Here is a 461373-nt window from a genome sequence, read left to right on the forward strand (position 1 = left end):
CGAGACCAGGAATCCGGTGCCGATCGGCAGCTCACGGCCGTTCTCGGCGACGGAGATGCGGGCCACCGTGCGGGCGGCCCGTGTCCCGCGCGGCAGGAAGCTCCACGACTGCAGGTCCTTGGCCACGCCGAGGACCCGCTCGTACAGCTGGGGCTGGTCGAGGGCGTCGGCCCTGGTGGCCTCCAGCGCCGCCTCCACCGGGAGGCCGTTGCGCTGGATGAGGCGGGCGGTACGGGCGGCCAGCATCTCCGGGGAGTCGGGGAACGCCTCGCCCCGCTCGTGCCTGCGGCAGGCCTCGTCGCGCTCGGAGCCGCTCCAGCGGTACCGCTCGGCGGCGGCCCTGGTCTGCCGCACCCTGCTTGCGCTGACTTCCGTTGAAATTTCCATGATGGTGCGCCGCCCCCCGATAAAGCAGGCATCTCCTCTCGAATGTGTGCGTCGGTTGGCGGGGCCGTCCAGGTGCGGGGTGGGTAATTGACCGCTTTTTTGCGCATATTTCGGCGTTCACTGGCCGTCATGGAAAATGTCATTGAGATGGCTTATTTCGGCTTTTCTGGTTTTTCGGTGGGGGGTGGCTACCGTGAGAGACGAGGAGAGAGGGGAGCCTCATGGGTAACGTGGTCGACTACGTCTCCGTCGCGTCCCTGGACCGGTGGAGCCAGCACCTCACCGAGGCCGAGCTGGCCCGGCTGGAGGAGCTGACGGCCGGGGATGGCGAGGAGTAGCGCCGTCCGTCCCGCTCGCTGCCCGGTGGAGCGGGAGGTGCCGCTCACCGAGGCCGGCCGGCGCTCGGTGGCGGCACTGGCCGCGCTGGGCCTGCGGGCACAGCTCGTCGACCTGGGCGGGGGTCGTGATCCGGCCGCCTGGTGGTGCGGGCTGCTGCCCCAACCAGGCCCGGCGCCGGCCGCGTCCGGGATCGCCGACGGGTCGGCCTGGACGCCGGCCGCGTGCGGGCTTACCGACCGGGCGGCCTCCGCTCCAGTCGCGTGCGGGATGGGCAAGGGTGCGCGGGACGAGGCCAGGCTGGGCGCGCTCTTCGAGGCCATCGAGCACCACCTGACGGGACCCGCCGGATTCGACCCGGACGAGGTGGAGCCCGCCGTCCCCGCCGCGCTCGCCACGGGCCCGCTCCGCGCGGAGGCCTGCGCGCCGCTGCTGACGACCATGCCGGGACGGCGGATGGCCTGCCGGCGCTACCACGCCCTCCTGGGCGCGGACGACGCGCTCGTTCCGCTGTTCCTGTCCGCGCCCTGGTACCTCGAAGCCGGGGCAGCGCCACTGCGCGAGCGCGCCGGCGACGACAGCGACTACACCGACCTCATGCGCTACAGCTGCAACAGCGGCTCGGCCGTCGGCCTCACCACCGCCGAGGCGGTGCTGCACGCCCTCAACGAGGCGATCGAGCGCGACGCCCTGTCCCTGCTGCTGGTCAGGGCCTTCCTCTGCGGGCACCGCTGCAGGCCCGCGATCGTCGACCCGGAAACTCTGCCGCCTGACGCCGCCCGGGCGTACGCGGTGGCGGCGGAGCTGACCGAATCCCCGGTGCACCTGCTGGACATCACCAGCGATCTCGGGGTGCCGACCATGCTCGCGTACACGGCGCCCACCCCCCACCACCCGCACCGGCGCGGCACCGGCACCTCCCTCAGCCCGGCCCACGCCGCCTGGCGCGCCCTCACCGAGCTCGTCCAGACCACCCTGGGCGAGGAGCTGGGAGGCGCCCGCGGCGATCCCGCCGCCCTGGACGCGCACCCCGCACTGGCCGCCTGCGGGCGGTTCGAGCTCACCGCGGCCCTGCGCCGGGCCCGTGTGGTGCCCTTTCCCGGCGCCGGGCCGGTGCTGGGGCCGCCCGGCGCGCAACTGCGGGCGGTGGCCGCGAGGCTGGCGGTGCGGGGGTTCAGGGTGTACGTCCGGGCGCCGCGGGCACTGCCGGGGGGTGTGGTCGCCGTGCATGTGATGGTGCCGGGCCTGGAGCGCTTCATGCTCGTCACGGACGGCAACCTCGTCGTCCCGGGGCCCAGGGGACGGGAGGCGGCTTTTCAGTCGCGCGGCGGGGTTTCCGGATCGCTGCCACGAGATTGGCATTCCGCTGGATGACCCGGCCCTGTTTTGCCACCGGCGTGCATTTGTGAACCCCCTTTCTGGACGCCATTTCTCTCATAATGGATATATGTCTGGGCAATATGTGCAGCAGAAGTCGAGAGCCGTGGGGGCGCTCGTCGGGGGCGTCCTGCTCCTGATCGTGGCTGTGGGGCTCTTCCTCCTGTCACGACAGCTGTCCGGTCGGCAGGCGGGGGCGGTGGGGTTCTCCCAGATCGTGGCGATGGTCACCAGCGTGATCTCGCTGGGCACCGGCTCGATGCAGCTTCTGTCCTGGTGGCGCGGCTTCCGCGCGCCCGCGCGCGCTCCCACCTCCGCCGACATCGACACCGCCAAGGACATCCTCGCCGGGCTGGTGACCGAGCAGTGGCGGGAGGAGACGGTTTTGCGCTCGCTGGGCGATCCGGAGCCCATGCCGCTGCCCTGGCGATCGACCGAGCGGCGTGAGCTGGTGGACCGCCCCGGCGTCATCGCCAGGGGCGCCGTCGCCTTCCCCGGACTGCCGATGCACATCAAGGACATGGCGAGCAGGTTCCGGGCCCTGCCCTGCGGACGGCTGGTCATCCTGGGCGGGCCGGGAACCGGGAAGACGACCCTGGCCGTGCAACTGCTCCTGGAGCTGCTCCGCACGCGGGAGCCCGGCGAGCGCGTCCCGGTCCTGGTGTCGGCCGCCCGCTGGGACGAGCGGGTGCATCCGCGGTTGCAGGACTGGCTGGCCTCGTTCCTGGCGATGGACTATCCCGCACTGCGCGCGGAGGCGCTGGGCCCCGGCATCCCCGAGGCGCTGGCCGCCCGCGGTGAGCTGCTGCCCGTCATCGACGGGCTGGACGAGCTGCCCGAGCACGCCCGTACCGACATGCTGCGCGCGCTGAACCGCTCGATGTGCGAGAACGACCAGCTCATCCTCACCTGCCGCACGGACCAGTTCGCCGAGTCGGTGGACGAGCTGGGTGACGTCCTCAGGGCGGCCGCGGTCATCGAGCCGCAGCCCATGGACCCCGGCGCCGCGGCCGACTACCTGGAGGCCTGCCTGCCCTCGATCCCGCGCCCGGCCTGGTCACAGGTGCTGCAGTCGCTGCGCACGGGTGCCGCCCCCGCCCTGGCCCAGGTGACCTCGACGTCCCTGGGGCTGTGGCTGGTCCGCGTGACCTACATCGCCACCCGCGCCGATCCGGCGCCGTTGCTGGAGTACGGCCGAGGCAGCGCCGCCGACCTGCGCGACCACCTGTGCGACGAGCTCATCCCCGCCCTGGTGAGCACGCGCCCACCGGCCGACGGCCCCGCCCAGCCCTTCCGCCCGCAGCACGCGTGGACACCGGAGCAGGTGGACCGCTGGCTGACGTACCTGTGCCGCGAGCTGTCGGTCAGCGAGGTGGACACGCGGGACCTGGCGTGGTGGCACCTGGCCCGGCACACCCCCAACTGGTCGGCGCGATGGTGGAGCGGCATCGCGGTCGGGGCCGTCGCGTGCCTGGTCTTCGTCCTCGTGGGCGGCTCCCCGCCGGTCGGCGCCGGGGTCGGCGTGCTGGCCATGCTCCTGATGGTGCTCATGACCGGTTCCTGGTTCAGGGAGACGCCCGGCCACGCGGACTTCCACCTGCGCGGCAAGCTGTCCGATCTGGCACGTGTGCTGCCCGCGGGGCTGTGCGTCGGCGTCCTGGGCGCGGTGATCGGGTGGCTGACGGGCAGCCTGCTCAAGGACGAGGAGGCCGGCATGGTGGCCGCCGAGCAGGTCGGCCTGCTGTCGGGCATCGGGTTCGTCGTCGTGCTCAGCCTGATCCAGTGGGTCGAGCGCCCGGCCACCGACGCCACCGCCAGATCTCCGCGCTCGACCTGGCAGGCGGACCGCAACCTGACGGTGATGAGGATCGTCAGCGGGCTCGCGGTCGGGGTCATCGGCGGCTTCATCGTCTGGAGGGGCCAGCTGAACCTCATCGAGGGCATCGGGGTCGGGCTGGTGGGCCTGCTGTTCGGGCTCCTGCTGGGCAGCCACCACGCCTGGCTGGCCTACAACCTCACCGTCCCCCGCCTGGCCACCAGGGGCAGCCTGCCGCTGCGCGCGATGGACTTCCTGGACGACGCCCACCGCCTCGGCCTGCTGCGCACCGAGGGTCCGTACTACCAGTTCAGGCACGTCGAGCTGCAGCAGCACCTGGCCCGCGAGCTGGCGGCGAAGAAGGACAGGCGCCGGGAGCCCGTACCCCTTCCCTGATCCAGAGGGGCGCGCCCCGTTTGGGCGGCATTTCAGCATGGCTTGGCAAGCAGCGGAACCGGCCGGGGGCAGTGTTCCGTGGGGAAACGGCGTCGAGCGGGAGTGAAGGGCCATGGGGGAGAGATACAGCGTGCTGCGCGACCTGAGCGGCGTGCGCACGGCGAGTCCACTGGAGTCGGCGCGGCCGGGCGGCCCGGTGCCGCCGCAGGTGTCCGGCGCGGGCAGCGAGCCGCACGTGGAGGTGGTCGAGCTCGGCAAGCACGAGCTGCGCGCGGTGTCGCGCGACCCGGAGGTGCGGGCGGTGGCGCCGGTGATGCCGACCACGCTCATCCAGCCGGTCGAGGACGCGGCCGACGGGCGGGCGGAGGCCGAGGCGGCCGCCGCCGCGGCCACGTGGGGCGTCAAGGCCGTGGGCGCCGACGTCACGACGCGGACGGGCGCCGACACGATCGTGGCCGTCCTGGACACCGGCATCGACGCGGGCCATCCGGCCTTCACCGGGGTGACGCTCCTCCAGGAGGACTTCAGCGGTTCGGGCGTGGGCGACAAGCAGGGCCACGGCACCCACTGCGCCGGTACGATCTTCGGCCGGGCGGTCGAGGGCACGCGGATCGGCGTCGCCCCCGGCGTGAGCAGGGCGCTGATCGGCAAGGTGCTGGCCGACGACGGCAGCGGCGACACCGAAGGGCTGCTGCGCGGCATGGAGTGGGCGCTGAACCAGGGCGCCCAGGTGATCTCGATGTCCCTGGGGTTCGACTTCCCCGGCATGGTGCAGCGGCTGGTGGACATGGGGCGGCAGCCGAGGTTCGCCACGTCGCTCGCCCTGGAGGCGTACCGGGCGAACCTGCGGCTCTTCGACGCGCTCATGCGGATGGTGGCCGCCCGGGGGGCGGTCGGGCCCGGCACCGTCGTCGTGGCGGCGGCGGGGAACGAGAGCGAGCGCCAGAGCGGGCCCGACGCCGAGATCGCCGTGTCGCTGCCGGCCGCCGCGGAGGGGGTCATCGCGGTCGGCGCGCTGGCGCAGTCGCCCACGGGCAACGGCCTGGTCGTCGCGCCGTTCTCCAACACCTTCCCGCAGGTCAGCGCGCCGGGGGTGGGTGTGGTCTCCGCGCGCAGCGGGGGCGGGCTGCGCTCACTGAGCGGCACGAGCATGGCCACGCCGCACGTCGCGGGCGTGGCGGCGCTGTGGTGGGAGGACGTGCTGAAGTCGCCCGTGCCGGCGGCCGCGTCCACGGTCACCGCGCGCCTGCTCGCCGGCGCCGTCGTCAGCCCGCTGGCCTCCGGCGTGGACGTGGCCGACAGGGGCGTGGGTCTGGTGCGGGCCCCGTAGCCGGTGGGATCCGGGACGCCGCTCAGGTGCGGACCCCGTAGCCGGTGGGATCCGGGACGCCGCTCGCCGAGCTGGGGGAGGGGCTGGGGTCAACTCTCTGGCACAAAGGCGCAAAGCGCCATATAACCTCTCCCACATGACCGGATCCCTCCTCGAGGTGATCGCGCTCAACGTGCGCGACGCCGTGGCCGCCGAACAGGGCGGAGCCGACCGACTTGAGGTCGTGGCCGACATGGCGGCCGACGGGCTGACCCCCGCACCGGAGACGGTCGCCGCGATCGCCGCCGAGTGCCCCCTGCCCCAGATGGTGATGCTGCGCTGCGACGCCGACTTCGCCGCGGACCCCGACGTCGTCGAGCGGCTCAGCCGCGACGCCAAGGCGCTGAAGCAGGCCGGGGCGGCCGGGTTCGTGTTCGGGTTCCTCGACGGTGCGGGAGCCGTCGACCTGACCGCCACCGAGGCGCTCATCCACGCGGTCTCGCCGCTGCCGTGGACGTTCCACCGCGCCGTCGACCACGCCGCCGACGTGCAGGCCGCCTGGCGGGCCGTGCGGCTGCTGCCGAACCTGGCCACCGTGCTCACCTCCGGCGCGCCCACGGGCGTCGGGGACGGCCTGCCCGTGCTGAAGGCGCGCGCCGACGCGGGCGACGGCTCGATCGTGCTGGCGGGCGGCGGCCTGCGGCCCGCGCACGTGCCCGCCCTGCTCGACTACGGCATCCGCGCCTTCCACGTCGGCTCGGCCGTGCGGGCGAGCTGGTCGGACCCGGTGGAGTGGCGCCTGGTACGCCAGTGGCGGGCCCTGGTCGAGCGCGACTGAGCCACCCCTCAGGGGAAGGCGGCGTCCGCCCGGTGCAGGGCGGCCGCCAGGGTGCGGATCGTGGCCGGCTCGTCCATCACGCCGCCACCGGCCGAGCGCCGCTCCTCCCAGGCCAGCACCCGCTCCCGGTAGGAGTCGTAGCGCGCCAGGTGGAAGGCGTACACGGTGGCGAACCGGCTCACCAGATGGGACGGATGCATGTCCCACCCCTGGTAGAACCCGTGCCGCAACGAGTGGCGCACCAGCTCCGCGTGCCGCCGCCACAGCCCGTGCACGTCCCCCGTACGGTCGGAGGCCGGCGAGGCGGCCAGCGATCCGTCCGACAGCTCCACCCCCGTCCCCGCGAACGCCGTCTGCATGACGTGCCGCGCGTGGTCGCAGGCCGGATGGTCGAGCCGCTGCTCGTGCGGCGGCAGCCCCAGCGCGGCCGTGTAGTCGAAGACGCCGAAGTGCGCCGCCGCCAGCCGCCCGCCCAGTGACTCGTTCAGCTCGCCGCGCAGGAACGGCAGCGTCTGCGGCGCCTCCACCTGCATCTCGAAGCGCAGCCGCACCCCGAGCTCCGCCTCCAGCTCGGCCAGCACGCCGGCGAACTGCCGCAGATAGTCCTCCATCAGCACCTTGGGGAAGGTCACCGTGAACCCGCCCGGCAGCTCCCCGACCCGCTCCACCACCCCGGCCACGAACCCGTGCAGGGTGCGCACCGACCGCTCGGGGTCCCCGTCGGCGAACGACTTCACCCGGGGGCCCCACCGCCGCGGCAGCGCCCCTGCCGCGTGCATGGTGGCCACCGCCTCGACGGCCTGCCTCACGTGGCCGTCCTCGACGGGGCCCGGCCGCACGCCGTAGCCGTCCTCGAAGTCCACGCGCAGGTCCTCGACCGGCTCGGTGGACAGCTTGCGCAGTAACATCTCGTGCACGACGGCGGCCAGCCCGGACGGCGCGCCGAAGACCTCGGCCACCTCGTCGGGCCCCGCCAGGTGCGCCTTGAGCAGCGCCAGCGCCTGGTCGCCCCACTCGGTGACCGTGCGCGCGGAGAAGCGGTCGGCCGGCACGTACACGGTGTGGACGGGCTGCCAGCCGGGCTCGGCCATGGGGAAGCGGGCCTGCTGCAGCCGGTAGGTCCCGGCGAAACCCTCAGGGACGGCAGGCACGGAGCATGGCCTCCAGACCGACGAGCTTGACGCGTTCGCCCCGGCTGAGCGACCGGGCCAGCTCCGCCTCGGCCGCCTCGATGGCCAGCCACTCCTGGTAGGTGACCGGCCGGACCCCGCGCTCGGCCAGCAGCGCGTCGACGCCGCCCGAGCCCACCCGCGCGCCGCCGTCGAGGTCGGCGAGGAGCGTGCGGACGGTCTCCGCCGCGTCGGACTTGTTCGTGCCGATCACCCCGGTGGGCCCGCGTTTGAGCCAGCCTGCCACGTACTCGCGGTCGCGGACCCGCCCGGCCTCGTTCGGCACGGTCATGGTCCGCTCGGAGAACGGCACCCCGGGCAGCGGGACGCTCTGGTAGCCGACCGAGCGCAGCACCATGCCGACGGGCAGCGTCTCGTACTCGCCGGTGCCGACCACGCGGCCCTCCTCCGACAGCCGGGTGCGTTCGAGCTTGAGCCCCTCCACCCGCTCGGTGCCGAGGATCTCGACCGGCCGCATCCAGAACCGCACGTCCAGGCGGCGCGGGCGGCCCACCGGCTCGCGGTCGGCCCAGCCCTGCAGCACCTTGATGTTGCCCTGCACCTGGCGCGGGAAGTCGCCGCCCAGCACCACGGCCTCGTCGGGGCGCACGCACACGTCGGCGTTGGCCAGCTCGCCCAGCTCGCGCAGCTCCTTCAGGGTGAACTTGGCGTGCTCGGGGCCGCGCCGCCCGACCATGTGGATGGCCTTGACCTCGCTCTCGCCGAGCCGCTGCAGCACCTCGTGCGGCACGTCGGTGGCGCGCAGCTCGTCGGCGGTCTTGGCCAGTACGCGTACGACGTCCACGGCGACGTTGCCGACCCCGATCACCGCGATCTCGGCGGTGTCGAGCGTGAACCGGCCGGGATCGACGTCGGGGTGCCCGCAGTACCAGTTGACGAAGTCGGTCGCGGCCACGCTGCCCGGCAGGTCCTCGCCGGGGATGCCGAGCCTCCTGTCGACCATCGCGCCCGTGCAGTAGACGACCGCGTCGTAGACGCCGAGCAGGTCCTCGACGGACACGTCCGAGCCCAGGCTGACGCCGCCGAGGAAGCGCACCTGGGGCAGCTCCAGCACCTTGCGCAGGTAGTTCGCGATCGACTTGATCGAGGTGTGGTCGGGTGCCACGCCGTACCGGACCAGCCCGTACGGGGTCGGCAGCCGCTCCACGACATCGACCTCGACGGGCTCCGCCGACTGCTTGACCAGTGCCTCGGCCGTGTAGATCCCGGCGGGGCCCGACCCGATGACCGCCACGTGCAACGTCACGCCGCCTCCCTATGCCGGTCTACGTGTGACACGTCCCACCAGACGTAACCGGCCAGTGTGATCGATGTATCCCCGGTCGCCGGTGCGGATGAACCCGTCCCTGGCGAATACCGCATGATCGGTGCTCCTGCCAACGTAACCGCTCATGACCGCTTCCGAGCGCAGGAGCACCTCGCCCTGGTCCTCGGCGGGCAGCGCGCGGCCCTCGCCGTCCCTGATGGACACGTCCACGCCGGCGCGCGGCCTGCCCACGCTGAGCTCCGCGTCCTCGGGCGCGTCGTCGGGCGTGGTGCCGAGCCCCAGCCCGGCCTCCGTGCAGGTGTAGCGATTGCAGACGGGCACGCCGTACCTGGTGCGCAGCGCCCTGATCAGCGCGGGCGTGGCGGGCGCGCCGCTGGACAGGATGAGCGTCAGCGACGGCAGGTCCTCGCCCGACTCCAGGATGCGCGACAGCTGGAACGGGCTGCCCTGCAGCACGCCGATCTTGTGCTCGCGCAGCACCCGCAGCGCCGCGTCGGGGCTCCACTGGGGCACGACGTGGCAGGTCCGACCGGTCTGCAGGAACACCGGCAGCCGGGTGGCGAAGCCGAGCTGCCCCAGCGAGTACGGCACCAGCCTGGCGTCCCCGGTGCCCCACCGGAGCCCGGCCCCGTGGGCGCGGATCGCCTCCAACTGGCGGTTGCCGAACACCACCCCCTTCGGCGGCCCCGTCCTGCCCGCCGTGAACGTGATCACGACAGGCCGCGCGGGATCCGGCGGGAACGGCGGCGGGGGCGGCTCGGGCCTGCGCAGGCCGGTGAGCCGGACGGGGTCGTAGGTCTGCGGCGAGCGCCGGCCCCGGTCGGTGGGCAGCGTCACCACGTCCAGCCCGGTCAGCGGCGGCAGCACGCTCGGCGCGGTGATCACGATGGCCGGGTCCAGGCTGGTCAGCAGCCCCAGGCGCTCCACCCCGATCCCCGCGGTGACCGCGCCGATCTTGGCCGCCGCCACGTAGCAGATCACGAACTCGGGGCCGTCGGGCAGCGCCAGCACCACGACGTCGCCGATGCGCGCGCCGCGATGGGCCAGCCCGGCGGCGACCTGGTCGGAGAGCCGGTCGAGGTCGGCGAAGGACAGCATGGCGGAGCCGGTGACCACGGCCGCGCGCCCCCCGAACCTACGTGCGGCCTCACCGGCGAGCAGGCGCAACATGGCGGCTCCCGGACGAGGGCGTACCTCCACGCTACTCCGCTACGCCTGGTGACGGCGCAGGGCGAGCTTGTCCACCTTGCCGTTGGCGTTGGTCGGCAGCGCGTCCAGCACGAGGACGCGCCGGGGCACCTTGTAGCCGGACATGTTGGCGCGCGCCCACGCCAGTAGCGCCTCCGGGTCGGCTGTCACGCCCGGCCGGGGCACGACGTAGGCCAGCCCCGACTCGCCGGAGACCGGATCGGGCACGCCCACGACCGCGGCCTGCGCCAGCGAGCCCTCCCGCAGCAGCAGCGACTCCACCTCGGCGGGGGAGACGTTGAACCCGTTGACGATGTAGAGATCCTTCTTGCGGTCCACGACGGCCAGGTTGCCCGCATCGTCCAGCACGCCGACGTCGCCGGTGTGCAGCCAGCCGTCCGCGTCGATCACCTCGGCCGTCTTGCCGGGCTCGCCCCAGTAGCCGCGCATCACGCCGTAGCCGCGCTGCAGGATCTCGCCGCGCTCGCCGGGGGCGACCGGCTTGCCGTCGTCGTCCACGATCCGCACCTCGATGCCGGGCACGGGCCTGCCGGTGGTGTTCGCGATCACCTCGATGGGGTCGCCCGCCCTGGTCATGGAGACGACCGTGCCCTCCATGAGCCCGTACGCGTTGATCATGCGCTGCAGCCCCACCCGCTCGACCAGCCGCGTGATCAGGCTCGCAGGCACGGCGGCGGCGCCGCAGATGGCCACCCGCAGCGAGGAGACGTCCCAGGAGCCGCGGTCCAGCTCGTCCAGGATCCGGTGGAACAGCGTGGGCGGCCCGGCCAGCACCGTGACCCGCTCCTCGGAGATCAGCGACATCAGCGCGTCCGGCGTGAAGACCGGGATGGGGATCATCACGGCCCTGCGCAGCACGCAGGCGACGAGCCCGGCGTTGAGCCCGAACCCGTGGCTGAACGGCGCGATCACCGGATAGCGGTCATGCTCGCCGAGGGTGACGATCTCCGACCAGTCCCAGTAGCCGCGCAGCACCTGCGAGTGGTCGATCATCACGCCCTTGGGCAGGCCGGTGGTGCCGGAGGTGGACATGATCTCGCACAGGTCGTCCGGCCGCACGGCCAGCGCCCGCTCCTCGGCCTCCGCCTCGGGCACGCCCGCCCCGAGCGCGGCCAGCCCGGGGCCGTCCGGCTCGACGACGTGCCGCAGCTCCGGCAGCGGCACCGGGGATCCGCGCAGCAGGCCCGCCAGCGGGTCCGCACCGGTGACCAGCACCTTCGCGCCGGTCCTGGCGAGGAGCTGCGCCGCCTCGATGCCCTTGTACCGCGCCGACAGCGGCACGATCACCGCCCCCGCGTCCCAGATCCCGAACGCGTGCGTCACCCAGTACGGGGAGTTCGCCCCCCACAGCGCCACCCGGTCGCCGGGCTCCACCCCGAGGGCCAGCAGGCCGCGGGCGATCCCGGAGGCCGCCTCGCGCAGCCCCGCCAGCGTCAGCCGCGGGCCCGCGGGATCGGCGACCACGAGCTGGCCGGGATGGCGTTCGGCCTGGTCGCGCAGCATGCGGGGGAGCGTCCCCCAGTCCGGCATCGATCCCATCGGCTGCCCCTTTTAGGTGATGAGCGCCCGGTCCCTGCCGAGGTGGTGACCGCGCAGGTCGTTCACGGTGCCGGGCGAGGGTGTCTCGCAGACGTCCTGGGCGATCTCCACGGTGATCGACACGGGGGTCAGCGCCCGCAGGGCCTGCTCGATGCGGGCCTGCCACATGGGGTTGCCGATCAGGCTCCGCCGGGCGAACCTCACCGTGAGCGCCGCCGTGTCCAGCGTGCCCTGACGGCTGATCGCCAGCTCCCAGCCCGCCACGCCGTCGATCCGCGCCAGCGCCTTCTCGATGCGCGGCAGCGCCAGCCACACCCCTCTGACCAGCACGTGGTCGCCCACCGTGTGCGCGGGCGCGGGGATCCCCCCGGTGCCCGCGTCCCTGGCTGCCAGCCCGGTCCGCAGCACGGCGTCGCCGAGCGTCGAGTGCCCGAGCGGCGTGACGACCAGCTCGGCGGGCCCGTCCCCGTCCGGTGGGCCGTCCTTGGCCGGCGCGGCCAGCCCCAGCACGCCGTCCGCCAGCGGCCGGAGCGGGTCCTCCTCGGCCTGGCGCCACGCCAGCGCGCCGCCGCTGAACGGGCTGGCCAGCACCTCCGTGACCGTGGCGCCGAACTCGCCCGCCAGGTGCCCGAGCGTGCGCTTGGAGGCGATCTCGCCGGTCAGCACGACGTGCCTGAGCCCGAGATCCAGCGGGTCCAGCAGGAACTCCAGGTGCAGGCGGGCCAGCAGATCCATCGCGCCCGTCGGGGTCGCCACCAGCGTGGTGGCCTTCAGCGCGCTCAGCGCGTGGTGCAGCCGCATCCGGCCGCGCGGGTCCACGCGGGCGGCCGCCTCGGCCACGTCCGCAGCCGCCGTCGCCCACAGCGCGCCGGCCGGCTCGGCGAGGGCCACCACGACGCGGTCGCGCTCGCCGACCCCCGCCTCGCGCAGCGCCGCCCCCGTCAGCCCCGCCGCCGCCGTACGGTCGCCGGGGGACAGCGGGAACACGCTGGACACGTCGGGGCTCACCTGCAGCAGCCCGGTGGCGGTGCCCGCGGCGGCCCCGAGGTCGTCCCGGGTCAGCCAGCGTGCCATCAACGCATCACGTCCTTCATGAACAGGGAGATCGACTCGCACACCCGCTCGTGCGCCAGGCCGCCCACCTGCGCCTGGATGATCAGGTCCGTCGCGCCCGCCTCGGCGATCCTGGCCAGGGCCTTGCGCGAGCCCTCCACGTCGTCCACGACCACCATGAGGTGCTCGCGCAGCGTGGCCATCGCCTCGTCGGGCGGCAGGCCGGCGGCGAGCTGCCCGAGCACCCGGTGGGTGGCGTGGCGGGCGTCGTAGTAGTCGGGCGGGGTGACGAGGTTGACCTGGCGACGGATGTACCACAGGACGGGGTCGGCGGCCGTGGCGTTGGCCTCGTCGCGGGTGGGGGCGACGTACCAGGGGATCATGAGGGCGACGCGCCGGGTGTCGGGGTCGAAGCCATGCTCGCTCAGACATTCCCGATATTTCGCGATGTCGGCGGCGACGTCGTCGATGCCCTTGAGCATGGTCATGCCGAGCAGGTTGTACCCGTGCCTGGCGGCGGCCAGATATCCCTCCAGGGAGGTCGAGGCCACCCAGACCGGCGGATGGGGCCGCTGGGCCGGGCGCGGGTAGACGGCCACGTCGGGGATCTCGAAGAACTCGTTCGACCGGCTGACGGGCTCGCCGTCGGCCTGCCAGATGGCCAGCGTGGCCTCCAGCGAGTCCTCCCAGATCTGCCGCGACTTCTCGAAGGGGCGCTGGAACGCCTGGTACTCCAGCGGCGAGGCGCCCCGCCCGGTGCCGAACTCGACCCGGCCGCCGCTCAGGATGTCGAGCGTTGCCACGCGCTCGGCCGTGCGGATCGGTGACTGGAACGGCAGCAGCACCACCCCGAGGCCCAGGCGGATGCGCTCGGTGCGCTGCGAGATGGCGGCCAGGACCAGATCGGGGGCGGAGGAGTGGGAGAAACCCCTGGTGAAGTGGTGCTCCACGAACCAGGCGGCCTCGCAGCCCAGCCGGTCGCCCAGGACGACCTGGTCGATCACGTTCTGGAACGCCTGCTGCTCGACCTCGCGGGTGCGACCGCGGACCTCCAGCTCATACCCCAGGCTGATCCGTAGGGACGACGTCATCGCGCCTCCGGCGAAGTAGGAAACCAAGCGCTCGCTTGGTAGAGCGTATCAGCGGCAAAGACTTGCGGGAAGGGCACGGCGGCGATCAGAGTGGATGCTCGTGAAGCGAAAGCACGCGTTGCGGCGGCCGAAGACCGGCACGTCTCCCGATCAAGGCGACGAGCTCTCGCTCACCAGTGCGCGCCGGTACGAGGCGTTCGGCCGGGTGATGGCGGCGCTGGCCTCCGAGGCCGACTTCATCGAGTCGTGCCGCGACCTGACGTGGTGGCGCGGGTCCGACCACAGCTGGCACATCGAGTGGCGCGACGGCCCGTACGCGTACGAGGTGGCCGCCCTGCTGGCCGAGCAGGTCCGCGACCCCGACTACGACGGCTCCCTGGTCACCCAGGCGGGGCCGGGCACCGGCGGCTCGGCGGTGCTCGACGTGATGGGCGTGCGCTTCGAGCTGCGGGCGATCGACCCGATGGGGCGGGCGAGCGTCCGTGCCCGGCCGGGCTTCTGGCGGCTGGCCGAGGCCCTCGACACCACCCGCCGCACCAACACCCGCCACCCCTGGGAAGAACTCCTCGGCGGCTGACCCTCAGCCCGTCCCGAGCACGTGCGCGGCCAACCGGGCGCGATGGCCCTGCGGCGGCCCGAAGAGCTGCGCGTCGGAGGTCGCCCGCTTGAAGTACCGGTGCGCCGGATGCTCCCAGGTGATCCCGATCCCCCCGTGCACCTGGATGTTCTCCCCGGCCACCGTCAGGTACGCCTCCGAGCAGTAGGAGCCCGCGACCGCCGCCGCCACCTCGTCCTCCGCCGCCGCCCAGGCCGCGGACCTGGCGGACTCCACCAGCAGCAGCAGATTCGCCAGCTTGTGCTTGATCGCCTGGAACGACCCGATCGGCCGCCCGAACTGGTGCCGCCGCTTGGCGTGCTCCACCGCCAGCTCCAGGCACCGCTGCGCCCCGCCCACCTGCTCGGCCGCCAGCGCCGCGATCCCGAGGTCGCGCACGCGGCCCCACGCCGCCCCCGACCCCAGCCGCCGCGCCGGGACCCTCTCGAAGTCGAGCCGCTGCAACGGCCGGCTCTCGTCCATCGTCACGTGCCGCGTGCGCCGCGAGGGCACGGCCTCCACCAGCGCCCCGCCGGCGTAGGCCAGCACCAGCTCCCCCTCCAGCGCGTACGGCACCGCGCCCGTGAGCACGTCCCCGTCCAGGCGCAGCTCCCCGTCGCCCGGGAGCACCACGGTCGCGCTCGCCCCGCCCGCCAGCGACTTCAGCAGGTCGTCGGCGCCGCAGGCTCTGGCCGCCGCCACCGCCATGACCGCCGACTGGAGGAACGGATACGGCGACAGGACCCGCCCCAGCTCCTCCGCCACGGCCGCCAGCTCGCCAGGCCCGCAACCGGCGCCGCCGTGCTCCTCGGGCACGAGCAGCCCGGCGACCCCCACGTCCCGCGCGAACTCCTGCCACGACGCGCCGGGACGCCCGGCCAGGTAGCCGCGGACGGCGGCGCGAAGCTCATCGGCGAGTGCCACGCGCCCGATCATAACCAAGCATTTGCTTGTTTTAGAACAGATATGACCGAAATTTGCCTTTTTTGGATGGTCACATAATGTGGATGTGGTCATCCCCAGGCCATTCCGGGGGAGGGGTTGACCAGGGAAATGGACATGAACAACACCACCATCGACTACGCCGACTTCGCCGAATACGACCGGCGGCAGCGCGCCATCGAGCGCCATTTGGTGACGGCCTTCCTAGGAGGACTGGCCGTCGGCTTGATCGGCATGCTCATTTCCGGAAACGGCCCCGGCTGGCTCGGCCAGATCTACGACCCCTACGCCTATCTCGCCCTGTCGCTGATCGTCGGCGCGACCGCCTCCGGGTTCGGCTGGGCGCTGGTGACGACGTTCCTGGCGGCGGTGTCCACCCTGGTCGCCGCGATGGGCGCGGGCGCGCTGCGCGGCCACGAGGCGTTCGACGTGATCGGCGGCAGCGCCGCCGGGCTCAACTGGACGCTCGCCCTGCTCGTGGGCCTGGGCCTGCTCGCCTACGCCACCCGCAGGGACGACGGCTGGGGCGACGTGGCGGCGGGCGCGGTCGGCGCGGCGCTGATCGCCGACGTGGTGGACCGGGCGACGCCCGGGTTCATCGACAGCGAGCAGACGTTCTGGCCTGGGCCCGCGATGGCGGTCGGGTTGGCGTCCGTGGCGCTGGTGCTCGGGCTGCGCAGGAGCGCGCGCGGGCGGGTGCGGGCGCTGGCGATGTCGGCGGTGTTCGCCGGGCTGTTCACGGTCTGCCTGGCGGCCTTCGTCGCGGGCTGGCTCCCGCCGGCCGCCTGAGCCCGCCCGATACGCCCGGCCGCGGCGCTCCTGCCGAGCCCGCCCGGATAAGCCCGAGCGCGGCGCTCCCCCGACTCGATAGCCTGTAGACCTCTGCAGCCCTCTGTAGTCCGCTGCAGTCCGCCACATTCCGGGTTCGAGCAAGGAGTAGCCGTGTTGCTGCGCATGTCGTCGTTGTTTCTTCGCACCCTGCGGGACGACCCGGCAGACGCGGAAGTGCCGAGCCACAAGCTCCTCGTCCGCGCCGGCTACGTCCGCCGCGTCGCACCCGGGATCTACTCCTGGCTCCCCCTCGGCAAAATGGTCCTGGAGAACATCGCGAAGATCGTACGCGAGGAGATGAACCGCATGGGCGGCCAGGAAGTGCTCTTCCCCGCCCTGCTGCCCCGCGAATACTACGAGGCGACCGGCCGCTGGACCGAATACGGCGACACTCTCTTCCGCCTCCAGGACCGCAAGGGCGCCGACTATCTCCTCGGTCCCACGCACGAGGAGCTCTTCACCGACATGGTCAAGAGCGAATACTCCTCCTACAAGGACTATCCGGTCACGCTCTACCAGATCCAGACCAAATACCGCGACGAAGCCAGGCCCAGGGCCGGCATCCTGCGAGGCCGCGAGTTCCTGATGAAGGACTCCTACTCCTTCGACCTCGACGACGACGGCCTCAAGCGCTCCTACGAGCAGCACCGCGAGACCTACATCCGCACCTTCGACCGGCTCGGCATCAAGTACAAGATCGTGTTCGCGACGTCAGGCGCGATGGGCGGGTCGGCCTCGGAGGAGTTCCTGGCGCCCACGCCCACCGGCGAGGACACGTTCGTGGCCTGCCACTCCTGCGGCTACGCCGCCAACGCCGAGGCAGTCGTCACGCCCGCCCCCGCCGCGCGCGCCTTCGACGACCTGCCCGCGCTGCAGGTGCTGGACACCCCCGACACCCCGACCATCGAGACGCTGGTGTCGTACGTCAACGAGCACCACGGCCTTTCCGTCACCGCCGCCGACACGCTGAAGAACGTCGTCGTCAAGGTCACCACGCCCGGCTCCGACAAGGTCGAGACGCTGATCGTCGGCGTGCCCGGCGACCGCGAGGTGGACTTCAAGCGCCTGGAGGCGTCGCTGGCGCCCGGCGAGCCCGCCATCTTCGAGGCCGCCGACTTCGCCAAGCACCCCGGCCTCGTGCGCGGCTACATCGGCCCGCAGATCCTGCGCGAGCTCGGCATCCGCTACCTCGTCGACCCCCGCGTCGTCACCGGCACGTCCTGGGTGACGGGCGCCAACGAGCCCGGCAAGCACGCCGCCAACGTGGTCGCGGGCCGCGACTTCGTCCCCGACGGCACCATCGAGGCCGCCGAGGTGCGCGCCGGCGACCCCTGCCCCCGCTGCGGCGCCGAGCTGTCCATCGACCGCGGCATCGAGATCGGCCACATCTTCCAGCTCGGCCGAAAGTACGCCGACGCCGCCGGCCTCGACGCCCTCGGCCCCGACGGCAAGCCCATCCGCGTCACCATGGGCTCCTACGGCATCGGCGTGTCCCGCGCGGTCGCCGTCATCGCCGAGCAGGCCTACGACGAGCTGGGCTTGGTGTGGCCGCGCGAGGTCGCGCCCGCCGACGTGCACATCGTCGGCACCGGCAAGGAGAACCAGGTGGAGGCCGCCCTGGAGCTGGGCGCCGAGCTGGAGTCGCGCGGGCTGCGGGTCCTGGTGGACGACCGGCCGCAGGTCTCGCCCGGCGTGAAGTTCAAGGACGCCGAGCTGCTCGGGCTGCCGACGATCGTGGTCGTCGGGCGCGGGCTGTCGCAGGGGGTCGTGGAGCTGCGTGACCGCGTCTCCGGCGAGAAGACGGAGATCCCCCTCGCCGAGGCCGCCGACCGCATCATGACCGCCGTCGGCGCCTGACCGTCCCGGAGCCCCTCCCCTCCGGGGGGCTCCGCCTTGCGCCGCCCGCCTTGCGCCGAACGGCTCAGCTCCTCGGCTTTCCGGACGAAGTGCCGTGCGGCTCCGCGTCGGCCTTCTCGGAGGAAGCGCCGTGGGGCTTCGCGGAGGCTGGGGCCGGCGCTGGGGGGCTCAGCCGCCGGCCTGGCCGGGTGACGCCGAAGCCGGTGGGGAAGGCGCGGCGACGGGCATGCCGGGGAACGCCGCCGGCGGATCCGCCTTGAAGGCGTACGACCGCGTCACGGCCTCCTGCATGGCCAGCGCCGCGTGCTCCCGCAGCTTCGCGTCACCCGCCGACACCAGCTCCAGGTAGGCCGCCGCCACCCCGCTCTCCAGATGCACCGCCAGCTTGACGGCCAGCGCGGCGTCGGAGGGAAAGAACGGCAGCGCGTAGGAGGCGTCGGGCTCGGCAGGGCGCCCGCCCCGCGTCGTGATGAGCGTGCGCAGCCGATCGCGCTGCGCCCGGTGCGAGTCGTAGGCAGCGCTCATCCGCCGCCGCACGCCCCCCGACGTGCGCGCCGCCAGCAGCCCGTACGCGAACAGCGCCGCGTGCTCGGCGGCCAGGGCCTTGCGTAGCTTCTCCAGGTCGTCGGCAGAGCTCACCAGGGCCTCACAAGGAGCTGGGTAGGGCGATGGCGTGGGCGGCCTCGCAGGCCCCGATGCTGGCGATGAGCTGCGCCACCCCGGGCGAGACCCCGCCGAGCTGCCGCGGCCGCTGGGCCGCGGCCTTGCGCTCCAGCCCCCGCAACCGGGACAACGACACCTTGCCCGCCGAGGCGGTGACCGACGGGGAGGACGAAGCCGGGGGCGAGGCGGAGGCGGAGGCGGGCACGTACTTGCGCAGCTCGTTCAGATGGGCCTGGTGGCGGTCGCGGAACGGCGCCAGCTTCTCGGCCCCGTCGCTGATCAGCGACGCGTAGAGCGCGATCGTGCGTTCCTTCTCCGCGATGAGCCCCTTCAGCAGGACCGTCTCGGGCGAGTCGGAAGGCGGAGCGGCGGGTGGCTCAGGCGGGCCGGAGGCGCTGCAGGCCGACAGAGCGGCCGCCCCGCCCGCCAGCAAGGCCCCGCCTGCCAGCAAGGTCCGGCGGGAGAGCTGACGCACGCGCACGGACTCGAAACCTCCAGGTGTCACCGGCCTCGTTGGGGCCTCGGTAGCATCGTACGGCCAGTGCCCGGGATCGCCGTCCGGCGACGCTCCGCCATTCGACCGTGACGAGTGGCGCTCTCTCCGTGCCCTCATACGGATAGGGTGTCAACTGTCGTCGCTGGCTGAGCGGCCAGACGGCGGGAGAGCCAGAGGCGAGGTCCGCCCGGCTGAGACATGACAATAGGGGAGGTCGATATGGGCAGCGCATCACCCCGCGACCACCTGATGAAGCTCCTGGAGCCCGTGGTCAGCGCGGAGGGCCTCGACCTGGAGGACATCACGGTCACCCAGGCGGGCAAGAGACGCCTGTTGCGCGTGATCGTGGATCGTGACGGCGGTGTGAGCCTCGACGACGTGGCCGACGTGAGCCAGGCCGTCTCCACGGCGCTCGACGACGACGACGCGATGGGCCAGGCGGCTTACACGCTGGAGGTGTCCTCGCCGGGCGTCGATCGCCCGCTCACCGAGCCGCGCCACTGGCGGCGTGCCGCCAAGCGGCTGGTGAAGGCGGAGCTGAAGGACGGATCCGTGGTAGAGGGTCGCATCATGGCCGCCGACGAGAGCGGCGTCGATCTCGACGTCTCCGGCGCGCCGCACAGGCTTGGTTACGAGAACCTGACCCGCGGACGGGTGCAGGTGGAATTCCGCCGGTTCGACGACGTCGACGGCGACGAAGGCTAAGGGGGGAGCCGTCGTGGACATCGACATGAGCGTCCTGCGCAGCCTGGAGCGGGAGAAGGACATCTCCTTCGACCTGGTCGTCAAGGCGATCGAGGACGCGCTGCTGATCGCGTACTTCCGCACCGACGGCGCCGCCTCCAAGGCGCGGGCGGAGCTCGACCGCGGCAGCGGTCACGTCACGATCTGGGCGGCCGAGCTGGACGAGGAGGGCGAGGTCGTCAGGGAGTTCGACGACACGCCCAGCAACTTCAGCAGGATCGCCGCGACCACCGCCAAGCAGGTCATCCTACAGCAGCTGCGCGACGCCGAGGACGAGATCAACTTCGGTGAGTTCGCCAGCCGCGAGGGCGAGCTGGTCTCCGGCGTGATCCAGCAGGGCAAGGACCCGCGCGTGGTGCTGGTCGACCTCGGCAAGATCGAGGCCGTGCTGCCGCACGCCGAGCAGGTGCCCGGCGAGGAGTACGTGCACGGCGAGCGCATCCGCGCCTACGTCGTGCAGGTGAAGAAGGGCCACAAGGGCCCCTCGGTCACCCTGTCGCGCACGCATCCCGGGCTGGTCAAGAAGCTGTTCGCGCTGGAGGTGCCGGAGATCGCCGACGGCACCGTGGAGATCGCGGCGGTGGCCCGCGAGGCCGGCCACCGCACGAAGATCGCCGTCAGGTCGCGCAAGCCCGGCGTCAACGCCAAGGGCGCCTGCATCGGCCCGATGGGCTCGCGGGTCCGCAACGTGATGACCGAGCTGCACGGCGAGAAGATCGACATCATCGACTGGTCGGAGGACCCGGGCGAGTTCGTGGGGAATGCCCTGTCGCCCGCGCGCGTTTCCCACGTCGAGGTTCTCGATCTCGAAGGTCGTGTCGCACGGGTGACGGTGCCCGACTACCAGCTCTCGCTGGCCATCGGCAAAGAGGGACAGAACGCCCGGCTAGCCGCGAGACTCACAGGATGGCGGATCGACATCCGGCCCGATACACAAGCCGAGGACGCCGCCGGTTCCGTAGATGCGTCAACACGGTAAGCTGGAATATGGTGGCCGAGCGGTCCCGCAGCGCACCTGTGTGGGCTGCAGGGCTCGCGAGGCTAAGTCCGAGCTGCTCCGTCTGGTGCGGGTCGAGGGCCAAGTGGTCCCTGACCTGCGCGGACGGCTCCCGGGGCGAGGTGCATCGCTGCACCCGTCCGTGAGCTGTCTGGAGCTTGCCGAGCGGCGCCGAGCGTTCCCGCGCGCGTTCCGCGTGCCGGGGCCGCTTGACAGCTCGCCCGTGCGAGCGCACCTGGAGGGAGACCAAGAAATGTCATGTAGGACGCCGAGTTGATGGGCGGAGTCAGATTGCTATGAGCGCCTGATGAGCACGCGGCGATGAAGACGTCAAGGTAGCGACGGTCCGGACGGCACAGCCAGCCTCCCGGGCCGAGTAAGGGAGTGCAGTGGCGAAGGTCCGGGTATACGAGCTCGCTAAGGAGTTCGGCGTCGAGAGCAAGGTCGTCATGGCCAAGCTCCAAGAGATGGGAGAGTTCGTCCGTTCGGCGTCCTCCACCATCGAGGCGCCGGTGGTCCGCAGGCTCACCGAAGCGCTCGGGGTCTCCAAGGGAGGCTCCTCCAGGGGCGGCGGTCAGCCGTCCAACAAGCCGCAGCCGCCAAGGGCTGCGCCCCGGCCGGCCGAAGGCCAGGCCGGTAACGGTGCCGGGCAGGCACCTGTTCCCGCCCCACCGCGTCCGGGCCCCAAGCCCGGTCCGCGTCCCGGCCCGCAGGGCGGCGGTCAGCCGCGCCCGCCGGTGCCGATGCCGCACCAGCCGCCGCAGCAGGCCCCCGAGGCCGCTCGCGGTGAGACCTCCGGTGCCCCGCAGGCGCGTTTCGAGAGCGGCGCGCCCGCCCGTCCGGCCCCCGGTCCGCGTCCCGGCCCCGCCGGTGGCGGCCCGCGTCCTGGTCCGGGTCCCAAGCCCGGCCCGCGTCCCGGCCCCGCCGGTGGCGAGCGCGGTGGTGACCGCGGCGAGCGTGGTGACCGCGGCGACCGTCCCGACCGTGGTGACCGCGGTGACCGTGGCGGTTCGGCGCAGGCGCCGCGTCCCGGCGCGCCCGCCGGTGGCGGTCCTCGTCCGGGCCCCGGCCCGCGGCCGGGTCCGCGTGGCCCGCGTCCGGGCAACAACCCGTTCTCTTCCAACGCCAGCGGCATGGGTCAGTCCCGGCCGCCGCGTCCGGGCGGCAACCGCGAGGGCGGTGGCGGCCCCGGCCAGCGCGAGCGCCGTGACGGCCCGCCGCGCGACGGCGCGATGCCGCGTCCGCCGCAGGGCCGCGGTGGCGACAGGCCCACTCCCGGTCCGCGTCCGGGCCCGCCCCCCGGCGGCCCGCGTCCTGGTCCCGGCGCCGGTGGCGGTGCGGGCGGTCCCCGTCCGGGTGGCCCGCGTCCCAACCCGATGATGATGCCGCAGGGTCGTCCTGCCGGCCCCGGCGGCGGTGGCCGTCCGGGTGGCGGTGGCGGCGGCGGTCGTCCCGGCGGTGGCGGCGGTGGCCGTCCCGGTGGTGGCGGCGGCGGTCGTCCGGGTGGCGGCGGCGGTTTCGCCGGTCGCCCGGGTGGCGGCGGCGCAGGTCCGCGCACCGGCACCGGTGGTCCCGGCGGCGGTGGCGGCGGCGGTGGCTTCGGCGGCCGTCCCGGTGGCGGCGGCCGTGGCCGTGGTGGCGGCACCGCGGGAGCCTTCGGGCGTCCCGGCGGCCGTCCCGCGCGTGGCCGCAAGTCCAAGCGTCAGAGGCGCCAGGAGTTCGACAACATGTCGGCGCCGGCGATCGGCGGTGTGCAGGTCGCCCGTGGCAACGGCGCGACGATCCGCCTGCCGCGCGGCGCGTCGCTGTCCGACTTCGCCGACCGCATCGGCGCGAACCCCGCCTCGCTCGTGCAGATCATGCTGCACCTGGGCGAGATGGTGACCGCGACGCAGTCGGTCAACGAGGAGACGCTGCAGCTGCTCGGCGCCGAGCTCGACTACGACATCCAGGTCGTCAGCCCGGAGGAGGAGGACCGCGAGCTTCTCGAGGCCTTCGACATCGAGTTCGGCGAGGACGAGGGCGACGAGGCCGACCTGGCCGCGCGCCCGCCGGTCGTGACCGTCATGGGTCACGTCGACCACGGTAAGACCAAGCTGCTCGACGCCATCCGCAAGACCAACGTGGTGGCGCGCGAGGCGGGTGGCATCACCCAGCACATCGGCGCTTACCAGGTCGCCGCCACGCACGAGGGCGAAGACCGGAAGATCACCTTCATCGACACCCCGGGTCACGAGGCGTTCACCGCCATGCGTGCCCGAGGCGCCAAGTCCACCGACATCGCGGTGCTGGTGGTCGCGGCCGACGACGGTGTGAAGCCGCAGACGATCGAGGCCCTCAACCACGCCCAGGCGGCCGAGGTGCCGATCGTGGTCGCGGTCAACAAGGTCGACAAGGAGGGCGCCGACCCCAACAAGGTCCGTGCCCAGCTCACCGAGTACGGCCTGGTGGCCGAGGAGTACGGCGGCTCGACCCTCTTCGTCGACATCTCGGCGAAGAACGGCACGGGCATCGACAACCTCCTCGAGGCCATCCTGCTGACCGCGGACGCCGAGCTCGACCTGCGGGCCAACCCGACGATGGACGCCCAGGGCATCGCGATCGAGGCGCACCTCGACCGTGGCCGCGGCCCCGTCGCGACCGTCCTGGTCCAGCGCGGCACGCTGCGCGTCGGCGACTCGATCGTGTGTGGCGAGGCCTTCGGCCGCGTCCGCGCGATGCTCGACGACAACGGCGAGCCGGTCGAGGAGGCCACGCCGTCGCGTCCCGTCCTGGTGATGGGTCTGACGGCCGTGCCGAGCGCCGGTGACAACTTCATCGTGGTCACCGACGACCGGATGGCCCGGCAGATCGCCCAGCAGCGTGCGGCGCGCAAGCGCAGCGCCGACATGGCGAAGTCGAGCCGTCGCCGCACCCTCGAAGAGCTGTTCAGCGACCTTGAGAAGGGCCGCGTCGACGAGCTCAAGCTCATCATCAAGGGTGACGTGTCCGGTTCGGTGGAGGCCCTGGAAGACGCCCTGCTCAAGATCGACGTCGGCGACGAGGTCAGGCTCCGTGTCCTGCACCGCGCGGTCGGCGCGATCACCGAGTACGACGTCAACCTGGCCGTCGCCGACGACAACGCGGTCATCATCGGCTTCAACGTCCGCCCCGAGCCCCGGGCGCGCGACCTGGCCGAGCGCGAGGGCGTCGACATCCGCTACTACTCGGTCATCTACCAGGCGATCGAGGAGATCGAAGCGGCGCTCAAGGGCATGCTCAAGCCCGAGTTCGAAGAGGTCCAGATGGGCACCGCCGAGGTCCGCGAGGTCTTCAAGGTGCCGAAGATCGGCAACGTCGCCGGTTCGCTGGTCCGCTCCGGCGTGATCGTCCGCAACAGCAAGGCCAGGCTCATCCGCGACGGCGTCGTCATCGCGGACAACCTGACCGTCTCGTCCCTGCGTCGCTTCAAGGATGACGCGACCGAGGTCCGCGAGGGCTTCGAGTGCGGTATCGGTGTCGGCTACAACGACATCAGGATCGACGACGTGGTCGAGACGTTCGAGATGCGGGAGAAGCCGCGCGTCTGACGCGCGGCCGGGCGCCCGGCGGGACATCCGCCGGGCGCCTCTCGCACGCCCTGGCCTGGTTCCCACCGCAGCAGGCCGGGCGTGCTCACTCACCCAGCCAAGCGGTGGTTGCCAACGATGTATGTGGGTGCTCTGACCCTGGACATCCTGCTCGGCGACGTTCGATCGCTGAAGCAGAAGCGCTCTGTCGTACGGCCGCTGATCGCCGAGCTGCAGCGCCGTTATCCCAGCATCGCGGTGGCTGAGACCGGCCATCTCGACCTGCATCGCAGAGCGGAGGTCGGTGTGGCGGTTGTCTCCGCCTCCGCGGGTAACTGCAAGGAGGTGCTGGACGCCTGCGAACGCATGGTGGCCTTCCGCCCCGAGATCGAGCTGCTGTCGGCCCGGCATCGGCTCTACAACGACGAAGACTGACTGATGGAAGATTGAACGACTGCACGGCCAGGTCGTGCGTGAGGGGGAGCGAACATGGTGGATGCCGCACGAGCGCGCAAGCTCGCCGATCGCATCCAGCAGATCGTCGCCGAGATGCTGGAGCGCCGGATCAAGGATCCGCGTCTGGGCTTCGTCACCGTGACCGACACGCGCGTCACCGCTGACCTGCGCGACGCGACGGTGTTCTACACGGTGTTCGGCTCCGAGGCCGAGCGGGCCGACAGTGCCGCCGCTCTTGAGAGTGCCAAGGGGATCATCCGCTCCGAGGTCGGCCGCCAGACCGGGGTGCGCTTCGCTCCGACGCTGACGTTCAAGCACGACCCGCTGCCCGACAACGCGCGCCACCTCGACGACCTGATCAACGCCGCCAGGGCGCGTGACGCCGAGGTGGCGCGGCAGGCCGAGACCGCCTCCTACGCCGGCGAGCCCGACCCCTACCGCAAGCCTGACGACGAGGAAGACGTCGAGGTGATCAAGGACGACCAGGCGTGACGCCCGACGTACGCGACAGGACGGACCGCCCGGCGAGCCTGGAGCGGCCCCCCGCCGACGGCTGCCCGATCCCCGAGGCGTCGTGGGACCGGGCGCTGCGGCTGATCGGTCAGGCCGACGAGGTCGCGCTGGCCTGCCACGTGAATCCCGACGGTGACGCGCTCGGGTCGATGCTGGCCGTGGCGTTCGTGCTGCGCTCGCTGGGCAAGCGCGTGGTGGCCTCGTTCGGCGACCGGATCTTCGCGGTGCCGAGGCTGCTGCGGTTCCTGCCCGGACAGGAGATGCTGGTGCCGCCCGAGCAGTATCCGGCGGCGCCCGACTTGATGATCGTCTTCGACTGCTCGACGTTCGAGCGGGTGGGGCTGCTGGGGGCCAACGCCGCCTCGGCGCGCGAGGTCATCGTGGTGGACCACCACCCGTCCAACACGGGGTTCGGCACGCTCGACCTCATCGACGCGAACGCGGCGGCCACGGCCATGCTGGCCGAGCAGCTCGTCTACCGGCTCGGCGGGCGGCTCGACCGCGACATCGCCACGTGCCTGTACGCCGGGCTGGTGACCGACACCGGGTCGTTCCGCTACTCCTCGACCACGCCCGCCGTGCACCAGATGGCGGCCAGGCTGGTGGCGACCGGGCTGCGCACCGACGAGATCGCCCGCGAGCTGTGGGACCGTTCCCCGTTCGGCTATCTCAAGGTGCTGGCGCACGCGCTGGAGCGGGTGACGCTGGAGGGCGGGCTGGTCTGGACGTACGTGTCCCGGGTCGACCGGGCCGCGTACGGGCTGCCGTACTCCGAGCTGGAAGGCATCATCGACATCGTGCGCCGCGCCGACGAGGCGGAGGTGGCGGTCGTGCTCAAGGAGGACGACCACGGCGACTGGCAGGTCTCGACCCGGTCCAAGGGCACCGTGGACGTGGCGGCCGTGTGCGCGGCGCTCGGCGGCGGCGGCCATCACAACGCCGCCGGCTACACCTCGTACGAGACGGTGGAGGAGACCATGGCGAAGTTCCGGCGCGAGCTGCGGAGGGTTTCCTAGATGGCCGGGAGCGGTCTGATCATCGTCGACAAGCCGGCCGAGTGGACCTCCCATGACGTGGTGGCCAAGATGCGGCGCATCGCGGGCACCCGCAGGGTGGGGCACGCGGGCACGCTCGACCCGATGGCGACGGGCGTGCTGGTGGTCGGCGTGGAGAAGGCGACCAGGCTGCTGGGGCACCTGACGCTGACCGAGAAGGTGTACGAGACGACGATCCGGCTCGGCGTGAGCACCAACACCGACGACGCCGAGGGCGAGGTCATCGCCACGGCCTCGGCGGCCGATGTCACCGCGGCCGAGATCCACAAGGGCGTCGCGGCGCTGACCGGCGAGATCATGCAGGTCCCGCCGCAGGTCAGCGCGATCAAGGTGAACGGTCAGCGGGCCTACAAGAAGGCCCGCGCGGGCGAGGAGGTCGAGCTGGCGGCCAGGCCCGTCACGGTGCGGCAGTTCGACGTGCTCGACATCAGGGCCGGCGGCGACGTCGTGGACGTGGACGCGGTCGTGACCTGCTCCAGCGGCACCTACATCCGCTCGCTGGCCCGCGACCTGGGGGCCGGGCTCGGGGTGGGCGGGCATCTGACGAGCCTGCGGCGTACCAGGGTGGGGCCGTACGATCTGTCGCTGGCCAGGAGCGTCGAGCAGCTCGCCGAGGAGTGCGTGATCCTGCCGATCGGCGAGGCGGTGGCGGCGGCCTTCCCGCGCCGCGACGTCACGGCGGAGGAGGCCCGCGTCATCGGGCACGGCGGGCGGCTGCCCTCCGTGGGGCTGGGAAAGGGCCCGATCGGGGTGTTCGGGCCGGAGGGCGAGCTGCTGGCGCTGGTGGAGGAGCAGGGCCGGACGGCCAGGCCCATCGCCGTCTTCGTCGGTTAGCCGCTCGGCTGAGTACGGCGCGAGCGGGCCAGCACCAGCCCGCCGAGCGCCGTACCGGCCAGCCCGAGCGCCAGGGCCACCGCGCCGCCGAACACGCCGTTGCCGGTGCCGAGGCCACCGTCGGCGACGGCCAGGTTCACCACGCCGTTGACCGCGCCGATGAGGCCTCCGGCCAGCGCCACGACGGCCCCGTTCCGCCCGCCGTTGCCGATGCCGCGGCTGGAGCGCCGCAGCGCCAGCCAGCCGGCGGCCACGGCGGCCAGCGCCACCAGCGCGGCCACGCTGGCCCAGATCCTCTGAGGGGTCCCGAGGAAGTTGTCGACGCCCTGGCCCGCGCATTCGGCGGCCGACGTACAGATCGGTGAGGCGAGCATGGACAGCACGGGCATGAGGGGCTCCTTCGTCTACGACTGGACGCCAAGAACTATGTCCGCCAGACCAGCCGCAGGTCATCCCACTGATGGAGGCACTTCCCCCTGCCGCGCACGCCGTAGCGGACCTACTGCGCCCGCGGTAGGCGGTGCCGCTAGCGGGGCTTCCTGGCCACGATGATGTCGCGGACGATGGCCTGGTCCACCCAGTGCTCGAAGTCGGGGTAGTCCATCACCTCCAGGCCCGCCTCGGTGAGGATCCTGGCCAGCTCCTCGCTCTTGCCGCCGTAGGTGTTCCAGGCGATGCCCATGGCGCCGCCGGGGCGCAGCAGCTCGGCCCAGCCGGGCACGGCCTTGCCCAGCAGCTCCAGCGGGCTGCGCGACAGGCCGGCGCCGCCCTTGCTGCCGTGCTGGACGCCGTACGGGGCGTCGGTGACCAGCACGTCGAACGAGCGCGGCTTGAAGAACTCGCGGCTCCTGAGCGTGTCGGCGTTCACCACGGTCAGGTGCTGCACGTCGCCTGCCTTGACGGCCTCCTTCGACAGGCCGAACGTGACGTTGAGCCGCCGCCCGACCAGGGCCCGCTCGCGGCGCACCGGCACGGTCTCGGCGGTGTGCTTGAGCCGCTTGTTGCGCAGCCAGGTCTTGATGAAGCCGGTGTAGGCCTCGAAGTCCTTGCCGTCCACGTCGATGCCGTAGGCGTCGTAGCCGTACATGAGGGCCTGGTTGAGGCTGGTGCCGCGGCCGCACATCGGGTCGAACACCTGCAGCCCGTCGCCCAGCCCCTTGTCGCCCGCCAGCGCGGTGACGTTGAGCAGCAGCTTGGTGAAGTGCTCGTTAGTCTTGCCCGCGTACTTCTGGATGGTGATCAGATCGCTGCTCAGCCGGTCGCGCGAGCGCATGCCGAGCGGTCTGAGCAGGTCGCCCTCGACGCCGAACACCGCGTAGACCGACGACAGGTTGGACAGCAGGTGCACGTCGGGCTCGCTCAGCGGGCGCGCGGTCTCGAACGTCACGTACGGCACGCCGCCGATCCGCGTCTCCGCGCTGTCGAGCACCTCGCCTTCGAGGGCACGCGCGCTGAAGACGGCCAGCTCGGCGCGGGTCAGCCGGATGGAGCTCTCGCCGTAGACCCGGTTGAAGGCAGGCAGGATCAGAAGCGCGTAACGAGGCATGATGCCCGATGATAGCCCCCTCGATTGGAGGGAAGGCCGCGGCGCATGGCAGGCTTGTACGGGTTGATCCGGGGACGAGCGAATGGGGCCTAGGGTGCAGGGTTCGGAGAGGTCTGTCGTCACCATCGGCGTGTACGACGGGGTCCACCGCGGGCACCGGCGGGTGGTCGAGCGCGCGGTCGCCGTCGCCGGGGAGCGGAGGCTGCGCGGTGTGGCCGTGACGTTCGAGCCGCATCCGGAGGAGGTGGTGCGGCCGGGGTCGCATCCGTACCGGCTGAGCAACGCGCGGCGCAGGAGCGAGCTGCTGGTGGAGCTGGGCGTGGATGAGGTGGACGTGCTGGAGTTCACGCTGGGGCTGTCGCGCACGCCGCCCGAGGAGTTCGCGCAGAGCGTGCTGGCCGAGCGGTTGCGGGCGGCGGTCGTGGTGGTGGGGGAGAACTTCGCGTTCGGTCAGGGCGCCAAGGGCGATGTCGAGACTTTGCGGACGCTGGGCGAGATGTACGACTTCGAGGTCGAGGCCGTGCCCCTCCTCGACGGCATCTCCTCCACCTCCATCCGGGACCTGCTCGTCGAGGGCGACGTGGCGCGGGCCAGGGACCTGCTCGGCCGGCCGCACCGGGTGGAGGGCGTGGTCGTCCGCGGCTACCAGCGCGGGCGCCAGCTCGGCTTCCCCACCGCCAACGTCGAGACCCCGCAGTACACCGCGATCCCGGCCGACGGCGTCTACGCGGGCTGGATGGAGTGCGTGCCGGTGGCCAACCTGCCCGCCGTGTACGCGGGGGAGCGGTGGCCTGCCGCCATCTCGGTCGGCACGAACCCGACCTTCGAAGGGGTGCCGCGCACGGTCGAGGCGTACGCGCTCGACCGCGACGATCTGGAGCTGTACGGGGTGCACGTGGCGGTGGAGTTCGCGGCGCGGCTGCGCGGCAACACGCGCTTCGACTCGATCGAGGCGCTGATCGACCAGATCCACGCCGACGTCGACGCCACCCGCCGCCTCACGAGCTGAGGCCCTGCCGCCTGAGCCCCTCCAGCAGGGCCGACAGGGCGGCCAGCGTGTCGGGCAGGTCGGCGGGGCTCGCCGACTGGGCCAGCCACAGGGCCGCCTCGTTCATCGCGCCCGACAGCAGCCGGGTCAGGGGCGCCACCGGCTGCGGCGGGATCACGCCGCCCGCGACCAGCTCCGCCAGGGCCTGAGCCAGGTGGGAGGCCGAGGTGGCCTCGTCGATGGCGCGCCACTCGTCCCAGCCCAGCACCGCCGGGCCGTCGATGAGCATGACGCGCTGCACCTCCGGGTCCGCGCTCGCCTCGACGAACGCCGCGCAGCCGGCCTTGAGCCGCTCCCATGGGCCGTCCGCCGCCTCCGCCGCGGCCACCACCCGTGCGGCCACCTCGCGCTGCACCTCCTCCAGCACCGTGCGGAACAGCGCCGTCTTGCCGCCCTCGAAATGGTGGTAGAGCGCCCCCTTGGTCACCCCCGCCTCACGCACGATCTCCGTGAGGCCCACCGCCGCGTAGCCCTTGGCCGCGAACAGCCGCCTGCTCGTCGCCACGAGCACCTGCCTGGTGCGTTCCTTCTGCTCGGCCCTGCTCAACCCGCACGCCCCCTTTGACATACCGATGGTAGGCGAACTAGCCTACCTTCGCATACCGCTGGTATGTGAAAGGGGACTTCATGCGGCTGAGCAGCTTCTATCCGGTCATCTGCACCGCCAGGATCGCCGAATCCAGGGACTTCTACGTGCGCCTGTTCGGCTTCGAGGTGACGTTCGAGGCCGACTGGTACGTCAGCCTGCGGCGCGGCTCGTACGAGCTGGCCCTGCTCGACCACGCCCACCCGACTCTGCCCGCCGCCTACCGCAGACCGGCCGCGGGCCTGCTGCTCAACTTCGAGGTGGACGACGTGGACGCCGAATGGGGCAGACTGGTGGAAGGCGCGGGGCTGGTCCCCGAGCTGGCCCTGCGCGACGAGGACTTCGGGCAGCGCCACTTCATCGTCGCCGACCCCAACGGCGTGCTGGTGGACGTCATCACGCCCACCGCGCCGTCCGGCGAGTTCGCGGGCAACTACGTTTCCACGTGAGTCCGCGCATTGGACATGAGGTGGTAACCTTGCATGTCGGCTCTGTAGCGGCGGCGCTGCGCGCTGCCCATGACGGCCTTCACGCGGCGACTGTAGGCACGCACGGTCGTTCGCGCTCCCAATCTCATTCGCGCGTGTCCGTAGATTGAAGGAGAGCCGTGTCCCTCGACACCGCTGCCAAGAAGACCATCATCAGTGAGTACGCGACGGCCGAAGGCGACACCGGTTCGCCCGAGGTGCAGATCGCGCTGCTCAGCAAGCGCATCAGCGAGCTCACCGAGCACCTGAAGACGCACAAGCACGACCACCACAGCCGTCGTGGTCTGCTGCTGCTCGTCGGTCGCCGGCGCCGCCTGCTGAAGTACCTGCAGAAGGTCGACATCCAGCGCTACCGTTCGCTCATCGAGCGGCTCGGCCTGCGCCGATAGCATGAAGGGGAGCGGCGTCCGCGCCGCTCCCTTCTCATATGGGGTAAGACCCCATACGGTCGGACGCGTGGCGGCGTGAAACGCCCCCGCGCCTGACGTAAAACTGAATATCCGAGACACACAGCCCCCGCGTCCGTTCAGCACCATGCGACCCGCGACGCCTGCGGGCCGGTCCTCGGTAGTGGCTTCCGGTAGTGACGCACTTGACCGGGCGCTTCGATCGAAGACCGGCGCTGCACCTAACGAGGGTGCCGGTGAGAAGAGGGCGCGGGTGACCGACCACAAGGAGGTCCCCCGTGGAGGGTGTCCACACTGCTGAAGCCGTCATAGACAACGGCTCTTTCGGCACGCGTACGATCCGGTTCGAGACCGGTCGTCTCGCGCGCCAGGCGGCGGGTTCCGCCGTCGCCTACCTCGACAGCGACACGATGGTGCTGTCGGCCACCACCGCCTCGAAGACGCCGAAGGAGCAGTTCGACTTCTTCCCGCTGACGGTGGACGTCGAGGAGCGCATGTACGCCGCGGGCCGTATCCCCGGCTCGTTCTTCCGGCGTGAGGGCCGTCCCTCCGAGGACGCCATCCTCACCTGCCGCCTGATCGACCGGCCGCTGCGCCCGTCGTTCGTCAAGGGCCTGCGCAACGAGGTCCAGGTCGTTGCCACCGTCATGGCGCTCAACCCCGACCACCTCTACGACGTGGTCGCCATCAACGCCGCGTCGCTGTCCACCCAGCTCGCCGGCCTGCCGTTCTCCGGCCCGATCGGCGGCGTGCGGGTCGCGCTGATCGACGGCCAGTGGGTCGCGTTCCCGACGCACCCCGAGCTGGAGCGGGCCACGTTCGACATGGTCGTGGCGGGCCGCGTGCTCGACGACGGCGACGTCGCCATCATGATGGTCGAGGCCGAGTCCACCAAGGACACGCTGAAGCTGGTCGCCGAGGGCGCCGTCGCGCCCACCGAGGAGACGGTGGCGCAGGGCCTGGAGGCCGCCAAGCCGTTCATCAAGGTGCTGTGCGAGGCGCAGTCGCGCATCGCGCGGGTCGCGGCCAAGGAGACGGCCGAGTATCCGGTCTTCCTCGACTACCAGGACGACGTCTACGCCGCCGTCGAGGCCGCGATCAAGACGGAGCTGGCCGCCGCGCTGACCATCGCCGGCAAGCAGGAGCGCGAGAACGAGCTGGAGAAGACCAAGGCGCTGGCCGCCGAGAAGCTCCTGCCCGAGTTCGAGGGGCGCGAGAAGGAGATCTCCGCCGCGTTCCGCTCGGTGATGAAGAAGCTCATGCGCGAGCGCGTCATCAACGAGGGCGTCCGCATCGACGGCCGCGGCACCAAGGACATCCGCGCCCTGTCGGCCGAGGTCCACGTGGTGCCCCGGGTGCACGGCTCGGCGCTGTTCGAGCGCGGCGAGACCCAGATCCTCGGCATCACGACGCTGAACATGCTGCGCATGGAGCAGGTCATCGACACGCTCAACCCCGAGCGGACCAAGCGCTACATGCACAACTACAACTTCCCGCCCTACTCCACCGGTGAGACCGGCCGGGTGGGCTCGCCCAAGCGCCGCGAGATCGGTCACGGCGCGCTGGCCGAGCGGGCGCTGATCCCCGTGCTGCCCACGCGCGAGGAGTTCCCGTACGCGATCCGTCAGGTCTCCGAGGCGCTCGGCTCCAACGGCTCCACCTCGATGGGCTCGGTCTGCGCCTCCACGATGGCGCTGCTCGACGCCGGTGTGCCGCTCAAGGAGATGGTCGCGGGCATCGCGATGGGCCTGATCGGTGAGGGCGACACCTACGTCACCCTGACCGACATCCTCGGCGCCGAGGACGCCATGGGCGACATGGACTTCAAGGTCGCCGGCACCAAGGACGTCATCACCGCCCTGCAGCTCGACACCAAGCTCGACGGCATCCCCGCCAGCGTGCTGGCCGGCGCGCTCAAGCAGGCCAAGGGCGCCCGCCTGGCGATCCTCGACGTGATGCAGGAGGCCATCGACTCCCCGGCGGAGATGAACCCGACGGCGCCGCGCATCATCACCATCAAGGTCCCGGTCGACAAGATCGGCGAGGTCATCGGCCCGAAGGGCAAGATGATCAACCAGATCCAGGACGACACGGGCGCCGAGATCACCATCGAGGACGACGGCACGATCTACATCGGCGCCACCGACGGGCCCTCCGCCGAGGCCGCCCGTTCGGCGATCAACGCCATCGCCAACCCGCACATGCCGGAGGTCGGCGAGCGTTACCTGGGCACGGTCGTCAAGATCGCCGCCTTCGGCGCGTTCATCTCGCTCATGCCCGGCAAGGACGGCCTGCTGCACGTCTCCCAGATCCGCAAGCTGCACGGCGGCAAGCGGATCGAGAACGTCGAGGACGTCATGAGCGTCGGCGAGAAGATCCAGGTCGAGATCGCCGAGATCGACGGCCGCGGCAAGCTCTCGCTGGTGCCGGTCGAGGTCATCGAGAAGGAGGCCGCCGAGAAGGAGGCCAAGTCGGCTTCCGGTGACGGCGCCGACGAGGCTCCCGAGCAGCCCGAGGCCGCCGGTGCCGCCGGTGACGACAAGCAGGAGCGGCCCCGCCGCACCCGCACCCGTGTGCGTACCCGCGGCTCCGCCGAGGGAGACGACCGGAACTCGTGACGACGACCACGCTGCACCCCGGCAAGGACGGAGCCGGGGTGGTAAGGCGCACCGTCCTCCCGGGTGGGCTGCGCGTGGTGACCGAGACCATGCCGACCGTGCGGAGCGTCGCGGTCGGCATGTGGGTCGGCATCGGCTCGCGTGATGAGGCCCCCGAGCACATGGGGGCCACCCATTTCCTCGAACACCTGCTGTTCAAGGGCACGCCCACGCGCGACGCGATGGAGATCTCCGCCTCGATCGAGGGCATCGGCGGTGAGATCAACGCCTTCACCGCCAAGGAGTACACCTGCTACTACGCGCGGGTCCTCGACGAGGACCTGCCGATCGCGGTCGACGTGCTCGCCGACGTCGTGACCAGCTCGCTGGTGACCGAGGAGGACGTCGAGTCCGAGCGGGGCGTGATCCTCGAAGAGATCGCGATGCACGACGACGACCCGTCCGACGTGGTGCACGAGCAGTTCGCGGCGGCCCTCTACGGCGACTCGCCGATCGGCCGGCCCATCCTGGGGACGGTCGACTCGATCAACGCCCTCGGGCGGGAGCGGATCGCCGAGTACTACCGCCGCTACTACCGGCCCCGTACCACGGTCGTGTCCGTCGCGGGCAACGTCCGGCACGAGGAGGTCGTCGAGCTGGTGGCCAGGGCGTACGAGCGGGCGGGCGCGCTGAGCGGCCCCGCCGAGTTCGCGCCGCCGCGCACCACCGGCCCCGGCGCCGAGACGCACTCCGGCGTGGCGGTGCTCGACCGGCCCACCGAGCAGGCCAACCTGGTGCTCGGCACCACCGGCCTGGCCCGTACGGACGACCGCAGGTTCGCGCTCGGCGTGCTCAACGCGGCGCTGGGCGGCGGCATGTCGTCCAGGCTCTTCCAGGAGATCAGGGAGAAGCGCGGCCTGGCCTACTCGGCCTACAGCTACACCTCGGCCTACGCCGACACCGGGCAGTTCGGCATCTACGTGGGCTGCCTGCCGTCGAAGATCGACGACGTGCTCAAGATCTGCCGCGACGAGGTGTCCAGGGTGGTGGCCGAGGGGCTGACCGCCGACGAGATCATGCGCGGCAAGGGGCAGATGCGCGGCGGGCTCGTGCTCGGGCTGGAGGACACCGGCTCGCGCATGTCCCGCATCGGCAAGAACGAGCTGGTCTACGACGAGCTCATGTCGGTGGACGAGGTGCTGTCGCGCATCGAGGCCGTCACGCCCGAGGAGATCTCGGCGGTGGCGCACGACGTGCTGAACCGGCCGCTCACGCTGGCCGTGATCGGCCCGTACGGCGACAAGGACTTCTCCGACGCCGTTCGATAGGGTTCCCCTGTGATCAGGGTAGGTGTGCTCGGCGCCCAGGGGCGCGTGGGCGTCGAGGTGTGCAAGGCGGTCGAGGCGGCCACCGACATGGAGTTGGTGGCCGCACTCGACAAGGACGACTCCATCGAGGGGCTCGACGGCGCCGAGGTGGTGGTCGACTTCACCCATCCCGATGTGGTGATGGGCAACCTCGAATGGATGATCGGCCACGGCATCCATCCGGTGGTGGGCACGACCGGGTTCGACGAGGGGCGGCTGGAGAGCGTACGCGGCTGGCTGGCGGCCAATCCGGGCACGAGCTGCCTGATCGCCCCCAACTTCGGCATCGCGGCCGTGCTCATGATGCACTTCGCGCAGCAGGCGGCCCGCTACTTCGAGTCCGTCGAGATCGTGGAGCTGCACCACCCCAACAAGGCCGACGCGCCGTCCGGCACGGCCCGGCGCACGGCCGAGCTGGTGTCCGAGGCGCGCGCCAAGGCGGGGCTGGGTGCGATGCCCGACGCGACGACCACCGCGCTCGACGGCTCCCGCGGGGCCGACGTCGGCGGCGTGCACGTGCACGCGGTGCGCCTGTCCGGGCTGATCGCGCACCAGGAGGTGCTGCTCGGCGGCGACGGCGAGATCCTCACGATCAGGCACGACACGATGAGCAGGGCGGCGTTCGCCCCGGGCGTGCTGCTCGGCGTGCGCCGGGTGCGCGAGCTGCCCGGCCTGACGGTCGGCCTCGAGCCGCTGCTCGATCTCTGAAACCGCACACGACGTGCCCACACCCGCTCGGGTGTGGGCACGTCGTGAGGAGAGGGTCCCGGCTCCGCACAGCCGGGCCTACGATCATCAACCCTAATACGAGCGGCGAGATCCGCCCGAAACATGAGATCGTGTCGCCATGGTGCGATGGGCCGAGAAGAACGAGCTGCCGGGGCTGGTCGCCGTCGAGCTGGCCGCGGACGGGCTCTTCGAACAGGTGGGCATCGTCTTCCCGCCCGGCACGACCCAGATCGAAGAGGTGCGCGACCCCGGCGCGGTGCTCGTCGAGGGAGAGCCGCCGGCCGGCTTCGCGCTGATCGGCTGGGTCGACGGCGGCCTGCACCTCGAACAGCTCGCCGTACACCCCGACAGCATGCGCCAGGGCATCGGCGGGCGCCTGATGACCGCCGTGCTCGACCACGCCAGGGCCGCCGGCGCGCCCCGCGTGACGCTGACGACCTTCCGCGACGTGCCCTGGAACGCCCCGTGGTACGAGCGGCACGGCTTCACCGTGCTGCCCGAGCAGGAGTGGGGCCCGCGGTTGCGCGACCTCGTGCGGCAGGAGCGCGAGCTGGGGATCGAGGTCGCCCCCCGCGTCGTCATGCACCGCACGCCCTGACGTATTTCCCCTCCGGCAGGTGGGTTTGACCGGCGATGCCACCAGCGAATACTCTCATGTGCCAGTTGGATTTCACCGGTAGACACTGCAGGTAGGCGGGTTGCCGGTCGGCGTGTGAAATGAGGATCCCCCGGTGGCCGAACTGCCCCTCTCCCGGCGTTCCCTCCTGCGGGCCGCCGCGCTCGTCGCGGCCCTGCCTGCGCTCGCGACCGCCTGCGGCTCCGACGACCCCGCCGCGCCGCCCACCGGTCAGGGCGGCACCACCCTGGACACGCTCCGAGTCGCCCTGCCCTCCTCCATCGGGTCGCTGGACGCGGCCAAGGAGGCGGGCATCATGAACTACGTCGTCGCCCTCCTCGTCCAGGAGGCCCTGGTCGGGGTCGGCCAGGACGGCAGCCTCCAGCCCTCCCTGGCCGAGTCGTGGACCAGGAAGGACGCGACCACGTACGTCTACCGGCTGCGCCCCGGCGTCAAATTCTCCGACGGCGCCCCGCTGACCGCCGACGACGTCGTCGCCAGCCTGAACCTGCACGCCAAGAAGGGCTCGACCACCGCGTTCGCCTACGCCTACGCCAACGTGGAGCGGATCGAGGCCACCGGCGACGCCGAGGTGACGATCACGCTCGAGGAGCCCGACGCGTCCTTCGCCTGGACGCCGTCGCCCGGCACGCTGCTGGTGACGAGCGAGAAGTTCATCGAGGCCACCGGCGAGCGCATCGGCACGCCGGAGGGCGGGCTGCTGGGGACGGGGCCGTACAAGGTGGCGGAGTTCGCCCCCGACTCGCACGTCACGCTGGAGCGCAACGACCACTGGTGGGGCGGCAAGGCGCCGTTCGCGAGCTTGAAGATCGACTTCATCCCCGAGGAGTCCACCCGCCTGCTGGCCATGCGCGGCGACTCCGTGGACGTCGCGCTGAACGTGCCCGCCGAGCAGCTCGACCAGTGGCAGGCCATCCCCGGCGTCCAGATCAAGGCCGCGGGCGACCGGTCGCTGGTCACGCTCGCGTTCAACACGGCGAAGCAACCGTGGGACGACGTGCACGTCCGCAAGGCCGTCGCGCACGCCGTGGACAGGGAGGGCATCGTCAGGAGCGTCCTGCGCGGGCACGGCAAGGTGGCCGCCACCATCCCCGACCCGGCGCAGTGGGGCGGCGTGCTCGACTCCGCCGCCGTCACCGACCTGTACTCGGCCATCCCCCAGTACGGCTTCGACCTGGCCAAGGCCAAGGCGGAGCTGGCCCTGTCGGCCACCCCGCAGGGCTTCTCCGACGTGCTGACCTACCCCAGCAGCGGGCCCCAGCTCGGCCGTGCCGCCCTGACGCTGGCCGAGAACCTCAGGGGCCTCGGCATCACCCTGGAGGTCAAGGAGGTGCCGCTGGAGCAGTGGATCGCCGACCTGGGCAAGCACGCCTCCGGCATCTACCTGGGCTGGTACTTCGCCACCACCGGCGACCCCGCCGAGTACGCCCATCAGCTCCTGCACGGCGGCGCCACCGGCGCGAACGGCACGAACATCGCCGAGTACGACGACGCCGAGGTGACCCGGCTGCTCGACCAGGCCAAGGCGAGCACCGACGACGCCGCCCGGGGGGAGCTGCTGGGCCAGGCCCTGGTCAAGGCCGCCGCTGATGTGCCGTACCAGCCGCTGTGGTGGGGGGAGTCGGCCACCGCCTTCGGCAAGGCCGTCACGGCGGACGGCTTCGGGCCCTACTTCTTCGTCGGCCCGTGGGCCGCGAAGCTGGCCGCCCGCTGATGCGCGACCCGCTGGAGGTGCACGCCGCGCTGGCCGGCCTGCGTTACCCCGAATCCGTCGCACTGCACCCGGACGGCGACCGCGTGGCCTGCGTCATCGACGGCGTGGCCCACGTGGCCACCCTGGGCGGCCCGCTGACCCCGGTGCCTGGTGGCGAGCACGCCCTGACGAGGTGGCTGCCCGACGGGCGCCTGCTGCTCGCGTCCGGCCCGAACGGCCTGCAGGTGCTGGACGCCGAGCTGCGGCCGGTCTGGAAGGCCGAGGTGAACGGCGAGATCGAGGACCTCGTCCCGGACACCGACGGCACCGTGCTGGTCCGCCACGCCGACCCCGGCAGCGAACGCGACGGCAGCCACCTCGGCCTGCGCGTGCCCGACCCCAGCGACCCCTTCGTCCGGACGCCGGGCAGCCGCCTGCGCCGCCTGTCCTGGCTGCGGATCGGCGACGACCGGCCACGGGAGCTCGTGCTCCCCGCCCTGACCGCGTGGGACGCCGACTGGCGCGACGGCCGCGCCCTCGCCGTCACCTCCCCGGACGAGACCCCCGCCGGCTACTACCGCCCCCGACTCGACCTCGCCGACGCTCGCACCGGCGAGGTCACCACCCTTTACCACACCCCCTGGCAGCTCAGCCGCCCCAGACTGGCACCGGGCGGCCGGGCCGCGGTCGTGGTCGAGGGCCTGTCCATCGTCTCGGGCCGCGTCATGCACGCCGACCTGGTCACCGGCGAGATCCGCCCCATCCCCGACCTGGACGACGTCACCGACCTCGGCTGGCTGGACGAGCGCACCCTGTGGTTCACCGGCTGGTCGGGCACCGGCGTGCACGGCGGCGTCATCGAGGACGGCCGCGTGACCAGCCGCTGGACCGCCTGGGGCACACTGGGCGGGCGCGACGGCCAGCCCTCGCTGTCCGTGGCGGGCCGGCTGGCCGCGGCCACCTGGGAGACGGCCGGGCAACCGCCCGAGCTCGCCGTCGCCTCGCTGGACGGCGGCGACTGGCGCCCCGTCACCACGCTCAACACCGACCTGGCGCCCCTGGCCGTGCACCAGGAGGAGATCACCTGGTCGGGACACGACGGCCTGCCCGTCTCCGGCCTCCTCCTGCGCGCCGACCCCGACCGTAGGGGACCGCTGGTCGTCATCGCGCACGGCGGTCCCACCTGGTTGTGGTCCAGCTCGTTCGCGCCCGCCGAGTCCAACCAGCTCGCCCTGCCGCTCGCGCACGCGGGTGCCACCGTGCTGCTGCCCAACCCGCGCGGCAGCAGCGGACGCGGCCAGGCGTACGCGCGGGCCGTCATCGGCCTGGTCGGCGACGCCGACCTCACGGACGTGCTCAGGGGAGTGGACCACCTGGTAGCGACCGGTGTCGCCGACCCGGAGCACCTGTCGATCATGGGGTTGAGCTACGGCGGCTACCTGTCCGCCTGGGCCGTCACCCGCACCGACCGCTTCCGCGCCGCCGTCGTCCTGTCGGGCGTGAGCGACTGGCTGAGCTTCGCCACCGCCAGCAACCTGGCAGGCGGCTTCGACCCGCTCTACCACGCCGGCGCCGACCCCGCCACGCCCGAGGGCAGGGAGAGCCTGGCCGCGCGCTCGCCGGTCTACCACGCCGCCCAGGTCGCCACGCCGACGCTCATCGTGCACGGCGACCAGGACAGGACCACCCCGCTCGGCCAGGCCGAACAGCTCTATCGGGCCTGGTCGGCCGCGGGCGTACGCACTGAGCTGGTCGTCTACCCTCGGGAGGGGCACGAGCTGGTCGAGCCCGCGCACCGGGCCGACGCCGCGCGGCGGGTGATCAGCTGGCTGGGGGTGTCGTGAGGTTCCTGCTGCGCAGGCTCGCGGGCACCGCCGTCGTCGTGCTGCTGCTGTCGGTCGGCGTGTTCTGCCTGCTGTACCTGGCGCCCGGATCCATCCAGCAGACCCTGCTCGGCACCCGCCCCGCCACCCCCGCCACCATCGCCGCCATCCAGGCCCGCTACCACCTCGACGACCCCGCCGCCGTCCAGTACCTGCGCTGGCTCGGCGGCGTGCTCGGCGGCGACCTGGGCACCTCCATCAGGACGGGCGCGCCCGTCGCCGACATGCTCGGCCAGCGGCTGCCGCTCACGCTCGCCCTGGTCGGCTACGGCACGCTGCTCGCCGCGCTGGCCGGCCTGCCGCTCGGCGTGCTCGGGGCGCTGCGGCGCGGCCGGATCGCCGACCGGCTCGTCGTCTCGGCCGGGGTCGTCGGGCTGAGCGCGCCGCCGTTCGCGGTCGGGCTGCTGCTGCTCGTGGTGTTCGCGCTCTGGCTCGGCTGGTTCCCCGTCTACGGCACCGGCGGCCTGTGGCACCTCACGCTGCCCGCCGCCGCGCTGGCGGCGGGCGCGGTGGGCCTGCTCGTCAGGTACAGCAGGGCCGCGCTGGTGCGGGAGCTGGAGCAGGACTACGTCGTCTTCGCCCGGGCGCGCGGGCTCAGCGGGCCGCTCGTGCTGTACTACGCGGCCCGCAACTCGCTGGTGCCCGTGCTCACCGCCACCGGCCTGGTCGTCACCGGGATGCTGGCGGGGACCGTGCTGGTGGAGGTCACGTTCGCGCTGCCGGGGATGGGGTCACTGCTGGTGGACTCCGTGACCTTCAAGGACGTGCCCGTCGTGCAGGCGCTCGCCCTGCTGCTCACCCTGCTCATCGCCGCCGTCAACCTGCTGGTGGACGTCGGCTACTCGCTCGTCGATCCCCGGGTACGGCCATGAGGCGGCCACCGTACGTCGCGCTGGCCGTGCTCGTGGTCGCCGGGGTGGCGGCCGCGTTCTCGCCCTGGCTGGTGCCCGGCGCCACCGCGCAGGACCTCATGACCGGCATCACCGGCCCCGGCCCCGGCCACCCGCTCGGTACCGACGACCTGGGCCGCGACGTGCTGCAGCTGCTGGTCGCCGGGGCCCGCACCGCCGTGCCGGGCGCGCTCGCCGTGGCCGCCGGCTCCATGCTCATCGGGAACCTGGTCGGGCTGGCCGCCGGTTACTTCGGCGGCTGGGCCGACACGCTGGCCATGCGCTGGGCCGACCTGATGTTCTCGCTGCCCGCGCTGCTGGTCGCGATCGTCGTGGCGGGCGTGCTCGGCGGCGGGTACGCGCTGGCCATCGCCGTGCTGGTGGTGCTGTTCGCGCCCACGGACACGCGGGCCGTGCGCGGCGCCGTGCTGGAGCAGCGCCACCGGCCCTACGTGGAGGCGGCCCTGCTCAAGAACCTCTCCTCCTGGCGGATCATGACCAGGCACATCTGGCCCAACGTCGCCTCCGTCAGCCTGGCGCAGGCGTTCGTGAACTTCGCGTACGCGCTGGTCTCGCTGGCGTCGCTGTCGTTCCTCGGCCTCGGCGTGCCCGCCGGGTCGCCGGACTGGGGGCGGACGCTGGCCGACAACCGTACGCAACTGCTGGCCAACCCGTGGGCCGTGATCGCCCCCGGCCTGGCCGTCATCGCCACCGCGGTCGCGCTCAACGTGGTGGGCGACTGGCTGCACGAGCGCGTCGAGCGGCGCGGAAGGGCACGCTGACATGGCTCGCGATGGGCACGCTGACACGCCTCGGGAAAGGCACGCTGACACGCCTCGCGATGGGCACGCTGACATGCTGAGCGTCAACGGCCTGACCGTACGGCAGCCCGCCTCCGGGCGCACGCTGCTGTCCGGCGTGTCCTTCGAGGCCGCGCCGGGGGAGTCGGTCGCCATCGTGGGCGAGTCGGGCTCCGGCAAGTCGCTGACCGTGCGGGCGCTGCTCGGGCTGCTGCCCGCCGGGCTGGAGTCGTCCGGGGAGATCCACCTCGGCGGGCACCGCGTGGACGGCGACCCGCGGACGATGCGGCGGCTGCGCGGCGGCACCGTGTCGCTGCTCATGCAGGACCCGTTCACGCTGCTCAACCCGCTGCGCAAGGCAGGCAGGCAGATCGCCGACGGCCTGCCCGCCGGCGCCGACCGGGCGGCCGAGGTGACCAGGCTGCTCGCCGAGGTCGGGCTCGGGGCCGAGGTGGCGGGGCGGTACCCGTTCCAGCTCTCCGGCGGGATGCGGCAGCGCGTCGGGCTCGCGGCGGCGCTCGCGGCCGGGCCCCGGATCCTCGTCGCCGACGAGCCCACCACCGCACTCGACGCCACCACCCAGCGTGAGGTGCTGGCGCTCATCCGGCGCGTGCAGCGGGCAAGGGACATGACGTTCCTGCTGATCACGCACGATCTGCGGGTGGCGTTCTCGATGTGCGACCGGATCGTCGTCATGTACGCGGGGCGCGTCGTGGAGATCGGCACGGCGGCGGAGCTGCGCGCGCGGCCACGGCACCCGTACACGCGGGCGCTGCTGGCCGCCGAGCCGCCCGCCGATCGGCGCCTGGCGGTGCTGCCCTCGGTGCCCGGCTCCGTGCCGGCGCACGACGCGGTGGCGGGGCGCTGCGGCTTCGCCGACCGGTGCGCGCACGCCGACCCCCGCTGCCGCGTGGGCACCCCCGAGCTGCGGCCCGCGCCCGCGCGTCGTGAGCGGGCGGAGGGCGGGGGGTGGCTGTCCGCCTGTGTGCGCGCCGACGAGCTGCCCGACCAGCCCCCGCCCCCACCGGCCGTCGTCACGCCCGCGCGCACCTCCGCCGACGCCGTCCTCGCCATCCGCGACCTGCGCAAGACCTACCGCGGCACCAGCCGACCGGCCCTCGACGGCGTCAGCCTCACCGTCGCCCCCGGCGAGATCGTGGCCGTCGTCGGCGAGTCGGGCTCCGGCAAGACCACCCTGGCCCGCTGCGTGACCGGCCTGGAACGCCCGGACTCCGGCACGATCCTGCTCGACGGCCAGGACTGCTCCGACTACACCCGGCTGCCCCGCCGGGCGGTCCGCCGCGCCCGCCGTACGGCACAGATGATCTTCCAGGACCCCTACTCCACCCTCAACCCCGCCCGCACCGTCCGCGCCACCCTCAAGGAGGCCCTGCAGGCAGACGGCCGCCCGCCCGACGTGGCCGCGCTGCTGGAGCTGGTGGGCCTCGACCCCGCCCTGGCCGCGATGCGCCCGGCGGGCCTGTCGGGCGGCGAGCGGCAGCGGGTGGCCATCGCCCGCGCCGTGGCGGGCGAGCCCCGCCTGCTGGTCTGCGACGAGCCGGTCTCGGCGCTGGACGTGTCGGTGCAGGCCCAGGTGCTCACCCTGCTCGCCGGGCTGCGCGAGCGGCTGTCGATGGGGCTGCTGTTCATCACCCACGACCTGGCCGTGGTGCGCCAGCTCGCCGACCGGCTCTACGTGCTGCGGGCCGGGCAGTGCGTGGAGAGCGGCGAGGTGGCGCGGGTGCTCGACGGGCCCTCCCACCCCTACACGCGCGAGCTGCTGGCCAGCGTGCCCGACGGCTCGCGCGCCTGGCCCTAGTCCTCGGAGAAGGAGATCAGTGTCAGCACCCGGCAGCCCGCCTCGCCGGTGACGTAGACGTGATCCAGCTCGGCCGCGAACCGCACCGCGTCGCCCTCGCCCAGCCGCACCGTCCAGGCCTCGGTCTCCACGCTCACCTGGCCCGTGACGACGTAGGCGTGCTCGATCGAGCCCCGCCCGTGCGCGCTCTTGGCGCTGCGCGTCCTCGGCGGCAGGTCACCCTCGGCCAGCTCGAACCGCCGCCGGTCGGCCGCCGCGAACAGGCTGCGCACCGTCGTGTCGCCGACCACCTCGGTGCTGCCCTCGCCCCGCCTGATCACCTCGGGCTCCAGCAGGTGTGTCCTGGTCAGCTCGGTGAAGGTGAGCTCCAGCGCGTCCGCCAGCCTGGTCAGCACCTCGATCGTCGGATTGGCCACGCCCCGCTCGATCTGCGAGATGAGCGCCTTGCTCACCCCCGTCAGCTCGGCCAGCTCCCGCACGCTGTGGCCGCGCGCCAGCCGGGTGCGCCGCAGGTTGCCGGCGATCGCCCCCCTGACCCCCGCGGCCGGCCCCGGGGTCACCACCAGGACGGGGCTCTTGTCGTGCCGCACGTGGTCAGGTCCCTTCCTCGCGTCGCTTCGTCCATGATGCCCGGTACGGCCCCCGGCGGGGCTGTCCATACCTTGGACGCGGCAGCGCGGACGAGGCCCGCAGCGGCGTCCTGAGCCGGGCACAGGGGCCATTATGTCCTGCGGCTGGAGATGCGCTGCGGCGGTTCCTCGAAGCGTGGGCGCTGCGGGGGCTGGCCGCTGACCTTCTCCACGATCGAGGCCGCGAGCTGGTGCACCTTGACGTTCCTGTCCTGGGAGACCTGCCGGAGGATGTCGAACGCCTCCCGCGCCGTGCACCGCCGCTGCGCCATCACGATGCCGAGGGCCTGATCGATGATCGCGCGGGTGGTCAGCGCCTCCTTGAGCTGCGCCGCGACCTCCCGCATGCGGGCCGCGCCCAGCGCCGTACGGAACAGCACGGGAACGTGCGCGGCCGTGATCCGTAAAGCCACCCACGCGTCGTCGGGCAGCCCCTCGGCGTCGCAGGAGTAGACGGTGAGCATGCCCAGCAGCGTGCCCTCGAACTCCAGCGGCTCACAGTGCACCACCCGCAGCTCAGGGGCCCCCGCCGTGAAGCGCGGCCACCGCGAGTCGGAAGGCAGGTCGAGCACCGTCAGCGACTTGCCGGTGTCGAGCGCGTCGAGCATCGGCCCCTGCCCGGTGGCCTGCTGCAGCCCGTCGAGCAGCTCGGCCCGCGCATGCGAGCAGGCGGCGGTGTGGATGTCGTCCTCCCCGCACAGGGCGATGCTCAGCATCGCGCAGTCGGGCATCGCCTGACCGGCGATGGTGACACAGTCAGTGAGCGCCCGCTCGAACTCCTCGATGTCGGTGGGCATGCTCGGCCGGTTCACCACGATCCCTCGCGATCGCTCGGAGTACTTTCAGGCTAGCCGCTCGGCGCCGCCGTCACGAGATGCAGGCGTCGATCTCGGCCAGATAGGCCTCCTTGAGCGGCCTGGGCAGCCAGGCGATCTCGAAGGCGTTGCGCTGGAGCTGAGCCAGCTCCTCGGGCGTGAGCTGGAGCGCCTCCTGCAGGGCGAGCAGGTTCTCCTGCACGTAGCCGTCGAAGTAGGCCGGGTCGTCGGAGTTGACCGTCACCCGCACGCCCAGGTCCATCAGCTTGCGGATGCCCTCGGCCTTCATCGAGTCGGTGACGTAGCCGTTGCTGATCGGACAGCAGGTCAACCCCATGCCGCGGGCCAGCACGACCTCGACCAGCCGCTGGTCCTCCAGGATGTTGACGCCGTGGTCGATCCGGTCGACGCCGATCTCCTCGATGGCCTGCCGGATGTGCTCGATCGCGTCGTCCTGGTCGACGTCGCAGTGCATGGTCAGCAGGTAGCCCTCCTGCCTGGCCCGCTCGTACACGGCGGCGAACTTGCGCGGCGGGTTGCCCCGCTCGTCGGAGTCGAGCCCGATGCCGGCGATCCACTCCTTGTACGGCAGCGACTCCAGCAGCGTCGCCATCGCGTACTCGGCCTGGAAGTCGCGCAGGAAGCACATGATGAGCTGGGCCCGCACCCCGAGCTGCGCGTGCGCGTCCATCAGCGCCCGCCGCAGCCCCCTGATCACCACGTCGAACGGCACGCCGCGCGACGTGTGCGCCTGCGGGTCGAAGAAGATCTCCGCGTACCGGACGTTCTGCTCGGCGGCCCTGCGCAGGTAGGCCATGGCCAGGTCGTAGAAGTCGGGCTCGGTGCGCAGCACCTTCATGCCCTCGTAGTAGATCGTCAGGAACGAGGACAGGCTGTCGAAGGTATAGGCGGCCCGCATCTCCTCCACGGAGGAGTAGGGCAGCTCCAGACCGTTGCGCGCAGCCAGCTCGAACTTGAGCTCGGGCTCCAGCGTGCCCTCGATGTGCAGGTGCAGCTCGCACTTGGGCAGCGCGGCGATGAAATCCTTCACCGTCCCACCCTAGAAGATGATCGCCAGCCCCACCGCGAAGAGCGTGCCGTAGGCCAGCTGCAGCTTGCCCGTCTGCTGCAGCACCGCGATCAGCGCCGGCCCCACGGCCTTGCCCAGCACAGCCCTGATCGGGGCGATCGCCAGCGGCACGGCCAGCAGCACCAGCGCCGCCCACGGCGTGATCGGCACCATCGCCAGCGCCACCACGAACGGCAGCACCTGGCAGGCCACGTACAGCGTGCGCGTACGCTCGGCCCCCAGCAGCACCGCCAGCGTGCGCTTGCCCGACTGCCCATCCGTGCCGACGTCGCGCAGGTTGTTGACCACCAGCATCGAGCACGACAGCAGCCCCACCGGGATCGAGGCGATCAGCGCCGCCCAGCTCAGCTGCTCCGTCTGCACGTACGCCGTGCCGACCACGGGCACGACCCCGAAGAAGACGAACACGGCCACCTCGCCCAGGCCGCGGTAACCGTACGGGCGCTTGCCGCCGGTGTAGAACCAGGCGGCGGCGATCGCCGCCGCGCCCACCAGCAGCACCCACCACGCCCGCGTCACCAGCACCAGGACCAGGCCCAGCACCGCGGCGAGCGCGAAGCAGCCCAGCGCGGCCGTCAGCACCTCACGGGGCGTGGCCGCGCGCGAGCCGACCAGCCGCATCGGGCCGACCCGCTGGTCGTCGGTGCCGCGGATGCCGTCGCTGTAGTCGTTGGCGTAGTTGACGCCGATCTGCAGCGACAGCGCCACGAGCAGGGCCAGGACCGCCCGCCACCACACGAATCCGCCTTCGCCGATGGCCACGCCGGTGCCCACCATGACGGGCACGACGGCGTTCGGCAGCGTGCGCGGGCGTGCTCCGGCGATCCACTGGGCGGGGGTTGCCATGTTGTCGTTCTACCTCTAGCTGATGTCGGTCGTGAGCCTGATCATCCGGACCGGGCGGCCCATGTCGAGGACGCGCTCCGCCATGTCCTCGCCCCATCCCGCCGACTCCAGGAAACCGAGCATCGCGTAGTTCTCCGCGAAGACCCAGGTGACGATCTGACGGAAGCCGTCCTCGCGCATGTAGTCGACGGTGGCGTTGAGCAGGCGGCTGCCGTGGCCCCGCCGGACGAAGTCGGGGTCGACCAGCAGCGTCAGCATCTCGGCCACCCGTCCGGGGTCGAGATCGGGGTCCTCGGCGGGCGCATGGGAGACGAGCCCGACCACGCGCTCCCCGCCACGCGGGGTGACCAGGGCGGCACTTCCGCCCGCGCCGAGAGCGGGAAAGCCCTCGGTGTCGAGGATGGTCTCCACCGCCACCAGCACCCGGTGCATGGGGCTGGGCGGGGCGACGATCGCCTCGTCCCACTGGCGCAGCCACATCTTCTCGGCCGCCGCGCCAGTCATCTGCTCGAGTGGGCCCTCGGGGAGGAAGTCCCGATAGCCGTAGCGCCAGGCGCGGATCTGACAATTCGCTACCTGGAGCACATCCTCGCGCCGGGCCGCCCGGACGCCTACGTCTGCCATCTCGGCCCGCTCCTTCGCCTGCCGTTCATGCCACAAGGCACGAGTTACACCGTATCGGTGTTTGAGGCTTGGAGACGACGCGAACCCCGCTTCCTCGCCCGGTAAGCCCGTGTCTTGGTGCGGTTGCCGCATACCCGCATCGAACACCACGAGCGGGAACGGTTCTTCGACAAGTCGATGAACGCCCACTGACAGGTTTCCTCCGCGCACACCTTCAGCCGGTCCCACGTCGCGCCCAGCGGCGCCGCCGCGATCCTGGCCAGCCCGCCCCGCACCCCGGCGACCGCCGGCACCAGCTCCGGCGCCCCGCCCCGCACCTCCACCCGCAGCGGCAGGTCCGGCAGCTCGGCCCGCTCGCGTCTGAGCGCGGCACGCAGGCCCTCGCGCAGCGCGTGCGCGGTCTGCAGGTCGTCGTCGGTGGCGCGGTCGCGCGGGCCGACGAGGTCGCGCTCGCGCAGCCACACCGCCAGCTCGGCGGGGGAGGACAGCTCGTCCGCTTGGGTTTCCACATCGAACGTGTTCACGAAGTCTCGTACGAGCTCCGCGGGGTACGGCATGCCCGCCACTCTACTTCCCCGTGATCGCCAGTGCCTCGGCGAGCCTCCTGACCCCTTCGCGCAGCTCCGCCAGATGCGCGGCGGCCATGTGCGTGAGCCTGATCCGCGGCCCCGGCGGCTCCGACGCGTAGTACAACCGGCCGGGGCTGACCAGCACCCCGTTCCGCCTGGCGGCCTCCACCAGTGCGGTCTCGTCCACCTCGGCGGGCAGCCGGACCCACAGGTGCATCCCGCCCGCGGGCAGCAGGTGCGGCTCCGCCTCCGGCAGCAGCTCGGCCAGGGCCGCCGCGAGCGCGTCGCGGCGCGTCGCGATCTCGCCGTGCACCGCCGTCAGGTGCCGCCGCCAGGCCGGCGACCCCACGAACTCCAGCGCCGTCTCCTGCAGAGGCCGCGCCACGAAGAACGACTCCACGAGCTGGCTCGCCCGCAGCCGGTGCGCCGCCGGGCCCCTGGCGATGACGGCCGCCACCCGCATGCTCGGCGACAGGATCTTGGTCAGCGACACGATGTGCACCACGGTGCCGTGCCGGTCCATCGAGGCCAGGGACGCGGGCGGCTGCGCGGTCAGATACCGGGCGTAGTCGTCCTCCACCACGAACGCCCCCGCCGCCCTGGCCACCTCCAGCACCTGCTCCCTGCGCTCCGGCGGCAGGGTGGCGCCCGTGGGGTTGTGCAGGGTCGGCTGGCAGAAGAACACCCGCGCCCCGGTGACCGCGAACGCCTCCGCCAGCAGCTCAGGGCGTACGCCGTCGCGGTCCATGGGCACGGCCGTGGCCCGCAGCCCGGCCGCCCTGGCCGCCGCCAGCGCGCCCGGGTAGGTGGGCGTCTCGACCAGGATGGGCGTCCCCGGCGCCGCCAGCGCCCTGAACGCGTGCGTCAGCGCCGCCTGGCCGCCACTCACCACCAGTGCGTCGGCCTCCGTCACGTCGCTGCCCGCCTGCGTCGCGAACCAGCGCCGCAGCTCCCGCAGGCCCGTCAGCGGCGGCATCGCCCAGGCGTCCGGCCTGCGCACCGCCCGCGCCGCGGCGGCGGCCAGCTGCCTGTCCGGGCGCAGGCCCGGCCGCAGATACCCGCCGGTCAGCGGCACCACCCCCTCGGGAGCCGCGCCCAGCAGCACCGACACCGGCCCCTCGTCCACCACCCGGTCGCCCAACGCGACGGTCTGCCAGGAGAGGTCGGGGGCGTCCTGCGCGTGGCCGGTCCGCTGCGTCACGAAGGCGCCGCTGCCTGGCCTCGTCACCACCCGGCCCTCCGCCGCCAGTTGGCCGATGGCTCTGGAGACGGTGACGGGGCTGACGTTGTGGCGGCGCATGATCTCGCGGCTGGAGGGGAGGCGGGCGCCTGGGCCTAGGCGGTCGGCCTCTTCGCGCAGTATCGCGGCGATCTGGGCGATACTGCTATCGTTGGTCATGAAAGTTGAGAATAGCGCTACTGGGGTTGGGGGAGTAGCGGTCCCGCCGGACGCAGGCACCGGCGCGGGCGTCGGCACCAGCGCGGTCGCAGGCACCGGCACAGGCACCGGCACAGTCTCAGGCACCAGCACCAGCACCGGCACCGGCACAGTCGCAGACACCAGCACGGGCGACCAGCTTGTGCGCCGGGACGGCGCGCTCGTGGGCGTGCGCTCCGGCAGCCTCTCTGGCAGCCCCTCGGGTCGGCTTTTGGGTTGGCTCTCGGGTCGGCTCTCGGGTCGGCTCTCGGGTCGGCTCTCGGACGGGCCTTCGGGCCGGCGCGGCGGGACGGGGCTGGCCTTCCTCGGCGTCCTGGCGTTCTCGGGCTCCATGCCGGCCACCGTCTACGCAATCCGCGGCTTCGACCCGTGGCTGGTGGCGGTGGGCAGGGCCGTCATAGCAGGCGCCATCGCCGTGATCTGCCTGAAAGCCGCCCGGCACCCCCTCCTCCCACCCAGATCGCAGTGGCCCGCCTACGCCCTGATCATCCTGGGCGTCGTCATCGGCTTCCCCGTCTTCAGCAGCCTCGCCCTCGCCCTGGGCGCCAGCACCGCCCACTCCGCCGTGATCGTCGGCCTCCTCCCGGCCGCCACGGCCGCCTGCGCCGTCCTACGCGCCTCGGAACGCCCCCGCCCCCTGTTCTGGGTCGGCTGTACGACCGGCGCCGCCGCCATCACCGCCTTCACCCTCATCCAGCACCAGGGCCGGCCGTCCTGGCCCGACCTGCTCCTCCTCGGCGCCCTCGGCTCCGCGGCGATCGGCTACACGGAGGGCGGCCGCCTGGCCAAGCACACCCCGGGCTGGCGGGTCATCTCCCACGCCCTGGTCCTCTCGCTCCCCCTGACGGTCCCCGTCACGGCGGTCCTCGCCGCCACCACCCCGATCACCGTCACGGGCGAGGCCCTGGCGGGCTTCGCGTACGTGTCGGTGATCTCCATGTTCGTGGGCTTCATCCCCTGGTACGCGGGCCTGGCCAGAGGCGGGATCGCCAGAGCGGGGCAGACCCAGCTCACCCAGCCCCTGATGACGCTCGTCTGGGCCTGGTTCCTGATGGGGGAGCGGTTCGGGCCGCTGACCGTGGTGGCGGCGCTGGCCGTCCTGGTGTGCGTGGCCATCACCCAGCGCGCCCGTACTTGAAAGCCGTGACGCCGCCCCGCAGGATGGCAGAGGAGGTGTCACAACATGGCGGACCTCACGATCCCAGAGGGCGGGTTCTGGCCGGCGCCGGAGATCCCGCAGCCCAACATCTATCCCATGGAATGGCGGGTGGAGACGGAGAAGCTCGCCGCCATCTACGAGAAGTCCAAGCGCGAGCTCTGGAACCCGGCCGACCTGCCCTGGGACGGCCTCGACCCGAGCGACTTCACCAGGGAGCAGCGCCTGGGCGTCATGTACTGGTTCGCCGTGCTGGCGAACTTCGACGCCTCGGGGCCGGCGGTGTTCGCCCGCGCCACCATCCAGGCCTTCGAGAAGCACGAGGAGGACCCGGTCAGGAAGTGCTTCTTCTCGATCACCCGTGACGAGATGAACCACGAGGAGTGCTGCCAGCGCACCATCGCCAAGCTCTGGCCGGGCGGCCCGCTCGACTGGACCCCGTCCGACGACCTCGAATCGGCCGCCCACAACAACATCGGCTGGCTCTACCACAACGGCGGCCGCTACTGGACCGGCTACAACTCGGCCGTCGGCAAGTATTCCCTGCCCGTGCTGTTCACCAGCTTCATGATGGGCGAGATGGCCGCGTCCACCCTGTTCAGAGGCATGTCGTCGGGCACCACCCATCCGGTCTTCAGCAAGATGTTCGAGCGCATCGGCCGCGACGAGGCGCGCCATCTGAAGATTTGCATGACCATCCTGGAGAACGAATGGCCGGGCCTCACCGACGAGACCCGCGCCCTCATCACCCGCCAGCTGAGAGCGGGCTTCGTCTTCCTCAGCATGATCCTGTGGGAGCCGCCCGAGGGCTTCTGGGAGCTGCCGCCGTACTTCCTGGACAACCACCGCGTCCTGATGGACCACGCCAGGCAGGCGGGGCTCGGCGTCCTGTCGTTCGAGGAGCAGAAGGAGAACTGGCGCGTGGCGATGGCCCACATCCGCGCCATCGTGGAGCGGTGGGGAATCGCGTTCCCGGCCATTCCCGAGCTGAACCTGGAGGGTGTGCACGTCGATTTCATCGACCCGGAGGAAATTATTCCGGTCTTCTAGGATGGGTGGCATGTGGCCACGCATCGACGGGCTGAGGGTGATGGAGCTCGGCACCCCGGGGAAGGTCCGGGCCGAGCTTACCGGGCTGGCATTGTCGGGTGCCAAGAAAGCGACGGCGGGCATTCTGCCGCTCGACTACGAGGCTGAGGGGGAGGAAGTCGAGCGGGTCGGTGAGCGGCTTGTGCTCGTTGATTCTTCGGGTGAGCGGGTGGGGGAAATTGAGATAACCCGGGTCGAGCTGACGCCGTTCGCCGAAGTGGGGTGGGAGTTCGCCGAGGCCGAGGGGGAGGGGTATGGGTCGGTTGCTGATTGGCGGGAGACCCATCGGCGGTATTGGGCGGGGGTGGGGTATGAGGTCGAGGACAGGACTACGGTGGTGTGCCTCTGGTTTCGCCTCGTGTCCTCTGCTCATGCTGCTTCGTGATCGGGGTGGCGCGCTCGCAGTGCGGCGGTCGGTCAGCGTCCGGCGCAGGCTTCCACCATCGGCGCGTCCCGCTCCTGGCCTGAGCGGATCTCGTCCTACGCTCCTCGATCGGCCGACGAGCTTGCTCACCCCGCACCTCTTGCGCGCTTCCGCACTTCTCGCGCGCCCCGAACTTCTCGCCCCGCCCGCGCGTGCGCTCGCCCCAGAGTCCTCACGTGCCCAGAGTCGTCACGTGCCCCAAGGTCCTCACGTGCGTCAAAACCTCACATGCCCCTCACGCGCCCCGCACTCCTAGCTCGGCCCGCGGCCTTCGCCCTCCATTCCGCCTGCCCCCTCGAATCGGCCTTGCCGTCGCCGTCGGGCACGTGCCCAGCCCCGTCACCTTGATGGCACGTCCCCCAAGCCCATGGCACGTCACCACCGTCGGCTCCTTAGCCGATGACACGTCACCGTCACCACCGTCGGCCCCTGAGCGCATGGCACGCCACCTAATACTCCAGTGACATTTCGCGATCATGGCTCGGATCTGCGCTGGTAGTGGCAGCGTCGGGCGGTGGCTTGGTGTCGGCGGCGCCAGTCTGACCAGCGCAGGACATGGGTGATCGAGCGGTGCCAGGTCAGCACGAGTACGGCGAGCAGCCGGCGGATCTCGGGCAGTGTCAGCGGGATGCGGTCCTGGTCACTGGGTGGCTGGGCGGCGGCGACGGCCACCAGCAGGGCCAGCGCGAGCATGGCCAAGGTGATGTGCCGGTGCCAGGCCGTCCAGCCGCGTACCTGGTAATGGTCCAGCCCGATCTGGCCCTTGGCGGCTTGGAAGGATTCCTCGACCGCCCATCGGCTCCCGGCGATCTTTACCAGGGCCATCAGGGGTTGCCGGGTGGGTGCGTAGCAGCGGTAGAACGCCAGCTCGCCGGTGGCCAGGTTGCGTCGGATCAGCAGCCACCGATATCCGTGGGCGTCGCTTTCGTCGATCCGTGCCCAGGCCCAGGCGTACCAGCGGGGGCCCTTGACGCCTTGACCGGCGCGGTAGCGGTGCCAGTGCTGATCGGACACTCGCGTGGCGACCTCGGCCGCGCTCACCTGGGCGCCCTCGAGTTCGACCCGCCGGTTGCCCGCGATCGCCAGCACGTACCCCAGCCGGCGCTCCTCCAGGGCGGCGCGCAGGCGCGGGTCTTGGCCGTAGACCTCATCGCCGGTTACCCAGTGGGCGGGCACGCCGGCCTCGAGGGCGGCCAGCACCATGGCCGTGGCCAGGGCGGGCTTGGTGGCGAAGGCGATCTCGTCCGGGACACCTGCCGCGAGGCAGCGGCCGGGGTCGGCCAGCCAGGTGTGCTCGGGCAGGTAGAGCCGCCGGTCCAGCAGCGCGCGTCCCGCCGGGGTGGCGTAGGCGAGGAACACGCCGATCTGGCAGTTTTCGATCCGGCCCGCGGTGCCGCTGTATTGCCGCTGCACCCCAGCCGAACCGACACCCTTCTTGACGAACCCGGTCTCGTCCACGATCAGCACGCCGTCGGGTCCGAGCCGGTCGACGGTGAAATCGCGGACGTCGTCGCGCACCGCGTCGGCGTCCCAGCGGGCGGTGCGCAGCAGCCGCTGCAGCGCCTGCGGCCCGGCCAGCCCGGCGTGTTCGGCCAGGTTCCAGCAGTTCTTGCGGTCGATGTCGGCCAGTAGCCCACGCACATAGGCGGTTGCCGCACGCCGCGGTTCGACGCGGCCGAACCGGCCGGCGATCCGAGCCATCAGCTCGTTGAAGATGACCATCCAGCTGTCAGGGTCTACGCTGTGGCTCGCGGCCACCGCACGATCTTTGGTTGTTCTCACAAACTCCGAATGATCACGCGGTGGCCGTCGCCATGTGACCCCAAGTCCTCAAGATCGCCAAGTGTCACTGGAGTACTAAGCCGACCATAGCCAGCCGGCCCCTACCCCACTCAAACCGGCCACTTCTCCCGAGGTGAGACATAACTCCCTCGATGCGGAACGCTGTACACCCACCCCTCCTCCCGCAGCAACGAGATGGCCCGCCGCACGGTCTCTCGCGCAGCCCCGTACTGCCGCACCAACTCCACCTCACTCGGAATCTGCTCCCGCGACACGAATTCGCGCCGTTTTATCCGCTCCCGGATTTCCCCGGCGATGTGCCGATAGAACGGCGCCTGCCGCCCAACCGGCCCGGACTGCCCAGGCCCGTTGACGAACGTGCCCTCACCTTGCCGCGTATGGACCAGCCCCTGGTTTCGCAGCACGCGGATCGCGCGGCGCGCGGTCGTACGCGCAACCTTGAACTCCCGCTGGATCTCAGCCTCACTGATCAAGGGATCTCCTGGCGAGAGTTCTGCGCGGATGCGCGACCTGAGGACCTCGCTGATCTGAAGATATAGATAGGTGTCACCCTCGCGATTCAGCACGCTCCAAGGATATCCAATGGCGCGGTCACCGGAAGGGAAATTAAGAGCCCGGAATTATGGGCCATTTCTCTCGGTCGGTCACGTATGTGCCCCGATACGGCACCGTAAACACCCACCCCAGCTCCCTGAGATGCGCAACGGCCTGCCGTGCGGTCACCTTTGCGACGCCATATTGCCGCATCATCGCTTTCTCGCCAGGAATGGGCCTGTTGGGCGGGATCTCGCCCTGCTGGATGCGTTCGATGATCTCTGTGGCGATCTTCTGATAGATAGGCAGCTTCCTGGGCGACCGAGGCGTCCCGGGCGGCCCCACGAACGTGCCCTCACCCTGAACCGTGTACGCCAGCCCCTGCTCCCGCAACTCCCGAGCCACCCGGCGAGCAGTCGTCCGGGCGATCTCGTAGGTCTTCTCTAGAGCCGCCTCACTGGGTACGGGATCGCCGGCCTGCAGCTCACCGCGTCCGATCTGATCGCGAACCAACTCGGCAACCTGCTTGTAGAGCGGCACGGGGCCTTCGCGATCCAGCACAATCGGATTGTAGACCTCAAGAGACGCTCGCCACATGTCTCCAGACCCACCCCCTTCACTCGCTCCTGACGGCCCAGAGCAGGCAGCAGGCGATCGGCAAGGCCGGCGTGACCGAGATAGCGATATCTGAGCAACGGCCAGGGCAGACGCGACCGAGATGGGCTATCCGGGCGACGGCATGGGCCGGCACGGCACAGCAGCATGGGGGACGGCCCGGCACGCACGAGGCAAGCTGTCACGGGCCGGCATCGGGAGGACGGCCTGAGCCGGCACCCTGACGGTCCGGGCGATTCCTGCCGGTTCCGCCCGCAGATCGATCGCAGGCGTCCAGACCTGCCGCTCGATTACTACGGGGTGTGGCGGGAGCGGGAACGAAGGCTACTGCGCCGTAAGCGCAGCCCGGCCCAGCTCTCGGTGCGGTCACCGGCGCGCACCCGCCGGCTACCGCACTGGCAGAAGACGCCCAGTTCGGCGGCGACCTTCGCGACCGGGCGGCCTCCGCACATGACGCGACGAATCAGCAGGGTCGCGACGAAAGCATCGGCCGTTAGCGTGACCGATCAAGACGTCCGTGCGCTGGCGAAGTCGGCAACCCCCATCACACCTGGAAACCTTCTCCTGATCACCAAAGACCGGATGCCGCAAGATCTGGAGCAACTACATCCAGCACCGCATGCCCGCCTCGGAACCCGCAGCTCCACACGGCCCTGGGCTCAACCGCCCCTATGTCCCCAGCCAAGATCCGACCCGTGTCACCCCGATCTCCATCGGGCCATCCATCCCACGTCCTGCTTCACCCAGCGCTTCATGCGCCCCGGCACCAGCCCGCTCCGGGGCGGAGGCCGAACCCGCGTCCTGACTCGCTCAGCGCTCCATCCGCCTCGACCCCAGCCCGCTGCGTCCACCTCAAACCCCAGCCCACCCGGCGCTGAGCTCGACCTGCACCCCACATCACCCTGCACGCAAACGCACCTGAACCGCCAGCCCTGCCGCCGCAGCCGTCGTCACCCCGTAATCCCCGCCGGGACCACGTCTTACCCCGCACCCGGGAACCCAGCTCCGGTAGTTCAGCACGCCGTAAGACCTCAGCCACCAACGCAGGAAAGTCGGAGTTCCCAATCTTGAATTCCCGTACCTACCCAGCCCCTCAAGCGCCAGAATCAATCCTGCGGCCATCGCTTGCTATCCTTCGATCTAGACCAGGCCCTCGAAGGAGAAGCGCGATGGCCGTCACCATTTGACCATCGTCCGCGAAATGCCGCGATTTACTCGTGCGCCTGCGGTGCCGCTTCCGCAGGCGCACGCTCCCCTCACATCATCACAGGCGGTCTCGCCCAAACCCCTGCGATGCGAACACCGCACACTCCTCTTCGAAGCAACGATTCAAAGCGGAGGTAATGGCGGTGGCCGCAGACCAAGTTTGATGCCTACGCAGGCCCCCGCGCAGCAGATCCAACAAAAACCTGCCGCCTCTTGCGTCGGCAGGTACAAACCGAGCGAATTGCACGATACCCAGCGGGCGAACAGCCATCAAGCCCGCGCAGAGTAGACGCATCCATGTCGACGATCAGACAATCATGGACAGTTTCCGCAAGATATGCAGCCGCAATCATCGGCCATCAGTGACGTCAACGCTAGCCACATGACGTGAAGGAAGGCTCAGGCGAAGAAATGGTGACGGCCATCGCGGTCCTCCACATAGGGATTCTGAAGGACACCGAGCGCGATGGCCGCAAACAACAGTCTGCCGCGTGCGTACCGCTCAGTGAAGAGCTTCATGACCGGTGGCTCCGACTTCTGTCGAGACACCCCGGTGAAGGAACAAACGCGTGTCGCCGGACGGGGGTTGCGTCCCCGTCCGGCGACAAGGCGCATCGGACCCCTGCTCGTGCCATGCCACCGCTCATGCGAACCGGACACCGCTGGCGACAACACGAACAGGGCACGCGTGACCGACGCGCCTGCGTTCACGCCGGCTCCGGGCAACGCGCCTGCCCATGACCTCCGAAGAGGCATGGGCTGCACCCGGAGCCTGCGCGAGACCATGGACGTGGCCCCCTGCGTCCACGGGGCATGGGGACCACGTCATGACGAGTAGTAGCCGGCTGACGTCCGTAACGGCCTACCCGCGTCATTAGGTTCTCATGGTCGTCCCTTGGAAAACTGCTGTTCGGCGCTATAAGCGGATGATGCCTTTTGTGGTTCGCTGCGTTCATAATCCGCCCTGGAATGGATTTACAGGGGAATCCTCCTCCAGGAATCGTCCGCGATGATGAGGTGATCGAGCAGTCGCAGCTCGACCGTCTGTGCGGCCTCGAGGAGCCTGGCCGTGGCTTCCAGGTCCTCGGGGCTGGGATCGAGCGATCCGCCGGGATGGTTGTGGGCCAGCCCGAACAGCGCCCCGCCGGCGGTGAGCACCTCCGTGATGACCTCACGGATGGGCATCACGGTGTGATCGCTCCCGCCCTCGGTCAGCACCGCCCGTTTCACGATCCGTCCGCCGGTGTCGCACACGACGATGACCAGCCGCTCGCGCTTCCGGTCGCGCAGCAGCGGAGCACAGGCATGGGCCAGGTCGGACGTGCTCGTGATGCGCTCACGCTCAGGCCACGCCTCGGCCCGGCGTACGAGATGGAAGGCCGCAGCCACGCGCGCGGCCTTGGCGGGACCGATGCCACGCATGGTGAGTAACCGGTGCGGGTCGGAACGGCTGAGGCCATCGAGATCTCCACAACTCTCGATCACCTGCGTGGCCAGATCGAGGGCGCTCGCTCCACGAAATCCCGAGCCGAGCAGCACGGCCAGCAGTTCCCGATCCGCCAGCGCGGCGGCACCGTTGGACATGAGCCGTTCGCGCGGCCGGTCACGTTCGGACAGGTCTTTGACTCGCATCGGCAACCTCCGCAACCGTTGTATCAACGGGCACCGACAATCTCTGACCTGCAGCTTTTCGGTGGGATCGTGCGCGGAAACGGTGATAAAGCCGTCGAAGGTGTTATTTGCGTTTTTTTGCGCGGCCTTGCGGCATGGATCGGGAAGAGGAGCTTTGCGGAACGGCAGAGGCTCGATTCGCGTAGCGGTGCAGGCCCGGTCGTATGGGACAGACGCCGAGAGGGGGCATGCGGGATCCGGCGTCACGAATTCCGAAGGCCAGGGGAATATGCGGTTCCCTCGGCTAGTTCGCCAGCCGCCAGCCGCCAGCCGCCAGCCGCCAGCCGCCAGCCGCCAGCCGCCAGCCGCCAGCCGCCAGCCGCCAGCCGCCAGCCGCCAGCCGCCAGCCGCCAGCCGCCAGCCGCCAGCCGCCAGCCGCCAGCCGCCAGCCGCCAGCCGCCAGCCGCCAGCCGCACGGGGCCCGCCGCACGGGGCCCGCCGTGCAAGGGCCCGGTGTGTGGGGCCTGGTGTTATGGGGCACCGGCATGCGTGGCGATCTGTGTTTCCCCCACGCTCCAGCGCACATGGTGATCTAGACCATCGTCGATTGCCGGCGTGTGCGGTGATCTGCCCATGGCCAATGCGCGGCGGCCTGAGCCATCGGGTCGTCAGGATGCATCGTCCAAGACAACCGGAGCGTTTCCACAACACGCCGCTCAGCCTGATCAGGGCTGCCTCGTAGGTGCACCAGCAGGCGCGGTCACGGGGGTGCGCGTCGTTGCCTTCGGCGAGGCCGGCCGCGAACCCGCATCAAACATCAGCCGCATCCCCGCACTCCCCACGGCAACACAAGCTCGTCGGGCGGCCGGGAAGCTCCGGGCAAGAACCGCTCACCCGGAGCCTCCCGCCCTAAACAGGCATGCTGTATGTGATACGGAACCGATCGCCCGGAATCACGATGTCGCTGGTCTCCACCGGACGATCCCCCGCCCAATGGGTACGTTCCACATGGAGAACATGCACACCTGCCGCTAGATCCAGCGCATCGCTCTCCACCGGCTGGGGGATGCGAGTGTGAACACTCTCCACGATCTCCGTGATCTTTATGCCGTGCGCGTACATCCGCGCGATCACGCCTCGCCGTTCGTCCTCTGTGTGAGGAATGAACTCCCGCAGCTCATACGACGTGGCGAGTTGCAGCGGCCTGCCGTCCCCGCGGAAGACGTAATGCGTCTTGGTCAGCGTCGCCGACTCGGGCAGCCGCAGGCGTCTGCCGATGTCGGGGCCTGCTTCCGTGAGCTCGCTGTGCCAGTCCCATGTAACTCGCCTGCCTTGGGATTGCAGGTCGGCGGCGAACGGGGCGGGGTGATCGAGGAAACGCCATCGGTACAGCGGTGTTAGATCGGGGCGTTCTCTGACGTAATGGCCCGAGCCCACGCGGCCGATGATGAGGCCCTCGCCCGCGAGCACGCGCAGCGCGTGCCGGGCGGCGGTCTCACCGACCTGATACTTGCGGGTCAGTTGCGCGCGCGAGGGGATCGGCGCGCCGGGGGGAAGGGTGCCGTCGGTGATCTGTCGCCGGATGTCTTCGACGACACGCAGGTAGACCGGATCTGAGGTGGCCACTAGTCCATCCCTGGGGGTTCGTGTGAGGCGTTGCCCCATGTTGCCGTATTCGGCAGGTAACCGACCGTCATCGATGACCGCTGGAGCCCCAACTTTGCGGTGGCGGAAAATTATCAGGGAAACCTTGTAACGCCGATGTAAGGGGTGGCGATTCTCCGGTAGAGGTCGTCGATGTGTGTACCCCCGAGCACATATCGGCGACCTCTTCCATGTCCGCCCAAGCCGCGGTCGGCCCATGCGACCATGAAGGCCCAGGCCAGAGGTCGGTTCGGCGGGGAACGTGAAGCCGGTTCTGGTCAGACCCGCTTGCCTTGTCTGCCGACTCGCCCTTGTCCCGACGGCGGTCCATGCCTGCTGCCTTCGGCGGGACGAACACCCCTAAGCTACGGCAACCTGCGGATCGCGCGCCCGTAGATGCCTCTCGGCGGCTCTCAAGATCAATACCTGCTTCGGGAGCCGGTGTCGCAGTCTCTCGTGCGGTGATGTCTTCCCGTGTTGCGATGCCTTCTCATGTGGTGATGCCTTGCCGTGGGGGTGGCGGCCTCCCCATGCGGCGGAGCATTTCGCGTGGCGGCACCTTCTCGCGGGGTGCCGCCTTCTTGCGGGGCGACACCACCTTCCTATGGGGCGGCGCCTTCCCGCGGGGCGGCACCTCTTCGCGCGACGGCGTCTTCCGGTGGGGCGGCTCCCTCCACGCGGCGGTGCCTTCCCCGTGTGGCGGTGCCCCTTCCGTGCGGCGGTGCCCCTCCGTGCGGCGGTGCCTTCCCCGTGCGGCGGTGCCTTCCCCGTGCGGCGGTGCCTTCCCCGTGCGGCGGTGCCCCCTCCGTGCGGCGGTGCCCCCTCCGTGCGGCGGTGCCCCCTCCGTGCGGCGGTGCCCCCTCCGTGCGGCGGTGCCCCCTCCGTGCGGCGGTGCCCCCTCCGTGCGGCGGCGCTCTCCGGGTGACGGCACCTTGATCGATGTGAGCCCCGAGCCGACAAGCCCTGGGGCCATGGACAGTCCGGACATTGCCAAACCTCGGCGGGCGGGACCAAGTCCAGGACCGCCAGACCTGAAGTGGTCACCTCGTATCGCAGCCGAGTGGCCGTACCCCGGGCCACCGTCTCTCCCTAAGTTGGCGGATCAAACCCGTTCCCTTGCCCATCAGACCAAGATCCAGAAAGCCCGCATACGTCCGGGCTCGTCCTGTGCCGAGCCGGGCTGCACCACCGATGAGGACAACATGATCGATATCGGCAGGCTCCTCCCCTCCGACCGGAGCGCATGGGAGAGCTTGTTCCGCGCGTACATCGACTTCTACGAGCGCGTCGAACCGGACGAGATGTACGAACGGGCATGGCAGGAATTCCAAGCGGACACCCGTTTGCACGCCCTGGGCGCCAGATTGGACGGCCAACTGGTCGGCATCACCCACTTCCTCACCCACGGGAGCACCTCCGCGCCCGACGCCGATGTCTGCTACCTGCAAGATCTGTTCACCGCTTCGGAGGTGCGGGGCAAGGGCGTGGGGCGCGCGTTGATCGCGGCTGTCTGCGACTGGGCGCGGGAGCGCGGCTGCTCGCGTGTGTACTGGAACACCCACGAGTCGAACAACACGGCACGACACCTGTACGACAAAGTCGCGGAGAACCGCGGCTTCATCCGGTATCAGGTCGAATTGCCCTGACGCCGGACCCTCCCGGCCGAGCTTGATCGCCGAGAGGGCGACCGCGCCGCACCGTGCGGCTGTCACGTCGCACAGGTGTTGTTCGTGTGACCTGGGCGACAGGAGATTCAGTCGCCCGGGCCATACGAGGCCTGTCTGACGCCGGGGAAGACCGCCTTTCCCCGGCGACGCTTCCCACGTCGGCTTGATCCACCCGGCTCGTGCGGGCCGATCCATGTGGTGTGGCCAGGCGTCCGGAAGCCCGGTGGGGGCGGGCAAAAGGCGGCTCCAGGCAGGCGAAGCGGGGTGGCGACGTCCAATGGATTTCTGAATCCAGGTAGCGTTCGCACTATGGCATCGCCAACTGGAACCACCGACGCGCCCTTCGGCCGTATGCTGACCGCGATGGTCACGCCGTTCACCTCCGACGGCGAGGTCGATTATGTGGCTGTGCGACGTCTTGCCACCTATCTGGTGGACGAGCAGCGCAATGACGGACTGATTGTCAACGGAACGACCGGAGAGTCGCCCACCACCTCTGACGAGGAGAAGCAGCGCATTGTCAGCGCCGTCCTCGATGCGGTCGGCGATCGCGCGACCGTGGTGGCCGGAGCAGGCACCAACGACACCCGTCACAGCGTGGAACTCGCGAAGCAGGCGGCTCGTGCCGGTGCGCACGGCCTGCTCGTGGTGACGCCTTACTACAACAAGCCTCCGCAGGAAGGGCTGTACCAGCATTTCACCGCCGTTGCCGACGCAACCGACCTGCCGGTGATGCTGTACGACATTCCCGGACGTAGCGGCGTACCGATCAAGACCGAGACCTTGCTCCGCCTGGCGCAGCACGAGCGCATCGTGGCCGTGAAGGACGCCAAGGGTGACCTGTTCGCCGCCAACCAGGTGATGACCGCGACCGATCTCGCCTTCTACTCCGGCGACGACCTGCTCAACCTGGCGTGGCTCTCGCTCGGCGCGGCCGGGTTCGTCAGCGTTGTCGGGCATGTGGTCGGTGCCGAGCTGGCACGCATGATCCACCTGCACAAGAACGGCGACGTCGCCCAGGCCCTGGCCGTGCACACACAGGTGGCCCCCGTGGTGGACGGGATCATGCTCCGCGCGGGCGGCGCGATCATGGCGAAGGCGGCGCTGAGCATGGTGGGGGTGCCGGTGGGTCCGGTACGGCTGCCGCTCGTGGACGCCACAGAGAAGCAAATCGCCGAGCTGCGTGCTTGCCTGGTAGCCGGCGGGGTGAAGTTGACAGACGCATAGGAACGGGGAGGAACCGGGAGTTTTGAGAACAAGATCTGACCGTGGGGGCCAGGCATGAGCCATCCGCATCCTGAGCTTGGCCCCCCGCCGACGCTGCCTGAAGGCGGCCTGCGCATAGTCGCACTGGGCGGGTTGGGGGAAATCGGCAGGAACATGGCCGTCTTCGAATATGACGGTCGCCTGCTGGTCGTCGACTGCGGGGTACTGTTCCCCGAGCCGGACCAGCCGGGTGTCGATCTCATCCTGCCTGACTTCGAATACATTCGGGACCGGCTCGACGACGTCGAAGCCGTGGTGCTGACGCACGCCCACGAAGACCACATCGGGGCGGTGCCCTACCTTCTGCGCGAGCGGCGCAATATCCCGCTCATCGGCTCCAGGCTCACGCTTGCCCTGATCGAGGCCAAGCTCACCGAGCACAGGATCCAACCGACCAAGGTCGAGGTCGTGGAGGGCGAACGGCACACGTTCGGGCCGTTCGACTGCGAGTTCCTCGCGGTCAACCACTCCATCCCGGACGCCTTGGCGGTCGCCATCCGGACGCCGGCGGGCATCGTCCTGCACACCGGTGACTTCCGCATGGACCAGCTGCCGAGCGACGGCCGCCTCACCGACCTCGGCGGCTTCGCCAGGCTCGGCACCGAGGGCGTCGACCTGCTGATGTCCGACTCCACCAACGCCGAGGTGCCGGGATTCGTCACCAGCGAGCGGGAGATCGGGCCGGTCATCGACGACGTGATCCGTACCTCCGAGCAGCGTGTCATCGTGGCGAGCTTCGCCTCCCACGTGCACCGCATCCAGCAGGTCATGGACGCCGCGGCCAAGCACGGCCGCAAGGTGGCCCTCGTCGGCCGCTCCATGGTGCGGAACATGGGCGTGGCCCGAGATCTCGGCTACCTCAAGGTGCCGCCGGACCTGATGGTCGACTCGCGCGACATCGAGGAGTGGCCGCCGCAGGACGTGGTGCTGATCTGCACCGGCTCCCAGGGCGAGCCGATGGCGGCGCTGTCGAGGATGGCCAACCGCGACCATCCGATCCGCATCGCCGAGGGCGACACCGTGCTGCTGGCATCGTCGCTGGTGCCGGGCAACGAAACCGCGGTCAACAAGGTCATCAACGGCCTGACCCGGTGGGGCGCCAGGGTGGTGCACAAGGGCAACGCCAAGGTGCACGTCTCGGGGCACGCGGCCGCGGGTGAGCTCCTGTACGTGCTCAACCTGACGCGTCCCTCGAACTTCATGCCCGTGCACGGCGAATGGCGGCACCTTCGGGCCCACGCCAAGCTGGCCGCCCTCACCGGCGTGCCCGAGGACCACATAGTCATCGCCGAGGACGGCGTGGTGGTGGACCTGGTCGACGGTCGCGCTCGGATCGTCGGTGCGGTTCACGCCGGCTATGTCTACGTCGACGGCTCGTCGGTGGGCGAGATCACCGACACCTCTCTCAAGGACCGCAGGATCCTTGGGGATGAGGGGTTCATCTCCGTGGTCGTCGTGGTCGACTCGAGCACGGGCAAGCTCACCGCCGGACCGGAGATTCACGCCCGCGGATCCGGCATCGATCCTGCCCAGTTCGACGAGTTCATCCCGCAGATCCAGCGTGCCCTCGAGGAGAAGGCCGCGGACGGTGTGGTGGACATGCAGGAGATCCGCCGGGTCGTACGTCGCACGGTGGGGCGCTGGGTGAGTGACACCTACCGCCGCCGGCCGATGATCATCCCGGTGGTGCTCGAGGTCTGAGCGTCCTCCGGAGGGTACGGCAGGTGCTCTGGCCTGCCGTACCTGCGGAGGTGGTTGTGGGGCTTGTGGCCTGCGATGGTTGGCGAGGACGGTCGATGATGTCCCTCGAGTCTGGGTGTAGGGCATGTTCGACGCGGAGGTGCTGGCTGGAGAGCAGACGTCCGTTGCTGTGGCTTCTTCATGCACGGTCAGGCGTCCCTTCGGCGTAGTAGCCACATGGCGACGCACATCGGAACGCTCGCGTACGCGATCATGACTGCGGCCGCCGCCGGCGGTGACAGGAGCGAGCCGTACACCGAGGTGGTGATGGTGTCGCCGGTGATCTCCCTAGGGAGGGCGCCGATCATGAGCGAACCCAGGCGTTCGCTCCACGGCTCGGGGATCCTGCCGATGATCATGGGAACCACGTAGACGAGGCCGACGATGATGGCCGTCGTGGCCGCCGCAGAGCGTACGATCGCGCCGAGTCCGACGCCGAGCAGCGCGAACACCGGCACGGTGAGACTGAGCGCGATCAGCAGTGGCAACCGGTCGCTGAAGGCGGTGTTGTAGGCCCCGGAGAAGCGATCACCGAGCACACCACGGGCCACGAGATAGGTGCCGAAGACCGCCACCACACCGACGAGCAGGCCTAGGCCACCGATGACCATGGCTTTGGCGGCGAGGACGGGCCAGCGCCGGGGGACGAGGGCCAGGCTCGTTCTGATCAGACCCGTCGAGTACTCGGTTGTGATGGCCAGAGCGCCCAGGATGCCCATGCAGAGCTGAGGGATGATCGTGAACACTTCTTCCAGGTCCGCGATCCTGGCTCGTGCCTGCTGCTCGGGCGAAGCGGTGTCATACATGCCGGCTGCTGCCGCAGCGAGGGCGAGGCCCAGGAAGACGGTGCCGAGACTGAGCCCGAGGACCAGGTAGGTTGAGCGGACCGAACGGATCTTCAGCCACTCGGAGGCGAGGACGGTCAATTCCGAGTCCTTCCGGGCGATGGTTGTCTTGGATGAAATGCGGGTGCGGTCCAGTGAAGGCCGATGCCCTGCGTTCTTGCCTGTGGTGCTGAATGTCGCATCAGCGGCCCTGTGGTGCAGGAATTCGCGTGAGCAGTTCTGTGGTGCGGGACGTCGCGTGAGCAGTTCTGTGGTGCGGGACGTCGCGTGAGCAGTTCTGTGGTGCGGGACGTCGCGTGAGCAGTTCTGTGGTGCGGGACGTCGCGTGAGCAGGTCGGATGCGGTTGGCATGGGCGCGGGGAGGGCTCTGCGGGCGTATCTGCCCATGCGGAGCCGCGATGTCCGGGCTGCCCTTGTGGAATGTGGGTGTTCGGGCTGCCCTTGAGGAGCGCGGGTCTCAGGCTGCCCTTGCGGAGAGCGGGTGTCCGGGCCTGGTGTCGTGGGGTGGTGCAAGGGCTGATGCGGGGGTGAGGTGCGGAGGCGCGTACGGTCATGCGTCTCTCCGCTTGAGCTCGTAGTAGCCGACGGCGAGGGCGACGAGCGGGTAGGTGAGGAGCACGCCCAGCGCGGCCCAGGGCGGCAGGAAACCGTCGCCCAGGCGGGAGGAGAGCCGCTGGTCTGCCATCTGCGGGACGAGGTTCGGAAAGAGGAACGTGGCGACGCGCGTGTTCCACGGCGCGGGCAGGTAGTTGGCCACGCCGGGGAGTACGAACAGCAAGGTGACGACCGACATGATGGCGCCGGCTGTGGAGCGGACGGCGGCTCCGACGCCGAGGCCCACCAGTGCCAGTGCGGTCGCTGACAGGCCCGAGGCGAGCAGCGTCGGCAGGCCCTCGGTGAACGGAGTCTCGTTGAAGCCCAGGTGGCGGCCCTCGGCGATCAACCGGCTCGTTGCATACGTGAGTAGGAGGATCGCGTTGGCGGCGACCAAGGTGGTCGCGCCGACAATGCCTGCCTTGGCCAGGAATAAGGTGCTGCGCTTCGGGACGGTGATCAGGGTAGTGCGGACCATGCCGGTGGCGTACTCGGAAGTGATCGTCAGCACTCCGAGCACCGCCAGACTCAGCTGGACGAGGGGCAGGAAGCCCTGCTCGGGGGCGGCTGCGCGAAGCGTGCCGCGCTCGTCGGCGAGGGCCGTCACATAGAGCGTCCACGCGATGCCCAGGAGCACCGTCAGTGTCGCTGCACCGATCGAGTGGTAGGTCGAGGTCACTGAGCGGAGCTTCAGCCATTCGGAGGACAGGACCGCCTTCATCTGGCCGCTCCGTACTGCACGCTGTCGGCGGTCAGAGCCAGGTAGGCGTCTTCGAGGGATGGGTAACGGGCGGTCAGCTCGGCGACGGTGGACTCGGCGATCAGCTTGCCGCGGCCGACGATGACGATGCGCTCAGCGGTGAGGGCCATCTCGCTCATGAGATGGCTGGAGAGCAGGACGGTGCGGCCCTCGGCGGCCAGGGAGCGCATGAGGTCGCGGATCCAGCGCACACCGTCGGGGTCGAGGCCGTTGACCGGTTCGTCGAACATCAGGATGCCGGGATCTCCGAGCAGCGCGGCCGCGATGCCCAGCCGCTGCTTCATGCCCAGGGAGAAACCACCCACTCGCTTACGCGCCACGCCCGCCAGCCCGACCTGCTCCAGCACCTCGGTGACGCGCGCGGGGCCGATGTCGTTGGTGCGGGCCAGGCAGAGCAGGTGGTTGTAGGCACTGCGGCCGCCATGGACCGCGCTCGCGTCCAGGAGTGCACCTACCTCGTGCATCGGCCTGCGCAGTGTGGCGTATCGCCTGCCGTTGACCAGCGCCTGCCCCGACGTCGGCGAGTCGAGGCCCAGGACCAGGCGCATCGTGGTGGACTTGCCGGCGCCGTTGGGGCCGAGGAACCCGGTCACGTGGCCCGGCTCGACCTTGAAGGTGAGACCGTCCACGGCCAGGGTGGCGCCGTAGCGCTTGGTGAGGTGGTGGAGTTCGATCACGTCGTAAAGGATGCGGGGTGGCCGGGCCGCGGCGCGTCGGACCACGGTCCGAACTTCAAGGTCAGACCCTGGGTTGACGTGCGCAGCCCGCCTCAGCGGCTACGGTTCAACGCGTGAACGACACGCACCCCTTCTACGCCAGGCGCATGAGCCGTCGTCAGTTGGTCATGCTCGATGCGGTGGTGGGGGCGTGCGCGGCGTTCATCTTCTTCACCGTGACGGTTCATGCCGAGGCGCTGTCACCATGGATGCGGCTCGCTCTCCCCGCCGGCCTGGGCCTTCCGCTGGCACTGCGCAGGCTCTGGCCCCTGCCCGTCTTCTGCTTCACGCTGGTGATCGCCGTCTACGCTGCGCTGTCGGGCGTCTCAGGGCTCGTGTACCTCGCGCCCGCGTACGTTCTCTACATCGTCGCGCTGTCCGACAGGCTCGGCCCCGCGGTCCCGACGTCGGCCATCGCGGTGGTGAGCCTGATGACCATCGTCGGCATGACGGTGGCGGGGACGCCTCGCGACCGGGCCCCCGACTGGCTGCTGCACCTCGATCAGCCGCTGCTGGGGATAGCTGCGCTGGGAGGGGCGTGGACGATCGGCCGGGCCGTACAGGAGCGAAGATCCTTCGCCGCACGTGACGCGGAGCGGATGGCGGCGCAGGCGGTGGCGGAGGAGCGGCTGAGGATCGCTCGCGAGCTGCATGACGTGGTCACGCACAGCGTAGGGCTGATCGCGGTCAAGGCCGGGGTCGCCAACCATGTCATGGCGACCAAACCGGAGGAGGCGCACGACGCGTTGCGCGTCATCGAGACCGCCAGCCGGAGCGCCCTGGTCGAGATGCGGCACCTGCTCGGGGTGCTCAGGTCGACGTCGGTGCCCGACCGTGTGCCCACTCCCGGCCTGGCGGGGATCCAGGGGCTGGTGCGCCAGGCCCGGCTGGCCGGGGTGGAGGTAGAGCTCGACCTGCGTGTCGAGAGGGAGAGAGCCGAGGCCGCACCGCCGGACAGAGCGGCGGGAGGAGATACGAGGATCTTCTGGGAAGACGCGGCACGGGAACGGGCGGAAGCCTTGCGAGGAGGAGTGCCGTCGCGTGAAGAGGTGCCGCGAGGGGACGCGGCGGTGTGGCAAAGGGAGGAAGGAGTCTGGGAGCGGCTGCCTGGTGGTGTCGGGTTGGCTGCGTATCGCATCGTGCAGGAGGCGCTCACCAATGTGGTCAAGCACGCCGCGCCGACCCGTTGCCGTGTGTCCGCTGTGGTCAAGAGTGAGGAGGTACGGATCGAGGTGGTCGATGAAGGGCCGGGATGGCGAACGTTGCCTGGTGAAGGGGCTGGGCACGGTCTGATAGGCATGCGGGAACGGGTCATGATGTACGGCGGGACGTTCGAGGCCGGCAGCCTGCCTGGGCGAGGGTTTCGGGTGTTCGCGACGTTGCCTTATGAGGAGGTCTCATGATCCGTGTGGTCATCGCCGACGATCAGGCGTTGCTCAGGGGGAGCTTCAAAGTACTGGTCGACTCCGAGCCTGATCTGGAGGTGGTGGGGGAGGCGGCGACCGGGGCCGAGGCTGTCGACGTCGTGCTGGAACGGCGGCCGGACGTCGTGCTCATGGACGTGCGAATGCCGGATATGGATGGAATCGAAGCCACTCGCCGGATCAGGGATGTGGCCCGCGTTCTCGTGGTGACGATGTTCGACCTCGACGCTTATGTTTATGATGCGCTCAGGGCCGGCGCGAGTGGGTTTTTGCTGAAGGATACGCCGCCTGCTGATTTGCTCGCTGCTGTACGGGTGGTCGCGGCAGGAGAGGCGCTGCTGGCGCCTACGGTAACGCGTAGGTTGATCGAGGAGTTCACGCGTACTCCCGTGCTGCCTCAAGTCAAGGGCTTGGAGGGCGTTACGGAGCGGGAGCGGGAAGTGTTGTTGTTAATTGCGCGAGGCATGTCCAATCGGGAGATCGCGGCTCACCTGCAGGTCAGCCTGGCTACGGTGAAGACGCACATCACGCGACTGCTGTCCAAGCTCGAGGCCCGGGATCGCGCTCAGCTGGTGATTGCGGCATACGAGAGCGGACTGGTTTCGGCTGCCGCGTGATGGCGCTCAGATCAATTTGCTGCCGGCTGGCCAGGTGTTAGAGTGTGTATCGAACCTAGAGCGTTTGTGAAAGCCAATCCAAGTGTGCTCCGCCGAACGGTCCTTTTCTCTCGCCTACTGCGTCGAGTAGCCAGTGTGCGGTTTCTTCCGCTTGTGTGACCAAGTCGGGTGGATAACGTAGCAGGATTTGATGTTCTGCGAATTCGTCTACATCGTCTAGGATGAGTCGCCCATCTCTCATGCGAATCACGTCCAGGTCGAGGTCGAGCATGGTGACCTCACCGTCGTTCCATTCCGGAATGGTCGTGACGTCGACGTAGATTTCGCTTTTGTGGGGCGGGGTGTTGAAGGATGCCGTCCACCAGGCGTCCCGGGGGAACAGCATGATGGCGGTTGTCTCCCACGTTACGGGCGGGCCTTCGCCCTTCCGGGCGATCGTCCCACCTGGGACTTCGGCCCAAAGGCCGTGCTCGTCCTCGCCTAGTAGCCGAGCGGGGTGGTTCCAATGCAATGCGCCGCCGTATTTTCTGAAGACGATTCGCACATCGGTCATATGTAGAGACATATCCGTGCTGGGTGGTCGTCACACGCGGCGCTGGCGGTGGAGTTGGCCGGCGGGCTGGGGCGGGGCTGGAGTGTGAGGGCTTCGGTAGTGCGCGGGTGGCGGCTTCGTCGGCTTCCTGGCTGCTTCGTGGGCGCGCAGGCTCGCAGGAGGAGCACCTCACCGGCTGGCTGGTGGGCCTGGGATGGGCGTGCAGGTCGCGCAGAGGGCGATGAGCCGGCGAGGCGGAGGTCTTGCGGCGTGAGGCAGGGGCGCTCGTGGGCTCCTCGTGGTGGTGCTGAAGGTGGTGGTGCTGAAAGGACTGTCAGGGGTGGAGGCGGAGGGCCTCGGCGAGGGCGGCTAGGCGTTGGGGGGAGGCCAGGCCGGCGTGGTACAGGTGGAACTCCGATGCGCCGGCCTTGGCGTACGTCCTGAGCTGGTCCGCCAGTGCTTCCGGGTCGGCGGGGCGGGGTGGGAGGGCCAGGACGTAGGCGCCTACTCGCTGGGTCGGTGTGGCCAGGTCCTTGAGGCGGGCCAGGCGGGTGGCGTCCGTGGCGGGGTCGCCCCAGCAGTTGGCCACCAGGACGTCTGCTGCGGGTTCGCCGGACGGGAGCGGGGCGAAGGCGCCTGTGGCCCAGGGGTCCGGGTTGGCGTGCAGGGTGATGGGGACGTTGGGGGCGATTGTTCTGGCGACGGCGATCAGGCGCTGGCGGAGGGTGGTCGTTTGTGCAACGCGGAGGGCGCATACCTCGTCGGCGAAGGGGCCGAGAGCGTCGACGGCTGTGATCGGGGCCTGCGCCTGGGGCGCCTGCGCCTGGGCCTGCGCCTGCGCCTGGGTAGGGGTGGTGCCCGATTGGGGGGTGCCGGAGGTGGGCGTGCCCGACTGGCTCAGGGTGGGGGTACCCGACTGGGCCGAGGTGAGGGTGCCCGGCTGGGCCGGGGTGGAGGTGGTGGTGCCCGGCTGGGCGGTGCCGGAGGTGGGGGTGGCTGGTTGGGCGGTGCCGGAGGTGGGGGTGGCTGGTTGGAAGGTGGTGGGGGAGGGGGTGCTGCGGTCGATGGCGGCGCGGACGGCGGCCCTGGTCGGCTCGGGGTAGTGGGGGGCGCAGTTCGTGCAGAAGCACAGGGAGAGGAGATCGATGTCTGCGGGTGTCCAGTCAGCGCCGGACGTCTTTTCGTGGACGGTCTGGTGGCCGAAGCCCATCGGGCCGCAGGCCTCCAGGATCAGGCCGTCGGGCTCGCCCACCTCAAGGATCTCCTTGACCAGGCGCTCGCAGTACTCGATGACGTCCTCGTGAGCGGGGCACAGGGCGTACGGGTACGGGTCGCCGAAGGCGTTGCGTACGACCAGGTCGGGGTTGGCCGAACCCAGGTGCGAGTTGTGCGTCAGGACGGTCCAGGCGTGGACCTGGAGGCCGACGGCCTTCAGGGCGTCCCTGGCCTGGAGGTAGGCGTCGGCCGGGGTCCACGTCGGGGTCGCGGGGACCAGGCGCGACCAGGACGACGGGCGGATCGGCAGGTAGAAGGCCGGGTACGGCACGTCGAGTACTCGGTGAGCGGGATGGTACGGCGTGGCTGCCCGCGTTGAGTGATACATGGCTGCCAGGGCGACCGCCTGGACGCCGAGGTCGGCCAGGCGGCCAGGGGCTGATGGGTCTCCGACCACGTCCCAGGGGTAGAGGTAGGCGACGTTCATCAACGGGGTCTCCTTGCCGATGGTCATGAGGAAGTCAGGTCGCGTGCGGTCTTGGTGGGTTCAGGTGGCGACGGTCACCAGCGGGGCTTTTTCGGAGAGAAGGAGGGATCGAAGCGTTGGATGTACGTCGTGTCGTCGCGGGAACGGATGCCGCACTTCTCGTACTGCTCGTGCATCACCGCGAGTGCGTCCCTGTCCAGCTCGACGCCCAGGCCCGGGGTGGTGGGGACCGGGACGGCGCCGTTGACGAAGCGGAGGGGGCCGGGCTGCACCACGTCCTGGCCGTCCTGCCAGGGGGTGTGGGTGTCGCAGGCGAACGTGAGGTTCGGGGTGGCGGCGGCGAGGTGCGTCATGGCGGCCAGGCTGATGCCGAGGTGGGAGTTGGAGTGCATGGACATGCCCAGGCCGAACGTGTCGCACATCGCGGCGATGTGCGAAGAACGTACGAGACCGCCCCAGTAGTGGTGGTCCAGGAGGAGCACGCCGATGGCGCGGGAAGCCATCGCGGGCGGGAAGTGTTCCGGGGTGACGACGCACATGTTCGTGGCGAGGGGCATGGGGACGGAGGCCGCGACCTCGGCCATGCCGTCGATGCCGGACGTCGGGTCCTCGAGGTACTGGAGGACGCCGTCGAGCTCCCTGCCCACGCGGATCGAGGTGGCCACCGACCAGGCGGCGTTCGGGTCGAGGCGGAGCGGGGTGTCCGGGAACGCCTCGTGCAGCGCCTGGATCGCCGCGATCTCCTGGTCCGGTGGGTACACGCCGCCCTTGAGCTTGATCGAGCGGAAGCCGTACTCGTCGATCAGGAGCCTGGCCTGCTCGACGATGCCGGCCTCGTCGAGTGCGGCGCCGAAGCGGTCGGGGTCGTCGCCGGGGTGGCCCGCCCACTTGTAGAAGAGGTACGCGCTGTACGGGATCGCGTCCCTGACCTTGCCGCCCAGGAGGTCGGACACCGGGACGCCGGCCGCCTTGCCTCTGATGTCCAGGCAAGCCACCTCGAAGGGGGAGAAGAGGCGGTCGATGCTCTTCTCGGTGCTGCCGGCGCCGGTGAGGCCGTGCAGGTCGGGCACCGTTCCGCCGACAAGGGCGGCGATCCGGGCGTACATCGCGTTGAGGGCGTGGACGTCGAGGCCGATCAGGGCTTCGGCGCATTCGCGGGTCTTGGCGAGGTGTTCGAGATCGCCGTACGTCTCACCCAGCCCGGTCAGACCTTCGTCGGTGACGACCTCGACAATGGTACGGAGAGCCCAGGGCTCGTGAACTCCTGCGGCGTTCAGGAGAGGCGGATCCCGGAAGGCGACGGGGGTGACGTGGATCTGCCTGATGATCATCGCATTCCGTCCATATATGTGAACGATAGCCAGATTTGTGGACAAGTAGCCGCAACTGTAAGAATCAGATTGAAGAAGTGTCAAGACTCCGAAGGGCCATTCGATGATCTACGGACACGACCCCAGGACCGGCGAAACCGTGGGCGCCGCCCTGCCCGAGACCGACACCGCCGGGGTCGACATGATCGTTTCTGCTGCGGCCGCCGCCGGCGCGGCCTGGCGGGCGACCCCGGCCGCCGAGCGTGCCGTCGCGCTGGAGGCCGTTGCCGACGCGCTGAGCGCGCACGTGGACGAGCTGTGGCAGCTCGCCGACCAGGAGACCGCGCTCGGCGAGGTGCGGCTGCGCGGCGAGGTGGCGCGTACGGCGGGGCAGTTCAGGCTCTTCGCCGAGGTGATCAGGGACGGCGGTTACCTGGAAGCCATCATCGATCACGCTGACCCTTCGCTCACGCCGCCCAGGCCGGACGTGCGCCGCATGAAGCACGCGCTGCAGGGCGTCGTGGCCGTGTTCGCGGCCAGCAACTTCCCGTTCGCGTTCTCCGTGGCCGGCGGTGACACCGCCTCCGCGCTCGCCGCCGGCTGCCCCGTGGTCGTGAAGGCGCACCCCGGGCACCCGAACACGTCCGAGCGGGTGGCGAAGATCGTGCGCGAGGCGCTGCCGTACCCGGACCTGCTCGGTCTGGTCCAGGGCATGCAGGCCGGCGCGGACCTCGTGCAGCACCCGAGCGTGGTCGCCGCCGGGTTCACCGGGTCCGTGGCCGGTGGCAAGGCGATCCAGAAGCTGATCGACGAGCGGGAGGTGCCGATCCCGTTCTACGGCGAGCTCGGCAGCGTGAACCCCGTGGTCGTGCTGCCGTCCGCGCCCGTGCAGGAGGTGGCGGCCGGGTTCGCCGGATCGCTGACGCTCGGGGTGGGGCAGTTCTGCACGAACCCCGGGCTCATGTTCGTGCCCGAGGGTGACGAGCTGCGCAAGGCGATCGTCGAGGCCGTCGAGGGCACCAGCGGCGGGCCGATGCTCGCCGAGCGGATCAGGGACGGGTACCTCGGCGGCGTCGAGCGGCTCGGGCAGCTGCAACTGCTGGCCGAGGGCAAGCCGGGGGAGGGAAGCCTGGCGGTCACGCCCAAGGTGTTCACCGCTGATCTGGAGACGTTCGCGTCGAAGCTGCCGGGGATCGGTGAGGAGTGCTTCGGGCCGGCGTCGATCGTGGTCACCTACCGGGACGTCGCCGACCTGCGGCCGGTGCTGGAGCGGCTCGAAGGGTCGTTGACGGCGACCATCCACAGCACCCAGCCGGAGGAGGCCGGGGAGGTCGCCGAGGTGCTGGGCAGGCGGGCCGGGCGGCTCATCTGGAACGGGTGGCCGACCGGGGTGGCCGTTTGCTGGGCCATGCATCACGGTGGGCCGTGGCCTGCTGCCACGACCAGCTACACGTCTGTGGGGGCGACGGCGATCGGGCGGTGGCTGGCGCCTACCGCCTATCAGGACTGGCCGGAGGGGTTGCTGCCGGACGAGCTCAAGGACGGGAACCCGCTGTCGATTCCGCGGAGGGTGGATGGTCGGCTTCAGGTCTGACCGGTTCTTTGGTTGGTTCTGAAGGCTCTGGCCGGTCTTGGTGATTCGTCGGCCTGGTGGTGTGGTGGGGTGGGGTGGTGTGACTGCCCGCCACACGACTCGGGTCGGCGATTTCGCCATGCTCGGTGAGCGGATGTGTGGTGCGCGCTGGAGTTGGTTGAGCGGACGTGCGGACTGGGAGCGGACTTGCAGGGTGTGTGCGGGGTCGGTGGGTGAGCGGACCGCGGGGTGTGCGGTGGGGTCGGGTGAAGGGCGCGCCTGGTCGGTGGTGAGCGGGCGGGGTGCGATGGCGCGGGTGAGTGGATGTGCGGGGTGGGTGAGCGGGCGGGGGTGCGATGGCGCGGGTGAGTGGATGTGCGGGTGGGGTGAGCGGGCGGGGGTGCGATGGCGCGGGTGAGTGGATGTGCGGGTGGGGTGAGCGGGCGGGGTGCGATGGCGCGGGTGAGTGGATGTGCGGGGTGGGTGAGCGGGCGGGGGTGCGATGGCGCGGGTGAGTGGGCGTGCGGGGTGGGTGAGCAGCGCGGGGTGCAGTGGCTTGGGTGAGTGGACGTGCACGGTGTGACGCGGAGTACGTCTCCGGGGGACAGAACCGCGGACGACCGCCGATGGGAATCGCTGCTGGAAGTACGCGAGCCAGAACGCCCCCCATCGCTCCCCACAAAAGCAACCGACGACCGCACCAAAAAGCCGGCGTCAGCCGTTGGCGATCTCCAGCCCGACCCCGATAAGCCGCTCCAACACCCGCACATGCTCCTCCCCCGGATCACAAAGCGGCGCCCGCACCCCACCCACCTCCAACCCCCGCACCCGCACCCCCGCCTTGACCAGCGAAACCGCATACCCCGGCACAAGATCCCGCAACTCCACCAACGGCAGATAAAACCCGGTGAGCAACCGCTGCACCATCACCTCATCCCCCGCCGTCACCGCCTTGTGGAAGGCGAGCGCGATCTCGGGCGCGAAGGCGAAGACCGCGCTGGAGTACAGCAGAACCCCCACCCCCCGGTAAGCAGGAACGGTCAGCTCAGCAGTGGGCAGCCCGTTGAAGAAGGTGAACTCGGGATTGGTCCGGCGGACGGTCAGGATGATGCGTTGCAGGAGGTCGAAGTCGCCCAGGCCGTCCTTGAAGCCCACGACGTTCGGCACGTCGGCGGCCAGCTCGGCCACCGCGGCGGGGGTGAAGCGGGCCGTGCCGCGCTGGTAGATGATGACGGGCAGGTCGCCGGCCGCCGCGACCTCGCGGACGTAGCGGACGAGGCCGGAGGCGGGGCCGGTGACCAGGTAGGGAGGCATCACCAGCAGGCCGTCGGCGCCCTCAGAGGCGGCGGCGCGGGCCAGGGCGCGGGCGGTCGGCAGGGGGCCGCCGGCGCCGGCGAGGACGGGGACGCGGCCGGCGGTGGCGTCGACCGCGGTCGACACCACCCGGGTGTACTCCTCGAGGTCGAGGGCGTTGAACTCGCCCGTGCCGCACGCGGCGAACACTCCTCCCGCCCCCGCCGCGACTCCCTGGGCGACGTGGCAGGCGAGGATGGGCTCGGCGAGGGCGCCGTCGGGGCAGAAGGGGGTGACAGGGAAGAAGAGAACGCCGTCTAGCCGCATCAACGAGTCCTTACTAGCGGATGCCCTCCCTGCGCAGGGTGGCAGCCAGCTTCCGGGTGTGTTTGATGATCGCTTCGGTGATCGGCTCGACGTCGGCGGGCGCGAGCGCGGCCGGCATCGAGCAGCTGATCGCGTCGGTGGCCGGGATGCGGTAGTCGACCGCCACGGCCACACAGGCCACGCCCGGCGTGCCCTGCTCCCGCTCGTACGACCAGCCCCTGGTGCGCACCTGGTCGAGCTCGCCGGTGAGCTTGTCGAGGTCGGTGATGGTGTGCTCGGTGAGGGCCGTGAGCGGTTCGGGCAGCAGCGCCACCACTTCGTCATCGGTGAGCTGGGCGAGCAGGACCTGGCCGAGCGCGGTCACGTGGGCGGGCAGGCGCCGGCCCACGCGGGGGATGATGTGGTCGGCCTCGCGTGACTCCCTGGTGGCCAGGTAGAGGACGTGCGCGCCGTCGCGCCGGGCGAAGTGCACGGTCTGCCCGATCTCGTCGCGCAGGTCCTCCAGGCAGTCCTGGGCGAAGGGGAGCGCCGGGTCCTTGTCGAGGTAGGCCGTGCCGGTCAGCAGCGCGTGCGGCCCGATGCCGAAGGCCGACCTGGCCGAGTCGGTCTCCACCCAGTTGAGCTCGACCAGCGTGCGCATCAGGGCGTGCAGGCTGCTGCGGGGGAAGCCCGTCCGCTGCTGGAGCTCCGACAGGGTCAGGTGGTCGTGCGACTCGGCGAGCGTCTCCAGGATGCGTACGGTCCGCTCCGCGGACTTGACCAGCGGGGGCTGCTCCATGCTCATCCCATCTCGTGTCCTTCGGGAAAGATCCAGGATATGGGATACCGTCCAGATACATGGACGCCTAACCCTTGACCGCGCCGCTCGTCAGCCCCCGCATGAACTGCCGCTGGAACGCCAGGAAGGCGATGATCGAGGGCAGCAGCGCCAGCAGCGAGGCGGCCAGCAGCACCCCGATGCCGACCTCCTCGTCCGACCGGAGCGAGCGTAGCGCGATGGGCAGCGTCCACATGTCCGACTCGGGGGCGACGATCAGCGGGAGCAGGTACTGGTCCCAGATCATGGTGAAGCCGAAGACCCCGATCACGCCGAGGGCCGGCCGGCACAGCGGCACGATGATCGTGGCGAAGATGCGCAGCTCGCCGGCGCCGTCGATGCGGGCCGCCTCCTCCAGCTCGACCGGCACCTCCTTCATGAACTCCGTCATGACGAGGATCGAGAAGCCCCAGGCGCCGACCGGCAGGATCATGCCGGCGTAGGTGCCGATGAGGTTGAGGTGCAGCACCGGCAGGTCGGCCAGGACGAGGGAGAGGGGGATCGCGATGATCTCCTCGGGCAGCATCATCGTGGTGAGCATGAGCAGCATCACGATCGTCATGCCGCGGAACTTCTTGCGGGCCAGCGAGTAGGCCGCGAAGACGCTCACCAGCATCTGCAGGAGCAGGCCGAAGCCGACGACGATGAAAGAGTTGAGCAGGTACAGGTAGACGTTCTTGTCCTTGGCCTGGACGAAGTTCTCCAGCGTGAACTCGTCCGGCCAGAGGGAGAAGGAGGTGGGGTCGAGGGTCTTGTTGAAGGCACTGATCAGCAGACCGACCAGCGGCCCGGTGAAGACGACCACCATTGCGCTATAAATGATGACTTTTCCGGCGGTCGCCAGCGGACCGCGCCGGGCCTCCAGCCCGAGGGCGGTGTCGAACCTCATGTCGCCTGCCTCTTCCGCAACACCTGCACGATCACCGTCAGCACCAGCGTGGCCAGGAACAGCACGATGCCGCCCGCCGAGGCGACACCCAGCTCGTTCTTCTGGAACCCGAGCTTGTAGATCAGGGTCATCAGCACCTCGGACGACCCGTTCGGCCCGCCGTTGGTGAGCACGTACACCTCGACGAAGACCCGCAGCCCGCGGATGGCGGCCAGCGTGAACAGGATCCAGAACACCGGCCGCAGCGCCGGCAGCGTGATGTGCCGCAGCCGGCGCCACGTCGAGGCGCCGTCCACGGCGGCGGCCTCGTACAGGGTGCGGTCCACGCCGACCAGCCCGGCAAGGAAGATCATCATGTCGTACGGGGTCCCGCGCCAGATGCTCATCAGCATGATCGACCACAACGAGGTGTCCTCGCTGGCCAGCCACGGCTGCGGGTCCACCCCCACCCAGCCGATGACGATGTTGAGCAGGCCGTTGTCGGCGGGGTGGAACATGATCCGCCACACCTCGGCCACGGCCGCCATCGTGGTCACGACGGGCAGGAAGGCCGCGGTCCTGACGAACCACAGGTAGCGGGCGGGCCCCTCGATGAGCAGGGCCAGCACGAGGCCGAGCACGATGGAGCCGATCGTGGTGCCCAGGGCCAGCACGACGCTGTGCCAGATGGCGGCGCCGAACTCCGAGTCGGTGATGATCGTCTCGTAGTTCTGGAAGCCGACCCATTCGTCACCGAGGAACGTCTGGACCTTGAACAGGCTCTTCCACAACCCCACGAACATCGGGATGAACTTGAAGTACAGGAAGAGCAGCAGCGCGGGCGCCAGGAACAGCCAGGCGATCAGCGGCCCCCGCCACCGCACCGACTTCGGCGCGTGGCCGGGGGACCGCGTCCGGCGGGGCGCCGGGGCCAGGGTGGAGGTCATGACGCTTTCTGGCTCTGCAGTTCCTGGGTGAGCTTGGTGTTGAGCTCATCCATCGCCGTCTTGACGTCGGCGGTGCAGTCGGCCCAGACGGCGTTGATGGTGTCGGCGGAGGTCTGCCGGATCGGCGCCCAGTTGGGCACCGGCGGGGCGTAGACGGCGTGCGCGTAGGAGTCCTGGAACACCTTCCAGCGCGGGTCCTGGCGCTCGGCGGACATGTCCACCGTGGTGTTCACGGGCAGGCGCACGATGGCGCCGTTGGCGTCCTTGTTCATGCCGATCTTCTGGCCCTCGGGGGAGATCGCGAACTCGGCGAACTTCTTCTGCGCGTCCTGATTCTGCGATCCGGCCATGAGGTAGACGTTCTCGCCCTCGCCGAGCGTGCCGGGGCCGCCGGACGGGCCCTTGGGCACCGGCAGGACCTCGATCTTGTCGGTGCCGACGCTCTTGACGAAGCGGGCCAGCACGTATGGGCCGACCAGGTAGATGCCGCCCTGCCCCTTCTCGAACACCTCGTGCGTGACGGTGGTGTCGTTGCTGACGGCGCCGGGGTTGACGGTCTTGGTCTTGCAGAACTGGTCCTGCAGGTACTGCACGGCCTCGACGGTCTTCGGGTCGTTCACGGTGGCGGCGTACTTGCCGGCCCCGGCGGACTTGATGAAGTCGCCGCCGTTGGCGTAGATGAGCGAGGAGGCGTACCAGGAGGCGTAGCCGCGCTTGGTGCCCGCGGGGGCGGTGAAGCCGGCGGTGTCCTTCTGGCCGTTGCCGTCGGGGTCCTTCTCGGTGAACGCGACGGCCAGCTTCGCCAGGTCCTCCCAGGTCTGCGGCGGCTCCATGCCCACTTTCTCGCGCCAGTCCTTGCGGACGATCAGCGCGAACGACTGGGCGGAGAACGGGGCCGCGTAGAACTTGCCGTCGGATCCCGTGGCGGCCTTCCACGCCGTCTCCGCGAGCTGGTCGCCGCCCTTGAGCGCGGCCTTGTCGACGGGCTGCAGCCAGCCCTGCGACACCATGTTGCCGAGCTGGGCGGTGTCGTTGATGACGATGTCAGGCAGGTCCTTCTGTGCCGCCTGCTGGTTCAGTTTGGTCTCGAAGTCGTCGAAAAGCGCCACGACTTTCGTTTGCACCCCGCTGGCCTTGGTGAAGGCGTCGGCGAGCTTCTTGGCGGTCTTGGCGGAGTCGGAATCGGGCGCCTGCCTGATCCAGATCTCCAATGTGTTGTCCGTACTTGAGGATCCACCGGAACCGCAGCCTGTCAGTCCAACGGCCAGGGTCGTCATGATCGCGACCCCTAGCAGACGACGTGACATCAGACCGCCTCCTGTTCACATACATGGACGTGAGTCGAAGACTTGGATGTGTGCCTGCGAACGTAGCCAGTGGCGTGGCTCACGGTCAATATTCAGGTATGTGAAAGTCCGCCAGATTCGTGTACATCATGAGGCATGCGCATTCTCATGACTGGGGCCTCTGGAAAAGTCGGGACGCTGCTGCGCCCGCGGCTCGCACGAGAAGGCCGTACGCTGCGGCTTTCCGATATCCACCCGGTCGATCCCGGGCCCGGCGAGGAGTGGGTGACGGCCGACCTGGCCGACGCCGGCGCCGTGGCCGAGGCGATGAAGGGCGTGGACGCCGTGCTGCACCTGGGCGGCCAGAGCAGGGAGCATCCCTGGGCCGACATCGTGCACGCCAACATCAACGGCACGCAGGTGCTGCTGGAGGCGGCGTACAAGGAGGGGGTCCAGCACGTCGTGCTCATGGGCAGCCATCACGCGGCCGGCTTCCACACCAGGCCGGCAGACGGCGCGGACCTGCCCGACTACGCCTTCCCGCGCCCCGACACCTTCTACGGCGTCAGCAAGGTCGTCATGGAGGCGCTCGGCAGCCTCTACCACGACCGGTTCGGCATGAACGTCACCGTGGTCAGGCTCGGCACCTGCAACGAGGGCCCGGCCGACACCCGGGGGCTCGCCACCTGGATCTCGGCCGACGACCTGACCCGCCTGGTCGAGGCGGGCCTCACCGCGACCGGCTACCACGTCGTGTGGGGCGTCTCCGACAGCCCGCGCCGCTGGTGGTCGCTGGAGGAGGCCGAGGCCATCGGGTACGTCTCGCACGACTCCTCCGAGCCCTTCGCCGCCGCGCTCATCGCGGAGCAGGGCGAGCCCGACCTGTCGGAGCCGCTGCACGACCGCGCGGGCGGAGTGTTCACGCTGAACGAGCTCGGCGGGAAATGGTGAGCTGACGCCAGCAACCGGTTGCAAGAACCTTGACGGCACCACCCCCGAACGTCAAGGTTTAGTCTGGCAACCGTTTGCAAGGGAGGGCGGCATGGCGGCGACGATCAAGGACGTGGCCCGCGCCTGCGGCGTTCATGTGTCCACCGTTTCCCGTACCTTCTCCGCACCGCACCTGGTCAATCCTGCCACCAGGAGCCGGGTGCTGGCCGCCGCCGACGACCTCGGCTACCGGCCCAACCGCGCGGCCAGGGCGCTGACCACCGGCCGCACGTTCAACATGGGCCTGATCGTGGCCGACATCTCCAACCCGTTCTTCCCGCCCCTCATCAAGGCCGCGCAGGCGCAGGCCAGGGGGCGGGACTACCACGTGTTCGTGGCCGACACCGACGAGGACCCGCGGGTCGAGGAAGAGCTGATCAGGACCCTCACCAAGCAGGTGGACGGCGTCCTGCTGTGCAGCCCGCGCCTGTCGAACAAGATGATCGAGCGCCTGGCCGAGGACGTGCCGTTCGTGGTCGTCAACCGGCGCATCAAGGGCATGCCCGCCGTGCTGATGAACGTCGCCCAGGGCGCCAGGCTCGCCCTGGACCACCTGGCGGGGCTCGGCCACCGCAGGATCGCGCTCGTGTCCGGCCCGATCGGCTCGTGGACCAGCAACGAGATGCAGGGCGTGGCCGCCGAGGCGGCGGGCCTGGACCTGGTCTTCTTCGGGCCCAACCAGCCCACGGAGGCCGGCGGCCTGGCCGTGGCCCCCGAAGTGGCCGCCTGCGGCGCGACCGCGGTGCTCGCCTACAACGACCTCGTCGCACTCGGCCTGATCGAGGGGCTGTCGGCGATGGAGATAGGGGTACCAGACCAGATAAGTGTGATCGGGTTCGACGACATCCTGCCGGGGCGGCTCAACCGGCCCAAGCTGACCACGGTGGCCATGCCGGCCGTGCAGGCGGGGAGGATGGCCGTCGATCTGCTGCTGCAGTCGGGGGGCGAGGGCGCGACGGTGACCCTCGACACCGCCCTCATTGTCCGCGAGTCCACGGGAAGGGCACAGACATGATCTTCGGTACGCTGCCATCGGGCCAGCAGGTCGAGTGCGTAGAGCTGTCGTCGGGACGGCTGCGCGCCGAGGTGCTCACCTACGGCGCCATCATCCGCACGCTGGAGGTGTCCGGGGTCAACGTCGTGCTCGGGCTGGACACGCTCGACGACTACCGCACCCGCAGCCGTTACTTCGGCGCCGTCGTCGGGAGGTACGGCAACCGCATCGCCGGCGCCCGCTTCACCCTCGACGGGGTCGAGTTCACGCTGCCGGCCAACAACGGCCCCAACTGCCTGCACGGCGGCATCGAGGGCTTCGACAGCAAGGTCTGGACGATCGCCGAGCGCACCGGGTCGTCGGTGACGCTGACGCTGACCAGCCCCGACGGCGACCAGGGCTTCCCCGGCACGCTGACCGCCTCGGTGACGTACACGCTGGCCGACGACGGCCTGCGCATCGACTACGCCGCCGAGTCGGACGCAGCCACCGTGGTCAACCTGACCAACCACTCCTACTTCAACCTCAAGGGCGGCGGCGACGTGCTCGACCACGTCGTCCAGATGGCGGCCGAGCACTACCTGCCGGTGGACGACGACAAGATCCCCACGGGTGAGCCGGCGCCCGTCAAGGGCACGCCGTTCGACTTCACCGAGCCGCACCCGGTGGGCGAGCGCTACGACGGCGCCTACGACCACTGCTTCGTGCTGGACGGCAGCGCGATCAGGGTGACGGCGGGCGGCCTGACCATGGAGGTCACCACCACCGAGCCGGGCGTGCAGTTCTACGCCGGTGGCATGCTCGACGGGGGCGCGACGCCGTACGGGCCGTTCGCCGGGCTGTGCCTGGAGACGCAGCACTACCCGGACGCGCCCAACCAGCCGCAGTTCCCCTCCACGGTGCTGCGCCCGGGTGAGCGCCGCACGTCCACCACCACGTACCGGTTCATCTGACGTTGCGCAGCGCGGCGTTGGCCTTGATCACCAGCAGGGCCACGTCGTCCTGCGACGGCTCGGCGGCGAACGTCTCGACCGCGTGCCGCACCCGCTCGGCCACCGCGTGCGCGCTCAGCCCCGTACAGGTGGCCAGCAGGTGCGACAGCCCGTCGCGGTCGTCCAGCAGCCGGTCGCCGTCGCGCCGCTCGGTCACGCCGTCGGTGACGCACAGCAGCACCTCCTCCGGCGCCAGCTCGAACGACTCCACGTAGAACCTGGCGCTGGACTCGATGCCGAGCAGCAGCTGCGGCGTGGCCACCGCCTGCACCTCGCCGTCGGGCCGCAGCAGGAGGGGCGACGGGTGGCCGGCCGAGGCGATCGTGCACAGCGCGCCGCCCTGCGGCAGCGGGGTCAGCTCGCCGCACAGCAGGCTGAGGAACCTGCCCTCCTCGCCCTCGTCCAGCAGCGCGTGGTTGAGCCGGTCGAAGATGTCGGCCACGGTGTAGTGCTCCTTGGCCAGCAGGCGTACGGCGTGCCGGGCCAGCCCCGTGACCGCGGCGGCCTCCGGGCCGCTGCCGCACACGTCGCCCAGCGCGAAGCACCAGTGGTCGGCCACCGTGAACAGGTCGTAGAAGTCGCCGCCGACGTCGGCGCCCTCCTCGGCCGGCTCGTAGACGACGGCGGACTCCAGGCCCGGCATGGGGGCCACCCGCATGGGCAGCAGGCTGCGCTGCAGCACCCGTGAGGTGGTCGCCTGCCGGGTGTAGAGCATGGCGGTGTGCAGGTTGAGCGCCACCAGGCGGCACAGGTCCGCCAGCAGGTCGGCCAGCTCCAGCGGCAGCGTCGGATCGATGCGGCCGATCACCAGTGCGCCGTGCGACCTGCCCTGCGTGAGCAGCGGGAAGGCCAGCACGTTCTCCGGGCCGACCGGCCAGCTCATCTCGGTCAGCGCCGTGCGCGGGATGGCGGGCAGCGACTTGCGCAGGTCGGCGTTGTGGCGCTCCTCGCTGTGCCAGACGTGGGCGAGCCTGGTCATGCCGGCCAGGTCGGTCAGGTAGACGGCCGCCCAGGTGGCGATCTTGGGCACCACGAGCTGCGCGGTCAGCGCCGCGATCAGCTCCTCGTCGTGCACGCCCGCCAGCAGCTCGCCCGCCTCGGCCAGGAACGACAGCCGCCCCCGGTGCGCCCGGTCCTGCTCGGCCAGCCGCTCGCGCTGCACGGTCACCGCCACCTGGTCGGCGATGTGCTGCAGGCTGACCGTCAGCTCCTGGTCGAAGCGGCTCGGCCGGCCGTCCGCGACCACGAGGAAGCCGATCACCTCGCCCGCCACGACCAGTGGCGCGCACGCCAGGGACCTGGCACGCAACTGCTGGGCCAGCTCGACGTCGCCGGCCAGCAGATCCTCGATCATCGTCGGGGTCTTCCTGTCGGCGCCGAACACGCCGGTGGCCAGCACGCCCACCAGCCCCGCCGTCGTGCCCACGCCCGCCGCCACGCCGAACCGGCTGCCGTCCTCCGTGGCCAGCAGCACGTACGCGGCGTCGCCGCCGCTGGACACCTGGACGATCTGGGCGATCGTGGCCAGCAGCTCCGTCAGCGGCATGTCCCGGTCGAGCAGGTCCTTGATGCGCCGGCCCGCCTCCCTGCGCAGCGGCACCGACGGCGGTGTCAGCACGAACCGGTGGTCGCTGGAGACGACCATCCAGATCACCCGGCGCTCGCCCGCGTGCCCCCTGGCCCGCAGCTGGGAGACGTAGACGGGGACGAGCGCGCCGTCGCGGTGCCGCATGCGGGCCTCGCCCCGCCAGCGGCCCAGGCCGAGCGTGTCGGTCAGCGACAGCGCGTACGGGCCGTGCCCGCGCCAGGCCACCAGCTCCTTCAGCGACCGGCCGACGGCCTGCTCGGACCGCCAGCCGAGGAGCTGCTCCACCTCGGGGTTCCAGGACTCCACGACCCCGTCGAGGTCGCAGATCACCACGCCGAGGTGCAGGGTCTCCAGCGGCGGCGCGACGGGCCCGGGGACCAGGCAGGGCGGGCAGGACACGTGGTCCTGCATGTCGCAGCCCTCGCCCAGCTCCATGCGCACCCAGACGCGCTTGGCCGTCCTGGTGTAGGTGACGCCCCAGGCGTCGGCCAGCATGCCGGCGAGCGCCAGGCCGCGGCCCGAGGTGGACAGCGTGCCGTCGGCCGGCGCGCTCTCCCCGGCCGGGAGGGTGCGCGTGGGGTGGTGGTCGTCCACCTCGATCTCGAGTTTCGGCGGGCTGGCGTCCACGTCCAGGCGGCACGTCAGCTCCACGCCGGTGCCCGCGTGCACCACGGCGTTCGTGACGAGTTCGCTGGTCAGCAGCACGGCGTCCTCGGTGAGATGGCTCAGGCGCCATTCGCCGAGCACTTGGCGGACGAACTTGCGCGCGTGCGCCGGTGCATGGGGAGTGCCGTCGAAGGCCGTGCTCGACACCCTGGTCGTGTCCACTCTGCGTCCTAGAACATCACTCGATGTGGCAGTTCGGTCACTCTCAGAGTGGCAGACTGATGGCGTTGATACCTCCAGTTGTGAAGAAGGCCGCCATGGTCGCGCAGTTGGACACCCCTTACAGTGCTGGATCGCTCCACCCCGCGCAGCTGCGTCCGCTGCTCGTGGCCCTGCAAGGGCTGCGCGACGGCAACTTCCGCAGCAGGCTCGACCCGCCCGACGATCCCTTCCTCGCGGAGCTGGCGATCACCTTCAACCAGGTCGTCGACCGCAACGAGCACCTGTCGAACGAGCTGACCCGCCTGCGCACCGAGGTCGCCAGGCGTGGGCGGCTCGACGAGCGGCTCGACCCCAGCCCAGGCACGGGAGGCTGGGCGGTCAACGTGGCCGCGGTCAACTCCATCGTCGACGCGCTGGTCATCCCGATGGCCAAGGCCACCAGGGTGCTCAACGCGGTGGCCGACGGCGACCTGTCCAAGCGGGTGGACCTCCAGGAGGACGACCGGCCGCTGCGCGGCGGGCTGCGCCTGATGGGCAAGGCGGTCAACCGCATGGTCGACCAGCTCGCGCTGTTCTCCGGCGAGGTGACGCGGGTGGCGCGCGAGGTGGGCACGGAGGGGCGGCTCGGCGGCCGGGCCAAGGTGCAGGGCATGTCGGGCAGCTGGCGTGACGTGACCGAGGCGGTCAACGCCATGGCCGGGCGGCTGACCGCGCAGGTGCGCGACATCGCGGTCGTCACCACCGCCGTGGCCAGAGGCGACCTGACCAGGCAGGTGACGGTCGAGGCCACCGGCGAGCTGCTGGAGCTGAAGCTGACCGTCAACACCATGGTGGACCAGCTCTCCTCGTTCGCCAGCGAGGTGACGCGGGTGGCCCGCGAGGTCGGCACCGAGGGCCAGCTCGGCGGCCGGGCCGAGGTCAAGGGCGTGCTCGGCACCTGGAAGGACCTGACCGACAACGTCAACTTCATGGCCACCAACCTCACCACCCAGGTGCGCTCGATCGCGCAGGTGACGACCGCGGTGGCCAACGGCGACCTGTCGAAGAAGATCACGGTGGACGCGCGGGGCGAGATCCTCCAGCTCAAGGACACCATCAACACGATGGTGGGGCAGCTGTCCGCGTTCGCCGACGAGGTGACGCGGGTGGCGCGTGAGGTGGGCACGGAGGGGCGGCTGGGTGGTCAGGCGCAGGTGCGCGGGGTATCGGGGGTGTGGAAGGACCTGACCGACAACGTGAACTTCATGGCCTCCAACCTCACCGAGCAGGTCCGCGACATCGCCCAGGTCGCCACCGCCGTCGCCCAGGGCGACCTCAGCCGCAAGATCAGCGTGGACGTCAAGGGGGAGATCCTCCAGCTCAAGGACACCGTCAACACGATGGTGGGGCAGCTGTCCGCGTTCGCCGACGAGGTGACGCGGGTGGCGCGTGAGGTGGGCACGGAGGGGCGGCTGGGCGGTCAGGCGCAGGTGCGCGGGGTGTCGGGGGTGTGGAAGGACCTGACCGACAACGTGAACTTCATGGCCTCCAACCTCACCAGCCAGGTGCGCTCGATCGCCATGGTCACCACCGCCATCGCCAACGGCGACCTGTCGAAGAAGATCACGGTGGACGCGCGCGGTGAGATCCTCCAGCTCAAGGACACCATCAACACCACCGTGGACAAGCTGTCGGCCTTCGCCGACGAGGTGACGCGGGTGGCGCGTGAGGTGGGCACGGAGGGGCGGCTGGGCGGTCAGGCGCAGGTGCGCGGGGTGTCGGGGGTGTGGAAGGACCTGACCGACAACGTGAACTTCATGGCCTCCAACCTGACCAGCCAGGTCCGCAACATCGCCCAGGTGGCCACCGCCGTGGCCAACGGCGACCTGTACAAGAAGATCGACGTGGACGCGCGCGGCGAGATCCTGGAGCTCAAGACCACGATCAACACCATGGTCGACACGCTGTCGTCGTTCTCCTCCGAGGTGACCAGGGTCGCCCGCGAGGTCGGCTCGGAGGGCAGGCTGGGCGGGCAGGCCGAGGTCGAGGGCGTCTACGGCACCTGGGAGCGCCTGACCAAGAACGTCAACCAGCTCGCCGGCAACCTCACCACCCAGGTGCGCGCCATCGCCGAGGTCGCCAGCGCCGTCGCCCAGGGCGACCTGAGCCGCTCGATCAGCGTCGAGGCCAAGGGCGAGGTCGCGGAGCTGAAGAACAACGTCAACCTCATGGTCGCCAACCTGCGCGAGACCACCCGCGCCAAGGACTGGCTGGAGAGCAACCTGGCCCGCATCGCCGGGCTCATGCAGGGGCACCGCAACCTCGTCGAGGTCGCCGACCTGATCCTGCGGGAGCTGACGCCGCTGGTCAGCGCCCAGTACGGCGCCTTCTTCCTGGCCGACGCCGACTCGGTGGACGGCTCGCTGGCCTACATCGCCGGCTACGGCGCCGCCCACGACGTGCTGCCGGGCCCCGCCCACGACATGCTGCCCGGCCCCGCCACGTCCGGCCCCGGGCTGATCAGGCAGGCGGCGCTGGAGCGCAAGCGCATCCTGCTGGAGGACGTGCCGCCCGGCTACATCACCGTGCACTCGGGGCTGGGCGAGGCCGCGCCCGCCAGCGTGGTGGTGCTGCCCATCGTGTTCGAGGACAAGGTGCTGGGCGTGATCGAGCTGGCCTCGTTCAGCCGGTTCAGCGACGTGCACCTGGCCTTCTTCGACCAGTTCGTGGTCACCATCGGCGTGGCGATCAACACCATCATCGCCAACGCCCGCACCGAGGCGCTGCTGTCGGAGTCGCAGCGCCTGGCGCAGCAGCTCCAGGGCCGCTCCGACGAGTTGCAGCGCCAGCAGGCCGAGCTGCGCAGGTCGAACGCCGCGCTGGAGGAGAAGGCCCACCTGCTGGCCACCTCCTCCCGCTACAAGTCGGAGTTCCTGGCCAACATGTCGCACGAGCTGCGCACGCCGCTCAACAGCCTGCTCATCCTGGCCAGGCTGCTGGCCGACAACCCCGAGAGCAACCTGTCGGAGCAGGAGGTCGAGTTCGCCACCACGATCCACAACGCGGGCAGCGACCTGCTCCAGCTCATCAACGACATCCTCGACCTGTCCAAGATCGAGGCGGGGCGGATGGACGTGCGGCCGGAGAAGCTGCCGCTGAGCAAGCTGCTCGACTACGTGGACGCCACCTTCCGCCCGCTCACCGTGGACCGGGGCCTCACCTTCGAGATCGAGGTCGCCCCCGGCACGCCCCGCGAGCTCTACAACGACGAGCGCAGGCTCCAGCAGATCCTGCGCAACCTGCTGTCGAACGCGGTCAAGTTCACCTCCGCCGGCGAGGTGCGGTTGTCGGTCTCGGTGGCCGAGGACAGGCCCGACCCCGACGGCCGCCCGATGCTCTCCTTCGCCGTCCGCGACACCGGCATCGGCATCGCCGCCGACAAGCTGCCGGCCATCTTCGGTGCCTTCCAGCAGGCCGACGGCACCACCAGCCGCAAGTACGGCGGCACGGGCCTGGGCCTGTCGATCAGCAGCGAGATCGCCCGCCTGCTCGGCGGCGAGATCCACGCCAGCAGCGAGCCCGGCGTGGGCAGCACGTTCACCCTGTTCGTGCCGGCCGGCTGCGCCGCCGCCGGGGCCGAGCAGCCCTCGGCCGAACCGGAGCCGGAGCCCGAGCCGGAGCCGCGCGCCCCGGCCCCCGGCTGGCAGGCCGACGGCGAGGAGCTGTGGCAGTCCTCCTCCAAGCTGGGCCGGCTCAAGCAGGGCCCGCTCGGGGCGGCGTTCGCGGGCCGGCGGGTGCTCATCGTGGACGACGACATCCGCAACGTCTACGCCCTGACGCACGTGCTCGGCAGGCTCGGCATGGAGATCGTCTACGCCGAGAACGGCAGGGAGGGCCTGGAGGCGCTGGAACGCGAGGCGGACATCGCGCTGGTCCTCATGGACGTGATGATGCCCGAGATGGACGGCTACGAGACGCTCGTCGCCGTACGGCAGATGCCCAGGTTCGCCGATCTGCCGATCATCGCGCTCACGGCCAAGGCGATGCCGGGCGACCGGGAGAAGACGATCTCCTGCGGCGCGTCCGACTACGTGCCCAAACCCGTGGACCTCGACCAGCTCCTGGAGGTGATGCGCGGGTGGCTCGCGGGCGATCGGGAGGACGGATGAACCGACAGGTCAAGATCCTGCTGGTGGACGACAACGAGGAGAGCCTGGTCGCGCTGGAGGCGGTGTTGCGGCCGCTGCAGCAGCTGCTGTTCAAGGCCAGATCGGGGCCCGAGGCGATGAAGCTGATGTTGCGCCATGACTTCGCGGTCGTCCTGCTCGACGTGCTCATGCCCGGCATGGACGGTTTCGAGACCGCCACCCACATCAAGCGGCTCGACCAGACCCGCGACGTGCCGATCATCTTCCTGACCGGCACCGAGCCCAGCTCGGGCGCGGCCTTCCGGGGCTACGCCGTGGGCGCCGTCGACTATCTCACCAAGCCGTTCGACCCGTGGGTGCTCCGGTCGAAGGTGGCGGTGTTCATGGAGCTGTTCAGGAAGAGCGCGGTGCTGATGGAGCAGGCGGCGCTGCTGGCCCAGCTCGTCAGGGACAACGAGGCGCTGGCCGGGTTCGCGCGGCGGCTGGGGGCGGTCGAGGCGCGGCTGGAGGGGCTCTCGGAGGGCGTCGCGGGCGACGAGGGGGTGCGGGAGGCGGTCAAGGACCTGGCCGACCGGGTGGTGGCCATGCAGACCGCGTTCGAGGCCGTCTCGACCGTGCGCGCCAGGGAATGATCCTGCCGTCAGTCAGGACATCGGCGAGCCTCCGCGCGTACCGCGGTGTCTCCGTCGTACCTTTGGCATCATGGCCACCCGTACGCCGAAAAGCGCATCGAAGGGGCCGGCGAAGCGGTCGACCTCGTCCCGTTCGACTCCCGCCAAGCGCGGGGCCGCCTCGGCGGGACGGCCCAGGGCGAGGGGAGCCGCCTCCGGCCGCAAGCCCTCGATGACCCATCAGGACCCGATCAGCTGGGTCTTCACCATGATCGGCAAGCTCGTCGTCGGGCTGTGGATGTTGTTCGCCAACGGCGTCGGCAGCGCGGCGCGGGCCCTGGGCAAGAACGCCAGGGAGCTCGATCCTGCGCACCGGCGCGACGGGGTGGGCCTGACGGTGCTGGCGGGCGCGATCGTGCTGGCGGCCATGACCTGGCGCAACTCGGAGGGCGCGGTGGCGGGCGTGGTCAACGCCGCCGTGCGGGGCGTGTTCGGCTCGCTGGCGTGGGCGCTGCCGCTCCTGCTCGGGCTGCTGGCCTGGCGTTACCTGCGCCATCCCGACCAGAACGCCGACACCGGGCGCATGGTCATCGGCTGGGCGGCGCTGATGGTCGGCGTGCTCGGGGTGATCCACGTGGCCAACGGCACGCCGTACCCGGCCGGCGAGGGCCAGGGCATGGACAAGGTGTCGCAGGCCGGCGGCATGGTCGGATTCATCGTGTCGGCGCCGCCGATGAGCATTCTGCCGCCGTGGGTGACGATCCCGCTGCTGCTGCTCCTGTCCGGGTTCGGGGTGCTGGTGATCACCGCCACGCCCGTGCACCGCATCCCCGAGCGGCTGGCCGAGCTGAAGCACATGCTGTTCGAGCGGCAGGCCGAGGGCGACGCCCCGCCGAAGCCCGCCAGCAGGAAGCGGGTCAGGGCGAAGAAGCCCGAGGAGGGCGAGGACAGCGTCAAGCCGTACGACACGCCGGTGATCGCGGAGAAGGACAAGAAGAGCGATCACTCGCCGGAGATCGTGCCGGGGCTGACGGACGAGGAGGAGCCGCCCGCTCCCGAGGCTGAGAGGCGTCCTGAGCCGCCGCAGCCCACGCCGGCGCCACGGAAGGTCGAGCAGCTCGTCCTGTCCCCGCAGGCGGGGCCGTACAGCCTGCCCGACCTGCAGTACCTCAAGCCGGGCAGCGCGCCCAAGCCGCAGACCAAGGCCAACACCACCGTGGTGAACGCGCTGACCAGCGTCCTGGAGCAGTTCGCCATCGACGCGCAGGTGATCGGGTTCACCCGCGGCCCGACAGTGACCCGCTACGAGATCGAGCTCGGGCCGGCGGTGAAGGTGGAGAAGGTCACCGCGCTGACCAAGAACATCGCCTACGCCGTCAAGTCCGCCGATGTGCGCATCCTGTCGCCGATCCCCGGCAAGTCGGCCATCGGGGTCGAGATCCCGAACGCCGACAAGGACCTGGTGGCGCTCGGCGACGTGCTGCGCTCCCAGGTGGCCCAGGCCGACCACCACCCGATGATCGTCGGCCTGGGCAAGGACGTCGAGGGCCGCACCATCGTCGCCAACCTGGCCAAGATGCCCCACCTGCTGATCGCGGGCGCCACCGGCGCCGGCAAGTCGGTCTGCGTCAACGGCCTGATCACCTCCATCCTGATGCGCGCCACGCCCGACGAGGTGCGCATGGTGCTGGTGGACCCCAAGCGGGTCGAGCTCAGCGTGTACGAGGGCATCCCTCACCTCATCACCCCCATCATCACCAACCCGAAGAAGGCCGCCGAAGCCCTCGAATGGGTCGTGGGCGAGATGGACCGGCGCTACGACGACCTGGCGGCCTCGGGGTTCCGGCACGTCGACGAGTTCAACAAGGCCGTGCGGGCGGGCAAGCTGCAGCCGCCGCCGGGCAGCGAGCGGGTCTACCAGCCGTACCCGTACCTGCTGGTGATCGTGGACGAGCTGGCCGACCTCATGATGGTGGCCCCGCGCGACGTCGAGGACTCGATCGTGCGCATCACCCAGCTCGCCCGCGCGGCCGGCATCCACCTGGTGATCGCCACTCAGCGGCCGTCGGTGGACGTCGTCACCGGCCTGATCAAGGCGAACGTGCCGTCCAGGCTGGCCTTCGCCGTCTCCAGCCTCACCGACTCGCGGGTCATCCTCGACCAGCCCGGCGCCGACAAGCTGGTCGGCCAGGGTGACGCGCTCTTCCTGCCCATGGGGGCCAGCAAGCCGATCCGCATCCAGAACGCGTTCGTCTCGGAGAAGGAGATCGCCGAGATCGTCGGGCACTGCAAGGAGCAGATGCAGGTCGAGTACCGCGAGGACGTGGCGGCGGCGCCGGTCAAGAAGGAGATCGACGAGGACATCGGCGACGACCTCGACCTGCTGATCCAGGCGGCCGAGCTGATCGTCACCACGCAGTTCGGCTCGACCTCGATGCTGCAGCGCAAGCTGCGGGTCGGGTTCGCCAAGGCGGGGCGCCTGATGGACCTGCTGGAGAGCCGCAACGTGGTCGGTCCGAGCGAGGGCTCGAAGGCGCGGGAAGTGCTCGTCAAGCCCGACGATCTGCCGGGTTTGCTGGCGGATCTGCGTGGCGAATGACCCCAATGCACGGTTGCACGGCGATAACTGATTGAATATGTACCACCACGAAGAGTAGTCGGTGTGGTGGGGGGCGGTTCGCTGTGCAGGAGCAGAGCATCGGGGCCATGCTGCGGGCGGCCAGGCAGACGGCCGGGCTGACGGTGGCGCAGGTCAGCGCGGCCACCAGGATTCGCGAGGCCATGATCCATTGCATGGAGCAGGACGACTACGGTCAGTGCGGCGGTGCCTTCTACGCCAGAGGGCACGTCCGGGCCGTGGCCAGGGCGGTGGGCCTCGATCCGGAGGCCACGGTCCATCTCTACGACCAGCAGTACGGCGGGCCTCCGCAGCCCATGCCGGCCTCGGCCGTCTTCCAGGCCGATCGCAAGATCAACCTGCCGGAGCGGCGCGGGCCCAACTGGACGATGGCGCTCGGCGTGGCGCTGGCCATCGTCGTGGTCTTCGGCATGATGCGGGTGATGGGCGGCGCCAGCGACCAGGTGCGTACGGGTGACGTGCGGGCCGCCTCGGCCCGGCCCAGCGTCCCGCCGAACACGCCCATCACCGAGACGCCGAAGCCGACGCCGACGAAGATGACGGCCAAGAACACCGTTACGGTGCGTATCAAGGCGAAGCGGTCGTCGTACGTGAGCCTGCACGACGCCGAAGGGCACAAGCTGTTCGCCGGCACTCTCAAGGCGGGCAAGACCTCCACCTGGCGCGCGCCCGACAAGGTCAACGTGCTGCTGGCGGACGCCGGAGCGGTAACGCTGCACGTCAACGGCAAGCGGGTGAAGGGTCTGGGCGGCAGGGGAGACGTGGCGCGGCGCACCTTCGGGCCGCCCAAACCGCAGTCGCGGTAGCCGCCGGGGGGAGCCCGGTGCAACGGGTGGTGGCCAACTCCCGATACCGTAGTGTTCACCATGTCATCCCGCCGAACCGCATCGCTGATCACTCTGGGCTGCGCACGCAACGAGGTCGACTCCGAAGAGCTGGCCGCGCGACTGGAGGCTGCCGGCTGGCAGCTGGGCGACGACGACCCCGATGTCGTCGTCGTCAACACGTGTGGCTTCATCGACTCGGCCAAGAAGGACTCCATCGACACGCTGCTGGCCGCCGCCGACTCCGGCGCGAAGGTGGTCGCCGCGGGTTGCATGGCCGAGCGCTACGGCAACGAGCTCGCCGAGGCCCTGCCCGAGGCCAGCGCGGTCATCTCCTTCGACGACTACGCCGAGATCGGTGACCGCCTCGACGACGTGCTGGCCGACAGGCCGCTCAAGCCGCACACGCCACGCGACCGCCGCACCTTGCTACCCATCTCGCCGGTGGACCGTGCCAGCGCCCCCAAGGCCAACATCCCAGGTCACGGCGACCTGCCTGAGGGCCTGGCGCCCGCCAGCGGGCCGCGCGTGCTGCGCAAACGGCTCGACGAGAGCCCGGTGGCCTCGCTCAAGCTGGCCTCCGGCTGCGACCGCCGCTGCACGTTCTGCGCCATCCCGGCCTTCCGTGGCTCCTACGTCTCCCGCCGGCCCGACGAGCTGCTCGCCGAGGCCGACTGGCTGGCCCACAGGGGCGTGCGCGAGCTCGTCCTGGTCAGCGAGAACTCCACCTCCTACGGCAAGGACCTGGGCGACCTCAGGGCGCTGGAGAAGCTGCTGCCGCAGCTGGCCGCCGTGGAGGGCGTCGAGCGGGTGCGGGTCAGCTACCTGCAGCCCGCCGAGCTGCGTCCCGGCCTGATCGACGTGATCACCGGCACCGAGGGCGTCGCGCCCTACTTCGACCTGTCCTTCCAGCACGCCAGCGGCGGCGTGCTGCGCCGGATGCGGCGCTTCGGCGACCCCGAGCGCTTCCTGGGGCTGCTGGAGACCGTGCGCGAGCGCGCCCCCGAGGCGGGCGTGCGCTCCAACTTCATCGTGGGCTTCCCCGGGGAGACCGAGGAGGAGTTCGGCGAGCTGGTCGGGTTCCTGGAAGCGGCCAGGCTCGACGTGATCGGCGTGTTCGGCTACTCCGACGAGGACGGCACGGAGGCGGCCAAGCTGCCGGGCAAGCTGGATCAGGAGGTCATCGACGAGCGGGTGCGGGTGCTCACCGAGCTGGCCGAGGAGCTGACGGCCCAGCGGGCGGAGGAGCGCATCGGCACCGAGGTCGACGTGCTGATCGACGACGACCTGGGCGACGGCGGCTACGAGGGCCGCGCGGCGCACCAGGGCCCCGAGGTCGACGGCTCGGTCACGGTGCAGGGCATCGGCCTGGTCAAGGGGCAGATCGTACGCGCGCACGTGGTCGACGCCGAGGGGGTTGACCTGATCGCGCGCATCAAGGCCGGCGGTCCATGAAAAGGGACGAGCGCCGCGTGGTAAGCCCGTGGAACATCGCCAACGTCCTCACGGTCCTCCGGTTGGTGCTCGTCCCCTTCTTCGTCGTCTGCCTCTTCCTGCCGGGCACCGGCTGGCGGGTGGCCGCGCTGGCGGTCTTCGCGGTGGCCTCGATCACCGACCACCTCGACGGGGAGCTGGCCCGGCGGTACGGCCTCATCACCGACTTCGGCAAGATCGCCGACCCGATCGCCGACAAGGCGCTCACCGGGGCCGCGCTGGTCTGCCTGTCGATCCTGGGCGAGCTGCCCTGGTGGGTCACGGTGGTGATCCTCGGCAGGGAGCTGGGCATCACGGTGCTGCGGCTGGTGCTGCTGCGGCACGCGGTCATCCCGGCCAGCTACGGCGGCAAGGTCAAGACCGTGCTGCAGATCGCCGCCATCGTGCTCTACCTCCTGCCCTTCGTGCCGGGCCCCGTCCGGTGGGTGGTGATGGGCGGGGCGGTCGTGGTCACCGTGGCGACGGGGGCCGACTACCTCTTCAGAGCGGTGAGACTGCGCAAAGTGGCCAAGCAGGCGCGCGGGGAGTGATCGATGGCTGACGTGGCCGAGGTGCTGGCGATGCTGGTGGCGCGGGAGGCCACCGTGGCCGTGGCCGAGTCGCTGACGGGCGGGCTCATCGGGGCCAGGATCACCGCGGTGTCCGGCTCCTCCAAGGCGTTCAGGGGCGGGGTGATCTCCTACGCCACCGATCTCAAGCACGAGCTGCTGGGCGTGCCGGCGGAGCTGCTGGCGCGTGAGGGGGCCGTGCACCCCGGCGTGGCCGCCGCGATGGCGGCGGGGGTGGCCCGGGTGTGCGGGGCGACCTACGGGGTGGCCGTGACGGGCGTGGCGGGGCCCGAGCCGCAGGACGGCAAGCCGGTGGGCCTGGTGTACGCGGCGGTCTCGGGGCCCGGCGGGCAGATTTCGTCCCGCGAATTGAGACTTGAAGGGTCGCGCGAACGTATCAGGGTAGAGACGGTGGACGAGGTAGTCGATCTCCTGTCAGGTGTGCTGAAGGCGAACATAGGGGAACATTCCGGGTGATTACCGTGTTACGTCCCGAGCGAACATGCGATGCGCGGTCTGACGCGGTGTCGGTGGATACGGGTACGGTGGAGCTGTGAGTGAGGTCCGTGAGCCAACTGCAAGCACCGAGCGCCCGGCAGGCGGGCCTGATGAGTCGCGCAACGAGGCACGAGCGGCGGTCCAGGGGCGGCGACGTCCAGTGATGACGGCGAGGAGTATGTACGAAGCTAAGAAGAACAAAGTGCGGCACGATCCGATCGCGCGGGGCGTGGTGAAGACATCCGCGCCGGGGAGGGAGCGACAGATGATTCTGCTGCGTCAGCTGCTCGGAGATGTGCTGAGGCGGTTGCGGGTGCGGCAGGGGCGCACGCTACGCGAGGTGTCCACGCTGGCCCGGGTCTCACTCGGCTATCTGTCCGAGGTGGAGCGCGGCCAGAAGGAGGCCTCGTCCGAGCTGCTCGCGTCGATCTGCGGCGCGCTCGGGGTGCCGCTTTCGCAGGTGTTGCGTGAGGTTTCCGACCAGTTCGCGCTGGCGGAGCTCCAAGCTGCTCCTGTGCTGGCCGACGTGCCGGAGCACGAGCGCCTGCCTCTTGGCGAGACGGTTCCCGGGTCGATCTCCGACTCCGTGTTCCCCGAAGTCAAGGACATGGTGGCCGCCTAACGCGGCTGGCAGCCGGCACACCACAGGATCAGGCGTTCCTGTGGCTGCTCTCCCATCTCCCCACGACTGATGCGGGTGCCGCATCGGCGACAGGGCCTCCCCGCCCTGCCATAGACCCAGGTCTGGTTCGCTGGGCGGCGATCCCCTGTGGTCACTGTGCCCGCATGCCCCTTGTTGGCCGCCAGCAGCCGCTGCGCCAGCGACACGAGCCCCTCGAGATCTGCGATCTCCCCGACCTTCTTCCACGGCCAGATCCCACGCAGGAACAGGGTCTCGGCGCGATAGATCGTGCCGATCCCCGCCAGGTTGCGCTGATCGAGCAGCGCCTCCCCGATGGTCCTGCCGGGCGCCCCTCGTAGCCTTCGCACGGCCTCATCCGGGTCCCAGTCCGCGCCGAGCAGATCCGGCCCCAGGTGACCCACCAGGCGTGCCTCGTCGGCCGTCCTGACGAGATCCACCATGCCGAGCTTGATCCCGATCGCCTGCCACCGCTCGTTGGCCAGGATCAGCCGCACCTGGTCGCCGGGCGGTACCCGCTCGCCCGGCCGCGCGACGTGCCAGCGGCCCTCCATGCGCAGATGGGTGTGGACGGTCAGCTCCCCCTCCACCCGGGTGAGCAGATGCTTGCCCCGCGACAGCGTGGTGATCACCTCCCGGCCTGTCAGATCGGCCGTGGCGTAGCGGGGCACGCGGAAGTCGGATCGGGTCAGGGCCTGGCCGTCCAGTGCGCCCCTGAGCCGTGCGGCGGTGCGGTAGACGGCGTCTCCTTCAGGCATTTCCCCAGTTTATGAAGCACTTTCAGGATGGTCTGCCCAGGCCGGGAGTTCACGGCCATAATGACGATCAGGAGCAGGCCTTGACGGAGGGCTGAACGGGGCATGCCGGAAATCACGGAATTACGCGCGGGAGATCCCACCGAAGTCGCGGAATACCGGTTGACCGGGCGGCTGACAGCTCAGGTGTTCACCGGACGGTCGAGGAGCGGTGAGCCGGTGCTCGTCCGGCTGCTGCCACCCGAGATGGAGCCAGAGCCGTTCCTGCGGGCCATGGAGCCGCTGCGCGGCGTCTCGGCCGTCGGCACCGCGCAGATCCTGGGCGCGGGGGTGTTCGGCGAGCAGGCCTACCTCGTCACGGAGTTCGTGGACGGGCCCGCGCTCAAGGACGTGGGCGGCACGTTCGACGGGGTGGGGCTCTACCGGCTGGCGGCGGGGACCATCACCGCGCTGGTCGCCATCCACCAGGCGGGCCTGGCGCACGGCGACATCCGGCCGGGCAACGTGCTGCTCGGCCCCGACGGCCCCCGGGTGATCGACGCCGGGCTGGAGCAGGCGATGGCGGCGGCGTCCGTCTCGACCAGGAAGGTGGCCGTGCCCGCCTACACCGCGCCCGAGCGGCTGCGCGGTGGCGAGGCCGGGGCGGCGGCCGACGTGTTCTCCTGGGCGGCGACCATGGTGTTCGCGGTGAGCGGCGCCTCGCCCTTCGAGGGCGGGTCGATGAGCGCCACCGTCGATCGCATCGTCAACCAGCCACCGGACCTGCCCGATCTGGGCGAGCTGCACGGGCTGATCGCCCGCTGCCTGGACAAGGACCCGGCCGCGCGGCCGGCGGCCAGCGACGTGCTGCTGCGGCTGGTCGGCCAGACGTCGTTGCTGAGCGGGCAGGTGAGCCACGGCCCGTCGCCGCCCGAGACCGCCCCACCGGCCCGCCGCAGCCTCAACGTGGCGGCGCTGGCGGCGGCGTTCGCCGCCGGGGCGCTGCTGTCCGGCGCGGGCGTCTACGCGCTCACCGGCGACCGTGCCGCCACCGTGACGCGGGCCGCCGCCACGCCCGCGGCGTCCGGCTCGCCCGCCACGCCCACCGTCGCGGTCTCCCAGACCGCGGCGCCGGAGGAGAAGGTGGAGAAGAAGGCGGCCACCGACCTGGAGGTCAAGGACATCGACGCCGTCCTGCACGAGCATCCGAGCGACTCGATGCGGCTGACCTCGTTCCTCGGGGCCTCGGGGCAGTTCACCTCCTACGTCCGGGAGAAGGGCGGCGCGTTCAGGACCGTCGGCAGGTTCGAGCAGCCCCTGCTGTCGCCGGGCGGCGACTGGGTCGCGCTCAACCCCCTGCTGAAGTACCAGGGCACCGACCTCGACCAGGTCAAGTTCACCAAGCTGTCGACGGGGGAGTCCTTCGTCGTCAGCACGGTCAAGAAGCCCCTCAGCACCAGCCGGCCCTTCTGGTCCAGGGACGGCGGCAAGCTGCTGCTGTCGGTCTACGACATGGAGAACGAGCCCGCGCGCATCGTGGGCTTCGTGGTCGTGGACGTGGCCGCGCGGAAGGCCGTGCACGTCGAGACCGAGTACGCCGACGACGCGACCCTGGCCTACAACTTCGCCCCTGACGGGACGGTCGTACGGGGATTCTGGGACGGCGAGAACAAGGGGATCGAGTTCTACGACCTGTCCGGCCAGGTCACCAAGACCATGCACTGGGTCGGCCATCCGAAGGGCGGCGAGTGGTTCTCCCCGTCGGGCAAGCGGCTGGCCACCGTCTGCCCCAGCGGCAAGGACTACTGCGTCTGGGACCTCCAGTCGGGCGCCCGGCAGGCGACGGTGCCGTTCAGCACCGGCGAGGGCAGCTTCCTGGGCTGGTTCAACGAGAAACACCTGCTCGTGCAGGATCCGGGCAAGAAGAAGGGCACCGCGCAAATCAAGATCATCGATCTGACGGGTGACACAAGCCGGGTGCTGGTGGATCTGGCGACGGACAAGCCGCACATGCTCCAGTTCGCCCGCGTACCGGCCTCGTGAAGCCGCTGATCGCCGGCGACCCGGCGGAGCTGGGCGGCCACCGCCTCGCCGGGCGGCTGGGCCAGGGCGGGCAGGGCGTGGTCTACCTCGGGGAGTCGGCCGCCGGCACGCCGGTCGCGATCAAGATGCTGGGCGACGGGCTGGACGACCCCGAGGCCCGCGACCGGTTCCGCCAGGAGATCGGCTACGCGCGGCGGGTCAAGGCGTTCTGCACCGCGCAGGTGCTGGCCAGCGGTGAGTTCCGGGGCACGCCGTACGTGGTGAGCGAGTACGTCGACGGCCCGTCCCTGGCGACCGTGATCCTGGAGCGGGGTCCGCTGCGCGGGGCCGAGCTGCGCCGCCTGGCCATCGGCACGCTGACCGCGCTGGCCGCCATCCACCAGGCCGGCGTCGTGCACCGGGACTTCAAGCCCGGCAACGTGCTGCTCAGCAGGGACGGGCCGCGGGTGATCGACTTCGGCATCTCGCGGGCGCTGGAGGAGCGTGAGGGCGACGGCACGCATCTCGTCGGGACGCCGCCGTACATGGCGCCCGAGCAGTTCGGCGGCGGTCCTGCCGGGCCGGCGGCCGACCTGTTCGCCTGGGCGGGGACCATGGTGGCGGCGGCGACGGGACGCCCGCCGTTCGGGACGGGTGAGCTGCCCGCGCTGATCGGCCGGATCCTGACCGCCGAGCCCGACCTCGGCGACCTCGACGGCGAGCTGCGCGAGCTGGCCGGGCGCTGCCTCGACAAGGACCCCGCGGCCCGCCCCACCGCCCCGCAGGCGCTGCTGACCCTGCTCGGGCACCGCGACCAGGCGCTGCGGCACACCGGCGAGCAGCGGCTGCTGGCCGAGGGGCAGCAGCCGGCGGCCCCGCCCCGCCGCCGGCGCCGGCCGCTGGTGGCCGCGGCGGCTGGCACGGCCGTGGTCATCACCGTCGCGGTGCTCCTCCTGCGCCCCGCCCCGCCCCCGCGCCCGCCCGCGCCCGCCCCCGTGCCGCTGCCGACCCCGCGCACGGGGACGATGGCCCGCACCTCGGTGACGGACGTGAAGATCTCCAAGACCGGGATCACCCTGCACGAGAACCCCGCCGACCCCGTCTGGGTCTCCTCCTACCGCGACGTGCACAACGACGCCGCCACCTACGTGCGCGACCCCGCCAGGGGGGACTTCTCCTTCTTCGGCAGCTTCGAGGAGCCGATCGTCTCGCCGGGCGGCCGTTTCGTGGCCTCCCTGCGGTACACGCGCCTGACGAGCACCGACTTCGAGTCCATCAGGCTGCGCGACCGCGCCACGGGCCAGGACCGCGAGGTGCGTACCGTGGACAAGCCGCGCACGCTGATGGACCCGTCCTGGTCGGGGGACGGGCGCCGGGTGCTGGCCACCGTGCTCCACGTCGGCAGGGAGCAGCGGGCCGTGGGCTTCGCGGTCGTGGACCCGGTCACGGGCTCGGTCAAGATCACCGAGTCGGCGAGTGCCGGGGACGCCAGGTACCACTGGGGCTCCGACCACGACAGCGTGCTGCAGCAGGCGGCGGACGGCTCGGTACGCGTGCTGGACCTGGACGGCAAGGTGCTGCGCAGCTTCACCGGGGTGGGCAGGCTGACGGTCGGCGGAGCCACCGGGACACCGTTCGGCGTGGTCTTCGCCACGGTGTGCCCAGGGCAGCCGCGCCGGATCTGCTTCTGGGACGAGCGGACCGGCGCGAGGAAGGGCGAGGCCCGGCTGGCGGCCGGCGCCACCTTCAACGGGTGGCTGGACGGGCGTCACTTCCTGTCCACCGTGCGCGCGGGCAAGAGGACGGACGTCTTCCTGGCGGACGCCGGCGGTGAGCGTGTCCGCACCCTGATCACCGGGCCGGCGGACGAGCTGGACAAGGTCACCTTCTGGTACTCGGCGAAGTGACGGTCAGTCCAGACTGTGCCGGTCCTCATTCTGCCGGTCCCCGCTGTGCCGGTCCTCCGCGACGGGAGTCGGGGCGGGCGGCTCCCGCACGGGGAGGGGCTGGGCCAGGATCAGCGTCAGGTCGTCCGCCGCGTGCGCGCACGACCCGCCGGTGTGCCGCCGCAGCAGCCCCAGCACCTCGCGCATCGACTCCGCCAGCGTGGCCTGCGTCAGCGCCTCGTGCAGGCGCTCGCCGAAGGGCAGCTCGACGCCCTCGCAGCTGCGGGCCTCGGTCAGCCCGTCGGTGAACAGCAGCAGACGGTCGGACGGCAGCAGGCGCACGCGCCACACGTACGGCTCGGGGGACAGGCCGAGAGGCCGGCACGAGCGGGGCGGATGCAGGGCGCGCAGCCGGTTGTCCACCCGCACCGGAGCCGGATGCCCGCAGTTGACCAGCAGCACCCCGCCGGGCACGAACTCGGCCAGCAGCACCGTGACGAAGTCCTCCGGCCCGAGGCTGGGAGCGATGGCGGCGTCCAGGTCCAGAGCCAGCGCGGCCAGGTCGGGCGCGGTGGCCGCGGTGCGGCGGAAGGCCGCCAGAACGGTCGCGCTGAGATGCGCGGCGTCCAGCCCGTGCCCCTTGACGTCGCCGATGACCAGGCGCAGGCCCGTGGGTGTGGCGACGGCGTCGTGCAGGTCGCCGCCGATGCGGGCGGTGGCCGCCGACGAGCGGGTGTGCGCCGCCAGGCCCACCCCGCCCAGCTCGGCGGGGAGCGCGGGGATCATCGCCCACTCCGCGATGCGGGTCATCCTGGCCAGCTCGACGCGGTGGCGGGCGTGGGAGCGCGCCGTCACGTACGCCCACAGGCCGCCGGTGACCACGATCAGCGCGCGTACCAGGTGGTGCGGCAGGGAGCCCTCGTCCACCGCGGGCAGCGGCAGCGCCAGCACCAGGGCGGTGGCGGCGGCCAGCACGGTGTGGCGGACGGCCAGCAGGTGGGCGGCGACCATCGGGCCGACCAGCAGCAGGGCCGACAGGGAGACCGTGGCGTACGCGGCGTCCGCCAGCGCGACCACCACCTCAGCCGCGAGCAGCGCGGGCAGCAGCAGCCGCTGACGGCTGGAGACGATTTGGCGTGGGATGACGCCTCCTCGGGGGGTTGCGATCGCGAGTAGCCACCTTCTCACTTTTAGTGACGGTGCGGGAGCGATTCCGGCAAACTGTGGGACACACCGAGTCCTGTGAGGTGACGCTCATGCAAGTCAGCCAGTGGCAGGGAAACGTCCCCAGCGAGACCACGAGTCTGATCGGTCGCCGCGAGGAGGTGGATGCGGTGCGGGCGCTGCTGGAACGCTCCCGGCTGGTGACGGTCACCGGGGTGGCCGGGGTCGGGAAGACCAGGATCGCCCTGCGGGCCGCCGCCGAGCTGCGGCAGGGCTTCGCCGACGGGGTCTGGGTGGTGGCGCTGTCGCCGCTGGTGGAGGGGAGCGCGCTGCCGTACGCGATCGCGGAGGCGCTGCCGCTGAGCGACCAGAGCTCCCGGCCCGTGACCGAGGTGCTGGCCGACTACCTCGCCGACCGGGAGCTGCTGCTCGTCCTCGACACCTGCGAGCACCTGACCGAGGCGTGCGCGGCGGCGGTCGGGCAACTGCTCGCGGCGGCGCCCCTGCTCCGCGTCCTGGCCACCAGCCGCAGGCCGCTGGGGCGCGCGGAGGAGCAGGTTCTCACGGTGGAGCCGCTGCCGGTCCCGGAGGGCGCCGACTGGCGGGCGGGCGACGCGGTGGAGCTGCTCCTCGACCGCGCCGCCGCGATCGTGCCCGGCTTCGCGATCGGCGAGCACAACCGCGACGCGCTGATGCGGGTGTGCCGGCGGCTGGAAGGGCTGCCGCTGGCCATCGAGCTGGCCGCCGCCCGGCTGCGCGAGCTGTCCCCCCAGCGGCTGGCCGAGCGGCTGGAGGACCGCTTCGCGGTGCTCGGCACGACCGACCACAAGGTGTACGGCGCCGACCCGCCCTGGCACCAGGCCCTGCGCACCGCGATCGGCTGGAGCCACCAGCTCTGCACCCCCGCCGAGCGGCTGCTGTGGGCGCGGGCCTCGGTGTTCGCCGGGGGGATCGACCCGGCCGCGGTGAAGCGGGTCTGCGCCGACGACCGGCTGCCGAGCTGGCAGATCCCGCAGCTGCTCGAATCGCTCGCGGACAAGTCGATCCTCATCTGGGAGCCGACCGGGGCGGGTGACCGCTACCGGATGCTGGACACGATCCGCGAGTTCGGCGCCATCTGGCTGAAGGACCTGGGCCAGGACGAACGCGTCCGGCGCCGGCACCGCGACTACTACCTGGAGCTGGCCAGGGAGGGCGACGCCGCCTGGATCGGCCCCGACCAGTACGCCTGGTACGACCGCATGACCGTCGAGCTGCCCAACCTGCGGGCCGCGCTGCAGTTCGCCCTGGTACGCCCGGAAGGGCAGACCGCGCTGGAGCTGGCAGGGGCGCTGTGGTTCTTCTGGTACCCCTGCGGCTTCCTCCAGGAGGGGCGGCACTTCCTGGAACGGGCGCTGGCCCAGAACCGCGAGCCGGGGCCCGCGCGGCGCAAGGCCCTGTGGGCGTGCGCCCTGGTCCTGGTGTGCCAGGGCGAGGGCGCGCTCGCCGAGAAGCTGGCGACGGAGTGCGCGGCAGAGGCCGAGGCGCAGGGCGACGTGGAGGCGACACTGATGGCCTGGTGCGCCATGAGCTGCGCCCGGATCATCATGGGCGACAACGCGCGCGCCGCCGAGGCGGCCAGGAAGGTGATCGACCAGGAGGCGCGCTCGCTGTTCCTCTTCCCCGTGCTGCTGGCCTACACCAGCTACGGGATGAGCAGGACCATGGTCGGCAGCTTCGAGGACGGCATCGCGGCGCTCGAACGGCTGCGCGCGCTGTGCGACCGGCACGGTGAGCGGTGGCAGCGGGCCTACGGTGACGTGCTGCGCGCCCAGGCCGAGCTGGCCTGCGGGCGGCCGGGGCAGGCGCGGGCGTACGCGACGGCGGCGCTGGAGGTCAAGTGGCGGCTGCACGACAGCCTCGGGATGGCGATGGCCATCGACGTGCTCGCGCCGGCGGCGGTGGCGGCGGGGGAGGGGGAGCGGGCGGCGCGCATGCTGGGGCTGGCCGACCAGATCTGGGACACCGTGGGCAAGCACCAGATCGGCACGCCGGAGCTGGTGGCCACGCGGCGGGCGTGTGAGAGCGAGGTGCGGGGGGTGCTCGGTGATCAGGCCTACGCCAGCGCCTTCAGCGCCGGGCGCGACAGCGACCTGGACGCGGGCGTCGCGTACGCGCTGGGCGCGCCCCCGGCACGGTGAACGCTGCCGGGGCAGGGCATGGGCGGCGCTCGCGTGGCGGTGGGGCGGTCAGTCCCAGGCGGCCGGGTCGGAGGCGAGCTGGCGGATGCGCTCGGGCAGCGCCCCGGAGGCGACCTGCTCCAGCGTGACCTCCTCCAGGATCGACCGCTCGGTGGCCCGCAAGGCGATCCACACCTGCTGCAGCGACTCCGCCGGCCCCCGGTAACCGACGTGCTCGGGCCGCTCGCCGCGGACGTTGGCGAGCGGGCCGTCCACGGCGCGGATGACGTCGGCCAGCGAGATGGCGGAGGCGGGCCTGGCCAGCACGTAGCCGCCCTCCGGCCCGCGCTGGCCGCGCACCAGCCCGGCGCGGCGCATCTGCAGCAGGATGTTCTCCAGGTACTTGGGCGGCATGTCCTGCTCCTTGGCGAGCTCGCCCACGGTGGTCGGGCCTGCACCGGCGGCGGCCAGTTCAGCGGCGGCACGGAGAGCGTAGTCGACACGAGCGGATAGGCGCATGTTCTCGATTATCCCTCCTGGTCAACACTGGTTAGGCGCAAGCTTGCCAGAACGGGCACGAGATCCGATTCCGGCGGGTACGTCCCAGGTGCGGAAATCGGCGTTCACACCAGGCAAGAATGGGGGCGCTAAACTTCCAACAACCTTTTCGATTTGACGGTGGGATTCAGCGTGGAGCGACGCCCTGGTGTGCCCAGATTGCTCAGGGAGATCAACGACCGGGCCGCGCTGGAGCTGTTGCTGGCGACCGGTCCCATGACGCGCGGGCAGATCGGCAATCTGACCGGTCTGTCCAAGGTCACGGCCTCGCAGACGCTGGCCAGGCTCGAGGAGCGCGGGCTGGTCGAGGTGGTCGGCACGCAGGCCGGCGGGCGGGGGCCCAACGCGGCGCTGTACTCGGTGATCGCCTCCAGCGCGTACGTGGCCGGCCTGGAGGTCGGCCCCGAGCTGATCTCCACGGCCGTCGCCGACATCCACGGCAACACGATCGCCGAGGTCACCGTCGCCCCCGACGGCCACGACGACCCCGTCTCGCTGGTGCACGGGGCGATCGTCAAGGCGTGCCGCAGCGCCAAGGTGAGCATCTCCAAGCTGCGCGGCGTCGTCATCGGCACCCCCGGCGTGGTCGATCCGCGCAGCGGCGACATCCGGTTCTCCTTCGACCTGCCCGGCTGGCACGAGGGCATCCACGAGGCCCTGGCGGGCGACCTGCGGCGCGAGGTGACGATCGAGAACGACGTCAACCTCGCCGCCATCGCCGAGCGCGTCGACGGGGCCGCGCAGGGGCTCGACGACTTCGTGCTGCTGTGGGCCAGCCGCGGGCTGGGCCTGGCCATCACGCTCGGCGGCAAGCTGCACCGGGGGCGCTCGGGCAGCGCGGGGGAGATCGGCTACCTGCCGGTGCCCGGGGTGCCGCTGCCGGAGGACATCCGTACGCAGCCGGGGCGGCTGCCCTCGCTGGCCGGCGGTCTGCAGTCGCTGGTCAGCGCCGAGGCGGTGACCGAGCTGGCGCGCGGATACGGGTTCGCCGCCAGCAGCGCGACCGAGTGCGTGAAGGTGGCGGTGGCGGCGGGAGCCGAGGGGGAGCCGCTGCTGGACGAGATCGCGCAGCGGCTGGCCCTGGGGGTGGCCGCGGTGTGCGTGATCCTCGACCCCGGCCTGGTGGTGCTGGCCGGGGAGGTGGGGCACGCCGGTGGCGCCGCGCTGGCGTCCCGGGTGGAGGAGGCCGTGGCCCGGATCTGCCTGGTGCGGCCCCAGATCGTCACGACCACGGTGACGGACAAGAACCCGGTGCTGCGCGGCGCCGTGCTGGCGGCGCTGGACCAGGCACGCGAGGAGCTGCTGGCCTCCTGAGAGACACGCCTGCCCGCCACCCCGGCGGGCCTCAGGCGGTGAGGAGCTCGACGGCCGCCTGGGCGTTGGCGCGGGCGGCGCCGTACGTGGCGATGTACGTGGCGGCGTCCGGCCGCCACACCGGCAGGCCCATCTCGATCACCGTGGTGTCAGGACGGGCGGCCAGTAGCTCCGAGACCAGAGCGCGGCTCTCGTCGTGCCGGTGCGCGTCCTTGACCACCACGACCAGGGAGCGCCCCCCGGCCTTGGCCAGCAGTCCCTGGACGTCGGCGGCGGCCGGCTTGACGCGCACGATCTCGGCGTCCGGCAGCCACGGCCCCACCCCCCACGGCACGTCGCCCACGGCGATGGTCGGCGGCGTGTCCACCTCGATGACGAGGGGCTCGACGAGAGGGGCCGCTGAGCCGGTGAGCCGGACGGCGCGGCGGGCCGCGTGCAGGCCCACCCCGTTCTGCCCGGCCCCGTTCTGGCCGCTCCCGTTGAGCCCGCTCCCGTTGAGCCCGGTCTCCTGGCCCGGCGTGGCGGTCCAGGAGCGCAGCGCGGCCACCCGCGCGGCCGCCTCCTCCAGCCTGGACTCGGGCAGCCGCCCCTCGCGGACGGCGGAGACGATCTCGGCGATGATGGCCCGCACGTCGTCGTAGGTCGGCAGCGGGCCCAGGCACAGCAGGTCCGAGCCGGCCGCGAGGGAGAGCACGGCGCCCCCTGCCAGGCCCACGCTCTTGGTGATCGCGTGCATGTCGAGGGCGTCGGTGACGACCACGCCGTCGTAACCGAGCTCGCCCCTGAGGAGCCCGGTCAGCGCGGCGCCGGACAGCGTGGCGGGCGTCCTGCCCGTCAGCACCGGCACCGCGACGTGCGCGGTCATCACCGACTTGGCCCCCGCCCCGATGGCGGCACGGAACGGGGCCAGCTCCCGCTCCCGCAGCATGTCCAGGCCGACGTCCACGACCGGGACCGCGACGTGGGAGTCCACCCGGGTGGCGCCGTGGCCGGGGAAGTGCTTGACGCAGGCGGCCACGTGCACCGACTGGAGGCCCTCCACGGCGGCGACCGTGTGCCTGGCCACCAGCTCCGGATCGGTGCCGAACGACCTGGTGCCGATCACCGGGTTGTCGGCCTCGGTGTTGACGTCGGCGCTCGGCGCCATGTCCAGGTTGATGCCGCAGGCGGCCAGCTCGCACCCGATGGCCCGGTAGACCCGGCGGGTCAGCTCCACGTCGTCCACGGCCCCCAGCGCCGCGTTGCCCGGGTACGGGCTGCCGACGTGGTAGGCCAGCCGCGTCACGTCCCCGCCCTCCTCGTCGAGCGAGATGACGGGCTCACCGGCTCCCCTCAGCGCGGTGGTCAGGGCGAGCACCTGGCCGGGCTCGGCCACGTTGAAGCCGAAGAGCGTCACGCCGCCGAGGCCGTGCTCCAGCTCGCGCAGCACCCAGTCGGGCGCCGTGGTGCCCTGGAAGGCGACGAGCAGCGTGCCGGCCGCGAGTCGGCGCAGCCCCCGATCACTCTGACTCATGGCTCCTCATCCGTTTCAAGGCAGGGTTGGGTACGGTGCCGGCGGCACCGTACGCGGGAAGGTCGTCAGCCCTTCACGGCCCCGGCGGTCAGGCCGGTGACCATGCGGCGTTGCACCAGCAGGAAGAAGATGACGACCGGGATCGTCATCAGCGTGGAGCCGGCCATGATGGCGCCCCAGTCCACGCCCTTCTGGCCGAAGAAGTACTGCAGGGCGACCGGCATCGTGTACCCCTCGGACCCCGACATCAGGTAGAGGGCGAAGACCAGGTCGTTCCAGGCCGTGATGAAGGAGAAGATGCTGGTGGCCACCAGCCCGGGCGCGACCAGCGGGAAGAGCACCCTCCAGAAGGTCGTCATGCGCCCGGCCCCGTCGATCCAGGCCGCCTCCTCCAGCGACCTGGGCACCGCCGCGACGAACGTGCGCAACATCCACACGGCGAACGGCAGCGTCAGCGCGACCTGGGTGATGATCAGCCCGAGCAGCTGGTCACCGAGCCCCGCCCGCTTGACCATCATGTACAGCGGGATGAGCAGGCCCTCCGCCGGCAACATCTGCACGATCAGCAGCACCACCAGGAACGTGCCGCGCCCCTTGAAGTTGAAGCGGGCGATGGCGGTGGCCGACAGCAGCGCGAACGCGGAGCCGATGACGACGGTGCCGAGCGCCACGATCGCGCTGTTGCGCAGGTAGAGCCAGATGGAGTTGTTCGCGACGCCCTCGGTCAGCACCCGCTCGAAGTGCTCCAGGGTGAAGTGCGTCGGGAACGGGATGAACTCGGTGGTGAAGATCTGGTCGTTGGCCTTGAAGCCGGTGGCGACCATCCAGTAGACGGGGAAGACCGCATAGACGAAGACCGCGATCCCGGCGGCGTTCAGCAGGATCTTGCCGAGCCTCTTGCGTGCGAGCGGGGTCACATCTCCTCCTGCTTCACGATCTGCCTGACGTACACCACGGTGATGATCAGCAGGATGATCGTCAGCACCACGGAGATCGCCGCGCCCGTGCCCAGCTTCTGCGGGGGCTTGAACGCCTCGGCGACGGCGTACATCGACAGGTTGAAGCCGTCACGGTTGGTGGGACCGTTCATGAGCACGTAGAGCTGGCTGAAGCACTTGAAGTCCCAGATGATCGACAGCACCGTCAGCACGGCGAAGACCGGCTTGAGCATCGGCAGCGTGATCTTCCTGAACGTGTGCCACGGCCCTGAGCCGTCCACCTTGGCGGCCTCGTACAGCTCGGCGGGGATGCCCTTGAGCCCGGCCAGCACCGAGACCGCGATGAACGGGAAGCCGGCCCACACCACGCAGACGGTCAGCGCGATGTAGAGGGGGACGGTCTCGTTCAGCCAGGGGGTGCCGGTCCAGCTCTCCTGGCCGTCGGGCGGGGCCGCCAGCCAGTCGGGCAGCAGGTTGAGCGCCCAGTTGACGATGCCGGCCTCGGCGTCGAACAGGGAGCGCCAGATGACGCCCTGCGCCACGGGCGGCACGGCCCAGGCGAACATGCAGCCGACGACCACGAACAGCGACATCTTCTTGCCCAGCCGGTGCAGCAGCACGCCGACCGCGGTGCCCACGATCAGCGTGAGGCTGACGGCGACGAAGGCGAAGGCCACCGTGTTGCGCAGGGCGGACCAGAAGATGTCGTTGGCGAGGATCTTCTCGAAGTTCTCCAGGCCGACCCACTCGGCGGGCCGGGTGCCCCGGATCTGGGCCAGGCCGACCTTCTGGAAGGCCATGATGGACAGCTGGACCATCGGGTAGAGCAGCAGCCCCGCGATGACCACCAGGCCGGGGACGAGCAGCACGTACGGGATGCTCCACACCGGCAGCCCGCTCGCCCGCGCCCTACGGCCGTTCCTGGTACGCCGGTGGCCCGGGGGCGGGGACGAGCCCCTGCCCCGGGCGACCGTTGTCGTGTTCGCCATCGCTACTGGTTCAGGATCTCTTCGAGTTCCTTGTTGGCGTCCGCGAGGGCGGTGTTGGCGTCCTTCTTGCCCTCGATGACGGCGCGTGCCGCGTTCTGCAGCACGGCCTTCGTCGCGTCGGCCTCAGACCAGTTGGGGTCGGCGGGGAAGGCCTTGGCCTTGGCGAACGCCTGCGCGAACGGGCCCTGCGCCGGGTCCTCGTTCATCGCCTGCAGGGTGTCGGGGTAGACGGGCAGCAGGCCGCCCTCCTTGGCGTACCGGTCGGCCCAGGTCTTGCTGGTGGCCAGCTTGATGTACTCCTTGCCGAGGTCCGCCTGCTGGGTGGTGCCCCACAGCGCGATGTCGTTGCCGCCGAAGAAGGAGGGCGCCACGCCGCCGGTCTTGGCGGGCAGCGGGAAGAAGCCGAGCTTGTCGCCCTTCAGCTTGCCCTTGGAGTCCTCCTCGATGCCCGACAGGTCCCAGGCGGCGGTGAGGTACATCGCGACCTTGTTGTTGGCGAAGCGCGTCCGGATGTCCGTGGTGTTCTGCGTCAGGTTCGCCTTACTGGACAGGCCGTCGGTGACCAGGCTGGTGTAGGTGCCGAAGCCCGCGGCGAAGGCCGGCTCGGTGAGCTTGCCGACCCACTTGTCGCCCTCCTTGACGGCGTACTCGCCGCCCTCGGACCAGGCGAAGGCCGCCAGCAGGTGGTTGGCGTCCGAGCCGCCGTTGAAGGCGAAGCCGTCCACGCCCTTCTTCTCGGCCTGGATCTTCTTGGCGGCGGCGACGAGCTCGTCCCAGGTCTTGGGCGTCTCGATCTTGAGCTCTTCGAACCAGTCCTTGCGGTAGAGCACCGCGCGGGCGCCCGCGCCCCACGGGATGGCGTAGATCTCGTTGTCGACGGTCTCGTAGCCGTAGAGGTTCTGGGGGATCTGCGAACGGTCGCCCTCACGGGCGATGTCGGTGATCGGGGTGAGCGCGTCCTGGCTCTGCCACATCGGCACCTGGTCGTTGCCGATCTCGGTCACGTCGGGGCCGGTGCCGGTCGCCGCGGCGGCGAACTTGTCGGCGACCTGCGGCCACGGGATCCACTCCAGCTTGACCTGCGCGCCGGTCTGCTTGGTGAACTCGGCGTTGAGCTCCTCCATGTACTTGGCCGCGGCGGGGTTGCTGTCGCCGAGCCGCCACACGCTGAGCGTCTTGCCGGCGAACGCGGGGCCGGAGGAGGCGGCGGCGCTGGGTGAGGACGAGGGGGGCTGTTCACCGGAGCCACAAGCGGCCAGGCCCAGGGCCAGCGCGGCCGTGGTGACCGTAGTGGCGGTGATCTTAGCGATCCTCACAGGGTTCTCCCTTCCCGGGTGCTGGCCTACGGTCCGCACCAGGCTGATCGTCAAATCCGAACGATGCTGGTAAACTAACAAGAAACTTTCTTAAAAGAAACGCCCGTTAGCCGATCGTGACGAGAAGGGTGCGCCGATGAGCCGAGACCCGGGAACTCCCCGGTTGCTACGCCGGCTGAACGACCGCGCGGCACTCGAACTGCTCCTCGGGGACGGCCCACTCACCCGTGCCGAGCTCGGCGAGCGGACCGGGCTCTCCAAGGTAACGGCAGGTCAGCTCCTCGCGCGCCTGGAGGAGCGGGGGCTGGTGGAGGTCGCGGGCGAGCGCGCGGGAGGCAGGGGGCCGCACGCCGCCCTGTACGCCGTGGTCCCGTCGAGCGCGTACGTGGCCGGCCTGGAGGTCCTGCCCGACAGTCTCACGGTCGGTGTGGCGGACATCACAGGCAGAGTCGTGGTCGAGATCACCGTCAATCCCTCCGACGCTCGCGATCCGGTCAAGGCGGTGCACGCCGCGGTGCAGCGGGCGTGCGACGCCGCCAGCGTCAGCCTCTCGCAACTGCGCGCGTTCGTCATCGGCACGAGAGGCGTCGTCGATCCGGCCACCGGTGACGTGCGCATCTCGGTGGACCTGCCCGCCTGGCACGTCGGCGTGCTGGCCAGCCTGCGCGAGACGCTCGGCACCTCCGTCACCATCGAGAACGACGTCAACCTGGTCGCCCTGGCCGAGCACCGCCACGGTGCGGCCGTCGGCCACGACGACTTCGTGGTCGTCTGGGCAGGCGTCGGCCAGGGCCTCGGCGTCATGCTGGGCGGCCGGCTGCACCGGGGCATCACCGGCGGCGCGGGCGAGATCGGCTGGCTGCCCGTGCCGGGCGAGCCGCTGCCCTCCGACGTCACCCGCCCGCAGACGGGCTCCTTCCAGCGCCTGGTGGGCCACGACGCGCTGCGCGGCCTGGCCGAGGAGCACGGCGTCGCCGGCCACACGGTGCCCGACCTGGTACGCGGCGGCGACGAGAGCTACCTCGACGCCGTGGCCGCCCGGCTGGCCCTGGGCGCGGCGGCCGTCACCGTCGTGCTCGACCCCGGCCTCATCGTGCTCAGCGGCGACATCGGCCGCGCCGGCGGCGAGCGGCTGGCGGCCAAGGTGCAGGAGGCCGTGGCCCGGGTGTGCCCGAGCCGCCCGACCGTCGTCACGACCAGGGTCGCGGGCAACCCGGTGCTGCGCGGCGCCCTGGTGGCCGCGCTCGAACAGGCCCGGGAGCAGGTCTTCTCCGACACTGTGTGAGAATTCTTGCCCATGTGGCAGTCCCCGAACGACGTCGTGCTGATCTCGGACCCCCGCGTGACCTCCATCCCGGTGGAGGAGAGCGGCGAACCGCTCGCGGACGTGCGCGGGCGGCTGCGCGTGGACCCGCGCCTGGCCGACGAGCAGGGCGCCTACGCGCACCTGCGCTCCGGGGTGCTGCGGCGGCTGGAGCACGCGGAGAGCCTGTTGCCCGACGGCTACCACCTGCTGGTCGTCGAGGGGTATCGCCCTGTGGCCACCCAGCGCCGGATCTTCGACGAGTACCGTGCCACGCTCTCCCACCTGCCGCCCGCGGAGTCGTACGTCGCGGCCAGCCGGTACGTCTCACCGGTGGAGGTGGCCCCGCACACCGCCGGCGCCGCCGTGGACCTGACCCTGTGCGCGCCCGACGGCACCGAGTACGACATGGGCACCGAGGTCAACGACAACCCGGAGCAGAGCTGCGGCGCCTGCTACACCGCCGCGCCCAACATCTCCGACGACGCCCGCGCGCACCGCAAGCTGCTCGCCGCCGCCCTGGAGCCCGCCGGGCTGGTCAACTACCCCACCGAGTGGTGGCACTGGTCGTACGGCGACCGCTACTGGGCCATGTCCACCCGCGCCGGCCATGCACTCTACGGCCCCGTGGAGTTCACTGCCTGACAACCGGGTTTTCCGGGGGGTGAGGTAGGGGCACAACTCCCTACGGAGGGTTGGACTCCCAGCGAGGTGTGGGCATGGTTGCGCTCATCGGGATCGAAGAGGAGTACCTCATCGTCGATCCCCGCACCCGCCACGTGACTCCCCGGGCGGCCGAGGTCCTGGCCGCCGCGACGGACATGCTCGACGTGGTGCACGAAATCACCCGATTCCAGGTGGAGGCTCGCACGCCGCCCTCCGCCGACCTGAGCGAGCTGGGCTCGCAGTTGCGTGCCGCGCGCAAGGAGGTGGCGGGGGCGGCCCGCTCCTGCGGCCTGGCGGTCGTCGCCAGCGGCATCCCCGTCCTGGGCAACGTCATGCAGCCGCCGCTCACCGACGACGACCGCTACCACCAGGGCCGCACGCTCTACCGGGCGCTGCAGGACGAGATCAGCATCTGCGCCCTCCACGTGCACGTGGACGTGCCCGACGCCGAGCACGCCGTCTACGTGGGCAACCACTTACGGCCGTGGCTGCCGACGCTGATCGCGCTGGCCGCCAACTCGCCGTTCTTCGTGGGGCGCGACACCGGCTACGCCTCGTGGAGGGTGATCAGCTGGGGCCGGTGGCCGGTCTCGGGCGCGCCTCCGTACTTCCCGTCGTACGGGGCGTACGAGCTGGCCCTGCGGGCGCTGGCGGACTCGGGCGTGCTGCTCGACCCCAAGACCGTCTACTGGGACACCCGGCCGTCGCCCCGCCTGCCCACCGTGGAGATCAGGGTGGCCGACGTGCCGCTCGACGTGGCCGACAGCCTCACCCTGATCGGGCTCATCCGCGGGCTGGTGGTCACGGCCCTGTCGGCCGTCGCGCGCGGCGACCGCGGGCAGCCCGTGCCGGCCGAGGTGCTGCGTGCCGCCTACTGGCGGGCCGCCCGCTACGGGCTGCAGGGCGACAGCCTGGACGTGCGGCACAACACGCTCGTGCCGGCGGCGGTGCTGGCCGGGCGCCTCCTGGAGCACGTACGCCCGGCGCTGGCCGAGGCCGGCGACCTGACCTTCATCCAGGAGGGCCTCGACCGGCTGCTGCGCAAGGGGTCGGGGGCCATGCGGCAGCGGCGGGCGTACGCGCGGGGCAACCACCTCGAAGAGGTGGTGGACGACCTCATCGAGGCCACCGTCGCCTAGTGCAGGGCGAGCGCGACGGCCACCCCCAGGCCGAACGCGACGACCACGCCCCGCAGCACCTTGGCGGGCATCAGCTTGGCCAGGCGGGTGCCGAGGAAGCCGCCCGCCAGGCTGGCCGGCGCGATGATCGCCGCGGCCGTCCACTCCACGGGCCCGAACAGTGAGAACGCCACGACCGAGACCGAGCTGACGACCAGCGACAGCACGGCCCGCACGGCGTTGACGCGATGCAGGTTGTCGTGCAGGAACAGGCCGAGCACGGTCAGCAGCACCACGCCCATGCCGCCGTTGAAGTAGGCGCCGTAGCAGCCGCCGAGGAACGTTCCAGCGTAGACCAGCCGGCTGGTCCGGCCGTCCTCCTGGCCCCCGATGAGCTGGCGCAGCCACGGCTGCGCCAGCAGGGCGAGGCTGGCGAAGGCCACCAGCCACGGCACCATCGACTCGAACAGCTTGCCCGGCGTGAGCAGCAGCAGCGAGCTGCCCACGCAGGCCCCCAGCACCGCCGTCACCGACAGCAGGGTGGCCCTGCGCCGCTGTCCCCGCAGCTCGGCCCGGTAGCCGAGCACACCCCCCAGATAGCCGGGCCACAACGCCACCGCGTTGGTGACGGTGGCGGTCAGGCCCGGGTAACCCAGCGCCAGGAGGGCGGGGAACGAGATGAGCGTCCCTCCGCCCGCCAGGGCGTTCACCACACCGGCCAGCAGGCCGGCACCGACCAGGAAGAGCAGGTCGGTCATCGGCCGGCAGCGTAGCCCTGGGCGCCACGCGGGTTGGCGGCGGCCTTGAGGAAGGCGCCGTCACGGGCGACCGCGCTCAGCCTGCCGAGCGACCACGGGCCCTGCACCTCGACCTCGTGCCCGCGCCGGCGCAGCTCCGCTATGACGCCCGGATCCACCCGGTCCTCCACGTGCACCACGCCGGGGCGGGAGCCGCGCGGGAAGAACGAGCTGGGGAAGTGCTCGGTGTGGAACATGGGGGCGTCCACGGCCTCCTGCAGGTTGAGCTTGCCGTGGACGACCGCGAGGAAGAAGTTCAGGCTCCACTGGTCCTGCTGGTCGCCGCCGGGGGTGCCGAACGCCAGCCACGGCTTGCCGTCCCTGAGCGCGAACGACGGCGACAGCGTCGTACGGGGGCGCGTGCCGGGGCGCAGCGCGGTGGCCACGTCCTCCTGCAGCCAGAACATCTGGGCCCGGGTGCCCAGGCAGAAGCCCAGCTCCGGGATGGTGGGGGAGCTCTGCAGCCAGCCGCCGCTGGGGGTGGCCGACACCATGTTGCCGAAGCGGTCCACGACGTCCACGTGGCACGTGTCGCCCTTGACCATGCCGTCCTTGGAGACCGTGGGCTCGCCGACGCCCTGCGGCTTGCGGGCGCCGGACAGGCCGGGGGCGTCGCTCAGCGTGCCGGGGTCGGGGAAGACGGGCAGCCGGGGCGCCCGCCCGCCGGGGGCTCCCGGCCGCAGCTCCAGGCTGGCCTCGGCGCCGATCAGCCGCCGCCGCTCGGCGTTGTAGGCCGGGCTCAGCAGGTCGGCCATGGGCACGTCGGTGTCGCCGTACCAGGCCTCGCGGTCGGCGAAGGCCAGCTTGGCGGCCTCCGTCACCGTGTGCAGGTAGTCGGCGCCGAGGAAGTCCATGCCGTCCAGGTCGTACCCGTCGAGCAGGGCGAGCTGCTGCAGGAACGCGGGCCCCTGGCCCCACGGGCCGGTCTTGGCCACCGTGTGACCCCGGTAGTCGAAGGTCAGCGGCTCCTCCACCGAGGCCGACCAGCCCGCCAGGTCGTCGCCCGTGAGCAGGCCGCCGTGCACCTCGCCCGAGCTGTCCCGCCAGGCCGTCGTCGCGCTGAACTCGGCGATCGCCTCGGCGACGAAGCCCTCGTACCAGGCCTTCCTGGCGGCGGCGAGCTGGCCCTCGCGGGTGCTCGACGCGGCCTCGGCCTCCGCGACCACCCGGCGGTAGGTGGCGGCCAGCACGGGGTTGGCCAGCTTGGAGCCGGGCTCGGGAACGTTCCCGCCCGGCAGCCAGGTGGCCGCCGACGTGGGCCAGTCCTGCGTGAACAGCTCCCGCACCGACGCGATCGTGGCCGAGATCCGCTCCAGCACCGGCACGCCGTGCTCGGCGTAGTGAATGGCGGGCGCCAGCACGTCGGCCAGCGACCAGGTGCCCCAGCGCTCCAGCATCAGCATCCAGCCGCCGAACGCCCCCGGCACGGTCGCCGCCAGCAGCCCGGTGCCGGGCACGACGTCCAGGCCCAGCTCGGCGAAGCGTTCGATCGTGGCCGCGGCGGGGGCCACGCCCTGACCGCACACGACCGACACCTTCTGCTCGGCCTCGCTCCACAACAGGATCGGCACCTCGCCGCCGGGGCCGTTCAGGTGCGGCTCGGCGACCTGCAGCACGAATCCGGCGGCCACCGCGGCGTCGAACGCGTTGCCGCCGCGCTCCAGGACGCCCATGCCGGTGGCGGAGGCCAGCCAGTGGGTGCTGGCGACCATGCCGAAGTCGCCCGACAGCTCGGGCCTGGTGGTGAACAAGATTTCTCCTTACTTGGCCGCGTCGGGGACGCGGTCCGCCGTTACCAGGTGGCACGCGGCGGGGTGACCGCCACCACGCGGGTCGTTCAACAGAGGTTCGGAGGTACGGCACTCGTCGTAGGCGAGCGGGCACCGCGTGTGGAAACGGCAGCCGGACGGCGGGTCCATCGGGCTCGGCACGTCACCGCCGAGTACGATCCTGCGCCGCTCCCGCTGCCTGGCGGGGTCGGCCACCGGCGCCGCCGACAGCAGGGCCTGCGTGTACGGATGCCGCGGCTGCGCGAAGATCTCGGCCGTCGGCCCCGACTCGACGATCCTGCCCAGGTACATGACCGCGATCCGGTCGGCCAGGAACTCCACGACCGACAGGTCATGCGTGATGAACAGGCACGAGAAGCCCATGTCCCGCTGCAGATCGGTGATCAGGTTGAGCACCGACGCCTGCACGGACACGTCCAGCGCCGACACGGGCTCGTCCGCCACGACCAGCTTGGGCTCCAGGATCAGCGCCCTGGCCAGCCCCACCCGCTGCCGCTGCCCACCGGACAGCTCGTGCGGGAAGCGCTTGCGCATCTCCTGGCGCAGCCCCACCTTCTCCAGCATCGCCGCCACCCGGTTCGCGACCTCGCGCCGGTCGGTGACCTTGTGCCGCAGCAGCGGCTCGGCCACGATCCGCTCGATCGTGAAGCGCGGGTTGAGCGAGGAGAACGGGTCCTGGAAGACCATGTGCACGTCCCTGCGCAGCGGGCGCATGGCCCGGCGCGACAGGTGCGTGATGTCCTTGCCGCCCAGCTCGATCGAGCCCGCCGTCGGCTCGGTCAGGCGCAGCACGCACTTGCCGACCGTGGACTTGCCGCTGCCCGACTCGCCGACCAGCCCGAGCACCTCGCCCTCGCCGATCTCCAGCGACAGGCCGTCCACGGCCCGCACGGGGCCGTAGTGCTTGACCAGGTTGTCGATCCGCAGGATCACCACTGACCTCCCGGGTGGAAGCAGGCCGCCAGATGGTTGTCGGCCTGGCGTTCGAGCAGCGGCCTGGCCGCCCGGCAGTCCGCCTGGGCGAACCGGCAGCGGTCCTGGAAGGCGCACTCGTCGGGGTCCGACAGCGGCGAGGGCACCATGCCGGGGATCTCCGCCAGGCGGCTGTTCACGGCGGCGGAGGGCAGGGCCTTCATCAGGCCCAGCGTGTACGGATGCCGCGGATCGGCGAACAGCTCGGCCACCGGGGCCTGCTCGACGGCGCGGCCCGCGTACATGACCATGGCCCTGTCGGCGATGTCGGCCACCACGCCCAGGTCGTGCGTGATGAGGATGATCGCGGTGCCGAGCCGGTCGCGCAGGTCGCGGAAGACGTCCAGCACGCCCGCCTGGATCGTCACGTCGAGCGCCGTGGTGGGCTCGTCGGCGATCAGCACGCGCGGCGAGCAGGCCACCGCGATGGCGATCATCACGCGCTGCCGCATGCCGCCGGAGAGCTGGTGCGGATACTCCTTCATCCGGCGCACCGGCGCGGGGATGCCGACCAGCTCCAGCAGCTCCACGGCCCGCTTGTTCGCGACCTGCCGCGACAGCCTCTCGTGCCTGCGCAGCACCTCGGTGATCTGGTATCCGACCGTGAACGACGGGTTCAGCGAGGTCATCGGCTCCTGGAAGACGACCGAGACGGTCTTGCCGCGCACCTGCCGCATCTCCGGCTCGGGCAGCGTGGTCAGCTCGCGGCCGTCCAGCTTGATGGAGCCGGACAGCCGCGTGGTGGCGGGCGGCAGCAGCCGGGGGATCGACATGGCGGTGACCGACTTGCCGCAGCCCGACTCGCCGCACAGCGCGAGGATCTCGCCCTCGTCCAGGGTGAGCGAGATGTCCCTGACCGCCTGGACGTGGCCGTCCTCGGTGTCGAAGCCGACCTTGAGGTCGGTGATCTCCAGCAGGCTCATCGGTGGCTCCTCGGGTCCAGTACGTCACGCAGCCCGTCGCCGAGCAGGTTGAAGCCGAGCGTCGCCAGCGCGATCATCAACCCGGGCCAGATGGCCAGCCAGGGCGCGTCGCTCAGGTACTGCTGCGCGGTCGTCAGCATCACGCCCCACGACGGCGTCGGCGGCTGCACGCCCAGACCCAGGAACGACAGCGTGGCCTCGCCGATGATCGCCGCCGGGATCGCCACCGTGGCCTGCACGATGAGCGGGCTGGCGCAGTTCGGCAGCACGTAGCGGAAGATGATGTGGCCGTCGCCCGCGCCGTCGGCGATGGCCGCGGCCACGTAGTCCATCTCCCTGACCGCCAGCACCTCGCCGCGGGTGATCCGGATGATCGCGGGCAGCTGCGAGAAGCCCAGCGCCAGCACGACGCCCTTGAGCGAGGGCCCGATGATCGCCGCCAGGCCGACCGCGAACACCAGGAACGGGAAGGCCAGCGTCACGTCCACCAGGCGCATCACGATCGGGTCCAGCCAGCGCCGGTAGAAGCCGGCGACCAGCCCGATCGGGATGCCGACCACCATCGCCAGCAGCGTGGACAGCACGCCCGCCTGCAGCGAGACCTGGGCGCCGTGCGCGATCCGCGCGAAGGCGTCCCTGCCGAGGTCGTCGGTGCCCATCGGGTGCGCGCCCGACGGGGCCGCCAGCGTGGCCGTGTAGTCCTGCGCCGCGGGGTCGCCCGTCACCAGCGGCCCGAGCAGGGCCAGCAGCACGAACGCGACCACCAGCACCAGGCCCGCCATCGGCATCGGCCGCCGCCTGAAACGTCGCCAGTGCCTAGTCACGGGTGCCTCCCGACAGCCTGATCCGGGGGTTGAGGAAGGCGTAGGCGATGTCGACCAGCAGGTTCACCACGACGTAGCCGATGACCGTGACCAGCACGACCGCCTGGATGACGGGGTAGTTCCTGGTCAGGACCGCGTCCACGGTGAGCTTGCCGAAGCCGGGGATGACGAAGATCTGCTCGGTCACCACGGCGCCGCTGATCAGCGCGCCGAGCTGCAGGCCGAGCACGGTCACCACGGTCGTCAGGCTGTTGCGCAGCGCGTGCGCGCCCACCACCTTGGCCTCGGACAGGCCCTTGGACCTGGCGGTCCTGACGTAGTCGGCCGACAGCGCGCCGAGCATGGCCGAGCGGGTCTGCCGCATCAGGATCGCCGCGAAGCCGGTGCCGAGCACCAGCGCCGGCAGGATCATGCGCTGCAGGTTCGCGGCCGGGTCCTCGGTGAAGGGCACGTAGCCGGAGGCCGGCAGCACCCGCCAGGTGACCGCGAACAGCAGGATGCCGAGCAGGCCCAGCCAGAAGTGCGGGATCGACAGGCCGGCCAGGCCGAAGCCGGTGGCCACGTAGTCGGCGAACCTGCCGCGGCGGACGGCGGCCACGATGCCCGCCCCCACGCCGACGACGATCGCGACCACCATGGCCAGCAGCGACAGCTCCAGCGTCACCGGCAGCCGCTCGGCCAGGATGTCAGCCACGGGGAGCTGGTCCTGGGTCGAGCGGCCGAAGTTGCCGGTGAGGGTCTGGCCGACATAGTCCACGTACTGTGCCGGCAGCGGCTTGTCCAGGCCGAACTCCTTGCGGATGGCCTCGATGGCGGCCGGCGAGGCCTCCTGCCCCGCCATGACCGAGGCCGGGTCGCCGGGCAGCGCCCGGATGCCCAGGAAGATCAGGACGCTGGACAGGAACAGCACGAGCACGGCCGATCCGCAGCGCCTCAGGATGAACCAGAGCATCAGGCGGCGAACCCGGCGGTGACGTAGCGGGGCAGGCCGTCCTTGAAGTACTGGACGCCGGCCACGGTCTTGTGCATGCCGAGGTAGTAGAGGTTGTGGTAGAGGTACACCACGCCACGCAGCTCGGCGGCCTTCTTCATGGCGCTGCCGTAGAGCTCGGCCCGCTTGGCGACGTCGGTCTCGGCGGCGGCCTGCTTGATCGGGTCGTCGATGCCGGGGTCCGACATGCCCGCGTAGTTGTTGCTGCCCTGGGTGGTGACCAGGTTCGTGAGGTTGCCGTCCGGGTCCACACGGCCGGACCAGCCGCTCAGCAGGACGTCGAACTTGCCGGCCTTGCCCTGCTCCAGCACGCTGACGAACTCCGCCGTCTGCACGCTCACGTTGAAGCCCGCCTCCTTGGTCATCGACTGGATGACCTGCGCCAGGCGCTGGTTGACGGCGTCGTTCGGGGTGGCCAGGGTGACCGCGATCGGCGTCGGCACGCCGGAGGCCTGCACGAGCTGCTTGGCCTTGGCCAGGTCACGCTTGGGGCAGGTCAGGTCCTTGGGCCGGTACGGGCTGTCCACCGGGACGGGGTAGCAGTCGACCTCGTGCAGCCCGTTGTAGACGGCCTTGTTGATGGCGTCGCGGTCCAGCGCCAGCTCGAACGCCTCGCGCAGCTCGGGGCTCTTGCCCAGCGGCGTGTCGATCGGGCCCGGCTTCTCGGTGGAGCCGCTGGCGTTGCCGATGTTGATCTGGAAGCCGTAGTACCCGAGGCCGCCGCCGGAGACGACGGTCAGGTTCGGGTCGGACTGCACGCCCGCGACCGTGTTCGTGGCGAGCTGGTCGGCCACCTGCACGTCGCCGGACTTGAGGTTGGCGGCCCGCACGTTGGGGTCGACGATGATTTTGTATACGAGCTTGTCGAGCTTGACCTTGGCGGCGTCGTAGTAGTCGGCCGACTTCTCCAGCACGATCTGGCTGCCGGAGGTACGGCCGGCGAACTTGAACGGCCCGGCGCACACCGGGGCGGCGCCGAAGTTGTCACCCTCGGAGTCGAGCGCCTTGGGCGACATGATCATGCCGGCGCGGTCGGCGAGCTGCGCGGTCAGCGGCGTGAACGGCTGCGTCAGCGTGAGCTTCACCGTCGCGGGATCGACCACCTCGACCTTGGACACGGCGGCCAGGTCGGCCTGCCGCGCGGACTTCTCCCAGGTGCGGTGCCGGTCCAGCGACTTCTTGACGGCCTCGGCGTCGAGCGCGGTGCCGTCGTTGAACTTGACGCCTGCGCGCAGCTTGATCGTCACTTCCCTGCCGCCGTCCGACAGCTCCGGCAGGGCCGCGGCGAGCTGGGGGACCAGGGTGGAGGAGGCGTCGATGTCGTAGAGCTTCTCGCACATGTTGGCGAACACCTCGCGGCCCACGAGCGTGGTGGAGATGCTCGGGTCCAGTGCGTCGGGGTCCGCGTTGAGCGCGATGTTGAGCGTGCCGCCGTTCTTGACCGGCCGGTGGTCGGCCGAGGCGCTGGCTATGGAACTCGGTGCCGCGGGTGTGCTGCTCGTTCCGCCTCCGCCACAGGCCGCCAGGGCGAGGGGAAGGGTGACGAGCGCCGCGACGACCTTGGGGGACGGTCGCATGGTGCCTCCGTTGAAACGTTTAGGAGACTGTATACAAGATGCCACATTTCAGCGGTGTTTCATCACCCTATGTTGTTACCTGAGCGTTTCCTAATCGTTTGGGTGTTTTGTCCTGCGGCCCACTGCCAGCAGGAACGACCGCCGGGCCGCGGCGACGTGCGCGACCGCTCTGGCCTGCGCCTCGTCCTCGTCGCCCGCCTCGATGGCCTCGCACAGGCTCAGGTGCTCGGTCCAGGAGTGCGGCCCGCGCGCGGCGGCGGTCTGGCTGAAGATCCACTGCGCGCGCTGGAGCATGGGCTTCATCATCAGCGCCAGGTACGAGTTCCCCGTCGCCTCGCCCACGGCCAGGTGAAAGGCGGTGTTGAGGTCGGCCACCGCCTCCAGCCGCCCCGCCTCGACCGCCTCCTTCGACTGCTCCAGCAGCCGGCGCAGCCGCTCGGCCGTGGCGGGCGAGCGTTTGCGCGCGGCCAGCCGGGCCGCCAGGCCCTCGATGGCCATGCGCACGTCGAAGAGCTCCTCGCCCTCCTCGGCCGACAGCCTGGCCACCGTGGCGCCCAGGCGCGGCACGACCTGGATGAAGCCCTCGGCGGCCAAAACGCGGATGGACTCGCGCACGGGGTTGCGCGAGACGCCGAGCGCGGCTGCCAGCCGGTCCTCGACCAGGCGTTCGCCCTGGGCGAGCTCGCCCGAGAGAATGCGGCGGCGCAGCTCCTTGGTGACCTCGTCACGCAAGGTCTGGTGGGCCCCGCCCAGCGTCATATCAGTCATAGGGGGATTTATCGTATACAAGATTTTAGAGCTGGCGTGCAGGGTACCAGTCGGCGTCCGTAACCTGCCTGGCCACCTCCCACAGCCGGTCGAACTCCGCCACGAAGTACCGGCACCACACGGGCTCGCGCCGGTTCGAGAGGGTGAAGCCGGGAGTGGGGCCCCGGTGGACGGTGACCGCCCAGCTCCACCTACATCTCGAGGTTCTTGCCGGTGGCGAGGTCCGCGCGTAGGCGCGCCAGCGGTCGCCTACCGCGATACGCGCCCCGCGGCGGCGCGCCGTCTATCGCACGGCGGCGCTCTGCCCGGCGGCGTCCTGCCCGGCGGCGTCCTGCCCGGCGGCGTCCTGCCCGGCGGCGGCGCTTTGCCTGGCGGCGGCCTTCTTGGCGCGCAGCCACAGGCCCAGGGCGGTGCCGTACATGCCCAGCCCGAGCAGGACGAAGCCGGCGGCCACCGGATAGCGCAGCCCGGGCGGCATGTACGTGGTCAGGAACCACGACTCCTGGAGCCGGCCGTTCGCCATGAAGACCATGGCGACGATGCCCTGCGGCACCAGCGGGATCGCGCCCAGCGACGCGCAGATCATCACGATCGTCCGCTGCGTCCGCGACATGCTCTCAGGCAGCTTGAACAGGTCCGACGACTTGCCGCCTGTGTCGGAGCGCCGGCCCGTCCGCATGAGGTGCAGCAGCTCCGGCCCCTGAGCCGTCAGCCGCCGCTCGGCCAGCAGGCCGAACCCCCACCAGCACAACACCCCGGTCAGCAGCCCGGCGGGCACGCCCCACCAGCCGAAGAACAGCGCCACCGTCACGGCCGGCGCCGCCGTGAGCGCCACCAGGAGCAGCACCAGGTACGCCATGCCGGTGGCCGAGCCGTCGTCCTCGCTCGTCCGCAGCGGGTTGCCGCCCCGGTTCCGCGGGTCGATGCCCGGGATCAGCCCCACCACCGACACCAGCGGCACCACCCCCATCGCCCCGCCGATCAGCGCGAACACGGCCGCCATGACCAGCGGCCACGGCCCGCCGACGACCGCGGTGCACACCACCGTCAGCAGCAGCCCGACCGGCGCCACCGCCGCCAGCCACGCGAGCTGCCTGCCCCGCACGTCGGAGGCGCCCGGCGTCATCAGCGTCAGCCAGTGGGCGGTGCCGTCGGTGCCGTACGCGTTGGCGGTCATCGCCGCCGCCATCATGATGAAGATCGGCCCGGCCAGCGGCAGCAGCTGCGGGATGCCGACCAGCAGCGGCACGGCCGCGAAGGCCACGCCGTAGGTGAAGGCGAAGGCGAGCTGGTGGTTGCGCACCAGGTCCCGCGTCCACGTACGCAGCTCCTTGGCCACCACGGCGCCGTACGGGGTGGCGGCCCGCATCGGCCTGCGGCCCCGCGTGGACGGGCGGCTCCTGCCCGCCCGCCTGGTCAGCAGCGCCGCCCAGGCCGCCAGCAGCAGCACGATCAGCAGCGCCATCGCCACCAGCGCCAGGTACTCACCCTGGACGGCGAGCAGCCCCCACCCGGACGGCAGGTACCGGACGAACTCCGGGATCTGCCCGCCCTGCCCGAGTGCCACCATGAACACCCAGACCTGCCCCAGGAAGGCGAGGATGACGCCGTTGACCACCCCGGCGCCGATCGCCCCGACCCTGGAGTTCAGCGCCAGGCCCAGCAGCGCCACCGTCACCTTCGACAGCAGCACGAACACCGCGAGCTGCAGCACCATCGCGGGCACCGCCACGAGCACCCCCACGACGCCCTCACGCGCCCCGGCGACCAGCAGCCCCGCCAGCGCCAGCAGGCTGACCGCCGGGGCCACCCCCACGAACGCCGCCACCAGCAGCCCGGCCGCCATGCGCCGCGGCCGCAGCCCGAGCAGCGAGAAGAACTCCGGCCGTAACGTCTCGTCGCCGCCGCCGGAGAAGACGGGGCCGATGATCCAGCCGAGCGCCCACACGGTGTACGCGGCGGCCAGCCAGTCGCCGCCCAGGAACGCCAGCCAGATCATGCCGCCCGCCAGCAGGGCACCGAGCACGCCGGCGGAAGCCGTCATGCCGCCCTGCTGTCCCTTGACCGAATGGCGCAGGATCGACAGCTTCATCCTGGCCATGGTGAGCGCTACAGCCACGACAGCCCCCTGGCGGCGGTGGAGCCGGCGCCGACCAGCTCGACGAACCTGTCCTCCAGCGTCGCCGTGCCGCGTACCTCGTCCAGCGGGCCCGCGGCCGCGACCCGGCCCTTGTCGATCACGCCCACGTGGTCGCACAGCTGCTCCACCAGCGCCATCACATGGCTGGACAACACGATCGAGCCGCCGCCGGCCACGAAGCCGCGCAGGATCTGCTTGATCGTCGCCGCCGACACCGGGTCCACCGCCTCGAACGGCTCGTCCAGCACCAGCAGCTTCGGCGCGTGCAGCAGCGCCGTGGCCAGGCCGATCTTCTTGCGCATGCCGGTGGAGTACTCGATGACGAGCGTCTTCTCCGCCACGTCCAGCTCCAGCACCGACAGCAGCTCCTCGGCCCGCTCGGCCACCACCTCCTTGCTCAGCCCGCGCAGCAGGCCGAGGTAGGTCAGCACCTCGCGGCCGGTCAGCCGCTCGGGCATGGCCATCCCGTCGGGCAGCACGCCGACGAGCTGCTTGGCCCTGGTCGGGTCGGCCCACACGTCCGCACCGAAGATCCGCGCGGTGCCCGCGTCGGGCCGCAGCAGGCCCACCGCCATGGACAGCGTGGTCGTCTTGCCGGCCCCGTTCTGCCCGACCAGGCCGTAGAAGGAGCCTTGGGGCACGTCGAGATCGACGTGGTCGACCGCGGCGTTCTCGCCGAAGGTCTTGGTCAGACCGGTGATCTCCAAAGCCGGCGCTGTCATGGGTGTCTCCTGGTGGCGAGGGTGAAAGTGGTGACCAGCTCGCCGGTGAGCAGGTCGAGATCGAAGTCGGGGTCGTTGAGCAGCCGGCCGGGCACGGCGTCGATGGCGCCCCGGATCGCGATGGCCATGCTGCGCAGGTCGAAGTCGCGGAACTCGCCGGAGCGCCGGCCCCAGTCCAGCAGCTTCTCCAGGTCGGTGATCGCCACGTCGGCCTGCCTGTCGTACGGGCCGGGGCGGGTGTCCTCCCCGACGGCGTGCGTGACGATCTGCACCAGCGCCAGCAGGGGCTTGCGGTGCAGCCGCATGAACTCGAGGTTGCTCTCGATGTAGGCCCGCAGGCCCTCCGTGGCGGTGGGCTGGGCGAGGATGCGCGGGATCATCAGGTCCGTGGCCAGCTTGGCCACGTCCGCCACGACGGCCTGGATGAGCTGGTCCTTGCCGCCGAAGTGGTACGAGATGACGCCCGTGCTGATCTTGGCTCGCTTGGCGATCTTGGCCAGGGTCGTGTGGAGGTAGCCGTGCTCGGCGAGTACGTCGATGGCGCACTCGATGATCTGAGCCCGGCGGGCCTCTTCAATGAACGTTCGACTTTCTGGCGGCACGCTCAGGATTTTAAACGGCCATTCAAACCTTGGTAAAGGCGGGGTCGATTTTCGGGGGTCGGGATGACAGCTCAGGCGCGCAGGCGCAGGTCGGCTCCGGGTCGCACCATCGCGCAGGCGCGGCGCAGACCGGTCCAGGCTCGGCCCATCGCCCAGGCGCGCAAGGCGAGGGCTGGAATGATCACCTCCGGCTCGGACGGCCGCTCAGGCGCGCGGGCCCGAACCGGTTCTGGGGGACGATCGCTCAGGCGCGCGAGCCCGAACCGGTTCCGGGGGACGATCGCTCAGCCGCACAAGCCCGAACCGGTCCCGGGTGGGACGATCGCTCAGGCGCGCAGACGCAGACCTCGTGGGGTGGGATGGAACCCGGCCGCCTCCAAGGCCGCCGCCAGCGGAGAGTCGACGATGGCGGCGCCGTCGGCCCGCTCCACGGTCAGCTTGCCGAGCGCCCCGTCACGTACGGCCAGGGCCAGCGCGTCGACCGCCGGCTGCAGCCGGTCGCCGTCGGTGAACGACAGCAGCGTCTTGCCGCCGCGCTCGACGTACAGCACCAGATGCCCGTCCACCAGCACCACCAGCGAGCCGGCCTTCCTGCCCGGCTTGTGCCCGACGTCACCGGGACGCTGCGGCCAGGGGAGCGCGGCACCGTACGGGCTGGCCGGGTCGGCGGCGGCCAGCACCACGGCCCGCCGCCCCTCCTTGCCGGGCGAGGCCCCGACGCCGGGCGACATGGCCCGCATCCGGTCCACCGCCCCGGGCAGCGCGAACTGCGCGCCGCCGAGCCCCTCGACGAAGTAACCCCTGCGGCACCGGCCGCTCTCCTCGTAGGCCCGCAGCACCTGGTAGATCGGCGTGAACCCGCCCGGCAGCCGCTCCGACGTCACCGCCCCGCGCGTCACCACGCCATGCCGCTCCAGCAGCACCTCGGACTGCGCGTTCGCGCGCTGGGTGGCGTCGGCGGCGGCCTCGGGCAGCAGCCACCACCGGCCCGCCACGGTCGGCGGGCCGCTCCTGCTCGGCAGCACCGCCCGGCGCCGCCGCGTCGTCGCGGGCCGGTGCGCGGGCCGCCCGGTGCCGAGCGTGGCCCGCAGCGGGGCGAGCGTGTCGCCCGAGATCCGCCCGGACCACACCAGGTCCCACAGCGCGGCCACCAGCGTGGTGTCGTCCTGTGTGGTGCCGAACTGGTCGGAGATGCCACGGAAGAACAGCGCGCCGCCCCCGCCGAGCAGCTCCAGCACCCGCTCGTGCACCGGGGTCATGGTGATCTCGGCGGGCTCCGGGATCAGCAGCGGCGCGGTGTCGGCGAAGTAGAGCGACACCCAGCCGTCGCCGCCGGGCAGCGAGCCCTGGCCCACCCAGATGACGTCGCCCGCCGAGGTCAGCTCGTCGAGCAGCGCCGGGTGATAGCCGGGCACCCGCGACGGCAGCACCAGCGTCTCCAGCGCCGACGCGGGCACGGCCGCCCCCTGCAACTGCTCGATCGAACGCACCAACGCGTCCATCGCCCGCGCCGAACCGACCGGGCCACGCGCGTCCATGCCGAAGCCGGACGCGCCGCGCCCGCCTGCGTCCGCGCCGAAGCCGGACGCGCCGCGCCCGCCTGCGTCCGCGCCGAAGCCGGACGCGCCGCGCCCGCCCGCGTCCATGCCGGAGCCGGACGCGCCGAGCCCGCCCCCACCCGCACCGGTCCCCGCGCCCGCCTTGCCGGGGCCGACGCCCGTGATGCCGTGCCACGCGGGCAGGAACAGCGCCAGCGTCTCCGGCGCGACAGGCTCCACCTCCTTGCGCAGCCGGGCCAGCGACCTGCGGCGCAACATCCGCAACACGCCCGCGTCGCACCACTCCTCACCCCGCCCGCCGGGCCGGAACTCCCCGCTGACCACCCGCCCGCCGGCGGCCAGCCGCCGCAACGAATCGGTCACCACGGCCACGCCCAGCCCGAACCGGGCCGCGGCGGTGCCGGCGTGGAAGGGGCCCCGGGTGCGGGCGTGCCGCGCCACCAGGTCGGCCAGCGGATCGGCCACCGGCTCCAGGAACGTGTGCGGGATCCCCACGGGCAGCGGCACGCCCAGCGCGTCACGCATGCGGGCGGCGTCCTCGATGGCCGCCCACTGCTCCTCGCCGGCGACGCGTACCCTGATCGCCCGCCGCGTCCGTTCGAGCTCCTCCAGCCAGGCGGGATCGCCGCCGCGCACGCTCACGTCGGGCGCCAGCAGCGGCCCGTGCGAGCGCAGCAGGTCGGCGAGGTCCTCCAGGTCGCGCAGCGGCCGGTCGAGCCTGGCCAGCTCGCGCTCGCTGTCGGAGATCACGTCGGGGTCGAGCAGCTCGCGCAGGTCGGCCTGGCCGAGCAGCTCGGCCAGCAGCGTGGTGTCGAGCGCCAGGGCCTGCGCCCGGCGCTCGGCCAGCGGGGCGTCGCCCTCGTACATGAACGCGCCCACGTAGTGGAACAGCAGCGCCGCGGCGAACGGCGAGGCCTGGGACGTCTCCACCTCCACCACCCGCACCCTGCGCGCGGCGATGTCGCGCATGAGCTGCACCAGGCCGGGCACGTCGAAGACGTCCTGAAGGCACTCGCGCATCGTCTCCAGCACGATCGGGAACGAGGCGTACTGCGAGGCCACGCCCAGCAGGTGGGCGGCGCGCTGCCGTTGCTGCCACAGCGGGCTGCGCCGGCCGGGGACGCGGCGCGGCAGCAGCAGCGCCCGGCCCGCGCACTCCCTGAACCGGGAGGCGAACATGGCCGACCCGCCCAGCTCCTCGGTGACGATCTGCTCGATCTCCTCCGGGTCGAAGGCCGCCACGTCGGTGGGCGGCTCGGCCAGTGTGTCGGGGATGCGCAGCACGATGCCGTCGTCGGAGTGCACGGCCTGCACGTCGATGCCGTAGCGCTCGCGCAGCCGCCGGTTGATCGCCAGCGCCCACGGGGCGTGCACCCGGGCGCCGTAGGGGGAGTGGATGACCACGCGCCAGTCGCCCAGCTCGTCGTGGAAGCGCTCGACCAGCAGCGTGCGGTCGTCGGGGACGTACCCCGTCGCCTCCCGCTGCTCCTGGAGGTAGGCCAGCAGGTTGCCCGAGGCGTACTCGTCGAGGCCCGCCTCCCGCATCCGCTCCGTCGAGCCCTGCTTGGCCTGCTCGCGCAGGAACTGCCCGATCGCCCGGCCCAGCTCGGCCGGCCGCCCCGGGGCGTCGCCGTGCCAGAACGGCAGCTTGCCCGGCTGCCCCGGCGCGGGCGAGACGAGCACCCGGTCGGCGGTGATGTCCTCGATCCGCCATGAGGTCGCGCCCAGCACGAACACGTCGCCGACCCGCGACTCGTAGACCATCTCCTCGTCCAGCTCACCCACCCTGGAGGCGCGCTCGCCCACCAGGAACACGCCGAACAGGCCGCGGTCGGGGATCGTGCCGCCGTTGGTCACCGCCAGCCGCTGGGCGCCTGGCCTGCCCTGCAGCGTGCCGGTCACCCGGTCCCACACGACTCGGGGCCGCAGCTCGGCGAACTCCTCGCTCGGGTAGCGCCCCGCCAGCATGTCGAGCGTGGCCTCCAGCGCGCTGCGGGGCAGCGTGGCGTACGGGGCGGCGCGCTTGACCACGCTCTCCAGCTCGTCGACCGTCCACTCGTCGAGCGCGGTCATCGCCACGATCTGCTGGGCCAGCACGTCGAGCGGGTTACGCGGATAGCGCAGCTCCTCGATCAGCCCGCTCTTCATGCGCTCGGCCACCACGGCCGTCTGCACCAGATCGCCCCGGTACTTGGGGAAGATGACGCCCCTGGAGACCGCGCCCACCTGGTGGCCCGCCCGGCCGATGCGCTGCAGCCCGCTGGCCACGCTGGGCGGCGCCTCCACGCACGCCACCAGGTCCACCGCGCCCATGTCGATGCCCAGCTCCAGGCTGGAGGTGGCGACCACGGCAGGCAGGCGGCCCGACTTCAGGGCCTCCTCGATCTGCGCCCGCTCCTCCTTGGAGACCGAGCCGTGGTGGGCGCGTACGATCTCCGTCACCACGCCCTTGCTCGCCCCCGCCTGCGCCATCACCTCGGCGGGCATCGGCCTGGCCGGCCCGGTCTCCCAGAGGGACAGGTCGACGGTCTCGGTGCCGTGCTCCCGCTCGTAGGCCAGCTCGTTGAGCCGCGTGCACAGCCGCTCCGCCAGCCGCCGCGAGTTGGCGAACACGATCGTGGAGCTGTGCGCCTCGATCAGGTCGAACAGCCGATCCTCGACGTGCGGCCAGATCGACCGGTTGCCCGGCTCGGGCGCGAACTCCTCCTGGGCCTCGCCGCTCTGAGGGCGGCCCTCCATCTCCGTCATGTCCTCGACGGGGACGACGACCTCGATCTCGATCACCTTGTCGGACGGCGGCTGCACCACGGTCGCGGGCCTGGCCCCGCCCAGGAACGCCGCCACCTCACTCACCGGCCGCACGGTCGCCGACAGCCCCACCCGCTGCGCCGGCCTGTCGAGCAGCGCGTCGAGCCGCTCCAGGCTGAGCGCCAGATGCGCGCCGCGCTTGGTGCCCGCGACCGCGTGCACCTCGTCCACGATCACCGTCTCCACACCCCGCAGCGCCTCCCGCGCCTGGCTGGTGAGCAGCAGGAACAGCGACTCGGGCGTGGTGATCAGGATGTCGGACGGCTTGCTCGCGAACCGCCTGCGGTCTTCGGCCGGGGTGTCGCCCGAGCGGATCGCCACCGAGATCTCGGGCACCGGCAGGCCCAGCCGCCGCGCCGTCTGCTTCAGCCCGGCCAGGGGCGCCCGCAGGTTGCGCTCGACGTCCACGGCCAGCGCCTTGAGCGGCGACACGTACAGGACCTTCGTCCCCTTACGCTCCTCCGCCTCCGCTCCTGCCTCTGCCTGAGCCGCGGCGGCCAGCCGGTCGAGCGACCACAGGAACGCCGCCAGCGTCTTGCCCGAGCCCGTGGGGGCGACGACCAGGGTGTGGTCGCCACGCGAGATCGACTCCCACGCGCCCTCCTGGGCGGCCGTGGGAGCATGGAAGGCCCCGGCGAACCATTGCCTGGTCACCTGGCCGAACTGGTCTAGCGAGCTCACCTGCACATAGTGCCTCCCGCCACCGACAGAAAACGCATTTGGCGCGGCGGCGCGTGATTGAGGGGGCGTCTTGGCGGACATACAGCGACCGTGACCATCGATTACGCGGCCGTCGAAGCCCGCCGAGCGGAGATACGTCAGCGCTACGCTTTACCGCACCGGCCGTCCAGCAGCGCGCGGGGCCTGCATCACGTGGCGTTGATCTCGTCCGATGTGGAGCGCACCATCAAGTTCTACCAGGAGCTGCTGGAGTTCCCGCTCACGGAGATCATCGAGAATCGCGACTACAAGGGGTCCAGCCACTTCTTCTTCGACATCGGCAACGGCAACCTGCTCGCCTTCTTCGACTTCCCCGGGCTCGACCTGGGGCCGTACCAGGAAGTGCTCGGCGGGCTGCACCACATCGCGATCTCCGTCGATCCCGCCACGTGGGAGCGGCTGCGCGGGAAGCTGGAGATGGCCGGCGTGCCGCACCAGATCGAGAGCGGCGCCTCCATCTACTTCAAGGACCCCGACGGCGCCAGGCTGGAGCTGCTCGCCGACCATCTCGGTGAGATGTACGGCGCGCGGGTGCTGTGACCCGTGAGTGCCGCGGCCTGCGGGTGCTGTGACCTGCGAGTGCCGCGACCTGCGAGTGCCGCGACCTGCGAGTGCCGCGACCTGCGAGTGACCAGCGCTGTGAGTGACTAGCGCCGCGACGCCCTGCGCGTGCGCGGCTTGCCCGCACGCGGCTCCTGTCTGATGCCCGCGTGCCGCTCGGCACGCTCAAGCTTCTCCTTCCGTACGGCCTGCCGCAGCTCGAGCAGTAACCGGCGGCGCTTGGCCCTGTTGGCCTTGGTTCTGGCTGTCTTCGGGGGTGAAGACTTGGGGGTCTTTGGCATGGGGATGTCCTACCCACACCTCGGGCGCTTCCATACTTGAGTCCATGCGCCTGACGGAGTTCTGGAGACGGATGAACGCTCACTTCGGCGAGACGTACGCGGAGTCGTGGGCCCGTGACTACGTCCTGGCCCCCCTGGGCGGCCGCACCGTCGTGCAGGCGCTGGCCGACGGCGAGAGCGCCAAGACGGTGTGGCGCGCGGTCTGCCAGGTGGAGGACGTCTCGTCCAAGCTGCGCTAAGCCGGCTGACCCGCGTCGAGCGCGTCCCGCAGCGCCGAGGCGGCGCGCTGCGGATCACCGGCGGAGGCCTGCCCGCCGGGCGACCACAGAAACTGCCAGCCGTCGTTCGACGGGGTGGCGAAGACGATCGTCTGGCGCCCTGTCCTGGGATGCCATACCCACAACACCGGGTCCTCCCCACCGACCATGCGGCTGACCAGGCCGTGGGCGGGTAGCAGCTCGGCGAGTGCCTCGAGATGGACGCGTCGTTCCCCGGTGTAGCCGCTCGCCACGTGCTGCCTCCAGTTGTCGTTCTGGAGTGAGTCTCCCCAGCTCAAGGCGCCCGACAACACGCAGGGGGCAACCGTCCGCGCGTCCGGCCGAGCGTCGTCCGTCCGGCCGTCACCGGATGCGGGCCGCCGTCGCCGGATGCGGGCGCCGCCACCGGTTGCGGGCCGCCGTTGGCGCGGTGAGGCGGATCTCATCCGGACGGAGTGGTGGGCGGAGGGGCGGACGGGGCGGCAGGTGAGACGGTGGACGAGCCGTCAGCCGGGGGCACGCCCGAATGGACGCTCGCCGGAGCGGGCGGGCAGATGTGCACACTCTCATGGTCGACCTGCGTGTTCTTGCTGTGATCGAACAGCCGTTCGGCTACGATGGACCCAGCCGAGCCGCCACGTCTTCCCCGACACGGCAGAAATTGTCGGTGGCAGGCCGTAGCTTTCACTCGACTGATCGGACCACGACCCTCCAGGGGGAGTTCCCATGGCTATCAACGACCGCGAGAAGGCCCTCGAGACCGCACTCGCTCAGATCGAGCGACAGTTCGGCAAGGGCTCCGTCATGAGGCTGGGCGATGACGCCCGAGCTCCCATCGAGGTGATCCCCACCGGGTCGATCTCCCTTGACGTCGCCCTCGGCATCGGCGGCCTGCCGCGCGGCCGCATCGTGGAGATCTACGGCCCCGAGTCCTCGGGTAAGACGACGATCGCCCTGCACGCCGTGGCCAACGCGCAGCGGGCCGGCGGCATCGCGGCGTTCGTCGACGCCGAGCACGCCCTTGACCCCGAGTACGCCAAGAAGCTGGGGGTCGACACCGACGCCCTGCTGGTCTCCCAGCCCGACACGGGTGAGCAGGCGCTCGAGATCGCCGACATGCTGATCAGGTCCGGCGCCGTCGACATCATCGTCATCGACTCGGTGGCGGCCCTGGTGCCCAAGGCTGAGATCGAGGGCGAGATGGGCGACAGCCACGTCGGTCTCCAGGCCCGCCTCATGTCCCAGGCCCTGCGCAAGATCGCCGGCGCCCTCAACAGCACCGGCACCACCGCCATCTTCATCAACCAGCTCCGCGAGAAGATCGGCGTCATGTTCGGCAGCCCCGAGACCACGACCGGTGGTAAGGCGCTGAAGTTCTACGCCTCGGTCCGGATGGACATCCGCCGCATCGAGACCCTCAAGGACGGCACGGAGGCGGTCGGCAACCGCACCAGGGTCAAGGTCGTCAAGAACAAGATGGCCCCGCCCTTCCGCGTCGCCGACTTCGACATCCTCTACGGCGTGGGCATCTCCCGCGAGGGCGGCCTCATCGACATGGGTGTGGAGCACGGCTTCGTCCGCAAGTCCGGCGCCTGGTACACCTACGAGGGTGACCAGCTCGGCCAGGGCAAGGAGAACGCCCGTAACTTCCTGAAGAACCACCCCGACATGGCCAACGAGATCGAGAAGAAGATCAAGGACAAGCTGGGCGTCGGCCCGCGCCTCGACGCTCCCGCCGAGGCCGCCGCCGCTGCTCCCGCCCCGGCCGCCGCTCCGTCGGGCCGTGGCTCGAAGTCCACCCCCAAGCCGGGTGACGTCTGATCGCTGGCCCCATGAGCAGCACGGACCGGCCGCAAGCGCCCCAGCCGCCGGAGCGGGGCGCCTGGCCCGACCACACGTCCTCCCGCCCGCGCGACCTGGCCCGCTCGGCCACGGACGGCTGGCCGTCGGTGGCGGAGTGGCGCGAGCAGCGCGACCGCCTGCGTGCCGCCACCCCTCCCGAACCCCATCCCGACCCTGAGCCAGCACCCCAGCCCACGGATCAGCTTGCGGATCAGCCCACAGATCAGCTCGTGGGCCGGCCTGCGGATCAACCCACGGATCAGCCCACGGACCAGCTCGGGGGCTTGCCTTCGGACACGCACGACACCTCGTCCGCAGGTCCCTCCACAGCGGAGGGGGCAGGCGCCGAGCGTCCGCCCGCGGGGCGGCGTCCTGGGGACGAGTGGCACTCGGAGGTGCTGGCCGGCAGCAGTTGGTTCGCGGCCGAGCAGAGCGAGAGCCAGCCATGGCCATCGGACGGCCCCGCCAGGGAGGCCCCCACCACGGACGGCCTCACCACGGACGGCCACGACATGGGCGGGTCCGGTGGACGAGGCAGGTCTGGGGGAAGAGGCGGGTCTGGGGGAAGAGGCGGGCCCGGGGGACGAGGCGGGCGCTCCGGTGGCAAGTCAGGGCGGTCCAGCGGCAACGGAGCCGGCCCGTTCGGCGAGAAATCTGGCTCTCCTGGTGATGGGGCCGGCTCGTTCGGTGAGGGGCCTGGGCCGTTCGGTGAGGGGCCCGGCTGGCTCGGTGACCGCGCGGGGCGGGCTGAGGACGACCACGAGCGGTTCGGGAGCGGTGCAGCCGCCGCTGCTGGAGGGCGGCGGTCTCGGCGCGGCGGGCGGAAGAGCGCCCGGCGGCGGAACTGGTCGCCCGAGGAGCCCGATGCCGAGAGCCCGGCCGGTACGGCGCCCCAGGCGGACCCGGAGTCGGTGGCCAGGGCCATCTGCCTGCGCCTGCTCACCATGGCGCCCAAGACCCGCGCCCAGCTCGCCGAGGCCCTGCGCAAGCGGGACGTGCCGGAGGAGGCCGCTGAGGCGGTGCTCAGCCGGTTCTCCGAGCTCGGGCTGATCAACGACGAGGCGTTCGCCGCGGCCTGGGTCGATTCCCGCCACCACGGCCGGGGTCTCGCCAAGCGCGCGCTGGCGGCGGAGCTGCGTCACCGGGGTGTGGACAGCGACACGGTGAACGAGGCCGTGGAGCGGCTGGACCCCGACCAGGAGGAAGAGACCGCCCGGCGGCTGGTCGAACGCAAGCTGGCCGGCACCCGTTCACTCGACCCTCAGACCCGCACCCGTCGGCTGGCCGGCATGCTCGCGCGCAAGGGCTACCCCTCCGGTCTGGCCTTCCGCGTCATCCGTGAGGCACTTGAGCAGGAGGGCATCGAAGTGGAGGAGGACTTCTCTTAGCCGGGCTGCGCAAGGCGGCGACGCGTCCGCGTGTGGGCGACATGCCGCAGGATGCCTCCCCACGGATGCCGATTCCAGTGCCAACGGGTGACACCTGTCTGAATATGGAGATGCAGGTCTGTAAGACACGCTTGATGACGCGTTTGCTTGCTCGTGACCTGTTCGACGCATAACCTCGACGGCAGTGAGGAGTTACTCCGCGCAGCGCGGATTGCCATACCGGTGAACGACGGACGAATTGAACGAGGCAGGAGAGGTGTCGGCTCTGGCGGTCGACGCCCCATCAGTCTTGGCTTGACATCGATCCCGGCTTCGACGCCGACCGGGCTTTCCGCGGCGCGCCTGTGACCCCTCCCGTTTTGTGGCCGCGTTATGAGTTCTTGACGACGCGAGGAGGGCGGGGCACACATGGGGCCGCTGGTCGTGGTGCTGATGGTGGCGGTGCTCGTGCTCGCGTTCGGGATGATCGCGGCGCTGCTCGTCGTCGTACGACGCACCTCTGGGACCCTGCCCCGGAAGGGTAAGCCCAGCACCGAGCAGGTGGAGGCGGTGCACGAGGAGCTGGAGCAGGCACGGGAGGCGGCGCGGGAGATCCGCTACAAGGCGGAGACCGACGCCGACGAGATCGTGCGCAGGTCGGAGGCCGCGGCCGAGAGCGCCGCGCAGATGCGGCGCGAGGTCGAGGAGGAGAGCCGGATACTCAAGTCCGAGCTCAAGGAGCTGCGTGCCGACCTGGAGCGCAGGGAGGCGCGGCTGGCCGAGCGGGAGCAGCGGCTCGACGAGGAGGCCAGGCGGCAGGCCGAGCGTGACAGGAAGCTGGCCGAGACCGAGGTCGAGCTGGCCGACCGGCGCGAGGAGCTGCTGCAGGTCGAGCAGGAGCGGCGGGTCATCCTGGAGCGGGTGGCCGGGCTGACCGGCGAGCAGGCCAAGGCCGAGCTGGTCAAGGAGATCGAGAACCAGGCCAAGCGCGAGGCCGCGCTGATCATCAGGGAGATCGAGGGGGAGGCCCGCAAGGAGGGCGAGAAGCGGGCCACGAAGATCGTGACACTGGCCGTGCAGCGGCTGGCGGCCGAGCAGACGGCCGAGTCGGTCGTGAGCGTGCTGCACCTGCCCGGCGACGAGATGAAGGGCCGGATCATCGGCCGCGAGGGCCGAAACATCCGTGCCTTCGAGTCCACCACCGGCGTCAACCTCATCATCGACGACACCCCCGAGGCCGTGCTGCTGTCGTGCTTCGACCCGGTCAGGCGGGAGACGGCGCGGCTGACGCTGGAGAAGCTGGTGCTCGACGGCCGCATCCACCCGCAGCGCATCGAGGAGGCGCACGACCGCAGCCGCCAGGAGGTCCAGGACCTGTGCGCGCGGGCCGGCGAGGACGCCCTCGTCGAGCTGGGCATCACCGACATGCACCCCGAGCTGACGCTGCTGCTCGGCCAGTTGCGCTACCGCACCTCCTACGGGCAGAACGTGCTCAAGCACCTCATCGAGTCCGCCCACATCGCCGGCATCATGGCGGCCGAGCTGAAGATGAACCAGACGCTGATGAAGCGCTGCGCCCTGCTCCACGACATCGGCAAGGCCCTGACGCACGAGGTCGAGGGCAGCCACGCGCTGATCGGGGCGGAGATCGCCCGCAGGTACGGCGAGGAGGAGGACGTGGTGCACGCCATCGAGGCGCACCACAACGAGGTCGAGGTGCGTACCGTCGAGGCGGTGCTCACCCAGGCGGCCGACGCGATCAGCGGCAGCCGGCCCGGCGCCCGGCGCGAGTCGCTGGAGGCGTACGTGAAGCGGCTGGAGCGGCTGGAGGAGATCGCGCAGTCGTACGACGGGGTGGAGAAGGTGTTCGCCATGCAGGCCGGGCGGGAGATCCGGGTCATGGTCAAGCCGGATGCCATCGACGACATTCAGGCGCAGGTGATCGCTCGCGACGTGGCCAAGCAGGTTGAGGAGGAGCTGACCTACCCCGGGCAGATCCGGATCACGGTGGTGCGGGAGTCGCGGGCGACCGAGTTCGCCCGCTGACCGCCCGCTCGCCGTCCTTGGAGAGCCGCTGGCTGTCGTTCTAGGAGAAGATCTGCTGGTAGAAGGCCAGCTCCGCGGCCAGGGCGGCGGCGCGGGTCTCGGTGCGGCGGAAGCCGTGGGACTCGCCCTCGAAGGCCAGGTACGTGCACGGCACCCCGCGTTCGGCGAGCGCGTCGGCGAAGGCCGTCGACTGCTCGGGCGGCACCACGGGGTCGTCGAGGCCCTGGAGGAGCAGCATGGGGCAGCTCACCCCGTCCACGAGGCCGAGGGGCTCTCGCGAGGCGTACACCTGCGGATCCTCCGGGCCCACCAGCCACTCCACGTAGCGTGACTCGAAGTCGTGGGTGTGTGCGGCGAGCGGGGCGAGCGCGCTGATGCCGTAGTACGACACGCCTCCCGCGAACACGTCCGAGCGGCAGCAGGCCGCCATCACCGTCCAGCCGCCCGAGCTGCCGCCGCGCACCGCGATCCTGGCGGGGTCGGCCAGGCCCTGGGCGGCCAGCCATTCGGCGGCGGCGATCGCGTCCTCGACGTCCACCACGCCCCACTGGCCCCTGAGGCGGTCGCGGTAGGCCCGGCCGTAGCCGGTGGAGCCGCCGTAGTTGAGGTCGAGGACACCGATGCCGCGCGAGGTGAGGAACGCCTTCTCCAGATCGAGCGCGGTGTCGGCGTGGGCGGTCGGGCCGCCGTGCACGAAGATCACGTATGGGGGTGTGCCGCCGTCGGTGGCGGGGGCGTGGGGCGGGTACAGGAACGCGTGCACGTCCCCCTTCGAGCGCCCAGTTTCCTCCACGCGCACAGACCTTCGCCCGTGCACGTCCCCTTGCGCGAGGGCGCTTTCCTCTGCGTGCGCGCTTGTGTCGGAGGGGGTGCGTCGCTCTGCGTGCGCGCTTGTGTCGGCGGGGGTGGGTCCCTCTGCGTGCGCGCTTGTGTCGGCGGGGGTGCGTCCCTCTGCGTGCGCGCTTGCCTCCGCCGGGGTGCTTCTCTCTGCGTGCGTGCTGGCCTCCGCGAGTCCGTCTCTCCGGATCAGGACGGCCTCGGGGACGGGCAGCAGGCCGGGGTCGGGCGGGGTCGTGAGGTCGCGGGCGAGCACGTGGTGCCCGCCTGTCGCGGTGTCCACGGTCACGACCGTACGGGGCGTCGTGGCCGCGTACGCGATGCCGATCACGGACGGGCCGTCGGCGGCCAGTGCCGCGTTCCAGCCCGTGTAGGGCAGGTCGAGCTCGGTGAGCGTGCCGGAGCCGGGGTCGAGCAGGCCCAGCCGCAGGTCGCCGCGCCCGTGCAGGACCGCCAGGCGGCCGTCGGGCAGCACGGTGTACGGCATGCCGCCGAGCTGCCACGGCGGCAGCGTGAACTCCTCCTCGGCCGGGTGCAGCGCCTGGGCCTCCTCCCCGCGCAGGCCGGTCTCGTAGAGGTTCCACCAGCCGGAGGAGTCGGAGACCAGGTAGAGCGTGGAGTCGTCCTTCCAGGCCGGTGCCAGCACGGACTCGGCGGGGCCGCCGCGGACCGTCCGGGCGTCGCCGCCCGTGAGGGGGAGGACGCGCAGCTCGGTGCCGTCCCACGGCATGCGGGGGTGGTTCCAGCAGACGTAGGCCAGGTGTCGCCCGTCGGGGGAGATGGCGGGGCCGGCGTAGAAGTCGCAGCCCGTGGCCCACACGCGGGGCTCGCCGCCGTCCAGCGGGATCGCGACGACGGCCCTGGTGACCTTGCCGTTCTCGTCGTGGTGCTCGCGTACGCACCACACCTGGCCGTCGTGGACCAGCAGGTCCGCGTAGCGGCAGCCGTCGTCGGTGAGGGGCCGCGGCTCGGCGCCGTCGGCCAGCACGTACAGGCGCTGGTCGCGCAGGTTGGCGAAGATCACCTCGCCCTCGGGGGTCACGGCGTAGGGCCGGCCGCCGTACTCGTGCACCCGCGTGCGCGCGCACCAGGGGGCGGGCAGCAGCTCGCGGCGGGTGCCGTCGGCGTCGCGGCGGACGATCACCGTGCGCCCGCCCTCGTCGGGGCGGTCCTCGGTCCACCACACCCGGCCGTCGAGGGCCACGGGCCAGCCGGGACGGACGCCGGAGCCGGCCACGTCTTGGGTCGAGATGGGGGAGGGCCAGAAGGGCATACCCGCATCCTGCCGGAAGATCGCTTGGAGTGCGGGCCGGTCCCCCAAGATCAGGGACAGCCTTCAGGGCGGGGCAGGGCGGAGGGCAGCATGAGATCGGTCCTGCCGAACCATTTGCGGAGCAACCGGGTGGTCGTGCCCGTCCGCCACATGTCGGCGATCGCCTGGTTGACGGCCTCGCAGGTCTCGGTGTCGCCCTTCTTGAGGCCGACGGCCCACTTCTCGTTCGTGATCGGGTCGTTGAGCAGCCGGAACCTGCCGGGGTCCTGCTCGGCGAACCCGGCCAGGATCAGGTTCTCGGTGCTGACGGCGTCGAGCTGGTTCGCGGCGAGCTTGCGTACGCAGTCGGAGTAGTTGGCGGCGTCCACCAGGTGGGCCGGCAGGTCGAGCTTGCCGTCGGGGGGCGGGTCCACGATCCGCCGGTAGGAGTTCGAGCCCTGGGCCAGGCAGATCCGCTTGCCCCTGAGGTCGCTCGTGCGCCGGATGGCGGTGTCGTCGGCGCGGACCATGGTGTCCTGCGGGACGATCGCGTACGGGCCGCCGAACGTCACCTTGGGCTTGCGGGCCCTGGTGATGGAGTAGGAGGCCACGATCATGTCCACGGTGCCGTTCTGGAGCAGCGCCTCGCGGGTGGACGACGGCGACTCGCGCCAGGTGATGCGCACCTTGGCGCCGTGGGCCAGGTGGTTGACGAGGTAGCGGGCGACGTCGGTGTCGAAGCCCTGGGGCTCGCCGTCGCCGAGCTTCAGGCCGAGGCTCGGCTGGTCCCATTTGGTGCCGACCACGACGGTGCCGGTGTTCCTGATCTTGTCCACGACCGTGGCGTACGAGCCGCCGCCGCCACACGCGGCCAGCCCCACCGTCACAGCCGCCCCCGCGAGCGCCGCCCTGCGCATGTTCACCCGGATACCCGCGCGGGCCCTGCCGCAATGCGGAGGAGGGACAATCTTTGACGACTCGGGCGGCGAGCATGACGCCCGCCGCCCGAGAAGGTCACTCCAGGGGCTTGTCGGGCGCCAGCCCGCCGCCCTCGGTGCCCTGCCCGGCGCCCACGCCGACCTCGGCCGAGCCGGGCGCCGCGACCGGCCGCGCCGCCGTCTTGCGGCTGCGCCTGCTGCGCCGCTCCAGCCAGGTGGCCAGGTAGCTCAGCGCCATGTTCAGCGTCACGTAGATGACGCCGATGACGATGGCCGCCGGGATCAGCGAGCCGAAGAACCGCGCCGGCAGGATCTTGAAGCCGGTGTTGAGCAGGTCCACGTAGGCGATGATGTAGCCGAGCGCGGTGTCCTTGAGCAGCACCACGAGCTGGCTGACGATCGCGGGCATCATCGCCGTGACGGCCTGCGGCAGCAGGACCAGCCGCATCACCTGGTTCTTGCGCATGCCCACCGCGTACGCGGCCTCCGACTGCCCCTTCGGCACCGCGTACACGCCGGCCCTGACAACCTCGGCCAGCACGGAGCCGTTGTAGAGCATGAGGCCGAGCACGACGGCGATGAACGCGTAGTCGCCGCCGCCGGCGACCATCGGCGCCAGGTAGAAGATGAAGAAGATCAGCAGCAGCAGCGGGATGGCCCGGAACACCTCGACCACCGCGCCGGCCGGCACCCGGATCCACTTGTGGTCGGAGAGCCTGGCCAGGCCGAAGACCGCGCCGAACACCAGCGCGAGCACCGCCGCCACGGCCGCCGCCCGCAACGTGCCGATGAGACCGGGGATGATGTAGAAGTCCCAGGTCTCCCACCGCAGGAAGGGCTCCCAGATCTTGCCCTCGAACTGGCCCTTGGCGTCGAACCCGCGGTAGACGCCGTACAGCACGGCGCCGACCGCGATGACGCTGATGACGGTCAGCGCGTGGTTGCGCAGCCGCCCGCGCGGGCCGGGCGCGTCGAACAGCACGGAGGTGGTCATCGGACCACCGCCAGGCGCCGCGACAGCCAGCCGGTGAAGAACCCGATGGGCATGGTCAGCGCCATGAAGGCGACGACGAGGCCGAGGAAGATCGGGATCGACGCGCCGGTCGTGTCAAAGGTGATCTTCATGACGGCCGCCGACTCCAGCAGGAAGCCGCCCGCGGTCGCGACCGTGGTGTTCTTGATCATGGCGATCATCACGCTGCCCAGCGGCGCGATGACCGCGCGGAACGCCTGCGGCAGGATGATCATCGTGAGCGACTGCATGAACGTCAGCCCGATCGCCCTGGCCGCCTCGGCCTGGCCCATCGGCACCGTGTTCACGCCGGCGCGCAGCGCCTCGCACACGAAGGCCGCCGTGTAGAGCGACAGCCCCATCGCCACGATCCAGAACGAGTTGGTCGTCGGCGTCTCGGAGAAGACCAGGCCGAGCTGGTCGCTCAGACCCAGCGCGGAGAACGCCAGCACCAGCGTCAGCGGGGTGTTGCGCACCACGTTGACGTAGACGGTGCCGGCCGCGCGCAGGACCGGAGTGGGGGAGACCCGCATCGCCACCAGGACCGTGCCGAGGATCAAGGAGGCGATCACGCCGACGATCGACAGCTTGACGTTCTCCAGGAAACCCAGCGCGAGGTCGGGTGCGTACTTGATTAGTTCGTCCATCGTGCTCCACCGAAGGGGTGACGGGCGGCCGGGTCACCGGCCGCCGTCACCGGCGTGATCAGGCGCAACCCTCGGCCGCGGGCGCTTCCGTGGACACCTTGAGGCCCTGGATGCCGCCGAACCACTTGTCCAGCAGCGTCTTCATGGTGCCGTTGCTCCACAGCGCGGCCACCGCCTTGTTGACGGCCTCGCAGGTCTTGGTGTCGCCCTTCTTCAGGCCGATGCCGTACTTCTCGTCGGTGAAGCCCTGGCCCAGCACCTTGAAGTTGCCGCCGGCCTGCTTGGCGAAGCCCGCCAGGATCAGGTCGTCGGTGGTGACCGCGTCGAGGTTGCTGCCCGTCAGCTTCTGCACGCACTCGGAGTAGTTGGCGGCGTCGACGGTGGTGGCGTCGATGTCGAGCTCACCGTCCGGGGGCGGGTCGGTGATGCGCTTGTAGGAGTTGGAGCCCGAGGCCTTGCAGATCTTCTTGCCCTTGAGGTCCTGCGGGGTGTTGATCGAGGTGTCGTCCTTGCGGACCATGATGTCCTGGTGGGCGACGACGTACGGGCCACCGAAGGTGACCTTGCCCTTGCGCTCCTCGGTGATGGAGTAGGTGGCGAAGACGATGTCGACCGTGCCGTTCTGGAGGAACGGCTCGCGGTTGGACGAGGCCGACTCCTTCCACTCGATCTTCACATCCTTGCCGCCGTTCACTTCCTTGAGCACGGCCTTGGCCACGTCGACGTCGAAGCCCTCGGGCTCGTTGCCCATCTTCAGGCCCAGGCTCGGCTGGTCCCACTTGGTGCCGACCACGACCGTGCCGCCGCCAGTGATCTTGTCGGCCACGGTGGCGTAAGTCTCTTCCCCACCGCCACAAGCGGCCAGGCCCGCGGCGAGTGCCGCAATGGAGAGCACCGCTCCCGTTCGACGCATGTGCATGTGTACCTGCCTCATAACTCTCAGTGCGTGAGGATCTTCGAAAGGAAGTCGCGCGCACGATCCGTCTGCGCGTTGGTGAAGAACTCGTCGGGGGTGTTCTCCTCGACGATCTGCCCGTCCGCCATGAACACGACCCGGTTGGCGGCACGGCGGGCGAACCCCATCTCGTGCGTGACGACCATCATGGTCATGCCGTCACGCGCCAGGCCGATCATCACGTCGAGCACCTCCTGCACCATCTCGGGGTCCAGTGCGGAGGTGGGCTCGTCGAACAGGATCATCTTCGGGTCCATGGCCAGTGCCCTGGCGATCGCGACCCGCTGCTGCTGACCGCCGGAGAGCTGCGCGGGGTACTTGTCGGCCTGAGCCGCGATGCCCACCCGCTCCAGCAGCTCCATCGCCCGCTTGTCGGCGGCGTCCTTGGCGATGCCGCGGACCTTGGTCGGGCCGAGCGTGACGTTCTCCCGGATGGTCTTGTGGGCGAACAAGTTGAACGACTGGAAGACCATTCCGACCTCGGAACGCAGCCTGGCCAGCGCCTTGCCCTCGGCGGGCAGCACCTGCCCGTCAAATATGATCTTGCCGTCGTTGATCGTCTCCAGCCGGTTGATCGTGCGGCAGAGCGTGCTCTTCCCGCCGCCCGACGGGCCGATGACGACCAGAACCTCGCCACGAGAGACGGTCAAGTTGATGTCCTTCAGGACATGCAGCGCCCCAAAGTGCTTGTTGACGTTCTCCAACTGGACCAGTGGAGTGGCGTCCCCGTTCTCCGTCATGGAGTAAAACGTAGAGGGCGTTAGAGCGCTGTGCACTAACCGAGCGGTACCGATCCGATCACATCATGCCGCCAAGCTGGCCTTTTAGATCCATCAGGACCCCCTCGGGGCGCTCGTCCTGGCCACCGCAAGCCGTACAACGACTACCCTTGAACGTGCCATGACTGTGACCCAGGAGGGCGCCCGCACATACGAAGTGCGCACATACGGGTGCCAGATGAACGTCCACGACTCCGAGCGGCTGTCGGGCCTGCTGGAGGACGCCGGTTACGTGCCCGCCTCCGACGGCGAGACGGCCGACGTGGTCGTGTTCAACACGTGCGCCGTGCGGGAGAACGCCGACAACCGCCTCTACGGCAACCTCGGCCACCTCCGGCCGGCCAAGACGCGCAACCCGCGCATGCAGATCGCCGTCGGCGGCTGCCTGGCGCAGAAGGACCAGGGCGAGATCGTCCGCAAGGCGCCCTGGGTCGACGTGGTGTTCGGCACGCACAACATCGGGTCGCTGCCGGTGCTGCTGGAGCGGGCCCGCATCGAGGGCGAGGCGCAGGTCGAGCTGAAGGAGGCGCTCGAGGTCTTCCCCTCGACGCTGCCCACCAAGCGCGAGTCCGCCTACGCCGCCTGGGTGTCCATCTCGGTCGGCTGCAACAACACCTGCACGTTCTGCATCGTGCCGTCGCTGCGCGGCAAGGAGAAGGACCGCCGCCCCGGCGACATCCTCGCCGAGGTCCAGGCCCTGGTGGACCAGGGCGCGCTGGAGGTCACGCTGCTCGGCCAGAACGTCAACACCTACGGCGTGGAGTTCGGCGACCGGCTCGCCTTCGGCAAGCTGCTGCGCGCCTGCGGCGACATCGACGGCCTGGAGCGCGTCCGCTTCACCTCGCCCCACCCGGCCGCCTTCACCGACGACGTGATCGCCGCCATGGCCGAGACGCCCAACGTCATGCACCAGTTGCACATGCCGCTGCAGTCGGGCTCCGACCGGGTGCTGAAGGCGATGCGGCGCTCGTACCGGGCCGAGCGCTACCTCGGCATCATCGAGCGCGTCCGCGCCGCGATGCCAGACGCGGCCATCTCCACCGACATCATCGTCGGCTTCCCCGGCGAGACGGAGGAGGACTTCCAGGGCACCCTGGACGTCGTCCGCCAGAGCCGCTTCGCCAACGCCTTCACCTTCCAGTACTCCATCCGCCCCGGCACGCCCGCGGCCACCATGCCCGACCAGGTGCCCAAGGAGGTCGTGCAGGAGCGCTACGAGCGGCTCGTGGCCCTGCAGGAGGAGATCTCCTGGGAGGAGAACAAGAAGCAGGTCGGGCGGACGATCGAGGTGCTGGTCGCGGAGGGCGAGGGCCGCAAGGACGACGCCACCCGCCGACTGTCCGGCCGCGCTCCTGACAACCGCCTCGTGCACTTCGCCGTGGGCTCCGAGACGCCTCGGCCGGGTGACATGGTGACCGTCGAGGTCACGTATGCGGCTCCGCATCATCTGGTGGCCGATGGGGCTGTGCTGGAGGTCCGGCGGACTCGGGCGGGGGATGCCTGGGAGGCTCGGCAGGGGGCTCCGGCGGGGGCCGATGGGGCGGGGGTGCTGCTGGGCATGCCCACCATCGGGCGGCCTGCGCCGCTGCCTGCGGCGACCGGGGGTTGCTCGGCCCACTGACGAGGCCGCCCACCGCCCGCTTCTGCCGGCGGCGCAGCGCGGCACGGCGGCGCAGCGCGGCACGGCGGCGCAGCGCGGCACGGCGGCGCAGCGCGGCACGGCGGCGCAGCGCGGCACGGCGGCGCAGCGCGGCACGGCGGCGCAGCGCGGCACGGCGGCGCAGCGCGGCACGGCGGCGCAGCGCGGCACGGCGGCGCAGCGCGGCACGGCGGCGCAGCGCGGCACGGCGGCGCAGCGCGGCACGGCGGCGCAGCGCGGCACGGCGGCGCAGCGCGGCACGGCGGCGCAGCGCGGGCCTGCCTTTGCGTGTCCGGCGCCGGGTCGGCGGGGTGTGGTGCGGAGGTGTCCGGCGCAACGTGGTCGGTGGCAAGCCCGCATGAGGGCGGAGGTGCCCTGCCGCGTGGTGGCGCCTGGATGTCACGGAGCGGGCCGCGCGTGGTGAAGGCGCGTGGTGACCGGCCCGCCCTCGCCGGCCAGGTGACGAGGGCGAGCCAGGCGGTCACCGGGTGAGCCGGTCGAGGACCTGCTCGCAGGGCTGCCGCCGGAAGTCGTTCATCGTGGCGCAAGGATTGGGCATCCCACGCGCGGGCGCAGGCGGATCGGCGCGGCGACTAGGCGTGACACCGCCCGACGGCCGTCGCGGCGGAGGCGCCTGCGGGGACGCCTGCGGCGTAGGCAAGCCCTGAGTCCGATCAGCAGGCACCGCACGCACCCTAGGAGGGATATGCGGCCTGCCGGCCCCAGGAGCGTGAGGGGACCGCCGAGGACGGTGCAGAGCCGTAGCCAGGGATTCGCCGACCCCCGGAACGGCAGTGACGTCCAGAGACGGCTTGTTCCGGCCGCCGAAAGGCGCGGACCCGCGCGCAACCGGAGGACCGCCCACAGGCGGTACGAGCCCCCCGTCCACCCCCACGTCCCACGGCGGCACCACCTCGATCCACGGCGGCGACAGCGGCCCGAGCGCGAGGCCCGCGGGCTGCGCCGACGGAAATTGGATCGATCCATTCGAAGCGGCACTCGCCCCGGAAGTAACGGTCGCTGTTTGTGGCATGCCAACTGCCGACAGTGGCGAAGGAGACGTATTCGATCTTGCGGAAAGCGGGGTTTCCTGATCATTTCCACCGGCTCTTTGCGGTGCCGCCTCGGGCGCGTTACTGAATGCCAGGCATATTCCCAGCCCCGCGGTGGCGAGCACGCCGACCGCTCCCGCCAGAGGTCCGAGGGGCAGGCGATCACCTGGGCAAATGGATCGAAGGGGGGACAAGTCGTGATTCCTTTGTGATTGGTGTGCGAGCATTCAGTCGTTGCGGCTAGTGTGGTCCATCACCCGCGGAAGCCGGCGAGCTTTCCCCGATACGACCGCAGGGAGCTGTAACCCCATGCATGATCCGAACGCGCCGGATCGTCAGGAGATCCTGTCCGGGCCGGGAGACACCCGCCCGGCCACCAGGAATGGCCGCCCGAGAAAGGCGACGAACAAGAAACCGCTCATCATCGCCGCCTCGGCGCTCGTCGCCCTGCTCGCGGCGGGCGGCGCCGGCTACCTGCTGGCCGGGAGCCCCGGCGAGGCCGCGCAGCAGAGCGGCGGCCGTCCCGCCCCCGCGCAGACCACCGGCGGGGCCGACGACCTCGGTGGCGACGACCTCGGTGGCGACGACGCCACGATGGGCGACGTCACCGCCGAGTCCCCCGCGGACGGCGACCTGTCCACCGACGCCCCCGGCGACGGCAGCATGGGCGACGTCGCCGACGCCCCAGGCACGGGCGACACCGGCTCGACCGCCACGGACTCCCGGCCCGCGACCCAGGCCAGCAGCGGCACCGGCAAGAAGCCGGCCACGACGTCCCCGACCAAGGCGCCGCAGTCCTCCGGCAGCGACACCCCCGCCGACACCCCCGCCAACGGGCCCGCGGGTGAGGTCGCCGGCCAGTGTGCGAAGAGCGGCTGCTAGCCGGAGCCGGCACGCCGCCACTGGCTTGCCCGTTATGGGCCGAACTGGCACTACAAGGGGAACCACCCCGCCCCTATGGTGCAGGGCATGACGAATGCCAACGCGTCCGCACTGCGTGCCCTCCACGTCCCGGGCACCCCGCTGATCCTCCCCAACGTCTGGGACGCCGCCTCCGCCCGCGCCGTCCGCGACGCGGGTTTCCCCGCGGTGGCCACCAGCAGCGCCGCGGTCGCGCACGTCCTCGGCTACGACGACGGCGAGCACACGCCGGTCGGCGAGATGATGGCGGCCGTCGCCCGGGTGGCCAGGGCGGTGGAGGGCGTGCCCGTGACGGCGGACGTCGAGCGCGGGTACGGGCTCAAGCCCGCCGAGCTGGTCGAACGCCTGGCGGAGGCGGGCGCGGCCGGCTGCAACATCGAGGACTCCGTGCCCGGCAGCGGGGAGCTGGTGGAGCCGGAGAGGCAGGCGGAGTTCCTGGCCGAGGTGCGGGCAGCCGCCGGCGACGCGCTGGTGATCAACGCGCGGGTCGACGTTTACCTGTACGGGCGGGGCCAGGACGTCAGGCAGGAGGCCGTCGCGCGCGGGCGGCGGTACCTGGAGGCGGGGGCGGACTGCGTGTACCCCATCCTGGCGAGCGGCGAGGACGAGATCAGGGCGCTGGTGAGCGCGCTGGGCGCACCGGTCAACGTGTACCTCGGCCCCCGGACGCCGGGAATCCAGCGGCTGGCGGAGCTGGGGGTGGCCAGGGTCAGCTTCGGGAGCGGCCTGCACCAGGCGGCCGACGCCTTCACCCGGGGGATGATCGCCAAGGTGGTGGAGGGCCGGAACCCCTTCTGAGCGCCGGAATCCCTTCTGAGCGCCGAGCCACGTACGCTTGCGCTCGTGCTTGTCGCCGCCGCCGTCTGCCCCTCAACCCCGCTGGTCGTGCTCGGGCTGCCCGAGCTGCGCTCCGCCTGTCGGACCGCGATCGCCACGCTGCGCCGGGCGCGGCCCGACGCGCTGGTCGTGGTGGGCGGGGCGGAGACGACCCGTACGTACGACGGCGGCGTGGCGGGCACCCTGCGCCCCTGGGGCGTGGACCGGCGGGCGGGCACCGGGGAGCCGGTGCTGCCGCTGTCGCTGACCGTCGCCCGGCTGCTCCTGGACGACACCGCGCCGCAGGGCTTCCAGTCCGTGGCGTTCGACGCGACGGCCGCGGACTGCCTGGCGCTGGGGCGGCGGCTGGGCGAGCGCGCGGAGCGGGTGGCGCTGCTGGTCACGGCCGACGGGCCGGCCAGCCTGAGCCCGCGGGCCCCGGGCAGATACGACGAGGCGGCGGGCCCGTACCATGACCTGATCGCCAAGGCCGTCGCGGCCGGCGAGCCCGCTGCGCTGGCCGCGCTCGACCCGCAGGAGGCCGACAGGCTGTGGGTGAGCGGGCGGGCCGCGCTGCAGGTGCTGGCGGGCGCGGCGGGCACGCGCACGTACCAGGGGCGCCTGCTGGCCCAGGCGGCTCCGTACGGGGTCGGCTACCTCGCAGGGGCGTGGCTGGCCTGACGCTTCGGCACCGGGATGCGCATCAGGTCGCGGGCCGTCACCACCTCGCCGTCGAAGCTGCGGCGTACCTCCTCGACGAAGGACGGCTCGTCGGCGAAGCCGTACCGCTCGGAGAAGTGCGTGAGCACCAGCCGCCGCACGCCCGCGTCGGCCGCCACGACCCCCGCCTCGAACGCCGTCAGATGCCCGTACTCCTTGGCCAGCGCGCTCTCGGCGGACAGGAACGTGGTCTCGATCACCAGCAGGTCCACCCCGGAGGCCAGCTCGAAGACGGAGTCGCAGAGCCGGGTGTCCATCACGAACGCCGCGCTCTGGCCCGGCCTGGGCACGCTGCACTCCGCCAGCGTGATCCCGCGGACGGAGCCGGTGCGCTGCAGCTCGCCGATCTCGGGGCCGCGGATGCCGTGGGCGGCCAGCTTCTCGGGCAGCATGCGGCGGCCGGCCGGCTCCTGGACGCGGTAGCCGTACGACTCGACGGGGTGTGACAGGCGGCGTGCGATGAGCGGCCCGACGCCGGCGAGGTCGCCGGACAGGGGATGCTCGGCGATGACGTCCGTGTCGGCGAACGCGGCGGCGTGGCGCAGCCGCCGCCAGTAGTGCTCGCCCGAGCCGGGGAAGAGCGCGCGCACCGGGTGCCGCACCCGGTCGCGGGCGATGCGCTGGACGACGCCCGGCACGCCCAGGCAGTGGTCGCCGTGGAAGTGCGTCAGGCACAGCCAGTGCACGTCGTTCGCGCTCAGCCCGGCGTGCACCATCTGCCGCTGCGTGCCCTCGCCCGGGTCGAACAGGAAGCCCTGCCCGTCCCAGCGCAGAAGGTAGCCGTTGTGGTTACGGTGTCGGGTAGGAACGGCGCTGGACGTGCCCAGCACCACGAGTTCACGTGAGGACACGATGACCACCACGGTTGCCTTCGCCGAGGTGCCCACGCCTGTGGGCCCGTTCGTGCTGGGCGTCACCGAGACCGGCCTCGTCGCGTCGGGCTGGGGGTCCCGCGCCCGGCTGGCGGGCCGGCTCGACCTGGCTGAGGTTCATGATGCGGATCGTACGGCCTGCGTGGTCGCCGAGCTGAACGCTTATTTCGCGGGCGAGCTGAAGACCTTCGAGACGCCGATCGACTGGCGGCTCATGTCGGGCTCGCGGCTGCGCGTGCTCCAGGCCCTGCATCGGGTCCCGTACGGCAAGACCGTCACCTACGGCGAGCTGGCCAGGCTGAGCGGCTCCAGCGTGCCCGCGCGGGGCATCGGCTCGATCATGGGCTCCAACCCGATCCCGATCGTCGTGCCCTGTCACCGGGTGATCGCGGGCAGCGGGCTGGGCGGGTTCAGCGGCGGCGAGGGCGTGGAGACCAAGCGGTGGTTGCTGACTCATGAGGGATACCTGCAACCGACGCTGCTCGATCTCTAGCAAACTGGTCGGGTGCCTCAGCAGCCAGTCATCGCCGTCGTGGGCCCCACGGCCGCAGGAAAGTCCGATCTCGCCGTGGATCTCGCCCTCAGGCTGGGCGGCGAGTGCGTCAACGCCGACTCCATGCAGCTCTACCGCGGCATGGACATCGGCACGGCCAAGCTGACCGAGCAGGAGCGGCGCGGGGTGCCGCACCACCTGCTGGACGTCTGGGACGTGACGGTCACGGCCAGCGTGGCCGAGTACCAGAAGCTGGCCAGGGCGGTCATCGACGCCGTCGAGGTGCCCGTGCTGGTCGGCGGCAGCGGCCTGTACGTGCGGGCGGCCATCGACGAGCTGGAGTTCCCCGGCACGGAGCCGGAGATCAGGGCCCGGCTGGAGGCGGAGCTGGCCGAGCGCGGCCCCGCCCCGCTGTACGAGCGGCTGCGCGAGCGCGACCCGGCCGCGGCCGCGGCGATCCTGCCGAGCAACGGCCGCCGCATCGTGCGGGCCCTGGAGGTGATCGAGCTGTCCGGCCGCCCGTTCTCGGCCACGATGCCCTCCTACGACGCCGTGTACCCGAGCGTCCAGATCGGGCTGGAGGTGCCCAGGCCGGAGCTGGACGCGCGGATCGAGCTGAGGGTCGAGCGCATGTGGGCGGCGGGGCTGGTGGACGAGGTGCGCGCGCTGCTCGATCAGGGGCTGGCCGAGGGGCGTACGGCCAGCCGCGCACTCGGCTACGCGCAGGTGATCCGCTTCCTGGAGGGCGAGTGGAGCGAGGAGCAGGCGATGACCGAGACGGTCAGGCTGACCAGGCGGTTCGCCCGGCGGCAGGAGTCGTGGTTCCGGCGTGACCCGCGGGTCTGCTGGCTGCCCTACGACGCTCCGGACCTGCTTGACCGGTCCCTCGCGCGAATCCCGGGACACGCGTGCGAATAAACTTCCTCAATGCGCTTTCTCAAGGGGCACGGCACCGAGAACGATTTCGTCATCCTGCCCGATCCCGACGGCGTGGTCGACGTGTCGGCCTCGCTCGTCGCCAAGATCTGTGACAGGAGAGCCGGCCTCGGCGCCGACGGCGTGCTCCGCGTGGCCCGCGCCAAGGACAGCCATGAGGTGAGCGAGCAGGCCTCGCAGGCCGAGTGGTTCATGGACTACCACAACTCCGACGGCAGCGTGGCCGAGATGTGCGGCAACGGCGTGCGCGTGTTCGCCCGCTACCTGCTCGAGGCGGGGCTGGAGCACGGCTCGGAGTTCGCGATCGCGACCAGGGGCGGGCTGCGCCAGGTGCGCATCGAGCCGAACGGCGACGTCACGGTGGACATGGGCAAGCCCGTCGTGCACGGCGAGAGCGTGGCCATGCTGGGCGGGCACGAGTATCCCGGGATCTGCGTCGACATGGGCAACCCCCACCTGGCGTGCTCGATCGGCGACCCCGTCGCCCAGCTCGACCTCACCCACCAGCCCGGGTTCGACACCACGGTCTTCCCCGCCGGGGTCAACGTCGAGTTGTTCAACCCGGTCGGCGTCAGCCGCGCCGTCATGCGCGTCTTCGAGCGCGGCTCGGGCGAGACCCGCTCCTGCGGCACCGGCGCGGTGGCCACGGCCGTCGCCGCCGCGCACCTGTCGGGCGACACCACCGGCACGTGGACGGTCGAGGTGCTGGGCGGCACGCTCACCGTGATCCTCGACGAGGAGACCAGCTACCTGTCCGGCCCCGCGGTGATCGTGGCCAGCGGCGAACTGACGCTTGCAGAATGAAGTTCTAATGGGGGATGCTGGGTCTACTTCGCGAACTGAGAGGTGGACATGGCAGACCCCCGCACCACCGCCATACAGGTGAAGAACCCGATCGGCCAGTTCGGCGGCGGCTTCATGATCTCCCGAGAGGTCAAGGCCATCTGCGAGGAGTACGGCCTCGGCGCCCGCGAGGTCTACTTCAGGGGCCGCTGCGGCGTGCTCGGCGAGTGCGACGCCGACGTGGTCACGGCCGTCGCCGTCTTCTTCCCCGCCGCGCACGTCGAGGAGTGCTGGAACGGCGGCCGCAAGCTCCCCGTCGAGCGGGCCGTCGAGCTCTACGCCGAGGCCTGCCAGGCGTGGGGCCGGCGCAAGCTGGGCGGCTACCAGGGCTGCGCCAGGCTCGCCGAGCTGCTGGAGCCGGTCGTCGAGCAGGCCTCGCCGGTGGGCGCGCCGCTCTTCGCGGGCTGGCGGGCCGTGCCGCTGCCGGACGACCCGCCCGCCAGGGCCACTCAGCTCATGCACGTCGTCCGCGAGCTGCGCGGCGGCCTGCACGCCAACGCCGTGCTCGCGGCCGGGCTGCACCCGCTGGAGGCGACGCTGGCAGGCGACCACACCGGGACGCCGTTCGGGCAGGGGCAGTCGATGGGCGAGGCCGTCGCCAAGTTCTTCACCTGGCCGGAGCCGTACGCCAAGCCGGGCCCCGACGTGCTCGCGCGGCGCGCGGCGGTGGAGGAGACGACGGACGACCTCATGGCGCCGGTCTTTTCGGTCCTGACGGACAGCGAATCGGACGAGCTGATCGAGCTTCTGCGTTTTGGGCACGCTCGTTGACCTGGCAGACTGACTGCCCATGGACGTGGACATCTGGGCCTGGGTCGGCGAAACCCAGCAGCAGCTTTCCGAGGCGGGCAACGTTGGCCTCGCCATGGCGCTGGGAGACCTTCCCGCACAGGCCTATGAGGGCCGATATCCGCAGCTCGACGTCATGGCCCCGGCCATCGCGCAGCAGGCAGAGGCCCTGGAGCTGCCCTGGCTCGAGTTCTACGCCCGCTACTGGCACCTGATCGGCCGCATCGGCGACCGTGCCCAGGGCGCGGTCGCCATCGACGACGCTCAGCAGCTGCTCGCGTTCGCCCAGCGCGAAGACGTGCGCGAATGCCCGGCGGTCCCGGCCGCCGTCGAGGCGCTGGCCATCGTCTGGGCCAACACCGACGGCCCCGGCTACGCCACCGACCGGCTGGAGACGCTCGGCGCCTACCTCGAGAGCACCACCCCGGAGAAGCCGGCCTTCGCCGGGCTCGTGACCCAGTACGTCGCGGCCCTCGTCGACGCCGGCAAGCCGGGCGAGGCCGTCACCTACGCCGAGTCGGCCGTCGAGCGGCTGCGCACCGCCGGGCGCGAGGCCAGCTGGGAGCTGGGCGCCGAGAGCGCCCGCGCGCTGCTGGCCGCGGGCCGCGCCGACGACGCGCTCAACGCGCTGCAGGCCGCCGCCGGGTTCCAGGCCGACGACCCGGTCGCCAAGGAGCACCGCGACGGCGTGCGCCGGGCGCTCATCCTGGCCACGCTGGGCCGGATCGCCGAGGCCGTCGACGCGCTGCCCGACCTCGACGTGGTGGGCGAGCACCCGCGCGTGTGGGTGGAGTGGACCCAGGCCGTCAACAAGCTGGCCGGCTCCGCGCAGATCACCAACACCTGGCAGCTCGGCCGGGTCCTGCGCCAGTGGATGGACTACTTCGGCATGATGGGCGGCTACCGCTCGCGCGTCGAGCTCGCGCTGGTCGCGGGCGAGCTGGCCATCGGCAGGCAGGGCGTGTGGCAGGCCAGGCTGCTGGCCGACCTGGCCGAGTCCGGCAGCGCCGAGCTGCGCCAGACCGGCGACCTGACCGAGCGCATCACCGCGCTGCGGGCCACCGCCGACGCCACCGCCGAGCCCGAGGCCCCCGGCCCCGTGGCGGAGCGGGTGGGCCTGTTCGACGCCGCCGACGGCTTCAACGCCGACCCCGAGAAGTGGGTCGGCTGGCTGGCCCCGCTGTCCGGTGAGGACATCGAGGCCACCCGCCGCCACACCACCACGCTCGGTTTCCTGGGCTACCCGGCCACCGGCGCCGACATCTACTGGAAGCTGCTCGTCGACAGCGGCGACCTCGCCACCGCCGACTCCGACGACGTGGCCTACCTGACCACGCTGCTCATCGAGGCCCGCCAGGACGAGCGCCTGGAGCAGATGGCCGCCCTGCTGCCGCACGCCGCCCAGCACCTCACGCTGGCCAGGCTGCACAGCGCCCGCGAGCGCTGGCAGGAGACGGTCGACGCGGCCGAGCACGCCATCCACGCCGGTGCCGGCATCGAGGCCCGCCGCCTGCTGTCGGGCGCCGCCCAGCAGCTCGACGCCAACGCCAGGGGCGCCGAGGTGCTGCTGGAGGTGCTCGACGAGCTGACCGACGAGGACGTCTGGCGCATGATCGTCATGGCCACCTCGGCGGAGGACTGGGAGACCGTCCGCAAGGGCGCCGCCAAGATCGGCATGCCGATCAAGTCCACCGAGGGGCCGATCGAGGAGGAGATGGGCCTGATCCGGCTCATCCTGCCCGCACCCGACGGCGGCCAGCGCCAGGTCCTGTCCATCCGCACCGGCCCCGCCACCGCCCGGCTCGCCCTGCCGCAGCCGCGCGGCATGGAGTACAACGCGGGCGACCTGGTCGTCTTCGACCCTCAGCTCCTGGAGCCCGTCCCGGACGACCCCCAGGAGCAGCAGAACTTCGTGCCGCCGTTCGCCGCCGTCCGCATCCTGCGGCCCGGCGGCTACACCAGCTACTTCTTCGACGGCGCCGCGCCGAGCGAGGAGGACTGGGCGGAGTTCACCGAGGTCATGGCCGAGCGCGGCTGGCCGATGTGGGTCTACAGCGACGAGAACTACACCGTCACCCACCCGACCAGCAGCGAGCCGCTGCCGGGCGTGTTCGGCTGGGTCGCGGTGCCGCCGGACGTGTCGCCCTCCGAGGTCGACGCGCTGCTCGACGACGCCACCGAGCGGTGGGTGCACCCGCTGGCCTGGCTCGACCTGGCCCGCGAGATCGACGTCGAGGTCGAGCGGCACGAGCGGATCGTCAAGGAGTACGGGCTGTAGGTCCGTCGCAGTCACGGGCGGCTCGCCGGTGGCGGGCCGCCTCGCGCGGGAACGGTTCGCCGATGGCGGACCACCTCTCACGCGGGGGCGGCTCGCCGATGGCGGGCCGCCTTTCGCGTTCCTTGTGACGCCGCCGCGATCACTCGCGGTGCGAGGCCGACCCCCGGCGGTGCGAAGCAAGCCCTTGCTGTGCCATCCTCCCCGAGAAGACCCGCACCGGAGTGCGGCGGGCTGTGGAAGGAGCGCGAATCAGTGGGTGACGTGCGGAGTACGGATCCAGGCGTGCTGGAGCGGTTCCGGCTCGACGGCAAGGTGGCGATCGTCACCGGGGCGTCCGCGGGGCTGGGGGTGGCGTTCGCCCGCGGCCTGGCCGAGGCGGGCGCCGACGTGGTGGTCTGCGCCCGGCGCAAGGAGCGGCTGGAGGAGACGCGCAAGCTCGTCGAGCAGGCCGGCCGCCGCTGCCTGGCCGTGCCCGCCGACGTGTCACGCCCCGAGGACTGCGACGCGGTCGTGGCCGCCGCCGTCGAGGCCATGGGCTCCGTGGACGTGCTGGTCAACAACGCCGGGGTCGGCACGGCCGTGCCCGCGCTGCGCGAGACCCCCGAGCAGTTCCGCCAGGTCGTCGAGATCAACCTGCACGGCACGTACTGGATGGCGCAGGCGTGCGCCCGCGTCATGCGGCCGGGCTCCTCGATCGTCAACATCGGCAGCATCCTCGGCGAGACCACGGCGGGGCTGCCCCAGGCCGCCTACAGCGCCTCCAAGGCCGGGGTGGTGGGGCTGACGCGCGACCTGGCCCAGCAGTGGACCGGGCGGCGCGGCATCCGGGTCAACTGCTTGGAGCCCGGCTTCTTCGCCTCGGAGATGACCGAGCAGTACAAGCCGGGCTACCTGGAGCAGATGATGGAGTCGCGGGTGGTGATGAAGCGGGCTGGGGATCCGGCCGAGCTGGTGGCGGCGGCGGTGTTCCTGGCGAGCGACGCCGCCTCGTACATCACCGGGGTGACGCTGCCGGTGGACGGCGGGATCTTGATCACGTAGCTCCTCGAGGCCGGGGAGTACTTCTCTTGAGCGTGGGAACCACGTCGGAGGCATGAGCTTCCCCTCGACGAGCCGCACGCCCATCCCGAGCGCTGGGATGAGGCCGTGGCCATGGCTTCGCGTGGTCAAGTGATCACTGTGACAGGCGCACTCCCGGCGCTGAGGGCAGCGACCGTCCTGATCGGTTCGCCCCTGCGATCACTTGGGCAGCAGGTCATTGTGTGCGGCCAGGAAGCCGGCGTGGAAGCGCGTCCTGGCGCCCAGTCGCTCGCACAACACCTGCACCCGCCGCTGCACCGTACGCGGGCTCAACCCGAGCTGACGCGCGATGGCGTCATCCTTCATCCCCGCCGCCAGCAGCGCCAGCACCTCCTCGTCCGGCCCGCGCCGGTCCTGTTCCAGGCCGTCCGGGGTGAGGCGGAGCGGGACGGCGGCCCGCCACAGCGTCTCGAACAGGCCCACCAGGGCGTCCAGGAGGGCCGACGGGTGGACGACGAGGGCGCTCTCCACGGCGCTGTCCACGGCGCGGTCCTCGTCGGAGGCCAGGGGGAGGATGGCGGTGCGGGCGTCGGCGATGGCCAGCTTGACCGGCACGGGGCCGAGCCTGGCCTGCTCGCCGTCGGCGATGGCGCGGCGGGTGTGGGCCAGCATGCCGGGCTGCTCGAAGGCGAGCGGGCTGTAGATGCCGCGGGTGACGGGCGCGCCCTGGCGGGCGGCGCGGCGGCGGTTCTCGCGGTCGTCGCTGATGTCCACGGCGTACGGCGGATGCACCAGCACCAGCATCTCCTGGGTGGCGTTGCGTTCGAGCTGGAGGTAGCGCCTGGCCACCGCGTCGCGGCCGGTCACCACCTCCAGGACCTCCTCCGGGTGCGGCCCGCCGCGGTCGGCGACCTCGGTGGCCAGGAGGGCGGCGGCGGCGCGGCTGTGGGTCAGCTCCTCCTGACGGCGGGCGACGAGGATGTCGACGGCGAGGTCAGGGGGAGTGGCGACGAGGCGGAGCGGGCGGCCGGCCACGCGGGAGATCAGGCCGAGGTCCTCCAGCCTGGGCAGCATGCGGCGGATGGCGGCGGCCGACGAGCCGGTCTCGGCGGCCAGCTCGCTGAGCGTCGCGGGGCCGTGCCTGAGCAGGGCACGGTAGGCCGTCTCCTCGGCGACGGTGACGCCGAGCCCTTCGAGTAAGCGCCGCTGCTGGGCCATATGTCCCTTTCCCACGCCAGCTCAGCGTACTGGTACGTTGTCGCGAATGATCTCCCCTTATGTGCGTTCGTACCAGCCCCAGGATCTGGACGCGGTCTACGACATCTGCGTGCGCACCGCCGACGCCGGTGGCGACGCCCGCGGGCAGTACGCCTCGGACCGGCTCATGGGCGACCTGTTCGCCGCCCCGTACGTGCTCCTCGAACCCGAGCACGCGCACGTGGTGGACGACGGCGCGGGCAACGCCGTCGGCTACATCGTGGGCACCGCCGACACCGAGCGGTTCGTCCGCCGTTACCGCGAGGAGTGGATCCCCCGGGCGGACCTGCCGCTGCCCGCCGATCCGCCCGTCACGCCGGACGACCACATGCTGGCCCTGCACCACCGGCCCGAGCGGATGATCCTGCCCGAGCTGGCGGGGCACCCGGCGCACCTGCACATCGACCTGCTGCCCGGCTGGCAGGGCCGGGGCTGGGGACGCCGGCTCATGGGCGCCTTCGTGGACGGCCTGCGCGAGGCAGGGGTCAAGGGGCTGCACCTGAGCATGCTGACCAGCAACGTGGCGGCGCGGGCCTTCTACGACCGGCTGGGGTTCGCGGAGCTGGCCGTGCCCGGCGCCGGAGTGGTCACCTATCTCGTACGGGACACCTCGCCCGTGCGGTAGCTCTTGTTCCGGCGGGTCCTGGACTCTATGGTCGTTGCGTAGTCCGGTGTGTGTTGCGTAATAAGGAACAACCGGAGGCGCCATGAGCCGTCCTCGTCTGGTGATCGTGGGAGCCGGGATCGTGGGCTGTGCCCTGGCCGACGAGCTCACCGAGCGGGGGTGGACGGACGTCACGGTCGTGGACCAGGGCCCGCTCTTCGCCGCCGGAGGATCCAGCTCCCACGCCCCCGGCCTGGTCTTCCAGACCAACCCGTCCAGGACGATGACGGAGTTCGCCGCCTACACCGTGGCCAAGTACACGGCGCTGGGCGGCGACTGCTTCCGCCAGGTCGGCGGGCTGGAGGTGGCCACCACCCCGGAACGCTGGACGGACCTGCACCGCAAGCACGGCTGGGCCGAGTCGTGGGGCGTCGAGGCGCGGCTGATCGACGCCGGCGAGTGCGCCGAGCTGTGGCCGCTGCTCGACAGGGACAGGGTGCTCGGCGGGTTCCACGTGCCGGGCGACGGGCTGGCGGCGGCGGTGGCCTGCGGGCAGGCCCAGGCCGAACGGGCCGTCGAGCGCGGCGCCAGGTTCCTGGCCGGGCACACCGTGGTCGGCGTCGAGCAGCGGGGCGGGCGGGTCACGGGCGTGTCCGTCGTGACGTCGGGGGAGTACCGGACGATCCCGGCGGACGTGGTGGTGTGCGCGGCCGGGTTCTGGGGGCCGTCGATCGGGAAGCTGGCGGGGCTCACCGTGCCGCTGCTGCCCCTGGCCCACCAGTACGCCAAGTCGGGGCCGCTGGGCACCCTGACACCGGGCCCGATCCTCCGCCACCAGGACCGCGACCTGTACTTCCGGCACCACGGCGACCGCATCGGCATCGGCTCCTACAGCCACCGCCCCATGCCCGTCGCCCAGGACGAGATCGGCCCCAGGTCCACCACGATGGCGTCGGTGCAGGCGTTCACCGAGGAGGACTTCGACCCCGCCTGGCGCGACGCGGTCGAGCTGCTGCCCGCGCTGGCCGGGTCCAAGTACGAGGACGGCATCAACGGGATCTTCTCCTTCACCCCCGACGGCTTCCCGCTGATCGGCGAGGCACCGCACCTCGACGGGTTCTGGCTGGCCGAGGCCGTGTGGGTGACGCACTCGGCCGGGGTGGCGCGGGCGCTGGCCGAGGTGCTGGTGGACGGGCGCTCGGCCGTCGATCTGCACGAGTGCGAGCTGAACCGGTTCGAGCGGGCGCAGCTCTCGCCCGCCTTCGTCGAGGAGCGCGGGAAGCAGAACTTCGTCGAGGTGTACGACATCATCCATCCGCTGCAGCCGATGGAGTCGCCGCGCCCGCTGCGGACCAGCCCCTTCCACGTCCGGCAGGGCGAGCTGGGCGCGTTCTTCCTGGAGGCGGCCGGGTGGGAGCGCCCGCACTGGTTCGAGGCGAACACGCCGCTGCTGGAGGAGCTGGTACGGCGGCGCAGGGACGCCTACGCCGACGTGCCCGAGGAGGCGCGGGGCGCGGCCACGGAGCCGTTTCTCGGGCTGGCGCAGCGCGACGAGTGGGCGAGCCGCTACTGGTCGCCGGTCGCCGCCGCCGAGTCGCACGCGACCAGGGAACGCGTGGCGCTCTACGACATGACGCCGCTCAAGCGGATCGAGGTCAGCGGGCCGGGGGCGGTGGCGTTCCTGCAGCGGATGACCACGAACAACGTGGACAAAAAGCCCGGCTCGGTGACGTACACGCTGCTGCTCGACTCGCGGGGCGGCATCCGGTCGGACCTCACGGTGGCGCGGCTGGAGGAGGACACGTTCCAGATCGGCGCGAACGGCAACCTGGACCTCGACTGGCTGGCCAGGCACGCGCCCGGCGGGGTACGGGTGGGGGACCTGACGCCGGGGACGTGCTGCGTCGGCGTGTGGGGCCCGCGGGCCAGGGAGCTGCTGCAGGGGCTGACCGACCTGGACCTGTCGCACGAGAACTTCCGCTACTTCGGCTGCAAGTCCGGATATGTCGGGCAGGTGCCGGTGCTGGCGATGCGGGTCTCGTACGTGGGCGAGCTGGGCTGGGAGCTCTACACCACGGCCGACATGGGGCTCAAGCTCTGGGACACGCTGTGGGCGCCCGGCCTGGCGGTCGCCGGAGGCCGCGCCGCGTTCAACAGCCTGCGGCTGGAGAAGGGCTACCGGCTCTGGGGCGTGGACATGACGACCGAGCACAACCCGTACGAGGCGGGGCTGGGCTTCGCGGTCAGGGACGACAAGGACTTCATCGGCCGGGACGCGTTGTCCAAGGACGTCACGCGCAGGCTGGTGCCGCTGCTCAGCACCCAGGTCGTGATGGGCAAGGAGCCGGTCAGGCACGGTGGCCGCACGGTCGGGTACGTCACCAGCGCCGCCTACGGCCACACCGTGCAGTACCCCATCGCGTACGCGTGGCTGCCGGCCGACCTGGCGCAGCCGGGAACACCTGTCGACATTTCCTACTTCGGCCGCCGGGTGCCCGCGGAGGTCGCCGCCGAGCCGCTCTACGACCCCGGGATGGAGAAGATCAGGCGTTGACCCACCCCGACTTCCTCTGGCGCAACCCCGACCCCCGCCCCGCCTACGACGTCGTGATCGTGGGCGGCGGCGGCCACGGCCTGGCCACCGCCCACTACCTGGCGAACAACCACGGCATCACGAACGTGGCCGTCCTGGAGCGCGGCTGGCTGGCCGGCGGGAACATGGCCCGCAACACCACGATCATCCGCTCCAACTACCTGTGGGACGAGAGCGCCGCGATCTACGAGCACTCACTGAAGCTGTGGGAGGGGCTGAGCGCGGAGCTGGACTACGACCTGCAGTTCAGCCAGCGCGGGGTGCTCAACCTGGCGCACAACCTGGGCGACGTGCGCGAGGGCAGGCGCCGGGTGAACGCCAACCGGCTCAACGGCGTGGACGCCGAGTGGCTCGGCCCGGAGGAGGTCAAGAAGTTCTGCCCGGTCGTCAACGTGTCGGGCTCGGCCCGCTACCCGGTCATGGGGGCCACGCTGCAGCGGCGCGGCGGCATCGCCAAGCACGACCATGTGGCCTGGGCGCTGGCGCGCAGTGCCGACGGCCACGGGGTGGACCTGATCCAGGGCTGCGAGGTCACCGGGTTCGAGATCACGAGCAATCGGGTCGTCGCCGTACGGACGTCGCGCGGCCGGATCGCCGCCGGAAAGGTCGCGCTGGCGGCGGCCGGGCACACCTCGGTGCTCGCCGCGCAGGCCGGGCTCCGGCTGCCGCTGCAGTCGCACCCCCTGCAGGCGCTGGTGTCGGAGCTGCTGGAGCCGGTGCTCGACTGCGTGGTCATGTCGAACGCCGTCCACGTGTACGTCAGCCAGGCGCACAAGGGCGAGCTGGTCATGGGGGCGGGCATCGACGCGTACAACTCCTACGGGCAGCGCGGCGGCGTCCACGTGATCGAGGCGCAGATGGCGGCGGCGCTGGAGCTGTTCCCGATCTTCAGCCGGGTGCGCGTGCTGCGGACGTGGGCGGGCATCGTGGACGTCTCGCCCGACGCCTCGCCCATCATCGGCCGCACGCCGGTGGACGGCCTGTACGTCAACGCGGGCTGGGGCACCGGCGGCTTCAAGGCCACCCCGGGCTCCGGCTGGGTCTACGCCGACACGATCGCCCACGACCGGCCGCATCCGCTGGCGGAGCCGTTCGCGCTGGAGAGGTTCACCACGGGGGCGCTCATCGACGAGCACGGCGCGGCGGCGGTGGCGCACTGATGCTGCTGCTCGACTGCCCGCACTGCGGCCCCCGCGACGAGAACGAGTTCCACTACGGCGGCCAGGCCGGGGTCCCCTACCCGGCGGGCGAGACCACCGACGAGGAGTGGGCCGCCTACGTCTTCGTCCGCGACAACCCCAAGGGCTGGTTCCGCGAGCGCTGGTTCCACGTGCACGGCTGCCGGACCTGGTTCACCGTCGAGCGGCACACGGTCACCCACGAGATCAGGAAACCCGGATGAGATTCACGTTCGACGGCCGTGAGCTGCGCGGGGAGCCGGGCGACACGCTGGCCGCCGCGCTGCTGCGCAACGGCGTCAAGGTGGTGGGCCGCAGCGTGGACCTGGGCCGCCCGCGCGGCGTCTTCACCGCCGGTCCCGAGGAGCCGAACGCGCTGGTCAGGGTGGGTGCGGACCCGATGCTGGCGGCCACGGTGGTGGAGCTGCACGACGGGCTGGAGGCGTGGAGCCTGCGCGGCAGGGGCCGGGTGGACCCCGACGCCGTGGACGAGCGCCGGTGCGACAAGGGCTATCTGCACTGCGACGTGCTCGTGGTCGGCGGCGGCCCCGCCGGGCTGGCCGCCGCGGTGGCGGCGGGGCGGTCGGGCGCGCGGGTGATCCTCCTGGACGAGCAGCCCCGGCTGGGCGGTGACCTGCTGAACTCCCGCCTGCTCCTCGACGGCGCGCCCGCGCTCGACTGGGTGGCGGGCCTCGACCTGCCGGGGCGGGTGCTCACCCGGACGACCGCCGTCGGCTACTACGACCACAACTACGTGGTGGCCGTGCAGCGGCGGGCGCGCGGGGAACGGCTGTGGCACATCAGGGCGCGCGAGGTGGTGCTGGCGACGGGGGCGCACGAGCGCTCGCTCGCCTTCCCCGGCAACGACCGGCCCGGCGTCATGCTGGCCGCCGCCGCCCGCGCCTACGCCAACCGGTACGGGGTCGCGCCGTGGCGGCGGGCCGTCGTGTTCGCGTGCGCGGACTCCGGCTACGAGGCGGCTCGCGACCTGGCGGCGGCCGGGGTGGAGATCGCCGCCGTCGTGGACCCCCGGGCCGGGGGCGACGTCTTGACCGGCACGACCGGCGACGCGGACGGCTGCCTGAACGGCGTCCAGGTGGGCTCCCGGTACGTCGAGGCGGACCTGCTGGCTGTCGCGGGCGGCTGGAACCCGGCCGTGCACCTGTTCAGCCAGTCGCAGGGCAAGGTGCGCTTCGAGGAGGTGCTGCAGGCGTTCGTCCCCGGTGACCCGGCCCAGGCGGTGCGCTCGGCGGGAGCGTGCCGGGGCCTGTACGGCACCCGGGAGGCCATCGCCGACGGTTACGCGGCGGGAGCGGAGGCCACCGGGCACAGCGCGTACGGGCTGCGGGTGCCGCAGTGCGACGAGCAGCCCCTGCGCCCCCCGGCCGCCCTGTGGGCGGTCGAGAGCACCTCGGCCGAGCCCGCCTTCGCGGACCTGCACCGGGACGTGACCGTGGCCGACCTCGCCAGGGCCACGGGCACCGGCATGCGCTCGGTCGAGCACGTCAAGCGCTACACCACCGCCGGCACGGGCGCCGACCAGGGCAAGACGTCGGGCGCGGTGGTCGTCGGCGTCATGTCCGCCCTGCTCGGCGCGGCGCCGGGCCAGGTGGGCACGACCACGTTCCGCCCGCCGTACGCGCCGGTGTCGTTCGCCACTCTGGCGGGGCGCGACCGCGGCGTGCTGTCCGACCCCGTCAGGACCACCGCCATGCACGACGCCCATGTGGCGCGGGGCGCCGTGTTCGAGGACGTCGGCCAGTGGAAGCGCCCCTGGTACTTCCCCCAGGACGGCGAGCCGATGGAGCAGGCCGTGCTGCGGGAGTGCCGCGCGGCCCGCACCGGCGTGGCCGCCATGGACGCCTCCACCCTCGGCAAGATCGACATCAGGGGCGCGGACGCCGGCGCGTTCCTCGACCGGATCTACACCAACCTCTACTCCACGCTCCCCGTCGGCGCCTGCCGCTACGGCCTGATGTGCGGAGCGGACGGGATGGTGCTCGACGACGGCACCACGACCAGGCTCGCCGAGGACCACTTCCTGATGACCACGACCACGGGCAACGCCGCCACGGTGCTCGACTGGCTGGAGGAGTGGCACCAGACGGAGTGGCCCGGCCTGGACGTGTCGTTCACGTCGGTCACCGACCACTGGGCGACCGTGGTGGTGGCCGGGCCGCACGCCAGGCGGGTCATCGCGGCCGTCGCGCCGGGCGCGCTCGATCTGGCCTTCATGCGGTACGCGGCCACGGACGTGCTGGGCGTGGCCGGGCGGGTCTTCAGGATCAGCTTCTCCGGGGAGCTGGCCTACGAGGTGAACGCACCGTGGTGGTACGGGCGGGCGCTGTGGGAGGCGGTGCTGGAGCTGGGGGCGGTGCCGTACGGGACCGAGGCCATGCACGTGCTGCGGGCCGAGAAGGGGTTCGCGATCGTCGGCCAGGAGACCGACGGGACCGTCACCCCGCAGGACCTGGGCATGTCCTGGATCGTCTCCCGGCGCAAGCCCGACTACGTGGGCAAGCGCTCGCACGCCAGGCCCGACACCGCCAGGAGCGATCGCAAGCGCCTGGTCGGGCTGCTGCCGGACGACCCGGCGGCGCTGGTGGAGGAGGGGGCCCAGCTCGTCGCCGAGGGATCACCCGGCGACGGCGTGGGTCACGTGACCTCCGGCTACCGCAGTGCCGCGCTCGGCCGCACGTTCTGCCTCGCGCTGGCCAGGGGCGTCGCGCCGGGCGACCGGCTGACCGCCGTGTCGGGGGACGTGGCCCGGCCGGTGACCGTGGTGGAGCCCGTCCTGTACGACCCGGACAACACGCGCCGCGACGGTGAGCCGCTGACCGGAGCCCATCCGCCGCTGGACCGGGACGTGCGTGCCGAGAGCCCGGCCGCCGCGTTCGCGGCGCGGTTCGAGGCGGCGAGCGGGGACGGGGTGCGGCTGCGCGAGGTCGCGTTCGAGCCGATGTGGGAGGTGCGGGGCGCGGATCCGGGCGTGGGGTTGCGGCTTGGGCCGTCCTGGTGGCTGGTGTCCGGAAATATCGGGACACCGGGCCCGGGTTGGGTGGACGTCTCGGGGCAGCGGACGATCCTGGAGCTGTCGGGCCCGGGAGCCGAGGACGTACTGATCACCGGCTGCCCGCTCGACCTGCACCCGGACGTCTTCCCCGGCCACGCCCAGACCCTGCTCGGCAAGACCTCGGTCATCCTGGAGCGCCGCGCCCCGGACCGCTACCGGATCCATGTGCGCTCGTCCTTCACCCGTTACCTCGCCGAGTGGCTACTCGACGCGATATAGGTCCATTTCTGGGCATTACCTAGACTTTACGAAAACAGGGAAGTCTGGGGGGACGGGCGTGCGGGTGCGGGTGTTCGTGGCCGGTCTGGCCACGGTGGCGGTGCTGAGCGGTTGCGGCGGGCTGGACACGGCGCAGTCGTCGGGTGACGACGGCAAGGCCGCCAAGCCCGACTCGGCGTCGATCTCCGACGCCAAGAAGAAGCTGGCGAAGCTGGCCGTCAAGGGCCGCGCCCCGAAGACCGGCTTCGACCGCGACAAGTTCGGCCCGGCCTGGGCGGACGTGGACCGCAACGGCTGCGACACCCGCAACGACATCCTCAAGCGCGACCTGGAGGACGAGACGTTCAGGTCCGGCACCCACGACTGCATCGTGCTCACCGGTACCCTGCACGACCCGTACAGCGGCAAGACCATCAAGTTCAGGCGCGGCCAGGACACCAGCACGGAGGTGCAGATCGACCACCTCATCCCGCTCTCGGACGCCTGGCAGAAGGGCGCCCAGCAGTGGTCGGCCACCAAGCGCAAGGAGTTCGCCAACGACCCGGCGAACCTCATGGCCGTCGACGGCCCGCTGAACGGCCAGAAGAGCGACTCCGACGCCGCCACCTGGCTGCCGCCGCGCAAGTCCTACCGCTGCACCTACATCGCCAAGCAGATCGACGTGAAGGCCAAGTACGAGCTGTGGGTGACCGCGGCCGAGAAGGACGCCATGAAAGGCATCCTGGACAACTGCTGACTATCACGAGTTCATAACGTAAGATCACGGATCATGCGTGGTCATGTGATCGCAGGAAGTGTGCTCTTAGTCGTCATGGCGGCACCCGCCGCGGAGGCCAAGGCCGCCGCGAACGTGGTCGTCCTCGACTGGAACATCCACGGCGAGGACGCCGACATCGAGGCCATGGCGCAGGTGATCCGCGACAGCGGCGCCAACGTCGTCACGCTGCAGGAGATCCACCGCCGCCCGGACGCCGACCAGGTACGCGAGCTGGCGGACGAGCTGGGCTGGGACATCACGGACAACGCCCACTTCGGCGCCGGTGACGACGTGGGGCCGTGCGACGACCCGCAGCCGGGCAAGGCGGGCAACGCGATCCTGTCCTCTTACAGGATCGTGGAGAAGGTGACGATCAAGCTCACCGACTTCGCCACCTGCCCCGTCAACCGTTCCATGGCCGGGGTCAGGCTGGACCTCGGCGGCGGCGCGCAGGTCCGGGTGTTCACCACGCACCTGTCGCCCGGCCTGTCGGCGACCTCGGTCAAGCGCCGCGAGGCCCAGGCGGCCAAGGTGCTCGACTACTTCGGCACCAGGACGGGCCTGATCCTCACCGGCGACTTCAACGCGCTGCCGACGGATGCGCTGTCGAAGCGGTTCGTCAGCGCGGGCTGGGCCGACACCGGCGCCCGCTACGCCAACAAGCCCACCCTCGGCGACGCCCGCATCGACTACATCTACACCCGGGGCATCACCACGACCAGCGGATCCGTGCTCACGAGCACGCTGTCCGACCACCGGCCGCTGGTCATGAGGATGGTGCGTTAGGCGGCGGAAAGGCCGGCCCGCAGGCCGGCCTCGTCCGGTGATCAGTCGTCGTCGCCGTCGTCACCGTCGTCGTTCTGGTCGTCGTCGTCCTGGTCGGCCTGCTGCTGGGTGACCTTGCCCGTGGCGGCGTCCACGTCCACCTCGTGCCGCTCGGTGCCCTTGGTCAGCTCCAGCTCCCAGACGTCGGCCTGCTGGCCCCGGCTGTCGAAGTCCAGCTCGCTGACCCAGGAGCCCGGCACCTGCTTGAGGGCGATCCCGATGGCCTGCTCGGCCGTGACCTTGGGGGCGACGGCGGGAGCGGCGGTCTCGGCGGACTCCGCGGCGTAGGCGGAGGTGGCGTAGACGGCGCCGCCGGTGGCGGCGAGGGAGACGATTCCGGCAACGATGAGCTTCTTCGTGATTCGCATGCCCCTACGAAACCGCCATCCGGGGTAATCGGGCGCTAAAGGCCGGTTAAGGCGACGCGAAGGATGTCAGGGTCGCCGGAAACCGCGAGTCAGGGCCCGCCGAGGGCCAGCTCCACCCTGGCCCCGCCCCGCGCCGGCCTCGACACGGTGAGCCCGCCACCGGAGGACTCGGCGGTCCGCCGCGCGATGTCGAGCCCGAGCCCCGTCGAGCCGCCACCGCTGTTCCCCCGTTCCAGCAACGCGGGCTCGAACCCAGGCCCGGCGTCCTCCACGACCAGCAGGGCACCGCCGTCGCGGGGCTGGAGCCGTACCGCCATCGCGGCGCCCTCCGGGGTGTGCGCGAAGACGTTGCCGAGCAGCGCGTCCACGCACGCCGCCAGCTCCTCGGCCCCCACCGCGACCGTCAGCGGCCCGTCGGGCACGGAGACCGACACCTCCCGCCCCTGGTCCTCGGCCAGCACCGACCAGAACCGCACCCGCTCGCGCACCACGGCCGCCGCGTCGCACGAGTCGCGCCCGGCCGAGCGCCGCCGCGCCTCGGTGATGACGGCGCTCACGGCGCGCTCCAGCGCGTCCACGCGGGCCTGGACGCGGGCCGCCTCCTCGGGGTCGCGCAGCGACTCGGCGTCCAGCCGCAGGCCCGTCAGCGGCGTGCGCAGGCGGTGCGACAGGTCGGCCACGGACTCCCGCTCGGCCGCCAGCAGCTCGTCGATCCGCCCGGCCAGGTGGTTGAGCGCCAGCGCCACGTCCCGCACCTCGGGCGGGCCGCCCGGCTCCGCCCTGGCGGTCAGGTCGCCGCCTGCCAGCCGGTGCGAGACCCGCGCCAGCCCGTCCACCGGCCGCGTCACGGCCAGCGCCAGCCGGTCCGCCAGCACGATGCCCAGCGCCACCAGCCCGATCCCGAGCAGTGCCAGCGCCAGCCACGCCTCCCGCACGCCCCGCATCAGCTCGGCGTCCGGCACGAACACCCTGATCACGGCCGTCCCCTCGGGCGACTGCGCCGAGACCAGCACCTCCCTGCCCCCGGCGGTCTCGGCGGTGACGCTGCGCCCGGTGGCGGCCAGGCGTACGGCGTCGGAGCGGCCCGCCCGCTCGCCGAGCGTCCGCCCGCCCGGCAGGAACACCGTCACGGGCCGCGACACCTGCTCCACCGCCAGCCCCAGGTCGGGCGTGCCCACCGCGACCGCCACGGACTCGGCGGCGGCCGTGGCCCGGCTCATCGCCCCGTTCTCGGCCACCGCGCGGATCAGCAGCGCCATCGGCACCAGCAACGCGATCAGCACCAGCGAGGTCGTGGCCGCGACGAGCAGCGCCAGCCACCGCCTCACGACGGCTCCACCAGCTTCACCCCGACACCGCGCACCGTGTGCAGGTAACGCGGCTCGGCGGCCGTCTCGCCCAGCTTCCTGCGCAGCCACGACAGGTGCACGTCCACGGTCTTGTCGGCGCCGCCGTAGGGGAGCTGCCACACCTCGGTGAGCAGCTCCCGCTTGGTGACGACCTCGCCCGGCCGGGCCGCCAGGTAGTGCAGCACGTCGAACTCCCGCGGCGTCAGGTCCAGCGCCGTCCCGTCGAGCGTGGCGGTGCGTGCCCGCGGGTCCACCCGCAACGCCCCCACCTGCAGCGACTCCTCGGGCGCCGCCCCGCCGGCCCGGCGCAGCACGGCCCGCACCCTGGCGTCGAGCTGCGCCGCGCTGTACGGCTTGACCACGTAGTCGTCGGCCCCGGCGTCCAGCACCGGCACCATCTCGGCGTCCCCGTCGCGGGCCGTGGCCACGATCACCGGCACCCGGCTGACCGCCCGCAACATCCGCAGCAGCTCCACCCCGTCGAGGTCCGGCAGCCCCAGGTCGAGCACGATCAGGTCGGGCCGGTCCTGGACGGCCAGCCGCAGCCCGTCCAGCGCCGTGGGCGAGGAGGAGACGGCGTGGCCGAGGTCCCGCAACCCACGGCTGAGCGCCGTACGGATCGCCACGTCGTCCTCGATGAGCAGGATGTCCGCCATATACAAGAACGTAGACCGTCATCGCCGATGCCCCGGGCAGCCTTAGCGTCGCCTTAACCTGGGCTTAGCCGTACGTGGGGAAATCTGAGTGGCATGAAGAAGCTCGTCGTCGCGTGGGTGGTCACCGCCCTGGCCGCCACCGGCGCCGCCGTGGCGGTGCTCGGCCTGCTCGGCAACGGCCTGACCGGCACCGACAGCCACGTGCTCAGCCGCGAGGACGTCCGCGAGGCCCTGGCCACCGCCACCACCCGCGCCGCCGTCACGGCGAGCGCCGCGCCCGCGCAGGGCGCGCAGGGCAAGCTCATCCGCAGCGCGGGCGGCACGGTGATCGCCTCCTGCGACGCCGGCGGCCTGGTCACGCTGCGCTCGTGGAGCCCCGCGCAGGACTACTCGGTGGACGAGGTCGAGTCGGGGCCGGCGCGGGAGGCGAAGGTCGAGTTCGAGCCGGAGGAGGGCGAGGAGCTCGAGCTGAGGATCACCTGCGTGAACGGCGTGCCGGTGTCGCGCGTCGGCGGCTAGTCCCGCAGGTCGAGCAGCAGGGCCCGGTGGTCCGACACCTCGGGCGCCGCCACGATCTCGAAGTGCTTGACGGCCGCCGGGTCGGAGACGAGCAGGTAGCCGGCGTGCCGTACGGGCTTGGGGTAGCGGGACGTCCGCGTGTCGGCCTCCCGCACCAGGTCGGTCAGCCCGAGCCGGGCGAGGATCCCGAACGTCTCGCTGCCGGGCAGCACGTTGAAGTCGCCGCACACCACCGTCAGGTCGCCCGCCTCGCGCACGCTCTCGACGAGCCGCGCGAGCCGTCCGGCCTGGGCGAGGCGGGCGGGGGTGTCGGCCTTGCCCGCCGGGTCCCGCAGGCCGTGCAGGTTCACGACGGTGACGAACCGCCGCGCCGCCGGGTCGTGGACCCGCACCGCCAGCGCGGCGCGCGGCCGGCCGCCGCTCGGGTAGCGGTCGTGCTCGGCGTACGCGCCGTGCACGAACGCCGAGCGCAGCCCGACGAGCGGCAGCGCGGTGGCGGCGAAGGTGGCGAGCCCGAAGTCCTCCCGGTGCGTCCGGCCCTCCTGATCCTGGACCGGGCCGGAGTCGCTCACCGCGAACAGGCCGTGGTGGCGGGGGAGCAGCGCGCGCACGTCACCCAGGAGGTCCGCCCGCTGCGGCAGGGACCGCTCGTCGTCCTCGAACCGGGTCCAGCCGCTGACCGACGGGGTGTGGGTCACCTCCTGGAGGCACAGGAGGTCGGCGTCACAGGTGTCGAGCCAGCGGGCGAGCTCGTCGTACATCGCGCCGCCCCAGGCGTTCAGGGAGATGATCCGCACAGGTACGACGGTAGGTCATGATCGCCGGGCGGCGTACCTCAGGACAGCTCGGCCCCCAGCGCGGCCTTCGTCAGCTCCGCCTGCCTCCTGATCTGCCCCAGCACGATCGCGTTGACCCCCTTGGCCTCGAACGTGGCGACCATCTCGTCCATCACCGCGTTCGCCCGCACCATGTCCCCCTGCCGCGCCTCCGCCCTGGCCAGCCGCCGCATCGCCAGGTTCAGCGTGATGTTGTCGATGCTCGCGTCCCGTGCCACGGCCGTCAGGTGCTCGATGCCCTGCTTGGGGTCCGGCGGGCGGACGCGCAGCCGGTTGCCCGGCGTCAGCTCCTTGAACTCCCGCTCGGCGTTGAGCCCCTTGACCAGCCGGGCGTAGACGGCCAGCGGGTGGTCGCCGTACCGCTCGATGACCTCGTCCAGGGCCTGGTTGCCCGCGCGCAGCGCCGGCGAGTCGGAGCCCATCAGCGAGAACAGCTTGCCCTGGTCCTCGCCCAGCATCAGCTCGGCCACCAGGTGGTCCTCGCGGCTGACGGGCAGGCGCACCCTGATCGGGCAGGCGGGGGAGACGATGCGGGAGCCGTCGGCGGCGATGTACTGGGCGCGGATCTGGTACTCGCCGGGGAGCTGGAAGTAGTGGCCGTCCCGGCCGTGCCCGATGTAGGCGCTGCGGTAGATGGCCGGGTTGCCCGGGTCCAGGCGGATCTCGGGGGAGGTGTCCACGCAGTGCCGCATCATCGGCCGGTACAGCACGGTCCTGCCGCCCGGCTGGGTGATCGAGACCTGGGTGAACTCGGTGTCGGGGTGCAGGTGGCCGTGCGTGGTGCGCGGCTCGGCCACGTACGCGAGCTTGAGCTCCAGCACGACGGGCTCGCCCAGCTCGTACGACTCCTTGGCCCGCAGCTCCAGCCGCAGCCCCGAGCGGTCCTCGACCGGCTGCTCGAAGGGGTCGATCTCGGCGGCGCCGGTGCCGAAGGCGTTCGCCCCCATGGCGACGTCGCGGTAGAAGCCGTGGCGCAGGTGGATCAGCTCGGCGTCGGTGAACTGGAAGGGGAAGGCCGCCCAGTAGCCCTGCTCACCGCCGGGGCGGTAGTTCTGCACGTAGTTCATCCAGGACAGGTCGCCGAAGCCGCCGTTGGGGCCGAGGGGCTGGGGCGGGGTGGCCAGGTTCTTCTGCCAGGAGTGCAGCAGGTTGAAGGCGTGGCCGAGCTCGTGCACGTACGTCCGTAACTGCGCCCGCTGCGCCTGTGGCGTGTCACCCTTGATCGCGTCGTAGAAGACCGCGGCCCCCTGCCGCTGGTGCGCGTCGTTGTAGTCGAACATGATCCCCCGGTAGCCGCCCGTGTGCTTGCCGGCCACCAGCAGCCACAACCGCCACGCCACCGCGTCACCGAACGCGCTGAAGTGCCGCGACATCGCGTGGTGCAGCTCCGCGTCGTCCCACGCCAGGTCCAGCCCCGACCCCTCGACCGGGATGACGCCCGGCTCGGCCACGGTCAGCTCGATGCCCGCCTCCGCGTACGCCGACACCAGCGTCAGCTCCCTGGCGGGCGACCCGGCCGGCCCCGGCAGCGTCCCGGTGCGGTAGGCCACGAACGGCAAAGTCCCGACCACGGAGTCCTGCTCCAGCAGCACGCTGCGGAAGTGCGGCGAGACGAACGTGACCTGGTAGGTGCGCCCGGCGACGGCGGCCGTCCCCGACTCCCCGGTGATCGTGATGCTCACGTCGCGCACCGGGGGGGCGAACGTGAAGTCCCCGGCCCCCTGGATCAGCCCGGCCTGCACGGTGGGGGCGTGGACCACGAACGAGCCGACGTAGGAGGTGGTCGCCCCGGCGACGGTGAACAGGTCGCCGCTCACCCGGTGCATGGGCCTGGCCCCGTCGACGTCGATGCGCAGCGCCAGCCGGGAGTCGCCGTCCTGTCCCTGGTACAACCCGCTGATCATGGGAGCTCCCTGGGGGATCGCTGGGGGTTACACCGGGGAGACTTCTCCGACGGGCAGGCCCTGTCAACGACTCCCGCGAACTTGGAGCGCCCCCAGCAACTCCTCGGAGGCCCTGGTGATCGCCTCGACGGCCCGGTCGAACGCCTCGGCGTTGTGCGAGGCGGGCGCGCGGAACCCGGAGATCTTCCTGACGTACTGCAGCGCCGCGGCCCGCACGTCCTCCTCGGTCACGCTCTCGGTGTACGGCGGGCGGAGGGTCTTGATGCTTCTGCACATGCCACTAACCGTAATATCCGATGCGCTGGCTTATCTCCCGCGCGCCGGAGACGAGCGCGGCGCCGACCTCCGCCAGCCGGTCGGGCGTCAGCCGGTAGGACGGCCCCGAGGCGCTGACCGCGGCCACCACCGCGCCGTCGGCACCCCTGATCGGCGCCGCCACCGCGTTCAGCCCCACCTCCAGCTCCTCCACCGTGGCGGCCCAGCCGCGCTGCCTGATCTCCTCCAGGCGCAGCTCCCGTGGCGTGGTGATGGTGTGCGGCGTGTACCGCTCCAGCTCGGGGCCGAGCTGGAGCACGCCGTGGGCCAGCAGCACCTTGCCGCTGGAGGTGGCGTGGGCGGGTGTGCGCTGCCCGACCCAGTTGTGGCCGCTGATCGCCGCCGGGCCGCGCACCTGGCTGACGTTGACCGCGTCGCCGCCGCGCCCCACCGCGATGTTGACGGTCTCGCCGATCTCCTCCGCCAGCCGCAGGCACACCGGGCGGCTCTCGCGCGACAGGTCGAGCTGCGCGGTGGCGGCCCCCGCCAGCCGTACGACGCCGAACCCGAGCCGGTAGCGCCCCCGCTCGCCGGTCTGCTCGACCAGCCCGCCCTGCTCCAGGGCCGCCAGCAGCCGGAACGCCGTGGACTTGTGCACGTCGAGCGACGCGGCCAGGTCCGTCACCCGGGTGGCCCCGTCACGGGCCAGGATCTCCAGGATCGCGATGGCACGGTCGACCGACTGCACCGACGTGCTGTTGCCCATGGCGCAACTCTAGCCGGGGCCGAGCTCGTTGCCGAAGTCCAGCGCGATCTTGCGCATGCGCTCGGCCAGGTCGTCGCGGTTCAGCGCGTCGATCCGCTCGGCAGGGCCGGACACCGACATCGCGGCCACCACCCGGTCGCCGTCCTGCACGGGCACGGCCAGGCAGTGCACGCCCAGCTCCTCCTCGCCCAGGTCCATGGCCCAGCCGCGGCTCCTGACCAGCCCCAGCTCGGCGAGCATGGCCGACACGTCGGTGATCGTGTTGGGGGTGCGGCGCGGCATGCCGGTGCGCTCGAACACGGCCACCGCCTCGGAGGCGGGCCGCCCGGCCAGCAGCACCTTGCCCACCGCGGTGCTGTGCGGCAGCACCCGCCGCCCCACCTCGGCGAACATCCGCAGCCTGCGCGGCGAGGGCACCTGCGCCACGTAGACGATGAAGTCGCCTTCGAGCACGGCCAGGTTCGCGGTCTCGCCGGACAGCTCCACCATCCTGGTCAGGTACGGCTGCGCCCACTCGCCGACCATGCTCTGCGCGATGCCGCCCAGCCGCACCAGGCCGCCGCCCAGGGCGTAGCGCCGATCGGACTCCTGGCGGACGTAACCGCGGGCGAGCAGCGTCTGCAGCAGCCGGTGGATCGTCCCGTACGGCAGCCCGGTCCTGGCGGCGATCTCCGACAACCCGGCTTCGCCGCCGTGCTCGGCCAGCGCTTCGAGCACGTCCAGCGCCCGCTCCACGGACTGCACACTCACAGCGTCACCCCGCGCAGCGAGGCGTCCAGCACCTCGGCCGTGTGCGCCACCCTGATCGTGGCGCCGGCGCGCCGCATGGCGGCGGCGATCTGCATCGTGCAGCCCGGGTTGGCGGAGACCAGCAGCTCGGCGCCGGTCGTGCCGACCGCCGTGGCCTTCCTGTCGCCGAGGTCGCGCGCCGCCTCGGGCTGCAGCAGGTTGTACGTGCCCGCCGACCCGCAGCAGATGGCCGACTCGGGGATCTCGCGCAGCTCCAGCTCGGGGATCGCGCTCAGCAGCTCGCGCGGCTGCGCCCGCACCCCCTGGGCGTGGGCCAGGTGGCAGGCGTCGTGGTAGGCGACGCTGAGCGGCAGCGGGTGCCGCTTGGCCACGGGGCCCAGCTCGGCCAGGTACTCCGACAGGTCCACGACGCGGAACGCGGGCTCGTACCCCAGCAGCTCGGCGTACTCCTTCATGGAGGAGCCGCACCCGGCGGCGTTCACCACGACGGTGTCCACCCCGGCCCGCTCGAACGCCCTGACCGTCCGCGCGGCCAGCCGCCTGGCCTGCCCGTCGCGTCCGGAGTGCACGCTGAGCGCCCCGCAGCAGCCCTGCTCCGGCGGGACGACCACGTCGCAGCCCTCCAGCGCCAGCACCCGCGCGGTGGCCGCGTTCACCTGCGGGAAGAACTCCCGCTGCACGCACCCGAGCAACATCCCCACCGTGGCCCGGCGCTCGCCCCTGGCCCTGACCAGGCGCGGCAGGCGCTGCCTGCGCCGCACGCGCGGCGCCAGCGCGGCCATGGCGCCCAGGCTCGGGTTCGCGCGGGTGAGGAACGGCGCCATCCGCTCCGCCAGCCACATCGTCGGGCGCAGCAGCCGCAGCCGCCGCGGGTAGGGGAACAGGCTGAACACGATCCCGCGCACCGCCCGGTCCTCGGGCTCGCGCACGTGCTGCCGCTCCACCTCGACCCTGGTCAGCTCGATCAGCCGGTCGTACTGCACCCCCGAGGGGCAGGCGGTCACGCACGCCATGCAGCCCAGGCAGGCGTCGAAGTGCCCGGCCATCTCGGGCGTCATCGGGGTGCCCTCGACGTGCTGCTTCATCAGGTGGATGCGCCCGCGCGGGGAGTCCATCTCCTCGCCCCACAGCGCGTACGTCGGGCAGGTCGGCAGGCAGAACCCGCAGTGCACACAGTCGTTGATCAGCTTCGGGTCCATCAGATGCCTCCCACGAACCGTCCGGGAGACATCCTGCGCCCGGGGTCGAACCGTTCCTTGACCCGCCGCATCAACGGCAGCCCGCTCACCTGCCCCCACCGGTCGAGCCCGTCGTACGGGGCGGCGAGCACGTGCACCCGCGCCCGTTCGCGCAGCCGCGCCACGGCGGCGGCCAGCTCGTCCTCGGCCAGGTCCCGACACGGCGTCAGCAGCACCCGTCCTGCGGCGAGCGAGCCCCGCAGCGCCAGCCCGGTCGCCGCCACCTCGTCGAGGACGGCCCCGGCGTCCGCCGGCAGGAACCGCGCCTCGGCCAGCACCTCGTCGCCTTCGATCAGCCCCCACCAGGACGGCCGCTCGCGGGTGACGGCGCCCCCGGTCAGCTCCCGCAGCGCGGCGGCCCTGGCCTCGGCCGTCGTGCCCTCCACCAGCACCGCCAGCGTGAGCGGCCCGGCCGGATCCGGCCAGTCCACCTCGATCGCGCTCGGCTCGGTCTGCGAGGCCGCCAGCGCCGCCGCGGCCGGGGCCGCCTCGGCGCGGTCCAGCCCGGCGACGACCCAGCGGCGGTCGGCGGGCAGCGGGTGCAGGCGGAACGTGGCCTCCGCGATGACGCCGAGCGTGCCGTACGAGCCGGTGAACAGCTTGCCCAGGTCGTAGCCCGCGACGTTCTTGACCACCTTGCCGCCGGAACGGGCGATGGTCCCGTCGGGCAGCACCACGGTGATGCCGATGAGCAGGTCGCGCGCGGTGCCGTAGCGGAAGGAGCGCGGGCCGGGCAGCGCGGTGGCCAGCGTGCCGCCGACTGTCGTGCCCTCGCTGAACGGCACGTCGAGCGCCAGCTCCTGCCCCTTGTCCGCGAGCGTGCCCGCCAGCGCGTCCATGGTCACCCCGGCCTGCGCGCGCACCACCAGGTCGCCCGCGGCGTGCTCCAGGATCTCGTTCATGCAGCACAGGTCGAGCAGCACGTCGCAGCGCTCGGGCGGCGGGCCCCAGTGCAGCTTCGTGCCGCCGCCGGCGGGCACCACCGCCAGGTCCCGCTCCGCGCAGGCCCGCAGCACGGCCGCGATCTCCTCGACGGTCTCCGGCAACGCCACCCAGCGGGGCAGCACGCCGCGGACGGCGTCGCCCGCGCCCGCCTGCCTGACCGTCACCCCCTCGATCAAAACTGCTCCGCCTTCCCCGACTCGACCAGCGGGTGCACGCCCTTGCGCACGCCCGGCACCTCGCCGCACAGCCGCGGGGTGGGGAACACCTTGCCAGGGTTGGCCAGCCCCCGGGGGTCGAACGCGCACCGGACGAGCTGCATGGTGTCCAGGTCGTCCGCGCTGAACATCTTCGGCATGTATCGGGACTTGTCCACGCCGACCCCGTGCTCGCCGGTGATCGAACCCCCGTGCTCGATGCACAGGTCGAGGATCGCCCCCGACACCACCTCGGCCCGCTCGCCCGCCCCCGGCTCCTCGTCGTCGAACAGCACCAGCGGGTGCAGGTTGCCGTCGCCGGCGTGGAAGACGTTGGCCACCCTGATGCCGTGCTGCGCCGAGAGCCGGTCGATGGCGGCCAGCACGGCGGGCAGCGACGTGCGCGGGACCACGCCGTCCTGCACGATGTAGGCCGGGCTGATGCGGCCCACGGCGGCGAACGCCGACTTGCGGCCCTTCCAGATCGCCGCCCGCTCGGCCGGGTCGGCCGCCACACGCAGCTCGAACGCGTTCGCGCAGATCTCCTGGAGCCGGGCGAACTGCCGCGCCACCTCCTCCGCCGGCCCGTCCAGCTCCACGATGAGCACCGCGCCGGCGCCCTCGGGGTAGGAGCAGGCCACCGCCGCCTCGGCCGCCTCGATGGCCAGCGCGTCCATCATCTCGATCGCGGCCGGCACGATGCCCGCCCCGATGATCGCCGAGACGGCCTGCCCGCCCTGCTCGATGCTCTCGAACGCGGCCAGCACCGTGGTCACCGCCTCCGGGGCGCGGCACAGCCGTACCGTGATCCTGGTGGCGATGCCCAGCGTGCCCTCCGAGCCGATGAACGCCCCCAGCAGGTCGTAGCCCGGGTCCATGCGGTCGAGCGTGACCAGGTCGCCGTCGGGCGTGACGATCTCGCAGGCCTCCACGTGGTTGACGGTGAAGCCGTACTTCAGGCAGTGGGCGCCGCCGGAGTTCTCCGCGACGTTGCCGCCGATCGAGCAGACCTGCTGGCTGGACGGGTCGGGCGCGTAGTAGTAGCCGCGGTCGCGGACAGCCTCGGTGATGGCCAGGTTCGTCACGCCGGGCTCCACCACCGCGCGGCGGTTGGGCAGGTCGATCTCCAGGATGGCGCGCATCTTCGAGGTGACGATCAGCACGCCGTCCTCGCGCGGGAGCGCGCCCCCCGACAGGCCGGTGCCCGAGCCCCTGGCCACGAAGGGCACGCCGTGCTCGTTGCACAGCCGGACCACCCGGGCGACCTGCTCGGCCGTGCCCGGCAGCACGACCACGCCGGGGGTCGCCCGGTGGTAGGTGAGGCCGTCGCACTCGTACGTACGCAGGCGCACCGGGTCGGTGATCACCGAGTCGCCCGGCAGGAACGAACGCAGAGCCGCTACGAGCGTGTCCATCATCATCCGATTTTCTACGGCATCTCGGCGTAGGCGGGAAGAGTCAGGAACTCGGCGAAGTCGTCATCCAGCGCCACTTCCTTGAACAGCGCCGTCGCCTGCGCGAACAGCTTCTCGTCGTAGCCGGGCTCCATGGCGATCTTGGCGACCTCCTCGGTGATGATCCGCTCGACCAGGTCCTTGGTCACCTGCTGGCCCGTGTCGGCCAGGGTGATGTCGTTGTGGATCCACTGCCAGATCTGCGAGCGCGAGATCTCGGCCGTGGCGGCGTCCTCCATGAGGTTGTGGATGGCCACCGCGCCCAGCCCGCCCATCCAGGCGGCCAGGTAACGCAGCGCCACGTCCACGTTGTTGCGCAGCCCCGCCTCGGTGATGTCGCCCGGCGTCTCGGAGACGGCCAGCAGCTCGGCGGCCGTCACGCTGACGTCCTCGCGCAGCCGGTCGAGCTGGTTGGGCCGCGAGCCGAGCACGCCGTCGAAGACCTCGCGGCAGATCGGCACCAGGTCGGGGTGCGCCACCCAGGACCCGTCGAACCCGTCGCCCGACTCGCGCGTCTTGTCCGCCCGCACCTTCTCCAGCGCCACGGCGTTGACCTCGGGGTCGCGGCGCGAGGGGATGAACGCCGCCATCCCGCCGATGGCGTGCGCGCCCCGCTTGTGGCAGGTGCGCACGAGCAGCTCGGTGTACGCGCGCATGAACGGGGCCGTCATCGTGACCGCGTTCCGCTCGGGCAGCAGGAACTCGCGGCCCCGCGTGCGGAACTTCTTGATCACGCTGAACAGGTAGTCCCAGCGGCCCGCGTTCAGTCCGGCCGAGTGGTCGCGCAGCTCGTAGAGGATCTCCTCCATCTCGAACGCCGCCGGGTAGGTCTCGATGAGCACGGTCGCCCTGATCGTGCCGTGCGGGATGCCGAGCAGTTGCTGGGCCCGGGTGAACACGTCGTTCCAGAGCCGCGCCTCCAGGTGGGACTCGATCTTGGGCAGGTAGAAGTACGGGCCCTTGCCCTTGTCGAGCTGCCGCTGGGCGCAGTGGAAGAAGTACAGGCCGAAGTCGAACAGCGACCCCGCGACCGGCCGCCCGTCGACCAGGGCGTGCTTCTCGTCCAGGTGCCAGCCGCGCGGGCGCACGACGACGGTCGCCAGCTCGCCGTCGGGCTTGAGCGCGTACGCCTTGCCGCCGGTCTCGAAGTCGATCGTACGGTCGAGCGCGTCACGCAGGTTGAGGTGACCGGCCACGCAGTTCTCCCAGAGCGGGGAGTTGGCGTCCTCGAAGTCGGCCAGCCACACCTTGGCGCCGGAGTTGAGCGCGTTGATGGTCATCTTCTTGTCGACGGGGCCGGTGATCTCGACGCGGCGGTCCTCCAGGCCGGGCGCCGGGGGCGCGACCTGCCACTCGCTCTCCCTGATCTCCTTCGTCTCCGGCAGGAAGTCGAGCATGCCGCCGGCGGACAGCTCCGCCTGGCGCGCCTGGCGGGCCTCCAGCAGCTCCAGCCGCCTGGCGCCGAACTCCCGCTGGAGAGCCGCCACGAAATCGAGCGCCTCCGGCGTGAGGATCTCGTCGAACCGGTCGAGCATCGGGCCGGTGATCTCCATGGGACCTCTTTCCATATCGTGGAAAATGACTTCTGGATTGTGGAAGTGAAGGTACTCCCCTGATTCCCAGGGGTCAAAGGTTGGGGTTCCCCTGGGGGCATCCCCGATGTCCGCCCGGGGCAACGCGCGACACCATCTCCTCCATGAAGACGATTGCGATCGCGGGTGGGCTGCTCGCCGCAGCCGCGCTGCTGACGGGATGCGGCCTCGGCGACATCGCGGGCCCCTCGCACGAGGAGACGGCCTCCTACCAGGTGACGGACAAGGTCACCAAGCTTCAGCTCAAGAGCAACTCGGGCGAGGCCGTGATCACCGAGACCGACGGGAGCGCCGTACGCGTCGTCGAGACCCTGCACTGGCGCGGTGACGCCGACAAGCCCAAGCCGGAGCACAAGGTCGAGGGCGAGGGGCTGTTCCTCAGCTACGCCTGCCCGTCCGACTGGGGCAGCTGCAGCGTCGACTACAAGATCGAGGTGCCCAAGGGGCTGTCCGTCGATCTGGACGCCGGCTCGGGCAACCTCACGCTCAGGAACCTCACCGGCCAGATCGACCTGCACGCCGGCTCCGGCGACGTGGACGCCACCGGGCTGGCGGGCAAGAAGGTCTACGCCGACGTGGGGTCGGGCAACCTCGACCTGACCTACACCGCCGCGCCCGACGCCGCCGAGCTGAAGACGGGGTCGGGCGACATCACGCTCAACGTCCCCGACGGGGCCTACGACGTGAAGACCGACGTGGGGTCGGGCGACACCAACGTGACGGTCAAGAAGGACGCCGGATCGGCGCACAGGCTCTCGCTGAGCGCGGGTTCCGGCGACATCACCGTCAAGCCTGCTTGACAGAGTGTGGAACCACCTGGATAACCAGGTGATTGCGCCGAGGATGTCGTGCCACCATCGTGGGAAGACATTGAGGTGTCCAGACGTTCCCTAATAGAGATGACACGTATGCACGAATACTCCGAGCTCGACGCGTTCGAGACCGGCGACATGGACCTCGAGGAACGCCAGGCGCTCCGCCGCGTGGCGGGCCTCTCCACCGAACTCCAGGACGTCTCCGAGGTCGAGTACCGGCAACTGCGACTCGAACGGGTCGTGCTCGTCGGCGTCTGGACCAGCGGCACCGCGGAAGACGCCGACAACTCCCTGCTCGAGCTGAAGCTCCTGGCCGAGACGGCCGGGTCGCAGGTGCTCGACGGGCTCATCCAGCGCCGGCAGAAGCCCGACCCGGCGACCTACATCGGCTCGGGCAAGGCCCTGGAGCTGCGCGACGTCGTCGAGTCCAGCGGCGCCGACACCGTGATCTGCGACGGTGAGCTGACCCCCGGCCAGCTCCGCCAGCTCGAGGACATCGTCAAGGTCAAGGTCATCGACCGGACCGCGCTGATCCTCGACATCTTCGCCCAGCACGCCAAGAGCCGCGAGGGCAAGGCACAGGTCGAGCTGGCGCAGCTGTCGTACCTGCTGCCGCGCCTGCGCGGCTGGGGCGGCAACCTGTCCCGGCAGGTCGGCGGTCGCGCCGCGGGCGGCGTCGGCATCGGCGGCCGCGGCCCCGGTGAGACCAAGATCGAGCTGGACCGCCGGCGCATCCGCGAGCGCATGTCCAAGCTGCGCCGCCAGATCGGCGGCATGTCCACCTCGCGCGAGACCATGCGTCACCGGCGCCAGCGCCGCGAGGTGCCCGCCGTGGCCATCGCCGGCTACACCAACGCCGGCAAGTCCTCGCTGCTCAACCGCGTCACCGGCGCGGGCGTGCTGGTGGAGGACGCGCTGTTCGCCACCCTCGACCCGACCGTGCGCCGCGCGCGCACGCCGGAGGGCAGGCTGTTCACGATCGCCGACACCGTCGGGTTCGTCCGGCACCTGCCGCACCAGCTCGTCGAGGCGTTCAGGTCCACGCTGGAGGAGGTCGCCGACGCCGACCTGATCCTGCACGTGGTCGACGGGTCGCATCCCGACCCCGAGGGGCAGCTCGCGGCCGTGCGGGAGGTGCTCGCCGACATCGAGGGCGCCGCCGACATCCCCGAGGTGGTCGTGATCAACAAGGCCGACGCGGCCGACCCTGAGGTGCTCGACCGCATCGCCAGGCGCGAGCGCGACAGCATCGTGGTGTCCGCCCGCACGGGCAAGGGCATCCCGGAGCTGATGGCGCTGATCGAGGAGCGGCTGCCGCGGCTCGACCACGAGGTCCATCTGCTGGTGCCGTACGAGCGGGGCGACCTGATCTCGCGGGCCCACAAGGAGGGCGAGGTGCTCTCGCTGGACCACGTCGAGGACGGGACGATCCTGCACGCCCGCGTGCTGCCCAGCCTGTCGCAGGAGCTCCTGCGCGTGGGCAAGCCGGTGGAGCGAGTCTCCTAGCAGGACCTGACGGATGGCCCGGCCTGACGGCCGGGCCATCCTGTCGTTGAGCGGGCACTCGCCCGCAAAGCGCACACACCTACCCAAAAGCGGCAGTGGTCCCCGAACCCTGGGATTGCTAGGATTGGCCAGACCTAACGTTGGTCTCGTTTTGGGTTTGGGTTCTGGGTTTCGGATGATGGCTGAGGGTCATGACGTCGTCAGCGGGAGCCGTGGGGACAAGGCAGGGCTGCGTGATGGTTGGGATGAATGGTCTTTCTTCCGAATAACCCTGTACAGCAGCCCAACATGTGAAATAACGTAACTGAACTGAAATCGCCGGATCATCGCTCCGGCGATACGGTCACCGCACAACTCGATGCGGAAGAGCAGGAGACCCCCCATGTCGTCCGGACCCGGAGCGGACTCAGTGGGCGCGGCACAGGCCGTGCGCTGGGCTGCGCGCTCGTGCGGGGGGTCATGCTGGGTGGTGATGCGATGACCGTCCGACTCCTGACCAACATCGGCCGCCTCTGGACCGGCAACGAGGTCCTCAGCAACGCCGCCATCCTCGTGCACAACGACCGCATCGCCTGGGTCGGCCGCGCGCCCGACCTGCCGCAGAGCGTGCCCGGAGTCGTCGACGACATCGTCGACGTCGACCACGTCGAGAACCTCGGCGGCGCCCTCGTCACGCCCGGCCTCATCGACGCCCACACCCACCCCGTCTACGCCGGCAACCGCTACGCCGAGCTGGCGATCCGCACGGGCGGCTCCACCTCCGCCTCGATCGCCGCGGCGGGCGGCGGCGTGGGCTCCACCGTCACCGTGACGCGCGGCACCGACCCCTGGACCTTGTGCAACGGCGTGCGCGAGCGGCTGCGCAGCTGGCTGCTCAGCGGCACCACGACCGTCGAGGCCAAGACCGGCTACCACCTCACCCGCGACGGCGAGCTGGCCGACGTGCGGCTCCTGCGCGAGCTGGAGAAGGAGCCGATGATGCCGCGGGTGCACGTCACGTTCCTGGCCGCGCACGTGGTGCCGCCCGAGTACTTCGGCAGGCAGCGCGAGTACGTCGAGGCCGTGGGCGCCTGGTGCGCCGACGCGGCCGCCGCCGGCGCCGACAGCGTGGACGTCTACTGCGACGAGGGCTACTTCACCACCGAGGAGTCCCGCTGGGTCCTCGCCTCGGGCCGCAACGTCGGCCTGCTGCCGCGCATCCACGCGGGCATCTTCAGCCGCCGCGGCGCCGTCCAGCTCGCCGCCGAGCTCGGCTGCGCGTCGGCCGACGGCCTGCACCACATGTCCGACGAGGACATCGCGATCATGTCCCGCTACGGCGTCCCCGCCGTCGTCTGCCCGGCCACCGCCCTCCAGCGCGGCCACCTCCCTCCGGTCCGCCAGATGATCAAGCACGGCGTCCAGATCGCCCTCGGCAGCGACCACAACCCCGGCTACTGCGGCATCACCTCGATGTCCCTGGTCGTGGCCATGGCGGTGTCGGCCTTCGGGATGAGCGTCAACGACGCCCTGCGCGCGGCCACCCTCGGCGGTGCCACGGTGCTCGGGGCGCCCGACCGCGGGGTGCTGGCTCCCGGGCGGCTCGCTGACATCGTGCAGTGGGACGCCGACCACGAGGGCGCCTTCGCCTGGTCCTTCGGGTTGAAGCCGCGGCGGGTGTGGCGGGGTGGAACGCCCGTTCAGTAGTTAATCTCGGGTATATGTCGCCCTTGGTTGCCGTTGTCACGGATTCGACCGCCTATCTGGGGGATGTGCCCGGGGTGGCGGTGGTGCCCGTACAAGTGATCGGCCCGGGGGCGCAGCAGGGCGTGGACGAGGGGTCCATGCCGATGGACCTGACCTCGGCCACCACCTCCCGGCCCGCACCCGCCCGGTTCGCCACCTGCTACGCCGACCTCGCCGCCGGCGGCGCCACGGCCGTCGTCTCCATCCACGTCTCGGGTGAGCTGTCGGGCACCGTGCAGTCCGCCATGACGGCGGCCCGCGACGCCCCCGTACCGGTGGAGGTGATCGACAGCCGCTCCATCGCGATGGGCCTGGGCTACCCGGTCCTGGCCGCCGCCCGCGCCGCCGCCTCCGGAGCCTCCGCCGCCGAGGTCGCAGCCGCCGCCCGCGACAGCATGCGCGGCACGCGGACGTTCTTCTACGTCGACACCCTCGACTATCTCCACCGCAGCGGCCGCATCGGCACCGCGGCCTCCCTCTTCGGCTCCGCCCTCATGATCAAGCCGCTGCTCCACCTCGCCGACGGCCGCATCCGCCTGCTGGAGAAGGTCCGTACGTCCTCCCGCGCCATCGCCCGCCTGGAGGACCTGGCGGTGCAGGCGGCGGGGGAGGGGCCCGTGGAGGTGGCGGTGCAGCACCTGGCGGCCAGGGAACGGGCCGAGGCGCTGGCGGAGCGGGTGCGCAAGCGGGTGCCGGGGCTGCGGGATCTGCGGGTGGTGGAGGTGGGGGCGGTGATCGGCGTACACGTCGGGCCCGGCATGCTCGGCCTGACCGTCACCACGTCCGGTCCCCAGGCGCCGCCACCGGATTCCCGACGCTTCCTCCAGGCGCCGCCGTCGGCCTCCTGACGCTTCCTCCAGGCGCCGCCGTCGGCCTCCTGACGCTTCCTCCAGGCGCCGCCGTCGGCCTCCTGGCCCCGCCTCCACCCGGTGTCCTTGAGGGCCGTCGCCGCGGCCACTCCCGTTTCTCTTCTCCTTGGACGCCTCATCCGAGCACGGCCACGATCTCCCGTGAACCATCTCCGGGCGCGGCGGTAAGTACGGGTGACCATGCTCACCCGTCGAGAGGCACCGAATGAAGGAGCGAACGGACCATGCCCGGACCACCCGCGACAGATGAGCAGCTCGCCGACACGGCACTGATCCGGCTGTCCTGGGAGGAACCGGAGGTCTTCGCCGGCGTCTTCGACCGGCACGCGCCGCTGCTGCACCGGTACGCCGCCCGGCGGCTCGGCCCGGACGCCGCCGAGGACGTGGTGTCGGAGACCTTCCTGGCCGCCTTCCAGCACCGTCACCGCTACGACGTCACCCAGGACGACGCCCGGCCCTGGCTCTACGGCATCGCCTCCAAAGTGATCGGGAAACGGCGGCGGGCCGAGATCACCCGGTATCGGGCGTACGCGCGCAGCGGCGTCCCTCCCGCGGAGCCGTCCGGCGGCCTCGTCGAGGACGGCGTGACGACGCTCGCGGTGAACCTCCCGCTCGTCGCCGCTCTCGCGGCGCTCCAGGCGAGAGATCGCGACGTGCTGCTCCTCGTGGCCTGGGCCGAGCTGACGTACGAGGAGGTCGCGCAGGCACTGGACATCCCTGTCGGCACCGTACGGTCGCGGCTCAACCGCGCTCGCAAAAAGGTCCGTCAGGCACTGGACCGCACATCCAAGACCCGCCGAGGGGGACAAGACGATGAATGACCTGACCGAGATCAAGCAACTCTGGCAGGACCAGCCCCCGGGCTCGCGCGAGGACCTCGCGGGCGCCCGCACCGCCCTGCTGGCGGCCGCCGCCCGTTCGACGGCGGCGCCTGTGTCCCCACCCCGCAGATACGGTCTGCGCATCGGAGTGGCCACGGGCCTGGCCGCCGCCCTGACCGCCGGCGTGATCGTCGCCCAGGTCGCCCTGGCAGGCTCACCGGCCTCGGACGGCATCACGGGCCTCGTCGCCGCCCCTCCGGCCAACGCCCAGCAACTGCTCACAGCCGCCGCCCAGGTGGCCGCCGCCGAGCCGGACCTGCGTCCCGGCCCCGGCCAGTACATCCACACCGAGCTGCGCGTCATGCGCTACCGGGCCGTCGGCTCCGCCGGCACACACCTCAGCGGCACCGAGGAGCGGTGGATCCCCGCAGCCGGAGCCAAGCAGTGGCTCATGCGCGAACACCAGGCCACTGCCGCCCCGGTCCCCGGCGTCCCGATGCCGACGCAGCAGGTGGCGACCCAGGGCACGGAGGACTCCCTGTACGAGTCGTCCTGCGCCACCGAGGCCGTCACCGAGTTGCAGATGAGCCGGTGGCCGGCCGACGTGGCGTTCCTGCGCGAACAGGTCCGCACGGAGGCCGCCAAGTACACGGCGATACCGGAGCGGCTACGCGAGTGGGACGCGGTCGGCACCCTGCTCCGCTCGGCGGTGTCCCGGCCGGGCCTCAGCGCGGCCCTCTACCGGGTCGCCGCCGAGATCCCGGGCATCACCCTCGTACCGGAGACCGTGGACGCCGCTGGTCGGGCGGGGATCGGCGTCGCGATCGAGCACGACGGCACCCGGTCGGAGCTCATCTTCGATCACCGGACCTTCGGGTATCTGGGGGAGCGGGAGGTGGCGATCGAGGACAGGAGCTCCACCATGCCTGTTCCGCCCATCTCCAGGAAGGAGTATGGCGATCTCAAGCGGCAGATGGTGGCTAAGGGGATGGATGCTGCTGAGGTGGTGCGGGAGCTGGAGCCGCTGCGGAAGAAGAGGACGGTGACCTTGTTCACGCCGCGGGGGGCGGTGATCAGCTCGTCTGCTGTGGTCAAGGTTGAGGTGGTGGATGCCTTGCCTCCGCTCTCGACGAAGGTGTCTCGCATGACCATCCCCTGCTGAGAGTTTGGTACCGGCATCGGTCTGATCGGCCGCATCCCGGCACTGGTGGTTATCGGCCGCATCCCGGCACCAGTGGTTTTGTTGCATCCTGTGCACCAGTGGTGCACGCATCGGCGCCGATCGGTCGCATCCACCGTGTATGGGCGCAAGCCACAGCGGCCGAAGGCTCCGTGTCGCGGGGGCACGGAGCCTTCGAGAGCGGGCACTGACCGCATCCCGCCCTCCCTCCACAACCTCGCCCCCACATCATCTCCTCCGTCCACAACCCCACCCCCGAACGACCTCCTTCCTCCACAAGCATCCTCCCCGACCCCCATCACCATCCACAGAACCCCGCTCGGCCTCATCGTCGGGCCCGCCCAGGCCATACGTTCTTCGCCGTGCGAACCCCCGACCCCACGGCAGAGCGCGCCATAGCCGAGTCCCGGCTACGGTCGATCACCACCCCTGCCCGCCGCCCCCGCCGCCTCCTCGGCCGTCCTCCATGGGGAACGGAAACCGCCACGGCCCACGCCCCGAAGCGCCACCGCAACTCCCCACAGCAGACACAGCAGGCCGCCACCGCCCCACAGCACCCCCATGGGGCCACCACCGCAAGCGCCGAGCACACAGGCGACGACATCAACCACCACCCTCTACCACCACATCCGCCCTCACCCCACCCACCGCCGCCCCACCCATGGCTTCCCGAACCGTCCCTGAATCAGCGGCTCCCCGACCACCTGCACCCATCGCAGCAGTGGCTACCTGCGCAGAAGCCATCTCCGCAGCGGCTACCTGGCTCCCAGCCATCCGACCAGCGCCCCTCGCGGCACCCGTCACCCGACAGAAGGCCGCCATACGCGACCCCCCTCGACGAGCGACCACCCACACCCTCGCCCCATCCCACCCCGGCACCGCTGCCCGATCCCGCGCTCGCCCCACTCACAACCCCAAGTCCCACCTACGCGCCGCTCAACCCCGACCTCGCACCGCCGCCAACCGCACCGCCGTCAACCGCGCCGCCGTCAACCGCGCCGCCGTCAACCGCGCCGCCGCCTACCTCCGCACCGCTCTCAATCCCAGCCCTCGCACGACTCCCCAAGCCCGTCCCCACCCCCACTACTCTCCCTGCCCCTCTCCAGGCCCTACGCGACGTCATCACCTCACAAGGCCCAGCCACCCTCGACCCAGGCAAGCCCGGCCTCCGTGTCCTGCTCGCCATAGGCGTCCTAGCGACAGCCGTCGCAGTCTTCTTCGTGTGGCAGTCGCGCCCATCCCCTCAGCCCCTGCCACCACCATCCACCTCACCAAGCCCGATGACCCAAGCAACCTCCCCAACCACCGCCACCACAAAAGTGACCGTCCACGTCACCGGCAAAATCCGCAACCCCGGCGTCTACCGTCTCCCCACAGGCGCACGAGTAGCGGACGCGGTAACAGCCGCAGGAGGCGTGTCCCGCACCGCCTCCACAGGCTCACTCAACCTGGCCAGACGTTTGATAGACGGCGAGCAGATAGTAGTAGGCGCCACTTCCCCCCAAGCAGCCTCACCAGCCCAACCTGCCACCGACCCCGCCACAACGATCCTGGACCTCAACTCCGCCACCCCAGACCAATTGGAGCAGCTCCCCGGCGTAGGCGAGGTCCTGGCCGCCCGCATCACCGAATTCCGCACCACCCGAGGCGGCTTCACCACCATCGACCAACTCCGCGAGGTAAGCGGCATAGGCCCAAGAAAATTCGAGGAGATCAAATCGAAGGTCCGAGTGTGACATGCCCGCCCCTCACCAGGACGAGATCCGCCAACCCCCCACCCACCCAGGCCAGGACAAAACCCCCGCAGACCCCGCCAGCACCCCTGACAAACCGGTACACGCATGGCCCCTCGCCCTCCCCGCCCTAGCGGCGTGGGCAACCGCCCTGACTCTCCTCACCTGCCCACCCCTCGCCGGCGTGCTAGTCGCCACCACCGCAGCCCTAACCGCCACCGCCGCAGCCTGGCTCACGAGACCAAAGCCCAACCTCCCCCCACCGCGAGCCCCATCCACCGAGCCTCCGGCCACCGCCCCGTCGGCACCACCATCAAGCGTGCTCAACACCGCGCCGCCCGCAGGGCCACAGAGCGTCCTCAACACCACCGCACCCCCTCACCCCACACCCCGGACCTCCACGGCAAGAACCAACCGGAGGTGGCACGACGCCGAAAAGGCCGGCTGGCGCAACATCCTCATAGCCACGCTCATCTGCACAGCAGCGTCCTCAGCCTCGACCGCCCTCCGCATCCACGCCCTGACCACCAGCCCAGCAGCGAAGTTGGCCGACAAGAACGCCTACATCACCGCTCACCTCACCCTGACCGACGACCCAGAACGCCGCCCCAACACCAACGCCCGCTTCGCCCAGCAGAGCTACGTAGTTTCCGCAAACCTCAAACTCATCCAAACCCCCACCACCAGACAAACCATCAACCTCCCCATCAAGGTCTTCGCCACCGGCCAAGCCTGGGCCTCCCTCCTCCCCACCCAAGACGTAGAAGTCACCGGCCGCCTGGCAACACCAACCCCCGGCACCCTGGAAGCAGCAACACTCCTGGTCCGAACCCCACCCCGAGTCCTCTCACCCCCATCAGCCCTCCACACAGCAGCGGGCGCCATCAGAGCAGGCCTCCGCTCCGCCGCCGACGTCCTCCCACCGGACCAGCGCGGCCTCCTGCCGGGCCTCGTCGTCGGCGACGTCTCCCGCATGGACCCCCAGGTGTCCTCCGACCTCAAGGAAGCGGGCCTGAGCCATCTCAACGCCGTTTCAGGCGCCAACTTGGCGATCGTCGCAGGCGCAGCCCTCGCCCTCTCCCGCCTGATCGGCCTTTCGCTCCCGCTGAGGGCGATCTTCGCCGCCGTGGCGATGCTCGCGTTCACAGTGGTCGCCCGGCCGTCCCCAAGCGTGCTCCGCGCCCTGCTCATGGGCCTCGCCGCAGCCATCGCCATGGGCACCGGCCGCTCGAAGGACGGCTTCGCAGCCCTTTCCGCCACGGTCCTCTTCCTGGTCCTCTTCGCCCCCGAACTGGCCGGCTCATACGGCTTCGCCCTCTCCGTCACAGCCACCGCCGGCATCCTCCTCCTAGCCCCACGCTGGCGAGACAAGCTGTCACACGCACAAGATCAGAAACCCCCTCTGCAAGATTCGGAACGCGTCCCTGACGCCCGCGTGCTCGACCCCGAGCAACGCTGTGCGCATTTGTCCGGCCCCGAGCACACCCATGCGCCCGGCCCCGGGCACACCCGGACGCCCGATCCTGAGCACACCCGGACGCCCGGCCACGGACAACGCCTCAACGTGATGGAAGAAAGCACTGCCGCCCGACAGCAGGCCCACACCAGCTCCGAGCCGCCCCACCGACCGCTGCCCCGATACAGGCTCCCCCGCTGGCTGGCCGAAGCCGTAGCCGTACCGGCGGCCGCCCAGCTGGCCGTGACGCCCGTCCTGGTACTTATGGCAGGCCAACTGACCCCCGTAGCGGTGATCGCAAACCTGCTCGTCGCGCCCGCCGTAGCACCCGCGACCCTCCTCGGCTTCGGCGCCGCGCTGGTGGCGCCCGTGTGGCCGGATGCGGCGAGGCTGCTGCTGATCCCCGCAGGGTACGCGGTCGGCTGGATCATCATGGTGGCACGCTGGGCGGTGAGCCTGCCCTTCGCCACCGTGCCATGGCCTGCCGGCTGGCCGGGGCTCGGGCTGCTCCTGCTGGCAGCGCTTCTGGCGATCCCCATCCTGAGACGCCGGGCGTGGCGAGCCATGGCGATGACGGCAGCCGTGGCCGCTCTCGTGGCGGTCCTGGCGATCCGCCCCATCATCGGCCCATGGCCTCCCAAGGGATGGCTGATGGTGATGTGCGACGTGGGACAGGGCGACGGCCTGGTCGTCTCGGCCGGACAGAACCGCGGAGTCGTAGTGGACACGGGACCGGATCCAGTCGCCATGGACCGCTGCCTGCGCCGAGTCGGCGTCGAAGACGTGCCCTTGCTCGTCCTCACGCATCCCCATGCCGACCATGTGAACGGCCTGGCAGGCGTCCTCAGGAACCGGCGAGTCGGAGCGGTCCTGGTCAGCCCCCACCGGATCGGCCCGCACTCCGTGGCCCGAATATCGGCCACGCTGAGGCGCCACCGGGTACCCGAATGGACGGCTCCGCCGGGAACACGCTGGCGCTTCGGCCCATCGGAGCTGACCGTGCTGGCTCCAGATCCTGCCGATGGCGAGATGGACGGGCGAAGTGAGGGGAGCGCCATCAACAATGCGAGCGTGGTCCTGCACGTGCGCTGGCGTTCCGGGTCGATCCTGCTCGGCGGCGATCTGGAAACGGAGGCCCAGGACGACCTGCTGCGGCGGCTCCCCGTACGGGCTGATCTCCTCAAGACACCGCATCACGGATCCAACAGGCAATCTCCGGCATTCCTGGCCTCGCTGGGGGCGCGAGCGGCGCTGATCAGCGTGGGAGCTGAGAACGACTACGGCCACCCCGCCACGTCCACGCTGGCCCTCTTGCGCAGTCTCGGCCTGGCCGTGTACCGGACGGATCAGTCAGGTGACCTGGCAGTCGTCGAACGAGAAGGAGGAATGGCGGTGGTCCCGCGTGGACCGTGACTGGCGGTGGGTTGTGGTGGACGCAGCACGGCGGTGGGTCGCGGTGAGCGGATCGCGCTGGAGGGTCGTGGTGAGCGGGCCGTGCTGGAGGGCCGCGCTGGAGGGTCGTGGTGAGCGGGCCGTGCTGGAGGGCCGCGTGGGAGGGTCGTGGTGAGCGGGTCGTGGTGAGCGGATTGCGCGCTGATGGGTCGTAGTCGGTGGTCCACAACGCTAGCTAGGCCCTGATCAGCCGACGCACCGGTGGGTCGTGTTCGGCGGAGCGCGGCGGCAGGTCGTGATGTGCAGAGCGCGGGCGCCGGTCCGTGACTGCTTCTGGGGAGAAGACAGAACATCAAGTACCAGGTTGTCGGCGGCGCATGGCATGCTGCCTGACATGGCGGGAACCGATCCAGCACCTGTGACCTTGGTCGTCGGCGACGAGGAGTTGCTGGCCGAGCGGGCGGTGAGCGGCGTCGTGGCGGCGGCGCGGGCCGCCGATCCCGGCGCTGAGGTGCATGACCTCCTCGGCAGCAAGGTCACGACGGGTGAGCTCACGCAGCTCACCTCGCCGTCGCTTTTCGGTGATCGATCCGTGGTGGTGATCAGGTCCGCACAGGACCTGGCGAAGGAGGTCATCACCGAGATCGTGACGTACGCCAAGCGGCCCTCCGAAGACGCCGTGATGGTCCTGTCGCATCCGGGCGGGGTGAAGGGCAAGGCGCTGGTCGACGGGGTGAAGAAGGCCGGGGCCAAGGTGATCACGATCAACAAGGTCACCAAGGCTGGGGAGCGGCTGGAGTTCATCAAGGGCGAGTTCAAGCGGGCCGGGCGGAGCATCTCCGGCGACGCGGCGCAGGCGTTGCTCGACGCCGTGGGGAACGATCTGCGGGAGCTGGCCGCCGCGTGCAGTCAGCTGGCGTTCGACACCGAGGACAAGACGATCAGTGCGGCTGCGGTGGCCCGGTATCACAAGGGGCGGGCGGAGGTCACCGGGTTCAACGTCGCCGACTCGGCCGTGGAGGGGCGGCTGGCGGACGCTCTGGAGCAGTTGCGGTGGGCGCTCGGCACCGGGGTCGCTCCTGTGCTGCTGGTGAGCGCGCTGGCCGGGGGGCTGCGGTCGCTCGCCAAGGTGGGCAGCGCGCCGCGTAACCTGCGGGGCGGGCAGTTGGCCAGTCACGTCGGCATGCCGCCGTGGAAGGTGGATCGGGTGCGGCGGCAGCTCAATGGCTGGGGGCCGGAAGGGCTGGCGACGGCGATCCAGGCTGTGGCGAGTGCGGATGAGCAGGTCAAGGGTGGGGGAGCGGATCCGGCGTACGCGCTGGAGCATACGGTGCAGGTCATCGTGGCCAGCCGCACCGGGCGGTAGCTGACGTCCGCGCGAGGGTTTGCTAGGAGCCCTGACGTGGGCGCGAGGGTTTGCTAGGAGCCCTGACGTCGGCGCGAGGGTTTGCTAGGCGCCCTGACGTCCGCGCGAGAGGGCTCGCTCGCTTTCACGTCCGTGTGCTCGCGTCCGTACGGCAAGGCGGCACTGGTGTCCGTGCGGCAATCAGCCCTGCCCGTTCCAGCGTGTCCACGCGCGCTGTCATCCCGGCCGGTGGGAGGAGCAGGTCCGCGGCCAGCTCGGACGGCGTTGCGGAGCCGCCGCGTGCCGTGAGGCGGTGCAGGGTCTCGAACTCGTAGCGGTCCTGCGCGCCCACCTCCGCCAGCGCCACCTCCTTCGTGTGGGACAGGTGCCGCACGAGGAACTGCATGCGCGTCACGATCGCCTCCACCCGTTCGTCGAACGGTGCCTCGCCGCGCCAGCGGGCCAGATGACGATCGACCGAGTCCTCCATGGGGGGCGATCACACGTTGGCGAGTAACAAAACATTCGCTAACGAAGAATGGTGCGACGGTGGTGGAAGACGCTCGCTCAAGCATCTACGTGCGCGCAGCCTCCCGCACCACCCCATCGCTGATCTCCAGCACCCGATCCGCCAACGTCATCAACCCAGGATCATGCGTGGCCACCAACGCCGTAACCCCCTCACTCCGCACCACCGCCCGCAGCAACTCCATGATCTGCCGCCCGGTCTGCGAGTCCAACTGCCCCGTAGGCTCATCCGCCACCAGCAACCGCGGCCGATTGGCCAGCGACCTGGCGATCGCCACCCGCTGCCGCTGGCCCCCGGACAACTCATAGGGCCGCTGGTTGACATGCCGCTCCAGCCCCACCAGCGCGAGCAGCATCCGTACGCGATCCTCCCGCTCCGCCACCGGCGTCCGCAGCAGCCGCATCGGCACCCCGACGTTCTCCGCCGCCGACAACACGGGGATCAGCCCGAACGACTGGAACACGAACCCGAGCACGTCCCTGCGCACCCCCAGCAGCTCGTCCTCCGACATGGCCGTGATCTCGCGCCCGTCCACCACCACGCGCCCGGCGTCGGGCCGGTCCAGGCCGCCGATCTGGTTGAGCAGGGTCGTCTTGCCCGAGCCTGACCGGCCGCGGATCGCGACCAGCTCCCCGGGCAGCACAGAGAAGGACACGTCCCGCAGCGCCACGACCTCCTTGGGCCCCGTGCGGTAGACCTTGCGCAGCCCTTCGACCAAGACCAGGGGTGAGTCAGTCATGGGTGGGCTCCTCTCGGGCGGGCCATACGCCGATATGGTCGGATTCGAGTTCGAGGCGGACCCGGCGTTCCATGTCGAGGGCGTTCATGAAGTCGCGGGGGAGCTGGAGGCGTCCCACCCGGTCGAGCACGGCGTACTCCTCGGCGATGATCTGCCCCTCGGCGCCCTCGCGCCGCAGGGTCTCGCTGCTGGTGCGGCCGTCGCGGATGCCCACCGTCCGGTCCACCTGCTCCGAGACCAGCGGGTCGTGCGTGACGATGACCACGGTCACCCCCAGCTCCCTGTTGGCCTTGCGCAGCGCGTCGAACACCTGCTCCGACGTCTCGCTGTCGAGCTCGCCCGTCGGCTCGTCGGCCAGGATGAGCTGCGGGGAGTTGGCCAGGGCGACGGCGATGGCCACGCGCTGCTGCTCGCCGCCCGACAGCTCGGCCGGCCTGCGGCCCGCACAGGAGGCGACGCCGAGCAGTTCAAGCAGCTCCAGGGCCCGCCCCTTGCGCGCGGCGCGCGCCAGCTTCATGGGCAGCTCGACGTTCTCGCGCGCGGTCAGGTACGGCAGCAGGTTGCGCGCCGTCTGCTGCCAGATGAACCCGACCACGGAGCGCCGGTAGCGCAGCCGGTCCTTGGCGCTCATCGACAGCAGGTCCATCCCCGCCACCCTGGCCACGCCGGCGGTCGGCACGTCCAGCCCCGACAGCACGTTCAGCAGCGTCGACTTGCCGGACCCGGACGCCCCGACGACGGCGACCAGTTCGCCCTTGTCGATCACCAGGTCCAGGCCCTGCAGCGCGACGACCTCGACGCCCTCGGTCTTGTAGATGCGCACGAGGTTGTCGCACACGATGTGCGCGTCGCCGCCGAACGCGGCGGCGGGCCGTCCGGCCTTGGCTTCCAGCTCTGACAGGGTCGGGTTCATGGGAGGTCTCCCACTCGGAGTACGGTGCCGAGGCTGCGGCGCCGGCTGATGGCGGTGTGCGCGTACGCGCCGAGCACGGCGACGGCGGCCAGCCCGGCCGTCAGCGCGCCGGGCAGGAGCAGGTCGAGCGAGTAGTCGCCGACGGGCAGGTCACCGGCGTACGACGACAGGTCCACGCCGGGCCCGAGCGCGGCGGGCAGCCCGAGGCCCAGGCCCAGCCCGACCAGCGCGGTGACGAGGATCATGGGCAGGATCTCCAGGACGGTCAGGCGCTGCGCCTGCCGTTCCGACAGGCCCAGCGTGCGCAGGAACGACACCGCCCGCGCCCGCTCCGCGGCCCCGATCACCAGCGACAGGACGACGGCGATCAGCGCGTACGCCGCCAGCGCCACCGTCACGATCACCAGCGTCCAGCGCACCGTGCTCGTCAGCGGATCGTCCTGGATGGCCCGCAGAGCGCTCTCCTGGGAGGTGACGACGGCCGACGGGACCAGCCGCGCCAGCTCGGGAAGCGCGGCCTCCCCCTGGATCAGCAGCGTGTTCACGGCGGGCCTGGTCTGCACCCCGATGGGCACGACCAGGAACTTGCCCTCGGTGTAGAACCCGGGCACCGACGCGACGACGCCGCGCGTGGCCAGCTTGAGCCGAGACTGCCAGCCGATCTCGAACGTGCCGCGCCCGCGCAGCTCCGGCGAGACGAGCGCGCCGTCGGACAGCGGGGGCAGGCCGACGGGGGCGCCGTCGAGGAGCCGCCGCCACTGGGCCACGTCCACGGCGATGGCCTCGGCCTGCTCGGCGCCGTAGCCGACCTGCACCCGTCCCGTCTGCGCGAGCACGACCCGCTCGACGCCGGCCAGGCGGCGCACCCGCTCGATCGCCTCGGCCGGGATCTCGCTCTCCGAGGTCACCCTGATCGGCGCGCCCACCTGCTGCCAGGACGCCGTCCGCTGCGTGGTCGCGATCCCGTCGGAGACCACGGCCGCGAACACGGACACGCCCAGCGCCGGCAGCAGGATCAACACGGGCAGCAGGCTGCCGGACCGGGCCCTGGCCGCCCTGGTCAGCCCCAGGAACGGGACCGCCGCCCGGCCGCGCGAGGTCAGCCGGACGAGCAGCCGCAGCGGGTAGGGGTAGCACCGCAACGTGATCAGCGCCGCCGCCGCGGTCAGCGCGACCGGCACCACGAGCAGGAACGGGTCCTGCCCGCCGGACGCGCTCAGCCCTCTGGCCCGCAGCAGGTACGCCCCCGCCAGCGCGAGCCCCACGACGAGCACCTCCAGCGTGATCCGCTTGGCGGACGGCCGGGCGGTGGCCACGTCGTCGCGGGAGCCGCGCAGCGGCGTGCGGTGCACGCGCGCCGAACGCCCGGCGGCGAAGAGCACGGCCACGACCACCACGATCACCGGCCCGGCATGCACGATCGGCAACGCGGGCCCGGGCACCAGGAACGCCAGCGCGTACCCGATCAGCGCCGCGGGCACCACCGCCAGCCCGGTCAGGGCCGCGGCCGTGCCCGCCACCTGCGGCAGCGACCCGCCGCGCGCCCGCGCCAGGCTCAGCGGGTGGTCCAGCCGGTCGCCCAGGAGCTGCACGGCCAGCACGATCACGCCCAGCGCGACCGCCAGCAGCCCGCCGAGCACCAGGTACATCACGGTCTGCGCGGTGGACAGCGCGGCCAGGAAGTCGCCGAGCAGCTTGGGCAGCGCGGTCTCGACGTGGTACGGGCTGCCGGTGGTCTGCAAGCCCACCACCCGCGCGAACTCGGCGACGGCCGCCCGCAGGCCGGGCACGTCCAGCGCGTCGGCGGCCCGCGCGTCGAGGGGCAGGACCCAGCGGTAGGACAGGTTGCGCCCCTCGCCGCTGAGCGCGCTCAGCCCGGCGTCGGACATCAGCGTGGTGATGTGCTTGACGTGGTCCTTGCCGCCGGGCGGCTGCTGCTCGATGACGTGGAGGAGGTCGGATTCGTGTGACCAGGAGCGGTCGCCCGGATCCTTGGCCCGGAAGACGCCGACGATCTGCACGGCGGCGTAGTCGTTCTCGCCGAGGGTGATCGTCTGGCCGAGCCGCAGGCCCATCTCGGGCAGTGCCTCCTCCACGACCCCGACCTCGAAGACGGGGATCGTCTCGCCCTCGTGACGCGCCGTCGCGGGGGCGCCCGGCGCCCGCCCCTGGACCCAGTCCACACGCCGGTCGGCGTCGGAGAGCCAGCCCAGGTTGACGTACATGCCGCCGCTGGTGCCCGTGACCGGCGTGAGCGAGGTCTTGGCGCTCATGTGACCGGCGCCGGCGGTCAGCGGGCGCAGCCGGGCGGGCAGGATCTCCCGCCAGAGGCGTTCGCGGGTGTCGAACTGGGCGCGTTCGCGCAGGTCCTCGGCCTGCCCGTGGGACTCCACGGTCACCGTCAGGTCAGTCTGGGCGGCGGGGGCGGCGCTCAGCGCGCGGCGCAGGGCCTCGTCGTAGGAGCCCTGCATCGCCCTCGGCAGGCCCGCGACCAGCACACACGCGCTCAACGTGAGCACGAAGAGCACGGCCACCGTGCCCAGGTGCACCCGGGCGAGCAGCCGGATCCTCACTGTTCCTCCCGGAGGCCGTGACCCTGGCGGCGCACGTTGCGCGCCAGCCCGGCGACGATCGCGAACAGCACCGCCGCCACCAGCGCCAGCATCGCGGCGGTGGCCGCCCACGGGATGTCGAGCAGCACGCCCGGGGTGACGGCCGCGGCCTGGCCGGTCAGCACGATGTGCGGCACCACCAGCACGCCGACGACGACCGCCAGCCCGGTGCCCGCCGCCAGCGACAGCCCCACCACGAACGTCTGCTCCACCGCCAGCATCCCGAGCACCTGCCTGGAGCTGCCGCCGAGCGCTCGCAGGATCGCGAACTCCGCCAGCCGTTCCCGCGCCGCGACCGTCGCGTTGACCAGGAACCCGAGCGCCGCGAACACCAGCGCCGCCATGAACCCCAGCATCAGCGCCCCCTGCAGCCCGCTGGCCAGCGGGTCGTCGCGCAGCGTGGCCGCCAGCGCCCGCTCGTCGAGCGCGGTCACGTCCCACTCGGGACGGCCGCCGAGCGCGGCCACGGCGGGCGCGGTGTCGCCGGCGGCCAGCCACCACTCCGTGGCGGGCCGGGGGAGCTGCGCCGCGGCCAGGTCGTGCGCCTGCATCGTCGCCCAGTCGGCGAGCATCGCCTGCTGCCCGGCCGGGGTCGTGGGCATCGTCTCCACCACGCCCACGACCTCGATCTGGGTGACCCGGCGGTCGATGGCGGCGGCGCCGCTCTGCCCGACGTCCAGCTTGAGCGCGGCGGCCAGGCCGGCGGTGAGCACCACGGGCATCGGGCCCGGCGCGGGCCGCCGGACGAAGGGGGTCATCGTGTCGCCGCTGACGTTCATCGTGAGCGGGGGCGCCTGCACCGGCCGCCCGTCGGCGGTCAGCGCGCGGAGCGTCAGGCTCGCGGGGCTGTCCTGCGCGCTCGCGACCAGGCCGAGCAGAGACACGGGGTACGTGATCGTCCCGCTCCGGCCTGCCAGGGCGCGCAGGTCCACCTCGACCTGGTTCGTCCCCTGCTTGAGCAGGCCGAGTGACACGTCGCGCCAGACGCCGAGCCCATCGGACAGCACCAGCCGCAGCGGCACGTCCGCGCTCGCCTCGGCGGTCAGCACCAGCCCGGCAGGCCGTCCGGGCAGCTCCAGCCCGCCGGCCCGGTCGCCCGCCAGCGAGCGCGACAGCTCGCCGACGCTCTGCGCCGACAGGTCGGGACGCAGGTGGAACAGCTCGCCCAGCTTGCCCGCGTCGAGCGCGAGCAGCGTCGCGTTCTCCCCGCTCACGTCGATCTGCCCGCGGAATCCCGGCGAGGCCGCGGTGACGCCGGGCAGCGCGGCGAACGCCGTGCCGCGCCCGAGCGCGCCCAGCTCGGGGCCGTCCGCGGGCCCCGAGAGCCGCAGGTCGGCGCCCGCCTGGTGGCGGGCCTGGTCGAGCTGCGAGGAGCGCCAGGTCGAGGCCGTGGCCAGGGAGACGATGCCGATCGCGATCGCCATCGTGAGCAGCAGCGCGGGCCCGGCGTAGTTCAGCGGTCGCCTGCTCACCTGCCACGCGCCGAGCGCGGGGGCCAGCGTGGGCCGCCTGGAGGTCACCCGCTCGGCCAGCCGCGACAGGCGCGGCACCAGCCGCAACCCCAGCATGCCGCCCGTGAGCAGGGCCAGGGCGGGCCCGGAGATGATCAGCGGGTCGATGCCCAGCCCGCCCGCCGCCGTCGCGGTCACGGGCGCGCCGTAGCGCTGGAGCTGCCAGATGGCCAGCCCGGCCACGACCAGCAGCGCCAGGTCCGCGCCCGCCCGCTCGATCAGGCCGCGCCCGCCGCCGCGCCCGCGCGCCGACTGCTCCTCCACGTACGTCCGCCGCGCGCCCGCCAGCGCGGGCAGCACCAGCAGCACGGCCGCGGCCAGCGCCACCCCGAACGAGACGAGGAACGTGCCCGTGTCGGCCACCGGCGCCAGCCGCACCCCCGAGGCCCTGATCCACGGCAGCCGGTTGACCAGCGCGAGCAGCGGCGGCCCCAGGAACGGCGCCACCACCGCGCACGGCAGCGCCACCAGCAGCGCCTCGCCGCCCGCCAGCGCCGCCAGCCGCATCGTGCCCGCGCCGCGCGAGCGCAGCAGCGCCACCTCCATGCGGCGGTGGTCGGCCAGCAGCCGCGCGGTGAGCATCAGCGCGTACGCGGCCAGCAACAGCAGCTGCAGCACCGGGATCAGCATGGTGGAGCGGGCCACCAGGGAGGCGGTGTCGAGCTGGGTGAGCATCTCGGGCAGGTGGCTGGTGGCCACGCAGCTCGCGCAGCCGCCGGCCTTCAGCCGCTCCTCCACCTGGGCGATCGCGCCGGCCAGCGGGCGCAGCTGCTCGGGGGTGAGCGTGCGCAGGTCGGGCACGGCGGTCCAGGTGGCGTTGACGTTCGTGGCGAAGCGGGCCAGGAAGGTCTCGCGGGGCACCATGAGCGGCCCGTAGGTGGTGAAGTCGCCGCGCTCCACGCCCCTGCTGAGGAGCTGCTCGCCGGCCCAGCGCTCGCCGAACGGGTCGTTGAGCTGGAAGACGCCCGCCACGCGCACCCGGACGGGCCGGGGGTCGAGCCGCCCGCGCGTGGTGAACTCCTGCCCCGCCTCGAACCCGCTCGCCGACGCGGCCGACAGCGAGATCGCCACCTCGACCGGGTCGCCGCCGGGTTTCGGCCAGGCCCCGGAGACGAGCCTGGCGTGCCGGTCGAGCCCGTCGTAGCTGCCGAACCTGAGCAGTTCGGGCCGCTTGTCCGCCTCCTGGCCGGGCATGGCGTAGGAGTCGGAGCGGAAGCTGGTGGTGAGGGCGGGCTCGGCGGCGTAGGCGCGGGCGAGCGCGGTGCGTACGACCTGGTCGAACCTGGGGAACGTCTCGGCCGTCACGGGGGCGCTGATGGTGGCCGCGGTCTGCGCGTACGAGGCCGTCTCCATCGTCCTGCGGACCCCGGCCTCGGCGATGGAGGAGGCGTACATGGTCAGCGCGACCAGCGTGGTGGTCGCCAGCAGGATCGAGCCGAGGGCGGCCAGGAGGAGCAGCGGCTCGCTGAACGCCCTCTTGACGACCAACGGCCCCCGCATGTGTCCCCCTTCACCCGTTTAGTGCACCATCGGGCAGGTGCGAGAGCGGGAGCAAGGGATCTTCGGAACGGTGACGCACCCGATACGGGCGTGTGATATCGAAACTGTGACAAAACCCGGCAAAAAACAACGCCGCACCTCATGGTGAGGCGCGGCGTTTCAGACAGCCGGAAATGCCTGGCTTACTTGGCGCCGGCGAGCGCCGCGGCCTGCTTGGCGATCGCGGACTTGCGGTTGGCGGCCTGGTTCTTGTGGATGACGCCCTTGCTGACGGCCTTGTCGAGCTGACGGGCAGCGACGCGCTGCAGCGCCACGGCCTGCTCGACGTCGCCCTGCTCCGCAGCCTCACGGAACTTGCGGACAGCCGTCTTCAGCGAGGACTTGACTGCCTTGTTGCGCAGACGAGCCTTCTCGTTCTGCTTGTTGCGCTTGATCTGGGACTTGATGTTCGCCACGAAGAAGCCTCGGTGAAAGTCTGAAGTGATGGACGGGGCGCGCGGGCTCGAGAGAGGGCGCGCCACACGCAGTTGCCCAGGTTACCAATAACTCAGGCGGCTGCTCAAATCAACGCCACCGCGTCATGTACTCGCGCCAATCTTCTTCGGTCGCGGCGAAGTCCACGTAGAGTGCCAGCCCGAACCGCTCGCGGCGCCCGTGGTCGGACAGCGCCAGCCTGGCGCCCTCGGCGGCCATCGCGACGCTCTCCGCCTGGTCCAGCCATGGTACGCCGTGGTCGTGGTAGGCCGGCGCGCCGATGTAGAGGTCCTTGGAGCCGGGGACCAGGTCCAGCGCCAGGCGGGCCTGACGGGCCACGTAACCGCCGTAGAGGGACTGCGAGGGGGTGTAGGAGTCGTACGTCATGATCGCCACCTGGTCGACGCGGGCGACGACCTGGCGGAAGTAGCCCTCGGACCAGTACTTGTCGTGGCCCAGCAGGGCCCTGGCGGTCAGGCGCATGCCCAGGTAGGGCTCGATCTGCGGGGTGGCGGTGGACAGCAGTCCGGTGTGCTGCCGCGTCTTGTCGAGAAGGTCGAGGAACTCGGTGTCGTCGTCACCGATGGGCTCGAAGTTGTAGTGGATGCCGTCGTAGCCCTGCTTCATGATGGCGGCGACGCCGGCCAGGACGTTCGCGCGGGCGGTGGCGTCGTCCAGGTCGAGGCCGTTCTTGACGGCCTGGCCGAGCCAGGCGGAGATGCGGATGCCGGGCAGATGTTTTCGCATCCATTGAATGAAATTCCCGGCGTTAGGGTATTTGGCGGGATCTAGGCGGCCGTCCCACTCGAAGGGGCCGGAGTGGACGTACACGTCCTTGATGCCTGTGGCGCGCAGCCGTACGGCGAGCCGCTCGACGTCCTGCTCCGTACGGCGGCCGTCCACCCAGGCGTGGCCCAGCCATAAGGCGTCGTTGCCGGAGCTCTTCGCCCAGGCCGCCGGGGCACCGGTAAACTGGATACGGAGCGCCGCGGCGAGGAGGCCGCCCAGCGCGACCACGATGGCCAAGGCCAGCGCGAGCAGGCGCAGGCCGCGGCGGATGACGGTTCGGGCAATCACCCGGGCATGTCACCATGGAAGACTGCTTGACCTCAACCCTGTCGAAACGGACTTCGGTGCGCACTCAGCCTGGCCAGACCGACCCCGCGTTGATCCGCAACTTCTGCATCATCGCGCACATCGACCATGGCAAGTCGACGCTTGCCGACCGGATGCTGCAGATCACCGGAGTGGTCGACGACCGCTCCATGCGTGCCCAGTACCTCGACAGGATGGACATCGAGCGCGAACGGGGCATCACGATCAAGTCGCAGGCCGTGCGGCTCCCGTGGGACGGCCACGTGCTCAACATGATCGACACCCCCGGGCACGTCGACTTCACCTACGAGGTGTCCCGGTCGCTGCAGGCGTGCGAGGGCGCGATCCTGCTGGTCGACGCGGCCCAGGGCATCGAGGCGCAGACGCTGGCCAACCTCTACCTGGCCATGAACGCCGACCTGCACATCATCCCCGTCCTCAACAAGATCGACCTGCCGGCGGCGCAGCCGGAGAAGTTCGCCGAGGAGCTGGCGGGGCTGATCGGCTGCGACCCCTCCGACGTGCTCAAGGTGTCGGGCAAGACCGGCGAGGGCGTGCGCGAGCTGCTCGACCACGTCGTGCAGACGATCCCGGCTCCGGTGGGCGACGCCGACTCCGCCGCCCGCGCGCTCATCTTCGACTCCGTCTACGACACCTACCGCGGCGTGGTCACCTACGTCCGGGTCGTCGACGGCCACCTCGGCAAGCGTGAGCGCATCCTCATGATGTCCACCAACGCCACCCACGAGACGCTGGAGATCGGCGTCATCTCGCCCGAGCCCAAGACCTCCGACCTGGGCCTCGGCGTCGGCGAGGTGGGCTACCTCATCACCGGCGTGAAGGACGTGCGCCAGTCGCGGGTGGGTGACACCGTCACCTCGGCGGCCAAGGGCGCCCGGGAGATGCTGGCGGGCTACGAGCACCCGAAGCCGATGGTGTTCTCCGGGCTCTACCCGATCGACGGCGACGAGTACCCTGAGCTGCGCGAGGCGCTCGACAAGCTGCAGCTCAACGACGCCGCGCTGATCTACGAGCCCGAGACCTCGGCGGCGCTCGGCTTCGGCTTCCGCGTCGGCTTCCTCGGCCTGCTGCACATGGAGATCGTGCGTGAGCGGCTGGAGCGCGAGTTCGGGCTGTCGCTGATCTCCACCGCGCCCAACGTGGTCTACCGCGTGATCATGGAGGACGGCAAGGAGCTGACCGTCACCAACCCGTCGGAGTTCCCCACCGGCGGCAAGATCGCGCAGGTCTTCGAGCCGGTGACGAAGTCCACGATCCTGGCGCCGGCCGAGTTCATCGGCGCGATCATGGAGATCTGCCAGGGCCGGCGCGGCCAGCTCCTCGGCATGGACTACCTGTCGGAGGACCGGGTCGAGATCCGCTACACGCTGCCGCTCGGCGAGATCATCTTCGACTTCTTCGACCAGCTCAAGTCGCGCACCCGCGGCTACGCCTCGCTCGACTACGAGCCGGCCGGCGAGCAGGAGGCCGACCTGGTCAAGGTCGACATCCTGCTGCAGGGCGAGGCGGTCGACGCCTTCAGCGCCATCGTGCACAAGGACAAGGCCTACGGCTACGGCGTCGACATGGCCAAGAAGCTGCGCGAGCTGATCCCCAGGCAGCAGTTCGAGGTGCCGATCCAGGCCGCCATCGGCGCCCGGGTCATCGCCCGCGAGAACATCCGCGCCATCCGCAAGGACGTGCTGGCCAAGTGCTACGGCGGTGACATCTCGCGTAAGCGCAAGCTGCTGGAGAAGCAGAAGGAAGGCAAGAAGCGGATGAAGATGGTCGGCCGGGTCGAGGTGCCCCAGGAGGCCTTCGTCGCCGCGCTGTCCACCGACTCCAGCGCCGACAAGACCAAGAAGTAGCCGCTTTTCCGGGCGGGGGCGCCTGAATACCCTGAAAGCATGGAAGTGGTGCAGACGGCGCGACTCGTGCTTTCTCGGGTGACTCCGGACGGCCTGGACGCCGTCCACGAGATCCACTCCGATCCGCGCACCAGCGTCTACCACCCCGGCGGCCCCGTCACCGACCTGGAGTCCAGCCGGGCCATGCTCGACCTGTGGCTGGCCGACTGGGACGAACGCGGGCTCGGCTACTGGGCGGCCCGCCTGCCGGACGATCCGCGCATCCTCGGCTTCGGCGGGCTGCGCCACGCGGTCGTGGAGCGCGCCCAGGTGCTGAACCTGTACTACCGCTTCCGGCCGTCGGCCTGGGGCCACGGGTACGCGGTCGAGCTCGCCAGGGCCGCGCTGCGGGTGGGCCGCGGGCTGGGGACCGTGGTGGCCGTGATCAGGGACGTCAACCTGCCGTCGCATCGGGTGGCGGAGCGGGCCGGCATGCGCAAGGACCGCACCATTCCGTACGGCGGGGTGCCCAGCGACGTGTACGTCGCCTGACCTCTCGCCTTATCTCGCTCTGCCGCCTGGACGCGACCGCCACACGAAGCCCGCCAGCACCACGACGCTCACCACGCCCTGGGTCACCAGGAACGGGGTCAGGGAGGCCGGCTGGGAGACCAGCGCGGCGGCGGTGGGCAGGCAGCCGAGCAGGGCCAGGTCCGGGCCGGTGGCCGCCCAGAAGAGCGGGCCGGTGGGGATGGCGCCGCTCGGGGTGTCGATGACCGGCATGGAGTGGTCGACCGGAGGGCGCCTGGCCATCCGCAGGGCCGCGGCGGCCAGCGCGGGCGCGGCCAGCGGGCCGAACAACCACCACACCCCGCCGAGGCCGCCCGCCCCGCCGACGTCAGCCGCCATGCCCACGCCGCCCGCCCCGCTGACGCCGCCCGCCCCGCTGACGCCGCCCGCCCCGCCGGCGGTGTCAGCGAGTCCGGCCATCACGCCACCGTCAGCCATGGCGGCACCGACGGCCATACCGGTCGTTGCGCCGCCTGAAGTGATTGCGCTGGTCGCGGCCATTGCGGTGGATGGGGCCATCGCCCCGCCGAGGGACAGGCCGGTGATTGCCAGCGCTGCCCAGGCGCCGGCCAGGAGCCCCGGCAGGACCGCGCGGGCGGCCAGCACCTTGCGCTGGCTCACCCCGATGAGCCGGGCCAGCGCGGGATTGTCGGCGTCCCTGCGCGCTCCCGACGTACTGATCGACGCCACGGCCAGCGCACCGCCCAGCACGGCCACCCCCAGGGCCGCCGGCGAGCCGCCGGCCTGGGCCAGGACCGCGGGCAGCGCGGAAGCCGCCAGTACGGCCACCAGCCGCCCGCGCCTGCGGGCCAGCCGCCGCCAGTCCTGCCAGGCCAGTGCGAACGGCGCGGGTAGCGACGGCCAGCGCCGGGAGGCGAGCTTCCTGGCCCGCCAGTGGTTGTCCTCGGCGATCCAGGTGAGCGCGCCCGGGTCGAGCGACACGGCCGCGCCCGCCACGTGCCCGGCCCGGGTCGAGGAGGTCACGAGCGTACGGGTGGGGATGCGGCCGAGCGACACCCACGCCTGCCGTACCAGCAGGCCGGAGGCCACGGCGGCGCCGGTCACGGCGGCGGCCAGCGCGGGCAGGGGAGCGCTCGCCGCGATGGCGAGCACCGTGCGGAGCTGGCCGGTCACGCCCAGCACGGCCAGGACGAGCAGCATGGCCACCGCGCCGGTCAGCCACAACTTCCACGACGAGGACGCCTGCCCCAGCACGGCCAGCGCCATCCCGCCCACCGCCGCGGCCACGCCCACGACCAGCGCGCCCAGCACCCGCCACACGAGCTGGTCGGGCGCGCCCAGCACGGCCAGCAGGCCCACCCCGAGCACCACGCCGGCCACCGCCGCGATGCCGAGCAGCAGGCGTGCCGCGCGGCTGAGCACCTGACGGCGGTTCAGCGGGGAGAGCAGCAGCCAGGAGGCGTCGGCCCCGGGCAGCAGGACGGGCCCGGCGTTGCGGGCCGCGGCCAGGAACCCGGCCAGGGCGAGCGCCAGCAGCGCCACCCCGGCCCCCATGCGCGCGGGCTCACCCGGCATGGCCAGCCCGGCGAGCACGTCCGACAGGGGCTTGCCGGCCACGGCGACGAACATGAGCAGGCAGAAGACGGAGACGTAGCGGTCCATCACACTGGCGGGGGTGCGCCCGCGCGCCCGCAGATACGCCCGCACGGCCTGGACGCTGCCCGCTGGTGACCCGGTCACGCGATCACCCCGGACGGGGCGACCTGGCGGCCGATGGCGGCCAGGCCCTGGTCGTGGGTGGCCATGACGACGGTGCCGCCCTCGTCCGCGTACTCGTCGAGCAGATCGGCGAGGTCGGCGCGGAAGCCCTGGTCCAGGCCGCGCTCGGGCTCGTCGAGCAGGAGCAGCGTGCTGGGCCGCAGCAGCGTGGCGGCCAGGCAGAGGCGCTGGCGCTGGCCCGTGGACAGGTTCAGCGGCGGGGCGTCGGCCCGCTCCTCCAGCGCGAACAGCTCCAGCGCCGTGTCCACCGTCATGCGGGCCTGGGCGTGCACGGCTCCCATCAGCTCCAGATGCTCGCGTGCCGTGAGGCCCGGATACCAGGCGGGCTCGTCGCCCAGCAGCGCCACACGGCTCCAGAAGGCGGCGTCGTCCGCCGGTGGCCGCCCGAACACGCGGATCTCGCCTGAGGTGGCGGGTTGCAGGCCGGCCAGGCAGCGCAGCAAGGTGGACTTGCCGGAGCCGTTCGGGCCTACCACGGATACGATCTCGCCCTGCGTCACGGTCAGGTCGAGGTCGCGGAGCACGGGGTTGCCGCCCAGCTCCACGGTGAGGGCGTCAACGCCGACGATCGAGTCGCACACCGTTCGAGCGTATCCACCGCCGCCCCGGAACGCGTACCCGCCGGCCTGTGTTCCGGCCGGGAAGCCCGGCGGCGCAAGGGATTCTGTCGGTGCCACCGTCTACCTTCTAGAACCGAACACCTGTGCGACTGGAGGGTGACGTGATTGCTTCTGAGCGATTCGAGCGTGCCGCGGTGCTGGGGGTGGCTGTGGCTGAGGAGACTCGGCGGTTGCTGAGCCGCCATCTGGCTGGCCGGGAGGAGGATGCCGACGGCACGGTCCTGCTGGATGTGCCCTACCCCGACGCGGCGGTCGTGGCCATGCTGCTCGACGTGGCGGCCGAGTGCTTCGGCGAGCGTGGGGAGTCGGTGGAGGAGACCAGGCAGGCGGCGTTGGAGACGTTGTTACAGCTCGCGGGCTTCGATGAGGAGTCGCAGCTCAACCGGTGACGTTCGGGGCCCGATATCAGTTCGCTTGGGTCAAGAATGTTCGATTACCGTCCATTCATGCGCATTCTCTCCGTGAACGTGGGAACGTCGTGCGACGCCGCATGGGCGGGCAGCCTCGGGCGTACGGCGATCGACAAGCGTGCGGTGCCGCACCGGGTGGCGGTGCTCGACAACGGGCTGGCCGGTGACGAGCGGGCCGACCAGAAGCACCACGGCTCGCCCGACCAGGCCGTCTACTCCTACGCCAGGGAGGACTACGACTGGTGGCAGGGCGAGCTGGGCATGGAGCTGCGTGACGGGCAGTTCGGCGAGAACCTGACCACCTCGGGGGTCGACGTCAACGGCGCCCTGGTCGGCGAGCGGTGGCGGGTGGGCAGCGCACTGCTGGAGGTGACCCGGCCGCGGACGCCGTGCGTGGTGTTCCGCAACTGGATGGGGGAGGCCGGCTGGCTCAAGCGGTTCACGAAGGCGGGGCGGCCCGGGGCTTATCTGCGGGTGGTGGAGCTGGGCGAGCTGGGGCCGGGGGACGAGGTGGAGATCGTCTCGCGGCCGGAGGTGGGGGTGAGCGTGCTCGACTGGTTCCTGGCCCGCAACGGGGACAGGGACGCGCTGCGCCGCATCCTGGCCGTGCCCGGACATGACGCCAAATGGGATGAGATGGCTGGGCGGGTGCTGGTGTGAGCGAAGCCGGTGGGTGGCCGGGCGGGCGGGTAGGAAGCGCCGCGCCCGGCCAGGTCAGGTCAGCTCAGGTCAGCGCAGCACCGAGTACAGCGCGGAGGTGAGCGACGCCTTGGCGTCGTCCTGGTCGATGGACCACATCATCGACCCGCCGAGCCCCTTGAGCCGGATGTAGGCCGCCTTCTGCAGCAGCACCGCCGGATCGTCGTACGACCAGAACTCGTTCCCGTCGTACAGCCACATGGCCCCGGTACGCAGGTCGCGGTACCGCTTGCCCGGCTTGGTCACCAGGTCCTTGTAGTCCTCGTTCCCCGGTGCCCACTTGCCGGGCGCCGGTCCGGTGGCGGGCTTGTAGAGGCCGTCCCCGCCGCCGGTCACGCCGGTCCAGCCCTGGCCGTACGCGGGGACGCCGACGACGAGCTTGCGGGCGGGCGCGCCGCGGGAGAGGTAGTCGCGCACGGTCTGGTCCACGCTGTAGCGGACCGGGTTCGGGTCGCGGCGGTCGGTGAAGAGGTTGCCGTTGTGCCCGGTCTGCGGCTCCCACGTGCCGTGCAGGTCGTACCCCTGGATGGTGGCGAAGTCGAGCTGGCGGAAGACGTCCCGTACCTCGAAGCCGGCGTCGATCTTGGCGGCGGCGGCCGGGAGGAAGGCGGTGAGCTGCGCGGAGGAGGAGAAGGCGCGCAGCTGCGCGCGCAGCTCTCGCACGAACAGCGTGAAGTTGCGCTTGTCCTCGGGCCGGATGACGTTGCCCTCAGCGCCGGAGGAGCCCGGCCACTCCCAGTCGAGGTCGATCCCGTCGAACACGCCGGCGCCCGCGCCCGGCTCCAGGCCCGGCAGGTTGCCGCGCATCCACAGGTCGATGCAGGAGCTCGCGAGGGCGGCGCGGGACTCGGGGGTGAGCACGGCGTCGGAGAAGTGCTTCGAGCCGGTCCAGCCGCCCAGTGAGATCATCGCCTTCAGGCCCGGGTGCTTGGCCTTGAGCTTGCGGAGCTGGTTGAGGTTGCCGTTGAGCGCCTGTCCCGGCGCGTCCGCGACCCCGTCCACGCTCTGCTCCGCCGGCACCGGCCGCTGCCAGTCGGCCCACGGGTCGGAGGAGTAGCAGCCGCCCTCGGCGTTGACGAACCCGAACGCGTAGTTGAGGTGCGTGAGCTTGGCCGCGGCTCCCGTGACGTCGACGTCCTTGACGTGGTAGTCGCGGCCGTAGACGCCCCACTGGATGAAGTACGCGACCCGCTTGAAGCCGGTGCGGGCCTCGGCCGGCACGGAGAACGCCGTGATGCCGAGTAAGAGCGACAGTGCGATCAGGATCTTCTTCTTCACGAGTGGCTCCCGGCACTTATATAGGAAACTTTCCTATAAGTTAGACGCGATCGTAGAGCCGCCGCCCGTCCCCGTCAACGATCCGCGAGACCTCCTCGGGGCTCGACAGCACCGACCACGCGTACACGGGGTCGGAGAACAGCCCGACCATCAGATCGGCGACGTCCTGCCTGGTCCCGGCCGCCAGCATCAGGCGCGTGACGTGCTCGGCGGGCGGTCGCAGGAACGCGTTCGTCCAGTGCGTGACCGGCCCGCCCACCTCCCACATGCGCGCCGCCGCGGCCCGGCAGAAGGCGGCGTCGTACGGCCCGCCCGCCGCGATCGCGTCGGCCACGATCCAGGCGCACCGGGAGCCCAGGTTCGCGCCCTGGCCGGTGAGCGGGTCGTTGGTGATGTAGGCGTCGCCGACGGCCAGGGCCATCCGGCCGCTCGGCAGCTCCGCCACCGGCCGGCGCACGGTGGGCGTGATCGCGCCCTGCAGCAGGTCGTCCGGCCCCAGCAGCTCGAACGCGTCCGGATCCAGCCGCTCGGCCAGCCGCGGCGTGTGCTCGCGGAACAGCGGGAGCAGCGCGCCGGGCACCTCGTCCCAGGGCAGCCGGGTGACCACCTCCAACGGGCCGCCGGGGACCGCCTCCACGATGACGGTGGAGGCCACGCCCTCGCGCGTCACGATCGGCGCGCGGAAGATCTCGCCCACGCCGCCGGAGATGTTGAACATGAAGGCGTTGCTGGGATGGAAGCCGCGGAAGAGCCCTGCCGCCAGCAGGCGTTGCGGCCGCTCGTACGGCGACAGCGCGGGGTCGCGCGGGAACAGCTCGGCCACCGAGCGCCGCCCCGCGGCCACCACCATCAGCTCGTGCCCCCGCGACCAGCGGTCGATCTGCTCGGCGTCCGGCGCCGTGCCGGAGACGACGATCGTGCCGCCGCGTGCGGCGAAGTCGTCCATGAACGCCGGGATCAGCAGGCGGAAGTCCGCCGCGTGGAACGGGTCGCCGAAGCTGCCCGTGAACTCCAGCGGCGGGTCCCCCTTGAGCGACAGCATGGCCGTGGGCATGATCGCGCCCGGGTCGCGGTAGTGCTCGCTGCCCAGCTCCCGCTCCCTGGCCAGGGTGTGGCCGGCCCGGCCGACCGTGTTCGGCAGCCGCCCCTTGCGCAAGGTGTCCGCGTCGCACTCGCAGTAGAGCGTCGCCTCGATGCCGAGCTGCTGCAGCCGCAGCGCGAGGGTCAGCCCCGTGATGCCCGCTCCGACGATGCCGATGCCGATGCCTGCCATGATGTTCTCCCCTTCGATGTAGTCAGGAGCACCCCTGGGAGCCGGGCAGACTGGGAGGCGTGCCATCCACCCTGCCTGACGGCGATCCCGCGCCCGCGACGGGCGAGCTGCCCGACAGCGCCCTGCGCGGCCTGGGCGAGCGCCCGTTCGGCTTCTACGTGCACGTGCCGTTCTGCGTGACCCGCTGCGGCTACTGCGACTTCAACACCTACACCGCCGCCGAGCTGGGGCCCGGCGCCTCGCACCGCGACTACGCGGACACGGTCGTCGAGGAGGTGCGCCTGGCCCGCCGCGTCCTGGGCGAGGCCGACCTGCCGGTGGAGACGGTGTTCTTCGGAGGTGGCACCCCCACGCTGCTGCCGCCGGAGGACCTGGCGCGGATCCTGGCGGCGATCGACTCCGAGTTCGGGCTGCGGCCGGGGGCAGAGGTCACCACGGAGGCCAACCCCGAGTCCGTCGATCCCGCCTATCTGGACAAGCTGCGTCACGGCGGCTTCAACCGGGTCAGCTTCGGCATGCAGAGCGTACGCGAGCACGTCCTGCAGGTCCTGGACCGGCGGCACACGCCCGGCAGGGCCGCGGCGGCCGTGCGGGAGGCCAGGCAGGCGGGGTTCGAGCACGTCAACCTCGACCTGATCTACAGCACGCCCGGCGAGACCGACGACGACTGGCGCGCCTCGCTGACGGCGGCGATCGAGGCCGGGCCCGACCACGTGTCGGCGTACTCGCTGATCGTCGAGGACGGCACCAGGCTGGCGGCCAGGATCCGGCGCGGCGAGCTGCCCATGCCCGACGACGACGTGGCCGCCGACCGCTACCTGATCGCCGACGAGCTGCTGGCGCAGGCCGGGTTCCGCTGGTACGAGGTGTCCAACTGGGCGGTCTCCGACGCGGCCCGGTGCCGGCACAACCTGCTCTACTGGACCGGCGGCGACTGGTGGGCGGCAGGCCCCGGCGCGCACAGCCACGTCGGCGGCACCCGCTGGTGGAACGTCAAGCATCCCGCCGCCTACGCCCAGCGGCTGGCCGCAGGCACCTCGCCCGCCCACGCCCGCGAGGTGCTCGCCCAGGACGACCGCGACGCCGAGCGGCTCATGCTGGAGCTGCGGCTCGACTCCGGCTACCCGCTGGCCGACGTGGCGCCCGGCGCGCGCACCACCGTGGCGAGCGCGCTGGCCCGCGGGCTGCTGGAGCCGGAGCCGTTCAAGCGGGGGCGGCTGGTGCTGACCCTGCAGGGGCGGCTGCTGGCCGACGCGCTGATCCTGGACCTGCTCGGCTAGCTGATCATCCGGATGGAGAGCGGGTAGCGGTAGGGCTGGCCCTTCTGCGCGGCCATCGCCGCCTGGATGTGGAAGATCAGCGACAGGATCCAGATGACCGGCAGCAGCGCGATGCCGATGAACACGACCGTCAGGATGCCCGAGATCAGGTAGCCGATGAACATCGTGATCTGGAAGTTGAGCGCCTCCGCCGACTGGTCCCTGACGTAGGGGGACTCGTCCTTCTTCATCAGGTAGATGATCAGCGGGCCGATCCACGAGACCAGCAGGCCCAGCAGGTGGGACAGCATCGCCATCGTGGTGTCGTCGCTGCCGGGACGGGGGCCGAACCTGCCCGGGATGTACGGCTCGCCCCGGCCGGGGGCGTACCCGTAGCCGGGTGGCTGGTTCGGGGGCGGGGCGTAGCCTCCGGGAGGAGGGTGACCACCGGGCGGCGGGTATCCACCGGGAGGAGGGTAGCCCCCCGGCGGAGGGTAACCGCCCGGCTGGCCGTAGCCGGAGGGCGGCTGCCGGCCGAAGCTCGGCGCGGAGCCGGGCTGCTGCCCGTACGGGGCCTGCTGGTCATAGGACGGCTGCCCGTAGGCCGGTTGCTGGCCGGAGGAGGGACCCTGAGGCCCGTAGCCCGGCTGCTGGGGGCCGGAGCCCTGGGCGGGCGGGAGGTCCTCGGGCGTGACCCTGCGGGTGGCGTCGTCGTCGGGCGGCTGGGGCGGGTCCTGGCTCATGGTGTCTCCGTAACGAAGTCGATCAGTTCCTCGACCCGGCCGAGCAGCTCCGGCTCCAGGTCCGTGTACGTCGAGACGGCGCCGAGGATCCGCCGCCACGCCTGCGCGGGCTCCACGCGCCAGCCGAGCGCGGCGATGACGCCCTCCTTCCACGGCACTCCGCGCGGCACGTCCGGCCAGGCGGGGATGCGCAGCACGGACGGCTTGACCGCCTGCCAGATGTCGATGAACGGGTGCCCGACCACCAGCACGTCCGGCGAGGTGATCCCGGCGGCGATCCGGCTCTCCTTGGACCCCGGCACGAGGTGGTCGACCAGCACGCCCAGCCGGCGGCCCGGCTCGGGGCCGAACTCCTCGACGATGGCCGGCAGGTCGTCCACGCCCTCCAGGTACTCGACCACGACCCCTTCGACCCGCAGGTCGTGCCCCCAGATCTTCTCCACCAGGGCGGCGTCGTGCACGCCTTCGACGTAGATCCGGCTCTCCCTGGCGACCCTGGCCCGCAGCCCCTCCACGGCGATCGAGCCGGACGCGCTGCGCCGGGGCCCCGCCGGTGCGGCCGCCGCAGGGCGTACCAGGGTCACGGGGCGGCCCTCCAGCAGGAAGGCGGCGGGTGCGAGCGGGAACAGGCGGCGCTTGCCGAACCGGTCCTCCAGCGTGACGGCCTCCTTGTCGCAGGCCACCACGGCGCCGCAGAAGCCGCTGTCGGCGTCCTCCACGACGAGGTCCTGCTCGGCGGGCACTTTCGGGATCTTCCCCTTGCCCGGCCGCCGCCAATTTCCCGCCAGTACATCGCCCTCGTACACACGGGGACCGTAGCAAATCACCCGCTGACCGCAAGGCGCTTGCGGGCACCGCTGCGCCGGACCAGCACGGTGATGGTGCCGCCGATCGCGACGAGCAGCCCCGCTCCGGGGATCAGGAACAGCGCGGCCAGCCCGCCGGTGATCCCGCCCACGGCGGAGAAGGCGTCGCGGCCCACGCCGTACCGTACGGCGGCCTGCTCCTGGTTGGTGCAGGTGAGCTGGTAGTCGCCCTTGGCCGGCGCGTTGATGACCAGGAACTGCTCCCACACCGCGCCGTTCACCGTGACCTTCTGCGACCCCGTGGTCCTGGCCAGCTTGGCCTGCCCGCTGATGGAGCACTCGTAGCGGACCTGGGTGTCGCTGGCGATGTAGACGCCGGGCTTGTCGGCCGGGTCGACCGGCACCGTGACGCTCTCGCCGGACGCGAACGTCCTGGTCGGAGCCAGATCCGCCACGCTGGTCACCACGCCGCCGGTGAACAGCAGCGCGCCGGCCACCCCGCACGCCAGGAACACGCCCCAGACCGCCACGAGCCACCACAAGCTGGGCTTTATGGCTTTGGAGTTGTTTCGTGGTGGAAATTGTGCTTGTTGGCCGTATTGTCCGTACTGAGGTGGCGGGCCGAACTGGGTGGCCTCACCGTGCTGCGGTGGAGCCTGCCCGGACGGTGGTTGCCAGTACGGCGGAGGAGGCGGGGGACCGGGCTGGGACCCCGGCTGCGGGCCGTACTGGGGAGGCCGCGGCGGCGGACCGGGGTAGGGACCCTGCCCAGGCGGCGGGCCGTACGACGGAGGCCGGGAATCGTCGGTCATATCGGCAAGTGTGAGGCCTGTCGCTTCGAAGAAGCTAGAAGCAGGATGAGGGACGCGGTGTTATCGCACCTTGTGGGCGAGAGCCGTACACTTGGCACTCGGGAACACAGAGTGCTAGACCTCGCGTTCCTGATATGGACAGAGGCAGGAGGTGAGCACGTGCTCGACGATAGAAAGCTGGCGGTGCTCCGCGCCATTGTCGAAGACTACGTGTCCACCAACGAACCGGTGGGCTCCAAGGCACTCGCCGAGCGTCACAACCTGAAGGTCTCCCCGGCGACGGTCAGGAACGACATGGCCGCGCTGGAGGAGGAAGGCTACATCACCCAGCCGCACACCAGCGCGGGCCGCGTGCCGACGGACAAGGGCTACCGCCTGTTCGTCGACCGGCTCTCGCAGGTCAAGCCGTTGTCGGGGGCCGAGCGCAGGGCGATCGAGACGTTCCTGGCCGGCGCGGTCGACCTCGACGACGTGGTCACCCGCACGGTCCGGCTGCTCGCGCAGCTGACCAGGCAGGTGGCGGTCGTGCAGTATCCGACGCTGACCCGTTCCACCGTCAGGCACGTCGAGCTGGTCCCGCTCACGGACCGGCGCGTCATGCTCGTGCTGATCACCAACACCGGCCGCGTCGAGCAGCGGGTGGTCGATCTGCCCGAGGTGGTGGAGGAGACCCGGATCGCGCACCTGCGCGCCGTGCTCAACGCCTGCCTCGACGGCTGCGGCCTGAGCAGCGTGCCCGACCTGGTCGCCGACCTGCCCGAGCGGCTGGCCCCAGAAGACCGGCCCGCCGCGGTCACGATCCTGTCCGTGCTGCTGGAGACGCTGGTCGAGCGGCACGACGAGAAGATCGTGTTCGCGGGCGCCGCCAATCTCGCCGGCGCCGACTTCGCCACCGGCCTGCGCGACGTGCTGGAGGCACTGGAGGAGCAGGTCGTGCTCATCCGGTTGCTCGGCGAGACTTCCGACACCCCGTCCGCGCTCACCGTGCGCATCGGCGCGGAAAACCCGTACCTGCGGGGGACATCCGTCGTCGCGACCGGATACGGTTCTGGCGACAACCAACTGGCCCGGCTCGGTGTGCTGGGGCCGACCAGGATGGACTATCCCGTGACGATGGGCGCCGTACGCGCGGTGGCACGCTACGTCAGCCAGATCCTGGCTGCATCATAAGAGGTCGATAAGTGGCAAACAGCGACTACTACGCCACCCTCGGGGTGCGCCGTGACGCAAGTCAGGATGAGATCAAGAAGGCCTACCGCCGACTCGCCCGCGAGCTGCACCCCGACGTGAACCCCGATCCTGAGACCCAGGAGCGGTTCAAGGAGATCACGCAGGCCTACGAGGTGCTGTCCGACCCGAACAAGCGCCAGATGTACGACCTGGGTGGCGACCCCTTCGGCGGCGCGGGAGCAGCCGCCGGCGCGGGCGGTTTCGGCGCGGGCTTCCCGTTCAGCGACATCATGGACGCCTTCTTCGGCACCGCGACCGGCGCCAGAGGCCCCCGCTCCCGGGCCCGCAGGGGCCGCAACGCCACCATCCGGGTCGAGCTGGACCTGCGCGAGACCGCGTTCGGCACCACCCGCGAGCTGGTCGTCGACACGGCCGTGCTCTGCGAGGTGTGCCACGGCGCCGGCGCCGCACCGGGCACCCACCCCGACACCTGCGACATGTGCAACGGCCGCGGCGAGATCTCCCAGGTCACCCGCTCCTTCCTGGGGCAGGTCATGACCTCGCGGCCGTGCCCGCAGTGCGGCGGTTTCGGCACCATCATCCGCCACCCCTGCCAGGAGTGCTCCGGCGACGGCCGCGTGCGCACCCGCCGTACCATCAAGGTCCGCATCCCGGCGGGCGTCGAGGACGGCACCCACATCCAGCTCGCCGGCGAGGGCGAGGTCGGCCCCGGCGGCGGCCCGCCCGGAGACCTCTTCCTGGAGATCGTCGAGCGCAACCACGAGATCTTCGAACGGCGCGGCGACGACCTCCACTGCACCGTCCAGATCCCGATGACCGCCGCCGCGCTCGGCACCATCCTCACGGTCGAGACACTCGACGGCGCCGAAGAGGTGGACGTCCGCCCCGGCACGCAGTCCGGGCAGGTCATCACCATGTACGGCAGGGGCGTGCAGCGGCTCAACGAGTCCGGCAGGGGCGACCTGCTGATCCACGTCAACGTCGAGACCCCCACCCGCCTCGACACCGCGCAGGAGGACCTGCTGCGCGAGCTGGCCAAGCAGCGGGGCGAGGAGCGGCCGCCGGGCAAGTTCGCGCCGGGGCAGCAGGGCTTCTTCTCGCGGCTGCGCGACGCCTTCAACGGCCGGTGACGGTCCCGGTCTTCCTGGCTCAGGGCCTCGACGGCCCTGAGCTGACCCTCGACGGGCCCGAGGGGCGGCACGCGGCCTCCGTGCGCCGCCTGCGCCCCGGCGAGCGCGTCGACCTGACCGACGGCGCCGGCGCAGTGGCCGAGTGCGTCGTGCGCGAGACGCTGAAGGACGCGCTCCGCCTGGACGTGCTGCGCCGCTACGACGTCGAGGCCCCCCGGCCCCGGCTCGTCGTCGTCCAGGGGCTGCCCAAGGGCGACAGGGGCGAGCTGGCGGTCGAGATGATGACCGAGGCGGGCGTGGACGTCATCGTCCCCTGGGCCGCCGCGCGCAGCATCACGCAGTGGAAGGGCGACAAGGTCGCCAAGGCGCTCGGACGCTGGCGCTCCACCGCCCGCGAGGCGGGCAAGCAGGCCCGCCGCTTCCACCTGCCCGAGGTGACGGACCTGGCCTCCACCAAACAGGTCGAGCGGCTGCTGTCGGAGGCCGCGCTGGGGCTGGTGCTGCACGAGGAGGCGGCCGAGCCGCTGTCCGGCGTGGCCCTGCCCGCGGGCGGCGACATCGTCATGGTCGTGGGGCCGGAGGGCGGGGTCTCGGAGGAGGAGCTGGCCGGGTTCAGCGCCGCCAAGGCGACGCCGGTGCTGCTCGGGCCGACGGTCCTGCGGACGTCCACGGCGGGGGTCGCGGCGGCGGCGGTGCTGCTCAGCCGCACCGGACGCTGGTAGCGCCGTCAGGGCGTGGTCTGCGAGGTGTCCAGCAGCGGGCTGGCCAGCTCGGTGGGGGTCTCCGTCACCTCGTCGGGCGCCGGGCACTCCTCAGGAGGACAGGCCGAAGGCTGCCCCGTCGTCTCCTCCACGGTGGGCGTGGGGGAGGGCGCGGCCTCGGGGCAGTCGGCGGGCGGCTCGGCGTGCTCGGCGAGCGGCGAGGGGCAGGTGGTCGGCGTCGGGCTGGGCGAGGGCGAGGGCCTGCTGGTCGAACCGGCCTTGCGGGTGGGCTTGGGCGTCGGCGGCGCCGACGTCTCGGGCACCACGACGACCGGCTGGGACTGCTGAGGGGCCGGCTCCTCGGCCGGCGGCTGGTGCGAGCGCGTGGTGGAGGAGTTGGACGGGGTCTCGGTGGAGGTGACGCGCACGGGCGCGACGGTCTGCTCGATGATCTGGGAGCGCAGGTTGGGGATCGCCATCACGATCGCGCCGGCGACCAGGACGGCGCCGACGCCGGCGGCGCCCGCGCGCCACCAGAACAGGTTACGCGCGCCGCGCCGCTCGATGCGGGCGCGGATGATCTGCAGTCCTTCCGGCGAGGGCACGACCTCGTCCGCCTCCGCGCGGAGCGCACGGCGAAGCAGATCGCCGTACTCGTCGGGGGGCTGGGTCATGACATCTTCTCCAGGACCGATCGCAGGGCGGCCATGCCACGTGCGGTGTGGCTCTTGACCGCGCCCTTGCTGATGCCCATGGCGTGGGCGATCTCAGCTTCGGACAAGTCACCGTAGTAGCGTAGAACCAGGGCTTCTCTCTGTCGGGTCGGCAGGGCTCGTAACGCCTCGATCACGGCGGAGCGTTCCAGCTCGCCGATCGCGCCGTTCTCGGCGCTCGGGGCGTCAGGCAAGCCCTTGGGGGCGTACTTCTCGACGACCGCGCGGTGACGCAGCACGGACCGGGACCTGTTGACGACAGACTGACGTAGATAGGCAAGTGCTTTGTCGGGGTCACGCAGCCTACGCCAGGCACCATGGATGGCGACGAACGCATCCTGCACGACTTCCTCAGCTGTTGCAATGTCGCGCACCAGCAACACCGCGAGACGCACCAACGACCGAAAGTGCGCGCTGTACAGCGCGGTCACGGCCATGTCGGCATCCCACCCGACCGGCACCCCGCCCATCGACCTGTCGGCCAGAAGGGTTTCGGTGGTCACATCAGTGGGACGCGCGGCCTTCCCAGAGGGTTTACGCTCTTCCGGTTCTTGAGGTTTCCCCGGTTCGTTAGGGTGCATTACCCAGTCGTGTCCTCGCCAGGTGGCGCTCGCCCGACCCTGAATCGTCTTTTAAGCTGAAGTGTCGCACACTCACCCTAACCGTGTGGATCATCCGGTGCACGACACAGCTGATTACCGATTCGCAACGGACTTGCTAACAGCAGGGGGTCTGTAGGGTGATCGGGTGAGCGATTGTCTCTTCTGCAAAATCGTCGCCAATGAGATTCCCGCCGAGATCGTTTACGAAACCGGCCGGACCCTGGCGTTCCGCGACATCAAGCCGCAGGCGCCCACGCACGTGCTCGTCATCCCGAAGGAGCACCACGCCGACGCCGCGGCCCTCGCGCAGGCCGACGACGGCCTCGCCGACGAGGTGCTCAAGTCCGCCCACGAGGTCGCGGTCCTCGACGGCGTGTCCGAGGGCGGCTATCGCATCGTGTTCAACACCGGGGCGGGCGCCGGGCAGACCGTCTTCCACGTGCACGCCCACGTCCTCGGCGGGCGCGACCTGACCTGGCCGCCCGGCTAGCCGCACCGCTCACTCCGGACGACAGCCCCGGTCCTCCGCCGCGGACGACCGGGATGGCGGGACGCGGGTGATATTGGCGAGAGCAATCGGCCTGCTCCCGGATACGATGGGCGGAGAAGAACTCCGAAAGAGACCGGGAGGCATCAGGCCGCTGGCCTGCCCATGTCCGAACTACACGAATCCCGACGCACAGCACCTCCCTCGCGGACTCAAGCGAAGGTGCTGATACCGGACGAATACCCGATGGTCAGCCTCCTGGGCTCCCGCGACGAGTTGCTGCGTGTCATCGAGGGCGCCTTCAGGGCCGACATCCACGTGCGCGGCAACGAGATCACCGTCACCGGCAGCCCCGACGAGAGCGGCACCGTGGTGCGCCTCTTCGAGGAGCTCGTCGAGGTCCTGCGCAGCGGCGGCGAGCTCACCCCCGACGCGGTCGAGCGCAGCATCGCCATGCTCCGCATGACCTCCGACCGCCCGGCCGAGGTGCTCTCCCTCGACATCCTGTCCTCGCGAGGCCGCACCATCCGGCCCAAGACCGTCAACCAGAAGCGGTACGTCGACGCGATCGACAAGCACACGATCGTCTTCGGCATCGGCCCGGCGGGCACCGGCAAGACCTACCTCGCGATGGCCAAGGCCGTGCGCGCGCTGCAGGAGAAGCGGGTCAACCGCATCATCCTGACCCGCCCGGCGGTCGAGGCCGGCGAGCGGCTCGGCTTCCTGCCCGGCACGCTCTACGAGAAGATCGACCCCTACCTGCGGCCGCTCTACGACGCGCTGCACGACATGGTCGACCCCGACTCGATCCCGAAGCTCATGGCGGCGGGGACGATCGAGGTGGCGCCGCTCGCGTACATGCGGGGTAGGTCACTCCCAGTGGGAACAGGTGTTCTCACCCCTGATGGATGGCGCTCCATCGGGGAGCTGGAAGTCGGCGACCTCGTCATCGGGTCGAACGGCGAGCCGACCCCCGTGCTGGGGGTCTACCCGCAAGGCGAGCAGAAGATCTATCGGCTATACAGCCAGGATGGTGCTTCGGTGCTCGCCTCCGAGGACCACCTCTGGGCTGTTCGCACCCGCGATGACGCCAGCCGGGGTAAGCCCTGGCGGGTGCTGCAGACCAAAGACATGATCGGCGACCTGCGGACGGCTCACTACCGCAAGTGGGAGTTGCCGCTGCTCAGCGCGCCGGTCTGCTTCCCCGAACGTGACGTCCCCCTGGACGCCTACGCGCTCGGTCTGCTCCTGGGAGACGGTTGTGTCACCGGGACGACGACTCCGAGCTTCGCGACGAACGACGCGGAGCTTGCCGGGGCGCTCGAAGCTGCTCTTCCGGGCATGCAGGTGCGGTGGAAGAGCGGGCCCGACTACGTGCTCAACAGGGTGCGAGAGCCCGGCGACAGCATGACGATCGCCAATCCGGTCGCCGAGGTCATGCGTGAGCTGGGTCTGTCGGGCTGCGGGTCGTCCACGAAGTTCGTGCCCGAGCTCTACCAGCGCAACACGCCAGAGATCAGGCTCTCGGTTCTCCAGGGCTTGCTCGACGCCGACGGTGGCCCCGTCGCCCAGGAGGGCCGCACCTGCCGCGTCCAGTTCTCCACTGTCTCGCCCAGGCTCCGTGACGACGTCGTCTCCCTTGTGCAATCCCTTGGGGGAGTCGTCTACTGGCGCACCCGCCCGGCTGCCGGAAGGAAGCCCGGCCTGGCGAGGGGACGGCAGGTCCATCACCGTCACGACGCGTACGTCCTCGACATCCGGCTTCCCGAGGGCATCGAGCCCTTCCGGCTGTCGCGAAAGGCGGAGGTCTACCGTAAGCACGGCGGCGGTCGCCCCATGCGTTTCGTGGACCGCATCGAGCCCCGCGGCACGGCGGAGTGCGTGTGCATCCAGGTGGCCGCAGAGGACTCCCTCTACGTCACCGAGGACTTCCTCCTCACCCACAACACGCTGAACGACGCCTTCATCATCCTCGACGAGGCCCAGAACTCCTCGGCCGAGCAGATGAAGATGTTCCTCACCCGGCTCGGCTTCAACTCCAAGATCGTGGTGACCGGTGACGTCACGCAGGTGGACCTGCCGTCCGGCACGGTGAGCGGGCTGAGGGTGGTGCAGGAGATCCTCGACGGCATCCCCGACATCCACTTCTCCCGGCTGACCAGCTCCGACGTCGTACGCCACAAGCTGGTCAGTGAGATCGTGGACGCGTACGGCCGTTACGACGCCACCCAGCAGGCGTCGTCGCAGGAGCCGAAGGCCATTCAGCAGCGGGGGAAGCGGCGGCCATGAGCATCGAGATCAACAACGAGTCCGGCGTGGGGGTCGACGAGGAGAGCATCGTCGCCCTGGCCACGCACGTGCTCGGCGAGATGGGCATCAACCCGCTCGCCGAGCTGTCCATCGTCGTGGTCGACGAGGACGCCATGGCGGAGCTGCACGAGAAGTGGATGGGCGAGCCGGGGCCGACCGACGTGCTGGCGTTCCCGATGGACGAGCTGCGGCCCGGTGGCGGTGCGCGGGGCGAGTCCGACGGGCCCGCCGATCCGGCGCTGCTCGGTGACGTCGTGCTCTGTCCGCAGGTCGCGGCCAGGCAGGCGGAGGAGGCGGGGCACAGCACGGCCGAGGAGCTGGAGCTGCTGTGCACGCACGGCATCCTGCACCTGCTCGGTTACGACCACGCCGAGCCGGAGGAGCACAAGGAGATGTTCGGGTTGCAGGCCCGGCTCCTCGAGTCGTGGCAGGAGGTGCGCAACCCGCGGTGAACGCCTGGTTGCCACTGGCCATCGGCCTCGTCATCGTCGGTGGCCTCATCGCCAGTGCGGAAACGGCGCTGACGCGTATCTCCAGGGTGCGTGCCGAGGAGTACGCGCGTGAGGGCCGGCGCGGGTCCGCGCGATTGCAGGCGATCGTGATCGATCCGCCGCGCTATCTGAATCTGCTCCTGCTGCTGCGGTTGAGCTGCGAGCTGGTCGCCACGGTGATCGCGACGCTGCTGTTCATCGACCTGCTGCACGATCAGGGCTGGGCCTATGTGTGGGCCGCGGTGGTGATGATCCTGACGAGTTACGTGGTGGTCGGGGTCATGCCGCGGACGCTGGGGCGTCAGCACGCCGAGCCGGTGGCGCTGGCCAGCGCCCCCATCGTGTACGGCCTGACGCGCATCTTCGGCCCGTTGCCCAAGCTGCTCATCCTGCTGGGGAACGCGCTGACGCCCGGCAAGGGTTTCCGTGACGGCCCGTTCACCTCGGAGGCCGAGCTGCGTGACCTGGTGGACCTGGCCGAGGAGCGCCGGGTGATCGAGCCGGACGAGCGCGAGATGATCCACTCGGTCTTCGAGCTGGGTGACACGCTGGTGCGCGAGGTGATGGTGCCGCGTACCGACATGGTCTACATCGAGCGCGGCAAGACGATCAGTCAGGCGCTGTCGCTCGCGTTGCGCAGCGGGTTCTCACGCATCCCGGTGGTGGGGGAGAACGAGGACGACGTCATCGGCATCGCCTATCTCAAGGACATCGCTCGCAAGATTCACGAGTCGGGCGAGGGTGGGGGCAAGGAGACGGTCGAGACGATCATGCGGTCGGCCGCGTACGTGCCGGAGAGCAAGCCCATCGACCAGCTCATGCGGGAGATGCAGGCGCGGCAGATCCACATGGCCATCGTCATCGACGAGTACGGCGGCACCGCCGGCCTGGTCACGATCGAGGACGTCCTGGAGGAGATCGTCGGTGAGATCACCGACGAGTACGACCAGGAGGCGCCGCGGGTGGAGCCGGTGTCCGACGGCGGGTTGCGGGTGACCGCCCGTATGCCGGTGGACGAGCTGGGCGAGCTGTTCGACACCGAGATCGAGGTGGACGACGTCGAGACCGTGGGCGGGCTGCTGGCCCACGCGCTCGGGCGGGTGCCGATCGCCGGGTCGCACGCGGAGGTGGCGGGGCTGTCGCTGACGGCGGAGACGCTGGCGGGGCGGCGCAACCGCATCAGCACGGTGGTGGTGCGGCGGGTGACGCCTCCCGAGGACGAGGTCGTCCCGGCCGCCGCTGAACGCGACTGACCTCCCTCGCGGACGAATGTGGACGCAAGCCGCAAGCGTTCTACAAGTCTTCTGCAAGCCCCGTCCGGCACTCTTCAATCACGACATCCAGTGCGGTGGGTGTCACAAAGGGGGAGGCATCCGAAGGCCGGGTGGGGTTCGCGGCCGGAGGATGGCGTTCCTGGGGGGACGACAGCGTCTCGGCCTGCTAGCCGGTCGCGACGCTGATCGGCGTAAAGGGTGTTCTCGTCCGGAAAACCGGATGAGAACACCCTTTTTGCGTGTTGGTGGTCACTCCGGTGGATTGCCGCATTCGTCGGTTGGGGAGGCTGCGACCAAGGGGGGATCATGAAACGAAAACCATGGATCATCGCTTCCGTGCTGGTGACGGGCCTCCTGGCGGGATGCGGCGGAGGTGGGGCCGAGAGCTTCATCGACGCGCAGGCCATGGCGCAGTTGCGCGAAGTGCTCAGCAAGGAGCCACCCCTGCCCGACGGTTTCACGGTCAGGCCGGAGCAGGCGTGGCGGATGCCGTTCGGGCAGGCCGACAGGAACTGCAGGGCCGTGCTGGAGCCGGCCGGCGGGCGGGCGCCGGGGCAGGCGCTGACCGCGCAGGCCGCGGTGAGCTACCACGGCGACGGGCTCGGGGAGCAGGCCGGAGTGGGCCTGGCCAGGTACGCGGGCGAGGAGGCGGAGGGGCACCTCGACGCCCTGGCCGAGGCGATGGGGGCGTGCCGCTCCGTACGCACCTCCAGCGGCACCGACCTGCGGCTGCGGGAGCTGCCCGTGCGGGACGCCGGCGACGAGGCCGTGGGGGCGCGGCTGAGCGGGCGGCTGAACGGCTACCCCTACGCGATGGACGTCGTGCTGTCGCGCGTCGGGGACACGCTGGTGTCCGTGGTGCACACGGGCATGAACGAGGTGGACGCCGGCCGTACCAGGAAGGTGGTCGAGGCGGCGATCTCCATGGTCAGCACCTAACCTGGTTGGGTGAATCCAGAAGACAGCAAGATCATCACGCTGGCCCGCGCCGCCAGGGCGCGCAACGGCTCCGCCGAGGGGGCGGCCGTGCGCGACGAGACCGGCCGCACCTATTCCGCGACGGACGTGCGCCTGTCCGCGCTGACCCTGTCGGCGGTGCAGGTGGCCGTGGCCATGGCGATCTCCAGCGGCGCGCAGTCCCTGGAGGCCGTGGCGCTGGTGAGCGAGGGCGACCCGAGCCCAGCCGACGAGGCCGTGGCGGCCGAGCTGGGCGTGGGCAAGCTGCTCGTGGCCGGCCCCGACGGCACCCTGCGAGGCTGACCATGCCGATGTCGCCGTTCCTGGCGAACCTGCGGAAGAAGATCGGCGGCGACCTGCTCATGCTGCCGTCGGTGTCGGGGTTCGTGTTCGACGACGAGGGCCGGCTGCTGCTGGCCCGGCACGGCGACGTGGGGCTCTGGGCCGCTCCCGGCGGCGGCGTGGACCCGGACGAGCGGCCCGAGGACGCCGTGGTCAGGGAGCTGCACGAGGAGCTCGGCGTCGACATCGAGGTGCGCGGGCTGATCGGCGTGTACGGCGGGCCCGAGTTCCGCACCCGCTACCCCAACGGGCACGAGGTCGCCTACGTCATCGCCGCCTACGGCTGCGCGCTGGCCCCCGGCTCGGCCGCGCCCACGCCCGACGAGGTGGAGATCAACGACTTCCGGTGGGTGTCCGAGCAGGAGCTGCCCGGCCTGAGCACGACCGCCTGGACACCCGGGGTGGCGCCCCTGGCGTTCGCGTGGTGGCGTGAACACGCTCGATGATGGGACACAATGCACATGTGACTTCGCCAGACAACCATCGCGCCGGATTCGCCTGCTTCGTGGGGAGGCCGAACGTCGGCAAGTCCACGCTGATGAACGCCCTGGTCGGCACGAAGGTGGCGATCACCTCGTCCAAACCGCAGACGACCAGGCGCGTCATCAGGGGCATCGTGCACCGCCCCGACGCCCAGCTCATCATCGTCGACACCCCCGGCCTGCACCGCCCGCGCACGCTGCTGGGCGAGCGGCTCGACAGCCTGGTGCTGTCCACGCTGACCGAGGTCGACGCGATCGGCTTCTGCGTGCCCGCCAACGAGCCCATCGGCAAGGGTGACCGCTTCATCGCCGACAAGCTGTCGGCGGTGAAGAAGACGCCGGTCATCGCGATCGTGACCAAGTGCGACCTGGCGAGCAAGGAGCAGGTCGCCGAGCAGTTGCTGGCGGTGTCGCAGGTGGCGGAGTTCGCCGCGATCGTGCCGGTGTCGGCGCAGTCGGGCGACCAGCTCGACGTGGTGGCCGACGTGCTGATCGAGCACCTGCCCGAGTCGCCGCCGCTCTACGAGGGCGGGCAGCTCACCGACGAGCCGGAGCAGGTGCTGGTGGGGGAGCTGATCAGGGAGGCGGCGCTGGAGGGCGTACGCGACGAGCTGCCGCACTCCATCGCCGTGGTCGTCGATGAGATGCTGCCCCGCGAGGGGCGCGACGACCTGCTCGACATCTACGCGCACATGTTCGTGGAGCGGCCGTCGCAGAAGGCGATCGTCATCGGGCACAAGGGCGAGCGGCTGCGCGAGGTGGGCACCAAGGCGCGCAAGCAGATCGAGGCGCTGATGGGCACGCGAGTCTATCTCGACCTGCGCATCAGCGTGGCCAAGGACTGGCAGCGCGATCCGAAGCAGTTGCGGCGGCTCGGCTTCTACGACTGATCTTTTTTGAGATCATCGACTCCGACCGGCGAAGATCCCCCAGGCGGAAGCGGTGTCATGGCCAACCCCCTACGCGACGGCGACCCCATCCAGCTCGGCCCCTACCGGCTGCACGCCCGCCTCGGCGAGGGCGGCATGGGACAGGTGTTCCTGGGCCGCTCCCCAGGCGGGCGGCTGGTCGCGGTGAAGGTGGTGCGCCCGCAGCTCGCCGACGACACGCACTTCAGGCGCCGCTTCGCCGCCGAGGTGGCCGCCGCGCGCAAGGTCGGCGGGTTCTACACCGCGCAGGTCGTGGACGCCGACACGGAGGCCACCCCGCCGTGGCTGGCCAGCGCCTACATCCCCGGTCCCTCCCTGTACCAGGCCATCCACGACCACGGGCCGCTCCCGGTGGCGTCGGTCGCGGTGCTGGGGGCGGGGCTGGCCGAGGGGCTCGCCGCCGTGCACGCCTGCGAGGTCGTGCACCGCGACCTCAAGCCCGCCAACGTCATCCTCGCCGAGGACGGCCCCCGCCTGATCGACTTCGGCATCGCCCGCGCCCTGGACGCCACCAGCCACACCCAGACCTCGGCCGTGCTCGGCACCGCCGCGTACATGTCGCCGGAGCAGGCGGCGGGGCAGCAGGTGGGGCCGGCCTCGGACGTGTTCTCGCTCGGCTGCGTGCTGGCCTTCGCCGCCACCGGGCGCAGCCCCTTCGGCGAGGGGCCGGTGCACGCGGTCGTCTTCCGCGTCGTGCACGCCGAGCCCGACCTGAGCGGGGTGCCCGCCCCGCTCGCCGGTCTGGTGGCCGCTTGCCTGGCCAAGGATCCCGCTGCGCGGCCCGGGCTGGAGCAGGTGCTGGGGCATCTCACCGCGCTGGCCTCCCCCGGTGGCGGGCCCGGCCAGGGGCCGTGGCTGCCTGAGGCGCTCACGCACGTCATCGCTCAGCGCCGCACGTTGGCGCTGACCGCCCTCGACCAGTCGGCTCCTGGAACGGACGGCGCTTGGATCGGCGGCGGCCCGCACCCGGCGGCGGTGGGCATGGATGGCGGCGCTCCACGAGGGGCGGCGGCAGGCATGGATGGCGGCGCTCCGCGCACGACGGCGCCGGGCATGGTCGGTGGCGCTCCGCGCACGACGGCGCCGTCACCTCCCCGGGCGGCGCAGCCGTTGCTGGCCGACGAGCGCCGCCGCATGCGTGGCGCGGGCCCGCTGCACCCGACCGCCGGCTACCAGGTCGCCGTCTTCGTGATGCTCGCCCTGTTCGGGCTGATCTCCCTGAGCATCGTCGTTCACCAGCTCAACCTCTTCGAGGATGTGGGCAGGCTGGTGCCGGAGGATGACTTCTGGGACGCCGACGAGGACGCCGAGGAGCTCAGCCTCGTCATGCTGGTGGCCCAGATCGTCTCCGGCGTGGGGCTGGTGCTGTGCTGGCTGCTCTGGTTCCACCGGGTACGGGCCGTCGCCGAACAGCTCGCGCCCGGCCGGCTGCGCTACCGCCCCTCGATGGCCGTGTACGGCTGGTTCATCCCGATCGCCAACTTCTGGCTGCCCAAGCAGATCGCCGACGACGTCTGGCACGCCTCCAGCCCGCCCGGCCGCGCCGGCGCGATGGCCCCGGCCGGGCTGCTGCACACGTGGTGGGCGCTGTGGCTGCTCACCCTCTTGTCCTGGCCGCTGTTCTGGCTCGACTGGACGGACTTCCTCAGCACGAACAGCGATGAGATCGACGGGGAGGAGCATGTGGCGCTCGTGTTCGTGCCGGAGATCTGGCCTCTCGTGGCGGTGCACGTGCTGGCCGTGCCGGTGGTGATCGTCACCGCCTGGTACGTACGGCGGCTGAGCGCCATGCAGGCGGCCAAGATCGACCAGCTGAACCGCTGACCCCCGTCACGACCTGCGGAACAACACCAGGACCGACAGCAGCACGATCGCCAGCGCGCAGCCAAGCGCGGCGAACCAGCCGAACCTGAGCACCGGCTCGATCGACAGCAGGCCGCCGAAATCGAAGGAGATGCGGTCACGCAGGCTCCCGCTCCCGGCGATCACGAACCGCACCAGCACCACCACGGCCACGCCGCCCGGGACGACGGCCAGGGCCGCGAGCCTGGGACGGGACGACAGCAGGCCCGCCAGCCCGCAACCCAGCGCCACCAGCCCGGCCATCAGCGTGTAGACGCCTGAGGGGGCGTCGATGCCCCGGATGTCGCTGGCCACCCCGGCGGCGATGAGACTGCTCGTCGCCTGGACCGCGGCCCACGGCAGGACCGCGCAGTACACCAGGAGCGCGCCGGCGGCGGCGACGGCCAGGGGGTAGCCACGGCGGATTCTGCGGCGGGCGGGTGTGGGCATGAGGTCGTCGGCCACACGATCACTGTATGCCGGGAAGGTCCGGCTCACCACCGTACGCAACGGAGTCGTCACCAAGGTGCGGGCAAGGACTGGCGGTGCGGTGGCGCGTGTCCGGCTTCGGGCGGGCGTCGTGGGGCGCGGGTTCGCTTCAGGCGGATGCTGCTGTGCGTTCGCCCCACTCCAGGCGGGCACGGAGCTGGACGGCGTCGGCGGCGAGCGCGGACACCAGGGTGCCGGGGGCGGCCAGCGGGAGGACCGCGACGCCTTCCGCCACCGCCGCCTCCTTGGCCGCCGCCGTCAGGAACGTGGTGCCGACGCAGCGGGCCGAGCCGTACACCGCCGAGGAGCCGTCGAGGTCCGGGTCGCCCACCGTGAACTCCTGGCGGAGCAGCGGCAGGCCGTCCCGGGTGGCGTCGAAACGGGCGTGGCAACGTCCCGAAGCCTCGCCGTGGCGGCCGAAGACGATCTCCTCGCGCCACAGCGCGCTCGCGTCCGCCTCCAGCGCGAGCCGTACCAGGAGGCGGTGGTCGCAGCCGGCGGCCAGCACCGTCGGCTCCGGCGCGAACCGGAGCGTGGCGCCCGCGCCGACGCGGGCGGTGACGAGCAGCTCGGACGTGCCCTCGCCGGGCAACACCAGTGTGGCCGCCACCGAGCCCAGCTCCAGCGTGGTGCGTGGGGCGACGTCCAGGTCGAGCGCCAGATGGTCGCCGCCGAGCGGGCCCGCGGCGGTGGAGACGAGGTGGACGGTGTGCGGGCCCGTCTGGCGCAGCGTCAGCGGGGGTGCCGAGGCCAGCCTGCTGATGACGGTACGGCCGTCGGCGGCTCGCGCGGTCGCCACGGCGGCGCTCGCCCGCATCGCCCGGCGGCCACCCGTGGTGCGGCCCTTGACGGTTCGGGTGGTCATCAGGAGACGGGGGAGGCGTGGGTGTGGGACCAGGCGTGCACCTGCTCGGAGACCCAGGTGGCGACGGTGGCGGCGGTGGGGTCCTGGCGGATCGAGGTGAACAGGACGGGGCGCTCGCCGCGTACGGCTGCCGCGTCGCGGTCCATCACGCCCAGGTCGGCGCCCACCATCGGGGCCAGGTCGGTTTTGTTGATCACGAGGAGGTCCGCCGTGGTGACGCCGGGGCCGCCCTTGCGGGGCACCTTGTCGCCGCCCGACACGTCCAGCACGAAGATCTGCCGGTCGGCCAGACCTCGGCTGAACGTGGCCGTCAGGTTGTCGCCGCCGCTCTCCACGATCACCAGGTCGAGGGGGCCGAAGCGGTGTTCCAGGGTTTCCACGGCGTCGAGGTTCGCGGCGATGTCGTCGCGGATGGCGGTGTGGGGACAGCAGCCGGTCTCGACGGCCAGGATGCGGTCCTGGTCCAGGACGCCTGCGCGGCGCAGGAAGTCGGCGTCCTCGGTGGTGTAGATGTCGTTCGTCACCACGCCCAGGGACAACGACGGGCCGAGCGTGCGGCACAGGGCGGCCACCAGGGCCGTCTTGCCGCTGCCCACGGGGCCGCCGACGCCCAGGCGCAGCGCGCGGCCATGGCCGTCGGGGGCGTGGTGGTGGTCGGCGTGGTTGGCTCCCATGTTCGGGGTCCCTTCTGCGTCATGAGATGAACAGCCGGATCTGGGCTCGGGCGTGTTGTTCGGCCAGGAGGTCCAGGGCTGGTGCGGAGTGCGCGGGTAGCGCCTCCCAGGTGGGTGTGGCGATGGTGGGCAGGCAGGCTTGAGCGGCTACGGCCGTGAGGTCGGGGGTGAGGTCGGCGAGGAGGGCGTGCACGGACACCGGGTCCAGGCCCAGGAGCCTGACCGCTGCCGTGGCCGGGCCGGTGATCGCGTGGTACGCCGCCGCCAGTGCGGCTTCCTCGGGAGTGGCTCCGGCTGCGTGTGCTGTGGCGCCCAGGGCGATGGGGTGGTGAGGGCTGGGGGTGAGGCGGGCGAGGTCGTCCAGCACGGGGGATGGCCACACGCGGCGGGCGACCCGGAGGAGCAGGCGGCCCTGGGTGCGGGAGGCGTCGCGCTGGGCGGGGGAGGCGGTCCTGGCGTCCACCTCGGCGTCCAGCACCACCCACGGATGCGGTGCCGCTTGCGTGTCGGTCGGCTGGGCGCCGTCCACGTGCGCCGGGCCCGGCCGCACCACGTCTCGCCGACGCGGCGCGCCGAGGGCGGCTTCCGCGTGGCTCGCTTCCGCGTGGCTCGCTTCCGCGTGGGTCGCTTCCGCGTGGGTCGCGTGCGTGCGGGCCGCGTCCGCAAGCACCGCGCCCCATCGGCCCGCCTCCCTACAGGCCGCCGCCGTGAGGGCCGCGGACAGGGCGCCGGCCGTGTGGAGGCGGCCGCGCAGGAAGGACCGCAGGGACGGCACGTCGTGCACCGCCCCCGACGCGACCGCGCGTTCGGTGCCGCCCGAGTGGGCGTGACCCCCGGCGGGGAGGCGGGAGTCGGTGAGCAGGAGCAGGGACGGGTGCATCAGAACAGGAAGTACCGCTGGGCGAGGGGCAGGACGGTGGCCGGGGCGGGCTCGACGAGGGCGCCGTCGATGCGGACCTCGAAGGTGTCGGGTGCCACCTCGATGCGTGGCAACGCGTCGTTCAGGGGCATGGACGACTTGCCCCGCCGCCGTACGTCGGCCACGGGCGCGAGCCGCCGCCGTACGGACAGCCGGTCGGCGAGCCCCGACTCCAGGGAGAGGGGCGCGACGAAGTGGAGGGACGTGGCGGCGGCCGTGACCGGTGAGGCGCCGAACATGGGGCGGGGCAGCACCGGCTGCGGGGTCGGGATGGAGGCGTTGGCGTCGCCCATCTGGGCCCAGGCGACCACGCCGCCCTTGAGCACCAGGTCGGGCTTGACGCCGAAGAAGGCCGGGTCCCACAGGACGAGGTCGGCGAGCTTGCCGGGCTCGATGGAGCCGACCTCGGCGTCCAGGCCGTGGGCGATGGCGGGACATATCGTGTATTTGGCGACGTAGCGGCGGGCGCGGAGGTTGTCGGCGGGGCCGGGGCCCAGCTGACCGCGCCGCGCCTTCATGACGTGGGCCGTCTGCCACGTCCGGATGATCGTCTCGCCGATCCGCCCCATGGCCTGCGAGTCCGAGCCGATCATCGAGATCGCGCCCATGTCGTGCAGGACGTCCTCGGCCGCCATGGTCGTCGGCCTGATGCGGGACTCGGCGAAGGCCAGGTCCTCGGGGATCGACGGGTTCAGGTGGTGGCAGACCATCAGCATGTCGAGGTGCTCGTCGAGCGTGTTGACGGTGTGCGGCCTGGTGGGGTTGGTGGAGGAGGGCAGGACGTTGGGGTAGGCGGCCACGCGGATGATGTCGGGCGCGTGCCCGCCGCCCGCCCCCTCCGTGTGGTACGCGTGGATCATCCGGTCGCCGATGGCCTTGAGCGTCGACTCGACGAAGCCGGCCTCGTTCAGCGTGTCGGTGTGGATCGTGACCTGCACGCCGGAGGCGTCGGCCACGCTGAGGCAGGCGTCGATGGCGGCCGGGGTGGTGCCCCAGTCCTCGTGCAGCTTGAAGCCGGAGGCGCCGGCCCGCAGCTGCTCCAGCAGGCCCTCGGTGCTGACCGTGTTGCCCTTGCCGAGCAGGGCGAAGTTCAGCGGGTACGCGTCGAGCGACTCCAGCATCCGGCCCAGGTACCAGGCGCCGGTGACGGTGGTGGCCTTGGTGCCCTCGACGGGCCCGGTGCCGCCCCCGACCACCGTGGTGACACCGGACCCGATGGCCTCGTCGAGGAGTTGCGGGCAGATCAGATGCACGTGCGAGTCGACGGCCCCGGCGGTGAGGATCTTGCCGTTGCCGGCGAGGATCTCGGTGGACGGGCCGATGACGATGTCCACGCCGTCCATCGTGTCGGGGTTGCCCGCCTTGCCGATGGCGACGATGCGGCCGTCGCGGACGCTCACGTCGGCCTTGACCACGCCCCAGTGGTCGAGGATCACCGCGCCGGTGATGATGAGGTCGGCGGCCCCTTCGGCCCGGGTGGTCCTGGCCTGGCCCATGGACTCGCGGATGACCTTGCCCCCGCCGAAGACGGCCTCGTCGCCGGCCCCGGCCGGGCCCATCGACCGGTCCTCGGTGACCTCGATGAACAGGTCGGTGTCGGCCAGGCGGATGCGGTCGCCGGTCGTGGGCCCGTACAGTGCGGCATATCGCGCGCGCGAGATGTCAGCCATCGAGCGGCCCCGCCCACTCCGGCCGCAGGCCGGGCACCACGCGCAGGCCGGTCAGCGGCACCAGCGTCACGTCCCGCTCGACGCCCGGCTCGAACCTGACGGCCGTGCCGGCGGGCACGTCCAGCCGCCGCCCCCAGGCCGCCTTCCTGTCGAACTCCAGCCCCGGGTTCGCGGCGGCGAAGTGGTAGTGCGAGCCGACCTGCACCGGCCGGTCGGCCGTGTTCACCACGCGCACGGTGACCCGCTCGCGCCCCGGGTTGAGCGCGATCGTGCCCTCGGGGTGGGTGTACTCGCCGGGGATCACGGGATCGGCCTGTGGACGGTGACCAGCTTCGTGCCGTCGGGGAAGGTGGCCTCGATCTGCACGCTCTCCAGCATCTCCGGCACGCCCTCCATGACGTCGGTCCGGCCGAGCACCGACCGTCCCGCCTCCATCAGGTCGGCCACGCTGCGCCCGTCCCTGGCGCCCTCCATGAGGAACGAGGCGATGATGGCGGTAGCCTCTGGGTGGTTGAGTCGCAGGCCTCTGGCCTGCCGCTCGCGCGCCACACCGGCGGCGACGTGGATGAGCAGCCGCTCCTGCTCGTGTGAGGTAAGCCGCATGGCCGGACCTTAGGAACCGGCCGTTTCCGAGCTGTTGCAAGCGGATGTCGTGTTGGTTTCGCGCCGCGCGGATGAACTTCCCGTGTCTCTGTGAACGTTCGGCAATCGCCAATTAACAGACGGGATCTTCAAGTGAAATGTCGCGGAGTCACCTTTCTCGCAGAACCGGTCAGCAGGAAGGAACTCCTGTGCGCGTCTCCCGCCCGCTTGTATCCGCGATGCTCGTCCTGGCCCTAGCGGCCTGCGGATCCGACTCCCAAACCGCCGCCTCCTCCAACGAGATCAAGGTCGGCCTCCTGCACTCCCTCAGCGGCACGATGGCCATCAGCGAGGTCACCGTGCGCGACGCGGAGCTGCTCGCCATCGAAGAGATCAACCAGGCCGGGGGTGTGCTGGGCAAGAAGCTCGTGCCGGTGGTGGAGGACGGGGCCTCCGACTGGCCCACGTTCGCCGAGAAGGCCACGAAGCTGATCAGGCAGGACAAGGTCGCCACCGTCTTCGGCGGCTGGACCTCGGCCAGCAGGAAGGCGATGCTGCCGGTCTTCGAACGGTACAAGGCGCTGCTGTGGTATCCGGTGCAGTACGAGGGGCTGGAGAGCTCGCCGTACATCTTCTACACCGGCGCCACCACCAACCAGCAGATCATCCCCGGGCTCGACTACCTGAAGGAGCAGGGCAAGAAGAAGCTGTTCCTGGTGGGCAGCGACTACGTCTTCCCGCGTACCGCGAACAAGATCATCAAGGCGTACGCGGCGGCGAACGGGATGGAGATCCTCGGCGAGGAGTACACGCCTTTGGGTCACACCGAATATTCGACGCTGGTCAACAAGGTCGTCCAGGCCAAGCCCGACGCGGTCTTCAACACCCTGAACGGCGACTCCAACGTGGCCTTCTTCAAGCAGCTCAAGAGCGCCGGAGCCACGGCCGAGGCGATGCCCGTGCTGTCGGTGAGCGTCGCCGAGGAGGAGGTCACCGGCATCGGCGTGGACAACATCGCCGGTCACCCCGTCGCCTGGAACTACTACCAGACCACCGAGACGCCGGCCAACGAGGCGTTCGTGAAGGCGTACAAGGCCAAGTACGGCGCCAACAAGGTCACCTCCGACCCCATGGAGGCCGGCTACAACGCCGTCTACCTGTGGGCCGAGGCGGTCAAGAAGGCGGGCACCACCGAGGTCGAGGCGGTCAAGAAGGCCGCGCCGGGCATCGCGCTCGAACGTCCCGAGGGCCTGGTCACCATCGACGGCGAGAACCAGCACATGTACAAGACCGCCCGGATCGGCATCATCCAGCCGGACGGCCTGATCAAGCAGGTGTGGGACTCGGGCGAGCCGATCAAGCCGGACCCGTACCTCAAGGGGTACCCGTGGGCGGCCGGCCTGGCGGCGGGGCAGTGATGTCGGCCTTCGTCAACCAGCTGCCCATCGGGCTGTCGATCGGGGCGGTGCTGCTGCTGATCGCGCTCGGGCTGACGTTCACGTTCGGCCAGATGGGCGTGATCAACATGGCGCACGGCGAGTTCATCATGGCCGGGGCGTACACGGCGTTCCTGCTGCAGGATCTGGTGCTGGCGCTGCCGGTGGCCTTTCTGGTCGCCGGGGTGATGGGGCTGATCCTGGAGCGGGGGGCGATCCGGCACTTCTACGGCCGGCCGCTGGACACGCTGCTGCTCACCTGGGGTGTCAGCCTGGTGCTGCAGCAGCTCGCCCGCGACCTGTTCGGGGCGCCGAACGTGCAGGTGAGCGCGCCGTCCTGGCTGGCGGGCGGGATCGGCATCCTGCCGTACAACCGGCTGTTCATCATGGGGCTCGCGGTGGCGGGCGTGGTCGCGATCTGGGTGTACCTGACCCGGACGGGGCTGGGGCGCAGGACGCAGGCCGTCGTGCAGAACCGGCAGCTCGCCGCCACCAGCGGGATCGACACCGGGCGGGTGGACATGCTGACGTTCTTCATCGGCTCCGGGCTGGCCGGCATCGCCGGGGTGGCGCTGACGCTCATCGGGCCCGTGGGGCCGGCGCTCGGGACGTACTACATCGTGGACGCGTTCCTCGTGGTCGTGGCCGGTGGGCTCGGGCAGCTGCGCGGGGCGGTGCTCGCGGCCATCGGGCTGGGGCTGCTGAACTCCTACGCCGAGTTCTGGTCGGACGCCTCGCTGGCCAAGGTGATCGTCTTCGCCGTGATCATCGCGTTCCTTCAGGTGCGCCCGCAGGGCATGTTCGTGCTGAGGTCGAGGGTGCTGACGTGATCAAACGGAATCTGCCCTTCGCGACCGTGGCGGTGATCGCGCTCGTCGCGGCGCCGCTGCTGCTGGAGCCGTTCCGGCTGAGCCTGCTCGCCAAGTACCTGTGCTACGCGATCGTCGCGCTCGGCATCGGGCTGGCCTGGGGGCAGGGCGGCATGCTCACCCTCGGCCAGGGTGTCTTCTTCGGGCTCGGCGGCTACTCCATGGCCATGTACCTCAAGCTGCAGGAGGCCGGGCCCGGCGGGCTGCCCGACTTCATGGTGTGGAGCGGGGTGGAGAGCCTGCCGGCGCTGTGGACGCCGTTCGCCAACCCGGTCTTCGCCGTCGCCATGGCCGTGCTCGGGCCCGTGCTGCTCGCGGTGATCCTCGGCACGCTGGTGTTCCGGCAGCGGGTGCGCGGCGCGTACTTCGCGATCCTCACCCAGGCGCTGGCCGCCGCCATGGTCATCCTGCTGGTCGGGCAGCAGGGGCTGACCGGCGGCACCAACGGCATGACGAACTTCTTCGAGCTGTTCGGCCAGGACCTCGCCGACGACTCCACGCAACGCGGGCTCTACATCGTCGTCGCGTCCGTGCTCGGCATCCTCTACCTGGCCACCCGGCAGCTCGTCAACAGCCGGTACGGCCGCCTGCTCGTCGCCGTCCGCGACGGCGAGGACCGGGTGCGCTTCCTCGGCTACGACCCGGCCCTGGTCAAGACCGTCGCCTTCGCCGCCTCGGCGGGCATGGCGGGGCTCGCGGGCGCGCTGTTCGTGCCGGTCGTCGGCATCATCTCGCCCGCGCTGCTCGGCGTCGTGCCGTCGCTGGAGCTGGTCGTCGCCGTGGCCGTCGGCGGACGGCACGCGCTGGCGGGCGCCGTGCTCGGTGCGGTCGTCATGGGGTACGCCAAGACGGCGTTCAGCGAGCAGTTCGCCGACGGCTGGCTCTACCTGCAAGGGGCCCTGTTCATCCTGGTCATGACGCTGGCCCCGAAGGGGATCGTCGGGATCGTGGGGAGGTTGCGCCGTGCTCGAACTGCGTGACGTACAGGTGGTGTTCGACGGGTTCCGCGCGCTCGACGGCGTGGACCTGACCGTGCCCGAGGGCGAGCTGCGCTTCCTCATCGGGCCCAACGGCGCGGGCAAGACCACGCTCATCGACGTCATCACCGGCCTGACCCGTCCGGCGGCGGGCACCGTCCGCTTCGGCGGCCTGGATCTCGTCGGCAGGAAGGAGCACCAGATCGTGCGGCTGGGCGTGGGGCGCACGTTCCAGACGTCGGTGGTGTTCGAGGAGCTCACTGTCGTCGAGAACCTCGACCTGGCCGCCAGCTTCCGGGCGCCGCTGTGGTCGCTGGCCCGGCGGCGGCGCGGTGTCTCGGAGGCCGTCGCGGAGGCGCTGGAGAGGACAGGGCTCGAAGAGCTCGCCGAGCGTTCAGCGGGCGTTCTCTCGCACGGTCAGCGCCAGTGGCTGGAGATCGGCATGCTGCTGGCGCAGCGGCCTCGGCTGCTGCTCCTGGACGAGCCGGTGGCGGGCATGTCCAAGGACGAACGCGAGCGTACGGGCGAGCTGCTCACCCAGATCGCCGACGACCACACGGTGATCGTGGTCGAGCACGACATGGAGTTCCTGCGGCGGCACGCCTCGACCGTCACCGTGCTGCACGAGGGCAAGGTCCTCGTGGAGGGCTCGGTCGAGCAGGTCAGCGCCGACCCGCGGGTGCAAGAGGTCTACCTGGGGAGGAGGAAGGCCGAGGATGCTGTCGGTAACCGGCCTTGAGTCAGGGTACGGGCGGGCGCGGGTGCTGTTCGGGGTCTCGGTGGAGGTCGGGGCCGGGCAGCTCGTGTGCGTCATGGGACGCAACGGGGTCGGCAAGACCACGCTGCTCAACACCGTCATGGGGGTGCTGCCGGCGACGGCGGGCAGCGTCGTGTTCGACGGCCGGGACGTCACCCGGCTGAAGCCGCACGAGCGGGTGCGGCTCGGGATGGGGTACGTGCCGCAGGGGCACCAGTGCTTCCCGCAGCTCTCGGTGCTCGGGAACCTGCTGGTGACCGTGGAGGCGGCCAAGCAGCCCCGGTCCGCCATCGACGAGGCCCTTGATCTTTTTCCGGCGCTGGGGGCGCTGCTCAAGCGGAGCGCGGGGCATCTGTCGGGTGGGCAGCAGCAGCAGCTCGCGATGGCGCGGGCGCTGGTGACGCGGCCTCGGATGCTCATCCTGGACGAGCCTACCGAGGGGATTCAGCCGTCGATCATTCTGGAGATCGAGGCGGCCATCGAGCGGCTGCATGCGGCTGGGATGGCTGTGTTGCTGGTGGAGCAGTATCTGGACATCGCGCTGCGGCTGGCGGACACGTTCGTGATTCTGGACGGGGGGCACGTGGTGCGGACCGGTGCGGCTGAGGACCTTCAGCAGGAGGAGGTGCGGCGGCTGCTGGCCGTTTAGAGCTCGCGGTCCTGGGCCAGGTCCTCCCAGCGGAGATCGCGGAGGGCGCTGTCGGCGGCGGGGACGGTCGGGGTGTCCTGGAACCACACGACGGTGAGGGCGGAGCGGTACAGCACCGGGTCGTGGTCGGGGGCTACCGGTGTTGAGCGGAAGGCGCCGATGCACGCCACGGCGGGCAGCACCTCGACCGGGCCGAACGCGCCCGCGCGCTGGCCGGGGTGCTGGAGGGTGGGCGGGATGAGATGGACCGGGGTGGGGCCCTCGGCGGTTCGCAGGAGAGCCGCGATCTGCATGTCGTTGACGGGTTTGCACGGGTAGCCCTCCAGCAGGCCGCTGTAGGTGGAGGACAGCCGTAGTTCGGAGAGTTCGATCGTGCGGCCGGACGACAGGATTATGCGGGTCAGGGACATGCCGACACCCTACGGACGTACACAGCCTCGGAGCGGGCCGAACTTCTTGGAGATCAGCCCGAGAGGGTCCCTGGCCTGGCCGTTCAGTAGCTCGATGATGGGCTGCCGGGAATTCGGGTGCGTTTCTCCGGCGTCCATCCCCACGTTGTTCTCCCGATCCAGCCAGACGGGAATGGCGGCTTTCATGCGAGCAGCCGGAACCACACGGCCTTTCCGGTGGTGGTCGGTCTCCAGCCCCAGGCGTGGGAGAGGCTCTGCACAATGGCGAGACCTCTTCCGGCGGTGGCCGATGGGTCGGGCGGTGCGATTTTCGGAATGGTGTCACTTGTGTCGTGCACTTCCACGGTGAGGAAGGGGTTCTCCCTGGTCGCGGTGATGCGGATGGGGTTGGTCCCGTCGTCACCTCCGGGATCCTGTTGCTTGTCTTGCATTTCCGGTTTGTCCTCCTAGCAAGAGGGAATGGCGCCGCGCGACCATCGGGCGGCGCAGCCAAAATATCGGAAATGCCGGGCGTGCGGGCGTGCGCGCGAATATTTAGCCGCATATCCGAATTGTGAGGATGGGATTCCGCTAGAACGCGATTTTATTTCTCAAGAGATCCGGCGGATGTTAGCGAAAAATGGCGCTGTTGGCCCATTCTCGCGCCGACTGTACGATTTCCTCAAGATGTCCGCTGTGCGCGCCATGCCAGTACACCTGGCCACATGACGCACAACGGCCGTAGGCGTCGTAGCTCCGCCGAGTGCCCGCCTCCAGCAGCGCCTCCACCTCGTCCTTGCCGACCGGCACCAGCACCCCGTTGCAGGCGGTGCACCGCGTCCACGGCCGCAACGGCGGGGCGAAACGTTCGAGCAGGTCGCGGAGCTGGTCGGCCGGGGCCGAGCCGCGCACGTACGCCCCGAGCCACAGCGCACGCCGCCGCAACAGCCCGCGATCCTGGGTGAGCAGCACCCGCCGCTCCGCGTTGGCCTGCACCACCAGCGCCGGGTCGTCCATGTCGTTGTGGTAGGCGGTGTCGATGCCGAGCAGGCGCAGCCGCCGGGCCAGCGTGCCGAGGTGCACGTCCAGGAGGAAGCGGGGCTCCTCGGGGAGCTGCTGCGGGCGGGGGATCGGTTGGACGTCCACCACGTCGCCCGGCACCAGGAGGTGCGAAGGCGGCACGCCCCGGCCGTCGAGCAGCATGGGGCCCACCTCCGTCAGCGGGACGCCGACGGATTCGACGTGGTGGCCGAGCGTCGAGGTGTGGTCGGGGGTCACCTCCTGCCACTCGTGGCGGCGGCTCGCGGGCAGGAACATCCTCAGCTCTGGGGAGATGCGCAGGCGTGCGGTCGTCACATCGTCCATTCTGTTCCACCGGCTAACGTGAATTCATGTCGATATCCCGTCGTACCTTGCTGGGGCTCGCTGTGCTCGCGGCGGCGGTCGGGTGCTCGGGGTCTGAGGACGAGGCGTTCGAGCTGCGGCTGGCGACAGGGTTGTACGGCGGGCCGTACCGGCCGCTCGGGGATCGGCTCGCGCAGGAGCTGCGCAGTGGCGGGATGCGGGTGAAGGCGATGGCGACCGCCGCGAGCGTCGAGAACCTCACGATGATGACCGACGGGCGGGCCGACGCGGGGTTCGCACTGGCCGACAGCGCCGACGACGCGGTGCGCGTGCGGCACCAGCCCGTCGCCGCGCTGGCCAGGATGTACATGAACTACGCACATCTGGTCGTGTCGCGGGATTCGGCGATCAGTACGGTGCAGCAGCTCGCGGGCAAGGTCGTGTCCATCGGCGTGGAAGGGTCGGGGACTGCGGTGACCGCCGTGCGGGTGCTGGCCGCGGCCGGGCTGGCCGATCCGCCGGAGATGGTCAAGCTTGATCTGGACGCCTCCATCGAGGCGCTGGTCGGTGGGCGGGTCGAGGCGTTCTTCTGGTCGGGTGGGGTGCCGACGCCCGCGCTGACCACGCGCGACGATGTGCGGCTGGTGTCGTTGGAGTCGCTGGTGCCGGTGTTGCGGCGGGAGTTCGGGCCTGTGTACGAGGAGGCGTCCGTGCCCGCGGGGACCTATGGGGGCACCAGGTCGATCCGGACCGTGGGGACGCCGAGTTATCTGATGTGCCGTAGCTCGCTGTCCGATGATCTGGCGTTCACGATCACCGAGACGTTGTTCAGCGCTCGCGACCGCCTCCAGGCCCCTTCTGCGCCCGGCGGGCGGCTGGACGAGAGGTACGCGATTGGCACCGGTGTGGTGCCGTTGCATCCCGGTGCCGCCCGCTACTACCGGTCCGTGTACGGCTGACCGGCGCAAATCGGAGATCGATCAGTCGGTGGCCTTGGGGTGTCCTGTGCCTGCGTAGGTGACCCAGGCGGTGCGGTTGGCGTCGTCAATGAGGTACCAGATGCGGCCGCCGCCGGTGACCTCGTACTGCCAGCGGTCCAGCGTCTGCCCTTTCCAAGGCGTGGAGCCGAGCTTGCCCTTGAGACGGTGATGCCGCGCGGGGTCATCGGTGGCGCGCGGCGCCGAACGGATCTTGTCGAAGGCGCGGCGGAGATTGCCTGTTGCGTGCTGGGAGAGGTGGTCCCAGCCGTTGGCCGCCTCGGTGCTGGCGAATCGGATGTCGAACTCGTCGCCGACCGGGGGGCGGGGCCGCTCGGTCGCCGCGCTTTGGGCTCATTCGGCCGTCTCGCCTTCGGGCACGGGGACAGGGCCGAGGTCACCCTCGGGCTCGCGGGTGAGCATGGCGTGCAGGGCGGGATCGGCGTAGATCTCGGCACTGTGCCGCCACTGGGTCAGGAGCAGTGCGATGGGAGCCAAGTTCTCCAGCGCGGCAGCTCCGCGAGCCGTGTCCACCAACTCGCCGAGCATCGCTTCGACGTCGTCCTCGGGAAGGAAGATTGACCAGGGCAAAGCATCGGGCAGGGCCTGGCGCAATGCGGCGATGTTCTCAGTGCGGACCAGTCCGGCGAGCAGGCGGGCGGTGAAGTCGACCACGGTGGAGTCCTGCTCCAACTGCTCGGCGCGGATGAGCGCCAGGTCGCCCGCGTCCCGTCGGCGCAGGCGCAGGGCGCGGACCGAGTCAAGACGCCGGGCGGTGGCCGCTGGGTGGTGGAGCAGCTCACTGAAAGGCACGTCCTCATAGGGCATCGTCATGACTTCCACACTAGCTCGGATGTCCTGATCTGGATAGCGGATTACGGTCGTGGCGCCTCTCGGCACGGCTCGTGCTTTCTACGGGTGACTCAGGAGCTGGAGCTCCACCACCAGGCCGTGCGGCTCGGCGGGCAGCAGGCGGAGGGTGGCGCCGCATGCCCTGGCCAGCTCGGCCGCGATGGCCAGCCCCAGGCCGCTGCCCGGGACGTTCGCGTGCGACCCCGACCGCCAGAAGCGGCCCAGCGCCTCCGAGCGTTCCTCCTCGCTGAGTCCAGGCCCGTCGTCGGCCACCCGCAGCACGCCGTCCTCCAGACACACGGTGACCGTGCCGCCGCGCGGGACGAACTTCTGGGCGTTGTCGAGGGCGATGTCCGCGATCCTGGCCGCCGCCTCGGGAACGACCGACATTTCGGAGATGTCGGCAACAAGGCGCACGCCGGCCGCCGCGTACACCTCGCGCCAGACGCCCAGGCGTGGCGCCAGCGAGACGTCCTTGCCTTCGACCCCCGCGCCCGCCTCCACCTTCGCCAGCGCCAGCAGATCCTCCACCAGCAGTGCCAGGCGGTCCAGCTCCGCCATCGCCTCCTCGAACTCGACGGTGCCCTCCCCGCGCAGATGCGGCTCCAGGTTCTCCAGCCGCAGCCCGAGCACCGTCAGCGGCGTACGCAGCTCGTGCGAGGCGTCCGCCACGAAGGCCCGCTGCCGCTCCATCGCCCCCGCCACCGCGTCCGCCATCGCGTTGAACCGCTCCTCCAGCCGCCGCAGCTCCGTCGGGCCGACGCCGGGATGCGCCCGAGCGTCCAGCCGCCCCTGCGCGATGGCCTGCGTGGTGCGGTCCAGCTCCGTGACGGGACGCAGGATCCAGCGGGCCAGCCGCCTGGCCGCCAGCACCGAGTACGCCAGCGCGACCAGCGCGCCCAGCGCCAGCGCGCCCCAGACCAGCGACACGTCCAGCCGGGCCCGGTCGGTGGGGGCCTGCAGCAGCACCACGCCGGTGATCTGCGCGTCGCGGCCCGCGGGCTCCGCCAGCAGGACCGAGGCAGGGCCGAACGGGCTGATCGTGGGCAGGTCCTCCGTCGTGCGTCCGGACAGGGCCAGGCGCAGCGCCTCGCGGTCGTCGGACTCGAAGCTGCCGGCGGACAGACGGAGTGAGCCGTCGCGGTCGCGGACGCGGATGGCGGCGCCGTACAGCTCGGCGTAGCGGTTGATCTCGGCGATCAGGCCCGTGTGGTCGTCGTCGCGGGCCGCCTGGTCGGCCAGCTCCGCGAAGCGGGTGGCGTCGGCGCGGCGGTCGAGGAGCAGCCGGTTCGTACGGTGGGAGGCGTAGGCCAGGCCCAGCGGCACCGCCAGCGCCGCCACCAGGAAGACGATCAGCGTCGTGAACGTGACCACCAGCCGCGAGTTCACGCCGTCGAGCCCAGCCGGTAGCCGGTCCCGCGCAACGTCTCCACCAACCCCGGGCGGCCGGTCTTGGAGCGCAGGTTGGCCACGTGCACGTCCAGCGAGCGCGAGGCCGACAGCAGCGGGTCGCCCCAGACCTCGTCGAGGATCTCCTCCCGGCCGCGCACCACGCCTGGCTCGCGCGCCAGCATCGCCAGCAGGTCGAACTCCCGCCGCGTCAGCGTCACCGCCTCCCCGGCCACCGTGACCTGCCGCGACTCCAGGTCGATGCGCACGTCGCCGACGTTCACCACATCGTCGCGCTGCGGGCGCGGACGCGTGCCGCGCCGCACCACCGCCTCCATCCGCGCCATCAGCTCGACCGTACGGAACGGCTTGACCAGGTAGTCGTCGGCGCCCGAACGCAGGCCGCGCAGCACCTCCCGCTCCTCGGTACGGGCGGTGACCACGATCAGCGGCACCGCCGAAACCCGGCGCAGGCGGCGCAGCGCCTCCAGGCCGTCCATGTCGGGCAGACCCAGGTCGAGCAGGACGAAGTCGACGCCCCCCGCCAGGCGGAGGGCGTCCACGGCCAGCCCTGTCCGGATGACCTGATGGCCGTGCCGGTCCAGGGCCGTGATGAGGGCGGCGGCGAGCCGATCGTCGTCCTCGACCAGCAGAACTCGCATATCGCCAGGTTAGACGCGCGTGGGGACCGCTTCCTGCGTGGCCTGCTCGGTACGCGACAGCGCGACGTCCCTGGTCTCCCGCATGGTCAGGTAGACGACGAGGGACACGGCGGCGCAGCCGGAGACGTACCAGAAGAAACCTGACTCGATGCCGCTGTCCTTGAACCACAGCGCCACGTACTCGGCGGTGCCGCCGAACAGGGCGTTCGCGATGGCGTAGGGGAGGGCCACGCCGAGGGCGCGCACGTTCGTCGGGAACAGCTCGGCCTTCACCACCGCGTTGATCGAGGTGTAGCCGGTGACGATGATCAGGCCGATCAGCGACAGCACCAGCGCGCCGCCGAAGCCCTGGACCCCGCCGAGCGCCGTCATCAGCGGCACCGTGCCGAGCATCGACCCGATCCCGAACGTGATCAGCAGCGGCCGGCGCCCGATCCGGTCCGACAGGCCGCCCGCGAGCGGCTGCAGGCACATGAAGATGAACAGCGCGCAGAAGCTCACCAGCGTGGCCGTCTCCTTGGGCAGGCCCGCGCTGTTCGACAGGTACTTGGTGAGGTAGGTGGTGTAGGTGTAGTACGCGACGGTGCCGCCCATCGTCAGTGCGATGACCAGCAGGGCTTCCTTCTTGTGGGCGAGCAGCGCCTTGATCGTGCCGCGGCCCTGCTCGCTCTCGCGCTCCTCCTCGTCGTACGCCTCCGTCTCCAGGAGGTTGCGGCGCAGGTAGAACACCACTGCCGCGGCGGCCGCGCCGACGATGAAGGGGATGCGCCAGCCGTAGGAGTGCAGGGCCTCGGCGGACATCGTGTTCTGCAGGATGATCTGCAGGCCGAGGCCGACGAGCTGGCCGGCGGTCATGGAGACGTACTGGAAGCTGGAGGCGAAGCCACGGCGGCCGCGCGGGGTGGCCTCCGTGAGGTACGTGGCACTCGCCGCGTACTCGCCGCCCACCGAGATGCCCTGCAGCAGCCGCGCCACCACCAGCACCAGGGCGCCGAAGTAGCCGACCGCCTCGTACGTCGGGGCGATGGCGATCAGCAGGGCGCTGGCCGACATGAGGGTGACGGTGAGCGTGAGCGCCGCCTTGCGGCCCTTCCTGTCGGCGTAGCGGCCGAGCAGCCAGCCGCCGAGCGGGCGCATGAAGAAGCCGACGGCGAAGATGGCCGCGGTGTTGAGCAGCTTGGCCGTGTCGTTGCCCTCAGGGAAGAAGGAAGCGGCGAAATAGATGGCGAAACTGCTGTACACGAACCAGTCGTACCACTCGACCATATTGCCGATGGACCCGCCGATGACGGCCTTCCACGGCACGCGTGCCTTGCTCACGAAGAACCTCCTGGGGGGCTGTAGACGCTGGTCAGAGCCTCATGCCAGAAGGTTGCCCGGACAAGGGAGCGGGGCTGATATCTAACGTCCGCTTAACATGACTTCTTACGCGGCATTAACGCCGTCGCAACACCGGGGTGGCAGCTCGGTCTTGCGACGTGGCGGCTCAGCGTAGGGGTGGGTTGGCGTTCTTCGCGCGTTCCAGGGCCAGGTCGGCCCACCATTCGCCGCTCGGGGGCGACACGACGCCGCGTTCCGGGTCCTGCTCACCGTCGGTGCCGCGCCTGCACCTGCCGCTGGAGGTGCCGGCTCGGGCTATCCACAAGTACGCGTCCACCAGCTCCTCGCCCGTCTCCGTGGTGGGCCGGTCGCCGACTCCTCTGCCCGGGGGGTTGCACCACGTCTGCGGGTCCTCGTAGTGCTTCTGCGGGGACCAGGAGCCCTGGCCGTTCCTGCTGGTGTCCACGACGAAGTGCGGCATGGTCGCGGGGTCCACGGTGGTGTCCTTCGGGCAGGTGGTGCCGCCTGTCTTGAGGCGTACCGCGATGCAGGCCGACAGGGACTTGCCGTATTCGACGCTCTTGGTGGTGTGCTGGTAGGCCGCCGTGTTGATGAAGAAGCCGTCCGCCTTGTCGATTCCGGCGCCTATCAGGCGTTCCGCCATGATGTCGGCGCCTGGCCAGTGGTCCTGGCTGCCGTCCAGGTAGACGGCCGTTCGGGGGTTCGCTTTGAGGGTCTGTACGGCCTGGCGGAGGTCCTGGTAGCGCTGAGCGGGGGTGCCCGGCGCGGTGGGGCACTGGGGGGTGCCGGGGATCTTGACCAGGCTGCCTGGTTCGAGGATGACCACTGCTTGGGCGGGGCCTATCTGGTGGGCGATGCCGGTCAGCCACTCGTGGTAGGTCCGCATGGCTGCGGTGGTGGTGGGGCGGCATTCGGTGTCGGGCATGTCGTTGATCAGGAAGACCGGGACGGCGTTCGCCTGCTGGGCTGCTGTGATCGTGGCTTCGACTTTTGGTCTGGCTTCGGGCTGGGCCAGACGGATGGCGTGGGGAGTCTGGGCCAGTTTGCGCATCAGGGCGGCGTCTTGGGGGCGGGTGTCCTTCCATAGCTCGGCTTGGCGGGCGGCTGCTGGTTCTTCGGGGGCGTAGAAGGTGATTGTGGCTGTGGATCGCAGGGGGTTCTGGGGGGCTTGCTGGGGGGTGGTGGCGGGTGTTGGGGGTGCGGTTGTGATGGTTTGGGGGGTTCCGTTGCCGCGGATGGCCAGGGCTGTCGAGATGCCGGCTGCTGCCAGTGCGAGGGCGGCTGTGGCGGTCAGGAGCCTGCGGTGGTTGATCGGCGTTCGCGTTGCGCCGGGCTCCGCCGTACTACGTCTCGCCGCACCGGCGCCGGGTGGGGTGCTGGGGGTGGGCGTGTCCGCATCGCCCGTGGCTGCGCTCGCCGCGCTCGCGCCTGCGATGCCGGCGCCTGTGCCGTCTGCGGCCCCGCCTGCGCCGCCTGGGCCGGGAAGGCCCGTGCCGCCCGGGTTGCCCGTGCTCAGGTGGTCCAGGAGGGCGTCGGCCGTCGGGCGGTCCGATGGGTTCTTGGAGAGGGCGGCCACGACCAGGTCGCGTAGCGGGCCCCTGAGGCCGTTCAACGAGGGTGGGTCGTTGACGATGCGGAGCAGGAGCGTCGGGACGGAACCGGAGCCGAAGGGCGGGGCGCCGCCCGCGGCGAAGGCCACGGTGCACCCCCAGGAGAAGATGTCGGAGGCCGGTCCGACGGGATCGCCCGAGACCTGCTCGGGCGACATGTAAGCAGGCGTCCCCAGCACGGTGCTGCTCGCCTCGGAGTCGGCCAGCCAGGCGATGCCGAAGTCGATGACCTTGGGCCCCACCTGGGACAACAGCACGTTGGACGGTTTCAAGTCGCGGTGCACGACCCCCGCCCCGTGGATGGCCCGCAACGCCATCGCCACCGAGGCGGCCAGGCCGTCGAGGGCGGAGCCCTGCAGGGGGCCGTAGGTGGCGACGGCCTCCTTGAGGCTGGGGCCCTCGACGTACTCCGTGACCAGGTACGCGAGCCGCCCCTCAAGGGAGGCGTCGAGCACGGGCGCGGTGCAGAAGCGGGCGACGCGCTGCGCGGCGGCCACCTCGCGGGCGAAGCGGCGCCGGAAGTCGGGGTGCGCGTCCATCCTGGCGTGCAGGAGCTTGACGGCCACGCGCGTGCCGGAGGGGTCGCGGGCGAGGTAGACGACGCCCATGCCGCCCTCGCCCAGCCGGCCGAGCAGGGTGTATGGCCCCACCTGCCCCGGATCGCCGTCTCTCAGCACCTCCAAGGTCATAGAGGCCCAGGTTAGCCCGGATGATCCATAACGACTACAGGGTCAGCCGCCACTGGTGCCACTCGTCGAAGAGCTCGAAGCCCATGGCCTCGTTGATGGCCAGCATGTGGCGGTTGCTGGTGGCGTTCCAGGTGATGACGCGTTCGGCCTGTGGCTCGTGCTCGCGCAGCCACAGCAGGTTGGAGAGCTTGAGCAGCAGGCCGAGCCGGTGGCCGCGGTGCGCGCGCAGCACCGCCGTGTCGCCCTGCTGCGCCCAGCCGTCGGTGCGGCCGGTGTCGAGGAAGATGCGCGTGTACGCGGCCGGGGCGCCGTCGGAGTCGCGGCGGGCGATCGTGGTGTAGCAGGTCTGGCCGATCTCGGGCATGCTCTCCTCGCGGGCGCGCAGGCGTTCGAGACTGAAGTTCTGCTCCTCGACGTCGTCGTGGCGCGGGGCGTCGTTCATGCCGTTCAGCAGGGTCGCGAGGTCGGGTAGCCGCTCGGGCGCGGCCGGGCCGATCCAGCGCTCCAGGGTGTAGCCCGAGACCTCGGGGAGCATCCGCTCCAGCGCGGGCCAGTCGGCCTTGCGCAGGTCGAGCGTGCGGCGCGCCTCTGACAGCGCCACGCTCATGCCGTGCGCGCCGGCGAAGCGCGCGCCGGTGCCGGTGGCGGGGGTCTCGGTGAGCAGCAGCGTACGGCCGTGCGCCCGCATGCGGTCGAGGGCGTGCCCGAACAGGGCGGCGCCGAGCCCGCGGCCCCGGTGGCCCGGCTGCACGACGAGGGGGAAGATCCAGCCCGCGCGGCGGTTGTCGAGCTGGGGGAAGGCCAGCGCGTAGCCGCCGACGACCTGCTCGCCGTCGATCAGGGCACAGGCCTCCACCTGCTGGGACGGCGAGTGCGCGCACATGTCGCGGCGGAAGCGGGCGAGCGGGACCACCGGGCCGGCGTCCTCCTGGTAGCCGGCCACGTACGCGGCGTGCAGGCCCGCGACGAGGTCGTCGTCGGAGGGGTCGCCCGGCCGGTCGGGGATCATGATGGGCTGGATGCGCATTCCCCCAGCCAAGCGCACGCCCACCGGCCGGGCCAGCGGTTTTACCCGGCGCGGCCTACTGGCGGTAGTTCTCCACCTCGCCGGCCGGGCGGGCGCTGGCGCCGTCGGGGTCCTCGCCCGCGGTGCGCCGGGCGCGGCGCTGCCTGAGCAGGTCCCAGCACTGGTCGAGGGCCGTCTCCAGCTCCTTGATGCGTGCGTGCTCCTGGTCGGAGGGCACCTCGCCGGCGGACAGCCTGTCGCGCAGCTCGTGCTCCTCGGTGACCAGCGCGCTGATCGTGGTGAGAATCTCGTCGTCCCGCATGTCCAAGACTCTAATCACCGCGTGATAGAACACGCCCTATGGCTGGTATCGCGCTGGTAAGGAAGCCCGGCCCGCGGATCTCCGAGGGCATCGTCACGCACATCGAGCGCGAGCCGGTGGATCACGAACGGGCCGCCGCCCAGCACGACGCCTACGTTGAGGCGCTGGCCGAGGCGGGCTGGCGGCCGGTGCACGTGCCGCGCGCCGACGACCTGCCCGACGCGCCCTTCGTGGAGGACACCATGGTGGTGTCGGGCCGGCTGGCCGTGCTGACCAGGCCCGGGGCGCCGGAGCGGCGCCCGGAGGTGGAGTCGGTGGCTCGGGTGGTGCACGAGCTGGGCATGAAGTCGGTCAGGATCGCGCCGCCCGGCACGCTCGACGGCGGCGACGTGCTGCAGGTCGGCTCCACCGTGTACGTGGGCAGGTCGGCCAGGACCAGCGACGAGGGCATCGCCCAGCTCGCCGCCCTGCTGCCCGAGCGCCAGGTCGTGCCCGTGGAGCTGCGCGGCGTGCTGCACCTGAAGTCGGCGGTGACCGCGCTGCCCGACGGGACGCTCATCGGCGATCCCGCCTGTGTGGACCTGCCCGGGGTGCTGGCGCCGGAGGAGGAGTCGGGCGGGCACGTGGTGGTGCTGGGCGAGGACCGGGTCTTGCTGGCCGCGTCGGCTCCGCAGACCGCCGCCATGCTCGAAAAACGCGGATATTTCGTGACGAAGGTGGAGATCTCGGAGTACGAGAAGCTCGAAGGTTGTGTGACCTGCCTGAGCGTGCTCGTGGCCGATTGACGGTTCTCAGATGGTGAGATCCTGCGCGGTGCATCGCGAGACGTCTGGTAGCGTGCATGTCATGCTGCGCGGGCTCCTTCTTAGCTGCCGCGGCGGGGGCCTCTAAGGCCGGCTCCCTCGCCGCGGAGCGAGTCATGCGCGTCGGCCGCTTTCTTCCTGAGACCGACGAGGAGCATCCGATCATGACCGCTCAGCAGCCCAGCCGCATGCCCGTCCATCGTTACCAGCCGTTCGAACCCATCCGGCTGACCGACCGCACCTGGCCCGACCAGGTGATCACCGAGGCGCCCCGATGGTGCGCCGTGGACCTGCGCGACGGCAACCAGGCCCTGATCGACCCGATGGACTCGCACCGCAAGCTCCAGATGTTCGAGCTGCTGGTACGCATGGGCTACAAGGAGATCGAGGTAGGCTTCCCGGCCGCCTCGCAGACCGACTTCGACTTCATCCGGCAGATCATCGAAGAGGGCCGCATCCCCGACGACGTGGTCATCCAGGTGCTGACGCAGGCCCGTCCCGAGCTGATCGAGCGCACCTTCGAGTCCATCGAGGGCGCCAAGCAGGCCATCGTGCACCTGTACAACTCGACCTCCACCCTGCAGCGCCGCGTCGTCTTCGGCCAGGACAAGGACGGCATCACCGCCATCGCGGTCGAGGGCGCCAAGCTGGTCAAGAAGCTCGCCGACGCCACCGACGTGGACGTCTACTTCCAGTACTCCCCTGAGTCGTTCACCGGCACCGAGCTGGAGTACGCCGTCGAGGTGTGCGACGCGGTCAACGAGGTGTGGCAGCCCACGCCCGACCGCAAGGTGATCATCAACCTGCCCGCCACGGTCGAGATGGCCACCCCCAACGTCTACGCCGACCAGATCGAGTGGATGCACCGCAACCTCAAGCGCCGCGACTCGATCGTGCTGTCCCTGCACCCGCACAACGACCGCGGCAGCGCCGTGGCCGCCGCCGAGCTGGGCTACATGGCCGGCGCCGACCGCATCGAGGGCTGCCTGTTCGGCAACGGCGAGCGCACCGGCAACGTCTGCCTGGTCACCCTGGGCATGAACCTGTTCTCCCAGGGCGTCGACCCCGAGATCGACTTCAGTGACATCGACGAGATCCGCCGGGTCACCGAATACTGCAACCAGCTGCCCGTGCACCCGCGCCACCCGTGGGGCGGCGAGCTGGTCTACACCGCCTTCTCCGGCTCCCACCAGGACGCCATCAAGAAGGGCTTCGAGCACCTGGAGCGCGACGCGGCGGCGGCCGGGGTGCCGGTCGACGAGTTCACCTGGGCGGTGCCGTACCTGCCGATCGACCCGAAGGACATCGGCCGCAGCTACGAGGCCGTCATCCGGGTCAACAGCCAGTCCGGCAAGGGCGGCGTGGCCTACATCATGAAGGCCGACCACCAGCTCGACCTGCCGCGCCGGCTGCAGATCGAGTTCTCCAAGGTGGTGCAGGCGCGCACCGACAGCGAGGGCGGCGAGATCAGCCCGGCCGCGATGTTCGAGATCTTCCGCGACGAGTACCTGCCCAACCCCGCCAACCGCTGGGGCCGCCTGAGCCTCATGGCGCACCGCCACGAGTCCACGGTCGACGACCAGGACCTCATCAGCGCCGACGTGCGCCTCGACGGCGAGATCCGCGAGATCCAGGGCAAGGGCAACGGCCCGATCTCGGCGTTCATCGACGCCATCGCGCCCGTCGGCCTGCAGGTGCGGGTCCTCGACTACGTCGAGCACGCGATGAGCGCGGGCAGCGACGCCAAGGCGGCCTCCTACCTGGAGTGCGAGGTCAACGGGAAGGTGCTGTGGGGCGTGGGCATCGACGCCAACACCACCACCGCCTCGCTGAAGGCGATCATCTCCGCGGTCAACCGCGCTTCGCGCTGACCAATCGGCTCTGACAGGGGGCACGGCGAGCTACTCGCCGTGCCCTCTTTCTTTTCCGTGCCTTAGTGAACGTTGCGTTTCTAAGTGCTGAATCGTATGCTCCTTAGAGAACGCACCGTTTACTAAGGAGGCGATGTCGTGGGGCTGGTGCTGGCCGGGCTGATGCTGGCGATGCTGCTCGGCGCGCTGGATCAGACGATCATGGCGCCCGCGCTGCCCGCCGTCGCGGGCGCGCTGGGCGGGCTCGATCGCATGCCCGCCGTCGTCAGCGCCTACCTCGTCGCCGCCACCGTCGTCATGCCCGTGTACGGCAAGCTCGGCGACCGGTACGGCCGGAAAGCCACCATGCAGGCGGCCGTCGTGATCTTCGTGACCGGGGCCGTGTTGTGCGGGCTGGCCACGTCGATGCCGCAGTTCATCGCCTTCCGGGCGATCCAGGGGCTGGGCGGCGGCGGGCTGGTCATCGGGGCTCAGGCGATCATCGGCGAGCTGGTGAGCCCCCGTGAGCGCGGGCGTTACCTCGGGCTGTTCGGCGCCGCGTACATCGTGGCCGCCGTCGGCGGGCCGCTGGTCGGCGGGTTCTTCGTGGACGGGCCGGGGTGGCGGTGGATCTTCGCCGTCTACCCGCCGCTGGGGCTGCTGGCGCTGGTGCTGCTCAGCGTCGCGCTGAAGCTGCCGCGGCCCCGCACGCGCGCGCCGCTCGACGTGGCCGGGGCCGTCACGCTGGGCGCCACCGTGGTCGGGATCGTCATGGTGGGGGAGAGCGGGAACCCCGCCTACCTCGCCCTGGCCGCCGCCGGCGTGGTGGCGTGGCTGGTCAGCGCGCGGTTCGCGCGGGACCCGATCCTGCCGCTGCGGCTGTTCGCCGACCGGGCGTTCGCGGTGCCCGTGGCGATCAGCCTGCTCATCGGGTTCGCGCTGTTCGGGACGATCACGTACCTGCCGGCGTACGCGCAGATCGCCCTGCACACCAGCGCCACGCAGGCCGGGCTGCTGGTGACCGCGCTCATGGGCGGCGTGCTGGTCGCCGCCGTCGCCTCCGGCCGGCTCATCACCCGGACGGGGACGTACAAGCCGTACCCCGTCGCGGGCACGGCCCTGGCGGCGGCGGGGCTCGCCCTGCTGGGGTTCGCCGGAGCCGGGCCGGTCGTGCTCGTGCTCGCGCTGCTGCTGACAGGGCTCGGGGTCGGGCTGGTCATGCAGGTCATGGTGCTGGCCGCGCAGAACGCCGTCGAGTACGCCGACCTCGGCACCGCCACCTCGTCGGTGACCTTCGTCCGCCAGGTCGGGGCGTCGGCCGGAGTGGCGCTGGTGGGGGCGCTGATCACGCTCACCTCGGGCATCTCCAGCACCTCGCCGGCGAATCTGCCGGAAGCCGTGCGCGGCCAGTTCGCCGCCGCCGTGCCGCCCGTCTTCGCGGCCATGGCGCCGCTGCTGGTCGTGGCGTTCCTCCTGGCGCTCGCGCTGCCGGCGCGCCCGCTCCGTACCACTGCTCACGTTGAGGAGAACCGGTGAAACTCGTCGCACCGCTGCGTGCCTTCGGCCGCGCCGATCTGGCCACGGCCGGGGGGAAGGGCGCCAACCTGGGCGAGCTGGTCAGGAACGGCTTTCCGGTGCCTGACGGCTTCGTCGTCACCACGTACGCGTACGAGCTGGTCGCTCAGGGCGGCGGCACGCGTTTCGAGCAGGTGGAGCTGCCAGGTGAGCTGCGGCGGGCGATCACCGACGCCTACGCCGGGCTCGGCGGCGGGCCCGTGGCCGTGCGGTCGAGTGCCACGGCCGAGGACCTGCCGGGCGCGGCGTTCGCCGGGCAGCAGGACACCTACCTCAACGTCGTCGGCGAGCCTGCTCTGATCGATGCGGTCCGGCGGTGCTGGGGGTCGTTGTGGAACGAGCGTGCCGTCGCCTATCGGGCGCGGCTGGGCATCTCCGACTCGGAGGTGCGGATCGCGGTGGTGGTGCAGCGGATGGTGGAGGCGGAGGTGGCGGGGGTGCTGTTCACCGCTGATCCGGTCAGTGGTGATCGGGGGCGGCTGGTCATCGACGCGAGCAGCGGGCTGGGGGAGGCCGTGGTGTCGGGGCTGGTCACGCCGGACCATTACGTGGTGGACGGGCGGGGGCGCGTCGACTTCACCCCGGGACGTCGGGAGGTGGTCATCCGCAGTGCGGCCGGTGGCGGGGTCGTGCGTGAGACGGCGGCGCGGGCGCGCGCCGAGCGGCCGGTCGGCGGGGCAGAGCGGCTGCCGGATGTCGGCGGGGCAGAGCGGCTGCCGGATGAGGTGGTGGCCGAGCTGGGGCGGCTGGGGCGGGAGGTGGCCGCGCAGTTCGGGCGGCCGCAGGACATCGAGTGGGCGTACGCGCAGGGACGGCTGCACCTGCTGCAGGCGCGGCCGATGACCGCGCTGCCGCCGCCTCCGGTGGGCCGGCTCAACCCGTTCCAGCGCCGCCTGGCCACGGTCTTGATGGAGTACCTGCCCGAGCGGCCGTACCCGATCGACATGTCCACCTGGGTCCCCCATGGTCCGGCCGGGCTGATGCGCAACGTCCTGGGCAGCTTCGGCGTGCGGCGCGCGTTCGACGACTTCCTCCAGGAGGAGGACGGCGTCGTCTACCGGATGCTGCCTCCGTCGCCGAAGCCGACCGTCAAGGTGCTCGCGGCGCCGTTCCGGGTGCTGGCGAAGGCCAGGCGGTACGACCCGGCCCGGTGGACGGAGGATCGGCGGTTCCGTGACTACCTCGCGTCGGTCGAGGCGCTGCGGGGGCGGGATCTGCGGGCGATGACGTGGGGTGAGCTGCTGCGGGTGCCTCGGCAGGCGCTGGCGTTGGTGGGGCCTGTGGCCGATCTGCGGGTGGACTACCTGCCGGGGACGGGGGTGGCGCTGCTGCGGCTGCTGGTGGCTGTTCGGGTGCTGGGGCGGGGGGAGGTGTTCGCCGATCTGCTGCACGGGGCGCGTACCCGGACCACGGACGCCAATGCGGCGTTGGAGCGGCTGGCCGAGGTGGCGCGGCGGACGGGGGCGCTGGAGGCGGATCCGGTGCCTGCGGAGTTCGCGGAGGCGATGGCGGCGTTCCTGGACGAGTTCGGTCATCGGGAGACCGCGAGCCCGATCCTGGTCACGCCGCCCACGTGGGCGGATGCTCCGGAGGTGGTGCTCGGACTGGTGAGGATGCTGACCTCGGGCTCGGCCATGCCGCACAGCTCTCCTGCGCGGCAAGAGTCACCCTCGTCGCAAGGGCTGCCCGCGCCGCAGGGGCCGGGTGCGCGGAAGGAGGGCGATGACGCGCTGGGACGCCTGCTCGCCCACCCCCTGCTGCGGGGCAAGGGCCGTCGCGCTCGCATGACACGCTGGGTGCAGGCCGCGCGGGCGGGGGTCGCGTTCAGGGAGGACAGCCACTTCTTCTTCATGATGCCGCAGCCCATCCTGCGCAGATCGTTGCTGGAGCTGGGCCGCCGCCTGTGCGACGCGGGTGTCCTTGACGTGCCGGAGGCAGTCTTCCACCTGCGCCTGGAGGAGCTGGAGGAGATCGAGGACGTGACCGCCCTGCGCGGGCCGCACGCCGAGCGGCTGCGGGAGACCGTCGCCAGGCGGGCGCTCAAGCGGGAGGAGCTCGCCGGGGTGCGGCTCATCGACCCCGCGGCGATCTTCCCGCCGGCCGAGACCGGCGACGCGCTGCTCACCGGTGCCCCGGTCGGTGGCGGCAGCGCGACCGGGCCGGTGAAGGTGATCGCCACGCCCGCCGAGTTCGGCCGGCTGGCCGCCGGTGACGTGCTCGTCTGCCCGTACACGAACCCGTCATGGACGCCGCTGTTCCAGCACGCGGCGGCCGTGGTCGTGGACACCGGCGGCGCGGCCTCGCACGCGGCGATCGTGGCCAGGGAGTACGGCATCCCCGCCGTCATGGGCACCGGCACGGGCACCTCGACGCTCCAGGACGGGCAGCTCGTCACGGTCAACGGCGACACCGGCACGGTGACCAGCCCGGTCACCGCGACGGCGGGCGGCGGCCCAGCCGCCGGCGCGGTCACCGGTCCCGGCGCTTCCTAGAATGCTGGCCATGGTCACCGACCACCGCAAGCTGCCACGACGCCGGGGCGAGGCGCTCAGCGCCGCGATCTACCAGGCCACCCTCGACGAGCTGGCCGAGGTCGGCTACGCCGGGCTGACCATGGAGGGGGTCGCCGAGCGGGCCAAGGCCAGCAAGGCCTCGCTCTACCGGCGCTGGCCCACCCGCATCGAGCTGGTGATGGAGGCGGTCTACCAGTCGCTGCCCAGCCCGGAGAGCTCGCCCGACACCGGCAATCTGCGGGACGACCTGGTCGCCATGCTCACCCGTACGGCGCAGGCCCTGTCGGGGCCGGCCGGTGAGGCGATGCGCGGGCTGCTCGGCGAGGCGTTGCGCGGGGAGTCGCCGCTGAGCACCCTGCGGCGCAACTCCCAGGGCACGGCCAGGAAGCTGATGGAGGAGATCGTGCGGCGGGCGGTCGAGCGCGGTGAGGTGGATCCCGCGGACGTCACCCCCCGCCGCCTCGACTCCGGGCACGCGCTGCTGCGTCACCACTTCCTCTTCGAGGGGCCGCCGATCCCGGAGCGGCTGGTGGCCGAGATCGTGGACGAGGTGCTCGTGCCGCTGCTCCAACCAACCGCGCGGGCGACCGGCTGAGGCCGCCGCCGGACCCGGTTTGGCCGCTGCAGACGACGCTCAGATGTGGGCCGGGCCGAGCGCGGTGGGCTCGGGCAGGGCCGGATCGTGCGGGGAGCGCCGCAGGACGGCCCGCGCGACCAGCGCCGCCAGCCCCGTGCTGAGCACCGCGCAGGCTGCCACCGCCGGCCCGAACCACGGCGACACCTGCCACAGCCCGAACGCCATCAGCCCCGCCACCGCCGTCCACCCGATCGCGTTCATGACGGCCGCCACCGCCAGCGACTTCCCGGCGGCCCGGACGGCGCCCGCCATCACGGGGGAGGCGGCGGCGGCCAGCGGAAGCGGCAGGACCAGCGTCATGAGGGTCGGGACGAAGAAGCCGCCCATCATGGCGTCGCCGAGTGCCGGTAGGGGAGCCGCCGCACCCAGCGCCAGGCTGACATAGCTGAGCAGGACGAGCCCGATCGGGACTGCCACGGCGAGGGCCGTCAGCAGCACCCGCCGCCCGGTCGCCCGCGCCGCCGCACCGTAGGGCGCCCGCTTGTCCGCGGCTCGGGCGGCGATGCCGAGCTGCCACGGGGCCAGCAGGGCCATCGCGCCCGCTCCGGCGAAGCAGGTCATGGCCGCCCTGAACAGCCAGCCGACCTCCTCGGCCCGATCCGACGGGAACGAGAGGGCGGCGGCGTCGCGGACCGCGGGGTTCCACAACATCCACAGAGCGTAGGAGCCGGCGACGAGGATCGCCCAGAGCGGCAGGCGCAGCGGCCGGGCGCCGGGGATGCGGCGGTGGTGCAGCCACGCGTCCGCCGCCCCGGCGGCCAGGTCGAGCACCGTGCGCAGCCGCACAGGACGGGCGGCGACCAGGTCGGCGACCTCCTCGCCGTACCGCTCCCGCCACGCCTTCGGGTAGAGCCTCAGCACGGCCCCCGCCACGGCTCGCATCATGCCTGCCCCCAAGCCATCCGCCGCACCCCCGCCTGCTCCACCCGGCGCAGTGTGGCGAGCTGCTCCCGCAGCGCGTCACGCCCGCCGTCGGTGATCCGGTACGGCTTGCGCCGCTCCGCCGACTCCACGGCCTCGATCCAGCCGCGTTCCTCCAGCCGCATCAGCGCCCCGTAGAGCGTCCCCGGCTCCAGCGAGGTCCCCGAGAACTGCTCGATGTCGCTGATCATCCGGTATCCGTGTTTCTGCCCCTCGGCGAGGCTGATGAGCACCAGTAGCGCCACATCAGTGAAGCGGCCGAGCGACTGCGTCTTGCGAGCCATGTATTAAGTAAAACTTAGTAAGTTCTACTGAGCAAGTCCGATCGTGCCCGCCGCCAGCCGCATGCTGTGCTCGAACGCCTCCCGCCGGTTCTCGATCGTGTTGTCGAACTGGCCGAACACCTCGAAGTTGACCCACCCGTACAGGGTGGTCCAGGCCGCGAGCGCGCGCCAGATCACGTTGTCGGGCACGGCGGGCATGAGTTCGCGGAAGCCCGCCACGTCCGGCTCCAGGTCGGCGGGCAGGTCCTCCTCGGGGACCCGCACCGCGCCCGCCTGCCAGGCGTCGGACATGACGCGGCCCAGCACGGCCACGTCGCGTACGCGGGCCTCCACCGTGTCCTGGGGCGCCTGGTAGCCGGGGACGGGGGAGCCGTAGATCAGGGCGTACTCGTGCGGATGGGCGACCCCCCACTCGCGCACGGCGCGGCAGGCGGCGAGCCATCGCCCGAGGTGGTCCTCGCGGGGGGTCGCGGCCTCGCTGTGCTCGACGGCCGCGCCGAGGGCGTTGTAGCTGTCGATGATCAGCGCGGTGAGCAGGTCGTCGCGGCTCGGGAAGTAGCGGTAGATGGCCGAGGAGACCATGCCCATCTCCCGGGCCACCGCGCGGAGTGACAGGCCGCCGGCCCCTTCGGTGGCGAGCTGGCGGCGCGCGATGTCGGTGATCTCTTTGGTGAGCTCGGCCCTGACGCGTTCTCTGGCGGTGCGGCTGGCTGTCATGCACAGCAGGTTAGCAGAGCGGTGAGAAGAAACGAGAGCACTGCTCTTGACGAACGGTGCTCTTTTGAGAGAGCATTGCTCTCGTAAGCGAATCACCCCTCAACCGGAGGCCCCCGATGCTCGCCCTCGCCAAGAACGCCAACATGTTGCTGATGTTCCTCCTGGAGCTCGGCGTGCTGGCGTCCGTCGCCTACTGGGGCTTCACGGTCAGCCCGAACTGGGGGGTCAAGCTGCTGGCCGGGCTCGGCGGCCCGGCGCTGTTCATCGCGGCGTGGGCGCTGTTCGGGGCGAACGGCGGCGCGAACGCCACGTTCCCGCTCACCGGCCTGGCTCGCGCCGCGCTGGAGATCCTCTGGTTCGGCGGCGGCGCCCTGGCGCTCTACGCCTCCGGGCTGATCACCTCCACCATCGTCTTCTCCGCACTCTTCATCGTGAACGCGGTCCTCCGCATCTTCTGGAACGAGGTCTGAACATGGGTAAGCACGTCGTCGTCGGTTCGGGTCAGGTCGGCGCCCACCTGGCCGCCAAGCTCATCGCCCAGGGGCACGAGGTCGTCGTCGTGACCCGCTCGGGCAGCGGCCCCGCCGGCGCCACCAAGGTGGCCGCGGACGTCGCCGACCAGACCAAGCTCATCGAGGTCACCCGGGGCGCGGACGTCCTGTACAACTGCGTCAACCCCGCCTACCACCGCTGGCTCACCGACTGGCCGCCGATGGCCGCCTCGTTCCTGGCCGCCGCCGAGGCGAGCGGCGCCGTCTACGTGATGCTCGGCAACCTCTACCCGTACGGGCCCGTGTCCGTCCCGATGACCGAGGACCTGCCGCTCTCCTCCCCTGACCCCAAGTTCCAGGTACGCGCCAGGATGTGGGCCGACGCGCTCGCCGCGCACGAGGCGGGCCGGATCAGGGTCACCGAGATCCGCGGCTCCGACTACTACGGCCCCGGTGCCACCGACCAGTCCTACCTGGGCGACCGCTTCACCGTGCCGCTCAGGGCCGGCAAGCCGATCGTGTCGCCCTGGCCGGTCGACCTGCCGCACACCTGGACGTACCTGCCGGACGTGGCCGACACGATGATCACGGCGGGCGCCGACGAGCGCGCCTGGGGCAGGCCGTGGCACGTGCCCAGCGCGGAGCCGCTGACCTTCCGCGAGATGGCGCGGCGCATGGCCGCCGTGACCGGCAGCCCCGAGCCCCGGCTGCGGGTGATGCCGTGGGCGCTGGTGCGCGCGGCCGGGCTCTTCTCGCCCATGCTCGGCGAGCTGGGGCACGTCCGCTACCAGTTCACCGCGCCGTACGTGCTCGACTCCTCGGCCTTCCAGCGCACGTTCGGCGCCGCGCCTACCCCGGTCGAGACGGCACTCAAGGCTACGCTCGTCGGATGAAGATAGCCATGATCGGTCTGGGCGACATCGCGGAGAAGGCCTACCTTCCCGTGCTGGCCGCTCAGCCCGCTCTCGACCTGCACCTCTGCACCCGTAACGAGGCCCGGCTGCAGCGGCTCGGCGACACCTACCGGATCGGCGCCCGCTTCACCAGCGTGGACGAGGTGATCAAGGCGGGGGTGGACGCGGCGTTCGTGCACGCGGCCACCCACGCCCACCCCGAGCTCGTCGAGCCGCTGCTCAGCGCCGGGATCCACGTCTACGTCGACAAGCCGATCGCCTACACGCTGGCCGAGTCGGAGAAGCTCGTCCGCCTGGCGGAGGCCGAGGGCAGGTCCCTGATGGTGGGCTTCAACCGCCGCCACGCCCCCGGGTACGCCGAGCTGGCCGCCCACCCCCGCCATCTCGTCCTGATGGAGAAGCACCGCCACAACAACCCCGAGGCCCCGCGCAAGGCGGTCTTCGACGACTTCATCCACGTCGCCGACACGCTCAGGTTCCTGGCGCCCGGCCCCGTCACCGGCACCACGATCAGGACCCGCGTCAGGGACGGCCTCATCGAGCACATCGTCCTGGAGCTGTCGGGCCACGGCTTCACCGCCATCGGCGTGATGAACCGGATGAGCGGCGCCTCCGAGGAGACCTGCGCCGCCATGGGCGACGGCGCCAAGCGGCGGGTGGTCAACCTCGGCGACGTCATCGACTACCAGGGCGGCGAGACCCTCGCCCGGCGGCCCGACTGGGTGCCGGTCGCCCAGCAGCGCGGCATCGAGCAGGTCTGCCTGGAGTTCCTGGCGGCGGTGCGCGACGGGCGGCGCATCGACGCCGCCGACGCGCTGGCCACCCACGCCCTCTGCGAGGAGATCGTCCTCCAGGCAGGCTCGTGAACGAACGGTGAGCTCAGCCGGCCGGCCTGAGCCGCATCGCCCGGTCGGCCCGGTCGAACATCCGCTGGAACGGCCTTCCCCCCAGCCGGGTCAGCACGGTGTACCCCTTGGCGTCGCTCAGCGGGCTGGACGACGACACGACACCCGCCAGCGCCCCGCCGTACAGGGCGGGGCCGCCGCTGCCCCCCGCCGCGGCGTGGCAGTTGCGCGTGACCATCAGCCCGGGCCCCTCGGACACCCCCTCGACGGCGTCCCCCACACACCGGTACAACCTCGTGCCCGGATACCCCCGGCCCGCCGGATACCCGAGCAGTTCGAGACCGCGCAGCCCGGTGCCCCGGGTCGTGGGCATCGGTGACAGCCCCTTCCCGGTGACCGACTCCAGCGGGCGCCTGCCGCTGGCGACCCCGACCAGCCCCACGTCGTACGGCAGCAGCTCCGAGGAGTACGGCCGGGTGCGCCACTTGGCCGGCACCCACGCGCGCACGACCGGCCAGACCCCCATCGGCGGCCGGCCCCGGTCGAACCCGGGCAGGAAGGCCAGGTGCTCGAGCAGCCGCCCGTCGTGGTACAGGCAGTGCGCCGCCGTCAGCACCAGGCTGCGGCTGCGCGAGCTGATCACCGTCCCCCCGCACAACACGTCCGTCTTCGCGACCGGATCCCGGCCGAGCAGCACCCCGGTCAGCCGCCGCGCCCCCGTGTAGGGGCGCGGGACCGGCGCGTAGCCCAGGCGGTCGCCGTCGGGGGTGAGCACACGGGGAACGGGGACGTTACGTTGGGACACCTCGGCGACGGCGGCTGGATCGAGCAGGACCAGAGACAGGGCCAACCTGAGCACCCTGCCACTGTAGGACGAAGATGATCAGCTCTCTGACCTGCGACATGAAGGTTTACTAACTCGTGTACTGGGCACCGAGCGCACGTAGCCGGGCGTGCGCCGACTCGTAGACGCCCGCCGCCTCGCCGAGATACGCCTTGGGCAGCTTGGCCACCATCGTGTAGTTGGTGTCACAGACGTTGCCCACCGGCGCCTGCCCCGCCTGGCTGACGAGCTGGTAGGCGTCGAGCGTGTCCAGGCCGGTCAGCTCGGAGGTCCAGGTGACCAGGTCGTGCTGGCTGATCCGGTACGCGTCCTCCAGCGGCCTGGCCGACCCGGTGGACATCAGGTGCAGGTCGTCCTCCAGGCGCGGCCACGGCGTGGCCATCCCCTTGATCAGCTCGACCGCGACCACGGTGTTCATGGCCGACTCCACCGCCGTCCCGCACACCTCGCCGTGGCCCTGCAGCCCGTGGCCGTCGCCGATGGAGAACATCCCGCCCTCGACGTTGACGCCCAGGTAGACGGTGACACCCGCGCGCAGCTCGGGGGTGTCCATGTTGCCGCCGTGCGCGTCGGGCGTGATCGTCATGCGGGCCTCGTTCGCGCCGGGGGCCACGCCGACCGTGCCGTGCATGGGGTCGAGCGGCAGCGCGACGCTGAAGTCGCTGTTGCGGGCGTGGTAGACGGCCACATTCCGGTCGAGGTCGAGGTCGTAGCGCCAGACCCGCTCCTCCAGCGGCGGCTGCAGCATGGCCGTGGTGTGGGTGCCGGTCAGCGCGCCGAAGTGCGGGAACGTCGTGGAGACCGCCCAGTCTCTGGCCGGGGTGATCGTGATGAAGTGCAGGGCCAGCGTGTCGCCCGGCTCGGCGCCCTCGACGTGGAAGGGGCCGGTCACCGGGTTCAGGTACGGGAACTCGCACACCCGCGACGGCAGGTCGTCCACGGTCCGGACGCGCCCGCCGAAGCAGTCCTCGGTGTAGAGCTCCAGGATCGTGCCGGGGCGTACCTTGCCGAGGGCGGGCCGGCCGCCGAAGGTGTAGCTCAGCTCCTCCGGCTTCGGACGGAAGGAGACGACGTTCATTTGACCTCCGTTGGCAGTACGGGCCGGCGGCCCAGCAGATACGAGCCGCCGAGGACGAGCAGGCCGAGGGCCAGCCAGATGCCGCCGACCCACTGGGCAGCGACGTTCTGGTTGATCACGACGGCCACCAGGACGGCGAAGCCGATCACGGGCGCGATCAGGTGCGCCCACAGGTTACGGCTGCGCTGCCTGATCAGGTAGTGCACGACCACGGCGATGTGCAACAGCAGGAAGGCGCTCATGGCGCCGAAGTTGACCAGCGAGGCCAGCTCGCCGATGCCGTTCTCCCTGGTGCTCATGTAGATGCCGAGGATGAGCGAGATGGCGGCGACCGCGAGGGTGGCGTTGACCGGCACGCGGTGCTTGGGGTGGACGGCCGCCAGGAAGCGCGGCAGCTGCCGGTCCCTGGCCATCGCGAACAGCAGCCGCGAGGTGGCGGCCTGCGCGACCAGCGAGTTGGCGAAGCCCCAGGCGATGGCGGTGGCCACGGCGGTGAGCACCGACAGCCACTGGCCGCCGGCGAACGCGGCGGTGTCGTAGAAGGCGCTGCCGGCTGCGTCGCCCTCGGCGATCAGCTTGGCCCTGTTGGGCGTGAGCAGCGCCGCCACCCACGTCTGCACCACGAACAGCACGGCCGCCACCGCCAGCGCGGCCACCATGGAGCGGCCGAGCCGCCGGGCGTCCTCGCGGTTCTCCTCGGCCAGGGTGGAGATGCCGTCGAAGCCGAGGAACGACAGCACGGCCACCGACGCGGCGGCGAGCACCATGCTCCAGGTGAAGGAGGAGGAGTCGAACAGCGGGGTGAGGAAACCGGTCTGCGCCTTGCCCTGCGCCAGCGCGACGCCGCCGACCACGAGGAAGATCGCCAGCACGGCCAGCTCGGCGATCAGCATGATGCGGGTGATCCTGGCCGTCATCTGGATGCCCAGGTAGTTGACGACCGTGTTGAGCACCACGAAGATGACCAGCCAGCCCCAGACGGGGATCGCCGGCACGAACGAGCTCATGGCCGCGCTGGCCACCAGGTAGAGCAGCGACGGCACCAGCACGTAGTCCAGCAGGATCGCCCAGCCGGCGATGAAGCCGACGGGGGCGGCGATGCCGCGGCCCGCGTAGGTGTAGACCGAACCGGCCATCGGGAACGCCCGGGCCATCTGCGCGTACGACAGGGCCGTGAACGCCATCGCCACCAGGCCGATGACGTAGGCGAGGGCCACCATCCCGTGGGAGACGGCGAAGACGTTGCCGAAGATGCCGAACGGGGCGATCGGCACCATGAAGATCAAGCCATAGATCATCAGATCGGCGAAGCCGAGGGAGCGCTGAAGCTCCTGGCGGTAGCCGAACTGCTCGACGCTGCTCATGTACGGCTCCTAGTGCTTGGGGGGCGTTCTGCACCTTAGAGCCAAAAGCTTTCTACTGAAAAGGTTTCTCCAGGAAGAAGTCCAGGCCATCGGCCCTGCCGAGGTGGACCGGCTGGCGCACCTGGCGGCCGAGCAGCGTGATCGTGCCGCGCGCGCTGGTGATCGCGGTGCCGTCGGACACGGCGTCGAGGTCGGGCACCGCCAGCGAGCCGGCCCGCGCGCACAGGGCCGCCAGCATCGCCACGGCCTCGTAGCAACCGTGGCCGTGGGCGTTCAGCAGGGGCGCGTCGTCGCCGAACCGGGCTGTGTACCGCTGGGAGAAGTCGAGGCTGGCCGGGGTCGGCAGGCCGCGGAAGTAGCCCATGGACGCGTACAGCTCGCCGGTGGCGTCGCCGCCGATGCCCAGCAGGCCGTGCTCCTCCAGCGCCGCGCACAGCCGGGCCGCGCGCAGCCCGGACGCGGCGAAGGCCCGGTTGAAGGCCACCAGGTCGCTGCCGATCAGCGTCAGCAGGATGGCGTCGGGCCGGGTGTCGGCCACCCGGCCGAGCCAGCGCACCGCCTCGCCGTACCGGACGAAGCGCTCGCCCACCACCGTCGCGCCCGACGCGCGCAGCCGCCTGCGGGCGCTGGCGTGCACCAGGCGGGGCCAGATGTAGTCGTTGCCCAGCAGGAACCAGCGGCGCGCCCGGCGCGGCCCGGCCAGCCACTCGATGCCGGGTGCGAGCTGCCGGTCGGGGGTCTCGCCGAGGTAGTAGACGCCGGGCGCCCGGCCGCCGCCCTCGTACGGCGGCGCGTACACGAACGGCACCCGCCCCGCGATCGCCGCCACCACCTCGACCCGCACGTCGCTGGCGTGCGCGCCCGCCACGGCCGCCAGCGTGCCCGACCGGACCAGGCCCGCCACCTCGGCGGCGACCTGCCCGGCGGGCCGCCCGCCGTCGATCAGCACCAGCTCGACCGGCCGGCCCAGCACCCCGCCCCCGGCGTTGACCTCCTCGGCGGCCAGCACGGCACAGTTGATCGCGGACGGGCCCATCAGGCCGAGCACCCCGGACACGGGGACGATCAGGCCGATCCTGACCGAGCCCGCAGGGAGGAGCCGCGCTTCGAGAGGATCGACGGTCGCCGCCACGCCGACGAGTATCCTCCCTTCTAGCTGCCCGACGAAAGGACCTCACCATGACGACCTCCGGGCTCGGGTCCTCACTCGCCTATCTGCTCAGCCGTGCGGAGCGCAGCGTCAACCGGGGGCTGGCGGCGGCGCTGGCGGGGGAGGACGTGACGGTCGAGCAGTGGCGGATCATGCGGGCGCTGGCCGACGGGCGGGGGGAGTCGATGGGGGAGCTGGCCGAGGCCGTGCTGATGCCGCACCCAACGCTGACCAAGGCGGTGGATCGGCTGATCGATCGGGCGCTGGTGTATCGCGGGCCGTCGAAGGGGGATCGGCGGCGGGTCGCGGTGTTCGTGTCGGGGCGGGGGGCGGAGCTGCTGGGGCGCGTGGACGGGGCGGTGGCCGAGCAGCAGGCGTTGATCGCTCTGGCGTTCGGGCGAGAGCGCATCGAGAGGCTCATGCGCGATCTCGAGGGTCTGGTGGAGGCTCTGGACGCGGAGCGCGCGTTCTGATCACAAGATTCTTCGGGAACCCCCACGGGCCGCCGCCGTCATGCGTGTCGGAGACCCGCTGCGCTCGCCGTAGGTCACGCATCCGGTCCCGCCGTGCGGTTCCTGGCGCTGGGTGAGGGCGCGGGCGAAGAAGGTGGCGTGGGCGATCGGAGCCGGTAGGGCGCAGGCGAGGTCGTCTGGACTGCCCAGGGTCGTCGTGCATCAGGCCGTCGCGCGTGACGAGGCTGATGACCTGGCGGGAGCGGGGGTGTCGCAGGCGGTCAGGACCTGGGTGGCGAAGGCTTCGACGAAGGTGACCGGGCGGCGCCCGGGAACTCAGCCCCGGTCGCGCTTCTTGGAGGTGTCCGCCCAGACCAGTGCCACCACCCCGGCCAGCGCCACCCCCAGATACGCGGGCAGGGGCAACTCCACCAGCCGGTGCAGGAACCCCCACTCGCTGTCGAACCACATCCGCCCGATGAACCCGCCGAGCCCCTGGATGATGGCGATCACGGCCACGACGTTGATGATGCCTCTCATGGGCACAATGATCGCGACACGGGGCCCGCCCCGGCATCGAACCTTGGGCGAGCCCCGCGCTACTTAAGTCGCTCTCACGGGTAGAGGCCGCGCATCTGGTGCGCCTCGGCCACCCGGCCCACGCCGATCACGTGCGCCGCCTGCCGCATGGTCAGGCCGCGCTCGGCGGCCAGCGACTTGACCTCGGTGAAGGCGTTCAGCATGAGGTCGCGCAGCTTGAGCTCGATCTCGCCTGAGCTCCACGCGTACGCCTGCATGTTCTGCACCCACTCCAGGTACGACACGATCACCCCGCCCGCGTTGGCCAGGATGTCGGGCACGACCAGGGTCCCGTTGGCGGCGAGGATCTCGTCGGCCCCGGGCGTGGTGGGGCCGTTGGCGCCCTCGACGACCAGGCGGGCGCGGATCCGCGGCGCGTTGGCCTCGGTGATCACGCCTTCGAGCGCGGCCGGGACGAGCACGTCCACGTCCAGCTCGAACAGGTCCTCGTGGGACAGCGCGTCGGCCTGGTGGAAGCCCCGCACGCCGCCGGTCTCGGCCGCGTACGCACGCAGCCGCGCGACGTCGAGGCCCGCGGCGCGGTAGACCGCCCCGGTGACGTCGGAGACCGCCACGACCTTGCACCCGGCGTCGGACAGGTACTGGGCGGCCAGTGCGCCCACCTTGCCGAAGCCCTGCACGGCCACGGTCACGCCCTCGGGCGAGCGGCCGAGCGCGGCCAGCGCCGCGATCTGCACGCCGCGCGAGGTCGCGCCGGTGCGGCCGAGCGAGCCGCCCAGCGTCATCGGCTTGCCGGTGACCACTCCGGGCACCGAGTAGCCCGCGCTGACGCTGTAGGTGTCCATGACCCAGGCCATGGTCTGCTCGTCGGTGCCGACGTCGGGCGCCGGGATGTCCTTCTCCGGGCCGATGAGCGGCATGATCTCGCTGACGTAGCGGCGGGTCAGCCGCTCCAGCTCCCGGGTGGTGAGCCCTGCCGGGTCCACGGCCACGCCGCCCTTGGCGCCGCCGTACGGGATGCCGACCAGCGCGCACTTCCACGTCATCCACATGGCCAGCGCGGTGACCTCGTGGATGTCGGTGCCGGGATGAAAGCGGAGGCCGCCCTTGGCGGGGCCGCGCGAGACGTTGTGCTGGACGCGGTAGCCCTGGACGACGTCCAGGCGGCCGTCCTCGCGCCGCACCGGGACCGAGACGGTCAGCGAGCGGCGCGGCGTGGCCAGCATCGTGCGGAGCCCGTCATCGAGCCCGAGATGCGCGGCGGCCTGGTCGAGTTGGTGGAGAGCGGAGTCGAGGGCCTGGCGGCCCGGGGTGATCAGGGCCGGCGTCGTTGACGGCACCATGATGCTCATGGAAGAAGTTCCTCCCGGTATGTACGCCCTATTTGTGGAAAAAGCGCCGTTGCCTTCCCCATTTGGGCGTTGTTGTCACGATCATCCTAGGGCGAGGGGTTTGACGTTGCCTAGTTTTGGTAGAAATCCAAGCCGGTGATCAGGCTGCTGTGGACCGTGCCACTCTGGCAGGCTTGCGGAGCGAGAGTGTGACGGATCGACGAATTGAGGGGTGGAATGCCCGCACTGGTGGTGGGGCCGATGTTGAGATACGTCGACTCGGACAGCGCCTCGATCTGGGTGGAGACCGCCGAACCCTGCACGGTCGCCATAGTGGCGGACGGCAGGACTTACCGGTCGCCTACCTTCACCGTGCACGGACACCACTACGCGATCGTGGATCTCGTTGAGTTGTCCCAGGATATCGCGTCGTACACGGTGGAGCTCGACGGGGAGCAGGTTTGGCCCATGGCGGGTCGCCCGCCGAGCAGGATCCGGCTGCTGCCGCCCGAGGGGGTGCGGCGGCTGGCGTTCGGCTCGTGCCGGACGAGCGTGCCGCACGACGCCGCGCACGTGCGCTCGCACGGCGACGACGTGCTGCGCGCCTTCGGCGAGCACCTGCCGGAGGCGGGTGACGAGGAGTGGCCCGACCTGCTGCTGCTCCTCGGCGACCAGGTCTACGCCGACAACCCCTCGCCCGACATGCTGGCCTTCATCCGCTCCCGCAGGAGCGGCGAGCCGCAGGGCGAGATCGCGGACTTCGAGGAGTACGCCGAGCTCTACCGCCAGGCGTGGACCGAGACGGAGATCCGGTGGCTGCTGTCCACCGTGCCCACCGCGATGATCTTCGACGACCACGACCTGCGTGACGACTGGAACACCTCCCAGCCCTGGCGCGAGCAGATGGCCAGGACACAGTGGTGGCAGCGCCGGGTGGTGGCGGGGCTCGGGGCGTACTGGATCTACCAGCACCTCGGCAACCTCTCGCCCGCCGAGCGGGCCGAGGACGAGCTGCTGGCCAAGCTGATGGCCGGCGACGGCGGGGCGGCGCTCGACGCGTTCGCCGAGCGGGCCGACGCCGAGCCGAGCAGCAACCGCTGGAGCTACGCCCGCGACCTCGGCCCCGCCCGCCTGATCATGGTGGACACCCGCTGCGCCAGGCAGCTCACGCCCGGCGACCGGCGCATGCTCGACCCGGTGGAGTGGGACTGGCTGCAGGAGCAGGTGCGGCAGCCCGCCAAGCGGCTGATCATCGGCTCGTCGATCCCGTTCATGCTCCCCGAGGGCGTCCACGGCGTGCAGAACTGGAACGAGGCCCTGTGCGACGGCAGGTGGGGCCCGTTCGTGCGCCGGTGGTCCGAGACCCTGCGCCAGGCCATCGACCTGGAGCACTGGGCGGCGTTCCGGCGCTCCTTCGACGACCTGGCCAAGCTGCTGATCGGGCTGGGCAAGCCGGTGCTGATCCTCTCGGGCGACGTGCACTACTCCTACCTGGCCAGGGCCGACAGGGGCCCGGTCTTCCAGATCGTCTGCTCGCCCATCCGCAACCCGCTCAGCCGGATGCTGCGCTGGGCCAACGTCTTCACCCAGTTCTCCGTCGCCACCCTGGTCGGCAGCCTGCTGGCCCGGCTGGCGGGCGTGCCGCGCCCGCCGTTCCGCTGGAAGATCACCAAGGGCCCCTGGTTCCAGAACGCGCTGGCCACGCTCAACCTGCCCGACGAAGTCACCTGGTACGGCTCCACCGGCGAGGAGGTCAAACCGATCGGCACCACCCGCCTACGCTGATCCTCATGCGCGATGACACTTACGCCCCTGCCGTCCCCTTCTACGACCTCTTCCACGAAGACGGCCACGTGCCCGCGATCCGCGAGCTCCTGCCGCCGCTGCTGGCCGGCGTGCGCCGGAGCGTCATCGAGATCGGCGCGGGCACCGGCCTGATCACCGAGCTGATCGCGCGGGTCACCCCCGCCGAGGTCTACGCCCTGGAGCCGTCGCTCGGCATGCGCTCCGTGCTGGTCTCCCGCCTGGCCACCGACCCCGAGGTGTTGCGCAGGGTGACGGTGCTGCCGTGCGGGGCGCTGGACGCCGAGGTGGACGAGCCGGTCGAGGCCGTCGTGATGATCTCGGTGTTGCAGAGCTTCGCCGCCGCCGAGCGGGCGCAGCTGTGGCGGGTGCTGGGCAGGCTGCTGGAGCCCGGCGGGCGGCTGCTGTTCAACTGGCGCGACCGGGCCCCCGCCGTGCCGGGGGAGCCGCAGGTCCTGGGCTCCTACCAGGTGGGCAGGCACACCTACGAGGTCGCCGGGCAGGTGCTGGAGGCCGAGGGGGAGCGCGTCACCTCGCGCTTCCACTACCGGATCAGGCAGCGCGGCGCGGTGATCAGCGACGACGAGCTGATCAGCACCGTTCACTGGCCCGCCGGAGACGTGCTGGCGGCGGAGCTGAAGGAGGCCGGCTTCCAACCGGGCGAGGCCCCCGAGGGGATGCAGGTCTGGCTGATGCCGAAATAGTGGGAACCGGCTCCTGACGTGCGGCCAACAACAGGGTGACCGCACGAGAGAGGACCGGCTACGTGGTGGGAGTTCAGGATGTGCCTGACACACACGACGACGCGGCGCTGATCGCCCATTCGATCGGCGATCCGGAGAGCTTCGCGGCGCTGTTCGACCGGCACGCCGACGAGATCCACAGGTACGCGGCCCGCCGCCTCGGGGGCGAGCTGGCCGACGACGTGACCGGCGAGGTGTTCCTGGCCGCCTTCCGCGGCCGGGCCCGCTACGACCGCTCCTGGCCCGACGCCCGCCCCTGGCTGTACGGGATCGCGACCAAGGTCGTCTCCCAGCACCGCAGGGCCGAGCGGCGGCGCACCGCAGCCCTGGCCAGGGTGAGCGTGGAGCGCCCCGGCACGTTCGACGAGCGCAGCGCCGACCGGGTCACCGCCGAGCAGCTCCAGCCCCGCCTGGCCAGGGCGCTGACCGGGCTCAGCGCGGCGGAGCGGGACCTGCTCCTGCTGGTGGCCTGGGCGGACCTCACCTACGAGGAGGCGGCGCTCGCGCTCGGCGTGCCCGTCGGCACCGTCCGCTCCCGGCTGCACAGGCTGCGCGTCAAGGTGCGCAGGGCGCTCGGCGGCACCGATCCCTTCGCAGAGGAGCCTCAGCATGGATGACGAGATTCGCGTGTTCGCCCAGGCACGGCCGCAGGCGCCGCCGTACGGGGCCGAGGCCAGGGCGCGGGCACGGGAACGGCTGGTCGCGGAGGCGCGGGGTGGCCGCCGGTTCCGGGCGCCCCGGCTGGGCTGGCAGGCCGCCGCCGCGTTCGGGGTGACGGTCGTGCTGGTCGGCGGGGTGGCCGTGGTCCTGTCGGACCAGGGGGCGGGCCCCGGCCCGACCACCTCGGCCGTGCAGTCCGTCGGCATGCCGCAGGACGAGCTGCACCCGCGGCCCGGCCAGTTCATCCTGGTCGAGTCGGAGACGATGTACTCCTCCCACGACATCGCCGCGGACGGCACGGCGACGCGCTACCTCTACCGGACGCACCGCAGGATCTGGCAGTCCACGGACGGCAGCGCGGACGGCCTGCTGATGACCGAGAGCCGCGAGCCGCAGCCGTGGCCGGGCGAGCCGCTGCCGGAGTCGGTGAAGACGCCCCCCGCAGGCGAGTCCTACACCGGGCTGGCCTCCTGCCCCGACAGGTTCGGCGCCCACCGCACCGACTACGCCCACCTGAGCACCTGGCCCACGGACCCCGCCGAGCTGCGCGAGCACCTCTACCGGCTCAGCCACAGGGAGCCGGACCCCGGCGAGCAGGTGGACCGCGACCTGGCGGCGTTCGAGCAGGCACGCAGCACGCTCCTGGAGACGTACCTGCCGCTGGCGCAGCGCAGGGCGCTGTTCGAGGCCGTCAAGGGCATCGCGGGCGTCGAGCCCGCCGACGGGGTGCGCAACTCCTCAGGACGTGAGGGGACGGCGCTGCAGCGAGCGGATGACCGGGGCCTGCTCACGCAGCTCATCTTCGACCCCGAGAGCTACCTGTACCTCGGGGAGCGGCAGGTGGTCGTGGACGCGGCCAAGGCGGAGGCTCCCGAGGGCAGCGTGCTGGCCTGGACGGCGCAGGTCGGCGTCGCGGTCGTGGACCGGCTGCCGGACGTGGAGGCGGACACGGAGGGCGACCTGACCTGCGCCCAGCCGGAGTCCCCGGTGCCCGGCACGCCCACGCAGCCGGCCGAGTAGGCGCCGTGGCGGCGCCCGGCCCCGTGAGCCGGAGGAGCGTCTCCCTGGACAGGGCCCAGCCACGTGCGGTGGGTGGGCCCTGCTCCGCTCTGCCGTGAACTATGTGGTCTTCAGCTCGTAGATGGCGTCGGCGAGCTGGGAGATCGCCCAGAGGAGGTCCTCCTCCGAGACCACGATCGGCGGCGCCAGCCGGATCGTGGAGCCGTGCGTGTCCTTGGCCAGCACGCCGCGCTTCAGCAGCGCCTTGGACACCTCGCGGCCCGTGCCGATCGACGGGTCGATGTCCACCCCGGCCCACAGCCCGCGCCCGCGCACCTCCAGCACGCCCTGGCCGACCAGCTCGCGCAGCCTGCCGTGCAGCACCTCGCCGAGCTTCGTGGCGCGCGCCTGGAACTCGCCGGTGTTGAGCAGCTCGATGACCGCGTTCGCCACCGCGCACGCCAGCGGGTTGCCGCCGAACGTGGAGCCGTGCTGCCCCGGGTGGATGATGCCCAGCACGTCGCGGTCGGCCGCGATGGCCGAGACCGGCACGACCCCGCCGCCCAGCGCCTTGCCCAGCACGTAGATGTCCGGGACGACCCCTTCGTAGTCGCACGCGAACGTCTGCCCCGTGCGCCCGAGCCCCGACTGCACCTCGTCGGCGATCATCAGGATGCCCTCGGCCGTGCACAGCGCCCGCAGCTCGCTCAGGTACCCGTCCGGCGGCACCAGCACGCCGGCCTCGCCCTGGATCGGCTCGACCAGCACCGCCACCGTGTTCGCGTCCACGGCCGCCCGCACCGCCTCGACCGAGGCGTACGGGACGATCCGGAAGCCCGGCGTGTACGGGCCGAAGTTGTCGTGCGCCTCCGGGTCGGTGGAGAAGCTGACGATCGTGGTGGTGCGGCCGTGGAAGTTGCCCTCCATGACGATGATGTTGGCCTGCTCGGGCTCGACGCCCTTGACCTCGTACCCCCACTTGCGCGCCACCTTGATGGCGGTCTCGACGGCCTCGGCGCCGGTGTTCATGGGCAGGACCAGGTCCTTGCCCGTGAGGTCGCCGAGCCCGGTGCAGAACTGCGCGAACTGGTCGTGGTAGAAGGCGCGGCTGGTCAGCGTGAGGCGTTCGAGCTGCTCCTTCGCCGCCTCGATGATCTTCGGATGGCCGTGGCCGAAGTTGAGCGAGGAGTAGCCGGACAGGCAGTCCAGATACCGCTTGCCGTCGACGTCGGTGACCCAGGCGCCGTGCGCCTCGTGGATCACCACCGGCAGCGGGTGGTAGTTGTGCGCGCTGCGGCGCTCGCTCACTTCGATCAGCTCTGCGCTGGTGGTCATGATCAGTTTTCCCCCCTGATCTCCAGTGTGCAGCACTTGGGCCCGCCACCTGCCTTACGCAGCTCCGACAGATCGACCGGGATGACCTCGTACCCGCGTCGCTTGAGCTCCAACTGCAGGTCGGACGCCTCGGCGTTGATGACGACGTTCGTGCCGTCGCTGACCGCGTTGAGCCCGAGCACCTCGGCGTCGCGGGCGCTCGCGATCACCGCGTCGGGGAACATGCGGCGCAGCACCGCGAGGCTGCCCGGCGAGAAGGCCTCCGGGTAGTAGGCGACGTTGCGCCCGTCCAGCGGGAACAGCGCCGTGTCCAGGTGGTAGAAGCGCGGGTCCACCAGCGTCAGCGAGATCACCGGGCGGCCCAGGTACTCCTGCGCCTCCTGGTGGGCGACCACGTCCGTGCGGAAGCCGGTGCCGGCCAGGATGACGTCGTCGAGGGTGAGGAAGTCGCCCTCGCCCTCGTTCACGTGCGCCGGCTCCAGCGTCGGGTAGCCGCGCTCGGCGAACCAGCGCAGGTAGGCCGGGCCCTCCGGGCCGCGCTGCGGGTAGGCGAAACGGGCGCCGTACGCGCGCCCGCCGACGACGAGGGCGCCGTTCGCGGCGAAGACCATGTCGGGCAGCCCGTCGATCGGGTCGATCAGGCTGACCCGGTGGCCGAGCTCCTCGTAGGCCGCCTTCAGGCCCTCCCACTGCCGGACCGCCACGTCGCGGTCCGCGCCGGCCTCGGGATGCATCCACGGATTGATCGCGTACTCGACCGTGAAGTACTCAGGGCGGCACATGAGGAAGTGTTTGGGCATGCAGCACTCCATCGGCTGTAAACAGGGAAAACCCCAGCTCAGGGGTTGAGGACAGCCTAAGAAGGGGGTTTGCGCAGGCCAAGGGGTTGACATTGCGTGTTCGCGCGAGTCTGTTGCGTCTCCGGCCCTCAGGTGCCCGAATCGTTGCGTGGGTCCGGCACGACGGCGCCGGGAGGTGTGTCCACGAGCCTCGACAGCACGATGGAGCTCTTGGTGCGCACCACGAACGTCATCGCCGCGATGCGCTCGATGACCCGCTCCACGTGCCGCACGTCCGTCGCCCTGATGTGCAGCAGCGCGTCCGCCTCGCCGGTGATCGTGGCGGCCGCCACCACCTCGGGGAACCGGGACACGGCCAGCGCGATGTCCGACGGCTTCGTCTTGCCCTGGCAGAACAGCTCCACGTACGCCTCGGTCGTCCAGCCGAGCGCCCGCGGCGAGACCCGCGCGCTGAACCCGGTGATCGCCCCCGTCTCGCGGAGCCGGTCCACCCGCCGCTTGACCGCCGACGCGCTCAGCCCCACCTGCTGCCCGATGTCGGCGTAGGTCTGGCGGGCGTCGTCCACGAGCGCCGCGATGATGTCCCGATCGAGCTGGTCCAGTTCCACCGGCTCTGTATACCGCCTGGCCTGGCTGGCGCGCGACGAGCGGCGCGCGGGAGACTGTGCGGGATAAACCGTGACCGAAAGGCATCCGCCATCATGAGCACCACGAGCTTCCCCGAGGGCTTCGTGTGGGGAGTTTCGACGTCGGCTTTCCAGATCGAGGGCGCCACTTCCGCCGACGGCCGCCGGCCGTCCATCTGGGACGTCTTTTCCGCGGACCGGGCGGAGGCCTGCGACCATTACCACCGCTATCCCGAAGACGTGCGGCTGATGAAAGAGCTGGGAATGGCCGCCTACCGGTTCTCGGTGAGCTGGGCGCGGGTTTTCCCAGAAGGGCACGGCAAACCCAACGCGGCCGGGCTCGACTTCTATGACCGGCTGCTCGACGAGCTGGTCGGCGCGGGCATCACCCCGTACGCCACCCTCTACCACTGGGACCTGCCGCAGGCGCTGGAGGAGCGCGGCGGCTGGCCGTCCCGCGACACCGCCGCGCGGTTCGCCGAGTACGCCGCCGCCGTCCACGAGCGGCTCGGCGACCGGGTGGGCACCTGGTTCACGCTGAACGAGCCGTGGGTGGCGGCGTTCCTCGGCTACGGGGCCGGCATCCACGCGCCAGGCCGCAAGTCGGCCGCCGACGCCTTCCGCAGCGCCCACCACATGCTGCTCGGCCACGGCCTGGCCGTCCAGGCGCTGCGCGCCGGCGGGGCCGAGCAGGCCGGCATCGTGCTCAACATCTCGCCCGTCATGACGCCCGCCCAGGTCAGCGACTTCGGCAGGGAGCTGTCGGAGGAGGACGCCGCGGCGGTGGCCAGGATCGACGCGCTGGTCAACCGGCAGTTCCTGGAGCCGGTGCTGCGCGGCGCGTACCCGGCGGAGCTGCTCCCCGTCATCGAGCGCAACGGCGGCCTCGACCACGTGCGGGACGGCGACCTGGAGACCATCTCCCAGCCCGTCGACCTGCTCGGCGTCAACTACTACAGCCCGCTGGTCGTCCAGGCGCAGCCCAGCGAGCCGGCCGACCCGGCGTATCCGGGCAGCGAGGGAATCCTCTTCTGCACCATTCCGACGGCGGTCACCGCGATGGGCTGGCCGATCGTGCCCAATTGCCTCTCCCTGCTGCTGGGCCGCATCTCCCGGGAATATCCCGGCCTCGATCTGATGGTCACCGAGAACGGCGCCGACTTCGTGGACGTGGTGACCGGCGACGGCATTCACGACGTCGAGCGCATCAGTTTCATCGAGGAGCACCTGCGCGCCCTGCGGGCGGCGATCGACGACGGCGCCCGGGTGCGCGGCTATCTCGTCTGGACGTTGCTCGACAATCTCGAATGGTCCGACGGCTACCAGCGCAAGTTCGGCCTCGTGCACGTGGACTTCGCCACCCAGCGGCGCCGGATGAAGGACAGCGCGCTGTGGTACCGCGACGTCATCAGCCGCAACGGCCTGGCCGGGACGCCGCCCAAGAGGCCCACGCTGGAGACGGTGGCCGCCCGCGCGGGCGTGTCCAGGGCCACGGTCTCCCGGGTCGTCAACGGCGAGTCGTCGGTGAGCCCCGAGGTGCGGGCCGCGGTGATGCGGGCCGTCAAGGAGCTCGGCTACGTGCCGAACCTGGCCGCCCGCAGCCTCGTCACCCGCCGCACCAACGCGGTCGCCCTGGTGCTGTCCGTCCCCCGGCAGGGCGCCGACCCGCTCACCTCGGCCGTGGTCCAGTACGTGACGAGCCTGCTGGAGGGCGCGGGCAAGCAGATCACGCTCATGCTCGCCGACACGGCCGAGAGCCACCGGCGCATCGCCGCGCACGTCGAGGCCCGGCTCGCGGACGGCGTCGTGCTGCTGCCGCCCGACCGGGGCGACACGCTGGCCGAGCGGCTCTCCCGCACCGAGGTGCCGCTCGTGCTACTGGGCAAGCCGCCGATCGCGTCGCTCGTCCCGTACGTGGACGTGGACAACGCGGGCGGGGCCGCCACCGCCACCGAGCACCTGCTCGCCCAGGGGCGCCGCCGCATCGGCATGGTGTGCGGGCCCCTGGACCTGGTCACCATGCAGGACCGGCTGGCCGGGCACCGGGCGGCGCTCCAGCGCGCGGGCCTGACGCCGCACCTGGCGCCGGCCGACGACCTCACCCGCGCCTCGGGCGCAGCCGCCGCCCTCCGGCTCCTCACCGACGTGCCGGCGCTCGACGCCGTCTTCGCCGCCACCGACCAGCTCGCCATCGGCGTCCTCCAGGCGGCCCGCGAGCTGGGGCGGCGGGTGCCCGAGGACCTGGCCGTGGTGGGCTTCGACGACGTGGACGCCGCCTCGGCCACCACCCCGGCACTCACCACCGTGCGCGTGCCGGTCACGGACCAGGCGCTGGCGCTCGCGCGGCTGCTGCTGTCCAGGCTGGAGGGCCGCCACACCACCTCCGTGGTGCTGCCCACCCGGCTTGTCGTGCGCGAGTCGGCCTAGAGCCGCTGCTGCTCGAACAGGTGCGGGAAGACCTTGGAGACCTTGGACAGCAGGTACTCGCCGTAGGTGCCGGTGAAGTCCACCTGGCCGTCCCAGCGGCGGCCCGGGGCGTAGGGGAGGGGCGGGACCTCGCTGTCCCAGCCGGGGTCGAAGAAGAACGGGAAGCTGAGGCGCTCGTTGCTGCTGCGGTTGCGGACGCGGTGCGGGGTGGAGCGGTACTGCCCGCCGGTCAGCTTGTCGAGCATGTCGCCGATGTTGCACACGAACGTGTCCTTCAGCGGGGGCGCCTCGATCCAGCCGGTCGTCGTACGGACCTGGAGCCCGCCGTTGCCGTCCTGGAGGAGCAGCGTCAGCAGCCCGTAGTCGGTGTGCTCGCCGACGCCCCAGGTGTCGGGGTCGTCGGCCGGACCGGGCGGATAATGAAATATCCGGAAAAGGATCGTGGGGTCGGCCGTGTAGCCCGTACGGAAGTAGTCCTCCGCCAGCCCCAGGCTCAGCGCGATGCCGCCCATCACCGCCTGCCCCACCCCCGTCATCGCGTCCAGGTACTCCAGCACCGCCTCGCGCAGCTCGGGCACCTGGGCGGGGAAGAGGTTCGGCCCGTGCAGGGGGACGGTGCCCGGCGGCTCCTCGGCGCCGAAGTAGACGCCCTCCTTCAGGTCGGGCCGCCCGGAGGTCAGCTCGCCGCCGACCGGGAAGTAGCCCCGCCACGCCCGGCCGCCCCCGGCCATCGCGATCTCGTTCTTGACCTGCTCGGGCAGCGCGAAGAAGCGCCTGCTCGCCGCGTCGAGCCGCTCGATGAGGCCGGGCGGCACGCCGTGGCCCGTGACGTAGAAGAAACCGTGCTCGCGGCAGGCGGCGCCGATGGCGTCGGCGACGGCCTGCCTTTCGTGGCCCGCCGTGAGGAGCGGGGCGATGTCGATCACCGGCAGTTCGCTCATCGCACCATTGTTCCCCCGGGAGCCGCCGATCAGCGCTCCCCGTGCTCTTCGCGCGGCGGGACGGCACGCGGCCTGAGGTCCTCCCGGGCGGTGCCCATGAGTGGGCTCAGAACGTCGATCTTGTCGCGGATGGACGGATCCATGGCGAGGAGCAGGTAGAGCACCGCCCAGGCGACGCCGATCACCTTCGCCCAGGCCAGCATGGGCGCGTCCAGGCCGACGAAGGGCTGGAGCAGGAGGACACCGGACAGGGGGGCGGCCATCACCACGAGGGTGCGGGTCACGTCCAGCGCGATGCCGCGGCGGCTGCGGGGTCGTTGCGGCCGCGACGGCGGAGGCTTCCAGGGCAGCGCGCCGAAGTCGCCGGAGGCGTAGCGGGAGGTGAACGTGTGCAGGTCGGTCTCCAGGGACCGCCACCCCGGCTCTGTGGCCGCGATGATCCGGCGTTTGTAGCTCCGGATTGCTCTGGCCACTCCTGCGCCCCTGCCTCTGGCCCATTCCCGGGTCTCGCCGTCGCCGGTGTGGACCAGGCGGGCCGGCAGGTCCTTCTCCAGCCGTCTGGCCACCCATTCGAGCTCCGACACCCATCTGGCTCTGTAGCCGAGATCGTTCCTGAGCGTGGGATCAGGAGTTTCCAGCATCAGCCTGACGAGCGAGTCGAGGATGGCCCATCGGAGGTCGCCTTCCCAGACGCGGTTGAGACGCAAGGCGGCCAGACGGAGGGCGGCCTGATACAGCATCCGCCTGATCAGCCAGTGCACGGCATACCCGAACCCGGTCAGCCAGAGCCCGTCGGGCCAGAGCCGGAACTCGGCTCCCGGTGCGTAGGCCCCGGCGGCCCAGGCGGTGAGGCCGGGGATGACGACGAGCAACCAGGGCAGCCACTCGACGATCCTGCTGGCTCGCAGCGTGGTCTGGCGGCTGAGCACGTGGTGCTGGCCGGCGACGAGGGCCAGGCCGATGAGCGCGCATGGCACCACGATCGCCGGCCTCGGCCCCCACAGGCCCGCCGTCACCAGCCACATCGCCGCGACCTGTCCCGCCGTCCCGGCCGTGAGCCTGGCTCCGCGGCCCCATGCGCCGGCCACGTTGTTCCTGGTCGTGGCCGCGACCCACTGGCGGATGCAGTTGTCGAGACGCGTGCGGACGTTCGCGCGGATGGCGTCGTCACGGATGTCCAGCTTGCTGACGATCTCGAGCGCCCTTGACTGGTGATCCCATGAGTCGTGCTCGCTCTGCTCCCGGGCGAGCAAGCGGCGCCGTACCGCCGCCAGCGGGCCGCCGGTGCGTGACCAGGCCTTCAGCCACTGAAGGGTGGGATGTCTCCCGGTCTCGGCGTAGGCGTGCGCGTGCCAGCCGAGCCCGCTGTAGACCAGCCGGGCCGTGGCACGGAGGTAGGGGTCGTGGCGCGCGCCGTGCGGCATCTCGGCCAGCAGGGCCAGGGCGTCGCGGTAGCGCCCCAGGCAGTACAGGGCGTAGAGGCGGTTCTCGGCCACCTTCGCGTCGTCCGGTGCCAGCAGGTAAGCCTGCGCCAGCAGCGGTTCTGCCGCGGCCACGCCGTCCCGGCGCCACACCTCGTCGGCCTGTGCCAGGAGCAGTCGCGCGGGTGTCGCGGCGTCGCTGTCGTCCACGTTCCCCAGGATGACGGTGTTCGCGTCGTCAGGCGAGCGGAACGGGCCCGGGTGGTGAGGCGTTCCACCCGGGCCCGCGGGGACCTCTTGAGAGCGGGTCAGGAGGTGGCGAAGGTGAACCAGTTGACGTTGACGAAGTCGGCCGGCTGCCCGGAGGAGAAGGTCAGGTACACGGTGTGCGTGCCCGTCACCCCCGAGATGTTGGCCGGGATCGTCCGCCAGCTCTGCCAGCCGCCCGTGTTGGCCAGCGCGAAGTCACCGATGGGCGCGGCCGTGGGGCTGTCGAGGCGGACCTGGACCAGCCCGCTCACCCCGGCCGCCGCCCCGGATGCCACCCGGGCCCTGAACTGGGTGGCGGGCGTCGAGCCGAAGTCGACCCCGTCGTAGCGCAGCCAGTCGCCGTTGCCGATGGCGCCGATGTTCTGGCCACCGCCGGTGTCGGTGGTGGTCTCGGTGATGGTGCCCGACTGGGCCTGGTAGCGCTCGGCCTGGATGGTGGAGCGGGCGTCCACGCCGCCCGGCGGGGTGGTGGGGTCGGTGCCGCCGCTGCCGCTCTGCCAGACGGCCACGTAGTCGACCATCATGGGCCGGCCGGGGACGGTGGCCGCGGTGGGGGTCGAGCCGCCGAGGGCGTTGGGGAAGGCGCCGCCCATCGCCACGTTGAGCAGCAGGAAGTAGCCGGCGTGGCCGGTCATGTTGTTCCAGGTGGTGGCGTCGAACTGCGACTGGTTCACGCCGTGGAACTGCTGGCCGTCCACGTACCAGCGCAGCTGGTTGGGGCTGACGCTGCGGTCCCACTCGAAGCGGTAGGTGTGGTAGGCCGACTGGCAGGTGGAGCCGGGGCAGGCCCGGCTGGCGCCGAGGCCGGTGGTCTCGTTGCAGGGGCCGCCCGGGTTGACGCCGCAGTGCAGCACTCCCCAGACGGAGTTGATGCCGTTGACGTTCTCCATGATGTCGAACTCGCCGATGGCCGGCCAGTTCCAGTAGTTGCCCCGGTACGGGGCCCCGAGCGCCCAGAACGCCGGCCAGTAGCCGAGTGCGGCGTTGCCGGTCACGTTCGGCATCTGGAGGCGGCTCTCGATGCGCAGGATCCGGCCGTCGGCGGGCTTGAAGTCGGCGCGCCTGGTCTCGATGCGCGCCGAGGTCCACTCCCCGGACGAGCTGCGCAGCGGCGTGATGCGCAGGTTGCCGGAGCCGTCGAGGCTGAGGTTGGCGGTGCTGGAGGTGTAGTTCTGGACCTCGCCGGTGCCCCAGTTGGCCGGGCCGCCCGGGTACGAGTGGCCGGTGTCGATGATCCAGTTGCTCGACGAGGGCAGGGTGTTGGCGGAGCCGTTGAAGTCGTCGGACCAGACGAGGGACCAGCCGGACGGGGTGGGCGGGACGCTGGCGGAGGCGCTGACCGCCAGCTTGACGAGCAGGCCGCTGAGTGCCACGAGCACCGCGGCCACGGCCGCCAGGCGGCGCCGGTGCCGGATCGCTGTTGTCATACTCGCTCCTGGGGGGTGCGGGAGCGCGCGGAGAGAGCGCTCTCTGCAAGATCTGAGCACAGCGTTTACCGGCTGTCAATAAACCACACAAGTGCTGCGAGGGCAGGGTGCGGAGGCTGACGGAGAGCGCTCTCCGCCCGGGACGAGAAACGCGGCGCCGCACAGGGGTGCGACGCCGCGTGACGCGAGCCACGGCGCACGGGAGGCGGCGCCGCGCCGGGCAGGCGGCGGGTCAGCCCTTCTCGGCCTCTCCGGTCGCCTGCTCCATGGCGTCCTCGGGGGAGGCCTCCAGGTCCTGCTCGGCGTCGGCGCCGGCCTGGGCGGAGGCCTTGTCCAGGCGCACCCAGCTCGTCACGCTCTCCACCGCGAACAGCACGAACAGGTACGCGGTCAGCACCGCCAGCACCGGCGTCAGCACGCCGAGCGCCGCCCCGACCCCGATGACCAGCAGCCGCAGCTCCCAGCCGAGCCCGGCCCGGAACACCCAGGCGGGCGGCCAGATGCTCTGCCGCGTGCGGTAGACGGTGTCGTAGGTGTGGTAGCCGACGACGTACACCAGCACGAACAGCAGCCACTTCGGCGCCTCGGCCGTCAGGCCGATCGCGATGATGGTGAAGAACTCGGCCGCGCGCAGCAGCGGCGGGGTGAGCCAGTCGAAGCGGCCCAGGTGGTCGCGCGGCGTGGTGGGCAGCACCAGCAGCAGCACGATCGCCACGGGCAGCAGGAGGATGGGGCCGCCGGAGCCGAGCAGCCCGGTGACCGTGACGGCGACCACGGCGAGCAGGGCCAGCAGCGTGGCGGGGACGGGGGGCAGGCCGGCGCCGATCTTGCCGGCGACGGCGGTGGCGAGCGGGCCGTCGTCGCGGTAGGCGACGAGGCGGGCGGTCTGGATGCGCCGGCGCTCCTCGTCGGGGTCGGGGGCGGGGGTGGCCATGGCCTGCGGCTGGGTGATCATACGAGCGACCTCATGAGGCGTCCGGTGAGGGTGTAGGCGGCGGCGACGGAGCCCCAGATCACGAGCGTGATGAAGGTGATCCGGGCGTCGAAGAGGGCGGCGGTGATCGCGATGGCCGCGAAGCGCTCGCCGATGGGGAAGACGATCATCTTACGCGCCCAGTGGACGGCACGGTACTTGCCCGCCTTCGTCCACATCTTCAGCACGCCGCGCAGGCCCTGGCTGCGCTCCACCTTGCGGGCGGTCAGCTTCTGGCGCAGGTCGCGGTCGTCGGGGGCGTCCAGCGGCGTCGTGGGCAGCGGGGCCGGGGGCTTCCTGCGGTTGGCGACGCCGAAGGAGAAGTCGAGCAGGTGACGTACGGACTGCAGGCCGAGCGCGGCCAGCGCCAGGATCCAGATCTCGTCGCCGTTGCCGGAGACCACCCAGCCGATGGCCAGGCCCGCGAAGACGACGTACTCCTTGAACCGGTCGAACGTCGCGTCCAGCCATGCCCCCAGCACGCCGAACTTGCGGGCGTAGCGGGCGACCTGCCCGTCCACGCAGTCGAAGACGAAGGCGAAGTAGATCAGCACCCCGCCCAGCACCATCCAGGGCCGGTCGCCGGTGGCGAAGCAGGCGGCCGCCGCCACGCCGAGGACGATCGAGATCAGCGTCACCTGGTTGGGCGTGAGCCCGCGCCGGGCGGCCCAGCGGGCGATGTAGCGCGAGTAGGTGGAGACGAAGAACGTGGTGAAGAAGCCGTCGGCGCCCTTGACGGCGTTGTTGAGCCGGGCGCGGTCCTCGTTCATCCCGGCCATCTCGGCGCCGGCCTCGTTGATCTCCTCCTGGGTGGTGACCCGGCGGTAGAACAGGTCGCGGCGGCCCCGGATGCCGACCGACACGCCGTTGCGCACCAGGCCGAACACGACGAGCTGGACCAGGTCGTCGTCGGCGCCGAACGTGTGGGCCAGCGCGGCCAGCTCGCGGCAGGTCTCGGCGAGCCTCGGCGCGTTGCGGGCGCTGATGTGCAGCGGGCCGAGCGCCACGGCGTTGGGCCGGGTCACGGCGTGGGTCGCGGTGCCGGCCGAGACCACGCGGGACTTGCCGACGCGGATGCGCACCGGCAGGCCCTCCACGCGGCTCATGCCGATCTCGGGCTCGGCCTCGTCGATGGGGATGCGATCCTCGGCGGCGTTGTCCTCCGGACCGTTCTCCTCAAGGCCGTTGTCCTCCGTCACCCCCACCCGCGGCTCTTTCGCGACGAGCGCCAGCGCACCGCGCTTGGACTTGGTGATCTGGTAGATCAGCTCGTCGTGGACGACAGAGTTCTCCGGGATGATGAACAGGCTCTCCGTTGCTTGCTCGGCGACGTCGGCCAGGGCGCGCAGGGCGGTCGCGACGTCGTCCGTCGGGATCGTGGCGAAGCGCGGATCCATGGAGGCGGCCTGGCTGCGCAGCCGTTCGGAAACGGTGGGATTGCCGGAAAGCGCGGCCAGCCTCAGGCCGGTCGGAGAGATGTCGGGGCCGGGCGAGGCGCCCAGCAGGACCACGCGGGTCATGACTCCCTTTCGAGGCGGTAGCGGGGGGTTGAACAACGGGTAATGCGGGGACAGACGTCAAAGTCTAGTGAGAGTGACGCAAAGTCGCGTCACAAGAGCATGCCCGTAACGTCCCGCCCACCGGTATACAGGTCGGCCGTAAGATGTCCGAGTGAGTCTCTACCGTGACGAAGGCGTGGTCCTGCGGACTCAGAAGCTCGGTGAGGCGGACCGCATCGTCACCATCCTGGCCAAACGCACGGGCAAGATCCGGGCGGTGGCGCGGGGCGTGCGCCGCACCAAGTCGCGCTTCGGCGCGCGGCTGGAGCCGTTCACGCACGTCGACCTGCAGTTGCACACCGGCCGCACGCTCGACGTCGTCACCCAGGCGGAGACGATCAGACCCTACGGAGAGGCGCTGGCCGTCGACTATCCCCGCTACACCGCGGGCAGCGCGATGCTGGAGACCGCCGACCGGCTCACGCACGGCGAGAAGGAGCCGGCGCTGCGGCAGTTCCTGCTGCTGGTGGGCGGGCTGCGCACGCTCGCCGACCGCGGCCACGAGGCCAGGCTGGTCCTCGACGCCTACTTCCTGCGCTCGCTGGCCGTGGCCGGTTACGCCCCCGCGCTGGAGGCGTGCGCCAAGTGCCAGGCGCCGGCGATCAGGGCGTTCGCCATCGTGGCCGGTGGCGTGGTGTGCGGCGGGTGCAAGCCGGCCGGCTCGGCCGTGCCCGCGGGCGAGACGATCGGGCTCATGACGGCGCTGCTGCGCGGCGACTGGGCCACCGCGGACGCCTCCGAGTCGCGCCACCGCAGCGAGTGCAGTGGTCTGGTGGCCGCATATCTGCAGTGGCACCTCGAACACGGAATACGCTCTCTCCGACACGTCGAAAGGGAGCCCGCGTGAACGTACGACCGCCGTCCCCGCACCCGTCGGGGGCCACCCCGCCGCCCATCCCGCGCGAGCTGGTGCCCCAGCACGTCGCCATCGTGATGGACGGCAACGGCCGCTGGGCCAAGGCCCGCGGCCTGCCTCGCACGGAGGGGCACAAGGCCGGCGAGTCCTCGCTGTTCGACGTCATCGAGGGGGCCATCGAGCTGGGCATCCCCTATCTGAGCGCGTACGCGTTCTCGACGGAGAACTGGAAGCGGTCGCCCGACGAGGTGCGCTTCCTCATGGGCTTCAACCGCGACGTGATCCGGCGGCGGCGCGACGAGCTCAACGCCATGGGCGTGCGGGTGCGCTGGGCGGGCCGGCCCGGGCGGCTGTGGAAGAGCGTCATCTCCGAATTGCAGACGGCCGAGGAGATGACGCTGTCCAACCGGACGCTCACGTTGCAGTTCTGCGTCAATTACGGCGGCCAGGCCGAGATCGTCGACGCCGCCGTCAAGCTGGCGCAGGACATCGCGGCCGGGCGGGTCAAGGCGGGCAAGGTGAACGAGAAGGTGTTCGCCCGCTACCTCGACGAGCCGGAGATCCCGCCGGTGGACCTGTTCCTGCGCTCGTCGGGGGAGCAGCGCTTCTCCAACTTCCTGCTGTGGCAGTCGGCCTACGCCGAGATGGTCTTCCTCGACCGGCTCTGGCCCGACTTCGACCGGCGGGACCTGTGGGACGCCTGCGAGATCTACGCCAAGCGCGACCGGCGCTACGGCGGGGCGATCCCGAACCAGGTCTAGCCGGCGCCCAGCGCCCGGATGCTGTCGAAGCGTTCGAGAGCCTGCTCGAAGGCGGCCGGGGTGATCGAGATGCCGCCGCTGAACGGGAAGTCGAGCTGGTAGACCAGGAACAGCAGCAGGCCCACCATGCCGCCCACGGCCGCCGCCATGCTGACGTGCACCCTGCGGTTGGCGCTGCCGCACAGCACCGCGGGCAGCAGCGCGACCAGCCCGCAGCCCGCCAGCGCCACCCACAGCAGCGGCGGCACGCCGGTGTCGGCCATCTGGGCGCGCGAGCGGCGGGCGTCCAGGACGGCCTGCATGCGGCCCATCGCCTGCCCGTAGCGGGCCGACGGGCCGCTGCCCTCCGGCTGGACGGTCTGGAAGAAGGCCCGCAACTGCTCGGAGCCTCTCCAGGCGTTCTGCGACAGCCGGTGCTGCTCGGCCATCATGGGCCACTCCTCGCGGATGACCGTGGTGGCGTAGCCGGTGGCGAGGGTCTGCAGGGTGGCGCGCTGGGGCGCGGGGAGCGTGCGGGAGTACCAGAAGACGTCGGTCAGGTTGCTGGCCTCGGTCGCGCTGGTCTCGGTGGCGGTGTTGACCTGGTTCCACGCGGCGACGACGACCAGGCCGATGCTGACGGCGAACAGGGTGCCGACGATACCGGTGATCACGCCGCTGCTTTCGCGGTAGTCCAGGCGGGTCTGGGCGGGGATGGCGCGGTTGGCGGCGTACGCGGCCAGGCCCGCGAGGGCGGCCATCGTCAGGGCGACGAGCAGGCCTATGGTGGCGATGAGCAAGGTTGCCTCACTTTCTGTGCATGAATGATTGCGTAAAGTGAGGGTCGATTTCCAGGGGATCTTTCGGGCCGGTCGCCGGGACGCGCGCTTCAGACGGCGAGGACGTTTAACCCGGGGGTTAATGCAGCCTTGCGTGGTTTGTCGTTGTTCCAGGTGGTTGCTCGCGCCGATCCTAGTGGCCGGAGGAAACGGGCCACTTGCTGGAGTGGCGCGACGGCGGCCGCCTCATCGATGCCCCCGCCGCCGAGCCGGGATGCCGTGTCAGTGGCCGCGTCAGCACGGTGGCGGCCCGGTATCAGGCCGCCCAGCGATCGTGGACGCCATGAACGGTCCGGCGAACCGGACCACCTGACACCAGGAGATTCTGATGAACAACGGCTTCACCGCGACGGGTCTGCGCAGGCTGCGGGACGTGCTGGCCAGGCACGTCGACTCCGGGAAGATCCCCGGCTTGGTGGCCCTGGTCAGCCGAGGCGGCCAGACCCACGTCGAGGCCATCGGCACGATGCAGCACGACGGCGGCGCGCCCATGCGGCGCGACACCATCTTCCGGATGGCCTCCACCTCCAAGCCCGTCTCCATCGCCGCCGCGATGGTCCTGCTGGACGAATGCCGGCTGCGCCTGGACGACGTGGTGGACCCCTGGCTGCCCGAACTGGCCGACCGCCAAGTGCTCACCAGCCCCGACGCCGAGCTGGACGACACCGTCCCGGCCCGCCGCCCCATCACCGTCCGCGACATCCTCACCTCCACCTTCGGCCTCGGCCTCGACTTCACCGCCCTCGGCAAGCCCATCATGAACGCCGTCTTCGCCCAGGGCCTCACCCCCAACCTGCCGACCGAGGTCCCCGAACAGGACGAATGGATGCGCCGCCTCGGCGAGCTGCCGCTGATGCACCAGCCCGGCCGGCAGTGGCAGTACCACATCAGCAACGACCTGGCCGGCGTCCTGGTCTCCCGGGTCACCGGCCAGAGCTTCGAGGACTTCCTGCGCGAGCGCATCTTCGCCCCCCTCGGCATGACCGACACCGGCTTCCACGTCCCCGCCGACCAGCTCGACCGGCTGCCCACCCTGTACGCCCCCGACCCCGCCACCGGCGAGTTCCTGGCCTGGGACGAGCCCAAGGACGGCCGCTGGAGCAAGCCCCCGGCCTTCCAGGGCGGCGGCGGCGGCCTGGTCTCCACCGCCGACGACTACCACGCCTACTTCCGCATGCTGCTCAACGGCGGCCTCCACAACGGGCAGCGCATCCTGTCCCGCCCGGCCGTGGAGCTGATGACCACCAACCGGCTCACCCCCGAGCAGAACGCCCCCCGCACCGCCCTGGCCCGCGACAACGTGCACATCTCCTTCGGCCAGGGCCAGCAGGGCGGCTGGGGCATCGGCATGGCCGTGCGCACCTACCGCGGCGACTACGCCCCCATCGGCCAGTTCGGCTGGGACGGCGGCAGCGGCACCTCCGCCTACGCCGACCCCGCCAACCAGCTCACCGGCATCCTGCTCTGCCAGCTCGGCTACAGCGTGCCCAACCCGGCACACCTGATGAGCGACTTCTGGACCACCGTCTACCAGGCCATCGAGGACTGACCCGCCCCCTTCATCCACCAGGCCACCGGCCCCCGCCCCCCACCACCTCGTCCACCAGGCCACCGGCCCCCGCCACTTCCCGACAAGGAGCACCCGATGTCCCTCACCCTCACCGACCAGGACAAGGCCACCATCCGCACCGCCGCCTACGGCGCCGTCTCGCTGATCGCCGCCGCCGACGCCACCGGCAAGCCGCACCGGGCCGCCACCGACGGCAGCATCGCCCTGTCCTCGGCCACCGGCCCGATCGGCCACGTGCTGGCCGCCAGGACCAAGGACATCAACCTCGACGGCAAGTCCGTCGCCGAGCTGGCCGACCACGTCCTGCCGGCCCTGACCACGGCCATGAGCCTGCTCAAGCAGCAGGCCCCGGAGGAGGCCGGCAACTTCCGCGGCACCGTCCTGGTCGCCGTCGAGGCGGCCACCAGCAGCCACCAGGGGCGGCCCGGCCCGGTCGTGGCCGACATGATCGACAAGATCACCGCCGCCCTCGACGCCGCCTGAGGGGACGCCTCCTCAGTCCTGGCGCCCGCTTGCCGCTCCGCTATACACAGGTATAGCCTTCTGTTCGACAGAACAGTCGGCTATACCCATGAACAGGAGCTGGTCGCGGTGACTGGACCGTTCGACCGCCGGGAGCGCCCATGACCGCCACTCTCGGCACCGGCACCCTCGCCCGCCTCGCACTACGCCGTGAGGCGGGCCTCGCCCCCTGGTGGATCCTGCTGATCGTGGCCATGGCCCTGGCGATGGTCGCCTACGTCAACAGAGCCATGGGGACGTACGAGCTGAAACTCACCTACCTCGAGGTCATCGACCGCAGCCCGTTCCTGCACGCGATCGGCGGTGGCGTCGTCGAGCCCCGCCTGGAGGTGCTCGCCACCTGGCGCAGCGCCGGCTTCCTGTACGTGGCGAGCGCGTTCGCGGCCCTGATGTCCGTCATCCGCCACACCCGCAGGGAGGAGGACGCGGGCCGCAGCGAGCTGGTCCTCGCGGGCAGGGTCGGCCGCTCCGCCCCGCTGACCGCCGCGCTGCTGGTCGCCGGTGGGCTCAGCCTGGCCGGTGGCGCGCTGGCCGCCGTCGCGCTGATCGGGGTGGGGCTGGAGCCGGTCGGCTCACTCGCCTACGGCGCCGGCATCACGGTCGCGGGCTGGATGTTCGGCGGCGTCGCGGCGGTCGCCGCGCAGCTCGCGCGCACCGCCCACACGGCCACCGTGATCGCCACGACCACGCTCGGCGTCGCGCTCACGATGCGCTTCGCCGCCGACGCGAGCGGGATGCTGTGGCTGAAGTACCTGTCGCCGGTGGGCTGGCTGCACCTGGCGCGGCCGTACCAGGACGAGCGCTGGTGGCTGCTCGGGGTCTGCGCCCTGGTTTCGGCGATCCTGTACGGGGCCGCGTACGGGCTGCTCGGTCACCGCGACCTCGGCTCGGGGCTGCTGCCCGAGCGCCAGGGGCGCGAGTCGGCCCCGGAGCTGCGCGGCCCGGTCAGCCTGGCCTGGCGGCTGCATCGCGGGCTGCTGGCGAAGTGGGCGGCGGGGGTGGCGGTGTTCGCCGCGCTCGGCGGCTCGCTGAGCCCGCTGGCGCGGGACCTGATCTCCCGGCCGAGCATCATCGTCGACAACATCACGCAGCTCCTCGGCATCTCCACGGGCACGAGGATGCTCGGCGGCTACGTCTGGTACCTCGTCCTCATCCTCGCCTACGCCGTCGCCCTCCACCCGGTGCTCATGACGCTGCGGCTGCGCGCGGAGGAGACCTCGGGCCGCGCGGAGGCGCTGCAGGCCGCCCCGATGACCCGCCTGCGCTGGGCGGCCGGCCACCTGCTCGTGACCGCCCTCGGCACGGCGGGCCTGATGGCCGTCGCGGGGCTCGTCTTCGGCGTCGTCTACTCCCTGCTGGTCGGCGACCTCGCCACGGACCTGCCGTCCTTCCTGGCGGGCGCGCTGAGCACCGTCCCCGCGGCCTGGTGCGTGGGGGCCGTGTGCGTGCTGGCGTACGGGCTGGTGCCGCGGGCGAGCGTGGTGATCGCCTGGCTCGCGTGGATCCTGACCGCCGCCCTGGGCCAGGTCGTCGGGCCGCTGTACGGGCTGTGGGGCGGCAGCCCGCTGGAGCCGTTCCACTACATCGGCAACGCGATGCTCGGCCCGGCCTTCCAGCCCGCCCCGACGGCGGCGCTGCTCGCGGTCACGGCCCTCCTGACGGCCACGGGCCTGCTCGCCCTGCGCCGCCGCGACTTCGGCACCGCCGGCTGACGCCCCTGGATCACCCGCGAGTGCCTTGAAGGCGGCTGACGGCCCCCGGTCGTGTGCGAGCGCCTTGACAAGGCGGCTTGTAACGTGGTGCCGGTCCAGGTGTCGCACTCAGGGGAGCGGTCGCATGCGCTGGCAGGTTCACTCCGAAGAACCGCTGTACACCGACCGCTGGGTCGACGTCCGGGTGGCGGACGTGGAGCTCCCGGACGGCAGGCACCTCGACCATCGCCTCATCCGCACCGCGCCGGGCGCCGGGGCGGTCGTCCTGGACGGCCGGCGACGCGTACTGCTCATCTGGCGCCACCGCTTCATCACCGACACCTGGGGCTGGGAGATCCCCATCGGCAAGATCGACGAGGGCGAGGAGCCCGTCGTGGCCGCCGCCCGCGAGGTCGAGGAGGAGACCGGCTGGCGGCCCGGCCCGCTGCGGCCCCTGCTCTACACCCAGCCCACCAGCGGCCTGTCCGACTCCGAGCACCACATCTTCCGGGCCGACAGCGCTCAGTACCTCGGGCCGCCTGTGGAGGCTTGGGAGGCTGAGCGGGTCGAGTGGGTGCCTCTGGCGGACGTCCGGCGGCTGATCGACAAGCGCGATCTCGTCAGCGGGACCAGCATGACGGCGCTGCTCTACGTTCTCACGGAGGGGTAGCGGTGAGGGCCGCGCCCTGAAGGCATCGCACTGGCTCCTGTCGGTGAGCCGGAGGTTGAACAGCTGCCGGGCGAGGGTGCTCGGCGAGACCCAGAGGTCGCACGCCGGCCGGGCGAAGTCTCCAGTGGCCAGGTGAGCTGCTCAGCTCTCCTTCGCAGCACCGTGGCGGGCGGCAGCAGCTCGGCCGCGAAGGCGTTGGCGCGTTTCTCGGACGGCTGCCGTCCGTGATCGGCGATGGTGAACCGCTGGCGTGCGGGGATCTCCGAGGTGCCCACCACGATCAGGGCGCTGTGGTCGTCGGACCAGGGACAGGCCGTCGAAGCCGTCGGGTGATATCCGAGCAGGGCGAGGTCGGCTCGGAGGTCGGCGATTGTGGCCAGGTCCGGCGAGGTGAAGCTCCGGAGGCCCGCGAGTGACTCGGACGGTCTGAGGACGTCGAGGTCCGCCTTGACGCGAACTCCGTCTGGTCGAGGCCGCTTGCCGTGATCAGCTGGTGTACGCGGGCTGCTGGTCGTCGTCCAGTCATGTGGTGCTCTGCACCATGACCTCTCTCTTGGGGGACGGGGCTACTGCTCGGACAGTCGTTTCGCGTACTGGCGCAGGTGCGGCCGATCTTGGGGGAAGGCGCCCTCCCAGTCCTGTGAGAGGGGAACCCACGCGACAGGCTGATCGATCTCCGCGGTGATCCGCAGCGACCGGGCCACGACGGCTCCGTAGGACAGGCCGAGCGTGACGCTCAGAGCCCCTCCAGGCTAAGACTTCAGGCGCGGCGGCGGGCGCGGTACGCGGCCACGTGCATGCGGTTCCCGCACGTCCGGCTGTCGCAGTAGACACGCGACCGGTTACGGGACTCATCCACGAAGACCCGGTCGCAGTCAGGCGCCGAGCACGTGCGCAGGCGTTCGGCCTCGCCCTCCACGAGCAGGTGGGCCAGGGCGACCCCGCAGTCGGCCGCCACGTGCTCGGCGAGGGAGGCGTCGTTGGCGAAGTAGTGCACGTGCAGCGGGTGGCCGTCGTGTTCCGTCAGGCGGGGGGTGATGCGGGTCTCGGCCAGGAGGGCGTTGAGGGTGCGGACGGCGGTGGGCTGGTCGGGGGCGGTGAAGACGCGGTGGAAGGCCTCACGGACCATGCGGACCTGGCCCAGGTCGCGGGCCGTGAGCTTGCCCACCCCGCTGACCTTGCGGGACTCCACGAACGCCTGCAGCTCCGCCAGGCCGGACAGCCCTTCTTCGCCGCCGGTGGACGGCGAGGTGTTGACCAGTTCGACAACGGTGGCGAGAGAATGCACCATGTCATGGCCAAACGGCATGTTGACTCCTGTCCGCGCCGGATTTTAGCGTGGTCGCAGCGTATCTCCTGTACGGGGTTCGGGGGGTTTCCGTGAGTGCACATCGCCGTATCGTGCTGATCGCGATCGTCGGCGCGCTCATCATCTCCGCCTCCGCTCCCCTCGTTCGGTTATCAGGTGTATCGCCTGCCACCTCGGCGTTGTTCCGGTGCGCGTACGCGGTGCCGCCCATGCTGCTGCTGGCCTGGACGGAGCGGCGGCGGCTGGGGCCGCTGCCGCGCAGGGCGGTGCTGATGTCGTGGGCGGCCGGGGTGGTGTTCGCGCTGGACCTGCTGTTCTGGCACCACGCGATCGAGTACGTGGGTGCCGGGCTGGCCACGGTGCTGGGCAACCTGCAGGTGTTCATCGTGGCGTTCGCCGCGTGGGCGCTGTTCGGGGAGCGGCCGTCCTCGTCGCTGATGGCCGGCACGCCGGTGGTGTTCACCGGGGTGGTGCTGATCTCCGGGGTGTTCGACAGCGCCGCCTATGGCAGTGATCCGATGCTGGGGGTGGCCGCCGGGGTGGCGACGTCCCTGTCGTACGCGGCGTACCTGCTGCTGCTCAAGGGCGGGTCCGACAGGGCCGTGGGGCCGCTGGCCCATGCGACGGTGGTGGCCACGGTGGCCATCGCGCTGCTCAGCCCGCTGTTCGGGGGCGCGAGTCTCGTGCCGGAGTGGCCGGCGCACGGGTGGCTGCTGCTGCTCGCGCTGGGGCCGCAGGTGCTGGGGTGGTCGCTGATCACGTACTCGCTGCCGCGCCAGCCCGCCGCGCTCACCTCGCTGCTGCTGCTCATGCAGCCGATGTCGACGGTGGCCATCTCGACGCTGGCGCTGGGGGAGCGGCCGTCGGCGCTGCAGCTCGGCGGTTGCGTGGTGGTCGTGCTGGGAGTGCTGTACGGCTCCCGCCGCTCTTCGTCCACCCGGCGGCAAGGAGTGGCGGCACAAGCTGAGGGAGTGGCTGAAGCCGGGGGAGCGGCTGGGCGGAGCAATCGGTAGGGTCGCTCACGAGGGCGGCCGGTGAGGGCCGCCCGGGGAGAAGCGCTCAGCCCGTCCGGGCCGGCGCCGTCGAGCAGGACGAGCAGGTCCCGAAGACCTCGACCGTGTGGGTGATCTCGGTGAAGCCGTGCTCGCTGCCCACCGCCTCCGCCCACCGCTCGACGGCCGGCCCCGCCACCTCCACGGTGCGCCCGCACTTGCGGCACACCAGATGGTGATGGTGGGTGTCGGTCGCGCACGCGCGGTAGACGGACTCGCCGTCGTCGGTACGCAGCACGTCGACCTGGCCCTTGTCGGCCAGCGCCTGCAACGCCCGGTAGACGGTGGTAAGCCCGATCTTCGCCCCGTGCAGGCGCATCTCGGCATAGACGTCCTGCGCGCTACGGAAACCCTCGCTCTGGCGGAGGGTGTCGTGCACTGCATCGCGCCTCGTGGTCATGCGACCTCCTCGACGCGCAGCTTTGGTCGCTCGCTCAATGTCGACTCCTGGGTACGGCCTCGCCGTACGAATTTACCGACACCGAGGGCCAGGACGAAGCCGGCGAGCGCAAGAAGCACGATCGCGGCGCCCGGCGGGATGTCGGAGGAGTAGGTGGAGGCGAGCAGCCCGCCCACGGAGGCGATCACGCCGAACAGCATGGCCAGCCCCATCGTGGTACGGAAGCCACGGGTGAGCTGCTGGCTGGTGGCCACCGGGATCACCATCAGCGCGCTGACGAGCAGCAGCCCCACCACGCGCATGGCGATGACGACGGTGAGGGCGGCGGTGACGGCGATGATCAGGCTCAGGAAGCGCACCGGCAGGCCGCTGGCCTTGGCCATCTCCTCGTCCTGGCAGAGCACGAACAGCTCCCTGCCGAAGATCAGGACGACCGCGATCACGGCGGCGGCCAGCGCGCCGATGACCCAGATGTCCTCGACGGTGACGCTGGCGATGGCGCCGAACAGGTAGGAGTTCAGCTTGGCGTTGCTGCCGCCCGGCGCGACGGCCATGAGCATGACGCCGCCCGCGATGCCCCCGTAGAACAGCAGCGCCAGCGCCACGTCACCGCTGGTGCGCCCGCGCGCCCTGACCAGCTCGATGGCCACGGCGCCGGCGATCGAGACGATCACGGCGGTGAGCACGGGCGTGGTGCCGGTCAGGAAGCCGAGCGCGACGCCGGTCAGCGCCACGTGGCCGATGCCGTCGCCGAGCAGTGACAGCCGCCGCTGCACGATGAACGTGCCGACGGCGGGTGCGCAGAGCCCGACCAGCAGGGCCGCGACGAGCGCGAGCTGGAAGAGCTCCTCCTGGAGCAGTTCGAAGATCACCTTGGTTCCCCCTGCCACCCGGTGAGCGGGCCCCCCACGGGCTCCTCCGCATGCGGGTGCTGGTGCTCGTGCCCCGGCCTGGCGCAGTCGCCCTCCGGGCGGGGCGGGCGGCCGTCGTGGGCGATGCGGCCCTCGCGGATCACCACGCCCCGGGTGATGACCGGCTCCAGCGGGCCCAGCTCGTGGGCCACCAGCACCACGGTCTTGCCGGCCCGGACGAGCCCGGCCAGCGTGTCGGCGAGCAGCTGCTGGGTCTCGGCGTCCACGCCCGCGGTGGGCTCGTCCATCACGTACGTGTCGGGCTCCCCGGCCAGCGCCCTGGCGATGAGCACCCGCTGCTGCTGCCCCCCTGACAGCGACTGCACGGGGTCACCGGCCCGGTCCGAGAGCCTGACGGCCTCCAGAGCGCTCGCCACGGCGGCCCTGTCGGCCGCGCTGGTCCTGCGCAGCCTGCTCTGCCGGGCGATCCGGCCCGAGGCGACGACCTCGCGCACGGTCGCCGGCACGCCCCCGCCGACCTGGAGCCGCTGCGGCACGTAGCCGATGCGCCACCAGTCGCGGAACCTGCCGGGCGGCGAGCCGTACACCAGTGTCTTGCCGCCGCTCAGCGGCGTGAGGCCGAGCAGCGCGCGGACCAGCGTCGACTTGCCCGAGCCGTTGGCGCCCAGGAGGGCGACGACCTCCCCGGGACAGACGGTCAGGTCGATCCCTCGCAGGACGGGCTTGCCGTCGAAGGAGACCCGGCCGTCGGTCATGGCGAAGGCCGTTGTGCTCATGCCGTACACCCCAGTGCTGTTTGTAGTGTTTTGAGGTTATCGCGCATGGCGGACAGGTAATCCCCGGAGGGCTTGCTCTCCAGCGGGTCGAGCACCGCCGTCTTGGCGCCGACCTGGCTCGCGAGCACCTCGGCCACCTTCGGGCTGACGAGGGCCTCGGTGAAGATCGTGGTGACGCCCTCGGCCTTGGCCAGCTTGGCGACCTCCGACAGGCGGGCCGGCGACGGCTCGGTCTCCGGGTCGAGCGTGATGCCGACCTGCTTGAGCTTGTACCGGTCGGCGAGGTAGCCGAACGCCTCGTGCGCGGTGACCAGTGTCCTGGACCTGCATGTGGTCAGGCCCTGGGTGAGCTCCTGGTCCAGCGTGCCGAGCGTGGCGGCCGTCGTGGCGGCCCGGTCGCGGTAGCCCTGGGCGTGCGCGGGGTCGGCCGTGGCCAGGCGCTCGCCCAGCTCGGTGGCGGCGGTGGCCAGGCGGGAGGGGTCGAGCCACAGGTGCGGGTCGTAGGAGAGCTCCTCGTGCCCGTGCTCCTCCTCGCCCTCCTCCTCGGCGTGCTCGCCGGCGGGGATCGTGGTGACGGCGGTGGCGGCGTCGAAGCTCTTCGCCGGGTCCACGGCGTCGTCCACGGCCGGCTGGATGCCCTTGATGTAGACGGTGAGCGCGGCCTTCTTGAGCTCGGTGACCTGCTGGATGCTCAGCTCCAGGTCGTGCGGCTCGACGCCGGGGGCGGTCAGGCCGGTCACGCTCGCGTCGGATCCCCCGACCTGCTCCGTCAGCCACTGCAGCGGGTAGAACGCGGCCACGACCTCGGGCTTGCCACCGGAAGCGGTGGTGGAGGTCTCAGCGGAGCCGGAGCCGCAGGCAGCGGTGGTGAGCAGGGAAGCTGCGGCCAGCAGACCGACAGCACTCGACCGGGAAAATCCTGACATCATGTGAGTCAGTATGCGTCGAAATGAAAACGGTTGTCAAAATCTGGCCATGGTAGTGGGATGCCGACGGCGGCTGGGGGCCAGGCGCGCCGTGCGGCATCCCGTCATCACCCCGGTGTTCGCGCGCCGGCAGAGCCGTTGCCGGCGCCCGGGGTGACGCCTGTGGGGCGCAGCCGCCGCTCGCCCGTGTGGACGTTCATCGAGCTCCCGCGCAGGAACCCGATGAGCGTCAGCCCCTGCTCCTCGGCCGGCTCGACCGCCGGCGAGGACGGCGCGGAGACGGCGGCCGGCACCGGCACGCCGCCCATGACCGCCTTCCGCACCAGCTCGAACGGCGTCCGGCCCGACACCATCAGCAGCCGGTCCAGCGCTTCCTCCCACGACGCCTGCCGCAGCACCCCGTTGTCACGGATCAGTGGATGGGTCAGGCGGTCATAGCTCATGATCCCCCCATTCGGTATGCAATCTACGGTATTCAGAGCTAGACCGCACGGACGAGATTCTCGTTCAGCAGGTCGCTCACCGCGTGGATCGCCCGCAGTGTGGGCACCTCCGCGCCGGTGAGGTCGGCCAGCTCGACGACCGCCGCGAGCAGCACGTCGAGCTCCAGTGGCTTGCCCTTCTCCAGGTCCTGGAGTGTGGACGTCTTGTGCTCGCCCGCCTTCTCCGCGCCGCGCAGACGGCGCTCGATGGAGATCCCCGGATCGCAGCCCACCCGCCTGGCCACGTCCACCGTCTCCCGCATCATGGCCACGACCAGCTCCCTGGTGCCGTCGTGGCGGCAGATGCCCGCCATCGTGGCCCTGGCCAGCGCGCTGATCGGGTTGAAGGCGATGTTTCCCATGAGTTTGATCCAGACGTCCCGGCGCAGGTCGCGCTCCACCGGGCACTTCAGGCCGCCCTCCACGGCCGCTTGGCTGAAGGCGGCGCACCGCTCCGTCAGCGTGCCGTCCGGCTCGCCGATGGAGAAGCGGGTGCCTTCGAGGTGGCGGATGACGCCGGGCTCCTCGATCTCCGTGGCCGCGTACACGACGCAGCCGATGGCACGGTGCAGGGGCAGCGCGTCCGTCACGGCGCCGCCCGGGTCGACACTCTCGATGCGGTAGCCCTCGTAGGGGCCCTTGAGTCCGTGGAAGTACCACCACGGGATGCCGTTCTGCGCGGCGATGATGCTCGTGGACTCGTGCAGAAGCGGCCGGATCATGGGGCCCGCCGAGGCGTAGCTGTTCGCCTTGAGGCCCAGGAAGATGTGGTCCACCGGGCCGACCTGGGTGGGGTCGTCGGTGGCATGGGGATGGGCGACGAAGTCGCCCCTGGGGGTGAGCACCCGCACACCGGCGCGGCGAATCGCCTCGAGGTGCGCGCCTCTCGCGACGAGGTGCACCTCGACTCCCGCCCTGTGGAGGGCGGCCCCCACGTATGCGCCGATGGCGCCGGCGCCAAGAACAGCGACCTTCATGCTGCGCTCCCGTTCTCGCGTCGGATCGTGTATCCCGTATACAGTATGGAAAAACGCGGGTCAAGGAGCGTGTCGATGGCCCTGTTGCGGCATGGACCAGTGGTGGAAGTGACCGGAGGCGCCCGGAGGCCGCCGGCGGGGCCGGTGCGGGCGCTGGTGCCGGAGCCGGGCGTGGACGTCTCCGCGATGGACGGGGTCGGGGCGAGCAGATCGAACTGATCGAGTTGCCCCCTGGGGGCTAGACACACCGTTCGCGAGCGAGTAACCATTGCGTTCATACGGTATGCAGTATGCGGAAGACAGCATTTCGTCGCCGGGAAAGGGTGGCATGATGTCGGAAACGATCTCTGGCGGTCATCTCGTAGCCAAGGCGCTCAAAGCCGAGGGCGTGGACGTGATCTACACGCTCTGCGGTGGCCACATCATCGATATCTACGACGGCTGCGTCGATGAGGGCATCGAGGTCATCGACGTACGCCACGAGCAGGTAGCCGCGCACGCGGCGGACGGGTACGCGCGCATCACCGGCAAACCCGGCTGCGCGGTCGTCACCGCCGGCCCGGGCACGACCGACGCGGTCACCGGTGTGGCCAACGCCTTCCGCGCCGAGAGCCCGATGTTGCTCATCGGCGGGCAGGGCGCGCTGAGCCAGCACAAGATGGGCTCGCTGCAGGACCTGCCGCACGTGGACATGATGACCCCGATCACCAAGTTCGCGGCCACGGTGCCCAGCACGGAGCGGGTGGCCGACATCGTGTCGATGGCCTTCCGCGAGTGCTACCACGGCGCGCCGGGGCCGTCGTTCCTGGAGATCCCGCGGGACGTGCTCGACGCCAAGGTGCCGATCGAGAAGGCCCGCATCCCCACGGCCGGCCAGTACCGGGCCTCCACCCGCCAGGCGGGCGACCCCGAGGCCGTCGAGCGGCTGGCCGACATGCTGGCGCACGCGGAGAAGCCGTGCATCCTGCTCGGCAGCCAGGTCTGGACGTGCCGGGCGACCGACGCGGCCATCGACTTCGTGCGCTCGCTGAACGTGCCCGCCTACATGAACGGCTCGGGCCGGGGCACGCTGCCGCCGGGCGACCCGCACCACTTCCAGCTCAGCCGCAGGTACGCCTTCACCGAGGCCGACCTCATCATCATCGTCGGCACCCCGTTCGACTTCCGGATGGGCTACGGCAAGCGCCTGTCGCCGACCGCGAAGGTCGTCCAGATCGACCTCGACTACCGCACCGTCGGCAAGAACCGCGACATCGACCTCGGGATCGTCGGTGACGCCGGCCTCATCCTCGCCGCCGCGGCGCAGGCCGCCAGCGGCCGCATCGAGAACGGCGCGGCCCGCCGCAAGGAGTGGCTGGAGGAGCTGCGCAACGTCGAGACCCAGGCCTACGAGAAGCGGCTGCCGCGCCAGCTCTCCGGCGCCCAGCCCATCGACCCCTACCGCCTGGTGCACGAGATCAACGAGTTCCTCACCGAGGACACGATCTACATCGGCGACGGCGGCGACATCGTCACCTTCTCGGGCCAGGTCGTGCAGCCCAAGTCCCCCGGCCACTGGATGGACCCCGGCCCCCTCGGCACGCTCGGCGTCGGCATGGCCTTCGCGATGGCCGCCAAGCAGGCGCGGCGCGACAAGGAGGTGCTCTGCCTGTTCGGTGACGGCGCCTTCAGCCTGACCGGCTGGGACTTCGAGACGATGGTCCGCTTCGACCTGCCGTTCATCGGCGTCATCGGCAACAACTCCTCGATGAACCAGATCAGGTACGGCCAGGCCGCCAAGTACGGCGAGGACCGCGCCCGCGTCGGCAACACCCTCGGCGACATCCGGTACGGCGAGTTCGCCAAGCTGCTGGGCGGCTACGGCGAGGAGGTGCGCGACCCCGCCGAGATCCGCCCCGCGCTGGAGCGGGCCCGCCAGTCGGGCAAGCCCTCACTGATCAACGTCTGGGTCGACCCAGAGGTGTACGCCCCCGGAACCATGAACCAGACCATGTACAAGTAGGGGAAACGCTGAGATGAAGGCTCTCGAAGGTGTCCGCGTCCTCGACATGACCCATGTCCAGTCCGGCCCCTCGGCCACCCAGATGCTCGCGTGGCTGGGCGCCGACGTGGTCAAGCTGGAGGCCCCCACCGGCGACATCACCCGGCAGCAGCTCCGGGACCTGCCCGACGTCGACAGCCTCTACTTCACGATGCTCAACTGCAACAAGCGCAGCATCACCCTCAACATGAAGAGCGAGCGCGGCAAGGAGATCTTCACCGAGCTGGTGAAGAGCGCCGACATCCTGGTGGAGAACTTCGGTCCCGGCGCGGTGGACCGCATGGGCTTCTCCTGGGAGCGTCTGCAGGAGCTCAACCCCCGCCTCATCTACGCCTCGATCAAGGGCTTCGGCCAGGGCAGGTACGCCAAGTTCAAGGCGTACGAGGTGATCGCCCAGGCGATGGGCGGCTCGATGAGCACCACGGGCTTCGAGGAGGGCCCGCCGCTGGCCACGGGCGCCCAGATCGGCGACTCGGGCACCGGCATCCACGCGGTGGCCGGCATCCTGGCCGCCCTCTACCAGCGCGAGCAGTCGGGGCGCGGGCAGCGCGTACAGGTGGCCATGCAGCACGCCGTGCTGAACCTGTGCCGCGTCAAGCTGCGCGACCAGCAGCGCCTGGCGCACGGGCCGCTGCGCGAGTACCCGAACAAGACGTTCGGCGACGAGGTGCCGCGCTCGGGCAACGCCAGCGGCGGCGGCCAGCCGGGCTGGGCGGTGCGCTGCGCGCCGGGCGGCCCGAACGACTACATCTACGTCATCGTGCAGCCGGTCGGCTGGAAGCCGATCGCCACCATCATCGGCCGTCCCGAGCTGGCCGAGGACCCGGAGTGGGCGACGCCGGAGGCTCGGCTGCCGAAGCTGGACAAGATGTTCCAGCTCATCGAGGAGTGGACGATCCGGCACGACAAGTGGGCAGTGCTGGACCGGCTCAACGCCGAGAACATCCCGTGCGGGCCGATCCTGTCCACCAAGGAGCTGGTGGAGGACGAGAGCCTCCAGCAGGAGGGCATCGTCGTCAAGGTCGACCACCCCACGCGCGGCGAGTTCGTGACCGTGGGCAGCCCCCTGCAGCTGTCGGACTCGCCGGTGGACGTGCGCACGCCGCCCCTGCTCGGCGAGCACAACCAGGAGATCTACGGCGAGCTCGGCGTCAGCGCCGAGGAGCTGGCCGAACTCAAGTCGAACGGAGTCATCTGACGTGGGCGCGAGGGAAGTCATCGAGAAGGCGCTCGCCGAGGGGCGCACCGCCCTGACGGCACCCGAGGGCCGCGAGCTGTGCCAGGAGTACGGCATCGCCACTCCGGGCGAGGGCCTGGCGACCTCGGCCGACGAGGCGGCGCGGCTGGCGGGGGAGATCGGGCTCCCGGTCGTGCTGAAGATCGTCTCGCCCGACATCCTGCACAAGACCGACGCCGGCGGCGTCCTGGTCGGGCTCAGGAGCGAGGAGGAGGTGCGGCAGGGCTACGAGACGATCCTGGCCAACGCCCGCGCCTACAACCCGGACGCCAGGATCGACGGCATCCAGGTGCAGCAGCTCGTCGGCGGCGGCCACGAGGTCATCGTGGGCGCGGTCACCGATCCCACCTTCGGCAAGGTCATCGCGTTCGGCCTGGGAGGCGTGCTGGTCGAAGTCCTCAAGGACGTGACCTTCCGACTTGCCCCGGTTTCGGGTGATGATGCGCTGGGGATGCTGGACGACATCAGAGCGGCCGAGGTGCTTCGCGGTGCCCGTGGGGCCGAGCCCGCGAACAGGCAGGCGCTGGCGGGCCTGATCGAGCGCGTGGGCAGGCTCGTCACGGACCTCCCCGAAATCGTCGAGGTGGACCTCAACCCCGTCTTCGCCGACGCGAACGGCGCGGTCGCCGCCGACGTGCGCATCATCATCGGCGAGCCGCAGGCCGAGGTCGAGCGGCTGCCGCGCGAGGAGATCCTGCGGCAGATGAACCGCATCTTCAAGCCGCGCTCGGTCGCCGTGATCGGCGCCTCCGCCGAGACCGGCAAGATCGGCAACTCGGTCATGAAGAACCTCATCAACGGCGGCTACCAGGGGCAGATCTACCCGATCAACCCCAAGGCCGACGAGATCATGGGGCGCAAGGCGTACAAGAGCGTCGCGGACGTGCCCGGCGACGTGGACGTGGCCGTGTTCGCGATCCCCGCCAAGTTCGTCGCGGCCTCGCTGGAGGAGGTCGGCGCGAAGGGCGTCGCGGGCGCGGTGATGATCCCCTCCGGGTTCGCCGAGACCGGGAACGTCGAGGGCCAGCAGGAGATCGTCGAGATCGCCCGCAGGCACGGCGTGCGCATGCTCGGCCCCAACATCTACGGCTACTACTACACGCCGGAGAACCTCTGCGCGACCTTCTGCACCCCGTACGACGTGCGCGGCAGCGTGGCGCTGACCTCCCAGAGCGGCGGCATCGGGATGGCCATCCTGGGCTTCAGCCGCACCACCAAGATGGGCGTCTCGGCCATCGTCGGCGTAGGCAACAAGGCCGACGTGGACGAGGACGACCTGCTGACCTTCTTCGAGCAGGACGACAACACCAAGGCCGTGGCCATGCACCTGGAGGACCTCAAGGACGGACGCGGCTTCGTCGAGGCCGCCCGCCGGGTGGTCAAGGAGAAGCCGGTCATCGTGCTCAAGGCGGGCCGCACCGCGATGGGCGCGCGGGCCGCGGGCTCGCACACCGGCGCGCTGGCCGGCGACGACAAGGTCTACGACGACATCCTCCGCCAGGCCGGCGTGGTGCGCGCGCCCGGGCTGAACGACATGCTGGAGTACGCCCGCGCGCTGCCGATCCTGCCGGCGCCCAAGGGCGAGAACGTCGTCATCATCACCGGCGCGGGCGGCTCGGGCGTGCTGCTGTCCGACGCCATCGTGGACGCGGGGCTGACCCTCATGGACATCCCCGACGACCTGGACAAGGCGTTCCGCGCCTACATCCCGCCGTTCGGCGCGGCGGGCAACCCCATCGACATCACCGGCGGCGAGCCACCCTCGACCTACGAGAACACGGTCCGCCTCGGCCTGGCCGACGAGCGCATCCACGCGCTGGTCCTGGGCTACTGGCACACGATCGTGACGCCGCCGATGGTCTTCGCCGAGCTGATCGCCCGCGTGGTGGCGGAGGAGCGGGCGAAGGGCAACGTCAAGCCGGTCGTGGCGTCACTGGCCGGCGACACCGAGGTTGAGGAGGCCAGCGAGTACCTGTTCGAGCACGGCGTGGTCGCGTACCCGTACACGACGGAAAAGCCCGTGGCGGTCCTCGGTGCGAAGTACCGCTGGGCCAGGGCGGCCGGGCTGCTGGGCTAAGAGCCGAGCACAGCAGCGCCAGGCGAGGGGGCAATTCGGGGCGCAGAGGAAGGCAACAAACCCCCCAGGAGGTCCGTAGGTGGACACATCGAACACACCACCGGCGACGGCCACGCCGCCGGTCGAGGATCAACGAGTATGGAAAGCGGGCCGGCTTGAGCCGATGCCCTTCAGGAAGCTCCCCGACGCGCCTCCCTCGGTGCACCTCATCGGGCCGACGGTGTTCCTCGTCGCGCTCGGCGTGGGCATGGGCGAGTCGTACATGTGGCCCCGGCTGGTGCTGCTGTTCGGGCCCGAGATCAGGTGGCTGTTCCTGATCGGCGTCACCCTGCAGGCCTTCGTCATGCTGGAGATGGCCCGCTACGCCATGGCCACGGGGGAGAGCATCTTCTCCGGCGCGGCCAGGGTGTTCAAACCGCTGATGTGGTTCTTCTTCGTCGTGGCGATCGCCGTCTACATCTGGCCGGGACACCTGTCGGCCGGAGCGGCGGCGTTCGAGGAGATCACCGGCATACCCTGGATGGTGACCGCGATCGCCGGGCTGATCCTCGTCGGCGTGGTCTTCACCCTCGCGAAGGTGATCTACAACCTGCTCGAGAACGTGCTCTCCCTGCTGATCGGCGCGCTCGTGCTGGGCACCGCCGTGGTCGCGGCCATGGTGGGCTCCTGGAGCGACGTGGTCACCACGATCACCGGCATGTTCTCCTTCGGCTACCTGCCGCCCGAGGCCATGACGGCGACCTGGTTCCCCGTCATCGTGGGCGCCTGCGCCTTCGCCGGCCCCTCCGGCATGCAGCAGATGTGGTACACGCTGCACCTGCGCGACTCCGGGGCCGGCATGGGCGCGCACCAGCCGAAGGTGCGCGGGCTGGCCCACGCGGGCGAGGAGGAGGAGCGGCCCAACCGCGGCTTCATGTTCGACACCGAGAACGCGGATGAGATGGCCAAGTGGAAGGGCTGGCGGCGCTGGGTCACCTTCGACGCGATCCTGCTCTTCTGGGGCGTCACCATGCTGGTCACGGTCTCCTTCACGGTGATCGCCCAGTCGGCGGTGCGGCTCGACCCCGGCGTGCGGACGGCCATCCAGGGCGACGACCGTGAGGTCGCGCTGAGCGCGATGTCCAACGCCGTCTCCTCGGCGGGCAGCACGGTCCTCGGCACCGTGTTCCTCGGCTTCATCGCGCTGATCGGCCTGAACGCCACGCTCGGGCTGTTCGACTCGTTCTCGCGCGGCCAGGCCGACATGACCTACAACTTCGTCCCCGGGGCGAAGAAGTTCGGCATGTCGCGGCTGTACGGGATCTTCCTGTGGGGTGTGATCCTCTTCGGCATCCTGATCCTGCTGTTCGGCCCGGCCGACGGTCCCAGCGGGATCCTGGACACGCTGGCGTTCCTGTCGACGTTCGCGATGGGCGCGTACTGCGTGACCCTGCTCCTGGTGAACAACCGCATGTTGCCCAAGCCGATCAGGCCGAAGTGGTGGACGAACATCATCATCGGCTTCGGCGCGGTGTTCTACCTGGGGATGCTGTTCTACAGTCTGTTCGCCTACGGCGTGGTCGTGGGCTGATGGTCGGACGGCACAGCCTCGAACTCGCCCTCCCTGGGGCGTCCATCGGAGCCGCTGCCGGAGCCATCGCCGGTGGGCTGACCCTGCTCGCGGGGCAGTCCACCGGCATGGCCGGACTGGCGGCGCTGGCCCTGGCCATGCCGCTGGCCCTCTTCGGCGGCCTCTACAGCATGCTGCTCGGCCACGGTGTCTTCCGCCCTGGCACCTTCGGCCCCGTCGGCCTGTACTGGATGGCCGCCTTCCCGGTGTCCCGGCTGACGCAGGAGATCCTGTCCCCGACGGGTGCCCTGCTCGAAGGGGTGGGGCCGTTCCTGGCGTACCAGGCGATGATCGCCCTCGGCTTCGCGATCGGCTTCCTCTGGGTGCACGAGCGGTTCATGCCGCACTGGCTGATGCGCAGGGCCGGCGACAACCCGCTCGCGCAGGAGCTGCTGGACAAGTACCTGCGCTTCGCCCGGATCGTCCGCTCGCGCAGGAGCAGCAGGAAGGGAGGCAGGTAGATGGTTCCGGCCATGGAACTGCCGTTCTGGGTCTGGGCCGCCACCATCGGCGGCTTCTGCCTGATACTCGCGCTCGACTTCTGGCTCGTGGCCCGCAACCCGCACGAGCCCAGCTTCAAGGAGTGCGTGGGCTGGGTCTCGTTCTACGTGGGCCTGGCCGTCGCCTTCGGCGTGGGCCTGCTCCTGCTGTCCGGCCCGGCGCACGGCGGCGAGTTCTTCGCCGGCTGGATCACCGAGTACTCGCTCAGCGTGGACAACCTCTTCGTGTTCCTGCTGATCATGAGCCGGTTCCAGGTGCCGCGGCAGTACCGGCAGAAGGTGCTGCTCATCGGCATCATCCTGGCGCTGGTCATGCGCGGCGGCTTCATCGCCGCCGGCGCGGAGGCCGTCGCCAGGTTCGACTGGCTCTTCTACGTCTTCGGCGCCTTCCTCGTCTACACGGCGTGGAAGCTGATCGGGCACGAGGACGAGGAGGCGGAGTTCTCCGAGAACCTCGCCCTGCGCACGGTACGCCGGGTGCTGCCGACGACGGACACCTACCACGGCGCCCGGCTGACCGTGCACCACGGGCGCAGGATGGTCACCCCGATGCTGATCGTGATGGTCGCCATCGGGACCACCGACCTGCTGTTCGCGCTGGACTCGATCCCGGCCATCTTCGGGCTCACCAAGGAGCCCTACCTGGTGTTCACCGCCAACGCCTTCGCCCTCATGGGGCTGCGGCAGCTCTTCTTCCTCATCGGCGGCCTGCTCGACCGGCTGGTCTACCTGAGCAAGGGGCTGTCGGTGGTGCTGGCCTTCATCGGCGTGAAGCTGATCCTGGAGGCGCTGCACCACGACGGGGTGTCCTGGGCGCCGGAGATCCCGATCATGGTGTCTCTGGGGGTCATCCTCGGCACTCTCGCCGTCACCACGGTGCTCAGCCTGGTGAAGTCGTCTCGCGACGCCAAGAAGAAGGTGGAGGAGCCGGAAACCGCGGATCGCTGACCGGGCCGCGCGCGGGGGCCGGTGGCTGCTTACGGGTGGCCGCCCCCCTGCCGCGGCTCAGCGGCGCGGTCGCTCGCGTACGTCGTGCTGGTGCTGGGCGCTCCACTCGCGCAGGTAGCGGTCCGCTTCGTCTGCCGAGTAGTGCTTCTTCAGCGCTGCGCTGAGGCCGATGCCGATGGCACGGCCGTCGGCGGGCTGGCCCAGAGGATCACCAAGAAGAAAGCGCCAGAACGCCTTCACGGTCACACACCTCCTGTCGGTCTTGCTCCCACCCTCTACCCGAGGTGTTTCGGAGCATGTGGATTTCTGTGAACGTCAGGTCAACCGAGCTGGCGCGGCCTGCGCCGGCGGACCGGCTTGGGGGCCGGCTCGGCGGGCTCGTTCTCCCGCTGCTCCATGTAGGAGGCGCGGGTGTGCTCGGTGTGCTCGCGCATGATCTGCGCCGCCCGGTCCTCGTCGCCCGCGTCGATGGCGTCGATCAGGGCCTGGTGCTCCTCCCACGACGCCATGCCCCGCTGGCGGGCCACCGGCGTGTGGTACCAGCGCACCCGCCTGGCCACCTGCGCGGCCAGCTCGGCCAGCACCCGGTTGCCCGACAGGGCCGTCACCAGGGTGTGCAGCTCGGAGTTCGTCGCCACGGCGCCGTCCACGTCGTCGGACCGCACGGCGGCGATACCGCGCTCGCACAGGGCGCGCAGCCGCTTCACACCCTCCTCGCCGGCGTGCAGCGCGGCGAGCCTGGCCGACTCGGTCTCCAGCAGCGTGCGCACCGCGAGCAGCTGGTCGGCCTCCTCCAGCGTGGGGACGTGCACGAACGCGCCCTGGCCGGGGTGCAGATCCACCCAGCCCTCGCCGCTGAGCTGCTGCAGCGCCTCGCGTACGGGCTGCCTGGAGACGCCGAGCAGCTCGGCCAGCTCGCTCTCGACGAGGTGCTGGCCGGGCTTGAGCTGGCCGGAGACGATGAGCTCTTGGATAGCCTCGATCACGCTCTCCCTGAGCGTGGCCGGGCGCGCAATCTTGGGGGCCGCCGTCTGACCGGCCTGATCCGACAGCAACATGGTGACGTCTCCAGGTTTGGGTGCTTTACGGTTTTTGGTCGACTGCCTACAGCATACCGTCTGGGGGTTCTGCGTGGCCGTGAGTCTCGTCACAGAGCGTCGCGTCACGGCCCGTTGTGTTACACGGCGTCGCGTCTCGCGCGGCACCGCTGTCACAGGGGGATGGTGGCGGGCAGACCGGGGATGCGCAGGCGCGGCGTGGCCAGGGCGGGCAGGGCCGCCAGCGCCGCCGCGGCCAGGAGGGCGGCTCCGGGGGCCGTCAGGGCGCTGAGGGCCAGGGTCACGGCCACCACGCCCGCCACGGCCTTGGCGCTGTAGACGACGGCGTGGATCTCGGTGGCGCGTTCGGTGCCGAACAGCTCGCGGACGAGGCTCGCCAGGAGGGGGTAGAACGCGCCGCCGCCCAGCCCGGCCGCCACGGCCCCGAGCCACAGCAACGGGCTGCCTGCCGTGGCCGTGCCGAGGGGGGCGGGGGCCGCTGCCGCGTTCTGGACGGCCACCGCCAGGAGGACCTGGCCGAGCGCCAGCGCGCCGAAGACGGCGGCCAGCACGCGGCGGCGGCCGAACAGCTCCGCCGCCCGCATCGCCACCGACCTGCCCGCCCCGTTCAACGCCACCAGCAGCGCCAGCGCGCCCCACGCGCCGGTGCCCGCCACCACGATCACGTCGAACACCGACACCGCCCCCGCGCACACCAGCATGAGCGCGAGTGCCGGCAGCGTGCGCGTGCGCAGCGCCTGCGCGAGCCCGAACTGCTTGACCGCCTCAGGGGACGTGCGCAGCCGCGCCGCGTCCAGGGCGTGCGTACGCGGGTCCACGTCGCCGGGCCACCACTGGGGCGGCGGGAGCCGGAGCCCGCGGGCGGCGGCGGCGATGACGGCCGTGGCCACCACCGCGCAGACCAGGAAGCCGGCCGAGGTCAGGCCCGGGGCGATCCCGGCCCAGAGCAGCAGGGGCACCGCGCCGTACCCGAAGGCTCCGGTGATGAGGCCGACGCGCGCGGCAGGGCGCTCCGGGTACCAGGAGGAGACGACCTCGCCGCAGACCCCGTAGACCAGCCCCGCCCCCAGCCCGCCCAGCACGGCGTAGCCGGCGAGGGTGAGCAGCCCGCCGGAGGAGAGCAGCGCCGCCAGGTCCGCGACGCCCCCCATCGGCGCGGCGTCGCCGGTGCCCCCCATCGGGGCGGCGGCGGTGACGCTCGGCGCCAGGGCCGCGGTGACCAGGCCGAGGCCGCTCAGGGCGGCGCCGGCGGCCAGGCAGGCACGCACGCCGAGCCGCCGCCGTCGCACCAGGTGGAGCGCGGGCAGGGCGCCGGCGGCCTGGCAGGCGATCCAGATCGCGAGCAGGGTCAGCCCGGACGCCTGCCGGGCGTGCAGCGCGGCGTAGCCGTACTGAAGGGGGCTGATCGCCGCCATCGCGGCGAGTGCCAGCCGGAACATGCGGGTGCGGTCGGCTGGGACGGGCCCGGGCCGGTACGACCGCCCCCGCCAGTCCCGGATTGCATTCTCCATACGGTATGGAATATCCCGCTCTACGCTCCCTGTCGAGACCCTAGACGAAGGATACTCCATACGGTATACCGTCTACAAAGGAGGCTCGGATGGACCTGTACGAGTACCAGGCGAAGGAGCTCTTCGGGCGTCATGGGATCCCGGTCCCCCCAGGCAGGACCGCGGCCACCCCGGCCGAGGCACGCGAGATCGCGGCCGGGCTGGGCGCGCCCGTAGTCATCAAGGCCCAGGTCAAGACCGGCGGACGAGGCAAGGCAGGCGGGATCAGACCGGCGGCGGGGCCGGTGGCGGCCGAGGCGGAGGCCGATCGCGTCATCGGCATGGACATCAAGGGGCACCTCGCTCGCCGCGTGCTGGTGGAGGCCGCGACGGTGCCGTTCGAGGAGTACTACGCGGCCTTCCTGGTGGACCGCGCCGAGGGCGGGTTCCTGGCGATGGTGTCGGCGCAGGGCGGCATGGAGATCGAGGAGCTGGCGGCCACCGACCCCGACGCCCTCGTCAAGCTGCCGATCGACCCCGTGGCCGGCGTGGACGCCGACACCGCCAAGCTGCTGGCGGCCAAGGCGGGCCTGCCCGAGCAGGCGGCGCCGGTGCTGGAGAAGCTGTGGCGGGTGCTGATCGAGGAGGACGCGCTGCTCGTCGAGGTGAACCCGCTGATCTGCACCACCGACCAGCGGATCATGGCGCTCGACGGCAAGGTCACCCTGGACGACAACTCCGCCTTCCGTCATTCCTGGGAGGACTACGGCGAGCGTACGGACAGTTTGGAGGACCGCGCCAAGGCCAAGGGGCTCAACTACGTCAAGCTGAACGGCACGGTCGGCGTGATCGGCAACGGCGCCGGGCTGGTCATGAGCACGCTGGACGTGGTGGCGGGCGCGGGGGCCGACCCGGCGAACTTCCTGGACATCGGCGGCGGCGCGTCCGCCCAGGTGATGGCCGACGGGCTGGAGATCATCCTGGCCGACCCCGACGTGCGCTCGGTGCTGGTCAACGTCTTCGGCGGCATCACGGCCTGCGACGCGGTGGCCAACGGCATCGTCACCGCGCTGGAGCTGCTCGGCGAGCGCGGCCACGGCAGGCCCATCGTCGTGCGGCTGGACGGCAACAACGCCGAGGTGGGGCGGCGGATACTCAGCGACGCCCGCCACCCGGCGGTCCGCCAGGTCGCAACCATGGACGGCGCCGCCGAGATGGCGGCCAGACTCGCGGCAGGTGCGTAGATGGCCATCTTTCTGACCAAGGACAGCCGGGTACTCGTCCAGGGCATGACGGGCGCGGAGGGCACCCGCCACACGGCCCGCATGCTCGCCGCCGGCACCGACATCGTGGCCGGGGTGACGCCGGGCAAGGGCGGCCGGTCGGTGGACTTCGGGGAGCGCACGGTGCCGGTGTTCGGCTCGGTCGCCGAGGCGGTCTCGGAGACCGGCGCCGACGTGTCGGTGATCTTCGTGCCGCCGCGCTTCACCGCCTCGGCCGTGGAGGAGGCCGTGACGGCGCAGGTGCCGCTCTGCGTGGTTATCACGGAGGGCGTGCCGGTGCACGACGCCGTCCGCTTCCGCGCCCTGGCCGGCGGCCGGACCAGGATCATCGGCCCGAACTGCCCCGGCCTGATCAGCCCCGGCCAGTCCTCGGCCGGGATCATCCCCGCCGACATCACCTCCGCCGGTCGCATCGGGCTGGTCTCCAAGTCGGGCACGCTGACCTACCAGCTCATGTACGAGCTGCGCGACCTCGGCTTCTCCACCGCCGTCGGGATCGGCGGCGACCCGGTCATCGGCACCACGCACATCGACTGCCTGCGGGCGTTCCAGGACGACCCGGGCACCGACGCCATCGTGATGATCGGCGAGATCGGCGGCGACGCCGAGGAGCGGGCCGCCGCCCACATCGCCGCGAACGTCACCAAGCCCGTCGTCGCCTACGTGGCGGGCTTCACCGCCCCCGAGGGCAAGACCATGGGCCACGCCGGCGCGATCGTCTCCGGCTCGTCCGGCACCGCCCAGGCCAAGAAGGAGGCGTTGGAGGCGGTCGGCGTGCGCGTGGGCAGGACCCCGTCGGAGACGGCCCGGCTGATGCGGGCGGTCCTGTCCAAGGCGGGCACGTGAGGACGGGCGCCCTGCGGTTCGACGTCAACCTGTCGATCCTGCTCACCGACCTGCCGCTGCTGGAGCGCCCGGCGGCGGCGGCCAAGCGCGGGTTCGACGCGGTCGAGCTGTGGTGGCCGTTCGACGGCCCCGACCCGGGCGGGGCGGCGCTGGCGGAGCTGCGGCAGGCCATCGAGGACGCCGGGGTGCGCCTGGTGGGGCTCAACTTCGACGCCGGCGACATGGCGGCGGGCGAGCGCGGCCTGCTGGCCAGGCCGGAGACCTCGGCCCGCTTCCAGGCCAACATCGACGTCGCCGTCCGGCTCGCGGGCGAGCTGGGCTGCCCGGTGCTGAACGCTCTCTACGGCAACGGCCCCGGCACGGACCGGGACCTGGCCGTGGCGAACCTGCGCAGGGCCGCCGACGCGGCCAGGAGCATCGGCGCCACCGTGGTCGTCGAGGCGCTCAACTCGCACGAGAACCCGCTCTACCCGATCACCTCGGCGGGCTCGGTGTTCGAGCTGATCGACCAGGTGGACAGGGACAACGTGGCCTTCCTGGCCGACCTCTACCACCTGCACCGGATGGGCGAGAACGTGCTCGCGCTCATCGACCGGCACGCGGGCCGGTTCGGGCACGTGCAGATCGCCGACGATCCCGGCAGGGGGCGGCCGGGGAGCGGCGGGATGCCGTACGAGGAGATCTTCGCGCGCCTGGAGGCGGCGGGGTATCGCGGGCACGTCGGCCTGGAGTACCGGCACCAGGGGCCGGGCGCGTTCGACTGGAGGCAGGGATGAACATCGGGTTCGTCGGCTTGGGGATCATGGGCAGCCCGATGGCCGCCAACCTCCTCAAAGCCGGATATGTCGTGACCGGTTATGACGTGAGCGCCGAGCGCGTCGAGCAGCTCGTCGCCCTGGGCGGCAAGGGCGCCACGGGCGTCGTGGACGCGGTCGCCGGCGCGGACGTCGTGATCTCGATGCTGCCCGACTCGCCGCAGGTGGAGGCGGTGGCGCCGCTCGTCATCGAGTACGGCAAGCCGAACCTGCTCTACATCGACATGAGCACGATCAAGCCTGAGACCTCCCGGTGGGTGGCCAGGGAGGCCGCGCAGGCCGGCGTACGGGCCCTGGACGCGCCCGTCAGCGGCGGCGAGCGCGGCGCCGTGGACGGCACCCTGTCGATCATGGTCGGCGGGGCGCCCGACGACTTCGAGGCGGCCAGGCCCGTGCTGGAGCGCCTGGGCGTCACCATCGTGCACGTCGGCCCGGCCGGCGCGGGCCAGACCGTCAAGGCCGCCAACCAGCTCGTCGTCGGCGGCATCTACGGGCTGGTCTCCGAGGCGATCGTGCTGCTGGAGGCCTCGGGCGTGGACCCGACGCCGGGCCTGGACGTGCTGGCGGGCGGCCTGGCCGGCTCCCGGATCCTGGAGCTCAAGCGGCACACCATGGTCAAGCGGGAGTTCGCCCCCGGCTTCCGCATCGACCTGCACCACAAGGACATGGGCATCGCCCTGGCCGCCGCCCGCGAGGCCGGCGTCAGCCTGCCGCTCACCGGGCAGGTCGCCCAGCTCGTGGCCGCGGCCAGGGCGCAGGGCCACGGCTCGCTCGACCACTCCGCCCTGCTCAAGGTGATCGAAAGGCTCAACGCATGAACCGCATGCCCTGCATGGAGGCCGTGGTCCAGGTGCTGGAGTCGGAGGGGGTGGACACCGTCTTCGGCATCCCGGGCGCGGCGATCCTCCCCCTCTACGCCGCGCTCCAGAACAGCTCGATCCGGCACATCACCGTACGCCACGAGGAGGGCGGCACCCACGCGGCCGACGGCTGGGCCAGGGTCACCGGGAACGTCGGCGTCTGCATCGGCACCAGCGGCCCCGCGGGCACGAACATGATCACCGGCCTCTACACCGCGCTGGCCGACTCGATCCCGATGATCTGCGTCACCGGCCAGGCCGTGACCTCCAAGCTGCACCAGGAGGCCTTCCAGGCGGTGGACATCGTGGAGATCGCCAAGCCGGTGACCAAGTGGGCGGTGCAGCTCAAGGAGCCTGCCCAGGCGCCCTGGCTGTTCAGGGAGGCGTTCAGGATCGCGCGGTCGGGGCGCCCCGGGCCGGTGCTCATCGACCTGCCGCTCGACGTCCAGCGCGGTTCCTGCCGGTACGACCCCGCGCTGGACGCGCCGCTGCCCGTCGAGGTGCCCCGGCCGCTGCCCAAGGCCGTCCGGGCGGCCATGGACCTGCTGGAGGAGGCCAGGCGGCCGATCATCCTGGCGGGCGGCGGCGTGATCATCGGGGACGCGACCGACGAGCTGCGGGCGCTGGCCGAGCACCTCCAGGTGCCGGTACAGGTGACGCTGATGGGCAAGGGGGCCTTCCCCGAGGACCACCCGCTGTTCGCGGGGATGGCCGGCATACAGACGCAGACGCGGTGGGGCAACGCCGCGTTCCTGGAGAGCGACCTGGTGCTGGCCGTCGGTGCCCGGTTCGGCGACCGGCACACCGGGGACCTCGACGTCTACCGTCGGGGGCGCAAGTTCGTGCACGTGGACATCGACCCCATGCAGATCGGGCGGGTCTTCGAGCCCGACCTGGGCGTGCTCGGGCACGCCCGGCCGGTGCTGGCCGACCTGCGCGACGAGGCGCGCCGCCGCGGCGGGCCCAGGCAGGCGGGCAAGTGGCCGCGCCGGGTCGCCGAGCTGCGCGGCACGATGGGCCGCCGCGACGACTTCGAGGACGTGCCGATCAAGCCGCCCAGGGTGTTCAAGGAGATCAACGAGTACTTCCCGCGCGACACCACGTTCGTCACCGCCATCGGGCTCTACCAGATCTGGTCCGGCCAGTTCCAGACCACCTTCCTGCCGCGCCGCTACCTGGTCTGCGGGCAGGCGGGGCCGCTGGGCTGGGAGGTGCCCGCGGCCATGGGGGTCAAGCTGGCCCATCCGGAGCGGCAGGTCGTGGCGGTGGTCGGCGACTACTCCTTCCAGTTCCTGATGGAGGAGGTGGCGGTGGCGGCGCAGTACCGGGTGCCGTTCGTGATCGTCATGATCAACAACGAGTACCTGGGGCTGATCAGGCAGGCGGAGCTCCCGTACGGCATGAACTACGCCGTCGACCTGCACTACGGGGAGGGCGGCATCGACCACGTCAAGGCCATGGAGGCGTTCGGCTGCCCGGCCCGGCGGGTGGAGCTGCCCGGCGACATCCGCGACGCGCTGGCCTGGGCCAGCGCCGAGGCGGCGAGCAAGCGGCTGCCGGTGCTGGTGGAGGTGATGGTGGAGCGCGAGGCGAACGCCGCCATGGGGCCGTCGCTGGAGGCGATCAAGGAGTTCGAGCCGCTGCCCGAGCTCATCACCGCCGACTGGTCCGACTGAGGAGGATGGACATGCGGCTCAAGCCTGGCACGTCCTGGCGGGAGACCTACGAACGGTGCTGTTCGGTGGCCCCGGAAGCCTTCCACGACGATCGGGTGCTGAACCACTGGGGCGGCATCTGGCACCGCGACGGGCGGCCGGTCCCCGGCTTCTCGCCGCTCGACGGCTCGGCCATCGCCGGCCTGCCCAGGCTCGACCGGGCCGGCGCCGGCCGCGCGGTGGCGGGCGCGGTGGAGGAGCACCAGCGCTGGCGCCACCTGCCGCTCGCCGAGCGCAAGGCGATGGTGTCGGCGGCCGTGGAATCCATGGCCGCGCACCGCGACCTGCTGGCGCTGCTGCTGGTCTGGGAGATCGGCAAGCCGTGGAAGACGGCCTGCGCCGACGTGGACCGCTGCCTGGACGGCGTGCGCTGGTACGTCGAGGAGATCGACCGCATGGTGGCGGGCCGCACGCCGCTGCCGGGGCCGGTCAGCAACATCGCGAGCTGGAACTACCCGATGAGCGTGCTCATGCACGCCATGCTCGTGCAGGCGCTGGCCGGCAACGCGGTGATCGCCAAGACCCCCACGGACGGCGGCCTGTGCTGCCTGACCCTCGCCTGCGCCCTCGCCGTCCGCGAGGGCCTGCCGTTCACGCTGGTCAGCGGGGGAGGAGCGGAGCTGTCACCGGTGCTCGTCGGCTCCGGCTCGCTGGGCTGCGTGTCGTTCGTGGGCGGCAGGGACGCCGGCGCGAAGGTCTCCACCTCGCTGGCCGACCTCGGGCGCCGCCACGTGCTGGAGCAGGAGGGGCTGAACTGCTGGGGCGTGTGGGAGTACGGCGACTGGGACCTGCTCACCCGGCAGCTGCGCGGCTCCTTCGACTACGCCAAGCAGCGCTGCACCGCCTACCCGCGCTTCGTCGTGCAGCGCTCGCTGTTCCACGAGTTCCTGGCGGCCTACCTGGAGGCGGTCGGGTCGCTGCGCTTCGGGCACCCGCTGGCCGTGGCGGACCCCGGCGACCCGCTGCCGTCGCTCGACTTCGGCCCGCTGATCAACGCCTCGAAGGCCAAGGAACTGGCCGACCAGGTGGACGAGGCGATCACGAGGGGCGGCGTGCCGATCCACCGCGCGTCCCTCGACTTCGGACATTTCCTCCCAGGCCAGGATATTTCCGCCTACTTCGCCCCAACGGCCCTGCTCAACCCCCCGCCCTCCTCACCCCTCCACCACGCGGAGCCGTTCGGCCCCGTCGACACGATCGTCCTGGTGGACACGGAGGCGGAGCTGCTGGCCGCGATGAACGCCAGCAACGGCGCCCTGGTGGCCACGCTGTCCTGCGAGTCGGCGGAGACCTTCGCCCGCCTCGCCCCCGAGGTGCGTGCCTTCAAGGTCGGTCACAACCGGCCGCGCTCGCGCGGGGACCGCGAGGAGCTCTTCGGCGGGCTCGGCGCCTCGTGGCGCGGCGCGTTCGTCGGCGGCGACCTGCTCGTCCGCGCCGCCACCACCGGCCAGGACGGCGAACGCCTCCCGGGCAACTTCCCCAGCTACACGCTGCTGCCGTAGCCCGGCAGCCTCAGAAGGCCCCGAAGCGGGTCGCCACCAGCAGCACCAGGAAGGTGAGCATGGCGACCCGCAACACCTTCCCGCCGACCCCCAGGGACGGCCACGACAGATAGGCCAGCCACCCCACGAAGGCGAGCACCGGCAGCACGGCCACGCCGCCCAGGGGGTTGGTCACGGCGAACCCCGCCAGCAGCAGGATCACCAGCAGGACCGGCGCCACCCATCGGGGCACCTGGGTGAACAGGAACGTCATCGGCACCGCGCTGCGCCGCTCGACCGCCTTGCGGAAACCGGTCGCGCCCGGCGTGAAGTACTGCTCGCCCTGGGGCTGCTTGTTGTCAGGGGCCACGACCAGAGCCTACGGGAATCGCCGTAACGCAGGCAGGCATGCCGGGGATCCCGAGTTATGGGGCGTGTGTACCGCGCGCTGTCCGTCGGCATACCCGAGACGGAAGGCTGGGCCGGCCTGCCCTTCGGCCGGGAGCTGCTGGACGAGCTGGCGCAGGCGCTGAAGACGCTCGGCTACACCTGTGAGGTGCGGCTCGGGCCGTCGAGCGCCGGCCTCGGCGCGTCCGTACGCGACAGCCTGGGGGAATCGGGAGACGAAGGTGTCCTGCTCGTCCATGTCCTGGGCCATGGTGTCCAGGGCCGCAGCGACGCCCTGTACGTGCTCGGCAGCGACGGCGTCAGGACGGGCGAGAACGATGTCGCCTCCTGGCTGAGCGAGCTGGAGGACCTGCCCGGCCGCCCGGCGGCACTGCTGTTGCTGGACCTGTGCCACTCGGGGGCGATGGCCCGCCTGCCGTGGCAGCTCAGGCACGCTGACGGCACCGCCCGCTCCTGGGTGCTGGCAGCCTGCGCGCAGGACGAGCAGGCCTACGACGGCCGCTTCACCCGCGCGCTGGTGACCGTGCTGAAGGCACTGGCCACCGACGAGCTCGGCGTTGATCCCTCGGTCAGGCACGTGCCACTGCAGACGATCGGACGGGCGGTGCTCAGGGAGGTCACCAGGCTGCGCGGCAAGGGGTACCGGCAGAGCGTCACCGGCAGCGTCATCGACTTCCTGGCCGAACCCGACCTGCCGTTCTTTCCCAACCCGCACCACCGTGATGGGGGCGTGCGCGTGCTGCTCGACCCGGTGATGGCGCCGTTCCTGGACGAGGGCGTCGACCCGGGGGCGCTGCCGCAGCTCGACGTCGGAGTCGACGGGCGGCACTTCGTGGACAGGGCGTCCGGAGGGTCGCTGACGGGAGCGCTGGTGGGCTTCTTCACCGGGCGCAAGGAGCAAGTGGCGACCCTGTCGGAGTGGATCGACGGCTTCGGCGACGGCCGGCTGCTCGTCGTCACCGGAGGCGCGGGATCGGGTAAGTCGACGCTGCTGGGCGTCATGGTGTGTGCCGCTCATCACCGCTTGCGTGAGGTGACCAGGCCCTTGTGGAAGCGCGCGGTGCGCGCACCGTACCAGGTTCCCGAGGGCCTGTTCGCTGCCGTGCACGCACGGCAGCGAACACTGGGTGAGATCGTCTCCTCGCTGGCCAGGCAGCTCGGCCTCGATCCTGTCGCCGATCCCGCCGGGTTACTGGCGGCCCTGCCCGGGGGCGGGCGATCGCCGGTGATCGTGCTCGACGCCCTGGACGAGGCCGAGGACGGTCCGGCCGTCCTGCGGGAGCTGCTGCTGCCGCTGGTGGAGTGCGGCGGGGTGCGGCTCGTAGTCGGGGTGCGCAAGTACGAGGAATACCAGCCGTTGCGGGCGGCGGCTCGCGTGATCGACCTGGACGAGGTGGAGGCGGGCGTGCTGGAGGACGACCTGCACCACTATGTCTCCGACCTGCTGCGCGGCACCGAGCGGTATCGGAGGCTGGGCGCGGTGGTCGGCGGCTTCGCCGGCGCGCTCGCCACCGCCCTCACCGAGGGCGGCATGGATCGGTCATGGGGAGAGTTCCTGGTCGCCAGGATCTACACCCGGTCCTTCGCCGAGGGGACGCCGGTCGCCGATCCCGTCGAGGCCGAGGAGATCGGGCGCGGCGTTCCCCGTACGGTGACCGAAGTGTTCGACCAGGACCTGGCGGCCCGCGGGCAGCCGTGGCTGCGCTCGGTGCTGGCGGCGCTGGCACAGGCACACGGCCAGGGGATGCCGGTCAGCGTGCTGGCCAGGCTCGTGGGTCCGACTCGGGACGAGGCGCCGACCAACCCCGCGCTGGAGCCGCGGGTGCACGACGCGCTGAAGACCGGGCGGTTCTACCTCAGGACATCCGTGGACGTCGACGGGGTCACCCTGTACCGGCTGTTCCACCAGGGACTGGCCGATCATCTCAAGGCGAGGTCGGGCATCACCGCGAGCGTCGTGCTCGATCGGCTGCTGAGCCCGCTGGGGCCGCCGGAGGAGCGGTGGCGGGCCGCCGAGCCGTACGTGCTGCGACACGCGATCCAGCACGCGGCCGACGCCGGGCGGACGGAGGAGTTGTCGGACGACCAGGAGTTCCTGGCACGGGCCCCGGTCGAGGCTCTGGAGCCGCTGTTCGGCCGTCTGGCCCCGAGACTGGCCGCCGATCTGCGTGCGGTCGCCCACGCTCGGGAGCCCGCGCGGCGTGCCGTTCTCGACCTGGCCATGCTGCGGACCGGCCGGGCGGTGGACGGCACCGGCGACGGCTGGCGTCCTCTGTGGATCAGGCCACGGTCGCGCCTGCACGAGCCCGCGTTTCAGCACGCGCAATCCCTGGAACACGCACGGGCCAAGGGCGTGCGTGCGCTTGAGATCGCCGATGTGGCAGGCGCGCGCATGGCGGTCGCCGCGGATCGGCTCGGGGTCGTGAGGTTGTGGGACCTGGCCCGGGGCCGGCTCGTGCGCGAGTTCACGACGCATTCGGGGACCGTCAGCGCGCTGGCCGTCGGCACGCTCGACGACAACCCGGTGGCGCTGGTGGGCGGCGGCGCCGACGGCTCACTCCAGGCGTGGGACCTGGCCACCGGGACGCAGGTGGGGCCGCCGCTGCGGCACAGGAGCGCCGTCACAGCCGTCGCCATGTACGACCGCGACACCGTCGTCAGCGCGGCTCACGAGGACTCGCTCCGCTTCTGGAACCTTCGGACGGGCGAGGTGGCGGTCGGGCCGAAGACGGCTGTCTCCCCGGGGAGCCCCGTGGCGGCACTGAGCGTCAGCCATCACACGTCATCGGCTCCCACGCTCGTCCTCCTGCTGAAGGACGGGACGCTCGTGGCCGGCCAGCACTACCTGCCCATGGGGGCGTGCGCCATCCTGGTGACGAAGGTCGGGCCGCAGCCGGTGATCATCGCCGGCGACCGCAACGGCGTCGTGAGCATGCTGGACCTGTCCACGCTGGCGAACCGCGCGGCTCCTCTGCGCTGCCACGACGGGCCGGTACGCGCGCTGAACGTTCTGCAGGTGCCCGCCGGGCCGATGGTCGTGACACTGGGCGCGGACGAGGTCCTGCGGTTCATCCACCTGGACACGTGGACCCCCAAGCCGCTCATGCAGGTGGCCGCCCCGGATGCGCGGACGGCGGTGGCAACGGTCGTCGAGAGGACGCCTGTCATGGTCACCGGCTCCTGGCGCGGTTCGGTGGACGTGTGGAGACCGTGCTCCAGCCTGCTGTCGAGAGCCGTCGACCCCAGGCTCGTACCCGCTGGTCCCGGCTGGCGGCTGGTCGAGGAGGAGGCCGTCGTCTCGCTCGTCAGCGGTGAGCGGACCGGCGACGCGCCCGAGGGCTGGGCGGGCGGGCAGATCGTGCTCATCGGAGGCAGGCCCTGGCTGGCGGTCCCGAGATTGCGGCGACGGCGGCCAGGACAGCCTGTCCCGCTGTGGGACCCGGAGCGGGACCGGCGGGCCGAGATCGGCGCGCCGGGAGGCACACCGCTCCCGAGAGGTGACGAGCTGATCTGTCAGGGGCAGCGGGCAAGGGTCATCAGGACCGCTTCTGGCGGTGTCGCCGTGCACTCGGATCAAGGGCAGGAGACGCGGGCCGAGCTCAGACCCCACGCAGGGGACGTGACCGCCGTGGCCGCGACAGAGCTCGGAGAGCGGGACGTCGTGCTGACCGGCGGCTCGGACGGATGGGTGCACCTCCTCGACGTCCACGAATGGCGCGTGGTGGACTCCGTCTACGTCGGAGATCCCGTTCAGCACGTGCTCGCCTCACCCGACGGCCACCTCGTGGTGATGACCGCATCCGAGACGATCGGTTTCCGCAGGGAGCTCACATGATCGTCGGCGTCCACGGCATCGGCAACTACCGCTACTTCCGCGACCACGGCACCGCCGAGGCCGCCACGGAGGCGATCGGCGCGGACTGGTCCCGGTGGGCCGCGCGCCCGGTGTCCGTCGCGTACTACGCGCACCTGCTGCACCGCGGTGTCGCGCAGGGCGACGAGGACGATCCGGAAACGCTGGTGGACGAGGAGCGCGAGCTGTTCCTCGCCTGGGTGGACGAGCTTCAGGGGGCGCGCCAGGCAGCCCAGGGGCGGGCCACGGCCGGGCTCAGGCAGGCGGCGCAATGGCTGACGGAGCACCATGGCGTGGCGATGACCAGGCTGGTCACCAGGTTCGTCAGGGAGGTGGCGGCCTATCTGGAGGCGGAGTCGCGGGCGGAGGTGACCGGGCTGGTGGCCGAGCGGATCCGGAGTGGCGGCGGGCGTAGGGTCGTGGCGCACTCGCTCGGCAGCGTGGCGGCGTACGAGGCGCTCTGGGCGCATCCCGAGCTGGAGGTGGACCTGCTCATCACCCTGGGCAGCCCGCTCGGCGCCCGGTCGGTGATCTTCGATCGGCTGCGGCCCGCGCCGGAGAACGGCCTCGGCGCCCGCCCGCCCGGCGTGCGCCGCTGGGTCAACCTGGCCGACGTCGGTGACCTCGTGGCCGTGCCGAGAGAGCTGGCGAGCCGATTCACGGGGGTCGAACAGGGCGATCCCCTCACGATCGGGCGAATCGACTTTCACCGAGTGAAGGGATACCTCGGCTGCCCGCCCGTGGCGGCCCTCCTGCACCTTTAGGCTGGTCGGGTGCTCGCCGTGATCCGATACACCGTTCCAGAGTCCCAGTCCCAAGACTTCGTCAAGCAGGGCCACGCCATCCTCGACACGTTCGCCACCCAGCCCGGCTACCTGCGGGGCCGGCTGGCCCGTTCGGTCGACGAGCCCAACCTGTGGGCGCTGGTGACGGAGTGGGAGGGCGCCGGCTTCTACCGCAGGGCGCTGTCCGCCGCCCGGATGGTGATGTATCCCCTGATGATCCTGATGCTGAACGAGCCCAGCGCGTTCGAGGACGTCTACACCCGGGACGGGGCGTAGCATTACTCGCGCGCGAGAGCGGGGGCCTGTCCCCTAAGCTGGGATCTCACCAATTTCCCTCGCCGACCTCCAGCCGGAAAGAGAATCAACCAAAATGGCACGACGCACCGACGTCATGGACACCATCGTCAGCCTCGCCAAGCGCCGCGGGCTCGTCTACCCGTCGAGCGAGATCTACGGCGGACTGCGCGCGTCGTGGGACTACGGTCCGCTGGGTGTCGAGCTGAAGAACAACGTCAAGCGGCAGTGGTGGCTGTCGATGGTCCAGTCGCGCGACGACGTGGTGGGCCTCGACTCCTGCGTCATCCTGGCACCCGAGGTCTGGCGGGCCAGCGGCCACGTCGAGACCTTCACCGACCCGCTGACCGAATGCCTGTCCTGCCACAAGCGCTTCCGCGCCGATCACCTGATCGAGGCGTACGAGGAGAAGAACGGCAAGACGCCCGAGGCGGGCCTGGCCGACATCACCTGCCCCAACTGCGGCAACAAGGGCACCTTCACCGAGCCGCGGCAGTTCAGCGGCCTGCTGAAGACCTACCTCGGCCCCGTCGAGGACGAGTCGGGTCTGGCCTACCTGCGGCCCGAGACCGCGCAGGGCATCTTCATCAACTACCTCAACGTGCAGCAGTCGGCCCGCAAGAAGATCCCGTTCGGCATCGGCCAGCAGGGCAAGTCGTTCCGCAACGAGATCACGCCGGGCAACTTCATCTTCCGCACGCGCGAGTTCGAGCAGATGGAGATGGAGTTCTTCGTCAAGCCGGGCACCGACGAGGAGTGGCACCAGTACTGGATCGACGAGCGCTTCCGCTGGTACTCCGACCTGGGCATCAACAAGGACAACCTGCGCCTGTACGAGCACCCCAAGGACAAGCTGTCCCACTACTCCAAGCGCACGGTCGACATCGAGTACCGCTTCAACTTCGCCGGCTCTGAGTGGGGCGAGCTGGAGGGCATCGCCAACCGCACCGACTTCGACCTCACCTCCCACTCCAAGGCGTCGGGCGTCGACCTGAGCTTCTTCGAGCAGGAGAGCGGCGAGCGTTACGTGCCCTACGTCATCGAGCCCGCGGCCGGTGTCGACCGCGCCACGCTGACGTTCCTGCTCGACGCCTACACCGAGGACGAGGCGCCCAACGCCAAGGGCGTCATGGAGAAGCGCACGGTCATGCGGCTCGACCACCGGCTCGCGCCGGTCAAGGCCGCGGTGCTGCCGCTCTCGCGCAACGCCGACCTGTCGCCGAAGGCGCGCGACCTGGCGGCCCAGCTGCGGCGGCGCTGGAACGTGGAGTTCGACGACGCGGGGGCGATCGGCCGCCGCTACCGCCGGCAGGACGAGATCGGCACGCCGTTCTGCATCACCGTCGACTTCGACACGCTCGAGGACCAGGCGGTGACGATCCGCGAGCGCGACACGATGGCCCAGGAGCGCATCTCGATCGACGGCGTCGAGGCCTACCTGCGCCAGCACCTGAACGACTAGCTCGAAGACGAGGACGGGCCGCTCTTCCCGGGCGGCCCGTTCTCGTGCGTGCGGCGCGTTTCCCGGGCGCGCCACGCCGGGAACCATGCGCGCGCCACGCCGGGAACGGATCAAGCCCTTCGGGTCATTCGCCTGAACGGGCCCGCTGGTTGAACTTTGACCGGATGTGGCCGCGGTGATTGACAAGCCCCCCGCATACACGGACATTGCGGGCACATCCATAGCAGCACTCGGGGGCTTCATTCTCGGAGGCGCGATGAAGCGCACATTGATCATGTTCGCGAGCACGCTCCTGTTACTCGGCTCCTTCACGATCCCGCCCGCCTCGGCGGTGCCGAAGCCGCCGGCGGGCCCGGACGGGGTCTTCGTCTATACCGGCGAGCTCACCTCGGAGCAGATGGCCACGCTCCTGGCCTCGGGCGTGGACCGCGAGGAGATGCGGATCGCCAAGCGGGCGGACGGCAAGGTCTCCGTGGAGGTCATCCTGGCCTCGGCGCTGGCCGACGCGCTCGCCGGGCAGGGCGTCGTGCTCAGGACCCAGGCGGCCAGCGCCAGGGCGGCGCAGCAGGCCGACGGGGTGTTCAAGCGGTACGCCGGCGCGGGCGGCATCCGCGAGGAGATCGTCGCCGCGGCCGACGCCAAGCCCGCCATCGCCAAGGTCGTCAACCTCGGCAACAGCCTCAACGGCACCCCGATCACCGCGATCAAGATCACCAAGGATGCCCGCAGGCTGCGTGACGGCAGCCGCCCGGCCATCCTCTACTCGGCCGCCCAGCACGCCCGCGAGTGGATCACGCCCGAGATGGTGCGGCGGCTGCTGCACCACTTCCTCAACGGCTACGGGAGCAACGCCGAGCTGACCCAGCTCGTCAACACCACCGAGCTGTGGTTCCTGCCGGTCGCCAACCCCGACGGCTACGACCACACCTTCACCCCCGGCAACCGCCTGTGGCGCAAGAACCTGCGCGACAACGACGGCGACGGGCAGATCACCAGCAACGACGGCGTGGACCCCAACCGTAACTTCGCCTACAAGTGGCGCTACGACGACGAGGGCTCCTCCAGCCTGTTCTCCAGCCAGACCTACCGCGGCGCGGCCCCGCAGTCGGAGCCGGAGACGGTCGCCTACGACAACCTGGCCAAGCGGGTGAAGTTCACCTACCTGATCAACTACCACTCGGCCGCCATGCTGCTGCTGTACGGGATCAGCTGGCAGCAGGCCACCCCCGCCCCCGACGACCTCATCTTCGAGGCCCTGCTGGGTGACGACGCCACCCCGGCCGTGCCGACGTACGACCCGGACATCGGCGCCGAGCTCTACACCACCAACGGCGACACCGACGGGCACACGACGAACGTCCGCGGCGCCCTGTCCATCACGCCCGAGATGTCCACCTGCGAGTCGGCGGCGGCGAAGTACCCGGACGACGAGTGGACCGAGGAGACCTGCGCCGGCGGCCTCGGGTTCACCTTCCCCGACGACGAGCGGCTGATCCAGGAGGAGTTCCTCATGAACGTCCCCCTGGCCGTCGCCACCGCCAAGTCCGTGCACTCGCCGGACCGGCCGGTCTCGGTGATCGGGCGCACGGTGCCCGACTTCAAGCCGGACTCCTTCAGCGTCTCCTACGGCGACCCGCAGCCGGTGGCGGTCACCGCCCGCCGCTCGCTGGGCGCCAAGGCGCTGCGCTTCCGCATCAACGGCGGCCCGACGCAGACCAGGTCGCTGAGCGAGTGGAAGGGCGGCGAGCGGTACGGCGGCGAGAACGACCTGTACTTCGCCGAGTACCGAGGCACGGTCAGCGGGGCCAGACCCGGTGACAAGGTCGAGGTCTGGTTCACCGGGTACAAGCCCGGCACCGGCACCGTCTCCAGCAGCCGCTTCACCTACACGCTGGCCAAGGACTCCTCGGCCAAGGTGCTGGTCGTGGCCAACGAGGACTACACGGGCTTCAACCCCGACTACCCGCCCACGGTGACGGCGCCCAAGTACGCCACGACGTACCGGCAGGCGCTGAAGGCGGCCGGGTACGGCTCCGAGACGTGGGACGTGGACGCCCAGGGCGTGCCGCACCACCTCGGCGTGCTGTCGCACTTCAAGGGCCTGGTGTGGGAGCTGGGCGACAACCGGCTGTCGATGGACCAGCAGGACGTGGTCACCGTGACCCCGCTGGGCAACCTGCCCGACGCCGACGTCAAGCGCTCGCAGCAGGACCTGACCATCGCCGTCCGCGACTACCTGAACGAGGGCGGCAAGCTCCTCTACACCGGCGAGACCGCCGCGTACTACGGCATTCTCGACACCATCGTCGGCGGCATCTACTACGGCCTCGACGGCAGCCCTGACGGCGACTGCGTGGTCACCACCATCCAGGGCCTGTTCGACGAGTGCCTGCTGCTGGCCGACGACTTCACCCAGTACTACCTGGGCGTCGGCGGGCGCATCCCGCGCGGCGACCCCAGCGGCTTCACCGGCACCGGCCCGCTGGCGGGTGTCAGCGGCACGTTCGGCGGCCCCGCGCTGGCGGACAACCCGCTGAACGAGGCCGGCGTCCTGCTCCCCATGGGCACGGACTTCCCGCGGTTCACCGGCACGCCGGCGGCCGACTACCAGCTCGGCACCCCGGGGCCGTTCGACCCCGTCGAGGGGCAGTGGTACGTCGCCGGGCCGCACGCCGACGACTCCTACATGCGGCTGACCAGGACGATCAACCTGCAGGCCGTGACGGCGGCGCAGCAGCCGCAACTGGCCTTCCAGCTCTCCTTCAACACCGAGCCCGGCTACGACAACGTCATCGTCGAGGCCCACACGGTGGGGCAGGACAACTGGACGACGCTGCCCGACCTCAACGGCGGCACCGACACCGTGGTCCCGACCGAGTGCGAGGCCGGGTTCTACCTGGAGGAGCACCCGTGGCTGCTGCGCTACCTCACGCCGGGCAACCCGTGCACGCCGACCGGCACCACGGGCTCGTGGAACCGGTTCAGCGGTAACTCGAACGGCTGGCAGCAGGTGGCCTTCGACCTGTCCGCGTACGCGGGACAGCAGGTCGAGGTGTCGATCAGCTACGTGACCGACCCCGGCACCGGCGGGGTGGGCGCGTTCGTGGACGACACCAGGCTCGTCGTGGGCGGCACCGCCACCGAGTCCGAGGGCTTCGAGACCGGGCTCGGCGCCTGGTCCATCCCCGGCCCGCCGGCGGGCAGCCCGACCGGCGCCGGCGACTTCGCCCGCGACCAGGCCGACACCACGGCCGCCGTGGCCACCAAGGACACGGTGCTGCTGGGGTTCGGCGTGGAGCAGCTCGGCAGCGCCGCCGAGCAGGCCGCGGCACTGAGGAAGGTGCTGCGCTACCTGATCGGCTGAGCACCGTCACACAGGACGGCCACTCCGCACGGGGTGGCCGTCCTCCCGTGTGGAGGTCAGTCCAGGTGGCGCTCGAACCAGCCCACCATGCGCTCGTACGCCTGCGCCGCCGCCTCCGCGTCGTAGCGCTGCCCGGTGTCGTTGAAGAAGGCGTGCCCCACCCCGGGGAACGTCACCAGCTCGTGCGTCAGCCCCGCCTTGGTCAGTGCGGCCTCGGCGGCGTCCCTGGTGGCGTTGACCCGGTCGTCCTGCTCGGCGTATATCCCGAGCACGGCCGCCTTCGTCCCGGACATGTCCGCGTTCTCCGGCAGCGGCCCGTAGAACGGCACGGCGGCCGACAGGCGCGGCTCCGACGACGACAGCAGCAGCCAGGTCATCCCGCCGCCGAAGCAGAAGCCGGTCATGCCGAGCCTCCCGCCGCCGGCCCGCTCGGTCAGCGCGCCCAGCGCGGCCTTCATGTCGGCCACGAACCGCGCGTCGTCGATCTGCCCGAGCGTGGCCGTGGCCTGCGCGCTGTCGGCGAACGTCGCGGTGCCGCCCTCCCGGGACAGCAGGTCGAGCGCCAGCGCCGAGTAGCCGCTGGCGGCCAGGCGGCCGGCGACCGAGCGGATGTGGCCGGTCAGGCCGCGGTTCTCGTGGATCACCAGCACCGCGCCCTTCGGCTCCGCGGCGGCGGCCCACGCGGCCTGCAGCATGGTGCCCTCGGGGCCGGCGAACGTGATCGGCTCCGTGGGCAGCGGCGAGGGCCCGGCCGGGCTCGCCGAGGGGGACGGCGTGGCGGCGGGGGAGGAGGTGGCGGGCGCCGCGGACTCCGGCGGGGCGCCACAGGCCGCGAGGAGGGCCGTGGCGGCAGGCAGGCCCAGGCCGAGCAGGGCGAGCCGCCGCAGCGCCTCGCGGCGCGGGATCAGGCCGTCCACATGGTCGTGGGCGACCTCTTCTGCGAGATAACGCTGGATGGGCGTCATGCCGGAGGTCTAACCCCGTGCACCGAAAAATCGTGTAAAGGCGGCGGTTACGCGGGTTTTCGCGGTGACTTGATGACATTCATCAGGAAGCCAATACGAGGGACGAGGAATCCATGCGTACATCACGTTTCGCTCTGGTGTTGCTCGCCGCCGGCGCGCTGCTCATGACCGCGGGCGCCGCGTTCGCCGACCCGGAGCCGACCGCTCTGGAGCTGCGGGTGGTCGTCGACGACTGCCACCACGGGAGCGTGCAGCCGTGACCGACCAGGCACTGCTCGAACGAGCCCTGTTCGAGGTCAAGCGAGTGATCGTCGGGCAGGACCAGATGGTCGAGCGGCTGCTCGTGGCGGTGCTCGCCAAGGGGCACTGCCTGCTCGAGGGCGTCCCCGGCATCGCCAAGACGCTGGCCGCCGAGACCACCGCCACGGTGGTCGGCGGCACGTTCGCCCGCATCCAGTTCACCCCCGACCTGGTGCCCTCCGACATCGTCGGCACCAGGATCTACCGGCCCTCCACCGAGTCGTTCGACGTCGAGCTCGGGCCCGTCATGGTCAACCTGCTGCTCGCCGACGAGATCAACCGGGCGCCCGCGAAGGTGCAGTCGGCACTGCTGGAGATCATGGCCGAGCGCCAGGTCAGCATCGGCGGCGTCACGTACGACGTGCCGCGGCCGTTCCTGGTGCTGGCCACCCAGAACCCGATCGAGTCCGAGGGCGTCTACCACCTGCCCGAGGCGCAGCGCGACCGCTTCCTCATGAAGATCGACGTCGACTATCCCAGCGAATCGGAGGAGCTGGCGATCGTCTACCGCATGAGCGTGGACCCGCCGGCGCCGCAGAGCGTCCTCGACCCGGCGCGGGTGGTCGCGCTGCAGCGCCGGGCCGAGGAGGTCTTCGTGCACCACGCGGTCGCCGAGTACGCCGTCCGCCTGGTCTACGCCACCCGCGACCCGGAGCGGTTCGGGGTGCGGGACGTCGGGCGGCTGCTGGCGTTCGGCGCGAGCCCCAGGGCCACGCTGGGCCTGCTGGCGGCCGGCCGGGCGCTGGCGCTGCTGCGGGGGCGTGACTACGTGCTGCCGGAGGACGTACGGGACCTGGCGCCCGACGTCATGGCGCACCGGCTGGTGCTCTCCTTCGACGCGCTGGCCGACGGGGTGCTGCCCCGCCAGATCGTGGACCGGGTGCTGGCGGCCGTGCCGCTGCCGGTCATCGCGCCCAGCCAGGAGCAGGCGGGCCACTACGACACGCGGCAGGACGCGGTGGCATGAGGCCCTATCTGATCGCCGAGCCCGCGCTGCGCAGGCTCGAACTGACCATCACCAGGAGGCTGGATGGACTGCTCCAGGGCGAACACCTCGGCCTGGTGCCAGGTCCGGGCAGCGAGCCCGCGGAGTCCCGGCCGTACCGGCCGGGCGACGACGTGCGGCGGATGGACTGGAACGTCACCGCCCGCACGAACGAGCCGCACGTCCGGGACCTGGTCGCCGACCGGGAGCTGGAGATCTGGGCGCTGCTCGACGCCACCGCCAGCATGGACTTCGGGACCGCGGCGATGGAGAAGCGGGAGCTGGCCCTGTCCGCCCTGGCCGCGATCGGCTTCCTCACCCAGCGGACGGGCAACCGCATCGGCACCCACCTGCTGCACGGCGGCGGCGTCAGGACGCTGCCCGCCAGGACGGGCAGGCCGCACCTGATGGCGCTGCTGCAGGCGGCCTTCGCGCTGCCCCGCACCCCGCCGGGGGTGGCCGAGCCGCTGCTCGGCGTGGCGGCCGAGCAGCTCGGCCGGGTGGTGCGGCGCCGCGGCCTGGTCGTGGTCGTGTCGGACTTCCTCGACAGCCCCGAGACCTGGGAGCCGCCGCTGCGGAGGCTCACCGCCCGGCATCAGCTGCTGGCCGTGGAGGTGCTCGACCCGCGCGAGCTGACGCTGCCGGACGTGGGCATCCTCACGCTGATCGACCCGGAGACGGGCCGTCGGCGCGAGGTGGCCACCGGCAACGCCCGGCTGCGCCGCCGCTACGCCGAGGCCGCGACGGAGCAGCGGGAGGCCGTCTCCCAGGCGCTGCGCCGGGCCGGAGCCACCCACCTGCGGCTGCGTACGGACCGGGACTGGGTGCGCGACCTGGTCAAGCACGTCATGCGCCAGCGCCGCCTGGCCACGCTCGCGGCGAGCCCCACGGGGCGCCCACCGGCGGGAGGAGGTGACGCGGCGTGACGCTCATCGCGCCCGTCTGGCTGCTGCTGCTCATCCCGGTGGCCCTGCTCGCGCTCACCTACGTGATCATGGCGTTGCGCGGCAGGACCGCCTACGCCGTCCGCTTCACCAACCTCGACCTGCTCGACAAGGTGGCGCCACGGCGGCCCGGATGGCGCAGGCACGTGCCCGCGGCGGCGCTGCTGCTCATGTTCGCCCTGCTCGTGGTGGGCTTCGCCCGGCCCACGGCCGAGGTGCAGGTGCCGCGCGAACGGGCGACGATCATGGTGGCGTTCGACGTGTCGGCGTCCATGGGCGCCACCGACGTCTCGCCGAACCGCTTCGAGGCGGCCAAGCAGGCGGCCAGGCAGTTCGTCCAGGGCCTGCCCGAGCGGTTCAACCTGGGGCTGGTGTCGTTCTCGTCGGCGGCGTCCGTCGCGGTGCCGCCCACCAGGGACCGGCCGACGGTGCTGGGCGCGCTCGACCGGCTCGGCATGGACTCGGGCACGGCCATCGGCGAGGCCGTCTTCTCCTCGCTGGAGGCCATCGCCGCCCTCGACACCGAGGAGGAGGCGCCGCCCGCGCACATCGTCCTGCTGTCCGACGGCGCCAACACCAGCGGCCGCACGCTGGACGCCGCCGCGGCCGAGGCGACCTCGCGCGGCGTCCCCGTCACCACCATCGCCTACGGCACGCCGGACGGCACCATCAGCCTGTCGGGCCGCGAGGTCCCGGTGCCGGTGGACGGGCCCGCGCTGCGCGGCCTGGCCGAGTCGGCGGGCGGCGGTTTCTACGAGGCGGCCAGCGGCGACGAGCTGCAGGCGGTCTATGAAGACATCGGCACCTCGGTCGGCTACCGCACCGAGCAGCAGGAGGTCTGGCAGTGGTTCGTGGGAGCGGGGCTGATCTTCGCGCTGATCGCGGCGGTGACGTCGATGCTGTGGTTCTCGAGGCTGCCATGAGAGGGCTGGGCAGCCCGCGCGGGCCGGAGTTCCACACGGTGGCGCTGGGCGTGCGCGAGCGGACCCCGCCGGGGCCCGGCCCTGCCGCGCCGCCGTCCAGCAACGGGAAGACCCCGGTGCCGTCGCCGCCCAGGGGTGGTCGCATCCTGGTGGCCGCCGCGCTCGTCGCGGCGCTCACCGGGTCGGCGGCGGGCGTGGCGGGGGCCAGGCTCCTCGAAGGGTCCGAGCCGGCCCCCGCCGCCGCCCTGCCGAGGGTGGCCCCGGCGCCGCCGGCGAGCCTGACCGGGCTGAGCGCGACGGCGGCCCGCGTGCTGCCCAGCGTCGTCTCCGTGGAGACGCGCAGCTCGGGTGGCTCCGGCTTCGTGGTGGACGACCGGGGCCACATCCTCACCAACGCCCACGTCGTCAGGGGCAGCAGCACGGTGACCGTGGTGCTGCACAACGGCAGCCGGCTGACCGCCCGCGTGGCGGGCGCGGACGCCGACGAGGACCTGGCCGTGCTGGAGGTGGACCATCCGCGGGAGCTGACCGCGGCCACGCTCGGCCGCTCGGCGGACCTGGCCGTCGGCGACCAGGTGCTGGCCATCGGCTCGCCGCTGGGCCTGTCCGGCACGGTCACCTCGGGCATCGTCAGCGCCCTGGACAGGGAGGTGCGGCTGGGCGGCTCCCGGCGCACGGCCGTGCAGACCGACGCCTCCATCAACCCGGGCAACTCCGGCGGCCCGCTGGTGAACGCCCGGGGCGAGGTGGTCGGCGTGAACACCGCGATCGCGGCGTCCCGAGGAGGCGGGAACATCGGCATCGGCTTCGCCATCCCCATCGACAGGGCCGCGCCCATCGCGGAACGCATCATCCGAAACTAGGGTCCAGGGCATGCGACTGCTTGTGGTTGAGGACGAGGAGGACCTGGTCGACGCGCTGCGCGTCGGCCTCGTCCGGGCGGGTTACGCGGTGGACGTCGCCTACGACGCGCCGGCCGCGCACGAGAAGTTGCAGATCAACACCTACGACCTGGTCCTGCTCGACCTGAACCTGCCGGGCGGCGACGGCTTCCAGCTCTGCCGGACCGTGCGCGCGGCGGGCCAGGGCGTGCGCATCATCATGGTGACCGCCCGCGACCGGCTGGACGACCGCGTCCGCGGCCTCGACGAGGGCGCGGACGACTACCTGGTCAAGCCGTTCGCCTTCCCCGAGCTGCTGGCCAGGGTGCGGGCGCTGCTGCGCAGGGACTCCGGCGGCGGCACCTCCGTGCTGGAGGTGGGCGGGCTGCGGATCGACACCGCCCGGCTGGAGGTGTCGCTGGACGGCCGGTCGCTGGCGCTCACCCCCAAGGAGTACGGCGTGCTGCACTACCTGATGACCAGGCCCGGTCACGTCGTGTCCACGGAGGAGCTGCTGGAGCACGTCTGGGACGAGCACGCGGACCCGTTCACCAGCACCGTCCGCGTCACGGTCGGCAACCTGCGCCGCAAGCTGCAGGAGGACGGCCTGATCGAGACCGTGATCAGCCGCGGCTACCGGCTGAAGGAGCCCACGTGATCCACACCATCCGCTTCCGGATCACGGTCCTGTACTCGGGGCTGCTGTTCGTGCTGGCCACGCTGGTGCTCGGCGGCATCTACTACGCCGTGTCCAAGACCACCGAGCAGCGCCCGATCACCACCGAGTACGCCAAGACCTACAGCGGCAACACCTACCTCGGCAAGCGCGAGGTGGTCTTCGTGGAGGAGGTCGAGAACGCGGTCAACGTGCGCACGATGAGCACGCTGCGCGACTTCTCGCTGCTCACCCTGGCCTGCCTGTACGTGGCCAGCCTCGGCATCGGCTGGGTGCTCGCGGGCCGGGTGCTGCGGCCGGTGCGGTCGATCACCCGTACGACCGAGGAGATCCAGGCCACGGACCTGAAGCGGCGCATCAAGCTGCACGGCCCGCGCGACGAGCTGAAGGACCTGGCCGACACCATCGACACCATGCTCGACCGGCTGGAGGAGGCGTTCAGCGCGCAGCGGCAGCTCATCGACGACGCCTCGCACGAGCTGCGCAGCCCGCTGACCATCATCAGGGCCAACGTGGACGCCGTGCTGGCCGCCCCCGACGCCAGTGAGGAGGAACGGGCCAGGGCCGTGGCCATCGTGGACCGGGCGACGACCCGGATGACCAGGCTCGTGGAGGACCTGCTGGCCACGGCCAGGCGGCAGGGCGCCGCGTTCGCCGACGCCGACCTCGACCTGTCCAGGGTGGTGGGGGAGGCGTGCGAGGAGTACGCCACCCCGGCCGCCGAGCGGGACATCACGATCACCCGCGAGCTGGGCGCCGCGCTGGACCTGGCGGGCGACGCCGACGCGCTGCGCCGTGCCGTGTCCAACCTGCTGTCCAACGCCGTCCGCCTGTCGCCGTCCGGCGGGCTGATCAGGGCCGGGACGGGACGGACGGACGGCTGGCTGTGGGCGGCGGTCCGCGACGACGGGCCGGGGCTGCGGGAGTCGGACCAGGCGCGGGTGTTCGACCGTTTCTGGCGCGGCGAGGCCAGCCGCAGGGACCGGCACACGGGGCTGGGGCTGGCGATCGTGCGGCAGATCGTGGAGTCGCACGGGGGGCGCGTGGCGGTGTTCTCGCGGCTGGGGGAGGGGGCGACGTTCGTGTTGTGGCTGCCGCCGCGCGAGGGCGCGCAGGGGAGCCCGCCCGAGGCCAACCCGCTACGGTGAGCGCCTGCGGCACAGGGCCCGCGTGAGGAGGAGGACTAAGCCGAGCGCCTGCGGCACAGGGCCCGCGTGAGGAGGAAGGCCACGACGGGCAGCACGAAGACGGCCACCCGCAGCCCGCCGACGACCAGCGCGTAGGTGTCGGGCGGCACGGTGAGCAGGGCCGACGGCGCGGGCGGCGGCGCCGGCAGCCCGGACGCGGAGTGCATCGCGGGCGGAGCCACCGACACCCACGTGCCCGCCCACAGCGTGGTGAAGAACGTGATCACCGCGACGCCCAGCGCCGTGCGCACCGGGGCCTGCGACGGCCGGTCGAGCAGGTGGTGGACGTCGCCGTCGCCGGTGAAGCGCCGTTCGAGGAACGGGTACGCGAACAGCACGCCGAAGAAGGCCAGCAGGACCAGCGGCGGCAGCCAGAGCCCGACCTGCAGCACGAACCCGCCGACCGGGATCTCCCACGCCGGCATCAGCCGTTGCGCGCCGTCGAGCACCCCGGCGTACCAGAACGGCTGCGCCGACGGCGGGTGGACGCCCGGCCGGTACGCCCCGTGCTCCCAGACCGGATTGACCCGCACGAACGTGGCCAGCAACGCGATGAAGCCGATCGTGAACAGCGCCGTGGCGCCGTTCTTTACCGCGAAGTAGGGGAAGAACGGCCCTCCGGAGACCTGCCGCTCACCGGCGGCCGTGGCGCGGCGCTCGGTGTGCTTCTGCCGCCAGGTGAGGATGAGGCCGTGCAGCGGCACCACGGCCAGCAGGATGCCGGGGACCAGCAGCACGTGCAGGGCGAACAGGCGCGGCAGCACCTGGCCGGGGAACTCGCCGTCGAACGCGAACGCCGACAGGTACGTGCCCACCAGCGGCACCGACAGCAGCAGCCCCTGCGCCTGCCGCAGCCCCGCCATCGCGAGCTGGTCGGCGGTCAGAGTGAACCCCAGGAACGCCTCGAACAGCGCCAGCGCGAACAGCAGCACGCCCAGCATCCAGGTCAGCTCCCTGGGCCGCCTGAACGCGCCGGTGAAGAAGACCCGGCACATGTGGGCCACGATCGCCAGCACGAACACCGTCGCCGACCAGTGGTGCAGCTGCCGCATCAGCAACCCGCCGCGCACCTCCAGGCTGAGCTCGACCACCGACTCGAACGCCACGTCCGGGTTCGGCTTGTAGAACAGCGTCAGGAACGTCCCGGTGAGCACGAGCAGCACGAACGAGTACAGCGCCAGCTCACCCAGCAGGAACGACCAGTGGCTGGGGAAGAGCTTGCGCAGCTGGGGCCGGAGCCAGCGCCCGAACGGCAGCCGGTCGTCGAGCCAGATCGCGGAACCGACGGCGGCCTTGGCGGAGCCGACGATGATTCTGGGCTGCCTCTTGGGCTTGGTCGGAGCGGCCATGGGGGCCTCCTGGCTGGGGGTGATCCGATTCTGCACCTCCTGCCCGCCTTTCTCAAGAATTGGTGTAAACCAATTGGTCTAATCCAATTTTTGGCACAATGGTCGTATAATTGGATTAGACCTGTCATGGGGTCTTGACCAGCATAAATGCCGACTTGTGAGAGGAGTGCAGTTTCATCATCAATTTCACCGGTAGAGTCCGGGACAGAGGCGTTCGAAGGAGCTGTGGTGGCCAAGTACGTTTACGACTTCACCGAGGGCAACAGGAATCTCAAGGATCTTCTTGGCGGTAAGGGCGCGAACCTCGCCGAAATGACCAATCTCGGGCTGCCTGTTCCGCATGGATTCACGATCACCACCGAGGCGTGCCGCCACTACCTGGCGGAAGGCTCCGTACCGAGTGAGCTGGACCAGCAGGTCGCCGAGAAGCTGAAGGCCCTGGAAGCCAAGATGGGCAGAAAGCTCGGGCAGGCCGACGACCCGCTGCTCGTGAGCGTACGCTCGGGGGCGAAGTTCTCCATGCCGGGCATGATGGAGACCGTCCTCAACATCGGGCTGAACGACGAGTCGGTGCACGGTCTGGCCAAGCAGTCGGGCGGCAACGACCGGTTCGCCTGGGACTCCTACCGCAGGCTCATCCAGATGTTCGGCAAGACCGTGCTCGACATCGACGGCGACCTGTTCGAGCAGGCGCTCGACGACCTCAAGGGCCGCCGCCAGGACACCGATCTCGACTCGGGCGAGCTGCAGCAGCTCGTGGAGACGTACAAGGGCATCGTGCGCGACCAGACCGGCAAGGACTTCCCCGCCGACCCGCGCGAGCAGATGCGCCTGGCCGTCATGGCCGTCTTCGACTCGTGGAACGCCCCGCGCGCCATCCTCTACCGCCGCCAGGAACGCATCCCCGCCGACCTCGGCACCGCCGTGAACATCATGGCCATGGTCTTCGGCAACTACGGCAACGACTCGGGCACCGGCGTCGCCTTCACCCGCGACCCCGGCTCGGGGCAGCAGGGCATCTACGGCGACTACCTGCAGAACGCCCAGGGCGAGGACGTCGTGGCCGGCATCCGCAACACCATCCCGCTGCAGGACCTCGAGCACCTCGACAAGCCGTCCTACGACCAGCTCGTCGCCATCATGGAGACCCTGGAGAACCACTACCGGGACCTGTGCGACATCGAGTTCACGATCGAGCGCGGTAAGCTGTGGATGTTGCAGACGCGCGTCGGCAAGCGCACGCCGGCGGCGGCCTTCTGCATCGCCACCCAGCTCGTCGACCAGGGCCTGATCACCATGGACGAGGCCGTCACCCGGGTCACCGGCGAGCAGCTCGCCCAGCTCATGTTCCCCCGCTTCGACGCCGGCGCGCAGAAGAAGCGGATCGCCAGGGGCATGAACGCCTCCCCGGGCGCCGCCGTGGGCAAGGTCGTCTTCTCCTCCGAGCGCGCCGTGGAGCTGTCGGAGCAGGGCGAGCACGTCATCCTCGTCCGCCGCGAGACCAACCCCGACGACCTGGCCGGCATGATCGCCGCCAAGGGCATCCTGACCAGCCGCGGCGGCAAGACCAGCCACGCCGCCGTGGTCGCCCGCGGCATGGGCAAGACGTGCGTGTGCGGCGCCGAGGAGCTGGAGGTCCTGACGGCCGAGCGGCGCTTCGTCGCCCCCGGTGGCGTGACGGTCCGCGAAGGCGACGTCGTCTCCATCGACGGCACGACCGGCGAGGTCTTCCTCGGCGAGGTGCCGGTCGTGGACTCCGCCGTGGTCGAGTACTTCGAGGGCGCCGCCGAGCCGCAGGACGACCTGGTCAAGGCCGTGGACCGGCTCATGCGCCACGCGGACGCCGCCCGCCGGCTCGGCGTGCGCGCCAACGCCGACACCCCAGAGGACGCCGCCCGCGCCCGCCGCTTCGGCGCGCAGGGCATCGGGCTGTGCCGTACGGAGCACATGTTCCTGGGCGAGCGCCGCCAGCTCGTCGAGGACCTCGTCCTGGCCTCGACGGAGGACGAGCGCCGGGCGGCCCTGGACGCCCTGGAGCCCCTCCAGAAGTCCGACTTCATCGGCATCTTCCAGGCCATGGACGGCGCCCCCGTCACCATCCGGCTCATCGACCCGCCCCTGCACGAGTTTCTGCCCGACATCGTGGATTTGTCGGTCAAGGCCGCCATGGGCCAGGCCACGGACAAGGACCGCAAACTCCTGACGGCCGTCAAGCGCCTGCACGAGCAGAACCCGATGCTCGGCCTGCGCGGCGTCCGCCTCGGCCTGATCATCCCCGGCCTGTTCGCCATGCAGGTCCGCGCCATCGCCCAGGCTGCCGCCGAGGTCCCCGGCGCCCGCCCGGAGATCATGATCCCGCTGGTGGCGGCCGTCCAGGAGCTGGAGTCCGTACGCGAGGAGGCCGTCAAGATCCTCGCGGAGGCCGGCGTGGAGGCCCTGATCGGCACCATGATCGAGGTCCCCCGCGCGGCCCTCACCGCCGGCCAGATCGCCGAGGCCGCCGAGTTCTTCTCCTTCGGCACCAACGACCTCACCCAGATGGCGTGGGGCTTCTCCCGCGACGACGTCGAGGCGGCCTTCTTCTCCCGCTACCTCGACCTCGGCATCTTCGGCGTCTCCCCGTTCGAGACCATCGACAGGGAGGGCGTCGGGCGGCTCATGGAGATCGCGGTCAGAGAGGGCCGGGCCGCCAGGCCGGACCTGCACCTGGGCATCTGCGGCGAGCACGGCGGCGACCCCGACTCGGTGCACTTCTGCCACGAGGTCGGCTTGGACTACGTCTCCTGCTCACCGTTCCGCATCCCGGTGGCCAGGCTGGAAGCAGGCCGAGCAGCCCTCACCCAATCCGACTCCGACACCCGCTGACCTCCCGGCACCCACCCCCATCCCAGTTACGGGGCTGGCCGTTGGGAGCCCGCCCCGAAAGGTCGTCGCCCTCGGCTCGGGCTGTGTCCATCGGGGCTCGCGGCTACGCCACGAGCCCCGGGCGAGGGGGCCTTCCAGCCCCCTCCCGCACCCCCGGCCGTCACCCGGGGAGACCGAGAACCGCAGATCTGCCGTATGCCTGTGCCGCCGACACCGCTGGGCCAGAATGACCCACGGGAGACTGCGGCGAGACCGAGAGGCGCTGCTCTGGAAGCTCGACGGCTTGTCCGAATACGATGCCCGCCGACCTTTGACGGCGACGGGGACCAACCTCCTCGGCCTGGTCAAGCACGTGGCCAACGTCGAGGCCCGGTATTTCGGCGAGGTCTTCGACCGCCCGTCCCCCGAGCCCCTGCCCCCATGTCCTCGGCGAGACCATCCGGCATGCCGGGCACGCCGACATCCTGCGCGAGGGCCTCGACGGCCGGACCGGGTTGCGCCCCGAATACGAGGAGCGGATCGACGAGGAGGCCCGCGCGGCCTACCGCGCGAAGATCGAACTGGCCGCCAGGGCGGCCGCACCCATCGAGGCTTGACCCCCTCGAGAAGAGACCTTCACCCCGTGGTGGCAGCCCGCTCAGCCGAGCTGCGCAGCACGCAGAACTCATTACCCTCAGGATCAGCAAGCACAGCCCACCCCGTGCCATCGCCATTGCGCCGATCGACGACCATCGTGGCGCCGAGCCCCAGCAACCGCTCCACCTCCTCCTCCCGCGAGCTCGCCGGCTGCAGGCACAGATGGAGCCGGTTCTTGCCGGTCTTGGGCTCGGGCACCTGGTTGAAATGCAGCACCGGCCCCTCCGGCAGCAACACCTGCGTCTCCTCGTCCCCGGGCCGATCCTCGGGGTGCAGGGGAGAGCCGGTCACCTCGCTCCAGAACCGGGCGAGTTCGTAGGCGTCGGCGCAATCGATCGCGACGTTCTGGACTACGGACACCATGCGTCTCATCCTCTCGGAACGATCGGGAGTGCGGCTCCCGGGCTTCATGCCCGCTTTCGGTGGCGAGAGGGGATGAGAGGCTCTCCGGCGAGGAACGCCTGGTACTCCTCCATCACCTCGTCGTCCACGGAGACGGGCAGGTTGCTGTAGCGCCGGTCGGTGCGGTCGCGTTTGGGGCCGGAGACCCAGAACGCCTCTCCTGTCTCCACATCGACGTGGTTGCCGTCGAAGGTGCGATGATGCGCCAGCGTCCGGCCCTTGAAGTAGATCGTCCGGCCGGACTTGGAGAAGCTCACCCGGCTGATCCAGGCAGGGCCCTGGTCGGTGTTGTAGCCGGTTTTGAGCTCGACGTACAGGATCCGCGGTCGCATGAGCCCGATTGTCGCAACGGCGCCGCTGCTGCTGCACGCCATTTTCTCGGCCGTCAGGCCGCCCGCCCGTGACCACGGGCCCATGACCGTGCACCGGATGGGGCGTGCTCAGGCGCTGAGCAGGCAGTTCGTCCAGCGGATGACCGATGACGCGGCCGGGCTGCACCTGCTCGGCGGCATCGACATGGACTGAAGAGCGAAGGGCCTCGGGCCGCCCGTCAGTCGAACCAGACGACCAGCCGGACGCCGTCCGGCCCGAACCGCCGTGCCAGTGCCCGCATCACCTCGAAGACGTGCTCCCACCCGGTGCCAGGCCCCAGCACGTCCAAGCGGGTCAGCGGGCCGTACTCGAGTGTCGCGCCGGGCGCCCGCCATCGGCCTGCCGGCGCCCCGACGGGCGAGTCGCCCATCGGCGGCACGCCGTACGAGCGCACGACCTCCTCGGGCCACTGGTCGTCGATCCGGTGCTGGTGGATCGAGGAGTCCCGGTCCGGCCGGATCCGGAGCACGCCACGGGCGGCGGGACGCACGGTCATGTCCAGGTCGCGCAGCTCCGCCCACGAGACCCAGGTGCAGCCGCGCACGGCCCCGTCGAGGTGCGCGAGCCGCTCGTGGTCGGCGCGGACCTGCTCCGACGCGTCGGCAGGCAGCCCGCGGCCGGCCGCGACAGGGGTCCAGCCGAGCCGGTTGCGAACGCCGAAAAGGCAGCCGAACGCGTCGTAGTCCTGGTCGTCATAGAGCGGGTAGAGGGGCATGGCGAGCAGCCAGGCCTCGCCTTCGTGCCAATCCTCGTCGGCGTGCGGATGACGGGTTTCGATGAAGCCCTAAATGTCGGTGCTCACAATGGCGGGCCTCGGCGCTGAATCGTCTGCTACTTACCGCCGCCCGGTCGGCGGTCGTGCACAACGCGGTGTGGATCAACTGTGAAGGCATTTGTCCATTCATTTTGTCCACAGCGGATCGCGGTTGTTTTCGTGGGGTCGGACATTTCTCGCCGACGCATTCATGTGGCGGAATGTAGGGGACGGCGACAATCCACTGCACCAGACACTCGGAAGGAAACTTCGTGGACGTTCTCGCTGCGGTATCCGGCAATGTCACCGCCATCGGATACGGCCTCGCCGCCATCGGCCCTGGCGTCGGTGTCGGCATCATCTTCGGCAACGGCGTGCAGGCCATCGCCCGCCAGCCCGAGGCTTACGGCCTGATCCGGCAGAACATGCTGCTCGGCTTCGTCCTCACCGAGGCGCTGGCTCTGCTCGGGCTGGTGGCGCCATTCATTTTCCGCGCGATCCCCTGACTCAGCGCTCGTCGTGCCAATCCGGCAGCGTCACCGTCCCCGACTCCCAATCGCGCCGGAGTATCGCGTACCCGGTGGAGTCGTGCACCGTGCCGTCCGGTGCCGGCCACGCCTCGCGGTAATGCGACTCCTTGACATACCCGCAGTTACGGAAGACGGCGCGCATCGCGAGGTTGTCGTGCCGCGTATTGCCCTCGATGCGCCTGATCTCCGGGAATTCCGTGAAGAGATAGGTGGTCAGCCACTTGACGGCCGCCGAGCCCAATCCGCGCCCTCGCCACGCCTGCCGGATGCGCAGGTCGAACATGGGGGTGCCGTCCTCGAGATCCTGCAGCCGCACCAGGCCGGCCCGCTCCCCGTCCGCCAGCAGCCAGAACGTCCGGCTCTCCGCGTCGTCGTAGAGCCCGTCCGCGGCGCGCTTCCTGATCGCGGACGCCTCCTGGACGCCGGCGTGGAAGGGCCACTCCTCGCCGGTCAGGAAGTCGACCAGCGCTTCGGTCTGGTCAGGGGAGAAACGTGAGAATTCGATGTGCACCAGGCAGATGCTGTCGAGGAGCGGCGTGCCCCGTCAAACGATTTAACCGGCCCGCCGCTTCATGGGCGCCCCACGGCGGCGCAGTGCGGCGACGGGATCGGGGCGGGCCTCCGCTGCCGCCGGCGGCGGGGCGATCGCGATCACGGACGTGATGGTCAGGGCGAGTGCCCGGAGCCTCATGCGGTCGTCTCCTCGGGAACGGGGGGCGGCGGTCCGGGTGATCATCGCAGGGGGAGATCTCGGTTCAGTGTCGGGGCTCGCCGCCCCGCCGTGCTCACCCGGACGCGCCGCTGTGGACGAAAGCCCCGCGCGCCGGTGCCGCCCGGTCAGCCCCGGGCGAGGAACCGTTCGGCGTGCTCGTCCACCCACTGCGTGAACGTGCGTGCCGGACGGCCGAGCACGCGCTCCACGGTGTCGTCCACGGTCGTGGCGGCGGCGCCGGGATCGGCGTACCAGCCGATGACGTACTCGGCGTCCGCCTGGGACACCCCGGTGGCCATCAGCCGGGCGACCGCCTGCTCGTGCGTGATCGGCTCGAAGGCGAGGTCACGGTGGATCGCCCGCGACAGGATCGCGATCCGCTCGCTCGGGGTCAGCGATTCGGGCCCGGTGAGGTTGTAGGCGTGCCCCGCATGGCCGTCGTCGAGCAGCGCGACGGCCGCGACGGCGGCGATGTCGGCCTCGTGCACCAGCGCGCTGGGGAGGTCGTACGGCTCCCGCACCACCCCCTCGGCCCGGATCGAGTCGGCCCAGGTGAGCGTGTTCGACATGAACTCCTGGGCCTCCAGGCGGGTCCACTCCACCCCGGAGTCCGCCACCGCCTGCTCCACCGGGCCCACCCAGCCGCCCCACAACACGGTGATGCGCCGGACGCCCGCCGCGACCGCCCGCCGTACCAGCTCGGCGCCCACGTCGGCGAGCCCCGCCGTCACCGTGACGTGCAACCGGGTGACGCCGTCGAACGCGCCGTCCAGCTCGTCCGGTGCCGTGTGGGTGCCGGGCACCAGCTCCACCCCCGCCGGGAACCTGCCTGCCCAGGCCGCCGGGTTCCGTGTCAGCGCCCGTACGTGCTCGCCGCGGCGGGCCAGCTCCGCCACCACGTGCCGGCCGGTGTTCCCGGTGGCGCCTGTCACCAAAGTCGTCATGGTTCAGCTCCTCAGGTCGTTGCGCGTCAGGCGACGAAGACGACCCTAGGAACTCAACCTAACTTGAGGTCAACCGGCCCGCCGTCCCTGCGAGGCAGGGGCGGCGGGCTCATGGGTGACGGCGGGCGGGTCAGCTCACGGTGACGGTGTGCTGGAGGTCGTTGAAGCCGGTCGCCGGCTCCCAGGTGCCCTCGTTGGCGAGCCGGATCGCGTACTCGGGACGCGCCGGCAGCAGCGGGTCGGGCAGGTTGAGCAGGAGCGCGTAGCTGCCGGCGGGGATGGCGGCGGGCAGGGTGACGGTCTGGGTGATCGTGCTGGTGGCCCCGGCCGCCCACCTGCGGGGGTCGGCGGACAGCGGGAGGCGGTGCACGGCGCCGGTCGAGGTGTTGCGCAGGAGCAGCTCCAGGCCGCGCGGGTTGACGGGGGCGGCGTAGCCGTCGTTCCTGAGCGTGATGGTGACCGGCAGGCCGCCGCCGCGGGTGGCCGTGCTCGGGTAGGTGCCGCTCTGCAGGGCGAAGCGGTAGCCGAGGCTGCGGGTGATCTCCGCGAGGCAGCCGCCGGTGCTCCAGCTCGCCAGCACGCCGGTGTGGTAGTCGGTGTTCAGGTACGACCAGTGGAAGCGGGACAGCTCGTCCTCGGCGGTCGGGCAGTCGGAGCGCGGCGGGTTGGGGTTGCAGGTCTCCCCGCCCATGGCCACGTACCTGGTCTCGGCCTCCAGGTAGGGGTACTCGACGGCCGCGTTCTCGTAGGTGCCGTAGTCGTCCGGGCTGGCCAGGAAGCAGTCGTTGTGGTGGCCCAGCCGCGCGACCGCCGAGCCGCCGTACGCCTGACCGGAGGTGACCGGCGTGGTGGTGTACATCGTGCGCTTGAACTTCGGTGTGCGCAGCTGCACCATCCGCGTCGAGGGCAGGACGCCGAGCAGCTTGTCCACCACGGCCTTGCGGTTGGCCCAGTCCGCGGCGGTGACGGTGCCGGCGTTGCCGAAGTTCTGGGTGTAGTACCACTCGCCCCACGCCCCGATGAAGCCGGCCTGCATGAGGTAGATGACGTCCTGGTTGGCGGTCAGGTAGGGCTTGAGCTGGTCGAGGTGGGCCAGCACGCGGTCCTTGGCGGCGTCGGCGCCGTCCGTGGAGGTGGTGTAGGCCAAGCGCAGCACCATCTTCAGCCCCGCCGCGCGTACGGTGTCGAGCTGCTGCTGGAGCTGGTCCAGCGCGGCCTGGCTGATCGCGGCGGTCTTGAACTCGGCGAGGTAGAACACGCACATCACCAGCGAGATGTGCTGGCTCGTGCGGTAGCTCTGCAGGGTGGCCAGGGAGAAGTCGTTCTTGTCGCAGTCGCCGGTGTGGTGGTAGAGGCCGCGCTCGGGGTTGGCGAAGTCGGCGGTCGTGGGGGTGTAGGTGACGGAGCCGCCGCCTGCGCCGCCGGAGTAGACGTGCGTGTACCCGGCCGAGGTCTCCAGCGGGGACTCGACCTGGAAGACGAGGTCGGCGTCGTTCGGCGTGGCGCTCTCGCCGATGGCCGAGCGCGCGACCGTCCACCTGGCGGTGCCGCCTGAGGCGGAGTACGTCACCGGGCCCACCTGCGTCCAGCTCCAGCCGCCGCCGTTGTGGCGGTAGAGGACGGCGTTCTCCAGTAAGAAGTCGGCGCCCACGCCGCCCTGGGCGAAGCCGGTCGCGGCGCTGCGGTCGGTGTCGAGGTGGACGCGGGCGTAGGCGGGGCTGCCGGTGTAGGTGAACTGGTAGGTCACGGTGGTGGCGGTGTTCGTGGCCGACTGGCCGGTGATGGCGGCCAGGGCCGCCGACGGCGCGACGATGATCGAGGCGCAGAGGAAGGCGAAGAGGGTGAGGCTGCGTACGAGCTTGCGCATGGGGCTCCTAGGCAAGGCCGGCGGGGAGTGTCGGACTTGCGACTAATCATGGAGTCCATGTGAATGAAGTCAAGAGGTCGAGGAGAGTCTGCATGTGAAAGGCGTGACAGGAAAGCAATAATCAGGGAGTCCTAGCTAATGCGCGATCCTTATCTCAGGTGGCCTGCCGCCACCACCAGCCGCGCCGCCCGGTCGTCGCCGCCGACGATCACCGCGCCCGGTGCGGCCTGCGTGACCCACGACTCGGGCGCGGTGCCGGGCGCGAGCACCCGGTCGTACGGTCCCCGCTCGGGGCAGCCGCCCGCGCAGTCGCCGGTGACCACGAGGTGCGGGCGGGCCCCGGCGGCGATCAGGTTGCGGCGGGCCGCGTCCGCCACCCCGGCGTCCTGCTCGACCGACGTCACCCGCCCCGACTCGCCCGTCAGGCGGCACAGCAGCGCCGTGATCCACCCGCTGCCCGTCCCGATCTCCAGCACCCGCTGCCCGGGATGCGGGTCGAGCAGCTCCAGCAGGTCGGCGACGGAGCCGGGGGAGGGGTTGACGCAGGTGTAGGCGGCGGCGCCGCTGCCCAGGGGCGTGGCGATCGGCCGGTCGGAGTAGACGGCGTCCCACCACGCGGTCGGGTCGCAGTCGCGGTCGATGGGCGTGGCCACCCCGTCGTCGTCGAGCACCAGGCCCAGGGAGGGCACGAACCAGTGGCGCGGCACCTTGCGCAGCGCCTGTGCGATCGGGCCGGTGACGGGCGGGCGCCGCTCGGCGATGCCCGCGATCATCGCCTCCACCCTCCAGGCCAGATGGGGCAGCATCGTCGAGCTTCGCTGGGGTCCGCCGTCATGCCTGCTCACAGCGCCTCCTTCGGCCGACGAATGCTAAGGGTGACCGTACGATCGCGAGCAGTAGTGTGGCAAGGCCGTACTGGAAAGTCGCCGTTTTCGCATGGCCGGCGGGGTACTGCTCGCGAGCGCCGTCAGGCTCGCCGCGCGGCGGTCACCCGGCCTGGTGGCGCGAGGCCGGGCGGTGCCGCTGGGCCGCGCGGGCGTGCGCGTCGGTCAGGATCGCCCGCGTCCGCTCCTCGTCCTGGGGGTTCAGGACGCAGACCCACGACTGGGCGGCGTACAGCGGGTGCGGGATCACCTGGTCGAGCACCGTGTAGTCGAGGCCGGCGTGGTGCTCGGCGTGCGCGGCGGGCGAGTAGCCGATGATGCGCTCGAACGCGACGCGCCCGACCGCCGCGTTCAGCCGGAAGACGCCGGGCCGGTCGAGGGCGGAGGCGGTGTCGAAGCCCTCGTAGTTCTTCGTGACGATCGTCGCGTACGGCAGGCGCCCGTCGGCCGGCGGCCGGTCGAGACCCTCCGGCTCGTAGTAGAAGAACGTGTCACCCCATGCCATCTCCGGCGCCCCGATCTCCGGCCCGGCGGTGAACGTGACGGTCCCCGGCAGGCCGCTCACGAACGTGATGATGTCGTCCTGTGTCACTTCGGTTCCCCTTTCTGTCCCCTCAATCGTCTCACTGCACCACCCAGTGAGACTTTCGCCGGAGAATCCTTGTGACGAGCCTCGTAAGCCTCAAAGCGTGGAAGGGTGGAGCGCATGTCGGAGACCCCTCTTCCCGGCGGCTTCGTGAACGCCGTCGTCCGCGTCGGTGACACCGTCCGGCGCGTCCCCGGTCCGCGGGCCGCGTTCGTGCACCACCTGCTGCGCCTGTTCGAGCGGCACGGCTGGGCGGGTGCGCCGCGCCTGCTCGGTCTCGACGAGCAGGGGCGCGAGATCCTCTGCTTCGTGGCGGGGCACGTGGCGTGGGAGGAGGGGCAGCCGGACGACGTCACGTCGGACGAGAGCCTGGCGCGGGTGGCCGGGCTCGTCCGCGAGTTCCACGACCTGACGGCGGGCACGGCGCTGGCGGGCGACGGTGAGGTGGTCTGCCACAACGACCTGTCACCCAAGAACACCGTCTATCGGGACGGGGGCGCCGGGCTGCGGCCGGTGGCGTTCATCGACTGGGACATCGCGGGGCCCGGCAGGCGCGTCCACGACGTGGCGCACGTGTGCTGGCAGTACGCGGGGCTGGCGCCGGGGGCCGATCCGGAGGAGGCGGCGCGGCGGGTGCGGGTGATCTGCGACGGCTACGAGGCGGCGGGGCGCGGTGCGGTGGTGCGTCGCGAAGTGGTGCCGGGCGTGTTGTGGTGGCAGGACCGGTGCCGGCGCGGGATCGAGGCGGACGCGCGGGCCGGCCTGCCGCACGCGGTCAGGCTGCGCGCGGCCGGCGTCGTGGAGCAGGTCCGCGCCGCCCACGACTGGGTCGCCCGGCACCGCGGCGTGCTGGAGCGCGGGCTGAGCTGACGTGCCGGAGCCCGGCCTCCATGCCGACGGCGTGCCGGAGCGCGAGGCGCTAGCCCAGGGCGGCCGGGCTGGGCTCCTCCAGCGGCACGTAGTCGTGCCGCATCCCATGATCACCCAGCCACTGCCGCAGCCCCGCCACCGCCGCCGGATTGGCGGCCACCTGCGCCGCGTACTCCGACAGGGCGACCTCCTCCCCGTCGTCGAACAGCAGCCGCGCGGGCCCCGACCACGACAGCGTCCACTTGGCCTCGCCGAGCTGGATGAGCACCGCCTCCAGCGCCTGCCCCAGCACCCCGGCGAGCAGCGTGGGCGACGGGTTCCAGCCCTGCTCCAGCAGCTTGGCCTCCAGCTCGGCCTGCCGCCCGCGCGCGATGGCCTCGAACGCCGCGTCCAGGTACGGCCGCGCCGCCCCCATCACCTGCTGCCCGGCCAGCGCCAGGTCGCGCACGGCGTCGGCGTTGCGGCCGGCGTACATGCCGTGCGAGATCAGCTCCTCCCACGACACCGGCCGCAGCGTCGCCAGGGCCTCGGAGCTCCACATCGACTGCTCCACGGCCTGCACGGCCACGTTCGGGTCCACGAGCAGCGTCAGGGCCGAGCGCGGGTCGGGCACGTGCTGCGGCTCCGGCAGGTGCTCGATGGCGGCCAGGCGGTCGGTCAGGCCGGGGTGCGAGTCGTAAGGGGAGACCTCCTCCGGCTGCTCGCCCAGCTTGGCGATCTCGGCCTGGCGGTCGGGGTCGCTCATCAGCGCGTGGAAGCCGCCGAACACCGACGCGGGCCGCACCCCTCCCGCACCCGTCAGTGACAGGTAGGTGTTGACGTACAGGTCCCAGCCGGTCGCGGTGGCGTGGATCTTGCGCAGCGCGCCCGCCATCGCCTGCCGGCCGCCGATCGCGACCGCGAGCTGGTCGGCCTCCAGCTCCTGGCGGCGCGAGACGGCCTGCGAGACCCGCAGATAGAGCTTGGCGTACCAGGTGAACAGGCGCTGGATGAACGGGTGGTTGTGCAGGCCGCGCACGGTGGCGATGAGCGAGACCCGGCCGCGGTAGACCGGCGCGCCCAGGCGGGTGTGGGCGCCGCTGTAGTGGCCGAGCTCGTGCCCGAGCACGGCGCGCATCTCGTCCACGGTGAGCGTCTGCAGCAGCGGCAGCCCGATGAACATGCGCCGCCGCGTGGCCCGCAGCCCCAGGAGCTTGGTGTCCTCCGACACGGCCGCGTTCACCTCCGCGACCAGGCGGATCTCGTCCGGGGGCGCGGTGCGTACGCGCTGTGAGAGCTCCTCGACCGTCTGCCACAGGACCGGCTCGTGCTCGCGCCCGACCGGCACCCCCGGCTGCTCGCCGTCGCGGCGGCGGCTGACCATGATCAGCGCGCGGACGAGCGCGCCCGCCGCCAGGCTGAGCACGATCGCGAACTTGACCGTGTTGACGTGGAAGTCGACGAGAAGCAGGACGTCGAAGAAGACCGCGGCGGCCAGGATGAGGCCGACGAGCACGTAGAAGCCGGCGAGCAGGGTAAAGGCCAGCACTGCTCGGAACGCTGTCGTCATGGGGGAGGGCTCCCGGGGAAGGGTTTCTCGCGAGGCTTGACACTAGCGGAGACCTGAAACTGGATAAAATCACTTCACTGATGCCGTACTACGACGAGCATGACCAGGAGCGTTGGGTTCCGGAACTTCCCGGCAATCCGGAACGCGCCGCGTTCGAGCGGGACCGGGCCCGGGTGCTGCACAGCGCCGCCCTGCGCAGGCTGGCGGCCAAGACGCAGGTGGTGGGCCCGGGAGAGACGCTCGGCGGCGGGCAGCACATCCCGCGCACCCGCCTGACCCACTCCCTGGAGTGCGCCCAGGTGGGCAGGGAGATGGGCGCCACCCTGGGCGTGGACCCCGACCTGGTGGAGACCGCCTGCTTGGCCCACGACCTGGGGCATCCGCCGTTCGGGCACAACGGCGAGGTGGCGCTGAACGCGCTGTCGGCCTCGTGCGGCGGCTTCGAGGGCAACGCGCAGAGCCTGCGCCTGCTCACCAGGCTGGAGGCCAAGGTCCTCACCGAGGACGGCCGCAGCGCCGGGCTCAACCTGACCAGGGCCGCGCTCGACGCCTCCATCAAGTACCCGTGGACGTGCGACAGGTCGCCCAAGTTCGGCGTGTACGACGACGACCTGCCGGTCTTCGAGTGGATCAGGGAGGGCGCCCCGGAGGGACGGGTGAGCTTCGAGGCGCAGATCATGGACTGGGCCGACGACGTCGCCTACTCCGTGCACGACCTGGAGGACGCCCTGCACTCCGGCCACGTCACCCCCGAGGCGCTCCAGTCGGCGGAGGAGCGCGCCCAGGTGTGCCGGATCACCCACACCTGGTACGCCCCCGGCGCCGACCTCGACGAGCTGGAGGAGGTCTTCGCCAAGCTGATCGCCGACCCGCTGTGGCCGCGCCGCTTCGAGGCCACCATGGCCGACCTGGCGGGCCTCAAGGCGCTCACCAGCGGCCTGATCGGCCGCTTCTGCCGCTCCGCGCAGGCCGCCACCAAGGAGGTGTACGGCTCGCGCCACCGCGCCGACCTCGTCGTGCCGCACGCGACCAGGCTGGAGTGCGCGCTGCTCAAGGGCGTCACCGCGCACTACGTGATGACCACCGCCGACCACCACGCCAACCAGGCCAGGCAGCGCGACCTCATCACCGAGCTGGCCTCGCTGATCACGCTCGGCGCGCCGGCCACCCTGGAGCCCGCCTTCAGGCCCGCGTTCCTGGAGGCCGCGAACGACGCCGCCCGCGTCCGCGTGGTGATCGACCAGATCGCCTCGCTCACCGACACCTCGGCGGTCGCCTGGCACCGCAGGCTCTCTCGCTGATCAAGAGTTCGTCAACGAGCCAGGTCGCCTGGCACAACCGGCTTTCCCGATGACCCCCGCGGGCGCATACTGCGCCCATGGCCACATATGTGATCGTTGGCGCCGGACTGGCCGGGGCGAAGGCAGCGCAGACACTGCGCGAGGAGGGATTCGACGGCGAGATCGTGCTGATCGGCGCGGAGAGCGAACGGCCCTACGAGAGACCGCCGCTGTCCAAGGAGTACCTGCAGGGCAAGGGCGAACGGGAGAAGATCTTCGTCCACGAGCCGGGCTGGTACGCGGACAACGATGTGGACCTGCGCCTGGGCACCAAGGTCACCCGCATCGAGCCGGCCCATCACCTGGTCAGGCTGGGCGACGGGTCGCGCCAGCCGTACGACAAGCTGCTCGTCGCGACCGGTGCCGTGCCCAGGCGCCTGCCTGGGCACGCCCACTACCTGCGGACGGTGGAGGACAGCGAGGCGCTCAGGCGCCGGTTCGGCGACGGCGTGAGCGTGCTGATCGTCGGCGCCTCCTGGATCGGCCTGGAGACCGCGGCGGCGGCCCGCGCGGCCGGCTGCCAGGTCACCGTCGTGGAGCCCGAGCCCACCGCGCTCAACCGGGCGCTCGGCCCCGAGCTCGGCGAGCTGTTCGCCCGCCTGCACGCGAGCAAGGGGGTGGACCTGCGCTTCGGCACGGCCGCCGCGGAGATCACCGAGACCGGCGCGCGCCTGAGCTCCGGCGAGCGGCTCACCGCCGACCTCGTCGTGGTCGGCATCGGCGCCGCGCCCGAGGTCGGCCTGGCCAGGGACGCGGGCCTCGACGTCGGCCAGGGCATCCTCACCGACGCCTCCCTGCGCACCTCGCACCCCGACGTGTACGCGGCGGGCGACGTGGCGGAGTTCCTCCACCCCCTGTACGGCCGCCACATCCGCGTCGAGCACTGGGCCAACGCCCTGCACGGCGGCCCGGTCGCCGCGAGATCCATGCTCGGCCAGGAGGTCGTGCACGACCGGCTCCCGTACTTCTACACCGACCAGTACGACCTGGGCATGGAGTTCTCCGGCGACATCGAGGGCCACGACGAGATCGTCTACCGCGGCGACCCCGAGACGATGGAGTTCATCGCCTACTGGCTGCGCGACCGCCGCGTGATCGCCGGCATGAACGTCAACGTCTGGGACGTCGTGGACGACATCCAGGAGCTGATCAGGTCCGGCGTCACCGTCCACCCAAAGGAGCTGTCGTCGGGTTGACGATGATGACCTCGTCGTCATCGTCGTTGCTCGAGGTCTTCTTGGGCCGCGGCGTCTTGCTCGGCTCCGGCTGCTGCACCGGCTGCTGCCTGGACGCGCACTGCACGGTGCACTGCGGCGTCTCGCCCAGCTTGCCGCGCAGCTTCAGCGTCTCCTCGCGGGGCGACAGCGTACGGTTGCCCTCCTGCCAGGCATCGAGGTAGTCCCACGGCTTGACCATGCCCCTGCGCACCCACCAGAAGGCCGGGCCGGTCTTCCACGAGATGGCGAAGTACAGGTTAGGCCCGGTGTCGCGGGCGTTGCCCGTGCGGCCCACCCGGCCGAGCAGCTGACCGCCCTTGACCCGCGCGCCCGGCTTGATCCCGTCGGCCACCGACTCCAGGTGCCCGCCGAGGTAACGCACGCCGTCGTCACCGATGATCGTGACGAACCTGCCCTCGCGGGTGGAGCCCGCGTCGGTGGAGGGCGACCACCGGTCCTGCAGGTTCACCTCGTCCACCACGCCGCCGACGGGCGCCACGAACGCGCAGCCCTGCGGCGCCCAGATCGTCGTCTTGGGCAGCACGAGCAGCTTGCGCTGGTACGTCGTCTTACAGCCCTTCACCGGGAAGGTGTAGGTGTACTTCGACAGCTTCGGCGGCGGCACCTCGACCGGCTCGCCGCCCTCGGGCGGCTGCTCGGCCGCCAGGTGGCTCGGGGTGGGAACGGTGGCCGTCACCGCCGGGGTGCCGGTCACCGGGGCGGTGGAGGGCGACGTGGCGCCGACACCCGCCAGCCCCGTGGCCTGGGTGCAGGCACCGGTCAACAGCACGGCGCCCGTGACGGCCACCCATCGTCCGACAAGCCCCGATCGCATGATCTCCACCCGTGTCACCGTTTCCACCGACAACCTTTACCTTTGTAGCCGACCCGGGGACCGCGCATCACCGGTTTCCCCCTTTAGCAGCCGCGAGGTAACCTTCGGCTTCCTCCCCGCCGCACCGCCCCGGGACACCCGGGCGGCGCAGAACCGTCGGTGGGGCGGCATAGACTTCCCGGCGTGGCTGGCCGGATCCGTGATGTCGACATCGCACTCGTACGCGAGCGTTCCCCCATCGCCGACGTGATCGGCGAGCACATCCAGTTGCGCAACGCGGGAGGTGGCAACCTCAAGGGGTTGTGCCCCTTCCACGATGAGAAGTCCCCGTCGTTCAACGTCACGCCCGAGCGTGGCATGTACTTCTGCTTCGGCTGCTCCGAGGGCGGCGACGTGATCACGTTCGTCGAGAAGATCGAGCACCTGTCGTTCAGCGAGGCCGTCGAGCGGCTGGCGCAGCGGGCCGGCATCCAGCTCCAGTACGAGCAGGGCGGCTACGTGCCCCGGCGCGACCACGGCGAGCGGGCCAGGCTGATCGAGGCGCACCGGGCGGCGGCCGAGTTCTACGCCGGCAAGCTGATGGCGCCCGAGGCGTCCGCCGGGCGGCGGTTCCTGTCGGAGCGCGGGTTCGAGCGGGCAGACGCCGAGACGTTCGGGGTGGGCTACGCGCCCAACGAGTGGGAGGCGCTGAGCCGCCACCTGATGGGCCGCGGGTTCACCGCGGAGGAGCTGGTGAAGGGCGGGCTGGCCAAGGAGGGCCGGCGGGGGCCGATCGACCGCTTCCGTGGCCGGCTGATCTGGCCGATCCGGGACGCCACGGGCGATGTGATCGGTTTTGGCGCACGGAAGCTGCTCGATTCCGATGACGGGCCGAAATACCTGAATACACCTGACACGCCGCTTTACAAGAAGAGCCAGGTCCTCTACGGGATCGATCTCGCGAAACGCGAGATCTCCAAGCGCGCGCAGGCCGTGATCGTCGAGGGATACACCGATGTGATGGCCTGCCATCTGGCCGGGGTGCCGACCGCCGTGGCCACCTGCGGCACCTCGTTCGGCGAGGAGCACATCAAGATCCTGCGCCGGTTCCTGCTCGACCAGGCCGAGTTCAGGGGCGAGGTGATCTTCACCTTCGACGGCGACGCGGCCGGGCAGAAGGCGGCGCTGCGGGCGTTCGCCGACGAGCAGAAGTTCGTCACGCAGACCTACGTGGCGGTGCAGAGCGACGGGCTCGACCCGTGCGACCTGCGGATCAAGCAGGGCGACGCCGCCGTGCGCGACCTGATCGCCAGCCGCGAGCCGCTGTTCCAGTTCGCGATCAGGAGCACGATCTCCCGCTACGACCTGCGCAGCAACGAAGGCAAGATCGCCGCGCTCGACGCCGCGGCGCCGATCGTGGCCGGCATCAAGGACGCCGGTCTGCGCAAGCGCTACGCCATCGACCTCGACCGGTGGCTGGGTTTCATGGACGAGCGGTTCGTCATGCAGCGCATCGCCGACGTGGGCGGCGCCCAGCAGGGCGGCAGGCAGCGCATGCCCAAGGCGGCCCCCGTCGATCCCAGCGTGCGTGTGGAGCGCGAGCTGCTCAAGCTGGCCGTGCAGCGCCCGGCCCTGCTCGGGCCCCGCTTCGACGCGCTCGACCCGCAGGCGTTCACCGTCCCCGACCACCTGCTGCTGCACCGGGTCATCGTCGCCGCCGGCGGCGTCGCCCAGGCGGGCGGCGGCGGGCGGGAGTGGGTGGACCGGCTGGTGCAGCACGCCCACGAGGAGGGCGCGCGGGCGCTGGTGACCCGCTTCGCGGTGGAGGCCATCCAGGTCGACGCGCACGCCGAGGAACGGTACGCGGGCGACATCCTGACCGCCGCCGAGGCGATGCCGCTCGATCGGGCGATCGCGCAGGTCAAGTCGCGGATCCAGCGGCTCAACCCGGTGGAGCAGCAGCAGGAGTACAACAAGCTGTTCGGGGAGCTGGTGGCGCTGGAGCAGCAGCGCCGGGTCCTGCGCAACCGGGTCGCCGGCGGTAGCTGAACTCGCCGGTATTTTCCACAAAGGAATGAAATAGGTATAAGCCCTGCATAAAGGGCTTGTGTTGTGCCGTCACGGAGCGTGATCGACGTGCCGGGCGCACGAGCGGGCCGGGAAGGCGGCGGAGCGGGTGGCCGGGGCAAGATCGTCAAGGTCGGAGCCATGCGCGCGGCCCGCCCGCGCGGGGCCCGGCACGGCCTTGATCCTCTCCCTTTGGTAACAGTTCGGCGGCTATCGCAAGCGTCAAACCAGGGTGGTTGACCAGGGAATTTGGCGCGGTCCACGATGCGACAAAGAGCGCGGACAACGGCTTCGGGGCAGCGAGAAAGTTGCGTCCGGCTCATCGGCGCCGCCGGACGCGGGAATCCAGATCGCGTAATTGGCTTTACTATCCTGATCAAACTAAGGCTAAACCTTTTGGTGATCTCAATTCGGCAAAGACGGTCGTCTTACCTTCGGTGACAAAAATGGGTCTGCCATTTGATGGAACCAATACTGCAGACTGTCTCCCGTGGGTGCATCGGTGCTGCCAAGTGGACCGCCATCCGTAGATCAGGTGGCGGACCTCGTCGCGAAGGGAAGGGAGCGCGGGAGCGTAACCGTCGATGACGTCGCAGCCGCGCTTGACCGATCCGAGTTGCCGTCCGACGCGCTGGAACGCGTCGTACGCATGCTCGCCGAGAACGGCGTGGAGGTCCTCGAGCCCCAGGGCGACGAGGAGTCCACCCGCGCCGATGAGGAAGACGTAGGCAAGCGGGCGCCGACCAGCGATCTGGTCCGTATTTATCTGCGGGAGATCGGCCGCGTGCCCTTGCTGACCGCTGAGGAGGAGGTGGAGCTCGCCAAGTCGATCGAAGCCGGCCTGTTCGCCGAGGACAAGCTGGCCAACGGGGTCTCGCGTCTGGCCTTCCCGGAGTTCAGGGAGCTCGTCTGGCAGGGCACCCGGGCCAAACAGCGGCTCATCGAAGCCAACCTCAGGCTCGTGGTGTCGATCGCCAAGCGGTACGTGGGCCGCGGCATGCTCTTCCTGGACCTGATCCAGGAGGGCAACCTCGGGCTCATCCGGGCGGTCGAGAAGTTCGACTACACGAAGGGCTACAAGTTCTCCACCTACGCGACCTGGTGGATCCGGCAGGCGATCACCCGGGCCATCGCCGACCAGGCGCGGACGATCCGCATCCCGGTCCACATGGTGGAGACCATCAACAAGCTCGTCAGAGTCCAGCGCCAGCTCCACCAGGACCTCGGCCGCGAGCCGATCCCGGAGGAGATCGCCAAGGAGATGGACCTGCCGGTCGATCGCGTGGTGGAGATCCAGCGCATCGCCCAGGAGCCCGTGTCGCTGCAGTCGCCGATCGGTGAGGAGGACTCCGACCTCGGAGACTTCATCGAGGACGCCGACGCTGTCGTGCCCATGGAGGCAGCCGCCTTCATCATGCTGCAGGATCAGCTCGACGACATCCTGGCCACCCTGTCCGACCGCGAGCAGCGCATCATCCAGCTCCGCTTCGGCCTGGCCGACGGGCACCCGCGCACGCTGGAGGAGGTGGGCAGGGAGTTCGGCGTCACGCGCGAGCGCATTCGCCAGATCGAGTCGAAGACGCTGGCCAAGCTCCGCCACCCGACGCGCGCGCAGATGTTGCGGGACTACCTCGACTGACCGCGCCGGAGGGGACGGCCCTGCCTGGGCCGTCCCCTCCGCGCGTTCACGAGCGGCCCTGGCGGGGCCGACCTCGCCGCGCGTTCACGAACAGCCCTCGAACTGCGGCACCGCGACGATCGCGCGGTCCAGCCACGCCGCCCCGAACCACTTGCGCAGCAGCTTCTGCGCCGTCCCGTCCTGGTACATCCGGGTGATCGCCCGGTTCACCGCCTCGCAGCCCGGCACGTCGCCCCTGGCCAGGCCGACCCCCGTACGCTGCTCATTGAACAGCGCGTTGGCCAGCCGCAGCCCCGACCCGTCACGGGCGGCCAGCCCCGCCAGGATGACGTCGTTGGTGGTGACCGCGTCCACCTGCTTGCTCTTCAGCGCCGCCAGGCAGCGGCTGTAGTCGGGGAACGGCACGACCTCCGCCTTGACCCCCCGCTCCGTCACCACCCGCTGGGCCGCGTTCGACCCCTGCACCTCGCAGATCCGGCGCCCCTCCAGGTCGCGCACGTCGGCGATCCGCTCGTCGGGCCGGACCAGGATGTCCTGGTAGGAGATGTGGTACGGCCCCGCGAACAGCACCCTGCGCTTACGGTCCTGGTCGATCGTGAACGTGGCCACCACCAGGTCGGCCCGGCCGTCCATGAGCACCTTCTCCCGCTCGGCGGCCAGCACGCCGAGGAAGGAGACGTCCTTGCCCAGCCTGGCCGCCAGGTAGCGGGCCACGTCGACGTCGAAGCCCTCGAACGTGCCGTCGCTCTTGCGGAACCCGACCGACGGCAGGTCGGAACGGACGCCGATGACCAGCTCGTCCTTGTCCAGGATCGTCTCCGTGCCGCCCACCCCGCAGCCCGACACGGCGACGCAGGCCAGGGCCAGCAACAGTGCGAGCACACGCTTCACCGGTACTCCTTCAGTCGTGGCCACACGCCGGCCACCATCAGCACGCCGATCGCGCCGATGGCGAACGGCAGCAGCCGCCACAGGTTGTCCAGGGCGCCCTCGCCGCTCCTGATCGAGCGCTCGAACACCTGCTGGTGCGTGCCGGCCAGCTCGGTCAGCTCTCGGTCGTAGGCGTCGAACGCCGTCATGACCGGCCCCAGCCGCGCGGCGACCGCCTCGCCGGTCCTGCCGCTCGCGGCGAGGTCGCGGAAGGCCCTGTCGGCCTCCTGGAAGCTCCGGTACGCGCGGGCCACCTCCTCGCCCTGCCTGCCGACCAGCTCCGGCCCCAGCAGGCCGAGGTAGCCGGTCGAGCTGCCGGCCACCGCGGTGTGGTACTCCCGCAGGTTGCCCGCGTCGGTGTACATGACCGCCAGCGACCGGTCCAGGAAGGTGTGCTCGTAGGTGTCGGCCCGCCCCTTGTCGAGCAGGTAGCGGCTCTGGTCGCCCTGCATGCTGTTGCTGATCGCCCGCGCCTTGGCCAGCGTCAGCACCGAGTCGAACCCGGCCGACTTGGCCGTGCGCAGGTCCGCCTCGTCCTGGGCGAGCACGCTGGTCCCGAAGAACAGCGCCGCCGCCGTCGTCACCGTCGCGACCAGCAGCGCGGGCCCGAAGACCCGGCGGAAGCGCCGCGCCAGGAACAGCTGCAGCCACAGCAGGCAGCCCAGCGCCACCAGCCCGGCCAGCACGACCGCGACCCGCATCAGCGGCCCCACGACGGTCTTCGCGTCGTAGGTGGCGCGCACGATCGTGCCGCTCTCCAGCGTCAGGTTGTAGGCCTGCGGCAGCAGCACCATCCGCATCAGGTCGGTGGCCTGGCGATAGGTCCGCACCACCTCCTCGGGCGGCGGGCCAGGCGCGTGCCTCGACTGCTCGTTCAGCAGCAACGCCCGGCCGGCCAGCCGCTCGTAGCGGCCGAGCCCGTCGAGCACCGACTGCACGGTGCTGCGCTCGGCCGCGTTGTCACCGGACAGCTCGAACGCCTGCAGCAGCGTCCGGTTGGCCTGGGCGCGCCGCTCGTCGTAGCGCTCCAGCGCGGCCCGGCGCTGCTCGGCGGCGGACTCGCCCATCACCAGGACGTTGGCGACCTGCGCGTCCATGTCGCTGAGCGCCAGGTAGAGCCCGGCGGTGGCGACCACCTGCGGCCCCGCGTCGCGGCCGATGACCCGCAGCCCCTCGCGGGCGCTGGAGGTGCCGACCGCCAGCGCGGCGAAGAGCAGGGCCAGCGAGGCGACGGTGACGCCGGAGATGATTCGGATCCTGCCGGGCACGCTGCGCCGCGCCGGCGGGGCGGGCGCGGGGGAGGCCGGTACGGGCGCGGCCGGCGCCGTCTGCACCACGGTCACGGCGTGCCCTCCCTGATCGTGATCACCGTCCACGCGCCCAGGTGGATCCGGTCGCCTGGGCCGACCCTGACCGGCACGTTCACCTTCAGCACCTTGCCGTTGACCTGAGTACCGTTCGACGAGCCCGGGTCGACCAGCATCCAGCTGCCGTCCGGCTGGGCCAGCAGCACGGCGTGCAGGTGCGAGACGCCCGGGTCCTCCGGCGGGCCGGTCAGGTCGATCTCCGGCGCCAGGTTCCTGGCCCGGCTGCGCCGCCCGATGCGTACCTGCTCACCGTGCAGCGCGAACGACCGCTCGGGACAGTACGGCGGGAACGCCATCGCGGCGGCGTCGGGACCGCCCTCGGCGATCACCTTCTCGTAGTACGTGCGGTCGGCGGCGGTCACGACCTCCCACCGGGCGCCCGTGGCGGCCCCCATCACCGGAGCCTGGGCGGGGGCGGCGCTGCCGCTGTAGTCGTGGCCGCACACCTCGCAGAACTGCCCGGCGCGCGGCGTCTGGCAGATCGGGCACGCCTCGGCCGGCGCCGCGGCGGGCGCGGACCCCGCAGCGGATCCCGCAGCGGATCCCGCAGCAGGCCCCGCGGCAGGGGCCGGGGCGGGCTGGGAGGCGGGCGCCGGGGCGGCCAGCTGGGTGCCGCAGACGTCGCAGTAGTCGTCGGCGCCCGACTGGTGCCCCTGCGGGCAGGTCGCCATCAGCTTCCTTCCTTGCGCAGCCGGCTCGTCCGCTCGGAGCCGGCGTCCAGCTCGATCTCGTCGGCCTTGTCGACGTTCCTGCGCAGCCGCGCCGTGCCCGTGGCCGGGTCCACCTCCACGACCTTGTCGAGCAGCCTGGCGGTGTCCTCGCGGCCCGAGTCCTCGGCGAGCTGCCGCGCCCTGGCCAGGCGGGCGGTGGCGGTCTCGACGTCACCCATGGCACGCAGGCTGAGCCCGTCCTGGATGAGCTCGTGCAGCTCGGCCTGGCCCGTGTAGTGGGCGACCTTCCTGTTGATGCGGGTGGACTGCGCCAGGTCGTCGGTCCACTGGGCCAGCACGTTGCCGGTGGCCAGGACGTCCTGCGTGTCGGGGCGGACCAGCTTGACCCAGCCGGCCCTGATCTCCTGCCCGATCTGCCCGGGCGGCACCTCGACGCAGACGTGGTACTCGCGCTCCTCGTTGCCCCAGGAACCGGTCGGGTAGTCGCCGGTCAGCGGGTTGACGTCGGTGCGCTTGCCGGTCAGGTCGAGCAGCGTGGGGGAGACCTGCTTGACGAACTTCAGCCGCGCCGTCTGCGGCACCCACACCCGCAGCGACAGCTCGGCCACGGTCTTGCTCATCGAGGTCTGCGTGAGCCGGCGGAAGAACTCCGGCAGGTCCCCCTGGTTGCGCACGTAGTCGAAGGAGCCGAGCATCGCCTCGGCCACCTTGCGCAGCTCGGCCGGCACCCAGTCCTCGCCGACGCCCAGGCTGTCGCAGACGAACTTGCCGCTCCACCCCGCCAGCACGGAGGCGAACACCTCGGGGCGCTCGTTGTTCTGCCCGTCGGTCATGAGGATCGCGTGCCTGATCGCCGAGGGGTGCGCGGTGAGCAGGTGCCCGGCCAGCTTGAGCCACTCGCCGATCGCGGTGCCGCCGTGCGCGGTCAGCCGGCTGATCGCCCGCTCCGCCTCGGCCCTGGTCGCGCCGTTGGCCTTGACCAGGTTGGCGTTGCCGCCGGGGTAGACGACCGTGGCCCGCTCCGTCCCGGCCACCACCGCGAAGTACACGCCGTCGCGCAGCGTCCGCACGGCGGCGGCCGCCGCCTGCCGCGCCTCGCGGATCTTGCTGCCGCTCATCGAGCCGGACGTGTCAATGATGATCACTTCGGCCGCCTCGGCGGGCACGGACTGCGTGACCGCCGCGCCCGTGGAGCCGATGGTGAGGATGGCGTGCACCTCACGGCCGTCAAGGGGGAGGTACTTGTTCTGGTCGATGTTCAGCGTGAAAGCGGGCTGGTCACCCATGCGCTTCTCCTAGGGGGATCAAGGCGATCGTCACGTTGTCCTGGCCGCCGCGGCTCAGCGCGTGGCGCAACATCTCGCGGGCCAGCTCCAGGGGGGTCCCCGTGCGGGGGAAGTCGTAGCCGTCCAGGTAGCGCCACAGGCCGTCGCTGCAGACCAGCAGCAGGCCGGGCGTGCCGGGGGCGAGCGTGCGGACGTGCGGGCCCGCGTCCTCGGCGTCGGCGCCGAGCCACGCGGTGATCTCGCCGGTCTCCACCGTGTCGTCCCGCGTCAGCGGCGTGCCCGAAGGCAGCAGGTACGCCCGCGTGTCACCGGCCCAGGCGAGCGTGACCCCGCCGTCCGGCCGCACGACGGCGGCGATGTAGGTGCAGGCGGGGGCGTCGTCCAGGGAGGTCGCCAGCTTGGTCACGGCGCGGCCGGCCAGCTCGAACGCCTCCTCGTGCGGCAGGCCCCTGGCCAGGGCGGCCGAGGCCGTCTCGACGGCCGCCGCCGAGGCCTCGTCGGCTCTGGGCGAGTTGCTGACGCCGTCGCACACCACGGTCACGACCGTGCCGTCCGCCTCCAGCAGCGCCATCGCGTCCTCGTTGCGCCCGCGCCGCAGCCCCTTGTCGGTCAGCGCCGCGGCCTGCCTGCCCGCGCCGCCGGGGAGCACGAGCTCGGCGTGGTCGCGGCCGGTGGGCTGGCGGGCGCCGCACCGCTCGCAGTACCCCTCCGCGTCCACGGCCGCCGCGCCGCACGTGGCGCAGGCGGGGGCGCCCAGGGCGTGGCCGCACGCCTCGCAGTAGCTGTCGCCCGGCAGCACCGGCGCCTCACACACCGGACACACACCCGCGGCCGTGCCGGTGTCCGCGCCGGTGTCCGCGCCGGTGTCCGCGCCGGTGTCCGCGCCGGTGTCCGCGCCCGTGCCGGTGTCCGCGCCCGCGCCCGCAGCGGTGCCTGCGCCCTCGCCCGCGTCCGTGTTCACAGCCACGTCCTCGGCCGTACGGCGTTCGCCTGGTCGATCAGCGCGTGCCGCTCGGCGCGGGACTCGGCCGCCACCGCCAGCCTGCGGTAGAGGGACTCCAGCCGCCGCCGCAGCCCCGTCTCGGTGAACGGCGCGTCGGCCAGCCGCACGTCCTTGGGCGGCGGCGCGTTGTTCTCCAGCCAGGCCAGCGCCCCGCTCAGCACCTCCGCCACGAGCAGGTCGCGGCGGCGCGGATCGAGGTCGGCCTGGTTGGTCACCCGCTCCACCGCGCCCACCAGGTCGGCGGCCCGCACCGTGCCGGGATCGGGCCGCCGCACCACCGAGGCCGCCAGCGCCACCTGCGCCGCCACCCGGTAGACCGACGAGGCGGGCACCTCGTCCAGCGCGCCCATCCGGCCCGACCTGGCCAGCCCGAACGCCGCGCTGACGTAGGCGCGGTCGGTCCGCCAGACCAGGTCGTACCAGGAGGCGGCCGGCTTGCCCGCCAGCTCCAGCGCGAACGCCAGCGCGAGCTTGGGCGCCGTCTCGCCCGGCAGCGTGGACAGGCAGGCGTCGAAGTGGTGCACCGCCTGCCCCGCCTGGCCGGTGGACAGCGCCAGCACCCCGCGGTACCAGGTGACCCGCCAGTCGCCCGGCAGCTCGCGGTCGAGCTCGTCCAGCGCGGCGGGCGCCTCGGCCGCGCCCGACTCGGCCAGCAGCCTGACCCGCATGAGCCTGGTCTCGGGGGTCGGCGGCATGGCGGCGAGCTGGTCGATCAGCTCCCTGCCGTCGCGCCCGATCAGCCCGGCCAGCGAGCCCGCCGCCGGGTCGAGCGGGTCCACCAGCGGCACCGGCAGCGACCGCGCCGCCGCCACCGGGTCGAGCGGCCCGAACACCTCCTGCCGTGACTCCGCCAGCGCCGTCCCGACCGCCCTGCGCTCCGGCCCGAACAACGTCGAGAGCGCGGGGTAGGGCACCCCGTCCTCCAGCGCGCTGACCTCCCGCAGCACGCCGACGAGCTGCTCCTCCATCTCCTCGGCGCTCTGGAACCGCTCGGCCGGGTCGATGGCTGCGGCCCTGTGCAGCAGCCGCGTGAACGACGGATGCCCGCAGTCCACCGGCAGCGGGCTGGCCACGCCGCCCTTGGCCGGGCTCCATCCCGGCACCGCCAGCACCGCCAGCGTCCTGGCCACGGTGTAGAGGTCGGTGTCCACCGACGCCGGCATCGTGTCCAGCTCGGGGGCGTGGTAGCCGACCGTGCCCCACGACGAGCCCACCGGCGAGCCGAACGGCTGCACCGCGCCCATGTCGATGAGCTTGAGCCGCTTGCCGACCCGGATCACGTTCGCGGGCTTGAGGTCGCAGTAGACCTTCTGGTTCTCGTGCATGTACGCGAACGCGTGCAGGATCTCCCTGCCGTACATGAGCGCCTCGCGCAGTGGCAGCGTGCCCTGGCGGCGCAGCTCGTGCAGCGACTGGCCGCCGACGTACTCCATGACGATGTAGCCGTGACCGGCGGAGCGCTGGAAGTTGTGGATCTTGACGATGTTCGGGTGGTCGAGCGTGGTCAGGAACTTGCGCTCGGCCTCCGCCGCCGCGATCGCCTCCGGGTCCATGGTGTTGAGCAGTCCCTTGAGCACCACCCAGCGGCCGTCGAGGTTCTCGTCGGAGGCCAGGTAGATCCAGCCGAGCCCGCCGTGCGCCAGGCAGCCCAGCACCCGGTACTGGCCGGCGACCAGGTCGCCCTTGTCCAGCTTGGGGGTGAAGGAGAACTGGGTGCGGCAGTGCGGGCAGAACCCGTCCGTCAGCCCCGGCCGCCCGTCGCGGGAGCGGCCCACCGGCTTGCCGCACGCCGGGTTGGCGCAGTAGCGCTTGTCCTCGGGCACCTCCGGGTCCGCCATGACGGCGGTGGCCGGGTCGCGGTAGGGGACGGAGGGCAGGTCGGCGACGGTGGCCAGCACGCCGGCCCGCGACCTGCCGCTGCTCACCGGGCCGCTCACCGGCCTGCTGCTCACGGGGCGGGTCTGCACGGGCGCCGAGGGCGACGCGGACGGCGACGCGGACGGTGCCGGGGTGTGGGCGGGTGACGAGGCCGCCGCGTGGCCGCAGAGGTCGCAGTAGCCTTCCTCGATCGTCCCGGTGCAGCCGGGCTGCGCGCAGCGGGTCATCGCGTACCTCCGGAGATCGCGCGCTGGTAGTTCTCGACGGCCGCGGCCGCCCTCGTCAGGTCGCAGGGCGCGCTCCACAACAGCGCGCGCGCCCGCTCGTACAGCTCCAGGGCGGCCGGATCCTCGGCCAGGCCCTTGCGCACGGCCATCACCTGGCAGGCGCCGAGCCGGCCGCGCAGCTCGTCGCGCCGGCCGACCAGCCCGTAGAGCGCCTTGGCCGTGGCCAGCGCCTGCTCGGCGGCCGTGCGGGCGTTCTGCTCCAGGGCCGCCAGCCGCTTGGCGCGCTGCACCCAGGTGTCGGCGGAGGTGTCGAGCGCGTCCAGCGCCTCGGCCAGGCCGTCCACCCTGCTGCGCGGCTGCGCCTGCGGCGGCAGGGCGATCTTCACGACCACCGCGCCGTGCGCCAGCCTGGTCTCGCTCTCGGCCGCGCGCACCTGGTCGAGCGCGGCCAGCAGGTTCTCGCGGCGCCTGGCGTACTCGCCCTTGACCACGAGCGCCAGCTCGGCCTCGGCGCGCAGGCCCGCCAGCAGGCGGGCCAGGCGGTCGAGGTCCTGCTCGACGGAGGCGCCCAGCGGGTCCTCGACCACCGTGGCGCGGATCCGGCGCAGCTCGGCCTCCTGGTCGGCGGGGCCGGTCGTCTCGCCCAGCTCGCGCTCCAGCTCTCTGATCCGGCGCAGGTCGGCCTCGGCGTCGTCGAGGCGGGGCAGCACCGAGTTCCACACGGCGTCGATGTCGTTGAGTGTGCCCGTGACCTCGCGGAAGGCGGTGTCCATCCGCGTCACGGCCTCGTCCAGCGTCAGCCGCTCGTCCGCCTGGGGCAGCAGCGAGCGCTGCTCGACCGGCTTGGCCGCGGCGCGCACCACCACGGACGCGCCTCCCAGCAGCTCCGTGAGCCGGGCGAGCTGGTCGGCGCCCAGGCGGGCGCGGGCGGCCCTGACTTGCTCGGCCTCACGCAGCACCGCGCGGTAGGCGTCGTTCAGCGACCAGAGCGCGGTCAGTGCCTCCTGAGCGCAGGCCCAGCGCCGCTCGGTCGCCCCCCGTAAGGACGCCCCCTTGATCAGCTGGTAGGTGGTATGTGATTCGAGATCGAGCAGGTCGCCTGAGATACGGTCGCGCTCGTCCGCGCGGGCACGAAGCGCATGCTCTGCGCCTTCCCTGCTCATTGGTGGTCCCAGGCTCATCACGCTCCCCGTGAAGAGGCCCCCCGATGCCCCCGTTATACCCGCCTAACGGCGGGTTCGCGGGCTTTAGTTCCTTTGGCTCGGGGGTACCCCTGACTTGTCCCTGATTGAACCCCGGGTCGCCTGCAAACCGCTTAACGATCTCTTAGCGTCTTGTGCATGGGACGCATACTTCTGATCGTGGCGGCCGTCGTGGCCGCGCTCATGCTGCTCGGCCCCCTGGTGGGCTTCGCTCTCACGCTGCTCAAGTGGGGGCTCGTCATCGGCGCCGTCGTGCTCGGCGTCATGTTCCTGTCGAAGTGGCTCAAGAGGACATAGCTTCCTGACACTTCCCCAGTCATAGTTGGGTGATGGAGGCGCGGCCCGCGGTAGACGATGCCGCGCTCGGGCGTGAGGCGCTGGCCGTGCTCGAGGCGAACTGGACGGGTGCGGGCACCGTGCCCGCACCAGGGCTCTATCCCCACCAGTGGAGCTGGGACTCCGCGTTCGTCGTGATCGGCCTGGCCAGGCATCGGCCGGACCGGGCCCGCGACGAGCTGCTCAGCCTGCTGCGGGGGCAGTGGGCGACAGGGATGGTGCCGCACATCGTCTTCCACACGCGGGAGGCGTACTTCCCCGGGCCGTCCGTGTGGCGCTCGCAGGAGCACGACGCCGCGCCGCACGTGCTCACCTCGGGGCTCACCTCGCCACCGCTGCACGCGCTGGCGCTGTGGTGGCTCTACCGGCACACGGGCGACGCCGCGTTCGTCAGGAAGGCGTACCCGGCGCTGGCCGCCCAGCACGAGTACCTCGCCACCGCGCGCGACCTCGGCGGCGCGGGGCTGGCCGCGATCGTGCACCCCTGGGAGTCGGGCATGGACGACAGCCCCGCCTGGGACGCGCCGCTCGACGCGCTGCCCGTGATCAGGTACGGCTACCGCAACGTCGAGATGGACGAGCGCCACCCCGACAGCGACCACGACCGCTACGTCTGGCTGGCCATGCGCTACCGCGACGCCGGCTACAGCCACGAGTACCTGCGCGACGAGCATCCGTTCGCCGTCGAGGACCCGATGTTCAACGGCATCTGGCTGGCCTCCTGCCAGGCCATGGCCGAGCTGGCCCCGCTGGCGGGCGCCGACCCGGTGCCCCACGCCGAGCACGCCGAGCGCCTCAGGCAGGCGATGCTCGACCGCCTGTGGGACGGCTGCTTCTACTCCAGGGACCTGCGGGCCGGGCGGCTCATCCGGGTGTGCACCGTCGGCGCGTTCGGGCCGCTGCTGGACCCGGGCCTGCCCGCCGACCGCCTGCACGCCGCCGTGGAGATGCTGGAGTCGGCCAGGTTCATGGGCGCCACCGGCTATCCCGTGCCGAGCTGCGAGATCCGCGCCTCCCAGTTCGACCGCACGCGCTACTGGCGCGGCCCCTCCTGGGTGAACACCAACTGGCTGCTGCGCCGCGCCGCCGCCGTGCACTCGCTGGACCACCTCGGCCAGCAGCTCACCAACGGCACCCTGCGCCTGGTCCGGCAGGCGGGCTTCCGCGAGTGCTTCGACCCCTTCGACGGCAGCGGCCGGGGCTGCCGGGACTTCTCCTGGAGCGCGGCGCTCACCCTGGATCTGCTCGCCGATAACGTAGGGGAATGAGCATCTTCCGTCGCCTGCCCGCCGACGTGCGCAAGTCACTGACCATCGAGCGGGGGGAGCGGGTGCTGACCTTCGCCGAGGGCGCCGACGGCCATGTGGTGGCCACGACTCTCGCCCTGCACCTGTCCGACGGGACCCGGGTGCCGTACGAGGAGATCGACAAGGCGTCGTGGGACGAGGAGGGGGTGCGCGTGCTCACCACCGGCGGCGCCCGCCACTTCGAGCGGATCTCCGAGCCGCGCATGCTGCCCGAGACCGTGCGCGAGCGGGTCAACTCCACGATCGTGGTCAACAAGCACGTCAGCCTGCCCGGCAGGGGCGGGGTGCGGCTGGTCGCGCGCCGGCCGCCCGGTGGCGAGGTGCTCGGCTGGACGCTCGTCTTCGACGACGGGCTCGACCCGGCGGACCCGGGGCTGCGTGCCCAGGCGGAGCAGGCCCTGGAGGGCGTGCGGCGCAGCATGGGGGTCTGAGAGCGGCTCACGCAGGTGGGGGTGATGCGGTGCGGCATGGGCGTCTGAGCGCGGCTCACGCAGACGAGGGTGATGCGGTGCGGCATGGGCCCGGGTCTCAGGCGTGCGGGGGTGTGAGGCCTGTGATGCCCATGCCGCTCCCGCGTGTGCGTCGATCAGCAGGTGATCAATAGGGGATCCCGCTCTCACGGGCCTTCTGGTCGGCGACGTCCTCGTCGGGCCAGCCGGTGCCGGTCTCGGGCTGGTGCCCGTCGGAGTGGAGGAACGGGATCCGCTGCTGCAGCGTGTCCCCCATCCTTGACCGGGCCATCCCCGCGACCCTGGACGCCTGCGCCCCGACCACCCCGGCCACTTGCTGCACCCGGGGATTGTCGGCGACGCGCTGCGCCGACCGCTTGATCTGCTCGTACCTCTCGTGTCCCGCCCGGCTGCCGAGCACGTAGCCGACGGCCAGGCCGACAGCGAATGTCATCCGATAACGCATCTTGCACCTCCGCTGTCTCCGGGCCTACCCCGCTTGCGATGCGACACGCACTCCCGGAGTGCGCTAATCTATTCCTGCGCACGGCGAAGGGGCGAAGAGCCCCGGCGAAGTGGGCAAACAAGTTCGATCCCGCGTAGCTCAACGGCAGAGCAGCCGGCTGTTAACCGGCAGGTTATAGGTTCGAGTCCTATCGCGGGAGCTCCTCGTCGAGGCCCCTCTCCTGAGTTCAGGAGAGGGGCCTCGGTCGTTACCGGGCCGGACGGGCGGCATACCTCCGGCATACCGGCTTCTGCTGAGCTGGCTCCCGAACACCAGCAGATCCCGATACGGAAGCGATCATGAAAAGCTCTTGGATTTCGCGCGGCGTCACGGCCGCCGCCGCCCTGACCGCACTCACGCTGCTGAGCACCACTCCCGCCTCGGCGGCGAGCTACTGGAACTCCGCCGTAGCGCCGAACGCCACCTCGGTGGGCACCGTGGTGGAGCAGAAGGTCACCGTCTCCAAGCGGACGTTCACGATCCAGCTGCGCGTGGGCAAGTACGGGAGCCTGAGCTACTTCTGGGCCCGCGCCCCGAAGAACTCCAACGCGAACGGCATGGACCTGTTCCTGTCGGTCTACAACGCCTCCACCAGGAAGTGGGAGAGCCGGCGAAAGATGATCAGCAACACCACCTACACCGACGCCCACCGGTCCATCCACAAGTACGGGTACAAGGCCTGCGCGAAGGCGCCCGGCCTCGGCGGGACCGCGGCCGTGTGCACCAGCGCCCGCTACGTCTGACGGGTCTGACCGCACGGACCTGAAGACGGCTTCGGCGATCTTCGGGCTGCCTGAAGACGGCTTCGGCGCTCTTCAGGCTGCGTTCAGGCGCGGGAGGCGACCCTCGGGGCTGTCGAATCGTCTCGGGGAGGGAGTTCCCATGTTGAAGCGACGCCTGGCGATCGTCGCCACGTCCGCCGTGCTCGGGCTCGGCGTCATGGCCGGCTCTGCGCTGGCCGACGAGGGCCCGGTCAGGGTGCACGGCGAGCACGGCAAGCACGGTGACGTCGCGTTCGAGGAGGGGCCGGGGTTCCACGGCGGCAGGCTGACGTGCTGGATGAGCGACGGCGAGGTCGTGAAGCTGTCCAGGGCCAAGGTGACCGAGCTGGTCGAGGCGCGCTACATCGAGCCGGAGCTCGCCGCGCCGGACGGCGTGGCGGTCGTGCCAGGGGACCGGCTGTCGATCAGCGTGCCGGCGAAGAAGCTGCCCCGCGAGGTGGTCAAGAAGAAGCTCGTGGGCAAGCGGTGGCACCACAGCAGGGTCATCCACCTCACCTGCGTCTGGAGCAAGTAGGGCGAATCTGCGCCCCTGGGGCGTCCAGGGGCGCGGCTCACTTAACGCCTTGTAGTTCGATGGTGACACGTTTTCGGGATCGCCGGACAAAGCGGGGCGGCGTACGGAAAATAGGAGGGCCGGTCACTCAGGCCGGAGCCGCGGGAAGTCGTGTCGGTGGCGAGGAGAGGGCGCCAACACGAGGAGGTGCCGCCGACCCGGAATCGGCGGGACGCTCCGATGACGGAGAAGTGCTGGTTGCCGCGTGCGTACCTGGATCAGGAACCTTCGCCCCTTCGACGTGCTCGCCGCCCAGGCGGTGATCGAGCGCACCACGGACCTCCGCGAGGCGGAACGCTTCATCAGGCTCTACCATGCGGAGAATCCCGCGGCGGGAGGTCTGAACGCCCGCCTGCGCGACATCGCCAGGGACGTGGCCCGCTACGGGACCTACACCCATACCTACGAGGAGCTCGAGTTCGGCGCCAGGGTGGCCTGGCGCAACAGCAGCCGGTGCATCGGGCGGCTGTACTGGCGCTCGCTGCGGGTACGCGACCGCAGACAGGTGAGCACGCCCGAGGGCGTGGCCCTGGAGTGCGTGGCCCACCTGCGCGCGGCCACGGGGAACGGCAAGATCAGGCCCACGGTCACCGTCCTGCCGCCCGACACCCCCGCCCTGCGCGGCCCCCGGCTGCTGAACGACCAGCTCGTGCGCTACGCGGGCTACCGCACGGCCGACGGCGTGGTGGGGGACCCGCGCAACATCGCGCTCACGAAGGCGGCCGGCGCCCTGGGGTGGCGGGGCAGGGGCGGGCGGTTCGACGTGCTGCCGCTGATCATCCAGCCGGCGTTCGGCGAGCCGCTGCTGTGCAACGTGCCGGGGGACGCCGTGCTGGAGGTGCCGCTGGCGCATCCCGACTACCCGTGGTTCGAGGAGCTCGGGCTGCGGTGGCACGCCGTACCGGCCATCTCGGACATGTGCCTGGAGATCGGTGGCATCTGCTATCCCTGCGCGCCCTTCAACGGCTGGTACATGGGCACCGAGATCGGCGCCCGCAACCTCGCCGACCGCGACAGGTACGACCAGCTCCCGGTGCTGGCGCGGCGGCTCGGCCTGGACACCTCCACCGAGCGCTCCCTGTGGCGCGACCACGCGCTGGTGGAGCTGAACGTGGCGGTGCTGTACTCGTTCGAGCGGGCCGGGGTCACGATGACCGACCACCACACGGAGTCGCGCCGCTTCCTGACCCACCTGGCGAAGGAGGAGGGCGCCGGGCGGGTCTGCCCGGCCGACTGGTCGTGGATCGTGCCGCCGCTATCCGGCAGCACCACGCCCGTCTTCCACCGCTACTACGACTCCAGCGTCCTGACGCCCGCCTTCGTCCACCACCGCTGAGCCGTCCTCCGTCAGGCGCTCGCGTAGTGCGGCCAGCTCGGCCGCGGTCAGGCCGCCCGCCCGCAGGCGCTCCTCGACGTCCAGGCCCGTCAGCAGCTCGGTGACCACGGCGGCGGTCGTGGTGCCGGCCGCCGCCAGGCGGGCCTGGACGCGCAGGCCGTCGTCGGGCTCCCCCAGGAGGGCGTACAGGGCGCTGAGGCGGGCCGCGGAGCGTTCGTAGTCGGCCAGGATGTGCTCGGGGGCGACCCCGGCCAGCGCCAGCAGCAGGATGGCGACCAGGCCCGTGCGGTCGCGGCCCGCCACGCAGTGCACGAGCACCCCGCCGGGCGGCGCCTGGGCGATGGCGCGCAGCACCCGCACGCTGCGCTCGGGCCGGTTCTCGAAGTGGTGGCGCAGGTAGAAGGGCGTGCCGTTGTAGCGGCCGTGGTCCGGGTCGTCGCGGCTGTCGAGCGGCACGCTGACGACGGTCATCCCGGGCGGGCGCAGGCCGGGGCGGGCGCGGTGCTCGCCGGGGATGCGCAGATCCACGATGGTCCGTACGCCGTGGGCCGCCGCCGCGGCCCAGCCGCGCTCGGTGAGCCGGTCGGGCGTGTCGGAGCGCACCACCGCTCCCCAGCGCGTACGCCGCCCCCCGGCGGCAGGCAGGCCGCCCAGATCGCGCACATTGTGACAGCCGTCCCAGGACAGGTCGCGTTCCATGGGCGCCATCCTTGCCTTCCCCGCCTAGAACATGGTTCTGTTAGGGCATGGTGGACCTAGTGCTCTCGACCCTCGGCGACGGGGGCGTGCTCACGCTGACCTTCAACCGGCCCGACACGCTCAACGCGTGGACCGACGCCATGGGGCGGCGCTACTTCGACCTGCTGGCCGAGGCCGAGCAGAACCCGGACGTGCGTGCCGTCGTGGTCACCGGCGCCGGCAAGGGGTTCTGCTCGGGCGCCGACTTCAAGACGCTGAGTGCGATCCAGACCGGCTCGTACGACGAGGTGCCCGACCCCCGGCCCAACACCTTCCCCACGACCATCGGCAAGCCGATCATCGCCGCGGTCAACGGGGCCTGCGCGGGCCTCGGCATGGTGCACGCGCTCGTCTGCGACCTCGTCTTCACGGCCGAGGAGGCCAAGTGGACGACGGCCTTCTCGCGCCGCGGGCTGATCGCCGAGTACGGGCTCTCCTGGGTGCTGCCGCGCGTCATGGGGCAGCAGCGGGCCATGGACGTCCTGCTGTCGGGGCGGGTGTTCACCGGGCGGGAGGCGTGCGAGCTGGGGCTGGCCAACCGCGCCGTGCCGGGCGACAGGCTGCTGGCGGAGGCGCAGGAGTACGCGAGGGAGCTGGCGGCCTACAGCTCGCCCGCGTCCATGGCGATCATCAAGCGGCAGGTGTGGCACGACTGGGACGCCACGCTGGAGGAGTCCGCCAAGGCCGCCACGCAGGAGATGCTCGCCTCGTTCGGGCGGCCCGACTTCGCGGAGGGCGTCGCCAGCTTCCTGGAGCGCCGCCCGCCGAACTTCCCGCCCCTCTGACGGCGCCCCTCCGGCAGGGGTCAGGCCAGCCGGTGGGCGCCCGGGGCCGCGGTGGCGGGCAGGAAGCGGGGCGCCTTGAAGCCGCGCTCGGCGTAGGCGTTCGAGACCGACTCCTTGACGCTGTCGAGGCGCTCCAGCGGCACCAGCGCGATCGCCGAGCCGCCGAACCCGCCGCCGGTCATGCGGGCGCCGCGGGCCCCGCCCTTGATCGCGGCCTCCACGGCCACGTCCAGCTCGGGCGACGACACCTCGTACAGGTCCCTGAGCGACAGGTGGGAGGCGTTCAGCAGGGCGCCGATCTCGGTGACGGCGCCCGCGCGCAGCAGCCCGACGAGCGCCTCCACGCGGTGGTTCTCCGCGACGACGTGCTCGACGCGCTTGCGCTCGTCGCCCTGGAGCTGCGCGAGCGCCCCGGCCAGGTCGGTGACGTCGCGCAGGGCGGCGACGCCGAGCTTGCGGGCCGCCGACTCGCACTCGGCGCGGCGCTTGGCGTACTCGCCGCCGGCGTGCTCGTGGTGCACCTGCGTGTCGATGATGAGCATGCTCAGGCCGTGGGAGGCCAGGTCGAGCGGGATGGTGCGGGAGCCGAGCGAGCGGCAGTCGAGGAAGAGCGCGTGGCCCTCCTCGCACAGCGCCGAGGCGGCCTGGTCCATGATGCCGCAGGGCATGCCGACGAAGTCGTTCTCGGCCTTCTGGCTGAGCAGGGCCAGCTCCATCGGCGTCAGGCCGAGGTCGAGCACGTCGTTGAGCGCGGAGGCGACGGACACCTCCAGGGCGGCGCTGGAGCTCAGGCCCGCACCCGAGGGGACGTCGCCGTCGATCGCGATGTCGGCGCCCCGCACCCGGTCGCCGAGCATGGCCAGGACGCCGACGACGTAGCGGGTCCAGCCCCTGGACTCCTCGCGGCCGGTCATGGTGACGGGCGCGCCGGAGTCGGACTGGAGGGAGAGGAGGCGGATCGTGTCGTCGTCGCGCGGCGTGAGGGCCGCCGTCACGCCCCACGGCACCGCGAAGGGCAGCACGAAGCCGTCGTTGTAGTCGGTGTGCTCGCCGATCAGGTTGACCCTGCCGGGAGCACGCCACACGGTACGGGGGGCCGCACCGAAGGCGGCAGTGAAAGCTTCAACAACGCGCATAATCAAACACTCCTCAACAAGGGCCCGACCGTAGACTAGCGCCATGGAGGAGCTCCTGGATCCAGGGCTCGGTCAGGTCCGGGTGTTCCTGTTGCACGACGACAACAAGCCGCGCAAGCTCAAGTACAACCTGGGTCATGCCCGGCTGCTGACGTTCGGCGGCGCCCACTCCAACCACATCAGGGCGGTGGCCGAAGCGGGGGCGCGGCACGGCATCGAGACGATCGGGGTCATCCGCGGCGAGGAGCACCTCCCGCTCAACCCCACGCTGGCCCGCGCGGCGGCCTGCGGCATGACGCTCACCTACCTCGACCGGGCCACCTACCGGCTCAAGCACACCGAGGAGGTGCAGGCGCGGCTGCGGGCGCGGTGGGGCGGCGACGTGACGATCCTGCCCGAGGGCGGCAGCAACGCGGCGGCCGTGCGCGGCTGCGCCGAGCTGCCGGGGGAGATCGAGGAGGACTACGACGTCATCTGCTGTCCCGTGGGGACCGGGGGGACGTTGGCGGGCATCTCGGCGGGGCTGCCGGCCGGGAAGCGGGCGCTCGGGTTCGCGGTGCTGAAGGGGGCCGGGTTCCTGGAGGGGGAGGTGGCCAGGCTGCAGCGGGAGGCGTACGGGCGTACGTGGCGAAACTGGGCGATCGACCTCGACCACCACTTCGGCGGGTACGCCCGTACGACGCCCGGCCTGGACGAGTTCGCCGCCCGGCACGGTGTGGAGCGGATCTACGTGGCCAAGATGCTCTGCGGCATCCTCGGCCACGCCCGCCGGGGCGCCTTCGCCCCGGGCACCCGCGTCGTCGCCGTCGTCACCGGTCAGCCCTCGACCCCCGTCGAGGTGTGCGCCGCCCCCACCGGCTTGGACTCGGGCGAGCCGCGCTGGCGCAGGTAGATCGACAGCACCACCATCGACAACACGGCCAGCAGCTCCGACTGCCAGTTCTGCAGGCTGCGGTCCCAGAATTCGGGCGAGGTCACGTACGCGCCCCACGTCACCGGGTCCCGCAGGTCGCCGAGCCGCTCGGCGTTGTAGGCCGCCTGCCCCGCCACCGACTGCGCCAGCCACGACAGCAGGAAGATGATCCCCATCACCAGCCCGAGCGAGTTGCTGAACAGCCACAGCCTGATCCCCCTGACCCGGGCCCAGCCGGGGGAGTCGTCGTCGGCGTACTGCCCGATCTGCTGGTCCTCGTCGGACTCCGCCCCGGCCTTGTGCGGCTCCTTGGACTCGGGCGAGCCCTTCTGGACGAGCCAGACGGTGAGCATGATGAACAGGAAGAACTGCAGGTACTCCGACTGCCAGTTCTCCGCCACGTTCACCGCGAACGCCGACGAGGCCACGTACTGCAGCAGTGAGATCGGCTCGGATCCGTTGGCCGCCTGCTGGTCGTTGTACTCCATCATCCCGGCCACGGCCTGCCCGCCCACGGCCAGCAGGAACATGATCAGGAAGGCCAGCGCCAGCGAGTTCTCCTTGAGCCACCTCACAGCTTCGACCACCCCACGGCGAAGAACCAGGCCAGCCCGACCACGATCACCAGTGTGGTCAGCGTGAACATCACGCGCATCAGTCGTCCACCTCGCAGTCGTACGGCAGGTCGCCCATCGGCTCGCAACCCGCGGCCCTGATCCGCCAGCCATCGCTGAAGCGGTGCAGGAACAGCGTGTCGCCGGCCAGGCGGACCTGGGCGTCGTCGCCCCACACGGCCACCTGCGTGACCTGGCCGCCGGCGCCCAGCCCCAGCTCGCGCAGCGCTTCGGCGCAGCTCTGACCGGAGTCGGGCAGCTTGTCGGCGGTCTTCCTGGCGAGCATCGCGCACGCCGCCTCCTCCTGGTGCGCGGAGAGCGCGGCGTGGAAGCGCTCGGCCGCCCGCGCGGGGGCGGTCGTGTCCGGAGCGCAACCCACAGTGACGAGAGACATCATCAGCACGACGAGCGCCATCCTCATGAGCCCCTGCTACCCACAGAACGATCAGGCATGCTGGTCCGATGCAGAGAACAGACACCCCCTCCTCCTGGGACGAACGCAGCACGCTGCGCGCACTCCACGACTTCACGCGGGCGACCGCCGTCGCCAAGTGCGAGGGGCTGAGCGACGAGGACGCCAGGCGGGCGCCACTGGCGACCTCCCCGCTCATGACGGTCTCCGGGGTGATCAACCACCTGCGGTGGAACGAGTACTACTGGTTCGAGGTGATGTTCCTCGGCGGCGCGAACCGCGGCCCGTGGACGGACGAGGAACCCGACGCCGAGTTCACCGTCGCCCTGCGGGACCCGCTGGCCCGGGTCGTCGAGGAGTACCAGGCCCAGTGCCGCAGGGTGGACGAGCTGGTCGAGGGCATCTCGCTGGACGAGCGCTCCAAAGTCGCCGACAGCAAGGGCGACCATCTCACGCTCAGGTGGATCATCGGCCACCTGACCGAGGAGACCGCCCGCCACAACGGCCACCTCGACATCCTGCGCGAGCTGATCGACGGGGTGAAGGGCTTCTGACCGAGCCGGTCGACGGCGTGCGGCGCTTCTAACCGAGCTGGTCGAGCACCGGTGCCACCAGCGCGTTGAGCTCGCGGGCCAGCACGCTCACCGCGCGGTGCGCGCTCTGCTCGACCTCCATGTGCGGGCCCTCGGGCTCCGGCGGCAGGTCGTCGAGCGGCAGCGGCGCCTCCACGAGCAGCGAGGGCCGCAGGAACGGCAGCCTGGCCAGGTCCTGCTGGGTCGGCTCGACGTACTGGCCGAAGGTCTCCTGCCAGCCCAGCCAGCCCCGGTCGCGCCACCAGGCCCGCGAGCGCCGCAGCTCCTCCGGCAGCGGGGAGACGATCCTGACCCGCGCGTAGAGGGTGCCGTCCCAGGTGTTGCGGTGACAGCTCGCCTCCAGGACGCGCCGGTCCCACCGCACGTAGCCGGGGGCCAGCGACGGCGGCGTGGCCAGCTCCCACGCCGTGCACGCGAACCGGACGGGCGCGATGTCGCCGAACTCGAACTCGTCGAGGTTCTTGCGCACGTGTACGGCATAGCGCCCGTCACGGTCCCTGTCGAACTCCTGATCGATCCAGAACGCCTTGCCCATGACACCTACGCTACGGCGCTCCCCGACTCCGCCGCGGGCGGACCCAAGATCTCGGAATGCGCTGTGACGCGGATGACACATCTGTAGCTTTTTCACATTGTTCAGCGACATTGGGGAGAGTTATGGCGTCAGAACAGCTCGACGCGGCCATGGAGCATTGGAAAGCGGGAGACCTCGACCGGGCCGCCGCGCTGTTCAGGCAGATCGCGGCCACAGGGGACCCCGAGGCCTCCCACCTGCTGGCCGGGCTCCTGCACGAGCAGGGGGACCTGGAGGGCGCCGAGGCGGCGCACCGGTCGGTGATCCAGTCCGGCGACCCGGTGTTCGGGCAGCGCTCGGCCATCGCCATGGGCATGATGCTGGTCACCGCCGAGGAGTGGGCCGCGGCGCACCGGGTGCTGATGATCGCCTCCGACGGCGCCGACTTCGAGGTGGCCGCGCTCGCGGACACGGCGCTGGTGCTGGTGCTGACCCAGCTCGGCGACGCGCAGGGCGCGCAGGAGTCGCTGGAGCGGGCCCGCAGGTGCCACAGCCCCGCCGTGGCCGAGCTGGCCGCGCGCCTGGAGCTGCCCGAGTTCCACCAGGACCCGGCCTCGGCCCGCGACCTGTACGAGGCGGCCGAGGACGAGGACGACTACCAGGCGCTGCTCACCTGCGGGGACCCGGAGATCGTGGCGCTGTCGGCGTTCCGGCTCTACCAGCTCCACGCCGAGGACGGCGACTTCGACGCGGCGCGCGAGGCGTGCGAGCACGCCATCGCCGTCGGCTCAGAGGAGCACCGCGCCATGGCGCACAAGCTGCTCGGCGCGGTGCTGGTGGACCTGGGCGAGTACGCCGAGTCCGCCGCCGCCTACCGGGTGGCCGCCGAGGACCCCAGGCCGGACCTCCGGCTGCCCTCGCTCATCGAGCTGGCCAAGGTGACCGCGCAGCTCGGCGACGAGGACGAGACCAGGGCCATCTTCGACCGGGTGATCGCCAGCGGCCACCGCGAGTACGCCACGCAGGCCCAGGCCTGCCTCGCCCAGCTGCACACCGAGGCGGGCGAGCCCGACGAGGCGCTGGCCGCGGTGCGCGCCGTGCTGGAGTCCGGCGCCGAGGAGTGGGCCTCCGCCTGCGTCAACCTGCTCGGCCTGCTGCTCGACCGGCACCCCGGGGCCCGCGACGAGATCATGGAGCTGCTGGGCCTGGCCGCCGCCCACGACGACCAGGACGCCGCGTTCAAGGCCGCCCTGCTGCTCGACCACGCCGCCAGGCAGCAGCCGCTGGCCGACCCCGTCGAGGAGCTGGCACTCCAGGACGTCGACGACGGCATCGAGGCGCTCAAGGCCGGCGAGCTGGCCAGGGCCAGGCGGCTGCTGCGCAGGGCCGCCGACTCCGGCGCGCCCGCCCAGTCGCTGCGCGCCATGGTGGTGCTGGCCAAGCTGGAGCTGGGCGAGGGGGACCGGGAGCAGGCCGACGAGCTGCTGGCGTACGTGGCCGAGGGCGACGACGTGCTGCAGGGCTTCAACGCGGCGTTCCTGCTGCACCTGCTGCGCTCGTCCGGCGCGCAGCCGCACCCGGTGCTCGGCGCGATGCTCGACCACCAGCGGCTGGGCAGGGAGGAGGGGCTGGAGCGCTACCAGGAGGCCGCGCGGCACCCCGACCCCGGCGTGGCCGCCATCGGCACCGCCGTGTTCGCGCAGGTGCTCACCTCCATCGGCTACGACCTGTCCGAGGTGCGCGAGCTGTTCCTGTCGGCGGCGCGCAGCGGTGACCCGCTGGCGCTGTCGTACACGGCGATGATCTGCAAGGACGTGCTCGCCGACCGGGCGGAGGCGGTCGAGCTGCTGCGCGAGGCGCTGGTGGACGGGCATCCCGCGCTAGCTGCCTGGGTGGGGTGGACGCTGGGCGGGCTGGTCGCCGAGGAGGATCCGGGACAGGCGCGGGAGGCGTACGAGGTGGCCCGCACGGCGGGGCACCGGGGGCTGCGGTTCGAGGCGGCGGCCGGGTTGAGCACGGTGTACGAGCTGCAGGGCGACCTGCTCGCCGCCTGCCGGCTGCACGAGCGGGTGATCGCCGAGGGGGAGCCGGGGCGCGCGGCGCTGCCGCTGGCGTACGGGCGGCTCAGGCTCGACGACGTGGCCGGTGCGCTGGCCGCCTTCGAGCTGGGTGACGACGAGCTGTGCGGTTTCGGGCGGCTGGTGCTCAGGGGTGACTTCGAGGCGGCGGCGCGGGCGTTCCCCGAGGGGGAGGAGGGGGCGATGGCCGGGGTGCTCGCCATGGAGTGCGCGAGCGCCTGGCAGCGCACCGGTCAGTACGACGCCGCCGGTGGGGCGCTCGCGCTGGTCGCCGGTGCCGGGCAGCCCGCTCAGCGCCAGCAGGCCGGGTGCCTGCTCGGGGCGTTGCGGGGCGATGCCGGTGACCGGCGCGGGGCGGTGGAGGCGTTCATGGGGGCGCTGGGGGAGGACGAGCATCTCAACGGGGTGGCGCTGCGGTCGGCTGGTGCGGTCCTGCGGGAGCTGGGCGAGCACGCGCAGGCCGTGGAGGTGCTCGGGCGCGTGCCGGACGGCGACGGTGAGCTGACCCTGATGATCGCGGAGTCGCTGGTGGAGTGCGAGCGCGTGGAGGAGGCCCGCGAACGCCTGGCCGACGCCTTCGGCGCTGCGGACGGCCACGAGCGCACGGCCGAGGACGTCGGCGCTGCGGACGGCCACGAGCGCTTGGCCGGTGCGGCGCTGGGTGGCGAGGGTGCGCTGCATCTCGCGCGATGGCTGCGGCGGCGCGGGGACGCCGAGGGGGCGCTGGCGGTCATGCGGGCCGCCCCGCCCGAGGTTTCCGGGATGTCGGAGTGCCTGCTCGGCAGCCTGCTGGCCGAGACCGGCGACCTGCCGGGCGCCAGGGCCGCCTACGAGCGGGCGGCGGCGCTCGACCCCGGCGCGGAGCCGGAGATCATGCTGGAGGCGGGCCGCTGCCTGCTGGCGGCGGGTGACACGGAATCGGGCCCCTTCGCACTGGAGCGGGCCGCCGCGCAGGACGACGACGAGCACGCCGCCGCCGTGGCCCGGTACCTGCTCGGCCGCGCCGTCCCGGAGGAGCTGCCCTGGGTGCTGCTGGCCGAGGGCGACAGGCCGGGCGCGCTGGCGGCGCTGATCGGCCGTACCGGGTCGCAGCCGCTGGCCGCGCTGCTGCTCGCGCTGCACGACGACGACGTACGCGAGGTGGGCCGTCTCCTGGAGACCCTCGGCCCCGCCGAGCGCGCGGAGGCGATGGACGAGATCATGATCAGGGCCTCGCGGACGCCGGCGCTCTACCGCCTGGTCGTCGAGCACGGCGAGCCCGAGGTCGCCGCCAAGGCTGCGATCGGCCTCGGCGCCGCCATCGCCGAGGAAGGCGACAACTGCCGCGCCGAGCTGTCCTTCCTGCCCGCCACCGGCCATCCGGCCACGGCGGGCGCGGCCTGGGGCAACATCGCGGTCGTCCGCCATCGCCGCGGCGACCTCGACGGGGCGCTGGAGGCCGCCACGGCCGGGCTGCCCGCCACCGCGGCCCTCGCCGCCGACCTGCTCGTGGAGCGCGGCGACACCGGGCGGGCCAGGAGCCTGCTGGCGGAGGCGGCCGCGGCGGGCGACCTGGCGTGCCTGCGGCAGCTCCTCCTGCACCTGCTCGACGAGCAGGACCACGGCGCCACGATCGAGCAGGCGGAGCGGGCCGTGGGCACCGGCGACCCGGAGACCGTGGCGATGGGCTACTGGGCGTGGGGCGGCGCGCTCGGCGCCCGGGGCGAGGTGCGCGAGGCCGCCGGCATGTACGCCAAGGGCATCGAGGCCGGGCCGCCCGAGCTGGCCGCGTCCCTGCGGCTGGACCTGGCCACGGCCCTGCGCGAGCTGGGCGACGCCGACGGGGCCGAGCGGGAGCTGGGCCTGGCCGTCGGCTCCGGCCACCCGTACGCCGCGGCGCAGGCGCACGTGCGGCGCGGTGTCTGGCTGTACGAGGACGGCCTGGCGCTGCCCGCGGCCCGCTCGTTCGCCGACGCGCTCGGCACCGGCATGGGCGAGACCGCCCTGGACGCGCTGAACGGCATCTCCCAGGAGCTGTGCGACCGGGGCGAGCACGCGGCGGCGCTGGAGGTGCTGTCGCTGATGGGCGAGCACGGCGCCGTCCAGGCCCGTGCGCTCGGTGCCCGGTGCGCGGACCCGGCGGCCGTGCCCGGCTACTTCGAGCTGGCGGGCTCGGGTCCGTACAGCGAGCTGGAGGCGGCCGGGCGGCTGGCGGAGCTGGGGGAGACGGCGGCGGCGCGCGCCACGTACGAGCGGCTCAACGAGCACGAGGACCCGGACGTGCGCTTCGTCGCCGGCGGCAGGCTGCTGGAGCTGCTCGACTCGGCCGGCGACGCGGAGGCGTTCTACGACCTGGCCGAGCGGCGCGCCGGCGACGCCGACAGCCCGGCGCCCGGGGTGTTCGGCAGCCTGCTCGGCATGTTGCAGGAGCGCCAGGGCGACACCGAGGCGTCGCTGCGCACGCTGCGCGAGGCGGCGCAGAACGGCGAGCCGACCTCGCTCAGCGTGTACGCCCAGACCCTGGTGGGCGCCGGGCACGTCGAGGAGGGCAGGCAGGTGTACCTGCGCGTGCTGGACGCCGGCGACGACGACCTCGCCGCCCGGGCCATGATCGCGCTCGGGCAGACGTACCACGAGGAGGACGAGGAGCGGGCGCGCGCCTGGTACCGCAGGGCCGTGGAGGAGGGCGCGGGGCACCTCAGCGCGCTGGCCGCGATGTACCTGGGCGCGCTGGCCAAGCGGAGCAGGGACTTCGCCGAGGCGCTCACCTGGTACCAGCGCGTCATCGACGCCGGCGACTCCGAGTCGGGCATGGCGGCGGCGCACCTCGGCGAGCTGTGCTACTGGCTCGGCGACCGCGACGGCGCGCTGCGTTACTACGAGCTGACGCTGGGGCTGAGCGAGCGGCCCGAGCTCGTCGCCGAGGCCGCCTGCAGGCTCGGCGAGATCAGGTACGAGCGCGGCGACCTGGAGCTGGCCCGCCGGCTGCTGACCACGGCCGTCGATACCGGCGAGCCGGTGTTCGCCGCCGAGGCCGAGACGCTGCTGGCCAAGCTCGCCTGAACGCAGGTTCACCCCGGAGTGCCGTGGGGTGAACTTGTGCTTAATAAATTGACCAATTAGTCTTATCTGGTCAAACAAATGGGGTGAGGCGCATGGCCAGGGCAGGGCGGCCACCACGGGACCCGGCGCACCAGCTCGCACGGGCGCACCGGATCCTCGACGCGGTCGCCGAGCTGGTGCTGCGCTGGGGCTACGACAAGACCACGATCGACGACCTCGCCAAGCGCGCAGGCGTTGCCAAGGGCACCATCTACCTGCACTGGAAGACGCGCGACGAGATCTTCGCCGCGTTGCTGCGCCGCGAGCGCGTGCACATGATGGCCGAGCTGCGCGACAGGGCGCCGGCCACGCCGGGCGAGCTGTTCGGCGAGTACGCGCGGGGGCTGCTGCGGCGTCCGCTGCTCCAGGCGGCGCTGACCGGCGACTCCGAGGTGCTCGGCAAGCTGACCCGCCAGAAGCGCAGCGGCACCAGCTGGCCGCAGAGCGAGGCGGCCTTCGCCCCGTACCTGGCCCGGCTGGTGAGACTCGGCGCGATCCGCGACGACCCCGGCGACCACATCGTGACCATCGGCTCGATCGTCTACGGGTTCCTGTTCATGCGGACGGCCCTGCCCGACCACGCCGTGCCGTCCGACGACCGCGTGGCGGAGCTGGTGGCCGACACCGTGGAGCGGGCCCTGAGCGCCGGCCGCCCGTTGTCGCCCGCCGACGCCGAGGCGGTCGCGCGCGCCACCCTCGACTTTCTCGACGCCGCAGCGGAGGTGGCCCAGCGCAAGCTGGACGCCTCCCTGGGCTCTAAGGAGCGTGTGCAGTGAGGGCCGTACTTCCTCTCGACGACCGGGCGGCCGATCTCGCGACCGCGGGCGGCAAGGGCGCCTCCCTGGCCAGGATGGCCGGGGCCGGGCTGCCCGTGCCCGGCGGGTTCCACGTCACGACCGAGGCCTACCGCGCGTTCGTGGCGGGGTTCCGCGAGGAGATCCTGCGGGCCGCCGCCGAGGATCCCGCCAGGATCCCGCCGCTGTTCGCCGCGCACGAGGTGCCGGAGGAGATCGCCGGGCAGATCCGGCGGGCGTACGCGGCGCTCGGCGACGACGTGCCCGTGGCGGTGCGCTCGTCCGCCACCGCCGAGGACCTGCCCAGCATGTCGTTCGCCGGGCAGCAGGACACCTACCTCAACATCAGGGGCGACGCCCTGCTCGACGCGGTCAGGCGCTGCTGGGCCTCGCTGTGGAACCCGCGCGCGATCGCCTACCGCGACCAGCACGGCGTGCCGCACGACGACGTGGCGTTGGCCGTGGTGGTCCAGGAGCTGGTGGACGCCGACGCGGCGGGCGTCCTGTTCACCGCGAACCCGGTCACCGGCGCGCGCGGCGAGACCGTGATCAACGCCTCGTGGGGCCTCGGCGAGGCGGTCGTCGGCGGCCAGGTCACCCCCGACACGATCACCGTCTCCGACGGCAAGGTCACGGAGGCGCGGGCCGGCGACAAGACCGTCATGACCGTGCGCACCGCCGGCGGCACAGAGGAACGACCGGTGCCCGAGGAGCTGCGCGGCGCGCCCGTCCTGGACGACACCCAGGCCCTGGAGCTGGCCGCGCTCGGCGCCCGCGTCCAGGGCCTGTACGGCACCCCCATGGACGTGGAGTGGACCAGGCGCGCGGGCACGTTCGCCATCGTGCAGGCCCGCCCGATCACCGGCCTCAAGCCGAGGCTGGAGGAGTGGAACGACAGCCTCAAGGGCGACTACCTGTGGACCGGCGGCAACCTGGGCGAGGCCATCCCCGACGTGATGACGCCGATCACCTGGTCGTACGTGCGCCTGTTCATCGAGGAGGCCATGTCCGCCTCGACGCTGCCCGGCTTCGACCTGGTGGGCAACATCGGCGGGCGCTTCTACATGAACCTGAGCATCGTGCACTCCATCGCCGCCGCCCTGGGCATGAAGAGCAGGCTCGGCGTGATCGACCAGGTCTTCGGCCGGATGCCGCCCGGCCTGGAGGTGCCGCTGGTGCCGGTGTCGCGGTGGGAGCTGATCAGGAAGGCGGTGCCGATGGCGATCAGCATCCGGCGCCGCGTGGCCCGGCACCTGAAGCACATGCACGCGTTCCTGGCCGCCTCGCCCGCGCGGTGCGAGGAGCTGCGCGAGCGCGTCGCCGCCACCGGGTCGGCCGCCGAGCTGGCCGAGCTGTGGGAGCGGGAGATCCGGCCGCACGTGGTCACCTCCTCCCAGCTGCTGGAGGCCGCGGGCCGCCAGGGCGGCGCCGCGCTCGTCTACACCCGCGACCGGCTGCGCAAGCTGATGGGCGAGGTGGCCGCCGAGGCGATGCTGACCGGCGTCAACGCCGAGGGCGAGCTGGCCAGCATGGGGCCGCTGATGGGCCTGTCCAGGCTGGCGCGCGGCGAGATCAGCAGGGAGGAGTTCGCCCGCAGGTACGGGCATCGCGGCCCGCACGAGTTCGAGGTCTCCATCCCCCGGCCAGGGGAGGATCCGGCGTGGATCGAGGCCCAGCTCGCCGGCCTGCGCGACCTGCGGGCCGACACCGAGGCGCTGCTGGAGCGGCAGGGCAAGGCCAGGGAGCAGGCGTGGGCGCGCTTCGCGCAGCGCTATCCGGGCAAGCAGGCCCGGATGCGGGAGCGGGTCCGGCGGTGGAACGCGGTCGTGCGCGACAGGGAGACCGCCCGGTCGGAGAACATCCGGGCGTTCTGGGTGCTGCGCGCGTTCACCGTACGGGCGGGGGAGCTGAGCGGCGCCGGCGACGACGTGTTCTTCCTGCACCTGCCCGAGCTGCTCGCGCTCCTGCGCGGCGACCGTTCCGCGCTGGAGCGGGTGCCGGTGCGGCGGGCCACCTACGAGCAGTACGCCGCGTTGCCGCCCTACCCGGCGCTGATCGTGGGCCGCTTCGACCCCGTGCGCTGGGCCGCCGACCCCGACCGGCGCACCGACCTCTACGACGCGCGCGGCGCCGGCGCGCCGGTGAGCGACACCGTCACCGGCTTCCCCGGCGCGCCGGGCGTGGTGGAGGGCGTCGCCCGGGTGATCTCGGGGCCGGAGGAGGGCGAGCGGCTCAAGCCCGGCGAGATCCTCGTCACGACGCTGACGAACGTGGGCTGGACCCCGATGTTCCCGCGTGCGGCGGCGGTGGTGACCGACCTGGGCGCGCCCCTCTCGCACGCCTCCATCGTCGCCCGCGAGCTGGGCATCCCCGCCGTCGTCGGCACCGGGAACGCCACCATGCGGCTGCGCGACGGCGATCGGATCAGGGTGGACGGCGAGCGGGGCACGGTCGAGTTGCTGGGGTGAAAAGTCTGCGTCAAGTCGGCCCGATCGCCGGCCGGCGTGTGATCACTTCGTTGACCATGATCGAACAGTGGATTCTGGAAGACGAACGGGAGCTGGAGGCGCGCTGCGCCCGGTTCAGGGCCGCCGCGCAGACGCCGGACCACGGTGGTGGCGGGGATGAGAGGGAGGATGAGGAGGACTCTGCGGCGTGAGTTCGGTGGCCTGTCGCCCGTGATCAGGGACGGCGGGGGCTGATGAGGTGGTGGCCGCCTGGGCTGAGCGAGTTGACGAACAGGCGGCTGCCGCCGGGGTAGGCGGCCAGGCGGAAGAGCAGGTCGCGGGCGTGGATGCGCCACCGGCTGGAGGGGGCCATCCAGTGGATGAAGCGCCGCCCGAAGCGCTGCACGTCGCCGATGACGGGGGCCATCCGCGCCTGGTAGCGGGCGAGGGCATCGGGCAATTCCGCTGCTGCGGCCAGGTCGGCCGGATCACCTGAAACGGCGAGCCCGTCGGCTGGAGCCCTCCCCCCGGTCAGCTCGCCGGCCGGAGCCCTCCCGCCGGTCAGCTCGTCGGCTGGAGCCCTCCCGCCGGTCAGCTCGTCGGCCAGCACCCACGCCGCCGCCATCGCCATGCTCGCCCCGTGACCGGCGAACAGCGACACCGCCTGGCAGGCATCCCCCAGCAGCACGATCCGTCCGTGATGCCAGCGCTCCAGCTCCACCTGCGTCACCAGATCGTGGTACACCTCCCCAGGCCCCGGCACCCGCGCCAGCACCTCCGGCAGGATCCAGCCGAGCCCGCCGAAGTGGCGGCGCAGGGCGTCGGCCGGGTCGGCGGGCAGGGCGGGGGACGGCTCGCGGCGCAGGAACAGCAGGGCGAGCCGGTCGTCGCGCAGCGCGTAGGCGCCGGTCATCAGGCCCGGCTCGGTGCGGAGCTGGTAGCGCTGCCCGATGCGGCGGCTCAGGGCCGCGTCCGTCACGATCCAGGCGGCCACCTGGTGCCCGAGGTAGCGCGGCGCGACCTCGCCGAACGCCAGCTCGCGCACCCGGGAGCGGGCCCCGTCCGCGCCCACGAGCAGGTCCACCTCGCGGGTGGTGCCGTCGGACAGCCGCACCGTCACGCCGTCCGCGTGCTGCTCGGCGCCGTCCACGGTGGTGCCGTACGTGACGGGCGCGCGTACGTCGTCGGCGATCGCCCGCGCCAGGTCGCCCCGCAGCAGGCTGACCACGTCCGCCAGCTCGGCGCCCAGCCGCAGCCGGCTGGTCGGCCGCCCGTGGCGGTCGACGTAGCGCAGCTCGGAGACCGGATAGCGGTCGCGCAGCAGGCGGGGCAGCAGCCCCATGCGCTCGGCCACCTGATGACCGGGGCCGTAGAAGTCGATCATGTAGCCGCCGTCACGGAACGCCGCCGCCCGCTCGACCAGCTCCACCTGCCAGCCGGCGCGTTCGAGATGCCAGGCCAGCGTCAGGCCGGCGATGCCGGCGCCGCAGATCAGGGTCCTCACGATGCTCCCTTCCCGAGCATGGCCCGCAGCGGCCCGCCCAGCGCGGCCAGGTCGAGGCCGGGGTCGAGGGCGCGGTGCAGCATGATGCCGTCCACGGACGCGGCCAGCATCGCCGCCGCCGCGGCCGGGTCGCCCTGGTAGCCGCGCTCGGCCAGCCAGGACGCCACCGTGGCGCGGAACCGGCCGACCTGCTCGCCGAGCCGCTCGCGCAGCTCCGGAATCCGCGTGGCGGCCAGGTACAGCTCGACCACCAGCAGCGAGGCCGGGTCGGTGCCGCTGTAGTGCGACAGCTCGCCCAGCAGCCAGCCGACCGCCTCGCCGGGGTCCGGCTGAGCGGACAGCTCCGCGGCGAGCCGGTCGAGCAGGGCGGCGGTGAAGCCGAGGCAGGCCGCCATGAGCAGGTCGGTGACCGAGGCGAAGTGGTAGTGCACCACGCCGGGCGCCACCCCGGCCCGCTCGGCGACGAGCCGGGTGCTGACGCCGCCCCAGCCGACCTCGGGCACGAGGGCGACGGCCGCGTCGAGCAACCGCTGGCGGGTGGCCTTGCCGCGTTCGGCGGCGGGATTGGCCATGTGTTTCCTCCTGGACGTTCGACTTGGGCGATCGCCCAAATAGTAGCGCAGGCAGGTGGACCGGAAGGCGTAGGCTGGTGCTGTGTCAGGTTCCGTACATAGCGCGGCAGCGCCCCGGGGGGCGTTCGACGTGGTGTGCCTGGTGGCCTCCCTCGGCGGGGTGCAGGCGTACGGGAAGCTGCTGGAACGCCTGCCGGGCGCGTTCGACGTGCCCGTGGTGATGGTGCAGCACCGGCCCGACGGCACCGACGACCGGCTCGCCCCGGTGCTGGCGCGGCGCTGCGCGCTGCCCGTCGTGCCGCTGAGGCACGGGCGCCGGCTGACGCCGGGCGCCGTGCACGTGGTCCCAGGGCGCACGCGGGCGGTCTTCGACGCGGAAGGGCGGGTGTCGCTGCGGCGCGTGGCGGGGCACCGGCTGGCCGACGACCTGTTCGCCTCGGCGGCTCAGGTGTTCGGGCCGGGGGTGATCGCCGCAGTGCTGACCGGGCGGCTCGACGACGGCGCCACCGGCGTGCGCAGCGTGAAGGGCGCGGGCGGCCGCGTGCTGGCCCAGGACGAGGCGAGCTGCGGCGAGCTGGGCTTCCAGATGCCCTCGGCGGCCATCGCCACCGGCTGCGTGGACTTCGTGCTCCCGCTGGAGGTGCTGGCCGACGCGCTGACCGCGCTGGTGATGGTGCCGGGCGCGGCCGGCATGATGCGCGTGGCCCTGCCGCCGTGGGCCCGGGTCACGATGCCCCGGCCCGCGTTCGCGGGCTGACGCCCGCTGATGTGAGGATGACCTAGGAGGTGCGCGATGGAGCCGACGGCGGACGAGCTGCGCAGCAATCTCATCCTCGGCGCGCTCCCACCCGCTGATCGGGAGAGGCTGGCAGGGCACCTGAGCCTGGTGGACCTGGAGCTGCGATCGGTGCTGCATGAGGCCGGCGCCGGCATCGACCAGGTCTACTTCCCCCTGGTCGGCGTCGTGTCACTGGTGACCGACGTCGGCGGCGGCACGGTGGTGGAGGTGGCCACGATCGGCTACGAGGGCATGGTCGGGCTGCCGGTCTTCCTGCGGGCGGGCCCGCCGGCGGAGCGGGCCGCCGTGCAGGTCGCCGGGCGCGCGCTGGCGATGAGCGCCGAGCGGTTCCGCCACGACGTGGCCGTGCTCGACGGCTGCCTGCAGCTGGCCATGCAGCGGTTCACGCAGGTGATGTTCACCCAGCTCGCCCGCAACGCCGCGTGCAACCGCTCGCACAGCCTGCGCCGGCGCTGCGCCCGGTGGCTGCTGATGACCGCCGACCGCATGCGGGGGGAGACCTTCGAGCTCACCCAGGAGTTCCTGGCGCAGATGCTGGGCGTGCGGCGCGCCTCGGTCAGCGAGATCGCGGGCGAGCTGCAGGCCGAGGGGTGCATCTCCTACCGCCGGGGCACGATCGTCATCGAGGACCGCGCGGCGCTGGAGTCGCGGTCCTGCGACTGCTACGTGATCGTGCGCGACGCCGTGCGGGCCGCGTACGCGACGCTCTGATCAGCCGCCGACGTGGATGCCGGGCCGGCGTCCCGGCTCGGGCTCGGCGGCGCGGACGATCTCCCGTACGACCGGAGCCGTGTCACCGCGTCCCAGGATGAGATAGCGGAACATGTGCATCAGCGGCGCGCCCTCCGCCCACTCGAAGTAGCAGTGCGGCCGCACCCCGGTGGCGTCGCGCAGGGCGAGCAGGATGGCGGCGATGGCGTTCGGCGCGGCGGGGCTCTCGGCCCGCAGCACCCGGTGCTTGCCCACCTGCACGCCGTGCACCCGCAGCACGTTGCTGAACTCGGAGGGGTCGATGACGTCCACCTCCAGGAACAGCACGTCTGCCCGGCCGGGCACCGGATTCATGCCGCGCTGCTCGAACTCCTTGGAGTCGTACTCGGCCTGGTCGCCGTGCTGCCGGCGGTTGGCGATCAGGTTGAGCTGCCCGTCGTGGGCCAGCGAGTCGGTCACGAACCGGCGCGCGGCCTCGTCGAACTCGATCCGGTCGGCCCGCAGCTCCGTCGTCCGCGAGACCCGCGAGATCAGCGAGATGATGATGATCCCGAGGATGAAGAAGGCGGAGATGGCGATGCCGTCGGGCTTCTCCCTGATGTTCTCCACCAGCGCGTAGAGCAGGACGAGCGACAGCACCGTGAAGCCGGCGACGGCCCGCCGCTGCCGCATGCGGGCGGCGGAGATCGTCACGGCGATCGCGCCGGAGACCATCATGGCCAGGATGCCGGTGGCGTACGCGCCGGCCTGGGCGTCCACGTCGGCGTCGAAGGCGATCGTCAGGACGACGCAGACGAGCGTGTAGACGAGCACGACGGGGCGCACCGCCCGGCCCCACTCGGGCGCCATGCCGTAGCCGGGCAGGTAGCGCGGCACGATGTTGATCAGCCCGGCCATCGCCGAGGCGCCGGCGAACCACAGGATGAGGATCGTGCTGATGTCGTACACGGTGCCGAACATCTCGCCGAGCCGCTCGTGCGCCAGGTACGCCAGCGCCCTGCCGTTCGCCGCCCCGCCCGGCCTGAACTCCTCGGCCGGGATGAGCACGGTCGTCACGAAGCTGGTCGCGATCAGGTAGACGCTCATGATGAGCGCCGCCGCGGTCAGCAGCTTGCGGGTGTTGCGGATGCGCGACTCCAGCCGCTCCGCGGCGGTGGCGCCCCTGGCCTCGACCAGCGGCATCATGCTGACCCCCGTCTCGAACCCGGACAGGCCCAGCACCAGCAGCGGGAAGGCGAGGATCGCGGGCCCGATGATGCCGCCGAACCCGCCGCGCCCCTCGAACAGCGCGCCGGTCCACGTGGCGAGCGCGTCGGGCGAGCCGAACACGTCGGCGAGCCCCACGGCCACGACCACGGCGTTGAGCAGGAGGAAGACCGCCACCAGCGGGATGGCGACGCCGACCGCCTCGGTGAAGCCGAGCAGGAACACCCCGCCCAGCACCAGCAGCAGCACCACGGTCAGGAGGACCTCGTGGCCGTGCAGGAAGCTCGGGAAGAACGGGTTCTCCACGACGTGCACCGACGCGTCGGCCGCCGACAGCGTGATCGTGATGATCCAGGACGTGGCCACGAACCCCAGCAGCACCAGCACGAACAGCTTGCCCTGCCAGAACGGCAGCAGCCGCTCCAGCATGGCCACCGACCCCTGCCCGTGCGGGCTCTCCTTGGCCACCCGCCGGTACATCGGCAGCATGCCCAGCAGGGTCAGCGCCACGATGAGCAGCGTGGCCAGCGGCGACAGCGCCCCGGCCGCCGTCGCGGCGATGGCGGGCAGGTAGGCCAGGGTGGAGAAGTAGTCGACGCCGGTCAGGCACATGACCTTCCACCACGCCTGGGGCGGGGCGTGCCCCTCCGCCGTCTCGGGGCCGACGGGCTGCACCCGGTGCTTCAGCAACCACCGCACCAGACCGTTGGCAGGCGACTGTGTCCTGCCGGGCGTCTCGACCACTTCGGGCACGGCGAGCCCACCGCTACCGTCCACCGGATCATCCTCTCGTCGTGAACGGTGTATCACCTTAGCGGCGGGTAAATCGGTTGCTACCCCCGGAGCGGCTCTGGTGTCCTGACGGCAGTTCGGACGACCCTGAGGAGCAGAGATGCGGGCAACTGTCGTGTCCCACGAGACAGAAGGAGTCAGCCAATCAGAGGACATGACGTTCGGTGCGAATGCTCAATTTGGGGATCTTGGCGCATGTAGACGCCGGTAAGACCAGCCTGACCGAGCGGCTGCTGCACGCCGCCGGAGTGATCGACGAGCTCGGCAGCGTCGATGAGGGCAACACCCGGACCGACTCGCTGGAGCTGGAGCGCCGGCGCGGCATCACGATCAAGTCGGCGGTCGTCTCGTTCCCCGTCGGCGGCACCACGGTCAACCTGATCGACACGCCCGGCCATCCCGACTTCATCGCCGAGGTGGAGCGGGTGCTCGACGTGCTCGACGGGGCCGTGCTCGTGGTGTCGGCGGTGGAGGGGGTGCAGGCGCAGACCCGCGTGCTCATGCGTACGCTGCGCCGGCTCGGCCTGCCGACACTGATCTTCGTGAACAAGATCGACCGTCGGGGTGCCCGGTATGACGGGGTGCTGCGGGAGATCGCGGCCAAGCTGTCACCGGGGGCGATCGCCATGGGCGCGACCAGCGGCCTCGGCACTGCTACCGCCGCCTTCACGCCGTTCGACGGGCAGGGGTCCTTCGCGGCGAGTCTGCTGGACGTGCTCAGCGGCCAGGAGGATGCGCTGCTGGCCGCGTACGTGCGGGACGAGAGCGCGCTGACCTACCCCCGGCTGCGTGCCGAGCTCGTCGCCCAGACCGGGCGGGCGGTGGCGCATCCGGTGTTCTTCGGCTCGGCCATCACGGGGGCCGGGGTGGAGGCGTTGATGGCGGGGATCGAGGAGCTGCTGCCCGCCGCCCAGGGTGATCCGGAGGGGCCGGTGCGGGGGAGGGTCTTCAAGGTCGAGCGGGGTCCGGCGGGGGAGAAGGTCGCCTACCTGCGCATGTTCGGCGGCACCCTGCGCACGCGCGACCGGCTCGTCTTCGACGCCGCGGAAGCCGCCGGGCGTTTCGGCGCTCCCGGGCCCGGCGGCGGGGCGCAACCGGGCTCCCGCCGGACGGGCAAGGTCACGGCGATCAGCGTCTTCGACGGCGGCGCGTCCGTGCGGCGGCAGGAGGTGACGGCCGGGAGCATCGCCCGCCTCTGGGGCCTGACCGACGTCCGCATCGGCGACACCGCCGGCCACCCGCCCAAGACCGGGACCGCGACCGGGGAGGCAGGAGAAGCGCGTAGTGAAGCCAGGGAGCCGCACTTCGCGCCGCCCACCCTGGAGACCGTCGTCATCCCGAGCCGCCCGGCCGCCAGGGGCGCGCTGCTCCTCGCGCTCACCCAGCTCGCCGAGCAGGACCCGCTGATCGCCCTGCGCCAGGACGACCTGCGCCAGGAGGTGTCGGTCTCCCTCTACGGCGAGGTCCAGAAGGAGGTCGTCCAGGCCACCCTCGCCACCGACTACGGCCTGGACGTCACCTTCCGCGAGTCCACCACGATCTGCGTCGAGCGCCCCTCCGGCACCGGCGCCGCCGCCGAGCTGATCGCCGTGGCCCCCAACCCGTTCCTGGCCACCGTCGGCCTGCGCGTCGAGCCGGGGCCGATCGGCGGCGGGGTGCGGTTCCGGCTGGAGGTGGAGCTGGGCTCGCTGCCGTACGCGTTCATGCGCACGATCGAGGAGACCGTGCACGAGACGCTCAGGCAGGGACTGCACGGCTGGGAGGTCGTGGACTGCGTGGTCACGCTCACCCACTCGGGCTACTACGCCAGGCAGAGCCACGCGCACGGCGGCTTCGACAAGAGCATGTCGAGCACCGCCGGCGACTTCCGCAACCTGGTCCCGCTGGTGCTGATGACCGCGCTGCGGCGGGCGGGCACCACGGTGTACGAGCCGCTGCACCGCTTCCGCCTGGAGCTGCCGCCCGACACGCTGGGCGCGGTGCTGCCCGTGCTGGCCGGGCTCGGCGCGACCCCGCGCACCGGGGCGGGGTCCGTGGTGGAGGGGGAGATCCCGGCGGCCCGGGTGCACGGCCTGGAGCAGCGGCTGCCGGGGCTGACCAGGGGCGAGGGCGTGCTGGAGTACGGCTTCGACCGCTACGAGCCCGTGCGCGGCCCGATCCCCGAGCGCCCGCGCACCGACCACAACCCGCTCGACAGGAAGGAGTACCTCCTGCACGTCGTACGACGGGTCTAGCCGCCGTCCCGGTCGGGGCCGGCGGACAGGACGATGACGGCGAGATAGCCGTCGCCGTCCTGGGTGACGTGCGCGAGCATGCCGTCCTTGAAAATCGGATCGTTGCCGTTGAAGGTGTCGCGCGGCTTCTCGTGACCCTGGTACGGCGGCAGCGCCAGCACCTTGCGGTTGAGCGCCTCGTCGAACATCAGCTCCGTGCACAGCGCCCGTGTCCCGTCCACGACCACCATCACGTGGATGTGCACGGTCCGGCCCGGGTACCAGCCCGGCCAGACGGTGGTGAAGCGGACGATGCCGTCGGCGTCGGCGACCTGGGTGCCCCGCAGGTAACGCCTGCGGTCCGACGGCCGCATGTCGGCGAACTTCTCGCCGGGCTCGATCTTGCCGGTGTCCTTGCCGCTGAGCGCGTCGCGGGACTCCGCCTCGGCGCCCGAGTAGAGCCCGGCCGCGTCACAGTGCCAGATCTCCACCACCGACCGGGGCAGCGGCCGGCACGTCTGGCCGTCCTGCACCTTGATGGCCAGGCGCAGCCGCACGCCCTGCCGGTCCTCGCGCAGGTCGCTGCGCAGCGCGCGCGTCTCGAAGTAGTAGGGGCCCTGCTGCGTGCTGGGCGCCAGCGTGCAGGTGCGGGCCTTGGCGAACAGCGCGTCGGCCTTCGCGTACGTGTCGGGCTCGGACGTGGCCTGCGCGCCGGCGGTGAACAGGCCGCCGAACCCCAGCGAGCCGATCCCGGTGATCATCCGCCGGCGGCTGACCCGCCGGTCCTCGCGATCGTGTCCCACAAAGATCCTCAAAGGTCAGGAGCTACTTCTCGGAACATCTCACGATCGCGGGGATTCTCCGCGCAGGTCAGTGTTCGTGTCGAGGCCACCGAAAGCCTTTTCGGCTGATACTGAACTGTGACCAAATGCTCGCTAGCTGATCAGCGGTCGCGGAATCACGTACCGGCACGTCAGTGGCAGTGCGACGCGTTGCAGACAATGATTGACAGTCCTCAGGTGGGCGGTCTACTTTCCCGAAAACCTTTTAGGTTGTCCCGAGTCATCGCTGTTAACGCTCACATTCCGTAAGGGGCGAACACATGAGACGACGATGGGCGGCGGCCATCGCCATGGCACTCCTGCTCCTGCTCACCGATGCCCGGCCCGCGCTGGCGGGCGCGCCGATCACCACCGCGATCTACACGGCCGACCCGGCCGCGCTGGTCGTGGGCGACACCCTGTACCTCTACACCGGCCACGACGAGGCCCCGACCGGCGGCACGAACTTCGTCATGCGCGACTGGCACGTCTTCAGCTCCACGGACGCCGCCACCTTCACCGACCAGGGCGCCAGGCTGGCCGTCTCGAACTTCGCCTGGGCCGGGGCCGACGCCTGGGCCGGTGAGGTCGAGCGCGGCGCGGACGGCCGCTACTACTGGTACACCTCCGTCAACGGCAACGGCCCCGGCTGGATGAACATCGGCGTGGCCGTCGGCAACAGCCCCACGGGCCCGTTCACCGACGCCATCGGCGGCCCGCTGATCAGCGACAGCACCCCCGACTCCGCCCCGCTCAACATCGACCCGACCGTCTTCACCGACGACGACGGCCAGGTCTACCTGTACTGGGGCTCCTACTACGGGCTGCGCGCCGCCCGCCTCAACGCCGACATGACCTCGATCAACGGCTCGATCATCACCCCGAGCGGCGTGTCGAACTTCTGGGAGGCCCCCTGGATGTTCAAGCGCAACGGCGTCTACTACCTCGCCTACGCCGCCAACGACGCCGGTTGCTCGCAGCCGAACTACGCCTGCGTCAGGTACGCCACGGCGAGCGACCCGCTGGGCCCGTGGACGCACCGCGGCGTCGTGCTCGACCAGGTCAGCTCCACCACGAACCACCCGGCGATCATCGAGTTCAAGGGCCAGTGGTACATGGTCTACCACAACGCCGCCGCCCCGGGCGGAGGCAACTTCCGCCGCTCGGTCACCATCGACAAGCTGTACTTCAACGCCGACGGCACCATGCAGAAGGTCGTCCAGACCGGCGGCCCGGTCACCCCGGGCAACCTGGCGGCCAGCGCCACGCCCTCGACCTCCTACGTCTCGCCGTGGGAGACGCTCGGCGCGATCAAGGACGGCTACACCCCCGCCAACTCCCAGGACCACAGCCACGGCGCCTACGGCAACTGGAACCACCAGGGCAGCGAGTGGATCGAGTACCAGTGGCCCACGGCGCAGACCATCCGCAGGTCGGAGGTGTACTGGTTCGACGACAACCTGGGCATCGACCTGCCGGCCTCCTGCCAGGTCCAGTTCTGGAACGGCAGCGCCTACGTCAACGTGCCCGGCTCGTCCGGATGCGGCGTGGCCGCCAACACCTTCAACGCCGCCACGTTCACCCCCGTCAGCACCACCCGCCTGCGGCTGAGCATCACCTCCAGATCCGGCTACTCGACCGGCGTCCTCGAATGGAGGGCCTTCTCGTGAGACGCGCGCTGTCAGCCCTGCTCCTCGTCCTGGCTCTGGTGACGGCACCCGCCGCGTACGCCGACCAGACCATCGGCTACCCCACCTTCAGCGGCCCGGCCGTGCCCGCGCCGCCGGGGACGTACACGACCGGCAACTACATGCAGGCCGGCTACGACGCCGAGAGCTCCGGCACCGACTTCTGGATGGACCGCCTGCTGGCCCGCTCCGGCAACGATCCGGCGGGCACCTGGCTCATGACACGCGGCCGGGCGCTGTTCATGAAGACGCACACCCCCGGCACCCTCGGCTTCGCCGGGCAGGCCGCGTACTGGGAGAGCATCAGCAACAGCAACGCCTTCACCGTCGCGCTGACCCCCGGCACGTTCACCGAGCAGGTCAGCTCCCGCTGGCAGGCCCCCAGCCACTGGAAGAGCCGCCACACCAGCGGCTCCATCACCGTCAACCAGACCAAGTTCATCACCGAGAACAACGTGGCCGTGGCCGGCCTGGCCATCACCAACGGCGGCTCCGCCTCCACCACGCTGCAACTGCGGGCCACCTCGCCGTACGCGACCAGCGGCACCGGCGGCGAGCTGACCGGCCAGGTCAACGCCTACAACAACCTCACCACCCTCTACCCCCGGCTCACCTGCGACGGCTGCGCGGTCTCCAGCGGCGGGCTCAACCGCTCGCTCACCATCGCCGCCGGGGCCACGGTCACGGTCAAGGTCGTCATGGGCTTCGTGACCAGCGAGATCCCGGCCTCCCGCACCGAGTACGACGCCTACGCCGGCTACTCGGCCGCCACCGCGTTCGCCACGCACGTGCGCGCGTACAACCGCTGGTGGGCCGAGAACGTGCCCTACATCGACGTGCCCGAGCCCGGCATCAAGAAGAACATCTACTACCGCTGGTGGCTGATGCGCTTCAACCACCTCGACGCCGACATCCCCGGGCAGACCTTCCAGTTCCCCACCTCCACCGAGGGCGTGCTGGGCTACAACAACGCGATCGCGCTGACCCAGCCCATGCACATCGACGACCTGAAGTACCTGCGCAACCCGATCTACTCCTACGGCGACTGGCTGAGCGTCGGCCAGATCTCCAAGAACGGCCGCTTCCTCGACAACCCGGGCGATCCGGAGAACTGGTCGAACAGCTACACGCAGTACATCGGCGAGGCGGCCTGGAAGAGCTACCAGATCCACGGCGGCCAGCCGGCCATCGCCGCCAGCCTGGCCCGCTACGCCGAGCAGGACGTCAAGGGCCAGCTCGCCCACTACGACACCGACGACAACAAACTCATCGAGTACGACTGGGGCGCCCTGACCGGCAACGACGCCGACGCCGTGTCCTTCCACTGGAAGCCGGGCCGGATGGACCGGGCCGAGGCCGCCTACCAGTACAGCGGCGCGCTGGCCGCCGCCCAGGCCTACGAGGCCGTCGGCAACCAGGCCAAGGGCGCCGAGCTGCGCACGCTGGCCACCCAGATCCAGAACGCCATCGTCAACGTGTTGTGGAACCCGGGCAGGCAGCTCTTCGAGCACCGGCTGAAGTCCACCAACGAATGGGTGCCGTGGAAGGAGATCAACAACTATTACCCGTTCGCCGTCGGCGCGATCCCCAACACCGCCACCTACCGGCAGGCCCTGCGCCTGTTCGACGACCCGGCGCAGTATCCGATCTTCCCCTTCTACACCGCCAACCAGGCCGACAAGGCGGCCTCCGGCACCGGCAGCAACAACTTCTCCACCATCAACTCCACCGTGCAGTTCCGCCTGCTCTCCTCGGTGCTGCGCAACTACCCCAATGAGTGGATCGACCCGACCTGGTACAAGAAGCTGCTCTACTGGAACGCCTGGGCGCAGTACGTCAACGGCAACACCCAGTGGCCCGACGCCAACGAGTTCTGGGCCGACTGGAACGGCTCCTCGATCACCTACCGCTCCTGGATCCACCACAACATCCTGGGCAGCAGCAACTGGACCGTCGTCGAGGACGTCGCCGGGCTGCGGCCGCGCAACGACGCCAAGGTGGAGCTCTCGCCGATCAACATCGGCTGGACCCACTTCACCGTCAACAACCTGCGTTACCGCAACGCCGACCTGACCATCGTCTGGGACGACCCGGCCGACGGCGTCGTGCGCTACCCCGGCGTCCCCGAGGGCTACTCGATCTACGTCAACGGCAGCCGCGCGGCCACGGTGTCGTCGCTGGTGCCGTTCACCTGGGATCCGGCCACCGGCGCGGTCACCACCGGCGGCACCGTCACCCACAACGTGGCCGTCCCGGGGCTGCAGGCGCCCACCCAGGTCAGCCACACCAGCGCCCGTATGGTCGACATGCTGGCCAAGGCCGGCGTGGACCTCACGGCCAACCTGACGAACCTGGCCGCCGGCGCCACCGCCACGGCCTCCACCACCGCCTCGGGCAGCTCCACCGCGGGCGCCGTGGACGGCTACCCGATCAACGAGCCGTTCTGGGGCGGCACCACCGCCGGCCAGGACTGGTACGAGCTCGACTTCGGCACCGCCCGCACGCTCGACGAGGTGCGGCTCTACTTCAAGGACAGCCGCCCGGCTAGCGCCACCTACCGGGCACCGGCCTCCTACGACGTCCAATTCCACAACGGCAGCGCCTGGGTCGGCGTGCCCTCCCAGGCCAAGACCCCGGCCGCGCCGCGTGCCAACTACAACGTGGTGCAGTTCCCCGCCGTCACCGCCCAGCGGATCCGGGTGCTGGCCACGGCCGCCTCCGGAGCCAGGACCGGCCTGACCGAGATCAAGGTGCACAACCGGGGCGGCGTCCAGCCGCCGGCCAACCTGGCGGCCTCGGCCACGGCGAGCGCGTCGTACACCTCCTCCTGGGAGAGCGTGGCCGCGATCAACGACGGCATCGACCCGCCCTCCTCCAACGACACGGTCAACCCGCGCTGGGGCTGCTGGCCCGAGACCGGGCAGCAGTGGGTGGACCTCACCTGGTCCTCCTCCCGCACGCTGAACCGGGCCGAGGTGTACTTCTTCGACGACGAGCAGGGCATCGACATGCCCGCGTCGTGGAAGCTGCAGTCCTGGAACGGCAGCGCGTACGTGGACGTGCCGGGCGCGTCGGCGTACCCGCTGACCAAGAACGCCTACAACTCCGTCACCTTCACCGCGACCGGCACCACCCGCCTGCGGGTGCTGCTCACCGGGACCGGCGCCAGCTCCGTCGGCCTGCTGGAGGTCAAGGCCTACGGAACCTGAGCCGCGGCCGGAGCGCGCCCGAGCCACGGGCGCGCCCCGGCGAGGGCCCGGCGAGGGCCCGGGACACCTTGACGTCACCCACGGCACGGGCGCACCATCACGTGCATCGGGTGCGTGATGACTTTCTCACTTTTAGTGACGGAGTGCGACAGTATCCGGCAAGCTGCTGTCACAACTTCAGCCGATGGGTGGCGATCACGATGGCAGGCAAGTGGCAGGCGGGCAACCTCCCGGCGGAGCTGACCAGCCTCATCGGGCGCCGCGGCGAGGTCGACCAGGTTCGCCGCGCGTGCCGGCGATCGCGCCTGGTCACCCTGACCGGGGTGGGCGGCGTCGGCAAGTCCCGCCTGGCCCTGCGCGCCGCCGCCGACCTGCGGCCCGAGTTCAGCGGTGGCGCCTGGCTGGTGGAGCTGTCGCCGCTGGTCGACGGCTCGCTGCTGCCGCACGCGATCGCCGAGGCGCTGCGGCTCACCGACCAGACCACCCGCCCCATGGTCGAGGTGCTGGCGGAGCACCTGTTCGACCGGGAGGTCCTGCTCGTCCTCGACACCTGCGAGCACCTGGCCGGCCCCTGCTCCAGGACGGTCACCACACTGCTCGACGCGGTGCCGGGGCTGCGCGTGCTGGCCACCAGCCGCCGCCCGCTGGAGGCGCCGGGCGAGCTGGTGTTCGCGGTCGATCCGCTGCCCGTCCCGCCCGCGGGGGCCGCCGAGCCCGCCACCGGCGACGCCGTGGCGCTGCTGGCCGAGCGCGCCGCCGAGGTCGTGCCCGGCTTCGACCTCGCCGACGAGGACCAGGAGGCCGTCGGCCGCCTGTGCCGGCGGCTGGAGGGCATCCCGCTGGCCATCGAGCTGGCCGCGGCGCGGCTGCGCGACCTGTCCGTGGCGCACCTGGCCGACCGGCTCGACGACCGCTTCACCGCGCTGGAGGACGAGGCCGCCGTTCAGGCCGACCCGCCGTGGCACCAGGCGCTGCGGACCGCGATCGGATGGAGTCACGAGCTGTGCGAGCCGGCCGAGCGGCTGCTGTGGGCGCGGCTGTCGGTGTTCGCCGGCGACTTCGACGCCGAGGCCGCCCGCGAGGTGTGCGCCGACGAGCGGCTGCCGGAGGCCGACATCGGGCTGCTGCTCGACGCGCTGGCCGACGAGTCGATCCTGACCTGGCTGCCGACCGGCGCGGGCGAGCGGTACCGGATGCTCGACACCCTGCGCGAGTACGGCGCGGGCTGGCTGCGCGACCTCGGCGAGGAGGGCCGGTTCAAGCAGCGCCACCGCGAGCACTACCTGGCGATGGCCACCCGTGGCGCCTTCGGCTGGCTCGGCCCCGGCCAGGTCTCCTGGTACGACCGCCTGGTGGGCGAGCACGACAACGTGCGCGCCGCCCTGGAGGTCGCGCTCACCGCCAAGGACGGCCTGCCGGCGCTGGAGCTGGCCGGCACCCTGGCCTTCTACTGGTACGGCTGCGGCTACGCCAAGGAGGGCCGCCACTACCTGAGCCAGGCCCTCGCCCTGGAGACCAGGCCGGGCCCGGCGCTGGTGCAGGCGCTGTGGGCCGACGGCCTGCTGGCGGCCACGCAGGGCGATGCGCAGAGCGTCGAGGCCAGGGCCTCCGAGCTGGAGCCGGCCGCGCGGGCCGGCGACGCCTATGCGGACCGGTGCGTCAGGGCGCTGCGGGCCTCGCTCGGGGTGATCCGCGGCAACCCGATCCAGGCGATGGCCGAGTCCGAGCCCGCGTACCGCGACCGCTGGGCCGACGAGCCGCTCACCATCGCCAACCTGCTGTCCCTGATCTGCCGGGCGCACGCCCTGACGATCGGCGGCCAGCACGACGACGCGATCGCGGTGCTGGAGGACCTGCGCACGCTGTGCGACCGGCGCGGCGAGCTGCTCATCCGCTCGCACGCCGACCTGCTGCGCGGCCAGGTCGAGCTGGCCGGCGGGCGGCTGGACGCGGCCATCGCCTACGGTCAGGCCGCGCTGCGCACCAAGCGGCGGCTGCACGACAGCTTCGGCATCGGCCTGACGGTGGACCTGCTGGCCGTGGCGGCCGGCGCGGCAGGCCGGGCGCACCGCGCCGCCCGGCTGCTCGGGCTGGCGCAGCGGTTCTGGAGCACCCACGGGCGGGCGCAGGTGGACGTGCCGGCCTGGGTGGCGGCCAGGAAGGACTGCGAGGCGCAGGCCCGCGACCTGCTCGGCGACAACGCCTACGAGGTGGCTTACCGCACCGGGTTCGACAGCGACATCGACGCGGGCCTCGCCTACGCGCTGGAGCCGGAGGGCGAGGGCCTGCCCAACGGGTTCGGCTGAGCTCAGCGCTGCCTGGCCGGGCGGATGACCAGCTCGTTGACGTCCACACCTGGCGGCTGGCCGATCGCGTACGAGATGGCCTGGGCGATGCTGTCCGCCGGGATGGACTCCGCCCGGTAGGCGCGCATGGTCTCCCGCGCGAGCGGGTCGCTGATGGTGCCGGCCAGCTCCGACTCCACGACGCCAGGGGAGACGGTGGTGACGCGGATGCTCGGGTCGAGCTCCTGGCGCAGCCCCTCGGTGATCGCCCAGGCGGCGTACTTGGTGCCGCAGTAGACCGCCGCCGTCGGCGACACCTGGTGGGCGCCGATGGAGGCCACGGTGACGAAGTGACCCGCGCCCTGCCGCTGGAAGTGCGGCAGCGCGGCGGCGATCCCGTGCAGCAGGCCGCGGACGTTGACGTCGATCATGCGGTCCCACTCCTCGACCAGCAGCGCGTCCAGCCGGGACAGCGGCATCACGCCCGCGTTGCCGACCAGGACGTCGATCCTGCCGTGCCGCTCGGCGGCGGCGTCGGCGAACGCGGCCACGTCGGCGCGGTCGGTCACGTCGAGCCGCCGCACGTCGGCCTTGCCGCCCTCGGCCGCGACGGCGGCGGCGGTCTCGGCGAGCCGGTCCTCACGGCGGGCGCCGAGCACCACCTGGTGGCCCTCGCGGGCCAGGCGCAGCGCGGTGGCGCGGCCGATGCCGCTGCTCGCGCCGGTGATCAGGACGACCTTGCTCGCCACGACGGAGGTGACGGCTGTGCTCTCCACGACGGAAGTCATGTTGCTCCTCAGGGCATGGCGGGATGGCGCGCCGGCGGACGTGCCGCGCGCGCTGGGCGGGTGCGGATCAGGCCGTGAGGCTGCCCAGCAGGGCGAGCGCCTCCTCGGACGGGCTGCCCGGGTCGGCCTGGTAGACGACGAGCTGCTGGCCGGGCGCGCTGTTCACGGTGAACGACTCGTAGTGCAGCGTCAGCGGCCCCACCAGCGGGTGGTGGAAGCGCTTGGTCTCGTGGGTCTTCTGGCGGATGTCGTGGCGGGCCCACAACCTGCGGAAGCTCTCGCTCTTCAGCGACAGCTCCCCGACGACCTCGACGAGCCGGGGGTCGTCGTAGTCGGTGCCGGCGGCGGAGCGCAGCCCGCCGACGGTGTCGGCCGCCACCCGGTCCCAGTCGGGGTAGAAATCGCGCGCGTCCAGGTCGAGGAAGACCAGCCGGACCAGGTCGTCGCTGTGGGCGTGGCCGGCGAAGAGCGCCCGGCCGAGCGGGTTGGCCGCCAGCACGGTCAGGCACCGGCCCAGGACGACGGCGGGGGTGTGCGGCCAGGCCGCCATCATGCGGACCAGGCCGGGGCCGACCTGCTCCCGCCGGGCGCGCGGGCGCCGCCCGGCGGGGGCGGGCCGGGAGAGCTGGTGCAGGTGCGTGGCCGCGTCCTCCTCCAGCTCCAGCGCCCTGGCCAGGGCGTCCACCACCTGGGCGGACGGGTGGCGCTCGCGGCCCTGCTCCAGCCGGACGTAGTAGTCGGTGCTGACACCGGCGAGCTGGGCGACCTCCTCGCGGCGCAGGCCGCGCACGCGCCGCCGGGTGCCGGCGGGCATGCCGAGGTCCTCCGGCTGGAGGAGCTCGCGGCGGGCTCGCAGGAACTGGCCGAGCAGGTTGTCCGTGTCCACGTCTTCGAGGCTAGACGAGGCCGAGGACAGGAAGGAGCGCCCAACCTGGGTGGGATGCACCCACCCTCGGACGGCGGGGGCCGCCCGCCGCCCGGAGTCGCCTCAGCGCAGGCGCCCCGCGCCCGCGCCCGCCGGCACCAGGTACCTCAGCGCCTTGGCCGGATGCACGCGGGGGACCAGCGCGGGGGTCCAGCCCGCGTCCGTGCCCAGCGCCGTGCCGTTGGCCTCGTCGTACGCGGCCACCACGTCGGTCACCACGCCGTCCACCAGGTTGTCCCTGGCCGTGATCGCCGTGCCGTTGAACACCGTCAGCACCTTCGCCGCGGCGATCCCGTCGAAGGCGTTGCTCTCGGCGTAGACCTTCGAGCCGAAGCCGACGCCGATGCTGTACCCGTGCCCGGCGCCGCCCCTGTAGTAGTTGTTGTACACGTGCACCTGCCCGAACCGCACCCGGGGCGTGCGCTGGCCGAGCGAGTCGAAGTAGTTGTGGTGCAGCGTGACCTTGAGCTTGTCCTCCTCGGCGTACCGCGTGGGGTTGTCAGTGTTGCCGATCAGGCTCACCTTGTCGTGGCCGCTGAGGTGGTTCCACGAGAGCGTCACGTAGTTCGCGCCGCGCACGACGTCGAGCAGCCCGTCGTGCACCTGGTACGGGCGGCCGAAGTGGAGCGGCTGGCCCGAGTCCGGGTTGTCGCCGTCGTTGAGCGTGTTGTGGTCCAGCCACACGTGGGTGGAGGCGGAGACCTCCATGTTGTCGAAGGAGGCGTTCCAGTTGCCCTCGGCGCCGTCGGTCGGGTCCCACTGCGGGAAGCAGTCGGCGGTGTCGGTGATGGTCAGGTTGCGCACGATGACGTTGTCGGCGTTGCTGATCCGCAGGCCGAAGCTCTTCAGCGCGGCGTCCCCGCCCAGGCCCATGAGCGTGACGTTGGAGCCGATGGTGACCGTGACGTGCGCGGCCATCTTGGCGTACGAGGCCTTGCGGGCCTCCTCCAGCGGCCCCGACGGGAGGCTGGTCCTGCCCCAGACGGCCGGGTCGTAGGCGGCCAGGTAGGCGGGCAGGCTGTAGCCGTCCATGGCATAGTCGTCGCAGGTCAGCGGGTTGCCCGCGGCGTCGGTGTCGGCGTCGACGGCGCCCTTGACGTAGACGATCCGCGGGGTGTTGTCGGCCGGGTCGCCCAGCGCGGCCAGCAGCTGCGCCCTGGTCGAGACGACGTGCACGTCCTCCGGGCGGGCCGCGGAGCCGCCCGTCGTGCCGGTGGTGGCCGCCGCCCAGCCGTCGTCGCGCGGCAGCACCTCGCGGCCCGGCTCGGGCCTGGTGTGGGCCGGGCGGCGCACCGGGTTCCAGCCGTCCGCGCCCGCCAGGTACCGCTCCGGCGTGAACGCCCTGGCCTGCTCCGCGGTGAGCTGCGGGCGGTCGTCGTTCACGGTCGCGCCCGGGCCGTGGTTGCGGTACTCGGACAGGCGGGCCTCGCGCCAGCTCAGCCCCGACATGTCGGTCCAGGGCGCGTCCTTGAACTGCTGGCCCAGCCAGGACTCGCGGACCAGCACCTGGCCGCGCGCCGTGACGGAGCCGCCGGCGGGCCACGGGCGGCCGAGGTGGAAGGTGCGGGCGGACGCGTCGCTGACGAGGTGGCTGCGGTGGATCAGGAAGCCGTACGGGTTGCCGATCTCCGTGCTGGCGGCGGTGACGTAGCCGTTGTCGTCCGTGCTGCCCCGGCTCAGCGCCTTGATCACGCAGCGGTCGAACACGGCCGTGGCGCGGCCGAAGATGAAGTCGACGTCGCCCTCGACGTAGCAGTTGTGGAAGTACTGCCGGGCGAACGTGCTGGCGGAGCCCGTGTTGGCGTACAGGGTGTCCTGGTTGCCGAGGAACCTGACGTTGTCGTAGACCTGCCGGTCGCCCGTCGTCCTGACCGCGACGGCCTGGCTGTTGCCGTTCGCCGCCTCGTCGTAGGAGTTCTCGAAGGTGAGGTCGCGGGCGGTGAAGTCGGGGGCGCTGATCACGTACGAGGCGCTGCCCGAGGTGCCGTAGGTGCCGGAGCCGTCCGGCTTCGGGGTGGACGCCGAGGCGTCGAAGGTGAGCACCACCTCGCGCGGGTCGCGGGTGTCGCCGCGCAGCGTGATGTGCGGTTTGTCGGCGGGGATGACCACCTGCTGCTTGTAGGTGCCCCTGCGCACCAGGATCGTGACCGGCCGGGTGTTGCCCGGGGGCACGGCGTTCACGGCGTCCTGCACGTTCGTGTGGTCGCCCGAGCCGTCGGCGGCCACGACGATCGTGGCGCGGGTGGTCGCGGCCGTGGCCGCGGGGGTGAGCGTGGCGATCACTGTCAGGGCGATCATCGGGGGGAGTAACAGCAGTCGCATGCGCAACCTCGACAGAGTGCGGCAATCGGTTGCATGAAACGTTCGCCCATGCGCCTCACTTCGTCAATGAGCTGCAGTGAAACTGCACTCCGCTGCCGACAAGCGCTTGCAGCGCCGTCGCGGACTGTTGACCCGTGAATGCCCCCGCTCTACAGTCCGCCTGACATTTATCGGCATTTCCCTGAAACTTTCATTCCGGATGCCATAGGAGCACCGTGCGCACCCTTCGAGCCCTGGTGGCCGCCGCCCTGTTATGCCTCCTGCCGGTGCTCCCGGCGCACGCGGCCGACCGCACGTACGACTTCGAGGACGGCACCACCCAGGGATGGGGACCGCGCGGCGACGGCGTCTCCGTCACCGTGACCCCGGAGGCGGCCCGCACGGGGACGGGCGGCCTCGCGGTCAGCGGCCGGACCGCCACCTGGCACGGCGCGTCCATCACCGCCCCGTTCGCCGAAGGCGTCGGCCACACCGTCACCGCCTACGCCAGGCTCGCCCCGGGGCAGCCCGCCGGCACGATCGCGATGACCGTGCAGCGCACGCCGGCCGGCGGCGAGACCACGTACGAGCGGGTCGCGGCGGCCACCGTCACCGACGGCGCGTGGGTGCCGCTGTCGGGCGGCTACCAGCTCCCCGCCGGCTCCACCGACGTGCAGCTCTACATCGAGAGCTCCGACGCCACCACCCAGTACCTCGTGGACGACATCGTCCTGCGCCCGCTCGGCGACCCCACGCGCGAGCCCATCACCAGCGACTTCGAGGACGGCACCGCGCAGAGCTGGGCCACGCGCGCCGCCGCCGTGCTGGAGGTCGGCACGACCGCCCACGCGGGCGCCCGCGGCCTCACCGTCACCGGCCGCTCCGCCTCCTGGGACGGCCCCGCCCTGAACGTGCTCGGCCGCCTGGGCAAGGGCGACAAGTACGCCCTGTCGGCCTGGGTGCGGCTCGGCCCGGACACCGCGTCGGGCAAGCTCGGCCTCTCGATCGAGCGCCGGACCGGCGGCACCCCGAGCTACGAGCGCGTCGTCGCGCCGAAGGACGTGCCCGCCGGGCAGTGGGTGCAGCTCTCGGGGACGTACACGCTGGCCCACGACGCCGACTTCCTCAGCGTGTACGTCGAGTCCGACACCGGCACCTTCCCCTTCCACCTCGACGACTTCACGCTGACCTACGTCGAGCCCAAGCCGATCCAGACCGGCCTCCCCTCGCTCAAGGACGAGCTGCCGTTCACCATCGGCTCCGCCTTCACCCGGCCCGAGACGCTCGGCGTGCACGGCGAGCTGCTCGCCAAGCACTTCGACGGCGTCACCCCCGGCAACGAGCTGAAGTGGGACGCCACCGAGCCCCGCGAAGGGGAGTTCACCTTCACCGACGCCGACCACCTGGTGAGTTTCGCCACCGAGCACGGCATGACCATCCGCGGCCACACGCTCGCCTGGCACAGCCAGACCCCGGCCTGGGTGTTCGAGAACGCCACCAAGGAGGTGCTGCTGGAGCGCCTGGAGCGGCACGTGCGCACGCTCGTCACCCGCTACAAGGGCAGGATCGCGGCCTGGGACGTGGTCAACGAGGTCGTGGACGAGAACCAGCCCGACGGGCTGCGCCGCTCCCCGTGGTACGAGATCGCCGGGCTCGACTTCATCCGCACAGCCTTCCGCGTCGCCCGCGAGGCCGACCCGGACGCCAAGCTGTTCATCAACGACTACAACACCGAGTTCCCGCGCAAGCGCGAGGCCCTCTACAAGCTGGTCAAGCAGCTCAAGGACGAGGGCGTGCCGATCGACGGCGTCGGGCACCAGCTCCACCTCAACATCGAGCACCCGCCCGCCTCCGCCGTCGAGGCCACCATCGAGCGCTTCGCCCCGCTCGGCCTGGACCAGCAGGTCACCGAGCTGGACGTGAGCATCTACACCGACTTCGTCTCCACCTACGACACGATCCCGCCCGAGCTGCTCGTCGAGCAGGGGTACCGGTACAAGGAGCTGTTCGACGTCTTCCGCCGCCAGGCCGACCGGCTCAGCTCGGTCACGGTGTGGGGCGAGTCGGACGACGTGAGCTGGCTGCGCTCCTGGCCCATCCCGCGCCTGAACGCGCCGCTGCTCTTCGACGACGACCTCCAGGCCAAGCCCGCGTACTGGGGCGTCGTGGACCCGTCCAGACTGGACCCGCTCGTGCGCAAGCTGGAGGCGCCGGCCGCGGTCGTCAAGGTGGACGGCAAGCGCGACCTGGAGTGGGACCTGCTGCCCGACGCGCCCCTCGCCCGCGTGGGCGACGTCTCGGCCGGCTTCCAGGCCCGTTCCTCCGCCGCCGGCCTGTACCTGCTCGCCGAGGTCACCGACCCGGCCGTGAACGCCGGCGACCGGGTGACGTTCACCGTGGACGGCCGCTCCCGCACCCTGACCCGCACCTCCCCGGGCGTGCGCGGCACCGCCACCGGCTACCGGGCGGAGGCCCTGCTGGCCGGCGGCACGGACGTCCAGGTGGCGGTGCACGACCGCGGCACCCGCACCACCTGGACAGGCAGGCTCACCCCCACCGCCGCCGTCAAGCGCACCACCGCCCCGCACCGCCAGGCGCCCCCCGTCCTGGACGGCGCCGTGGACCGCATGTGGTCCGGCGTCCCGGAGATCCGCACCGGCACCTGGATCCAGGGCACCTCCGGGGCGACCGCCAAGGTCCGCTCCCTCTGGTCGGGCTCCACCCTGTACGTCCTGGCCCAGGTCACCGACCCCGAGCTGAGCGAGTCCTCCGCGAACCCGTGGGAGCAGGACTCCGTCGAGCTCTTCGTGGACCCGGGCAACGGCAAGACGAAGGGGTACGAGGACGATGACGGGCAGTACCGGGTGAGCTTCTCGGGGCGGGTCACGGTGGGGGGCACGTTCGACGCGGCAGGCGTCAAGGACAACGTGCGGGCCGCCGCCGTGACAGTGCCGGGCGGGTACGTGGTGGAGGCTGCCATTCACCTGCCCACGGTCACGCTGGAGGAGGGGGCGCTGGTGGGCTTCGACGTTCAGGTGAACGACGCGACGGGCGCGGCTCGTACGGCGGCGGTGACCTGGAACGACGCCACGAGGCGCAGCTACCTGGACACCAGCCACTGGGGGGTGGCCCGGCTGGGGGGCTGAGCGCCCCCCGCTGCCGGCGGGCGCTCAGCCGATCCAGTCGTGGCCGTTGGGGGCGGAGCCGCCGTCCATGTGCCCGGCGGGAGCCACGCTGTCGTGGTAGCCGACAGTGGCGAAGCCGCCCTCGAAGTGCCCGGTGGGGGCGGATCCGCCGTCGATGTGGCCGGCGGGCGCGGTGTTGCCCTCATGGTGCCCGGCCGGTGCGGAGTTGCCCTCGAAGTGCCCGGCCGGTGCGGTGCTGCCCTCGAAGTGGCCGGCCGGGGCCACGCTGTCGTGGTGGCCTGCCGGTGCGGAGCCGCCGTCGTAGTGGCCGGCGCGGATCACGTTGTCGTGGTAGCCGGCGGGCGTCACGTTGTCGTGCTGCCCCGCCGTCGTGAACAGGGCGCCGCCCGCCGCGGCGGTGCCCGCGAAAGCGCCGATCACCAGCGCGGTGCCGCCGATGAGGGTCGCGAGTGCTTTCCTGGTCTCCATCGTCTGTTCTCCCCGTTCGATGGCCGATCGCGTTGACAGGGCCACACCATCAGGGCGCTGCTTCACATCGGTTACAGATCGGCATCACCGCTGCTGGACTAGGGTGATCTGTCGCCCGACAACAGCTGCGCCGGCACGAAAGTGTGACTTGATGATCCGTAATCCCGTCCTGCCAGGCTTCCACCCCGACCCGTCCATCCTGCGCGTCGGCGACGACTACTACCTGGCCACCTCGACGTTCGAGTGGTGCCCCGGCGTGCTCGTGCACCACTCGCGCGACCTGGTCCACTGGCGCAGCCTCGGCGGGGTGCTGACCGAGCGCAGGCTGCTCGACCTGTCCGGCGTGCCCGACTCGGGCGGCGTGTGGGCGCCCGACCTGACGTACGCGAACGGGCTGTTCCACCTGGTCTACAGCGTGATGGACACCTACGCGCACGGCTACAAGGACGTCGCCAACTACCTCGTCACCGCACCCGCCATCGAGGGCCCCTGGTCGGACCCGGTACGGCTGCCGGGACGCGGCTTCGACGCGGCGCTGTTCCACGCCGACGACGGCACGGCGTACCTGCTCAACATGGTCTTCGACTCCCGGCCGGGGCGCGGCTTCTCCGGGATCGAGCTGCAGCCCCTGGACGGGAGCGCCCGGCCGAAGCTGATCCTGGAGAACCGCAGCATCACCGAGGGCCCGCACGTCTACCGGGTGGACGGCTGGTACTACCTGATGGTCGCCGAGGGCGGCACCGGCTACGAGCACTGCGTGAGCGTGCTGCGCTCACGCTCGCTGGAGGGCCCGTACGAGCCGGACCCGGCGGGGCCGATGCTCACCTCGCGCCACGACCCCGGCCTGGAGCTGCAGAAGGCCGGGCACGGCTGCCTGGTGCGGACGCAGGGCGGCGAATGGTACCTGGCGCACCTGGCCGCCCGCCCGTACACGCCGCGCGGCCGGTGCGTGCTGGGCAGGGAGAGCGCGATCCAGCGGGTGGAGTGGGAGGACGGCTGGCCGCGCGTGGCCGGGGGAGTGCCCGCCGTCGAGGTGCCCGCGCCCGCCCTGCCGCCGCACCCGTGGCCCGCCGAGGACGGCGGGTGGAGCACGCTGCGCCGGCCGGCCTCGCCCGACTGGGTGCGCTTCGACGGCGGCCGGATCACCGTCGAGGGCGGTCAGTCACCGTACGGGCGGCGCGCCCCGAGCCTGGTCGCCCGCCGGGTGACGGCCCAGAGGTGCACCTTCGGGACGAGCGTGACGTTCGAGCCGGGCAGCGTGCACCAGTCGGCCGGGATCACCGCCTACTACAACTCGCGCAACTGGTACCACCTCGCGCTCACCACCGACGGCGTCGTCCTGACCGGCAGCGACCGCGGCGCCCGCACCGTGCACCACACCGCACCGGCGGACGGCCCCGCGACCCGCCTCGGGCTGGAGCTCGACGGGCCGGTGCTGCGCTTCACCTGCGACGGCAGGGCCATCCCGGTGGAGCTGGACGCCACGATCCTGTCGGACGAGCACGCCGACGAGATCATCGACGGTCAGGTGCGCTCGTTCGGCTTCACCGGCGCGTTCGTCGGCCTGTGGGTGCAGGACCTGGCAGGCGAGGGCTGCCAGGCCCGCTTCGAGGACACCACGTATCAGTTGGCGGACGCCGACGCGGAGGCGGTGGTGGCGGCGCAGGGCGGCGAGTAGGGACGGCCGGGGACGTACCGGGCCCACTCGGCCCGGCTGATCGACGTCCCCGACGCCTCGCAGACGTTCGCGGTCGCCTGCTCCACGTTCAGCCCCCAGAGCTGGGCGGCGCTGCCGGACGCGGCGGCCAGCACGGTGCCGTCGGGGCCCAGCTCCACGTCCGCCGCCGCGGCCCGGCCCGGGAGCACGGCCCACAGCGTGGGACGGGAGAGCGTGACGACGTCCCACACCCGGACGGTCCCGTCCTGGGAGGCCGTGACGAGCGTGCGGTCGTCGGCGTTGAAGGCCACGGCCGACACGGCGGCGGAGTGGCCGGACAGGTCGGCCAGCTTCTTGGTGGCGGCGGGCGCGGCGACGTTCCACAGCCGGGCGGTGCCGTCGCTCGACGCCGTGGCCAGCGTCTTGCCGTCACGGCTGAACCGCAGGTCGAGCACGCTGCCGGTGCCGGCGGCGAACGTCGCCAGCGCGCGCGGCTGGGCGGGCTTGGAGATGTCCCACAGGCGTACGGAGCCCGTGCCGGAGCCGGTCGCCAGCACGCGGCCGTCGGGCCGGAAGACGGCCGTGCTCACGCGCCGGTCGGTGGCGCCGACCGTGGCGCTCTGCTCGGGGCTGGACGGGGTGGCGACGTTCCACAGCAGGGTCCTGCCGTCGCGCCCGGTCGTCACCACCGTCTTGCCGTCGGGGCTGTACGCGGCCGACCGCACGCCGGCCGTGTGCCCCGTCAGCGTGCCGAGCAGCTTCGGCGTCGCGCTCTCCGAGACGTCCCAGAGCTTGGCCGTCTTGTCGTCGGAGGCCGTGACCAGGCGGGTGCCGTCGGGGTTGAAGGCGACCGACTGGACCTGCTCGGTGTGCCCGCTCAGCGTGCCCTCCGGCGTGGCCACCGCGGGGTCGGAGATGCTCCAGAGCCTGACGGTCTCGTCGTCGGAGGCGGTGGCCAGCGTGCCGCCGCCCTTGGCGATCGCGATCGCGTTGACCTGCTCGGTGTGCAGGCCGAGCCGGGCGAAGGCGGAGGTGCGGGAGGTGTTGGAGACGTTCCACAGCCGGGCGACGCCGTCCACGGCGGAGGTGAGCAGGTTCTGGCCGTTCGGGCTGAACGCCACGCCCGTCACGGCGTCGGGGAACCCGGGCAGGGTGGCGGTGCGCTCGACGTCGCGCGGGTTCTCCACGCTCCACAGGCCGACAGTGGCGTCGGCGGAGGCACTGGCCAGGACGGCGCCGTCCGGGCTGAACGCGACGTCGTCCACCGAGCCGGAGTGGCCGCTCGCGGTGCCGACCAGCTCGGTCGCGGCGATGTCCCAGACCTGCACCTTGCCGGTCGCCGAGGAGGAGGCCAGGTGACGGCCGTCCGGCGCGAACGTCACGCTCCTGACCGCGCCCTCGGCCGAGGTGAGCGTGGCCAGGATGGCCGGCTTGGCCGGGGTGCGCACGTCGAGGAGCCTGATCGTGCCGTCGGTGGCGGCGAGCGCCACCAGGCGGCCGTCGGGGCTGAACGCGGCCCTGGTGGGGTCGGAGTCCTGCGTCACCGTGGCGACCTGGGCGGCCTTGGCCGGGTCCTTGACGTTCCACAGCCGCAGCGTGCCGTCGGTGGACGCGGTGGCCAGCAGGTTGCCCTCCGGGCTGAACGACACCGAGCCGACCTGCTCCTTGTGGCCCTTGAGCGTGGCCAGGGCGCGCGGCTTCGCCGTGTCGGAGACCTCCCAGAGCCGTGCGGTGCCGTCGGCGGAGCCGGTGGCGAGCACCTTGCCGTTCTTGCTGAACGCGACCGCGAGCACGCCCGCCGTGTGCCCCTTGACGACGCCCAGACTCTTGGGACGCAGGGCGTCGGTGACGTTCCACAGCCGGGCGGTGGTGTCGCCCGAGACGGTCACGGCCACGCGGCCGTCGGGGCGGTAGGCCACCCGCTCGACCGGGCCGGTGTGGCCGGGCATCCGGGCGCCCACCGGGCGGGAGAGCGAGCCGAGCAGGGCGCCCCTGGCCTCCGGGGTGGCCGAGAGGCGGTAGGCGGCCAGCGCGAGCTGCGAGGCCAGCGAGCTGTCACCGGTGGTGGCGGCGGCAGCCGCGAGCTGGCGGGACAGGGCCTGGTCGCGCTGCGCGCCCGCCTCACCCGCCAGTCGGGTGGCGCCGCTGCTCTGGACGAGCGCCACGACCGCGCCCGCGGCGGCCACGAGCAGCAGCACGCTGAGGGTGGCGAGCGCGCCGCGGGTGATCTGGGCGCGGCGGCGCTGCCGGCGGCGGGACGCGTCGAGGAACTCCCGCTCCACGGGGGTGATCGCGCCGTTGGCGTCGCGGGCCACGGGGGCCCTCGTCGCCGGGCCGGCGGGGGCGCCGGCGCGGGGCAGCGCCGCGACCGCGGCCTGGGCGGTGGACAGGCGGTCGTCGGTGTAGAGGTAGGAGGAGTTCTGCCCGTCGCGCTGCCACATCTCGGCGTCCTCGGCCAGCCGCCGCCGCACCAGCAGCCCGGCCCGCGCGGTCTCGGCCCAGTTGCCGAGCCGGGGCCAGGCGCGCACGAGCGCCTCGTGGGCCAGCTCCGCCTGCTCGACCCCGTCGGTGACCGTCACCGTGACCAGCCGGGCCCGTACGAACTCGGCCAGCACCTGACCCTCGACGGACGCCGAGCCGGAGCTCAGCTCCCCGACGGGGACGCGCCGCCGCAGGGCGCCCGCCTGCGGGTCCACGTGCACCAGCGGCACCAGCAGCCCGCGCGCGACCGGCTCGGACTCCGCGCCGAGCCGCCGCAGCGTCTCCTCCCCGCTCAGCGCCACCGCGCGGGCGACGCCGCCGGCCGAGCGGTAGCCGTCCATGGTGAGCACCCCGCCGGAACGGCGCTGCCAGGTGGCCAGGAGCGCGTGCGACAGCAGAGGGAGCAGGTCGTCGGCGCCCGCCAGCGCCTGGAGGTCCTCCAGGATCAGCTCGGTGAGCCCGGGCTCGATCGACAGCCCGGACCGGGTGGCCGGCTCCTCGATCACCTGCCGCAGCTCCGCCGCCGACAGGGGTGCGACGATCTCGGGCCGCCGCATCGTCTCCAGCAGGCCGGGGTAGGCGGCGCAGCGGCCGAAGAAGTCGCCCCGCACGGCGATCACCACGGCGGCCGAGCGGGACAGCTCGACCAGCGCCTCCACGAACCGCCGCCTGGCCACCTCGTCGGCGCACAGCGCGAACAGCTCCTCGAACTGGTCCACCACCACGAGCGTGCGCTTGGGCAGGCCGCGCCGCACCGCGCCCGGGTCCGACTCGATGACCGCGCGCAGCCGTTCCGGATCGCCGCCGCTCAGCGCCGCCAGCTCGCGCGCCAGCGCGGCCACCGGCTGCGCGCCGGGGGTCAGCACCACGCTCCTGCCGAGGTCGTCCTGCAGCGCGGGGATCAGGCCGGCATGGAGCAGCGACGTCTTCCCGCAGCCGGAGGGGCCGGTGACGACGAGCGGGCCGCCCGCCTCGAACGCCTGCGAGCCGATGACCACCGGCGGCCCCGCCGACCTGAGCGCCTGCCGGGCCCGCGTGGCCAGCGACCTGGTCGCCTCCTCGCGGCCGAAGAACATCCTGGCCTGGTCGCGCCCGTACGCCGCCAGCCCCCGGTACGGGCTGTTCAGGTCGCCCGGCGCGCTCATCGGCGGCCCCGAACGCGGGGCGCTCCGGCCTGCCGGGTTCACCGCGAGCGGCGCCAGCCCCTTCATCTCGCCCGCCTGCCGCCTGGGCCGCGGGAACCCGGCGGCGGGCAGCACCCGCGCCAGGTGGTGGTGCACGTGGTCCAGCGTGAACGCCGCCGGCCCCGCAGGATCGCCCTCGTTCAGCAGCCTGAGCAGCGCGCCGCTGAGCGCCGTGTGCCGGACGCCGGGCAGCGCCCAGGAGTTGTCGTCCTTGCTGGCCGAGGTCAGCACGTACGCGCCGCGCCAGGAGGCGTCGAACGTCTGCTCCATGGCCTTGGCGGGCACCGGCCGGTTGCCGCCGGTGAAGCAGCAGTCGAGCACGACGACGACGTGCTCGGCCCGGGACGAGCCGAGGATCTGGCGCACCATCGCGTACGGCAGCGCCTGGTAACCGGGCACCCCCTGCCCCAGGTCCACCGTCGCCCGCGTCGCCAGGTGCAGCTCGTTGTCCGGGCTGAACAGGGCGTGCCCGACGAAGTGGAACATCAGCACGCCGGTGGCCTCGCGCGCCGCCTGCTCCAGCGCCTCGCCCAGGTTGGCGGGGGTGGCGGGGTCGAGCAGCACGGTGAGGTGCTGCGGGGCCAGGCCCGCCCGCTCGACCAGGCACTGCCCGAGGTCGGTGACGGTGGCCGGCACGGCGGGCACCTGGGGCAGCCGCGAGGAGGGCCGGTGCGCGCCGGTGCCCGCGACCACCACCCTGGTGCCCTCGGTGGCCAGCAGCAGGGGTGGATCGTTCCGCTGGGCCGGTCGTACGAGCCGGGTCCTCTCGAGCGTCGTCGAATCGTCCTCGGTCATCCGGCGCTCCGCAGGCGTGGGGGTTTCCAAATCGGCGTTGTTCAGGTTACGCAGGTCCGTGTCGCAGCGTCGAGGCCGGATACGGCGCATTCTGCTAGAACGCGGGACACTATCCGGGTAGAGATCGCCACATTTGGGGGCAGATCATGACAGTGGTGTTCGTCACTGGGGGATCGGGTTTCGTCGGCGGGCGGCTCATCTCGCGCCTGCTCAAGGACGGCCACGCGGTACGCGGCCTGGCGCGCGGCGACACCTCCGCGGCCAGGATCGAGGCACTGGGCGCCACCCCCGTGCGCGGGCACCTCGGGGACGTGGCCGCGCTGCGCACCGCGATGGCCGGCAGCGAGCTGGTCTTCCACGCCGCCGCCCGCACCACCCGGGGCGGCGACCGGGACCGGTTCTGGGCCGACAACGTCGAGGGCACGGCCAACGTCCTGCGGGCGGCCCGCGAGGCGGGCGTGCGGCGGCTCGTGCACGTCGGCACGGAGGCGGCGCTGATGGACGGCCGGCCGCTGGTCGGCGTGGACGAGACGGCGCCGCTGCGGCCGGACTCGCGGGCCCACTACGCCGCCTCCAAGGCCGCCGCCGAGCAGCTCGTCCGCGAGGCCGCCGAGCCGGAGACCGTCGTGCTGCGGCCCCGGCTCGTCTGGGGCGCGGGGGACACGACGGTGCTGCCCGAGCTGGTGGCCATGGTGCGCGCCGGGCGGTTCGCGTGGATCGAGGGCGGGTTGCACCGGACCGACACCACGCACGTGGACAACGCCGTCGAGGGGCTGCTGCTGGCCGCCTCGCGGGGGCGGCCGGGGCAGGCGTACTTCGTCACCGACGGGCGTCCCACCGTCTTCCGCGACTTCGTCACCGAGCTGCTCGGCACCCGCGGCCTCACCGTGCCGGAACGGTCGCTGCCCCTCTGGGCGGCGACGGCGCTGGCGTCGGCGGGGGAGGCGGTCTGGCGTGGGCTGCGGCTGCGGGGGGTGCCGCCGCTGGACCTGATGAGCGTATGGCTGGCCGGGATGGAGTGCACGATCGACATCGGCAAGGCCGCCGCCGAGCTCGGCTACCGTCCGGTCAGGACCAGGGCGGAGGGGATGGCGGAGTTACGCGCCCAGTACCGCTGAGATGTTCTCAGAGCTGGAAGTAGTGGCCCGCGTCGAGGTCCGCGACCAGGCCGGGCCCTTCGGGACGCCAGTCCAGCAGCTTGCGCGTCAGCACGCTGGAGGCGGGGAGGTCCAGCGTGATGAACGCCCCCAGCCACCCGAAGTGCCCGCCCGCCTCCGCCATCGGGACGGCGGCCACCGGCACCCCGAGGTGCCGGCCCATGACCTCGGCGAGCTGACGCACCGGCACGCCCTCCTCCGCGACGGCGTGCAGCCGTGTCCCCGCGGGCGCCTGCTCCAGCGCCAGGCGGTAGAGCCGCGCCACGTCCAGCACGTGCGCGCCCGCCCACCGGTTCGAGCCGTCGCCCGGGTAGGCGGCCACCCCCTTCTCCCTGGCGATCCCGATCGCGGCTGCGACGAACCCGTGATCACCCTCGCCGTGCACCAGCGGCAATCGCAGCACCGAGACTCGCACCCCGCGCGGCACGAACGACAGCGCCACCTCCTCGGCGGCGCCCCGAGGCGAGTGCGTGCCCGGCTCGTCCTCCTCCGTCCCGACGCGGCCGGGCGGCAGCAGGCCGGTCCCCGACGTGACGACGAACGGCCGCCCCGACCCCGCGAGCGCCTCGCCGAGAGCCGCGATGGCCCGCCGGTCGGTCGCGTTGGCGGCCTCGAAGTTGCCGAAGTCGTGGACGAACGCCAGGTGGATGACGCCGTCGGCCTCGGCCGCCCCGCCGCGCAGGCTGTCAGGGTCGTCCAGGCTGCCCCGGTGGGCCCGCGCCCCCGCGGCCCGCAGCGCGAGCGCCGCCGCGTCGCCGCGGGCTAGGCCGACCACCTCGTGCCCGGCCGCGATCAGCTCACGGACGACGGCGGACCCCACGAAACCGGTGGCACCGGTGACGAAAACACGCATGGTGAAACTCCTTCGCAGTGGAGCCTCCATCGTCGGAGCGCGCGGCCTCCCGCGTCCAAAGCCTGTTCCGCAACCGGCAATACGCTTGAGGCATCACCGCAGTACGCTGGCCCCATGTCGGACTCCCCGGACCTCGACCTGCGGCTGGTGCGCTACTTCACGGCCGTCGCCGAGCACCGGCACTTCGGCCGCGCCGCCGAGGCGCTGCACATCACCCAGCCGTCGCTGAGCCGCCAGATCCGCAGCCTGGAGCGGCAACTGGGCGCCCGCCTGCTCGACCGCACCCCGCGCGGCACGCGGCTCACCGAGGCGGGCGAGGTCTTCCTGCCCCGCGCCACGGCCCTGCTGCGCTCGGCCGCCCAGGCCGCCGCGCAGGCCCGCGCCGCCGCCCGGCCCAGCCGGCTCACCGTCGCCTACACGTTCGGCCTCATCGTCACGCCCGCCGTGCGCGAGCTGCGCCGCCTGCACCCGGACGCCGACGTCCGCACCCAGTACCTGACCTGGACCGAGACGCGCGCCGCCCTGCTCGACCACCGCGCGGACGCGGTCGTCACCCGGCCACCCCTGGCCACCGGCGGGCTCGACGTGACCGTCCTGTACGACGAGCCCCGCGAGCTGCTCGTCTCGATCGACCACCGCCTGGCCGGCAGGCAGTGGGTCACGCTCGACGACATCGCGGGGGAGCCGCTGCCCCGGCTGTCACAGCCCGAGCCGGAATGGGAGGCGTTCTGGCGCATCGACCCCAGGCCCGACGGCAGCCCGGCCCCCGACGGCCCGGTCATCGAGGCCGTCGAGGACAAGTTCGAGCTGATCGCCACCGGGGAGGCCGTGGCCATCGCGGCGGCCACGCACCTGGCCCGTTCCGCCCCGACATCGTGGCGATCCCGCTGCGCGGCGTGGAGCCGAGTCACGTCGTGCTGGCGACCCGCGCCGGCGACCGCCACCGCCTGGTGGCGGCCTTCCGCAAGGCCGCCAGGGCGACGCTCACCAGTTGGCGGGCAGCCCCGGCGGCGTCGGAGGCAGCGGATGCTCCGGCGGGTGGATGACGTAGGCCACGCCGCCGCTGCTGGAGCTGCGCAGCCACACGTTCTCGAAGTCGGCGCGCGGATAGACGCGCCGCACGGCTGCGTTGCTGGAGGACGCCGGGTCGTTGGCGATCACGTCACCGGTCGCGGTGAAGCCCACCACCGCCATCAGGTGCCCGTCGGTGCCGTAACCGGCGCCGGGCAGCTCACCCTTCTTGAACGACTGCGAGGTGATGACCGGCACTCCCGCCTTGACCAGCAGCTCCAGCTCGGTCAGCGAGCGCAGCCGGGTGATGAACCCGTCCACGCCGTACCGCCCCGCGTAGGCCGTGTTGAACGGCCAGTTGCCCGTGCCGTCGTAGGCGTGGTCGAAGGTGTGGCGGGCCGCGTAGTCGACCTCCGGGTTCGCGTCGGCGGGGTCGACCCAGGAGGTGTCCTGCTCGCTCGGCCACCTGTCCCAGTAGCCCAGCACCATGGTCGTCGAGGTGGGGCTGCACCAGGCCTCGCCGCCGCCGTTCCACTCGGGGTAGTGGCCCAGGTGCACGTTCTGGGAGCGGCGCGGCACGGCCAGCTCCGTGCCCCACGCGCCGCCGCCGGGGCTGACCGGCACGGTCTTGCGTTCGGGCACGTTCGAGCTCATCACCCCTGACGTGCGCACGCGCGGCGTCACCGCGGAGCCCGGCCTGCGGTAGAGGGTCAGGCGGAGCTGGTACCCGCTGAGCGGCTTGCCCGCCGCCGCGACCAGCGTGTCCACGGCCACCGACCCGTCCGCGTCGCCCTGGCCGGGCACGGAGGTGCGCAGGATGTCGCCCTCGGCGTAGGACCAGCGGCCCAGGGAGTACCACTTGGTCAGGCCCTCCGCGTTCCTGCCGCGCGCCTCGATCTGGATCCAGCTGCCCTGCGGCACGTCCGCCGTCCAGGACGCGATCAGCTCGGTGGCCCCGAACCCGATGGCCTGCTCGGGGCCGGTCCAGCGGGCGTACTCCCAGGTCTTGGTGCCGAGCGCGTCGGTGTAGGTCATCGTCCCGGCGGCCTGGCCGAACGCCAGCCCGTCGCCGGCCGTCGTGCCCTCGGGCGTGCCGGAGGAGAAGTCGGCCCGCTGGTAGACGACGTCGGGGACGGCCGCCGGTCTCGTGGCTGAGGTGGTGTGGGTCATGGGCGTGAACAGGAGCAGGGCGGACAGGACGACGGACAGCGCAGGCATGAACCCACCTTCCAGGAGCGCGCTCGATGCCGCTGACACTAAGCTCGGCGGCCCCGCAAAACATCGGGAGATCTACGTACTCGGCCGTCCGCGCTGCTTCCATGGGGAAGCACGACACTGACGCAGTGAAATGAGACGATTATGCGGAAATATGTGATCATGGGGGTGCAGGGCAGCGGCAAGGGCACCCAGAGCGCCCTGCTCGCCGAGGACCTCGACCTGGTGCACATCAGCGTCGGCGACATCTTCCGCTGGCACGTCAAGCACCACACCAAGCTGGGCGCCCAGGTCCGCCGCCTGGTGGCGGCGGGCGAGCTGGTCGGCGACGACCTGGTGGAGGACGTGGTCAGGGACCGCCTCCAGCTCCACGACTGGAACTACGGCTTCATCATCGACGGCTTCCCGCGCAGCCGCCGCCAGGCCGAGTTCTTCCTGGAGAGCTACGACCTCGACGGCGTGATCCACCTCGACCTGCCGGACGACGAGGTCCGCCGCCGCGTCCTGGCCCGCCGGCTGTGCTCGCGCTGCGGCATGGACTACAACCTCATCGCGCACCGCCCCGAGGTGGAGGGGCGGTGCGACGTGTGCGGCGGCGACCTGGTGACCCGCGAGGACGACACCCCGGACGCGCTGGCCCGGCGGCTGGCCGACTACCACAGCAAGATCGATCCGGTGATCGAGCTGTTCAGGCGGAAGGAGTACGTGATGACCATCGACGCGCGGGCCGACAAGGCGACCGTGCAGCGGACCATCCGCACCCGCTTCAACCTGCCGCCGTACCTGCCGTCGGACGCGCGCCTGTCAGGGTAGGGCCGCGTTCGGCAGGTGCTGTCGGAGCCGCGTTCAGCAGGTGCGCAGCATGTTGAGCAGGGCCGTCCGCTCGCTGCGGGTCACGAAGAGCCGGTAGTGGTGCTTCACCGTGATCCACGAGGTCGCGTACCGGCACCAGTGCGCGCGCCGCTGCGGACGCCAGCTCTGCGGCCCCTGGCCGCCCTTGGCGATGTTGGCCGAGTGGCTGACCGTGATCAGCTCGGGGCGCCTGAGGTCGTGGGCGAAGGCGCGGCGCTTGGCCGCGCTCCACCGCTTGGCGCCCGACCGCCACGCGTACGACAGCGGGACCACGTGATCGACGTCCACCTGCTTCACGCTCTTGAGCACCTTGCCGTCGTACGGGCTGTACCAGGTGCCCTTGACCGGGTGGCACTGCGCGTTCCTGCGCACCCGGCGGCCGTCGCGGGCCAGTACCTTCTCGCGTGTGCTGCACTTGCTCCTGCGCTGGCCCTGCGCGGGCAGGAAACGCTTGCGGCTGTAGCCGCGGATCGATAACGGCCTGGCGACCTTGAGCCCGGCCAGCATGCGCCGGGCGAGTGCCGCGGAGTCGGCCTGCGTGCGCTTGCGCGGCTCGGCCGCGGCCGGTGGCGCGGTGAGGGCGGCGGTGATCGGGAGGAACACGAGGGCGAGCACGGCGAGGCACGCCGCTCGCCGCAGGGAGATCATCGGTTGACCCATACCCACGGCGTCCCCGGACTCGGCTGAAATATTCAGGTCATTTGTCCGGCAAATGCCGCAGAATCATTTTATTTGCTCATTCCGGCGCCGGAGAAAATGAATTTCCGGTGTCGCGGGACCTGTGGAATCCTGAGGTCGTCCGAGCCGCGGGGAAGGGGCAGCATAATGGCAGGCGGCAGCGCTGTCGAAGAGCAGAAAACACCCGGGGGCGGCGCGCGGAAGCGCAACGGCGGCGCCATTCGGGCGACGATCGGCACCATACTCGCCGCCGTGCTGGGCCTGGTGAGCAGTTTCGGCCTCGCCGGCCTCGGCCTCGACTCCTACGGGCCCGCCCTGACCTGGGTGGTCATCGGCTGGACCCTGCTCGCGATGGTGATCGTCGGCCTGTGGCCGCTCCTGAGAGGCCTGGAGCGCACCAGCGCCCGCGTCGGCCTGGCCTGCGGCGCCTTCGCGGTGCTGGCCACCCTGTCCGCCTGGGCCGTGGCGCTCGGCAGGCCGGGCGACGGCATCGACCCCATCGCCCAGGGCTGCCGGTATCTGAACGGCACCCACCAGATATCCGCCAGCTCTGATATCGCCAGGAGCTGGGGCATCATTGGCAATTTCACGCTCGTGCACAATCCCCATCCCAAATGCGGGGTGGTGTGGGCCCAATTCCTCACCCCGAAGGGTGAGGACATGAAACGGCCGCCTTTCCGCGACATGCGGATCACCTCGATCTCCCTCGACATCGTGCGCCGGGCCCCCGAGGGCCGCCAGACCCGGACGTGGAACTACGACACCGCCCCGGCGGGTGAGGTGGACAACCGCGACATCTGGACACCCGCGCTGCGGCTGGAGGACGGCGTCTACGAGGCCAACCTCAGCATCCTGTTCGCCGGGGGCGAGCCCGCGAACGTCCACCTCACCTGGGACACCGACAAGCCGTCGATCAGCGGGCCCCGCGACGGCTGATCGACGGCTGATCGACGGCTGTGCGTCAGGGGTTGACGGTGAAGGTGTAGGTCGTGCCGGCCAGCCTGGTGCCGGCGGCGTTCAGCGAGGAGACCGTGAGGGTGTTGACGCCCGCCTTCGCCGGGGTGATCGTCACCGTGGCCGTGCCGCCGTCGCCCACCGCGACGTCCTGCGCCGGTGTCCCGCTCAGCTGGTAGCGGAACGTGGTCGTGTCCGTCACGCCGTTCACCCCGAAGACGAACTCACCGGGCACCCCCACTCCGCCGCCCGGGGCGTCCGGGGGATAGACGGCGGAGGAGACCGTGGGTGGAGCGGCCGGCGTGGGCCGGAACACGTAGGACGTGACCGGGCTCCGGTTGCCCGCCCTGTCGACGCCGTTCACCTTCAGCGTGACGGGGAAGGGCAGGGTCGGGGTGTAGGTGAGCACGGCCGTACCGTCGTCCAGGGCCGTGACACTGCCGGCCGGTCCCGGGCTGAAGGAGTACGCGTACGAGGCGACGTCCTGCGAGCCGTTCGGCGACAACGTGAGGGTGCCGGGCAGGCCGATCCGGCCGCCGGGCCGGCCCTGGGGGAAGTCGGTCGAGCTGACCAGCGGCTGAGCGGGAGGGGTGGTGTCGACGGTGAACTCCGGTTGCCAGGAGCTCCAGTCGCTGTAGTCCCAGTCTTCCAGCCAGCCGGTGCCGTCGGGGTGCTCAGTGCGGTAGCGGTTCTCGGTCCGGGCGCGCCAGGTGTACGCCTCGCCCTCGGTGAGCTGCCCGGCGGGCACGGTCACGCAGTGCGGCGAGGACTCCTCCAGGGTGACGGCCTCGCCGAGCTTGGTGCCGGCCGCGTCCGCCCACTCGAACCGCACCCGCAGCTTCTCGTCGCTGCTCACCTCATCCGGATCGGTGGCGGCGGCCCGCAGGGTGGGCGTGGCGGTGCGGACGTGACGGCCGGCCGCCGGTCCGTAGCAGTCGGAACGGACCGACAGCTCGGACGGCACGTCGGGCGCGGTGTTGTAGACGGTGACCAGGGCGGGCCCGGGATTCGCCGTGACGGACGTGGTCCGATACAGGCGCCGCCCCGGCACGGTCTCGTCGGCCGACCTCAGCCCGATCGTGAGGTACTCGTCACCGCGCGCGGCCGCGTCCTGCACCGCCTGCGTCACGGAGTGGGAGATGCCCAGCACCGAGGGGCAGATCAGCTGCGGGGTGGTCGTGCTCAGCTTGCGCAACCACTGCGGCTGACGCTTCCAGGTCGTGCGCGGGCCGATCGCCGTGGTCTCCCACACCTCGATCTGGGTGCCGCAGTCGCTGCCGTCCCGGATGCCCAGGGACAGCCCGGCGCGGAACACCCGCTTGCCCGCCAGCGAGGACACCTTCACCCGGAAGAAGGCACGCGTGATGTTCCTGGGCTGGTTCGTGCGGCCGACCACCGCGTCGTCGTCGCCGTCCCAGGTCGGCTCATACGGGACGTAGTGGGCGCGGTGCGGATGGTGCGAGGTGACCAGCGCCCAGGACTCCGGCTCGATGGCGCTGCCCCCGGTCGCATGCGCCGGGCCGGGCGGGCTGATGAGGGTGAACATCGGGACGATCAACGCGGACAAGGCCAGCGATCGTGCCCAGGCACTCCTGCCGAAGTTCATCTGACTCCTGATTCTGTTCGCGGCTGAGCAGGTGTCTCCTGCCGCTCGACGCCGACGCTAGGGACGGCACGTTGCGCGAGCCGTATATCCGCCGTATAAACCCCACTTGACCAGGCATTTCACCCATCTCCCCATGCGGGCGATAAGATCCTCCGATCTGGCATCGCACGGCGGGGCAGCATGGAATTCAGGATCTTCGGGCCGCTCGGCGTCGTCCACGACGGTGGCGAGCTCCAGGCGCCGACGGGCAAGCCCCGGCTGTTACTGGCGACGCTGCTCTGCCATCCGAACGAACCGGTGCCCAACGAACGCCTGGTCGACGTGCTCTGGGGCGCCGGCCCGCCCAAGTCCGCCGTCGACAACCTGCGCGTCTACGTCTCCCAGCTCCGCAAACTCCTCGGCGACAGCACCCGCATCGTCCGCGAACCCCGCGGCTACGCGCTGACGGTCAAGCCCGGCGAGCTGGACGCCGACCGCTTCGAGGAGCTCCTGTCCGCCGCCCGCGCCTGCGACGACCCGGCCCGCGCCGGCACCCTGCTCCGCGAGGCGCTCACCCTGGCCCAGGAGCCGCCCTTCGCCGACGTCGAGCACCTCGGCCCCATCGCCACGACGGCACTGCGCCTCGACGAGCAGCGCGCGACCGCCGCCTCCGCAGCGGTCGAGGCCGACCTCGCCCTGGGCCGCAACGCCCAGGCCATCGCCGAGCTGTACGGCCTCATCGACACCCACCCGCTCCGCGAGGGCCTGCGCCGGCAGCTCATGATCGCCCTGTACCGCTCGGGCCGCCAGGCCGAGGCGCTGGCGGCCTACCAGGAGGCGCGCAAGGTGCTCGTCGAGGAGCTGGGCATCGAGCCCGGCCCCGCGCTGCGCGACCTGGAGACCCGCATCCTCAACGCCGACCCCACCCTGGACCTGCCGCCACCGGCCCACCGCGCTTCCGCCGCCATCCCGCCTGCTTCCCCGGGCGTCGCCCGGGGCAGCTGGCTGTGGGCGGCCGTCCCGCTGCTGAGCTGTGGGTACGGCACGCCGTGGGCGTTCGTGTACGCGGCGGTCAAGCGGCGCTCGTTCGGGCTGCTGCTGTCGGCGCTGGTGTATGTGGTGCTGTGCGGGGTCTTCCTGGTGATGCCGCTGAGCGATGCGGACGGGTTGAACGAGCTGGACATCATCCCCGTGCTTGCGCTGGTCACTTTGTGGCTGGGTGGGACCTGTCATGCCGTGCTGGTGCGGGAGCACGTCTTCACACCTCCGGCTGCGTCCGTCGCGGAGCTGCCGCGGTGGAAGAAGGTGGTGCGTGGTGCGGGGCTCGTGTTGTTCGCGCTGGTCGCGGTGGCAGGGTTCATATGGCTGGAGCCGCCCGCCTGAAGCCTGTCTCGTACGGCGGCTCAGGGTAGGTGTGGCTGAAGCCGCCCGCCTGAACGCTGTCCCGCACAGCGGCTCAGAGCGCGTGTGGCTGAAGCCGCACAGCGGCCATCATGCTGCGGCATGTCGCTGCTGCCCCCCCGGCATGGTTCCGGTCGACCGTCCTGCCGCCTGGCGAATACAGCCGAGCTGGACGAGTCTGCTGCCGAAGGGCGTGATGTCATGCCCGCCGCTGGGCACCGCCAGCGGCCGCACCAGCTGGGTGGCGGCCGTGACGACCGGGGCCATCGACGGCCGCGCCGTGGCGGTCACCGGAGGCGGCGACGACACCGTACGGGTGCGGGACCTGTCGACCGGCGAGCAGGTCGGCGCCCCATGGACCGGTCACACGAACGCGGTGCGCGCGCTGGCGACGTCCGTCCTGGACGGTCGCCCTGTCGTGGTCAGCGGTGGTGACGACCACACCGTACGAGTGTGGGAGCTCGCGTCAGGCAGCCCGGTGGGCGAGCCGCTCGACCTTCAGTCCGACAGCGTGGAAGCCCTCGCGATCGGGGAACGCCATGGCCGCCGGGTGGTGATCACCGGCAGCGAGGACGAAACCGTACGCCACGTCGTCGTCTGCTTCGACCGTGACATCGCCGTGTTCAGCCTGAGCTGAGATCCTGTTCCAGAGGCTACTTGGCCAGATGCCTGCTGATCACCAGCCGCTGGATCTGGTTCGTCCCCTCGAAGATCTGCATGATCTTCGCCTCCCGCATATACCTCTCCACCCGAAACTCCCGCGTATACCCATACCCCCCCAGAACCTGCACAGCATCCGTCGTCACCTTCATCGCCGCATCAGTGGCGACCAGCTTCGCCACACTCGCCTGCCGGCTGTAAGGCACCCCGCGATCCCGCCGCCGAGCCGCATCCAGATACGTGGCCCGAGCACTGTCCACCGCAGCCGCCATGTCAGCGAGCAGGAACCCCACCCCCTGATGATCGATGATGGACTTCCCGAAGGTCTGCCGCTCCTTGGCATAAGCCACAGCCTCGTCGAGGGCCGCCTGGGCCAGGCCGGTGGCGCAGGCGGCGATGCCGAGGCGGCCGGAGTCGAGGGCGCTGAAGGCGATCTGCAGGCCCTGGCCCTCCTCGCCGATGAGGCGGTCGGACTCCAGGATCGCGCCGTCCCAGTGGGCGCTGGTCGTGGGCACCGCGTGCAGGCCCATCTTCTCCTCGGGGCGGCCGAAGGTGAGGCCGTCCGCCGAGCCAGGGGCCAGGAAGCAGGACACCCCGCGTGAGCCGGTGCCCGTGCGGGCGAACAGGGCGTAGAAGTCGGCGATGCCGCCGTGGGTGATCCACGCCTTGTTCCCCGTGATGCGGTAGCCGGTCTCGACGCGTTCGGCCTTGCAGGTCAGGGCGCCGGCGTCGGAGCCGGCCTGGGGTTCGGAGAGGCTGTAGCCGCCGATGAGGTGGCCGGCGAGCATGTCGGGGAGCCACCTGTCGCGCTGCTGCTGGGTGCCGTACGCGAAGACCGGGAAGCAGGCGAGCGTGTGCACGCTGGTGGCCACCGCGACCGCCGCCCAGCGCATCGCCAGCTCCTCCAGCACCTGCAGGTACACCTCGTACGGCTGCCCGCCCCCGCCGTACTCCTCCGGGTAGGCCAGGCCGAGCAGGCCCGCCGAGCCCAGCGTGGCGAACAATCCCTCGGGGTAGGTCTCGGCGCGCTCGTGCTCGTCCACCCGGCGCGCCAGCTCCTTGTCGGCGATCTCCCTGGTCAGCTCGATGAGATCCTTGGCGTCCTGGTCGGGCAGCAGGCGGTCGACTGTCACGATCACTCCCTCAGAGGTTTTCCAGCGCCTTCTCGGCGCGTTCGCGGAACTCGGCGACCCGGGCGACCTTGATGTCCTCGTACCCGCGGATCAGGTCGGGCAGGCCCGCGAGCTCCTCGACGACGGCGGCGGTCTGCGGGGTGAGGCGGTCGAGTGCCGTACGGACGAGGTCGCGGTACTCGGGGATCAGCTCGCGCTCGACCCTGCGCACCCCGGCGCGGCCGAACAGGTCGAACGCGGTCCCGCGCAGCACCCGGGCCGCCCGCAGGCCGCGGAACAGCACGCCGGCCGAGCGGCGTACCTTGATCTTGCGCTTCATGCCCATCGCGCGCAGCACCGGCGGGTGCAGCAGCACCGACACGACCGCGTCCGCGCCGAACTCCTGCTCTCGCCGCGCCCGCTCCGCCGGGTCGAGGTGCAGGCGGGCGACCTCGTACTCGTCCTTGTAGGCCATCAGCTTGTGCAGGCCGCGCGCGTAGGCGAGGGCGATCGCGGTGCCCGCCGCCTCGCCCGCGCGTTCGGTGGCCAGCGTGCGCACCTGGCGGACGTCGTCGGCGTAGGTGTGGGCGTAGGTGGCGTTCTGGTAACCGGTCAGGTCGGCGACGCGGGTGGCGATCACGTCGTCGAGCCCCTGGGGTTCGGCGGGGGCCGGGAGGAGCGCCTGGCGTACGGCCTCCGGGTGGGACACGGCGGCGCGGCCCCAGCGGAAGGCGGCCAGGTTCTGCTCGACGGCGGCCCTGTTGAGGGTGATGGCCCGCTCGATCGAGGCGGCGCTGACGGGCAGGCAGCCGTGCTGGTAGGCGGCGCCGAGAAGGAGGAGGTTCGCGGGCATGTGGTCGCCGAACAGCGACTCGGACAGCGCGTGCGCGTCCACGCACACCTGCTCGCGGGTGGCCGTCTCCACCCGCGACACCGCGGCGGCGTGGCCCGGCACGGGCACGCGGCCGGTGACCATGGCGGCGGTGGGCACCACGGAGGTGTTCAGGACGGCGACCGTGCGCTCGGGCGAGGCCACGTCCAGGGTGCTGTCGGCCGCCGCCCCCAGCACGTCGAACCCGATCAGCACGTCGGCGCTGCCCCGCGAGGCGCGCACGGAGCCGGTCGGCGCCCACTTGCCGATCCGGACGTCGCTGACCACCGGGCCGCCCTTCTGCGCCAGCCCCGTCTGCTCCAGGCCGACCGCGTGCAGGCCGTCGAGGTGGGCCGCCATCTGCAGGATCTGTGAGACGGTGACGACGCCGGTGCCGCCGATGCCGGGCATCCTGATCAGCACCTCGTCGCGGTGCGAGGCGACCGGCTCGGGCGGCTGCACGGGCAGCGGCGGCGTCGGGCGCGGCTGCCTGGTGCCGGGCTCGACGAGCAGGAACGACGGGCAGTCGCCCTTCAGGCAGCTCTCGTCGGAGTTGCAGGAGGCCTGGTGGATGCGGGTCTTGCGGCCGTACTCGGTCTCGACCGGCTGCACGGACAGGCAGGTCGAGACGTCACCGCAGTCGCCGCAGCCCTCGCAGACGCGCTCGTTGATCACGATCTTGCGCGTGGGGGTGGGCAGCTTGCCGCGCTTGCGCAGCCTGCGCTCCTCGGCGGCGCAGCGGTCGTCGTGGATGAGCACGGTCACGCCGCCCACCGCCGCCAGCTCCTTCTCCACCTCGGCCAGGTCGTCGCGGTGGCGGACGGAGGCGATCCCCGCCAGCCGCACCCCCCGGTAGGTCTCCGGCTCCGGCGTGGTGATCACGATCCGGCGCACGCCCTCGACGGCCAGCTCGTGGGTGAGGGCGGGCACGTCCAGGCGGCCCTCCGCGCGCTGGCCGCCCGTCATGGCGACGGCGTCGTTGTAGAGCAGCTTGTACGTCATCGGCACCCCCGCCGCGACGGCGGCCCTGATCGCCAGGGAGCCGGAGTGGTGGTAGGTGCCGTCGCCCAGGTTCTGCACGAAATGCCGGTCCTCGGTGAACGGAGACAGCCCGATCCACTGGGCGCCCTCGCCGCCCATCTGGGTGATGCCGACCTGGGTGCCGCGCCCGTGGCCGTCCAGCGCGATCATGGCGTGGCAGCCGATGCCCACGCCGACCAGCGTGTCGTCGGAGGTACGGGTGGAGGTGTTGTGGGGGCAGCCGGAGCAGAAGTACGGGGTGCGCGCCGCCACCACCGGCAGCAGGCCCCGCCGCCGGGCCGCCTTCGCCGGCGCTTCGAGGCCCAGGCAGGTGGCGATGGCCTTGGCCACGTCCTCCGCGCTCAGCGTGCCGCGCGCCGTGAGCAGCTCCCGGCCCACGACGGCCGGGGCCCGCTCGCCGCCGTACAGGGCCTGCTTGAGCTGGCCCTCCAGGAACGGCACCTTGTCCTCGACGACCAGCACCTTGGCCAGGTCGGACGTCATCGCGGCCAGCTCGTCGGCGGCGACGGGGAACGGCATGCCGAGCCTGATCAGCCGCAGCCCGGCCTCCTCGGCGTCCAGGCCCAGGTCCTCAAGGGCCCGCTCGACCACCGCGTACGTGGCGCCGGAGGCCAGGATGCCCAGCGCGGTGTTGCGGGCGCCCGCCATGACCCGGTTCAGCCCATGCGTACGGGCGTACTCGCGGGCCAGGTCGAGGCGGCGGGTCAGCATGTCGTGCTCGGCGTCCAGGGCGGCCGGGCCGAGCAGGATGGCCGCGGCCCCCTTCGAGACGGCGGCAGGGACGGGGACGTCCGCGCGAAGCGGCGCCAGGTCCACGGTGGCGGAGGCGTCGGCGATGTCCGCGACGATCTTCAGGCCCACCCACAGGCCGCTCGCCCGCGACATGGCCACCGCGTGCAGCCCGAACTCGATGATCTCCGCCACCGAGCCCGGCGCCAGCAGCGGCATGGACAGGCTCTGGCACATCGGCTCGCACGAGCTGGGCAGCGTGGAGGACTTGCAGCCGGGGTCGTCGCCGATCCAGGCCACCGCGCCGCCGAGCGGGGCCGTGCCTGCCGCGTTGGCGTGCCTGATGGCGTCGGCGGCCCGGTCGAGGCCGGGGTTCTTGCCGTACCAGAAGCCCGTCACGCCGTCGTGCCGCCGGCCGGGCACCTGTTCCAGCAGCTGCGTCCCGGCCACCGCCGTGGCCGCCAGCTCCTCGTTCAGGCCGGCCTGGAACACCACGCCCGCCTCGTCCAGGAACCGTTCGGCCCGGCCCATCTCCAGGTCCACGCCCGCCAGCGGCGAGCCCTGGTAGCCGGTGACGTAGGCCCGCGTGTCCAGGCCGCGCGCCTGGTCGAGGCGGCGCTGCTCCAGGGTCAGGCGGACCAGGGCCTGGATGCCGGAGATGAGCACCCGGCCGTCGAGCGCGGTGTACTTGTCGTCGAGCGACACGGGGGCGGGAGTCTCGCTCACGCTCACGCGGACCTCCTGGGCGTCGTACGTGCTCGCTTGGTGATTCCCAGCACAGCAACGCGGGCATGACATGCGCAAGTATTAGATGAGAAAGTGGGCGTAAGACGCAAACAATATGAGTTCATGGGCTTCGTGGATGATGTTATTTGCGGCTGAAGGAGGCGTTCTCCGTGCCTGACCTGGATGAGATCGACCACCGGGTGCTCCGGCTCCTGCGGGAGGACGGCCGCCGGACGTTCTCCGAGATGGCCGAATGTATCGGGCTGTCGGTGGCGGCGGTCAAGCGGCGGGTCGACCGGCTCAAGGAGCTGGGTGTGATCACCGGGTTCACCGTGCAGATCGACTACGCCAAGCTGGGGTGGGGCATCGAGGCCTTCACCGAGCTGCGCTACCCGGGCACCACGCCGGTCACCGAGATCATCCGCACGGCCACCGACGTGCCCGAGGTGCAGGAGGTGTTCACGATCGCGGGGGATCCGGACGCGCTGATCCACGTCCGCGTGCGCGATCTCGGGCACCTGCAGCAGGTCATCGACCGGCTGCGCAGGGCCGGGGACGTCACGGGCACCAAGACACTGCTCGTGCTGGGCTCGTGGACCAGGGACGCGCCGGTGCCGTGACGAACGTGAGTCGTGCCGGTGCCGGTGCCGTGAGGGGCCTGGGCCGTGCCGGTGCCGCGGCAGGGGTGTCAGCTGTCCGGCCCGGGTTCGTCGCGGCGGGAGAAGTAGCGGACGAGCAGGCCGATCGCCAGCAGCGTCGCCACGCCCAGGCCGAGCATCCAGACGGAGGTACCGGTCAGGGGCAGCTCGGGGCCGGCGTGGTGGGCGGGAGGCGGCACGTCGTTCCTGTCGGCGGCGGCCTTGCCGGTGGCGGAGGGCGGCTCGGCCGGGACGGGCTCGGGAAGCGGCAGGTCGTCGCCCTTGACCTCGTGCCCCTTCTTGCCCGGGGTCTTGGACGGCGCCGGGGCGGCGGGCTGCACCAGCGTTTCGGCGCAGGCGCGGTTGTCGGCGGTGTGCTGCTCGCGGTCGCCGGTGCTGACCGTGGCGCAGTTCTCGACCAGGCCGGTGGTGCGGGGGGTGACCGTGAACGTGAGGGTTCTGCTCTCGTTCGGCGGGAGCGGGCCGAGGGGGCAGGAGAGGGTCGGGCCGGCTCCGGGGCACTCGGCGGGGCGGGCGGCGATCGTGGCCTGGGTGGGGTCCTGGACGGTGACGTCCGTCGCCTGTGAGGGGCCGTGGTTGGTGACCGTCAGGGTGTAGGTGATCGTGCCGTCCTGGGCCGATGACGGCGGGGCCGTCTTGCGGAGCTCGACGTCCGCCCTGGTCACGGCTTCGGTGGTGAGCTGCGTCTCGTCGCCGGGGGTGCCGGGGGAGGTGACGTGGGCTCGGCTGGTGAGGCTCGTGCCGTCGCTGAGGGCGGGGTCGGTGGTGATGGGGAGCGCGTACGTGGTGCTGCGGCCCGGGGGGATCGTCAGGCCGGGGCCGCCGCAGGTGATGGTGCGGCCGGTGCGGGAGCAGGCGGCGGGGAGGGGGCCGGGGGTGAGGTTGTGGTCGAGGATGGTGGCGAGGATGACGTCGGTGGCGTCCTGGTCGCCGGTGTTCGTGACGGTGAGGACGTAGCGGGACTCCGCGCCGATGATCAACGGGGCCGGGGTGAGGTCGCCGGTGAGGTGGAGGCTGGGGCCCAGGGGGGACGGGGGTGTGGTGGGGTCCTCCGGGGGGAGTGGGGCGGGGTCGGGGCCCGGGGGTGGAGCGGCCGGGTCGGGGTCCGGCCGTGAGAGGGAGTCCGGGCCTGGCTGGGCGGTCACGGGGGCGTTGACGAGCGGGGTGCTCCCCGTCGCGATCCTGGTCCGGGGCGCGGGAGCGTTGGAGGGTGAGGTGCCGGTGGCGCCGGTGGCGCCGGCGCTGCTGGTGGTGCCGGCGCGGCCGGAGGTGCCGGCGGTCGCGAGGGTCGCGAGGGTCGCGAGGGTCGCGGGGGTCGCGAGGGTCGCGGGGGTCGCGGGGGTCGCGGGGGTGCGGTCGGCGGCGGCGGCCGGTGCGGCCCGGCCGCTTCCGGCCGGCGCGGCGAGCGCGATGAAGGCGATGAAGGCGATGAGCGCCGCGATCCCGGGCCTGCCGCCCATGTCCTTACCCCCGCGTGGTGCCGTCGTGCCTGCTCGACCCAGATGCCAGCCTCCTACCGGTCGCGGGCCGCGCGCCGGCGGTCAGACCGCACCCATGCGCCGCCGTGGCGCAGTCTTTGCCCAGGAGGGCGCGCGGGTTCAGGCGGCGGCGACCCACTCGTCCACCAGGGCGCAGAGCTGATCCAGCGCCTCCTCCACCCGCTCCCGATCCCCGGTGGTCAGGAAGTCGATCTGCAGCCCCGTGTACGCCGAGTTGGCCAGCGTGGAGATGCGCGACGCGTCCGCCTCCCGCACCCCCCGCTCCCGCAGCAGCCCCGCCACGAACTCCGACCGGTCCGCCAGCAGCCTCGGCACGTGACCCGCCAGCTTGCCCGCCGCGGCCAGCCCCTCGATCTCGTGGATCAGGCGGGCGACCGGCAGGTTCTCCTCCCGCGTCTGCCAGTCCCAGGTGCGCCGGATGATCGTGCCCACGCTGTCGGCGCCCGACCAGCCCGGCAGCGAGCGCAGCCAGGCCCGGTGCCGCTCGTCCAGGCGCTCCATGGTCGCCGACAGCAGGGCCTCCTTGTCGGCGAAGTGATGGGTCAGCACACGCGTGGACTTGCCCAGGTGCTGGGCCAGCGGGCGCATCGACAACGTCGAGAGGCCGTGCCCGGCCAGGTAGTCGACGATCTGGTCGAGCAGCTCAGCGCGGCGCTGCGGGTCGGCGGTCCTGGCCATGGCGCAATCCCTTTGACGTCATTCGGGTGACGACTGTTACCCTAACGGGGAAACACTCGTTACCTTTATCGAGGGGATATCCATGCCTGTCGCCGTACGGCAGCGTGCCCGGCTGCCCGCGTGGCTGCTCGCGCTGGTGTTCACCACGTTCACCTTCGCCACGGACGACTACGTGATCGCCGGGGTGCTGCCCGCGATCTCGGCGGACCTCGGGGTCAGTGAGGCGGCGGGCGGGCAACTCGTCACCGCCTTCTCGCTCGCGTTCGCGCTGGCCGCGCCCGTCGCCTCCGTGGTGACCGTCACCTGGCCCCGGCGCGGGCTGCTCACCGGCGCGCTGGCGCTGTTCGTCGTGGCCAACTGGGCCGCGGCGCTGACGACCTCGTACGTGCTGCTCATGGGGTTGCGGGTGCTGGCGGCGGTCGCGGCGGCGGCCGTCGTGCCCGCCGCGTACGCCATCGCCACCACCCTGGCGCCCGCAGGGCGTCAGGGCCGCTACCTGGCGCTGGTGATGGGCGGGCTGACCGGGTCGCTCGCGCTCGGCGTGCCCATCGGCACCTGGGTGGGCGGCGCGTTCGGCTGGCAGGCCACGTTCTGGGCCGGCGGGGCGCTGGGGGTGGTCGCGCTGGTGGCTCTGCGGGTGACCCTGCCCGAGACGCCGCCCGTCCCCGCCCTGCCGATCCGGGAGCGGCTGGCGCCGCTGGCCCGGCCCCAGGTGCTGCTGGGGCTGCTCGGGATCGTGGCGATCGTGCTGGGCAGCATGATGGTGCTGACCTACCTCGCCCCGTACCTGCACGACCTGGCGGGGGCGGGGCCGGCCGCGCTCGGGTGGGTGTTCGTGCTGGCGGGGGTGGCCGGGTTCGCGGGCGGGCAGCTCGGCGGGCGGGCCGCCGACCGGTGGGGGCCGGACCGGGCGCTGGTGACCGGGGTCGTGGGGTTCGCGGTGGTGATGGCCGCACTCGGCGCCTGTTGGTTCCTGCGCCCCGTGCCGCTGGTGGCGCTGCTGCCCCTGCTGATCGTCTGGGCGGGGGTGTCCTGGTGGATCCCGCCGCCCGCGCAGACCCGCCTGCTCGCCCTGGCCGGGCCCGCGGGGCCGCAGGCGCTCGCGCTGAACAGCAGCGCCGTGTACGTCGGGGTGTCGGGCGGGGGCGCGGTGGGCGGGCTGGTGCTCGGCGGGCACGGCAGCGGGTGGCTGCCCGTCGTGGCCGCCTGCGTCGAGCTGGTCGCCCTGGCCCTCTTCTGGCTGGCCGCGCGGGCCAGAGGGTGAGCGCAGGCGGGTGATTCCGCGTTCGACGAACAGCGGCTGGAGGCGGGTGCCGGGCGCTTAGGGTCGGGGTGTGAGTGGCATCGCGCGTTACGACGAGATCGCCGACTTCTACGCGGCCGGCTGGGCCGACGACATCGACGACCCCGCCTCCCGCCGGCTGCTTGAGCTGCTGGAGCCGGTCGCAGGCCGCCGCGTGCTGGAGATCGCCTGTGGTCATGGGCGGATCAGCCGGGCGCTGGCCCGGCGGGGTGCCGAGGTGGTGGGGGCCGACATCTCGGCCGCCCTGATCGAGAAGGCGGAGGCGGCCGAGCGGGAGGCTCCGCTGGGGGTCCGGTACGTGCACGCCGATGTCACGGCCCGTCCCGCGCCGCAGGGCCGGCTCGGGGTTGCCGGGCCGTTCGACGTCGTGGTGTGCAGCTTCGGGTTGTCGGACATCGACGACCTGGAGGGTGCCCTGGCGACCACGGCCGCCGTCCTGCGGCCGGGTGGGGTCTTCGCCTGCTCGATCCTGCATCCGTGTTTTCCCGGGGGCCAGGAGGTGTCGGGCTCGTGGCCGACCGGCGGGCGTTACCACGACGAGGGGTGGTGGCGGGCGGACGGTGAGCTGTCGTCGCTGCGCCGCCAGGTGGGGGCCAACCATCGCACGCTCTCGACGTACGTGAACGCCCTGCGCCGTCACGACCTGTGGGTGGAGGAGGTCGCGGAGCCCGAGCCCGCCTCCGCGTGGGCGTCCAAGCGGCCCGATGCCGCCAGGTTTCCGGTGTTCCTGGTGCTGAGGTGCGTCAAAGGTGACGCTGATCCCCGGCACCCGCCATCGGCTTAGCGGCAGCGCCGTCCGTCGCCTGAGCGCCGTCGCCGCCCGCCATCTCGCCGCGCGTCGCCGACAGCCCCTCCAGCAGGCACGTCAGCGCGAACTCGAAGCGCCGCTCGCTGTTCCGCTCCACGTCGCTCCCCCTCCCGGCGGCCATCCGCCGGGCCAGCAGCGGATGCCGCTCGGCGACGTCGCGCAGGTAGAGGGTGGTGGCGTGCTCGCTCCACTCGACCCCGCTCGCCCGCATGCGGCTCAGCGTGTCGCGCCAGGCCACCTCGGCGATCACCGCGCCCACCACCTGGTCGTTGACCGTCGCCATCGCCGCGTCCAGGTCGGCGTCGGCGAACCCGGCCTGTGACAGGAGCCGGAGCCCGGTCTCGGCCAGGGTGAACGCGTTGGGGCCCAGGTTCGGCCTGACGGTCAGCTCCAGCAGCGCCCACCGGTGGCGCAGCAGCATCTCGCGGGTGCTGCGGGCCAGCCCCGCCAGGCCGCGCCGCCAGTCGGGCTCGTCGGGGTCGGTGCGCACCTCGCCGAGCACCCGGTCCAGGGCCAGCTCCAGCACGTCGTCCTTGGTGCGGACGTACCAGTACAACGAGCCGGCCGTCACCCCCAGGTCGGTCGCGATCCGGCGCATGGACAGGCCGCGGTGCCCCTCGGTGTCCAGCACGGGCACGGCCGCGTCGACGATCTGGCCCCGGCTGAGCTGGCGGTCGCGCAGCGGCCGCTCGTGGCGCAGCCACACGGAGCCGTCGGAGGAGTCTGAGACAGGCATCGACCCACCGTACTCGACGCGACGATCAGTGTTCATGTGGCTCATACGGCGTTCAAGATTGTCGAACGCCGGATGAGCGACCCGGTTCGGGTCACCACTCCCGCCACTCGTCGGTGATCTCGTGACGGGTCAGCCCGCGGCGGGCCGCCAGGGCGTCGACGTCGATGCCGGCCTCGACGATCGACTCCTCCAGGTAGGCGCAGAGCTGCTCGCGCTCCTCGGTCTCGTAGGCGGCCTCGCCGTGCTGCTCGTTGACGTGGTTGAGGGCGAGCACCACCCGCTGGACGACCGCGAGGACCTCCTCGTCGGAGGGCGCGGACAGCGCGGTGAGGTCGCTGTCGAAACGTGACAGGACCTCGTCCGTGCCGCGCAGCAGGGACTCGGGGAACAACTCCGCGGCATACGCCTCGGCGGGGTCGAGCTCGCCGCCGGCGACCAGGCGGGCGTCCTCGGCGACGCGCTCGCGCCAGCAGGTGGTGGGTCGAACGGCCATGCGCCGGACCCTAGCGAACGGCACCGTCAATTCCGCCGCCCGGCCGGACGCGTACGGAACTCGTCGTAGGCTGCATCACACGCCTGATGGACGGGAGGGCAGAAGTGGCCGGGACGACGCAGACCGAGACGGTCGCCGAGCTGATGGCCGAGCTGGCCGCGCTGGAGGACCCGAGGATCCGCGAGGTGAACGAGCGGCACGGCGACGATCACGGGGTGAACCTCGGCAAGCTGCGCGCCGTCGCCAAGCGGCTGAAGACGCAGCAGGACCTCGCGCGGCAGCTCTGGGAGACGGACGACACCGCGGCGCGGCTGCTGGCGCTGCTGATCTGCCGCCCCAAGGCGTTCGGCCGGGACGAGCTGGACACCATGGTGCGCCAGGCCCGCGCCCCCAAGGTGCACGACTGGCTCGTGAACTACGTGGTCAAGAAGAGCCCGCACGCCGAGGAGCTGCGGCTGGCCTGGTCCGCCGACCCGGACCCGGTGGTGGCGAGCGCCGGGTGGGCGCTGACCACCGAGCGCGTGACGAAGCGGCCCGAGGGCCTCGACCTCGCCGGGCTGCTCGACGTGATCGAGGCGGAGATGAAGGGCGCCCCCGACCGGCTGCAGTGGGCGATGAACCACTGCCTGGCCCAGATCGGGATCGACCACGCCGGCCACCGCGCCCGCGCGATCGGCATCGGGGAGCGGCTGGAGGTGCTCAAGGACTATCCGACCTCGCCGGGCTGCACATCGCCGTACGCACCCGTCTGGATCAACGAGATGGTGCGCCGCCAGGATCAGCGGTGAGGACGAACTCGACCTGGTGCAGCGGGTCGCCGTCACCGTAGTCGTAGGTGCGTACGGTGCCGGAGCGGCAGCGTCACGGTAGGCGGTTCACGCCCACCGGTGCCGCTCGGTTCCCTGGTCGGCGGGGTAGAAGCTCTCGATGCGCAGCTCCTGGGCCGTGATGTCCTGCGGGGTGCCCACGGTGGTGATCATCGAGAAGTAGCTGACGGTCAGGCCGTCCCTGGCGAAGGTCACCGGGACGACGGGCAGGAGCGGGGCCGTGCGGTCGGGGCCGCGCGGGACGGCGGGCAGGATCTCCTCCAGCAGAGCCCGCGTGGTGGCGTCCGGGATGCCGCCGACGGCCTCGCGGTGCACGCGCTGGATGAGGGCGGGGGCGACCTCGTCCCAGTTGGCGACGTGCGGGCGCAGCTCCCGGGGGTCGAACATGAGCCTGATCACGTTGGTGGAGGCGGTCGCGGGCGGGATGCCGCGCAACCAGGCGAACATCATCTCGGCGGAGCGGTTGACCTGGACGATGTCCCAGTGCCGGTCCATGACCACGGCCGGGTAGGGCTCGTGATGGCTCAGCACGCGCTCCAGCGCCGCCCGGACGGTGGCCATCGCGGGCTCGCTCATGGCGCTCTCCCGGTAGGTGGGGGCGTATCCGGCCGCCAGCAGCAGGTCGTTGCGCTCGCGGAGCGGGACCTGGAGCGCCCCCGCCAGCGTCATGATCCACTCGCGGCTGGGGGTGGACCGGCCGCTCTCGACGAAGCTGAGGTGGCGCGGCGAGACCTGGGCGTGGTGGGCCAGCGCGAGCTGGCTCATCCGCCGCACCCGCCGCCAGTGGCGCAGCAGCTCGCCCAACGGTGTGCTCACCCCCACAGTGAACGGCTTCCGGCGCCCCGGCGCACTTCCCCCGCAGGGAATTGGAACGCCGCACCGCGCGCCGGAGAGTGAGGGCTCCGGCCACGGGAGGAGCCCCTGGCCATCCCCATGGAGGTCACGAGATGACCGTCTTCACCGTGCACACCGTCGAATCGGCCCCCGAGGCGTCCAGGCAGCCGCTGGACGAGCTGCGGCAGCGGGTGGGGTTCGTGCCCAACCTGGCGGGCCACCTCGCCGGGTCCCCGGTCGCGATCGACGCGTTCAACCAGTTGCAGCGGGCGCTGCGGCACTCCACGCTCACCGCCGCCGAGCGGGAGGTGGTCGGGCTCACGGTCAGCGTGGCGAACCGGTGCGCGTGGTCCGTGGCGGCGCACACCGCGTTCGCCGAGGGGGCCGGCCTGGCGCCGGAGGTGATCGAGGCGCTGCGGGCCGGCAAGGACGACCTGACGGACGAGCGGGCCACCGCGCTGTGCGCCTTCACCAGGGCGGTCCTGCGGTCCGGCGGGCTGGTGGGGGAGGCGGAGCCGGCCGGGATGCTGGTGGCGGGGTTCTCCCCTGAGCAGGTGCTGGAGGTGATCACGCAGGCCGCGTTCACGTCCATGGCGAACTGGGTCGCGAACGTGATCGGCACGCCGCTCGACGCCGCGCTCGCGAGCAGGGCCTGGGAGGGGTGAGAGAAGGCCGATGGCGGCCGCGCGCCGCGGCCGCCATCGGGGAGTGTCAGGTGATCAGGAGCTGGGGCAGGTGTGGCGGTACTCCTCGATCGACAGCCCGCTGGGCGGCGGGCACAGGAACCGCTCGTAGCGGGTGTCGTCGTCGACGAACCGCTTGAGCCAGGCCACCATCGACTTGGCCATCGTGGTGTTGGTGGTCTGCGGGAAGAAGTGGCTGGCGTTGTTCAGCTCCAGGTACGCCTTCTCCGACGAGGACGGGATGCTGTTGTAGAACGGCTCCGAGTGGGTGGTGACGGAGGCGACGGAGTCGCTCTCACCACCGATGATCATCGTCGGCACCCGGATGCCCGACCACGACTTCGTCAGGTTCCAGGGCGCGAGCGGCACGGCCGCCTGCAGCGACGGGCGGTCGTCGGCCGCCTCCAGGGTGCCGCCACCGCCCATCGAGTGGCCGGCGACCGCGAGCCGCGACGGGTCGATGCGGCTGCGTACCGTCGTCGAGCTGTCCTCGACCAGGTAGTCGAGCGCGGCCAGGAGCTGGCGGCCCCGGCTGGCGGGCTGGTCGTAGATGCTGTTGGTCTCGATGCCGATCACGACGAAGCCGTGCGAGGCGATCCGCGGGCCGAGCCACGACAGGCTGGACCACCTGGCCGTGTACCCGGGCGAGATGGCGATCGCGCCGAACGTGCCCTGGCTGGTGTCGGTCGGGTAATAGATGGTGCCGCCGCCGAAGCCGGTCACGCTCAGCGAGGAGACGCTGGTCTGCGCGGTGCTGAACGGGCCGCGGCTGGCTTCGAGGATGGCGTCCGTGGGGTCGGGGCCCCGGTCGTACGGGCCCTGCGCCTGGGCGGGGGAGGCGGCCATCAGGGCGCCGCCGACCAGTGAGACGGTGAGGGCGAGCTTGGTCAACGTTCGCGCGCCGAACCGGGGGGTGGATAGCTGCACGTCGTCATACTCCCTGCTCATCGAGGGTGACTGCTGTCTGTCGCCATTGTTCGGATGCGCAGTCAGCCGTGCATCGGTGAAATCACCGGTCCTGTGTTCAGGACATGAGCCTTACCAGTTCGACGCGGGAGCGGATGCCGAGCCGGCTGAAGATGTTCCTGAGGTGGTGCTCGACGGTGCGGCGGCTGAGGAAGAGCTGCTCGGCCACCTCCTTGTTGGTGGCGCCCTCGGCGACCATGCGGGCGATCTGCAGCTGCTGCGCCGTGAGCTGGCCCGTCGTCACGTCCAGCACCGGGCGCACGGGGTCGCCGGAGGCCCGCAGCTCGGTCCTGGCCTGCTCGGTCCACAGGCGCGCGCCGTACCGCTCGAACGTCTCCAGCGCAGAGTGCAGGTGCGTCCTGGCCGCCCCCGGCCGCCGGTCGCGCCGCAGCGCGCTGCCGTAAAGCAGTCTGGTACGGGCCGCCTCGAACTCGTACACGCCCTGCCCGTGCAGGTCGAGCGCCTCCCTGAACAGCTCCTCCGCCTCGCCCGGTGGCGCCAGCAGCGCCCGGCAGCGGGACACCAGCGCCCGCAGGCCGGGGCTGCGCGTGCTGCCCACCCAGCGCTCCAGCACCCGCAGCGCCGACCCGGCCGCCTCGTGGTCGCCGGTACGCGCGCACGCCTCGATGAAGTGCGGCGTGGCCATGACCCTGATGACCACGTGGTTGCTGTTGCGCCGCTCGGCACGCAGCCGGTTGGCCGCGTCGGCGGGGCGGCCCGCGGCCAGGTCGAGGTAGGCCAGCGCCCAGTTGCCGATCGCGCCCGCCACGGCCAGGTCGTGCGCGTCGGCCAGGTCGATGGCGGCGTCGGCGCGCACCCGGCAGGTGTCCTGGTCGCCCTCGACGGCCGCCGTGATCGCCAGCCAGGCCAGGTGCTGGGCGGCCGTGTTGAGCTGGCCGGTCTCCTGTGCCAGGCGCAGGCCCTGGGCGGCGGTGGTGGCGACGGCGGCGTACCGGCCCATCCAGATCTCCGGGTAGATCATGTACTCCAGGAGCTGCGGCATGGCCGAGACCGCGCCGCGCACGCGGGCCGCCTCGATGGCGCGCGCCGACAGGCGGTGCGCGGTGGCGTCCTCGCCGAGCAGCATGCTGGCCACGCACGCCCACACCAGCACGGCGGGATCGCGCACGGAGCCGGCCAGCTCGACCACCCGCCGCAGCGGCGCCGCCGCCTCTTGGTGGGAGCCGCTGAAGGTGGAGGCCATGCCGGCCAGGTACTCGAACATGAGCTGCGTCGGCACCGTCTCGTCGGGGCGGCGCAGCGCGGCGGCCTGGCGGGCGATCGCGATGAACGCGCGGTTGTCGCCCGCCCGGTAACTGGCGTCGGCGGCCCGGACCAGCGCGCGCACGCCCAGCATGCGGTGGCTCTCCAGCAGCCAGGTCGCCGCCGAGAGCAGCTCCTCGCGGGCGCTGCCCGTCTCGCCGCCGAGCAGCTCCAGGCTGCCGTGCAGGAGCTGGACGTGGGCGCGCAGCTCGTCGGGGGCCGCGAGGCTGCGCAGCCTGGCCAGCAGGGAGCGGGCGACCTGGGGGCGGCCCGCCACCCAGGCGTACCGGGCGGCGGCGGCCAGGCGCTCGGCCTTGGCGGGGTGGTGTGGGTCGGTGAGCTCGGCGGCGCGTTCCAGGGCCAGGTACGGCTCGGGGTGCGTGTGCGCGGGGTGGGCGTCGAGGGCGGCGGCGGCCAGGTCGTCGGCGAGGGCGGCGGGCGGGCCGTCGAGGGCGCAGGCCCGGTGCCAGGCGTGGCGCAGACGGTGCGAATCGCCCCTCGGCCCGCCGTCCCCGAGGAGGCCTGTCGGCCCGCCGTCCCCGAGGAGGCCCGCCTGCTCATCGTTCCCCAGCAGGCTCGCCAGGAGGCGGTGGCTGCTGCGGCGCCGCAGGAGGGACGCGCCGTAGTAGACCACGCCGCGCACGGCCGGGTCGCGGAAGTCGTAGCGGTCACCCACGGAGTGCAGGACGCCCGCCCGCTCGGCCGGCTCCAGCACCGTGAGCGCGCACGAGGGCCGGGCCGCCCGGATCAGCGTGGGCAGGTCGAGCCCGGGATCGGCGGCGATCAGCAGGAGCAGCCGCTGCGCCTCGGCGGGCAGCGCGGCCAGCAGGCTCGTGTGCTCGCGCCACAACCGCCCGCCCTTCGGCAGCGTCACGGGCGGCGCGGCCAGGCCGGCGAGCTGGTCGGGGGTGAGCGAGGCGATCAGCTCGGCCAGCGCGAGCGGGTTGCCCCTGGCGATCTGGTCCAGCGCCGCCAGCAGGTCCTCGGCCACCTTCCCCGCCGCCAGATCGCCTGCCAGCTCCCGTACGGCGGCCGCGTCCAGCCCGCCCAGCACCCGCACGGGCACGCCCTCCGGCGACCGCGCGGCCTCCCTGGCGGTGAACAGCAGCGCCACCGCCTCCCCTGTCACCCGCCTGGCCGCGAACGACAGCACCTCCCTGCTGTCGGTGTCCAGCAGGTCCACGTCGTCCACGCAGGCCAGCACCGGCTGCTCGGCGGCCACCGCCGACAGCAGGCCCAGCACGGCCGCGGGCAACGTCAGCCCGCCGGCCCCGGTGCCGGACTCCAGCGCCGACATCAGTGCGCGTGCCTGCGCGCCGGGCAGCGAGGCGGCGCCCGCGGCGACGGGCCGCAGCAGGCCGTGCAGCCCGGCGTACGGCAGCCGCGACTCCGACTCCACCCCCGAGACGCGCAGGACACGGAAGCCGGGGGCGGCGTGCGCGATGGCCAGGTCCAGCAGCGCCGTCTTGCCCATGCCGGGCGCGCCCACCAGGAGCAGCGCTCCGCCGGAGCCGGCGCGGGCGTGGTCGAGCAGCCGCAGCAGGGCGCGTTCTTCCTCGCCGCGCCCGCGTAAGAGAGGCTTGTCGGAGGACACGTCGCCAGTGTTACGCGCGGATGTCAGGACTGAAAGAGGACGTTCGTAAGAGACCGGTGATTTCACCGATACCCCGGCGGTGGCGGCTCGTTCCCGCGTGCGCGGCCGTACGACCACGGGCGCAGCGCGGCCCGGCGCGCCAGCACCCGACATCACGGTGGCCGAGCTCAGGGCCTGACCCCGACGCGTCTCCTGGACAGCCGGTCGGAGACGGCCGGTACGAGCCCCTGCGGCATGAACAGCACCACCCCGATCAGCACGAGCGCGTACACCGCGTACGACAGCACGCTCGGCGCGTAGGTCGGCATGCCAGGCAACGCCGCCAGCAGGTCCAGCCCCTGCACGAGCAGCGTGATGGCGGTGGCTCCCACCACCGCGCCCCAGATCGTCCCGAGCCCGCCGACCACCGCCATCACGATGTACTGGATCGAGAGCAGCACGGGGAACGACGTCGGCGCGACGTATCCGGTGTAGAAGCAGTAGATCCCCCCGGCCAGCCCCGCGAACGTGGCCGACAGGGCGAAGACGACCAGCTTGTACCGGCCCACCGGGATGCCGGACGAGGCCGCCGCGATCTCGCTGGTCGCCAGGGCGCGCAGGGCGCGGCCCGGGCGGGAGGTGATCACGTTGTGCGTGACCAGCATGACCAGGGCCAGCCCCGCCCACGTCAGGTACGCGTACACCGACGCGCTCGTGGCCACGAACGAACCGGCGCCGAACTGCGGGATGCCCTGCAGCCCGATGTCCCCGCCGGTGAACTCCAGCTGCCCCGCCAGGGACAGCAGGATGAGCTGCATGGCCAGGGTGGCGAAGGCCAGGTGGTGGCCGCGCAGCCGCAGCAGCGGGACGCCGATGACGAGGGCGGACAGCGCGGCGGCCACGGGCGCGGCCACCAGGCCCACCAGCGGGGGAGCGCCGTTCAGCGCCAGCAGGGCCGCGGTGTAGGCGCCGATGGCGTAGAAGGCGCCCTGGCCCAGCGACACCTGCCCGGCGTACCCCATGAGCAGCGACACCCCGACCGTCACCATGGCGGCCAGGCCGAGCAGGATGTAGACGGCCAGCGCGCTGTCGTCGAGCACGGCCGGCAGGACGAGCGTCACGACGGCGACCAGCAGCCCGGCCGCGAGCCCCAGCCGCCTGCTCATGTGGACTCCTGGGAGATGGCCGGGCGGCGGCCCGCCTGCACGATCATGACGACGAGCATGAGTCCCAGCGCGACCTCCAGCTGGTGCGAGCCGTAGCCGTAGCCGGCGGCCATGGTCTCGGCCACGCCCAGCAGCAGCGCGCCGACGAGCGTGATCACGGGACGGGTGAGCGCGCCGAAGACGGCGGCGGCGAAGCCGTTGACGATGAGCGTGACGTCGGTGTCGAACGAGATCGGCCGCAGCGGCGTGACCAGCACCCCGGCGACGCCGCCGAGCAGCCCGCCCAGCGCGAACGCCAGCAGCCCCATCCGCCGGGTGTCGATGCCGACGACGCGGGCGGCGTACGGGTTGGAGGCGCACGCGGTCAGCGCCTTGCCCAGGTAGGTGCGCCCGAAGAAGAGTGCGAGCAGCACGAACGTGCCCGCGGCCACGCCGATGACCAGCAGGTGCTGCGTCTGGATGCGCGCCCCCGCCAGCGTCACCGAGCCGGCCAGGCCGGGCGCCGAGCGCGGCTGGTCGCCCCAGAGCACGATCTCCACCGCGTACGCGAGCACGCCCACGCCCAGCGTGACGATCAGCGACGACAGCGGCGTGGTGCCCGGCTTGCCGATGGCGGCCAGCCCGGTCAGCAGGCCCGCCACCGCCGCCGCCAGGACGGCGGCCACCTCGCTGACCCCGTGCGGCAAGCCCAGCCCGAGCAGGGAGGACGTGCACAGCCCCGCGACGACGGCGAAGGTGCCCTGCGCGAAGTTCACCACGCCGGTGACGCGGTGGATGACGACCAGGCCGCTGGCGATGAGCGCGATGGCGGAGCCGACCGCGAGCCCGTTGAGGAGGTAGGTGAGGAATGCGCTCACGCCCTGGCCGCCCCTTCGCCGCCGCTCATGTGATCGCCCCGCCCAGGTACGCGCTGGCCACCCGCGGGTCGTCGGCCAGCTCGGCGCTCTCGCCCTCGGTCACGATCCGCCCGGCCTCCAGGACGTAGGCCCGCCGGCACAGCTCGAAGGCCAGCCGCGCGTTCTGCTCGATGAGCAGCACGGTCAGCCCCCGGGACCGGTTCAGCTCGGCCAGGTGCTCGGCCAGGTCGGCGGTGACGTTGGGGGCCAGGCCGAGTGACAGCTCGTCCACGACCAGCGCGTCCGGCTGCGCCATCATGGCCCGGCCGAAGGCCACCATCTGCTGCTCGCCCCCGGACAGCACCCCGGCCCGGCGCGAGGACAGCTCGGCCAGGCGGGGGAGCAGCTCGTACACGGGGGAGGGGTCGCGCCGCCCGGAGCGCCAGCCGCCCAGCGCCAGGTTGTCGGCGACGGACAGGTCGGGGAAGAGCTGGCGGCCCTCGGGGATCAGCGCCAGCCGCCCGCCGATCCGGACCGTGCCCGAGGCGGGCCTGAGCAGCCCGGCCAGGGTGTCGGCCAGCGTCGACTTGCCGGCGCCGTTGGGGCCGAGCAGGGCCACCATCTCGCCCTTGCCGACGGTGAGCGTGACGTGCTCCAGCGCGGTGGCGGTGCCGTACGAGACCACCAGGTCCTGGACCTCGATCATGAGGCCTGTCCGAGATAGGCGGCCAGCACCAGCGGGTCGGCGCGCACCTCGGCCGGCGGGCCGTCGGCGATGACCTGCCCCAGGTCGAGCACCACGACGCGGTCGGCCAGCCGGGTCACGAACGCCACGTCGTGCTCGATGAGCAGGATCGTCAGGCCGTCCGCCCGCAGCTCCTCCACCAGCCTCGCCAGCCGCTCGCGCTCCTCGCCGCGCAGCCCGGACGCGGGCTCGTCGAGCAGCAGCAGCCGGGGCCGCGCGCACAGGGCGCGGGCCAGTTGCAGCGCCCGCTGCTGGCCGATCGGCAGCCGGTCGGCCGGCCGGTCGGCCCACTCCGCGAGCCCCACGCGCTCCAGGGCGGTGGCGGCCTCGGCGGCGATCTCGCGCTCGTCGGCCCGGTGCCGGGGCAGCCGCAGCGCGGCCGAGCCGAACCCGGCCCGGGTGCGCCCGTGCGCCCCCACCATGACGTTCTCCTCGACCGTCATGCCGCGGAACACCCTGGCCGCCTGGAAGACGATCGACATGCCGAGCCGGGCCCTGCGGTGCGGCGCGAGCCGGTCCACCCGCTGACCGAGGAAGGAGATGCGGCCGTGGTCGGCCGTCAGGTGCCCGGTGATCAGGTTGAACAAGGTGGACTTGCCGGCGCCGTTCGGGCCGATCACGCCGCAGACCTCGCCGTCCGCGACGCTCAGCGAGACGTCGCGGACGGCGTAGACGCCCCCGAAGGAGCGGGAGACCCCGGTGACGGTCAGCACGCGCCCTACCCCTGCGCGTTCACGGTCTTGGTGAGCTGCTCCTTGGCCCATTCGGTGGGAACGAACTGGCCGTTCTGCACCGTGTTCACCGAGATGTACTCGGGCGACAGGCCGGAGTGGTCGGTGGCGGAGTAGCGGAAGCGGCCGTTCGGGGTGATCAGGTCCATGGCCTCCAGCGCCTTCTGGACCTTGGCCTTGTCGGTGCTGTTCGCCTTCCTGATCGCCTCGAACAGCAGCAGCGAGGCGCTGTAGCCGTCCTGGGCGAACTGGGGCGGCGGGTAGCCGTGCTTCTGCTCGTACGGCGTCGCCATCTGGTCGATGACCTGCTTCTGCTTGCCGTCGGGCAGGTGGTCGCCGACCACGCCGATCGCGCTCTGCACGGTCATGCCCTCGGCCTGCGCGCCCATCGGCTCCAGCCACAGCTTGCTGGCCTGCGAGGCGGTCAGGAACAGCGGCGTCTTGAGCCCCGAGGCCACGTACTGCTTGGCCGCCGTCACGCCCGGCGCGCCCGAGCCCCAGAACACCAGCGCCTCGGCCTTGGAGTCGCGCACGTGCGTGAACATCGCGCTGAAGTCGGAGGTGGTGGTCTCGTACGGCTCGTCCACGGCGATCGTCACGCCGTACTTCGGAGCCAGCTCGACCATCGACTTGTGGCCGGAGACGGAGTACGCGCTCTTGGAGTCCCACGCCACGGCGATCGTCTTGATGCCCTCGGCCTGGATGTACTGCAGGTAGCGCTCGGCGTACATGCTGGACAGGGCGGGGGTGACGAAGATGTAGGACTTGATCGGCTCGACCTGCTCCTGCGCCGGTGCCAGCGACAGGTAGGGCATCATGTCGCGCTGCGCGAGCGGCTCGACCGCCAGCGCCGAGTTGGAGAACACCGGCCCGATGAGCGCGTCGATCTCGCCCTTGATCTGGTTGTAGGCCACGATGCCCTGGTCGGGAGCCGTCTTGTCGTCCCGCGTGATCAGCTCCACCTTGCGGCCCAGCAGGCCGCCCTGTGCGTTGACCTGCTCGACGGCCAGCTCGACGGCCTTCTTGTCCTCGCTGCCGAGCGGGGTGTAGTTGCCGGTGAGGGAGACGATGAGCCCCACCTTGATGGGATCCGCCTGGCCACCGCTCGACCCGCCCCCGCCGCCGCAGGCCGTCGCGGCCAACAACAGGCAGACCAGGGACGGAAGAAACCTGCGCATCAGGACCTCCTGGGCCGGTGGCCCCAAAAGTAGGCAGGTACATTACGGCTGTCAATAGAGTGCCTAATTTCCGGAGACAAGCTGTTATGCGGCCTCAATCGGTGATTCTCACCTTCCTCGGGGACCACGTGTACGGGCGCGGATTCTGTGTTTCCTCGCGGAGTTTCATCGAGGCGTTCGGCAAGGTGGGGATCTCGGAGGAGGCCACCCGCTCCACGCTGACCCGGATGGTGCGCCGCGGGCTGCTGCGCCGGCAGCGCTGCGGCCGGCGCATGTTCTTCGGCCTCACCCCGACCAGCGCCGAGGTGCTCAAGGACGGCGAGCGGCGGCTGTGGCACAGCGGCGTGGTCAACGACGCCGACGAGGACAGGTGGACGCTGATCGGCTTCTCGCTGCCCGAGTCGTGGCAGCGGCAGCGGCACGAGCTGCGCTCGCGGCTGGTCTGGGCCGGGTTCGGGCCGTTGCAGAACGGGTTGTGGATCGCTCCAGGCGAGGTGGACGCCACCGGCGTGGTCGAGGACCTGGGCGCCAACGTCCGCGTCTTCGCCGCCGAGCCGCGCCGGCCCACCGACATGCAGACCCTGGTGGGGGAGGCGTACGACCTGGCCGGGCTGGGCGAGCAGTACCGGGCGTTCCTGCGCCGCTGGGACCGGGCGGACCCGGCGCCGGAGGCGCCCGACGACCTGGGCCGGTCGCTGATGCTGCTCACCGGCTGGCTGCAGATCATCAGGGCCGACCCGCGGCTGCCGCTGCGCTACCTGCCGGACGACTGGCCCGCCGAGAAGGCACAGCGGGTCTGCCACGCGCTGCACGAGCGGTTCAGGCCGCAGGCGGAGCGGATCGTGGCGGAGCTGCTCGACACGGTTCCCGATGAAAGTTCGGCAGAACCGTGACAGCCATCGCAAATTGGCCTAATTTGGGGTCCGGGAGTCGCCGATGCGTAATCAGGGGATTGGCTCGTGGCCGGCACGCAGGGCACGCATGACGCCCGACGCCGTCGCGCTGTCGTACAAGGGAGATCACTACACCTATCGTGACCTGCGCGATCGCGTGAACAGGCTGGCCAGTGCGCTCGGCGTGCGGCGCGGCGACCGGGTCGCGTTCCTCGGGGCCAACCAGCCCGCGATGGTGGAGACGCTCTTCGCGGCGGGGCTGCTGGGGGCCGTGTTCGTGCCGCTCAACACCCGGCTGACCGGGCCGGAGCTGCGCTACATCCTGGAGGACGCCGATCCGGCGCTGCTCGTGCTGGGCGAGGAGCGCGACGGCGAGGGGCTGCCGGGGCGCCACCTGCGGGCCGCCGACTACGAGGCCCTGCTCGCCTCCGGCTCGCCCGAGCCGATCGACGAGCCGGTGAGCCAGGACGACGTGTGCCTGATCATGTACACCTCGGGCACCACGGGCCGGCCCAAGGGCGCCATGCTCACTCACGGCAACCTCACCTGGAACACGGTCAACCTGCTCGTGGACGTCCCGCTGCGCCACGACGAGGTGGCGCTGATCGCCGCGCCCCTGTTCCACATCGCGGCCATGGGGCAGGCGCTGATCCCGACCGTGCTCAAGGGCGGGCGGGCGGTGCTGGAGCCGGCGTTCGACGTGGCGCGTGTCTTCGACCTGATCGAGGCGGAGCGGGTGACGCTGATCGCCGGGGTGCCGACCATGTTCCAGTTCCTCGCGGGCTCGTCGCGCTGGGTCGAAGCCGACCTGTCGAGCCTGCGGCACCTGCTGTGCGGGGGAGCGCCGGTGCCCGAGCCGCTGATCCAGGCCTACCAGGAGCGCGGGCTGACGTTCATGCAGGGGTACGGCATGACGGAGACCGCGCCCGGCGCCCTGTTCCTCGGCGCCGACCGCGTCACCAGCAAGGCCGGCACGGCCGGGGTGCCGTGCTTCTTCTCCGACGTGCGGCTGGTGGCGCCCGACGGCTCGCCCGCCGCACCGGGTCAGCCCGGCGAGCTGTACGTGCAGGGCCCCAACGTGATGCCCGGCTACTGGCGGCGCCCGGAGGCGAGCGCCGAGGTGCTGTCGGCGGACGGGTGGTTCCGCTCGGGCGACATCGGCGTGGCCGACGAGGACGGGTACGTGCGCATCTCCGACCGTGTCAAGGACATGATCATCTCTGGTGGGGAGAACATCTACCCCGCCGAGGTGGAGAGCGTGTTGTACGAGCACACCGCGGTCGCCGAGTGCGCGGTGATCGGCGTGCCGGACGAGCGATGGGGCGAGGTGGGCAAGGCGCTGATCGTGCTGCGGCCCGGCGCGACGGCCTCGCCGGAGGAGCTGCTGAAGCACCTCGACGGCCGCCTGGCCCGCTACAAGGTCCCCAAACACGTGCACTTCGTGGCCGAACTGCCCAAGAACGCGGCGGGCAAGCTCCTCAAGGCCCCGCTGAGAAAGCTCTACGGACAAGGATGATCCATCATGCGTACCTCACCGCCCTTCCGTGCCGACCACGTCGGCAGCCTGCTCCGCCCCGCCGAGCTGCTGCACGCCCGCCAGACCCTCACCGGTGACGCGCTGCGCGAGGCCGAGGACGCGGCGATCAGGGACGTGGTGCGCAAACAGCGGGACGCGGGCCTGCAGAGCGCGACCGACGGCGAGTACCGCCGGGCCTCCTGGCACATGGACTTCATCTACCAGCTCGACGGCGTCGGCCAGGCCGACGACGAGCACATCACGGTGCGCTTCCACAACGCGGAGGGGGACCTGGAGTACACCCCCGCCGCGCTGCGCGTGCACGACCGGATCCGGCTGCGCGAGCCGATCTTCGCCGACGACTTCATGTTCCTGCGCGAGACCGTCTCCGGCGGGGTCACGCCCAAGCTGACCATCCCGTCGCCCAGCATGGTGCACTACCGGGGCGGGCCCGCCGCGATCGATCCCCAGGTGTACCCGGACGTGGAGGAGTTCTGGCGCGACCTGAGCGCCGCCTACGCCGAGCAGGTACGCAGGATCGGCGCGCTGGGGTGCACGTACCTGCAGTTCGACGACACCAGCCTGGCCTACCTGAACGACCCGTCGCAGCGGGCCGAGCTGGCCGAGCGCGGCGACGACGCCGACCACCTGCACCTGCGCTACATCAAGCAGATCAACGCCGCGCTCGCCGCCAAGCCCGCCGGCATGACGATCACCACGCACATGTGCCGGGGGAACTTCCGCTCCTCCTGGGTCGCCTCGGGCGGCTACGACTTCGTGGCCGAGGCGCTGTTCAACGAGCTGAAGGTGGACGGCTTCTTCCTGGAGTTCGACGACGAGCGGTCGGGCGGCTTCGAGCCGCTGCGGTTCGTGCCGCCGGGCAAGATGGTGGTGCTCGGGCTGGTCACGACCAAGCGGGGCGAGCTGGAGTCGAAGGACGCGCTCAAGCGGCGGATCGACGAGGCGGCCAAGTTCGTCGACCTGGATCAGCTCTGCCTGTCGCCGCAGTGCGGCTTCTCCTCCACGGTGGAGGGGAACGCGCTGACGGAGGAGCAGCAGTTCGCCAAGATCCGGCTGATCGTCGAGACGGCTCAGGAGGTCTGGGGCTGAAGCACCCCGTCGAGGAACCCCCTGACGGTCTCGGCGAGCGGCTGCCGGTGGTCGGACAGCGCGTGGTCGGTGGGCCACTCGCGCTGTTCGGCCCCCCGGTAGGCCGCCACCAGCGGCCGGTGGTGCAGCCGCGCCGGTGACACCGGGTCGTCGGGGCTGCCGATCAGCAGGACCGGCCGACCGGCGAGCCGGGGCGCCAGGCCGGCCAGGCTCCACCGCTCGCCCGCCCGCTCCATCTCCGCCACCAGCGCCTCGCCACTCGTCCCGCGCAGGGGCAGCAGGTCCTCCCCGAACGCCTCGACGTACCGGGCGCGGCTCGCGGCGTCGAGCGAGCGGGCCACCGCGCCGAAGTCGAACCCCGCCACCGACACGACGGCGGCGACGGACGGGTCGGCGGCGGCGGTCATCAGCGCGGCGAATCCGCCCGCGCTGTGCCCGAACAACGCCAGCCGCCCGGGGTCGAGCCGGTGCGCGGCGGCGAACTGCTCGGCGCGCACGGCACGGGCCACGGCGGCGGCGTCCTCCAGCACGTTCGCCCACGACCAGGTGCCGCCCATGCCCCAGGAGCCCCGGTAGTGGAAGGCGACGGCGGCGTAACCCGCCGAGCGCAGCGCCTGGGCCACGTCCAGATTGCGCTCGTTGCCCGGGAAACCCTGCAAGAAGAGCACGACGGGGTGCGGCCCCGGCCCGGACGGCAGGTGCAGCAGCCCGGCGAGGGGCACACCGCCGCTCTCGAACGTCACGGCGGGGGTGGCTGCGCGCATGATGATCCTCCCTAGATCGAACCGATCGGTACGATAGCAGGGATCGAACCGCTGAGTACCATCTAGGGGTGCCAGTACCGAAGGGAAGCACCCTGGACCCCGAGCGGACCCGGGCGACGATCATCGAGACGGTCATGCCGATCCTGTACGAGCGCGGCCTCGACGGCGTCGGCGTGGCGGAGCTGTGCGCCGTCACCGGGGTGTCGAAGGAGACGCTCTACCGGCACTTCGGCTCCAAGGAGGGGCTGATCGAGGCGGTGCTGGAGGCGCGCAGCGAGCGCGTGACCCGCTGGCTGCGCACGGCCGCGGAGTCGGCCGGCGAGGAGCCCGCCGACCAGCTCGCCGCCGTGTTCGACGCCCTGCTGGAGTGGCACGGCGAGCCCGGCTTCCGCGGCTGCGCGCTGCTCAACGCCGCCGCCCAGCACCACGACGCGCCCGAGCTGGACCTGGTGGGGCGGCACCTCGAACGCCGGCTGGCGCTGCTCACCGAGATCGCCACGAGGGCGGGGGCGGGCGATCCGGGGGCGCTGGCCCGCCAGTGGCTCGTCCTGGTGACCGGCTGCACCGTCGTCGCCGATCAGCATCCGGGCACGCGCGACGCCGCGCGGCTCGCCCGCGAGGCCGCGCTCGCCCTGCTGACGGCGGCCCGGGCCGGCGCTTAGCCGGCGAGCGGGAAGTGGTGCGGCACCTCCCGAGCCCGGAGCTTCGGGAGATGCCGCCGATCAGCGGGCGCGACCGGCCGGCGGCGGGGCCCCGCGCCCGTCGCCGCTCGCTCGCGCGCCGGTCCGGTCACCGCATGGCGCGGAAGCCGTCGCGCAGCTCGCGGGTGAGCAGCCGCGGCTGCTCCCAGGCCGCGAAGTGCCCGCCCTCGTCCAGGCGGTTGTAGTGGACGAGCCGGGGATAGGCCTGCTCAGTCCAGCTCTTCGGGGCCTGGTAGAGCTCGTCGGGGAAGACGCTCACGGCGACGGGGATCGACACGCCCTTGACCGCGAAGAACGGGACGGTGTTCTCCGCGTAGAGCCGCGCCGCGGAGATCGCCGTCCTGGTCAGCCAGAAGTGTGTGATGTTGTCGAGGACGTCGTCGCGCGTCAGGCCCACGGCCTCGCCGGCGAAGCTGCGGGAGATCAGGTCCAGGCTGGCCGCGTCATGGTCGAGCATGAACGCCGCGAGCCCCACGGGCGAGTCCATGAGCCCCGTCAGCGTCTGCGGGCGCGTGGCCATCATGAGGGCGTAGGCGACGTGCTTCCAGAAGAAGTCGAGCTGCTCGCAGGTGCGCAGCTCCTCCTGTGACAGGCCGGGCGGCAGGGACGCCAGGGCGTTGCCGGCGCCGGTGATGTCGCCCTGGAACAGCTTGTCGATCTCGGGCGGGACGACGCCGGGCATGTTGGTGTGGATGCCGAGCAGCCCGTCCGGCTCGTCGGCCGCCATCAGGTCCACGACGAGCGCGCCCCAGTCGCCGCCCTGGGCCACGAACCGCTGGTAGCCCAGGCGCCTCATCAGCTCCGGATAGGCGCGGGCGATGCGCGCCGGGCCCCAGCCGGGCGTCGCGGGCTTGCCTGAGAACCCGTAGCCGGGCATGGACGGGATCACCACGTGGAAGGCGTCCGCCGCGGTGCCGCCGTGCGCCGTCGGATCGGTGAGCGGCTCGATGAGCTTGAGCTGTTCGATGACCGAGCCGGGCCACCCGTGGCAGACGATCAGCGGCAGGGCGTTCTCGTGCTTGGAGCGGACGTGGATAAAGTGGATGTCCAGCCCGTCGATCTCGGTGACGAAGTTCGGCAGCGCGCCGAGCCTCGCCTCGCACCTGCGCCAGTCGTACTCGTCGGCCCAGTAGCGGGCGAGCTCCTGGACGGTCGCGAGCTGCACGCCCTGCGACTGGTCGGCGACGGTCTCCCTCTCCGGCCAGCGGGTCGCCGCGATGCGAGCGCGCAGGTCCTGGAGCTCGCGCTCGGGGACGACGGGGATCGTGAAGGGGCGGATCGCGGCGGACCCGGTCGTGACAGACATGGATGTCTCCTCGGTCGGCAGGCGGCCCTGTGCCGCCTGGCCCGATGACGATCCCGCAGGTGGAAGAGCCATCGCCCCAGGGGGAATCACGGGGATCGCCCCCGTGGCAGCAAACTTCGCAAAACTGTCGAAACACTCCTAAGCGGACTAAAATCAAGAGAGCATGACCCGTCGTGGCCGCGCAGAGCCTGCTGCGGCGTGCCAGGAAGGTCGAGCCCATGGGCGTGTTCGCCACCATCGACACCCGAGCGGCACTGCGAGGCCGCGATCGCGAGCTGGCCGCGCTGGAGCGGGCCCTGGCCACGGCACGGTCGGGGAACAGCGCGGTCCTGGTGCTGCGGGGCGAGGCGGGCATCGGCAAGACCGCGCTGCTGGAGCACACGACGCGCCGGGCCACCGGGTTTCGGATCTCCGGCATCGCCGGTGTCCAATCGGAGATGGAGCTGGCGTTCGCGGGCCTGCACCAGCTCTGCGGGCCGCTGCTGGACGGGCTCGACGCCCTGCCGGGGCCGCAGCGTGACGCCCTGTCGGTCGCGTTCGGGATGCGGGAGGGCGAGGCGCCCAGCCGGTTCCTGGTGGGGCTGGCCGTGCTCGGCCTGCTGGCTCGCGCCGGCCGGGCCCGGCCGCTGCTCGTCCTCGTCGATGACGCGCAGTGGCTCGACGACGGGTCCGCGCAGGTGCTGGCGTTCGTGGCCAGGCGCCTGATGGCCGAGCAGGTGGCACTGATCTTCGCGGTCCGTGAGCCCGCGGACATGCGGGACCTGGCGGGGCTGCCGGAGCTGACCGTCGAGGGCCTCGACGAGGCCGATGCCCGCGCCCTGCTGGCCTCGGCCGCGCACGTGCCGCTCGACCCGCCGGTACGCGACCGGATCGTCGCCGAGGCGCACGGCAACCCGATGGCCCTGCTGCACCTGCCCCGCGCCCTGGCCCCCGCCGAGCTGGCGGGGGGCTTCTGGCTGCCCGGCAGGCAGCCCCTGGAGCGGCGCCTGGAGAACGCCTTCCATCAGCGGTTCCGCGCGCTTCCTGAGGACAGCCGCCGGCTCCTGCTGATCGCCGCGGCCGAGCCCACCGGCGACGCCGGCCTGTTGTGGCGGGCGGCGACCCTCCTGGGGACACCGGCGCGGGCCGCCGTGCCCGCGGAGGCCGACGGGCTCGTCGAGCTCGCCGCCGGCGTGCGCTTCCACCACCCGCTGGTGCGCTCCGCGATCTACCAGCGGGCGGCCGCCCCGGACCGCCGGGCCGTGCACCGGGCGCTGGCACAGGCCACCGATCCCGATCGCGATCCCGACCGCCGGGCGTGGCATCGCGCCCACGCCGCCGCCCGTCCCGACGAGAGCATCGCCGCCGAGCTGGAGCGCTCGGCAGGCCGGGCGCACGCCAGGGGAGGAGCCGCCGCGGCGGCGGCCTTCCTGCGCCGGGCGGCGGAGCTGACACCCGACCCCGCCCTCCGAGTCGCCCGCACGCTGGACGCCGCCCAGGCCGCGATCGACGCCGGCGGACCGGCCCAGGCCGACGCCCTGCTCGCCGCCGCCGAGGCAGGCCCGCTCGACGACCTGCGCCGGGCCCGGCTCGAACGGCTGCGCGCCCGGCTGGTGTTCGCCAAGGAGCGCGGGAACGACGCGCCCCGCCTCCTGCTCGCCGCCGCGCGCCGGCTGGCGCCGCTGGACGCCGCCCTCGCCAGGGACACCCTGCTGGAGGCGGTCGGCGCCGCGATCTTCGCCGGCCGGCTCAGCACCGGCCCCGGACAGCGGGAGGTGGCCGAGGCGGCCCGCGCCGGCCCACCGCCGCCCGCGCCGCCGCGCATGGTGGACGTTCTGCTCGACAGCATGGCCGGTCTGATCGTCGACGGCCCCGCCGCCGGCGCCCCCGCGCTCCGGCACGCGCTGGATCTCGTGCGCGAGCAGCGCGAGCCCGGCCTGACGGACGCGGAACGGCGCCGGCTGTGGCTGGCGTTCCGGGTGACGCCCGAGCCCATCGCGCCCGAGCTGTGGGACGACGCCGCCTGGCAGGAGCTGGCCGAGGGCGCCGTCGCCAGCGCCCGCCAGGCGGGGGCGCTGTCCGTCCTGCCGATGGCGCTGACCTACCAGGCGGGGTTCCTGCTGCACGCCGGAGAGTTCGACGCCGCGGCGGCGCTCATCGACGAGGCCACGGCGATCTCCGAGGCGACCGGCGGCGCCCCCATGATGTACACGTCCCTGGTGCTGGCAGCCTGGCGTGACGAGGAGGGCGAGGCGCTCGACCACATCAGGACGACCGCCCTGGAGGTGGGGGCACGAGGGGAGGGCCGTGCCCTCGGCCTGGCCGAGTACGCCACCGCGGTCCTCTACAACGGCCTCGGCCGTTACGACGCCGCGCTGGCGGCGGCCAGGCGGGCCTGCCAGTACGAGGATCTGGGGTTCTACGGCTGGGCGCTGGCCGAGCTCATCGAGGCCGCCGTCCGCTGCGGGCAGCCGGAGCTCGCCGAGCCGGCGCTGGAGTCGCTCACCGAGCGCACGCGAGTCAGCGGCACCGAGTGGGCGCTGGGCATGGCGGCCCGCTCGCGGGCGCTGCTGAGCGGCGGGGATGCCGACGCGCTCTACCGGGAGGCCATCGAGCATCTGGACCGCTGCCGGGTCACACTGCACCTGGCCCGCGCCCGGCTGCTGTACGGCGAATGGCTGCGGCGGCGCAACCGCCGCCAGGAGAGCCGCGCCCAGCTGCGCCCGGCGCACGAGACGTTCAGCGGGGCCGGAGCGCGCTGCTTCGCCGAACGCGCGAGGCGTGAGTTGCTGGCGACCGGGGAGACCGTCCGCAAGCGCACCGTCTCCACGGCGGCGGAGCTGACCAGCCAGGAGGCGCAGATCGCGGGGCTGGCCAGGCTCGGGCACACCAACGACGAGATCGCCGCCCGGCTGTTCATCAGCCCGCGCACGGTGGAATGGCATCTGGGCAACGTCTTCGCCAAGCTGGGGGTCAGCTCCCGTCGGCATCTGCGGGCGGCGCTGGCCGCGCCGAAGCCGCCGACCGCCCAGCGCGGCCATCCGCTGACCCGCCGTCCGTAGCGATGCCGGGACCGCCGGTCAGAGCGTGACCACCGAGGCGGTGTGGCGGGCGCGTTCTGCCGCCCACACCACCCGGTGCGTCATCAGGCTCTGCGCCGCGTCCGACCGCAGCAACGAGGCGTCACCCGAGGCGACCGCCGCGAGGAAGGCGTCGGTCAGCCCCTCGTCCCCGCCCCCGTGCCCGTCCGCCGCCGACGGCCCCGTCAGGTCGCGCGGGTGCAGGATCTCCTCGGCCCCCGTGCGGAAGTCCACCACCCGCAGGCTGAGCCCGTCGCCGTCGAGGTAGCCGTGCGTGCCGAACAGGCGGGTGCGGCGGTGCTCCAGCGGGGTGAAGGCGCTCATCGTGAACGAGCACGTCGCCCCGTCGTCGAACTCCATCACCACCTCCTGGTGGTCCACCACGTCGTTGTCGCACGCGTACACGCACCGCCCGTACGGCCCGGTGCGCAGCGCGTCGAGCACCGCCTCCTCCGTACGCCCCGGCGTGACCGCCGACAGCGGCCAGAACTCGCTGTCGGGATCCCCGAGACAGCCCAGGTAGAGCCGCGGCGCCGAGTACGGGCACGACGGCTCCAGCGGGCAGTCCAGGCATCGGTCGGCCGCCCCGGCCGGCCGTTCCGAGGGGCGGAAGTGCGACAGGGAGCCGAACGACGACACCCGGACGGGCGGCCGGCCGAACAGGTGCACCAGCCAGTCGATGTCGTGGCACGCCTTGGCCAGCAACATCGGCGCCGAGGTGTCCTGGCGGCGCCAGTGCCCGCGCACGAACGAGTGCGCCTGGTGCCACCACCCGACCGGCTCCAGGTGCTGCACGCTGACGAGCCGCCCGATGCGGCCCTCGTCCAGCAGTTCCTTGACCGTCCGCGTGTACGGTGTGTACCGCAGCACGTGGCAGACCGCGAGCATGATGCCGTTGCGCTGGGCCGCTTCGGCGATCAGGACGGACTCCTCCTCGTCCGTCGCCATCGGCTTCTCCAGGAGAATGTGGTAACCGAGGTCCGCCAGCGTCACCGCGGGGTCGGTGTGCAGGCGGTCGTGGGTAGCGATGACGGCCGCGTCCGCCAGCCGGCCGGCCGCCGCCAGCGCCTTCCAGTCGTCGTAGGCCAGCTCCGGCCGGATCCCGAACTCCGCCTCGAACGCCGCCCGCCGCCCCGGGTCGGGCTCGGCCACCGCCACCACCCGCCCGGCGCCCGTGGCGTGCGCGCGGCGCGCGTAGGTCAGCCCTCGCAGGCCCCCGCCGACGACGGCTAGAGTCACCTCAGTCATGGAACCTTCCCCGAAGAAATATCATGGAGAGCATCATTATTCGGTCTGAGAAAGCGGACAGCAAGGGGGGCCGATGGCGGCGGAGCTGAGCGGCGGTGACCTGTCGCGGCTGCGGCAGCTCAACGCGCTGGCCGTGATCAAGGTGCTCCAGGGCCAGCCGTCGCTCACCCTCACCGAGGTCGCCAAGCGCACGGGCCTGTCGCGGGCCTCCACCGAGGACGTGGTGCGCGAGCTGCTGCAGAAGGGCTGGGTGGCGGAGGCGGGCGCCACGGCGGGCGGGGTCGGCCGCCCGGCCAGGCGCTACCGGTTCAGGGCGGACGCCGGCCGGGTGCTGGGCGTCGACATCGGCGGGCACAAGATCCGCGCGGTGGTCGCCGACCTGGACGGCAACGTGCTGCACACCGCCCGCGTGCCCGTCACGCCCGAGCTGGGCAGGCTCGACCGCCTGGAGGCGGTGGACCGGGCGGTCGGGGAGTCGCTGGCGGGCGCCGGGCTGACCGGCGGCGACGTCTGGGCCTCGGGCGTCGGCACGACGGGGCTGGTCGACGGCTCCGGCAAGGTGATGCTGTCGGAGGCGCTGCCCGAGTGGACCGGCGTGGACCTGGCCGCGCACGTACGCCGCCTGGCCCCCGCTCCCGTGCTGGTCGAGAACGACAGCAAGCTCGCCGCCCTGGCCGAGTGCTGGCGCGGCGTGGCCCGCTACGCCAAGGACATGGTGTTCCTGCTGGCCGGGCTCCGCACCGGGGCCGGCCTGGTGATCGACGGCAAGCTGCACAGGGGCTTCGGCAACGCCTCGGGCGAGATCGGCGCGCTGCCGGTGCTGGGCTGGATCCGCGCGCAGGATCACCTCGGCGGTGAGGCCGGTGACGTGTTCGCCGCCGCGCGGGAGGGTGACAAGGCGGCACTGGCGGCCGTGCGCCGCTACGTCAAGGATCTCGCGCTCGGCGCGTCCGCGCTGGTCCTGACGCTGGACCCGCAGATGGTCGTGGTCGGCGGCGGCTTCTCGCGCTCGGCCGACGTGCTCATCGAGCCGCTCAAGCGGGAGCTGGACCGCTGGTGCATCCGCACGCCCGAGGTCCGCATGTCGGCGCTCGGCGACGAGGCCGTGGTGCTCGGCGCCGTCCGCCTCGCGCTCGACGACGTGGAGGAGCGCCTCCTCGACGGCCGGACCCCGCTCGCGAGCCGCCCGTGAGACATCTGTAACACGGCCACTCTTGCCAACAATTTCCATGGACTCCATCATTACTCCCACGTTCTAGGAGAGGACCGGGAGATGTGGAAGTCGGCACGGAGCGGTGCGGCGCTCCTCTGCGTGGCACTGCTCGCCTCCGCGTGCGGCGGCGGTGAGCAGGCCGGCACGGACACGCAGCCTGAGGAGAGGGTGAAGCTGTCCTACGGCGTCTGGGACGCCACCCAGCAGGCGGTCATGCAGGAACTGGCCGCGGAGTTCACCAAGACCTACCCGAGCATCACCGTGGACGTCCAGCTCACCCCCTGGGTCGACTACTGGACGAAGATGAAGGCCGCGGTCAGCGGCGGCGCGGCGCCCGACGTCTTCTGGATGAACGGCCCCAACTTCCAGCTCTACGCCTCCAACGGCGTGATCAAGCCGATCGAGGAGCAGATCGACACCTCGGTCTACCCCAAGGCCCTGGTGGACCTCTACACCTACGAGGGCAAGCTGTACGGCCTGCCGAAGGACATGGACACGGTCGGCGTCTGGTACAACAAGACGCTCTTCGACGCCGCCAAGGTGAAGTATCCGGCCGACGACTGGACCTGGACGGACTTCAAGGAGGCCGCGGCCAAGCTCACCGACGCCGACAAGGGCGTCTACGCCGTCGGCGCCCAGCTCACCAGCTTCCAGGAATACCAGTACAACACGATCTACCAGGCCGGCGGCCACGTGATCTCCCCGGACGGCAAGCAGTCCGGCTACGCCGACCCCAAGACGATCGCGGGCCTGAAGTTCTGGACCGACCTCATCGCCGCCAAGCAGTCGCCCGACCTCAAGACCATGACCGACACCACCCCGCTCCAGCTCTTCGAGGCCGGCAAGCTGGCGATGTACTGGGGCGGCTCCTGGAACGTGGCCGAGTTCGGCAAGAACGACTACACCAAGGACAAGGTGGACGTGGCCCCGCTGCCCAGGGGTGAGAAGCAGGCCACGATCATCCACGGCGTCGCCAACGTGGTCTCGGCCAAGACCGAGCACCCGGCGCAGGCGTCGGCGTTCGTCAAGTTCCTCGGCTCCAAGCAGGCCGCCGACCTGCTCGGCAAGAAGGGCCCGATCCCGGCCTACAACGGCACCCAGCAGGACTGGGTCAAGGCCCACCCCGAGTGGAAGCTGCAGACGTTCCTGGACGCGGTCGCCTACGCGGTGCCCTACCCCGTCTCCAAGAACACCGCCGCCTGGCAGGAGGCCGAGCTCACCCACCTGACCAAGGCGTGGACCGGTGAGGTGCCGGTCGAGCAGGCAGCCGCGAACCTCGCGGCGGCGATGAACGACCTGCTGGCCAAGGAATGACGCGCAGGAGACACGTGGCGAGCCGCGGACCGCGGACCGAGGCCCTGTGGGGGTACGCGTTCATCGCCCCCACCGGGCTCGGCCTGGCGATCTTCTACCTGTGGCCCGTCCTGCAGACCGCCTACTTCTCCTTCACCGAGTGGGGCGCGTTCGGCGGGCACACCTGGACGGGCCTGGAGAACTACACCCGCCTGATCGCCGACCCCGAGGTCGGCCGGGCGGTGCTCAACACGCTCACCTACACCGCGCTGGGCCTGCTCGGCATCCCGCTGGCGATCGTGTTCGCCGCCCTGCTCAACCGTCCGGGGCTGGGCGGCGTGACCCTGTACCGCACGGCGTTCTTCCTGCCCGTGGTGACCATGCCGGTCGCGGTCGCGATGCTCTGGCGCTGGCTCTACAACGGCGACTACGGCCTGATCAACCAGGTGCTCGCGCTCGCCGGCATCGACGGCCCGAACTGGATCGCCGACCCGGCCACCGCCCTGTACGCGCTGATCGTGGTGGGCGTCTGGAGCAGTGTCGGCTACAACCTGATCATCTTCCTGGCCGGCATGCAGGCCATCCCCAAGGAGCTGTACGAGGCGGCGGCCATGGACGGGGCCGGCCGCGTCCGCCAGTTCTTCAGCATCACGCTGCCGATGTTGTCGCCGACGGCGTTCTTCATCTCGATCGTCTCGGTGATCGGCTCGCTGCAGCTGTTCGACCTGGTCTTCGTGATGACCGGCTCCGGGCAGGCGGCGCGGGCCAACCCGGCGTACTCGCGGCTGCAGACCGTGGTGCAGCTCTTCTACGAGCGGGCCTTCGTCACCGACGACCGCGGCTACGCCGCCGCCATCGTGATGGCGCTGCTCGTGCTGATCGCGGTGCTGACAGTCCTGCAGTTCCGGCTCCAGCGCAGGTGGGTGCACTATGTCTGAGCGTCGCCCGCTGGGCGTGCACGCCGTACTGATCATCTCGTCGCTGCTGATGGTGGCGCCGTTCGCCTGGCAGATCATCACCTCGCTCAAGACGCTGAGCAGCGCCACCGCCGTGCCGCCGACGTTCCTGCCCGAGGGGCGCTGGGACAACTACGCGAAGGTCTTCGACCTGCTGCCGTTCGGCGAGCAGTTCCTCAACACCGTGCTGATGGCGGCGGGGCGGGTGGCCGGCCAGGTGCTGTTCTGCTCGATGGCCGCCTACGCCTTCGCCCGGCTCCGCTTCCCCGGCAGGAACCTGCTGTTCGGGCTGTTCCTGTCGGTGCTCATGGTGCCGCCGCAGCTCTTCGTGATCCCGCAGTACCAGATCATGTCCGCGCTGGGCTGGCTCAACAGCCTCCAGGCGATCATCGTGCCGGGGCTGTTCAGCGCGTTCGGGGTGTTCCTGCTGCGGCAGTTCTTCCTGGGCCTGCCGCGCGAGATCGAGGAGGCGGCGCGGCTCGACGGGGCCGGGCCGTGGCGGATCTACTGGTCGATCATGCTGCCGCTGGCCCGGCCCGGGCTGGTCGCGCTGGCCGTGCTCACGCTGCTGTGGGCGTGGAACGACCTGTTCTGGCCGCTCGTGGTCAACACCGACCCGGAGAAGATGACGCTGTCGGCCGGGCTGGCCTCGCTGCAGGGGCAGTACCAGACCGACTACCCCGTGCTGATGGCCGGCTCGCTGATCGCCTCGCTGCCGGTGATCGCGGTCTTCGTCTTCCTGCAGCGGCAGTTCATCCAGGGCATCGCCCACACCGGGACGAAGGGCTGAGCCCGGCGAGAGCTGCGCCTCTCGCCGGGCCCACGTGCGTCACTTGAGGACGACGGTGGTGAGCGACCTCGGCTGCAACGTCACCGTGCGGCCCGTCACGGCGGACGGGGTGAGGTCGTTGGTGTTGTCGGTGACGTACGCGGTCGCCCGCCCGTGCACGCCCTTCCACGTGACCGGGGCGGTGCCGGTGTTGAGCGCGACGATCACGCGCGAGCCGTCGGGGTTGCGGAACGCTGAAACTTTCAGCGCCGGATCGGCCGCGCTCGCCTCCACCCGCACCGCGCCGGGCCGGATGAACCTGCTGTACGCCGCCAGCGCCCACAGCCGCTTCGACACGTGGTACTCCCTGGCCACCTCGTCGAGCTGCAGCAGCGCCCTGGTCGTGCCGCGCGAGCCGCCCAGCCAGTAGACGTAGGCGCTGACCTCGCCCAGCGTGAGCGCGTCGTGCACGGCCTGTGCGATCGTGAAGCCGTCGTAGCCGCTGCCGTCGTCCCACGCCTCGTTCCAGGTGGTGCCGTTGGGGTTCCACTCCGACATCCAGGTCTTCCTGTCCGTCGGGAGCGGGGCGTCCACGGGGCTGGCGTAGGTGTGGCCGGTGTGCGTCTTGACCCAGCGGCGGGCCTCGGGGTCGGCCTCGATCGCCGCCGTGTACGCCTTGGACTCGTTCCAGCCGAAGGAGTCGCAGCAGACCAGCTTGGTGTTCCTGGCGATCGGCCCGAGCACCTTGACGAACTCGGCGGCCTGCTCGGGGGTGAAGCGCATGGAGGCGTACGTGGCCGTCCAGTCGGGCTCGTTCGTGAACCCGAGATCGGTGATCTTGATGCCTTCCCCGGCGTAGAACTTCGTGTAGGCGACCAGGTAGTTCGCGTACGCGCGCTGCCACTCGGGCAGGAGCGTGCCGCCGTTCTTGTCGTCGCCGTTGTCCTTCATGTAGCCGGGGGCGCTCCAGGCGTCGGCGAAGAAGCGCTTCACCCCGTACCGCTGGGCCTCCTTGGCCACCCAGACCTGGCTGTTGTCGTCGCCGTCCCAGACGTACTTGGGCGGGGCGTCAGGGCCGCCCGGGTTCTCGGGCTGGATCGACACCATGTGGTCGTACGGGCTGCCGGCGGGGGAGGAGCCGATGCCGAGCCGCAGGATGCTCAGCCCGGCCCCCTTGTTCCGGTCGAACCACAGGTCGAGGACCTCCCGCTGCTTGTCCGCCGGCAGGGCCTCGAGCAGCTCGTTGCGCCGGAACGCCTGGGAGATGCCGAAGCCGTCGATCTCCTGGTGGCGGACGCGCTCGTTCACGGTGATGGCCGGGGGGTCGGCGGGATGTGCCGGGTGCACCGCGGGTAAGCCGAGCAGGCTGATCGCGACGAGTCCTCGCAACATGGCGCGCCTCCGAAAGTTTCGGATACGTGACGATATATTTCGTCGATCGCCGGAACCGTAAGCGTGTGAAGGCGTTCCCGTCAACCTCGGCCCGCACACCACGGCCGCCCCTGGAGAACCGGGGGCGGCCGTGGTGTTGGGGAGGAGTCACCGCTGGACGGACTCGGCGCGCTCCTTGATGGTCAGCAGCTGCCGGCGCACCGCGAGGAAGTCGCCGACGTCCTGCATCGCGAGGTAGGTGGTGCCGCGCACGTTCGGCTGCGCGCGGATGCGCACCCGGAAGATCATCCGGGTCCTGCCGTCCTCCAGGTCGCGCAGCGAGACGGAGCACGTGGTGGCGGCGTCGTCGCCCCGCTTGATCAGCACCAGCGTCCGTGGCGGGTCGAGCTGCTCCACCATGAACCCGGACCCGCCCTGCAGCACGTCACCGACCTTCAGCCCGTGCTGCTCCTGCTGCGCCTGCTGCCCCTCTTGCTCCTGGGCGGGCGGCTCCTCGTGGCCGCTCGTCGCTGGACGGGGCGGGGAGTCGGGCTGGTAACCGCCGAGCCGGATCAGCCAGGCCCAGACGACGGCGGCGGGCGCCTCCACGGTGATCGCCCTGGTCGCCTGGTACTGCGGCTGCCCGATCAGGTCGTCGCCGGGCATCTCCGCGTGGACCTCGCGGTCATCGGCACCCCAGCGCAGGTGCCAGGGGCGGACGGCCAGCAGGTAGCCGGCCGCGGCGCCGACCGCCAGCCTGAACAGAGAGCGCGGCATGAACATGAACATGCGTACTCCTTCGTTTCGCCGATTACTCCATATTCGCCGGTGCGGGGAAATGGCGGGAGATCAAATCTGGTCGGGCTTCCAGACCGTCAGTCCGTACGTTTCCGCGATCGGCCGCCACGCCGCCGCGAAACGCGTTTTGGCCTGCTGCGCCGCCTCCGACCTGTCCAGGCCGCGCCGGTAGTCGCGGTCGCTCTCGACCGGGCCCTCGCAGCCCTCGGCCACGTGCCGTCCGGCCCAGGCCAGGAACGCGGCGTCGGCGTCGTGTGAGGCGTCGAGCGCGTCGACCAGCGCGTCCTTGAGCCTGGCCCCGCCCTTCAGCGCGCTCACGGCGAGCGTCTGGGCGGTGGCGAGCTGGTCGCGGCGGCTGACCGTGATGTCACGGATGGCCTGCACGCCGTCGGGGTCGCAGCGGGTGGCGGCGGTGATGGCGGCGGACAGGCTGGAGCGGGCGTCGCGGCTGCTCGCCAGCAACTCCTCCAGCTCCTGCGCCTGCTGCCTGGCGGCCCGCTCCGAGGAGCGGCCGGTCGCGGTGGGCGAGGACCCGCCGCCACCGGTCTCCTCGGCCTCCGGGCCGCTCTCCTCGGCCTCCGGGCCGGTCTCCTGGCCGGTGGTGCCGGGAGCGGTGGCGGGGCTGCTGGGGGCGACGCCCTGGCCCGCGCCGGTGTTCTGGATCGGCTGCGAGGGGTTGGCGGTCACCAGCCACCAGGTCACGACGAAGGCGAGGATGGCCACGGCCAGGCTGATCAGCACCGGGGCGCGCCGCCACGCCGGGGTGCGCCGCCGCAGCCGCTCGGGCTCGGGACCGGAGGGATATGGCGCGGTGTAAGAGGACGCCGTGGCGAAGGGGGCGGGGGTGAAGGGCGCGTCGGGCTGCTCCGGAGGGCTCTGCTCGGCACGGCAGCGCGGGCACTGGGCCAGGGTGCCGACGTGTGATCCGCAGCGCTGGCAGAAACGGCTCGAACCCGGTTCGTGTGCCACGGCACCCCTCCCGGAATATCCCAAGAAAAGAGGGCAAAATCCGGTTTGCCCGACTTGTGGATTATTCTTCGTTCTCCCGGTCAGGACGAGAATATTTCAAACGACGCGCGCCCGAAGCGGTCGTCACGCAACTGCTCCGGCTCGGCATGAAAAGGGCGGGCCGCCCAGCGGCCCGCCCTCGGGCGGTCTCAGCGGCCGAAGCAGATCGTCCGGCCCGCCTGCACCTGGTCCACCTTGTACGTCACCTGGTCGATCGTCGCCCCCTCACCGTCCACCAGGATGATCGTGTCCCCCTGGTTGCCGAGCTGCACCGCCGAGTCCAGCGTCACCCGCAGGGCGGCGCCGCCGTCGATGCCGCCGGTCAGCGGCTTGCGCCCGCCGGCCGCGTCCGTCAGGGCCCAGCCGTCGAGGTCGCAGGTCCTGGAGGTGAGGTTCAGCAGCGTGACGGTCTCGTTGCCGCGGTCGGCGCCCACCGGGTCGGGCAGGGCGGCCACGATGACCACGTCCCCGGCGGCGACGAGCGGCGGCTTCATCGGGGCGCCGGGCGGCGCCGGGTCCGGGCTGATGATGAAGTCCTCGGGCCACATCGTGAGCTGGATCTGCTGCCCCGACCCCCTGACCACGTCGTGCAGGTTGCCGCGTTCGAGCCGGGGGATGAGGAACAGCTCGTCGTCCCGGTTGACCGGGTCCGCGCGCAGCCAGGCGTCGAAGCCGTCGAAGTCGCCGAACCCCGCCGCCAGGTACGGCACGATCCGCCGGAACAGCTTCGGCCAGATCACCAGCCGCTCCAGCCCGTCCAGGTCCCGCACGGTCGCCGCGCCGTTGGGGTCGGCGGTCGAGCGCGGCCAGATCCCGATCGCCTTGCGCCGGGCCGCCTGCGACACCTCCGCCAGGTGCGTGCGCAGCTCGGCGGGCAGCGTGGCGTAGAAGGCCGGGTAGACCAGCCCCGCCGCCAGGAGCTGCGCGTTGACGGAACGGTCCACCAGCGGCCCGTCCACGAACACGGTCGTGCCGTCCGCCCCCTGGTGGTCGCCGGCGTAGCCGAAGGCGATCAGCCGGCCGTTGCCGTCGATGCCGTTGGTGAGCACGTGGCCGCGGATCGAGTCCTGGTCGGCGGAGCGCACCTTGTTCGGCAGGTCCTCCCAGAAGCGCACGTTGGTGAAGCCGAGCAGGCGCAGCAACTCGTCGCGGGCCGCGTTCGCCCCGTCGAGCTCCT

General features: G+C 71.6%; 403 protein-coding genes, 1 tRNA gene and 6 pseudogenes (2 of these 410 only partly in view). 208 read left to right on the forward strand and 202 right to left on the reverse strand.

Going from position 1 to position 461373, the window contains the following annotated elements:
• Positions 1-354: the start of a trypsin-like peptidase domain-containing protein gene (locus tag LCN96_RS11135; protein ID WP_225272518.1), read on the reverse strand. The gene continues 1683 nt to the left of window position 1, outside the view; only the first 354 of its 2037 coding nucleotides appear in the window; the start codon lies at positions 352-354; the stop codon falls past the left edge of the window.
• Positions 355-711: 357 nt separating this feature from the next.
• Between LCN96_RS11135 and LCN96_RS11140 the strand changes: the two genes are divergently transcribed.
• The 4 genes from LCN96_RS11140 to LCN96_RS11155 all read left to right on the forward strand — a co-directional run bounded on the left by LCN96_RS11140 (position 712) and on the right by LCN96_RS11155 (position 6459).
• The gene (locus tag LCN96_RS11140; protein ID WP_225272519.1) at positions 712-2097 is read left to right on the forward strand and encodes a YcaO-like family protein; all 1386 of its coding nucleotides are present in this window, start codon (positions 712-714) and stop codon (positions 2095-2097) included.
• Between the two features lie 73 nt (positions 2098-2170).
• Positions 2171-4312, forward strand: a complete 2142-nt coding sequence (locus LCN96_RS11145; RefSeq protein ID WP_225272520.1) for an NACHT domain-containing protein — start codon at positions 2171-2173, stop codon at positions 4310-4312.
• A gap of 112 nt (positions 4313-4424) precedes the next feature.
• The gene (locus LCN96_RS11150) at positions 4425-5642 is read left to right on the forward strand and encodes a S8 family peptidase (RefSeq protein ID WP_263657466.1); all 1218 of its coding nucleotides are present in this window, start codon (positions 4425-4427) and stop codon (positions 5640-5642) included.
• Between the two features lie 136 nt (positions 5643-5778).
• A complete protein-coding gene (locus LCN96_RS11155) occupies positions 5779-6459 on the forward strand; it encodes a copper homeostasis protein CutC (RefSeq protein WP_225272521.1) in 681 nt (226 codons plus the stop codon).
• 8 nt (positions 6460-6467) lie between these two features.
• On the opposite strand, the gene LCN96_RS11160 is transcribed toward LCN96_RS11155, so the two are convergent.
• Genes LCN96_RS11160 through LCN96_RS11185 form a run of 6 tightly spaced genes read right to left on the reverse strand, consistent with a single transcriptional unit; the run spans position 6468 to position 13808 of the window.
• The gene (locus tag LCN96_RS11160) at positions 6468-7610 is read right to left on the reverse strand and encodes a DUF6986 family protein (protein WP_225272522.1); all 1143 of its coding nucleotides are present in this window, start codon (positions 7608-7610) and stop codon (positions 6468-6470) included.
• On the reverse strand, positions 7594-8895 hold the full coding sequence (locus LCN96_RS11165; RefSeq protein WP_225272523.1) for an FAD-dependent oxidoreductase: 1302 nt from the start codon (positions 8893-8895) through the stop codon (positions 7594-7596). The genes LCN96_RS11160 and LCN96_RS11165 overlap by 17 nt, the downstream gene beginning before the upstream one ends.
• 9 nt (positions 8896-8904) lie before the next feature.
• Entirely contained in the window at positions 8905-10086 is a 1182-nt protein-coding gene (locus LCN96_RS11170) for a class I adenylate-forming enzyme family protein (protein WP_225272524.1), read from the reverse strand.
• 39 nt (positions 10087-10125) lie between these two features.
• Positions 10126-11664 carry an AMP-binding protein gene (locus LCN96_RS11175; protein ID WP_225272525.1) on the reverse strand — a complete coding sequence of 513 codons (1539 nt, stop codon included), beginning with the start codon at positions 11662-11664 and terminating at the stop codon, positions 10126-10128.
• Positions 11665-11676: 12 nt separating this feature from the next.
• Positions 11677-12738, reverse strand: coding sequence for a phenylacetate--CoA ligase family protein (locus LCN96_RS11180; protein ID WP_225272526.1), 1062 nt, complete (start codon positions 12736-12738; stop codon positions 11677-11679).
• Entirely contained in the window at positions 12738-13808 is a 1071-nt protein-coding gene (locus LCN96_RS11185; RefSeq protein ID WP_225272527.1) for an LLM class flavin-dependent oxidoreductase, read from the reverse strand. Before LCN96_RS11185 ends, LCN96_RS11180 begins: the two co-directional genes overlap by 1 nt.
• Before the next feature lie 94 nt (positions 13809-13902).
• On the opposite strand from LCN96_RS11185, the gene LCN96_RS11190 reads away from it, so the two are divergent.
• Positions 13903-14385 (forward strand): hypothetical protein, encoded by a 483-nt coding sequence (locus LCN96_RS11190; protein WP_225272528.1) that lies wholly within the window; start codon positions 13903-13905, stop codon positions 14383-14385.
• Between the two features lie 3 nt (positions 14386-14388).
• On the opposite strand, the gene LCN96_RS11195 is transcribed toward LCN96_RS11190, so the two are convergent.
• Entirely contained in the window at positions 14389-15327 is a 939-nt protein-coding gene (locus tag LCN96_RS11195; protein WP_225272529.1) for an acyl-CoA dehydrogenase family protein, read from the reverse strand.
• Between the two features lie 135 nt (positions 15328-15462).
• On the opposite strand from LCN96_RS11195, the gene LCN96_RS11200 reads away from it, so the two are divergent.
• Positions 15463-16134 carry a hypothetical protein gene (locus tag LCN96_RS11200; RefSeq protein ID WP_225272530.1) on the forward strand — a complete coding sequence of 224 codons (672 nt, stop codon included), beginning with the start codon at positions 15463-15465 and terminating at the stop codon, positions 16132-16134.
• Between the two features lie 153 nt (positions 16135-16287).
• Positions 16288-18033, forward strand: coding sequence for a proline--tRNA ligase (locus LCN96_RS11205; RefSeq protein ID WP_225272531.1), 1746 nt, complete (start codon positions 16288-16290; stop codon positions 18031-18033).
• Positions 18034-18201: 168 nt separating this feature from the next.
• On the opposite strand, the gene LCN96_RS11210 is transcribed toward LCN96_RS11205, so the two are convergent.
• The gene (locus LCN96_RS11210; RefSeq protein WP_225272532.1) at positions 18202-18672 is read right to left on the reverse strand and encodes a ferritin-like domain-containing protein; all 471 of its coding nucleotides are present in this window, start codon (positions 18670-18672) and stop codon (positions 18202-18204) included.
• A gap of 7 nt (positions 18673-18679) precedes the next feature.
• On the reverse strand, positions 18680-19177 hold the full coding sequence (locus LCN96_RS11215; RefSeq protein ID WP_225272533.1) for a hypothetical protein: 498 nt from the start codon (positions 19175-19177) through the stop codon (positions 18680-18682).
• A gap of 234 nt (positions 19178-19411) precedes the next feature.
• Between LCN96_RS11215 and rimP the strand changes: the two genes are divergently transcribed.
• From rimP to truB, 8 genes are all read left to right on the forward strand, one after another.
• Positions 19412-19897 carry a ribosome maturation factor RimP gene (rimP, locus tag LCN96_RS11220; RefSeq protein WP_225272534.1) on the forward strand — a complete coding sequence of 162 codons (486 nt, stop codon included), beginning with the start codon at positions 19412-19414 and terminating at the stop codon, positions 19895-19897.
• Between the two features lie 13 nt (positions 19898-19910).
• Entirely contained in the window at positions 19911-20915 is a 1005-nt protein-coding gene (gene nusA / locus LCN96_RS11225) for a transcription termination factor NusA (RefSeq protein WP_225272535.1), read from the forward strand.
• Complete coding sequence (locus tag LCN96_RS11230; RefSeq protein WP_225272536.1) at positions 20899-21210, forward strand: YlxR family protein; 312 nt, start codon at positions 20899-20901, stop codon at positions 21208-21210. The genes nusA and LCN96_RS11230 overlap by 17 nt, the downstream gene beginning before the upstream one ends.
• Before the next feature lie 112 nt (positions 21211-21322).
• Positions 21323-24502, forward strand: coding sequence for a translation initiation factor IF-2 (gene infB / locus LCN96_RS11235; protein WP_225272537.1), 3180 nt, complete (start codon positions 21323-21325; stop codon positions 24500-24502).
• 117 nt (positions 24503-24619) lie between these two features.
• Entirely contained in the window at positions 24620-24916 is a 297-nt protein-coding gene (locus tag LCN96_RS11240; RefSeq protein WP_080042097.1) for a DUF503 domain-containing protein, read from the forward strand.
• 54 nt (positions 24917-24970) lie between these two features.
• Positions 24971-25429, forward strand: a complete 459-nt coding sequence (rbfA, locus tag LCN96_RS11245) for a 30S ribosome-binding factor RbfA (protein ID WP_225272538.1) — start codon at positions 24971-24973, stop codon at positions 25427-25429.
• Positions 25426-26466: a DHH family phosphoesterase gene (locus LCN96_RS11250; protein ID WP_311132254.1), complete on the forward strand. Its 1041-nt coding sequence runs from the start codon at positions 25426-25428 to the stop codon at positions 26464-26466. The genes rbfA and LCN96_RS11250 overlap by 4 nt, the downstream gene beginning before the upstream one ends.
• Complete coding sequence (gene truB, locus LCN96_RS11255) at positions 26467-27339, forward strand: tRNA pseudouridine(55) synthase TruB (RefSeq protein WP_225272539.1); 873 nt, start codon at positions 26467-26469, stop codon at positions 27337-27339. It abuts the gene before it with no gap.
• On the opposite strand, the gene LCN96_RS11260 is transcribed toward truB, so the two are convergent.
• Positions 27336-27728, reverse strand: a complete 393-nt coding sequence (locus LCN96_RS11260) for a DUF6223 family protein (protein ID WP_225272540.1) — start codon at positions 27726-27728, stop codon at positions 27336-27338. The genes truB and LCN96_RS11260 overlap by 4 nt on opposite strands.
• A 137-nt stretch (positions 27729-27865) precedes the next feature.
• The gene (locus LCN96_RS11265) at positions 27866-28885 is read right to left on the reverse strand and encodes a TRM11 family SAM-dependent methyltransferase (RefSeq protein ID WP_225272541.1); all 1020 of its coding nucleotides are present in this window, start codon (positions 28883-28885) and stop codon (positions 27866-27868) included.
• Positions 28886-28967: 82 nt separating this feature from the next.
• Here LCN96_RS11265 and LCN96_RS11270 point away from each other — a divergent pair, with 82 nt between their 5' ends.
• On the forward strand, positions 28968-29894 hold the full coding sequence (locus LCN96_RS11270; RefSeq protein ID WP_225272542.1) for a bifunctional riboflavin kinase/FAD synthetase: 927 nt from the start codon (positions 28968-28970) through the stop codon (positions 29892-29894).
• Here the strand turns inward: LCN96_RS11270 and LCN96_RS11275 are convergent.
• On the reverse strand, positions 29884-30501 hold the full coding sequence (locus LCN96_RS11275) for a TetR/AcrR family transcriptional regulator (protein WP_225272543.1): 618 nt from the start codon (positions 30499-30501) through the stop codon (positions 29884-29886). The two genes, LCN96_RS11270 and LCN96_RS11275, sit on opposite strands and share 11 nt — an antisense overlap.
• Before the next feature lie 59 nt (positions 30502-30560).
• Between LCN96_RS11275 and LCN96_RS11280 the strand changes: the two genes are divergently transcribed.
• The 11 genes from LCN96_RS11280 to LCN96_RS11330 all read left to right on the forward strand — a co-directional run bounded on the left by LCN96_RS11280 (position 30561) and on the right by LCN96_RS11330 (position 43829).
• Complete coding sequence (locus LCN96_RS11280; protein WP_225272544.1) at positions 30561-30968, forward strand: VOC family protein; 408 nt, start codon at positions 30561-30563, stop codon at positions 30966-30968.
• Positions 30969-31126: 158 nt separating this feature from the next.
• Complete coding sequence (gene rpsO / locus LCN96_RS11285; protein WP_090945762.1) at positions 31127-31396, forward strand: 30S ribosomal protein S15; 270 nt, start codon at positions 31127-31129, stop codon at positions 31394-31396.
• Between the two features lie 296 nt (positions 31397-31692).
• Entirely contained in the window at positions 31693-34032 is a 2340-nt protein-coding gene (locus tag LCN96_RS11290) for a polyribonucleotide nucleotidyltransferase (protein ID WP_225272545.1), read from the forward strand.
• On the forward strand, positions 34029-35339 hold the full coding sequence (locus LCN96_RS11295) for a M16 family metallopeptidase (RefSeq protein WP_225272546.1): 1311 nt from the start codon (positions 34029-34031) through the stop codon (positions 35337-35339). The genes LCN96_RS11290 and LCN96_RS11295 overlap by 4 nt, the downstream gene beginning before the upstream one ends.
• Before the next feature lie 9 nt (positions 35340-35348).
• Positions 35349-36086 (forward strand): 4-hydroxy-tetrahydrodipicolinate reductase, encoded by a 738-nt coding sequence (gene dapB / locus LCN96_RS11300; RefSeq protein WP_225272547.1) that lies wholly within the window; start codon positions 35349-35351, stop codon positions 36084-36086.
• 139 nt (positions 36087-36225) lie between these two features.
• Positions 36226-36705, forward strand: a complete 480-nt coding sequence (locus tag LCN96_RS11305) for a GNAT family N-acetyltransferase (RefSeq protein ID WP_225272548.1) — start codon at positions 36226-36228, stop codon at positions 36703-36705.
• A gap of 133 nt (positions 36706-36838) precedes the next feature.
• On the forward strand, positions 36839-38458 hold the full coding sequence (locus tag LCN96_RS11310; RefSeq protein WP_225272549.1) for an ABC transporter substrate-binding protein: 1620 nt from the start codon (positions 36839-36841) through the stop codon (positions 38456-38458).
• Positions 38431-40281 carry an alpha/beta hydrolase family protein gene (locus tag LCN96_RS11315; protein ID WP_225272550.1) on the forward strand — a complete coding sequence of 617 codons (1851 nt, stop codon included), beginning with the start codon at positions 38431-38433 and terminating at the stop codon, positions 40279-40281. Before LCN96_RS11310 ends, LCN96_RS11315 begins: the two co-directional genes overlap by 28 nt.
• Complete coding sequence (locus LCN96_RS11320) at positions 40278-41192, forward strand: ABC transporter permease (protein ID WP_225272551.1); 915 nt, start codon at positions 40278-40280, stop codon at positions 41190-41192. The genes LCN96_RS11315 and LCN96_RS11320 overlap by 4 nt, the downstream gene beginning before the upstream one ends.
• Entirely contained in the window at positions 41189-41992 is an 804-nt protein-coding gene (locus LCN96_RS11325) for an ABC transporter permease (RefSeq protein ID WP_225272552.1), read from the forward strand. Before LCN96_RS11320 ends, LCN96_RS11325 begins: the two co-directional genes overlap by 4 nt.
• Positions 41993-42065: 73 nt before the next feature.
• Positions 42066-43829, forward strand: coding sequence for an ABC transporter ATP-binding protein (locus tag LCN96_RS11330; RefSeq protein ID WP_225272553.1), 1764 nt, complete (start codon positions 42066-42068; stop codon positions 43827-43829).
• Here LCN96_RS11330 and LCN96_RS11335 read toward each other — a convergent pair.
• From LCN96_RS11335 to LCN96_RS11365, 7 genes are all read right to left on the reverse strand, one after another.
• Positions 43826-44419, reverse strand: coding sequence for an XRE family transcriptional regulator (locus LCN96_RS11335; protein ID WP_225272554.1), 594 nt, complete (start codon positions 44417-44419; stop codon positions 43826-43828). The two genes, LCN96_RS11330 and LCN96_RS11335, sit on opposite strands and share 4 nt — an antisense overlap.
• A gap of 131 nt (positions 44420-44550) precedes the next feature.
• Complete coding sequence (locus tag LCN96_RS11340; protein ID WP_225272555.1) at positions 44551-45255, reverse strand: GAF and ANTAR domain-containing protein; 705 nt, start codon at positions 45253-45255, stop codon at positions 44551-44553.
• A gap of 70 nt (positions 45256-45325) precedes the next feature.
• Positions 45326-46324 carry an adenosine deaminase gene (locus tag LCN96_RS11345; RefSeq protein ID WP_225272556.1) on the reverse strand — a complete coding sequence of 333 codons (999 nt, stop codon included), beginning with the start codon at positions 46322-46324 and terminating at the stop codon, positions 45326-45328.
• 9 nt (positions 46325-46333) lie between these two features.
• Positions 46334-47209, reverse strand: coding sequence for a 1,4-dihydroxy-2-naphthoate polyprenyltransferase (locus LCN96_RS11350; protein WP_225272557.1), 876 nt, complete (start codon positions 47207-47209; stop codon positions 46334-46336).
• 15 nt (positions 47210-47224) lie between these two features.
• A complete protein-coding gene (locus LCN96_RS11355) occupies positions 47225-47713 on the reverse strand; it encodes a GNAT family N-acetyltransferase (RefSeq protein WP_080042081.1) in 489 nt (162 codons plus the stop codon).
• 164 nt (positions 47714-47877) lie between these two features.
• Positions 47878-48390, reverse strand: a complete 513-nt coding sequence (locus LCN96_RS11360) for a CGNR zinc finger domain-containing protein (protein ID WP_225272558.1) — start codon at positions 48388-48390, stop codon at positions 47878-47880.
• A gap of 10 nt (positions 48391-48400) precedes the next feature.
• Positions 48401-49801 carry an aminotransferase-like domain-containing protein gene (locus LCN96_RS11365; protein WP_225272559.1) on the reverse strand — a complete coding sequence of 467 codons (1401 nt, stop codon included), beginning with the start codon at positions 49799-49801 and terminating at the stop codon, positions 48401-48403.
• 370 nt (positions 49802-50171) lie between these two features.
• Between LCN96_RS11365 and LCN96_RS11375 the strand changes: the two genes are divergently transcribed.
• Genes LCN96_RS11375 through LCN96_RS11385 form a run of 3 tightly spaced genes read left to right on the forward strand, consistent with a single transcriptional unit; the run spans position 50172 to position 52470 of the window.
• The gene (locus LCN96_RS11375; RefSeq protein WP_225272561.1) at positions 50172-50978 is read left to right on the forward strand and encodes a DMT family transporter; all 807 of its coding nucleotides are present in this window, start codon (positions 50172-50174) and stop codon (positions 50976-50978) included.
• Between the two features lie 45 nt (positions 50979-51023).
• Positions 51024-52046, forward strand: a complete 1023-nt coding sequence (locus tag LCN96_RS11380) for a hypothetical protein (RefSeq protein ID WP_225272562.1) — start codon at positions 51024-51026, stop codon at positions 52044-52046.
• Between the two features lie 10 nt (positions 52047-52056).
• Entirely contained in the window at positions 52057-52470 is a 414-nt protein-coding gene (locus LCN96_RS11385) for an ASCH domain-containing protein (protein WP_225272563.1), read from the forward strand.
• Positions 52471-52983: 513 nt separating this feature from the next.
• Here the strand turns inward: LCN96_RS11385 and LCN96_RS11390 are convergent.
• The 6 genes from LCN96_RS11390 to LCN96_RS11420 all read right to left on the reverse strand — a co-directional run bounded on the left by LCN96_RS11390 (position 52984) and on the right by LCN96_RS11420 (position 59904).
• Entirely contained in the window at positions 52984-54210 is a 1227-nt protein-coding gene (locus LCN96_RS11390; protein ID WP_225275962.1) for an IS701 family transposase, read from the reverse strand.
• 191 nt (positions 54211-54401) lie between these two features.
• Complete coding sequence (locus LCN96_RS11395) at positions 54402-54878, reverse strand: GntR family transcriptional regulator (protein WP_225272564.1); 477 nt, start codon at positions 54876-54878, stop codon at positions 54402-54404.
• Positions 54879-54918: 40 nt separating this feature from the next.
• Positions 54919-55407, reverse strand: a complete 489-nt coding sequence (locus tag LCN96_RS11400; protein ID WP_225272565.1) for a GntR family transcriptional regulator — start codon at positions 55405-55407, stop codon at positions 54919-54921.
• Between the two features lie 2235 nt (positions 55408-57642).
• Positions 57643-58299, reverse strand: a complete 657-nt coding sequence (locus LCN96_RS11410) for a JAB domain-containing protein (protein ID WP_225275964.1) — start codon at positions 58297-58299, stop codon at positions 57643-57645.
• Between the two features lie 283 nt (positions 58300-58582).
• Positions 58583-58768 (reverse strand): hypothetical protein, encoded by a 186-nt coding sequence (locus LCN96_RS11415; protein WP_225272566.1) that lies wholly within the window; start codon positions 58766-58768, stop codon positions 58583-58585.
• 419 nt (positions 58769-59187) lie between these two features.
• On the reverse strand, positions 59188-59904 hold the full coding sequence (locus tag LCN96_RS11420) for a GntR family transcriptional regulator (protein WP_225272567.1): 717 nt from the start codon (positions 59902-59904) through the stop codon (positions 59188-59190).
• Between the two features lie 1220 nt (positions 59905-61124).
• On the opposite strand from LCN96_RS11420, the gene LCN96_RS11425 reads away from it, so the two are divergent.
• From LCN96_RS11425 to LCN96_RS11435, 3 genes are all read left to right on the forward strand, one after another.
• Complete coding sequence (locus tag LCN96_RS11425; protein ID WP_225272568.1) at positions 61125-61568, forward strand: GNAT family N-acetyltransferase; 444 nt, start codon at positions 61125-61127, stop codon at positions 61566-61568.
• 330 nt (positions 61569-61898) lie between these two features.
• Positions 61899-62816: a 4-hydroxy-tetrahydrodipicolinate synthase gene (dapA, locus tag LCN96_RS11430; protein WP_225272569.1), complete on the forward strand. Its 918-nt coding sequence runs from the start codon at positions 61899-61901 to the stop codon at positions 62814-62816.
• A 54-nt stretch (positions 62817-62870) separates the two neighbouring features.
• On the forward strand, positions 62871-64556 hold the full coding sequence (locus LCN96_RS11435; RefSeq protein ID WP_225272570.1) for a ribonuclease J: 1686 nt from the start codon (positions 62871-62873) through the stop codon (positions 64554-64556).
• Between the two features lie 188 nt (positions 64557-64744).
• On the opposite strand, the gene LCN96_RS11440 is transcribed toward LCN96_RS11435, so the two are convergent.
• The 3 genes and pseudogenes from LCN96_RS11440 to LCN96_RS11450 form a co-directional block, all read right to left on the reverse strand.
• Positions 64745-65521 (reverse strand): ABC transporter permease subunit, encoded by a 777-nt coding sequence (locus tag LCN96_RS11440; protein ID WP_225272571.1) that lies wholly within the window; start codon positions 65519-65521, stop codon positions 64745-64747.
• Between the two features lie 469 nt (positions 65522-65990).
• A complete protein-coding gene (locus LCN96_RS11445; protein WP_225272572.1) occupies positions 65991-66755 on the reverse strand; it encodes an ABC transporter permease in 765 nt (254 codons plus the stop codon).
• Between the two features lie 62 nt (positions 66756-66817).
• Positions 66818-67471, reverse strand: a pseudogene (locus LCN96_RS11450) (ABC transporter ATP-binding protein); the annotation flags it as partial.
• A 113-nt stretch (positions 67472-67584) separates the two neighbouring features.
• Here LCN96_RS11450 and LCN96_RS11455 point away from each other — a divergent pair.
• Positions 67585-68913 (forward strand): sensor histidine kinase, encoded by a 1329-nt coding sequence (locus LCN96_RS11455; protein ID WP_225272574.1) that lies wholly within the window; start codon positions 67585-67587, stop codon positions 68911-68913.
• Positions 68910-69551 (forward strand): response regulator, encoded by a 642-nt coding sequence (locus LCN96_RS11460; protein WP_225272575.1) that lies wholly within the window; start codon positions 68910-68912, stop codon positions 69549-69551. The genes LCN96_RS11455 and LCN96_RS11460 overlap by 4 nt, the downstream gene beginning before the upstream one ends.
• A 55-nt stretch (positions 69552-69606) precedes the next feature.
• Here LCN96_RS11460 and LCN96_RS11465 read toward each other — a convergent pair whose 3' ends face one another.
• The 3 genes from LCN96_RS11465 to LCN96_RS11475 all read right to left on the reverse strand — a co-directional run bounded on the left by LCN96_RS11465 (position 69607) and on the right by LCN96_RS11475 (position 73116).
• Positions 69607-70104, reverse strand: a complete 498-nt coding sequence (locus LCN96_RS11465) for a DUF402 domain-containing protein (protein WP_225272576.1) — start codon at positions 70102-70104, stop codon at positions 69607-69609.
• A gap of 313 nt (positions 70105-70417) precedes the next feature.
• Positions 70418-71785, reverse strand: a complete 1368-nt coding sequence (locus tag LCN96_RS11470; RefSeq protein ID WP_225272577.1) for a hypothetical protein — start codon at positions 71783-71785, stop codon at positions 70418-70420.
• Between the two features lie 74 nt (positions 71786-71859).
• Positions 71860-73116 (reverse strand): glucarate dehydratase family protein, encoded by a 1257-nt coding sequence (locus tag LCN96_RS11475; RefSeq protein ID WP_225272578.1) that lies wholly within the window; start codon positions 73114-73116, stop codon positions 71860-71862.
• Between the two features lie 103 nt (positions 73117-73219).
• Here LCN96_RS11475 and LCN96_RS11480 point away from each other — a divergent pair, with 103 nt between their 5' ends.
• Positions 73220-74689, forward strand: a complete 1470-nt coding sequence (locus tag LCN96_RS11480; RefSeq protein ID WP_225272579.1) for an aldehyde dehydrogenase (NADP(+)) — start codon at positions 73220-73222, stop codon at positions 74687-74689.
• Positions 74690-75382: 693 nt separating this feature from the next.
• Here LCN96_RS11480 and LCN96_RS11485 read toward each other — a convergent pair.
• The 5 genes from LCN96_RS11485 to LCN96_RS11505 form a co-directional block, all read right to left on the reverse strand.
• Positions 75383-76288 carry a 5-dehydro-4-deoxyglucarate dehydratase gene (locus tag LCN96_RS11485; RefSeq protein ID WP_225272580.1) on the reverse strand — a complete coding sequence of 302 codons (906 nt, stop codon included), beginning with the start codon at positions 76286-76288 and terminating at the stop codon, positions 75383-75385.
• 13 nt (positions 76289-76301) lie between these two features.
• Positions 76302-77072, reverse strand: a complete 771-nt coding sequence (locus LCN96_RS11490) for an IclR family transcriptional regulator (protein ID WP_225272581.1) — start codon at positions 77070-77072, stop codon at positions 76302-76304.
• A 61-nt stretch (positions 77073-77133) separates the two neighbouring features.
• Positions 77134-77913 (reverse strand): carbohydrate ABC transporter permease, encoded by a 780-nt coding sequence (locus LCN96_RS11495; RefSeq protein WP_225272582.1) that lies wholly within the window; start codon positions 77911-77913, stop codon positions 77134-77136.
• A 77-nt stretch (positions 77914-77990) separates the two neighbouring features.
• On the reverse strand, positions 77991-78920 hold the full coding sequence (locus tag LCN96_RS11500; protein WP_225272583.1) for a carbohydrate ABC transporter permease: 930 nt from the start codon (positions 78918-78920) through the stop codon (positions 77991-77993).
• The gene (locus LCN96_RS11505; RefSeq protein ID WP_225272584.1) at positions 78917-80131 is read right to left on the reverse strand and encodes an ABC transporter substrate-binding protein; all 1215 of its coding nucleotides are present in this window, start codon (positions 80129-80131) and stop codon (positions 78917-78919) included. The genes LCN96_RS11500 and LCN96_RS11505 overlap by 4 nt, the downstream gene beginning before the upstream one ends.
• A gap of 231 nt (positions 80132-80362) precedes the next feature.
• Between LCN96_RS11505 and LCN96_RS11510 the strand changes: the two genes are divergently transcribed.
• The 3 genes from LCN96_RS11510 to LCN96_RS11520 all read left to right on the forward strand — a co-directional run bounded on the left by LCN96_RS11510 (position 80363) and on the right by LCN96_RS11520 (position 83143).
• Positions 80363-81157, forward strand: coding sequence for an NAD-dependent epimerase/dehydratase family protein (locus LCN96_RS11510; RefSeq protein WP_225272585.1), 795 nt, complete (start codon positions 80363-80365; stop codon positions 81155-81157).
• 91 nt (positions 81158-81248) lie between these two features.
• Positions 81249-82211, forward strand: a complete 963-nt coding sequence (locus LCN96_RS11515) for a LacI family DNA-binding transcriptional regulator (RefSeq protein WP_185109191.1) — start codon at positions 81249-81251, stop codon at positions 82209-82211.
• Positions 82208-83143, forward strand: a complete 936-nt coding sequence (locus LCN96_RS11520; protein WP_225272586.1) for an aldose epimerase family protein — start codon at positions 82208-82210, stop codon at positions 83141-83143. The genes LCN96_RS11515 and LCN96_RS11520 overlap by 4 nt, the downstream gene beginning before the upstream one ends.
• On the opposite strand, the gene LCN96_RS11525 is transcribed toward LCN96_RS11520, so the two are convergent.
• A complete protein-coding gene (locus tag LCN96_RS11525; RefSeq protein WP_225272587.1) occupies positions 83136-85598 on the reverse strand; it encodes a SpoIIE family protein phosphatase in 2463 nt (820 codons plus the stop codon). The two genes, LCN96_RS11520 and LCN96_RS11525, sit on opposite strands and share 8 nt — an antisense overlap.
• A 95-nt stretch (positions 85599-85693) precedes the next feature.
• On the opposite strand from LCN96_RS11525, the gene LCN96_RS11530 reads away from it, so the two are divergent.
• From LCN96_RS11530 to LCN96_RS11565, 8 genes are all read left to right on the forward strand, one after another.
• Positions 85694-89746 (forward strand): HAMP domain-containing protein, encoded by a 4053-nt coding sequence (locus tag LCN96_RS11530; RefSeq protein ID WP_225272588.1) that lies wholly within the window; start codon positions 85694-85696, stop codon positions 89744-89746.
• The gene (locus LCN96_RS11535; protein ID WP_225272589.1) at positions 89743-90357 is read left to right on the forward strand and encodes a response regulator; all 615 of its coding nucleotides are present in this window, start codon (positions 89743-89745) and stop codon (positions 90355-90357) included. Before LCN96_RS11530 ends, LCN96_RS11535 begins: the two co-directional genes overlap by 4 nt.
• A 70-nt stretch (positions 90358-90427) precedes the next feature.
• Positions 90428-92935 (forward strand): DNA translocase FtsK, encoded by a 2508-nt coding sequence (locus tag LCN96_RS11540; protein WP_225272590.1) that lies wholly within the window; start codon positions 90428-90430, stop codon positions 92933-92935.
• An 83-nt stretch (positions 92936-93018) separates the two neighbouring features.
• Positions 93019-93780 carry a helix-turn-helix domain-containing protein gene (locus LCN96_RS11545; RefSeq protein WP_225272591.1) on the forward strand — a complete coding sequence of 254 codons (762 nt, stop codon included), beginning with the start codon at positions 93019-93021 and terminating at the stop codon, positions 93778-93780.
• 60 nt (positions 93781-93840) lie between these two features.
• Entirely contained in the window at positions 93841-95253 is a 1413-nt protein-coding gene (gene rimO, locus LCN96_RS11550; protein WP_225272592.1) for a 30S ribosomal protein S12 methylthiotransferase RimO, read from the forward strand.
• Positions 95250-95822 carry a CDP-diacylglycerol--glycerol-3-phosphate 3-phosphatidyltransferase gene (gene pgsA / locus LCN96_RS11555; RefSeq protein ID WP_225272593.1) on the forward strand — a complete coding sequence of 191 codons (573 nt, stop codon included), beginning with the start codon at positions 95250-95252 and terminating at the stop codon, positions 95820-95822. The genes rimO and pgsA overlap by 4 nt, the downstream gene beginning before the upstream one ends.
• 3 nt (positions 95823-95825) lie before the next feature.
• Entirely contained in the window at positions 95826-96317 is a 492-nt protein-coding gene (locus tag LCN96_RS11560) for a CinA family protein (RefSeq protein ID WP_225272594.1), read from the forward strand.
• 286 nt (positions 96318-96603) lie between these two features.
• A complete protein-coding gene (locus tag LCN96_RS11565) occupies positions 96604-96960 on the forward strand; it encodes a helix-turn-helix domain-containing protein (protein WP_185112531.1) in 357 nt (118 codons plus the stop codon).
• Here the strand turns inward: LCN96_RS11565 and LCN96_RS11570 are convergent.
• A complete protein-coding gene (locus LCN96_RS11570) occupies positions 96957-97736 on the reverse strand; it encodes a DNA-formamidopyrimidine glycosylase family protein (protein WP_225272595.1) in 780 nt (259 codons plus the stop codon). The two genes, LCN96_RS11565 and LCN96_RS11570, sit on opposite strands and share 4 nt — an antisense overlap.
• A 102-nt stretch (positions 97737-97838) precedes the next feature.
• On the opposite strand from LCN96_RS11570, the gene LCN96_RS11575 reads away from it, so the two are divergent.
• Complete coding sequence (locus LCN96_RS11575; RefSeq protein WP_225272596.1) at positions 97839-99755, forward strand: serine/threonine-protein kinase; 1917 nt, start codon at positions 97839-97841, stop codon at positions 99753-99755.
• A complete protein-coding gene (locus LCN96_RS11580) occupies positions 99752-101641 on the forward strand; it encodes a serine/threonine-protein kinase (protein WP_225272597.1) in 1890 nt (629 codons plus the stop codon). The genes LCN96_RS11575 and LCN96_RS11580 overlap by 4 nt, the downstream gene beginning before the upstream one ends.
• A gap of 3 nt (positions 101642-101644) precedes the next feature.
• On the opposite strand, the gene LCN96_RS11585 is transcribed toward LCN96_RS11580, so the two are convergent.
• Positions 101645-102808, reverse strand: coding sequence for a PP2C family protein-serine/threonine phosphatase (locus LCN96_RS11585; protein WP_225272598.1), 1164 nt, complete (start codon positions 102806-102808; stop codon positions 101645-101647).
• 68 nt (positions 102809-102876) lie between these two features.
• Here LCN96_RS11585 and LCN96_RS11590 point away from each other — a divergent pair, with 68 nt between their 5' ends.
• Positions 102877-104964, forward strand: coding sequence for an ATP-binding protein (locus tag LCN96_RS11590; protein WP_225272599.1), 2088 nt, complete (start codon positions 102877-102879; stop codon positions 104962-104964).
• A gap of 48 nt (positions 104965-105012) precedes the next feature.
• On the opposite strand, the gene LCN96_RS11595 is transcribed toward LCN96_RS11590, so the two are convergent.
• A complete protein-coding gene (locus LCN96_RS11595; RefSeq protein WP_225272600.1) occupies positions 105013-105462 on the reverse strand; it encodes an RrF2 family transcriptional regulator in 450 nt (149 codons plus the stop codon).
• Between the two features lie 171 nt (positions 105463-105633).
• On the opposite strand from LCN96_RS11595, the gene LCN96_RS11600 reads away from it, so the two are divergent.
• Positions 105634-106815, forward strand: coding sequence for an ROK family transcriptional regulator (locus LCN96_RS11600; protein WP_225272601.1), 1182 nt, complete (start codon positions 105634-105636; stop codon positions 106813-106815).
• A 31-nt stretch (positions 106816-106846) separates the two neighbouring features.
• On the opposite strand, the gene LCN96_RS11605 is transcribed toward LCN96_RS11600, so the two are convergent.
• The 4 genes from LCN96_RS11605 to LCN96_RS11620 form a co-directional block, all read right to left on the reverse strand.
• Positions 106847-108328, reverse strand: coding sequence for a glycoside hydrolase family 3 protein (locus LCN96_RS11605; protein ID WP_225272602.1), 1482 nt, complete (start codon positions 108326-108328; stop codon positions 106847-106849).
• 65 nt (positions 108329-108393) lie between these two features.
• Positions 108394-109245, reverse strand: coding sequence for a carbohydrate ABC transporter permease (locus LCN96_RS11610; RefSeq protein WP_225272603.1), 852 nt, complete (start codon positions 109243-109245; stop codon positions 108394-108396).
• The gene (locus tag LCN96_RS11615; RefSeq protein ID WP_225272604.1) at positions 109242-110255 is read right to left on the reverse strand and encodes a carbohydrate ABC transporter permease; all 1014 of its coding nucleotides are present in this window, start codon (positions 110253-110255) and stop codon (positions 109242-109244) included. The genes LCN96_RS11610 and LCN96_RS11615 overlap by 4 nt, the downstream gene beginning before the upstream one ends.
• Positions 110256-110257: 2 nt before the next feature.
• Positions 110258-111571, reverse strand: coding sequence for an extracellular solute-binding protein (locus LCN96_RS11620; RefSeq protein WP_225272605.1), 1314 nt, complete (start codon positions 111569-111571; stop codon positions 110258-110260).
• 136 nt (positions 111572-111707) lie between these two features.
• On the opposite strand from LCN96_RS11620, the gene LCN96_RS11625 reads away from it, so the two are divergent.
• From LCN96_RS11625 to LCN96_RS11635, 3 genes are all read left to right on the forward strand, one after another.
• Positions 111708-112856 carry an ROK family transcriptional regulator gene (locus LCN96_RS11625; RefSeq protein ID WP_225272606.1) on the forward strand — a complete coding sequence of 383 codons (1149 nt, stop codon included), beginning with the start codon at positions 111708-111710 and terminating at the stop codon, positions 112854-112856.
• A gap of 12 nt (positions 112857-112868) precedes the next feature.
• Positions 112869-113519, forward strand: a complete 651-nt coding sequence (locus LCN96_RS11630) for a M15 family metallopeptidase (RefSeq protein ID WP_225272607.1) — start codon at positions 112869-112871, stop codon at positions 113517-113519.
• A 74-nt stretch (positions 113520-113593) separates the two neighbouring features.
• On the forward strand, positions 113594-114679 hold the full coding sequence (locus tag LCN96_RS11635; RefSeq protein ID WP_225272608.1) for a carboxylate-amine ligase: 1086 nt from the start codon (positions 113594-113596) through the stop codon (positions 114677-114679).
• On the opposite strand, the gene LCN96_RS11640 is transcribed toward LCN96_RS11635, so the two are convergent.
• The 12 genes from LCN96_RS11640 to LCN96_RS11695 form a co-directional block, all read right to left on the reverse strand.
• Positions 114676-115416 carry a sulfite exporter TauE/SafE family protein gene (locus LCN96_RS11640; RefSeq protein ID WP_225272609.1) on the reverse strand — a complete coding sequence of 247 codons (741 nt, stop codon included), beginning with the start codon at positions 115414-115416 and terminating at the stop codon, positions 114676-114678. The two genes, LCN96_RS11635 and LCN96_RS11640, sit on opposite strands and share 4 nt — an antisense overlap.
• Positions 115413-117167, reverse strand: coding sequence for a gamma-glutamyltransferase family protein (locus LCN96_RS11645; protein ID WP_225275965.1), 1755 nt, complete (start codon positions 117165-117167; stop codon positions 115413-115415). Before LCN96_RS11645 ends, LCN96_RS11640 begins: the two co-directional genes overlap by 4 nt.
• 48 nt (positions 117168-117215) lie before the next feature.
• Positions 117216-118178, reverse strand: a complete 963-nt coding sequence (locus LCN96_RS11650; RefSeq protein WP_225272610.1) for an ABC transporter ATP-binding protein — start codon at positions 118176-118178, stop codon at positions 117216-117218.
• The gene (locus LCN96_RS11655; RefSeq protein WP_225272611.1) at positions 118175-119140 is read right to left on the reverse strand and encodes an ABC transporter ATP-binding protein; all 966 of its coding nucleotides are present in this window, start codon (positions 119138-119140) and stop codon (positions 118175-118177) included. The genes LCN96_RS11650 and LCN96_RS11655 overlap by 4 nt, the downstream gene beginning before the upstream one ends.
• Positions 119137-119964, reverse strand: coding sequence for an ABC transporter permease (locus LCN96_RS11660; RefSeq protein WP_225272612.1), 828 nt, complete (start codon positions 119962-119964; stop codon positions 119137-119139). Before LCN96_RS11660 ends, LCN96_RS11655 begins: the two co-directional genes overlap by 4 nt.
• Positions 119957-120916, reverse strand: a complete 960-nt coding sequence (locus LCN96_RS11665) for an ABC transporter permease (RefSeq protein ID WP_225272613.1) — start codon at positions 120914-120916, stop codon at positions 119957-119959. Before LCN96_RS11665 ends, LCN96_RS11660 begins: the two co-directional genes overlap by 8 nt.
• A complete protein-coding gene (locus LCN96_RS11670) occupies positions 120916-122532 on the reverse strand; it encodes an ABC transporter substrate-binding protein (RefSeq protein WP_225272614.1) in 1617 nt (538 codons plus the stop codon). The genes LCN96_RS11665 and LCN96_RS11670 overlap by 1 nt, the downstream gene beginning before the upstream one ends.
• 90 nt (positions 122533-122622) lie before the next feature.
• Entirely contained in the window at positions 122623-123300 is a 678-nt protein-coding gene (locus LCN96_RS11675) for a GntR family transcriptional regulator (RefSeq protein ID WP_225272615.1), read from the reverse strand.
• A gap of 283 nt (positions 123301-123583) precedes the next feature.
• The gene (locus LCN96_RS11680) at positions 123584-125419 is read right to left on the reverse strand and encodes a hypothetical protein (protein WP_225272616.1); all 1836 of its coding nucleotides are present in this window, start codon (positions 125417-125419) and stop codon (positions 123584-123586) included.
• Positions 125410-126162 carry an ABC transporter ATP-binding protein gene (locus LCN96_RS11685; RefSeq protein ID WP_225272617.1) on the reverse strand — a complete coding sequence of 251 codons (753 nt, stop codon included), beginning with the start codon at positions 126160-126162 and terminating at the stop codon, positions 125410-125412. The genes LCN96_RS11680 and LCN96_RS11685 overlap by 10 nt, the downstream gene beginning before the upstream one ends.
• Complete coding sequence (locus LCN96_RS11690; RefSeq protein ID WP_225272618.1) at positions 126159-126764, reverse strand: TetR/AcrR family transcriptional regulator; 606 nt, start codon at positions 126762-126764, stop codon at positions 126159-126161. Before LCN96_RS11690 ends, LCN96_RS11685 begins: the two co-directional genes overlap by 4 nt.
• Before the next feature lie 326 nt (positions 126765-127090).
• Positions 127091-131818: an Lhr family helicase gene (locus tag LCN96_RS11695; RefSeq protein ID WP_449867092.1), complete on the reverse strand. Its 4728-nt coding sequence runs from the start codon at positions 131816-131818 to the stop codon at positions 127091-127093.
• A gap of 186 nt (positions 131819-132004) precedes the next feature.
• Here LCN96_RS11695 and LCN96_RS11700 point away from each other — a divergent pair, with 186 nt between their 5' ends.
• Complete coding sequence (locus LCN96_RS11700) at positions 132005-132391, forward strand: VOC family protein (protein WP_225272620.1); 387 nt, start codon at positions 132005-132007, stop codon at positions 132389-132391.
• Positions 132392-132498: 107 nt separating this feature from the next.
• On the opposite strand, the gene LCN96_RS11705 is transcribed toward LCN96_RS11700, so the two are convergent.
• Positions 132499-132693, reverse strand: a complete 195-nt coding sequence (locus LCN96_RS11705) for a hypothetical protein (RefSeq protein WP_225272621.1) — start codon at positions 132691-132693, stop codon at positions 132499-132501.
• Positions 132694-132737: 44 nt separating this feature from the next.
• Here LCN96_RS11705 and LCN96_RS11710 point away from each other — a divergent pair, with 44 nt between their 5' ends.
• Positions 132738-132932: a DUF3046 domain-containing protein gene (locus tag LCN96_RS11710; protein ID WP_225272622.1), complete on the forward strand. Its 195-nt coding sequence runs from the start codon at positions 132738-132740 to the stop codon at positions 132930-132932.
• Here the strand turns inward: LCN96_RS11710 and LCN96_RS11715 are convergent.
• Positions 132929-133249 carry a hypothetical protein gene (locus LCN96_RS11715; RefSeq protein ID WP_225272623.1) on the reverse strand — a complete coding sequence of 107 codons (321 nt, stop codon included), beginning with the start codon at positions 133247-133249 and terminating at the stop codon, positions 132929-132931. The genes LCN96_RS11710 and LCN96_RS11715 overlap by 4 nt on opposite strands.
• A 427-nt stretch (positions 133250-133676) precedes the next feature.
• Here LCN96_RS11715 and recA point away from each other — a divergent pair, with 427 nt between their 5' ends.
• From recA to rny, 3 genes are all read left to right on the forward strand, one after another.
• A complete protein-coding gene (recA, locus tag LCN96_RS11720; protein WP_225272624.1) occupies positions 133677-134771 on the forward strand; it encodes a recombinase RecA in 1095 nt (364 codons plus the stop codon).
• 533 nt (positions 134772-135304) lie between these two features.
• Positions 135305-136180, forward strand: coding sequence for a recombination regulator RecX (gene recX / locus LCN96_RS11725; RefSeq protein ID WP_263657538.1), 876 nt, complete (start codon positions 135305-135307; stop codon positions 136178-136180).
• 408 nt (positions 136181-136588) lie between these two features.
• Complete coding sequence (gene rny, locus LCN96_RS11730; RefSeq protein WP_225272625.1) at positions 136589-138205, forward strand: ribonuclease Y; 1617 nt, start codon at positions 136589-136591, stop codon at positions 138203-138205.
• A gap of 40 nt (positions 138206-138245) precedes the next feature.
• Here rny and LCN96_RS11735 read toward each other — a convergent pair whose 3' ends face one another.
• From LCN96_RS11735 to LCN96_RS11760, 6 genes are all read right to left on the reverse strand, one after another.
• Positions 138246-140315: a S9 family peptidase gene (locus tag LCN96_RS11735; protein WP_225272626.1), complete on the reverse strand. Its 2070-nt coding sequence runs from the start codon at positions 140313-140315 to the stop codon at positions 138246-138248.
• Positions 140316-140365: 50 nt separating this feature from the next.
• The gene (locus LCN96_RS11740; protein WP_225272627.1) at positions 140366-141211 is read right to left on the reverse strand and encodes a glutamate ABC transporter substrate-binding protein; all 846 of its coding nucleotides are present in this window, start codon (positions 141209-141211) and stop codon (positions 140366-140368) included.
• Positions 141212-141308: 97 nt separating this feature from the next.
• A complete protein-coding gene (locus LCN96_RS11745) occupies positions 141309-142226 on the reverse strand; it encodes an amino acid ABC transporter permease (protein ID WP_225272628.1) in 918 nt (305 codons plus the stop codon).
• Positions 142223-142891, reverse strand: a complete 669-nt coding sequence (locus tag LCN96_RS11750; RefSeq protein ID WP_225272629.1) for an amino acid ABC transporter permease — start codon at positions 142889-142891, stop codon at positions 142223-142225. Before LCN96_RS11750 ends, LCN96_RS11745 begins: the two co-directional genes overlap by 4 nt.
• Before the next feature lie 58 nt (positions 142892-142949).
• A complete protein-coding gene (locus LCN96_RS11755) occupies positions 142950-143717 on the reverse strand; it encodes a glutamate ABC transporter substrate-binding protein (protein ID WP_225272630.1) in 768 nt (255 codons plus the stop codon).
• Between the two features lie 113 nt (positions 143718-143830).
• Positions 143831-144586, reverse strand: coding sequence for an amino acid ABC transporter ATP-binding protein (locus tag LCN96_RS11760; RefSeq protein ID WP_311132260.1), 756 nt, complete (start codon positions 144584-144586; stop codon positions 143831-143833).
• A 160-nt stretch (positions 144587-144746) separates the two neighbouring features.
• Here LCN96_RS11760 and miaB point away from each other — a divergent pair, with 160 nt between their 5' ends.
• The 4 genes from miaB to LCN96_RS11780 all read left to right on the forward strand — a co-directional run bounded on the left by miaB (position 144747) and on the right by LCN96_RS11780 (position 149734).
• Positions 144747-146246: a tRNA (N6-isopentenyl adenosine(37)-C2)-methylthiotransferase MiaB gene (gene miaB, locus LCN96_RS11765; protein WP_225272631.1), complete on the forward strand. Its 1500-nt coding sequence runs from the start codon at positions 144747-144749 to the stop codon at positions 146244-146246.
• Between the two features lie 1379 nt (positions 146247-147625).
• Positions 147626-148198, forward strand: a complete 573-nt coding sequence (locus LCN96_RS11770) for a hypothetical protein (RefSeq protein WP_225272632.1) — start codon at positions 147626-147628, stop codon at positions 148196-148198.
• Between the two features lie 87 nt (positions 148199-148285).
• On the forward strand, positions 148286-149035 hold the full coding sequence (locus LCN96_RS11775) for an isocitrate lyase/PEP mutase family protein (RefSeq protein WP_225272633.1): 750 nt from the start codon (positions 148286-148288) through the stop codon (positions 149033-149035).
• Between the two features lie 45 nt (positions 149036-149080).
• The gene (locus tag LCN96_RS11780) at positions 149081-149734 is read left to right on the forward strand and encodes a class III extradiol ring-cleavage dioxygenase family protein (protein ID WP_225272634.1); all 654 of its coding nucleotides are present in this window, start codon (positions 149081-149083) and stop codon (positions 149732-149734) included.
• Here LCN96_RS11780 and LCN96_RS11785 read toward each other — a convergent pair.
• Positions 149707-150624, reverse strand: a complete 918-nt coding sequence (locus LCN96_RS11785; protein ID WP_225272635.1) for a ribonuclease Z — start codon at positions 150622-150624, stop codon at positions 149707-149709. The two genes, LCN96_RS11780 and LCN96_RS11785, sit on opposite strands and share 28 nt — an antisense overlap.
• 1 nt (position 150625) lies before the next feature.
• Here LCN96_RS11785 and LCN96_RS11790 point away from each other — a divergent pair, with 1 nt between their 5' ends.
• The 6 genes from LCN96_RS11790 to LCN96_RS11815 all read left to right on the forward strand — a co-directional run bounded on the left by LCN96_RS11790 (position 150626) and on the right by LCN96_RS11815 (position 157025).
• The gene (locus tag LCN96_RS11790) at positions 150626-151138 is read left to right on the forward strand and encodes a methylated-DNA--[protein]-cysteine S-methyltransferase (protein WP_225272636.1); all 513 of its coding nucleotides are present in this window, start codon (positions 150626-150628) and stop codon (positions 151136-151138) included.
• 12 nt (positions 151139-151150) lie between these two features.
• Positions 151151-152056 (forward strand): tRNA (adenosine(37)-N6)-dimethylallyltransferase MiaA, encoded by a 906-nt coding sequence (miaA, locus tag LCN96_RS11795; protein WP_225272637.1) that lies wholly within the window; start codon positions 151151-151153, stop codon positions 152054-152056.
• A 9-nt stretch (positions 152057-152065) separates the two neighbouring features.
• Positions 152066-152878: a diaminopimelate epimerase gene (gene dapF / locus LCN96_RS11800; protein ID WP_225272638.1), complete on the forward strand. Its 813-nt coding sequence runs from the start codon at positions 152066-152068 to the stop codon at positions 152876-152878.
• 48 nt (positions 152879-152926) lie between these two features.
• Positions 152927-153688, forward strand: a complete 762-nt coding sequence (locus LCN96_RS11805; RefSeq protein WP_225272639.1) for an SCO6745 family protein — start codon at positions 152927-152929, stop codon at positions 153686-153688.
• A 19-nt stretch (positions 153689-153707) separates the two neighbouring features.
• The gene (locus LCN96_RS11810; protein WP_225272640.1) at positions 153708-155984 is read left to right on the forward strand and encodes a tetratricopeptide repeat protein; all 2277 of its coding nucleotides are present in this window, start codon (positions 153708-153710) and stop codon (positions 155982-155984) included.
• A gap of 252 nt (positions 155985-156236) precedes the next feature.
• Positions 156237-157025 (forward strand): SDR family NAD(P)-dependent oxidoreductase, encoded by a 789-nt coding sequence (locus LCN96_RS11815; RefSeq protein ID WP_225272641.1) that lies wholly within the window; start codon positions 156237-156239, stop codon positions 157023-157025.
• 198 nt (positions 157026-157223) lie between these two features.
• On the opposite strand, the gene LCN96_RS11820 is transcribed toward LCN96_RS11815, so the two are convergent.
• Complete coding sequence (locus tag LCN96_RS11820) at positions 157224-158237, reverse strand: helix-turn-helix transcriptional regulator (RefSeq protein WP_225272642.1); 1014 nt, start codon at positions 158235-158237, stop codon at positions 157224-157226.
• A 31-nt stretch (positions 158238-158268) separates the two neighbouring features.
• Here LCN96_RS11820 and LCN96_RS11825 point away from each other — a divergent pair, with 31 nt between their 5' ends.
• The 7 genes from LCN96_RS11825 (at position 158269) to LCN96_RS11860 (ending at position 167471) form a co-directional block, all read left to right on the forward strand.
• Positions 158269-158886 (forward strand): GNAT family N-acetyltransferase, encoded by a 618-nt coding sequence (locus LCN96_RS11825; protein WP_225272643.1) that lies wholly within the window; start codon positions 158269-158271, stop codon positions 158884-158886.
• 82 nt (positions 158887-158968) lie between these two features.
• Entirely contained in the window at positions 158969-161419 is a 2451-nt protein-coding gene (locus LCN96_RS11830) for a GcvT family protein (RefSeq protein WP_225272644.1), read from the forward strand.
• On the forward strand, positions 161416-162618 hold the full coding sequence (locus LCN96_RS11835) for a sarcosine oxidase subunit beta family protein (protein ID WP_225272645.1): 1203 nt from the start codon (positions 161416-161418) through the stop codon (positions 162616-162618). Before LCN96_RS11830 ends, LCN96_RS11835 begins: the two co-directional genes overlap by 4 nt.
• Positions 162618-162860 (forward strand): sarcosine oxidase subunit delta, encoded by a 243-nt coding sequence (locus tag LCN96_RS11840; RefSeq protein WP_225272646.1) that lies wholly within the window; start codon positions 162618-162620, stop codon positions 162858-162860. The genes LCN96_RS11835 and LCN96_RS11840 overlap by 1 nt, the downstream gene beginning before the upstream one ends.
• The gene (locus LCN96_RS11845) at positions 162857-165928 is read left to right on the forward strand and encodes a 2Fe-2S iron-sulfur cluster-binding protein (protein ID WP_311132261.1); all 3072 of its coding nucleotides are present in this window, start codon (positions 162857-162859) and stop codon (positions 165926-165928) included. Before LCN96_RS11840 ends, LCN96_RS11845 begins: the two co-directional genes overlap by 4 nt.
• A 58-nt stretch (positions 165929-165986) precedes the next feature.
• Complete coding sequence (locus LCN96_RS11855) at positions 165987-166664, forward strand: HNH endonuclease family protein (RefSeq protein WP_225272647.1); 678 nt, start codon at positions 165987-165989, stop codon at positions 166662-166664.
• A gap of 33 nt (positions 166665-166697) precedes the next feature.
• The gene (locus tag LCN96_RS11860) at positions 166698-167471 is read left to right on the forward strand and encodes an endonuclease/exonuclease/phosphatase family protein (RefSeq protein ID WP_225272648.1); all 774 of its coding nucleotides are present in this window, start codon (positions 166698-166700) and stop codon (positions 167469-167471) included.
• Positions 167472-167512: 41 nt separating this feature from the next.
• Here the strand turns inward: LCN96_RS11860 and LCN96_RS11865 are convergent, their stop codons facing one another.
• From LCN96_RS11865 to LCN96_RS11875, 3 genes are all read right to left on the reverse strand, one after another.
• Positions 167513-167878 carry a PepSY domain-containing protein gene (locus LCN96_RS11865; protein WP_225272649.1) on the reverse strand — a complete coding sequence of 122 codons (366 nt, stop codon included), beginning with the start codon at positions 167876-167878 and terminating at the stop codon, positions 167513-167515.
• Between the two features lie 89 nt (positions 167879-167967).
• On the reverse strand, positions 167968-169206 hold the full coding sequence (locus LCN96_RS11870) for a sensor histidine kinase (RefSeq protein WP_225272650.1): 1239 nt from the start codon (positions 169204-169206) through the stop codon (positions 167968-167970).
• Positions 169203-169883, reverse strand: a complete 681-nt coding sequence (locus tag LCN96_RS11875) for a response regulator transcription factor (RefSeq protein ID WP_225272651.1) — start codon at positions 169881-169883, stop codon at positions 169203-169205. The genes LCN96_RS11870 and LCN96_RS11875 overlap by 4 nt, the downstream gene beginning before the upstream one ends.
• A 93-nt stretch (positions 169884-169976) precedes the next feature.
• On the opposite strand from LCN96_RS11875, the gene LCN96_RS11880 reads away from it, so the two are divergent.
• Positions 169977-170402: a hypothetical protein gene (locus LCN96_RS11880; RefSeq protein ID WP_225272652.1), complete on the forward strand. Its 426-nt coding sequence runs from the start codon at positions 169977-169979 to the stop codon at positions 170400-170402.
• Here the strand turns inward: LCN96_RS11880 and LCN96_RS11885 are convergent.
• The 9 genes from LCN96_RS11885 to aceB all read right to left on the reverse strand — a co-directional run bounded on the left by LCN96_RS11885 (position 170399) and on the right by aceB (position 180297).
• Positions 170399-171199, reverse strand: coding sequence for an endonuclease/exonuclease/phosphatase family protein (locus LCN96_RS11885; RefSeq protein ID WP_225272653.1), 801 nt, complete (start codon positions 171197-171199; stop codon positions 170399-170401). The two genes, LCN96_RS11880 and LCN96_RS11885, sit on opposite strands and share 4 nt — an antisense overlap.
• Before the next feature lie 38 nt (positions 171200-171237).
• Positions 171238-173142: a zinc metalloprotease gene (locus LCN96_RS11890; RefSeq protein WP_225272654.1), complete on the reverse strand. Its 1905-nt coding sequence runs from the start codon at positions 173140-173142 to the stop codon at positions 171238-171240.
• Positions 173143-173205: 63 nt separating this feature from the next.
• Positions 173206-173418, reverse strand: coding sequence for a DUF2277 domain-containing protein (locus tag LCN96_RS11895; protein ID WP_225272655.1), 213 nt, complete (start codon positions 173416-173418; stop codon positions 173206-173208).
• Positions 173419-173422: 4 nt separating this feature from the next.
• Positions 173423-174163, reverse strand: a complete 741-nt coding sequence (locus LCN96_RS11900) for an IclR family transcriptional regulator (RefSeq protein ID WP_225272656.1) — start codon at positions 174161-174163, stop codon at positions 173423-173425.
• 9 nt (positions 174164-174172) lie between these two features.
• The gene (locus tag LCN96_RS11905) at positions 174173-174907 is read right to left on the reverse strand and encodes an IclR family transcriptional regulator (protein ID WP_404823980.1); all 735 of its coding nucleotides are present in this window, start codon (positions 174905-174907) and stop codon (positions 174173-174175) included.
• Positions 174908-174909: 2 nt separating this feature from the next.
• Positions 174910-176112: a (Fe-S)-binding protein gene (locus LCN96_RS11910; protein ID WP_225272658.1), complete on the reverse strand. Its 1203-nt coding sequence runs from the start codon at positions 176110-176112 to the stop codon at positions 174910-174912.
• On the reverse strand, positions 176112-177272 hold the full coding sequence (locus LCN96_RS11915) for an FAD-binding oxidoreductase (protein WP_225272659.1): 1161 nt from the start codon (positions 177270-177272) through the stop codon (positions 176112-176114). Before LCN96_RS11915 ends, LCN96_RS11910 begins: the two co-directional genes overlap by 1 nt.
• Positions 177269-178705 carry an FAD-linked oxidase C-terminal domain-containing protein gene (locus tag LCN96_RS11920; protein ID WP_225275968.1) on the reverse strand — a complete coding sequence of 479 codons (1437 nt, stop codon included), beginning with the start codon at positions 178703-178705 and terminating at the stop codon, positions 177269-177271. The genes LCN96_RS11915 and LCN96_RS11920 overlap by 4 nt, the downstream gene beginning before the upstream one ends.
• A 14-nt stretch (positions 178706-178719) precedes the next feature.
• The gene (aceB, locus tag LCN96_RS11925) at positions 178720-180297 is read right to left on the reverse strand and encodes a malate synthase A (RefSeq protein ID WP_225272660.1); all 1578 of its coding nucleotides are present in this window, start codon (positions 180295-180297) and stop codon (positions 178720-178722) included.
• A 143-nt stretch (positions 180298-180440) separates the two neighbouring features.
• On the opposite strand from aceB, the gene LCN96_RS11930 reads away from it, so the two are divergent.
• From LCN96_RS11930 to holA, 9 genes are all read left to right on the forward strand, one after another.
• Positions 180441-181136: a DUF4097 family beta strand repeat-containing protein gene (locus LCN96_RS11930; RefSeq protein WP_225272661.1), complete on the forward strand. Its 696-nt coding sequence runs from the start codon at positions 180441-180443 to the stop codon at positions 181134-181136.
• A 99-nt stretch (positions 181137-181235) separates the two neighbouring features.
• Entirely contained in the window at positions 181236-182657 is a 1422-nt protein-coding gene (gene hflX, locus LCN96_RS11935; protein WP_225272662.1) for a GTPase HflX, read from the forward strand.
• Between the two features lie 477 nt (positions 182658-183134).
• A complete protein-coding gene (hutI, locus tag LCN96_RS11940; protein ID WP_225272663.1) occupies positions 183135-184343 on the forward strand; it encodes an imidazolonepropionase in 1209 nt (402 codons plus the stop codon).
• A gap of 14 nt (positions 184344-184357) precedes the next feature.
• The gene (locus LCN96_RS11945) at positions 184358-185230 is read left to right on the forward strand and encodes a DegV family protein (protein ID WP_225272664.1); all 873 of its coding nucleotides are present in this window, start codon (positions 184358-184360) and stop codon (positions 185228-185230) included.
• 245 nt (positions 185231-185475) lie between these two features.
• Positions 185476-186072, forward strand: a complete 597-nt coding sequence (locus tag LCN96_RS11950; protein WP_225272665.1) for an RNA polymerase sigma factor — start codon at positions 185476-185478, stop codon at positions 186070-186072.
• Entirely contained in the window at positions 186065-187234 is a 1170-nt protein-coding gene (locus tag LCN96_RS11955; RefSeq protein ID WP_225272666.1) for a CU044_5270 family protein, read from the forward strand. The genes LCN96_RS11950 and LCN96_RS11955 overlap by 8 nt, the downstream gene beginning before the upstream one ends.
• Positions 187235-188532: 1298 nt before the next feature.
• Complete coding sequence (locus LCN96_RS11960; RefSeq protein WP_225272667.1) at positions 188533-188988, forward strand: ComEA family DNA-binding protein; 456 nt, start codon at positions 188533-188535, stop codon at positions 188986-188988.
• Positions 188989-189529: 541 nt separating this feature from the next.
• Positions 189530-191854, forward strand: a complete 2325-nt coding sequence (locus tag LCN96_RS11965; RefSeq protein ID WP_225272668.1) for a ComEC/Rec2 family competence protein — start codon at positions 189530-189532, stop codon at positions 191852-191854.
• A gap of 361 nt (positions 191855-192215) precedes the next feature.
• Positions 192216-193199 carry a DNA polymerase III subunit delta gene (gene holA / locus LCN96_RS11970; RefSeq protein WP_225272669.1) on the forward strand — a complete coding sequence of 328 codons (984 nt, stop codon included), beginning with the start codon at positions 192216-192218 and terminating at the stop codon, positions 193197-193199.
• Positions 193200-193323: 124 nt separating this feature from the next.
• Here the strand turns inward: holA and LCN96_RS11975 are convergent, their stop codons facing one another.
• The 7 genes from LCN96_RS11975 to LCN96_RS12005 form a co-directional block, all read right to left on the reverse strand.
• On the reverse strand, positions 193324-193668 hold the full coding sequence (locus tag LCN96_RS11975; RefSeq protein ID WP_225272670.1) for a helix-turn-helix domain-containing protein: 345 nt from the start codon (positions 193666-193668) through the stop codon (positions 193324-193326).
• 85 nt (positions 193669-193753) lie between these two features.
• Entirely contained in the window at positions 193754-194446 is a 693-nt protein-coding gene (locus LCN96_RS11980; RefSeq protein WP_225272671.1) for an ABC transporter ATP-binding protein, read from the reverse strand.
• On the reverse strand, positions 194439-195359 hold the full coding sequence (locus tag LCN96_RS11985) for an ABC transporter ATP-binding protein (RefSeq protein WP_225272672.1): 921 nt from the start codon (positions 195357-195359) through the stop codon (positions 194439-194441). Before LCN96_RS11985 ends, LCN96_RS11980 begins: the two co-directional genes overlap by 8 nt.
• Complete coding sequence (locus LCN96_RS11990; protein WP_225272673.1) at positions 195356-197932, reverse strand: FtsX-like permease family protein; 2577 nt, start codon at positions 197930-197932, stop codon at positions 195356-195358. The genes LCN96_RS11985 and LCN96_RS11990 overlap by 4 nt, the downstream gene beginning before the upstream one ends.
• Complete coding sequence (locus LCN96_RS11995) at positions 197929-200982, reverse strand: ABC transporter permease (RefSeq protein WP_225272674.1); 3054 nt, start codon at positions 200980-200982, stop codon at positions 197929-197931. Before LCN96_RS11995 ends, LCN96_RS11990 begins: the two co-directional genes overlap by 4 nt.
• Positions 200983-201164: 182 nt before the next feature.
• Entirely contained in the window at positions 201165-201437 is a 273-nt protein-coding gene (gene rpsT, locus LCN96_RS12000) for a 30S ribosomal protein S20 (protein ID WP_225272675.1), read from the reverse strand.
• A 109-nt stretch (positions 201438-201546) separates the two neighbouring features.
• Complete coding sequence (locus LCN96_RS12005; RefSeq protein WP_225272676.1) at positions 201547-202533, reverse strand: glycoside hydrolase family 18 protein; 987 nt, start codon at positions 202531-202533, stop codon at positions 201547-201549.
• Between the two features lie 14 nt (positions 202534-202547).
• Here LCN96_RS12005 and lepA point away from each other — a divergent pair, with 14 nt between their 5' ends.
• A complete protein-coding gene (lepA, locus tag LCN96_RS12010) occupies positions 202548-204419 on the forward strand; it encodes a translation elongation factor 4 (protein ID WP_225272677.1) in 1872 nt (623 codons plus the stop codon).
• A gap of 39 nt (positions 204420-204458) precedes the next feature.
• A complete protein-coding gene (locus LCN96_RS12015; protein ID WP_225272678.1) occupies positions 204459-204950 on the forward strand; it encodes a GNAT family N-acetyltransferase in 492 nt (163 codons plus the stop codon).
• Between the two features lie 9 nt (positions 204951-204959).
• Here LCN96_RS12015 and LCN96_RS56500 read toward each other — a convergent pair whose 3' ends face one another.
• Positions 204960-206669 (reverse strand): DUF6297 family protein, encoded by a 1710-nt coding sequence (locus LCN96_RS56500; protein WP_263657467.1) that lies wholly within the window; start codon positions 206667-206669, stop codon positions 204960-204962.
• The gene (gene ccmA, locus LCN96_RS12025) at positions 206666-207289 is read right to left on the reverse strand and encodes a heme ABC exporter ATP-binding protein CcmA (RefSeq protein WP_225272679.1); all 624 of its coding nucleotides are present in this window, start codon (positions 207287-207289) and stop codon (positions 206666-206668) included. The genes LCN96_RS56500 and ccmA overlap by 4 nt, the downstream gene beginning before the upstream one ends.
• A 188-nt stretch (positions 207290-207477) precedes the next feature.
• On the opposite strand from ccmA, the gene LCN96_RS12030 reads away from it, so the two are divergent.
• Positions 207478-207717: a hypothetical protein gene (locus LCN96_RS12030; protein WP_225272680.1), complete on the forward strand. Its 240-nt coding sequence runs from the start codon at positions 207478-207480 to the stop codon at positions 207715-207717.
• Positions 207718-207774: 57 nt separating this feature from the next.
• Positions 207775-208398 (forward strand): MOSC domain-containing protein, encoded by a 624-nt coding sequence (locus LCN96_RS12035; protein ID WP_225272681.1) that lies wholly within the window; start codon positions 207775-207777, stop codon positions 208396-208398.
• Between the two features lie 69 nt (positions 208399-208467).
• Here the strand turns inward: LCN96_RS12035 and LCN96_RS12040 are convergent, their stop codons facing one another.
• Together LCN96_RS12040 and LCN96_RS12045 are read right to left on the reverse strand one after the other, a co-directional pair.
• Positions 208468-209715: a glycoside hydrolase family 18 protein gene (locus LCN96_RS12040; RefSeq protein ID WP_225272682.1), complete on the reverse strand. Its 1248-nt coding sequence runs from the start codon at positions 209713-209715 to the stop codon at positions 208468-208470.
• Positions 209716-209755: 40 nt separating this feature from the next.
• On the reverse strand, positions 209756-210988 hold the full coding sequence (locus LCN96_RS12045) for a styrene monooxygenase/indole monooxygenase family protein (protein ID WP_225272683.1): 1233 nt from the start codon (positions 210986-210988) through the stop codon (positions 209756-209758).
• Between the two features lie 59 nt (positions 210989-211047).
• Between LCN96_RS12045 and hemW the strand changes: the two genes are divergently transcribed.
• On the forward strand, positions 211048-212268 hold the full coding sequence (gene hemW, locus LCN96_RS12050; protein WP_225272684.1) for a radical SAM family heme chaperone HemW: 1221 nt from the start codon (positions 211048-211050) through the stop codon (positions 212266-212268).
• Here hemW and LCN96_RS12055 read toward each other — a convergent pair.
• From LCN96_RS12055 to LCN96_RS12065, 3 genes are read right to left on the reverse strand one after another with little or no spacing between them, the layout of a single operon-like run.
• On the reverse strand, positions 212265-212990 hold the full coding sequence (locus tag LCN96_RS12055; protein WP_225272685.1) for a DUF4870 domain-containing protein: 726 nt from the start codon (positions 212988-212990) through the stop codon (positions 212265-212267). The genes hemW and LCN96_RS12055 overlap by 4 nt on opposite strands.
• Complete coding sequence (locus LCN96_RS12060) at positions 212987-213796, reverse strand: DUF3097 domain-containing protein (protein ID WP_225272686.1); 810 nt, start codon at positions 213794-213796, stop codon at positions 212987-212989. Before LCN96_RS12060 ends, LCN96_RS12055 begins: the two co-directional genes overlap by 4 nt.
• A gap of 17 nt (positions 213797-213813) precedes the next feature.
• Positions 213814-214338 (reverse strand): hypothetical protein, encoded by a 525-nt coding sequence (locus LCN96_RS12065; protein ID WP_225272687.1) that lies wholly within the window; start codon positions 214336-214338, stop codon positions 213814-213816.
• 429 nt (positions 214339-214767) lie between these two features.
• On the opposite strand from LCN96_RS12065, the gene hrcA reads away from it, so the two are divergent.
• Genes hrcA through LCN96_RS12080 form a run of 3 tightly spaced genes read left to right on the forward strand, consistent with a single transcriptional unit; the run spans position 214768 to position 217651 of the window.
• Positions 214768-215778, forward strand: a complete 1011-nt coding sequence (gene hrcA, locus LCN96_RS12070) for a heat-inducible transcriptional repressor HrcA (protein ID WP_225272688.1) — start codon at positions 214768-214770, stop codon at positions 215776-215778.
• Between the two features lie 11 nt (positions 215779-215789).
• Positions 215790-216929, forward strand: a complete 1140-nt coding sequence (dnaJ, locus tag LCN96_RS12075) for a molecular chaperone DnaJ (RefSeq protein ID WP_185109080.1) — start codon at positions 215790-215792, stop codon at positions 216927-216929.
• A complete protein-coding gene (locus LCN96_RS12080) occupies positions 216926-217651 on the forward strand; it encodes a 16S rRNA (uracil(1498)-N(3))-methyltransferase (RefSeq protein WP_225272689.1) in 726 nt (241 codons plus the stop codon). Before dnaJ ends, LCN96_RS12080 begins: the two co-directional genes overlap by 4 nt.
• Before the next feature lie 5 nt (positions 217652-217656).
• Here the strand turns inward: LCN96_RS12080 and LCN96_RS12085 are convergent, their stop codons facing one another.
• Entirely contained in the window at positions 217657-218304 is a 648-nt protein-coding gene (locus tag LCN96_RS12085; protein ID WP_225272690.1) for a hypothetical protein, read from the reverse strand.
• A complete protein-coding gene (locus LCN96_RS12090) occupies positions 218301-218813 on the reverse strand; it encodes a SigE family RNA polymerase sigma factor (protein WP_185112522.1) in 513 nt (170 codons plus the stop codon). Before LCN96_RS12090 ends, LCN96_RS12085 begins: the two co-directional genes overlap by 4 nt.
• A 277-nt stretch (positions 218814-219090) precedes the next feature.
• Between LCN96_RS12090 and LCN96_RS12095 the strand changes: the two genes are divergently transcribed.
• The 11 genes and pseudogenes from LCN96_RS12095 (at position 219091) to LCN96_RS12145 (ending at position 228041) form a co-directional block, all read left to right on the forward strand.
• Entirely contained in the window at positions 219091-219435 is a 345-nt protein-coding gene (locus LCN96_RS12095) for a histidine triad nucleotide-binding protein (protein WP_225272691.1), read from the forward strand.
• Positions 219436-219678: 243 nt separating this feature from the next.
• Positions 219679-220308, forward strand: a pseudogene (locus LCN96_RS12100) (PhoH family protein); the annotation flags it as partial.
• A gap of 561 nt (positions 220309-220869) precedes the next feature.
• Positions 220870-221115 (forward strand): annotated as a pseudogene (locus LCN96_RS12105) (LAGLIDADG family homing endonuclease); the annotation flags it as partial.
• Between the two features lie 264 nt (positions 221116-221379).
• A pseudogene (locus tag LCN96_RS12110) lies at positions 221380-221721 on the forward strand (PhoH family protein); the annotation flags it as partial.
• Positions 221718-222194: an rRNA maturation RNase YbeY gene (ybeY, locus tag LCN96_RS12115; RefSeq protein WP_225272692.1), complete on the forward strand. Its 477-nt coding sequence runs from the start codon at positions 221718-221720 to the stop codon at positions 222192-222194. The pseudogene LCN96_RS12110 and the gene ybeY, both read left to right, overlap by 4 nt.
• Entirely contained in the window at positions 222191-223486 is a 1296-nt protein-coding gene (locus tag LCN96_RS12120; RefSeq protein WP_225272693.1) for a hemolysin family protein, read from the forward strand. The genes ybeY and LCN96_RS12120 overlap by 4 nt, the downstream gene beginning before the upstream one ends.
• A 327-nt stretch (positions 223487-223813) precedes the next feature.
• Positions 223814-224446, forward strand: coding sequence for a hypothetical protein (locus LCN96_RS12125; RefSeq protein ID WP_225272694.1), 633 nt, complete (start codon positions 223814-223816; stop codon positions 224444-224446).
• A 9-nt stretch (positions 224447-224455) separates the two neighbouring features.
• A complete protein-coding gene (locus tag LCN96_RS12130; RefSeq protein ID WP_225272695.1) occupies positions 224456-224767 on the forward strand; it encodes a cytidine/deoxycytidylate deaminase family protein in 312 nt (103 codons plus the stop codon).
• A gap of 8 nt (positions 224768-224775) precedes the next feature.
• Entirely contained in the window at positions 224776-225252 is a 477-nt protein-coding gene (locus LCN96_RS12135; RefSeq protein ID WP_225272696.1) for an NUDIX domain-containing protein, read from the forward strand.
• Between the two features lie 17 nt (positions 225253-225269).
• On the forward strand, positions 225270-226178 hold the full coding sequence (gene era / locus LCN96_RS12140) for a GTPase Era (RefSeq protein ID WP_397351878.1): 909 nt from the start codon (positions 225270-225272) through the stop codon (positions 226176-226178).
• Between the two features lie 57 nt (positions 226179-226235).
• Complete coding sequence (locus tag LCN96_RS12145; RefSeq protein ID WP_225272698.1) at positions 226236-228041, forward strand: protein kinase domain-containing protein; 1806 nt, start codon at positions 226236-226238, stop codon at positions 228039-228041.
• A 6-nt stretch (positions 228042-228047) separates the two neighbouring features.
• Here LCN96_RS12145 and LCN96_RS12150 read toward each other — a convergent pair whose 3' ends face one another.
• The 7 genes from LCN96_RS12150 to LCN96_RS12180 all read right to left on the reverse strand — a co-directional run bounded on the left by LCN96_RS12150 (position 228048) and on the right by LCN96_RS12180 (position 233279).
• A complete protein-coding gene (locus LCN96_RS12150; protein WP_225272699.1) occupies positions 228048-228524 on the reverse strand; it encodes a hypothetical protein in 477 nt (158 codons plus the stop codon).
• Between the two features lie 133 nt (positions 228525-228657).
• Positions 228658-229413: an urease accessory protein UreD gene (locus LCN96_RS12155; RefSeq protein WP_225272700.1), complete on the reverse strand. Its 756-nt coding sequence runs from the start codon at positions 229411-229413 to the stop codon at positions 228658-228660.
• Complete coding sequence (gene ureG / locus LCN96_RS12160; RefSeq protein WP_225272701.1) at positions 229413-230087, reverse strand: urease accessory protein UreG; 675 nt, start codon at positions 230085-230087, stop codon at positions 229413-229415. Before ureG ends, LCN96_RS12155 begins: the two co-directional genes overlap by 1 nt.
• Before the next feature lie 19 nt (positions 230088-230106).
• Entirely contained in the window at positions 230107-230967 is an 861-nt protein-coding gene (locus tag LCN96_RS12165) for an urease accessory protein UreF (RefSeq protein WP_225272702.1), read from the reverse strand.
• Complete coding sequence (locus tag LCN96_RS12170) at positions 230967-232676, reverse strand: urease subunit alpha (protein ID WP_225272703.1); 1710 nt, start codon at positions 232674-232676, stop codon at positions 230967-230969. The genes LCN96_RS12165 and LCN96_RS12170 overlap by 1 nt, the downstream gene beginning before the upstream one ends.
• On the reverse strand, positions 232669-232980 hold the full coding sequence (locus tag LCN96_RS12175) for an urease subunit beta (protein ID WP_225272704.1): 312 nt from the start codon (positions 232978-232980) through the stop codon (positions 232669-232671). Before LCN96_RS12175 ends, LCN96_RS12170 begins: the two co-directional genes overlap by 8 nt.
• Entirely contained in the window at positions 232977-233279 is a 303-nt protein-coding gene (locus tag LCN96_RS12180; RefSeq protein WP_148439241.1) for an urease subunit gamma, read from the reverse strand. The genes LCN96_RS12175 and LCN96_RS12180 overlap by 4 nt, the downstream gene beginning before the upstream one ends.
• A 218-nt stretch (positions 233280-233497) precedes the next feature.
• Here LCN96_RS12180 and urtA point away from each other — a divergent pair, with 218 nt between their 5' ends.
• The 5 genes from urtA to urtE are packed head-to-tail and all read left to right on the forward strand — an operon-like array spanning position 233498 to position 237946.
• Entirely contained in the window at positions 233498-234676 is a 1179-nt protein-coding gene (gene urtA, locus LCN96_RS12185) for an urea ABC transporter substrate-binding protein (protein WP_311132450.1), read from the forward strand.
• Positions 234676-235524, forward strand: a complete 849-nt coding sequence (gene urtB / locus LCN96_RS12190; RefSeq protein WP_225272706.1) for an urea ABC transporter permease subunit UrtB — start codon at positions 234676-234678, stop codon at positions 235522-235524. Before urtA ends, urtB begins: the two co-directional genes overlap by 1 nt.
• Positions 235521-236543, forward strand: coding sequence for an urea ABC transporter permease subunit UrtC (gene urtC, locus LCN96_RS12195; RefSeq protein WP_225272707.1), 1023 nt, complete (start codon positions 235521-235523; stop codon positions 236541-236543). Before urtB ends, urtC begins: the two co-directional genes overlap by 4 nt.
• A complete protein-coding gene (gene urtD, locus LCN96_RS12200; RefSeq protein WP_225272708.1) occupies positions 236527-237279 on the forward strand; it encodes an urea ABC transporter ATP-binding protein UrtD in 753 nt (250 codons plus the stop codon). Before urtC ends, urtD begins: the two co-directional genes overlap by 17 nt.
• Entirely contained in the window at positions 237257-237946 is a 690-nt protein-coding gene (gene urtE, locus LCN96_RS12205; RefSeq protein ID WP_225272709.1) for an urea ABC transporter ATP-binding subunit UrtE, read from the forward strand. Before urtD ends, urtE begins: the two co-directional genes overlap by 23 nt.
• Here the strand turns inward: urtE and LCN96_RS12210 are convergent.
• The 3 genes from LCN96_RS12210 to LCN96_RS12220 form a co-directional block, all read right to left on the reverse strand.
• Positions 237943-238356: a hypothetical protein gene (locus LCN96_RS12210; RefSeq protein WP_225272710.1), complete on the reverse strand. Its 414-nt coding sequence runs from the start codon at positions 238354-238356 to the stop codon at positions 237943-237945. The two genes, urtE and LCN96_RS12210, sit on opposite strands and share 4 nt — an antisense overlap.
• A gap of 182 nt (positions 238357-238538) precedes the next feature.
• The gene (locus LCN96_RS12215) at positions 238539-238787 is read right to left on the reverse strand and encodes an ATP-binding protein (RefSeq protein WP_225272711.1); all 249 of its coding nucleotides are present in this window, start codon (positions 238785-238787) and stop codon (positions 238539-238541) included.
• Between the two features lie 178 nt (positions 238788-238965).
• Positions 238966-239691 (reverse strand): Mut7-C ubiquitin/RNAse domain-containing protein, encoded by a 726-nt coding sequence (locus LCN96_RS12220; RefSeq protein WP_225272712.1) that lies wholly within the window; start codon positions 239689-239691, stop codon positions 238966-238968.
• 35 nt (positions 239692-239726) lie between these two features.
• Between LCN96_RS12220 and LCN96_RS12225 the strand changes: the two genes are divergently transcribed.
• Positions 239727-240638 carry a TAXI family TRAP transporter solute-binding subunit gene (locus LCN96_RS12225; protein WP_225272713.1) on the forward strand — a complete coding sequence of 304 codons (912 nt, stop codon included), beginning with the start codon at positions 239727-239729 and terminating at the stop codon, positions 240636-240638.
• 372 nt (positions 240639-241010) lie between these two features.
• On the opposite strand, the gene LCN96_RS12230 is transcribed toward LCN96_RS12225, so the two are convergent.
• The 7 genes from LCN96_RS12230 to LCN96_RS12265 form a co-directional block, all read right to left on the reverse strand.
• A complete protein-coding gene (locus LCN96_RS12230) occupies positions 241011-241490 on the reverse strand; it encodes a hypothetical protein (RefSeq protein WP_225272714.1) in 480 nt (159 codons plus the stop codon).
• A 78-nt stretch (positions 241491-241568) separates the two neighbouring features.
• Positions 241569-242897, reverse strand: a complete 1329-nt coding sequence (locus LCN96_RS12235) for a sensor histidine kinase (RefSeq protein ID WP_225272715.1) — start codon at positions 242895-242897, stop codon at positions 241569-241571.
• Positions 242894-243559, reverse strand: a complete 666-nt coding sequence (locus LCN96_RS12240) for a response regulator transcription factor (protein ID WP_225272716.1) — start codon at positions 243557-243559, stop codon at positions 242894-242896. Before LCN96_RS12240 ends, LCN96_RS12235 begins: the two co-directional genes overlap by 4 nt.
• Positions 243560-243568: 9 nt before the next feature.
• Positions 243569-244879 (reverse strand): MFS transporter, encoded by a 1311-nt coding sequence (locus tag LCN96_RS12245; RefSeq protein ID WP_225272717.1) that lies wholly within the window; start codon positions 244877-244879, stop codon positions 243569-243571.
• A 166-nt stretch (positions 244880-245045) separates the two neighbouring features.
• Positions 245046-247199, reverse strand: coding sequence for a glycoside hydrolase family 6 protein (locus LCN96_RS56505; protein ID WP_263657468.1), 2154 nt, complete (start codon positions 247197-247199; stop codon positions 245046-245048).
• A gap of 34 nt (positions 247200-247233) precedes the next feature.
• Entirely contained in the window at positions 247234-248226 is a 993-nt protein-coding gene (locus LCN96_RS12260) for a GNAT family N-acetyltransferase (RefSeq protein WP_225272718.1), read from the reverse strand.
• A gap of 55 nt (positions 248227-248281) precedes the next feature.
• Complete coding sequence (locus tag LCN96_RS12265) at positions 248282-248527, reverse strand: DUF2630 family protein (protein WP_225272719.1); 246 nt, start codon at positions 248525-248527, stop codon at positions 248282-248284.
• A 38-nt stretch (positions 248528-248565) separates the two neighbouring features.
• Here LCN96_RS12265 and ddaH (LCN96_RS12270) point away from each other — a divergent pair, with 38 nt between their 5' ends.
• From ddaH (LCN96_RS12270) to LCN96_RS12290, 5 genes are all read left to right on the forward strand, one after another.
• A complete protein-coding gene (gene ddaH, locus LCN96_RS12270; RefSeq protein ID WP_225272720.1) occupies positions 248566-249312 on the forward strand; it encodes a dimethylargininase in 747 nt (248 codons plus the stop codon).
• 182 nt (positions 249313-249494) lie between these two features.
• Positions 249495-251201: a 2-isopropylmalate synthase gene (leuA, locus tag LCN96_RS12275; RefSeq protein ID WP_311132263.1), complete on the forward strand. Its 1707-nt coding sequence runs from the start codon at positions 249495-249497 to the stop codon at positions 251199-251201.
• A gap of 138 nt (positions 251202-251339) precedes the next feature.
• Positions 251340-252716, forward strand: a complete 1377-nt coding sequence (locus LCN96_RS12280; protein ID WP_225272721.1) for an MFS transporter — start codon at positions 251340-251342, stop codon at positions 252714-252716.
• Positions 252713-255247 (forward strand): PEP/pyruvate-binding domain-containing protein, encoded by a 2535-nt coding sequence (locus tag LCN96_RS12285; protein ID WP_225272722.1) that lies wholly within the window; start codon positions 252713-252715, stop codon positions 255245-255247. Before LCN96_RS12280 ends, LCN96_RS12285 begins: the two co-directional genes overlap by 4 nt.
• Positions 255248-255257: 10 nt before the next feature.
• Positions 255258-255863: a TetR/AcrR family transcriptional regulator gene (locus tag LCN96_RS12290; protein WP_225272723.1), complete on the forward strand. Its 606-nt coding sequence runs from the start codon at positions 255258-255260 to the stop codon at positions 255861-255863.
• A gap of 39 nt (positions 255864-255902) precedes the next feature.
• Here the strand turns inward: LCN96_RS12290 and LCN96_RS12295 are convergent, their stop codons facing one another.
• The 3 genes from LCN96_RS12295 to LCN96_RS12305 are packed head-to-tail and all read right to left on the reverse strand — an operon-like array spanning position 255903 to position 257827.
• Positions 255903-256790, reverse strand: coding sequence for a hypothetical protein (locus LCN96_RS12295; RefSeq protein WP_225272724.1), 888 nt, complete (start codon positions 256788-256790; stop codon positions 255903-255905).
• Positions 256787-257110 carry a PadR family transcriptional regulator gene (locus LCN96_RS12300; protein ID WP_225272725.1) on the reverse strand — a complete coding sequence of 108 codons (324 nt, stop codon included), beginning with the start codon at positions 257108-257110 and terminating at the stop codon, positions 256787-256789. Before LCN96_RS12300 ends, LCN96_RS12295 begins: the two co-directional genes overlap by 4 nt.
• A gap of 24 nt (positions 257111-257134) precedes the next feature.
• Entirely contained in the window at positions 257135-257827 is a 693-nt protein-coding gene (locus tag LCN96_RS12305) for a TetR/AcrR family transcriptional regulator (protein ID WP_225272726.1), read from the reverse strand.
• A gap of 116 nt (positions 257828-257943) precedes the next feature.
• Here LCN96_RS12305 and LCN96_RS12310 point away from each other — a divergent pair, with 116 nt between their 5' ends.
• From LCN96_RS12310 to LCN96_RS12320, 3 genes are read left to right on the forward strand one after another with little or no spacing between them, the layout of a single operon-like run.
• Positions 257944-258297, forward strand: a complete 354-nt coding sequence (locus LCN96_RS12310; RefSeq protein ID WP_225272727.1) for a YrdB family protein — start codon at positions 257944-257946, stop codon at positions 258295-258297.
• A gap of 2 nt (positions 258298-258299) precedes the next feature.
• Complete coding sequence (locus LCN96_RS12315; protein WP_225272728.1) at positions 258300-259211, forward strand: NAD-dependent epimerase/dehydratase family protein; 912 nt, start codon at positions 258300-258302, stop codon at positions 259209-259211.
• Entirely contained in the window at positions 259208-260098 is an 891-nt protein-coding gene (locus LCN96_RS12320; protein ID WP_225272729.1) for a Gfo/Idh/MocA family protein, read from the forward strand. Before LCN96_RS12315 ends, LCN96_RS12320 begins: the two co-directional genes overlap by 4 nt.
• 13 nt (positions 260099-260111) lie before the next feature.
• Here LCN96_RS12320 and LCN96_RS12325 read toward each other — a convergent pair whose 3' ends face one another.
• Genes LCN96_RS12325 through LCN96_RS12340 form a run of 4 tightly spaced genes read right to left on the reverse strand, consistent with a single transcriptional unit; the run spans position 260112 to position 264495 of the window.
• Positions 260112-260936 (reverse strand): trypsin-like serine peptidase, encoded by an 825-nt coding sequence (locus LCN96_RS12325; RefSeq protein ID WP_225272730.1) that lies wholly within the window; start codon positions 260934-260936, stop codon positions 260112-260114.
• Between the two features lie 55 nt (positions 260937-260991).
• Complete coding sequence (locus tag LCN96_RS12330; protein ID WP_225272731.1) at positions 260992-261999, reverse strand: acetamidase/formamidase family protein; 1008 nt, start codon at positions 261997-261999, stop codon at positions 260992-260994.
• Positions 261996-263363 carry an APC family permease gene (locus LCN96_RS12335; RefSeq protein WP_225272732.1) on the reverse strand — a complete coding sequence of 456 codons (1368 nt, stop codon included), beginning with the start codon at positions 263361-263363 and terminating at the stop codon, positions 261996-261998. Before LCN96_RS12335 ends, LCN96_RS12330 begins: the two co-directional genes overlap by 4 nt.
• A 52-nt stretch (positions 263364-263415) precedes the next feature.
• On the reverse strand, positions 263416-264495 hold the full coding sequence (locus tag LCN96_RS12340; protein WP_225272733.1) for a substrate-binding domain-containing protein: 1080 nt from the start codon (positions 264493-264495) through the stop codon (positions 263416-263418).
• A 47-nt stretch (positions 264496-264542) separates the two neighbouring features.
• On the opposite strand from LCN96_RS12340, the gene LCN96_RS12345 reads away from it, so the two are divergent.
• Entirely contained in the window at positions 264543-264986 is a 444-nt protein-coding gene (locus LCN96_RS12345) for a MarR family winged helix-turn-helix transcriptional regulator (protein WP_225272734.1), read from the forward strand.
• Positions 264987-265301: 315 nt separating this feature from the next.
• Here the strand turns inward: LCN96_RS12345 and LCN96_RS12350 are convergent, their stop codons facing one another.
• The 3 genes from LCN96_RS12350 to LCN96_RS12360 all read right to left on the reverse strand — a co-directional run bounded on the left by LCN96_RS12350 (position 265302) and on the right by LCN96_RS12360 (position 267168).
• Positions 265302-265505 (reverse strand): hypothetical protein, encoded by a 204-nt coding sequence (locus LCN96_RS12350; RefSeq protein WP_225272735.1) that lies wholly within the window; start codon positions 265503-265505, stop codon positions 265302-265304.
• Positions 265506-265579: 74 nt separating this feature from the next.
• Entirely contained in the window at positions 265580-266857 is a 1278-nt protein-coding gene (locus LCN96_RS12355; protein WP_225272736.1) for a Glu/Leu/Phe/Val family dehydrogenase, read from the reverse strand.
• Between the two features lie 110 nt (positions 266858-266967).
• On the reverse strand, positions 266968-267168 hold the full coding sequence (locus LCN96_RS12360; RefSeq protein WP_225272737.1) for a hypothetical protein: 201 nt from the start codon (positions 267166-267168) through the stop codon (positions 266968-266970).
• Between LCN96_RS12360 and LCN96_RS12365 the strand changes: the two genes are divergently transcribed.
• From LCN96_RS12365 to LCN96_RS12380, 4 genes are all read left to right on the forward strand, one after another.
• On the forward strand, positions 267098-268621 hold the full coding sequence (locus tag LCN96_RS12365) for an alkaline phosphatase D family protein (protein ID WP_449867093.1): 1524 nt from the start codon (positions 267098-267100) through the stop codon (positions 268619-268621). The genes LCN96_RS12360 and LCN96_RS12365 overlap by 71 nt on opposite strands.
• 5 nt (positions 268622-268626) lie before the next feature.
• Entirely contained in the window at positions 268627-269343 is a 717-nt protein-coding gene (locus LCN96_RS12370; protein WP_225272739.1) for a class I SAM-dependent methyltransferase, read from the forward strand.
• Positions 269344-269423: 80 nt separating this feature from the next.
• The gene (locus tag LCN96_RS12375) at positions 269424-269999 is read left to right on the forward strand and encodes an RNA polymerase sigma factor (RefSeq protein ID WP_225272740.1); all 576 of its coding nucleotides are present in this window, start codon (positions 269424-269426) and stop codon (positions 269997-269999) included.
• Positions 269992-271062 carry a CU044_5270 family protein gene (locus tag LCN96_RS12380; RefSeq protein WP_225272741.1) on the forward strand — a complete coding sequence of 357 codons (1071 nt, stop codon included), beginning with the start codon at positions 269992-269994 and terminating at the stop codon, positions 271060-271062. Before LCN96_RS12375 ends, LCN96_RS12380 begins: the two co-directional genes overlap by 8 nt.
• A 99-nt stretch (positions 271063-271161) precedes the next feature.
• On the opposite strand, the gene rocD is transcribed toward LCN96_RS12380, so the two are convergent.
• From rocD to LCN96_RS12395, 3 genes are all read right to left on the reverse strand, one after another.
• Positions 271162-272376, reverse strand: a complete 1215-nt coding sequence (gene rocD, locus LCN96_RS12385; RefSeq protein ID WP_225272742.1) for an ornithine--oxo-acid transaminase — start codon at positions 272374-272376, stop codon at positions 271162-271164.
• Between the two features lie 2 nt (positions 272377-272378).
• Positions 272379-273176 carry a dimethylargininase gene (gene ddaH, locus LCN96_RS12390; protein ID WP_225272743.1) on the reverse strand — a complete coding sequence of 266 codons (798 nt, stop codon included), beginning with the start codon at positions 273174-273176 and terminating at the stop codon, positions 272379-272381.
• Between the two features lie 128 nt (positions 273177-273304).
• Entirely contained in the window at positions 273305-273784 is a 480-nt protein-coding gene (locus tag LCN96_RS12395) for an Lrp/AsnC family transcriptional regulator (RefSeq protein WP_225272744.1), read from the reverse strand.
• Positions 273785-273877: 93 nt separating this feature from the next.
• Here LCN96_RS12395 and LCN96_RS57085 point away from each other — a divergent pair, with 93 nt between their 5' ends.
• Positions 273878-276229: a GH1 family beta-glucosidase gene (locus tag LCN96_RS57085; RefSeq protein WP_311132264.1), complete on the forward strand. Its 2352-nt coding sequence runs from the start codon at positions 273878-273880 to the stop codon at positions 276227-276229.
• On the opposite strand, the gene LCN96_RS12410 is transcribed toward LCN96_RS57085, so the two are convergent.
• The 5 genes from LCN96_RS12410 to LCN96_RS56515 form a co-directional block, all read right to left on the reverse strand.
• Positions 276226-277170 carry an isopenicillin N synthase family dioxygenase gene (locus LCN96_RS12410; protein ID WP_225272745.1) on the reverse strand — a complete coding sequence of 315 codons (945 nt, stop codon included), beginning with the start codon at positions 277168-277170 and terminating at the stop codon, positions 276226-276228. The two genes, LCN96_RS57085 and LCN96_RS12410, sit on opposite strands and share 4 nt — an antisense overlap.
• A 29-nt stretch (positions 277171-277199) precedes the next feature.
• Positions 277200-278801, reverse strand: a complete 1602-nt coding sequence (locus LCN96_RS12415; RefSeq protein ID WP_225272746.1) for a hypothetical protein — start codon at positions 278799-278801, stop codon at positions 277200-277202.
• A 98-nt stretch (positions 278802-278899) separates the two neighbouring features.
• Positions 278900-280288 carry a glycoside hydrolase family 16 protein gene (locus tag LCN96_RS12420; RefSeq protein WP_225272747.1) on the reverse strand — a complete coding sequence of 463 codons (1389 nt, stop codon included), beginning with the start codon at positions 280286-280288 and terminating at the stop codon, positions 278900-278902.
• A gap of 232 nt (positions 280289-280520) precedes the next feature.
• Positions 280521-281243, reverse strand: a complete 723-nt coding sequence (locus LCN96_RS56510; RefSeq protein WP_263657469.1) for a DUF5941 domain-containing protein — start codon at positions 281241-281243, stop codon at positions 280521-280523.
• Positions 281240-282781 carry a CDP-alcohol phosphatidyltransferase family protein gene (locus LCN96_RS56515; RefSeq protein WP_263657470.1) on the reverse strand — a complete coding sequence of 514 codons (1542 nt, stop codon included), beginning with the start codon at positions 282779-282781 and terminating at the stop codon, positions 281240-281242. Before LCN96_RS56515 ends, LCN96_RS56510 begins: the two co-directional genes overlap by 4 nt.
• A gap of 151 nt (positions 282782-282932) precedes the next feature.
• On the opposite strand from LCN96_RS56515, the gene recO reads away from it, so the two are divergent.
• Entirely contained in the window at positions 282933-283667 is a 735-nt protein-coding gene (gene recO, locus LCN96_RS12430) for a DNA repair protein RecO (RefSeq protein WP_225272748.1), read from the forward strand.
• Complete coding sequence (locus LCN96_RS12435) at positions 283664-284437, forward strand: isoprenyl transferase (RefSeq protein ID WP_225272749.1); 774 nt, start codon at positions 283664-283666, stop codon at positions 284435-284437. The genes recO and LCN96_RS12435 overlap by 4 nt, the downstream gene beginning before the upstream one ends.
• Here the strand turns inward: LCN96_RS12435 and LCN96_RS12440 are convergent.
• Entirely contained in the window at positions 284434-285216 is a 783-nt protein-coding gene (locus LCN96_RS12440) for a bestrophin-like domain (protein ID WP_225272750.1), read from the reverse strand. The genes LCN96_RS12435 and LCN96_RS12440 overlap by 4 nt on opposite strands.
• Positions 285217-285583: 367 nt before the next feature.
• On the opposite strand from LCN96_RS12440, the gene LCN96_RS12445 reads away from it, so the two are divergent.
• From LCN96_RS12445 to LCN96_RS12460, 4 genes are all read left to right on the forward strand, one after another.
• Positions 285584-286804 (forward strand): serine hydrolase domain-containing protein, encoded by a 1221-nt coding sequence (locus LCN96_RS12445; RefSeq protein ID WP_225272751.1) that lies wholly within the window; start codon positions 285584-285586, stop codon positions 286802-286804.
• Positions 286805-286900: 96 nt separating this feature from the next.
• Complete coding sequence (locus LCN96_RS12450; RefSeq protein ID WP_263657471.1) at positions 286901-287308, forward strand: hypothetical protein; 408 nt, start codon at positions 286901-286903, stop codon at positions 287306-287308.
• 140 nt (positions 287309-287448) lie between these two features.
• Complete coding sequence (locus LCN96_RS12455) at positions 287449-289059, forward strand: ABC transporter permease (protein ID WP_225272752.1); 1611 nt, start codon at positions 287449-287451, stop codon at positions 289057-289059.
• 124 nt (positions 289060-289183) lie between these two features.
• Positions 289184-289708 (forward strand): NUDIX hydrolase, encoded by a 525-nt coding sequence (locus tag LCN96_RS12460; RefSeq protein WP_225272753.1) that lies wholly within the window; start codon positions 289184-289186, stop codon positions 289706-289708.
• A gap of 760 nt (positions 289709-290468) precedes the next feature.
• Here LCN96_RS12460 and LCN96_RS12465 read toward each other — a convergent pair.
• A complete protein-coding gene (locus LCN96_RS12465; protein ID WP_225272754.1) occupies positions 290469-290999 on the reverse strand; it encodes a CGNR zinc finger domain-containing protein in 531 nt (176 codons plus the stop codon).
• Positions 291000-291109: 110 nt separating this feature from the next.
• On the opposite strand from LCN96_RS12465, the gene LCN96_RS12470 reads away from it, so the two are divergent.
• Entirely contained in the window at positions 291110-292030 is a 921-nt protein-coding gene (locus LCN96_RS12470) for a DMT family transporter (RefSeq protein ID WP_225272755.1), read from the forward strand.
• Between the two features lie 46 nt (positions 292031-292076).
• Here LCN96_RS12470 and LCN96_RS12475 read toward each other — a convergent pair whose 3' ends face one another.
• The 6 genes from LCN96_RS12475 to LCN96_RS12500 form a co-directional block, all read right to left on the reverse strand.
• On the reverse strand, positions 292077-292469 hold the full coding sequence (locus LCN96_RS12475; RefSeq protein ID WP_148435713.1) for a Fur family transcriptional regulator: 393 nt from the start codon (positions 292467-292469) through the stop codon (positions 292077-292079).
• Complete coding sequence (locus LCN96_RS12480) at positions 292466-293338, reverse strand: metal ABC transporter permease (RefSeq protein ID WP_225275973.1); 873 nt, start codon at positions 293336-293338, stop codon at positions 292466-292468. The genes LCN96_RS12475 and LCN96_RS12480 overlap by 4 nt, the downstream gene beginning before the upstream one ends.
• Positions 293338-294117, reverse strand: coding sequence for a metal ABC transporter ATP-binding protein (locus LCN96_RS12485; protein ID WP_225272756.1), 780 nt, complete (start codon positions 294115-294117; stop codon positions 293338-293340). The genes LCN96_RS12480 and LCN96_RS12485 overlap by 1 nt, the downstream gene beginning before the upstream one ends.
• Positions 294114-295046 carry a metal ABC transporter substrate-binding protein gene (locus LCN96_RS12490; protein WP_225272757.1) on the reverse strand — a complete coding sequence of 311 codons (933 nt, stop codon included), beginning with the start codon at positions 295044-295046 and terminating at the stop codon, positions 294114-294116. Before LCN96_RS12490 ends, LCN96_RS12485 begins: the two co-directional genes overlap by 4 nt.
• A 104-nt stretch (positions 295047-295150) precedes the next feature.
• Positions 295151-295486 carry a formate dehydrogenase accessory sulfurtransferase FdhD gene (locus tag LCN96_RS12495; RefSeq protein WP_397351883.1) on the reverse strand — a complete coding sequence of 112 codons (336 nt, stop codon included), beginning with the start codon at positions 295484-295486 and terminating at the stop codon, positions 295151-295153.
• A gap of 38 nt (positions 295487-295524) precedes the next feature.
• Complete coding sequence (locus tag LCN96_RS12500; RefSeq protein WP_225272758.1) at positions 295525-296502, reverse strand: 2-dehydropantoate 2-reductase; 978 nt, start codon at positions 296500-296502, stop codon at positions 295525-295527.
• A 328-nt stretch (positions 296503-296830) separates the two neighbouring features.
• Between LCN96_RS12500 and LCN96_RS12505 the strand changes: the two genes are divergently transcribed.
• The 6 genes from LCN96_RS12505 to LCN96_RS12530 all read left to right on the forward strand — a co-directional run bounded on the left by LCN96_RS12505 (position 296831) and on the right by LCN96_RS12530 (position 304914).
• On the forward strand, positions 296831-298504 hold the full coding sequence (locus LCN96_RS12505) for a thiamine pyrophosphate-binding protein (protein ID WP_225272759.1): 1674 nt from the start codon (positions 296831-296833) through the stop codon (positions 298502-298504).
• 13 nt (positions 298505-298517) lie between these two features.
• Complete coding sequence (frc, locus tag LCN96_RS12510; RefSeq protein WP_225272760.1) at positions 298518-299741, forward strand: formyl-CoA transferase; 1224 nt, start codon at positions 298518-298520, stop codon at positions 299739-299741.
• A gap of 1 nt (position 299742) precedes the next feature.
• On the forward strand, positions 299743-301857 hold the full coding sequence (locus LCN96_RS12515) for an acetate--CoA ligase family protein (RefSeq protein WP_225272761.1): 2115 nt from the start codon (positions 299743-299745) through the stop codon (positions 301855-301857).
• Between the two features lie 163 nt (positions 301858-302020).
• Positions 302021-303427 (forward strand): Nramp family divalent metal transporter, encoded by a 1407-nt coding sequence (locus LCN96_RS12520; RefSeq protein ID WP_225272762.1) that lies wholly within the window; start codon positions 302021-302023, stop codon positions 303425-303427.
• Entirely contained in the window at positions 303427-303927 is a 501-nt protein-coding gene (locus tag LCN96_RS12525) for a hypothetical protein (protein ID WP_225272763.1), read from the forward strand. Before LCN96_RS12520 ends, LCN96_RS12525 begins: the two co-directional genes overlap by 1 nt.
• A 12-nt stretch (positions 303928-303939) precedes the next feature.
• A complete protein-coding gene (locus tag LCN96_RS12530) occupies positions 303940-304914 on the forward strand; it encodes a TerC family protein (protein ID WP_225272764.1) in 975 nt (324 codons plus the stop codon).
• 57 nt (positions 304915-304971) lie between these two features.
• Here the strand turns inward: LCN96_RS12530 and LCN96_RS12535 are convergent, their stop codons facing one another.
• The 3 genes from LCN96_RS12535 to LCN96_RS12545 all read right to left on the reverse strand — a co-directional run bounded on the left by LCN96_RS12535 (position 304972) and on the right by LCN96_RS12545 (position 307483).
• A complete protein-coding gene (locus tag LCN96_RS12535) occupies positions 304972-305154 on the reverse strand; it encodes a hypothetical protein (protein WP_225272765.1) in 183 nt (60 codons plus the stop codon).
• 80 nt (positions 305155-305234) lie between these two features.
• Positions 305235-305972, reverse strand: coding sequence for a GntR family transcriptional regulator (locus LCN96_RS12540; RefSeq protein WP_225272766.1), 738 nt, complete (start codon positions 305970-305972; stop codon positions 305235-305237).
• 152 nt (positions 305973-306124) lie between these two features.
• On the reverse strand, positions 306125-307483 hold the full coding sequence (locus tag LCN96_RS12545) for an MFS transporter (protein WP_225272767.1): 1359 nt from the start codon (positions 307481-307483) through the stop codon (positions 306125-306127).
• A gap of 89 nt (positions 307484-307572) precedes the next feature.
• Here LCN96_RS12545 and sucC point away from each other — a divergent pair, with 89 nt between their 5' ends.
• The 6 genes from sucC to LCN96_RS12575 are packed head-to-tail and all read left to right on the forward strand — an operon-like array spanning position 307573 to position 314483.
• Positions 307573-308706: an ADP-forming succinate--CoA ligase subunit beta gene (sucC, locus tag LCN96_RS12550; protein ID WP_225272768.1), complete on the forward strand. Its 1134-nt coding sequence runs from the start codon at positions 307573-307575 to the stop codon at positions 308704-308706.
• Positions 308707-309591, forward strand: coding sequence for a succinate--CoA ligase subunit alpha (sucD, locus tag LCN96_RS12555; RefSeq protein ID WP_225272769.1), 885 nt, complete (start codon positions 308707-308709; stop codon positions 309589-309591).
• Complete coding sequence (locus LCN96_RS12560) at positions 309588-310367, forward strand: hydroxypyruvate isomerase family protein (RefSeq protein ID WP_225272770.1); 780 nt, start codon at positions 309588-309590, stop codon at positions 310365-310367. The genes sucD and LCN96_RS12560 overlap by 4 nt, the downstream gene beginning before the upstream one ends.
• Positions 310364-311224 carry a 2-hydroxy-3-oxopropionate reductase gene (locus tag LCN96_RS12565; RefSeq protein WP_225272771.1) on the forward strand — a complete coding sequence of 287 codons (861 nt, stop codon included), beginning with the start codon at positions 310364-310366 and terminating at the stop codon, positions 311222-311224. The genes LCN96_RS12560 and LCN96_RS12565 overlap by 4 nt, the downstream gene beginning before the upstream one ends.
• Entirely contained in the window at positions 311221-312942 is a 1722-nt protein-coding gene (gcl, locus tag LCN96_RS12570) for a glyoxylate carboligase (protein ID WP_225272772.1), read from the forward strand. The genes LCN96_RS12565 and gcl overlap by 4 nt, the downstream gene beginning before the upstream one ends.
• A 5-nt stretch (positions 312943-312947) precedes the next feature.
• A complete protein-coding gene (locus tag LCN96_RS12575) occupies positions 312948-314483 on the forward strand; it encodes an aldehyde dehydrogenase family protein (protein WP_225272773.1) in 1536 nt (511 codons plus the stop codon).
• Between the two features lie 10 nt (positions 314484-314493).
• On the opposite strand, the gene LCN96_RS12580 is transcribed toward LCN96_RS12575, so the two are convergent.
• The gene (locus tag LCN96_RS12580) at positions 314494-314832 is read right to left on the reverse strand and encodes a DUF6703 family protein (protein WP_225272774.1); all 339 of its coding nucleotides are present in this window, start codon (positions 314830-314832) and stop codon (positions 314494-314496) included.
• Between the two features lie 57 nt (positions 314833-314889).
• Here LCN96_RS12580 and LCN96_RS12585 point away from each other — a divergent pair, with 57 nt between their 5' ends.
• The 5 genes from LCN96_RS12585 to LCN96_RS12605 all read left to right on the forward strand — a co-directional run bounded on the left by LCN96_RS12585 (position 314890) and on the right by LCN96_RS12605 (position 324628).
• A complete protein-coding gene (locus tag LCN96_RS12585; RefSeq protein WP_225272775.1) occupies positions 314890-318705 on the forward strand; it encodes a caspase family protein in 3816 nt (1271 codons plus the stop codon).
• Positions 318702-319487 (forward strand): hypothetical protein, encoded by a 786-nt coding sequence (locus tag LCN96_RS12590; protein WP_225272776.1) that lies wholly within the window; start codon positions 318702-318704, stop codon positions 319485-319487. Before LCN96_RS12585 ends, LCN96_RS12590 begins: the two co-directional genes overlap by 4 nt.
• Before the next feature lie 18 nt (positions 319488-319505).
• Entirely contained in the window at positions 319506-319784 is a 279-nt protein-coding gene (locus LCN96_RS12595; protein ID WP_225272777.1) for an antibiotic biosynthesis monooxygenase family protein, read from the forward strand.
• Between the two features lie 94 nt (positions 319785-319878).
• Positions 319879-321264, forward strand: coding sequence for a glycine--tRNA ligase (locus LCN96_RS12600; protein WP_225272778.1), 1386 nt, complete (start codon positions 319879-319881; stop codon positions 321262-321264).
• A 256-nt stretch (positions 321265-321520) separates the two neighbouring features.
• The gene (locus LCN96_RS12605; protein ID WP_225272779.1) at positions 321521-324628 is read left to right on the forward strand and encodes a M14 family metallopeptidase; all 3108 of its coding nucleotides are present in this window, start codon (positions 321521-321523) and stop codon (positions 324626-324628) included.
• A gap of 56 nt (positions 324629-324684) precedes the next feature.
• Here the strand turns inward: LCN96_RS12605 and LCN96_RS12610 are convergent, their stop codons facing one another.
• Entirely contained in the window at positions 324685-325593 is a 909-nt protein-coding gene (locus LCN96_RS12610; protein ID WP_225272780.1) for a dienelactone hydrolase family protein, read from the reverse strand.
• A 113-nt stretch (positions 325594-325706) separates the two neighbouring features.
• Between LCN96_RS12610 and LCN96_RS12615 the strand changes: the two genes are divergently transcribed.
• The 7 genes from LCN96_RS12615 to LCN96_RS12645 are packed head-to-tail and all read left to right on the forward strand — an operon-like array spanning position 325707 to position 331450.
• Positions 325707-325853: a hypothetical protein gene (locus LCN96_RS12615; protein ID WP_225272781.1), complete on the forward strand. Its 147-nt coding sequence runs from the start codon at positions 325707-325709 to the stop codon at positions 325851-325853.
• Entirely contained in the window at positions 325850-326860 is a 1011-nt protein-coding gene (locus LCN96_RS12620) for an AAA family ATPase (RefSeq protein WP_225272782.1), read from the forward strand. The genes LCN96_RS12615 and LCN96_RS12620 overlap by 4 nt, the downstream gene beginning before the upstream one ends.
• Positions 326857-327804 carry a DUF58 domain-containing protein gene (locus LCN96_RS12625; RefSeq protein ID WP_225272783.1) on the forward strand — a complete coding sequence of 316 codons (948 nt, stop codon included), beginning with the start codon at positions 326857-326859 and terminating at the stop codon, positions 327802-327804. The genes LCN96_RS12620 and LCN96_RS12625 overlap by 4 nt, the downstream gene beginning before the upstream one ends.
• Positions 327801-328745 (forward strand): VWA domain-containing protein, encoded by a 945-nt coding sequence (locus tag LCN96_RS12630; RefSeq protein ID WP_225272784.1) that lies wholly within the window; start codon positions 327801-327803, stop codon positions 328743-328745. Before LCN96_RS12625 ends, LCN96_RS12630 begins: the two co-directional genes overlap by 4 nt.
• Positions 328742-329608 carry a S1C family serine protease gene (locus LCN96_RS12635; protein ID WP_225272785.1) on the forward strand — a complete coding sequence of 289 codons (867 nt, stop codon included), beginning with the start codon at positions 328742-328744 and terminating at the stop codon, positions 329606-329608. Before LCN96_RS12630 ends, LCN96_RS12635 begins: the two co-directional genes overlap by 4 nt.
• Positions 329609-329618: 10 nt before the next feature.
• On the forward strand, positions 329619-330284 hold the full coding sequence (locus LCN96_RS12640; protein WP_225272786.1) for a response regulator transcription factor: 666 nt from the start codon (positions 329619-329621) through the stop codon (positions 330282-330284).
• On the forward strand, positions 330281-331450 hold the full coding sequence (locus LCN96_RS12645) for a sensor histidine kinase (RefSeq protein WP_225272787.1): 1170 nt from the start codon (positions 330281-330283) through the stop codon (positions 331448-331450). The genes LCN96_RS12640 and LCN96_RS12645 overlap by 4 nt, the downstream gene beginning before the upstream one ends.
• A gap of 35 nt (positions 331451-331485) precedes the next feature.
• Here the strand turns inward: LCN96_RS12645 and LCN96_RS12650 are convergent, their stop codons facing one another.
• Positions 331486-332838 (reverse strand): cytochrome b, encoded by a 1353-nt coding sequence (locus LCN96_RS12650; protein ID WP_225272788.1) that lies wholly within the window; start codon positions 332836-332838, stop codon positions 331486-331488.
• A 228-nt stretch (positions 332839-333066) separates the two neighbouring features.
• On the opposite strand from LCN96_RS12650, the gene ppdK reads away from it, so the two are divergent.
• Together ppdK and LCN96_RS12660 are read left to right on the forward strand one after the other, a co-directional pair.
• Positions 333067-335703, forward strand: coding sequence for a pyruvate, phosphate dikinase (gene ppdK / locus LCN96_RS12655; RefSeq protein WP_225272789.1), 2637 nt, complete (start codon positions 333067-333069; stop codon positions 335701-335703).
• A 226-nt stretch (positions 335704-335929) separates the two neighbouring features.
• Positions 335930-336110: pseudogene (locus LCN96_RS12660) on the forward strand (mycothiol transferase); the annotation flags it as partial.
• 208 nt (positions 336111-336318) lie between these two features.
• Here the strand turns inward: LCN96_RS12660 and LCN96_RS12670 are convergent.
• Positions 336319-336702 (reverse strand): VOC family protein, encoded by a 384-nt coding sequence (locus tag LCN96_RS12670; RefSeq protein ID WP_225272790.1) that lies wholly within the window; start codon positions 336700-336702, stop codon positions 336319-336321.
• 44 nt (positions 336703-336746) lie between these two features.
• Complete coding sequence (locus LCN96_RS12675) at positions 336747-337073, reverse strand: hypothetical protein (RefSeq protein WP_225272791.1); 327 nt, start codon at positions 337071-337073, stop codon at positions 336747-336749.
• On the opposite strand from LCN96_RS12675, the gene LCN96_RS12680 reads away from it, so the two are divergent.
• A complete protein-coding gene (locus LCN96_RS12680) occupies positions 337072-337266 on the forward strand; it encodes a hypothetical protein (RefSeq protein ID WP_225272792.1) in 195 nt (64 codons plus the stop codon). The two genes, LCN96_RS12675 and LCN96_RS12680, sit on opposite strands and share 2 nt — an antisense overlap.
• A 25-nt stretch (positions 337267-337291) precedes the next feature.
• Here the strand turns inward: LCN96_RS12680 and LCN96_RS12685 are convergent, their stop codons facing one another.
• Positions 337292-337828, reverse strand: a complete 537-nt coding sequence (locus tag LCN96_RS12685; protein ID WP_225272793.1) for a hypothetical protein — start codon at positions 337826-337828, stop codon at positions 337292-337294.
• A gap of 311 nt (positions 337829-338139) precedes the next feature.
• Here LCN96_RS12685 and atpE point away from each other — a divergent pair, with 311 nt between their 5' ends.
• Positions 338140-338373 (forward strand): ATP synthase F0 subunit C, encoded by a 234-nt coding sequence (gene atpE / locus LCN96_RS12690; RefSeq protein ID WP_225272794.1) that lies wholly within the window; start codon positions 338140-338142, stop codon positions 338371-338373.
• Between the two features lies 1 nt (position 338374).
• On the opposite strand, the gene LCN96_RS12695 is transcribed toward atpE, so the two are convergent.
• From LCN96_RS12695 to LCN96_RS12720, 6 genes are all read right to left on the reverse strand, one after another.
• Positions 338375-338908, reverse strand: coding sequence for a GNAT family N-acetyltransferase (locus LCN96_RS12695; protein WP_225272795.1), 534 nt, complete (start codon positions 338906-338908; stop codon positions 338375-338377).
• Positions 338909-338950: 42 nt separating this feature from the next.
• On the reverse strand, positions 338951-339088 hold the full coding sequence (locus LCN96_RS12700; RefSeq protein ID WP_225272796.1) for a hypothetical protein: 138 nt from the start codon (positions 339086-339088) through the stop codon (positions 338951-338953).
• A 146-nt stretch (positions 339089-339234) separates the two neighbouring features.
• Entirely contained in the window at positions 339235-340053 is an 819-nt protein-coding gene (locus LCN96_RS12705) for an NmrA family NAD(P)-binding protein (RefSeq protein WP_225272797.1), read from the reverse strand.
• 130 nt (positions 340054-340183) lie between these two features.
• The gene (locus LCN96_RS12710) at positions 340184-341920 is read right to left on the reverse strand and encodes a DUF4832 domain-containing protein (protein ID WP_225272798.1); all 1737 of its coding nucleotides are present in this window, start codon (positions 341918-341920) and stop codon (positions 340184-340186) included.
• A gap of 149 nt (positions 341921-342069) precedes the next feature.
• Positions 342070-342765 carry a protein-L-isoaspartate O-methyltransferase family protein gene (locus tag LCN96_RS12715; protein ID WP_225272799.1) on the reverse strand — a complete coding sequence of 232 codons (696 nt, stop codon included), beginning with the start codon at positions 342763-342765 and terminating at the stop codon, positions 342070-342072.
• 142 nt (positions 342766-342907) lie between these two features.
• A complete protein-coding gene (locus LCN96_RS12720; RefSeq protein ID WP_225272800.1) occupies positions 342908-343396 on the reverse strand; it encodes a DUF6194 family protein in 489 nt (162 codons plus the stop codon).
• Between the two features lie 114 nt (positions 343397-343510).
• Here LCN96_RS12720 and LCN96_RS12725 point away from each other — a divergent pair, with 114 nt between their 5' ends.
• Positions 343511-344260: a phosphotransferase gene (locus tag LCN96_RS12725; RefSeq protein ID WP_225272801.1), complete on the forward strand. Its 750-nt coding sequence runs from the start codon at positions 343511-343513 to the stop codon at positions 344258-344260.
• Positions 344261-344309: 49 nt separating this feature from the next.
• Here LCN96_RS12725 and LCN96_RS12730 read toward each other — a convergent pair whose 3' ends face one another.
• Positions 344310-345809: a M48 family metallopeptidase gene (locus LCN96_RS12730; protein WP_225272802.1), complete on the reverse strand. Its 1500-nt coding sequence runs from the start codon at positions 345807-345809 to the stop codon at positions 344310-344312.
• 80 nt (positions 345810-345889) lie between these two features.
• Here LCN96_RS12730 and LCN96_RS12735 point away from each other — a divergent pair, with 80 nt between their 5' ends.
• Together LCN96_RS12735 and LCN96_RS12740 are read left to right on the forward strand one after the other, a co-directional pair.
• A complete protein-coding gene (locus tag LCN96_RS12735) occupies positions 345890-347110 on the forward strand; it encodes a deoxyguanosinetriphosphate triphosphohydrolase (RefSeq protein ID WP_225272803.1) in 1221 nt (406 codons plus the stop codon).
• A 77-nt stretch (positions 347111-347187) separates the two neighbouring features.
• Complete coding sequence (locus tag LCN96_RS12740) at positions 347188-348345, forward strand: NAD(P)/FAD-dependent oxidoreductase (RefSeq protein WP_225272804.1); 1158 nt, start codon at positions 347188-347190, stop codon at positions 348343-348345.
• On the opposite strand, the gene LCN96_RS12745 is transcribed toward LCN96_RS12740, so the two are convergent.
• On the reverse strand, positions 348311-349201 hold the full coding sequence (locus tag LCN96_RS12745; protein WP_225272805.1) for a M23 family metallopeptidase: 891 nt from the start codon (positions 349199-349201) through the stop codon (positions 348311-348313). The genes LCN96_RS12740 and LCN96_RS12745 overlap by 35 nt on opposite strands.
• Positions 349202-349384: 183 nt before the next feature.
• On the opposite strand from LCN96_RS12745, the gene dnaG reads away from it, so the two are divergent.
• Both dnaG and rpoD read left to right on the forward strand, forming a co-directional pair.
• Positions 349385-351229 carry a DNA primase gene (gene dnaG / locus LCN96_RS12750; RefSeq protein WP_225272806.1) on the forward strand — a complete coding sequence of 615 codons (1845 nt, stop codon included), beginning with the start codon at positions 349385-349387 and terminating at the stop codon, positions 351227-351229.
• Between the two features lie 508 nt (positions 351230-351737).
• The gene (gene rpoD / locus LCN96_RS12755) at positions 351738-352886 is read left to right on the forward strand and encodes an RNA polymerase sigma factor RpoD (RefSeq protein ID WP_397351884.1); all 1149 of its coding nucleotides are present in this window, start codon (positions 351738-351740) and stop codon (positions 352884-352886) included.
• 84 nt (positions 352887-352970) lie between these two features.
• Here rpoD and LCN96_RS12760 read toward each other — a convergent pair whose 3' ends face one another.
• The 6 genes from LCN96_RS12760 to LCN96_RS12785 are packed head-to-tail and all read right to left on the reverse strand — an operon-like array spanning position 352971 to position 360041.
• A complete protein-coding gene (locus LCN96_RS12760) occupies positions 352971-353777 on the reverse strand; it encodes a transporter substrate-binding domain-containing protein (protein WP_225272807.1) in 807 nt (268 codons plus the stop codon).
• Positions 353774-355159 (reverse strand): hypothetical protein, encoded by a 1386-nt coding sequence (locus LCN96_RS12765; protein ID WP_225272808.1) that lies wholly within the window; start codon positions 355157-355159, stop codon positions 353774-353776. The genes LCN96_RS12760 and LCN96_RS12765 overlap by 4 nt, the downstream gene beginning before the upstream one ends.
• Positions 355156-355854: an FHA domain-containing protein gene (locus LCN96_RS12770; protein ID WP_225272809.1), complete on the reverse strand. Its 699-nt coding sequence runs from the start codon at positions 355852-355854 to the stop codon at positions 355156-355158. The genes LCN96_RS12765 and LCN96_RS12770 overlap by 4 nt, the downstream gene beginning before the upstream one ends.
• Complete coding sequence (locus LCN96_RS12775) at positions 355854-357140, reverse strand: vWA domain-containing protein (RefSeq protein ID WP_225272810.1); 1287 nt, start codon at positions 357138-357140, stop codon at positions 355854-355856. Before LCN96_RS12775 ends, LCN96_RS12770 begins: the two co-directional genes overlap by 1 nt.
• Positions 357133-358107, reverse strand: coding sequence for a PP2C family serine/threonine-protein phosphatase (locus LCN96_RS12780; RefSeq protein WP_225272811.1), 975 nt, complete (start codon positions 358105-358107; stop codon positions 357133-357135). Before LCN96_RS12780 ends, LCN96_RS12775 begins: the two co-directional genes overlap by 8 nt.
• Positions 358098-360041, reverse strand: a complete 1944-nt coding sequence (locus tag LCN96_RS12785; protein WP_225272812.1) for a serine/threonine-protein kinase — start codon at positions 360039-360041, stop codon at positions 358098-358100. Before LCN96_RS12785 ends, LCN96_RS12780 begins: the two co-directional genes overlap by 10 nt.
• Here LCN96_RS12785 and LCN96_RS12790 point away from each other — a divergent pair.
• Positions 360031-360201 (forward strand): hypothetical protein, encoded by a 171-nt coding sequence (locus LCN96_RS12790; RefSeq protein ID WP_225272813.1) that lies wholly within the window; start codon positions 360031-360033, stop codon positions 360199-360201. The genes LCN96_RS12785 and LCN96_RS12790 overlap by 11 nt on opposite strands.
• A 43-nt stretch (positions 360202-360244) precedes the next feature.
• On the opposite strand, the gene LCN96_RS12795 is transcribed toward LCN96_RS12790, so the two are convergent.
• Positions 360245-361411, reverse strand: coding sequence for a coiled-coil domain-containing protein (locus LCN96_RS12795; protein WP_225272814.1), 1167 nt, complete (start codon positions 361409-361411; stop codon positions 360245-360247).
• Between the two features lie 177 nt (positions 361412-361588).
• On the opposite strand from LCN96_RS12795, the gene LCN96_RS12800 reads away from it, so the two are divergent.
• Genes LCN96_RS12800 through LCN96_RS12810 form a run of 3 tightly spaced genes read left to right on the forward strand, consistent with a single transcriptional unit; the run spans position 361589 to position 363524 of the window.
• Positions 361589-361747 carry a hypothetical protein gene (locus LCN96_RS12800; protein WP_225272815.1) on the forward strand — a complete coding sequence of 53 codons (159 nt, stop codon included), beginning with the start codon at positions 361589-361591 and terminating at the stop codon, positions 361745-361747.
• A gap of 32 nt (positions 361748-361779) precedes the next feature.
• Positions 361780-363054, forward strand: a complete 1275-nt coding sequence (locus LCN96_RS12805; RefSeq protein ID WP_225272816.1) for an amylo-alpha-1,6-glucosidase — start codon at positions 361780-361782, stop codon at positions 363052-363054.
• Positions 363051-363524, forward strand: coding sequence for a hypothetical protein (locus LCN96_RS12810; protein ID WP_225272817.1), 474 nt, complete (start codon positions 363051-363053; stop codon positions 363522-363524). Before LCN96_RS12805 ends, LCN96_RS12810 begins: the two co-directional genes overlap by 4 nt.
• Before the next feature lie 166 nt (positions 363525-363690).
• Here LCN96_RS12810 and LCN96_RS12815 read toward each other — a convergent pair whose 3' ends face one another.
• Positions 363691-364008 (reverse strand): YtxH domain-containing protein, encoded by a 318-nt coding sequence (locus LCN96_RS12815; RefSeq protein ID WP_225272818.1) that lies wholly within the window; start codon positions 364006-364008, stop codon positions 363691-363693.
• Positions 364009-364135: 127 nt separating this feature from the next.
• On the opposite strand from LCN96_RS12815, the gene LCN96_RS12820 reads away from it, so the two are divergent.
• The 4 genes from LCN96_RS12820 (at position 364136) to LCN96_RS12835 (ending at position 366718) form a co-directional block, all read left to right on the forward strand.
• Positions 364136-364207, forward strand: a tRNA-Asn gene (locus tag LCN96_RS12820).
• Between the two features lie 139 nt (positions 364208-364346).
• On the forward strand, positions 364347-364790 hold the full coding sequence (locus tag LCN96_RS12825) for a hypothetical protein (RefSeq protein ID WP_225272819.1): 444 nt from the start codon (positions 364347-364349) through the stop codon (positions 364788-364790).
• Between the two features lie 139 nt (positions 364791-364929).
• A complete protein-coding gene (locus LCN96_RS12830) occupies positions 364930-365343 on the forward strand; it encodes a hypothetical protein (RefSeq protein WP_225272820.1) in 414 nt (137 codons plus the stop codon).
• Positions 365344-365587: 244 nt separating this feature from the next.
• Entirely contained in the window at positions 365588-366718 is a 1131-nt protein-coding gene (locus LCN96_RS12835; RefSeq protein ID WP_225272821.1) for a nitric oxide synthase oxygenase, read from the forward strand.
• Here the strand turns inward: LCN96_RS12835 and LCN96_RS12840 are convergent.
• On the reverse strand, positions 366638-367417 hold the full coding sequence (locus LCN96_RS12840) for a tyrosine-protein phosphatase (protein WP_225272822.1): 780 nt from the start codon (positions 367415-367417) through the stop codon (positions 366638-366640). The two genes, LCN96_RS12835 and LCN96_RS12840, sit on opposite strands and share 81 nt — an antisense overlap.
• Before the next feature lie 47 nt (positions 367418-367464).
• Between LCN96_RS12840 and LCN96_RS12845 the strand changes: the two genes are divergently transcribed.
• Positions 367465-368241, forward strand: a complete 777-nt coding sequence (locus tag LCN96_RS12845; protein ID WP_225272823.1) for an enoyl-CoA hydratase-related protein — start codon at positions 367465-367467, stop codon at positions 368239-368241.
• Between the two features lie 20 nt (positions 368242-368261).
• Here the strand turns inward: LCN96_RS12845 and galK are convergent, their stop codons facing one another.
• Complete coding sequence (gene galK, locus LCN96_RS12850) at positions 368262-369377, reverse strand: galactokinase (RefSeq protein WP_225272824.1); 1116 nt, start codon at positions 369375-369377, stop codon at positions 368262-368264.
• Between the two features lie 43 nt (positions 369378-369420).
• On the opposite strand from galK, the gene LCN96_RS12855 reads away from it, so the two are divergent.
• Positions 369421-370269, forward strand: coding sequence for a 1-aminocyclopropane-1-carboxylate deaminase/D-cysteine desulfhydrase (locus LCN96_RS12855; protein ID WP_225272825.1), 849 nt, complete (start codon positions 369421-369423; stop codon positions 370267-370269).
• Here the strand turns inward: LCN96_RS12855 and LCN96_RS12860 are convergent.
• Positions 370194-370865, reverse strand: coding sequence for a DUF6766 family protein (locus LCN96_RS12860; protein ID WP_225272826.1), 672 nt, complete (start codon positions 370863-370865; stop codon positions 370194-370196). The two genes, LCN96_RS12855 and LCN96_RS12860, sit on opposite strands and share 76 nt — an antisense overlap.
• A 79-nt stretch (positions 370866-370944) precedes the next feature.
• Positions 370945-371325 carry a hypothetical protein gene (locus tag LCN96_RS12865; RefSeq protein WP_225272827.1) on the reverse strand — a complete coding sequence of 127 codons (381 nt, stop codon included), beginning with the start codon at positions 371323-371325 and terminating at the stop codon, positions 370945-370947.
• Between the two features lie 41 nt (positions 371326-371366).
• On the opposite strand from LCN96_RS12865, the gene LCN96_RS12870 reads away from it, so the two are divergent.
• Complete coding sequence (locus LCN96_RS12870; protein ID WP_225272828.1) at positions 371367-371870, forward strand: DinB family protein; 504 nt, start codon at positions 371367-371369, stop codon at positions 371868-371870.
• Positions 371871-371898: 28 nt separating this feature from the next.
• Here the strand turns inward: LCN96_RS12870 and LCN96_RS12875 are convergent, their stop codons facing one another.
• Positions 371899-372444: a hypothetical protein gene (locus tag LCN96_RS12875; protein WP_225272829.1), complete on the reverse strand. Its 546-nt coding sequence runs from the start codon at positions 372442-372444 to the stop codon at positions 371899-371901.
• 122 nt (positions 372445-372566) lie between these two features.
• Between LCN96_RS12875 and LCN96_RS56520 the strand changes: the two genes are divergently transcribed.
• From LCN96_RS56520 to LCN96_RS12900, 4 genes are all read left to right on the forward strand, one after another.
• Positions 372567-377543 (forward strand): tetratricopeptide repeat protein, encoded by a 4977-nt coding sequence (locus LCN96_RS56520; protein ID WP_263657472.1) that lies wholly within the window; start codon positions 372567-372569, stop codon positions 377541-377543.
• Positions 377544-377635: 92 nt separating this feature from the next.
• Positions 377636-378358: a TetR/AcrR family transcriptional regulator gene (locus LCN96_RS12890; RefSeq protein WP_225272830.1), complete on the forward strand. Its 723-nt coding sequence runs from the start codon at positions 377636-377638 to the stop codon at positions 378356-378358.
• Positions 378355-380844, forward strand: a complete 2490-nt coding sequence (locus LCN96_RS12895) for a PEP/pyruvate-binding domain-containing protein (RefSeq protein WP_225272831.1) — start codon at positions 378355-378357, stop codon at positions 380842-380844. The genes LCN96_RS12890 and LCN96_RS12895 overlap by 4 nt, the downstream gene beginning before the upstream one ends.
• A gap of 50 nt (positions 380845-380894) precedes the next feature.
• On the forward strand, positions 380895-381035 hold the full coding sequence (locus tag LCN96_RS12900; RefSeq protein WP_225272832.1) for a hypothetical protein: 141 nt from the start codon (positions 380895-380897) through the stop codon (positions 381033-381035).
• A gap of 23 nt (positions 381036-381058) precedes the next feature.
• Here the strand turns inward: LCN96_RS12900 and LCN96_RS12905 are convergent, their stop codons facing one another.
• The gene (locus LCN96_RS12905; protein WP_225272833.1) at positions 381059-382327 is read right to left on the reverse strand and encodes an FAD-dependent oxidoreductase; all 1269 of its coding nucleotides are present in this window, start codon (positions 382325-382327) and stop codon (positions 381059-381061) included.
• Positions 382324-382899: a TetR/AcrR family transcriptional regulator gene (locus LCN96_RS12910; RefSeq protein ID WP_225272834.1), complete on the reverse strand. Its 576-nt coding sequence runs from the start codon at positions 382897-382899 to the stop codon at positions 382324-382326. Before LCN96_RS12910 ends, LCN96_RS12905 begins: the two co-directional genes overlap by 4 nt.
• A gap of 82 nt (positions 382900-382981) precedes the next feature.
• Between LCN96_RS12910 and LCN96_RS12915 the strand changes: the two genes are divergently transcribed.
• Positions 382982-383656, forward strand: coding sequence for a chemotaxis protein CheB (locus LCN96_RS12915; protein WP_225272835.1), 675 nt, complete (start codon positions 382982-382984; stop codon positions 383654-383656).
• A 36-nt stretch (positions 383657-383692) separates the two neighbouring features.
• Positions 383693-384409: a Crp/Fnr family transcriptional regulator gene (locus LCN96_RS12920; RefSeq protein ID WP_225272836.1), complete on the forward strand. Its 717-nt coding sequence runs from the start codon at positions 383693-383695 to the stop codon at positions 384407-384409.
• Here the strand turns inward: LCN96_RS12920 and LCN96_RS12925 are convergent, their stop codons facing one another.
• Positions 384410-386392 (reverse strand): APC family permease, encoded by a 1983-nt coding sequence (locus tag LCN96_RS12925; RefSeq protein ID WP_225272837.1) that lies wholly within the window; start codon positions 386390-386392, stop codon positions 384410-384412.
• Between the two features lie 179 nt (positions 386393-386571).
• Here LCN96_RS12925 and LCN96_RS12930 point away from each other — a divergent pair, with 179 nt between their 5' ends.
• Positions 386572-388641 carry an elongation factor G gene (locus LCN96_RS12930; RefSeq protein WP_311132266.1) on the forward strand — a complete coding sequence of 690 codons (2070 nt, stop codon included), beginning with the start codon at positions 386572-386574 and terminating at the stop codon, positions 388639-388641.
• On the opposite strand, the gene LCN96_RS12935 is transcribed toward LCN96_RS12930, so the two are convergent.
• Positions 388638-389423, reverse strand: coding sequence for a peptidase associated/transthyretin-like domain-containing protein (locus LCN96_RS12935; protein WP_225272839.1), 786 nt, complete (start codon positions 389421-389423; stop codon positions 388638-388640). The two genes, LCN96_RS12930 and LCN96_RS12935, sit on opposite strands and share 4 nt — an antisense overlap.
• Positions 389424-389722: 299 nt before the next feature.
• On the opposite strand from LCN96_RS12935, the gene LCN96_RS12940 reads away from it, so the two are divergent.
• The 3 genes from LCN96_RS12940 (at position 389723) to LCN96_RS12950 (ending at position 396644) form a co-directional block, all read left to right on the forward strand.
• Positions 389723-391111 carry a family 43 glycosylhydrolase gene (locus LCN96_RS12940; protein ID WP_225272840.1) on the forward strand — a complete coding sequence of 463 codons (1389 nt, stop codon included), beginning with the start codon at positions 389723-389725 and terminating at the stop codon, positions 391109-391111.
• Positions 391108-394338: a galactose-binding domain-containing protein gene (locus LCN96_RS12945; protein ID WP_225272841.1), complete on the forward strand. Its 3231-nt coding sequence runs from the start codon at positions 391108-391110 to the stop codon at positions 394336-394338. Before LCN96_RS12940 ends, LCN96_RS12945 begins: the two co-directional genes overlap by 4 nt.
• A 200-nt stretch (positions 394339-394538) precedes the next feature.
• The gene (locus LCN96_RS12950) at positions 394539-396644 is read left to right on the forward strand and encodes an ATP-binding protein (protein ID WP_225272842.1); all 2106 of its coding nucleotides are present in this window, start codon (positions 394539-394541) and stop codon (positions 396642-396644) included.
• A 2-nt stretch (positions 396645-396646) separates the two neighbouring features.
• Here the strand turns inward: LCN96_RS12950 and LCN96_RS12955 are convergent, their stop codons facing one another.
• The 3 genes from LCN96_RS12955 to LCN96_RS12965 form a co-directional block, all read right to left on the reverse strand.
• Complete coding sequence (locus tag LCN96_RS12955) at positions 396647-397411, reverse strand: SDR family oxidoreductase (protein ID WP_225272843.1); 765 nt, start codon at positions 397409-397411, stop codon at positions 396647-396649.
• A gap of 67 nt (positions 397412-397478) precedes the next feature.
• Entirely contained in the window at positions 397479-398297 is an 819-nt protein-coding gene (locus tag LCN96_RS12960; RefSeq protein ID WP_225272844.1) for a helix-turn-helix transcriptional regulator, read from the reverse strand.
• Positions 398298-398399: 102 nt separating this feature from the next.
• The gene (locus tag LCN96_RS12965) at positions 398400-400634 is read right to left on the reverse strand and encodes a pectinesterase family protein (protein WP_225272845.1); all 2235 of its coding nucleotides are present in this window, start codon (positions 400632-400634) and stop codon (positions 398400-398402) included.
• A gap of 239 nt (positions 400635-400873) precedes the next feature.
• On the opposite strand from LCN96_RS12965, the gene LCN96_RS12970 reads away from it, so the two are divergent.
• Positions 400874-403783: an endo-1,4-beta-xylanase gene (locus LCN96_RS12970; RefSeq protein WP_225272846.1), complete on the forward strand. Its 2910-nt coding sequence runs from the start codon at positions 400874-400876 to the stop codon at positions 403781-403783.
• 24 nt (positions 403784-403807) lie between these two features.
• On the opposite strand, the gene LCN96_RS12975 is transcribed toward LCN96_RS12970, so the two are convergent.
• Positions 403808-404251 carry a hypothetical protein gene (locus tag LCN96_RS12975; protein ID WP_225272847.1) on the reverse strand — a complete coding sequence of 148 codons (444 nt, stop codon included), beginning with the start codon at positions 404249-404251 and terminating at the stop codon, positions 403808-403810.
• A gap of 151 nt (positions 404252-404402) precedes the next feature.
• Here LCN96_RS12975 and LCN96_RS12980 point away from each other — a divergent pair, with 151 nt between their 5' ends.
• A complete protein-coding gene (locus LCN96_RS12980) occupies positions 404403-405929 on the forward strand; it encodes a glycoside hydrolase family 43 protein (protein ID WP_225272848.1) in 1527 nt (508 codons plus the stop codon).
• Here LCN96_RS12980 and LCN96_RS12985 read toward each other — a convergent pair.
• Complete coding sequence (locus LCN96_RS12985) at positions 405875-410368, reverse strand: caspase, EACC1-associated type (protein WP_225272849.1); 4494 nt, start codon at positions 410366-410368, stop codon at positions 405875-405877. The two genes, LCN96_RS12980 and LCN96_RS12985, sit on opposite strands and share 55 nt — an antisense overlap.
• Positions 410369-410514: 146 nt before the next feature.
• Here LCN96_RS12985 and LCN96_RS12990 point away from each other — a divergent pair, with 146 nt between their 5' ends.
• Entirely contained in the window at positions 410515-411486 is a 972-nt protein-coding gene (locus LCN96_RS12990; RefSeq protein ID WP_225272850.1) for an NAD-dependent epimerase/dehydratase family protein, read from the forward strand.
• 7 nt (positions 411487-411493) lie between these two features.
• Here LCN96_RS12990 and LCN96_RS12995 read toward each other — a convergent pair whose 3' ends face one another.
• Positions 411494-412378, reverse strand: coding sequence for an SDR family oxidoreductase (locus LCN96_RS12995; RefSeq protein WP_225272851.1), 885 nt, complete (start codon positions 412376-412378; stop codon positions 411494-411496).
• Between the two features lie 114 nt (positions 412379-412492).
• On the opposite strand from LCN96_RS12995, the pseudogene LCN96_RS57380 reads away from it, so the two are divergent.
• A pseudogene (locus tag LCN96_RS57380) lies at positions 412493-413176 on the forward strand (LysR family transcriptional regulator); the annotation flags it as partial.
• 186 nt (positions 413177-413362) lie between these two features.
• Here LCN96_RS57380 and LCN96_RS13010 read toward each other — a convergent pair.
• The gene (locus tag LCN96_RS13010; protein WP_225272852.1) at positions 413363-414607 is read right to left on the reverse strand and encodes a peptidase C39 family protein; all 1245 of its coding nucleotides are present in this window, start codon (positions 414605-414607) and stop codon (positions 413363-413365) included.
• A 141-nt stretch (positions 414608-414748) separates the two neighbouring features.
• Here LCN96_RS13010 and LCN96_RS13015 point away from each other — a divergent pair, with 141 nt between their 5' ends.
• Positions 414749-415417, forward strand: a complete 669-nt coding sequence (locus tag LCN96_RS13015) for an adenylate kinase family protein (protein WP_225272853.1) — start codon at positions 414749-414751, stop codon at positions 415415-415417.
• A gap of 33 nt (positions 415418-415450) precedes the next feature.
• Here the strand turns inward: LCN96_RS13015 and LCN96_RS13020 are convergent, their stop codons facing one another.
• Positions 415451-416104, reverse strand: a complete 654-nt coding sequence (locus LCN96_RS13020; protein ID WP_225272854.1) for an HNH endonuclease family protein — start codon at positions 416102-416104, stop codon at positions 415451-415453.
• Between the two features lie 282 nt (positions 416105-416386).
• Between LCN96_RS13020 and LCN96_RS13025 the strand changes: the two genes are divergently transcribed.
• A complete protein-coding gene (locus LCN96_RS13025; RefSeq protein ID WP_225272855.1) occupies positions 416387-417070 on the forward strand; it encodes a hypothetical protein in 684 nt (227 codons plus the stop codon).
• Positions 417071-417095: 25 nt separating this feature from the next.
• Here LCN96_RS13025 and LCN96_RS13030 read toward each other — a convergent pair whose 3' ends face one another.
• Complete coding sequence (locus LCN96_RS13030; protein WP_225272856.1) at positions 417096-418655, reverse strand: hypothetical protein; 1560 nt, start codon at positions 418653-418655, stop codon at positions 417096-417098.
• A 219-nt stretch (positions 418656-418874) separates the two neighbouring features.
• Between LCN96_RS13030 and LCN96_RS13035 the strand changes: the two genes are divergently transcribed.
• On the forward strand, positions 418875-420056 hold the full coding sequence (locus tag LCN96_RS13035; RefSeq protein ID WP_225272857.1) for an AfsR/SARP family transcriptional regulator: 1182 nt from the start codon (positions 418875-418877) through the stop codon (positions 420054-420056).
• A 142-nt stretch (positions 420057-420198) separates the two neighbouring features.
• Positions 420199-420711: a WD40 repeat domain-containing protein gene (locus LCN96_RS13040; protein WP_225272858.1), complete on the forward strand. Its 513-nt coding sequence runs from the start codon at positions 420199-420201 to the stop codon at positions 420709-420711.
• Between the two features lie 16 nt (positions 420712-420727).
• On the opposite strand, the gene LCN96_RS13045 is transcribed toward LCN96_RS13040, so the two are convergent.
• A complete protein-coding gene (locus LCN96_RS13045) occupies positions 420728-421867 on the reverse strand; it encodes an acyl-CoA dehydrogenase family protein (RefSeq protein ID WP_225272859.1) in 1140 nt (379 codons plus the stop codon).
• A 10-nt stretch (positions 421868-421877) separates the two neighbouring features.
• Positions 421878-425219, reverse strand: a complete 3342-nt coding sequence (locus tag LCN96_RS13050) for an indolepyruvate ferredoxin oxidoreductase family protein (RefSeq protein WP_225272860.1) — start codon at positions 425217-425219, stop codon at positions 421878-421880.
• Positions 425220-425383: 164 nt separating this feature from the next.
• On the opposite strand from LCN96_RS13050, the gene LCN96_RS13055 reads away from it, so the two are divergent.
• Entirely contained in the window at positions 425384-425833 is a 450-nt protein-coding gene (locus LCN96_RS13055; protein ID WP_225272861.1) for an Lrp/AsnC family transcriptional regulator, read from the forward strand.
• Positions 425834-425901: 68 nt separating this feature from the next.
• On the opposite strand, the gene LCN96_RS13060 is transcribed toward LCN96_RS13055, so the two are convergent.
• Both LCN96_RS13060 and LCN96_RS13065 read right to left on the reverse strand, forming a co-directional pair.
• On the reverse strand, positions 425902-427332 hold the full coding sequence (locus LCN96_RS13060) for a DUF11 domain-containing protein (protein WP_263657474.1): 1431 nt from the start codon (positions 427330-427332) through the stop codon (positions 425902-425904).
• Between the two features lie 138 nt (positions 427333-427470).
• Positions 427471-428049: a TetR/AcrR family transcriptional regulator gene (locus tag LCN96_RS13065; protein WP_225272862.1), complete on the reverse strand. Its 579-nt coding sequence runs from the start codon at positions 428047-428049 to the stop codon at positions 427471-427473.
• A gap of 82 nt (positions 428050-428131) precedes the next feature.
• Here LCN96_RS13065 and LCN96_RS13070 point away from each other — a divergent pair, with 82 nt between their 5' ends.
• Together LCN96_RS13070 and LCN96_RS13075 are read left to right on the forward strand one after the other, a co-directional pair.
• The gene (locus tag LCN96_RS13070) at positions 428132-429313 is read left to right on the forward strand and encodes an MFS transporter (protein WP_225272863.1); all 1182 of its coding nucleotides are present in this window, start codon (positions 428132-428134) and stop codon (positions 429311-429313) included.
• A 70-nt stretch (positions 429314-429383) separates the two neighbouring features.
• The gene (locus LCN96_RS13075; RefSeq protein ID WP_225272864.1) at positions 429384-430136 is read left to right on the forward strand and encodes a class I SAM-dependent methyltransferase; all 753 of its coding nucleotides are present in this window, start codon (positions 429384-429386) and stop codon (positions 430134-430136) included.
• Here LCN96_RS13075 and LCN96_RS13080 read toward each other — a convergent pair.
• Positions 430096-430896 carry a TetR/AcrR family transcriptional regulator gene (locus tag LCN96_RS13080; protein WP_225272865.1) on the reverse strand — a complete coding sequence of 267 codons (801 nt, stop codon included), beginning with the start codon at positions 430894-430896 and terminating at the stop codon, positions 430096-430098. The genes LCN96_RS13075 and LCN96_RS13080 overlap by 41 nt on opposite strands.
• A gap of 91 nt (positions 430897-430987) precedes the next feature.
• Complete coding sequence (locus tag LCN96_RS13085) at positions 430988-431389, reverse strand: hypothetical protein (RefSeq protein WP_225272866.1); 402 nt, start codon at positions 431387-431389, stop codon at positions 430988-430990.
• Positions 431390-431475: 86 nt separating this feature from the next.
• Here LCN96_RS13085 and LCN96_RS13090 point away from each other — a divergent pair, with 86 nt between their 5' ends.
• On the forward strand, positions 431476-432177 hold the full coding sequence (locus tag LCN96_RS13090; RefSeq protein WP_225272867.1) for a DNA alkylation repair protein: 702 nt from the start codon (positions 431476-431478) through the stop codon (positions 432175-432177).
• A gap of 87 nt (positions 432178-432264) precedes the next feature.
• On the opposite strand, the gene LCN96_RS13095 is transcribed toward LCN96_RS13090, so the two are convergent.
• Entirely contained in the window at positions 432265-433032 is a 768-nt protein-coding gene (locus LCN96_RS13095; RefSeq protein ID WP_225272868.1) for a helix-turn-helix domain-containing protein, read from the reverse strand.
• A 131-nt stretch (positions 433033-433163) separates the two neighbouring features.
• On the opposite strand from LCN96_RS13095, the gene LCN96_RS13100 reads away from it, so the two are divergent.
• The gene (locus LCN96_RS13100; protein WP_225272869.1) at positions 433164-433715 is read left to right on the forward strand and encodes a carboxymuconolactone decarboxylase family protein; all 552 of its coding nucleotides are present in this window, start codon (positions 433164-433166) and stop codon (positions 433713-433715) included.
• Positions 433716-433769: 54 nt separating this feature from the next.
• Here LCN96_RS13100 and LCN96_RS13105 read toward each other — a convergent pair whose 3' ends face one another.
• The 7 genes from LCN96_RS13105 to LCN96_RS13135 all read right to left on the reverse strand — a co-directional run bounded on the left by LCN96_RS13105 (position 433770) and on the right by LCN96_RS13135 (position 442191).
• A complete protein-coding gene (locus tag LCN96_RS13105; protein WP_404823968.1) occupies positions 433770-434681 on the reverse strand; it encodes an alpha/beta hydrolase family protein in 912 nt (303 codons plus the stop codon).
• A 76-nt stretch (positions 434682-434757) separates the two neighbouring features.
• A complete protein-coding gene (locus LCN96_RS13110; RefSeq protein ID WP_225272870.1) occupies positions 434758-437556 on the reverse strand; it encodes a helix-turn-helix transcriptional regulator in 2799 nt (932 codons plus the stop codon).
• Positions 437557-437723: 167 nt separating this feature from the next.
• Entirely contained in the window at positions 437724-438701 is a 978-nt protein-coding gene (locus tag LCN96_RS13115) for a branched-chain amino acid ABC transporter permease (RefSeq protein WP_225272871.1), read from the reverse strand.
• On the reverse strand, positions 438698-439558 hold the full coding sequence (locus LCN96_RS13120; protein ID WP_225272872.1) for a branched-chain amino acid ABC transporter permease: 861 nt from the start codon (positions 439556-439558) through the stop codon (positions 438698-438700). Before LCN96_RS13120 ends, LCN96_RS13115 begins: the two co-directional genes overlap by 4 nt.
• Positions 439559-439583: 25 nt before the next feature.
• Positions 439584-440243: an ABC transporter ATP-binding protein gene (locus LCN96_RS13125; RefSeq protein WP_225272873.1), complete on the reverse strand. Its 660-nt coding sequence runs from the start codon at positions 440241-440243 to the stop codon at positions 439584-439586.
• The gene (locus LCN96_RS13130) at positions 440240-440995 is read right to left on the reverse strand and encodes an ABC transporter ATP-binding protein (RefSeq protein WP_225272874.1); all 756 of its coding nucleotides are present in this window, start codon (positions 440993-440995) and stop codon (positions 440240-440242) included. Before LCN96_RS13130 ends, LCN96_RS13125 begins: the two co-directional genes overlap by 4 nt.
• Before the next feature lie 5 nt (positions 440996-441000).
• Positions 441001-442191, reverse strand: a complete 1191-nt coding sequence (locus tag LCN96_RS13135; RefSeq protein ID WP_225272875.1) for an ABC transporter substrate-binding protein — start codon at positions 442189-442191, stop codon at positions 441001-441003.
• Positions 442192-442292: 101 nt separating this feature from the next.
• Between LCN96_RS13135 and LCN96_RS13140 the strand changes: the two genes are divergently transcribed.
• The 3 genes from LCN96_RS13140 to LCN96_RS13150 all read left to right on the forward strand — a co-directional run bounded on the left by LCN96_RS13140 (position 442293) and on the right by LCN96_RS13150 (position 445710).
• Positions 442293-443084, forward strand: coding sequence for a PaaX family transcriptional regulator (locus LCN96_RS13140; protein WP_263657475.1), 792 nt, complete (start codon positions 442293-442295; stop codon positions 443082-443084).
• Between the two features lie 88 nt (positions 443085-443172).
• Positions 443173-444600, forward strand: coding sequence for an acyl-CoA synthetase (locus LCN96_RS13145; RefSeq protein WP_225272877.1), 1428 nt, complete (start codon positions 443173-443175; stop codon positions 444598-444600).
• Between the two features lie 6 nt (positions 444601-444606).
• Positions 444607-445710: a 5-methyltetrahydropteroyltriglutamate--homocysteine S-methyltransferase gene (locus LCN96_RS13150; protein ID WP_225272878.1), complete on the forward strand. Its 1104-nt coding sequence runs from the start codon at positions 444607-444609 to the stop codon at positions 445708-445710.
• On the opposite strand, the gene LCN96_RS13155 is transcribed toward LCN96_RS13150, so the two are convergent.
• Positions 445692-446474 carry an alpha/beta hydrolase family protein gene (locus tag LCN96_RS13155; RefSeq protein ID WP_225272879.1) on the reverse strand — a complete coding sequence of 261 codons (783 nt, stop codon included), beginning with the start codon at positions 446472-446474 and terminating at the stop codon, positions 445692-445694. The two genes, LCN96_RS13150 and LCN96_RS13155, sit on opposite strands and share 19 nt — an antisense overlap.
• Before the next feature lie 68 nt (positions 446475-446542).
• On the opposite strand from LCN96_RS13155, the gene LCN96_RS13160 reads away from it, so the two are divergent.
• The gene (locus LCN96_RS13160) at positions 446543-447136 is read left to right on the forward strand and encodes a TetR/AcrR family transcriptional regulator (RefSeq protein ID WP_225272880.1); all 594 of its coding nucleotides are present in this window, start codon (positions 446543-446545) and stop codon (positions 447134-447136) included.
• A gap of 127 nt (positions 447137-447263) precedes the next feature.
• Here the strand turns inward: LCN96_RS13160 and LCN96_RS13165 are convergent, their stop codons facing one another.
• The gene (locus tag LCN96_RS13165; protein ID WP_225272881.1) at positions 447264-448481 is read right to left on the reverse strand and encodes an epoxide hydrolase family protein; all 1218 of its coding nucleotides are present in this window, start codon (positions 448479-448481) and stop codon (positions 447264-447266) included.
• 173 nt (positions 448482-448654) lie between these two features.
• Between LCN96_RS13165 and LCN96_RS13170 the strand changes: the two genes are divergently transcribed.
• Positions 448655-451522 (forward strand): helix-turn-helix transcriptional regulator, encoded by a 2868-nt coding sequence (locus LCN96_RS13170; RefSeq protein WP_225272882.1) that lies wholly within the window; start codon positions 448655-448657, stop codon positions 451520-451522.
• A gap of 18 nt (positions 451523-451540) precedes the next feature.
• On the opposite strand, the gene LCN96_RS13175 is transcribed toward LCN96_RS13170, so the two are convergent.
• Positions 451541-452788, reverse strand: a complete 1248-nt coding sequence (locus LCN96_RS13175; RefSeq protein ID WP_225272883.1) for a Gfo/Idh/MocA family protein — start codon at positions 452786-452788, stop codon at positions 451541-451543.
• A 73-nt stretch (positions 452789-452861) separates the two neighbouring features.
• Between LCN96_RS13175 and LCN96_RS13180 the strand changes: the two genes are divergently transcribed.
• From LCN96_RS13180 to LCN96_RS13195, 4 genes are all read left to right on the forward strand, one after another.
• The gene (locus tag LCN96_RS13180) at positions 452862-453980 is read left to right on the forward strand and encodes an ROK family transcriptional regulator (RefSeq protein WP_225272884.1); all 1119 of its coding nucleotides are present in this window, start codon (positions 452862-452864) and stop codon (positions 453978-453980) included.
• Positions 453981-454100: 120 nt separating this feature from the next.
• Positions 454101-455315 carry an ABC transporter substrate-binding protein gene (locus tag LCN96_RS13185; protein WP_225272885.1) on the forward strand — a complete coding sequence of 405 codons (1215 nt, stop codon included), beginning with the start codon at positions 454101-454103 and terminating at the stop codon, positions 455313-455315.
• Positions 455316-455329: 14 nt separating this feature from the next.
• Positions 455330-456232, forward strand: a complete 903-nt coding sequence (locus LCN96_RS13190; RefSeq protein ID WP_225272886.1) for a carbohydrate ABC transporter permease — start codon at positions 455330-455332, stop codon at positions 456230-456232.
• Positions 456225-457040 carry a carbohydrate ABC transporter permease gene (locus LCN96_RS13195; RefSeq protein ID WP_225272887.1) on the forward strand — a complete coding sequence of 272 codons (816 nt, stop codon included), beginning with the start codon at positions 456225-456227 and terminating at the stop codon, positions 457038-457040. Before LCN96_RS13190 ends, LCN96_RS13195 begins: the two co-directional genes overlap by 8 nt.
• A gap of 39 nt (positions 457041-457079) precedes the next feature.
• Here LCN96_RS13195 and LCN96_RS13200 read toward each other — a convergent pair whose 3' ends face one another.
• From LCN96_RS13200 to LCN96_RS13220, 4 genes are all read right to left on the reverse strand, one after another.
• Complete coding sequence (locus LCN96_RS13200) at positions 457080-458411, reverse strand: glycoside hydrolase family 30 protein (protein ID WP_225272888.1); 1332 nt, start codon at positions 458409-458411, stop codon at positions 457080-457082.
• Between the two features lie 147 nt (positions 458412-458558).
• Positions 458559-459179, reverse strand: a complete 621-nt coding sequence (locus tag LCN96_RS13205) for a hypothetical protein (RefSeq protein WP_225272889.1) — start codon at positions 459177-459179, stop codon at positions 458559-458561.
• A 60-nt stretch (positions 459180-459239) separates the two neighbouring features.
• Positions 459240-460157, reverse strand: coding sequence for a hypothetical protein (locus LCN96_RS56530; protein ID WP_263657476.1), 918 nt, complete (start codon positions 460155-460157; stop codon positions 459240-459242).
• A gap of 188 nt (positions 460158-460345) precedes the next feature.
• On the reverse strand, positions 460346-461373 hold the 3' portion of the coding sequence (locus tag LCN96_RS13220) for a lamin tail domain-containing protein (RefSeq protein ID WP_225272892.1). Its footprint extends 226 nt past the window's final position; only the last 1028 of its 1254 coding nucleotides appear in the window; its start codon lies off the right edge, out of view; it ends in the stop codon at positions 460346-460348.

This window comes from Nonomuraea gerenzanensis (assembly GCF_020215645.1).
Lineage (GTDB): Bacteria > Actinomycetota > Actinomycetes > Streptosporangiales > Streptosporangiaceae > Nonomuraea > Nonomuraea gerenzanensis.

Coding starts and splice junctions, on each gene's coding strand:
- LCN96_RS11140 (WP_225272519.1), top strand. CDS start 712: ATGGCGAGGAGTAGCGCCGTCCGTCCCGCTCGCTGCCCGGTGGAGCGG.
- LCN96_RS11145 (WP_225272520.1), top strand. CDS start 2,171: ATGTCTGGGCAATATGTGCAGCAGAAGTCGAGAGCCGTGGGGGCGCTC.
- LCN96_RS11150 (WP_263657466.1), top strand. CDS start 4,425: ATGGGGGAGAGATACAGCGTGCTGCGCGACCTGAGCGGCGTGCGCACG.
- LCN96_RS11155 (WP_225272521.1), top strand. CDS start 5,779: ATGACCGGATCCCTCCTCGAGGTGATCGCGCTCAACGTGCGCGACGCC.
- LCN96_RS11170 (WP_225272524.1), bottom strand. CDS start 10,086: ATGTTGCGCCTGCTCGCCGGTGAGGCCGCACGTAGGTTCGGGGGGCGC.
- LCN96_RS11175 (WP_225272525.1), bottom strand. CDS start 11,664: ATGGGATCGATGCCGGACTGGGGGACGCTCCCCCGCATGCTGCGCGAC.
- LCN96_RS11180 (WP_225272526.1), bottom strand. CDS start 12,738: ATGGCACGCTGGCTGACCCGGGACGACCTCGGGGCCGCCGCGGGCACC.
- LCN96_RS11185 (WP_225272527.1), bottom strand. CDS start 13,808: ATGACGTCGTCCCTACGGATCAGCCTGGGGTATGAGCTGGAGGTCCGC.
- LCN96_RS11190 (WP_225272528.1), top strand. CDS start 13,903: ATGCTCGTGAAGCGAAAGCACGCGTTGCGGCGGCCGAAGACCGGCACG.
- LCN96_RS11200 (WP_225272530.1), top strand. CDS start 15,463: ATGAACAACACCACCATCGACTACGCCGACTTCGCCGAATACGACCGG.
- rimP (WP_225272534.1), top strand. CDS start 19,412: ATGGGCAGCGCATCACCCCGCGACCACCTGATGAAGCTCCTGGAGCCC.
- LCN96_RS11230 (WP_225272536.1), top strand. CDS start 20,899: ATGCGTCAACACGGTAAGCTGGAATATGGTGGCCGAGCGGTCCCGCAG.
- LCN96_RS11240 (WP_080042097.1), top strand. CDS start 24,620: ATGTATGTGGGTGCTCTGACCCTGGACATCCTGCTCGGCGACGTTCGA.
- rbfA (WP_225272538.1), top strand. CDS start 24,971: ATGGTGGATGCCGCACGAGCGCGCAAGCTCGCCGATCGCATCCAGCAG.
- truB (WP_225272539.1), top strand. CDS start 26,467: ATGGCCGGGAGCGGTCTGATCATCGTCGACAAGCCGGCCGAGTGGACC.
- LCN96_RS11260 (WP_225272540.1), bottom strand. CDS start 27,728: ATGCCCGTGCTGTCCATGCTCGCCTCACCGATCTGTACGTCGGCCGCC.
- LCN96_RS11265 (WP_225272541.1), bottom strand. CDS start 28,885: ATGCCTCGTTACGCGCTTCTGATCCTGCCTGCCTTCAACCGGGTCTAC.
- LCN96_RS11270 (WP_225272542.1), top strand. CDS start 28,968: ATGGGGCCTAGGGTGCAGGGTTCGGAGAGGTCTGTCGTCACCATCGGC.
- LCN96_RS11275 (WP_225272543.1), bottom strand. CDS start 30,501: ATGTCAAAGGGGGCGTGCGGGTTGAGCAGGGCCGAGCAGAAGGAACGC.
- LCN96_RS11280 (WP_225272544.1), top strand. CDS start 30,561: ATGCGGCTGAGCAGCTTCTATCCGGTCATCTGCACCGCCAGGATCGCC.
- LCN96_RS11305 (WP_225272548.1), top strand. CDS start 36,226: ATGGTGCGATGGGCCGAGAAGAACGAGCTGCCGGGGCTGGTCGCCGTC.
- LCN96_RS11325 (WP_225272552.1), top strand. CDS start 41,189: ATGAGGCGGCCACCGTACGTCGCGCTGGCCGTGCTCGTGGTCGCCGGG.
- LCN96_RS11330 (WP_225272553.1), top strand. CDS start 42,066: ATGCTGAGCGTCAACGGCCTGACCGTACGGCAGCCCGCCTCCGGGCGC.
- LCN96_RS11340 (WP_225272555.1), bottom strand. CDS start 45,255: ATGCCCACCGACATCGAGGAGTTCGAGCGGGCGCTCACTGACTGTGTC.
- LCN96_RS11350 (WP_225272557.1), bottom strand. CDS start 47,209: ATGGCAACCCCCGCCCAGTGGATCGCCGGAGCACGCCCGCGCACGCTG.
- LCN96_RS11355 (WP_080042081.1), bottom strand. CDS start 47,713: ATGACTGGCGCGGCGGCCGAGAAGATGTGGCTGCGCCAGTGGGACGAG.
- LCN96_RS11360 (WP_225272558.1), bottom strand. CDS start 48,390: ATGCCGTACCCCGCGGAGCTCGTACGAGACTTCGTGAACACGTTCGAT.
- LCN96_RS11365 (WP_225272559.1), bottom strand. CDS start 49,801: ATGACCAACGATAGCAGTATCGCCCAGATCGCCGCGATACTGCGCGAA.
- LCN96_RS11375 (WP_225272561.1), top strand. CDS start 50,172: ATGCCGGCCACCGTCTACGCAATCCGCGGCTTCGACCCGTGGCTGGTG.
- LCN96_RS11380 (WP_225272562.1), top strand. CDS start 51,024: ATGGCGGACCTCACGATCCCAGAGGGCGGGTTCTGGCCGGCGCCGGAG.
- LCN96_RS11385 (WP_225272563.1), top strand. CDS start 52,057: ATGTGGCCACGCATCGACGGGCTGAGGGTGATGGAGCTCGGCACCCCG.
- LCN96_RS11390 (WP_225275962.1), bottom strand. CDS start 54,210: ATGGCTCGGATCGCCGGCCGGTTCGGCCGCGTCGAACCGCGGCGTGCG.
- LCN96_RS11410 (WP_225275964.1), bottom strand. CDS start 58,299: ATGCGAGTCAAAGACCTGTCCGAACGTGACCGGCCGCGCGAACGGCTC.
- LCN96_RS11425 (WP_225272568.1), top strand. CDS start 61,125: ATGATCGATATCGGCAGGCTCCTCCCCTCCGACCGGAGCGCATGGGAG.
- dapA (WP_225272569.1), top strand. CDS start 61,899: ATGGCATCGCCAACTGGAACCACCGACGCGCCCTTCGGCCGTATGCTG.
- LCN96_RS11435 (WP_225272570.1), top strand. CDS start 62,871: ATGAGCCATCCGCATCCTGAGCTTGGCCCCCCGCCGACGCTGCCTGAA.
- LCN96_RS11445 (WP_225272572.1), bottom strand. CDS start 66,755: ATGAAGGCGGTCCTGTCCTCCGAATGGCTGAAGCTCCGCTCAGTGACC.
- LCN96_RS11460 (WP_225272575.1), top strand. CDS start 68,910: ATGATCCGTGTGGTCATCGCCGACGATCAGGCGTTGCTCAGGGGGAGC.
- LCN96_RS11465 (WP_225272576.1), bottom strand. CDS start 70,104: ATGACCGATGTGCGAATCGTCTTCAGAAAATACGGCGGCGCATTGCAT.
- LCN96_RS11470 (WP_225272577.1), bottom strand. CDS start 71,785: ATGAACGTCGCCTACCTCTACCCCTGGGACGTGGTCGGAGACCCATCA.
- LCN96_RS11475 (WP_225272578.1), bottom strand. CDS start 73,116: ATGATCATCAGGCAGATCCACGTCACCCCCGTCGCCTTCCGGGATCCG.
- LCN96_RS11480 (WP_225272579.1), top strand. CDS start 73,220: ATGATCTACGGACACGACCCCAGGACCGGCGAAACCGTGGGCGCCGCC.
- LCN96_RS11485 (WP_225272580.1), bottom strand. CDS start 76,288: ATGCGGCTAGACGGCGTTCTCTTCTTCCCTGTCACCCCCTTCTGCCCC.
- LCN96_RS11490 (WP_225272581.1), bottom strand. CDS start 77,072: ATGAGCATGGAGCAGCCCCCGCTGGTCAAGTCCGCGGAGCGGACCGTA.
- LCN96_RS11495 (WP_225272582.1), bottom strand. CDS start 77,913: ATGGTGGTCGTCTTCACCGGGCCGCTGGTCGGTCTGCTGATCAGTGCC.
- LCN96_RS11500 (WP_225272583.1), bottom strand. CDS start 78,920: ATGACCTCCACCCTGGCCCCGGCGCCCCGCCGGACGCGGTCCCCCGGC.
- LCN96_RS11510 (WP_225272585.1), top strand. CDS start 80,363: ATGCGCATTCTCATGACTGGGGCCTCTGGAAAAGTCGGGACGCTGCTG.
- LCN96_RS11515 (WP_185109191.1), top strand. CDS start 81,249: ATGGCGGCGACGATCAAGGACGTGGCCCGCGCCTGCGGCGTTCATGTG.
- LCN96_RS11520 (WP_225272586.1), top strand. CDS start 82,208: ATGATCTTCGGTACGCTGCCATCGGGCCAGCAGGTCGAGTGCGTAGAG.
- LCN96_RS11530 (WP_225272588.1), top strand. CDS start 85,694: ATGGTCGCGCAGTTGGACACCCCTTACAGTGCTGGATCGCTCCACCCC.
- LCN96_RS11535 (WP_225272589.1), top strand. CDS start 89,743: ATGAACCGACAGGTCAAGATCCTGCTGGTGGACGACAACGAGGAGAGC.
- LCN96_RS11540 (WP_225272590.1), top strand. CDS start 90,428: ATGGCCACCCGTACGCCGAAAAGCGCATCGAAGGGGCCGGCGAAGCGG.
- rimO (WP_225272592.1), top strand. CDS start 93,841: ATGTCATCCCGCCGAACCGCATCGCTGATCACTCTGGGCTGCGCACGC.
- pgsA (WP_225272593.1), top strand. CDS start 95,250: ATGAAAAGGGACGAGCGCCGCGTGGTAAGCCCGTGGAACATCGCCAAC.
- LCN96_RS11560 (WP_225272594.1), top strand. CDS start 95,826: ATGGCTGACGTGGCCGAGGTGCTGGCGATGCTGGTGGCGCGGGAGGCC.
- LCN96_RS11565 (WP_185112531.1), top strand. CDS start 96,604: ATGATTCTGCTGCGTCAGCTGCTCGGAGATGTGCTGAGGCGGTTGCGG.
- LCN96_RS11570 (WP_225272595.1), bottom strand. CDS start 97,736: ATGCCTGAAGGAGACGCCGTCTACCGCACCGCCGCACGGCTCAGGGGC.
- LCN96_RS11575 (WP_225272596.1), top strand. CDS start 97,839: ATGCCGGAAATCACGGAATTACGCGCGGGAGATCCCACCGAAGTCGCG.
- LCN96_RS11590 (WP_225272599.1), top strand. CDS start 102,877: ATGCAAGTCAGCCAGTGGCAGGGAAACGTCCCCAGCGAGACCACGAGT.
- LCN96_RS11595 (WP_225272600.1), bottom strand. CDS start 105,462: ATGCGCCTATCCGCTCGTGTCGACTACGCTCTCCGTGCCGCCGCTGAA.
- LCN96_RS11605 (WP_225272602.1), bottom strand. CDS start 108,328: ATGAGTCAGAGTGATCGGGGGCTGCGCCGACTCGCGGCCGGCACGCTG.
- LCN96_RS11615 (WP_225272604.1), bottom strand. CDS start 110,255: ATGGCGAACACGACAACGGTCGCCCGGGGCAGGGGCTCGTCCCCGCCC.
- LCN96_RS11625 (WP_225272606.1), top strand. CDS start 111,708: ATGAGCCGAGACCCGGGAACTCCCCGGTTGCTACGCCGGCTGAACGAC.
- LCN96_RS11630 (WP_225272607.1), top strand. CDS start 112,869: ATGTGGCAGTCCCCGAACGACGTCGTGCTGATCTCGGACCCCCGCGTG.
- LCN96_RS11635 (WP_225272608.1), top strand. CDS start 113,594: ATGGTTGCGCTCATCGGGATCGAAGAGGAGTACCTCATCGTCGATCCC.
- LCN96_RS11640 (WP_225272609.1), bottom strand. CDS start 115,416: ATGACCGACCTGCTCTTCCTGGTCGGTGCCGGCCTGCTGGCCGGTGTG.
- LCN96_RS11645 (WP_225275965.1), bottom strand. CDS start 117,167: ATGGTCGCCAGCACCCACTGGCTGGCCTCCGCCACCGGCATGGGCGTC.
- LCN96_RS11655 (WP_225272611.1), bottom strand. CDS start 119,140: ATGAGCCTGCTGGAGATCACCGACCTCAAGGTCGGCTTCGACACCGAG.
- LCN96_RS11665 (WP_225272613.1), bottom strand. CDS start 120,916: ATGCTCTGGTTCATCCTGAGGCGCTGCGGATCGGCCGTGCTCGTGCTG.
- LCN96_RS11670 (WP_225272614.1), bottom strand. CDS start 122,532: ATGCGACCGTCCCCCAAGGTCGTCGCGGCGCTCGTCACCCTTCCCCTC.
- LCN96_RS11675 (WP_225272615.1), bottom strand. CDS start 123,300: ATGACTGATATGACGCTGGGCGGGGCCCACCAGACCTTGCGTGACGAG.
- LCN96_RS11685 (WP_225272617.1), bottom strand. CDS start 126,162: ATGACAGCGCCGGCTTTGGAGATCACCGGTCTGACCAAGACCTTCGGC.
- LCN96_RS11705 (WP_225272621.1), bottom strand. CDS start 132,693: ATGCCAAAGACCCCCAAGTCTTCACCCCCGAAGACAGCCAGAACCAAG.
- LCN96_RS11710 (WP_225272622.1), top strand. CDS start 132,738: ATGCGCCTGACGGAGTTCTGGAGACGGATGAACGCTCACTTCGGCGAG.
- recA (WP_225272624.1), top strand. CDS start 133,677: ATGGCTATCAACGACCGCGAGAAGGCCCTCGAGACCGCACTCGCTCAG.
- recX (WP_263657538.1), top strand. CDS start 135,305: ATGGGCGGGTCCGGTGGACGAGGCAGGTCTGGGGGAAGAGGCGGGTCT.
- rny (WP_225272625.1), top strand. CDS start 136,589: ATGGGGCCGCTGGTCGTGGTGCTGATGGTGGCGGTGCTCGTGCTCGCG.
- LCN96_RS11735 (WP_225272626.1), bottom strand. CDS start 140,315: ATGCCCTTCTGGCCCTCCCCCATCTCGACCCAAGACGTGGCCGGCTCC.
- LCN96_RS11740 (WP_225272627.1), bottom strand. CDS start 141,211: ATGCGCAGGGCGGCGCTCGCGGGGGCGGCTGTGACGGTGGGGCTGGCC.
- LCN96_RS11745 (WP_225272628.1), bottom strand. CDS start 142,226: ATGACCACCTCCGTGCTGTTCGACGCGCCCGGCCCGCGCGGGCGGCTG.
- LCN96_RS11750 (WP_225272629.1), bottom strand. CDS start 142,891: ATGGACGAACTAATCAAGTACGCACCCGACCTCGCGCTGGGTTTCCTG.
- LCN96_RS11760 (WP_311132260.1), bottom strand. CDS start 144,586: ATGACGGAGAACGGGGACGCCACTCCACTGGTCCAGTTGGAGAACGTC.
- miaB (WP_225272631.1), top strand. CDS start 144,747: ATGACTGTGACCCAGGAGGGCGCCCGCACATACGAAGTGCGCACATAC.
- LCN96_RS11770 (WP_225272632.1), top strand. CDS start 147,626: ATGCATGATCCGAACGCGCCGGATCGTCAGGAGATCCTGTCCGGGCCG.
- LCN96_RS11775 (WP_225272633.1), top strand. CDS start 148,286: ATGACGAATGCCAACGCGTCCGCACTGCGTGCCCTCCACGTCCCGGGC.
- LCN96_RS11790 (WP_225272636.1), top strand. CDS start 150,626: ATGACCACCACGGTTGCCTTCGCCGAGGTGCCCACGCCTGTGGGCCCG.
- dapF (WP_225272638.1), top strand. CDS start 152,066: ATGCGCTTTCTCAAGGGGCACGGCACCGAGAACGATTTCGTCATCCTG.
- LCN96_RS11805 (WP_225272639.1), top strand. CDS start 152,927: ATGGCAGACCCCCGCACCACCGCCATACAGGTGAAGAACCCGATCGGC.
- LCN96_RS11810 (WP_225272640.1), top strand. CDS start 153,708: ATGGACGTGGACATCTGGGCCTGGGTCGGCGAAACCCAGCAGCAGCTT.
- LCN96_RS11825 (WP_225272643.1), top strand. CDS start 158,269: ATGATCTCCCCTTATGTGCGTTCGTACCAGCCCCAGGATCTGGACGCG.
- LCN96_RS11830 (WP_225272644.1), top strand. CDS start 158,969: ATGAGCCGTCCTCGTCTGGTGATCGTGGGAGCCGGGATCGTGGGCTGT.
- LCN96_RS11840 (WP_225272646.1), top strand. CDS start 162,618: ATGCTGCTGCTCGACTGCCCGCACTGCGGCCCCCGCGACGAGAACGAG.
- LCN96_RS11845 (WP_311132261.1), top strand. CDS start 162,857: ATGAGATTCACGTTCGACGGCCGTGAGCTGCGCGGGGAGCCGGGCGAC.
- LCN96_RS11860 (WP_225272648.1), top strand. CDS start 166,698: ATGCGTGGTCATGTGATCGCAGGAAGTGTGCTCTTAGTCGTCATGGCG.
- LCN96_RS11865 (WP_225272649.1), bottom strand. CDS start 167,878: ATGCGAATCACGAAGAAGCTCATCGTTGCCGGAATCGTCTCCCTCGCC.
- LCN96_RS11875 (WP_225272651.1), bottom strand. CDS start 169,883: ATGGCGGACATCCTGCTCATCGAGGACGACGTGGCGATCCGTACGGCG.
- LCN96_RS11880 (WP_225272652.1), top strand. CDS start 169,977: ATGAAGAAGCTCGTCGTCGCGTGGGTGGTCACCGCCCTGGCCGCCACC.
- LCN96_RS11890 (WP_225272654.1), bottom strand. CDS start 173,142: ATGATCAGCGGGTTGTACCAGGGACAGGACGGCGACTCCCGGCTGGCG.
- LCN96_RS11895 (WP_225272655.1), bottom strand. CDS start 173,418: ATGTGCAGAAGCATCAAGACCCTCCGCCCGCCGTACACCGAGAGCGTG.
- LCN96_RS11900 (WP_225272656.1), bottom strand. CDS start 174,163: ATGGGCAACAGCACGTCGGTGCAGTCGGTCGACCGTGCCATCGCGATC.
- LCN96_RS11910 (WP_225272658.1), bottom strand. CDS start 176,112: ATGGACCCGAAGCTGATCAACGACTGTGTGCACTGCGGGTTCTGCCTG.
- LCN96_RS11920 (WP_225275968.1), bottom strand. CDS start 178,705: ATGGACACGCTCGTAGCGGCTCTGCGTTCGTTCCTGCCGGGCGACTCG.
- aceB (WP_225272660.1), bottom strand. CDS start 180,297: ATGGAGATCACCGGCCCGATGCTCGACCGGTTCGACGAGATCCTCACG.
- LCN96_RS11930 (WP_225272661.1), top strand. CDS start 180,441: ATGAAGACGATTGCGATCGCGGGTGGGCTGCTCGCCGCAGCCGCGCTG.
- hflX (WP_225272662.1), top strand. CDS start 181,236: ATGACACGTATGCACGAATACTCCGAGCTCGACGCGTTCGAGACCGGC.
- hutI (WP_225272663.1), top strand. CDS start 183,135: ATGACCGTCCGACTCCTGACCAACATCGGCCGCCTCTGGACCGGCAAC.
- LCN96_RS11945 (WP_225272664.1), top strand. CDS start 184,358: ATGTCGCCCTTGGTTGCCGTTGTCACGGATTCGACCGCCTATCTGGGG.
- LCN96_RS11950 (WP_225272665.1), top strand. CDS start 185,476: ATGCCCGGACCACCCGCGACAGATGAGCAGCTCGCCGACACGGCACTG.
- LCN96_RS11955 (WP_225272666.1), top strand. CDS start 186,065: ATGAATGACCTGACCGAGATCAAGCAACTCTGGCAGGACCAGCCCCCG.
- LCN96_RS11960 (WP_225272667.1), top strand. CDS start 188,533: ATGACCCAAGCAACCTCCCCAACCACCGCCACCACAAAAGTGACCGTC.
- holA (WP_225272669.1), top strand. CDS start 192,216: ATGCTGCCTGACATGGCGGGAACCGATCCAGCACCTGTGACCTTGGTC.
- LCN96_RS11975 (WP_225272670.1), bottom strand. CDS start 193,668: ATGGAGGACTCGGTCGATCGTCATCTGGCCCGCTGGCGCGGCGAGGCA.
- LCN96_RS11980 (WP_225272671.1), bottom strand. CDS start 194,446: ATGACTGACTCACCCCTGGTCTTGGTCGAAGGGCTGCGCAAGGTCTAC.
- LCN96_RS11985 (WP_225272672.1), bottom strand. CDS start 195,359: ATGAACCCGACCCTGTCAGAGCTGGAAGCCAAGGCCGGACGGCCCGCC.
- LCN96_RS11995 (WP_225272674.1), bottom strand. CDS start 200,982: ATGCGGGGGCCGTTGGTCGTCAAGAGGGCGTTCAGCGAGCCGCTGCTC.
- lepA (WP_225272677.1), top strand. CDS start 202,548: ATGGAAGACTGCTTGACCTCAACCCTGTCGAAACGGACTTCGGTGCGC.
- LCN96_RS12015 (WP_225272678.1), top strand. CDS start 204,459: ATGGAAGTGGTGCAGACGGCGCGACTCGTGCTTTCTCGGGTGACTCCG.
- LCN96_RS12035 (WP_225272681.1), top strand. CDS start 207,775: ATGCGCATTCTCTCCGTGAACGTGGGAACGTCGTGCGACGCCGCATGG.
- LCN96_RS12045 (WP_225272683.1), bottom strand. CDS start 210,988: ATGGCAGGCATCGGCATCGGCATCGTCGGAGCGGGCATCACGGGGCTG.
- LCN96_RS12055 (WP_225272685.1), bottom strand. CDS start 212,990: ATGAGCCAGGACCCGCCCCAGCCGCCCGACGACGACGCCACCCGCAGG.
- LCN96_RS12085 (WP_225272690.1), bottom strand. CDS start 218,304: ATGACCCAGCCCCCCGACGAGTACGGCGATCTGCTTCGCCGTGCGCTC.
- LCN96_RS12090 (WP_185112522.1), bottom strand. CDS start 218,813: ATGGGCGGGGTGCCGGTCGGGTGGGATGCCGACATGGCCGTGACCGCG.
- ybeY (WP_225272692.1), top strand. CDS start 221,718: ATGAGCATCGAGATCAACAACGAGTCCGGCGTGGGGGTCGACGAGGAG.
- LCN96_RS12125 (WP_225272694.1), top strand. CDS start 223,814: ATGAAACGAAAACCATGGATCATCGCTTCCGTGCTGGTGACGGGCCTC.
- LCN96_RS12135 (WP_225272696.1), top strand. CDS start 224,776: ATGTCGCCGTTCCTGGCGAACCTGCGGAAGAAGATCGGCGGCGACCTG.
- LCN96_RS12145 (WP_225272698.1), top strand. CDS start 226,236: ATGGCCAACCCCCTACGCGACGGCGACCCCATCCAGCTCGGCCCCTAC.
- LCN96_RS12155 (WP_225272700.1), bottom strand. CDS start 229,413: ATGACCACCCGAACCGTCAAGGGCCGCACCACGGGTGGCCGCCGGGCG.
- ureG (WP_225272701.1), bottom strand. CDS start 230,087: ATGGGAGCCAACCACGCCGACCACCACCACGCCCCCGACGGCCATGGC.
- LCN96_RS12165 (WP_225272702.1), bottom strand. CDS start 230,967: ATGCACCCGTCCCTGCTCCTGCTCACCGACTCCCGCCTCCCCGCCGGG.
- LCN96_RS12170 (WP_225272703.1), bottom strand. CDS start 232,676: ATGGCTGACATCTCGCGCGCGCGATATGCCGCACTGTACGGGCCCACG.
- LCN96_RS12180 (WP_148439241.1), bottom strand. CDS start 233,279: ATGCGGCTTACCTCACACGAGCAGGAGCGGCTGCTCATCCACGTCGCC.
- urtA (WP_311132450.1), top strand. CDS start 233,498: ATGCTCGTCCTGGCCCTAGCGGCCTGCGGATCCGACTCCCAAACCGCC.
- urtB (WP_225272706.1), top strand. CDS start 234,676: ATGTCGGCCTTCGTCAACCAGCTGCCCATCGGGCTGTCGATCGGGGCG.
- urtE (WP_225272709.1), top strand. CDS start 237,257: ATGCTGTCGGTAACCGGCCTTGAGTCAGGGTACGGGCGGGCGCGGGTG.
- LCN96_RS12210 (WP_225272710.1), bottom strand. CDS start 238,356: ATGTCCCTGACCCGCATAATCCTGTCGTCCGGCCGCACGATCGAACTC.
- LCN96_RS12215 (WP_225272711.1), bottom strand. CDS start 238,787: ATGCAAGACAAGCAACAGGATCCCGGAGGTGACGACGGGACCAACCCC.
- LCN96_RS12225 (WP_225272713.1), top strand. CDS start 239,727: ATGTCGATATCCCGTCGTACCTTGCTGGGGCTCGCTGTGCTCGCGGCG.
- LCN96_RS12230 (WP_225272714.1), bottom strand. CDS start 241,490: ATGACGATGCCCTATGAGGACGTGCCTTTCAGTGAGCTGCTCCACCAC.
- LCN96_RS12240 (WP_225272716.1), bottom strand. CDS start 243,559: ATGCGAGTTCTGCTGGTCGAGGACGACGATCGGCTCGCCGCCGCCCTC.
- LCN96_RS56505 (WP_263657468.1), bottom strand. CDS start 247,199: ATGACCTTGGAGGTGCTGAGAGACGGCGATCCGGGGCAGGTGGGGCCA.
- LCN96_RS12260 (WP_225272718.1), bottom strand. CDS start 248,226: ATGCGCATCCAGCCCATCATGATCCCCGACCGGCCGGGCGACCCCTCC.
- LCN96_RS12265 (WP_225272719.1), bottom strand. CDS start 248,527: ATGCGGGACGACGAGATTCTCACCACGATCAGCGCGCTGGTCACCGAG.
- ddaH (WP_225272720.1), top strand. CDS start 248,566: ATGGCTGGTATCGCGCTGGTAAGGAAGCCCGGCCCGCGGATCTCCGAG.
- leuA (WP_311132263.1), top strand. CDS start 249,495: ATGACCGCTCAGCAGCCCAGCCGCATGCCCGTCCATCGTTACCAGCCG.
- LCN96_RS12290 (WP_225272723.1), top strand. CDS start 255,258: ATGGTCACCGACCACCGCAAGCTGCCACGACGCCGGGGCGAGGCGCTC.
- LCN96_RS12295 (WP_225272724.1), bottom strand. CDS start 256,790: ATGATGCGAGCCGTGGCGGGGGCCGTGCTGAGGCTCTACCCGAAGGCG.
- LCN96_RS12300 (WP_225272725.1), bottom strand. CDS start 257,110: ATGGCTCGCAAGACGCAGTCGCTCGGCCGCTTCACTGATGTGGCGCTA.
- LCN96_RS12305 (WP_225272726.1), bottom strand. CDS start 257,827: ATGACAGCCAGCCGCACCGCCAGAGAACGCGTCAGGGCCGAGCTCACC.
- LCN96_RS12310 (WP_225272727.1), top strand. CDS start 257,944: ATGCTCGCCCTCGCCAAGAACGCCAACATGTTGCTGATGTTCCTCCTG.
- LCN96_RS12315 (WP_225272728.1), top strand. CDS start 258,300: ATGGGTAAGCACGTCGTCGTCGGTTCGGGTCAGGTCGGCGCCCACCTG.
- LCN96_RS12320 (WP_225272729.1), top strand. CDS start 259,208: ATGAAGATAGCCATGATCGGTCTGGGCGACATCGCGGAGAAGGCCTAC.
- LCN96_RS12330 (WP_225272731.1), bottom strand. CDS start 261,999: ATGAACGTCGTCTCCTTCCGTCCGAAGCCGGAGGAGCTGAGCTACACC.
- LCN96_RS12335 (WP_225272732.1), bottom strand. CDS start 263,363: ATGAGCAGCGTCGAGCAGTTCGGCTACCGCCAGGAGCTTCAGCGCTCC.
- LCN96_RS12345 (WP_225272734.1), top strand. CDS start 264,543: ATGACGACCTCCGGGCTCGGGTCCTCACTCGCCTATCTGCTCAGCCGT.
- LCN96_RS12350 (WP_225272735.1), bottom strand. CDS start 265,505: ATGAGAGGCATCATCAACGTCGTGGCCGTGATCGCCATCATCCAGGGG.
- LCN96_RS12355 (WP_225272736.1), bottom strand. CDS start 266,857: ATGAGCATCATGGTGCCGTCAACGACGCCGGCCCTGATCACCCCGGGC.
- LCN96_RS12365 (WP_449867093.1), top strand. CDS start 267,098: ATGTTGAGATACGTCGACTCGGACAGCGCCTCGATCTGGGTGGAGACC.
- LCN96_RS12360 (WP_225272737.1), bottom strand. CDS start 267,168: ATGGCGACCGTGCAGGGTTCGGCGGTCTCCACCCAGATCGAGGCGCTG.
- LCN96_RS12370 (WP_225272739.1), top strand. CDS start 268,627: ATGCGCGATGACACTTACGCCCCTGCCGTCCCCTTCTACGACCTCTTC.
- LCN96_RS12380 (WP_225272741.1), top strand. CDS start 269,992: ATGGATGACGAGATTCGCGTGTTCGCCCAGGCACGGCCGCAGGCGCCG.
- rocD (WP_225272742.1), bottom strand. CDS start 272,376: ATGACCACCAGCGCAGAGCTGATCGAAGTGAGCGAGCGCCGCAGCGCG.
- ddaH (WP_225272743.1), bottom strand. CDS start 273,176: ATGCCCAAACACTTCCTCATGTGCCGCCCTGAGTACTTCACGGTCGAG.
- LCN96_RS57085 (WP_311132264.1), top strand. CDS start 273,878: ATGAGCACCACGAGCTTCCCCGAGGGCTTCGTGTGGGGAGTTTCGACG.
- LCN96_RS12410 (WP_225272745.1), bottom strand. CDS start 277,170: ATGAGCGAACTGCCGGTGATCGACATCGCCCCGCTCCTCACGGCGGGC.
- LCN96_RS12420 (WP_225272747.1), bottom strand. CDS start 280,288: ATGACAACAGCGATCCGGCACCGGCGCCGCCTGGCGGCCGTGGCCGCG.
- LCN96_RS56510 (WP_263657469.1), bottom strand. CDS start 281,243: ATGATCACCCAGCCGCAGGCCATGGCCACCCCCGCCCCCGACCCCGAC.
- LCN96_RS56515 (WP_263657470.1), bottom strand. CDS start 282,781: ATGACCCGCGTGGTCCTGCTGGGCGCCTCGCCCGGCCCCGACATCTCT.
- LCN96_RS12445 (WP_225272751.1), top strand. CDS start 285,584: ATGAACAACGGCTTCACCGCGACGGGTCTGCGCAGGCTGCGGGACGTG.
- LCN96_RS12450 (WP_263657471.1), top strand. CDS start 286,901: ATGTCCCTCACCCTCACCGACCAGGACAAGGCCACCATCCGCACCGCC.
- LCN96_RS12455 (WP_225272752.1), top strand. CDS start 287,449: ATGACCGCCACTCTCGGCACCGGCACCCTCGCCCGCCTCGCACTACGC.
- LCN96_RS12460 (WP_225272753.1), top strand. CDS start 289,184: ATGCGCTGGCAGGTTCACTCCGAAGAACCGCTGTACACCGACCGCTGG.
- LCN96_RS12465 (WP_225272754.1), bottom strand. CDS start 290,999: ATGGTGCATTCTCTCGCCACCGTTGTCGAACTGGTCAACACCTCGCCG.
- LCN96_RS12475 (WP_148435713.1), bottom strand. CDS start 292,469: ATGACCACGAGGCGCGATGCAGTGCACGACACCCTCCGCCAGAGCGAG.
- LCN96_RS12485 (WP_225272756.1), bottom strand. CDS start 294,117: ATGAGCACAACGGCCTTCGCCATGACCGACGGCCGGGTCTCCTTCGAC.
- LCN96_RS12490 (WP_225272757.1), bottom strand. CDS start 295,046: ATGATGTCAGGATTTTCCCGGTCGAGTGCTGTCGGTCTGCTGGCCGCA.
- LCN96_RS12495 (WP_397351883.1), bottom strand. CDS start 295,486: ATGAGCTATGACCGCCTGACCCATCCACTGATCCGTGACAACGGGGTG.
- LCN96_RS12500 (WP_225272758.1), bottom strand. CDS start 296,502: ATGAAGGTCGCTGTTCTTGGCGCCGGCGCCATCGGCGCATACGTGGGG.
- LCN96_RS12505 (WP_225272759.1), top strand. CDS start 296,831: ATGATGTCGGAAACGATCTCTGGCGGTCATCTCGTAGCCAAGGCGCTC.
- frc (WP_225272760.1), top strand. CDS start 298,518: ATGAAGGCTCTCGAAGGTGTCCGCGTCCTCGACATGACCCATGTCCAG.
- LCN96_RS12520 (WP_225272762.1), top strand. CDS start 302,021: ATGCCCTTCAGGAAGCTCCCCGACGCGCCTCCCTCGGTGCACCTCATC.
- LCN96_RS12525 (WP_225272763.1), top strand. CDS start 303,427: ATGGTCGGACGGCACAGCCTCGAACTCGCCCTCCCTGGGGCGTCCATC.
- LCN96_RS12530 (WP_225272764.1), top strand. CDS start 303,940: ATGGAACTGCCGTTCTGGGTCTGGGCCGCCACCATCGGCGGCTTCTGC.
- LCN96_RS12540 (WP_225272766.1), bottom strand. CDS start 305,972: ATGTTGCTGTCGGATCAGGCCGGTCAGACGGCGGCCCCCAAGATTGCG.
- LCN96_RS12545 (WP_225272767.1), bottom strand. CDS start 307,483: ATGGAGAATGCAATCCGGGACTGGCGGGGGCGGTCGTACCGGCCCGGG.
- sucC (WP_225272768.1), top strand. CDS start 307,573: ATGGACCTGTACGAGTACCAGGCGAAGGAGCTCTTCGGGCGTCATGGG.
- sucD (WP_225272769.1), top strand. CDS start 308,707: ATGGCCATCTTTCTGACCAAGGACAGCCGGGTACTCGTCCAGGGCATG.
- LCN96_RS12565 (WP_225272771.1), top strand. CDS start 310,364: ATGAACATCGGGTTCGTCGGCTTGGGGATCATGGGCAGCCCGATGGCC.
- gcl (WP_225272772.1), top strand. CDS start 311,221: ATGAACCGCATGCCCTGCATGGAGGCCGTGGTCCAGGTGCTGGAGTCG.
- LCN96_RS12575 (WP_225272773.1), top strand. CDS start 312,948: ATGGACATGCGGCTCAAGCCTGGCACGTCCTGGCGGGAGACCTACGAA.
- LCN96_RS12585 (WP_225272775.1), top strand. CDS start 314,890: ATGGGGCGTGTGTACCGCGCGCTGTCCGTCGGCATACCCGAGACGGAA.
- LCN96_RS12590 (WP_225272776.1), top strand. CDS start 318,702: ATGATCGTCGGCGTCCACGGCATCGGCAACTACCGCTACTTCCGCGAC.
- LCN96_RS12600 (WP_225272778.1), top strand. CDS start 319,879: ATGGCACGACGCACCGACGTCATGGACACCATCGTCAGCCTCGCCAAG.
- LCN96_RS12605 (WP_225272779.1), top strand. CDS start 321,521: ATGAAGCGCACATTGATCATGTTCGCGAGCACGCTCCTGTTACTCGGC.
- LCN96_RS12610 (WP_225272780.1), bottom strand. CDS start 325,593: ATGACGCCCATCCAGCGTTATCTCGCAGAAGAGGTCGCCCACGACCAT.
- LCN96_RS12615 (WP_225272781.1), top strand. CDS start 325,707: ATGCGTACATCACGTTTCGCTCTGGTGTTGCTCGCCGCCGGCGCGCTG.
- LCN96_RS12625 (WP_225272783.1), top strand. CDS start 326,857: ATGAGGCCCTATCTGATCGCCGAGCCCGCGCTGCGCAGGCTCGAACTG.
- LCN96_RS12635 (WP_225272785.1), top strand. CDS start 328,742: ATGAGAGGGCTGGGCAGCCCGCGCGGGCCGGAGTTCCACACGGTGGCG.
- LCN96_RS12640 (WP_225272786.1), top strand. CDS start 329,619: ATGCGACTGCTTGTGGTTGAGGACGAGGAGGACCTGGTCGACGCGCTG.
- LCN96_RS12650 (WP_225272788.1), bottom strand. CDS start 332,838: ATGGCCGCTCCGACCAAGCCCAAGAGGCAGCCCAGAATCATCGTCGGC.
- LCN96_RS12670 (WP_225272790.1), bottom strand. CDS start 336,702: ATGGTGTCCGTAGTCCAGAACGTCGCGATCGATTGCGCCGACGCCTAC.
- LCN96_RS12680 (WP_225272792.1), top strand. CDS start 337,072: ATGAGCCCGATTGTCGCAACGGCGCCGCTGCTGCTGCACGCCATTTTC.
- LCN96_RS12675 (WP_225272791.1), bottom strand. CDS start 337,073: ATGCGACCGCGGATCCTGTACGTCGAGCTCAAAACCGGCTACAACACC.
- LCN96_RS12685 (WP_225272793.1), bottom strand. CDS start 337,828: ATGCCCCTCTACCCGCTCTATGACGACCAGGACTACGACGCGTTCGGC.
- LCN96_RS12700 (WP_225272796.1), bottom strand. CDS start 339,088: ATGAGGCTCCGGGCACTCGCCCTGACCATCACGTCCGTGATCGCGATC.
- LCN96_RS12705 (WP_225272797.1), bottom strand. CDS start 340,053: ATGACGACTTTGGTGACAGGCGCCACCGGGAACACCGGCCGGCACGTG.
- LCN96_RS12710 (WP_225272798.1), bottom strand. CDS start 341,920: ATGCGCAAGCTCGTACGCAGCCTCACCCTCTTCGCCTTCCTCTGCGCC.
- LCN96_RS12725 (WP_225272801.1), top strand. CDS start 343,511: ATGTCGGAGACCCCTCTTCCCGGCGGCTTCGTGAACGCCGTCGTCCGC.
- LCN96_RS12730 (WP_225272802.1), bottom strand. CDS start 345,809: ATGACGACAGCGTTCCGAGCAGTGCTGGCCTTTACCCTGCTCGCCGGC.
- LCN96_RS12735 (WP_225272803.1), top strand. CDS start 345,890: ATGCCGTACTACGACGAGCATGACCAGGAGCGTTGGGTTCCGGAACTT.
- LCN96_RS12740 (WP_225272804.1), top strand. CDS start 347,188: ATGGCCACATATGTGATCGTTGGCGCCGGACTGGCCGGGGCGAAGGCA.
- LCN96_RS12745 (WP_225272805.1), bottom strand. CDS start 349,201: ATGCGATCGGGGCTTGTCGGACGATGGGTGGCCGTCACGGGCGCCGTG.
- LCN96_RS12770 (WP_225272809.1), bottom strand. CDS start 355,854: ATGGCGACCTGCCCGCAGGGGCACCAGTCGGGCGCCGACGACTACTGC.
- LCN96_RS12775 (WP_225272810.1), bottom strand. CDS start 357,140: ATGGGTGACCAGCCCGCTTTCACGCTGAACATCGACCAGAACAAGTAC.
- LCN96_RS12795 (WP_225272814.1), bottom strand. CDS start 361,411: ATGAGCAGGGAAGGCGCAGAGCATGCGCTTCGTGCCCGCGCGGACGAG.
- LCN96_RS12800 (WP_225272815.1), top strand. CDS start 361,589: ATGGGACGCATACTTCTGATCGTGGCGGCCGTCGTGGCCGCGCTCATG.
- LCN96_RS12805 (WP_225272816.1), top strand. CDS start 361,780: ATGGAGGCGCGGCCCGCGGTAGACGATGCCGCGCTCGGGCGTGAGGCG.
- LCN96_RS12810 (WP_225272817.1), top strand. CDS start 363,051: ATGAGCATCTTCCGTCGCCTGCCCGCCGACGTGCGCAAGTCACTGACC.
- LCN96_RS12815 (WP_225272818.1), bottom strand. CDS start 364,008: ATGCGTTATCGGATGACATTCGCTGTCGGCCTGGCCGTCGGCTACGTG.
- LCN96_RS12825 (WP_225272819.1), top strand. CDS start 364,347: ATGAAAAGCTCTTGGATTTCGCGCGGCGTCACGGCCGCCGCCGCCCTG.
- LCN96_RS12830 (WP_225272820.1), top strand. CDS start 364,930: ATGTTGAAGCGACGCCTGGCGATCGTCGCCACGTCCGCCGTGCTCGGG.
- LCN96_RS12840 (WP_225272822.1), bottom strand. CDS start 367,417: ATGGAACGCGACCTGTCCTGGGACGGCTGTCACAATGTGCGCGATCTG.
- LCN96_RS12845 (WP_225272823.1), top strand. CDS start 367,465: ATGGTGGACCTAGTGCTCTCGACCCTCGGCGACGGGGGCGTGCTCACG.
- galK (WP_225272824.1), bottom strand. CDS start 369,377: ATGCGCGTTGTTGAAGCTTTCACTGCCGCCTTCGGTGCGGCCCCCCGT.
- LCN96_RS12855 (WP_225272825.1), top strand. CDS start 369,421: ATGGAGGAGCTCCTGGATCCAGGGCTCGGTCAGGTCCGGGTGTTCCTG.
- LCN96_RS12865 (WP_225272827.1), bottom strand. CDS start 371,325: ATGAGGATGGCGCTCGTCGTGCTGATGATGTCTCTCGTCACTGTGGGT.
- LCN96_RS12870 (WP_225272828.1), top strand. CDS start 371,367: ATGCAGAGAACAGACACCCCCTCCTCCTGGGACGAACGCAGCACGCTG.
- LCN96_RS12875 (WP_225272829.1), bottom strand. CDS start 372,444: ATGGGCAAGGCGTTCTGGATCGATCAGGAGTTCGACAGGGACCGTGAC.
- LCN96_RS56520 (WP_263657472.1), top strand. CDS start 372,567: ATGGCGTCAGAACAGCTCGACGCGGCCATGGAGCATTGGAAAGCGGGA.
- LCN96_RS12890 (WP_225272830.1), top strand. CDS start 377,636: ATGGCCAGGGCAGGGCGGCCACCACGGGACCCGGCGCACCAGCTCGCA.
- LCN96_RS12910 (WP_225272834.1), bottom strand. CDS start 382,899: ATGGCCAATCCCGCCGCCGAACGCGGCAAGGCCACCCGCCAGCGGTTG.
- LCN96_RS12920 (WP_225272836.1), top strand. CDS start 383,693: ATGGAGCCGACGGCGGACGAGCTGCGCAGCAATCTCATCCTCGGCGCG.
- LCN96_RS12940 (WP_225272840.1), top strand. CDS start 389,723: ATGAGACGACGATGGGCGGCGGCCATCGCCATGGCACTCCTGCTCCTG.
- LCN96_RS12950 (WP_225272842.1), top strand. CDS start 394,539: ATGGCAGGCAAGTGGCAGGCGGGCAACCTCCCGGCGGAGCTGACCAGC.
- LCN96_RS12955 (WP_225272843.1), bottom strand. CDS start 397,411: ATGACTTCCGTCGTGGAGAGCACAGCCGTCACCTCCGTCGTGGCGAGC.
- LCN96_RS12965 (WP_225272845.1), bottom strand. CDS start 400,634: ATGATCGCCCTGACAGTGATCGCCACGCTCACCCCCGCGGCCACGGCC.
- LCN96_RS12975 (WP_225272847.1), bottom strand. CDS start 404,251: ATGGAGACCAGGAAAGCACTCGCGACCCTCATCGGCGGCACCGCGCTG.
- LCN96_RS12980 (WP_225272848.1), top strand. CDS start 404,403: ATGATCCGTAATCCCGTCCTGCCAGGCTTCCACCCCGACCCGTCCATC.
- LCN96_RS12985 (WP_225272849.1), bottom strand. CDS start 410,368: ATGACCGAGGACGATTCGACGACGCTCGAGAGGACCCGGCTCGTACGA.
- LCN96_RS12990 (WP_225272850.1), top strand. CDS start 410,515: ATGACAGTGGTGTTCGTCACTGGGGGATCGGGTTTCGTCGGCGGGCGG.
- LCN96_RS12995 (WP_225272851.1), bottom strand. CDS start 412,378: ATGCGTGTTTTCGTCACCGGTGCCACCGGTTTCGTGGGGTCCGCCGTC.
- LCN96_RS13010 (WP_225272852.1), bottom strand. CDS start 414,607: ATGCCTGCGCTGTCCGTCGTCCTGTCCGCCCTGCTCCTGTTCACGCCC.
- LCN96_RS13015 (WP_225272853.1), top strand. CDS start 414,749: ATGCGGAAATATGTGATCATGGGGGTGCAGGGCAGCGGCAAGGGCACC.
- LCN96_RS13020 (WP_225272854.1), bottom strand. CDS start 416,104: ATGATCTCCCTGCGGCGAGCGGCGTGCCTCGCCGTGCTCGCCCTCGTG.
- LCN96_RS13035 (WP_225272857.1), top strand. CDS start 418,875: ATGGAATTCAGGATCTTCGGGCCGCTCGGCGTCGTCCACGACGGTGGC.
- LCN96_RS13040 (WP_225272858.1), top strand. CDS start 420,199: ATGGTTCCGGTCGACCGTCCTGCCGCCTGGCGAATACAGCCGAGCTGG.
- LCN96_RS13060 (WP_263657474.1), bottom strand. CDS start 427,332: ATGGGCGGCAGGCCCGGGATCGCGGCGCTCATCGCCTTCATCGCCTTC.
- LCN96_RS13065 (WP_225272862.1), bottom strand. CDS start 428,049: ATGGCCAGGACCGCCGACCCGCAGCGCCGCGCTGAGCTGCTCGACCAG.
- LCN96_RS13070 (WP_225272863.1), top strand. CDS start 428,132: ATGCCTGTCGCCGTACGGCAGCGTGCCCGGCTGCCCGCGTGGCTGCTC.
- LCN96_RS13080 (WP_225272865.1), bottom strand. CDS start 430,896: ATGCCTGTCTCAGACTCCTCCGACGGCTCCGTGTGGCTGCGCCACGAG.
- LCN96_RS13085 (WP_225272866.1), bottom strand. CDS start 431,389: ATGGCCGTTCGACCCACCACCTGCTGGCGCGAGCGCGTCGCCGAGGAC.
- LCN96_RS13090 (WP_225272867.1), top strand. CDS start 431,476: ATGGACGGGAGGGCAGAAGTGGCCGGGACGACGCAGACCGAGACGGTC.
- LCN96_RS13100 (WP_225272869.1), top strand. CDS start 433,164: ATGACCGTCTTCACCGTGCACACCGTCGAATCGGCCCCCGAGGCGTCC.
- LCN96_RS13105 (WP_404823968.1), bottom strand. CDS start 434,681: ATGAGCAGGGAGTATGACGACGTGCAGCTATCCACCCCCCGGTTCGGC.
- LCN96_RS13115 (WP_225272871.1), bottom strand. CDS start 438,701: ATGAGCAGGCGGCTGGGGCTCGCGGCCGGGCTGCTGGTCGCCGTCGTG.
- LCN96_RS13125 (WP_225272873.1), bottom strand. CDS start 440,243: ATGATCGAGGTCCAGGACCTGGTGGTCTCGTACGGCACCGCCACCGCG.
- LCN96_RS13135 (WP_225272875.1), bottom strand. CDS start 442,191: ATGCGCAGGTTTCTTCCGTCCCTGGTCTGCCTGTTGTTGGCCGCGACG.
- LCN96_RS13145 (WP_225272877.1), top strand. CDS start 443,173: ATGACGCCCGACGCCGTCGCGCTGTCGTACAAGGGAGATCACTACACC.
- LCN96_RS13150 (WP_225272878.1), top strand. CDS start 444,607: ATGCGTACCTCACCGCCCTTCCGTGCCGACCACGTCGGCAGCCTGCTC.
- LCN96_RS13155 (WP_225272879.1), bottom strand. CDS start 446,474: ATGCGCGCAGCCACCCCCGCCGTGACGTTCGAGAGCGGCGGTGTGCCC.
- LCN96_RS13165 (WP_225272881.1), bottom strand. CDS start 448,481: ATGTCTGTCACGACCGGGTCCGCCGCGATCCGCCCCTTCACGATCCCC.
- LCN96_RS13175 (WP_225272883.1), bottom strand. CDS start 452,788: ATGACTGAGGTGACTCTAGCCGTCGTCGGCGGGGGCCTGCGAGGGCTG.
- LCN96_RS13180 (WP_225272884.1), top strand. CDS start 452,862: ATGGCGGCGGAGCTGAGCGGCGGTGACCTGTCGCGGCTGCGGCAGCTC.
- LCN96_RS13195 (WP_225272887.1), top strand. CDS start 456,225: ATGTCTGAGCGTCGCCCGCTGGGCGTGCACGCCGTACTGATCATCTCG.
- LCN96_RS13200 (WP_225272888.1), bottom strand. CDS start 458,411: ATGTTGCGAGGACTCGTCGCGATCAGCCTGCTCGGCTTACCCGCGGTG.
- LCN96_RS13205 (WP_225272889.1), bottom strand. CDS start 459,179: ATGTTCATGTTCATGCCGCGCTCTCTGTTCAGGCTGGCGGTCGGCGCC.